The sequence below is a fragment of the Bradyrhizobium sp. 41S5 genome (genome assembly GCF_011516665.3).
Lineage (GTDB): Bacteria > Pseudomonadota > Alphaproteobacteria > Rhizobiales > Xanthobacteraceae > Bradyrhizobium > Bradyrhizobium quebecense.
Genome location: NZ_CP083721.1, coordinates 1712193 through 2159426 on the forward strand (window position 1 = coordinate 1712193; position 447234 = coordinate 2159426).

The window sequence follows — 447234 nt, forward strand, 5'->3', positions numbered from 1 at the left end:
TTGGGCGTTTCCTCCCTAGACTTGGGCCGCTTGTTCATTCAAGCGGCCCTTTTTTCTTTGGGGCCGTCATTTCCGCGAGTGAACTGAGAATCCTATTCGGCGCCTATCGCGTCGCCAATTTGAATTCCCGGTTCATGACTTGCGGCACCACGGGTGCCCGACGAAGAATCTACTCCGCGGCCGCCTGGAACGGGCCGAGATCCCCGAACGGAATTTTTGCAAGCGCATCCGCGAGCGACGCAAAGTCGGCCGCCACCTGGGCGAAGCGCGGTCCGCGCTCGCGTTGGCGCTCATCCATATAGACCGCTCGGTTGAGCTCGATCTGCACGGTGTGCAGGCCGCTCGCCGGGTTGCCGTAATGCTCGGTGATGAAGCCGCCGGCATAGGGCTTGTTGCGACCGATCGAATAGCCGAGCGAGCTCATCATCTCCTCGACCAGATCGGGCAGCAGCGGCGCGCAGCTCGTGCCGTAGCGGTCGCCGATCACGACGTCGGGCCGGCGCGGCTCGTCGCGCGAGACCCCGACCGACGGCATCGAATGGCAATCGACCAAAATCACGGCACCGAACGCCTGGTGCGCCTTGTTGATCAGCCGGCGCAGTGCGCGGTGATAAGGCTTGTAGAGCACCTCGATCCGCCGCAGCGCCTCGTCGACGTCGAGCCGCTCGCGGTAGATCTCCTGGCCGTCGCCGACCACGCGCGGGATGGTGCCGAGGCCGCCGGCCACCCGCATCGAGCGCGTGTTGGCAAAGCTCGGCAGCCGCCCGGTGAACATGCGCGGGTCGAGCTCATAGGGCTCGCGGTTCACGTCGACATAGGAACGCGGGAAGTTGACCCGGATGATCGGAAAGCCGCGATCGCTCAATCCAGCGATCAATTCGTCCATGAAGGAGTCTTCGGAGCGGCGCAGCGCCGCCACGTCGATTCGCGACGCCTCGAGGAACTCGGCCGGGTAGGCCGAGCCCGAATGCGGGGAATTGAAGATGATCGGCGCACGCCAGGCCTGCGGCTCAACGATCTCGAACGGGGGCGACAACTCGCCAGCAAATTCGGTCATTCCCTTGGCGCCGTCCCTTGCGTCCGCCTCGCCCAGCAAGAACTGATTCTGCCGGAAAGGCGGAGATTTATGGGCGGGCATTGTCGGTAATCGCGATCATTCTGCCAAGTGAAAAGAGTGTGGCGCGGGCTGAAACGCGTCTTAAAGGCGGAAAATGCCGCACAAGGTTGATTCGATGCGTGGTTCGGTCCACAAATGGCTGGCGCGCATTTGCCGCTGGCTTGACGCAAATTTCACCCGAAATTTACCGTCTGTCGGGCTTACTGTTCGGACTGCTCCTCAAGCCGGATTCGACGATCCCTGCCATGCCGAAAATTCTTCTCGCCGAAGACGACACCGATATGCGCCGCTTTCTGGTCAAGGCACTGGAAAATGCAGGTTTCAAGGTCTCGCCGCACGACAACGGCATGTCGGCCTATCAGCGGCTGCGTGAGGAGCCGTTCGAAATGCTGCTCACCGACATCGTGATGCCCGAGATGGACGGCATCGAGCTGGCGCGCCGTGCCTCGGAACTCGATCCCGACATCAAGATCATGTTCATCACCGGCTTTGCCGCGGTGGCCCTCAATTCCGATTCGGAGGCGCCGAAAAACGCCAAGGTGCTGTCCAAACCCGTGCACCTCCGGGAATTGGTTAGCGAAGTGAATAAGTTGCTGGCGGCCTGATTCGCCAAAAAACCTTCACTTTGTATCCTTGCCTGCCCCGCCGGTGTCCGTTATAGGGACCCGATCCAAACATGGCTTTGGGTGCGTAGCTCAGCGGGAGAGCACTACCTTGACATGGTAGGGGTCACAGGTTCGATCCCTGTCGCACCCACCACGCTTCGCCCTGACGGGCTTCGCGTGGCGCAGCCACGCGGAGACCTTCAGGTCGAAGCGTGTCCGGCGTAGCTTGAGTTTGCGAAAGCGAAGACGGACCGTCGCCGCAAGCAAGCTGGTCCTATCGTTGCGCAGCGAGAGAAGGATGCCGCGCCGAAGCCCAAAGGGCGAAGGCGGGCCTTTGGCCGCGAGCTATGGCTCGGCAAGCCACGCTTCGCCATGACGACGGGGCTTCTGATTCAAACCGTCAAACAGCTTGTCCGGTGTCATCTCCCGCGCATGCGAGTGATCTAAAATTCCAGAGACGCCAGTGCTTGAATCGAGAGGCCGCGGCTTCTCCCGCCGTCGTCCCTGCGAAAGCAGGGACCCATACTCCGCAGCGGATATTGTGAAGGTGACTCGTCGTTCCGGCATCGCCCAGCAACAGCCATTCGTGGTTGGGTCCCTGCCTTCGCAGGGACGACATCGAGATTGTGGGCGCGATCGGTGAGTCATACATCCGCGTTCTCGCGACATGATTTGTCCGAGTCTTGCCTTTCGTCTCGCTCGCTCTCTCTCTTGAAGATAGCGCGGGGAACGCCGGGTGCCGATCGCACCCACAAGGCGGGTCAGTACTGCAGGTTCCTGCCGCTCCAGGGTGAGGGCCGCGCCGGCGCGGCCGCGGCACCGACCAGCGGACGCCGATTCCAGTCCAGCACGGAGTCGCTGTGCAGCTGCTCGACGACCCAGAGGAAATAAACCGAGGCGGGAATGCCGATCAGGTCGAAGACGAGCATCGATCCGCTGCCGTGAGTCGTCGCGTCAATGAGATGGATCAGCGCGCAGGAGAAGAAGACGCCCGCCAGTGCGGCCCCCGACAGCGACCAGACACCGGTCGCCAGATAGCGGCGCACCTGATGGTCAGCCAGATACCAGCCGACCAGGCCATAGGTCACGGTGACGAACACATTGGCGTAGAACGTCGCCGAGGCAACGTCGATCCAGGTGCTCGGAGACGCCACACGCGCGGCAAGATCGGCCGACGTGCAAAGGAACGGGATGTTTGCGCCGGGCTGGGCCATCGCCCAGGCCGCCAGCCAGCCTGCCGTGATGGCGAAGCCGCCGACCAGCAACATCGCGCGATGCGGCGAGAGGGCGATCAATCGCTCGCCCTGGCCACCCAATATCGTCTCGAACCGCAGGAACACAAATGTCAAACCTGCCGGCAGCCCGAGCAGGGTGACGGCGAGCATCGACCAGGACACGCTTTCGCCCTGCAGCACCTGGAAGCCGTGCACCAGATGATGCGGGCCGCAGCTTGCAGCCATCATCGAAAATCCGATGCCGAAGCGGGACCAGCCGCGGTATCGATGCAGGCTGACCGTCTCCCAGGCCGACAACAACCCAAGGCCGGCGTAAGCCAGCCCGATCGCCAGATTGCTGAGACCGATGGCGAGATACATCATCGCGAGACCGTCGCCTTGGTGCCCATGGGAGCCCCGATGTGATCGAGGAATTCGTCGATGAAATAGTGATGGCCGCGCCGCACCGGTCCTTCCACCGGCTGCGCGGCGTGCAGCGCGCGTCCCGAACTCGGATGCCAGAGTGCCCTGGTCAGCATCGGCGCAATCTGTTCGGCGGCAACCGGCCGCGAAAAGAAATAGCCCTGGGCAACGTCGCAACCCATGCGGAGCAGCATTGCGGCCTGCTCACTTCGTTCGACGCCCTCGGCGATGGTGTGCTTGCCCATCGCGTAGGCGAGGCTCAGGATCGACGATACGATCGCCGTATCGCCGGGCTCGCTGCTGAGACCGTCGATGAAGCTGCGGTCGATCTTCAGGACTTCGGCCGGCATGTCGCGAAGGCGCGACAGCGATGAGTGCTCAGTGCCGAAGTCGTCGATCGCGACGAACACGCCGAGCTGCCGGATCTGATCGAGCACCTGGACGACCTCCTCCGGGGCGCTCATCATGACGCTTTCGGTGATTTCGAGACACAGGGCGGTCGGATCGACATTGGTGGTGGCGAGAGTCCGGCGGAGATCCTGGATGAAGGTCGGCTCCGCGAGCTCGCGCGGCGACACGTTCACGGTCATGGCCAGCGGGCAGCCCGGCATCAGCCTCGTCCACTCGGCGAGCTGGCGACAGGATTCCTGCAGCACCTGCCGTCCGATCTTGACGATGAGCCCGCATTCCTCGGCGACGGGGATGAAGTCGGCGGGCGAGATGATGCCGCGCTCGGGATGTCGCCAGCGCACCAGCGCCTCGACGCCGACGACGCGTCCATCTTTCAGGCGGACCTGCGGCTGATACTCCACGAACAGCTGCGATTCCCGTAGCGCCGCCCGCAAATCGGATTCGATTTGAACGCGCTTCTCGGCGCGAGCATGCAGCTCGTCGTTGAACTCGGCCAATCGGGCACGGCCACGAACCTTTGCCGCGTAGAGTGCGGTGTCCGCCTCGCGCAGCAATTGTTCGGCGCACTTCGTGCCGGGCTTGCAGTGCGCGAGCCCCACGCTTGCCGATACCACGACTTCCTTGCCGGAGAGCAGGATCGGCTCCGCCAGCGCCGCAAGGATCCGCCTGCCGAGTTCCGCTCCGGAGGAGTCCGAGGCGCGCGGATGGAGAACGACCATCTCGTCGCCGCCGAACCGGCTCGCCGTATCGTCCGGTCCGAGACAGCCAAGGATGCGGCGGGCCATTTCGGACAGCACCTCGTCGCCGCTGCTATGGCCGAGTGAATCGTTGACGAGCTTGAAGTTGTCGAGATCGACGAACAGAACCGCGATCCGCGCGCCGTCATCGGCCTCGCGCGCCAGCTCACGATCCAGCCGCTCGAGCAGCAGGCTGCGCGTCGGAAGTCCGGTCAGCTGATCATGAGCGGCCGTGTGCATCAGGCGTGCAATGACGCCGCGCAGGCGCTCGACCTCCGGGTTTGTTCCGACCGACGGAACGGCGGGATCGCGCTCAACGCCCGAATGCTGTTCCCTGATTGCAGTTCCGAGCCGTATTGGGATATTCGGCCGCAGCCCAGCCATTCCCGTCCCCACTATAATATCCGGTGACGGTAGGCAGCTTGGAGTTTGCAAAAGGTTGCGTGAAGGCTGCCCGCGACTTTTGCCCGATAACGATTTGCAAGATGGTTACAAATCTACGACAGGCGCGCGGCCCATTTGCTGCGACTTTCGTCGAGGGCCAAATAGCCGCCGTGCCGACGCATGATTATTCCGAACGGGCGCCGGGCGCGGCACGCCTCCCCGGTGAGAACCCCAGTGCTGCCGGGAGCCATGGAAGGCGGCTTGGACGGTGGACTCGTGCGGTCGGGCAAATCGGTGATCCGCATCTCGACGATCACGGCGCCCCGGGGCAATAAAGGGTGCGGAGCACAGGTTGCACAGGGCTCCTGGCGCGATCATGGAAGGCCAAAGGAGACGTCGCAGTGCTCGATCATATCCTGAAGTTCATGACGCTCGGGACCATCATCGTCGGCGTCACTGCGATCTACACGGCGCTGCACACCAACAACCGGCGTCTGGGAGCCGACATCTTCCTGAGATATTCCGAGCGCATATCCGATCTTCGGCGTCGCCTGCCAACGGCGGCGTTCCATGATGAGGGCGCCGGCGACGCCATTGAGATGACGCCGGATGAGCGCCGAATTGTACATGAAGTCATCTTCTCGATCTTCGAGCTCTATGAGCTGAAGGTGCATGGCTTCGTTCCGCCGGGAATCTGGAAGATCAGGGAGCCCGACATCGAACGGGTGCTCTCGCTGCCGGTCTTCCAGCAGGAGTTGGCGGTCGTGCAAGGCAGGTTCGCGAAGCATCCGCGCTTTGCGGCATGGCTCGACCGGATCGGGCAAGTCAAGGCATAGCCGGGCGGCGCCCGATCGAGGAACGCAGGCTGCGCCGCTGGTGTTGCAGGTGCCGGCGATCAGGCTCGCCCCGCCGGCATAGCAGGCGTGCTCACCGACGAATATGGTGAGCCGTTGTTACTTTCGTCATCTCGACGTTCTAATGAAAATGCCGCAGCGTGCCACAACATGTGCGCCTCGTGCGGCGCGCGTGTTCCGTTCCCATCGATCGCATTCAGTTTGAACGTGGTGGAATGCCGCATGATTAGGCAAGCGTCTTCAGGCGCGGTCGACGCGAATCCTGTGCGCGGGATTCGCGATGTGTCATGTACCGTGCTTAAGTTGCTGCGCTCTCGCGACGTTCATTTCGTCCCAGCGCGAAGATCGAGAAAATTTTCTGAAGACTCGGCGACGATGCGTTGCCCGATCGCATCGCATGAACGCAATGTCGGATTTCTTCACGGCGTACGTTGCTGCCGCTCTGGTTCTCGCTCAGATTGTTCTCTAGATCAGTCAGACCGACTCGGCGACGGAGCTTCCGGGCCGAGTCCGGCGACGACGCGACAATGATGAATGCCATGTGTGAGCACGACTGCCGCAGGACCCGTCGGCCCTATCAGGAGCGGCCGGCGTAAGCGGGTGATGTCCGCATCCGAAAATGCTGCTTCTCTGTCCGCCAGAAGTTCGCCTGCCCGTCAGTGGCCGGCGACGCAACCTTGGGAATGCGCCCCCGTTGAGACGACGTTCGTCGTTCGCGACAACGGGGCACGGAATGACATGCCAGAAGACGACAATGCGCCGGCGAGCGCCGCCAAGCTCCTCGAACAAGTTCCCCTGCCACGCGAGCCCCGTAACATCAGGGACATAGTCCCGGCGGTACCGCGGCTTTTCACGACACGGCCTTATCCGCCATCGGAGCAGTTCGAGGTCTGGAAAACGCGCATGGCCTCGCTGATCGACGTCGCGCTGCCGGACGACCACGACCCTGCACAGGGGTTCGAGGTGGAGTATCTGACCTGCAACATGGCCGATGTCGTCTTCACATCCGGACGCATTGCCGCTCAAACATTCGCGCGCGCAGCCGAGCCGTCGCAAGGCGCGCCGGTCGATATCTGGTGGCTGTTCCGGGTGCGCTCCGGCGAAGCCCGCTTCCAAACCGCAGGCCGGCGGATTCAGGCCGGGCCCGGCGCGATGTTCCTGATCTCGCTCGACGACGATTTCCGTGGCAGCATCACGGACTATGATGGCCTGGTGCTGGCTCTGCCGCGCAGGTCATTCTTGGAGGTCGCCGATCAACTCAACGACGCCTGCAATATCCTGCTCTCAGGCAATCTGATCGAACTGTTGACCGATTATCTCGACAGACTCGAAACGCGCGTCGTCCTGATGTCCCCTGAGGAACTGCGGCAGGCAGGGCGAGCGACCGCGCAGATGATCGCCGCATGCGTTCAGCTGTCCTCGGACCGCCTGCAGCAGGCGCGCGGTGCAATCGAATCGGTGCTGTTCGAGCGTGCACGTCTCTATATTGAGACGCATCTCGGCGACTTCGATCTGACCCCGGATCGCATTGCGCAGCAATTGCGGATTTCGCGCTCTGCCCTCTACCGTGCATTCGAGAGCGTCGGCGGCGTCGCCGGTTACATCCTGCGCAAGCGGTTGCGTGCGGCGCAGGCAGAACTCGTCGCGTCCAACGACAGGCAGGTGCAGGAGATCGCCTATCGTCATGGCTTCAAGCTGGCGTCGGATTTCACCCGCGCGTTTCGCCGCGAATTCGGCGTCAGTCCGCGCGAGATGCGTGAACGCGTGCGCCGCAGATCAACTGCCGGTTGAAGATGTGTGGAATACCCCACGGTGCATCGAGCAAATCGTTCAACTTGTGAGACGATCTGCGCGCTATTTGGACGGCCTGCTGAGTGACGTTGTCAAATATGTGTCTATCATTTTTGATATGACGACTCGGGGCACATTGATGGGGCAGTCGGGCGAGCGCTGGGTGGCAAGATGCGCTCGTTGAGTTCGACACATCGTTGGCCAGGACCGGAAGGCCGGCGCAGGTTGCGCGGTCCTCATATCTCCACGTGTGGTCCCAAGGGACACGCATGTCGGCACAGTCCGCGGCATGGCACCCCCGACGTCTGGACCAGATGTCAAAAAGGGGGCGCACCATGGTTGTCGCACGCAACTCAACCGAATCGCTGAAGCGTCAAGGCAGCACCGGCTTCGTCCGGAGCTGGGTCGCATCGGGCGATGCGGGCAGCCGTTCGCTGCGGCGCCGGCTGATCGCGGTGCTGCGACAGGCGCATCGCAGGCTCGGCGTGAAGCGCGACCGGCTGGGGCTTGGGTCGCTGGGTGGTGGCGGGCGGGCGTCGGCCGTTGCGGTGACGCTTGGTGCGTTCACTGTCGTGGTGCTCAGCGCCTCGGCCGCGAGCGCTGGAAGCGTGCAGCTTGGTGGTGGAAGTGCGACCGGCACCGATTCCGTAGCGATCGACACCAATTCGTCGGCCAGCGGCCTGCGCGCCATCGCGATCGGAAGTGGAGCAAACGCGGCCGGCTTGGATGCCGTTGCCCAGGGCACCGGCACCAGCGCAGGCGCCCAGAACGCCATCGCGATCGGTTTTCAGTCGATCGCTTCACAGCTAAACTCTCTCTATCTTGGCTCGCGCACGGCAGCGGGAACCGGCGCGCTTGCTACGAGTGCCATCGGCATCGGCACGGACGTAACGGCATCCCAGGCCGACGCCATTGCGGTTGGGCGTGCATCCGTTGCGTCAGCGCAGTACTCGGTGGCCCTTGGCCTGAACGCGAAGGCAACCGGCACGGGCGGCGCGATGGCGCTTGGCCAGGGCACGGTCTCGAGCGGCGTCAATTCAGTCGCGCTCGGCGTTCAAGCCAACGCCACCGGCGCCGGCGCCAGCGCCTTGGGCACATTCGCCAGTGCCACCGGGGGGAATGCGACCGCTGTCGGTGTCAGTTCCACGGCCAGCGGCAACTATTCATGGGCTGGGGGCTGGTCGTCCGTTGCCTCGGCGGACAGCGCCGTCGCTCTTGGCAAGCAATCCGCCGCGTCGGGGATCAACTCATTCGCCGGAGGTAGCTCCAGCAACGCAGCCGGGGATTTCGCCGTGGCTCTGGGCAATCAGGCACGGGCGCTGAGCATCGGGGGCTCGGTCGCAATCGGATCGGGCGCGATCGTCAACAGTGCCGCGACGGGCGGCATCGCGCTCGGCAACAATGCGGCATCCGCCGGCATCAGTTCGATCGCGACCGGCGTCGGGGCCAGCGCCGCCGGCACAAGTTCGCTGGCGATCGGCACGACCTCAAATGCGAGTGCCGCCGCCAGCACTGCGGTTGGCAACACAGCCGTTGCCAGCGGCCAAAACTCCTCCTCATTCGGGTCTGGAGCGAACGCGACAGGAGACAATTCTCTCGCTGCCGGCGTCAGCGCCAAGGCCAGCGGAACCGCCAGTACCGCACTCGGCATCGGCGCCAAGGCGTCGGCTGCAAGCGCCATCGCCGTCGGCAACAATGCCGCGGCCAGTTCCGCCAACGCGGTAGCCTTGGGCACCAACGCGGTGGCGGCCGGCGGCCAGGCGGTCTCGATCGGCGCGAACAACACCGCCTTTGGCAACGGCGCCGTGGCGATCGGCGATCCCAGCTATGCGAGCGGCACCGGCGCCTTCACCGGCGGCGCGAACAACATCGCCAACAGCGACGGGACGGCAAGCGCCACCGCTGCCAACCAGGCCAACGGCGCCGTCGCGATCGGCAACAACAACAAGGCGATCGGGCAGGGCTCCGTGGCGCTCGGCAATGGCTCCACCGCCGGCGCGGCCGGTCTCGCCGGGAACGTCGCGCTGGGTGACGGCGCAACGGCGGCGGCAAAATCCGGCGATGTCGCACTCGGCTCCGGCAGCGTCACGGCTGCCGCGGTCGGCACGCCAAGTGCGGTGATCAACGGCACCACCTACACCTTCCAGGGCACGACTCCGAACTCGACGGTGAGCGTCGGCGCACCCGGTGCCGAGCGCACCATTACGAATGTCGCCGCCGGGCGGATCAGCGGATCCTCGACCGACGCGATCAACGGTTCGCAGCTCTTCGCCACCAACCAGGCTGTCGACACCATTGGCACCACCGTCAACAACATCAACAATGGCGGCGGCATCAAGTATTTCCACGCCAATTCGACGCTGGCCGATTCGTCTGCCGCGGGTACGAATTCGGTTGCGATCGGCCCGGTGTCGACCGCGACCGGCAGCGGCTCGGTGTCGATCGGCAATGGCGCGAACGCCGCGAATGCCAATGACGTCGCGCTCGGCGCGGGGAGCCAGACCACCACGGCGGTCAACACGCCGAACACGGTGATCAACGGCACCACCTACAGCTTCGCCGGCACGACGGCGACCTCGACCGTCAGCGTCGGCGCACCCGGCGCCGAGCGCACCATCACCAATGTTGCCGCCGGGCGGCTCAACAACGGGTCGACGGATGCGGTCAACGGGTCGCAGCTGTTTGCGACCAACCAGGCGGTCGACGGCCTCGCGACCACCGTCAACAACATCAACACCGGCGGCGGCATCAAGTATTTCCATGCCAATTCGACATTGGCCGATTCGTCGCCGGTTGGGATAAATTCGGTAGCGATCGGCCCGGTGTCGACCGCGACCGGCAGCGGCTCGGTGTCGATCGGCAACGGCGCGAACGCCGCGAATGCCAATGACGTCGCGCTCGGCTCGGGCAGCCAGACCACCACGGCGGTCAACACGCCGAACACGGTGATCAACGGCACCACCTACAGCTTCGCCGGCACGACGGCGACCTCGACCGTCAGTGTCGGTGCGCTCGGCGTCGAGCGCACCATCACCAATGTCGCGGCGGGCCGGATCAGCAACGCTTCGACCGATGCGATCAACGGCTCGCAGCTCTGGGCCACCAACCAGGCGGTCGACGGCCTCGCCACCACCGTCAACAACATCAACACCGGCGGCGGCATCAAGTATTTCCACGCCAATTCGACGCTGGCGGATTCCTCCGCCGTCGGGACCAACTCGGTCGCGATCGGACCGGTGTCGACCGCGACCGGCAGCGGCTCGGTGTCGATCGGCAACGGCGCGACCGCTGCCAACGCCAACGACATCGCGCTCGGCTCGGGCAGCCAGACCACCACGGCGGTCGGCACATCAGGCATCACCATCGGCACCACCAACTATGCATTCGCCGGCACGAACCCGCTCTCGACGGTCAGCGTCGGCTCGGTCGGCAGCGAGCGCACCATCACCAATGTCGCGGCGGGACGGATCAGCAATGGTTCGACCGATGCGATCAACGGCTCGCAGCTGTGGGCCGCGACCTCGGCGATCGACAGCCTGTCGACCGTCGTCAGCAACGGCCTGACGCACTATTATAGCGTCAACGACGGCGGCACCCAGCTGGCGAACTACACCAACAACGGTGCGACCGGTGTCAACTCGATGGCGGCCGGCGTCGCCGCCTCGGCGACCGCCGCCGGTGCGACGGCACTGGGCTACAACACCCAGGCGACGATCGCCGACGGCGTCGCGATCGGCTCGGGCTCGGTATCCGACCGCCCGATCGCGCCGGGTTCCGGCAAGATTGGCGGCACGATCATTCCCTACAACACCACCGATCTTGCGCTGCTCGGCGCGGTGTCGGTCGGCAATGCGACGAGCTATCGCCAGATCACCAATGTGGCCGACGGCACCCAGTCGAGCGACGCCGTCACCGTGCGGCAGCTGACCGGCGCGCTGACCTCGTTCGCGACCACCACGTCGAAGTACTTCCACGCCAACTCGACGCTCGCCGACTCGCTCGCGGTCGGCAACAATTCGGTCGCAGTGGGACCTGCGACCGTGGTCAACGGCGACAACGGCATCGGCATGGGCTTTGGCGCGACCGTGCAGCAGACCGCGCCCGGCGGCATCGCGATCGGCCAGAATTCGCTGTCCAACTTCGCCGATTCGATCGCGTTCGGAACCAGTGCGCAGGCCAACGGCATCCAGTCGGTGTCGATCGGCGCGGGAGCCCAGACCACGAACCCGACCAGCGTCGCGCTCGGTCCGAACGCCAAGGCGACGGCGCAGGCCGGCGACGTCGCGATCGGCGCCAATTCGACCACGCAGGCGGTGGTCAAGACCGCCAGCACCACGATCGGCGGCACCACCTACGCCTTCGCCGGCACCAATCCGACCTCGACCGTCAGCGTCGGCAGCGCCGGCAACGAGCGCACCATCACCAATGTCGCGGCGGGCCAGATCACCTCGGCCTCGACGGACGCGATCAACGGCTCGCAGCTGTGGGCCACCAACACCTCGCTCGCCGCCCTCTATACCACCGTCAGCAACATCAGCACCGGCGGTGGCGGCGTGAAATATTTCCACGCCAATTCCTCCGCGGCGGATTCCTCCGCCGTCGGCGCGGAAAGCGTCGCGATCGGACCGCAGTCGGTCGCAAGCGGAGCGAACGCGATCTCGATGGGCAACGGCTCGGCCGCGTCGGGCGATAATTCGGTCGCGATCGGCGCCGGCGCCAAGGCGACTTCGGCCAACTCGCTGGCGCTCGGTGCCAACTCCACGACGACAGCGAATCTGAGCGATGCGGCCTATACGCCCGTGGTCGGCAAGAGCGTCGCAGGGGTTGCGACCGGCGAAGTGTCGGTCGGCTCGTCCGGCGCCGAACGCCGCGTCACCAACGTTGCCGCCGGCTCGGCGGCCACCGATGCGGTCAACGTCAGCCAGCTGCAGGCGGTCGCGTCGAGCTCGATCCGCTACGACACCGATGCCTCAGGGAACACCACCAACAAGGTGACGCTGAACAGCGGCAGCAGCGGGCCGGTCACCATCAGCAACGTGGCGGCGGGCGTCGCCGGCACCGACGCGGTCAACGTCAACCAGCTCAACAGCGCGTTCCAGCAACTCAACGGCCAGATCGGCGAGGTGCGGCAGGACGCCTGGCGCGCGGCGGCGATCGGCATGGCGGCCGCATCGCTGCGCTATGACGATAGGCCCGGCAAGATCAGCGCATCGGCCGGCGGCGGCGTCTGGCGCAGCCAGGGCGCGCTCGCCTTCGGCATCGGCTACACCAGCGAAAACGGCCGGTTGCGCACCAACGCGGCGGCGACCACCGCCGGAAGCGAATGGGGCGTCAGCGCCGGCGTGAGCCTGACGCTCAATTGACCCTGACGTCGACGAGGCGGCTGGCGTGTCTGGCTTTGGCGATCTGGCTGGCGGAGGCGGCAAGCGCTACCGCGCAGCCTGCGCCGCCACCCGCCTATGCCGTGAAGCCATCGGACGTCGTGGTGCCGGAAGGCGAGACGCTCGGCGAGTTCAGGCGGATGATCCAGCCGTTCAAGAACTGGACGTTGATCTGCGACGAGAGCCTGAAATCGAAGCGCCGCGTCTGCAACATCACGCAATCGATCGTCAACGCGCAGGGCGCGGTCGCCTTCAACTGGTCGCTGATTGCGACCGCCGACGGCAAGCCGCTGATGGCGATGCGGATTCCCGCGGCCGCCGGCGTCGGCCTGCAGATCGAGCTCGCAATGGGCGATAGTCCCGATCGCATCATCGCGCAGACCGATCGCTGCGACGCCAGTTTCTGCTTCGCGACGATCGCGATCGGCAATGTGCTGAGGCGGCACATCCGCGCGGCGACGCCGTGCCTGGTGTCGTATCCCCTTCCGCAAGGCGGGCCGGTCGTGCTGGAGGCGCCGCTCGACGGACTGTCCGGCGTGCTGGCGAAACTGAAATAAGCCGGGGTCGGACATGCGGATGTGGCGTTCCGGTATTCGGCTCGAGACTGACAGCGAAGTGAAAAGGACGGATGGTCGATGCGGCACACCTTGGGATTGATCTTTGTTGCGGTCGTCGTGGCCGCGCTCGGTGCCGCCGGCGTCGTGGTCTATGCGCAGCAGACCCAGCCGGTACCATTGCAGCCGGCCGCGCCGGCGCCGGCCAGGAAGCCCGCCGCTGCAAAGCCGCAGCCGCACAAACAGCGTCCGCAGGAGGCGCAGACGCCACCGGCGGCCGCCGCATCCGTTCCGCCCCAGCAGGCGGGGCAGCAGCCGACAGTGTTCGACGAGCATGCACGGCAGGGCAATGTCGTGACCTGCGCCAATCTGTTCGGAACGCTCGGCCGCGGTCTCGCGACCAACTCCAACTACACCGCGCAATCGCAGTGGGATGCCAAGGCCGGCAATTCGCATTCGGTGCAGTCGCTGGTCGCGCTCGCGCCAATCCAGGCGCCCCAGGGCAGCGCTGCCCAGCGCGCCGCCGGCATCGTGTTCGCCGCGCCGGTCGGATCGTCCTGCGAAGGCAATCTGGTGCGGGTGACGCCAAGCGCGGAAAGCTGCCCGACAGTTGCTGCGGAACTCGCCAAGCTCAACGGGCAGAACGGCACGCTCGGTGATCTCGCGACGATCGCACTGCCAAACGGCGCGCAGGTGGTGCTGATTCCGTTCGGCAATGCCTGCGTCGCGGTGACCGCGCTGCGGGTCGCCGGATAACGCGGCCGCTCGGCGCCAGCTGCGCCGGGCGCGTGTCTCCTCGCATCCATCTCTCCTCCGCAAGGCACCTGGCAATCGCGGCGCTGATCCCCCGCGAGCCACCGAAGATGAGGGCGGCACGCGATCTGTCGCGTGCGCTGACCTCCAAACCTGCCCGCTAACATCTTGGCGATCAGCCATCAAAGGGCTGGATTTCCGGCTCCGGATCGTCAATTCTGATTTGGAACTTACCATCCGTGCCAAACGCGGAGGAGATGTCCTATGGAGGAAGCGTGTCCGGAGCGGTTTGTCCGCAAGGTCGGCGGTGAGCTGGTGTCGTCCGTCATCGCGCGGTCAGAGCCGATCAGGGTCGAGTTGCTCAGCCGGACCTCGCGGCCGCGCATGAACTGGCACTTCCGCCAGCCCGAGCTGACGTTGTTCTGGTTCCGCAACGGCTGCTCGCGATTGCAGGCCACGATCAACGGCCGTCCGGTCGAATATGACTTCTCGAGGGCGGCGAATCTCGCGCTGTTTCCCGCCGGTACCGAGATCGAGGGGGAGTGGTCGGTCGGGCCGGCGTTCGACTATGTCGTCGTCTTCCTCGACCCAAAATTCGTGCAGAGCCGCCTCAATGGCTTGATCGAAACGCCCGCGATTGCGTTCGGCCATGATCAGCTCTGTCGCGGTCTTTCCGAACTTTGCCAGGAAGCGACCACGCCGGACAATCTGTTCGATCTGTTCGCCGAAGGCTGGGCCAGCCAGGCGCTGGCCCATATGGCGCGGCTGTCGCGCGGCGCGGAACCGGCGAAGGCGCCGAGCCGCGGCGGACTGCCGGCGCTCAAGCTGCGGCGGATCGAGGCGTTCGTCCGGGCCAATCTTGGCGAGACGATCTCGTTGTCGGCACTGTCCGATGTCGCCGGCCTGAGCAAGCGACATTTCCTGCGCGCGTTCCAGGAGAGCACGGGCACCAGCCCGCATCGCTATGTGCTCGGCCTGCGCATCGAGGTGGCCAAGCGTCGCCTCAGCGACACCGATGAGAGCCTGACCAGCATCGCGCTGGCGTCGGGATTCAGCCACGCCCAGCATTTCTCGTCGACCTTCAGGCAAGTCACGGGTGTCAGCCCGTCGGTGTTCCGGCAGCAGACGCGGGTGTGAGTTTCGGCGCTTTTTTGCAAGTCGAGGCGCTTTCCAGCAAGCGCCGGCGCACGGTCCATCGTATGCCGAGGTTGCGCTCAGGGTTCGGTCGCGTCCGCGCATTGGAGAAGGAAGCAAAGCATGCCAGGGCCATTGGCGGGAGTTCGCGTACTTGATCTGACCGGTGTCGTTTCGGGCCCGTTCGCGACGATGTTTCTGGCCGATCAGGGCGCGGATGTCCTGAAGGTCGAACCGATCGGCGGCGACATCACCCGCCGCAGCCGGGCCAATGTCGACAAGACCGGCGAGTTCTCGGCGCTGTTCATCTCGTCGAACCGCGGCAAGCGTTCGCTCGCGATCGACATGAAGACCGATGCCGGCCGGGACGTGCTGGGCAAGCTGGTCCTGCAGTCCGACGTGCTGGTGCAGAATTTCCGGCCCGGCACGATGGAACGTCTCGGGCTCGGTCCGGACGAGGTGCGCAAGAAGAACCCGCGGCTGATCTATGTCTCGATTAGCGGCGTCGGCGAAGACGGGCCTTACGCCAAGAAGCGCGTCTATGATCCGATCGTGCAGGCCCTGTCGGGCTTCTGCGATATACAGGCGCAGCCGGTGACCAACCGTCCGCAGATGATCCGGACCATCGTGGCCGACAAGACGACGGCGGTCTATGCCGCGCAGGCGATCACGGCGGCGCTCTACGCGCGGGAAAAATCCGGCAGCGGCCAGCATATCCAGGTGGCGATGCTCGACGCGATGATCGCCTATCTCTGGCCGGAAGGCATGATGCAATACACCGTGGTCGGCCGCGAGCAGGCGACGGCCGATCCGAACGATCGTCCCGATCTGGTGTTTCAGACCTCGGATGGCTATCTCACCTGCGGGACGATCTCCGACTCCGAATGGCAGGGCTTCTGCAAGGCGACCGGTGATCCGGAGCTCGCCAACGATGCGCGTTTCGCCACGCCGGCCTCGCGCTCGGTCAATGCAACGGCGCGCATCAACAGGATGCAGGACTATATCGGCAGGCACACCACCGCCGAATGGCTCGCGCGGCTCGATGCGGCCGACGTGCCGTGCGCGCCGATCCTGCGGCGCGGCGAGATCATCGCCAACGAGCAGGTTGTCGCGCGCGGGCTGATCGCCGAGCTCGAGCAGCCCGGGGTCGGCACCGTGCGGCAGCCCAAGCCCGCGGCGCGCTTCGATGTCGATGCCGCCGCGATCGGCGGCCCGGCGCCGCGCATCGGCCAGCACACCAGGCAGGTGCTGTCCGACCTCGGCTACGGCGATGCCGCCATCGACGCGATGATCGAACAGAAGGCCGTGCGCGCGGTCTGAGTGACCGCGCCGCGCAACGTACCCATTCCTGAACTGAACAACCGCCGTCGGTGGGAGATGTCCTATGGCCGAGACGAACAAGACTGCCTTATTGGTTGGCGCGGGCGATGCGATCGGCGCCGCGGTGGCGCGGCGCTTCGCCGCCGGCGGCTACACCGTCTGCATCGCGCGGCGCGATGCGGCGAAATCGGGCGCCCTGGTGGAGGAGCTGACCGGCGCCGGAAGCCGGGTGCATGCGCTCAGTGTCGACGCGCGGCGCGAGTCCGAGGTGCAGGAGCTTTGCGAGCGGGTCGAACGCGAGATCGGGCCGATCGAGGTCTGCCTGTTCAATGCCGGCTCGAACGTCAAGAAGGAGCTGCACGAGACCAGCGAAAAGCTGTTCTTCAAGGCCTGGGAGCTCGCCTGCTTCGCCGGCTTCCTGGTCGGGCGCGAGGCGACCCGGCACATGCTGCGGCATGGCCGCGGCACCATGCTGTTCACCGGCGCAACCGCGAGCGTGCGCGGCAGCAGCGGCTTTGCGGCATTCGCATCCGCCAAGTTCGGCCTGCGCGCGGTCGCCCAGGCGATGGCGCGCGAGCTCGGACCGAAGAACATCCATGTCGCGCATCTCCTGATCGATGCCGGCGTCGACAGCCCGGCCATTCACCAGCGGATGAAGGCCGCAACGGGCGTCGATGCGTCGGCGATCCCGCCGGATTCCCTGACGCGGACATCGTCCATCGCCGAGGCTTACTGGTTCGTGCACCAGCAGAGCCGCGACGGATGGAGCCATGAACTGGATCTGCGTCCCTCCGTCGAGAAATGGTGACGTCATGCCGGAGACGCTGACGCTATGGGGGGTGGGGACATCGCGGACGATCCGGGCCCATTGGGCGTTGCACGAATTGGGGCTGGACTATCACTGCAAGCCGATCCTGCCGCGCTCCGGCGAGACCAAGACGCCGGAATACACCCTGCTCAATCCGCGGCAGAAGATTCCGCTGCTGCAGGATGGCGATTTCACGATCGGGGAGAGTGCCGCCATCGTCGCCTATCTGGCGCGCCACTACTCCAACTCGAATGTTTCGCTCGTTCCCGTCGGGGAGCGCGATTTCGCACGATGGCTGGAATGGTGCTTCTTCATCGTGGCCGAGCTCGACTCGACCAGCCTCTACGTGATGCGTCGCCATGACGTCCAAGGCCTCGCCCATATCTACGGCCATGCTCCGGATGTCGTCGTGAAAGCGGCCGAGTATTTCCGCCAGCAGCTGCGGCATGTCGAGGTCGCCTTGTCGGACGGCCGCCAATATCTGATGGGCGATCGGTTCACCAGCGCGGATATCCTGCTCGCGACATGCTTGGTATGGGCGATCGATTACGGTGTCGGGGTTTGCGACGTCGCAACGCCCTATCTCGACCGCGTCACGGCGCGACCGGCCTACAAGGCGAGCGTGGCAGTCAACACCGTGAAGGTCTGATCGGTCGCGCCATTCAGGGGTGGCGCCGCCGGGGACCGCCGATCTCGCATCCTGGCATCAGGCCGAACCGGCCGTGCAGCCCGCGCCAGAGGCTGCCGCAAAGTACGCTCAGAAGCTTGCGCATCGACTTCCCCTCGACATCCGCCGACTGCGATCCTGCTGACGTCGGTGAGGGAATGACAGAGCCAATTCTGAGCAGGCCTGCGTAGTTTTTAAGCAGAGCGCGCTCGCGGCCGCGCGGCGCGCGCCGAAAAATCTCATCAGATTCAAAAGGCGGCGGTGTGGCACGCCTCGTGCATCAATGGCGCTGAGTTGGCCGCTAGGGTTCCGATCTTGCGAAGCAAGGTGCTGGTCCGAGAGCAGCCGCTTGCGGGGGAGACATCCCCGCAGGTGCACGGCGGGATAAAAGCCCGGGAGACCTCGTTAGCCAAGGGATTGGCGGAGCGATGGTCTTTTCGCCAGTCCCTTTTTGTGAAGTTTCGCAAGAGGGATCGGCAATGAACAAGTTCGTTTTCTTCCTCCGCTCTGTTGTCACCGGCTGCGCGATCGTGCTCGCGGCCGCATCCGTCGCTGACGCCGCACCGAAGAAAAGCTTCAAGGTCGCCTGGTCGATCTATGTCGGGTGGATGCCGTGGGGCTATGCGGCCGACACCGGCATCGTCAAGAAGTGGGCCGACAAATACGGCATCACGATCGAGGTCAAGCAGCTCAACGACTACGTCGAATCGATCAACCAGTACACCGCCGGCGGCTATGATGCCGTCACCATCACCAACATGGACGCGCTGTCGATTCCGGCGGCAGGCGGTGTCGACACCACTGCGGTCGTGATGGGCGATTTCTCCAACGGCAACGACGCCGTGATCCTCAAGAACAAGTCGGATCTTGCCGCGATCAAGGGGCAGACGGTCAACCTGGTCGAGTTCTCGGTGTCGCACTATCTGCTGGCCCGCGCGCTCGAGACCAGCAAGCTGAACGAGAAGGACGTCAAGGTCGTCAACACCTCCGATGCCGATATCGCCGCCGCCTACAAGACGCCCGACGTCAACGCGGTCGTGACCTGGAATCCGATCGTGACGGAAATCCTCGGCTCGCCCGATGCAAAGAAGGTGTTCGACTCCTCGCAGATCCCCGGCGAGATCATGGACCTGATGGTGGTCAACACCGCGGTCGCCAAGGACAATCCGGATTTCGCCAAGGCGCTGGTCGGCATCTGGTACGAGACGCTGTCCAAGATGACGGCGAACGATCCCGCCGCGAAGGCCGCCAAGGAGGCGATGGCCAAAGCCTCCGGCACCGACCTCGCGGGCTTCGACAGTCAGCTCTCGACCACAAAACTGTTCGACAAGGCAACGGACGCCGAAGCCTTCACACGCAGCCAGACCATCGGCGTGACCATGGATCGCGTCCGCAAGTTCCTGTTCGAGAAGGATCTGCTGGGCAAGGGCGCGAAATCCGCCGACGCCGTCGGGATCGAGCTAGCCGACAAGTCGGTGCTGGGCGACAAGTCGAACGTCAAGCTGCGCTTCGACCCGACCTACATGGACGACGCCGCCAAGGGCAAGCTCTGACGCCAAGCCCTGACGCGCATCGCGTTGCCTCAAGCAGGAGCCGGACATGCGACTTGTGAACATACGGCCGGGACGGCAGACGCGATTCTATCTGCTCGCGCTGCCGTTCGTATTGGTCGCAATCGCCTACTTCGCCGGCTCCAGCGCGCGGCTTACGCAAAACCCGAACGACAAGCTGCTGCCGGCGCTGCCCAGCATGGTGCAGGCCGTCAAGCAGATGGCGTTCGAGGTCGATCCGCGCACCGGAGGCTATCTGATGGCCTCCGACACCGTCGCCAGCCTGGGGCGACTGGGGTCGGCGCTGGCGATCTCGACGGTGGCGGCGCTCGTCCTCGGCATCGTGATCGGGCTGTTGCCGGGCGCCAATGCCCTGCTCGGGCCGTTCGTGTCGGTGACTTCGATGGTGCCGCCGCTGGCGTTGTTGCCGATCCTGTTCATCGTGATGGGCCTCGGCGAGAACGCGAAGATTGCGCTGATCGTGATCGGGACGCTGCCCTGCATGATCCGTGACCTCGCCATGAAGGTGCAGGAGCTGCCGCGCGAGCAGATCGTCAAGGCGCAGACGCTCGGCGCCTCGACCTGGCAGATCGCGCTGCGCGTCGCGATGCCGCAAACCCTGCCGCGGCTGATCGACGTGCTGCGGCTGCAACTCGGCCCGGCCTGGCTGTTCCTGATCGCGGCCGAGGCGATCGCCTCGGATTCCGGGCTCGGCTACCGGATCTTCCTGGTGCGCCGCTATCTCGCGATGGACGTCATCATCCCCTACGTCGCCTGGATCACGCTGCTGGCGTTCCTGATCGATGTCGGACTGCGCGTCATGCAGCGCAGGCTGTTTCCCTGGTTCGCCTCGGTGAGGGCGGAATGAGCGCGATCCGGTTCGACGACGTCTGGAAGGAATATGGCGATCACATCGTGCTGGAGCGCATCACGATGGAGGTCGAGCCGCGCGCGTTCATTGCGCTGGTCGGCCCGTCCGGCTGCGGCAAGACCACGCTGCTGCGGATGCTGCTCGGCGAGGAGCAGCCGAGCCGCGGCCATATTCTGGTCGATGGCAAGCTGCTGCCCGGCGAGCCGGATGCCGACCGCGGCGTGGTGTTCCAGCGCTACTCGGTGTTTCCGCATCTGACGGTCTTGCAAAACGTCATGCTCGGTCGCGAGTTGCGCGACGCCAAATTCACGGCCCGGCTGTTCGGCGCCGCGCGGCGCGCCGCCACCGACGACGCCATGAAGCTGCTCGCCGAGGTCGGGCTCGCCGGTCAAGAGAGCAAATATCCGTCGGCGCTGTCGGGCGGCATGCAGCAGCGCCTCGCACTGGCGCAGGCGATCATGCGCGGACCGAAAATCCTGCTGCTCGACGAGCCGTTCGGCGCGCTCGATCCGGGGATCCGCGCCGACATCCACCTGTTGATGAAGCGGCTCTGGAACGAAACCCATCTGACGGTCGTGATGGTGACGCATGACCTCAGCGAAGCCTTCGGGCTCGCGACGCGCGTGATCGCGCTGGAGCGGCAGCGCAACCGGCCGGAGGAGCGCGAACGCTACGGCGCCACGGTGTCACGCGACCTCGAGATATTCCCACGCCGCAGCGCCGAGCCGCGGTCATCAGTTCAACCAGCTCCGGTCGGGACGACCCGGTCAGACCAGGAGCATCAGCCGGGACGGCCCGGCGCTCTCGTCTTGAAGGAGCAACCATGATCCTCACAGAGGAACAGAAGGCCGAGATCGCGGCGCATACCCGACGCTACAACGAGCTGAAGGCGGCAGGGCAGGAGCACGCGCCGCGGGCGCTGCCACAGCCGACCTCGCGCGATGCCGTGCCGATCGCCGCTGATGCGATCATCCATCGGGAGGTGATTCCGGCCGGCTGGTACTGGACCACGCGGCTGAACCGCGGCGATACGCTGCGTATCGTCAACAGTTCGGGGACATCGACCGTCAGCCTGCTCGCCTGGAACAGCGCCGATCCCATCGAGCGGCTCAACCATGCAGACACCATCAAGGTACAGTGGGCGGCGCGGCTGCAGAAGGGACGCGTCCTGCTCTCGGACATGGGGCGCGCGTTGCTCGGCATCACCGAGGACAGCAGTGCCGCGCATGATGCGGTGGTCGGCGGCTCGACCGCGGCGACCAACCTGGCGAAGTACGGCGAAGGGAGTTTCCGCAATACGCGCGACAATTTCATCCTCGCCGCGGCCAAGCTCGGGCTCGATCGCCGCGACGTCCATCCCTGCGTCAGCTTCTTTGCGCCGGTCGCGATCGACGCGGACGGCAAGTTTGTCTGGTCCGACGCGCGCCGGCAAAAGGGTGATTTCGTCGATCTGCGCGCGGAGATGGACCTGCTGATTGCGCTGTCGAACTGTCCGCATCCGCTCGATCCCGCGGAAAGCTATCCGCTGGCGAGCGTGGAGATCGTGCGCTATCGCGCCAATGCGATTGCGGCTGACGATCTGTGCCGTACCGCGACCGCCGAGGCGATCCGCGCCTATCAGAACAATGCGCTGTATCTCGGCGAGACGAACGAAGGAGCCGTGCGATGACCACGCAATCCGCTGAGGCCCGCGGCCGCGTCGTTCTCGACGTGGAAATTCCCGCGCGCAAGCCGTGGTCAGCCGTCATCCGCAAGGGGCAGAGGCTGCGGATCACGGACACCCATGGCCAGCAGGCGGTCGATACGCTGTTCTATCGTGCCGATGATTTTGGCGAGCGCTACAGCGGCCAGGACACGCTGCGCGCGCAGGGCTCGGCCTATGTCGGGCTCGGCACACGGATCATGTCCAGCGAAGGACGCGTGATGCTGCGCGTTACCGACGATAGTTGCGGCCTGCACGACACCTCGGCGGGAGCCTGCTCCTGCGAGAGCAACACCGTGCGGTTCGGTCACCAGACCCGCTACCAGCACGCGTGCCGCGAGAATTTCGTGATCGAGGCCGCGAAATACGGCATGTCGAAACGCGACATCGTGCCGAACCTGAACTTCTTCATGAACGTGCCGATCGATCCGGCCGGCAATTTCACCGTGGTCGATGGTGTTTCGAAGCCCGGTGACGCGATCGAGCTCGTCGCCGAGATGGACGTGCTGTGCCTGATCTCGAACTGTCCGCAGATCAACAATCCCTGCAACGGCTTTTTCCCGACGCCGGTTCAGGTCACGATCTTCGAGCCGGAGGCGTGAGGCATGTTCAGCAAGGTCCTGATTGCCAACCGCGGCGAGATCGCCGGGCGGATCGGCAGAACATTGCGCGATATGGGCATCGGCTCGGTCGCGGTCTATTCCGATGCCGACCGCTTCACGCGGCCGGTGCTCGAGGCCGACGAGGCGGTGCGCATCGGCCCGGCGCCGGCGGCCGAGAGCTATCTCAACGTCGATGCGATCATGGCGGCCTGTCTTGCGACCGGCGTGCAGGCGGTGCATCCCGGTTACGGCTTCCTGTCGGAGAACCGCCGCTTTGCCGAACGGCTCGCCGAACACGGCATCGCGTTCATCGGGCCGCGGCCGGAGCATCTTGACGCCTTCGGCCTCAAGCACCGTGCGCGCGAGATCGCCGAGCGCAGCGGCGTGCCGCTGCTGCCGGGCTCCGGCCTGCTGGAGACCATCGACGAGGCGGTGCGCGAGGCTGACAGAATCGGCTTTCCGGTGATGCTGAAAAGCACGGCGGGCGGTGGAGGCATCGGCATGCAGCTCTGCCACGACATGGCGACGCTGCGCGAACGCTTTGAATCCGTGCAGCGCACGGCGCGGGCGAGCTTCGGCGACGCGCGGGTCTATCTCGAGCGGTTCGTCGCCAAAGCGCGCCACATCGAGGTGCAGATTTTCGGCAACGGCAGGGGTGACGTGGCCGCGCTCGGCGAACGCGATTGCTCGTTGCAGCGGCGCAACCAGAAGGTTTTTGAGGAGACCCCCGCGCCGGGGCTGTCCGCCGAGATCAGGCAACGGCTGCACGCGGCCGCGGTGGCGCTCGGCAAGGCGGTGGCTTACGAATCCGCCGGCACGGTGGAGTTCATCTACGACGTCGCGCGCGAGGACTTCTATTTCCTCGAAGTCAACACCCGTCTCCAGGTCGAGCATCCCGTCACCGAGCAGGTCTATGGCGTCGATCTCGTCGAATGGATGATCCGGCAGGCAGCGGGCGAGGATGTGCTGGGCAATGCCGGCGCGCTCGCGCCAATGGGCGCGGCGATCGAGGTGCGGCTCTATGCCGAGAACCCGGGCGCAGGCTTCCGCCCAAGTGCGGGCCGGCTGACGCAGGTCAGCTTTTCGCCGGACGCACGGATCGACGGCTGGATCGAGACCGGCACGGAAGTTTCGCCATTCTACGATCCGATGCTGGCCAAGATCATCGTGTCGGCCGAGACGCGCGAGGCCGCGATCGCAAAGCTGGCGCAAGCGCTCGATGACACGGTGGTGGCCGGGATCGAAACCAATCTGGATTATCTCCGCGCGATCGCAGCGTCCGACGTGTTCCGCAGCGGCAAGGTGGCGACCAGCGTGCTCGGCGCGTTCGCCTACCGCCCCCGCACCATCGATGTCGTCGCACCCGGTGCGCAGAGCGGGGTGCAAGAATTGCCCGGTCGCCTGCATCTCTGGCATGTCGGCGTGCCGCCGAGCGGGCCGATGGACGAGCGCTCGTTTCGTCTCGCCAACCGCGTGGTCGGAAATCCGGAGACCACGACCGCGCTGGAGCTGACCGTCAACGGGCCGACCTTGCGCTTCAACACCGATGCGATCGTCGCGCTCTCGGGCGCACGCATGAAGGCATCGCTCGATGGTGCCGAGGTCGTCCATGACGAGCCGGTCGCGGTGCGCGCGGGCCAGATGCTCGTGATCGGCAGCATCAAGGGCCCGGGCCAGCGCGCCTATCTCGCCGTGCGTGGCGGCATCGACGTGCCCGAGATCCTGGGATCGCGAGCGGTGTTCGCGCTCGGCGCGTTCGGCGGCCATGCGACGGGCTCGCTGAAGGCCGGCGACGTGCTGCATATCGGTGCCGAGCGATCCGGCCTCGCAACGCCGCGGCGCGCAACGGAGGACGAGCGGCCAGAGCTGACTTCTGCGTGGCAGATCGGCGTGATCTACGGCCCGCATGGCGCGCCGGATTTCTTCCTCGACGAGGACATCGAGACGCTGTTCGCGGCGAGCTACGAGGTGCACTTCAACAGTGCCCGCACCGGTGTGCGGCTGATCGGTCCGAAGCCGCGCTGGGCGCGCGCCGATGGCGGCGAGGCCGGGCTGCATCCGTCGAACATCCACGACAATGCCTATGCGGTCGGCTCGATCGACTTCACCGGCGACATGCCGATCATCCTGGGTCCAGATGGACCGAGTCTCGGCGGCTTCGTCTGTCCGGCGGTCGTCGCGCGCGACGAACTGTGGAAGATCGGTCAGCTCCGGCCCGGCGACACCGTCCGCTTCGTGCCGGTGAAACGCGACGATCCGGTCGCCGGCCCTACGGTGCTGCGCGCGCCCGAGCTCGGCGCGGCCATCGTCGGACGCAATGATGATGGCCCGATCCCGGTGGTCTATAGGCGCGCCGGCGACGACAATCTCCTGGTCGAATATGGCCCGATGGAGCTCGACATTGCGCTGCGGCTGCGCGTCCATGTGCTGGCGCAGGCGCTGGAGGAAGCGAAGCTTGGCGGCCTGATCGACCTGACGCCCGGCATTCGCTCGTTGCAGATCCATTATGACGGCACGGCGCTGTCGCGAACGAAGCTGCTAGACGTGCTCAGGCGGATCGAGCGCGACTTGCCGCCGGTCGATGCCATGCGGGTGCCGAGCCGGACCGTGCATCTGCCGCTGTCGTGGCGGGATCCAGAGGCAGAGCTTGCGATGCGCAAATATCAGGAGCTGGTCCGCGCGGATGCGCCATGGTGTCCGTCGAATGTCGAGTTCATCCGGCGCATCAACGGGCTCGGCAGCGAGGACGACGTCCGCCGCATCGTGTTCGACGCGGATTATTTCGTGCTCGGCCTTGGCGACGTCTATCTCGGCGCGCCGGTGGCAACGCCGCTCGACCCGCGGCACCGGCTGGTGACAACGAAGTACAATCCGGCGCGGACCTGGACGCCGGAGAACGCGGTCGGCATCGGCGGCGCCTATATGTGCATCTACGGCATGGAGGGGCCGGGCGGCTACCAGCTGTTTGGCCGCACCATCCAGGTCTGGAACACCTGGCGCACCACGCGGGTGTTCGAACCTGATCAGCCCTGGCTGCTGCGGTTCTTCGACAAGATCCGCTTCTTCCCGGTCGATGCCCACGAACTGCTCGACGCCCGCGCCGCATTTCCGCACGGCCAATACGACATCAGGATCGAGCAGGGCGAGTTCTCCTACGCCGACTATGCGAAATCGTTGGCCGAAGCGCGGCCGTCGATCACCGCGTTCAAGGCGACGCAGCAAGCGGCGTTCGATGCGGAGCGTCAGCGCTGGCGCGAGATGAAGCTCGACGAGACGCCGGCGGAATCGATCGATGCGAGCGTCGCAACGACCGGCATTCCCGACGGCCAGATCGGCGCGTTCTCGGAGGTGCCCGGCAACATCTGGAAGATCCTGGTCGAGGAAGGCGCCGTGGTCGCAGCCGGCGACTTGCTCGCCATCATCGAGTCCATGAAGATGGAGATATCAGTGCATTCGCCGAGCGCTGGCCGCATTGCGTCGGTGCCGGTCAAGCCCGGCCAGACCCTGCGCGCGGGCGATGTGGTGGCGTTGATCCGGCCGGAGTAGATGCGGCCGCGTCGATCTGCTGCGGTCGTGTCCCGGTCATGGCGTTATGGGGGACGATCGGACGGAAGCCGACAACGCCACGCCTCGTTGGCAAGGAGCCGGCGCTGCCGGTCGGCGATGGCAGGCCATCCGGAGCGTACCACGCTGAGGAGCGCAGCGTCGGCGGATGGACCTTCATCGCAAGCAAAATAGGCGCGAAGCCGTCCCTCGCAGTGGAAGCCGAGGCCGGTGTAGAGCTCGAGCGTACGCCGCAGGCGCCAATCCAGATGCACCTCGGCCCGCTCGACGGCGAGCACCTCGAAAGCATACCGCGTCATGAGATGCGCGACGTGGCTGATGAGCAGGACCTCGTCCAACCGTCCGCTGCTCCAGATCGGCGCAAGCGTCGCCCGCTTCTCGTCCGGCTCGAGCGCCGCGAATGCGGTGAGGCCGATGATGTCGCCTGACCCGGCGTCCTCGATCGCGAACGCGGCCGTGACGCTCGCGCAGCTCAGCGTGGCTGTCAGGCGCGTGGTCGCCGCCTGGCCGGAGCCGCCGCGATCGAGCTGCCGAAGCATGCCGGCGTCCCCGAGCGGCTTCACCCGCGCGATCTCGGAACCGTGGATCCTGGTCAGCAGGATGCGGTCGGTGGCCAAGGCGGCATGGCTGGCTGCGAATTGCATGCCCTATTGACGCATCGAACCAACATGCCGTCAAATGACCGGAATGGCAGTTCATATGCGGATTGGTCATGTCACTGAATCCGAGACACGTTGACCTGTTTCGCGAGGTCGTGCGTCACAACGGAATCACCAAGGCCGCCCTGAGCCTGCGGATCGGGCAGCCCTTCGTCAGTCGCGCCATCGCGCGGCTGGAGCGCGAGATCGGCTTCGCGCTGTTCGAACGCGGGCGCGGCGGCGTCACGCTGACGCCGGAAGGCGAGATATTCCTGCATGAGGTGGAGCGCAACCAGGCCGGGCTGGAGTATCTGGCGCGTGCGGCGCGCGGCATTCGCGCGCGGGGCAGCGGGACGCTGAGGATCGCCTGCCTTCCGGCATTCACCTATTCGTTGATGCCGCGGATCGTCAGCAACTTCTCCTGGAAGAACCCTGGCATCATGCTGTCGGTCGCCGTGCATAGCCCTGAACGGGTCTGGAGTCTGGTTGCTGCGGGCCAGTGCGATGTCGGGCTGGCGCGACCCCAGTCGGGTTTTGCAGCGGTCGACGACGAACTGCTGATGACGACCGACGCCATCTGCGTGCTGCCGCGTCAGCACCGGCTGCGGTCCAAGCGATTGATCATGCCAAAGGACCTGCACGGCGAGGCGATGATTGCGCCAGCCCCAGGCGCGCCGCATCGAACGCGCCTTCGAAGACGCCGGGGTCGTGGTCAGAACGGTGGCGGAGATTCAGTACAGCATGCAGCGCTGCGCTCTGGTTGCGCAGGGGCTGGGCTTCTCGATCGTCGATCCCGTCGTGGCGCGGGATTTTGCCAGCGCCCGGATCGTGCTCAAGCCGTTCACGCCGCGGCTGGAGATCACCACCGTGCTGCTGTTTCCATCGCAACGGCCGCGCAGCCGTCTTGCGCTCGAATTCTGCGACCTGCTTCGCGCCGAGACCGCGGAATACAGGAAGCCCCCCCGCGCTCCAGCCTGACCCGATCCGTGCCGCTTTGCCCTGATGCGGCGCTTCAGGCGAGCTTGGGTGGCCGTCAAGTCCATGAAGATGGAGATCAGCGTGCACGCGCCAAACGCGGTCAGGATTACGTCGGTGCCGGTGAAGCCCGGCCGGACACTGCATGCGGGCGACGTCGTGGCGTTGATCCGGCCGGGTTAGCGGGGCTGCGCAGCGGCGCTATTCTTTGGGATCGGTCGGTGGGACGAGCAGAGGGAGCGTCTCGACCTCCATCTCCAGCCGCTGCCAGCTGTGATAATCATACGCGCCATCCCAGCGATGGACCGGCCGGCAACAGGCCGTGCAGCGGAAGACTCCCTTCGCCGCAGTGCTGACCTGCACGGTCTGGTAGATGACGCTGCAGCCGGCGCAGGTAAACGCGACGGTGCTCGAACCTTCGGACTGCGGCGACGTCAACTCTGGACGGTCGCGGAAGGTGTTTGAAGCGGTGCTCCTTGCTGCGGGCGGGGGCGCGATTGGATTGGGAGGCACATCCGGCTCGAACGCGGTGTCGGTATGGGCCTCTATTGACGCGTTTTGCCTTAACACCCGATCGATCTTCATCCTTACGCGGCGAGCCGCCAGCAATCCCAAGACCGCCTGGACCGTTCCCGAGAAGTTGCGATCGCCGATGAAAAACGAGTAACGCCAAGTGCCCGCAGCCTCGGCTTCAATGATGAGGAAATGAATTGAACGATGAACGCCGCTCAGTTGGGCGCGTGTTTGGCGAACCACGACTTAACTCAAACGGCCAGTCGTTTCGGCGGCGAACGTCCCTTCCGCCGAATTTGCATGCTTGACCAAGCGCATTATAGGTTCGCCCTTGCGGGTCCAATTGGACGCCAACTGCCGTCGTTTCAAGGCAGAAATGGAACGGCGCGAAGCAATTGGCTAGATGATTTGCTTCCATGGCGTCTTGTGAACCTGGGTCATTTAATTGCGAGGTTTTGTCAGGCTGGATGCCTCGAACGGATGGCCTTGTTTGACATAGGTCAAAATACGGTGCTCGAAGCCGTCGACGTTTAGCGACGACATAGTCCGGTGCCAGATGAAGATCGCCAAACGCCTCGTAAGCGCCTCGCCATCGATACCGAGCTCTGCCGGGGGGGTAGCGCGTCTCGCATGCGCCCGAATGCGCGATGCACAAATTGAACTTGCTCCGATCGTGTCAGCCGCAGGCCTGACGATCAATGATGTTGAGGACCGCAAGTGCCGCATCGACGCGCGGGCGCAGATGAGACTGCTTGAGCTCGCGGCCAAGGAACTGCAGGACGACTGCTTCGGATTCCATCTGGCGCAGGGTTTTGAGATGGGGGAGATCGGGCTTCTGTATTACGTCATGGCCTCATCGGAGGATCTCGCCGACGCTCTGCAAAATGCGGGACGCTACTGCGCGATCAACAACGAAGGCGTGCGGCTGCGGATATCTCTGGCCCGCGGCTTCGCAATCGGATTCGAGTATGTCAACATCGACCGGTCGTCCGATCGCCACCACGCAGAATTTTGGCTGATTGCGCTTGTCCGTATTTGCCGAGCATTGACTGACGGCAGGTTGGTCCCAAGGCGAATTCAGTTGAAGCACTACAGGCGCGAAACGCCTCTGGAAGTGCGATCTCTTCTGGGTTGCGAGATCAAGTTTGCAGCGGATAGGGATGACCTCCTGTTTTCTTCGCAGATTGGTGCATTACCTGTCGTGGGGGCTGATCTGCACCTTAACAAGATGTTGCTTCAATATGCCGACGAGGCGCTAAGCCACCGGGCATCGGGACGGACCAGCGTGCGGTCTCGCGTTGAAGATCAGATCGCCCAGTTGCTTCCGCACGGCAAAGCCAATTCCGAGGCTATTGCGCGCCGTCTTGGTATGAGTCGGAGAACGCTCGCTCGGGCACTGTCGTCCGAGGGGGCGGGCTTTCTGAATGTTCTCGAGACGTTTCGAATCGGACTTGCGCGCCGCTACCTTGAAGAAGCGGAGCTGCCGATTTCTCAAATCGCATGGTTGCTGGGCTACAGCGAGGTCAGCTCGTTCACACATGCTTTCGTCCGCTGGACAGGCCTCACGCCCACGGCCTATCGTGATTCGAACGGCATTCGGTGATGGGCTGACACAAGCCCTCAAATCCCTGGCACAGAACAGCAAGACTTGGCGGGCCGTATTCCGCTAGGCGAGTGCCATGCGTTCAAGCTTCTTGTCTCGACTCGCGCTTCGCTGGCGCCGCACCAGGGTCGCGGTGTTCGGCTTTATGAGCAAAGACGACTGGCTGTTCCTGGCTTCGATAGTTTTGTTTCACAGTCTCTTGATTGCGCTGATCTGGGTCGTTTTCCTGAATTGACCCGGTGTCGCGACGCCGACATTTGTGGATTCCTTGAGACCACGGCGGCCCGGACGTCACCTCGCCTCAAACCTCCAGCCATTCCTCGCGGACGGCGGCGTTCGCCTTCAACTGCTCGGGGGTGCCTTCGAACACCACGCGGCCGTGGCCCATGATGTAGACGCGGTTCGAGATCTTCATCGCGATCGAGAGCTTCTGCTCGACCAGCAGGATGGCGACGCCGGCCTTGGCGATCCGCGCGATCAGCTCGCCGACCTGCTGCACGATCAGTGGCGCGAGGCCCTCGGTCGGTTCGTCGATCATCATCAATTCGGGATCGCCGAGCAGCGTGCGGCAGGTGGTCAGCATCTGCTTCTCGCCGCCCGAGAGCACGCCGGCCGGCGTGTCGGCGCGGCGGGCGAGGTTGGGGAACATGTCGAGCATCTCCTGCAGCCGCCACTTGCCGGGACGGCGCGGGTCCTTGATGCCGAGGATCAGGTTCTGGCGCACCGTCAGGCTCGGGAAGATGTCGCGATGCTCGGGCACGTAGCCGAGCCCGAGGCGGGCGATCTTGTGGCTCGGCAGGCCCGCGATGTCCTTGCCCTTGAAGCGGATGGTGCCTTGCGGCGGTACCTCGCCCATGATCGCCTTGACGGTGGTCGAGCGGCCGACGCCGTTGCGCCCGAGCAGGCTGACGACCTCGCCGGCGGCGATGTCGAGATCGACACCCTGAAGGATGTGGCTCTTGCCGTAATAGGCGTGGAGATTCCTGACCTCGAGCATCAGTCGACCTCCTCGCCGAGATAGGCTTCCTTGACCTTCGGATTGCCGCGGATTTCTTCCGGGGTGCCGGAGGCGATGATGTGGCCGTAGACCAAGACCGAGATGCGGTCGGCGAGGCCGAACACCACGCTCATGTCGTGCTCGACGATCACGAGCGTGCGTCCCTCGGTGAGGCGGCGGATCAGCGCGACGGCGCGCTCGGTCTCGGCGTGGCTCATGCCCGCGGTCGGTTCGTCCAGCATGATGACGCTGGCGCCGCCCGCGATCGTGATGCCGATCTCGAGCTCGCGCTGCTCGGCATAGGTGAGCAGGCCCGCCGGCACGTCGCGGCGATGGCTGAGATGGATGTCGTCGAGTATCTGCGCGGTGCGCTGCTTCACCTCGGCCAGGTTGTCGACGTTCTTCCAAAACGCGTAGCGGTGGCCGGTCGCCCACAGCACGGCGCAGCGGACGTTCTCCCACACCGTCATGCGGGCGAACACGTTGGTGACCTGGAACGAGCGCGACAGGCCGCGCCGGTTGATCTCGAACGGCCGCAGCCCCGAGGTGACCTCGCCGTTCAGCCGGATCTCGCCGGAGGTCGGCTTGATGTGGCCGCTGATCAGGTTGAACGTCGTCGACTTGCCGGCGCCGTTCGGGCCGATGATGGCGTGACGCTCGCCCTTGGCGACGCTCAAATTGAGGTCGCGGATGATGGCGACATTGCCGAAGCTCTTCTCGACGGCGTTGACTTGGATGGCAGCGGTCATGCCAGATACCCCCGATCACGAGCCACCGTCGCGGCACGATCCCAGGCTTCCGCAACGCGCCGCCAGGTGATGCGCGCGACCAGGAAGCCGCCGACGACGAGAATCGCCGCAGTTGCCCAGGTTGTCGGCGCGGTGGCGGCGAAGGGAATGCCGAGCAGATTGATGGCGTCGCCGCCGGAGAAGCGCGCGACGGTCTCGATGCTGAGGATGATGCCGAGCGCCAGCGCCAGCGTCGGGATCGCCGCGACCAGATAGGACGGGATCACGGTGCCGAGCGTGCCGGCGCGGATCAGCGGACGGTGCTTCATCAAGATGCCGGCGATGCCACCCGGCGCGAACATCACGATGGCGATGAAGATGATGCCGAAATAGAGCTGCCAGACCGAGGTAACGTTGGTCAGCCCGAGCTGCAGATACGTCACCAGGATGGCGCCGAGGATCGGACCGAAGAAATAGGCGGTGCCACCAATGAAGGCTGCGAACAGCACCAGGCCCGACTGCGTCGCGCCGAGATAGGCCGAGTTGGCGATCTCGAAATTGATCGCGGCGAGGCCGCCGGCGATGCCGGCGAAGAAGCCGGCGAACATGTAGGCGAGATAGCGCACCACATGCGGATCGTAGCCGATGAACTCGACGCGCTCCGGATTGTCGCGCACCGCGTTGCAGATGCGCCCGAGCGGCGTGCGGGTCAGCGCGTACATCGCGATCGCCGAGACCATCACCCAGAACGCGATCAGGTAGTAGACCTGAATCTGCGGCCCGAAGGTCCAGCCGAAAAGCGGCATCAGCGAGGTGCGGTCGGTGGTGATGCCGGATTCGCCGCCGAACACGCTGCGCAGGATCAGCGACGACGAGGCGACCAGCTCGCCGATGCCGAGCGAGATCATCGCAAACACGGTGCCGGCGCGCTTGGTCATGACCCAGCCGACCACCAGAGCAAAGGCCATGCCGCCGATGCCGCCGACCAGCGGGATCACCGGCAGCGGGACCGGCCAGTTGTGACTCGCGACGGCGTTCATGGCGTGGACGGCGAGGAAGCCGCCGAGGCCGTACTGCACGGCATGTCCGAACGACAATAGCCCGGTCTGGCCGAGCAGGATGTTGTAGGACAGCGCGAAGATGATCGCGATGCCGATCAGGCTGAACGAGGTCAGCGAGCCACCGGACGAGAACACCAGCGGCAGCACGACGAGCGCGGCCGCTGCGATCAGCCAGACGCCATAGAAGCTCAGGGCGCCGCCGGACTCTTGCTTGGCCGCGGCGCGAGCGGGGGTCACAGCGTTCGTCATGACTCGCGCGTCCCCAGCAGGCCCATGGGGCGGAAGATCAGGACCAGCACCAGCAGCAGATAGGGCAGGATCGGCGCGATCTGCGCGATCGTGACGTTCCAGATATCGGTGAGGGGCGAGGCGCCGAGGCTCGGATCGAGCGGCCCGAACACGCTGGCGAGCGAACCATTGAGCGCGACCGCAAAGGTCTGGATCAGCCCGATCAGGAGCGATGCGATGAAGGCGCCGGGCAGCGAGCCGAGGCCGCCGAACACGATGACGACGAACAGGATCGGGCCGAGCAGCGCGGCCATGTCGGACTGCGTCACCAGCGAGGGACCGGCGATCACGCCGGCGAGACCCGCGAGCGCGCTGCCGACGCCGAACACCAGCATGAAGACGCGGCCGACATTGTGGCCGAGATGGCCGACCATGCTCGGATGGGTCAGCGCGGCCTGCACGATGAGGCCGACCCGCGTCCGCTTCAGCGTGACCAGGAGCGCGATGAAGATCACGACCGAGACCACCAGCATGAAGATCTTGTAGGCGGGGTAGTTGGTGGAGAACACGGTGAAGGCCGGAAAGTCGAGTGCCGCCGGGACCCGATAGTCGACCGGGCTCTTGCCCCAGATCATCGAGACGATTTCCTCGATGGCGAAGGCGAGACCGAAGGTCAGCAGCAGTTCGGCGACATGGCCGTGCTTGTGGGTGTTGCGCAGGCCGTAACGCTCGACGCCCATGCCGACCACGCCGACCAGCAATGGTGCGATCACCAGCGCCGGCCAGAAGCCGATCCAGCGGGTGAGCTGAAAGCCGAAGAACGCGCCCAGCATGTAGAAGCTCGCATGCGCGAAGTTGAGCACGCCCATCATGCTGAAGATGACGGTGAGCCCGCTGGACAGCAGAAACAACAGCATGCCGAACAGGACGCCGTTGAGCGTCGAGATGACGATGAGCTCAGCCACGGCGCACCCGCTTGAGACTGGAACGGTTCACGTGATCAATAACCTGTCGGTGAAATGAACTACGGCACCACCACGCTGCCGGAAGGCGAACGCCTCCGCAACCCTGTGGTCGCGGAGGCGCTTTCCAGCGGCCGATCAGGGCCGCTTCATGTTGCAGGTGGTCGGAAGCATCGTCTGATCGGTGTCGATCTTGGAGACGGGGTGCCAACCCCAGCCGGTGTTCTCTTCGTCGAACGGCTCCTTGGCCTTGTCGCCCAACGTTCCGAACGAGGAGATGATGATCGGCTGGAAGAACTGGTGGTCGTCCTTGCGCATGAAGCCGTCGCCGCCGTCGAACACTTCGAACTTCATGCCCTCGAGTGCAGCCGCGACTTTCACCGGATCGATCGAATTGGCCTTTTCGGCGGCGGCCTTGAACATCCGCATCTCATTGACGGCGCGCGGATACCACACGGAAATGCCGGTCTTGGCGCGGAAGTCCTTCTCGAAATCCATCGCCGCCTTGTTGCCGGAGTTGGGGATGCCCTCGCTGATCTGGAACACCTGGTGGTCGAGACCGGTCTGCTTGATCGCGGTCGGTCCACCGGCGCCACCGGCATAATAGGTGTACCAGTTGACCTTGAGGCCGGCATCGGCCGCGGCCTTCAGCAGCAGCGCGAAGTCCTGGCCCCAATTGCCGGTCACGACCGTGTCGGCGCCGGACGCCTTGATCTTGGCGATGTAGGGCGAGAAGTCGGTGACCTTGAGCATCGGATGCAATTCGTCGCCGACGATCTGGATATCCGGCCGCTTTTCGCCCAGCATCTTGCGCGCTTCTGATCGCACCGACTGGCCGAACGAGTAGTCCATGTTGATCAGATAGACCTTCTTGATCGACGGCTGGCCCTTCATGTAGTTGGTCAGCGCGGCCATCTTGATGTCCGAGTTCGCATCCCAGCGGAAATGCCAGTAGCTGCACTTCTCGTTGGTCATGCTCGGATCGACCGCGGCGTAGTTGAAGTAGAGCACTTCCTTGCCGGGATTGCGCGAATTGTTCTTGGTGACGAAATCTTCCAGCGCCGCACCGACCGACGAGCCGTTGCCCTGGGTGATGTAGTGGATGCCGGCGTCGACCGCCTTCTGCGCCTGCACCAGGCTTTCCTGCGGATTGGTCTTGTTGTCGAGCGGGACGATTTCGACCTTGTGGCCGAGGATGCCGCCCTTGGCGTTCAATTCGTCGGCGAGGTACTGAAACGTCTTCAGGCCGCCTTCGCCAACGCTGGCGCCGCCGCCGGAGAGCGGATCGATATAGCCGATCTTGATGGTTTCCTGCGCGGACGCCGCGCCTCCCAACACCGTCAGCGCTGCCGCGGCGGCAACGATCAGCTTATGCATCCTGCGTTCCTCCCTTGCTCATGTTTCTGATTGATCTTGAATGATCGAGGCCGTCTCATAACCCCAATTGCCGCGCCTTCGCAACTTTCGCTTTGAATATGGTGTCAAGTTTTAGCGGAAGGTAGTATGATGTTATAGGCTATATGCCTTCGGAATCGGTCGCTGTTTTGAATTGCAGGTAAACTTTTGGATGAGGCCTGCGCCCGTTCGGTGGTTCATTTGGAACTGACGTTGTCCGCGGCCCGACTCCAACCTCCCCTTGAAAAGGGGAGGTTGCTTCGCTCGCGAGAGCGAAGCGGGTGGGGATCGGCTCTCTCCGCGTACAGCGTAGCCTGCGGCTGGACCCCCATCCCGACCTTCCCCCTTTCAGGGGGAAGGCGAAAATTGGGGATTGCTTCCGTGGGGATGGATCTACGCCGGATGCCGGCGCGGCTTGAGCCCCGAGAGAAACAACCGCGCGAAATGATCGGCGATCTCTGCTGGAGACCAGTCGCGCCTGGTCTTGAACCAGATCGGATACCAATGGCCCATTCCGGTCAGAATACGCTCCGCGAAGTAGGTATCGATGCGGCGGAAGCGACCCTCGTCGATCCAGCGCTGATAGCTGTCCTGGTCCTGCCGGATCGTCGCCAGCACCTGACTGACATAGGCCTTCCGGTCGACGTCGTTGAGATAGTTGATGTTGTGGTAGGTCGCCTTCGGGCCGCAGGGCGTGTCGTGCAGCATCAACAGCAAGCGGATCCTCTGCACGATGTGATCGAACGCGCCGAGGCGCTGGTCCTGCAGGTGCTCGCGAATGCTGATCTCGCCGGCGAGCCCGCGTCGCAGGCAAGCCAGCAACAGGCTCTCCTTTTCGCTGAAGTGATAGTAGATGCCGGCGCGGGTCATGCCTGCATCGACAGCGATGCTCTCGAGCGATGTGCCCGATGCGCCCCTGCGGTTGAAGCTGTCGGAAGCAATCGAAAGCATCCTGTCGAACTTCGCGGCCCGCTTGTTCAACGCCGCGCGAGACGCCAGGAATGGGGCAAGGCTGAGCGGTTCGGGCATTTCGGGAACCGCGATCTCGCGCCGGTAAACCCCGTGCGTGATGATGTCATCGATGGCATCGATCGCCTGCTGGCGCGTGTAGTAGTCGCGTTCGGACAGCCAGAACGGCACCCAGTCCAGGATGGAGATGAGCGCCACCGCCGTGAGCAGCGGTTCGTCGCAGGCGATCGAGCCGTCCGCTACGCCCCGATCCAGAATTTCCGCAAGCCGCGCGGCATTCTGCCAGCGCTTGGCGTGGACTTCGCTGCTGTAGGGCGCAGCAAGCGCATCGATATCGGTGAACAGGATCATGCGCTGGGCTTCGGACCGCAGCCTGCCGCGCACAAAGCGCCTGACGATCTCGAGCCCATCGATACCGGGTTCGGCCGCCGTTTCAATCTCATACCGATAGATCGCTAGTCCCCGCAGATAGCAGTGGAAGATCAGATCTTCCTTGTCGCGGAAATAGTGGTACAGCGCGCCCGGCACGGCCTGCACGGACGCCGCGACCTGCTCCATCGTCACGTTCGCGTAGGAGTGGCGGGCAAACAGCCGGGAAGCTGAAAGGAGGATTTCTTCAGCCCGATCCGTCGGGTCGGCGGCGACTTGCAAGCTCGAATGCCCTTCCTGATCGCGGAACGAAAATCCGTACGCGAGATAATCCCCTTGGCAGCAGGTTGTCGATCTGCGATAGACATTGGTATACCATACACCAGCGGCTTTTGGAGAGAGCATGGCGCGCAACATTCTGATCCTTGGGGCTTCCTACGGCTCCCTGCTGGGGACCAAGCTTCTGATGGCGGGGCACAACGTGTCCCTGGTGTGCCGGAAGAACACTGCGGACCTGATCAACCGCGACGGCACCGAGGTGCGCATCAAGCTGCGTGACGAGAAGGAGCATCGCTCGATCTTCTCGCGCGACCTGCCGGGCAAGCTCGACGCCGTCACGCCCGCCGATGTCGACGTATCGCGTTACGACATGGTTGGGCTGGCGATGCAGGAGCCGCAATACACCAACCACACCGTTCGCGTGCTGATGATCAAGATCGCGGCGGCGAAGCTGCCCTGCCTGTCGATCATGAACATGCCGCCGCTGCCGTATCTGAAGCGGATCCCCGCGCTCGCCGGCATGGACCTCGAGGAGGCCTACACCAACGCCCAGGTCTGGGAGCGCTTCGAGCCGGGACTGGTGACGCTGTGCTCGCCGGATCCGCAGGCGTTCCGTCCGCCGGAGGAGAAGGCGAATGTGCTGCATGTCGGCCTGCCGACCAATTTCAAGGCCTCCGTTTTCGCCGACGAGAAGCACAACAAGGTGCTGCGCGAGCTCGAAGCCGACATCGACGCGGTGACGCTCGACGGCCAGGACGTTCCGGTGAAGCTGAAAGTCTTCGATTCGCTGTTCGTGCCGCTGGCGAAATGGTCGATGCTGCTGACCGGCAACTATCGCTGCATCACGCCATCGGAGCCGCAATCGATCCGCGACGCCGTGCACGGCGACCTCAAGCGCTCGCAGGCGATCTATGATCATGTTGACGCGATCGCGCGGAAGCTCGGCGCCGATCCGGCCGATCAGGTGCCGTTCGCGAAATACGCCAAGGCGGCGGAAAGCCTGCTCAAGCCGTCATCGGCGGCCCGCGCGGTCGCCGCCGGCGCACCGTTCATCGAGCGCGTCGATCTGCTGGTGAAGCTGATCTCGCATCAGCTCGGCACGCCGAGCGCCGAGATCGACCGCACCGTCGAGACCGTCGACCAGAAGCTGAACGAGAAGATCGTGCAGGGCGGCTCGGGCGCTGAGTAGCAGAGCGCGCGTTGGCGGGGGCGGGGCGGGAGCGCCCTCGCCATGCATCGGCGATCAGCAAAGCCTGCGATCGCGGCTGCCGAACGCATGGCTCGACCTGCCCAGGTGAGGTAGGCTCGCGCAGTTGCGGTTGGGAGCCACGGACATGCCGATCAAATCGCTGCCTCTCCTTGCAATCTACGGCCACCTGGACCGCGCGCGCGATATCATGCGCGCCTGGCAACCGCTCGACCAGCTTTCCCCCGACGACGCCGAGATCGTCGTGAAGGCGATCGCCGAGGGCATCGCGCGCGGGCGCCGGCACGGGCTGGAAATGGAACAGTGCGGTCTGGCCGCGTAAGTTACACGCTGAGCATTCTGATAGCGCCAGCACGTGGGGTGAGCACGTCGAAGAGGGTGGGGAGCCCGGGCGAGATGATCGAATGCGCGTCGCTATCGCAACACCTATGTCGTGTCTGGTTCAAGACTCTGCCGAAAGAGACCGCCGTATGGTACCCCTCTCCCCAACCCTCTCCCGCAAGGGCAGGGCAATCGCATATGGCTCGGAGATGCAGCCCGAAACTGAATCGGATCGCGAACGAAGTGGAATCGAATGCAGAACGATTCTGCCCGTTTCTTTCGGAACAACCGAATTTTTTGCCATAGGCGATCGCCCTGCCCGCAAGGGGGGAGGGAGCCCTTCCGCCGGTGGTTCTCTTACGGGGAATCAGTCGCCCTCAAAGCGACTGCTAGCTCTGCTGCTTCACGGCCAGAATCGTCACCGCGCGTGTCTGGTGGCTCGGCGTCTGGAAATCGATCGTCTGACCGACTGAAAGCCCGATCAACGCGGCGCCGACCGGCGTCAGCACCGAAATGCGCCGCAGCGCGATGTCGGCCTCATGCGGGTACACCAGCACGACCTCCCTGACGTCGCCGGTCTCGTCGTCGCGGTAGCGCACGCGCGCGCCCATGCGGACCACGTCGGGCAATTCGGAATCGTCGGCGACGACCCGGGCCCGATCGGTCTCGCGGGCAAGGAACTGGGCCACGCGCGGAAACACCGCCATGCTGGAATCGGCCAGCGCGCTGAGGCGATGCGCCTCGCTCGCGGTGATGACGATCGGCGGCAATGCAGGAGCGGTAAAGTCGTTCTGAATGGTTCGGGTCATGTCGGTTGATCTTTGCAGTTGATCGCACGCGCGGCGACGCCTGCGCGCGGATGTCTCGCGCGATGCGACGGGCCGAATGATTTTGATGACGTTATGATTTTGACGGTGTCGAGAATCCGGACGGCGCGCGATCGCCGGCCGGCTAATTGCCTGCGTGCAGACGTCCAGCGCGCAAACCGAGGCGCGCAATTCGGGTGTCGATGCTCAACATGTCGATCATGGCACCGTCAACATAGCCGCTCGCGACGCTGCATCCATTGCGGCGAAAGCGCGCACGCGCCGCGCCGTCCCCGAACAGGCTCTGCTCAGGGCTGGCCGATGCCGGTTAGGCCGAGCACCGCACCGGCGGCGAGCGCGAGCAGCGGATGGATGCGGGTGGTGGTGGTGGCGATCGCGACCATTGCCGCGATCAGGATGGTGCCCGAGCTCGAGGCGGAGGCTTGGGTGATGACGATGGCGCTGGCGGTGACGAGGCCGGCGGTGACCGGTACGAGCCCGGCCTGCACTGTGCGGCGCCACGGCCGGTCCTTGAAGCGTTCCCAGAGCCGAAGCGCGAAGCCGGTGACGAGCGACGACGGCCCGAACTTGGCGAGCGAGGTCACCAGTACGCCCGGGAAGCCGGCGACATGCCAGCCGACCAGCGGGACGACCATCATGTTCGGTCCCGGTGCGGCCTGCGCCAGCGCGAACAGCGCGCCGAATTCCTGCGCCGTCATCCAGTGATGAATGTCGACCACCTGGCGCTGCATCTCCGGCAGGATGGTGTTGCCGCCGCCGAAGGCGAGCAGCGAGAGCTCGGCGAAAATCAGTGCGAGCGTGACCAGGGTTGCGGTCATGACGCCTGCCTCGATCGCAGGACGATGCTGAGCGGCGCGAGCGTCAATAGCGTCGGCAGCAGCGGCAATCTGAACACCGCGATCGCCAGCACGCAGAGCGCGCCGATGACGAGGCCGAGCCCGTCGCGGCGCAACGGCCAGGCGATCTTGATCGCGGTGGAGATCAGGAGCCCGGCTGCCGCCGCGGCGAGGCCGCCGAACAGATGGCGCACCACCGGATCGTCGGCGAAGCGGCCATAGATCACGCCGAGGCCGATCACGACCGCGGTCGGCACCGCGATCAGGCCCAGGATCGAAGCGATGGCGCCGGGGATGCCGCGAAACTTCAGCCCGACCGCCACCGACATGTTGATGATGTTGCCGCCGGGCAGGAACTGGCAGAGCCCGAGCAAATCGGTGAACTCGGCGCCGGTCAGCCAGCGGCGCTTCTCCACCATCATGTGGCGCGCCAGCGGCAGCACGCCGCCGAAACCGGTCAGTCCGAGAATGAAGAAGCCCGTGAACAACTCGCCGACATCAGGTGCGTCATGCTTGGCGGTTTGTGCGGCGGGTATGGCGTCCATCGGCGGGGCGGCTCCGGTTCGTTCTTGAACTGACTTTAGTTGGCGGCGAGCCAAATATCCAATATATGGATACGGGAATTTGCATATCTATTGGATATGGATCGCCTGATGATCGAGCTGCGCCATCTCCGCTATGCCGTCGCGGTCGCCGAGGAAGGCCACATCACCCGCGCCGCCGCGCGGCTCGGCATCCAGCAGCCGCCACTGAGCCAGCAGATCCGCGCGCTGGAAGCCGCGATCGGGGCGCCGCTGTTTCGCCGGCAGCCGCGCGGGGTCGAGCTGACCGCCGCCGGCCGTGCCTTCGTCGGCAAGGCGCGCGCGATCCTGCGCGACACGGAGCTTGCCGTGGAAGCCGCGCGCCGCGCGAGCCGCGGCCAAGAGGGCCAGCTCGCGATCGGCTTCACCTCGTCGGCCGCCTTCCATCCCTTCGTCACCGGCGTGATGCGCGAAATGCGCGAGCGCGCGCCGGCGATCACGCTCTCGCTGGAAGAGGCCTCGACCGGCGAGCTGATCGAAGCCGTCGAGGCCGACCGGCTCGATGCCGCATTCGTGCGTTCGCCGAGCGAGCGGCTGGAGAATCTCACGATCACGCATCTGCTCGACGAGGAGATGCTGGTCGCGTTGCCTGACCATCATCCGCGCGCCCGCAAGGACACGCGCCGGCGGATTTCGCTGGCCTCGCTCGCCGACGAGCCGCTGATCCTCTACCGCCGTCCGACCGGGCCGGGTCTCTACGACAGCATCATCGCCGCCTGCCGCGCGGCGGGCTTCAGCCCGAAAGTGGCGCAGGAGGCGACGCGGATGGTGTCGACTCTGAGCCTCGTCGCGGCGGGGCTCGGCATTTCGATCGTGCCGGAATCGATGGCGCGGCTGGAGACCGCGGGCGTGTCCTATCTCCACCTCGACCGCGCCACCGGCCTGGTCGCGCCGCTCGCGCTGGCCCGCAAGAAGGGCCCCGCCGCCGGCACGCTCGGCCGCCTGCTCGGGATCGTGACGCGGCGGGTGAAGGACCGGGCGGCCGTTTGAGGCAGTGTCGCGCGACGTAGCCGGGCGTCAGCGCAGGCCCCGCGGATGGCGTGGAATGTGGGAAGTTTGGCGAACGCGCGCGTCCGGGCGCGGCTAGATAGCTCCCATCGAACCCTGATGCCGGTGCGTCGATCGCAACAGCTCAGTTGCGTCCTGCGGCCTCGGGTTCAATCACCACAGTGAAAGGCAGTTCAATGGTACGTTTTCCCGTCCATACGCTCGACTCCGCACCGGAAGCCTCAAGGCCCGCCCTGCGTGACGTCGAGGCGCGGTTTGGCATGATCCCGAACCTTGCGGCGACGATGGCGACCTCGCCGGTGCTGATCCAGAGCTTCATCGGCATCTTCGACAAGGTTCACGGCGGCAGCTTCACCGAGCAGCAGATCCAGACCGTGTTGCTCACCGATGCAGTGACCAATGGCTGCACCTGGGCGGTCGCACTCCATTCCGCGCTCGGCCTGCAGGCCGGTCTTGCTCAGGCTGACGTCGACGCGATGCGTGCTGGCCGCTCGCCTGCCGACAAGACCCTCGGCGCACTCTCGACGCTGGCGAGATCGCTGATCGAAAAGCGCGGGCGGCTCGACGACGAGGAGATCGAACGATTCCTGGCAGCCGGATTCTACAAGGACCTCGTGCTTGAAGTGATTACCATCGTGGCGGCATCGACCATCACCAACTACACCGGCAGCGTGACCAACCCACCGCTGGAGCCCGCGTTGCAGGCGCATGCCTGGAATGGTTGAGCCGATCTCAACTCCGCGTCAATCGCTGCGCGCTGGCTGCAAGGCCGGCGTGCGTCTCTCCTCGGCGATGCAGGACCAGGCTAACGCGCAAATCTGGCGCGGTAATCCTGTGGCGTGGTCGACAGCACGCGCAGGAAGCTGCGGCGCATCGTCTCCTCGGAGCCGAAGCCGCAGCGCTGCGAGATTCGCTTGACCGGCAGGCGCGTCTCCGAGAGCAGGTGCCGGGCGCCCTCGACCCGCAATCGCTCGATCGCACGGGCCGGCGTCAACCCGGTTGCATCAGCGTAGTGCCGGCTGAAGCTGCGTTCGCTCATGCCGGCCTGTTTCGCCAAAGTCGAAAGCGAGAGGTCGTCGGCCAGATGGCCGCTGATCCAGTCATGCAGCGCGCCGAACCTGTCGTCGGTCGTTTGCAGCGACAGGATTTCGCTGAATTGCGCCTGTCCGCCCGGCCGCTTGAAGAACACCACGAGATAGCGGGCGACGGCAAGCGCCGCCGCGCGGCCGAGGTCTTCCTCCAGCAGTGCGAGCGCGAGATCGATGCCGGACGTGACGCCGGCCGACGTCCAGAACGATCCGTCGCGAACGAAGATCGGATCGGACTCGACACGAACAGCGGGAAAGCGCTCTGCGAGTTCCGAACAGAATTGCCAGTGCGTCGCGGCTCGACGGCCATCGAGAACGCCCGATGCGGCGAGCAGGAACGCACCGGTGCAGACCGATGCGGTGCGGCGGGCTTGCCCGGCGCGTCCGCGCACCCAGTCCACCAGGACGCGATCGGCCGCCGCTGCGTTGACGCCGTCGCCGCCCGGAATCACCAGCGTGTCGACCGCAGTGCTGACGGCGGGCAGCGGGTGCACAGCGAGCCCGACGCCGGCCGATGCTTCGATCGTGGGCCCATCCTTGCGACGACGCGGACCTGATAAGGCTCGGCATTGCCTGCCCTGGCCGCCAGCGCGTTGGCGGATGCGAACACCTGCAATGGCCCGGTGACGTCGAGTAGTTGCACCGCCGGATAAGCCAGCACTTCGATCAGGCGGCGATCTTTTGGCGAGAAACGTGGGCTGGTTGGCGTCATCGCCGAAACGTGCCGCGCTAGATTCGCTTTGTCCATAGTGCAGGGAAAGTTCAAGCGAAGTTTGAGGTAAGTTCGATGATTGCTCATGATGTCCACTTGCGGATCGGATCACTGCTGTTCGAAGGCGTCGATCAAATCGATTTGACCGGGCCGTTCGAGGTGCTGTCGCGGATTCCGAATTCGACCTACCGGATCTACGGCAAGACCGCCGAGCCCGTCCGCGACATCAAGGGATTGCGGCTGACACCGGATGCCACGCTGGCCGATGCGCCGCCGCTCGACGTGCTGCATGTGCCGGGCGGCTTCGGTCAGCAAGCCTTGATGGAGGACGCCGAAGTGCTCGGCTGGATCAGCCGGCAGGCGGCGGGGGCATGCCGCATCTTCTCGGTTTGCACGGGCGCGCTGATCTGCGGAGCGGCCGGCCTTCTGAAGGGGCGCAGGGCGACGACACATTGGGCGTCGTTTCATCTGCTGCCGTTCTTCGGCGCTACGCCGGTGAACGAACGCGTGGTGGTGGACGGAAGCTTTGTCTTTACCGCCGGAGTCACGGCAGGCATCGATGGAGCGTTGCGGCTCGCGGCCGAATTGCGCGGCGACGATGCCGCGCGCGCGATCCAGCTCTATATGGTGTATGCGCCGGAGCCGCCGTTCGACTGCGGCACGCCGGAGACCGCGCCACCCGAGATCCTGCAGCAGTCGCGTGAGGCCGTGCGCGCGATCACGGCGCAGCGGGAGGAAACCGCACGCCGCGTGGCAGCCAGGCTGGGTGTCGTGGTGCAGGGAGATTGAGCCCGGACTAGTTACCCGGCTCGAAGCTGCAGTCGGCGCCGCCGCCAGCCTTGTCCTTGATCACCTTTGGATCGAGCGTGCAGGACAGTTTCGACAGCGCCTCGTAGATCGTGCCGGCGGCGCCGTCGGAAGGTACGCCGGCCAGCGCCGCGGTCGCGTAGATCGCGTTGGCTTCGCTGCCCTTCACCGTGTGGGTCCTGCTGCCGAAGCTCAGCGCGCAGGAGCGCGAGGTGATGTCGACATTGCTGGCGCGGCAGACGACCTTGTCGGCCGTGACGGTGATCTTCCCGGTGGCGCGAACATTGCTGTTGCCGCCAAAGAACGCGGCGACCGCCTTCTTCTCCTTGGCCGGCAGCGGCGAATAGGGCGCCACCACGCCGGCGAGCGCCAGCGCGACCGAGCCGGACGTGGTCGCAGGCGCGGCCCACGCGGCGGTTGAGGCCAGCGACAATGAACATGCGAGGATCGCCAATCGGCCAAGCCTCATTCCAAGTCTCATTCCCGTCTCCTGTATCTGCGCTTTCCGCGGCGCGGAATCGCTAGCACGCCTTGCGGCCTGAACGGGTGATGCCGTTCACACGCGGTTCCGCAACTTCGCGTGAGGGCGGTGCGCGCATGGGGCAGGGCGGCCCCGCGCGGATCGGCTTGCGCGATCGTGCCGTTGGCGTCACAGTCCGCTCCGCGGCAGCGATGCCGCCAACAACCAAGACAAGAAGTTCAGTCCGAGGAACGGAACATCTAGGGAGCATCATGGCGGCCACGCGCATCGACTGCGACATCCATCCCGCGGTGGGAGGAACGCGCACCACGCTGCTGCCTTATCTCAGCGATCATTGGAAGGAACAGGTGGTCAGCCGCGCCATCGACGGGCTTGACCTCAATTCCTATCCGCCGTCGATGCCGTTGTCCGGCCGCGCCGACTGGCGGCCGGCCGACGGCCGCAAGCCCGGCAGCGATCTCGCCATGGTGCAGCGCGGCGCGTTCGACCAACTCGGCGCCAGCCACGCCATCTGCAACGTCGTCTACGGCGCGCAGGCGGTGTTCGATCCCTACATGGCGGCGGCCTTCTGCAAGGCGATCAACGACTGGATCGCGGCGGAGTGGCTTGCCAGGGACACGCGGCTGCGCGCCTCGATCGTTGTGCCGATCCAGGCACCGGATCTCGCAGTCGAGGAGATCGAGCGCCGCGCCGGCGATCATCGCTTCGTTTCGGTGCTGGTGCCCTCGCAAGGCGAGATGCTGCTCGGGCGGCGGCACTACTGGCCGATCTATCAGGCCGCGGAGAAGCACAGACTGCCGATCGCGATCCACGCCGGCAGCGCCTACCGCGGCGCGCCGAGCTCGATCGGCTGGCCGTCCTATCGCTACGAATATTATCTCGCCGAAGCGCAGGCGTTCCAGGCGCAGACATTGAGCCTGATCTATGAGGGCGTGTTCGGGAAGTATCCGGGATTGACTGTCGTGCTGATGGAGTCGGGCGTCAGCTGGTTGCCGGCCTTCATGTGGCGCGCCAACAAGACCTGGCGCGGCGTGCGTGTCGAGGTGCCGTGGGTGGAGCGCGAGCCGGCCGCGATCATCCGCGACCATTTCCGCGTCACCATGCAGCCGTTCGACGCGCCGATGAATGCAACAAGCGTTGCCGATATCATCGACCAGATCGGCTCCGACAGGATGTTCCTGTTCGCATCCGACTATCCGCACTGGCAGTTCGACGGCGACGACCCGATCCCGCCGCATCTGCCTGATAGCCTCGTCAAGCGGATGTGCGAAGACAATCCGATCGAAACGTTCCCGCGTCTGAAGCTCGACGCTTGACTTGGAGGAGGATCGCATGAGTGACGTCATCGACCGCCCGATGCTCGACCAGGAGACCACCGCTGCGACGCGGCTCAAGATCATCGATTGCGACATCCATCCGAGCATTCATGCGCATAGCGACCTCAACGAATTCCTGCCGAAGCGCTGGCAGCAGCATCTCAAGGAATATGGCAGCCATCTGCGTACGCCCTATATCGGCACTACGCCGTATCCGCGCTCCTCTCCCTTGATCGCGCGGCGCGATGCCTGGCCGCCGACCGGCGGCGTGCCGGGCTCCGATCTCGATTTCATGCGCAAGCAGCATCTCGACCCCTTCGATGTCGAGTTCGGCATCCTGCAGGTGCTCGACCTCTTCATCTTCTCGCAGCAGAATCTGGAATTCGGCGCTGCGATCCAGCGCGCCATCAACGACTGGCAACTCGCCTTCTGGGCGCACCGCGATCCCAGGCTTAAGGCCTCGATCCTGGTCGGGCAGGACGGCTCCGACCTTGGCCTCGCCGAGATCGAGCGCTGCGCGAAGACCGGCGAATACATCCAGATCAACGTCTCGCCGCGGGCCAACGAACCGCTCGGCCGCCGCCGCTACTGGCCGATCTATCAACGCGCGCAAGAGCTCGATCTGCCGCTCGGCATCCATGTCGGCGGATATGGCGGGCATGCGCCGACCGGCGGCGGCTGGCCGTCCTATTATTGCGAGGAGCATCAGTCGAACGCGCACACGGTGGCCTCGAACCTCACGAGCCTTGTGCTCGAGGGCGTTCCGGAACGTTTCCCGAAACTGAAGATCGTGTTCATCGAGGGCGGCTTCGGCTGGATTCCCGCGACGATGTGGCGGATGGATCAGCATTTCGAGCGCTTCCGCAGCGAAGTGCCACATCTGAAGCGCAAGCCGAGCGAATATGTGAAGGAGCATTTCTGGTTCACGACCCAGCCGATCGACGAGCCGGATGAGGCGAAGCACCTGCGCCAGCTGATCGAATGGGTCGGGATCGACCGGCTGCTGTTCTCGTCGGACTATCCGCATTGGGACTATGACGACGCGCGCTACGCTTTCAAGACGCCGCTGACGGACGCCGAGCGACGCAAGATCTTCAACAGCAATGCCCGCGCGGTCTACAAGTTCTGACTCTTGTTCTGACGCGTTTTCTTCACGCGAACCGGAAGTCCACTTCGCTTGAAAACGCCATGAGGCTTCATGACCCGTCACATCGTCGCGCGCACCAGTGAGATTCCTGCCGGCGGCAACAAGGTGTTCGGCCTCGAGGGCCGCGACATCGTCGTGTTCCACGTCAATGGCGAGTTCTTCGCGCTGCTCAATCGCTGTCCGCACGAGGGCGCGCCGCTGGAGAAGGCGGCCTGCGTGGCGCGCCTGACCTCGCCGGAGCCCGGCATCTATCAGCGCGACCGTGTCGGCGAGATGCTGCGTTGTCCGTGGCACGGCTGGGAATTCGACATGCGCAACGGCCAGTCCTGGTTCGATCCCAAGCGGTTCAGGATCCGCTCCTATCCGGTCGCGGTCGAAAGCGGCGCCGAGCTGCAGAAGGGGCCGTATGTCGCCGAGACGTTTCCGGTGCACATCGAGGACAATTACGTGATCGTCGAGGTCTGACGAGCTCCGTCGCAGAACCCGGCCATAAGGGCGCTATTGCGATATCTGCAATAATGAAGTGCTGTGACCGGTAATTATAATAGTCCCTGCAATGGGCCACCTTGAGGTCGCGGTCGGGATCACCCCGCCCACGGCATCAGGAACGGCACCATGAAGCTTTATCACTTTGCTCTCTCCGGCCACGCGCACCGCGCACGTCTGTTCATGTCCCTGCTGGGCATTCCGCACGAGCTGGTCGACGTCGACCTCCGGTCCGGGGCGCAGAAGACGCCGGAGTTTCTCGCGCTCAATCCGTTCGGCCAGGTGCCGGTGCTGGACGATGACGGCACCATCGTTTGTGACTCCAATGCGATCCTCGTCTATCTCGCGACGAAGCTCGGCCGCACCGACTGGCTGCCACAGGATGCGAAGGGCGCGGCCATGGTGCAGCGCTGGCTGTCGGTCGCGGCCGGCGATCTCGCGTTCGGGCCCGCCGCGGCGCGGCTGATCACGGTGTTCGGCGCGAAGTTCAATCCGGACGACGTGATCGCTCGCGCCCATGTGCTGCTGAAGCGGCTCGAAGCCCATCTCGCCGATCGCGACTGGCTGGTCGGCGCGCAGCCGACGATCGCCGATGTGGCGCTGTACAGCTATCTGTCGAGCGCGCCCGAAGGCAACGTCGATCTCTCTGCCTACCCGCGCGTCAACGCGTTCCTGCGCCGGATCGAGGCGCTGCCGGGCTTCGTGCCTTTTGCGAAGACTGCCGCCGGTCTGGCCGCGGCTGCGTGACATGTCGATCGGGGCGTGCCCGCGGGCGCGCCCGTCCAACCCCGACAGGGAGGGCGACGCAATGAGCGACAGGCGAACCAAGAGCAAGCTCGCGACCTGGCACGCCGGCGAGATGGCGATCCAGCGGAAGGTTGGTGTCGCCGAGAAGATGGCGGCGGTCGGCCAGCGCGCGGTGCGGGATTTCATGCCCGACCAACATCGCGATTTCTTCGCGCAGATTCCCTTCGTCGTGGTCGGCAGCGTGGACCGGAGCGGTGACGTGTGGGCCTCGTTGCTGGCCGGCCGGCTCGGCTTCATCGTCTCGCCGACGCCGCGCAGCCTCGAGATCGATGCGCAGCCTGACGCCAGCGATCCCGCCGGCGAGGGCATGCGCGAGGGCGATGCGATCGGACTATTGGGAATCGAATTGCACACGCGGCGTCGCAACCGTGCGAACGGGCTGCTCCGTGCGTCGTCGGGCAACGCGCTCAGCTTCGAACTCGACCAGAGTTTCGGCAATTGTCCGCAATATATTCAGCTGCGCGATTTCACCTTCGTGCGCGAGCCGGACGCAGCTTTCACCGGAGAGGTCGAGCAGGACACGACGCTCGATCAGGCCGCGCGCGACACGATCGCGGCGGCGGATACGTTCTTCGTGGCGTCCTATACCGAGCGCGAGGACCGTCGTCAGGTCGACGTCTCGCATCGTGGCGGCAGAGCGGGTTTCGTCCGCGTCGCCGCCGACGGCACGTTGACGATCCCCGATTTCGCCGGCAACCTGTTCTTCAACACGCTCGGCAACATCCTCGTCAACGGCAAGGCGGGGTTGATGTTCGTCGATTTCGAAACCGGCGACATGCTGCAACTGACGGGCGATGCCGAGGTGATCCTGGACTCGCCGGAGATCGCGGCGTTTCAGGGCGCCGAGCGGCTGTGGAGTTTTCGTGCCCGTCGCATGGTGCGCAGGCGCGGCGCGCTGCCGCTGCGCTGGGCGCTCCGGGCCGATGGCTGGTCGCCGAATGCACTGATGACCGGCGACTGGGCGCAGGCCGCCGACCGGCTCCGCGCCGCCGAGCGCGCCTCGCGGTGGCGCCCGTTCAAGGTCACTGGGATCGTCGACGAGAGCCGTTCGATCCGCTCGTTTCATCTGCAGCCGGACGATGGCGCAGGGCTGCTGCCGCATCAGGCCGGACAGCATCTGCCGATCCGCCTCGCATTGCCTGGATCCGACAAGCCGGTCATTCGCACCTACACGCTCTCGGTCGCGCCGTCGGATGGCATGTACCGCATCAGCGTGAGGCGCGACGGCGTGGTGTCGCGGCATCTGCATGACAATATCCGTGTGGGCGACATCATCGAGGCGCGCGCGCCGGGTGGCGGCTTCACGATCGACGCGCGCGAGAAGCGGCCGGCGGTGCTGCTCGCCGGCGGCGTCGGCATCACGCCGATGCTCGCGATGCTGCGCCACGTGGTCTATGAAGGGCTGCGCACCCGCGGCATCCGGCCGGCCTTCCTGTTCCAGGCCGCGCATGCCAAGGCGGACCGCGCGTTCGGCGACGAATTGCAGCAACTGGTTGATGCCGCAGGCGGCGCAGTCCGGATCATCCGCGTCCTCAGTGACGTCGATGGCGCCGGGCAGGGCACGGACTACGACGCCGTCGGGCGGATCGACATGGCGCTGCTGTCGCGCGTCCTGCCGTTCAACGATTACGATTTCTATTTGTGCGGACCGCCGCAGTTCACGCAATCACTCTATGACGCCCTGCGCGGCTACAACACTGCCGATGGCAGGATTCACGCCGAGGCGTTTGGTCCATCGTCACTGGTGCGGAAGCCGGACGTGGCCACGACGGCGCCGCCGCGCCGGCCGCCTGCGACCACGCCGGTTCCGGTCGCTTTCACCGCATCGATGAAGGAAGCGCGCTGGACGCCGGAGTCGGGAACGCTACTCGAACTGGCGGAGGAGCGCGGCCTCAGCCCCGCGTTCAGTTGCCGGGAAGGCAATTGCGGAAGCTGTCGAACCCGATTGCTGGCAGGCGCCGTAACCTATCTGAATGAGCCCACCGCGGAGGTGGCTGACGACGAGGTGCTGATCTGCTGCGCGGTGCCGGCGAAACCGGATGGCGAAGGCGAGGACCCGATACAGCTCGCGCTCTGACCGGCGCAACTATGCGAGCAGGCTCATCACCTGGTCGATCACGGCCTTGACCCGCTTCGAATCCGGCCTTTGGTGCGCGAGCGCCAGCAGTCCGGCATGCACCACCATGATGGTGTGCGCGGTCGTGTCGGGATCAAAACCCTTCCTGAACTGGGCGCGGTCGGCGCGCAGCCGCGCGCGCAACAGCTCTTCGAGCCGCCGGTTGTAGCGTTCGATGCTCTTGCGGAGTTCGGCCTGATCGAGCGAGCCGTCGATCGCGGAATTGATCGACAGGCAGCCGCGCTGTCCTTTCTCGCCCGAGCAGTAGGGGATGAAGCCGGTCAGCCACTGCTTGATGGCTTCGCGGGCCGGCCCCGGCTGTGCAAGCACGCGCTCGGCCCAGCCGAGGATACCGTCGTGATAGCGGTCCAGCACCTTGAGGAACAACGCGTTCTTGTCGCCGAACGCCGCATAGAGACTGGGCTTCGCGACGCCGCTCGCCGCCGTGATCTCGTCGAGCGAGGTCGCCTGAAAACCCTTCTGCCAGAACACCTGACGGGCGATTTCCAGGACGTCATCCGGATCGAAGCTGCGCGGCCTTGCCATATCGCTCTTTTATGTACTCCCGCGTCGGATGTGAAGCCTTCACCTTGCCGTGAAGGCGATTCGGACCATTGACGTCATCCAAATTCTGTACTTATTAGTACATAATGAAGATCGGGAGATCGTGCGATGAAGGCTGTTCAGGTCGTTGCGTTCGGACGTGCTCAGGATGTGGTCAAGCTCAACGAGGTGCCCGACGTCGGCAGCCCCGGTCCCAATGAGGTCGTGGTGGCGGTGGAGGCTGCGCCGATCAACAACTCGGATTTCATGATCATCGCCGGGCGCTACGGCTATCTGCCGACGCCACCGGCGACGCTTGGGATCGAGGGCGTCGGGCGGGTGGTCGCCGCGGGATCGCAGGTCAAGAACCTGAGGGAGGGCGATCGCACGCTGATTCCGTTCACGGTCCCGACCTGGACCGAACGCGCCAAGTTCACGGCGTCGTGGCAGCGGCCGTTGCCAGAGAAGGCGGATATCCAGCAACTCTCGATGATCGGGGTCAACCCGGCGACCGCCTATCTGCTGCTGACCGATTTCGCGAAGATCCCGCACGGCGGCTGGGTGATCCAGAACGGCGCCAATTCAGCGACGGCGCGGGCGGTGATCGCGGTTGCCAAGTCGCTCGGACTCAAGACGGTCAACGTCGTCCGGCGCGAGGAGGTCGTCGATGAGGTCAAGTCGGTCGGCGGTGATGTCGTGCTGGTCGACGGGCCGGATCTCGCCAAGCGCGTCGCCAAGGAGACCGGCGGGGCGCCGATCCTGCTGGCGCTCGACGTTGTCGGCGGCGCGTCCACGTTGAACCTGATGAACTGCCTGGCACCGAAGGCGGCGCTCGTCATCTACAGCGCGATGAGCGGACTGCCGTTCTCCGGTTCGGCCTTGAGCGTGATCTTCAATGAAGTGTCCGTGCGCGGCTTCTGGCTCGGCCATTGGGGCAAGACTGCAACCGACGAAGCCCTGGCCAAGATGTACGACCATCTGGTGCCGATGGTCGCATCCGGCGCGATCAGCGCACCGGTGGTCGGGAGCTATGGCCTCGAGGGGTTCCCCGAGGCCATCGCGAAGGCGGCAGCATTCAAGGGCAAGGTCATCTTCACGCCCAACAGGGCCTGATCGATAGTTTGAGCAGGTCTTGCTGAGGTGCGCCGGTCCTCTGTCCGAAGTTCGCGGAACGTGCCGCGGTGCGGAGAACCGTGTGAGCGTTCACGCGTGTCCCCCCGCCCGCTGCGGCAGGATGAAGACAAGGGCGGCGATCGCGACGGCGAGAGCTATCGATGCCGTGTAGCGGCTGAGCGCAAGGCCGCCATGATCGAGCGGCTTGTCGAGAAAATCGCCGACGGTCGCGCCGAGCGGCCTGGTCAGGACGAACGCGACCCAGAACAGCACCGTGCGCGACACCCTGGTCCAGAGATAGGCGGCGGCAACGATGGCGATGCCGGCGGCGAACACGATGGCGCCGCCGCTATAGCCGAGGCCGGTGGAGTCGGCCATCCAGTCGCCGAGCGCGGTGCCCAGCGTCTGCGAGAACAGGATCGTGATCCAGTAGAAGGTTTCGGCCGCCTTGTTGTCGATCGACGCGATCGAGACCGTTCCCATGGTGCGATGCCACGCGGCGAGGGATGCGACGAGCAGTCCGGCGAGCAGCGATGAGCCGCCGAGATATCCGATCCCCAGCGATCGGTCGACGAAGTCGGCAAAGGTCGTGCCGACGGTCGTCGTCGCGACGATCACCGTCCAGTAGAGAGCCGGGTGAAAGCGCTTCGCCGCCATCTGCGCCGCGACGGCAACAGCGAAGATGACCGCGAAGATCGCAGTGCCGACGAGATAGCCGAGATTCATCGACATCGTGACGGCGTCGCCGCCGGTTTCGCCGAGCGTCGTGGCGAGAATCTTGATGATCCAGAAGCCGAGCGTGACGGCGGGGACCTTGCCCGGGCGCTCGTCCGCGGCGGTGTCGCGCAATAATAATTCCATGGGGTTCCTCGCTCCGGGAGGCAGGGCCGCCGGCGGACGATGCCGCCGGCGGGCGGTCGAAATGCTGGTTGGAGAGATCAGGCCTTCATCGAGTCCATAATTGAAAGCAGTTCGGCGAGCGCCTTCCTGCATTTGGCGGCGTCCGGATTGGTCTCACGCACCGCCTCGAGGGCACGATCGATCGCCTTGTCGACCGTGTGCCAGTCCGCGGCCGCGCGCGGCTTCAATCCGGCTTCCGCTTCGTCACATTTGGTCTCGAGATCCTTGATCCGCGTCTTGGCGCCGGCGAGGTCGCCCTTGTCGAGCAGTGCCGCGACATCGGCGGCGATGCTGCGAAATGGCGCCAGGTCGCCGAGCCTGGAGGCGGCCGTCTGCGTGTGCGGCAGCAGCCTGAGGCCTGCGTTGGCATCGGAGAGCGGCAGGATGACTGCGAGCGCAACAATCGCCGTCGCAAGGCCGAGTGTCGTCTTGTTCATGGGTGGTTCTCCTGTGTGAGGGGCTTGGATTGGTGTCCGTGGGGGCGCATGTCGAATTCACGCGCCAAGCAACGCCTCGGGCTTTCCGCCGGCGTCGCCTTCGAACGACAGCCAGGCGACCAGCGCGACGATCACCGTCAGGAAGGCGAGGCTGGTGTAGATCGTGCCGAAGCCGAGCCCGCCATACTCTCGGGCCTGGGACAGCAGGTCGCCGAACGATGCTCCGAGCGGACGCGTCAGGATGTAGGCGAGCCAGAAGGTCAGCACCGCATTGGCGCCGAGCGCGTAGGCCGCCGCGATCGCCGCGATCAGTGCCGCGAACGCGACCACCCCGACGTTGAAGCCAAGGCCCAGTGCTTCGGTCGCAAGATCGCCCGCAGCCGTGCCGAGCGCGAATGTGAAGAGGATCGCGGCCCAGTAGAACAGTTCGCGCCGTTTGGTCACGATGCTGTGGATCGACATAGCTTCGCGCTCAGCGCTCCGATCCGGCAAAGCCGCCCGGTCACCGGCGTCGACGCGGAAGCCGAGGTCGCCGTCGTCGAGCTCGGAGAGGCGCCGCGGGGCTCTGCCGACGATCGCCGGCTTTGGGGACTGACGGATGGGCTGCACAATGATGTCTATCACGGGCAGCCGGTCCGCGTGCTGCTTCGGACCCGGCCGGACGGCAGCCGCTTTGCGGTGACGCAGCAGACCGAGATCCGCACCGAGATCGCGGGCGATATGGCCGTACGCACACTGTTGCCGATTGCCGCGCTCGTGCCGTGCCTTTTGCTGATGACGGCATTCGTGATCGCCCGATCGTTCCGGCCGATGTTGCGCCTGGCCGGCGATCTCGATGCGCGCAGGGTGGATGACGTCGTGCGTTGCCGGCGACGGGCGCGCCGAGCGAGCTGCAGCCGTTCCTTGGCTCGATCAACGGGTTGCTGGGGCGGGTGCGCGTCATGATGGACCAGCAACGGCGTTTCATCGCCGACGCAGCCCATGAACTTCGAACGCCGGTCACCGCGCTCAGCCTGCAGGCGGAAAATCTCGCCTCGCTCGACATGCCGGCGGAGACGCGCGACCGGCTCGATGCGCTGAACAGCGGCATGCGGCGCACCAAGCATCTGCTCGAGCAACTCCTGGCGCTGGCGCGTCAGGACGCCGCGCCGTCCATCGTGCGTGTAGCGGCGGAGCTGGACAAGATCGCAAAAGGCGTCGTCGCCGATCTGCTGCCTGAGGCGGCAGCGCGCAACATCGATCTCGGTTTCACGACGGTCGAGGTGGTCGCGGTGAACGGTGATGAGCTGTCGCTGATCTCGGCGGTCCGGAACCTGGTGGAGAACGCAATCAAGTTCACGCCAAATGGCGGGGCTGTCGATCTTGCCGTCGGTCGAGAGGACGGAATGGCCGTCATCCAGATCGAGGACACCGGGCCGGGGATTCCGCCGCAGGATCTGGCGCGGATCGGCGAGCCGTTCTTTCGCGGTGGCCAGTCGAGCGGAGAGGGCGCCGGGCTCGGGCTCTCGATCGTGAAGCGCATCGTCGATCATGCCGCCGGTTCGGTCCTGTTCGAAAATGTGACCGGTGCCGGACGTTCAGGCTTGCGCGTGACCGTCAAGCTGCCGGCAACCGACGGGTGAGGCCTGACGGCCGGCAAAATGGGCGCCAGCCGCGCGGCAATCTAACTGGATCGGCAATTACTTGATCGTGGCGTGCACGGTGATGACCGAAGTGCCGGACGCCTTCGGTCCCTGACCGGTTGCCTTGATGGCAAACGAATCGTTGCCCTTGTATTTGGCCTTCGCCCTGTATTCGAAGGTCGATGCGTTGATCTTTTTCAATTTGCCATAGGTCGGCTTTTGCGAGATCGACGAGTCCGTCACCGTACCGCGGATTCCGATCGGGATCTGGCAGCTTTCGCCCGCTGCGACGTCGATATCGCCGGTCGAATTTTCGCCCCAATCCGCCAATGTCACCGACATCGAGCATTCCGGCACGGCCGGCGCCGACGACGCCGGCGTGACACTTGATGCCGCGAGGATGAGCGCCAGGGCGGCGGCTTCCGACAATCGCGTCGTAACGATGCTCGTTCTCATGCAAGGCCCACTGCTGAAGGTTATCGGCAAGGGAATCCTGCAACGCCGGAGCAGGGGTGGCAAGGACTTCGGCTCACATGAGTTGCACGGATTGAAATAGCCCGGGCACCTTGTTGCGTCGTTGCAGCGCCCCCATAGTCATCGCTCTGCGATGTGATCCGAACACAATCGTTCGCGAGACGAAAAAGGCTTCCAATGGCCGAAAGCAACGAGGGGCAGTCGAACGCCCGGCAGGCCGGATTTGCCGGCGTCACGCGCAAGACTCTTGAGCGACTGCAACTGCCCGGCGATCGGCGCGAGCTTGTCGTTGCCGAAGTGACTTATCCGCCCGGCGGGGTTGCTCCGCTGCACCGGCATCCGGTCGGCGGCGTGATCTTCATCGTCGAAGGCGTTGCCGAGTCCGCCTATGGCGACGAGGCGCCACGGCAATATCGGGCAGGCGAGACCTTGCAGGATCGGGCCGATGTTCCGCACACGCTGTTTCGCAATTGCGACCCGCATCGGCCGCTGGCTTTCTGACGATCTATGCGCTCGAACCCGGCCGCGCCTACACGATGGAGTCGTGAAGTCTGGGCGTTTCCGTGGGCTGTTCAGATCATCACGAGCTTGATCCGGCCGCCTTCAATGGTTCCCGCCGCAAGGGCATCGCGAGCCATCTTTTCGAAGGTCGGCCAATTCACGAGCAGATACTTGTGCGCCTGCATCTTCGTCGGGAATGTGGTTTGCAGGATGCAATCCTGCCGCGCGTTTCCGTTCGCAATCTGAAAAGACACCGCTTGGGGGCCCTCATTGATCTCTTGTTCGGTAGGCTTGGGAAGCTTGCGCATGCTGCTCCTTCACAAGATTGTCGCGCTCGTCGCGAATAGAATTAGGTCGCATTCCGGGGCCGGCGATCCGGTCGGGTGCGCGCGGGGCTAGAGCATTTCGGTTCTGATTGAATCAGAACCGAAGCTCTAGATTCTTGTTTTGACGCGTTTTCTTCACGCGAACCGGTGTCCACTTCGCTCGAAAACGCTCTAATCGATGTCGGCGGCTCCAGCCGCGGCCTTTTTGACTTTTGCCGGGCGCTGGTTCGACGCCTGGTCCGGGCTCGGCGTGTTACGCACGGCCTCGGTCAGCATCTCGCGCAATTCGGCCTTGGTCTTGGGTGGTTCGCGCTTGCTCGGTTTTTGCCAGTTGGTCATTGACCTTATATGGGGATGCCCGAGGCAAAATGCTACCGCTCCCTCAAGCTTTCGGGTTTACACCGGCCACCGGCGGCGTAACGGCCAGAAGGAAGCAAACCGATTCCACCAGGAGTTCGTGCGCACGGTCGACGATATCGTCCAACGATCGCGTCTTCGCGAACATGGCCTGGGCTTCAGCCAACAACTGCTCGCGCGTCGGCATGCTGGGCAGATGCAAATCCGCACGATGCTGCAACAGGAAAAGCGCCTCCCGCACCGACAATCCGGTTTCATGGACTGAGGATTTGATCGCCTGTGCGATGTATTCGGGATTGAAACGGCCGGCGAGCTGCTCGGCCGTCCGCTTGATCACGCGCGATCCCAGGCGTTGCTCGTTCTGGAGAACCTGGGTGGGCGGCGCCTTGAGATCCCAGACGATACCGAGCCAGGACAAGGCCACCAGGACATAATAGGTCGCATCAATCTCCCACCAGCGGAAGCCTTGCCGCGCACTGCTTTGGTAGGCGTGGTGATTGTTGTGCCAGCCCTCACCCATCGTAACCAGCGCCAGCAGCCAATTGTTGCGGGAGTCATCGCCCGTCACATATCGCTTGTGTCCGTGAACATGTGCGAGGGAGTTGATGCAAAATGTTGCGTGATAGAGCAGCACGGTGCTCCAGAAGAAACCGACCAGGAGTCCCGGCCATCCGGCAACGAGAAAGCACAGAAACGCGACCACGACCGCCGGCAAAACCTCGAATTTGTGCAGCCACATCAACTCCGGATACGAGGCAAAATCCGAAACCTTCGTCAGATCAGTTGCATCGTGCTGTCGATAGAAGATCCAGCCGAGATGACTGTACACGAGGCCCTTGTGCAGCGGTGAATGCACATCCTGCTCGGTATCCGAATGAAGGTGGTGATGTCGATGTTTCGCGGCCCACCAAAGGATGCTTTTCTGGGCGCTGCTTTGGGCAAGGAATGCGAGGATGAATTGAAACGCCCGGCTCGTCGAATAAGCTCGATGCGAGAAGTAGCGATGATACCCAGCCGTGATCGCAAACATGCGCAGCCAATACAGCGCGACGCAAATTGCAATCGCTGGCCACGAGATGCCCGACCAGATCGCTGCAAGACACCCCACGTGGACCAGCAAGAACGGCAGGACCTGCGGGTACATGATGTCGTCGTGCTGCGGAGCTGGATCGATACTGGTGGACACGCTCGCGACCTCAGCTGCTTCGATGCGCAGGCCGGTTCGCCGGCAGACGGTTCAAGTCCTGGTCCTGGCGGGCATTGCGCGCGGTGTTGATAAAGAGAACCCCGCGGCCGGGTAACCAGTCGCGGGGTCGCGTAACCAGAGGCTTTGCCAGTTCATCCGTGGTCAAAGCAGCATGGCTAATTGTCGCAGCTTACACCGCGCGGAGATTGTCCGCAGCAGATTTGCCGGTCCGGCGGTCTGCAACGATTTCAAAAGAAACCTTCTGTCCCTCGTTGAGGGTGCTCATGCCGGCGCGTTCGACGGCGCTGATATGAACGAAGACGTCCTGGCTTCCCTGGTCCGGCTGAATGAAGCCGAAACCCTTCTGGCTGTTGAACCACTTCACAGTTCCCGTATTCATGGGAGATCGTCCTTTAGTATGGATGCGTGTTTGGAGCCGCACCCGAGGGCGCAACAGGCTAATTCGAAGTTCAGGGGGTGAGGGTCGTCAGTCAGGCACGCTATAAGCGGCGAGGCCAAGTCGTTCGGCCGAAACTCGATCCGAGGTAGATGGCTACGGTCCGGTCATTCCGCAAGGGGCGTTGCCGCCCTTTCTGACCTCGACCTGCAACTCATGGCGCTTTGCGGCCAGTCGGCCTGACCGCTAGACGGGGACATCGTGCGGTTTGGGGCGACGCGGCCTAATCCTTCTTCGCCGTCAGGCCGTCGACCATCGCCCGCGTCAAGGTCGAGATCTCGCTGCGCAGCGCGCCGATCGGCACCGCAATCAGCTTGTGCTCCAGCCCGAGCGCGACCATGCCGTGCACGGCGGAGAACAGGCTGCGCGCGGTGACGCCGAGCTGCGCCGGCGAGCGCTGCGGAAACAGCGCGGCGAGCGGCTTGTAGATGTGGCGGAACAGTTCCATCTGCTCGGTGATCGCCCATTCCGGCACCGGCTTGCCGGGCTGCATGCGGTGCTCGAACAACGCGCGCCACAGTTCGAGATTGTCGGCGGCGAAGTCGCAATAGGCGACCGCGATCCGCACCAGCATCTCGCGCGGCGCGGCCGCGCCGCGGATCTCGGCCAGCGACAGCGAAGCATCGAGCCGGGCCAGCGTACGCGAGCCGACGCGCAGGATCAGCTCGTCGACATCCTCGACCAGATTGTAGACGCCGCCATTGGCGATGCCGATTTCCTGGGCCAGTTCGCGGGTTTTCAGGCCACCGAGACCCTTTGCAGCAATTGCCCGTTCCGCCGCCTCGATCAGCGCTTCGCGCAGTTTTGCACGTCGTTCCAATGCTTTGGACATGTTTCACCCATCGTTAATCGCAAGTGTGAGCGTCGCTCAAATATAACTTGAGCATCGCTCATTATGTGGTACAAGGGATTCATGAGCGATGCTCATATCAGGGAGTGGCCAAATGTTCAAAACTGTTTTGACGATTTTCCGCGGCAGCGTGGCGGCAGCCGAGGAGGAACTGCAAGATCGGACCGCGCTGGTCGTCCTCGACCAGCAGATGCGTGATGCCGCCGCCGCGGTCGACCGCTCGAAACGGACCCTGGCGCTCGCCATTGCCGGCGACCAGCAGGAAGGCCGGCGGCTCGAGGCGACCAATGCCCGGATCGCCGATCTCGAGGTGCGGGCGTCGGCGGCGCTCGAGGGCGGCCGCGAGGACCTCGCCCGCGAAGCCGCGCAGGCGATCGCCAACCTCGAAGCCGAACGCGACGCCGCGATGACCGCGCGCACGCTGTTCGCCACCGAGATCTCCCGGCTGAAGCGCCATGTCGCCAACGCCGAGGCGCGCATTGCCGAGCTCGATCGCGGCCGGCGGCTTGCCCGTGCCTCGGAAGCGGTGCGTTCGCTGCGCCGGAGCGGCATCGAGGCGGCGCGCCCCCATGAGTCGACGCTGCCGGAAGCGGAAGCCACGCTGAAGCGGCTGCGCGAGCGGCAGATGGAGATCCAGGCGGCGGATGACGCGCTGTTCGAGATCGATACCGCCTCGGGTCCGCTCGCCACCGCCGAGAAGCTCGCCGAGCAGGGCTTTGGCCCGCGGATGAAATCGACTGCCGACGACGTGCTGGCGCGGCTGAAAGCCAGGCGCCCGCCCGCCGCATGAAGTCTCAAGCCTGAAAGCTCGAGCCTGAAACGAAGCCAACTTCAAATCACCTATCATCAAGGAGACGACCATGAACCAGACCATCCAACCCCACAGCGGCGCCTGGGTCACCTTCACCTACGCGTCCTTCGCGGCCTCCGCTTTCCTCGTCGCCGTCGGCGTGTTCTTCCTGCCGATCAGCCCCTGGATGCAGGGCTACCTGACGATGGGCATCGTGATGCTGATCCAGACCTGCATCACGCTGACCAAGACGGTGCGCGACAATCATGAGAGCGGCAAGCTCGTGAACCGGATCGAGGATGCCAAGGCCGAGCGCCTGTTGATGGAAGTCTCCAAGGCGGGGTGAGCCGGAGACGAAGCGGCGGGGTGTCTTTCACCCACCGCTTTCGAATAACGGCCCCTTCCCAAAGCCCTCCACGTCATTGCGAGGAGCTCGCGACAAAATTGCAAAGCAATTTTGCGCTGAAGCGACGATGCAATCCATTGCGCCGCGTGTGCGGGATGGATTGCTTCGCTCCGCTCAATGACGGGGTGGATAGGCTGCGAACCTTGCAGCCAACTTGTTCCGTTTCCGGAAGGCCTTGTTTACCCTGCCGCAAACCGCGTCGGGTTGCACTCATGGCTTTTTAACAGGCCAGAGTGCAGAGAACGCGCCCGAGGGACAGAGAAATGGCGTCCACGGACAATCGCACGCCCGCTTCGCGCGGCAGCAAGAGCCTTGCCAAAGCGCGCGCGGCGTTTGACGGCTTGCGCAGCCATGGCGGCTTCTGGCTGAAGGCACTGTCGCAGCCGACCATCGATCTCACCCTGCGCACCCAGGCCGGCCAGCGCACCCGCATCGTCGAATCGCCCGGTCTTTCGTTGCCGAAGGACGAGCTCGACGCGCTGGTCGGGCAGCTGCGTATCGTGGCCGCCAAGACGCTGCCCAAGGAGAGCCTGAGCTACGGCATCTTCTCCGGCGAGCCCGAGCGGCTGTCGCGCGCCATCATCACGCTGATCTCAGAGGAAGACACCGGACGGCCGATCGCGTTCAACGCGCTGTCGGTGATGGACGTGCCGCTCGACGGCGAGCCCACCGAAGTCACCCATCTCGGCCTCGTCATGGTCGATCCCGATGTGCGCGGGCAGGGACTGTCCTGGGTGCTCTACGGCCTGACCGCGCTGGTGCTGTTCGCCCGCGACGGGCTGCGGCCGAAATGGATCTCCAATGTCACCCAGGTGCCGGCGGTGGTCGGCATGGTCAGCGACACCTTCTCGGATGTATTCCCGTCGCCGCTGCCGGGCGCGCGGCAGAGCTTTGCGCATTTGCAACTGGCGCGCGGCATCATGGCAAGGCATCGCGCGGTGTTCGGCGTTGGCGAGGAAGCCGGCTTCGACGAGGCGCGCTCGGTCATCACCAATGCCTATACCGGCGGCTCGGATGCGCTGAAGAAGACCTTCGAGATCGCGCCGAAGCATCGCGATGCCGTCTACAACGAATTCTGCGAGCGCGAGCTGGATTACGGCCGCGGCGACGATGTGCTGCAGATCGGCCGCGTCGATCTTGCCGGCGCGCGCCGCTATCTCATGAGCGAGGTGCCTTCGGGCTCAATGCCGGCGCTGCTCGCGGCCTCCGCAATGCTGGCGTTGCAGCGGCTGGTGCTGCCGGTGGTCTACTGGATGGACGACACCCGCGCCTTCGGCACGCTGCGGCCACGCAGGCAGGAGAGCGGGACCGCGCGATGAATTTCGACTATTACTCCTTCACCGGCCGCAACATCGGCTTCATCGACGAGCACGAGCAGCAGCTCTTGCGCCAGGCGCGGGTGTTCGTCTGCGGCGTCGGCGGCATGGGCGGCGCGGCCTTCATGGCGCTGGCGCGCGCCGGCGTCGGCAAGTTCGTGATCGCCGACATCGACCGCTTCGAGGTCTCCAACCTCAATCGTCAGGTGTTCGCCTTCGCCGACGAGGTCGGCCGCGAGAAGGCGGCGGTCGCGGCCGAGGCCGCCAGACGCATCAATCCGACCATCGAGGTCGAGGTGCTCGGCGAGAACTGGACCAGTGCGCTAGCCGGGATTGCCGAACGCTGCCCGGTCATCGTCAACGGCATGGACGATATTGCCGCCGGCGTGCATCTGTACCGGACCGCCAAGCGCGCCGACGCAACCGTGATCGACGCCTACATGTCGCCGCTGCCGTCGGTGATCGTGGTGCGCCCGCACGATCCGCGGCCCGAGGAGCGCCTCGGCTTTCCCACGCTGGCCAAGGACTGGACCGAGATCACCGAGGATGACCGCCGCGCCGCGATGCGCGCCGAGATCGAGCACGTGATGCTGCATTCCTCTTCGCGCAACTATGTCGACCTCGCGATCGCCGGCGAAGTCGCGGCCGGCCGCCGCAGCCGGATGTCGTTCGCGCCGATGGTGATCTCGACCGGCATGCTGATGGCCTATGAGGCGGTCGCGCTGATCCTCGGCCGCACCTCCGGCACCGATTGCCGCGGCTGGTTCCTCAACCCGCATCGGCCGGCGATCGAGAAGCCGCGCCATCCGCTGATCGCCGCCCTGATGCGCCCGCTGGTGCGGCGGGCGATCGATCAATTGACGGGCGCCGCATGACCTCGGGGGTGATTGCCGATTCCATCGTCAATCTCTGCGGCGCCATCGGCGTCGCGGTGGCGATGATGACGTTCTACCGGCGCGATCCCAGGAGCCCGCTGACCCGCCGCCTGCTGCTCGCGCTCGGCGTGATCGCGACCCTGTTCCTCGACCGTGGCCTGGCGTGGTGGAGCGGAAGCTGGCTGCTCGACCGTCTCTCGGTGATCCCGGCCTCGCTGATCCCGCTCGGCGCGCTGATCGTCACCGAAGGCATCCTGCGCCGGCACGCGCCGCGCGCAGTCAAGATCGCGGCGCTTGCGGGCGGCCTCCTGCTCGGCCTCGGTGGGATGTTCGGGCTGCAGCGTCTTGTGATGCCCTATGCGATCACGCTTGCGCTGTTCCAGCTGATTGGCTTTGCCACCTGCGCGCTGCTGCTGGCGACGCGCGACCGCGCCTCGCTGATGGCTTCGGAAAACCGCAGCATCGGCCGCATGGCGGTCGGCGCGCTGGTGGTGATCCCGTTCATCCTCACCGATTTCCGCACCCTGTTTCCCGACATCCCGGTCCGGCTCGGCGCGCTGGGTGCGCTGCTCACCGTGACCGTGATGTTGATCGCCGGCGGCGGCGCCGAGACGCGCCGGCATGGCCTCGCGATGATGGCGCTGCGGCTGATCTCGTCGGGGCTGCTCGGGCTTGCCGCCGCCTTCATGGCGCCTGACGTCGACGCCGCGCAGATGATCCGGTTCGTCGCAGTGGCGATCGCCGGCGTGCTGACCATCGGGCTGATGACGGACGCGTTGCGCGCGCTGTTCGAATCGCAGGAGCCCGGCGTGCTCAACTCGGTCGCGGCGTCGCCAGCGCAGACAAGGGAGCAGTTGATCGCCGAGCTCGCACGGCATCCGATCTTTGAAAGCGCGCGGCGCTTCCGCGAAGACGAGCTGGTACCCTACGATCCGCCGCTGCTCCGCGACTTCCTGTCGACCAGGCGCGTGCTGCGCCGGTCGGAGGCGCCGTGGGGACTGGCGCCGATCGACCCCGCCGCCGAGCGAATGGCCTCGCTGATGACAGCGAACAGCGCCTCCCATGTCATCGTGCTCGCGCATGATCCGCTCGACCTGATCGTGCTCGCCGTGCCCGTGACCGCGGCCGATCCCGCCACCGAAACTGCACTGGCGCTGGTGCGGCGGCTCTTGGCGCTGACCCCGGAGGCCAAATGACGCTGGAGATCCGCGAGGGCGACCGCAGGGCGGCCTTCGACGCCGCGCTCAATGCCTATGGGCCCGACAGCCTCTATGTGCCGCCGCTGTGGAGCGATTTCGACCGGATGTTCGATTCCGCGAAAAACCCGTTCGTCACCGAAGGCCATGGCCGCTATGCGCTGTTCTCGGCGCATCGCGACGGCCGCCCGGTCGGCCGCATCGCCGCCTCGATCCACGACGCCTCCAACCGCAACCACGGCACGCGCCACGGCGCGTTCGGCTTCTTCGACTGTGTCGACGACGTCGAAGTGGCCGATGCGCTGCTGCGGACCGCCGAGCAGTGGCTGTCCACGCGCGGCATGAGCCGCATCGCCGGCAATTTCAATCTCACGGCGATGCAGCAGATCGGTGTGATGACCGACGGGTTCGACCATGCGCCGTTCACCGACATGATGTGGTCGCCGCCGCATATCGCACGCCACCTCGAACGCGCCGGCTATGCGGCGACCTTCCCGATGACGACGTTCGAGATCGCGCTCGACGGCGGCAAGCCGGAGCAATTGCTCGGCGACAAGCAGCGCGCGGTGCTCACCGATCCGGAGTTCGTCTGGCAGCCGATCAAGCGCTCCGCCTTCAAGGTGCGGCTGGAGGATGCGCGGTTGATCCTCAATGACGGCTTTGCCGACAACCCGATGTTCGTGCCCCCGACGGCAGCCGAATATCTGTTCCAGGCCGGCGACATGATGTGGATCATCGACAAGCGGATTTCGACCCTGGTCTATCACCGCGGCCGGGCCGCCGGCGCGATCATCGCAATCCCCGATCTCAACCCGCTGATCAAGGCGATCGGCGGTCGGATCGGGCTGTCAGCGCCGTTCAAATTCGTGCAGCACCGCATGATGAACACGCGCGCGGTGCTGATCTATCAGTCGGTCTGCCGCGACCTGCACAATCGCGGTCTCAACGGCGCCATGCTCTACCGCACCGCGCTGGCGTTGCAGGAGGCCGGCTACCGCACGCTCGGCGGCACCTGGATCGCTGACGTCAACGCGCCGTCGCTGCGCCAGGTCGAGAAGGCCGGCGCCACGCCGCTGCACCGGCTGCATCTGTTCACCAAGCGGCTGGCGGCGGCATGAGCGAGCTGACGCCGGACTTGCTGCGCGAGCTGGTCGCGGAGGCGCGGCTGGCGCCGAGTGTCCACAACATCCAGCCGACCCGCTGGCGTTTGCTCGGCGACGGGCGGCTGGCGCTGGTCGACGCGACCTGGGTCCGCGCGCCGGTCGCGGATCCCGCCGGACACGACGTGCTTGTGTCGCACGGCGCGGCATTGGAGGGCATGAGCCTCGCGCTCAACCACCGCGGCCTCGCCATCACGGCCATGACCACGATCGAGCAGCCGCTGTCGCCGCAATTCGCCGCGCTCTGCAGCTTTGCGATCAGGCAAGGCGTCGCGCCCGATCCGTTGGCCGGCCATGTGGCGCACCGGATGTCGTGGCGCGGCAAGTTCGTGGCGTCGCCGGATCAGGCCGCGCCGCTGGTGCAGCTTGCCGTCGCGCGCGACGATCTGATCTGTATTGGTGACCGCCTGGCAATTGCCGATATCGCCGGCTGGGCCGACCAGGCCGAGTTCTCCTTTGTCCGCGGCGACGACTATCGGGCCGAACTGCTCGAATGGATGCGGCTGTCGCCCGACCATCCGCGCTATCTGCTTGATGGTCTCAATCGCGATGCGCTTGCCATGAATGCGGTCGAGGCCACCGCCGCCCGATTCGTGCTCGGCGGCCTGTTCAAGCCGCTCGATCGTCTCGGCCTCGCCGCATCGCTGCTGTCAGACAGCGCCAAGACCGCCTCGGCCGCGGCGATCGTCCTGTTCTGTCGTCCGGTCGGTGAGGATCCACTCACGACGGGGCGGCATTTCTACCGCAGCTGGCTGGAGATCGATCGCGCCGGGCTCGCGGCGTGCCCGATCTCGGCGCTGGCCGATCACCCTGACTTCAACGACCGGCTGCGCAAGCTCGGCAGGATCCGCACCGATCTGCGTCTCGTCAACGTGTTCCGCATCGGCTGGCCTCCCAAACCGCTGAAACCGCGGCATTTCCGGCTGCCGGTCGACCGGCTCATCGTCTAGGCGCCGACAGATTGGGTGCGATATCCGCTGTCAAAGCTTCATGCGGTCGTGCTATGACGCCGCCCGCTAACCAAAGACCGGTGAAGATGATGTCGAAGCAATCGCTGCGCGAGGAGGCCGAGCGCCTGATCCGCGAGACCATGGAAAAGCGGAACCTGGTCATCAAGCAGGGCACGACCCGGATCGAGGCCGTTTGCGGCAAATGCGGCGCGCCGAACCGGGTGCAGGCGGAAAAGGGCCAGTCCCGCGTCAAGTTCACCTGCAAGAACTGCGACCACAAGCAGGAAACGCTGTAAGGCAAGCCCCTAACGCATCCGGTTCTATTGTCCCGTCATCCTGAGGAGCCGCGGAGCGGCGTCTCGAAGGATCGACGGCCACCGGCCGGGCCGTGCATCCTTCGAGACGCGCGCAAGAGCGCGCTCCTCAGGATGACGGTGATAGCCCGCAGGTAGGATGGCCGAGCGTACCCACCCCACAAAGCCCCTCTACTTGAACGCCTCAGACCGTGGTGTGATCCGGCGCGATCCGGGCCGTGGTCCGCAGCGAGACGCTGCGCCACCAGGCGTCCAGCGCGCGGCGGTCGCAGGCGAGCTTCACGCTCATGCCCCCGGCGAACTTGATCCAGTCGGCAAAGCTTCGGCGTGACATCGCGATCACGACGGGAATGTCGGCGTCGAGCGCGCGCTCGATCACAAAGCCAAGGTCCTCGCCGTCGAAGAAATGATCCGGAGCGCCGGTATGCAGATCAAAACCCGGGAGCTTACCACCTGCGAAGTCGCGCCCGACGGCTGCGCGATCCTGCGCGCGCAGCAGAGCGAGCTCGGCGAGGCGCTGGCGGCGCAGCCGGCGACGCCGGCGCGGGTGCGGGCGAATTAGCCGCGGTCGATGATACTTCCACGTCATTGCGAGCCACCGGTCGGCGCGAAGCGCCGCCGGACGACAGGCTCGGCGAAGCAATCCACTTCTCCGCATCCTTGGACGCATGGATTGCTTCGTCGCTTCGCTCCTCGCAACGACGAGGGGCTACTTCCCCTTCACGAACGCCGCGAATGCGTCGCCGAAATCCGGATGCCAGCGCGACAGCGGCGGGCGGTTCTCGACGATATCGCCGGCAGCCCACAGGATCCGGCGTTCGTCGAGCGCGCGCGGCACGTCGTTATCGGGGCAGAGAATATAGAAATCGCCGGCGGCGAGGTGCTCGATCATGAAGTCGACGGTCTGCTCCGCTGTCCAGGCGCCGGCCGGCTTTTCGGTGCGGCCGCGCGCGGTCAGCCCGGTAAAGACAAAACCCGGAATCAAAAGATGCGCCGTGATCTTGCAGCCGTCGGTGTTGCGCAGCTCGTGCTGCAGCGCCTCGGTGAACGCCTTCACGCCGGCCTTGGAGACGTTGTAGGCGGGATCGCCCGGCGGCGTGGTGATGCCCTGCTTCGAGCCGGTGTTGATGATCAGCCCCGGCCGGCCGCGCTTGATCATGTCAGGCGCAAACGCCTGCGTGCCGTTGATGACGCCCCACAGATTGACGCCCAGGATGCGTTGCCAATTGTCCGCGGGCCCGAACATCGCGCTGCCGGGCTGGATGCCGGCATTGTTCATCAGGATATCGGTGCCGCCGAACCTTTTCGCGACCGCGGCCTCGAGGCTTGCGACCTCATCGGCGCGGCTGACGTCGACCGCAGCCGTCATGATGTCGGCGGCGCCGCCAGGTGCGGCAGATGAAAGTTTTGCCGCCGCCGCCTTCAGCCTGTCATCGCCGAGATCGGCGATGCAGACCTTCATGCCGGCTTCGGCAAACCGCGTAGCGGCGGCAAGCCCGATGCCGGATGCGCCTCCGGTGATCACGGCAACATGATTGGCTGATATCACGGGGTGGGGCATCGTCGGTCTCCGGACACATCCGTGGCTGAGGTTCAGATCCTGAAGCGGGATGAGTTATGGTGGAATCGGCCCGGCGCGGTTTCGGTTCACCTCTCCCAAGAGAGAGGTGAACTTTCGACGCCGTTCCGGCTCAACCTGATCTCATCATGCTTTAGCATATCGCACCCACCATGCACGCAGGCGCATGGGAGGTTTTCATGCCCGCCACCCTCGACAACGCTTGCCTCGCTTTACGGTTTCGCGGCCGCGCTGTAGAATTCTCGATATAACGCTTCCAAAACACCTCAGCCGACATTTTACAGGGAGTGCAAACATGGCTGTTTCGCAGGCTGTTCCGATCACGCGCCATCCTTATGCCGATGGCTCCTACAAGAAGATGCTGATCGACGGCAAATGGGTCGACGCCGCCTCCGGCAAGACATTCGAAACCCACAACCCCGCCACCGGTGAATTGCTCGCATCCGTCGCCGAGGGCGATGCCGAGGACATCAACCGTGCGGTTGCAGCGGCGCGCCGCACCTTCGAAGGGCCCTGGAGCAAGGTGAAGCCGTTCGAGCGGCAGAACATGCTGCTCAAGCTCGCCGAGCTCGTCGAAGCCAATTTCGAGGAACTGTCCCAGCTCGACACGCTCGACATGGGCGCCCCGATCAGCCGCACCCGCGGCAACCGGCTGCGCGCGCTCGGCATGCTGCGCTACTATGCCGGTCAGGCCACCGCGATCCACGGCGAGACCATCGAGAACTCGCTGCCCGGTGAGATCTTCTCCTACACGCTGAAGGAGCCGATCGGCGTGGTCGGCGCCATCATCCCCTGGAACGGCCCGCTGACCGCCTCGATCTGGAAGATCGGCCCCGCGATCGCGACCGGCTGCACCGTGGTGCTGAAGCCGGCCGAGGAATCGCCGCTGACATCGCTGCGCATCGGCGAGCTCTGCATGGAAGCCGGCATTCCGCCCGGCGTCGTCAACGTCGTGCCGGGCTATGGCGAGACCGCGGGCGCCGCGCTCGCCTCGCACCCCGATGTCGACAAGGTCGCCTTCACCGGCTCGCACGTCACGGGACAATCGATCATCCGTGCGTCGGCCGGCAACCTCAAGCGCGTCTCGCTCGAGCTCGGCGGCAAGTCGCCCGACATCGTGTTCGCCGACGCCGATCTCGACGCCGCGGTGCCGGGCGCTGCGATGGCGGTGTTCGCCAATTCCGGCCAGATCTGCAGCGCCGGCACGCGGCTGTTCGTCGAGCAAAAGGTCTATGACGAATTCGTCGGCCGCGTCGCCGAGTTCGGCAAGAAGTTGCAGGTCGGCAACGGCCTCGATCCCAACACCCAGATCGGACCGCTGGTGTCGCAGCAGCAGATGGATCGCGTCTCCGGCTATCTCGACATCGGCCAGAAGGAAGGCGCGAAGGCGCTGGCCGGCGGCGGTCGCCTCACCGAGGGTGCGCTGTCGAAGGGCTATTTCGTGCAGCCGACCGTGTTTGCCAATGTGCAGGACAACATGCGCATTGCGCAGGAGGAGATCTTCGGCCCGGTGATCTCGGCGATCTCGTTCAAGGATCCGGACGAACTGATCAAGCGCGCCAATGCCACCACCTTCGGACTTGGCTCGGGCGTGTGGACCACCAATGTCAGCAAGGCGCACCAGGTCGCCAAGGCGCTGCGCGCCGGTTCGGTCTGGGTCAATTGCTACCAGGCGATGGATCCGGCGGTGCCGTTCGGTGGCTACAAGATGAGCGGCTACGGCCGCGAGTCCGGCAAGCAGCACGTCGAGGAATATCTCAACGTCAAGGCGGTCTGGATCAAGACGGGCTGAAGCGTGATGAGACTAGGTTGAGCTGGAGCGGTGTCGGGACCGACCTCTCCCTTGGGAGAGGTCGATTTGCGCAGCAAATCGGGTGAGGGGTACAGGTCTCAACGTTCTGCTCGCTCGCGGAGGGAAGCCCGCCACCTCAATACCTGCTGATTTCGGAATATTAGAAGAATACCCCTGATTTGCCCGACGCGTCAAGTTGCCTTGTCGAACGCAGGCCGCCGCGGGCTACTTTGCATGGGGTTGTTTTCGATATTTTCGCAACGCGTCGCTTGCTGCGGCCGCCGGTTCCAGCGTTTACCGCCCCGCGGCCTTCCTCGGCTTGCCGATGTCGCTGCGTAGCGCCTCGAGATCCTTGCGCACGGCGGTTGCCGCATCGCGCTCGATCTTGCGGTAGCGCGCCACCAGGGAGAGGCCGAACGGGGTCAGCACCGCGCCGCCGCCATTCTTGCCGCCGGTCTGCCGTTCCACCGCCGCCTGCCGGCAGATGCGGTTGATCTCGTCGACCAGGTCCCAGGCGCGCTTGTAGCTCATGTCCATGGCGCGGCCGGCGGCTGAGATCGAGCCGCATTCCTTGATCCGCTCGAGCAGCAGGATCTTGCCCGGTCCGATGCGGTCTTCGGCATCGAGATCGATGCGGACACTCAACGAGGGGAGCGATGTGGCGCTCGTTTTCGACATGGCAAGCCTGCTTGTCTGTTCGCTAGATTGCCACTACCTGCTTTTGCGAACAAGATGAACCCGTGACATAACGGGCATGGTCCGGAAAAGTGGTAACCGGCTTTCCGGGGCGGATCATGCTCACTCTCTAACGGAAACCACACAAGAATATTTGGGGTAGGCATGAGTTCTCCATCGCTGTTTTCGCCGCTCAAGGTCGGTCCCTATGAGCTGAAGCATCGCGTCGTGATGGCGCCGCTGACGCGGATGCGGGCGGCGCGGCCGAGCCTCGCGCCGCGGCCGATGAGCGCGGAATATTACGCGCAGCGCGCCACGCCCGGCGGCCTGCTGATCGCGGAAGCCTCGCCGGTGGTCGCCACCGGCTTCGGCAATCCCGGCGTCCCCGGCATCTACAGCGAGGCCCAGATCACGGGCTGGCGCGAGGTGGTCAATGCCGTGCACGCCAAGGGCGGCCTGATCTTCCTGCAACTCTGGCACGTCGGCCGCGTTTCGCATTCCTCGTTCCAGCCGGATGGCGCGCTGCCGGTGGCGCCGTCGGCGGTCGCGATCCCGCCCGAGTTCAAGTGCATGACGGCGGACGGCAAGGTGGTCGACTACGAGACGCCGCGTGCGCTCGAGACCGGCGAGGTCGCCCTGATGGTCGAGGCCTATCGGCAGGGCGCGAAGAATGCGCTCGCCGCCGGCTTCGACGGCGTCGAGATCCACGGCGCCAATGGCTACCTGATCGAGCAGTTCCTGCAATCGCGCAGCAATCTGCGCACCGACCAGTATGGCGGATCGATCGAGAACCGCGTCCGCTTCCTGCTGGAGGTGACGCAGGCGGTGACCGAGGTGTGGGGCGCCAATCGCGTCGGCGTGCGGCTCTCGCCCTACGGCATCGCCAATGGCAGCGGCGAGGCCGACCCGATGCCGCTCTACAGCCACGCCATCGAGGCGCTGGACAAGTTCGGGCTCGCCTATTTGCATTTCATCGAACCGCGCGCCTCGGGTACCGGTCGCGCCGAGGTCGACTGGCAGAACGTGCCGTCCGCGATGGAGCTGTATCGCCCGATGTGGAGCGGTGTCCTGATTACCGCCGGCAACTTCGTCGGCGACAGCGCGCAGCGCGCGGTCGCGGAAGGTCATGCCGATGCGATCGCGTTCGGCCGCTACTTTATCTCCAACCCGGATTTGCCGCGCCGCCTGCAGCGCGGCTATCCCTTGACCAAGTACAACCGCGCCACCTTCTATGCCGGCGAGGAGAAGGGCTACACGGATTATCCCGTGCACGATGAGATGGCGCAGGCCTGACTTCGTAGCCCGGATTACGCTTCGCTGCATCCGGGCTATAATGGTTCCATCTTCGTCATTGCGAGGAGCGGCAGCGACGAAGCAATCCATCGCTCCTCATCCGCCGATAGATGGATTGCTTCGCTGCGCTCGCAATGACGGCGCGCAAATGGAGCGACCCGATGTTTCCGGACGACGAGTTCGAGCCGACGAAAAAGCCCAAGCCGGTGGCGCTGGCGAAGCCCGCGGCCGGCCAATGCCTGTGCGGCAAGGTGCGATTCGAGATCGACGTGCCGGCGCGCTGGGCCTGGCACGATCACACCGCCGCGAGCCGCCGCGCCCATGGCGCTGTTTATGCGACCTATGTCGGTAGCTGGAAGAAGCGCTTCCGCATCACGCAAGGCGCGGGCGAGCTCTCGCGCTATGAGGATGCCGCGACCAAGACCGCGCGCAGCTTCTGCGCCAATTGTGGTACGCCCGTCATCTACGAGCGCGCGCGGTCGCCGCACATGGTGAACATCCCGCGGGCGCTGTTTTCCGGGCGCACCGGCCGGCAGCCGCTCTATCACATCGCGATCGAGGAATTGCAGGAATGGGCCTACACCGGCGAGCCGCTGGTGCCGCTGAAGGGCTATCCCGGCGTGGTCTGGCAGCGTTCGAAAAAGAAGAAGCGCAGCGAGCGCGAGGGGATGTTCTAGCGCACCAGGTCGCGCGTGTCGGCATTCGGGGCGGGCGGTCACACCAAAGTGGCGTCAGTGCTTCACGTAGATGACCTCGTCCGTTCCTACGTATTCCTCGGTCCAACCTCTCTTGTCCACGAGAAACCTCTTCAGAGGTTCGTGCGCCTTCACCCAGAGCACCGTGTCGATCTTGTACTTGGCGAGCACGGTGTCCCAGGCGGTCTCATCGATCTCCCATTTGATCAGGCTGAAATAGTCGCGCAGCAGCTCATCGGGATAGGCGGTGGCCGACCGGCCATCGATGAACACGGGCACCGCACCACGTGTGTAGAAGATCAGGAGGCCGCCGACGTTCCAGTGGTTCAGCAGCCGTGCATGCGGAAAATGGCTTTGGAGATAGCGCGCATCCTGCTCCGAGAGCAGCTGCGGAAGTGCGAGAGCCGGTTTGACGACCATCAGCGTCGGCGGCAGCGCGCACATTGCAACGATGCCGGCAACCAGCAACGAGCGTTGGACCTTGAGGTCGTTCAGTCGTTTCGGCAGCAGCCGATCGATGTGAAGCGCCAGCGGCACCGTCGCGAACATGAAGAAGAACGACATGTACCGGTATTGATAGAATCCCAGCAGCAGGAACAGCCAAGACAGCAGCCGTGCCTCCAGAGGAGCGGTCGAAGCGGCCGGGTGGCGGAACTCGAACGCCGCAAATACGGCGATATAGACGATGCCGGGAATGCTCCCGGGCACGGTGAAGTTCGCGGAGTAAGACCACCACTCGGTGATGTGCGCCTGCGCAAAGTGGCCCAGCGTGGTCGTGACGCCGTCGTAGATGTGCCAGCCGAGCGGATTGATCAGGATTGCGACAAGGCAACCGGCGGCTGCGAAACCATAGATTCCAAGACCTGCCCAGTCCCGCCTGAGCACGGACGCGGCGCCGAAAATGCCGATGATGAAGAGCCCGAGCACAAAGCCGCCATGCAGATTGGCCCAAAGCACCATCATCGCCGGCAGCGAGAACCATCTGGTTCGCTTCAAGCACTCTGCGTAGAAGACGACGCAGAACAACATGGTGGGGGTGTTTGGCGAAGCGGCGAGATAGGAATTCGGCGCGGTCACGAACGCGGGGTAAAGCAGGCACGCGGCGAGAACGGAAATGCCAACCGCAAGCGTCGAGGCGCCGCTGCGCAGGCAGATCGATGTGAGATATCCGGTGATGACGGCGCCACATGCGACGACCGCCAATGTGAGGCCGGTATATCCCGTGTATTGAAACACCACGCTGGCGATCACGTCCCAGAGCCAGGACAGATTGTACCATTGCCTGTCGCCGAGGGTGAATGACCATGGATCCTGAAAGGGGACATTGCCGCGCTCCCTGATCAGGTCTCCGGCGGCGAGGTGCCATCCGAGATCAAGGTGGCCGAGCAGGAGCGCCCCGTTCGACAGGTAGTACACAGACGTGACTGCGATCAGGAAGACATAGAGTCCCGGCTTCTCGCGCCCGATCGTTCCCGGTCCTCTATCGAGCCTGGTTCCGTTCCAGGCCGCCAGCGCGTCCATGACTGAACCCCCGCGATCGAAGCGAGCCGTCTGCGGGCCCCGCATGCTTTTCTGTGTGCTTGATGAAGGCAAACCATCGTCGCTTTAGGGCACTCTCGCTAAAGTAGCGTTAAAGTCGGCCGCGCAATTCGATGGCTCCCGTTGAGGTTCACGTCTGCCCCAACGCCGGCTTTCGAAGGGCGGGCCGACGGAGTGAATGACGAGCGCGTGTCCTGGAGAGCCACGCGCGCGCCAGCGGAATGCGGCCATGACCGGCCGCTCGATTGCTTCCCAAGCGCAAGTTTGGTCATCTCCGCCGGTGTCGTCGGCCAACGCGCCGGCAGGCCTGGAGGGAACATGAAGAATCGCATTACCGGCCGCTCGGCATTCCTGGCGCTGCTGAAGGACGAGGGCGTTACGCATCTGTTCGGCAATCCCGGCACCACCGAATTGCCGATCATGCATGCGCTGAAGGATCATCCCGACCTCACCTATGTGATGGCGATGCAGGAAAGCCTGGTCGTCGCGATGGCCGATGGTTTCAGCCGCGCCTCCGGCAAGCTCGTCGCCTGCAACGTCCATGTCGCGCCCGGTCTCGGCAATGCGATGGGCTCGCTCTACAATGCGAGCTTCACCGGCACGCCGCTGATCCTCACCGCCGGCCAGCAGGAACAGGGCCACGGCCTGACCGAACCGGTGCTCTATGGCCCGCTGGTGCAGATGGCCACTCCCCTGGTGAAATGGGCCGTCGAGGTGACGCGGCTGGAGGACCTGCCGCGCATCGTGCGCCGCGCCGCGAAGATCGCGACCACGCCGCCCACGGGACCGGTGTTCATCTCGCTGCCCGGCGACATTCTCAACGCCGAGGCCGGCATCGAGCTCGGCCGCTCCACCCGGGTCGATACCCGCGTCCGGCCGTCTGAGGATTCGTTGCAGGAGCTGGCCGCGCGCATCCTGAAAGCCGAGCGTCCGGTGATCGTCGTCGGCGACGAGATCGTCAAAAGCGACGCGTTGCGCGAGGCGGCCGATCTGGCCGAGACGCTGGGCTGCCCGGCCTGGCAATCGCCGACACCCTATGGTTCGCATTTCCTCTCCGAAAGCCCGAGCTTCATGGGCGCGATCGCGCGGCTGCAGAAGGTCGCCCGCGATGTGCTGGCGCCGTATGATCTCCTGATTGCGCTCGGCGGCGATCCGCTGCGGATGTCGGTCTATAGCGAGGTCGATCCGCTGCCGGACAGGCTCTCGATCGTGCAGGTCGGCCTCGTCGACAGCGATCTCGCCAGGAACTATGGCGCCGAGATCGCGGTCAAGGCCGACGTCAAGGAGACGCTGCGCGCGCTGGTCCCGGTATTGAAGGAGCTCGGCGGCGGCGCGCTGGAGACGCGTGCGAGGCAGGGGCTCGCGGCGCTCTCGACGAAAAACTGGGCGGCAAAGCGCAAGGCGCTGGTCGAGCAGATCTCGAAGGCGAGCCTGAAATCGCCGATCGATCCGGACTGGCTGGCGCTGCAGGTCGTGGAGGCGATGCCCGACAACGCGATCCTGGTCGACGAGGGCCTGACCTCGTCGCGGCAAATCCTCGGCTTACGCCCGCATCGCGACCGCTACGGCTATCACGCGCTCGCCTCCGGCGGCATCGGCTGGGGCCTGCCGGCCGCGGTCGGCGTCAGCCTCGCCAATCCGCAGCGCCCGGTGGTGTGCTATTCCGGCGACGGCTCGTCGATGTATTCGATCCAGTCGCTGTGGACCGCGGCCAATCACAAGCTGCCGCTCAACTTCGTCATCGTCAACAATGGCGGCTATCGCATCATCAAGCAGCGCCTGCTCGCCTTCCATGGCGACGACAATTATGTCGGCATGGATTTCATCGATCCGCCGGTCGATTTCACCGGCGTCGCGCGCTCGCTCGGGCTCGAGGCGATCAAGGTCACCGACCCGCAGGAGCTGAAGGGCGTGATGACGTCGGCGTTCAGCCGCCCCGGTGCGAAGCTGATCGAGGTGATGGTGAGCAATTCGGTGAATTAGCGAGGGCGTCATTCCGGGATGGTCCGAAGGACCAGACCGCAGGCGTGCAATTGCACCCCGGGGAATCTCGAGATTCCGGGTTCGATGCTTACGCATCGCCCCGGAATGACATTGTATCACTCCGCCGCAGCGTTCCGTTTCACCCGATATCGCCCCGCCGGATGCGTCGCATCGAGCCTGGCGCGCCCCGCGCCGAATAGCTTCTCCCGCAAGGTGCCCTTGGCATACTCCCGCTTGTAGCGGCCGCGCTTGACGAGCTCCGGCACCAGCATGTCGGCGATATCCTCGAAGTCGCCGGGCGAGATCGCAAACGCGACATTGAGACCGTCGACGTCGGTGTCCTCGAACCATTGCTCGATCTTGTCGGCGACCTGCTCGGGCGAGCCGACCACCACGGGGCCGGCGCCGCCGATGCCGACATGCTCGGCGACCTCGCGCACGGTCCAGACCCGATCGGGGTCGGCGCGGGTGACGTTGTCCATCGCGGAGCGGCCGGCGTCGTTCTGCACGTGCCGGACCTCTTGATCGAGTGAATAGGTCGAGAAGTCGACGCCGGTCCAGCCCGACATCAGTGCCAGCGCGCCCTCATGGCTGATATGGCTGCGGTACTCCGCATACTTCGCCTTGGCTTCGGCTTCGGTCGGTGCCACGACGACGCACATCATCGAGAACATCAGGATCTCGGCCGCGTTGCGGCCTTTCTCGGCGGCGAGTTCGCGGATCGCCGATACCCGCGGGCCAATCACCTTGGCTGACGGCCCCGACATGAACACGCATTCGGCGTGCTCCGCGGCGAACTGCCGGCCGCGCGGCGAGGTGCCGGCCTGGTAGAGCACCGGCGTGCGCTGCGGCGACGGCTCCGACAGATGGATCGCGTTGAGGCGGTAGTTGTTGCCTTCGTGCTGCACGCGATGCACCTTCTTTGGATCCGTGAAGATGCCGCGCGCAACGTCGCGGATCGCGGCGTCGTCCTCCCAGCTGCCTTCCCAGAGCTTGTAGACCAGCTCCATATACTCGTCGGCGAGCTCGTAGCGGTCGTCATGCGCGGTCTGCTTGTCCTTGCCGGCGCCGCGCGCCGCGGAATCGAGATAGCCGGTCACCACGTTCCAACCGACCCGGCCGCCGGTGAGGTGATCGAGCGTCGACATCCGCCGCGCGAACGGGTAGGGCGGCTCGAACGAGAGGTTGCTGGTGACGCCGAAGCCGAGATTTTCGGTCACCGCGGCCATCGCCGGGATCAGCATCAACGGCTCGTTGGCCGGGGTCTGCGCCGCGTTGCGCAGCGCCGCATCCGGATTGCCCGCATAGACGTCGTAGACGCCGAGCACGTCGGCGAGGAACAGGCCGTCGAACCGGCCGCGCTCCAGCGTCTTCGCCAGATCGGTCCAGTAGGACAGCTTGTTGTAGTCTTTGGTGCGGTCGCGCGGATGGGTCCACAGCCCCGGCGACTGATGCGCCACGCAGTTCATGGCAAAGGCGTTGAGCCGGATTTGCTTTGACATTGTCGAAACCTTGGTCGAAACCTTGAGCGCTGCTTCGAATGCTGCCCGGTCGGATGCCGGGCGTCCCGCATCAACTTTGTTGCGACTTCCCACGTTTTGGCAAGGCCCCCTTCGCGATTCACACCCTTCCGGTGGCGGGCCGATCCCGATAGGTTGCCGGCCTTGAGATGCATGATCGGGGCGCAAAGCGTCGCGTTCCGGTGGGGTCATGCCAAGACGCGACCGGACGAAGGAACAATCATGGCGACACGGGCCGACGCAATCGCTAACGTGCGAGAGCATTTTCAATCGGGACAGTTCCTGAAGGAGCTCGACCGCAGGGTCAGCTACCAGACCGAGAGCCTGAATGCCGACAAGGCCGATGCGCTGCGCGCCTATCTGGTCGAGAATTTGCAGCCCGCCTTCGCCGAGCTCGATTTCAAGACCCGGCTGATCGAATCGCCGACCGGCCGCGGGCCCTATCTGATCGCCGACTATCAGGAGGATGCGGCGCGGCCGACCGTGCTGACCTACGGCCATGGCGACGTCGTCGACGGCATGGTCGGCGAATGGCGCGACGGGCTCAATCCCTGGCAGACCACGGTCAAGGGCGACCGCGTCTACGGCCGCGGCACCGCCGACAACAAGGGCCAGCATTCGATCAACATGGCCGCGCTGCGCGCGGTGAAGCAGGCGCGCGGCGGCAAGCTCGGCTTCAACGCGAAGTTCATCATCGAGACCGGCGAGGAGATCGGCTCGCCCGATCTGCGCGAGGTCTGCGAGGCGCATCGCGAGGAGCTGAAGGCCGACCTGTTCATTGCTTCCGACGGGCCGCGGCTGTCGGCGGAACGGCCGACCATCTTCCTCGGCTGCCGCGGCGGTAACCGCATCCATCTCGACGTCAATCTGCGCGAGGGTGGCAACCATTCCGGCAATTGGGGCGGCGTGCTGGCCAATCCGGCGACGATTTTGGTCAACGCGATCGCGAGCCTGGTCGACGGCAAGGGCCGCATGAAGCTCGATATCCTGAAACCGCCGCCGATCTCGAACCGCGTCCGCGCCGCGCTCGCCGACGTCGAGATCAAGCCGACGGCGGACGAGCCGGCGCTGGCGGAAGACTGGGGCGAGGAGGGCCTGACCGCGGCCGAGCGGCTCTACGCCTGGAACACGCTGGAAGTGCTGGCGATGTCGTCAGGCAATATCGACAAGCCCGCCAATGCAATTCCGGGCAAGGCGAATGCGGTGCTGCAGCTCCGCTTCGTCGTGGGCACGAAGTATCTCGAAGTGATCGATGGGGTGCGCGACTATCTGCACAAGAACGGCTTTCCGATGGTCGAGGTCTCCGGCGCGCAACGCTTCGGCGCCTCGCGCACCGACATGGACAGCCCGTGGATCGAGTGGGCGGCGAATTCGATCCGCACCACCACCGGCAAGGCGCCGGCGGTGCTGCCGAACTTCGGCGGCTCGCTGCCGAACGACGTGTTCTCCGAGGGCCTCGGACTGCCGACGATCTGGGTGCCGCATTCCTACCCGGGCTGCTCGCAGCATGCGCCCGACGAGCACATCCTGCTGCCGGTGACCGAGGAGGCGCTGACCATCATGGCCGGCCTGTTCTGGGATCTCGGCGAGGCGCAGCTTAAGGGTTGAAGGACGGGCTCGCTTTTTCCCCGTCATCCTGAGGTGCGAGCGGAGCGAGCCTCGAAGGATGAATCGGCTACCAGCGGGGGGCCGTGCATCCTTCGAGGCTCGCAAGAGCTCGCACCTCCAGCGACAAAGGCAAAGCCTTTGCGCGGGGATGACGGGGATATATGGATGCCCGGCAAGGCCGGGCATGACGAGCGGAGAACTGGCGCCGGACGCCAGCAAGGAAAACGGAATGACTTTATCAACGCCGGCTGACGCGCAGCACACGGCCGCCACCACCAAGAAAAACATCACCCGCCTGATCGTCGCGACCTCGGTCGGCAATGCGCTCGAATGGTACGACATCTCGGTCTACGCCTATTTCGCAGTCTACCTCTCCAAGGCGTTCTTCCCGGCCAATGATCCGACCACATCGCTGCTGCTGACCTTCGGCAGCTTCGGCCTGTCGTTCCTGATCCGCCCGATCGGCGGCATCGTGCTCGGCGCCTATGCCGACCGTCACGGCCGCAAGGCCTCGCTGATGCTGTCGATCGTGCTGATGACGTTGGGCACGCTGGTGCTGGCCTTGATGCCGACCTATCAGACGATTGGCATCCTGGCGCCGATCGCGGTGATGCTGGCGCGGCTGGTGCAGGGCTTCTCGGCCGGCGGCGAGTTCGGCTCCTCGACCGCGTTCCTGGTCGAGCACATGCCGGAGCGGCGCGGTTTCGTGGCGAGCTGGCAGTTCGCAAGCCAGGGCGTCAGTGGCCTGCTCGGGGCCGGCTTCGGCGCGCTGCTGACGTCGCTGATGAGTCCCGAGGATTTGCAATCCTGGGGCTGGCGGCTGCCGTTCCTGTTCGGCGTGCTGATCGGCCCGGTCGGCATCTACATCCGCAACCATGTCGACGATGCGACGCCGCCGCCGGCGGCCGGGAAGCAGGACTCGCCGGTGCGGGAAGTGTTCGCGCGGCAGAAGCTCGCCACTGTGCTGGCGGTCGGTGCGCTCGCGGTGTCGACCGCGGTCAACTATCTGATCGTCTACATGCCGACCTATGTGGTGAAGACGCTGAACCTCGCGCCGTCGGTCGGCTTCATCGCTGCATTCGCCGCGCAGACGGCGGTCGCGCTGCTGGCGCCGATCGCAGGCCTCGCCTCCGACAAGATCGGGCGCACCACGCACATGATCCTGTTTGCGCTGCTGCTCCTGGTCTCGATCTTCCCGGCCTTCCTGCTGCTCACCGGCAAGCCGACGCCGACCATCATCCTGATTGGCGTGCTGTGGCTCGGTGTCCTCAAGTCGCTGTATTACGGGCCGCTCGCCGCGCTGATGTCGGAACTGTTTCCGGCGGCGACACGTGCGACCGGGCTCGGCCTCAGCTACAATATCGGCGTCACATTGTTCGGCGGCATGGGACCGGCGATCATGACGTGGATGGGCGGGTTCGCGCCGATCGGCGAGCTCGCACCGGGCTACTACCTCACCGGCGTCTGCTTGCTCAGCCTGTGGGCGCTGTTCACCATCCGCCGGCTGCGGTTAGCTTGATTTCGTGAAGCGAAATTCAAATATCCTTGTTGCTGCAGAGCAGCGTAGATAGTCACAATCAAAGTTTCATCTGACGAAAGTATACGATGTCCGGCGCGCGCCATCCGTTTTAGGATGATGTCCGCCGGGCACGGCCATTCGTCGTGCCTGGTTCGGGATTTGGATTTGAAGGCAAGGAAGACCAAGGCATGAACGCCTCTACGACTGCGACCGCACGGACCAGCCGCAAGAGGCCACCGCCGGAGCCGGGCCAACCCGACAAGTTCAACGCGATCCAGAAGGTCTGCGCGATCCTGCGCGTGCTGGCGCAGCGCTCGCCGCTGCGGCTTACCGACATCGCCGAAACCACCTCGCTGAACAAGGCGACCGCGCTCCGCATCCTCAACTCGCTGATCGAGGAAGGTTTCGTCAGCCGGGTCGCCGGCGCCAAGACCTATGAGCTTGGCCAGGAGGCACGGGTGATGGCGGTCGGCGCGCGCCGCTCGGTCGACATCGCCGAACTTGCGCAGCCGAGCCTGTTGCGGCTGTCGGAGCGCTCCGCGGATACGGCGCTGTTGTCGGTTCGCTCCGGGGTCGAGGCGCTGTATCTCGCGCGCTCGGTCGGCAGCCATCCGCTGCAGCCGAATTATCTGCAGATCGGCAGCCGCCGTCCGCTCGGCGTCGGCGCAGGCGCGCTGGCGCTCTTGGTCTGGCTGCCGGACGCCGAGATCGAGGCTGTGATCGAGGTGATCGTGCCGCGGCTGGCGAAATCGCCGCGCATCACGCCAAAATTCCTGCGCGAACGGATCGCCGTGGCGCGCAAGGCCGGCCACACCGTGCTGCTCGACGCCGCATTCCCCGGCATGGGCGGCGTCGGCGTTCCCGTTCGCGACGACGCCGGCGAGGTGGTCGCCGCGCTCTCGATCGGCGCGGCATCCGACCGCATTCGCCGCCGCGAAAGCGAACTCGCCGACATGCTGAAGAAGGAAGCCCAGGTGCTGGCTCGCGCGATGGCCCAGGCGCCGAAGAACGGGCGTAGCGTCAAGGCGGGGTGAAATGGTGCCGCGCTCTTCTTCACCTCTCCCCGCGTGCGGGTGAGGGGGAGGCTCCGCAAATGCCACTGTCAGCACGTATGTGGCAGCAGCCCCTCACCCCAACCCTCTCCCCGTAACAACGGGGCAAGGGGGCGCAGTGCCGATGCGGTCGCCCGTCAACCCAATCCAGCCCGGGCCTCAAGCCCCCTCGTCCAGCGCCACCAGCTCGCGCTTCCTGCGCAGCGACGGCAGCAGCGGGCCGACCAGCAGCACCAGCGCGAAGGCGAGGCAGATCGCCGAGATCGGCCGTTCCACGAAGGTCATGAGATCGCCCTGCGAGAGGATCAGCGACTTGCGCAGATTGTTCTCCAGCATGGGCCCGAGCACGAAGGCCAGCACCAGCGGCGCCGGCTCGTAGCCGAGCTTGCGCATGAAATAGCCGATCACGCCGAACGCGATCATGACATGGACGTCGAACACGTTGTTGCCGGAGCAGTAGACGCCGATGATCGTGAACAGGATGATCAGCGGGAACAGCACATTGTAGGGCAGCCGCAGCAGCTGCACCCACATCCCGATCATCGGCAGATTGAGCACGAGCAGCATCAGATTGCCGATATACATGCTGGCGACGATGCCCCAGAACAGCGTCGGGTTCTGCGAGATCATCAAGGGTCCCGGCTGCAGGCCGTGGATCACGAAGGCGCCGAGCAGCAGCGCCATCACGACGTTCGGTGGGATGCCGAGCGTCATCAGCGGAATGAAGGCGCCGCCGGCCGCGGAATTATTGGCCGATTCCGGCCCCGCCACACCCTCGATCGCGCCATGGCCGAACCGCTCCGGATGCTTCGAGAGCCGCTTTTCCAGTGCATAGGACGCAAACGACGCCACCACGGCGCCGCCGCCGGGCAGGATGCCGAGGAAGAAGCCGAGCACGGTGCCGCGCGCCACCGGCCCGCTGCTGGCTTTCCAGTCCTCCTTGCTCGGCAGCAGTTGGGTGATCCTGGTCTTGATGATGTCGCGCTTGATCGCCTGCTCGGTGTTGAGCAGCACCTCGGCGACGCCGAACAGGCCCATCACGACGGGCACGAGGCCGATGCCGTCGATCAGCTCGATGCGGCCGAAAGTCAGCCGCGGCTGCGCGGTGATGCTGTCGAGCCCGACCAGGCCGAGCACGACGCCAATGCAGGCCATCAGCAGCGCCTTGGCCATCGAGCCCTGGGTGAGGAAGGTCAGCACGACGAGGCCGAGCACCATCAGGCTGAAATATTCGGCCGGGCCGAACGCGATCGCGACGCTGGCGAGCGAGGGCGCCACCAGCATCAGGGCGACCAGCGAGAAGGTGCCGGCGATGAACGAGCCGAACGCGGAGATGCCGAGCGCGGGGCCGGCGCGTCCTTGCTTGGCCATCTGGTGGCCGTCGATGCAGGTGACGACGGAGGCGGCTTCGCCGGGGATGTTGACCAGGATGGACGTGGTCGAGCCGCCATACATCGAGCCGTAGTAGATGCCGGCCATCATGATGATGCCGGACTCCGGCGTGCCTGAAAGCGTCACCGGCAGCAGCAGCGACATTGCCGAGATCGGGCCGATGCCGGGCAGCACGCCGACCAGCGTGCCGATGAAGACGCCGATGAAGCAATAGATCAAATTGACCGGCTGCAGCGCGACGCCGAGGCCGTGGGCGACGTTGATGAGAGTATCCATGGGCGATCAACCGATCTCGAAGATGCCGCTCGGCAACTGGATCGCGAGCAGGTGCTTCAGCACCCACCACATCCCGAGCGGGGCAAGGATTGACAGCGGGATCGCCAGCGACCAGCGCACCGGATCGATCACGCGGAGCAGCAACAGCATCAGCGGGATCGCCGACAGCAGGAAGCCAAGCGGCTCCAGCGCAAAGGCGAACGCGGCGAGGCAGACGATGACCAGGACCGGCTTGCCCCAGCGCGCATTCTCCCAGCGCGAGGCGAAGGTCGGGCCACCCTCGGTGACCGCCGCGACAATGATCGAGATCGCGAACACGCACATCAGGATGCCGGTGTAGAACAGCACGTAGCCGGAGCCGGGATCGTTGATGGTGCCGAGCTTGAGCTTCAGCCCCGACCAGATCACGAAGCCGCCGAGCGCGAGCCCGATCAGCCCGCCCCACAGCTCGGAGTTGTTGTGACGGAGTTTGACGTTGGTGTTGTTGTTCATCGGAGCGCTTTCGGAAATCCCTCGTGCCGTCACGCTGTCAAGCGGAGCGCCGACCCATCCCCGTCATTGCGAGCGAAGCGAAGCAATCCATTTCACCGCGCGTACGGAGAGATGGATTGCTTCGTCGCTTCGCTCCTCGCAATGACGGAAAACGATGGTGAGAATTGTTGGCAGCGCTACTTCTTCGCCAGCCCGAGCGTGTCGATCACCTTGCGCTCGGACTCGGTGACCTCGACCACGAATTTCTTGTAGTCCTCGGTGTTCTTGTAGTTCGGCACCATGTCGTATTTGGCCAGGGTCGCGATCACGGCCGGGTCCTCGATCGCCTTCTTGAAGGCGTCGTGCAGCTTGGCGACGATCTTGGGATCCATGCCCTTGGGGCCGGCAATGCCGAACGGCGAGTCATAGATCATGGGATAGCCGAGCTCCTTGAGCGTCGGCACATCGGGATAGTTCGGCGAGCGCGTGCCGGTCCACACCATCAGCAGGCGGAGCTTGCCGGCGTCGACCAGCGGCCGCCAGCCGGTGGAATCGGCCTGCAGCATGGTGTGCTGGCCGAGCACCGCGGCGTTGGTCTCGGCGCCGCCCTTGAACGGCACCTGGGTCAGCTTGATCCCGCCGGCCATGAGGGCGATCTGCTCCATGCCGATATGCAGCGAGGTGCCGGTGCCCGGCGTCGCATAGGTCACCTTGCCGGGATTCTTCTTGGCGAAGTCGACCACGTCCTGCCAGGTCTTGAACTGCGACTCCGCATTGGTGGTGACGCCGAAGGTGTAGCCGGTGAGGTGGACGATGTAGGAGAAATCCTTCGCCGGATCCCACGACACCTCCTGCATCAAGGGCAGGCGGAACACGGTGATCGGAATCTGCGCGATGGTGTAGCCGTCGGGCTTGGCGCCGGCCGCCATGGTCGCGGGGCCCACGGTGCCGCCGCCGCCCGCCTTGTTGTCGACCGCGATTGGCTGGCCGAGCACCTTGGAGGCGCTCTCGGCGATCGCGCGCATCGAGATATCGGTCGAGCCGCCCGCCGGCCAAGGCACGATCAGCGTAATCGGCTTGGTCGGATAATCCTGCGCCTGCGCCGCTGTTGACAGCAGCATGCCGGCGGCGGCGAGCAGGACCATCAAGGAATTGCGGTGCGACATCTCGATCTCTCCCGTGTAGCCGCGTTCGATCGCGGCCGCGTCTTGTTCGGTGTTGGCAATGATCGTCCCTGTCGTCGCAGGGACGTAAGAGCGCATTGGACAGAACAGGGCGGGCAACGGAAGAGCGAAGGCGCCGACTGCGACAATTGGCCTGCCGCGACACGGCGCGACCTGCCGAGCCGCGGAATTCAATCGGTCTTTGGTCTGACGGAGTGGCAGTTCCTGGCAGCATGCGGGGAGGGCACGCCGCCCCGCGCCCTGACCCGCAAGCGGCGTTTGGTCAAGCGAATAATCCAGGGAACCCAAGTGCATCCGAGGGCATCGTCGTCTTGCGGGATCGTGCCCTTCCGGTCATCATGGGGCATCCGCCGCAGGAAAACTTCCCCGACAGATGACGTTATCGCCCGACGCCACCGACGACGCTGTGACGACGGCGTTTGCCGGCATTCCCGCATTGCTCGACCAGGCGCCGCTCTTGGTCTCGCGCGGGCGGCTGCTCGATTGCGACTGCCTGCTCGGCCCGATGGCGCGGCCGTTTCACGCCGCGATCCGGGCCGGCCGCATCGTCGAGCTCGTGCCCTCGCCGGTCCTGATGCGCTCGTGGCGCTTTGCCTATCGCGCGACGCCGCAGGCCTGGGCCGCCTATTGGCAGGCCGAGCCGAAACCCGGCTGGCACGATCTGCTGGCGCTGACCAAGCGCGGCGAGGCGGTGCTGGAAGGCGATCTGCATCCCTTCATGGCGCACCTGCAATACTTCAAGGACCTGCTGGCGCTGCCGCGGCAGCATTTTGCGGCGGCCCTATCATGAGCGGCACGATCATGAACGGCCATATCGAGCCGATGGTCGGCCGCTACGTTCACGTCGAGATCGGCGGCGAGCTGCACCGGATCTATTTCGAGGAGAATGGCAAGGGCATTCCGCTGGTCTGCCTGCACACCGCGGGATCAGACGCGCGGCAGTGGCGGCATCTGCTCGCAGATAGCGCGTTTGCCGAAAATTTCCGCGTCATTGCCTTCGATATGCCCTGGCATGGCAAGTCGAATCCGCCGAAAAGCTGGACCGGCGATGAATACCAACTCACCACCGACAGCTACACCGAGACCATCCGCGCCTTCTGCCGTGCATTGGGGCTGGAGAAGCCTGTCGTGATGGGCTGCTCGATCGGCGGCCGAATCGTGCTCAACCTTGCGATCGAACATGCCGCCGAGTTTCGCGCGCTGATCGGGCTGGAGGCCGCCGATTTCCAGGCGCCGTGGTATGACACCGACTGGCTCAATCGGGCGGACGTTCACGGCGGCGAGGTCTGTGCCGCGCTGGTGTCGGGGCTGATTGCGCCGCAAAGCCCGGCGCCTGCGCGAATGGAAACGCTGTGGGCCTACAAGCAGGGTGGTCCCGGAGTGTTCAAGGGCGACCTTCATTTCTACCGTGTCGACGGCGACCTCCGCGGCCGGGTCGCGTCAATCGATACTAAAGTATGCAAGCTCTATCTCCTCACGGGCGAGTATGATTTCTCCTGCACGCCCGAGGACACGAGGCGGACGGCAGCGGCCATAGCGGGCGCCAGCGTCACGATCATGGAAAAGCTCGGTCATTTTCCGATGAGCGAGAATCCGGAGCAGTTTCGCCGCTATATCGCACCCGTCCTCGCCGACATTCTCACGCAGTAAATCGCCGTTTCCACCAAGGAGTAGACGTATGACACGCAAATATCTCATCGGCCTCGCGCTCGCCGCCGCGCTCGGCGCGAGCCAGGCGCAGGCCGAGGAGCTGACCGGAACGCTGAAGAACATCAAGGACACCGGCGCGATCACGCTCGGCTTTCGCGATTCATCGATCCCGTTCTCCTATCTCGACGACAACCAGAAGCCCGTCGGCTATGCGATGGACATCTGCTACAAGATCGTCGATGCCATCAAGAAGGAGCTGAAGCTCGACAAGCTCGAGGTCAAGCTCAACCCGGTGACCTCGGCGACGCGTATTCCGCTGATGGCCAACGGCACCGTCGACCTCGAATGCGGCTCGACCACCAATAATGCCGAGCGCCAGAAGCAGGTCTGGTTCACCAACACCCACTTCCTGACTGCCAGCCGCTACGTCTTCAAGAAGTCGAGCGGGCTGAAGTCGATCGACGACCTCAAGGGCAAGACGGTGGTCTCGACCGCCGGCACTACCAACATCAAGCAGCTCACCGAAGCCAATGTCGCGCGCGGCCTCGGCGCCAACATCATCCCGGCCAAGGATCACGCCGAAGCCTTCCTGATGGTCGAGACAGACCGCGCGGTCGCCTTCGTGATGGACGACATCCTGCTCGCGAGCCTCGTCGCCGGCTCGAAGTCGCCGGGCGACTACGTGATCTCCAAGGATGCGTTCTCCAAGCCGGAGCCCTACGGCATCATGCTGCGCAAGGATGATGCGCCGTTCAAGAAGGTCGTCGACGCCGCCACGGCCGCGCTCTACACCAGCGGCGAGGGCGAAAAGATCTACGACAAGTGGTTCATGCAGAAGATTCCGCCGAAGGGCCTGAACCTCAACGTGCCGCTCGGACCGGAGTTGAAGCACGAGTTCGCCAAGCCGTCGGACTCGCCGGATCCGGATAGCTACAAGTAAGCTGCCCGGGCCTCATGGTTCGAGACGGCGCAATGCGCCTCCCCACCATGAGGGACCGGAGAACTAAGCGTGTCCGGCCATTTTTGGAGGAAAATGGCCGGACATTTGCATATAGTCGGTGCATCGCGTTTGGATGCGCATACGTTGCCGTCAAGCCTGATCGGCGCGATAGCGCGGGGGACCCGTGAACTACAATTGGAACTGGCACATCTTTCTCGAGCCGAACCCGATGGGGACCGGCACCTATCTCGACCTGTTGCTGGCGGGACTGGTGGTCACCATCAAGGTGTCGGTGCTCGCCTGGATCATCGCGCTGGTCTCCGGCACGCTGATCGGCGTGCTGCGCACGCTGCCGTCGCGGACGGCGTCGTGGATCGGCTTCTGCTGGGTCGAGTTCTTCCGTAACATGCCGCTGCTGGTGCAGCTTTTCCTGTGGTTCTTCGTGCTGCCCGAGCTGCTGCCGAGATCGGCCGGGCTGTGGCTGAAGCAATTGCCGAACGCGCCGTTCTGGACGGCTGCGATCGGCGTCGGCCTCTTCATGTCGGCGCGCGTCGCCGTGCAATTGCAGGCCGGCATCGGCTCGTTGCCGCGCGGGCAGAAGCAGGCGTCGACCGCGCTCGGCCTCACCACGGTGCAGACCTATCGCTACGTGCTGCTGCCGATGGCGTTCCGCATCATCCTGCCGCCGTTGACCTCCGAATTCCTCAACACCATCAAGAACAGCGCGGTCGCCATCACCATCGGCCTGATCGAATTGACCGGCGAGGCGCGCTCGATGCAGGAGTTCTCGTTCCAGGTGTTCGAGGCGTTCACCGCGGCAACCGTGCTCTATCTTCTCCTCAATTTCGTCGTGGTCACCGCGATGCGCCTGCTCGAGCGCTATGTCGCGATCCCCGGCTACATCACGGGCAAATGACGATGCTCGGCAATCTCGATTTCGACGTCATCCGCCGCTCGCTGCCCTATCTGTTCTTCGAGGGTATGCGCTTCACGCTGACCTTGACGGCGCTCGCGGCGTTCGGCGGCCTCGTGTTCGGCACCCTGATCGCCCTGATGCGGCTGTCGAGCTACAAGGTGCTCGGGCGCATCGCGGGCTTCTATGTCGACTTCATCCGCTCGCTGCCGCTGGTGCTGGTGATCTTCTGGTTCTACTTCCTGGTGCCTTACATCGGGCAGTGGCTGACGGGCGCGTCGCGGCCGATCTCGGTCGGCGCGTTCGCTTCCTCTCTGATCACCTTCGTCGCATTCGAGGCGGCCTATTTCTCCGAGATCATGCGCGCCGGCATCCAGTCGATCTCGCGCGGCCAGCCGGCCGCGGCCAGCGCGCTCGGCCTGACCTACGCACAGTCGATGCGCTACGTCGTGCTGCCGCAGGCGTTCCGCAACATGCTGCCGGTGCTGCTGACGCAGACCATCGTGCTGTTCCAGGACACCTCGCTGGTCTACGTGCTGTCGATCCCGGATTTCCTCGGCGCCGCCAGCAAGGTCGCACAGCGCGACGGCCGCCTGGTCGAAATGTACCTGTTCGCCGCGCTGGTCTACTTCGTCATTTCCTGTGTCGCGTCCTTTGGCGTGCGCCGCCTGCAGGCGCGGATCGCCATTGTTCGCTGAACAACAAGCTGAGCCATCATGATCGAGATCAATCACGTCAACAAATGGTACGGGCCGAGCTTCCAGGCGCTGAAGGACTGCACTACCAGCGTCGCCAAGGGCGAAGTGGTCGTGGTCTGCGGCCCGTCGGGCTCGGGCAAGTCGACCCTGATCAAATGCGTCAACGCGCTGGAGCCGATCCAGGGCGGCGACATCATCCTCGACGGCATCAAGGTCAACGATCCCAAGACCGACTTGCCGAAGCTCCGCTCCCGCGTCGGCATGGTGTTCCAGCACTTCGAATTGTTTCCGCATCTGCGGATCATCGACAATCTTTGCCTCGCGCAGGAGAAGGTGCTCGGACGCAAGCATGACGACGCCGTGGCCACGGCCACGAAGCTGCTCGATCGCGTCGGGCTGAAGGATCACGCCAAGAAATACCCGGCCGAATTGTCGGGCGGCCAGCAGCAGCGCGTCGCGATCGCCCGCGCGCTGGCGATGAACCCGATCGCGATGCTGTTCGACGAGCCGACCTCGGCGCTCGACCCCGAGATGATCAGCGAGGTGCTCGATGTCATGGTTGACCTCGCCCGCGAGGGCATGACCATGATGGTGGTGACCCACGAGATGGGCTTTGCCAACAAGGTCGCCGACCGCGTCATCTTCATGGACCGCGGCGAGATCGTCGAGGATGCCAAGAAGGCCGATTTCTTCGGCACGCCGCGCAGCGACCGCGCGCAGAAGTTCTTGTCGAAGATCTTGCAGCATTGAGGGTTTGGGCGCTGACCTCTCCCTGTCGTCATTCCGGGCTCGCGCCAAGTGGCGCGCCCCGGAATGACGAGGGTTGAGGGTTTTCCCCCGTTAACAATTTGCGTATAGGAAGGGGCAAATCGCGCCCCGTCCGCAGGAGAACTCGCGTGGAAAAGATCGCTTACGTCAACGGCTCGTTCGTGCCGCATTCGGAGGCCAAGGTCTCGGTGTTCGACCGCGGATTCCTGTTCGCCGACGGCATCTACGAGGTGGCGGCGGTGCTCGAGGGCAAGCTGATCGACAACGCCTCGCATCTGGCGCGGCTCAAGCGTTCGGTCGGCGAGATCCAGCTGGCGCTCCCGGAGACGCTGGAGCGGATCGAGGAGATCCAGAAGGAACTGGTCAAGCGCAACGACCTCGTCAACGGCATGGTCTATCTCGAGGTCACCCGCGGTGCCGACAAGGGGCGCGACTTCGCCTTTCCGAAGGCCGACGTCAAGCCGACCCTTGTGATGTTCACCTCGGAAAAGGACATCATCAACGCGCCGTCCGCCAAGACCGGCATCAACGTGATCACGGTGCCCGACATCCGCTGGGAGCGGCGCGACATCAAGAGCGTGGCGCTGCTCGCGCAGGTGCTGGCAAAGCAGGCCGCGGCCGCGGCCGGCGCCGGCGAGGCCTGGATGATCGAAGACGGCAAGGTCACCGAGGGCGGCTCGTCCTCGTCCTTCATCGTCACCCAGGACGACGTCATCGTGACCCGGCGGAACGGCAACGAGATCCTGCCCGGCTGCACCCGCAAGGCCGTGGTCAAGCTCGCCGAGGAACGTCAGCTGCGCATTGAGGAGCGCGCCTTCACGGTCGAGGAAGCGCTCGCCGCCAAGGAAGCCTTCATCACCAGCGCCTCTGTGTTCGTGCAGGGCGTCGTCGCGATCGACGGCAAGACCGTCGGCAGCGGCAAGGTCGGCCCGATCACCGACCGCCTGCGCGAGATCTATGTCGAATTCGCCCGCGCGACGGCGGTTTGATCCATCCCCATTCGTGCTGTCATCGCAAGGCTTGCCGCCTCTGCAAAAGATTCGGCGCGCCCATGGGCTGAGGCCTCGTCGAAGCCTTGGCGTAGACAGGAGTATTCCAGAGACCGCGTGCTTGAGCCGAGGGGCTGCGGCGTACTGGATGCCCCGCATGAAGCGGGGCATGGCAGTGGAATATATGGCGGACAGTATCGCTCTCACGCCGCGACCTTCGCCTTCACCGGGTGCACCGCGCGGAAGGCGATCGCGATCCGGTTCCAGGCGTTGATCGCGCCGATCAGCGTGGTCAGGTTGACGAGCTCTCCGTCCGTGAACTGCGCGCGCACCGCCTCGTAGTCGGCGTCGGGCGCATGCGTCTCTGCAACCAGCGTCAGCGCTTCGGTCCAGGCCAGCGCCGCGCGCTCGCGCTCGCTGTAGAGCGGCGACTCGCGCCAGGCGTTGAGCAGATAGAGCCGCTGCTCGGTCTCGCCATGCTTGCGGGCGTCCTCGGTGTGCATGTTGATGCAGTAGGCGCAGCCGTTGATCTGCGAGGCACGGGTCTTCACCAGTTCGATCAGCGATTGCTCGAGGCCGCTCGCGGTGATCTGGCTTTCGACCGCAACCAGCGCTTTGATCGTCTCAGGGGCGGCCTGGTAGAAATTCATGCGGGGTTTCATGGTCGTTCTCCTTGGTTATGGGGTCGGTGAAAAGGGCTAATGTGCGCCGCCGCCGCCAGCGAGCTGGCCCGGCTTCTTCAGGAAAAGCGCCGCCACCAGCGCCACGATCAGCGCCACACCGAGCAGATAGAAGGTGTCGCTGAAGGCGAGGATGTAGGCCTGCTTCTGCACGACCTTGCCGACCGCCGCGATCGCGCGGTGGGTGGCGTCGGCGTGATCGGCAACGCCGTGGTTCAGGAAATACTGGGTCAATTCCTCAATCCGCGTTCGGGTCGCCTGTTCCAGCATGGAGACCGACTGCATCAGCACGTTGGAGTGATATTGCTCGCGCTTGGTCAGCAGCGTCTGCAGCGCGGCAATGCCGATTGCGCCGCCGAGGTTGCGCATCATGTTGAACAACGCTGATGCCGATCCGGCATTCTCCGCCTCAATTCCGGCCGTCGCAACCGCCGACAGCGGAGCGAATGCCAACGCCTGACCGACGGCGCGGACGACGTTCGGCCAGAGCAGCTGATCGGCTGCATAGTCGTTGGTCATGTAGATGTTCATGAAGTTGGAGCCGGCGAACAGCGCAAATCCGACGCCGATGACGATGCGGGGGTCGAAGCGCTGCATCAGCCGCGGCACCAGCGGGATCAGCACGAGCTGCGGCAGGCCGGTCCAGGCCAGCACCATGCCGATCTGCTCGGCGTTGTAGCCCTGGATGCGCGACAGATATTGCGGCAGGATGAACACCGAGCCGTACAGCGCGATGCCGAGCAGGAAGTTGGCCAGCATGCCGAAGCCGAAATTGCGGCGTGCGAGCAGGCGCAGATTGAGCAGCGGCTTCGCGACGGTGAATTCGACGATGAGGAAAGCGACCAGCGCCACGGCTGCGATCACCGACAGGCGGACGATGAAGGGCGAGCCGAACCAGTCGTCCTTGTTGCCCTCTTCCAGCACGGTCTGCAGCGCGGCGAGGCCGATCGCCATGGTGATGATGCCGAGCCAGTCGCCCTGGCGGATCAGCGACAGCTTCATCGGGCTCGGATCGAGCGAGATGTACAGCATCGCGATCATCACGGCGCCCGGCACCAGATTGACGTAGAAGATGTACTGCCAGCCCCAGTTCTCGGTGAGATAGCCGCCGATGGTCGGGCCGATCGCCGGCGCGAATGTCGCCGACAACGCGAACAGCGCAAGCCCGATCGGCTGCTTCGCCTTCGGCAGCAGCGTGATGATCAACGTGAACGCCATCGGGATCAGCACGCCGCCGGTGAAGCCCTGCACGGCGCGCAGCGCGATCATCTGCGGCAGGTCCTGCGCCAGCGCGCAGGCGCCGGAGAACACCAGGAACAGGAACGCGTTGGTGAGCAGATAGATGCGCACCGAGAACACCTGGGCGAGCCAGCCGGACAGCGGGATCACCACGATCTCGGCGATCAAATAGGAGGTCGAGATCCAGCCGCCGTCATCGATGCCCGCGCCGATGCCGCCTTGAATGTCGGCAAGCGAGGCATTGACGATCTGGATGTTGAGCACCGCCATGAAGGCGCCGAGCGTGGCGCCGATCACGGCGATCCAGGTTCGGGTCGGGATCGCAGGCGCGGCAGGCGCTGCGGAGGCGGTGAGATCAGTGGCATTGGCGGTCGGCTGGAGCGCGGTCATCGGGATCGTCCTTGCTTGCCGGCACAACATGTATTAGGCGGCCCGTTTCGATAATCCGGGAAAAACTGGAAGGATTGTCCTGTCTTGTTTGATAATCGACAGGGCTGCCACTGCGGCCCTTCGTGGTGTCGACGAGTGAGGTGAGCACTTCTGTCCGGCCCGCTCTCCCTTGCGGAGAGGGGGGCCCAGGCGCTGACGTCAATTTGCCGAACTGCTTCAATCCTGCCGACGCGTCACTTGCAGAAGGTGCGCAATCGCGATCCGTCTGATCTCGGCACAAGCGGCACCCCTCTCCCCAACCCTCTCCCGCAAGGGGAGGGAGCCCTTCCTCCCGCGTGCGCGCAACGAAGAAGGTCACAACAAAACGCGATCGATCGTCACGATCGATCGCGTCAAATCAGTGGAAGAGCATTTGAACGCTAGCCGCCGCTCGGCCGAGCCACCGACGCCAGCCGCCGCTTCTCCTCGCGCTCGGCCAGCACGGTGGCCTTGGTGTTGACGGTCGGGGTCGCCGACATGCCCGGTCGCAAGAGACCCGTGAGGCTGTGATCGTCGAGCACGATCTTCACCGGCACGCGCTGCACGATCTTGGTGAAATTGCCGGTGGCGTTGTCGGGCGGCAGCAGCGCGAATTCGAGGCCGCTGGCCGGCGACAGGCTGTCGACATGGCCTTTCAGCGTGGTGCCGTGAAAGCTGTCGACGGTGAGCTCGACCGGCTGGCCGTTGCGCACATGGGTCAGCTGGGTCTCCTTGAAATTGGCAACCACATAGACCGCATCGAGCGGCACCACCGCCATCAGCTGGGTGCCGGCCTGCACGTATTGGCCGACGCGGAGCGTGCGGGCGCCGACCGTGCCGTCGACCGGCGCGGTGATCCGCGTGTAGGACAGGTTCAGCTCGGCCTGCTGCTCGACCGCGCGGGCCCGGTCGGCCTGCGCGACAGCCTGGGCGCGCTGCGTGGTCAGCACATCGACCTTGCGCTGCGCTGCCGACAGCGCCGACTTCGCGTGCTGCAGCTGCGCGGTATTGCTGCGCAGCGCGGCGTCGGTCTGCTGCGCGCGTTGGATAGTGCCGGAGCCGGACTTCATCAGCCCGTCGTAGCGGCTCTGCTCTTCCTGGGCGAATTTCAGATTGGCCTCGGCGGCTTCGACATCGGCGGTGCTCTGATCGATGATCGGCTGCTGCAGCTCGAGCTGGGCATCGAGGTTGCGCACCGAGGCGTCGGCGGCGTCGACATCGGCCTTGGCCTGGCCGAGCGCCGTGCGGTAGTCGCGGTCGTCGATCTCAGCCAGCAGCTGGCCGGCCTTCACCGGCTGGTTGTCGGTCACCAGCACGCGGGCGATGTAGCCCGACACTTTCGGGGCGATGATCGTGGAGTCCGCCTTCACATAGGCGTCGTCGGTGGATTCGAGATAGCGGCCGGTGGTGAGGTAGTCGTAGCCAAAGTCGCCGGCCACGGCGATGCCGAGCAGGGCGGCGAGCCCAAGTGCCACCCGCTTGACCGTCCGCCGTGACGGGCGGAGGCCGATTTTGGCAGATTCTTCAGGGATATAGGTCATGGTCGACATGATTGTCTCCTGGCCGAACATTCGCGTCCTTCCAGAAAGGGCGCCGGATACGCCCCTTAGATGCAATGTCCTCCCCGCTGTGATAATCCCGATAAAACTGGAAGCATTATCAAGCCAGCGCTGATAATCCGGACCTTGCTAGATGGATCGCCTGACCAGTTTGACCGCCTTCGTCCGGGTCGTGGATTCCGGCGGCTTTTCCGCCGCCGGCCGCAAGCTCAACATGTCCACGACAATGGTGAGCAACCACGTCCAGTCGCTGGAAGACCGGCTCGGTGCCCGGCTGCTCAACCGCACCACGCGCAAGGTCAGTCTCACCGAGGTCGGCCAGGCCTATTACGACCGCTGCATCCAGATTCTCGCCGACATCGAGCAGGCCGATGAGGTCGCGGGCGCGCAGCAATCGGTGCCGCGCGGCACGCTGCGGATATTCACCAACACCCATCTGGTCCAGTTCCTGTCGCCCGCGGTGGCCGAGTTCCTGGCGACGTACCCCGAGGTCAAGGTCGATCTCACGATCGGCGAGCGCAACGCCGACCTGATCGACGAGAACTACGATCTCGCGGTGCGTATGACCCCGCCGCCGGATTCCAGCCTGATCGTGCGCACCATCGCGACCTGGCGCCACGTGCTGTGTTGCTCGCATGGCTATGTCGAGCAGCATGGCAAGCCAACGCTGCTCGGCGATCTCGCCGCGCGCAACTGCATGCGCCATGCCAACTACCCCTATGGCGACGAGTGGCGCTTTACCGACCGCAAGGGCACTCCGGCCGCGGTGCGCGTCTCCGGCAATCTCGTCTCCAACAGCGGCGAGACCCTGAAGCTAGCAGCGCTTGCCGGCGTCGGCGTCTTCCTCGCCGCGGGTTTCCTGGTCCGCGACGAGCTGGAGTCGGGACAACTGGTCCGGCTGTTGCCCGAATACCGGCCGGTCGAGCTGACCATGAACGCGATCTATCCGCACCGCCATCATCTCTCGGCGAAGGTGCGCACCTTCATCGACCTCCTGGTGCATCACGCCACCGAGCAGCAGAAGCTGATCAATCCATATTCGTGAGGCAGTGCGCGGTGAGCAACAGATCGCATTTCTCTCCGTTCGTCGTCCCGGCGAAGGCCGGGACCCATACGCCGCGGCGGGTGTTGTGAACGGGACTCGTCGTTCTACCATCGCGCAACAATGATCAGCTGTGGTTATGGGTGCCGGCCTGCGCCGGGACGACGTGGGTTTGTTGCACGGCTGGTGCGTCATACATCCGCATTTTCGCCGCCCGCCGCGCCATCTTAGGATGACGGGACCGGCAGCGTTGCGCTTCCTTCCGAGTCATGACCACCCGGCATCCCTTGCATGGCGCCGGCGTGTATGAAGAACGCCTCATCTACCGCCGGGGCTTGCCATGCCGCTTCGTTTCCTCGCATCGCTTCTGTTCGCGCTTGCAGCAAGTGTTCTGCTGCACACCCCCGCACGCGCCGCCTATCCCAATCACATCGTCAAGATCGTGGTGCCGTTCGCGCCGGGCGGCGGCACCGATGTCGTCGCGCGCACGCTGGCGCAGGAGATGCAGAAGGATCTCGGCGTCACCGTCATCATCGAGAACAAGCCGGGCGCGGGCACCATCATCGGCACGCAGAGCGTCGCCGCCAGCCCGGCCGACGGCTACACGCTGCTGATGGCGACCTTCGCCAACGCGGTCAATCCGAGCCTCTACGCCAAGCTGCCCTACGACGCGCATAAGGATTTCGCGCCGGTGGCGCTGGTGGCGCGTTCGTTCAATGTCGTCGTGGTCAATCCTGCTTCGCCGATCAAGTCGATCGCCGATCTGATCGCGGCTGCGAAGGCCGATCCGGAAAAACTGTCCTACGGGACCTATGGCACCGGCACCTCGGCGCATCTGGCCGGCGAGTTGTTCAAGCACATGGCGGGCGTCAATCTGACCACCGTGCCCTACAAGGGCGCGGCGCCCGCGATCACCGATCTCTTGGGTGGCCAGATCCAGGTGATGTTCACGACGGTGGCAAGCTGCGCATCGCTGGTCGAGGCCGGGCAGCTGCGTGCGATCGGGGTGACCTCGGCCGAACGCTCGCCGTCGTTCCCGCAATTGCCGACGGTGTCCGAAGCCGGTGTGCCGGGCTACGCTGCGGAATCCTGGTACGGCCTTTACGCACCTGCGAGCACACCGCCCGCCATCATCGACCGGCTCAACAAGTCCGCGGCCAAGGCCACGCAGGCGGAGGCCTTCAGGAAGCTCAGCGTCAATGAGGGCCTCGTGATGGTGGCCTCGCCCCCGGCCGAGCTCGACCGCTACTTTGCCGGCGAGGAGACCCGTTGGCGCAAGGTGATCCAAGACGCCGGCATCAAGGCGGAGTAGGCTGCCCGCCCGGCGCAGCGATCACATCTTTTTGCATCGCCATGCCGCAACCGTGATTCTAGACGCAACGAATGGTTCCTGGGGGCGTCGATGACGGGACGCCGGCAACACCGCCGGTTTTGATCGGACCCCGGGCTGGGGAATGAGCCATGTGGATTCTGTTGCTGCTGCCGTTCATCGGCTTGCTGTGGGTGCCGTTCTATAATTTCACCGAGCCTTCGCTGTTCGGCTTTCCCTTCTTCTACTGGTACCAGCTCGCCTGGGTGCCGATCTCCTCGCTGCTGATCTGGCTGGTCTATCGCAGCCGGCGGCCCGATGCCGACGAGCAGCGGTGAGGGGAGCAGCCCATGACCGATCATATCGCCTGGGTGGCGCTCTCCGTCTTCATCTTCTTCTTTGCCCTCGTCACCGGGATGGGTTTCCTCGCCGCGCGCTGGAAATCCGGCCCGGTCAGCGAGCATCTCGACGAATGGGGCCTCGGCGGCCGCCAGTTCGGCACCTGGATCACCTGGTTCCTGGTCGGCGGCGATTTCTACACCGCCTACACCGTGATCGCGGTGCCGGCGCTGGTGTATGCGGTCGGCGCCTACGGCTTCTTCGCGCTGCCCTACACCATCATCGTCTATCCCTTTGTGTTCGCCGTGATGCCGGTGCTGTGGAAGAAGGCGCATGCCAACGGCTACGTCACCGCTGCGGATGTCGTCCATGGCGCTTATGGCTCGCGCAGCCTCGAGCTCGCGGTGGCGCTGACCGGCCTGGTCGCGACCATGCCATACATCGCCTTGCAGCTGATCGGCATGGAGGTCGTGATCAAGGCGATGGGCCTGACCGGCGAACTGCCGATCATCGCGGCCTTCGTGATCCTCGCGCTCTATACCTATAGCTCCGGCCTGCGCGCGCCGGCGCTGATCGCCTTCGTCAAGGACATCATGATCTACATCGTGGTGCTGACGGCCGTGGTCGTGGTGCCGTCCAAGCTCGGCGGTTATGGCGCGGTGTTCTCCGCTGCCAATGACGCCTTCACGGCCAAGGGCGGCGCCACCGGACTGACGCTGAAGCCCGCTCAGTATCTGCCCTATGCGACGCTGGCGCTCGGCTCGGCGCTCGCCGCCTTCATGTATCCGCACACGCTGACGGGCATCTTCGCCTCGAAGTCGGCGGATACCATCCGCAAGAACGCGATCCTGCTGCCGGCCTATACGCTCTTGCTCGGCCTGATTGCGCTGCTCGGCTACATGGCCTATGCCGCCGGCATCAAGGTGACGTCGCCGAACGACGTGGTGCCGATGCTGTTCAAAACCTTGTTCCCGGAATGGTTCGCGGGCTTCGCATTCTCGGCGATCGCGATCGGCGCGCTGGTGCCGGCGGCGGTGATGAGCATCGGCGCCGCCAATCTGTTCACCCGCAATGTCTGGAAGTCCTACGTCAATCCGGACATCTCGCATGCCGGTGAGGCGTCGGTGGCGAAAATCACCTCGCTGGTGGTGAAGGTCGGCGCGCTTGCCTTCATCCTGTTCCTGCCGACGCAATATGCGCTCGACCTGCAACTGCTCGGCGGCCTCTGGATCGTGCAGACGCTGCCGGCGCTGGTGTTCGGCCTGTTCACCGTCTGGTTCCGCGCCGAAGCGCTATTGCTCGGCTGGGCGGTCGGCATCGGCTGGGGCACCTACACGGCATGGAGCAACGGGCTGAAGCCGCTGGCCAGCATCTCGCTCGGCGATGCCACCTACACCTTCTATGTCGGTCTCGGCGCGCTCTTGCTCAACATCGTGGTGGCGGTGATTGCGACCGTCGTGGTCGGCTTGATCTCACCCGCCAAGCGCGGCGCGGCGGCCTGAGCCGTCGTCGGTATCTGACGGGGCGGAGGTGAGGAGCGCGGTCAGCCGCGCCACCTCCGCGTTGGTCTTCTCGATCGCAGTGTCCTTCACCGGCCCATAGCCGCGGATCTCCATCGGCGCCTTTGCGATTGCGACGAGATCGGGCAGCCGCGCGCCATCGAGCTTGCCGAGCATGGCCTCGATCAGCTCTTCGTACCAGGTGATCAGCTCGCGCTCGGCGCGACGCTCCGCGGCATAACCGAACACGTCGAACGGCGTGCCGCGCAGTCCCTTGAGCCGCGCCAGCAAGCGGAGTGGCGTCTGGATCCACTGGCCGAATGCGCGCTTGCGTGGCCGGCCGCGTGCATCCAGCCGTGCCGGCAACAGCGGCGGCGCGAGATGGTACTGCACCGTGAAGTCGCCGTCGAATTCGCGCTTGAGGGTCTCGAGGAAGCCGGTCTGCATATGCAGCCGCGCCACCTCGTACTCGTCCTTGTAGGCCATCAGCTTGAACAGCGAGCGGGCGACGGCGTCAGTCAGCGTCTCGCCGCCGAGCGCGGCCTCGGCGCGACGGACGCGGTCGACCGTGGCGCGGTAGCGCGCGGCATAGGCCTCGTCCTGATAGTCACGAAGGAAGTCGCCGCGGCGCGCGACGACCTGATCGAGGGTCTCCGGCGCGTTGGCGTCGGCGTTCTCCGCTTTCGGCAAAAATTCCGGATCGGCAGAGGCGAGCCGGCCCCAGGCCACCGCCTGCTTGTTGCGTTCGACGGCGACGCCGTTCAATTCGATCGCGCGCGTCAGTGCGTCCAGCGACACCGGCACCAGGCCCTGCTGCCAGGCGAAGCCGAGCATCATGATGTTGGCATAAACGCTGTCGCCGAGCAGCCGCTCGGCCAGCGCGTTGGCATCGATCGCAGTGAGGTTGCCTGGTCCGATCACCCGCTCGATGGCGCGCAAGCGAGCCGGCGAGGCGAGATCGGCGTCGCGGAAGCGGACCACGTCGCCGGTCGGCATTTCCGCAATGTTCACTGCGGCGCGCATCCCCTTGCGATAGGTACCGGAGGCCTTGGCCGATGAGCTCACCACGAGGTCGCAGCCGATCAGCGCGTCCGCCGCGCCCTGGTCGATCCGGACCTGATGCAGCGCCTCGGGGGCTGCCGCCAGCCGCAGATAGCTCAGTACGGGGCCGAATTTCTGGGCGAAGCCGGTGAAGTCGAGCACCGAGACGCCGCGGCCCTCGAGATGCGCAGCCATTGCGATCAGCGCCCCGACCGTGATGACGCCGGTGCCGCCGACCCCGGTGACGAGCAAATCGTAGGGCTTCTCCAGTGCCATGAGCTTCGGCACTGGCAATGCCGCGGCGCGTGCCAGCGGATCGATCGCGCTTGCGCCCTTCGCCCGCCGCTTGCCGCCCTCGATGGTGACGAAGCTCGGGCAGAAGCCGTTGAGACAGGAAAAATCCTTGTTGCAGGTCGAGAGGTTGATCTTGCGCTTGCGGCCGAACGGCGTCTCCTTCGGCTCCACGCTGAGGCAGTTCGATTCCACCGAGCAATCGCCGCAGCCCTCGCAGATGAGGTCGTTGATGTAAGCAAAACGGGCGGGATCCTTGATCGTGCCGCGCTTGCGCCGCCGCCGTTTCTCGGTGGCGCAGGTCTGCTGATAGATCAGCACGGTGACGCCGGGAATTTCGCGCAGCTCGCGCTGCACGGCGTCCATCTCCTCGCGCGGATGGATGGTGACGCCGGCGGGCAAATCCGCCGGCGAGAACTGCGCGGGTTCATCCGACACCAGCGCGATCCGCGACACACCCTCGGCGCGGACAGAGTGCGCGATCGCCTGCACGCTGACCGGGCCGTCGACCGGCTGGCCGCCGGTCATCGCCACCGCGTCATTGAACAGGATCTTGTAGGTGATGTTGGCCCTGGCGGCGATCGCCTGGCGGATCGCCATCGAGCCCGAGTGATAGTAGGTGCCTTCGCCGAGATTCTGGAACACGTGGCTGTTGCCGGTGAATTTCGACGAGGCTGCCCAGTTGACGCCTTCGCCGCCCATCTGGATCAGCGACGAGGTCTCGCGGTCCATCCAGCTCGCCATGAAGTGGCAGCCGATGCCGGCCAGCGCCTTGGAGCCCTCGGGCACCTTGGTCGACGTGTTGTGCGGGCAGCCCGAGCAGAAATAGGGCGTGCGCGTCGCGCCGGGGACGGCGATCATGCGGTCCTGCTCGGGCCTGAGCGCGGCGACGCGGCGGGCGAGCTGCAATTCGGGAAACATCGGATCGAGCCGCCGCGCCAGCACGTCGGCCAGCATCAGCGGCGATAACTCACCGGTCCACGAGATCAGCCGCGCGCCGGTTTCGTCATGCTTGCCGACCATCCGTTCCGGCTTGGAGCCGGGATAGTCGTAGAAATACTCCTTGAACTGGCTCTCGATGATGCCGCGCTTCTCCTCGACCACCAGGATCTCGCGCTTGCCCTTCACGAACTCCATCGCATCATGCAGCGCGAGCGGCCACACCATGCCGACCTTGTAGATGTCGATGCCGAAGCGGCGGCAACTGGCCTCATCCAGTCCCACCAGCCGCAGCGCCTCCATCAGGTCGAGATGCGCCTTGCCTGTGGTGACGATGCCGTAGGTCGCGTCCTTGATGTCGTAGATGCGGCGGTCGATCGGATTGGCTTTTGCAAAGGCGTAGACCGCGTGCTTCTTCGCCTCCAGCCGCTCCTCGATCTGCGGGCCCGGCAGATCAGGCCAGCGATAATGCAGGCCGCCGGACGGCGGTACGAAATCCGGCCGCACGAACGCGCGCGGCGCGCGCAACTCGATCGAGGCGCCGGATTCCACGATCTCCGAGATCGCCTTGAAGCCGACCCACATGCCGGAAAATCGACTGAGCGCATAGCCATATTCGCCGAATGCGAGATACTCGCCGACATCGGCCGGATGCAGCGTCGGCATGAACCAGCTCATGAACGCGACGTCGGATTGATGCGGCATCGATGACGACACGCAGCCATGATCATCGCCGGCCACGACCAGCACGCCGCCATGCGGCGAGGAGCCATATGCATTGCCGTGCTTCAGCGCATCGCCGGAGCGATCGACGCCGGGGCCCTTGCCGTACCACAGCCCGAACACGCCATCGACCTTTCGATCCCTCTGCGTCTCGACCTGCTGCGAGCCGAGCACGGCGGTGGCCGCGAGGTCCTCGTTGACAGCGGGCAGGAATTCGATGCGGCTCTGCTTCAGCCGCTCGCCGATCTTCCACAATTCGAGGTCGACGCCGCCGAGCGGCGAGCCGCGATAGCCGGAGATGAAGCCCGCGGTGTTGAGCCCGGCGGCACGGTCGCGCCTGATCTGATCGAGCGCGATGCGCACGATCGCCTGCGTGCCGGTGAGGAAGACGCGGCCGCGATCGCGGCTGTAGCGCTCGGACAGCTGGTAGGCATCGAGCAGCGGCATCTGGCCCATGACTGACCCTCCGGGAATCGCGATGTCTGATGGGGCAAGGCTATGCCTGTGTGTCTGGTAGGTCCTACCTATCTGTTCTCCAGCGACCTCAGTTTCGGTATCTTTTTGCGCACAATGTCACATTATGGTATAATCTACCAAATTGGAGTCCTGTAGTGATCGAAGAGCAAGACGAGAAAATTCTCGCCGAACTGCAGAAGGACGGCCGCGCCACCAACCAGCAGCTCGCGGAAACCGTCGGCATGTCGACCTCGGCATGCTGGCGGCGGGTCCGCGCGCTGGAGGAGGCCGGCGTCATCTCCGGCTATTCGGCGCTGGTCGCGCGCGAGCGCGCGGGCTTTGCGACCTCGGCGATCCTGCACGTCTCGCTGGAGCGGCACGACACGAAATTCGTCGACGAGTTCGTCGCGCGGGTGATGCAGCGTCGCGAGGTGCTGGAATGTTTCGCGACAACAGGCGATGCCGATTATCATCTGCGCGTCGTCGTGCGCGACATGGACGCCTACAACAAATTCCTCGACGAGTTCATGTTCCGCATCCCCGGCATCCGCCATGTCCGCACCAACGTGATCCTGAAGGAGATCAAGACCGGCGTGGCGTTGCCGTTTTGAGGTGTACCGCTACAGCCGTGCCACATGCGCGCTGTCGTCCCGGCGAAGGCCGGGACCCATAACCACGAATGCGCATGATTGCGCGGCGCTGGAACGAGGAATCCTGTCCACGACACCCGCCGCGGAGTATGGGTCCCGGCCTGCGCCGGGACGACGATGTTGATGTAGCAGCAGACCGTAAGATGGGTTTAGCTTCTCTCTACCCATCCTGCGCATCTACGCTTCCGCCAATTTTGTCCGCATCAAGATCATGAACACCATGACATGGCTGACCAGCAGCAGCGGCACGTAGAGCGCCGGAATATAGATGCCGGCGCAGAACAGGCCGGGATCCGCGTTCTTCGTCGCGCCCATGAAGTAGGCGTTGAGAAGATCCAGCGTGCCCCAGATGTTGAAGAACCAGACGATCGGAATGGCTACCGGCCAGCGCCACGACAGTGCCGCCATCGAGAGCAGAGCGAGAGCTGCGGCGGTCAGATCGCCCCAGCCGACCGCGCTGGCAAACACCGGGTTCACCTCCGGCGACACGAAGCCTGTGACCATGAAGTTCATCCCAAGAAACCGGAAGGCATGAAAAGCCGCAAGCAGCCGGAGCGCCTCATGGCGCGGCCAGGTGCGGAGCGCCGGCCAGACATAGGTCGCGGCCACCACTGCACTCGTCAGAAATGCTCCGGCGACGCTGAGCAAGAATGGAATGTTGAGACTTACCGGCACGGTCGGCTCCCGTCTGACTGTCGATCCGCGGAGGCCGGACCCGGCGATCGGGTCCGGCTTCGGCGAGGCGCTCAGAGCGCGGCGCTCACGGCTTGGCGAGCAGCAGCCGCAGCGGCAGCAGCGGGCCGACCGCGATGTAGTCGTGGTCCATGATGTCGAGCTTGGACAGCGGCAGCCCTTCCATGATCGCGTGCGCCTCGGATGTGTCCTTGGCATCGAGCAGGAAGACGACCCCGCGCCCGTCGGACCGCGAATACCATTCGCGCACCTTGCCGCTGAGATAGAGCTGCACGGTCTGCCGGATTTCATCCGGCATCACGGCCATCACCTGTTCGCGGGTGACGCCGGCCTTGACGGTCAGGATCACCATCACGCCGGTGGTGATGGTGGAGGAGGCCTGTGCCTGTGTTTGGGCCTGGGCAAGAGAGGGAGCGGTCATGGAGGTTAAGCCTGTCGAGGTGAGGGTGAGGGCAAGGAGGGTGTGACGGATTGTCTTCATCGGTCGCAGGTCTCCGTTCACGACTGCCGTCGTGATGTCGCGTGGAGCAGCGCGCGTCGCGATGCTGCTGCCTGTGGCTCTGATGTAGGGCGGCTTCCCGCGAGCGACTATTCGCGATAATGTTGACAGGCCATGAAGCAGAACTTCACAGTCAGGCAGGGCGCGCTCGACGGCGTGGAGGCGTTCCTCAGCGTCGCCCAGCACCGCAGCTTTCGTCGCGCGGCGACCGAGCTCGCGGTGACGCCGTCGGCGATCAGCCAGGCGGTCCGCGCGCTCGAGGCGCGCCTCGGCGCCGTGCTGTTCATCCGCACCACCCGCAGCGTCGGCCTCACCGAGGCCGGCGAACGATTCCTGGCGCGTGCCAGGCCCGCGTTCGAGGAGCTGGTCGCCGCAAGTGGCGCCGCGCGCGAACTCGGGCAGAAGCCGGCGGGGCTGTTGCGTCTCACCGTGCCGCGCTCGGTGGTGCCGATCCTGCTGGAGCCGTTGATTGCCTCATTCTGCAAGGCCTATCCCGAGATCGAGGTCGAGCTCGCCGCCAGCGAGGAGCTGGTCGACCTCGCAGCCGGAGGATTCGATGCCGGCATCCGGATGGGCCAGTTCATCAACCCGGACATGATCGCGGTGCGTCTGACCAAGCCGTTCCCGTTCGCTGTCGTCGGCAGTCCGGATTATCTCGCGCGCCGTGGCCGCCCTAAACGCCCAGACGATCTGCGCGAACACGCGTGCCTGCGATTGCGGCGATCGAACGGCGGGCTCGCGCCGTGGTCGCTCAGCGACAACGGCCGTTCGATCGAGCTTGCCGTCTCGGGATCGTTCATCGGCCATGATTTCCCCACGCTGGTCGGCGCCGCCATCGAAGGCGTGGGACTGGCGCAGGTGCCCGCGCCGCTGGTCGCCGGCGCCGTGAGGGAGAAAAAGCTGGTGCGCGTGCTGGAGCCATTCGCGACCATAACGCCCGGCGTATTTTTCTACTATCCCGGCCATCGCCAGATCATGCCGAAGCTGCGCGCCTTCATCGACCATGTGAAGAGCAGGTCGGGAGTTGGGCGGTGAGCCATCCGATCTGACCTCCGATGCCTCAACTGGTTCAGTGTCGTCCCTGCGAACGCAGGGACCCATAGCCACCAACGGTTATTGTTGAGCGATGTCGGAACGACGAGTCCCTTCACTCACACAAGCCCCGGAGTATGGGTCCCTGCGTTCGCAGGGACGACACCTGGGTATGGAGCACACGCGTCAGCAATAGCGAGGGGGCACGCCCTCACATCTTCTCCTTCACGAAGCTGTTCCGCAATGTCCCGATGCCCGTGATGTCGATCTCGACCACGTCACCGTCCTTCAGGTCCGGCGAGGCGCCGTCGGTGCCCATCCAGATCACGTCGCCGGGCGACAGCGTGAAGTATTTCGAAAGCTCGACCAGGAACGGCACGATGCCGAAGATCATCTCGTTGGTGCGGAAGCGGCCCGTCTCCTTGCCGTTGACCCGGATCGCGGTCTCCATGCGGTCGAGATCGACATCGGTCTCGATCCACGGCCCCATCGGCTTGAACGTGTCGGCGTTCTTGGCACGCCACAGCCCGCGATCGGCCTTCTGCCAGCTGCGCTCGGAGACGTCGTTGCCGATCGTGTATCCGAACACGCAGTCCAGCGCATTGGCTTCGGTGAGGTGCTTGGCGGTCTTGCCGATCACCACGACCAGTTCGCCCTCGTAATGGATCTTCTCGGTCGCACTCGCCGGGATCACGACGTTCTCGTCATAAGCGATCAGCGCGTTCTGCGCACGATAGCCGATCTCGGGTCGATCAGGCACGTTCGGCACGGTGCCGGCCTTGTCGGCGGCCTCCTTGAGGTGCTTCAAATAGTTCAGCCCGACGCAGTAGAAGGTGCGCGGGATCAGCGGCAGCTCGATCTTGACGTCCTTCAAGGCGTGGGTCTTCGCCGTCTTGCTCCATTCACCGAATGGATCGCCGTTCACGGTCGTGACGGTGTCGCCCTCGACGAGGCCCCAAGACGTAGTACCCGCGGCGGTGAATTTCAGCCAGCGCATGATGATGTCCCTCTATTCCGCGGCCTGCGCGCGGGTCTTCCAGGCGCCCGCGGCGGGGCGCTTGAGCCCGAGATTCTCGCGCAGGGTCGCGCCGGCGTAATCCTTGTGGAACAGGCCGCGCTTCTGCAGCTCGGGCACCACGTGATCGACGAAGTCGGCGTAGGAGCCCGGCACATAGCTCGCCGCGATGACGAAGCCGTCGCAGCCGCGGCCTTCGAACATTTCCTCCAGCCGGTCGGCGATCTCCTTCGGGCCGCCGACCATCGCGTCCTGCACCTGGCCGCGGCCGGAGAAGGTGATGAAGTCGCGGGTCGAGGGATTGGTCTTGCCGGAGGTGCGCAGCACGCCATCGCGGATGCCGAGCATGCCTTGCATGCCCTGCAGCTCCTCGGTGGTCAGCGGCTGGTCGATCGGTTTGGCGCCGAAATCGAAGTTGAGGCCTTCGGCGAGCAGCGACAGCGCGTCGATCTCGAGTGGCAGCTTCTGAATCACCGCCATCCGGTCCTCGGCCTCGGCCTTGGTCGCGCCGGTGACCGGCGTGATCAGGTTGCAGAGGAACATCTGGTCGGGATCGCGCCCGGCCTTGGCGGCTTCGCCCCGGATCGCGTCATAGCCTTGCTTGGCGTTGGCCAGGTTGCGCGCCGCGGTGAAGATCACCTCGCCCCAGCGCCCGGCAAAGCGCTGGCCGCGGCCGGAGGCGCCGGCCTGGATCACGACGGGATGGCCCTGCGCCGAACGCGGCACCGTGAACGGGCCGCGCGAGGTGAAGAACGCGCCCTTGTGATCGAGCCGTTTCACCTTGGCCGGATCGGCGAAGCGGCCGCTCTTCTTGTCGATCACCAGCGAGCCGTCTTCCCAGGCATCCCAGTGGCCGAGCACCACCTCCATGAACTCGTCGGCGCGGTCGTAGCGGAGATCGTGCTCGAGATGCTGCGCGCGGCCCATGTTGAGCGCCTCGCCGTCATTGACCGACGTCACCACGTTCCAGGCGGCGCGGCCATTGGTCATCAAATCGAGCGTGGCGAAGCGGCGGGCGACGTCGAACGGCTCGAAATAGGTGGTGGACGCGGTCGAGGCGAGGCCGAGCCTGGTGGTGACCACGCCCATCGTGGTCAGCACCACGATCGGGTCCATCTTCACGCAGCGGATGCCGTATTCGACGGTGTGGGCGTGATCGTTGCCGTAGCGGTCGGGCATAGCGAGCCGATCGTCGAAGAACGCCATGTGGAACTTGCCGCGCTCCAGGATGCGCGCGATCTCCTGGTAGTAGTCCGCCGACATCGAATCGTCGCGCGACTCCGGGTGACGCCAGGAGCTCGGCAGATTGGTGCAGTTCTGCGCCTGCAAAAAGCCAACCAGCGCCATTTGCCGTGTCATGCCGTTCTCCTGTACCTGAATGCGTCAGCGAAGATCGAGGTCGTCGGTGAGCTTGTAGTCGGTGGCGAGCGCCTTGAGCTTGTCCCAGGTCGTATCCTCGATCTCGATGCCGTTCTTGCGCCGTTCGACTTCGCGCAGATATTCGATCTCGCCGGGATAGAACACGCCGCGGCTCCCTTCCGAGGGCGGCGTCGATTTCAGGTAGCGGGCGAAGTCAGCGACCTCGCGCTTGAAGTCCTTTAGCGGACGGAACGCCGCGACGTTGAACACCGCCATGAAGCAGCCGTCATTGTGACGGCCGGTTGGCTCGACCCCGAAGCCGAGGCCGGTCAGGAGGCCGCATAGCACCTCGACCATCGCGGCAAGGCCGCTTCCCTTGTAGCCTTCGCTGCCGCCGAGCGGCAGCAGCGCGCCGCCCTTGCGGTAGTCCGCAGGGTCAGTGGTGTCGCGCCCTTCGGTGTCGATGATCCAGCCCTTTGGGATGCTTTCGCCACGCGCCACCGCGAGCTGGATCTTGCCGGCCGCGACCGCCGAGGTCGCCATATCAAGATAGAACGGCGCCTCGAGATCGGAGGGCACCGCGATCGAGAGCGGGTTAGTGCCGAGTCTGGCCTCGCGGCCGCCGAACGGCGCGACATGTTTCGGCGAGCGGCCGGAATCGGCGGCCGCGATTCCGATCATGCCTTCGCGCATCGCCATCATCGGGTAATGCGCCAGCCGGCCGACATGGCTCTGCCGGAACACAGTGCAGGCCGCGACATTGGCGGTCTTCGCCTTTTTGATGGTCATCTCCATCGCCTTGGCGTTGACGTGGAAGCCGAACCCCCAATGACCGTCGATCACGGTCGTGGTCGGCGTCTCCTGCACCACGGTCCATTTGGCGCCGGGGACGATATGGCCGGCCTTGATGCGGTCGATATAGGTCGGGATCGCGATCACGCCGTGGGAGTCATGGCCGGCGAGGTTGGCGTTGACGCAGCCGGAGGCGACCGCGTTGGCCTCCTCCTCCGAGGCGCCGGCACCCCGGAGCAGCGCCGCGCCGATGCGCGTGAGACGGTCGGCCTGGACGATCGGCATCGGATTTTCCTCGCGGTCCGCCCACGTGATGCGCGGGTCTTGCTTGCTGTTGTCGGCGCCATGCTCTCAAAGCGCAGCTCGCCGAGCAAGGGCAGAATATCCGGTCCGCCATACCGCCAGCAGGGTGCTCCCGGCCAGGATTTCACTGAATGGAACGGTCGCGGTCGCGCTGCGGAATTTGGCTGCGCCAGTAGTGCAAGCCAGGCGGCTACCGGGTGCTCCGCCCCTCCGCCTCAGCCTGGCACATTTGCGTCCGTAATATCCCGGAAAACGGCCTCCGGCATTCGTCAGCCGTTTACTTTGTCTCACAACTTGCCGGATAGACTAACCATCACTTAGGCCTCTCGCGGGCAATGTTCCCCGGCAGATTGAAGGGGGTGGCCCTGGGGCCTTCAGGGATCGTGCAGTCGAGCATCGGGCGTACATTCGCGGCGTTGAATGCCACCAACGAAGCGATCCTGTACGCGAAATCACCAGAAGAGTTGTACGGCAAGGTCTGCGAAGCCGCGTTCTCGAGCGGGAGCTTCCTGGCCACGACCGTCTTTTTGCTGGAGCCGGATACCGGTCGGCTGACATTCGCCGCCGGTTGCGGTGACGATGTCGCGCGTCTGCGCAGCATCAGGATCTCCACCCTCGCCAACATTCCGGAAGGGGAGGGCGTCGCCGGGCGGGCGTTCCGCGATCAGAGCGCCAGCGTCAGCAACGACTATATCAATGATGCCCGTTCGGCGGCCTGGCGCAGCGGCCTCGCAGCGGCCGGCGTCGGTGCGGCGGCGGCGATGCCGCTGGTCTGCAACGGGCGCAGCGTCGGCGTCTTCATGGTGACCCGGCGCGAGGTCGACTCGCTCGGCGAGGAGATCGTGTCGCTGCTGCAGCGCATAGCCGCGAACGTGTCCTTTGCGCTCGACAATTTCGACCATGAGGCGTCGCGCAAGAGCGGCGAGCGGGCGATGCGCCGGCTCAACCGCATGTTCGGCGCCATCAGCGCAACCAATGAGGCGATCCTCCGCGCCAAGACCGAGCACGATCTCTATCAGAGGGTGTGCGACGCCGCGGTGTTCAGCGGAAAATCCTTCGCCACGGTGGTGCTGCTGGCCGAGCCCGACACGCACTGGCTGGAACCCGTCGCCGGCACCGGCGAGGCGCTCGACCTGATCACGCAGACGCGCTTTTCGACCGACCCGGACAATCTCTACGGCAAGGGAATCTGCTGCGAGGCGTTCCGGACCAAACGGCCGTGCATCGAGCACGACATTCCGATATCGACGGGCGCCTCGCAGGCGCAAGCCGGCGAGAGCGGTCTGATGGCCTGCGTCGCGCTGCCGCTCACCCGGTTCGGCAGGAGCATCGGCGTCCTGATCTTCTTCATAGGCAATTCGTGGGCGCGCGACGAAGAGATCATCGCGCTGCTGGCGGGCATCGCCGAGAACGTCTCGGTTGCGCTCGACACGTTCGGCCGCGCCACCGAGAAGGCCAAGGCCGATGCCGAACGCGAGCGGCTGTCGCGGATGTTCGCGGCGCTGAGCGCGACCAACGAGGCGATCATGCGCGCGCGGTCACGGCTCGAGATGTTCGAGCTGGTCTGCGCCGCGGCGGCGCATGGCGGCGGCTTCAACTCCACCAGTATCCTGATCGCAAAGCCCGGCGACGACTTCCTGGAGATGATGGCGGTGGCGGGGCCGACCGCCGAGAATGCGCGCCGCCTCAACGTCTCGCGCAGCGAGGCGCGTCCCGAAGGGCGCGGCGTTTGCGGCAGGGCGTTCCGCTGCCGACGCGCCTGCATCGACAACGATTTTCTCGGCGACGTCGCCAACAACCCGTTCCGCGATATCATCGACCGCGAGGATGCGCGATCGGGCGCGGCGTTTCCGTTGATCGTCGACGACGAGCCGGTCGGCGTGATGCTGTTCATCTCCGCCAAGCGCAACACCTTCTCGGCCGAGTTCGCCGAGCTGCTGCAGCGGCTCGCCGACAACGTCGCCTATGCGCTCGGCAGTTTCGATCGCGCCGACGAGAAGGCGCGCACCGAGGAGCAGAAGGAGCGGCTGAGGCGGATGTTCGCGGCGCTGAGCGCGACCAACGAGGCCATCATGCGGGCGAAGTCCCGCGGCGAGCTGTTCGATCTGGTTTGCGATGCCGCGGCGGTCGGCGGTCAATTCATCTCGGCCACCATCAGGCTGGTGCGGCCGGGCGAGGCCTTCCTGGAGAACGTGGCTGCTTCCGGCCCCGACCGGGTACGGGCCCGCGAAGTCCAGTTGTCGGCCGACGCGACGCGTCCGGAAGGACAGACGCTGACCGGCGTTGCGATCCGCACCCGCAGACCCTGCATCAGCAACGATTATCTCAGCGACTTCGGTCCTGACTCGCATGTCTATCCGGTCGTCCGCGACAGCGGCAGCAAGTCCGGCGCGGCCCTGCCGCTGCTCAAGAACGGCGAGGCGATCGGCGCGCTGGTGTTCCTCTCCGGCGAGTTCAACACCTTCAGCCCGGAGATGATGGCGCTGCTGCAGCGGCTCACCGAGAACGTGTCGTTCGCGCTGGCCAATTTCGACCGCGCCGACGAGAAGGCCCGGGCCGACGCGCAGAAGGAGCGGCTGTCGCGAATGTTCGCGGCGCTGAGCGCGACGAACGAGGCGATCATGCGGGCGAAGTCCCGCGCCGAGCTCTACCAACTGGTCTGCGAGGCGGCAGCGACCGGCGGCAAGTTCACCTCGACTACCATCGCGTTGGCGCAGCCCGGCAGCGACTATCTCCGCATCGTCGCGATCGCTGGCCCGGCCGCCGACGGCGCGAGCCAGGTGACGCTTTCGACCAGCGAGGCGCACCCCGAGGGACGCGGCGCCTGCGGCAGGGCGTTCCGGTCGGGCAAGGCCTGCATCATCAACGACTATTTCGCCGATACCGAGACCGCGGCGTTCCATGAGCGTGCTCGCCGCGATGGAACGCAGTCCGGTGCCTCGTTTCCGCTGATCGTCAGCGGGGAGGTCGTCGGCGTCATGATCTTCGTCGCGATCGAGAGGGATACGTTCACGCCGGAATTCGCCGAGCTGCTGCAGCGGCTCGCCGACAATCTGGCGTTCGCGCTCGAAAGCTTCGATCGCGCTGACGAGAAGCACAAGGCCGACGAGCGCATCGAATACCTCGCCTCGCATGACAGCCTGACCAATCTGCCGAACCGCGAGACGTTCAACGAGATGCTGCGCCACGCGATCTCGGCGGCGGACCGCCATTGCCGGCAGCTCGCCGTGCTGTTCATCGATCTCGACCGCTTCAAGGTGATCAACGATTCGCTCGGCCATGACGCCGGCGACATGCTGCTGGTGGCGATCGCCGAGCGGCTGCGCGGATCGTTGCGCGCGAGCGACGTGGTGGCTCGGCTCGGCGGCGACGAGTTTGTGGTCATCCTGGAGGACACCACCGAACGTCATGACGTCGAGCGCATCGCCGGCGAACTCCTGGTCGCACTCAGCCAGCCGATGCAGCTCAGCGGGCACGAGTGCCACACCACGGCCTCGATCGGGATTGCGACGTATCCGACCGACGGCTCCGACGTGCAGACGCTCACCAAGAATGCCGACATGGCGATGTATCTCGCCAAGGAGGACGGCAAGAACGGCTTCCGCTTCTTCTCCAACGAGGTCAGGGCGCAGTCGATCGAGCGCCTGACGATGGAAAGCGCACTGCGCCGCGCGCTGGAGCGCGACCAGTTCTCGCTCGAGTACCAGCCCAAGGTCGACATGGCGAGCGGTCAGATCAGCGGCGTCGAGGCGCTGCTGCGCTGGACCCATCCCGAGCTCGGCAAGGTATCGCCGGGGCAGTTCATTCCGCTCGCCGAGGAAATCGGGCTGATCGTGCCGATCGGCCGCTGGGTGCTGAAGGAAGCCTGCGCGCAGAACATGGCGTGGCAGCACCGCGGCCTCAAGGCGGTGACGATGGCGGTGAACCTCTCGCCGCGGCAGTTCGGCGATCCGAACCTGCTCGACGACATCGATGAGGCGCTGGCGGCGAGCGGCATGTCGCCGGCGCTGCTACAGCTCGAGGTCACCGAGAGCATGGTGATGCGCAACGTAACGCGCGCGGTCCGCGTGCTCGACGCGATCCAGAACCGGGGCATTCGCCTCGCGATCGACGATTTCGGCACCGGCTATTCGTCGATGTCGCTGATGAAGCAGTTCCCGATCGACACCATCAAGATCGATCGTTCCTTCGTGCGCGATCTGCCCAATGATTCCGAGGACGTCGCGATTGCGCAGGCGATCATCAGCATGGGCAAGGCGCTCGGCATGACCATCGTGGCCGAGGGCGTCGAGACCTCCGAGCAGCAGGAGTTCCTGCGCGCGCATGCCTGCGACGAGATGCAGGGCTTCCTGTTCAGCCGGCCGCTGCCGCCGCGCGATCTCGCCGAACTGTTGAAGACGTCGCCGGTGCTGACGTCGCCGCCGTTGCAGCCGTCGCTGGACGACGAGGCGATCGGTGAGGCCGGGTCGGATCTAGGGCGGAAACGCGCTGTCGTCTGACGGCTGCACGGGCAGGTCGCGGACGTCGGAATCGGTGGATGCGATCAAGCGCGAGAAATCATACGGCCAGGATGGTATGACCTGGCCGGCCAGGGTCTCGCGCAGCGCTGCAGACGCCTCCGCAAAGCTCGCCCCGTCGGGCAGGCAGAACCGGCGGGACAAGGTGGAGGGCAGCGGTTCGGCGGCATCGCGCATCTCGAATGCCGGTCCCCACCACCACGCCGGCGCCGGCGGCCGTTCCGTTTCGGCAATGGCGCGCCAGCGCGCGAACTCGTCGGCGATGCGGGCAAATTGCAGCTTGGCGGCGGGATGCATCGGAGGCCCTTCGTTGGGCTCAGATGATAGCATCGCACGGACGTCGTGCAACGCGGCTATTGGCGGCCGTGCTGCCAATGCGCGGTCACGTCGGAACCTGACTTGTTGAGGTGGACGTGCTGGTCGACATGATCGACCCAGGACAGCGGAATGAAATGGTGGTGCTGACCATCAGGCGAGCTCTGCTTGGTCAGCTTGATCTTGTCGGTGCCTTCCATGTGGTCGACCCTGCCGACCGTCTTCTTGTCCGACGAGATCACGTCCATATGTTCCCGAATGTCGGCTGCCGTTGCCATGCGCCTTCTCCTCGTCTTGATGATGAGGGGATGAAACGCTGGGTGGATGCAAAGGTTGCTAGCCGCGTCCGGCTACTTCTGTTCCACCTCGGTCGCGGTGGCCGGCCCTTCGCCCATGATCAGCAGCACGGCGTCCTCGTCCCTGGCGCCGTCCCAATGGACCTGCTTGCCGAAATGGGTGACGAAGCTTCCCGCCGGCATTGCCACGGTGCCGTGATCGGGATCGAATTTCGGGCCCGAGCCGACCCACCAGGTGCCCTTCAGCACGACGATGTACCGGTCGTTGGGATGGAAATGCGGACGGCTGAAGTGATTGCCTTTGGTCCATTTGGTGTAGACCATGTAGAAGCCGGGCTTCGAGGGATCGCCGACCACCACGGCATTCTGCGCGCCGCGCGCGTCGACCGGGCTCCAGGGAATCTGGTCCGGCAACTTGTAGGTGACGGCGGCCGGATTGAGCTCGGCCGCGGAGCTGACGCTCAGCGTGCCGGCAAGGGCCAGCGGCATCATCAGGTATCGCCAGGACCGGTTCGACGCCGTCATCGTGTTCTCCCAGGTCAGTTCGTTCGGGCGACTGCCGCGCCCGTATCTCGCATGATGCTAATCGCTCTCGCTCGCCTCGGACAAGACGCGCTCTCGCATGTCTGCTCTCAGGATTGCGGCATCGGGCCGTGACACAGCGCAGTTGCAATATGAAAAACGCGTTTACGACGCTGCAGACGATGATAGGTTGCGCGCCAACCAAAAGACGGGAGGATAACCTTGAAGAAGCATCTGTCGATCTTGGCGGCGGGACTTGTGATCGGTGCGGCCGCGCTGCAATTTTCAACCGCCGCATCGGGTGATGACGGCTGGGTCACGCTGCTCGACAGCTCCAGGAAGGGCGACTGGGACGAGGTCGGCAAGGCCAATTGGGCGATGAAGGACGGCGCGCTGGCCGCCGACAAGCTCGACGGCAAGGATCTCTCCTATCTCGTCAGCAAGACCCAGTACAAGGATTTCCAGATTCGGGCGGAGTTCTGGACCGACGAGGACGCCAACAGCGGCGTCTTCATCCGCTGCGAGGGCAACAAGGTGATCGACTCCAAGGTCTGCTACGAGGTCAACATCTTCGACAAGCGGCCCGATCCGACCTACGGCACCGGCGCGATCGTCGACGTCGGCAAGGTCGATCCGATGCCGAAGGCGGCCGGCAAGTGGAACGTCTACGAGATCACGGCGCAGGGACCGCATTTCGTCGTGACGCTGAACGGCCAGAAGACCGTCGACGCGCAGGATTCCAAGCACGCCAACGGCTACGTCGCGCTCCAGTATGGCTCCGGCGTGGTCAAGTTCCGCAAGGTGCAGATCAAGCCGCTCTGACGGCGCACGTCGAGGAGAGCCCGGTCGCGCCGCGGCCGGGCTTGATCGCGTCTCATGTGCTATCCGCCGGAAGCCTTCAGGTCGTCGCCTTGCGTGCGCAAATGATGACCGATCACGAGCCCGGTCAGGCACAGCAACAGCCCGAGCGCCGGCGGCGCAAACAGCGCCTCCTCCTGGAAGATGCCGTTCACCAGCACGACCATCGTGCCGAACGCAGCGAGCCCCTGGATGAGAATTCCGGACGAGGCATAGAGGCGCCAGGCCTTCAGCGCCACCGCAAAGAAGAAGCCGAGCGGCACCACTGCGCCCATCCCCATCTGGTAGAGCAAGACGCCGACGGCGCTCTCCACCGCGCCGTCCATCGTGCCGGCCGCTTGCGCGGCGTTCCAGTCGATCGAGAAGTAGCCTTCAGAGAGATTGCCGCCGACGCCGAGGCCACGGCCGATCGGGTTGTGCAGAAATCCATCCCAGCCGCCCATGAAGCCGATCACGTGAAAGTCGCCGATCTGGAGCCCGATGTGGATCGCCACGATGGCATACAGCACGAGTCCGACCAGCGCGACGGCGAGGGTGATGGTGGCGCCGAGCAGCCAGGTTGCCGTCCAGGCCAGCGCCACGAAGATGACCAGGATGAGCGCGCCCTTCACGCTGCAGAAGATTAGCAGCGGGATTGCGACCAGCGCCAGCCAGCGATATCCGACCGCGAACAGGAACAGGATGGAGAAGGCGATCCCGTAGCCGAAGCTGATCGGGCTCATATTGGGTCCGAAGATGCGCAAAATCGACGACAGTCCGAGATCCTCGAACAGCGGGCTATTGAGAAAGCTGAAGCGGAAGCGGTCGATCAGATCGACCGGGACATTGCCGGTTTGGCGCATCTCGGCTTCCCAGGCTCCGGAGCGGGTCGCCTTCAATTCGTCGAAGTGCCAGAACGTGTAGCCATTGGTGATATCGAGCCAGAAATCGCGAAACAGCAATTCGACATAGCCGCAGACGATCAGCAGCGTGGCGACGGTCACCAGGAACGGCGTGATGCGGATCTCGAAGCTTGCGGCGGTCAGCAGCGACAGCTGAAACAGGAACAGCGGAAACGCGATGTTGCGCAGATAGACGAGGGCCGCATGCGCGTCCTGCGTGGCGCCGAGCAGGAAATAGGCTCCCACAACCGCGAGGGTCATCAGCCCCCAATTCATGATCCGGTCGATCTCGGGCGAATGCTTGCGCTCGCGCAGCATGTACAGCGCCAACGTGACCAGCCACATGACCGCGCAGATCAGGAAATTGTAGCCCTTGACGAAATCCATCTCCTGCTCGGTCGTCATGTTGGACGACAGGATCGAGACGAACAGATTCTGGAAGAAGATGATGAAGACGGCGACCGACGGCGCATAGGCAGGCGCCGCGAGCACGATGGCGCAGCCGATCAGGCCTTCGACCACGATTGCGAGCCCTGCATTGGCCGCCTGCATGATCGGCGCGAATGCGATCGATGCCACGGCGATGACGAGCGCAGGAACGAGGTCGCCGGCCAACAGCGGCCGCGGGGCTATGTCTGCTCGCACAGGCTCTGACCTAAATGACCGGATGGGTGGCGTGCCACACCCGCATCGTCGATCTAGCCGCCCATTGTGTAAGATCCGGTTAACCAGATCGGTCAGCGCGTCCCGAGCAGCGCCCTCAGCACGTCGCGATCGGCCTTGCCGGTGACGGCGTCGGCCAGGCCAAAGCCCTGCGACAGCTCCCAATGGGTCCAGCCCCAGCACTGCTGCCGGGCGTAGGCCGTGACGCCGGCGAGCCAGCGCAACCGGCTCTCGCGCGGTGCGCCGGCCTTGAGCACGCCGAACTCATTGATGATGATCGGACGGGAATATTGCCGCTGCCAGGCAGCCGCGGGCTCGAGCCATTTATCGATGCCGCGGTCGGGGATGGCGCGGTCGACCATCGCAAGCGCCTTGGGCCTGTCAAGCGCGGTCAGCTGTTCCCGCAACTGCTGAACCTTCGGATCGTCGGCGCGGATCGGATAGGGCAGTCCAACGACGTCGTGAAGCGGCTCGCTCCGATCCCAATGGGCCTGATGGGTGAACACCATCGGATCGTAGAAGTGGATGGCATAGACGACATTCGGATCGTCGAGCGGCGCGAAGCCCGGCAGCGAGTCCGCACGCTGCCAATTGACCGGACCCGTGATCAGCGTGGTCTGCGGCAGCAATTGGCGAATGAAACCGGCCAGCTCCCGAACCTCACCTTGCCACTGCGCGGCGTCGACCTCCGGCTCGTTCAGCAGTTCCGCAAAGACCCGATCGGAGGGATAGCGCTGCATGACCCGCGCGAGCACGGTCCAGGCGCTCTTCATTTCAGCCATCGCGCCGGGCGGATCGTCCTTGTGCAGCGCGTTGAAGTGCTGACCCGAATGCAGGTCGATCGACACGGCATAGCCGAGTGCGAGCAGGGTCTTCAGTGCGGCATCGACGGCTTGCAGCCGGCTGTCGATCTCCGCTTTCGTGGCGAAGCGCGGCATGACGAAGTCGGCAGGTACCGGCAGCCGGATGTGGGCCAGGCCGGCCTTGCGCAGTTCGAGCAGCAGGCCGCGCGACGGCGCCGACCGCGGATCGACGATCCAGCCGTCGGCGTTGACACCGCGCGACAAGGCCTTGATCCGGTCCGCCGGGACGCCTTCGACCAGGGCAGGGCAGGCCCGCGCGGCGACCGACATCAGAATGGACGCGGCAGCGATGATGGCGGGGATCGATAGCCGGGCCATCGGATGATCAGCTCGCGATCGCCGCCGCAGCAGCGAGCCAGAACGCGGCGCAGCTGGCGCGTCGCTCACGCATATTGCCTGTCGTGCTGCTGGCTTGCGACGGTGGACTGGAGTTCGTTGAGAACGACACCGGCGAGCTTGCGCTCGGCGCCACCGAGCGCGGTGATGATGTCTTCCATCGACGCGTTGATGTCGCGATCCACCGGCAGCGCCGCGATCAGCCCGTCGGCCATGTCGAACAGCCGCCGTTCGTCCGCACCCCACGGCATCGGTGGGCCGTCGAGGATCACGAGGTCGTGGCCGCCGGCGGAGCGCGCCTGCGCGATCGCCTTCTGGATCGCCTCGCTGGCCCTGGCGGGATTGCCCTTGATCGCCGGCAGGATGGCAATGCCGTTTGCGGTGTTGATGGCGCGGGACGCCTTGCTGCCGATCGTGAGCCAGTCGAGCCGGCTCGGCCTGCTCTGGACGGGATGCGCAACCCTGTCGGTCAGGGCGTGGACGGTTGCATCGGCGTCGATCAGCAGGACGCGGGCGCCGTCGCGCGCGGCGACGAGCGCGATGTTGAGCGCGACAACGCTGCGGTCGGGATCGTCGGCGGTGCCGATCACGGCCAGCACGGGGACGGCCTCCGGGGCGGCGCACGTCGCCAGCGCCGCATGGATCTGCCGCATTGTGTTGGAGAACGGCCCCAGCGCCGAACTGGTACGTAGCGTCGGCCAGCCGAACCGCGTGACGTCGGCGGGATTGTCGCCGGTCAGGATGCCGCCAAGCGTGCGCATGACGTCGGATTCCTGCAACTCGGCGATCAGTGGCTTCTCGATCACGGGCTTGTCGATGAGAGCGGCAGCCGGCTGGACCGCGGGCGGTGCCTGCACGGGCCGCTTGGCCTTGGCGATGACGGGCTGCCGCTCCGGTGCGACATCCTGTTTCGGCTGGAGCCTGGGACGGATCGGATCGGCGCCGGGCGCCAGCCGGCCGGCTGCAACGATCCAGGCCGCGGCGGCGAGGGCGCCGAACATGAAGCCGATCATCGCGAGCAGGGTCATCGGCGGCGGGAAAGTGCGCTGCTGCGGGATCGTCGCATCGCCGATCACGCGCGCGCTCGAGGTGTTGAGGCTCTCCTGCTCCTCGGTCTCGCGCGAGCGCTTGAGGAAGGACTGATAGACGTCGCGGCTGGCATCGACCTCGCGCTCGAGCTCGCGCAGCCGCACCGACGCCTGGCTCATCTGCACGCTCTGGTGCTTCTGAACGTCGAGCGCCTTATTGAGCGACGCTTCATAGTCGCGCGCCCGGGTCAGATCGTTCTTCGCGGATACCGCAAAGCGGTCGATCTCTTCCTTGATGGTCCGGCGCAGGTCCTCGACCTGCTGCTCGACCTGGCGCAGCGCCGGATGGCGCGGCCCGAGCTCGCCCTGCAGCTCGGCCTGCCGCTTCTTGGCATCGGCATATTGCGAGCGCAGATTGGCGATGGTCGGCGACTGCAGCGCTTCGGCGGTCGCGCCCGCGTCCATCGACCCGCGGCGGCTGGCTTCGATCTGGTCGTACTTGGCCTGCGCATCGAGCGTGAGCGCCCGCGCCGCGGCCAGCCGCTGGTTGCCGACCGAGAGCTGCTGGTCGGTAAGCAGATTGTCCTGCGAGCCGACGAAGTTGTTCTGCGCCTTGTAGGTCGCAAGCGCCTCTTCGGCGTTGCGCAGGCGCTGCTGCAGCTCCTTCAGCCGGCCGGACAGGTCGCGGGTGGCGCGCCGCGCGGCCTCGGCCTGCGACTGCTTGGACTCGGTGAGATAGGCCTTGGCGATCGCGTTGGCGAGCATCGCCGCCTTGACCGGATCGTGCGACCACACGTCGATGTCGACGATGAAGGTGCGATCGGTCTTCTTGACATTGATATGGCGGTTCAGCGTGTCGAGCGTCGTCATCTCGATCTGCTGTTGCTGCTCCGCCGTCGTTCGCGGCTCGATGCCGAACAGGCCGAGCAGCGAGGCGAGCAGGCCCGCGCTCGCGGCGCCACCGCCGAACTCGGGATCTTTCACCAGGTTGGTGTCGCGGATCACCTGCAGCAGCACATTGTTTGATGTGATCAGGCGCGACTGGCTCTCGACCACCATCGCGAGGCCGGAGACGTCCTGGGCGCGCGGGGTCAGCTCGCGCTCGACCAACTGCAGCTCGCGCGGGTCGACATAGAGCTGGGCGCCCGCGGTATATTTCGGTGTCAGGCTCTTGCCGATCGCGACCGCGACGCAGGCGCAGAGCAGCGCGACTGAGACGATCGCGACCTTGCGCGCCCACAACAGCCGCATCAGCTCGAGCACGTTGAAGCCGGCCGGGATTGCGGCCCGGCGCGGCTCCGGTTTGGCCTGGTTGATCGGCTGGTCATAACTAAGCATCGACCCCAGCTTCCGTCTGAATGGCCGCACGTATCGGATGAGGAGCACTCTTTCGGGCCATGCAACGCGCACGAGACGACGCGGAAAACACGCAACACGAAAAATTAACCATACTCATTCGCCGACTATTCACCAGAAAGGCAAACAAAGGGTTTAAGCGCGGGCGCATCGAAACGCCTCCGCCATCGTCAGCACCGGGACATTGCGCCGCGCCGCCGCCTCCAGCGCGTAGGTCATCAGCTCTGGCGTACAGCCATAGAGGCTCGGCACGTCGGCGACGTCGTGGCTGTAGAAAATTAACCAGCCGTTGATGCCTGCCGCCTCGGCGAAGGCCATGTCGATCCGGTCGCGGGACATCTGGCGGTCGATCAGCGGCATGGCGCGGAGGAATTGCAGGTCGACCTCGCCGCTGTTCACGCCGGGCACGATGCTGCGGCAGGTGCGAAATTCGGACCTCAACTGGTGCTTCCGCGCGTAGGAGCCGTAGCCGAACGGGTAGGCGAAGGTCTCGACCCGCATGGTCGGATCGAGCGAATGAAAATAGGTCCGGTTGCGCGCGATCTCCGCGGCCAGCGAGGTCTCGTCGAGATCGCAGGCGCGGCGGTGCGAGAACGTGTGGCAGCCGACCTCATGGCCACGGCGATGCAGCGAGACGACGTCGTCCGCGCTGCCGGTGGTCCAGCCCGGCGCGTCCAGTCCAACCAGTCCGCCCGACACGTAGAACGTACCGCGGGCGCCGTAGGATTCCAGGATGTCGGCGCCTAATGTTGCCGCGCTCTTCGGCAGATCGTCAAAGGTGAAGGTGACCATCGGCGTGGTATTGTTCAGGCGAAAGCGTTCGACCTGCACATGCATCGCCAGCCGGTGGCTGACCTTGACCCTGGCTTCCGACCACAATGCGTTCATCACCCAAGCTTCCGCAAGATCACGTGATAGTCGCCGTGCCGGACGTCGATCTTGCCCGGCAGCAACGCGTTGATCGTCTTCGCTCCGGCGTCGATCATCGCGGCCAGCAGCGGCTTGCGCCGGCGCATCTCGGGATAGCGCGGGCTCTCGTACTTCTTCCGGTAGATGACCTGCAGTCCGCGGCTGGCCGCGAACGCTTCGAGGTTGCCAAGGGTTACCAGCGGATGGAAATGGGTTGGGAACGGTGCCTCGCCCGGCAGTCCGGCGTTCTTCTCGCCGCGCACATGGCGGTAGAACCAGACGTGAAACCAGTGCGGGGAGTATTTCGTGACGATACCCGACAGCGACTTCGGGTTCGGTGCGCCGATGAGCAACAGCCCGTTCGGCTTCAGCGCTTCGCAGAACCCGCTCAGCACGGTCTCCACATCGGGGATGTGCTCGATGACGTTGTAGCAGATGATCAGGTCGAAACGCTGCGGCGGGAAGCGATGGGTCTGGATGTCGCCGAGGATGGCTTCCTGCGCATAGCTGTTGTTGCGAATCTGATCGGCGTCGATGTCGACGACGGTCACATGCGAACGGCGCAGCACGCCTAGCGGCAGATAGCTGGTCGAGCCGCCGCCGGCCTCGTAAATCGAGAGCGGACCGGCCGGCAGCCGGGCTTCGAGGATGCTGTGAACCGTGAGCAGGCTCTGCTTGGCTTCGCCGGGCGGCAAGGCCAGCAGTGACTCCGGATGGATTTCAGCGGGGACGGGCATCGAGAGTTCGGTGAGCGGGGCGGGACGCGTAGCAAGCGCGAGAGATCTGTTCATCGGCTCATCCAACGTTGCTGTTTGCGGATCTGGTGTGGAATATGACGAGGCCCCGCTTCAGCCGACCGCGCAGACGCGCGATGTCGAACAACCAGCAGAGCGCGGCGTAGACGGCGAGCCCCGCTCCAATCAGCGCGATGCTGGCGGGGAGATCGGCGAGGTCGAGGGCGCGATCGAGCGCGCCGACGGTGAGGGCCATCGCGAGCGCGGCGATCGCGATCAGAGCAAGCCGGCCGAGCGGGATCGGAATCCGGAAAGCGAAGCGGCTCAGGATCAGGGCGCAGACAAAGCCCGTGATGTCGGCGCCGAGCCGCGCCCATGCCGCGCCGATCGCGCCGTCGAGGCTGACCAGCACGTAGGACAGGATCACATTCGCGGCGATGATCGAGGCGGTGTTGATCAGGTAGAAGGAGTTGCGTCCCGACAGCAGGAAGCTCGCATGCAGATATTGCTGCGTCAGCACCTGGAACAGCACGGCGATCGCGATGACCGGCATGATCTCGCTTGCGACCGCGCGGAAGTCGGCGCCGAGGATGATGTTGGCGACATGCGGGGCGATCAGCGCAAAGCCGAGACAGGCCGGCAGCGTGACGCCGGCAAGCAACTCGAGGCAATCGGCGAGATGGGGCCTGACCGCGGCATCGCCCTGCCGGGCTTGGATTTGCACGGCCATCGGAAAGAATGCCGCGGCCATGCTCATCGCCGGCATCATCAGGGTCTGGCGCACCAGGTCGAGCGCCGCGACATATTTGCCGGCGTCGGCTGCGCCGATCAGGTTTGCGATCATGAAGCGGTCGGTCACGCTCGAGATCGCGAGCAGCGTCAGCGACAAGGTCAGCGGCAGGCCGGTGCGGGCAAGCGAGCGCAGGTCGGCACGGTCGAAATTGACGATCGTGCCGCGCCATGCGCTGCGCGATTGCACGAGCACGGCGACGAGATAGGCCGAGGCGGCCGCGAGCAGCAGCAGGACGCCGGTCGGGCTGAGCAGCGCAACCACGACACCGAGGCCGAGTAGGGCGGCCGCGCGGACCAGCGTTGCCTTCATGACCGAGAGCGCCTTCAGCCGTGCACGCAGCAGATCCTGCGTCAGCTCGAACAGGCCGATTGCAATGGCGAGAACCACGGCCGCGAGCGCGGCAGCGGTATCGAGGCCGACGAGGCGGGCCAGCAGATAGGCGATCGGGGCGGTGAGGCAGCAGATCAGGTAACCCGACGCCACCAGGCCGCGAACGTCGGTGCCGTCGTTGCGGGCGTGGCCGCTCAGGATCAGGTTGCGAAACCAGCCGACCAGGAAGACCGATATGACCGAGGCGAAACCGACGCCGAGCAGAAAGATGCCATAGTCATGCGGTGCGAACAGCCGCGTGAAAATGAACACGCTGAGCAGTCCAAGCAGCGCCGAGAGCACGTTGGCGGTCAGGTTGATGCTGGCCTGTCCGATCAGCATGATGCGGCGAGCTCCGAGAGCCTTGTTGCCGCCGACGACGCCAGGATGGCGTCGCTCTCGGCCACGACCTCACGAATTGTCGTGACCGGCGTCCCCGAGAACGATGCGATCGAGAACGCGACGTCATCCCTGTTGGCGCGCAGCAGCAGCCGGGTGAGTTCGTCCTTGCTCAGGGTCGGATCGTCCCAGTAGCTGACGCATGGCGTCTTCGGCACGTCGGAGTGACGCAATGCGGCGGACTCGTCGTTCTCAACGAAGAAGCCGTACAGCAGGTATTCGGAGAACTCGCGGGTCCGGCACAGCGCTTCGATCCAGCTCATCCCGGTGACGGCCTCGATGCGTTTGGCGAGCGCGCGGGTGGTCTGCTTGTCCCAGAAGATGATGTGTCCGATGAAGTCCGGTGCCGGGAAGGGCGGCGTCGGCAGCCCGATCAGCTGGTGGCTGGTCTCGAGCCAGCGCGAATGGCGCGGCTGGTCGGCGGTGACCGCGTCCGCCATCTTCAGCAGCGGGATCGTGTTCGGATACTGGAAGCGCGAAAGGTCGAAATCGCGGAAGAACACGATGTCGGAATCCAGGATGCAGAACCGCTCATAGGGCAACGAGATCGTCGCCGCGATCTTCAGGATCTGCTGCACGTGCCAGCCGTTCACTGGCTTGGCGCGCAGCGACCACCAGAACTGGCGGCGCTTGCGCTGGATCATGCGAGGCAGCGGCCGCAGCCAGTCGGGCAGGAAGGCGGAGGCCGGAATGATGATGCGGCGCTCGCTTGCGAGTGGCGCGAACAGCGGCAGGTCGCAATCCGGGACCAGCAGATAATGCCTGGAGAAGGACGTGACGTGACGATCCACGCTCTCGCACAGCAGCGTGCAGATTTCCAGATCGCGCCCGTAGGTCGGGGTCAGCAACGCGACAGGGTTCATCTCGTAACTCTCTCCGGCGACACCGTGTCAGGGCGGAACATCATGGCCGCCAGACTTGTCCTGAACCTCAGTTCAGCAAGATCGGTGCCGGAGCCTTGTGACCGCCCTGCCGGCGGCGGCGATGGTTAAGCAATGGTAAATGGCGGCCGGCCGCGACTGTTGACGGATCGGAAAGCATCGCTCGGCTGCGCGATTTTGACGCTGGATCGGGATGTTGCCCGGATATTGCAGTGCTGGCGTCTCGAATGCCGATTTGGTCGGCGCAGGTGAGTGCACATGCAGATTCGATGGCATTTCCGGCGACTGAGCGGCACGGCTGAACCGCGGGCTGCACCATCAGTCCATTTCGAGACATCCGCACTGTCGGCGCTGTGTGCTTTTGGCACGCTTGCCGCGAGCGAGCCAACTGGAGCGCGGGATGCCAACTGATCGCGGAATCACGCGGCGCGGTGCCCTCGCAGTCGCGGCGCTTGCCCTGGGCGGACTGTCGACCGCGCGGGCCGCGCCGTCTGCCCGATCGCCGCTCGGTGCGAATTCGGCGCGGTTCGCCGGCGCCTTCGTCAATTGGGGCGAGACCGGCCGCGAGCATGTGCTGCAGGCCTGGGAGAAATGGCTCAGCCGGCCCCGGTCGTCGGTGCTCGGCGTCGACTTCTACGGTCAGAGCAGCTGGGACGACTTTCACAAGCTCGATTGGGCGCCGGGGCTCTGGAAGAAGCTCAATCCGTCGCGCAATGTGGTGTGGTCGGTGCCGCTCACCATCACCGGCACGCCGCTCGCCGATGTCGCGGGTGGCCTGCACGATGCCGACTTCGAGACGGCCGCGCGCGCGATTGCGGGATCGCATCCGAAGGCGATCATCCGCCTCGGCTGGGAGATGAACATCTCCAATATGGGCTGGTTCGCCAAGGGCCATGAAGACGATTACATCAAGGCGTTCCGCCGCGTGGCTGGAATTTTCCGTCGACATTCCGGCAGTTTCAAATTCGACTGGTGTCCGGGCTGGGGAGCTCAGGACATGCCTGCCGACGCCGCCTATCCCGGCAACGACGTCGTCGATTTCATCGGCCTCGACGTCTACGACTTCAAATCGGACGGCAGCCCGGCGGAGCGCTGGACCAATTCCTGTCTGAAGGCGCCCTTCGGTCTCGAATGGCAGCGTACGTTCGCAGCGAAGCACGGCAAGCTGATGAGCTATCCGGAATGGGGCGTCGGCCAGTCCGGCGACAACGCGTTTTTCGTGCAGCAGATGCACGACTGGTTCGCCGCCAATCAGGCTGCGATCGCCTACGCGGCCTATTTCGATGTCGACGGCCTGTGGCCGACGCAGATCGACAACGGCCAGTTTCCGGAATCCGCCAGCCTGTTCCGCAAACTGTTCGCGGGCTGAGCTCAACACGATCAAGCCAAAGCCCGATCTGTCCGTGGACCGACCGGGCTTTGCTGTTCCTCTCGTGCTGCGTCAGGCGGCCTTGGTGTTGGTCAACAGCGTCAGGCCCATCTTCAGCTTGTCCTGCAGCGTGCGCTGGGCGAGGCAGGTGAACAGGCAGAGCTTGTCGCAGGCGATGGTCTCCTTGCGGCGGGCCTGGGCTTCCTCGCTGTACCAGATCTCGCGCGCCGTCTGGGTGCGCACGTTGCCGATCGGCTTGAAGAACCAGCACACTTCGAGACGGCCGTCGGAGCGGATGAAATAATTCCGCATGCCGACGCGGCAGGGCATCACTTCCTTCGGCGCCTTCTCGCGGCGGAAATGGTTCGGCCAGGCCCGCAGCACGGCCTCGCCATTGAGGATCGGTGCGCCCTCGCGCTTCATCCGCAGCAGCTCGTCGCGGACCTTGATGAGATCGTCCATCTCGTTCTCGCCGATCCACAGCTCGTCCTCGACCTCCTGTGTACCCTGCTCGACCGGCTGGAAGCTCAGCGCGGTGGCGCCGATCTGCTGGATCCAGTCGACCATTTCAGGCAGGCGGCGGAAGTTCAGCCGGTGCACGACCGGCTTGATGATGATCGGGAAATCCAGACCTTCGGCACGGCGCTGCGCGGCGACGTTGCGGATGCCCTGCACGATGTCGCTCAGCGAGTTCTCAACGCCGCGCGAGTAGTCGTGAATCTTGGGATCGATGGAGTCGATCGAGATGTTGATGTTGAACGGGCGCGCCTCGACGGTTTGCGCCACGATTTTCTTGTTGAGGTAGGCGCCGCCATTGGTGGTGACGCCCCAGTGGATGTCGTTGTCGCGGCAGAACCGCAGCAGGTCGAGAAAGCCCTTCTTGATGTAGGGCTCGCCGCCGGCGAACTCGACGTGATAGGCGCCGATGAATTCCTTCAGGCTCGCGAGCGCGAGCTGCCATTCGGGGATCGACATCTCGTCGCGATAGTTCGGACGGCGCCAGTAGTCGCAGTAACGGCACTTGTAATTGCAGCGTTCGACCACCTCGGCGAAGATCGCGGCCGGACGGGTGACGTCCCGTCCGGTACGCAGATAGAGCTCTTCCGAGAGGGCGTTGCGGACGTGCTTGGTGCCGAGCGAGACGAGGTCGAGCGCTTTCAAGGTGAACCTCAGGCAGTGTTTTGCGTTGTTGCGACCGGATCGATCGAGGATGTATGGGTGGATCAGCAAATTGAATGCCAACTGGAACGCAAGACACACCGCAAGGCACACTGCACGTGCGTGACGGCTCTTAACCCTAAGGATCAGCTAACGGCGTGGCGTCGATCGTGAGGCCGCGCGGCCCAGGTCGGCTATTCCTTTGAATCGCTTCGTTCGACTTCAAATTAACCTTGTGACGAAGTTGCGGTAACGCGGGTCTCGTCTGGAGCGGATTTTGCCATGAGGTCGCCGTAACGTTCGATCCGCGTTCGTATTGGCGCCCGTGTCGGTCACTTTGGGACGGCCATGTCCCATTCCGATCCGTGCCGGGATGATGCGTCGTGCGGATCGCGATTGCCAGGAGGGCATGGAAATGTCGACCGAGCTTGCTGTAGCGGACCGCGCCTGGGTCACCACCTCGCCCGCGCTGGATTGCTCCGTCGAGACCGTCATCTGCATTCCGAGCTTCCGCCGCCCGAAGCACCTGCGGCTGACGCTGGAGTCCGTGGCGGCACAGCGCACCGAACGCAGCTTTGCGATCGTCGTGGTCGAGAACGATGCGGCGCGCTGCGAGAGCGCGCCGGTCGCGGCCGAGTTTCTCAATTCCGGCAAGCTTCGCGGCGTCTGCATCGTCGAGCCGCGGCAGGGCAATTGCCAGGCGATCAACGCGGCGTTCGAGACCGCGCTCGAGACCTTTCCGAACGCGCAACACTTCCTGATGATCGACGACGACGAGGTCGCCTCGCCGGATTGGCTGGAGCGGATGGTGCAGGCGGCCGAGAGCTCCGGCGCCGAGATCGTCGGCGGGCCGGTGTGGCCGGATTTCGATGACAAGCACAAGGGCGGCCTCAAGCGCCATCCGGCGTTCGCGCCGGCCTATCATGCCAGCGGACCGGTTCCGGTGATCTATGGCTGCGGCAATTGCCTGATCCGGCGCGCGGTGTTCGACAAGCTCGGACGGCCCGCCTTCGACCTGCGTTTCAACTTCCTCGGCGGCGGCGACCACGATTTCTTCGCGCGGGCGCGCCGCGCCGGCTTTCGCTTCTTCTGGGTCACGGACGCCGTCATCAGCGAGACCGTTCCCTCGACCCGGACCAGTCTCGGCTGGATCGTGCGGCGCGGATTGCGGATCGGCGCGATCAACTATCACATCGAGCGCAAGGCGGCGCAGACAATGTGGTCGCGCGCGGCCGTCAAGGCCAAGATGTTCGGCCTGGTGCCGTTCTCGCTGTATCGCTTCATGCGCATCGTGCTGCGCGAGCAGCAGGCCGTCATTGCGATGCACCCGATGGTGGTCGCGGTCGGCAGCGCGCTCGCCGTGCTTGGCATCGAGCCGCAGCCCTACGCAGCTTCCAAGATCGCGTCGTGAGTGAGTTGTCCGTCACCGCCGAGAGCCGGGCGCTGATCGCCGACATTGCGCGCCGGCCGGTGATGGATATCGTCCGCGGCGCATTCTTTGTCGGTATTCTCCTGCTGGTCTGGATATCGCTACGTCCGTTCGCGGATCTGAGCGGCTTCCATGTCGGCGACGTCGTTACCGGCAAGGATGCGGTGCTTTACGCCCTGTTCGGCGTGCTGACGGTCGCGATGCTGGCGCTGACCTTGCGCGACAATCTGCCGGCGCTGAAATCATTGCTGACGCCGGCCTTGCTGCTGTTCGTGGGCTGGATCTGCGTCACCGTCGTGCTGTCGTCCGACCCGGCCACCTCGCTGCGCCGCCTGGCGTTGTCGATGTTCGTCATCGTGGTGACCGCGACGCTGCTGCTGCTGCCGAAATCGCAGGGCGAATTGATGCGCTGGTTCGGCATCGCCGCGCTGGTCCTGCTCGTGACCTGCTATCTCGGCGTCTTCCTGGCGCCGCATCTGTCGATCCACCAGGCCACCGATCCGCAGGAACCGGCGCTTGCCGGCAATTGGCGCGGTGCGTTCGGCCACAAGAACGTCGCGGCCGCGATGATGGCGATGCTGATCTTCCTCGGCATCTATCTGATGCGGGCCGGCGGCTGGCTGTCGGGCATCGCCGTGACCGGGCTCGCCGCGGTGTTCCTGTTCTTTACCGCCGGCAAGAGCGCGATCGTGCTCTGTGTCGCCGTGCTGATGCTGACCGCGTTGACACCGGTGATCAGCTCGCTGTGGGGCCGCGCGCTGCTGCTGCTGACGCCGCTGGTGCTGCTCAATCTGTTCAGCGTCGGCACCGTGATGAGCGATACGCTTGCGGCGATCGCCGGCCGGATGCCGATCGACACCTCCTTCACCGGCCGCGCCGACATCTGGGCCTTCGCCCTCGAATCGCTGCATCAGCGGCTATGGACCGGCTACGGCTTCGAGTCGTTCTGGGGCACCAGCGCGATCCAGAACCTGCAGGAAGGCAAGGAGTGGGCGGGCTACGCCTCGCACAGCCACAATGGCTATCTCGATACCGCGCTCGGGACCGGTCTGCCGGGTCTCGTGCTGTTGATCGCGGCTGTTGTCGTCAAGCCGTTGCGCGACTTCCAGGCCGCGGATCGCGGCGGCAATGATGCCCCCCTGACGATGCTGTTCCTGCGCATCTGGCTGTTCGGCCTCTATCTGTCGTCGATGGAGAGCTTCTTCCTCGATCGCGCCGACACGATCTGGGTGACATTCCTGATCGCGGTATTCGGGCTGCATTATCTCGCCCGTTTCCGGATGCGGGCGTAGAGCATGATCCGGAAAAGTGTGAGGCGGTTTTCCCTCGCGACAAACGCGTAGCGTTTGCGCGGAGATCATGCTCAAAAATAGCTAGAGCTGCGCGCGGACCGCGTTGGCAACGTCCGTCCACCAGCCGTCGAAATCGAACGGCATGGGGACGGTCGGCCGCTTCAGCGCCGTGACGATCCGGTCGGCATAGGCCGTACTGTCGGCTCCGCGCGGCACCAGCAGGATGGCGCCGCGATCGATCAATTCCTTGAAGCGCGGATGGTGGTCGAATTCGTCCGGCAGCGCCGGCTCGGTGACGATCAGCGGCCGGCCGGACTGCACGCAGGCCAGGATGCTGGATCGCCGCGCGGTCAGGCCCTCGGCCAGCGAATAGCAAAACACATCGATTTCGCCGAGCAGGCCGAACACCTCGTGATCGGAGGCGACATAGCCGGAGACGATCACATCGCCTTTGAGCCCGAGCTCGGCGACGCGGGCGTAGAATCTTTGCTCGATATTGTCGGTGCCGCGGATGAATGAGCCGACATAGACGATCAAGGGCTCCAGGCCCCGCTGCTTCAGGATCGCGCCGATCTCGAGCAGCCCGTTCGGCTGCTTGCCGGGATAGATCGAGCCGAAATGCCCGACGATGAGCTTGCCGTTGCTGCGTGCCGCGACGAGCCGCTGCAGCAGCATCGAATTCGAAAAGCCGGCCGGCGCGGCGATGTTCGGCGGCAGCGGCGCCAGCACGCATTTCCGCACCACGCCGCGCATGATCGGATCGTCGGCGAGCTCGCGGCGCACCAGCGGCGAGAACATCACGATGGTGTTGGCGAGCCATAGCGCGGGGATGTAGGTCAGGCGGCGGATGCCGTTGAGGCCGGCCCATTCGTGCTGAATCAGCACAACCTTGCGGCCTCGCAGCCGGGCAAACAGCAGCGCGAGCAGCGGGCGCGCGATCACGCGCTTCCAGGCCACGATCGGGAAGTTGCAGACCACGCTGTCCGCGCTGCCGACCGCGTGCCAGATCTCGCCGATCCGGCCGTCGGTCTGGGTCAGGGTTAACGCCGTGCTGGCGCCGGGCTCGAGCTTGTCGATCGTCTGCTGCAGCAGGCGGGTGAACTGCCCGACGCCGCAGTGCATCCGCGGCCCGGCGCCGAGAAACAGCGCGCGATATCGGGGTGGTTCAGTCATTCAGTCCTGTCGGCCACGGCGGCCGGCTCCGGAAACGTCGCGGTTAGCCATATCGGCGAGACATTAGCTTTGCGTAACCCCGCGCGCATACGCGACGGCACCGTTCTTGCCAATCCCTGCCCAAGAGCTGCCAGCTCGTCCCGGAACGGGACATCGGATGAAGCGAAACGGCGCAGCCAGGAGCGCGACCATGACGACGGGCAAGATCTTTGCGAATTGGGATGACAACCATTCCAGGCTCTGGAGCCATCAGCCGATCCGGCTCGAGCACACCATGCACAGGCAGCCGGCGTTCTCGATGGACGATCTCGCCAAGCTGATCGAGCACTATCCGCGCGAGCATTACAGCCTAGTCAAGACCGGCACGAAGGGATCGAGCCGGGTCTGGCGCGAGGGCGAGATCGGCAGGCTGCGCGGCCATCAGGTGATCGATGCGATTTCGCGCGGCGGTCTGTGGCTGAACCTGCGCAACGTCACCGCGATCGATCGCCGCTACCGCGACATGATCGAGCGGATGTTCGGCGAGATCGCGGCCAAGGTTCCCGGTTTCGATGCGCCGACCCATCAGGCTGGCATCCTGATTTCGTCGCCCGACGCACAGGTCTACTACCACGCCGATCTGCCGGGTCAGGGCCTCGTCCAGATCGCGGGCCGCAAGCGGGTCTACATCTATCCCAGCACGCAGCCGTTCATCCGGCCCGAGCATCTGGAGGACATCGCGCTGTTCGACGTCGAGGTCGATATCCCCTACGAGCCCTGGTACGACTGGCATGCGCAGGTGATCGATCTCGAACCCGGCCAGATGCTGAACTGGCCGCTCAATGCGCCGCACCGCGTCGAGAACCTCGACACCGTCAATATCTCGATGACGGTCTCCTATGTGAACGACGACATCCGCCGCGCCCAGATCCTGCATCTCGCCAACGGAATGCTGCGTCATCGCTTCGGCTACACGCCGCGCAGCCGCAGCATCCGCGGCCCGACCTTCTTCGCCAAGCAGGTGATGCAGAAGCTTCTGCGCGACGGCAAATGGGTGAAGCGCGAACGCGCCGTTCGGCGCGCGATCGACTTCCGCCTCGACGAGAGCGATCTCGGCAAGATCGTCGACCTGCCCAAGGCGGCGTTGGAAGCGGCGTAGGCGAGCTTGCCGGTAGTAGGTGCTGAAATGTCGGTCTTGACGACAGCGGTTGAGAAATTCGGAGCGCGGGTCGCGGCCTATGCGGTCGGCTATCGCGTCGAATTGGTTTCCGATTGGGCGCAGGCGGCCGCCCGCTGGGGGACCATCGAGCCGCTCACGGCGTTCCAGCATCCGCAATGGTATGCGTCATGGTACCGGGCCTTCGCGTCGGCCGACGGTGTCGAGCCGCTGATCGCTGTCGTCAGCGATGCCGCGACCGCCGAGCGGGCTGCACTGTTGCCGCTGATCTGTCACCGGCAAGGCAGCCTCCGCATCGTCGAATTCGCCGACCTCAACCTCACCGATTTCAACGCGCCGATCCTCGGCCCCGCCGCACCGCGCGACGACGTCGCTGCATGGCAGTTTTGGCGCGACCTGCAGGCCGCGCTGCGCAAAGCGCCCGGCGGAGCCGATCTGATCCGTTTTCGCAAGATGCCGGTCAAGCTCGCGACGCGATCCAATCCGCTGGCGCTGCTCGATGGCGTTGGACCGTCGGTCGTCAACGGCAATTTGGTGACCATGGGTGACGATCACAACGCCTGGCGCTACGAGCTGAGCCGGAAGGTCCGCAAGGAATTGGGACGGAGCTGGCGCGTGTTCACGCGTGAGCCGTCCGCGTCGTTCAGGGTCGCCACAGATACCGACGAGGCGCTGGACCTTCTGTCCATCACGGAAGTGCAGCAGGGCGCGCGGCTGAACGGTCTTGGGCTCAATTACGTGCTCGACAATGCGGACTGCACCGCCTTCTATCGCGACTTGGTGCGCGAAGGCACCGCGCGCGGCTATGCTGTCATGACCGCGCTTGCGACCCACGACGAAGTGGTGGCGACGCTGCTCGGTATCCGCACCGGCTCGCGCTACGTCATGATCCGCATCAGCAATGCGGGCGAGAAATGGTCGGCCTGTTCGCCGGGGCGGCTGATCATCGATCGCACGATCGCAGCGCTGCATAAGGACGGTGTGCGAGAGTTCGATTTCTCGATCGGCAATTACACCTACAAGCGGCGGTTCGGACCGCAGCGCACGCCGCTGGTCGATCTCAGTGCACCCTTGAGCTGGCGTGGACAACCCTACGCGCTGCGTGATCGTGCCGTGCTGGCGCTGCGTCACTATCCGGAGCTGTCCGCGCGGCTGAAGCAGGCGCTCGGCAAGGCGACACCCTCGCGCGAAGACGACTGAGCGAAGGGCGGCATTCCCGAATGAGAATGCCGCCCTGATCGCATTTGCCTCTTAGCAGTCGCGAAGTTTAGCCGTGCAGCTTTCTGGCAGCCTCCGCGATCGCGCGGCCCTGATAGCGTGCGCCGGCCAGTTCGTTCTCGCTGGGCTGGCGGCTGCCGTCGCCACCGGTGATCGTGGTGGCGCCATAGGGTGCGCCGCCGGTGACTTCGTCGAGCTTCATCTGTCCGGCAAAGCCGTAGTTCAGGCCGATCACCGTCATGCCGAAATGCAAGAGGTTGGTGATGATCGAGAACAGCGTGGTCTCCTGGCCGCCATGCTGGGTCGCGCTCGAGGTGAAGGCGCCGCCGACCTTGCCGTTCAGCGCGCCCCGGGCCCAGAGCCCGCCGGCCTGGTCGAGGAAGTTGGCCATCTGCGAGGCCATGCGGCCGAACCGGGTACCGGTGCCGACGATGATGGCGTCGTAATTGGCGAGGTCGTCTATCTTGGCGATCGGCGCGGGCTGGTCGAGCTTGTAGTACGATGCTTTCGCGACTTCGGCCGGCACGAGCTCGGGCACGCGCTTGATATCGACGGTGGCGCCGGCTTCGCGCGCGCCTTCCGCGACGGCATTCGCCATCGCTTCGATGTGACCGTAGGCGGAGTAATAGAGGACGAGAACCTTGGCCATGATGGCCTCCTTTGGGGGTTGAGGCAGGGAGTTGGTTTTGGGGCCGTCATTGCCGGGCTTGACCCGGCAATCCATCGACCTCGAAAGAACCCTTGCGAAGCTCGATGGATGCCCGGGCTTCTGTTTGAAGACGCGCTTCGCGCTTTTGCCCGGGCATGACGAGTGGAGGTTTTGACTACGCCGCGTCGACGAGCACGAGCTCGGCGTCCTCGAGCGCGGTGATCTTCAGCTTGGCTTCATCGCGGATTGCGGCACCGTCGCGCGCATTGACGCGCACGCCGTTGACCTCGATGCTGCCGGCCGCCGGCACCAGATAGAGGTGGCGCGCCTTGTCGGCGGCGTATTCCGCGCTCTCGCCGGCCTTCAGCGTGGTGGCGAGCACCCGCGCATCGGCGCGGATCGGCAGCGCGTCGTTGTCGCCGTCGATGCCGGAGGCGATGGTGACGAGCTTGCCGGAGCGGTCCGCCTTCGGGAACGGCTTCGAGCCCCAGGTCGGGTGACCGCCCTTCGTCGTCGGCTCGATCCAGATCTGGAAGATCTTGGTCTTGGACGGTTCCAGATTGTACTCGGAGTGACGAATGCCGCTGCCGGCGCTCATCACCTGCACGTCGCCGGCTTCGGTGCGTCCCTTGTTGCCGAGCGAGTCCTGGTGCGTGATCGCGCCTTCGCGAACATAGGTGATGATCTCCATGTTGGCATGCGGATGCGCCGGGAAGCCGGAGTTGGGTGCGATCTCGTCGTCGTTCCACACCCGCAGCGCGCCGTGGCTGACATTGGCGGGATCGTAGTAGCTCGCGAATGAGAAGTGGTGCCTGGCCTTCAGCCAGCCATGGTCCGCACCGCCAAGCTCTGCGAATGGTCTGAGTTCGATCATGGTCATTCCCCTTTCAATGCTGCCGAGGGGCCGGGCGCACCGCGCCCGGCGTCTCCAGATGATTTGAGGTCAGGCGCCGAAGCCGCCGTCGACGTTGAGCACTGTGCCGGTCACGAAGGAGGCTTCCGGGCTTGCCAGGAACACGACGCCCGCCGCGACTTCCTCCGGGCGGCCGAAGCGCTGCAGCGCGTGCTGCAGGCGTTGCGTCTCGGCAAACTCGCCGCCGTCCTTCGGGTTCATGTCGGTGTCGATCGAGCCGGGCTGCACCACGTTGACGGTGATGCCGCGCGGTCCGAGGTCGCGCGCCGCGCCCTTGGTGTAGCCGACGACGGCCGCCTTGCTGGCGACGTAGTCGGCAAGCCCCGGGAACGAGGCGCGATCGGCGAGCATCGAACCGACGGTGACGATGCGGCCGCCTTCACCCATCAGCTTCGAGGCGGCGCGGATCGCAGTGATGACGCCGTCAACGTTGATGGCCTCCTGGCGGGCGAGCGTCGCGGTGTCGGCCTTCGGATCGTCGACGGCACCGCCGGATGCGACGCCGGCGTTGTTGACGAGGATGTCGAGCCGGCCAAAATCCTTGACGACGGTCTTCACCAGCTGATCGACATCGGATGACGAGGCCTGGTCGGCCTTGTAGGCGCGGGCATTGACGCCCTTGCCCTTCAACTCGGCGACGACGGCTTCCGCCTTTTCGGGAGAGGCGACGTAGCTGATCGCGACGCTAGCACCTTCCGCGGCGAGTGCGCGGGCGCTGGCCGCGCCGATGCCGCGTGAACCGCCGGTGACGAGGGCAACCTTGCCTGAGAGCTTCTTGGTCATTTGGATTTCTCCACCGATTGAATTTGATGGCACTTGGATATGCCTCCGGCTGTGGTATAGAAAATAGAAACTATTGAAACTCATTGTTTCCAAATTGAGCGATCAGGACAGCGGCCCATGTCGAAACTGCCGGACTTCGAGGCGCTCGCGATCTTCGCAAAAGTCATGGAACTACGGTCGTTTGCGGCGGCCGCGACCGAGCTCTCGCTGTCCAAGGCGACGGTCTCGAAGGCGGTCAGCCGGCTCGAGGAGCGGCTCGGCGCACGGCTGTTCAACCGCACCTCGCGGCGGCTGGCGCTGACCGATGCCGGCCAGAAATTGTCGGAGCGCGCCGCGCGGCTGCTGGCCGACGGCGAGGCCGCCGAGAGCGAGGCGCTGGCGCAATCGACCACGCCGCGTGGCCTGGTGCGGTTCGCGGTGCCGATGAGCTTCGGCATCAAGACGGTGGCGCCGCTGCTGCCGGAATTCATGGAGGCCTATCCGGAGGTCGCGATCGATCTGCATCTGAGCGACGCGACGGTCGATCTGATCGGCGAAGGCTTTGATGCCGGCCTGCGGATCGCGCGGCTGCCGGATTCCTCGCTGATCGCGCGGCGGCTGTGCGGCATGCCGCGCTATACAGTGGCGGCGCCGTCCTACCTGAAGCGCTACGGCCGGCCGACCCATCCGATGCATCTCGCTGAGCACAAATGCTTCGGCTACGCCTATCTCTCGACCCAGGGTGTCTGGCACTACACCAACGCTTCAGGCGAACAGGCGAGCGTGCGTCCCGCCGGCCAGTTGCGGGTCAACAATGGCGAGGCCGTGATGCCCGCGCTGCTCGCCGGCCTCGGCATCGCCGACCTGCCCGACTTCATCGTCGGCGACGCGATCGCACGCGGCGAGGTCGAGGTGATCCTGAAAGGCTGGAGGCAGCCCGAGGGCGCCGTGCATCTGGTCACGCCTCCCGGTGGCCCGCGCCCCGCCCGCGTCGAGGTGCTGGCGGATTTCCTCGCCAGCCATTTCGCCAAAGGCCGCGCCCAGCGAAAATAGAGGGGCGCTCACACCGGAAATGGTAGACGCCCACACGCAGGCTCAGGCCGCGCGACCCGTCACATTCATGTCATCCCTTTTAAATTGTATAAGTTGTGTGAACTAACCCATGATCGTGGGCCGGCGCGATCGTCTATTTCTGCGTCCTGAACCTGTTGCCGCAGGAACCAGATGATTGACCTGACCAAGCATGATTTCACGTCATTGTCGGTGAAGGACCTGCTCGATGCCCGCGAGGCCTATCATGTGCATCTGGCTCATCTGCAATCGGTCTACGCCACGGCGATCGGCCGCTATCTGATCCGGGACAGCGACCGCAACGCGACCGAGCGGCGGCACCATTCCAAGCCGCAGGCGCTCGGACCGCGCACGCTGTTCAATTCGTCGGTCAAGGACTGGTCGTGGCCCTGCATCCTCGTCTTTGTGCGGGACTGGATGAAGCGCTCCGAGCTGAAGAATCATCCGGAGAAGCAGGACCAGCTGGTGCCTCCGTTCCTGTATCTGCCTGACGGGCGCGTCGTCCCCACCTGCGTCGTCAAGGTCGATCCCAACGAGGGCAGCCCCGGCGTCGTCGATCCGCCGGTGTTCAAGAGCGATCTGGTCGGCGGCGGCTTTCCGGTCCAGACCATGATCCAGGGCAAGATCCATCGCGGCTCGATCGGCTGTCTCGTCACCAATGGCGAGACCGTGTTTGCACTCTCCAACCGCCACGTAGTCGGCGCGGCCGGGCGCGAGATCTTCGCCGGCTTCAAGAACACGGAGCGGCGTCTCGGCGTCAGCGATGCGCTGCAACTCGGCAAGCGCGCCTTCAGCGACGTCTATCCCGGCTGGCCCGGCGCGCGCGTGGTGGCCAATCTCGATGCCGGACTGATCCGCGTCGATGACGTCAAGGGCTGGACCGCGCAGGTCTACGGTGTGGGCCAGGTCGGCGACGTCGTCGATCTCAATGTCGGTACCTTCCGCCTCGACATCATCAACCAGCCGTTGATCGCCTTCGGTGCGACGAGCGGATTGATGAAGGGCAAGATCATTGGCCTGTTCTATCGCTACAAGACCGTCGGCGGCATGGAATATGTCAGCGATTTCGTGATCGGTCCGCGCGACGGCGACACGCCGCTCAACAACTATCCCGGCGATTCCGGCACGGTCTGGTTTCTCGACGATCCGGACGCGAAGAGGAACGCCGGCGGTGCGCGTATCCTCAGTCCCCTGGCGCTGGAATGGGGCGGCCAGGAATTGTTCGGATCGGGCGGCAAGGTTCCGCTGCAGGTCGCGCTCGGCATCTGCATGGCGACGCTGTGCCGCGAGCTGGATGTCGAGCTGATCGGCGACTGGAACGCCGGCCACACCGAGTATTGGGGCGAATGGGGACACGTCAAGATCGGCGCCTACGCGACCGGCCTGATCGATGCGAAGCTTCCCAAGCTCTCGGCCATGATGGATGCCAATTCCGACAATATCGGGCTCGACGACAAGCTGCTTGCCGACCTCAAGCCATATCAGCGCGGCGCATTCGCGCCGCTGGCCGACGTCGCCGACCTGGTGTGGCGCTTCACCCGGCACACCGACGAGAGCAACCATTTCGCCGACATGGACAAGCCGGGCAAGGACGGCAAGACGCTGCTGGATCTTTGCGCCGAGTCCACGCGCAACGTCGATCCGAAAGTCTGGAACGACTATTACGAAGGGATCGGCGAGGACCGCCGCGGCGCGTTGCCGTTCCGGGTCTGGCAGATCTTCGACGAGATGGTCGAATATGCCGCCGCCAACAAGAAGCTGGAATTCGTCTGCGCCGCCGGGATCGTCGCGCATTACATCGGCGATGCCTGCCAGCCGCTGCACATCTCGCAATTCCATCATGGCCTCGATCCGAACGACAAGGCGCGCGCCAAGGTGCACAGCATCTACGAGACCACGATGATCGGTCGGCACGGCAAGGATCTCATCAAGATGATCCCCGACGCCCGGACCAGCGACGTCGCGGAGATCGCGCCAGGCGGCACGCCGACCGGCCGCGACGCGGCGGTCGCCGTGGTCGCGCTGATGCAGCGAACCGTGAAGCGGCTGCCGCCGATGACCATCGTGAATCTGTTCAACTCGCATTTGGGCAGCGGCCAGGTCGACGTGATGTGGTCGAAGCTGAAGGACGCCACCGCCGCCTGCATGCAGGACGGCGCCAAGACGCTTGCCCGGGTCTGGGAAGCGGCCTGGCGCGCCGGTGCGGGCGAGGACCGTGGGCAGGGCGGCAAGTTCGATCAGAACAGTTTGAGCAAGCTCTACAACGATCCGAGCTTCCTGCCGGCATATCCGCTCCAGCAGCTCACACTCGATGCGGACGACCACATCGTTCCCGCTGGGGGAGGTGGAGCGCGTCGTCGGAGCGCGTCGACGGGACGGCGCGCGCGCCCGCAAGCAGCGAAGAAGGCGGCGAAGAAGGCAGCCAAGAGTTCGGCGAGGAAAGCGGTCAAGAAGGCCGTGGCACGCAAGCGTCCGGCAGCCGCCGCGCCGGTCCGCCGCGCAGCCGCCAGCAAGAAGACCGCAACCAAGCGCGGCGCGGCCAGGAAGCGGTCGGTTGCAAGGACGCGCAAGGCAAGTCGCAAGCGTTAGATGAGTTTACGTCGAAACGGGTAACGGATTCCGTTTCATCTCTCACCGCACGCGGGGAGAGGTCGGAATGCATCGTAAGATGCGTTCCGGGTGAGGGGAGTCTCCGGTCCGGTCGCCTATCTGGACGCGCCGGATCTTTCAAAACTTCTTGCAGGCGAGGGCGCGCGCTTGATTGCGGCGTGATGAACATCGGCCAGGTCGAATAGGGAACCTGGATTCATCCGCTTTCACATTTAGTTGTCTGCGCGAACCATCCTTGGCCGCATTCATTTGCCATTTTTGAAGCAAGTCGCCGCGCGGAACCCGCGCGCGGATCAAATCGAAAGCAACGAACAAGGGCACTGGGCATGCAGACGGAGCGGATTGTCCTGAGCTTAGCGATCGCGATCGGCGGCCTTGGCGCCGCGGCGCCTGCGTTCGCGCAGGAGTATCGCGGCACCTGGGAACAGCAGATGGCGTGCACGCCGGACGTGATGCGGCTCTGCAGCGATCAGATTCCCGACACCAACCGGATCGTCGCCTGCCTGCGGCAGAACACCGCGCTGCTTGGCAGTTCCTGCCGCGCGGTGTTCGAGTCGAATGCTCAACAACAGGCACAAACGCAGGGGCGCGCATCGCAGCCGCAGACGATGCAGCGGCCGCACGCGCCGCAGCAGATGCAGCCGGCCCCGGTTGCGCCGCCGCGGCCCGACGACGATCAGGATTAGTGACCAGAGCGTTTTCGAGCGAAGCAGACGCCGGTTCGCGTGACGAAAACGCGTCAAAGCAAGAATCTAGAGCTGCGGTTCTGATTCAATCAGAACCGCAGCTCTACGCACTGACTTCTGTCTGAGACCTGACTTCGCAGACGTCGACCCATTCGGCCGCGGTCAGCTCGGCCATCCGCCCGGGCGTGATGCGTACCGCGCTGTGGGTCGAGCCTGCGGCCGGCACCACCACGTCGAATGCCTTCAGCGACACATCGCAATACACCGGCAGCTGCGTCTTCAGGCCGAACGGGCAGACGCCACCGACTTCGTGGCCGGTGATGTCGGCAACTTCGTCGAGGCCGAGCATCTTCGGCTTGCCGCCGAAGGCTGCCTTCACCTTCTTGTTGTCCATCCGCGACGTGCCGGCGGCGACGATCAGCACCACGCGGTCGCCGACCCGCAGGCTCAGCGTCTTGGCGATCCGCGCCGGCTCGACGCCATAGGCCTCCGCCGCCAGCGTGACGGTCGCAGAGCTCACAGCGGATTCGATCACGGAGATATCTGGCGCCTTCTCGGCGAAGAAGGCGCGGACTGACTCGAGGCTCATACTGTTCAGGACCTTGCAGACACCAGGGCAGGAAGTTCGGAGAGACCGTGGATCCGGTGATCGGGCACCACGCCGAGCTCGTCCATCTGGGTACGCAGAGCCTTGAACATGGTCAATGGGGCGACCGTCTCGCTTTCGACGCAGGCGAGCGCCATCGCTTCCGGCGTCACCCGCTCGATCCAGGCGACATTGAGCCCAAACGCCTTGGCGCCGCAAGCGTCCCACGGATTGGAGGAGATGAACAAGACCTCCGCGGGCGGCACGTTCAGCACCTCCTCGATCAGCGAGTAGGCCTCGGGCGCCGGCTTGAACACCTTGTGGGCATCGACGCTGATGGTCGCATCGAGCAGGCGGTCGAGCCCGGAATTGCGCACCAGCGCGTTCAGCATGTCAGGGCTGCCGTTGGAGAGGATCGCGAGCTTTTTGTCTTTCATCGCCTCGAGCGCGGCGACGGCATCCGGATACAGCGCAAGATGCTGATACTTGTCGATGATGCGCCCAAAGGTCGCTTCGTCATATTGCAGGCCGAGGCAGCGCAGCGTGTAGGCGAGGGAATCGCGGGTCGCTGTAGCGAAATTCTGGTAGCGCCGCATCAGCGTGCGCAGCCAGGAGTATTCGAGCTGCTTGATGCGCCAGACTTGGGTGATGATGTCGCCATAGCCGGGGAATGCATCCTCGGTGATTTCGGCCACCGACTGGACATCGTAGAGCGTGCCATAGGCGTCGAAGACGATTGCTTTGATTGTCATCATGGTCTCTCTTGCCCGCCGATTGTCGCATACAGGAATTTCCTGAGTGCGTCGATGGACTGATCCCGGGCCGCCGCGTTGAATTCGAGGTGATGACCGAGCAGTTGGGCCGGCGTGCTGTAATGCGGCACGTCGAAATCATGGTAGGCGCCGGGATAGACGATCAGCTCGATCGGATAACCAAGGCCCTGCTGCCGCGAGATGCCGTCATCGTCGCGGCCTTCCGCCAGGTTCCGGCACTCTTGCGCCGGCGCCCAGTCGTCGAGTTCTCCGACCATGATCAGGGTCGGCACGGTCATGTTGCCCTTGATGCCGAGGCAGCGCGGATAGAAGGCGACGGCGGCGCGGAATTTTTCCGACGCGTTGACCTCGATCGCGCCATGCTCGACAGAGAACAATGCGAGCCATCCGCCTTGCGAAAAGCCGATCACGGCAATGCGTGTTGGATCGACCATGGATTGTCGTCTCAGGAAGCTCAGCGCGCGGTAGGCGTCGTGAACCGTTGCGGCAGGGACATCGCCGGTGCAGGTGTTGCTGATGCCACGCGGGCCGAACCGGTCTACGGTGAGCGTGACATAGCCCCAGGCCGCGAGCCGTTTGCCCCAGCGCTCGTCGAGTTCTCGCCACTGCCCGCTGCAGCCATGCAGCAACACCACGGCAGGCAGGAGACCCGGTCGCTCCGGCCGCCGCAACAGGCCCTGCAGTGGCTGCGCGTTGTTGAGCGGGCTTTCGAACTCGACCAGCGCAGAGGGCGCTTCGGCTGCCGCCGCAGGCTTGCCGCCCGCGCTCCCGACCAGGAGCACGGCGAGGAGGGTGGCAAGTCCGGCCCGGTTCGTCATCGGCCGCCCCGCAAGCGTGCGGCCGACGATACTCCCTTAAATCATGATGCGCTTCCCCGGAATCGCATCATGATCTCATCTCCTTATTTGAGCATGATCTTTTCGGAAAACCGCTTCGCACTTTTCCGGATCATGCTCTAGATCCCCAAAATCTTGCGCGCGTTGGCCTTCAGGACCTTGGGCCGGATCTCCTCGCGGATGTCGAGTTTGGCGAAGTCGGCGAGCCAGCGGTCCGGCGTGATCACCGGCCAGTCGGAGCCGAACAGCATCTTGTCCTGCAGGATCGAGTTGATGTAGCGCACCAGGATCGGCGGGAAATATTTCGGCGACCAGCCGGACAGGTCGATATAGACGTTCGGCTTGTGGGTCGCGACCGACAGCGCCTCTTCCTGCCAGGGGAAGGAGGGATGCGCGAGGATGATCTTGAGGTCGGGAAAGTCGGCCGCAACGTCGTCCATGTACATCGGGTTGGAATATTTCAGCCGCATCCCCATGCCGCCGGGCATGCCCGAGCCGACGCCGGTCTGGCCGGTGTGGAACAGCGCGATCGCGCCGCCCTCATTGATCGCCTCATAGAGCGGATAGGCCATGCGGTCGTTGGCGTAGAAGCCCTGCATGGTCGGATGGAATTTGAAGCCGCGGACGCCGTAGTCCTCGATCAGCTTGCGCGCCTCGCGGACGCCGAGCTTGCCCTTGTGCGGGTCGATCGAGACGAACGGGATCAGCACGTCGAGATGGTCGGAGGCGATCTCCAGCATCTCCTCATTCTTATAGCGGCGGAAACCGGTCTCACGTTCGGCGTCGACCGGGAAGATCACCGCGGCGATGTTCTTGGCGCGGTAATAGGCCGCGGTCTCCGGCACGGTCGGCGGATGCTTGTGCGGCGACTTGAAATAGTCGGCCATCTGCGCCTGGAAATCGTCATAGCCGTCGTCGCCATGCATGCCGCACGGCTCCTCGGCATGGGTGTGGATGTCGATCGCTGTGACCTTTTCGATGTCGGGCAGTTTGAGCTTGGGCATTCGGCTTCCCCGGCGGCGTGTTTGTTGGTGATGAAAAATAATTATATGATATAACAATTTTCGCAAGCGGTCAGAGTTGATGGGACGCGATGGCGAAGCGGGCTCGGTTCGGCCGCGAAGTGGTGCTTGGGTGGGCGTGAGCGCGGCCTGCGAGCACGATTCGCCGGCCATGAATCAAACGTCAGGGCGCCGCGACGGGATCGGGGCTTGGCGGCGGATATCGCGACGGTCGCCGTTTCTGATGTGATCTCAATGATGTGGCAGGTTGACCGACACCGGTTCCGGGCCGCGATATGGCTGAAAATCGGCCCATCTCGGTTGACATTTAACGGTCCGATGGCTTAGAACCCGGCCGTCCCGCGCGGTCGGCCGCTTGTCGGGATAATCCCATTTTGCCATCTATTGGCATTAATCAGGTACGGCCTCCAACACGGGCCTTTCGAAGTAACAGGATTGTCCCATGAAGGTCCGTAACTCGCTGAAGTCGCTGCGCGGCCGCCATCGCAACAACCGTCTGGTCCGCCGCAAGGGCCGCGTCTATGTGATCAACAAGGTCCAGCGCCGTTTCAAGGCGCGCCAGGGTTGATCCGGCGCGGGTCGGCCGATTGCGCCGATCCCAACACATCTCTTTCACAGGTCTTTGACGCCGTGCTGCTTTGCAGCGCGGCGTTGTGCGTCTAGACTTCGGGCCATGGGATTCAACTTCCTTGGACCTGGCAACCGCCGGCTGGCGATCCTGATCGCCGCGCTGCTTGCCGTGCCGGTCCTGGCCATGCCTGTCGCGGCCGCCGCGCAGGACGATCCTCGGGTGGTCCCGCCGCCGAAGGCCCAGAAGAAACTGCCCGAAGCCCCGACCAAGCTGCCGAAGGTTCCGGCCGACCGTACCCGCGGACTGGATTTCCTGTTCGGCGCCCTGAAGGCTGCGCCCGATGAGGACAGCGCCCGCCACGTCGAGGCGCGGATCTGGGCGCTGTGGCTGCAAACCCCGAGCGATACCGCGGCGCTGTTGATGGTGCGCGCCAAGGCTGCGCTCGACGCGCAGAATATCGATGTGGCGCTGAAGCTTCTGGACGCAGTAATCAAGCTCCGGCCCGACTATGTCGAGGCCTGGAACCGGCGCGCGACGATCTACTATCTCAAGAACGACTATGTCCGTTCGCTGGGAGACCTGCAGCAGGTGTTGACCCGTGAGCCCCGCCATTTCGGCGCGCTGGCGGGTGTCGGCATGATCATGCAGGACATGGGCGACGACAAGCGCGCGCTGGACGCCTTCCGCAAGGCGCTGGCTGTCGATCCCTACCTCGAGAAGGTGCCGCAGATCGTCAAGCAGCTGACCGAGAAGGTCGAAGGCCGCGACATCTGATTGCGTGCGATTGACGCGAGGGGAGACGTTGCTCGCGAGCTTGATGCTTGCTCGCGATACGGTCCGGCGCAGGAGACTAGTGCAGGAACTTGCCGCGGGATGCGCTGTCCTGGGCGACAGCAGCATAGAATTGCTGAAGCTCCGCCTCCAGGTGCTCATTCACGAGCAGCAGGGCCTTCAGGGCTCCGCGCAGGTCGCCGTTGCAGCTCGCCACGATCTGATCGATGGCCACATCGCTAGGGTCGGAAATCATGGTACTCCTCCGATTACTTCCCGTGAACTCGTCGTGCGGACGCGGGTTCCTGTGGATTCAGTGCACAAGTCAAAAGGCATCCCGGGTGCGTCCCGGTTTCGATGAAGCCTCGCCTCTGATGGCGAAATTGCCACGGGCCATCTATGGAATTACTAATGACGGTGGGATGAACCCGCTATCCACAGGCTGGGCGCATTGTGGACAACTGCGCCCTGGGCGCGAACTGGACAACCGAAAATTGGCTTTCCGAACAAGGGCATCCCAGGGCTGCGGGCCAATCCACGCGAAACCTGGGGTCGGCTTCGTCGTAATTTTCGGGTGCCCAAGACACTTCAACTACCCAAGATCTTTCGGACCCCCTCGATGTTAATCGCGATCATCGCACTGGCGGCGGCAGGGCTGGCGCTGGCCCTGGCGACGCAAATCGGCGTCATCCTTACTCAGGGGGCCTTTCCGCCTCGGGGCCGCATGGTCGACGTGGCCGGTGCACGGCTGCACGTGGTCGAACTCGGGCCGCGCGATGCCGCGGGGCCGCCGGTCGTGATGCTGCATGGCGCAAGCTCCAATCTCCGGGCAATGCAGCCGCTCGGCGACCGCATTGCCAAAACACGCCGGGTGATCCTGATCGACCGGCCGGGCCATGGCTGGAGCACGCGGGAGCGCGCGGCGGATTCGACACCCCCGATCCAGGGCCGGATGATCGCGGAGGCGCTGACGAGGCTTGGCATCGACCGGGCGATCGTAGTGGCGCATTCCTGGGCCGGTGCGCTCGCGCTGCGCATCGCGCTGGATGATCCGGACCGCGTCGCGGGCCTCGTGCTGCTCGCCCCCGTCGCCTATCCCTGGCGCGGCGGCGCCGGCCGCTACAATGATTTTATCTCGACGCCGCTGATCGGGCCGCTGCTGGCGCACACGGTCACGCTGCCGCTCGGTTGCCTCGTCGCCAATTCGGGCGCACGCGGCGTGTTCGCGCCGCAGCCGATGCCGGCCGATTTCGTCCGCGACAGCGAGGCATTGCTCCTGCTGCGCCCGCGCGAATTCATCGCCAATGCGCGCGACCTGGTCACGCTGAAGGCCGCCGTGGTCGAGCAGGCGCCGCGCTATGCGGAGATCAAGGCGCCGCTGTCGATCATTTCGGGCGACGTCGACAAGACGGTCTCGACCGGCATCCATTCGCGGCCGCTTGCAGCGTCAGCGCCGGACGCCAGGCTCATCGTGCTGCCGGGTGTCGGCCACATGGTGCAGTATGCGGCGCCCGATCTCGTGGCGTCCGAGATCGAGGCGATTGCCGACCGGTTGGTCCAAATGGCAGCAACAGCGGACAAGATTGCGCCCGCGAATCTGTGATCCGGTGAGGCTTGCGCGGTTGCAGCCTGCCGAACATCATGCGGCTGCGCGGCTCGACAGATACCACCCCAAAGGACAGGCCCCATGCGGATCGACAACATCGCCGACCTCATCGCTGAAACCCTCGCCCAGGCCGGCGTGAAGCGCATCTACGGGGTCGTCGGCGACAGCCTCAACGGCTTGACCGAGGCGCTGCGCAAGCGCGGCACGATCGACTGGCTGCATGTGCGCCATGAGGAGGTGGCGGCCTTCGCCGCCGCAGCCGAATCCCAGATCACGGGCGACCTTGCGGTATGCGCGGGCTCCTGCGGCCCGGGCAATCTGCATCTCATCAACGGCCTGTTCGACGCGCATCGCAGCCGCACGCCGGTGCTGGCGATCGCGGCACAGATCCCGTCGGCCGAGATCGGCGGCGGCTATTTCCAGGAAACCCATCCGCAGGACCTGTTCCGCGAATGCAGCCATTATTGCGAACTGGTATCGGATCCGGCGCAACTGCCCTACATGCTGGAGAATGCGATCCGCGCCGCGGTCGGCAAGCGCGGCGTCGCGGTCTTGGTGCTACCGGGCGACGTTGCGATGCGGCCGGCGCCGAAGCGCGACATCGCGCCGAATGCCGGCCTTCTGCCGCCCCTGCCGGTGGTGCGTCCGGCCGAGGCCGAATTGAACGCGCTGGCCGCGCTGCTCAATGGCGCAAAGCGCATCACGTTGTTCTGCGGCCGCGGCTGCGCCGGGGCGCATGACGGCCTGATCAAGCTCGCCGAGACGCTGAAGAGCCCGATCGTGCATGCGCTCGGCGGAAAGGAATATGTCGAGTACGACAACCCTTACGATGTCGGCATGACCGGCTTCATCGGCTTTTCCTCCGGCTATGCCGCGATGCACGGCTGCGACGTGCTGCTGATGCTGGGCACCGACTTTCCCTACAAGCAGTTCTTCCCGACCGACATCAGCATCGCCCAGGTCGATCTCCGTCCGGAAAATCTCGGCCGCCGCTGCAAGCTCGATCTCGGCATCGTCGGCGACGTCGGCGAGACCATCGCCGCGCTGCTGCCGAAGCTGACCGTCAAGACCGAGCGCAAGTTTCTCGACGCCAGCCTCGCGCACTACAAGGACGCCCGCGCCGGACTCGACGATCTTGCCCGCGGCAAGCCGGGGCAAAAGCCGATCCATCCGCAATACCTCGCGCGCCTGCTCAGCGAGCAGGCGACCGAGGGTGCGCTGTTCACCGCCGACGTCGGCACGCCGACGATCTGGGCTGCGCGCTATCTGAAAATGAATGGCCGCCGCCGTCTGGTCGGCTCCTGGGTGCACGGCTCGATGGCCAACGCGCTGGCACATGCGATCGGCGCACAGGCGGCGCAGCCGGGGCGTCAGGTGGTGTCGTTGTCCGGCGACGGCGGCTTTGCGATGCTGATGGGCGATTTGATCACGCTGACGCAGGCCAAGCTGCCGGTGAAGGTCGTGATCTTCAACAACAGCGTACTCGGCTTCGTCGCGCTGGAGATGAAGGCCGCCGGCTTCATCGAGACCGGCGTCGACCTGAAGAATCCCGATTTCGCGGCGATGGCCCGCGCCATGGGTATTCACGGCGTCAGGGTCGAGGATCCCGGCGAGCTCGAGGGCGCGATCCGCGACGTGCTCGCGCATGACGGCCCGGCCGTGCTCGACGTCGTGACCGCGACGCAGGAATTGTCGATGCCGCCGACCATTACGTTGGAACAGGTGAAGGGCTTCAGCCTGTGGGTGCTGCGCGCCGTGATGAGCGGCCGCGGCGACGAGGTGGTCGATCTCGCCAAGACCAATCTGTTGCCGCGCTGATCGCGGTAGCAGAGCATGATCCGGAAAAGCGCGTAGCGGTTTTCCGAAAAGATCATGCTCAAATCAGAAAGCCAGAAGGGGATGGCGATTCGAAGAAAAGCCATCCCCGTCCGCCCTGGCATTTGCGCAGGGCGGACGACGTCCGATACCGCCGATTACTGCTTCTGCTTGCCGTCCTTGTCGAACGACGACACGTAGGCCCACAGATTGTTGGCTTCGGTCTCGTTCTTGATGCCGGCGAATGCCATCTTGGTGCCGGGGATCTTGGCCTTCGGATCCTTGATGTATTCGAGGAAGGTTTCCTTGTTCCAGGTGATGCCGGAGTTCTTGTTGGCATCGGAATAATTGTAGTCCGGCGCGGTGCCCGAGTGGCGGCCGTCGAGGCCGTTGAGCTCGGGGCCGACCTTGTTCTTGGCGCCTTCGCCGATCGCGTGGCAGGCGAGGCATTTGTTGAACGAGGTCTTGCCGGCGGCGGCATCCTGCGCCAGCGCGGAGGATGCGGTGGCCAGCGATGTGACGACCGCCAGCGCGCTCAAGGTCTTTAGGTTCATGGGGTTCTCTTCGTTTCGTCCCGGGGGGTAGTGTTTGGTTTGTGGCATGTCCGGCTTGGACAGGACAAGCCACGAAACTTTGACAGGTTTCATGGCCGTCCGCTTGTCCGAGAGAGAACTCGCCATTGCGGGGCGGGGCAATCCGACCTTCGGCCGGTTGACCGAAACAGGGTGACTGAAACAGGTGCAGACCTGATTGATTTGTCGTAACAAATCGGCAAAGCGCAGAGCGCTCCGAGGGAACACCAATGTCCATCATGATGCCGGCGGCCGATCAGGCCGTCCTTGCCCGCCGCGCCGAAATCGTCGCCGCCTTGCGCGCGATCGTCCCGGGCGAGGGCGTGATCGACAGTGCCGCCGAAATGCTGGCCTATGAATCCGACGGCCTGACCGCCTATCGGCAGCCGCCGATGGTCGTCGTGCTGCCCGATACCACCGAACAGGTCTCGAAGGTCCTCAGATATTGCCAGGAGCAGGGCATCAAGGTGGTGCCGCGGGGCTCCGGCACCTCGCTGTCCGGCGGCGCGCTGCCGCTTGCCGACGGCGTCTTGCTCGGGCTCGGCAAGTTCAAGCGGATTCGCGAGATCGACTTCGACAACCGCGTTGTCGTCACCGAGCCGGGCGTCACCAACCTTGCGATCAGCCAGGCGGTCGCCCATGCCGGCTTCTATTACGCGCCCGATCCGTCGTCGCAGATCGCCTGCTCGATCGGCGGCAATGTGGCGGAGAATTCCGGCGGCGTGCACTGCCTGAAATACGGCATGACCACCAACAACGTGCTGGGCTGCGAGATCGTGCTGATGAGTGGCGAGATCCTGCGCATCGGCGGCAAGTCGGCCGAGAATGCCGGCTACGATCTGATGGGGATCATCACCGGCTCGGAGGGGCTGCTCGGCGTCATCACCGAGATCACGGTGCGCATTTTGCAGAAGCCGGAGACGGCGCGCGCGCTGATGGTCGGTTTCGCCGAGGTCGAGGCGGCCGGCGAATGCGTGGCTGCCATCATTGGCGCCGGCATCATCCCCGGCGGCATGGAGATGATGGACAAGCCGGCGATCCACGCCGCGGAAGCTTTCGTCCATGCCGGCTATCCGCTCGACGTCGAGGCGCTCCTGATTATCGAGCTCGACGGGCCCCAGGTCGAGGTCGACGAGCTGATCAAGCGGGTCGAGGCGATCGCGCAAGGTTGCGGCTCGACCTCCTGCCAGATTTCGACCTCGGAGGCCGAGCGCAATCTGTTCTGGGCCGGCCGCAAGGCGGCATTCCCCGCGGTCGGGCGGATCTCGCCGGACTATCTCTGCATGGACGGCACGATCCCGCGCGGCGCCTTGCCGAAGGCGCTGGCGAGGATCCGCGAGCTCTCGGAGAAATACGGCCTCGGCGTCGCCAACGTATTCCACGCCGGCGACGGCAATCTGCACCCCTTGATCCTCTACGATGCCAACAAGCCGGGCGAGATCGAGAAGGCGGAAGCGTTCGGCGCCGATATCCTGCGTTGCTGCGTCGAGCTCGGCGGCGTGCTCACCGGCGAGCATGGCGTCGGCATCGAGAAGCGCGACCTGATGCCGGAGATGTTCACCGAGATCGATCTCAACCAGCAGCAGCGGCTGAAATGCGCCTTCGATGCAGAGGGCCTGCTCAACCCCGGCAAGGTGTTTCCCACCCTGCACCGCTGCGCCGAGCTCGGCCGCGTCCATGTCCACGCCGGCAAGCTGGCCTTCCCGGATATCCCGCGGTTCTAGTATCGTCTCAGCAGGCCGAGCTCGGCGCTGGTATTACCATAGTCGGCACAGGCCCGTTCCGGGTCTTGGAGCAACTCCGCCCGGACCCGCTTGAACGTTTTGCTGGCCGCTTCGGTCACCTCGGGGCGGAATTTGCGCGGATCGTAGTCGTTGCCATCGTTCGCCTTGATGGCTGCGTCAAAGGCGCTGATCATTGCCATGGCGGCGTCGGGGCCGCCGAGAAGCCTGGCGCCGAGTCGAACGCCGCCGGCACCATCGGCTTCATAGCCGATGCATCGCTGTTCGAGCACCGCGGCCGCGGTGACGAGTTGGTCGAGGAACGACGCCTCGGCGTCGGTGAGCATTGCGGCGCGCGCCTGCTGTGCCACGATCATCGCGAGCAGAGCGATGGCTGTCGGTTTGATGGTCATAGTAGCGGTTCTCCTGCGGCGGTTGAGCCGCGATCGAAATAGCCGGTTGTCGAATGACGATAGCGCTGGCCTGTCCTTTAGCGCATCAGCTGCCACGTCGGTTGTAGGCCCCAAGGCTAACATGCATCGATGTCGACCCCGTGCCGCCTCCCGGACGCAGGCGGACGTCGGGAACTTGCGAGTACACTGCGACTCTCCGATGGATACATTTCGACGGACCACTTTAGTCATCCAATAACCTTAACGGAGGCTTGCCATGACGGCCGTGGCAAGCCGGCAGGACTGCCGTTGCGCGTCGCTGTTATTGCGGCGGCCACCGTTTACACGGCCTTCAACTGTTCCTCGGTATTTTCCCAAGATGCACGTCTTTGGGAACACATCGATGCCCAGCCTGGCTGATCAGCTGGCTCTTTCGCGCAATCGGCCCGCAGGTTTCGACTACATGCGGATTGCGCTGGCGGTATCGATCATCTGCCTGCACAGCCTGAACGTGACGCTCGGGCTCGGCCGGGCGCTGCAAATCCTGGGCTCGTTCCGCATCGGCATCGCGATGATCCTCGCGCTGTTCTTCGCGCTGAGCGGCTTCCTGGTGACGGCGAGCCTGCAGCGGTGCAAGAGCCTGATCTCTTTCCTAGGCCTGCGCGCGCTTCGGATCGGACCCGCACTCGCAGTCGAGACGACGCTGTCGGCCGTCATCATCGGCTCGGTCTTCACCGAACTGCCATTGGCGCAGTACGTCGCCGACCCGAAATTCCATGCCTATTTTCTCAATATGGTCGGCGACATCCATTACGAGCTGCCGGGCGTCTTCCTCCACAATCCGCTGCCGGATCTGGTGAATGCCCAGCTCTGGACGGTGCCATATGAATTGTGGTGCTACGTCATCCTGGCGCTGCTCGCGGTGGCCACGATCTGCTTCAACAGGGTGGCCTACCTTGTGTTCCTGGTGATCGTTCAGGTCGCGCTGGTGAGCTACGACATCTACGGCTGGGAAGAGGTGGCGATCCAGCTTCGCCCGCACCTTCTGGTGTTCTGCTTCCTTGCCGGTGTCGGCTTCTACCTGTGGCGCGACAAGGTGCCGTTCAACCGCACGGCGTTCCTGGTCGCGCTGGTGCTGTGTGCCGCCGGCATGGGCACGGGACGCGGCGATGCGCTGGCTCCGGTGCCGGCCGCCTATGTCGCGTGCTATCTCGGCCTGATGAATCCACGGCGAAGCTGGATCGTGTCGTCAGGGGATTACTCCTACGGGCTCTATCTCTATGGGTTCGTCATCCAGCAGTGCGTTGCCGCGTTCGGCCCGCCGGTCCAGCACTGGTATCTGAACATCCTGATCAGCCTGCCGCTCGCCTTCGGCGTCGCCGTCGCGTCCTGGCATCTGGTCGAGAAACATGCGCTTCGGCTCCGCGGCCATGTCGAGACGTTCGAGGCCGCGGCGCTGTCGCGGATTTCGATCATCGGCTTCTGGCGCAGGTCGCCCGAGCGGGTCGAGCTGCGCGCAAGGCTCGGCAGCAGCAGCGCATCGATTTGATCCGCGCCGCGGGAAAGATTGGTATCCTCCCCGCGGCGCCCTCGATCACAGCAGCACGTATTGCGTCCGTTCGCGCTTGGCGAGCAGCGGCAGCGCCTGCTCCGCGATATAGGTCTTGAAGTAGGCGCTCTCCGCATGCGCCTTGAATGCCGCTTCGTCCTGGAACAATTCGTAGAACAGGAATTGCGCCGGATTGTCCTTGCCGCGGCCGATCAGGAACAGCTTGGTGCCGGGGTCCTTCTGCGCCTCGGGCAGGAAGCCGTCGAGAATTGCCGCGACCTTGTCGGCCTGGCCTTCCTTTGCTTCCCATTGCGCCACGACCAGCAGGCCTGATGTGTTGATCGCATCGCTGATGGTTCTCGTGCTCATCGCATAGTGCTTCATTTGCATTCCTCCGTTGTTTTGCTCCGATCGAGCTTGCGATCCGGTCCAGGGCGAGACGCCGGCGATCGTCATGATCGCGGCGAATAAGCCGATGGCCGATCGTCGGGTGAGCATCATCGTCGTGGTCGTGACGTCCGAACGTTTCATGATCGCCTCCAGATGAAGTGCGCCAACCGTCTTGCCGGCCGAACCGCAACGCGACAGATAGGGGATCGTGCTGCGCACTCGGTTAGGCGACGGTCGAAATGTCGATGTCGTGAAAATGGTTCGACTTCGGTCGAAGTGTTACGTCTCCGCCTGCGCAGGACGCGCGATGGGGCCAAAACCTCGAGCAGGGTGGCCCGACCGCCGTTTCCGCCTTTGTTGGGTGGCAAGCCCCGCTCCCGGGCCATTCCGTCGGCATTGCGAGGGTGGGGTTCGTCGCATTTGATCTCGGAGCCAAACTTCGTTACCGACTAGCGTGTGGAAACGCTGAAAGTCAGAGACGTCCAGGACGTCGAAGAGATGGTGCGCGCCGCTGTCGCCGGCGAGCAGCCGCTCGAGGTCATTGGTCATGGATCGAAACGCGCCATCGGCCATCCGATGGCGACCAATGCGGTGCTCGACGTCTCGGTGCTGAACGCGGTCAGCTCCTATGAGCCGAACGAGCTGATCATCACGGTGCAGGCCGGCGCGCCGCTCGCCGACGTGCAATCCCTGATCGACGCCAAGAACCAGCAATTCGCCTTCGAGCCGATGGACATGTCCGTGCTGCTCGGCAGCGCGGGAGCCGGCACGGTCGGCGGCATGATCGGCGCCGGCCTCGCCGGTCCGCGCCGTATCAAGGCCGGCGGCGCCCGGGATCACCTGCTCGGGGCGCACGCGGTGTCCGGATTCGGCGACAGTTTCAAGACCGGCGGGCGGGTGGTGAAGAACGTCACCGGCTACGATCTCTGCAAGCTGCTCACCGGTTCCTGGGGCACGCTGGCGGTCATGACCGAGGTGACGCTCAAGGTGATGCCGAAGCCGGAAGCGGAACGCACGCTGGTGTTGCGCGGGCTCGACGACGTCGCCGCCAACAAGGCGATGACGGCAGCGCTGGGCTCGCCCTTCGACGTATCGGGCGCGGCGCATCTGCCCGGCTCTTCGCTGCGGTCGGGGACCGGCGCGCTCGCCGGCCTCGCGGCCTCCGGCCAGTCGGTCACGCTGGTGCGGCTTGAGGGCATTTCGGCGTCGGCGGCGCACCGGGCGGCCTCGCTCAGCCAGGCACTCTCATCCTATGGAACGGTCGAGAGCCTCGCTGACGACGCCTCAGCTGCGATCTGGAGCGCGCTGCGGGATGTGGTGCCGTTCGCGGCGAACGGCGCGCTCGGGGCCTGGCCGGTGTGGCGCATTGTTTGCCCGCCGGCTTCAGGCGGCGCACTCGGTCAGGCGCTGTCGCGCGCCACCGGCGGTGATGTGATCTACGATTGGGGCGGCGGGCTGATTTGGGCCGCGGTGCCGCCGGGCGCCGACGCGCGAGCCACGCTGGTCCGCGGCCAGGTCGAGGCGGTCGGCGGGCACGCCACCCTGATCCGCGCCACCGAGGATGTGCGCCGTGCGGTCGATGTGTTCCAGCCGCAGCCGGCCGGGCTTGCGGCACTCGGCGAACGGGTCCGGGCGAGTTTCGATCCGAGGTCGGTCCTCAACCGCGGCCGGATGATGCGAGGCGGGGGGGCATGAAGACCGAGTTTACCCTGGCGCAGCTCGCCGATCCCGACATCAGGGAAGCCGACAAGATCCTGCGTGCCTGCGTGCATTGCGGCTTCTGTACCGCGACCTGTCCGACCTATGTGCTGCTCGGCGACGAGCTCGATAGTCCGCGCGGCCGCATCTACCTGATCAAGGAGATGCTGGAGAAGGACAAGCCGCCGACGGCGGACGTGGTCAAGCATATCGACCGCTGCCTGTCGTGCCTTGCCTGCATGACCACCTGTCCGTCGGGCGTGAACTACATGCACCTCGTCGACCAGGCCCGGGTCCGGATCGAGCGGGATTACGAGCGGCCGCTGACCGAGCGGCTGCTGCGGTCGGTGCTCGCCTACGTGTTGCCGCGGCCGGGCCTGTTCCGGATCAGCATGATCCTGGCCGGCCTCGCCCGTCCGTTCACAGCGCTGCTGCCAACGCCGTCGGTCGGTGCGACGAGCCCGGGCCTGCTGCGGCGGATCAAGGCGATGCTGGCGCTGGCGCCGCGCAGCCTGCCGCCGCCGGGTCCGGCTGCGGGAACCGTGTTTGCGGCGGCCGGCCGGCGGCGTGGGCGGGTCGCGCTGTTACAGGGCTGCGCCCAGCAGGTGCTGGCGCCACGCATCAATCAGGCCGCGATCAACGTGCTGACCCGGCACGGCGTCGAGGTGGTGCTGGTCAAGGACGAGCAATGCTGCGGCGCGTTGACCCATCACATGGGACAGGACACCGATGCGCTGGCGCGCGCACGAGCCAACGTCACGGTATGGCAAAGGGAAGCGGACCAGAACGGGCTCGACGCCATTCTGGTGACGACCTCGGGCTGTGGGACAGTCGTCAAGGACTACGGCTACCTGCTGCGCGAGGACAAAACATTCGCCGAGCCGGCCGAGCGAATCTCGGCGCTGGCAAAGGATATCACCGAGTATCTCGCTGGCCTCGAGCTTGCGCCTTCAACGCAGAAAGGCGACATCACCGTCGCCTATCACTCGGCTTGTTCGTTGCAGCATGGACAGAAAATCACTCAACTTCCGAAAGAATTGCTTTCCAAGAATGGATTCGTGGTGAAAGATGTGCCCGAGAGCCATTTGTGTTGCGGTTCGGCGGGGACCTACAACATTCTCCAGCCCGACATTGCGAGCAGATTGCGCGATCGCAAGGTCGCCAATATTGCGCTTGTCAAACCGGACATGATCGCTGCGGGCAATATTGGTTGCATGGTTCAGATTGCCGGCGGTACGTCAGTTCCTGTGGTGCACACGATTGAGCTTCTCGATTGGGCGACAGGAGGTCCCCGGCCAGGATTGAATTGATCGACTGCCATTCGAGCATGATCCGGACCCCAGCCTTGCCCTGACGCAAACTGAAGGACCGGCGCTTCCCTGCCACAGACGCGAAGCGATCGCGCGGCCATCATGCCCGACAAGCGAAGTGGAAGGTGCCTCTCCTCGAGGTGCAGCTGCTGACCGGCAAGCGATCACTTCAATACGCGGTGGACTCAAATCAGCGGCAACAGGAGGACCACGATGGCGAAGTCGAAGAAGGCGAAGAAAAGCAAGAAGGCCAAAAAGGCCAAGAAGGCGGTAGCGGCGAAGAAGAAGTCCGCGAAGAAGTCGGCCAAGAAGACTGCGAAGAAGGCCGCAAAGAAATCGGCGAAGAAGTCAGCCAAGAAGACCGCCAAGAAGACCGCCAAGAAGACAACTAAGAAGGCTGCGAAGAAGGCTGCTCCGAAGAAGGCCGCGCCCGCGAAGCCGGCTGCGAAGAAGGCCGCCAAGAAGAGCGCTCCGAAGAAGGCCGCCGCGCCGAAGCCGGCCGCCCCGGTCGCAGCACCCCCGGCGCCCGAGCCGCAGCCGGCCCCGAGCTGGGCCACGCCGAGCCACGAGCCGGCGCCGAGCTGGGGCACGTCCGACAGCGAGCACCACTAGCCCGGACCAGCACCGGTTCACGTGATCGAAGCCGCAGCGGACGCCGCTGCGGCTTTTTCCGTATCGGCGGTCCGTAGTTTTGCGGAGACGCGATTCGCGACGATACCGACTGCAGCATGTCGAACTGTTGCTCGAATCCGATTTTGCGTGCCGCTCAACCGGGGCGGGAGCCATGAGTCTTGTGGTGCAAATGCAACACCCGTCAACCAACGTGTGGCGAGAGTGCTGGAACGCCTAAAAAGTCGGCACATGCATGTCTTTTTGGCTTCACGGTCCCGTGCATGGGCTTCAGATTGAACCCACGCGATTTAGTCGCAGTCCGTTATCGCGCGCCCTGGGGGCCACCGGAGCTGGGCTGTCTGGAAAAGTAGATGGGGATCGTCATGAAGAAACTGGCTTTGTTAGCAACGGCGCTAGCAATGATTTCGAGCTCGGCAATGGCCGCTGATATGGCGGTGAAGGCCGTCAAGGCGCCGCCGCCGGCTCCCTTCGATCCCTGGGACATCGCCTTCGGCGCCGGCATCGTCAGCGACTACGTCTTCCGTGGCGTCACCCAGTCCAACCACAATCCGTCGGTCACCGCCTATTTCGAGCCGCGCTACAACGTCAACAAGGACTTGCAGCTCTATATCGGCACCTCGACCGAAAGCATCTCCTTCGCCAACCGCGCCGCGGCTGAAGTCGACGTCTACGGCGGTATCCGCCCGACCTTCGGCGCCTTCGCCTTCGACATCGGTGTCTGGGGTTACCTGTATCCGGGTGGAACCTGCTACTACGGCGCGCCGTTCGACACCGCCGGCAAGGCGCTGGGTGCCGATTGCGCCCTCAACTTCCTGCCGAACGGCAACGTCATGAAGAAGGACGTCTCGTTCTTCGAAGTCTACGGCAAGGTGACCTACACCATCAACGACAACTGGGCGTTCACCCTGAACGAGTACTACTCGCCGAACTTCCTCAACACCGGCGCCTGGGGCAACTACTCCTCGATCATCGGCAAGTACACTGCGCCCAGCACCGTGTTCGGCACCAGCGGCGTCGGCATGTATGTGTCGGGTGAGTTCGGCCGGCAGTGGCTCGGCACTTCCGACAGCTTCTACGGCGTCCCGGCGTTCCCGAACGGCATCAAGTATGCCGACTATAACACCTGGAACATCGGCATCGGCTTCACCTACAAGGTGTTCACGCTCGATCTGCGCTACTCCGACACCGACCTGTCGAAGGGCAATTGCAGTGCCTTCACCAGCGACTATACCGCGGGCGGCACCAACAACGTGACCCCGATCAACCCGCTCGGCACGGGCTCCAACTGGTGCGGCGCGGCCGGTATCGCCAAGCTCTCGGTCGACCTGACCGCGATGTCCAACCTGAAGTAATTTCCTCTTCCGAGGATCCCGGGGGCGGCAGAGAAATCTGCCGCCCCTTTGCTTTTGCGGGTACCGGTGGTGGTGCTTGGCTGGCCGCCTTCGCCGATGGCCGGCGTTGCGAGGGGCAGCTGCTGGCCGTGGCCGCGAACCGACCCGGTCATGCAGCTACGACGCGGCGGCCTCGACCTTGTCACGCAAGGTGAAGCGGTCGCCGCCTCGGACCAGCGACACGTTGCGCTGGTGGAAGGCGTCGAGCGTCGAGCGATGGCCGATCGAGACCACCGTGGTGTCGGGCAGCTTCTCGGCGATCAGTTGGTACAGCGCGGCTTCCGAGGGCTCGTCGAGCGAGGCCGTCGCCTCGTCGAGGAACAGGAATTGCGGCGCATGCAACAGCGCCCGGGCGATGCCGAGCCTCTGCTGCTCGCCGAGCGACAGCATCCGGTTCCAGTGCGCTTCTTCCTCGAGCCGCGCCGCGAGCTGCGGCAGTCCGACGGCGGTGAGAACCTCGCGGACCCGTCCCGCATCGTAGCTCGCAGCCTGGCCCGGATAGACCACCGCGTCATGCAGCGAGCCGATCGGCAGATAGGGACGTTGCGGCAGCATCATCAGGCTGGCGTTGGCGGGGACCTGGACCGCGCCGCGGCCGAACGGCCAGATGCCGGCCACCGCGCGGAACAGCGTGGACTTGCCGGCGCCGGAGGGGCCGGTGACAAGGGTGCGTTCATTGTCGCGCAGGCTGAGGCCGTCAGCCGCGAGCAGCGGCTTGCCGTCCGGCAGGGTGACCAGGAGATCGTCGAGTTCGATGGCGTCGCCGCCTGTGGGTCTGACGTGGATGATGTCCTGCCGCTGCGCGAGCGCATCGCCGCCGCGGATCGAGTTCTCGAAGCCATCAAGACGCGCGACCACCGATTGCCATTCAGCCAGCGTCCGGTAGGCCGTGATGAAGAACGACAGTGAATCCTGCACGCTGCTGAAGGCGGAAGCGGTCTGCATCATGCCGCCGAGCTGGATCCTGTTGGCGAAATAGGCCGGTGCGATCAACACGTAGGGGAAGATCACGGCGGCTTGCGAATAGGTCGAGGTGAACGCCGTCAGCTTCTTGGTTCGTTGCATGATGTCGAGCCAGTTCCCGACCACGAAGCCGAAGCGATCGAGCAATCGCGTGCGCTCGGCCGGTTCACCGCGGAGCAGTGCAATCTGCTCGGCGTTCTCACGGGTCCGCACCAGGTTGAAACGGAAATCGGCCTCGAACCGCTGCTGCCGGAAATTGAGGTCGACCAGCGGCCGCCCGATCACATGGGTCAAGACCGTTCCGAGGATCGCGTAGACCAGTGCGCCCAGCACCAGGTAGCCGGGAATTGCGATGTCCTTGCCGAACAGATGCAGCGGCGCCTGATTGGAAAGGCCCCACAGGATGAACACGAAGGAAGCAAGCGTCACCGCGGCACTCAGCAACCCGATCCCGAGCGACAGGGTCTGTTCGACGAAGCGCTGGGTGTCGTCGGCGATACGCTGGTCGGGGTTATCAGCGGCGTCGCCGAGCAGCTGCATGCGATAGTGGTTGGCATCGTGCAGCCAGCCACCGAGATAGCGCGTGGTCATCCAGCGCCGCCAGCGGATCTGCAGCCACTGATTGAGATAGAGCTGGTAGACTTTCAGGCCGATCCAGAACGCCGCGAGCACGCAGAAATAACCGATCTGATAGGTGAAGACCGCCTGATCGCGCTCCTGCAGCGCGTTGTAGAAAACATTGTTCCAGCGGTTGAACAGCACGGTCAGAAACACGCTGGCGAGCTCGATGATCACCACCGCGGCCAACAGTCCGCGGCCTGCCCATTTGTCGTCGGAGTTGAAATAGGGCGAGGCGATGCGCCACACCGTCGCGAGCGTCGAGCGAATGTTGTTCACAGATTATCGTCTCCGGGGAAGTGGCCGCAACGGCCTGAAGTATCGGGACAATCGGCGTGATCTTCGACTAAAGTCGTAGGTCTGGCATGCAAGCGTTGGCTTGTCCCGGCGATCGAGTCAACCCTAGCATGACGACAACGGCGAGGGGCGGGGGACCTTCGATTTTTCGCGAGGATGTGAGCGATCCTTACCGATCGTTCATTCGCGAACCGGGGCTGCAATTCTTCCGACGGGACTCCCGCAATCGCACCAGCGCGCCTGCCTGTACCGAGGCCGGGGCGCTGCATAAGAATGTGGGAAGGAGCCCGAGATGAGCACCTGGAATCAAATCTACAATCCGTTGGGCAGTGCCGGGCTGTCGACGATCGCGGCCGCCATTCCCGTGGTCACGCTGCTGGTGCTGATCGCCAGCGGCAAGGTAAAGGCGCATATCGCGGCCATCATCGCCGTGATCGTGACCAACCTGATCACGATCTTCGTGTTCACGATGCCGGCCGGCATGTCGATCCGCGCATCGATCCTCGGCATCGTCACCGGATTCTTTCCGATCGGCTGGATCGTGCTCAACGTCATCTTCCTCTACCAGGTCACGGTGAGATGCGGGAAGTTCGAGCTGCTCAAACGCGCGGTCGGCGGCGTCACCGAGGATCGCCGCCTGCAGTTGCTCCTGATCGCGTTCTCGTTCGGCGCCTTCTTCGAGGGCGCCTCGGGCTTCGGCACGCCGGTCGCCATCACCGGTGCGGTGCTGATCGGGCTCGGCTTCTCGCCGCTCGCAGCCTCCGGCCTGTCGCTGATCGCCAACACCGCGCCGGTCGCCTTCGGTGCGCTCGGTACGCCGATCCAGGGCCTTGCCTCGGTCACCGGGCTCGATCCCTACATCCTGGGCGCCATGGTCGGCCGGCAGCTGCCGCTGTTCTCGCTGATCGTGCCGTTCTGGGTGGTATGGGCGTTCGCGGGCTGGCGCGGCATGAAGGAGGTGTGGCCGGCGATCCTGGTCACCGGCGTGTCGTTTGCGATTCCGCAATTCGTGATCTCGAACTACATCAATCCCTGGATCGTCGATATCGGCGCCTCGCTGATCTCGATGGGCGCGCTGATCCTGTTCCTCAAGGTCTGGCAGCCGCGTCAGCTCTGGCTGTCGCCCGCGCTGCGCGGCCGCGATGAATCGGCGGCGACGATGACGGCGGCCAAGCCGCTCGACAAGACGCCGTTGACCCAGGGCGAATTGTGGAGCGCGCTGCTGCCGTGGATCATCGTCTGCATCCTGATGCTGATCTGGGGCAACGGCGCCTTCAAGGCCTGGGCGAATGCCAACTTCGTCTGGAACTATCCGGTCCCCGACCTCGACAAGCTGATCTTCAAGGTGCCGCCGGTGGTGGCCAAGCCGACGCCGGAAGGTGCGGTGTTCGGTTTCACCTACCTGTCGTTCACCGGCACCGGATTGCTGATCGCCGCGATCATCTCGGGTCTCCTGATGGGCTTCTCGCCGCTCAAGCTGATCGCCGAATATGGCCGCACCATCCGCCTGTGCGCGATCTCGCTGATCACGATCTCGGCGATGCTGGCGATCGGCACGCTGACCCGGCTCTCCGGCGTCGACGCCACGCTCGGTCTCGCCTTCGCCGCGACCGGCGTGCTCTACCCGTTCTTCGGCACGCTGCTTGGCTGGCTCGGCGTGGCGCTGACCGGATCGGACACCTCGTCCAACATCCTGTTCGGCAATTTGCAGAAGATCACCTCCGAGCAGCTCGGCCTGCCGCCGATCCTGATGGCGGCGGCGAACTCCTCGGGCGGCGTGATGGGCAAGATGATCGACGCGCAATCGATCGTGGTCGCCTCCACCGCGACCAACTGGTACGGCCACGAAGGATCGATCCTGCGCTACGTGTTCCTGCACTCGATCGTGCTGGCGTGCCTGGTCGGTCTGTTCGTGACCCTGCAGGCCTATGTCTACCCGTTCACGGCGATGGTTCTGAAATAAAGAGGCGAGGCGTCGCCCAAACGAAGATCCCCGCGGGTGCGAGCCCGCGGGGATTTGCTTTTCGAGCGCTTTTTCTCGCGCCGCCATTCTGGCCAATCGCAGCCTTGTCCCCTACAAGGGCGGCGTCGCAATTGCTGGGAATGGCATGATCTCGATGAAGCGGATTCTGAACGGCGGCATGGCCGCGTTGGCGCTGGTTGCAGCGGCTCTTGGCGCGAGGCCGGTGCAGGCCCAGGAGGAATTCCCGTTCGGCTTCGTGATGACGCTCGATGCCGCGCGCATGCCGGGCTCCAAGCGGATTCCCTCGATCGAGGTCGGCGACAATGGCGAGGTGATCCTCGAGCTGTGGTGCGACGGCGGCAAGGGCCAGTTCTCGGTTGCCGGCAACACCATCGTGTTCGTTCCCGGCGCGATGGTGAACCGCAGCTGCACGCCGGACCGGGCGCAGGCCGACAAGGATCTGCTGGCAGCGCTCGGCGACACGACGAGCTGGCGACGGCAGGGTGATCAGGTCACGTTCGTGGGAAGCAAGTCGCTGCGTTTCGTGATCAACAGCAACTGACGCGGATCGCGCGGGCTCTCAGGGCGTCGCGACCAATCCGCTTGCGGTGGCAACGATCCAGCGATTGCCCCAGCGTACGATGGAATCGACGCGGCCGAGGCCTGGGACGACGTCGCCGCGTGCGGCCATCTTGACGCCCTCCGGCCCCTCGAGCACGGCGGTGCCGTCGCGGACTTCGACCACCGACCATCCGGGAATCGTACTCGGCCGGGTCTCCGCCGCCGCTGCCACGGGCTGCTTCGTCCCGAGCGTCGCGGCCTGCGCGTTCAGGGTGGTGGGCGCGGCGCCCAGCGCGAGCGGGCGCGGGCTGGCGGGCGTGGTCTTCGGAATGCTACCGGTGACGACGGGGTCGGCGTTGGATGCGGTCCGGCGCGGGCCCTCGCTCTTTCGGCTCGGTGGCGCCTCCGCGACGTGCGGGACAGGCGCTTCCTTCTGGGCCACCGGGACCGCGGCGGGAATTGCAAAGTCGTGCCAGTTGGCGCCGCCGGTCCATCCCAGCACGAAGCTTGCGGCCAGCGCGGTCGCTGCCAGCAGCGCCGTGCCGATCCGGTCGGCGAATGGCTCCCGCAGCAGCAGGGCGGCGTCGTGGTTTTCGCCTGAGACGTCCCAGAGGTCCGCCGTCTGCGCCGGCGAATGACCCTCCGTCACATCCGTTGGCCAGATGCTCCCAGGACTGATCGTCTCGCGGTCTTGCATGGCGTGACCTGTGTTCGGTGACGCAAAGGATGATCCCCGAAACTAAATCGAGCCTTAATTTTCGGTGACCGAACTGCGGCAGCACGAAGTTTTTTGGTCGCAGTCCCCGCAAATTGACGGGGCGGTGCGGGCGGCCGACAATCGCGACGACGACCCTGTATTGGGCCAGAGATGCACAAGCCTGAAATCAGCATCGCCCCCGAAGACCCGCGGCAGCCCGACGTGCGGCAGCTGATCGATCTGTCGGACGCCCACATGCAGGCGCTCTATCCGCCTGATAGCAATTACCTCGCCGCCGCCGAGACGCTTGCCGTCCCGGATACGGTCTTCCTCGTCGCGCGGCGCGATGGCGAGGTGCTCGGGTCGATCGCCTTCCGCCTCATCGCGCCCGGTCATGCCGAGATGAAGCGAATGTTCGTGCGTGCCGACGCGCGCGGGCACGGGCTCGGTCGCCGCCTGCTCGACGCGCTGGAGGACGCCGCGCGCGACCGGCGGATCGCGCGCATCAGCCTGGAGACCGGAATCCGGCAGCCGGAGGCGATCGGGCTCTATCGCGCCGCCGGCTACCAGGAGTGCCCGCCGTTCGGGGACTACGAGCCCGATCCACTCAGCCTGTTCATGACCAAGCGCCTCTAACTCCAGGCGGTCGTTTCCGGACGTCGTCTCCGCAAAGCGGGTCGTCGCGGCGCTTAGGCGCCGCTATAGCGATGGCATGCTCAATTTCGCCGCCCAGTATGCAGCCTTTCAGCGCCGCGACCCGGCCTGGGACGGCATCGTGTTCGTCGCGGTCAGGACGACGGGCGTGTATTGCCGTCCGGTGTGCCGGGCGCGCACGCCGCTCGCCCGCAATGTGCGGTTCTACGGCAGCGCCGCGTCGGCCGAGCGCGCCGGCTTCCGGCCCTGTCTGCGCTGCCGTCCCGAGGCGGCGCCGTTCTGCCCGGCATGGAAGGGCACCAGGACGACGGTCGAGCGCGCGCTGGCGCTGATCGAAGCGGGCGCCCTCGACCGCGGCAATGTCGCCGCGCTGGCCGATCGGCTCGGCATCGGCGCGCGGCATCTGTCGCGTTTGTTCGCCGAGCATCTCGATGCCTCGCCGCTGCAGGTCGCGCTCTCGCTGCGCGTGCAGCGCGCCAAGCGACTGATCGACGGCAGCGATCTCCCGATCTGTCTGGTGGCGCAGCGCGCCGGCTTCTCCAGCGCAAGGCGCATGAACGCCGCATTCGCAAAGCTCTACGGCCGTTCGCCTGTCTCGCTGCGACGGAAGCGGCTGCCAAACATCACGATGCAATAATGGAGATCAGCAATGGCCAAGAGCTACGGCACCGTCAGTGCCGAACAGAAACTCAAGATGAGCGGCCTCGCATTCGTCCAGGGGCTCGCCAGCGGCGCGTTGCCGCTCAACACCATCGCGCGGACGCTCGGCTATGACGTCACTGAAGCCGAGCACGGCCGCGTCGTCGTCACGCTGCTGCCGACGGATGCGCATCTCAATCCGGCAGGCACCGTGCATGGCGGGCTCACCGCGACACTGCTGGATAGCTGCATGGGCCTTGCAGTGCAGTCGACGCTCGATGCCGGAACGAGTCAGACCACGCTCGAATTCAAGATCTCGCTGGTGCGGCCGATCACGCCGGACACCGGCCCGATCCGGGCCGAGGGCCAGGTGCTCAATTGCGGCCGCCGCATCGGCACCGCGGAAGGCAGGGTCACCGACGAGAAGGGGCGGCTGCTCGCGCATGGCACGACGACGTGCCTGATCTTTCCGGCTTGATGAAGAGCCGCTGCGGAGAGCCTGCGCCGGCACCGCATCAGGGGATGCGATGCCGGCGCGGCAACATTGGAATACGTCCAGCGAGCCTGCGGATTAGAGCGCTTCGATTTCACCGAGCCGATCGTTTGCGCTACCCGAGCGCAGGGAAGTGCGTTCGGGTAGCCGCGATGCGATCGTCGATGAAACGCCGGTTCACCCGGCGTAGCCACTCTGTTCAGGCAAGCGAATGAGGCCGAGCTGCAGCATGGCGGTCAGCGCATCTTCCTGTCCGAGCTCCTCGGCGATCCGTCCGTCCCGCACGCGCAGCACGGTCGTGCCGGCGAACGTCATCTTGCGGCCGGAGGCCGCAGGCAGCGAGCCGAGCCGGAAGTCGCTGAAGGCGGGCCCGGTGTGCGTGCCGCCACCTTCCCAGCGGCCGACGACGAGATCACCTTCCGCGACGAGATCGCCGACCCCCCAGAAATTGAGATCGGGAAACGCTTCACGAAACTCGGTGATGAATTGCGTGACCGCAGCGCGGCCCTTCTTCGGTTCGTGCATCGGGTAGTGCACGACAATGTCTGGTGTCGCGAGCTCATCGATGATGCGCGGATTCCATGGGTTTCCCCAAAAGCCCTCGAACCACCGGCCTACGACGCTCTTGTTTTCCTCTGACATCGGATCGTCTCCATTTGCGTGTTGCCGGTATCGCGACCGGCGCTGTGTCGATGCACTCACTAGGCATCTTGAGACGGGTGTCGTGCCACCCGATTCCAGATCGGGCGTGGCGTCGGCGTTCAGACGAGATTCCGCTTTGTCGATATGGCGCTTAGCGTCGTTTCTCGGATGTCGCCGCGCAATCGGGAAGCGGGTGGCTCGCGCAACACGAACGCGAAAGAGCATTTGCGATCACACAGGGGAGCATCATGCGCAACTTCGATGCCATCGCCGCGCTGCGCGGCGACGGACTTCGTCCCGAGCTCGGGCGCTGCTCGATCGCGCCGCGATCGAGCCTGGTACCGAATTGTTCGTCAGAGACGACGGGATGCTTCAGTCCGGTCCGGACGCCGCTCCGAAGGCGATGCGCAACAACGTCGTGCCGCTGAAGACGAGGGCGGCGTGAATCAGGCGAGCCCCGCCTTACCGCCACACCGACTTGTCGGCGTCCCAGCGCTGACCTTTGAATTCCTTGAGCAGCGCGTCGATCGCGCCGTTGTCGTCCTTGGCCTCGCTGCCTTCCTCGTCGCTGCCGGAATCGTCGGACAGATTGAGCTTGGCGCCGGCGCTGTCATCCGACGTCGAGACGGTCGGGCTCGAGACCCAAAGCATCAGTTTGTCCGAGCTGCCGGGCTTGTCGGGCGAGACGAGGGCGGTGACCTCGTAATTCTGGGTGAGGCCGAGCGCAGGGTAGATCGCGCTTGGCCGCTTCAGCGCCAGCTTGAGCTTGCCGGTATTGGCGTTCCAGGTCGCCGAGGCGGGCTTTGCCGCGAGCGTCTTCGCCAGCACGCCCGCGATCGCAGTGGCGAGCTTGTCCTTGTTGATCTTGTCTCCGTCACGCCAGTCGGCGGCGGCAAAGCGGATGGTGCGGTCCATCTCGACCACGCCGCTGGTCCAGCCGGCCGCCGTCACGCCGGGCGCTGATTTCGCCTTGGCGAGCAGCGCGCTGGCGTGCTCGGGATCGACGGTGAGGTTGATGGTCTGCTCGCCGGAGCGCATCGCATCGCAAGTCACCGCGAGGCTGGAGGTGCCGATCTCGACCGCCTCGCCCTTCAGGCTCTTGAGGAAATCGGCCGCCGCATCGAGCTTGACCCGCACCCCGATCGATTCCGGCGAGACGTCGGTAAAGTCCTTCGGCTGCGGCGTGATGCCGTCCTCGGTGGCCTGGTTGTCCTGGAATTCCTTCTCGCTGAGATCGGAATTGTCCGTCGAGGCGACCTCCGTCACGGTCTGGCCGATCGTGATCTGGCCGCGGAATTCAAAACTGTCGCCGGTCTGCTTGCGGTTCAGCTTGACCGTGATCGGCTGCTTGTCGGCGACGCTCTGGGTCGTGCCGGAGAGCGTCTGGCCGTTGACGGTCAGGTTGGCGACGAAGCGGTCCTTGCGGTCCGAGCTCCTGTCGGCGGGATAGCAGACGTCGAGCACGGCCGCGGTCACGGTCTTGCCCTGGCGGGTTTCCTTCAGCACGACGTCGGCATTGCCGTCTATCAGGCCGTCGATCGAAGTGAAATAGCGCGTCTCGGGGCCGTTCGACGGTGCCGGCTTCGTTTGCAGCTTCATCTGGGCGAGGGCAGGTGCCGAGACGACGGCAAGACCGAGCAGCAGGAGCGGGAGCGCGCGCATACGATAAGTCCTCGAAGGGCAGAATCGGTTCCGTCGTAACTAGCAAACCTCCGTCTCATTGGCCAAAAAAGAAGGCCGCCTAACGGCGGCGCTTCCATAATCGCTGTCATGCGCGGTCGTCGGGTTCCTGGCCGCTCTCCAACCTGCCGCGCAGCGTACTCACGACGCGGCTGGTGGATTCGAGGTCCTTGATCGACAATCCGTCGGCGAGGTCGTTCACCCAGGGCAGCTGCAGGCGCATGGCCGCCTCGAAGGCGTGCCGTCCCTTCTCGGTCAGCACGACGAGATGGGCGCGGCGATGATGCGGATTGGTCTCGAATGTGACGAGCCCGTCCCGTTGCAGGTCGTTGACGATCCGCTGCACGTTTTGTCTGGCAGCGCCGAGGTCGCGCGCCAGCCACGCCACCGGTTGCGGGCGTTCGGCGGTGACGATGGCGCCGAGGATCTGCCAGCGCGCGCTGGTCAGCCCAAGTCCGGCCACCATCCGGTCGCCGGCGGTGAACAGCAGGCTGTTGAGCCTGAACAGGTCGAGAATCAGGTTGCTCAGGGCTTCGCCGGCCGGCGTTCGCTTGGTCTGCGGCATTTGTCACCATAAGTTGATCTTGACATCATGATGTCAAAAACAATATGTATCCATCGTAACGGAATGACATCATAGCACCAAGTCAATGGAGCCAGCCATGCCGCAGATGCGCCCCCTCGACCCCGCATTCCCGATCGAGCGGCAGCTCGCGGTCGATGCCAGCAACATCGTGCTCGTCAACGTCTTCACGCTCGACAAGGCCGACGAGGAGATCTTTCTTAAAGCCTGGCAGGCCGACGCCGCCATCATGAAGCGGCAGCCCGGCTTCATCTCGACCCAGCTGCACCGCGCGCTCGGCGACAGCCCGGCCTATCTGAACTACGCGGTGTGGGAGTCGACCGCGGCTTTCCGGTCCGCCTTCGCCAATCCCGAGTTCAGGGCCAAGCTCTCGGCCTACCCGGCCTCGGCCGTGGCGTCGCCGCATCTGTTCCAGAAGGTGGCGGTGGCTGACATCTGCGTCGCGTAAGTGGCCGGTAGGGCGGATTAGCCGAAGGCGTAATCCGCCGATCACGCGCGAGATATCGGCGGATTACGCTTCGCTAATCCGCCCTACGATTTGCTGGACGCTGGACGTCGCGTCAAACGCTCAACTGTGCACGAGCATGCCAACGCCGAGCGTGGCAACGGCAGCCAAGAAGGAAATGTCCAGAAATCGCAGCGGCGCTTTTGGACGATGGCCGGTCGAACCGGAAATCACGTAATAGAGGCAGTAGCCTGCGCCGAGGACGACAAACGTCAAGGTTTGCTTGAACCAGAACGTCAGGACGACCGCAAAGTCATCGATGCTGTCCAGGGCATAGGCGCCCAACGCGAGCACTGCGCCGATCGCATAGAACAGCGCCAGCGTTGACATCAGTGATTTGGCGTCGCGGGACATGCGATGATCCCTAAATCTCCATTGTAATCAAATCGCAAAAAAGAAGGCCGCCCGGAGGCGGCCTTCGATCTCGATGCGGATGTGGCGCGGGCCTAGAAGCCGCCCATGCCGCCCATTCCACCCATGCCGCCGCCGCCCGGCATCGCCGGTGCCGCATCCTTCGGCAGTTCGGCGACCATGGCTTCGGTGGTCACCAAGAGGCCAGCCACGGAGGAGGCGTCCTGCAGCGCGGTGCGCACCACCTTGGCGGGGTCGATGATGCCCTTGTCGACCATGTCGACATAGTCCTCGGTCTGGGCGTCGAAGCCGAAGGTCTCCGACTTGTTCTCGAGGATCTTGCCGACCACGATCGAGCCCTCGACACCGGCGTTCTCCGAGATCTGGCGAACCGGAGCTTCGAGCGCCTTGAGCACGATGTTGATGCCGGCCTGGACGTCGGCATTCGCGTTGGTGAGACGGCCGACCGCCTTCTTGGCGCGCAGCAGCGCGACGCCGCCGCCCGGCACGATGCCTTCCTGCACCGCGGCGCGGGTCGCGTTCAGCGCGTCCTCGACACGGTCCTTCTTCTCCTTGACCTCGACTTCGGTCGCACCGCCGACCTTGATGACGGCAACGCCGCCGGCGAGCTTGGCGAGGCGCTCCTGCAGCTTCTCACGGTCGTAGTCCGAGGTGGTCTCCTCGATCTGCGCCTTGATCTGGCCGACGCGGGCGTCGATGTCCTTCTTCTTGCCGGCGCCCTTGACGATCGTGGTGTTCTCCTTGTCGATCACGATCTTGCCGGCGCGGCCGAGCATGTTGACCGTGACGTTCTCGAGCTTCATGCCGAGGTCGTCGGAGATCAGCTGACCGCCGGTCAGGATCGCGATGTCCTCCAGCATCGCCTTGCGGCGATCGCCGAAGCCCGGCGCCTTGACGGCGGCGACCTTGAGCCCGCCGCGCAGGCGGTTGACCACCAGCGTCGCCAGCGCCTCACCCTCGACGTCCTCGGCGAGGATCAGGAGCGGACGGCCCGACTGCACCACCGCTTCCAGCACCGGCAGCATCGACTGCAGGCCGGTCAGCTTCTTCTCGTGCAGCAGGATGTAGGCATCCTCGAGCTCGGCGGTCATCTTCTCCGCGTTGGTGATGAAGTAGGGGCTGAGATAGCCGCGGTCGAACTTCATGCCCTCGACGATGTCAACCTCGGTATCGAGCGACTTGTTTTCCTCGACGGTGATGACGCCCTCGTTGCCGACCTTCTGCATCGCCTGCGCGATCATCTTGCCGATCGCGGCATCGCCATTGGCCGAGATGGTGCCGACCTGGGCGACTTCCGAAGAGGAGGCGACCGGCTTGGCACGCTTCTCGATGTCCTTGATCACGGCGGCGACCGCGGTGTCGATGCCGCGCTTGAGGTCCATCGGGTTCATGCCGGCGGCGACCGCCTTGGCGCCCTCGCGGACGATGGCCTGCGCCAGCACGGTCGCGGTGGTGGTGCCGTCACCGGCGGTGTCGTTGGTCTTGGAAGCGACCTCGCGCAGCATCTGCGCGCCCATGTTCTCGAACTTGTCCTCGAGCTCGATCTCCTTGGCGACGGTGACGCCGTCCTTGGTGATGCGGGGAGCGCCGAAGCTCTTCTCGATGACGACGTTGCGGCCCTTCGGGCCGAGCGTCACCTTCACGGCATTGGCGAGCACGTCGACACCGCGCAGCATGCGGTCGCGGGCGTCTCCGGCGAATTTTACGTCCTTGGCAGCCATTGATTTGAACTCCTGTCAGTATTTTGAACGAGCGGCTGCAGCTCCTGAACTCGTCATCACCGGGCAAAAGCACGAAGTGCGTCTTCGTGCTAGATGACCCGGCGATCCATCTTTGGAAGCGTGATGGATGCCCGGATCAAGTCTGGGCATGACAGCGGAGCGAGCGGCGCGCTTCTCGAACTTGTCGGGCTTACGCCAGCACGCCCATGATGTCGGACTCCTTCATGATCAGGAGCTCCTGGTTGTCGAGCTTGACCTCGGTGCCCGACCACTTGCCGAACAGCACGCGGTCGCCGACCTTGAGGTCGATCGGAATCAGCTTGCCGGCCTCGTCGCGGCCACCCGGGCCGACGGCGACGATCTCGCCCTGGGACGGCTTCTCCTTGGCCGAGTCCGGAATGATGATGCCACCCTTGGATTTCTCCTCGGCATCGATACGCTTGACCACGACGCGGTCATGCAGTGGGCGGAAGTTGGATTTAGCCATGACGTTCCCTCTTGGAGGCTCGGTTTCAGGTCCGGTTCATCGAGACCGGCGTTGAATGCCGGTCCGGTCGGCCAGGCAGGACGCCCGGCGCATTTAGCAATCGTGGTGCGAGAGTGCTAATTGTGTGCCGGGAAATATGGCTTGGCGCAGTTTCTGTCAAGCAAACGGGTTAAGGCCTTGGTGAGGCCAATATAGGATGGTGGACCGGAAACCAAATCGTAGCGATGACGTAATTTTATCAGACGTCATTGCTCCGCCTTAAGTTTTACGCTTGTCTGCATGACGGGTGCGGCCGGGAGATAGTTCGGGGATGCATATGATCAGGTCACTCAACGCGCGATTGGTCGCACGGTTCGCGGCTGTTTCGGCGCTGACGACACTTTTGGGGGCGTGCGGCAGCATGAGCCTGCCGTCGTTGTCGTCGAACCCCGAACCGGGGCCCGTCGAACCGGGAGTGGCCCCGGAGATGCCGGCGAGCATCCGCCCCGACGAGATCGTCGGCCGCTGGGGCCTCGCCTCGTTCCAGAATCCCGCCGACCGCGCCCGCACCGAGGCCGCCGCACGCGGCCAGTGCAAGCAGCCTTACGTGATCGGAGCCGGCCAGAACGGCGGCGTCATCATGCATCTGGCCGACCAGGCCACCCCGCAGGAACTGCGGCTGAAGGGTTCCCCGAGCGGCAAGAACTATATCGGCCCGCCCGGACCTGTGCCTGGCGAGCAGGACCGCGAGATTATCTCGTTCGACGGCCGGGTCCTGATCACCCGCTTCGTCGACAAGGACGCCGCCACCCGCTACGGCAACATGGTCTACGTCCGCTGCGCGCCACGCGCGTAACGGCGAGGCATCTGCATATCCCCCGCTAGCGCCACATCGGCGCCTCTCCCCTTGTGGGCGAGGCCGGATTGCATCGCCAGATGCAATCCGGGTGACAGGTCTCTGTCCGCGGGTGATCCTCTTGCGATTTGAGTAAGCGGCGACAACCGCTCATCCGGCGTGCTACCGCCGCACTCCGACGCGATTGACGCCGCCATTCATATTGCCGCCCGCGTTATGACGAACCGCAGCACGCGCCACCGGACGAGGCCTGAGCACGACGCCTGCCCTCGCCACGCACCCCCCCGGATACCCGACGTACTGGCAATAAACGACGGCCTTAGCCGGTGCCGGACTGAGAGTGACACCTGCAAACCCCAGCACGAGGCTGGCCGCAATTCCCGCAACTGTCACTGACTTGTTCGAAAGAATTTTCATCTGTCGCATGGTGATCCTCCTCATCGCACGTGAACCGAATGGTGATCGAGCCGCTGCAGATGCGACCCAACGCATCGTCGGTGGCAAAGGATGTGTGATGTTGATGTGGATCAATGCCGGGGCGTGCCCTGCCGCCATGCCCGATCGATTGACTTCGTCGAGAGGGCGGCTCGAGGAGCCGCCCTCTCGCGGTGCCGTTGCGCGGACTTCACTGACAGACGTACATGTGGCCGTCAGACATTTTCGTCATCGTACCGGGTTCGCAGCCGATACCATTGGCTGCCTTATAGTCTGCCCATCCGGTATAACCGTAATACGGACTGACCCCGTAGTAGGCTCGTGCCGGATAGTAAGGCTGGCCAAAGTGGGGATCCGTCTGGGCAGCATATGCATCGGTCCAGTTATTTGTGCCCCAGCCGGAATAAGCCGCCGTGGTAGCCGCCGCCGTAGCGACCGCGGCCGTAGCGGCGATCCCCGCGCCGACTCCGTACCCGTACGCAGCGCGCCGGGTGTGGCGACGCGCAACGCCCGCGACGCTCACGGGCGTCAGCGGTCGGCCCACGCGCGCCTGGGCGCTTTCGACCGAAGCCGAAATGCCGCCCTGCTCAGACCAGGTGACGGACAACAGTGTCGCACAAGCGAAAGTCGAGAGCGCAATTGCAGTATTCCTGACAATTCTTCGCGTCATGTTCGATCTCCAGTGTTGAGTACTCCAGTGGCTCCCCCCCCCCACTCAGTGATTCCTCAAAAAGCCGCAGGTATCAGCGCCCAAGAAACCCGCCGTGCATCGTCACGGTTTCAATGACGGCCGCGCCCGGGCGAAGCCTGTTCGCCCTCGGATGCGCGCAACGAGTGGCCGGCAAAGCTGTACTGTGTGTTGCGTGAAAGTGCGAAGCCCCGCTCGGGGCGACCGGATTCACTCCGGAAGTCCGATGCAACCGGCACCCAATATCGGCTCCCGGCACACGCATGACAATTTCCTCACACACACACAGTATGCGCCTGCGACAGCGGACCTGCCAGCAAATTTGCAGGTGTCACAATTGGCACAAACTGCATGCGGTCGAGACAGGGGTTCTGACTGATGTGTCACCTGACGTGGATGCAAGGAAAGCTGCCGCGCAAGATCACTCACAAAGCGGCGACCGCGATGATCCGACGACTCCGTCCGGTGATCCCTCGCGGGGCAGGACCATCGCCCAAACAAAAACGCCGGCCCGAGGGCCGGCGCTTTTCGTTCTGATTCGACAAATCTCAGTTGAACATCGCGTCGATGTCGTCCTGCGAGGCGTGGCCGGCGTCGCCGTCGAGCTTCGGGCCGTTGAGCAGGCGGGCATCGCCCTCGCGGGTGTCGACGATCGGCGGGACGTGGGTCTTGATGGCGTCGACGCCGCCCCAGATGTTCATCATCTCGTTGATGTGCTGTTCGATGAACTTCATCGTCTGCATCACCTTGCTGATGCGCTGGCCGGTGAGGTCCTGGAAGTTGCAGGCCTCGAAGATCGAGATCACGCGCTCCTGAATATCTTCGCTGAGCCGCTTCTGCTGGTCGGGCGTGACGTTGTTGGCCAGCGCGGTCGCGGCCTGGTCGATCGCTTCCACCGCTTCGAGGATCTGCTGGGTGGCCTGTTCGGTGCCGCCGACCACGGCGCCGAGCTCGCCATTGACCTTGGCCATCTCCTCGCCGTTGAAGCTCTTGCCGTGCAGCACGGCGATCTCGCGCTTGGTGCGGCTGATCGCGTCGTGGATCAGGTCGAGCTCGACCTTGAGCTTCTCGCATTGTTCGACCTGCGCGCGGTAGGTCTCGAGCAGCGCGTGCGTCTCGGCGACTTCGCGGGCGACGGCGGCATCGACGCTTTCGCCGGTGCGCTGCGCCGGCGCCGCGGCCATCTGGGCGCGGATCGAGCGAAGCTCAGCCATTATCTCCCGATGCATCGGACCGAGCTCGGCGCCGCCGGCAACTTCCGGCTCCGGCATCACGACTTCGCCCATGGCCTGCTCGACACGAAAACGCTTACGCTTCACTGACATGATTTCATTCCCGCCCCTTCACTGCCGTCCGTTCTAGCGAGAGGTGATTTAACGTCAGGTTCACGCGGGAACAGTTTGCGCCGAGTGCGCACAGCCGCCGCGATACCGGCGATTAACCATCTCGCCGCGGCGTTCACGCAAAATAAACGCTGTCCGGCAAAACCGCGCGGCATCGTCGAGATGGTGAATCGAAACGGCCGATCCGTTTACCAAACCGATGCGGTTTTCATTGCTTATTGACCACGTGCAACGGCGCATGTGCGCTCCGTCCACGTCACACGTCACGACGAAACCAGTACAGAGTACGTCGATGTTCAGGAAAACCACGCTTGCGCTGCTCGCCGGCGCTTCTTCGCTTATTGCCGTCCCCCATCATGCCATGGCGATCGACGCGTCGGCTCAGCCCGAGCCCAACGTGATCTACGCCAACCAGGGCGCGCCGCAGCCGCCGATGCGCACCGCCTATGCGCAGCCGCAACGCTCCAATATGGGCGGCGGCTTCATCGAATTCCTGTTCGGCGATGCGCCATCGTCGCAGGGTTATTCGCGAGAGCCGATGTATCAGCAGCAGCCGGCCTATTACGGCAACCGCCAGGGGCTGCCGCCGATGGATCCGCAGCAGCAGATGATCCGTCAGCAGGAAGAAGCTGCGGGCGATCCGACGCAGCGTCCGTTCGATCCGAGATATGAAAAGCAGCTGGTCGATTACAGCGGCAAGGAAGGCGCCGGCACCATCGTCGTCGATACGCCGAACAAGTTCCTCTATCTGGTGAAGGGCGACGGCCGCGCGCTGCGCTACGGCATCGGCGTCGGACGGCCCGGCTTCACCTGGGCCGGCGTCAAGACGATCTCGGCGAAGAAGGAATGGCCGGCCTGGACGCCGCCGCCGGAAATGCTGGCGCGCCGTCCCGATCTGCCGCGGCACATGGAAGGCGGCCCGGAGAATCCGCTCGGGGCGCGGGCGATGTATCTCGGCTCCTCGCTCTACCGCATCCATGGCTCCAACGAGCCCTGGACGATCGGCACCAACGTGTCGTCCGGCTGCATCCGGATGCGCAACGAGGACGTGATCGACCTCTACGGCCGCGTCAATGTCGGCGCCAAGGTCGTCGTGATGTAAGCGTGGTTTTGAAGCAGCTGCCCCAAGGATGGTTTCGTCCCGGCGAAAGCCGGGACGATGGAATCAAAACGGCCGCTCGAGTGGAGCGGCCGTTGTCGTTTCAGCGATCGCGTTTACGCGTAATCGCTGTTGTCGTCGCCGCCGTTGTCGTCGAAGTCGTCGGCGTCTTGATCATCGTCACTGTCCTGGTCGGCCTGCGCCTGGTCGAATGCGCCGGCGCGCGAGCCGAGATCACTGTCGCGACCGGACGTACTGACATCGTTGATTCCGGCGTCACGGGCGAGGTCGCTCGAGGACTGGTCGCCGCCCCAGGGCCGCGAACCACCACCGAGCCCGCCGGCGTCGGCCAGCGATTGATGGCTGCCGCCACCCATCATGCCGCGGATGCTGGAGAGCAGCAGCCCGCCGCCGACCACGCCGGCCGCGGCCGCAGCCGCGGTGCCGAGGAACGAGCCGCCACCGCCGCCGGGCGCGCCGCCGCCGAAGGCTGGGGGCTGCGAGCCGCCATAGGGCTGGCCGTATTGGGGCTGGCCGTATTGCTGCGGCGATTGGCCATAGCCGCCGGCCTGCTGCATCGCCTGGCCCGAGTTCCAGACCGGGCGGCTGCCGCCGACATCGGGCGCGCGCACCGGCGGCACCGAGCCGTGCGGCTGCTGCTGGCCCTGTCCGAAGATCGCATCGCGCATGGAATCGAGGAAGCCGCCGCCCTGCTGCTGTGCACCCTGCTGCTGGCCGACCGCTGCCTCGAGCTGCTGGATACGGTCATGGGCGCGCTTCAGCGCCTCGTCCTGCACCAGCGCGGTCTGCACCAGCGCGTAGACCGCATTCGGCGCGCTGCGCAGGCCCTGCATGATCGCGGACATGGCCTCGTTGTCGCGCGGGGCGTTCTCCAGCTTGGCAAGGCGGTCGAAGAGATCGTCGATCAATTGGCGTTCTTGCGGTGTCATGGCGTTCTCCATCGCGTCGATCGAATCGGCGCGCGGCTGATGTAGGACGGGCTTTGTGGCGCAAGGAGTGGGGGCCAGGATTAAATTTATGTATGCGACAATACGACCGGCGGTTTTTCGTGAACCTTATCAGGCCAGTGTAACTTTATTCAGGGCCAGCAAAGCGGAGAAATCCTCGCTTGCGAGATAGGCATGCTCGGTCTCGCGCTGCGTCGTCAGCGGGTCGAGGTTTTTCAGGGTTTCATCGACGAAACCGGGATGGCACATCACGAGCCCGTCCTCGGGCAGGCCGTCGAGGAAGCCCTGCATCAGCGCTGCGAATTCGCTGCCGCGCGTAAAATCGTAGGCGCCGGCGAAGGCCGGGTTGAAATGCAGGGCCGATCGCTGGGCCTTGATCCGGAATTGCGTGCTGAGCACGTTCAGCACCAAAGCCTTCGGCGCCGTCAGCTGGCGCGCCAGCGGACCTTCGCGTCCGCACTGCCGCACCCAGGCGTTGGGCGCGCGCTCCTTCACGGCGCGCAGGAAGCCGTCGCGGACCTGCGGGAACAGCTGCGCGTGCTGATGGCCGTCGACGAAATCGGGGGCGCGGCCGAACAGATCGTGGAAGGCGTCGAGTTGCGCCAGCACCTCGGCATGGACCAGATCGGCGTCGAGCCGGTGCATCAGCCCGGCGCGCAACAGCCGCGGAAACGGCAGGAACATGTCGCCGTCGAGCGGGCGGAAATGCATCGTCAGCGGCCGGAACGGCGCGGTCAGCGTCACGTGCAGCCCGATCGCGCAGCGCGGGCTTTTCGCCACCGAAGCCTGCAGCGCGGCCGCAGCCTCGCGGCCGACTGCCGGCGTCACCATCATCACCGACGTCGCATTAAGACGGCCGCGCTCGATCAGATCGCGGATCGCGCGGTTGACGCCGCAGCTTAAGCCATAGTCGTCAGCACACAGCCAGATCCGGCGCGGCGAATTTTCGCTCATTCGGCGGCGGTCCGCTCGGTGGCGCTTTGCGCCGCGCCGCCGTCGGCGTGCTTCTCGGTGTGCTCGGCGACGAAGTAGATCGGCCGTGCCTTCAATTCGGAGAGGATCTTGCCGATATATTCGCCGACGATGCCGATCATGATCAGCTGCACGCCGCCGATCGTCATCACGCCGATCATCAGCGACGGATAGCCGGGGACCTGCTTGCCGGTGGTCAGCACTTCCCACAGGATCGAGAGCCCGAACAGGAACGCCGCGCCTGCGAGCAGCGCGCCGAGCAGGCTGGCGAAGCGCAACGGCGCCACCGAGAACGAGGTCAGGCCCTCGATCGACAGGCCGATCAGCCGGCCGGCATTGAAGGTGGTGACGCCATGCGCGCGCGGCGCCGGCTCGTAGTCGACGCGGATCTGCCTGAACCCGATCCAGCTCGCGAGGCCCTTGAAGAAACGGTTGCGCTCCGGCAATTGCCGCAGCGCCAGCGCCGCGCGCGGCGACAGCAGGCGGAAGTCGCCGGCATCCTCGGGGATCTTCTGCCGCGCGCCCCAGTTGATCAGCGCGTAGAAGCCGCGCACGGAAAGCCGGCGCAGCGCCGATTCATTGTCGCGGTGCGCCTTCGCCGTGTAGACAACGTCGTAGCCGTCATCGATCCAGTGTGCGACCAGTTGCTCGACCAAGGTCGGCGGATGCTGGCCGTCGCCATCCATGAACAGCACCGCGCCGCGGCGGGCATGGTCGAGGCCGGCCATCAGCGCCGCCTCCTTGCCGAAATTGCGCGACAGCGACACCACCTGCAGGTCGAGCCCGTCGGCGGGCAGGCCGCGCGCGATGGCCAGCGTGTTGTCGGCGCTGCCGTCGTCGACATAGACCACTTCGCAATTGAGCCCGTAGCGGGCGCGCAGTGAGCTGGCGAGGTCGATCAACCGTTGGTGCAGCGCCACAAGCCCGGCGGCCTCGTTGTAGACGGGCACGACGATGGACAGACCCTGCGCTGCGGCGGTCTTGGCGGTTGTGGTCAGGCTGGAAACGTCAGAGCCCAGCATCATCGGTCAGGTTCCAGAACTAGAGCGTTTTCCAGCGAAATGAGGTTCCGGTTCGCGTGGAAGAAACGCGTCACAACGAGAGATCATGAACACAATATGGTACCGACGGCCGGCTGTCGCCAACATGAACGGCCCCGCCTGCTCATTGTCGCAGGAACGCCTCGAGCTTGGCGAACAGCGGGTTCTCGCGGTCGAACACGTAGTCCAGCGACACCACCGACACGGTTTCGGCGCCGTGCTCGCGCAGGAAGCTGCCGAGCGCGTAAAGCTTGCCCGGTGGGCAGTGCAGCGTCAGCATGCCCGACGAGGTCGGGCTGCCGAACGGGGCGACCACGCCGAAGCGGGTATGCGCCTCGGACAGCAGCGCATCGTTGCAACCGGCGAAGCGGGTACGCACCTCGCGATACTTGGTTGCGCGGGCGCGCGCGGCGATGTGGTCGAGGATGACGCGCGCGGTCTCGCGGGCGCTTTTCGACCAGTCGGCATCGCGGGAGGCGACGAGGTTGGCCTGGCTGCGCAGCATCACGCCGTCGTCGAGGACCTTGAGCCCGTTGGCGGCGAGCGTCGCGCCCGTGGTCGTGATGTCGACGATCAGTTCGGCGGTGCCGGCCGCGGGCGCGCCCTCGGTGGCGCCGGCGCTCTCCACGATGCGGTAGTCGCCGACGCCGTGCCTGGCGAAGAAGCCGCGCGTCAGATTGATGTATTTGGTCGCGACCCGCATGCGGTGATTGTGCTGCTCGCGGAAGCCGCTCGCGACGTCGTCGAGATCGGCCATGGTGCGGACGTCGATCCAGGCCTGCGGCACCGCGACCACGACATTGGCGTAGCCGAAGCCGAGGCCTTCGATCATCAGCACGCGCTTGTCGGCATCCGGAATGCTCTCGCGCACCAGATCCTCGCCGGTGACGCCGAGATGCACCGAGCCGCGCGCCAGATTGGCCGCGATCTCGCTGGCCGACAGATAGGCGATCTCGACATTGTCGACGCCGGCGATGGTGCCGCGATAGTCGCGCGCGCCGCCGGCCTTCGACAAGGTCAGCCCGGCGCGGGCGAAGAAGCTCTCCGCGTTTTCCTGCAAACGCCCCTTGGAGGGAACGGCGACGACGAACGGCGTGCTCATTGGGCGGCTCCGGAGGCACCGGCCTTGCCATGCCGGGTCATCGCCTCGATCCAGACCGAGAAGCCGACCGCCGGGATCGGATTGGCCGAGCCGAGCTGCGACATCAGCCCGTCATAGCGGCCGCCCGCGACCAGCGGCTCGGCGCCGTTGCCCCTGGCGTGCAGCTCGAACTCGAAGCCGGTGTAATAGTCGAGGCCGCGGCCGAACGCGGTCGAGAACCACGTCTTCCGGATGTCGATGCCGCGCGCGGCCATGAAGCCGACCCGGCTCTCGAACTGGTCGATCGCCGCGGCAAGGTCGAGCCTGGCGTCGGAGGCCAGTGCGCGCAGTTGCGCGATTGCATCGTCGGGATCGCCCGATATGGCGAGGAAGCGCTTGATGGTGGCGAGCGCATCGCGCGGCAGCGCGCCGCCCTTCAGCGTCGATTGCTCGAGGAAGCGGTCGGCGATCTCGGCGACCGTGCGGCCGCCGACATTGGTGGTGCCGGCGATCGACATCAGATCGGTGACCAGCGCCAGCGCCGCCTTGCGGTCGGATCCGGCGAGGGCTGCGAGCACGCCCTCATATTCGTTGCGGCCCGGCGCAGTCGCCAATGTCAGCTGCTCGATGTCGTCGGTCAGCGAAACCTTGCGGTTGAAATCCTTGATCAGCCGGCGCCGCCACACCGGATAAAGCTCGAGTGCATCGATCAGCGCGTTGAACAGCGCGACGTCGCCGGTGCGGATATCGACATCCTTCAAGCCAAAGGCCGTGGTCGCCTCCAGCGCCAGCGCCAGCATCTCGGCGTCCGCTGCGGCGCGATCCTGCCGCCCAAAGGATTCGATGCCGGCCTGCAGGAACTGGCTCGGCTGGCCGTCGCGATAGCGGAACACCGGGCCGAGATAGCTGAAGCCGGCCGGCTGACCGGCACGGGACGAGGCGAGGTAGTCGCGCGCCACCGGGATCGTGAGATCCGGGCGCAGGCAGAGCTCCTCGCCGCTCGGGTCGGTCGTCAGATACAGGCTCTTGCGGATGTCCTCGCCGGACAGGTCGAGGAACGGCTCGGCCGGCTGCAGGATTGCGGGTTCGGACCTGAGATAACCGGCCTGCGCGAACGAGGCCAGCAGCGCATCCGCCCAGGAAGCCGCTCCTGGAGCGGATCCGGCGGCGGGTCGTGGTGCGGCAGCTTCGCTCATCTCGACGTCCAATTCGCTCCGAACTCGCGGTTCGGAGTGGGGTTCCATGGGTGGTGTCGGCGGAGCCCTTAGCATGGCCGTATCAGGGTTTCGACAGGGATCAGCCAAGTGGCTTAATGATTGGGTTCGTTAACGATTTTGCGACGGCTTGGCTAGGGGCAGGGCAAGCCGAATTGCGAGTGATGTGAGCACGCCTCTCAGGCTTCCTGCCCCGCAAGAGGGGAGGGAACCCTTCCGCCGGTCCGTCCATCACCACCTCCCCAATCCCCCAGCGCCGCCTGCACCAGCGCCAGGGCGGCGACGGCGGCGGTGTCGGCGCGCAGGATGCGTGGCCCGAGCGCGAGACGGAGGATGTTGGGCTGGCGCAGCAGCAGCGCGCGCTCCTCTTCGGCAAAGCCGCCCTCGGGGCCGATCAGCACGTCGATCCCGCCGTTTGCGGCGGTCGCGGCCTGCAACGCCTGGACCGGGTTCGCCACTTCGGCCGCCTCGTCGCAGAACACCAGCAGCCGCGCCGGATCGCGCCCCGCCAGGAAACGTTCGAGCGGAAGGGGATCGGCGACCTCGGCAAGCGAGATGATCCCGCATTGCTCGGCGGCTTCGACCACATTGGCGCGCATCCGCTCGCTGTTGACCCGCGACACCTGGGTGAAGCGCGTCAGCACCGGCACGAGCCGTGCCGCGCCCATCTCGACCGCCTTCTGCACCATGTAGTCGAGCCGCGCATGTTTTAGCGGGGCGAACACATAGGTCACGTCGGGCAGGCGGTCCTGCGGGCGGGTCTGCGCCGTGATCGTCAGCGTGTCGGCGCGTTTGCGGCCGGAAATCTCCGCGCGCCATTCGCCGTCGCGGCCGTTGAACACCAGCACGCTGTCGCCGGCGGCAAGCCGCAGCACGTTGCCGAGATAGTTGCTCTGGTCGCGTTCGAGCGAAACAGTCGCGCCGGCACCGAGCGGGGCATCGACAAACAGGCGGGGGCTGCGAAAATCGAGTTCAGGCATGTCTGGGTTCCTGAGCCGCCTTCTAGCCTAAAGGCGCCGCCAAGTATCGCTCAGGTCTGCCCCGCTGCTGATTGCGACCGGAGAGGATCGTCGGATTCCATGACCGACATCGTTGGTCAGAGCTAGGGCCGCTTCCAAGTCGCGAGGCAAGTTAACCAAACCGGGCGACACCGTAGTCCCTCGGACTCGTCAGGAAAGCTCCGGCCAACTACTACGGTGGTGTCGATATATTGCTTCTGTCACCAAGTCATTTTTCGAGTCCGAGGGGTCGCTTGCACGCGGCCCCTTTTGTCTTTCGGTCGGTGTGGGGCCGCAAATTCGAGCCGAGGCATCACCGAAAATCGCGCTCAGGCACAATTGATGGCCCGGTTTTACCGCCGTTCGCGGCCTAAATGCTTCGAATCGGGGAACAATTTAATGTGGCCGGTGTGGCCCTACGCCGCGCTGTCGCCCAAATCCACGGGTTGTTAAGGGCGCACAGGAATCGTAAAACGCCCCCAAATTTCGTTGCTTCGTTTTGTTGCGCTGGGGTTGCCTGGACCTTTTGCCGGAGAAACACCCTCGATGATCCGCCGACTGATCGTGCTGACCGTTGCCGCGACCGCCCTGTCTGCGGGGCACGCCGCGGCCCAGAGCGCCTTTCCGGCGCCGCTGCCCAATCAAGGCCAGGCCGGCACCGCCTCGGATCCCGCGTTCCCGCCGGTGAACGGCGCGCGTGCAAGCCGTGCAGGCACCGCTTCGGATCCTGCGTTCCCGCCGGTCAACGGCGCACCGGCGGCCAGGGTCGGCGCCACGCCGTCGGCATTTCCGACCAATGGTGCGGCTCCCATCGCCGGCGGCGGTCTGTCGTCTCCGCCGCCCCCGCCCGGCGCCGGTGGTGGCGCCGCCGGTGACGCCTGCATGAAGGATTTCGTCCCGCTGCGCGAGGAGACCGAGAAGCGCGGCAAGGCGATCAAGGCGGCGAGCGACCGGCACGCCAGCCCCCAGGAGGCCTGCAAGCTGATCGGCAACTACAGCCAGGCCGAAGTCAAGATGATCAAGTATGTCGACAGCAACGCGTCGAAGTGCGGGATCCCGCCGCAGATCTCCGATCAGCTCAAGAACGGCCACAAGAATACCGAGGCGTTGCTGAAGAAGGTCTGCAACGTCGCTGAGCAGGCGGCGGCGCAGCCGCGCGGGCCGGCGGGACCGTCGCTGAGCGACGTGCTCGGCTCGTCCGCCTCGCTGCCGGAAGCGACGCCGACCAAGAAAGGCGGCAGCACCTTCGACACGCTGAACGGCAACGTTCTGACCCGATGATTGGGCGGCCGATGATTGACCAGCAATGAGCGAGGTCTCCGCCCGTGTTGCCGACTCCACAGGCAACTGGGTGGATACCCATGCGCCGGTCTGGTCACGGCCCTATCTGCGGCTTGCGCGCTACGACCGGCCGATCGGCTCGTGGCTGTTGTTGATGCCGTGCTGGTGGTCGGCGGCGCTCGCCGCCGGCGTCGCGCACGATGTGCGCTCGCTCCCGCTCGTCGTCCTGCTGTTCTTCATCGGCGCCTTCGTGATGCGCGGCGCAGGCTGCACCTGGAACGACATCACCGATCGCGATCTCGACGCCAGGGTCGAGCGCACGCGGTCGCGGCCGATCCCCGCCGGGCAGGTCACGGTGACGCAGGCGTTGGTCTTCATGGTCCTGCAGGCGCTGATCGGGCTTCTCGTGCTGCTGCAGTTCAACCGCTTTGCGGTCATGACCGGCATCGCCTCGCTCGTGATCGTCGCGATCTACCCGTTCATGAAGCGGATCACCTGGTGGCCGCAGGTCGTGCTCGGCCTTGCCTTTTCCTACGGCGCGCTGATGGGCTTTGCGGTGACGCTGGAGCGCATCGATGCGGCCGCGATCGCGCTCTACGCCGGATCGATCGCCTGGGTGATCGCCTACGACACCATCTACGCCCATCAGGACGCCGAGGATGATGCGCTGATCGGCGTCAAATCCACCGCGCGCCTGTTCGGCGCACGCACCCATCGGGCGCTGGTGATTTTCTATGGTCTCGCCGTGCTGCTGATCGGCGTGGCATTCGCGCTCGCGGGCGCGCGCTGGCCGGCCTGGATCGGCCTTGCGGCGTTCGCGCTGCATCTCGCCCGGCAGGTCCGCCGGCTCGACACCAGCGACCCCGCACTCTGTCTGCGCATCTTCAAATCCAACCGCGACGCCGGCTTCATCCTGTTCGCAAGCCTGGTCGTCGATGCGGTGCTGCGGGCGGCGTAACGGCGCGCTCTCGCCATTCCCCGGTGCGCAATTGCGCACCTGAGGGCTCTCGAAGCGAGAAGAGCAAGACTCGGACGATTCATGTCGCGAGAACGCGAGAGTATGCCCCGCCAGCCGATCAACAAAATCGGTGTCGTCCCTGCGAAAGCAGGGACCCATAACCACGAATGGTCATTGTCAAGCGAATCTGGGAACGACGAGTCCCGTTCACAACGTGAGCCGCGGAGTATGGGTCCCTGCTTTCGCAGGGACGACGGCGACTGTGAGGCGACTTGAGTGCAAACTCAATCCCGCGCGATGATCTCGCGCTCGTCGCGATGCACGCTGGTGCCGTTGAGGCTGACGCCGGCGCGGCGGCGGACAAGGAATTTCGGGCGGCGCGCGCGGATTGCGTTGCGGCGGCGGCGGCGCGGGGCAGGCTGGCGCGGGGCAGGCTCGGTCAGTTGCGGGAGATGGAAGATGTCGCTCCACATTTGCCAGGCGGAGGTGATTTCTTCGGCATCCGAACTGCTGCCGAGCGGAATGGAGAGCGCGGGATCGCGGTGAACCAGCACCAGCATCTGCGCGTCGTCGATGCCGCGCAGCGCGACGCCGAGGAAATCGCTGACGCGAACATTGACCGCCATCCGCATGCCGAGAACGGCACGGCGCAGCACGACATGTTCGCGGTGAAGCTCGACCTGCCGCATGCCGCCATCCGCGCGCGCATCCTGCGCGTGGAAGCTGAGCGGAAGGGAAAGAGGGTCGAGCCGCAGTGCGCGGCTCGACCCGGCGGAATTGATTCCGCTTGTTGGTGTTTGACGCCTCAAAGCCTTAGTCTCCCCGCCGGGATTATGTTCCCGGTCGATGTGTGAGAGCCTAGCCGAGCGATGGCCGTTTCGGCTTAAAAAGCCTGGTTAACCGCTCCTCACCTGGCGCCATGATTGACAAGAGGTTGGCCCGCATGATTGACGAAGCCTTGCGCCGATCACTCAAATCTTTGTTGCCCGCCGGTGCAAAGTGCTTGAATTCCCTGTGAATCCGGCACATCTGGTTAGGTCTGTCGACGCCATTCCGGGCCCCCCTCAATCCGCAGGAATTCGTTCGTGAACCCTTCACCATCTGCATCGCGACACGGCGATACCTCCGATCTGTTCGACCAGTCCGGCCTGAGCGACCTTGCGCAGCGTCTGGTCGAAGCCGCAAAGCGCGCCGGAGCCGATGCGGCCGATGCCATCGCGGTGCGCGGCGTCTCGCAAGGCGTCGAAGTCCGCGACGGCCGCGTCGAGGAAACCGAGCGCTCCGAAGGCGACGATGTCGGACTTCGGGTGTTCGTCGGCCAGCGCCAGGCGGTGGTGTCGACCAATGACGTCAGTGGCGACGGGATTGCAAAGCTCGCCGAGCGCGCGGTCGCGATGGCGCGCGTGGCGCCCGACGATAAATATGTCGGTCTGGCCGATCCCGCGCTCCATGCGCATGATTTCCCCGATCTCGATCTGCTCGACCGTACCGTCCCGACCACGGCCGAGCTCGAGCGGCGCGCGATCGAAGCGGAAGCCGCGGCACTCGCGGTCAAGGGCGTCACGAAATCCGGCGGCGCATCGGCCTCGACCGGGATCGGCGGCATGGTGCTGGTGACGTCGACCGGTTTCCACGGCTCTTACCTGCGCTCCAGCCACGGCATCTCGACGACGGCGATTTCCGGTGAGGGCACCGGCATGGAGCGCGACTATGATTTCACCAGCGCGCCGCACGCGTCCGATCTCGATGCACCCACGGCTGTTGGCCGCAAGGCCGGCGAGCGCGCGGTGGCGCGGTCGAATCCGCGCAAGGTCGAGACCTGCAAGGTGCCTGTCGTGTTCGATCCGCGGGTTGCGGGCTCGATCGTCGGCCATCTGGTCGGCGCCATCAACGGCGCCTCGATCGCGCGCAAGACCAGCTTCCTGAAGGACAAGCTTGGCGAGCAGCTGTTCTCGAGGGATATCCGCATCATCGACGATCCCTTGCGCGTGCGCGGCCTGCGTTCGCAGACCTTCGACGCCGAGGGCGTCAAGGTGAAGAAGATCGCGTTGATCGACGAAGGCGTGCTGACCACCTGGGTGCTGGACTCCGCGACTGCGCGCGAGCTCGGCCTGGTCACGACCGGGCATGCGCATCGCGGCGTGTCGTCCTCGCCGTCGCCCGGAACATATAATCTGCATCTCGAGCCGGGTGCGGTGACGCCGAAGGAGCTGATCTCCGACATCAAGCAGGGCTTCTATGTCACCGACCTGATCGGCTCCGGCGTCAACGGCGTGACCGGCGACTACAGCCGCGGCGCGTCCGGCTTCTGGATCGAGAATGGCGAGATCACCTATCCGGTCAGCGAAGTGACGATCGCCGGCCACCTGCTGCCGATGTTCAAATCGCTGGTCGCTGCCAACGATCTGGAATTCCGCTACGGCGTCAATTCGCCGACGCTGCGCATCGAGGGCCTGACGCTTGGCGGACGCTGATACGGACGACTGGACCAAGGCGCGCGACGCCGCCTTGCTGACCAGATCGGTGCAGGAGGCGGGCCGGCTCGCATCGTCGCTGTTCCGCACCGAATTGAAGAACTGGATCAAGGGCGCGTCCTCGCCGGTCTCGGAGGCCGACATCGCCGTCAACGACCTCCTGGAGCAGCAGCTGCGTTCGGCGACGCCGGGTTACGGCTGGCTGTCGGAGGAAAGCGCCGACAACGCGACCCGGCTCGACAGGCGCTTCACCTGGATCGTCGATCCGATCGACGGCACCCGCGCCTATCTCGCCGGCCGCGAGGACTGGTGCGTCAGTGTGGCGCTGGTTGAGAATGCATCGCCGGTGCTCGCGGCGGTGTATGCGCCGGTGACCGAGGAATTCTTCTTTGCCGCCCGCGGCCAGGGCACGACCCTGAACGACAGCGGCGTGCACGCGACCGCGGGCACCGATTTCGATTTTCCCCGCATGGCCGGACCGAAACCGCTGGTGCAGCGGCTCAGCCCGACCTCCGACGAGATCACGCTCTATCCGCGGATCGGATCGCTGGCCCTGCGGTTGTGCCGCGTAGCACAAGGTCGACTTGACGCCGCCTTTGCGGGCGGGCAAAGCCGCGACTGGGATCTTGCCGCCGCGAATTTGATCGTGCAGGAAGCGGGTGGTAAGATGACCGCGCTCTCGGGGGATGCGATTGAGTACAATCGCCGGGAGGTTACGCATGGGGTGCTGGTGGCAGCAGGACGCGAACGTCATGCCCGCATTGTCGAGCATTTTCGCAACCGTCCATTGCCGTGAGGCCCCGCCGATCCGCGCCGCGTTTCCGATTGTGACGAACGGACTTGTTACGACAGGCCTGTGACGACCAGACTTGTAGCGACCAGACTCGTGACGACCAGACCTGTGACGACAACGACTTCATTTGCTTGCCGGGCATCTCGTTAGGAAAACCATCTCATGTCAGACAATGCCCAGCCACAGCTGCTTCACCTCGTGATCGGCGGCGAGTTGACCGATCTCGAGCACAACACCTTCAAGAACCTGGACGAAGTCGAGATCGTCGGCGTCTACCCGAACTATGCGACCGCCTATGCGGCCTGGAAGGCGAAGGCGCAAGCGACGGTGGACAACGCCCAGGTGCGCTATTTCGTCGTTCACCTCCACCGGTTGCTCGATCCTGAGCAGGACACAAAGCACTCCCATTGAAACGACTTCTTCGCGATCTGCTGCGCAGCGGCTTCGTGCAGCGCGTGCTGGGTGTGCTTGCGGCCGAGTATCTGCGGCTGGTGTGGTACACCAACCGCTTCATCTATCAGCCGCATGACGTATACGGGATCGTCGAGCCCCTGATGCCGGCGATCTTCGTGTTCTGGCACGGCCAGCACTTCATGACGCCGTTCATCAAGACCAAGGACAGACACCGCGCCAAGGTCTTGATCTCCCGCCACCGCGACGGCGAGTTCAACGCCCTCGCGGTCGAGCGGCTCGGCATCGGCACGATCAGGGGGTCCGGCGACCATTCCGGCGCGTTCCATCGCAAGGGCGGCGTCGGCGCCTTCCTGGAGATGGTTCGGACGCTGGAAGACGGCTGCAACATGGCCACCACGGCCGACGTGCCGAAGCGGGCGCGGGTGGCGGGCCTCGGAGCCATCATGCTGGCGCGGGAAACCGGCCGGCCGATCATCCCCTTTGCGATGGTCACCAGCCGATTCATCCGGTTGAAAAACTGGGACTCCACGACCATCAATTTGCCATTCGGGCGCGGCGCAGTGGTAGGTATTGAGCCGGTCTATGTGCCGCCCGATGCCGATGCCGCGACGATGGAAAGGCTTCGGCAGCACGTGGAGAATCTTCTCAACGAAGCGACCCGGCGCGCCTATGCAGCCGTCGGGCGGCCGGAGGCAACGCTTGGCTAGCTCGCTACCGATGACGTTGCGTGTCTATCGCAAGCTGTCGTCCGCGATGGTGCCGCTCGCGCCTGCGCTGATCAAGCGGCGGCTCAAGCTCGGCAAGGAAGACCCCGAACGCGTCGGCGAGCGGCGCGGCATGAGCGCCGATGTCCGGCCGCAGGGCCCGCTGGTGTGGATTCACGGCGCGAGCGTCGGCGAGGTGCTGGCGGCGGTGGGGCTGATCGAGCGGCTGCGCGCGCTCAATCTGCGCATCCTGCTCACCTCGGGCACGGTGACCTCGGCCGCGATCGCCGCCAAGCGCTTTCCGCCCGACGTGATCCATCAATACGTGCCGTATGACTCGCCGCGCTATGTCGCGCGCTTCCTCGATCACTGGCGTCCGTCGCTGGCGCTGTTCATCGAGTCCGACCTGTGGCCGAACCTGATTCTGTCGAGCGCCGCGCGGCGGCTGCCGATGGTGCTGATCAACGGGCGGATGTCGCAGCGCTCGTTCCCGCGCTGGCGCCGGGTCTCCAACACCATCGGGGCGCTGCTCGGACGGTTCGACATCTGCCTCGCGCAGTCGAAGACCGATGCCGAACGCTTTGCCGCGCTCGGCAGCCCCAACGTCATGGTCACCGGCAACCTCAAGCTCGACGTCGCGGCGCCGCCGGCCGATCCCGCCAAGCTGGAGCGGCTGATGTCGGTGACGCGCGGCCGCGCGATCGTGGTTGCCGCGTCCACCCATCCCGGCGAGGAAGAGCTCCTGATCGAGGCGCACATATCGCTCGCCGGATTCTTCCCCGGGTTGCTCACGGTGATCGTGCCGCGGCATGCCGCGCGCGGCGAGGCCGTGGCGCGGCTCGTGACGGAAGCGGGCCTGCGTCCCGGGCTGCGCTCGCATGAGGACCTGCCGGTTGCGACCACCGATATCTATGTCGCCGACACGATGGGCGAGCTCGGCCTGTTCTACCGGCTGGCGCCGATCGTGTTCATGGGCGGTTCGCTGGTCGCGCATGGCGGCCAGAACCCGATCGAGGCGATCAAGCTCGGCGCTGCGATCGTGCACGGCCCGCACGTCTTCAACTTCACCGAGGTCTATGACGCGCTCGATCGTGCCGGCGGTGCGCGGCGCGCCGACGATCTGGAAGCGCTGGTCAAGCAGCTTGGCCAGTTCCTCGCCGATCCCGCGGCTCGCGATGCCTCGCTTGCGGCCTCCGAGCGCGTCGTCGAACAGCTCGGTGGTGCGCTGGAGCGCACGGTGACCGCTCTCGAGCCGTATATTTTGCAGCTGCAGCTCGAGATGGGAGCCGCCAATGCGTGAGCCGGCCTTCTGGCACCGGCCATCGTCTTGGACATCGCAACTGTTGAGACCGCTTGCCGCGCTCTATGGCGCGGTGGCCGCGCGGCGGATGCAGCACTCCGGCATCGATGCCGGCATTCCCGTGATCTGCGTCGGCAATTACCATGTCGGCGGCGCCGGCAAGACGCCGACCGTGCTGGCGCTGGCAAAACTGCTGCGCGATCTCGATGAACGGCCGGTGGTGCTCAGCCGCGGCTATGGCGGCAGGCTTGCCGGGCCGGTCAAGGTCGATCGTGACCGCCACACGGCGGCCGATGTCGGCGACGAGCCTCTGATGATGGCGGCGACCTTGCCGGTCGTGGTCTCGCGTGACCGCGCCGCGGGCCTGGCGCTGGCGCGCGCACAGGACGCGAGCTTGATCCTGATGGATGACGGGTTCCAGAATCCGGGCGTGATTAAGGACACCTGTCTGATCGTGATCGACGGCACGCGCGGCGTCGGCAATGGCCGCGTCATTCCGGCAGGACCGTTGCGCGCGCCGCTGTCGCCGCAGCTGGAGCGGACCGACGCGCTGATCGTGGTCGGCGAGGGGAGCGCGGCGCAGAAGATTGCGGCCGATCTCGCGTCCCGCGGCAAGCCGGTATTGTCGGCCCATCTGAGGCCGGATGAGGCCTCATTGAGTGCGTTGCGCGGTCGGCGCGTACTCGCCTTCGCCGGCATCGGCGATCCCACGCGCTTCTTCAACTCGCTGCGCGCAAGCGGGGTCGACGTCGTGCGTAACACGGCGTTCCCCGATCATCACGCCTTCACCAAGGACGAGATCGCGCAGCTCGTTGCCGATGCGAGAGGTGACGCCTTGACGCTGGTGACGACGGAAAAGGATCTGGCGCGGTTGCACGGTCCGGCCCGGATGCCGGCCTGGGCGCAGGCGATCGTGCCGTTCGCGGTGACGCTGCAATTCGAGGATGCTGCCGCGCTGCGGCGCCTGGTGACCGATCAGCTGTTCAAGGCGCGGAGCAGGAGGCTGCGCACATGAGCGCAGTCTCGAGCTTAAGCCTGCGGCTTGAGCACGCCGGGATGGTGGCGCTGCAGCACGGCGGTCGGGGTGGCGTAGGCCTCCTGCAGGTCGACGCTCCAGTACTTCAGCTCGTCGAGTGGAATCCGGACGTCGGTGATGGCACACCGCACAAAGGTGCCAGGCGAGATCACGCGGAAATCGCCGTCGAGATATTGCACTTGCGCTTCGCCATGGCCCGAGGGACCGAACTTGTTCAGCACGTTTGAGCTCTCCGCCTTGCCTCCGATGAGGCAGCCTTAAATGTTCATCAAGCCGTCTATCACAGATAGGGGGTCATGTCCGCCCGTTAAACCACCGACTTGTGATGATTTGGCGGCGGAGGCGCATGGTAGCGTTGCGGCTGTGGTCCGCTGTGTTTGCAGCGCCATAACGAGCCGGCCGGATCGGATGCGCCTCAAGTCAGTTTTCATGTGCCTCGCCATGCTTGCCGTGCCGGCCGCGGCCGCGGCGCCGCTTCCGGCCCCGCATCAGGTCGAAATTCCCGAAGGCAATGTCACGCTGCACGCGCAGCTCTACCGGCCCGATGGCGATGGCCCGTTCCCGACGGTCATCGCGCTGCATGGCTGCGGCGGTCTTGCCGGCCGTTCCGAGCAGGTAGCACCGCGCTATCGCGACTGGGCCGAGCAACTGCTCACATCAGGCCATGCAGTGCTGCTGCCCGACAGCTACGGCTCGCGCGAGCTCGGACCCCAGTGCCGCATCAAGGAGCATCAGGTCCAGACCCGCCGTGCGCGGGTTGCCGACATCAACGCGGCGCGGCAGTGGCTGGTGCAGCAGAAATGGGTGGCGAAGAGCCGCATCAGCCTGATCGGCTGGGGCAACGGCGCGGCCGCCTTGCTGTGGGCGGTGCGGCCGCAGATGTGGTCGCGCAATGTCGAGCCGGACTTCCGCTCGGCCGTCGCGTTCTATCCGGATTGCCGCACCTCGTCGGGCCTTGGCTGGAGCGCGCGGGTGCCGACGCTGGTCCTGATCGGCGCGCGCGACGATGTAACGTCATCATCGGCCTGCCACCAGATGGTCGACGGCGCGCGCGGCCGCAGCGCGCTGGCGCGGATCGTGGTCTATCCCGAGGCCTATCACGATTTCGACCGCGCCAACCTGCCGCTGCATGCGGTCGCGGCCTCGTCCGATGTCGGCATCACGGAGCCCGGTCACATCGGCACCGATGCGAGCGCGCGCAAGGACGCGCAGAAGCAAGTCGCCGAGTGGCTGGCGCGCTAGACTAGAACAGGCTGCCCTGATCGACCGGCTTGGTGACGCGCTTCGGCGCCGCTGGTTTCACCTCGCGCGGCTGCGGCTTCGGCTGGCTCTCGGGCGTCGCCGTCGCCGCGGGCTGATCAGGATTCGTGGTGGCAGCGACGCGGCCGTCGGCGAACTCGATCGACAGGCCGGCGTTCGGGCCGACCGCCGCGGCCGAATGGATCGCGTGTCCCTGCGTATCACGCACCAGCGCAAAGCCGCGCGCCAGCACGCCGCGATAGGACAGCGCCGACAGCAGCTGGCTGCGATGGGCGACGCGCGCCTCGAGCCGCTGCAGCGTCGTCACCAGCGCGCGGCGGGCGCGCTCGGCGAAGCGGTGGGTGCGCTCGAGATCGCGCGCGATCGCGTTGCGCTGGGCCTTCGCGTTGGCGAGCTTGGAGGCCTTGAGCCGGATCTCGAGCCCGCTGAAGCGTTCGCGCCGGCGATGCAGCAGCGAGCGCGCCGACAGCGTGATGCGTTCGCCCGAGACGGTCAGCCTCTGCCTTGCATGCGCGACCTGGCCGCGCAGAACGCCGATGGTGAGGCGCGAGCTCGACGCGGCGAAACGGCGGAAATGTGCGTGCGTATTGGCCTTCAGCCCGCGCGGCAGCCCGGCTGCGAGATGATCGAGCCGCTGCCGCGGGATCGCCAGCAGTTCGTTCGCCGCCGGCAGCGCACGCGCCGCGGCACGCAGCTCGTTGCGGCGCGCCTCCTGGCCGCGCTGCCAGCACACCATGGTGCGGCGGGCGAGCGCTGTGACCTCGACAAACAGCTCGCTGCGTACGGGCACCGCCATTTCGGCTGCGGCGGTCGGCGTCGGCGCGCGCTTGTCGGCGACGAAGTCGATCAGCGTGATGTCCGTCTCGTGCCCCACTGCCGAGATCAGCGGGATATGGCTCTCGGCCGCGGCGCGGACCACGATCTCCTCGTTGAACGACCACAGGTCCTCCAGCGAGCCGCCGCCGCGCGCGACGATCAACAGATCAGGCCGCGGGATACGGCCGCCCTCCGGCAGCGCGTTGAAGCCGCGGATCGCGGCCGCGACCTGCTCGGCCGAGCCGTCGCCCTGCACCTTGACCGGCCAGACCAGCACGCGGCGGGGGAAGCGATCCTCGAGGCGATGCAGGATGTCGCGGATCACCGCGCCGGTCGGCGAGGTGACGACGCCGATCACCTCGGGCAGCCATGGCAAGAGCTGCTTGCGGGCCTCGTCGAACAGGCCCTCGGCCGCCAGCTTCTTCTTGCGCTCCTCCATCAGCGCCATCAGCGCACCGACGCCGGCCGGCTCCAGCGAATCGATGACGATCTGGTACTTCGAGGAGTTCGGATAGGTGGTCAGCTTGCCGGTGGCGATGACCTCGAGCCCTTCCTGCGGCTTGAAGCGCATCCTTGCGTGGGCAAACTTCCAGATCACCGCCTCGATCTTGGCGCTCTCGTCCTTCAGGGCGAAATAGCAGTGGCCGGAGGAGTGCGGCCCACGAAAGCCGGAGATCTCGCCGCGGACGCGGACATGGCCGAACCGGTCCTCCACCGTCCGCTTCAGCGCGGATGAGAGTTCCGAGACGGTGAATTCGGGCGCGTTGACGAGATTAGGCGCGGCAGCAGTCATTTGCAGGTGATTCGGCTGTTTGTGAGCTTCAGCGCAACGTAGGGACTTTTGCCCGCCATCGCCAATGCGTGGGCTTGTTTGTCCATATACTCTGTAATACAGAGTTCTCTGATTGAGGTTGATGGCGACCTGGTTGGAGGCTGACCGATGATCCCGCAGTTGACGTTGGCAAGTTTCGTCCATTCCGCGGCAGGCGCGGTCCATGCCGTCGTGGCGATGCTGTGCATCGGTGTCGGGCTGATCCAGTTCCTGCGTCCAAAACGCGGCGCAGGTCACCGGGCGCGCGGCTACTTCTACGTCTATGCCATGCTGGTCGCCGACGGGACCGCGATGCTGGTCTACAGGTTCACCGGCGCCTTCAACCTGTTCCATGTCGCTGCGATCGTGAACTTCGCCTGCATCGTGGCGGCGATTATTCCGCTGCTGCGCAGCCCGCGCCCGGCGAACTGGCGACTGACCCACTACTATTTCATCTCATGGTCCTATGTGTCACTGATGTCGGCGGCGGCAACGGAAATCGTGGTGCGTCTGCTGCCGCTGACGACGCGCGGGCAGGTCGGGCTGGTGGCATTGGTGCTGTCGATCATGACCATGACGATCGCCTATGTTCTGATCGGCAAATATCGTCCGCCGGCGGAAGCACCGCCGGTGTCCGGCAAGCTGGCCGAGCAAAGCGGGGCGTCGATATGATCGACACCGCACAGGCCAGCGCGGCGATGGACGACATAAACGACGTCGTCCGGCGCGTCCGCCAATCGCAGATCTATCAGACGGCGAGCCTCATCATCACGATATGGGGCGTGTTGGTGTTCGCGGCCTACATCGCCAACCATTTCTGGCCCCGTCAGGGTTACACGATCTGGACCGCGACCGACCTCGGCGGCCTCGTCATCAGCACCGCGGTGGGCTTCGTCATCAATCTCCGCTCTGGAAATGGAGCCTTTCCGATCCGTTCGTTGATCTCTTTCCTGCTGATCGGTGCATTCGGCGTCTTCTCCTCAATCGTGCTCGGTCATTTTGGCCCGCGCCAGATGATCGTGTTCTGGACGCTCTACGGCATGCTGTTCTACGCGATGGCCGGCGTGTGGTTCGGTTATGCGTTCATCGTGATCGCGGCCTGCACGAGCGCCTTGACGCTGATCGGCTACTACTGCATCGGACCGGCGTTCCTGCTGTGGATGGCGGTTGTGCACGGCGGCGGCCTTGTGCTCGGCGGCCTCTGGATGCGCCGGATCTGAGGCGATGGCGGAACTCGACGAGATCATCCATCAGCCGCTGCGGCTGCGGATCATGGCGGCGCTCAATGCGCTGCCGGTTGCGACCGGGCTCGAATTCGCCCGGCTGAAGAAGCTGACGGACGCCACCGACGGCAATCTCGGCGCCCATATCGAGACGCTGGCCAGGGCCGGCTATGTATCGGTCGACAAGGCCTTCGTCGGCAAGAAGCCCCGGACCACCGTGACCGCGACCGCGGCAGGCCGCGGCGCCTTCGCCCGCCATGTCGCGACCTTGCAGGAGATCATCGCTGGCAAGCAGCCGTGAGGCCGGAATGACGGGGGAATCGGCCTCGTCGCCCCTTGCAAGCCGGCCGGGATTCGTGCGACCGACACAGTTGTTGCACCCTTTTGAGCCTGTGTCTCATGAACATCCTCCTGCTCGGTTCCGGCGGCCGCGAACATGCGCTGGCGTGGAAGATCGCCGCATCTCCGCTGGTGACCAAACTCTGGTGCGCGCCGGGCAACGCCGGGATCGCGCGCGAGGCCGAATGCGTCGCGCTCGATGTCGCCGACCATGCCGCGGTGATCGAGTTCTGCCGGCGCAACGCGGTCGATCTGGTGGTGGTCGGTCCGGAGACGCCGCTCGCCGCCGGCATCGTCGACGACCTCGCCGCCGTCGGCATCAAGGCGTTCGGGCCGAGCAGGCAGGCCGCGCAGCTCGAGGGCTCCAAGGGGTTTACGAAGGACCTCTGCAGCGAGTTCAACATTCCGACCGGCGCCTATCGCCGCTTCGACAATGCCAAGGACGCGGTGGCCTATGTCCGCGCCCAGGGCGCGCCGATCGTGGTCAAGGCCGACGGGCTCGCCGCCGGCAAGGGCGTCGTGGTGGCGCAGACCTTGCTCGAGGCGGAAGCCGCTGTCGCGATGATGTTCGAGGGCGCGTTCGGCTCGGCCGGCGCCGAGGTCGTGATCGAGGAATTCCTCTCGGGCCGCGAGATCAGCTTCTTCGCGCTGTGCGACGGTGAGACCGCGATCCCGCTGGCATCCGCGCAGGACCACAAGCGCGTGTTCGATCACGACAAGGGGCCGAACACCGGCGGCATGGGCGCCTATTCGCCGACGCCGTTCGTGACGCCTGAGGTGCACGACCAGATCATGGCGCGGATCGTCCTGCCGACGGTTGCGGGGATGAAGCGCCGCGGCACGCCGTTCAAGGGCGTGCTTTATGCCGGCGTGATGCTGACCGCGCAGGGCTCAAAGCTGTTCGAATACAATGTCCGCTTCGGCGATCCCGAGTGTCAGGTGCTGATGCTGCGGATGATGTCGGACATCGTGCCGGCACTGCTCGCCTCAATCGACGGGCAATTGAGGAACTTCGATCTGCGCTGGTATCCGGACCCGGCGCTGACGGTGGTAATGGCGGCCAAGGGCTATCCCGGCGACTACATCAAGGGCACGCGGATCGATGGCCTCGATGACGGCGCCAATGTCGACGGCGTCGAGATATTCCACGCCGGCACCGTGGCGAAGGACGGCGCAATCCTTGCCAACGGCGGTCGGGTGCTGAACGTCTGCGCGATAGGCAAGACCGTCACCGAGGCGCGCGACCGCGCCTATCAGGCCGTCGATCGCATCAAATGGCCGGAGGGATTCTGCCGCCGAGACATCGCCTGGCAGGCGGTGGAGCAGGAAAAGGGCTAGCGCGCTACGTCATTGCGAGGAGCTCGCGACAAGGTTGCACAGCAATTTTGCGCTGAAGCGACGAAGCAATCCACTTCTCCGGTTGCCGCGAGATGAATTGCTTCGCTTCGCTCGCAATGACGCTTACAGCAAATCCCCACCCGCCGCGCTCGCGGTGGTGCCGTGCTCGCGGAACGCCTTGATGACGTTCTTGCCGATCTTCCACTTGTGCACCTCGTCGGGACCGTCGACCAGCCGCTGCGAGCGCACCTGCGTGTACCATTTGGCCAGCGGCGTATCCTGGCTGAAGCCGAGCGCGCCGTGGAGCTGGATCGCGGTGTCGATCACCTTGTGCACCATGTGGGCGTGGAAGATCTTGGCGATCGAGTTCTCCTGGCGGATGTCGAGGCCCTTCTCCGCCTTGTAGGCGATGTGCAGCAGCATCAGCCGGCCGATATAGAGCTCGCTCGCGCAATCGGCGAGCATGAACTGCACCGCCTGGCGGTCGGCCAGCAACTGGCCGAAGGTCGAGCGCTTGGTGACGTGGGCGGCCGCCATGTCGAGCGCGCGCTGCGCCTTGGCGACGTTGTGCATGCCGTGGCGCAGCCGGCCATAGGCGAGGCGGTGCTGGCCCATGTTGAAGCCGTTGCCTTCGCCGCCGAGCAGATTGTCGGCGGGCACCTTGAGATCCTTGATCTCGATCTCGGAGTGGCCGCCGTGGATCACGTCGTCATGCGGGCCCTCGATCGCCATGTTGGCGACGTTGCGCTTGATGCGGTAGCCGGGGTTTGGCAGCTCGACGATGAAGGTCGAATACTGCTTGTGGCGCGGTGCGTTCGGATCGGTCTTCGCCATGACAAGCGCGAGGTCGGCGACGCTCGCCGACGAGGAGAACCATTTCTCGCCGTTGAGGATGTAGTTCTCGTTGCCGTCCTTGACGGCGGTGGTCTGCATGCCGGTAGCGTCGGCGCCGGCGGCCTTCTCGGTCATCGAGAAGCAGATCCGCTTCTCGCCGTTCAGCAGGGGCTTGAGGAATTTCTCCTTCTGGTACTCGGTGCCGTGCGCCAGGATCGTCATCATCGAGGCATCGTCCGGCCCCTGCGTGTTCATCGAGAGCGCGCCGAGCATGCTCTCGCCGAGCTCCATCTGCACCAGCGCATTGGCGAGCGGGCCGAGGCCCATACCTCCATACTCCTTCGGCACGAAGGGGCACCACAGGCCCTGCGCGCGGGCCTTCTTCCGCAACGGTCCCAGCACCTCGGCAAGCGGCTTGGTGTCGAGTTCCTTTTCCGCCGGGATGCACTCGTCGTGCACGAATTTGCGGACCTTCTCGCGGATCGCCTTGGCTTCGGCCGGAATCTCGAAATCGATCGACATGGCACTTCCTCGTTTCGTGTTGTTGTTGGTTGGGCTGGAGGATGGCATAAACCTCGCCTGAGCCAGCGGCAACGCCGAACAAAGTTTGAAGCACGGCGCACGCGACCCGGGGGAGCCACCGATGCCTGATCTCGCTGATCTTTTTCCCGGCTATGAGTCGAAATGGATCAACACCTCGCAGGGGCGCATCTTCGCCCGCGTCGGCGGCAAGGGGCCGCCGCTGCTGTTGCTGCACGGCTTCTCCTCGACCCATGTGATGTGGCACACCGTCGCGCCGAAGCTTGACGACAAGTTCACGCTGATCATCGCCGACCTGCCGGGCTACGGCTGGTCCGACATGCCCGACAGCGACAAGGACCATATGCCGTACACCAAGCGGGCCTGGGCGAAGACCATGGTCGAGGCGATGGAGCAGCTCGGCCATGTCCATTTCGCGCTCGCCGGTCACGACCGCGGCGGCCGGGTCTCGTACCGGCTCGCGCTCGACCATCCCGGCCGGCTGTCGAAGCTCGCGGTGCTCGATATCGCGCCGACCTATGATTACTGGCAGAAGCTCAATCGCCTTTCGGCGCTGAAGATCTACCACTGGGCGTTCCTGGCGCAGCCCTATCCGCTGCCGGAGACGCTGATCTCCAACAATGGCGAATTCTTCCTCAAGGAGAAGATGGCGAGCCAGACCAGGACCAAGACGCTGGACGCCATCGATCCGCGCGCGCTCGCGCATTACCTTGCGCCGTTCCGCGATCCCGCCCGCATCCACGCGATGTGCGAGGACTACCGCGCCGGCGCCTATGCCGATTACGAGATCGACAAGGCCGACGTCTACGCCGGCAACAAGATCACGATCCCGATGTTGGCGTTGTGGGGCGATGCCGGCGTTGCCAGCGCGGCAACCACGCCGCTCGACACCTGGAAGAACTGGGCGACCAATGTCAGCGGCGCGCCGGTCGCGTCGGGGCATTTTCTGCCCGAGGAGGCTCCGGACGCGACGGCGAAGCTGCTGCGCGAGTTTTTCCTGGCAGGGTAGTCAACACGCTGCACCTCAGGGTGACGGGTCTATCTTTCGTGTTTCTACCGCCGCTCCCTGAAGAACTCGCGCAGGAGGCGCGCGGACTCGGTCTCGCCGACTGCGCCGTAGACCTCCGGGACGTGGTGGCAGGTCGGCTGCGCGAAGAACCGCACGCCTGACTCGACCGCGCCGCCCTTGGGGTCGGCGGCGCCGTAGTACAGCCGGCGGATGCGGGCCAAGGAGATCGCGCCGGCGCACATGGTGCAGGGTTCCAGCGTCACGTAGAGGTCGCAATCGACCAGCCGCTCGGTGCCGATGGCCTCGGCGGCCTGCCGGATCGCCAGGACTTCGGCATGGGCGGTCGGATCGCGATCGGTGAGGGTGCGATTGCTGGCGGTGGCGATGATCTCGTAACCACGGACAATCACGCATCCGATCGGAACTTCGCCGGCTTTTCCGGCGTTTTCGGCCGTTTTCAGCGCCAAATCCATGAAAGAAGGGGCTGACATGCCTCGTATCATCGGAAGAAACCTGCTAGTAGCTTCGCCTTCAGCAAAAGTGGATGCCGGTTTTGCGTCAAATGCGCTGCCAACAGGGCGCGTACGCCCGGCTGCCCTTGCACCCCAATTGAACGTCCAGCGAGATTATTCATGCCCCGCGACAGCGACAAAAACAACGATTCCCGCGGCCGGCGTGATCGGCCCGGCGGTGGCAAGGGCCGCTCCGGCGCCGCCCGCGGGCCGGACAAGAAATTTGCCAAGCGCGGCTTTGGCGACAAGAAGTTTGCCGGCAAGGGCGATGGCGAGAAGCGGCCCTATCGCGGCGATCGCGAGGACCGTCCGCCGCGCCGCGAGTTCGGCGACAAGCCGAGGTTCAACCGCGATGACGCCCGTGGCGATCGGCCATTCCGCGATCGTCCAGCCCGAGACGGCGATGGCGAGAAGCGCACGTTCAAGCCGCGCGGCGACCGGCCGAGATTTGATCGCGGCGGGGATGGCGAAAAACGTTCGTTCAAGCCGCGCGAAGACCGCGGCGGCGAAAAGCGTCCCTACGCGCCCCGCGGCGACCGTCCGAACTATAATCGCGACGACCGCGCGCCGCGGCGTGATCGCGATGACGCCCGCCCGGCAGGGCGGTTTTCTGATCGGAAATTCGGCGACCGGAAGCCTTACGCGCCGCGCGAGCGTGACGGCGAGAAGCGGCCCTATACGCCGCGTGGCGAGCGATCGTTCGGCGACCGTCCTTCGCGCGATGGCGGCCGGCCGGCACGGAAATTCGGCGGCGACAGCAAGTTCAAGCGCGGTGCGGCGGATCGCGGCCCGCGCAAGGACTTTGGCGACCGGCCGCCGCGCGGCGAATCCAAGCCGTGGCAGAAGCGCGAAGGCGGTTCCGATCGTCCGGAGCGTGGTTCGCGTCCGTTCCGCGACGGCCCGCGCAACTTCGACAAGCCGCGTTACGACAGGCCGCGCGACGATCGCGGCGGCGGAGAGCGGCCACGGTTCTCGCGTTCCCGTGACGATCGCGAGCAGGGCGATCGCAACGAGCGGCCGAAGTTCAGCCGGCCGCGCTGGCAAGGAGACGAGGCTGGTGGCGACAATCGCCGGCGCGAGCGCCCCGAAGGCCGCACCGACTGGCAGGAGCATCCGCGCAGCGAAGGCCGTTTCGGTGATCGGCCGCGCCGCGAGAACGAGGACGACAGCAAGGTCTTTGCCAAGCGCCCGGCCTTCGGCGGCCGCGGTGCCTATCGCGAACGCTCCTACGATGACCGCCGCGAGCGTCCCGAGCCGAAGCCGAAGAAGGCGGGCGAGCGCATCGCCAAGGTGCTGGCGCGCGCCGGCCTCGCGTCGCGCCGCGATGCCGAGGAGATCGTCACCCAGGGCCGCGTCACGGTCAACGGACGCGTGATCAACTCGCCGGCGCTCGATATCACCGAGAACGATCTCGTGGCGGTCGACGGCAAGCCGTTGCCGCCGCGCGAGCGGACGCGGCTGTTCATGTATCACAAGCCGCGCGGGTTGATGACGACGCATGCCGACCCCGAGGGACGGCCAACCGTGTTCGACAATCTGCCCGAGGGTCTGCCGCGGCTGATCTCGATCGGTCGGCTCGATTTCAACACCGAGGGCCTGCTGCTGCTGACCAATGACGGCGGGCTGGCGCGGACGCTGGAGCATCCCGACACCGGTTGGCTGCGCCGCTACCGCGTGCGTGCGCATGGCGAGGTGACGCAGGGCCAGCTCGACCAGCTCAAGGACGGCGTCGAGGTCGACGGCGTCAAATACGGACCGATCGACGCGACGCTGGAGCGCGACCAGAGCGCCAACGTCTGGGTGGTGTTCGCGATCCGCGAGGGCAAGAACCGCGAGGTGCGCAACGTGATGGCGCATCTCGGGCTCGAGGTGAACCGGCTGATCCGGATCTCCTACGGCCCGTTCCAGCTCGGCGAGCTCGAGGAGGGTAAGGTCGAGGAAGTCAAGACGCGGGTGCTGCGCGAGCAGCTCGGCGAGAAGATCGCCAAGGTCGCAGGTGCGGACTTCACGCGGCCGGAGCAGCGCGAAGCTGACGGCGGCGACGATGCGCCCGCCAGGAAGCCGAAGCCCAGCAAGCGCGAGACGATCAACGACCGCAAGGGCCGCCGCGTGCTGGTGCAGCGCACCGGCAGCGAGGAAGCCCGCGCCCGCAACGAGGACGAGGCCAACGGCTACGGCCCGCCGCGCCGTCCCAAGCGCGGCTATCACGGCAAGCGCGATCTCACGCCGAAGGACGAGTAACGGTCAATGCGCGTCGTCGGGGGCAGGCTGAAGGGCCGCAATCTCGCTTCGCCGTCGGGCCGCGACATCCGTCCGACCGCGGACCGCCTGCGCGAATCCGTGTTCAACATCCTGATCCACGCCTACGACAATCCGATTGAGGACGCGCGCGTGCTGGATCTGTTTGCCGGCACCGGTGCGCTCGGCATCGAGGCGGTGTCGCGCGGCGCGAAGTTCTCGCTGTTCGTCGACAACGGCGCCGAGGCGCGAGCGCTGCTGCGCAACAATGTCGAGTCGCTCGGCCTTGGCGGGACGACCAAGGTCTATCGTCGCGATGCGACCGACCTCGGACCGGCGCATCCGGTCGAGCCGTTCTCGCTGGTGTTCCTCGATCCGCCCTACGGCAAGGGTCTCGCCGACAAGGCGCTCGCCTCGCTGCGCGACGGCGGCTGGCTGACGCCGGGCGCGCTGCTCGTCGTCGAGGAGGCCAAGGCCGCGGCGTTCGCGGCGCCCGAAGGGTTCGAGGAACTCGAGCGGCGCGCCTATGACGACACCGAGTTCGTGTTCCTTCGCGAAAAAGTGTAGGGGCGCATCGGCGCCGGCGTCATCCGCTGACTTTATGATGGTTACGCCTTCTCCACCCCCAGACTGATTCATCACCGTTTGCGGAGCGCGAACCATGGCCGACACTCTTGCCGGGCTGGCCGGTCAGCTGGAGACGCGTGTCAAGGCGTTGCGCGGTACCGGTGATGACGCAGCGCTGCTTGCGGCCGTGCGCGATGCCGCCGACCTTATCGAGCGCGGTTGTGGCGCGCAGGATCGTGACGAGCGCGAAGCGCTCAAGATGGTTCAGCGCTGGACGTTCAACGCGGCGGCCGATTGCTGGCCGGGCTGGGGCGTTTCCGACAAGCCGATCAGCCCCGACAATCTGCTGGCCGCGCGCGAACTTGCAGAACGATCGCTCGGGATGGTGCGTACCCTGGAGCTCGGACCGTTGCGCGAAGCAACGGGCGTCTGGATGGTGGGGGCGTTCGACCTGGCGCTTGGCCGGTACGACGAAGCCTCGCAGCTCTTCCGCGAGGCGCGGGAGCAATATGTTGCCGCGAATGCGCCGGGCCTCGTGCTGCTAGTCGACGGCTATGCCGCGATCGTCCGGCAGGTCGGCAAGCAGGTAGCCGATGGCGATGATCTCGATCAGGTGTGCAAGCGGATCGCGGCACGCGGGTTCGAGGACGGCGACAAATGGATTGCGCAGTTGCGCACCGCGTTGCAGGTCTTCGCGCGCAAGGATTCGTAGGATGCCCTGATCTGTCGTCCCTACGAACGCAGGGACCCATAACCACGAAAGTGTGTTGTGAAAGCACGCTGGGGCCCCAGCCTTTGTCAACGGAGGCATTCGTGGTTATGGGTCCCGGGTCGCGCGGAGCCTGTCATCGGGCGGCGCTTTGCGCCGACCCGTTGGCTTGCCCGGGACGAGGGCGATAGAGACTACCGCCGCCCGAACAGCTTCTCGATATCGCTCAGCTTCAATTCGACATAGGTCGGGCGGCCGTGGTTGCACTGGCCGGAGTTCGGCGTGTCTTCCATCTCGCGGAGCAGCGCGTTCATCTCTTCCGGCTTGAGGCGTCTCCCGGCGCGGACCGAGCCGTGGCAGGCCATGGTGGCGGCGACATGCATCAGCCGGCGCTCCAGCGGCAGCGCCTCGTCCCACTCGGCCATATGTTCGGCGAGGTCGCGCAGCAGCCCGGCCGCATTGGCCTTGCCGAGCAGCGAGGGGGTCTCGCGCACCGCGACCGCGCCGGGACCGAAGGACTCGATCGCGAGCCCGAACGATGCCAGCTCCTCGGCGCGATCGAGCAGCTTTTCGACAGTCGCCTCATCGAGCTCGACGATCTCCGGGATCAAGAGGATCTGCCGCTGCACGCCGTTCTTCGCCAGCGAGGCCTTCAGTCTCTCGTAGACGATGCGCTCGTGCGCCGCGTGCTGGTCCACCACGATCAGGCCGTCGCGGGTCTGCGAGACGATGTAGGTCTCGTGGATCTGGGTGCGCGCAGCGCCGAGTGGCCGGTCGAGCAGATCGGGCGCGGGCGCGGCCTCGAAGCGGACATCGGCGGTCGGGGTGCCGACATCGAAGGCGGCCTGTCCGGGCTCGGCGAAGGCGGGCGCCGCCGCGCCCTCGAACGCGCGCAGCGGATTGACCGGATATGACGGCGAGCTGCGCCAGTCCCAATTGCTCGGGCGCGGCGGCGTGAAGGCGGGGCGGAATGCCTGTAACGTCGCGCCGTCGGCGGTGTTGGCCGCGGTGCGTCTGCCCTCGCGCGCAAGCCCATCCTTCAAGGCGTGTACGATCAGCGCGCGCACCAGGCCGGCGTTGCGGAAGCGCACTTCGGTCTTGGCCGGATGCACGTTGGCGTCGACCTCCTGCGGGTCGCAGGTCACGAACAGCGCCACCACGGGATGGCGGTCGCGCGGCAGATAGTCGGAATAGGCCGCGCGCACGGCGCCGAGGATCAGCTTGTCGCGCACCGGGCGGCCGTTGACGAACAGATATTGCCCCAGTGCATTGGCGCGGGTCAGCGACGGCGCAGCGGCAAAGCCTTCGACCACCACGCCCTCGCGCTCGGCGCGCACCTCGATCGCGCTGGCGCGGAAGTCCGCGCCCAGAATATCGCCGAGCCGCGTCAGCCGGCCGGCCGCGCCGGGCAGCGCGGCGGCCCAGGTGACCGGCGCGCGCTCTTCGCCGGCCAGCGTGAAGGCGATATCGGGGCGCGCCATGCCGAGGCGCCGCACCACCTCGCGGATCGCCTCCGCCTCGGTGCGGTCGGTCTTGAGGAATTTCAGCCTTGCCGGCGTTGCGTAGAAGAGTTCGTTGACCTCGACGCGGGTGCCCTGGCCGAGCGCAGCCGGCATGACCTCCGACTTCTCGCCGCCCTCGACCGACAGCGACCAGGCATGCGGCTCGCTGGGATGGCGCGTGGTGATGCCGAGCTTCGCCACCGCGCCGATCGACGGCAGCGCTTCGCCGCGGAACCCGAGCGTGCGGATGCGCAAGAGGTCCTCGTTGTCGAGCTTGGAGGTGGCGTGGCGATCGACCGCAAGCGTGAGGTCGGTGCGCGTCATGCCGCCGCCGTCGTCGGTGATGCCGATCCGGCGCCGCCCGCCGCCATCGGTGAATACGTCGATCCGGCTCGCGCCGGCGTCGATCGCGTTCTCGACCAGTTCCTTGACGACGCTCGCAGGACGTTCGACCACTTCGCCGGCGGCGATGCGGTTGACGAGCTGTTCTGGAAGCTGGCGGACGGGCATGGATTGCGCGATCGGATAGGGATTCGAGGTTCGGCGGCATTGTAGTCGGCTCGCCTGTCAAATGCATGGGCTGGCCCGCGAATGGCTGCCTTTAGCTGGGGATGGAGCCGGCCTATCGCCTTGAAGACACTCACCTTCGCGTGTGGACCGGCTACGCCCTTCGTGGCGATTGTGACGCCGCACGCGCGGGTATATCGTTTAGAAAAAATATAATCTGATCGGGAGGATAGCCATGTGCCATTTGTTCTCGCACCAGCCGCAGCGCAACTATGAATCGCAGACCCGGTCGCTGCGGATCGGCGGTCATTGCACCTCGATCCGGCTGGAGATGTCGTTCTGGGACACGCTGGAGGAGATTGCCGCCAAGGAGGGGATGAGCGTTGCCAAGTTCCTCACCACCTTACATAACGAAGTGCTCGACCATCACGGCGAGGTGAACAATTTCGCGTCGCTATTGCGCTGCTCCTGCCTGATCTACCGCGCCAAGGCGAATGCGCCGGCGGTGGTTCCGGACTATCGCCCCGGGGCGGCAATTATGGACGCCGCGGAATAGGCCTCACTTGAATATTCTCCCATCGCCCTCGGCGGCAGTGCCAGAACTCATCACCATTTTGGGCCGCCTGGTGGTCTTGCTGCGTGAAGATGAGTGGGGCTCGCATTGGGCGGATTGGATGGAAATATCTCGCCGCGAAATTGCTGGCGGCGATTTTCACGGCATTGAGCGGCTCTTGAGTGCTTATGGCGGGATGGGGTCTTTCAATGATCTGGTTTTATCATCATCAAACGATGAGCTAGATCGGCTTCGAACGCGAGCGGGGGCGCTGGCGATCTTGATCAGGAACAACGCCGATATCGCCGGCTCCTAGCTTGGTCTTGTCAAAGACAATAACCGCAAAGAAAAGCGGCCCTGTATGAGACAAGGCCGCTTCAGTTTGAGGGACCTTAAATCTCCTTGCGCTGCATCGCGCCGGCGATCGTGTCGGCCTGCCGGATCGCCAGCGACACGATCGTCAGCGTCGGATTGCACGCCGCTCCGCTCGTGAACTGGCTGCCGTCGGAGACGAACAGGTTCTTGATGTCGTGGGTCTGGCCGAACTTGTTGACCACGCCATCGCGCGGCTTCTCGCTCATCCGGTTGGTGCCCATGTTGTGGGTCGAGGGATAGGGCGGCGTCGGATAGGTCACGGTGGCGCCGACCGCCTCATAGACCGCGGCGCCCTGCTTGTAGGCGTGATCGCGCATCGCGACGTCGTTCGGATGATCGTCGAAATGCACGCTCGCGACCGGCATGCCGAACTTGTCCTTGATGCTCGGATCCAGCGTGACACGGTTGGTCTCCTGCGGCAGGTCCTCGCCGACCAGCCACATGCCGGCCATCCGCGGATAGCCTTCCATGGCGCTGGTGAAGCTGCGGCCCCAGGCCCCGGGATTGAGAAACGCCGCCATGAAGGGCAGGCCGAGCGACAGTGTCTCCATCTCGTAGCCGCCGACGAAGCCGCGCTTCGGATCGTTCTTCGCCTCGTCGCGGATGATGCCGGCCATCGTGGTGCCGCGATACATATGCACCGACTTCTCGAAGGTCGCATACACGCTGCCGGTCATGTGCCGCAAATAATTGCGGCCGACCTGGCCCGACGAATTGGCAAGACCATCCGGGAACATGCTGGAGGCGCTGTTGAGCAAGAGCCGCGGGCTCTCGATCGAGTTGCCGGCGACCGCAACGACGCGGGCCTTCTGGCGCTGCATCGCGCCGGTCGCATCGGCATAGACCACGCCGGTGACCTTGCCGGACTGGTCGTGCTCGATCTTGATCACCATGCTGCCGGGACGCACTTCGAGATTGCCGGTGGCTTCGCCCTTCGGGATCTCGGTGTAGAGCGTCGACCATTTGGCGCCCGACTTGCAGCCCTGGAAGCAGAAGCCGATCTGCTGGCAGGAGCCGCGGCCGTCGCGCGGCTCGCTGTTGATCGCCATCCGCCCGGTGTGCACCTCCTTGTAGCCGAGCTTCTTGGCGCCGGCCTCCATCACCTTGAAGTTGTTGTTGCCGGGCAGTCCGGGGATGCCGTTGGTGCGGGTGACGCCCATCTTGTCCTCGGCCTTGGCGTACCACGGCTCCATCTCGGCGAGCGTGATCGGCCAGTCCAGCAGGTTGGCGCCGGGAATGCCGCCATAAGCCGACTTGATCTTGAACTCGTGCTCGTCGAAGCGCAGCGAGGCGCCGGCCCAATGCGTGGTCGAGCCGCCGACCGCCTTCACGATCCAGGCCGGAAGGCCCGGAAAATCCTGGTGGACGCGCCAGCTTCCCGAGGTCGAGCGCGCGTCGGACCAGGCGAGCTGCGTGAAGCTGTCCCATTCATCGTTGATGAAGTCCTGGTTCTCGATGCGCGGTCCGGCTTCGAGGATCACGACCTTGACGCCCTTCTGCGCCAGCTCATTACCGAGCGTTCCGCCGCCGGCACCGGAGCCGACGATCACGACAACGCCGCTGTCATTCAGATCGAATTTTGCCATTGTTTCCTCCTGGGCGTTGTCCGTTCAAGCCTTCGGCAGCCAATCGATGTCGGCGAAGCCGCGCTTGATGTAACCACCATGCTCGGCGGAGGAGCCCTCGTAGCCGAACCGCGGCCAGACCTCCTTGTTGTTGTAGAGCGAGACGATGAGGTCGCCGCGGATCTTCTGGAAGAACGCGCTCTGCTCGATCTGCTGCAGCAACGCGACGCGATCGTTCTCCCAGGCGACCTGGACATAAGGCATCTTGTGGCGGTCGTTGGCCGCCTGATCGAGCCGGGCGATGCCCTCATTGATCAGCGATTTCACCGCTGGATCCTTGGCGGCCTTGTCATCCCACGGCTTCACTGCGGTGATGTAGTAGCTGTCGCCGAGGAAATCGTGCGGATAGATGTCGCGCGCCACCTTCAGCAGCGTCTTCATCGTGGCCGGCGTCAGCGTGCCGGCCTCATCGGCCCACGCGTCGGTGATGCCAAGCCCGGTCGATGTCGCGATCGCGACTGCGGGTGCCGTGACGGCCGCGCCTTTGAGAAACACACGCCGGTCATATTTGCTGCGTCGATCGATTTCTCTCATGGGTTTCCTCCGTAGTTTATTTTCTAGTTGGATTAGCCGAAGCGCCCGCCGCGCTGGATCACCTCGATCTTGTAGCCGTCGGGATCCGAGACGAAGAAGAAGCGCGCCAGCGTCTTGCCGTCGTGCTTGAAGTCGCGCAGCGGCCCGGGCGACAATTTCTCCTTCTCGAAGCGCGCGTGCTCGGCATCGACGTCATCGACGACGACGGCGAGATGGCCGTAGCCGTCGCCGAGCGCATAGGGTTCCTTGCGGTCGAAATTGACCGTGAGCTCGACCTCGAAGGGCGAGGAGGGATGGCGCAGATAGATCAGCGCGAAATCGCCAAATCTCAGATTGTCCGCGATCTCGAGGCCGAACGCGCGCTTGTAGAAGTCGAGCGCCTTGGCCTCGTCGAACACGCGGATCATCGAATGCACGGGTTTCGCCATTCAGTTCAGCTCCTTCAGATAGGCGATGATCATGGCGCGGGTTTCCGGCTTGGCCTGGCGATAGGCCATCACGGCGCCGGGGATCACCTGTTGTGGATCGGTCAGCCAGGCATCGAGCCTGGCGTCGTCCCAGACGAAATCCGCCTTGGCGAAGCCTGCGGAATATTTGAAGCCGTCAGCCTTGCCGGCATGGCGGCCGACGATCTTGTAGAGCGACGGTCCTTGCCGGACGGGATCCGACATATTGGTGGTGTGGCAGGTCGCGCATTGCTGCTTGAACAGCGTGGCCCCGTCGGGCGGCTTGGCGGCAGGCAGCGGCATTTGCGCAGCCGTCATTTGCACTGCAAACATCGCGCCGCAAAATCCCAGCGCCAACGTCCACCTCGCGCGCAGCTTTGTCATATACATCACCGCCCCTGTGCGGTGACTGTAAGAGGCTGAAATCGGCCGTTGGTAGTAGCGGGCTGTTTCACGGCAGAACAAAGCTGGGCGCTGATCTGGCGCGGAACCGTTCGTTGCCGCATATGCGGACGACAAATCCGCAAAATGACCGCGAAATCCCTGCACGATCACCACACCACGCCGCTTGCATTGCGCGTGCGCCGTTTGCGGAAAATTCAGTCTCGCACGATGGGGTTCAGGGTCGGCGCTGCAAACGGCGCACACCTGCGCCGCTCCGTCCATCGTCAATCAAAGTCCTGGAGAAATGGATGACGTTTGCAAGAACCAGCGTGCTCGCCCTGGCCATCACAGCTGCGATGGCCGGTCCCGTCCTGGCGCAGGGCGCGGCTACGCCGAATACCCAGCTTCGCGGCGGTGCAGCGGGCAGCGGAACCATGCAGCAGGGCGGCGGCATGTCCGGCAGCGGCGATGAGGAAATGGCGGCGCAACCGACTTCGCCGACGCAAAAGAGCGGCACCAGCGCCAAGTCGGGCAGCAAGGGAACGGTCGGCAGCGGCCACGCGACACCGAAGTCGGGCGGCGGTTCCGAGATGGCGCCTGCAACCAAGAAGTACTGATCCGCGATGGATCCCGGATGCAGCGTCGCGTGTGCGCTGTGTCCGGTATTTCCTAATCGTCGAAACGTTGACTGCCGCGGCCCGCCTTGATGTCGCTGCGGCGCTTCTTGCCTTCGAGCCGGCGCTTCTTTGAGCCGAGCGTCGGCCTGGTCGGCCGCCGCGGTGTCGGCCGCACCATCGCTTCCTTCAGCATCTCGAACAGCCGCTCGGTCGCGTCCGCGCGATTGCGCTCCTGGGTGCGGAAACGAAACGCCTGGATCACGATCACGCCGTCCTTGGTCATGCGGCTGCCGGCGAGCCGCGCCAGCCGCTGCGCGGCGTCCGGCGGCAGCGCGATCTTGTGGGTGTCGAAGCGAAGCTGGGCTGCGGTCGAGACCTTGTTGACATTCTGTCCGCCCGGACCGGAGGCACGGACAAAGACGATCTCAATGTCGTTCTCGTCGATCGTAAGGTCGCGGGACAGCCGCAGCATGACATCACCCGTGGAGGGAAGAATCGGCGGCCGCAGGATAGCGGGTTTGCGCTGGGCGTGCTTGGGCGGTGTTCGTTACGTCCGCGGCCGGAGCGCGTGGCTCACCCCTCTCCCCCAACCCTCCCCTGGAGGGCCCCGCAAGGGGGAGGGAGCCTGAGAGACGTGCTCACATCACATCGCATCACAGCCGACACTTTCGCAGTCGGGCAAGTAAGGGGCGCACAAGCGGATGGCTCCCTCCCGCCTTGCGGGGGAGGGTGGCCACAACGGTGGTGTGTATGAAGAAGCTGCGCGCGTAACCGCCTCAGTTCGCCTTCGGCGGCGCCGATGCCGGCTGCGCTGCGGCTTGCGGGGCGCGGCCGACGATCACGGTGAGCAGGCCGTTGCCCCACAGCCTCTTGGAGACCCGCTTGACGTCGTCGAGCGTCACCGCATCGACGATGGCGCTGCGCTTCTCGATGTAATCGATCGGCAGCTTGTCGAGCTGGTATTGCAGCATCGCCTGCGCGAGCTTGGAGGAGGTGTCGAGCGCCAGCATCTGCGAGCCCTTCAGATAGGACTTCGCCTCGTCGAGCTCCTGCTGCGTCGGGCCTTCCTCGGCGATGCGGCGGATCTCCGCCTCGATCGCATCGACGGTCTCGCCGGCGCGGTCGGCGCGGGTGCCGGTGTTGCCGATGAACAGCGCGGAGTGATCCATCCAGAGCAGCGCTTCATAGATCGAATAGGCCAGCCCGCGCTTCTCGCGCACTTCCTTGTAGAGCCGCGACGACAGCCCGCCGCCGCCGAGAATGTGGTTCACCACATAGGCGGCCATGAAATCGGGGTCGTGCCTGTTGATGCCGGGACCGCCGAAGGTGACGACGGTCTGCGGCACGTCGAGCGGGACGAAGGCGCGCTGCGGCGGCTTGGTCGCCACGGCGTCGGGAATCGCCGTCAATTCGGCCTTGGCCGGCAGGCCGCCAAAGGTCTTGTCCAGGAGCTTGCCGAGCGTATCGGGGTCGACGTCGCCGACCACGGCGATCCGCAGCGTGTCCTTGGCGATGATGCGGCGGACATAGTCCTTCAGATCGGCAATCTCGATGGTCGGCACGCTCTCCAGCGTGCCGGTCGCCGTCCTGCCATAGGGATGGTCGCCGAAGGCGAGCTCGAGGAACTTGCGGCCGGACAGCGAGGACGGATTGGTCGATTCGCGGCGCAGGTTCGAGATCGCCTGGGCGCGGATGCGTTCGACGTCCTTCGGTTCGAACCGTGGCGAGGTCAGCGCCATCCGCAACAGGTCGTAGGCTTCGTCCTTGTTGTCCTTGAGCATGCGCAGCGAGCCGCGGAACTGATCGCGGTTGGACTGGAAGCTGAGCTCGATGGCGCGGCGCTCGAGCCGCTCATGATAGGTCTTGGAATCGAGATCGCCGGAGCCCTCGTCGAGCAGGTCGGCGACCAGATTGCCGACGCCGGGCTTGCCGGGCGGATCCTGGCCGGCGCCGCCGCCGAAGGCATATTCCATCGCGATCAGCGGCACGGTGGCGTCCTGCACGAACCACGCCTCGATGCCGCCGGGCGACACCAGCCGCTGGATCTTGGCCGCGGCCTGCGAGGGCGCCGATGTCAGCGTCAGCATCGCGGCGCAGGCGCCGCCGATCAGCGCCGCGCGGCGGGTGATGGAATAGGTCACGAGCGCTTCTCCTCGCGTTTCGGCGCGGTATCTTTGATCAGATAGCCGGTCACCGACCGCTTCTTGTCGAGCCAGGTGGCGGCAGCAGTGCGCACCTGCTCGGCGGTGACGGCGCGAATGCGATCCGGCCAGCTCCTGATGTCGTCGATGCTGAGCCCGGTGGTCAGCGCGCCGCCATACCAGCGCGCCAGCGTCGCCTGGTTGTCCTGGGCGTAGATCGCCTCCGCGATGAGCTGGGTCTTGACACGTTCGAGATCCTCGGCGCGCGCGGGGTTCTGCGCGAGATCGGCGATCACCTTGTCGATCGCGTCCTCGATCTGCGCGTACTCGACGCCGGCCTTGGGCGTCACCGAGATCGAGAATTGCGACGGATCGAGCGCGGTGCCCTGATAGCCGGCGCCGGCCGAGATCGCGAGGCCCTTGTCGATCACCAGCGAGCGATAGAGGTAGGAGTTGGCGCCGCCGCCCATCAATTGCGCGAGCACATCGAGCGCCTGGCTCTCGCCCGCCGCCGCCGTGGTCGCGGACGGCACCAGATAGTAGCGGCGCAGGTTCGGCTGTTCGACGCGGGGATCCGACAGCGTCACGGTGCGCGGCGCAGCCGGTGTCGGCTCCTGCGGCCGGACACGCTTCTCGGGGATCGCACGTTGCGCCGGGATCGGGCCGAAATTCTTCTCGACCAGCGGGCGGATATCCTTGACGTCGACATCGCCGGCAATGACCAGGATCGCGTTGTTCGGCGCATAGAAGCGGCGGTAGAAGGCGAGCGCATCCTCGCGGTCGAGCTTCTCGATCTCCTGGTGCCAGCCGATCACAGGCCGGCCGTAGGGATGGTTGAGATAGAGCGCGGCCATGATCTGCTCGGTGAGCCGGGCATCCGGGTTGTTGGCAACCCGCATGTTGAACTCCTCGAGCACGACGTCGCGCTCGGGCAGCACATTCTCGTCCTTCAGAATCAGGCCGGTCATGCGGTCGGCCTCGAACTCCATCATGGTGGGCAGCTGCTCGCGCGGCACGCGCTGGAAGTAGCCGGTGTAGTCGTTGGAGGTGAAGGCGTTCTCGTTGCCGCCGACGCGCAGCACGGTCTGCGAGAACTCGCCGGCGGGATGCTTGGCGGTGCCCTTGAACATCAGGTGCTCGAGGAAATGCGCGAGGCCCGATTTGCCCGGCGTCTCGTCGGCGGAGCCGACCTTGTACCAGATCATCTGCGTGACGACCGGCGTGCGATGATCGGGGATCACCACGACCTGCAGGCCGTTGTCGAGCGTGAAGCTCGCGGGCCGTTCGGAGGTGACGGTGGTCTGGGCGCGGAGGCTGATGCCCGACAGCGGGATGGTTGAAACAAAGGCGGCAGCGAACAGGGCAATCGATCGGCGTGAGGGCATCATGGTCCTTATGGAAGCCTGAACGGATGGCCGGGCATGAAAGACGCCATCGTACACGGTGCAGTCCGTGCCAGTCGTCACGAAGCGGAGAGACCGACGTCCCTCCGCATTAAGCTTTGCTCATGTCAGCCTTCGCCCAAGCAGGCCAAGCGTCACTGGACCGGTTTTCCGGTCATGACGTCGTACTGGCCCTCGTTCACCTTCGGCTTCATCGGGCCTGTGCCATAGGCAAAGCCTGAAGACGGGGTCTGGTAGCCCGGAGGGGGCTCGGTCAGGGAGTCGCGCGTCGGCTCGCCGGTGAACGGCTTGGACTCGCTGCTGTTCCCCTTGAAGATGCCGAGCAGACCGCCGTTGTAACCGAGCTGGCTCGGCATCAGCGACGGATTGGTGTTCGTACCCGGCTCAAGCGGCTCCTTGCGGCCCTCGGTGGCAGTCTGCTGCTTGCGGCCCGCCTCGATCTCGGCCGGCGTCAACGCCACCGCTGATTGCCACGGCTCCTTCTTGACTTCCTTCTTGCGCGCCGCGATCGCCGCCTTGCGCGCCGCGACGTCAGGGTCCTTCGGCCAGTTCGGCGCGTTGACCTGGGCGGCTGTGGCAGGCGGCGGCAGGTCGAGCTTCGGAGGCACCACCAGCGGCGAGCGCTCGCGATAATCGATGCCCTTGCTGGCGGCGCTCTTGGCGCCGAGCCCGGTCATGAGATTGTCGATGATCCGCTCTTCGAAGGTCAGGCCGTCATCGCCGTCATCGTCATCGCCGGCACGCACCGGGCCTGCCGTCATCACCAGGCCGATCCCGGCCGCAACGAACGCCAGACGCAGACCGCGCATCAGAGGCAGCCGGGACGTCTCGATCAGGTAACCGCGGACTTTGGTGTTGCGCATCGCGCTATTCCCATCTCAAAATTCGCCAAAGCGATCACTGGCTTAGCGCTCAGTTCCGCTGGGTGCAGGTCGGCCGCCGACCGGCTCGTATCGGCCGGGATCAGGGCGCTTTTACGGCGGGGGTCCCCATGACAGAATCATACAATAGGGCCGCCACGCCAGCAACGATCGCCACATCGGCAAGGTTGAAGATGTACCAATTATAGGTTTTTCCGGCGATCTCGACGTGAAACAGGGCGAAATCGACCACCGCACCATAGGCGAAGCGGTCGATCCCGTTCCCGATGGCGCCGCCGATGATCAGGCCGAGCGATATTGTCGCAAGCCAGGTTCGCGACCGCGCCATCCAGATCGCCAGCGCGATCACGGCAGCGGCCTTGATCACCATCAGCAGGATCTGGGCCGCCGGGGTCTCGCTCTGGAACCAGCCGAAGCTGATGCCGGGATTCAGGGCCAGCACCAGGTCGAAAAACGGCGTCACCGTCACCGGGGCGTGGCGCGCGATGTCGAGGACATGGAGCAGCCAGAGCTTGGAGGCCTGGTCGGCGATCAGGGTGATGACCGCCGCCAGCACACCGGCGCGAACGGGAGGGGTCATCGGCACCCCACCAAAGGTGTCGTCCCGGCGAAGGCCGGGACCCATACGCCGTGCCGGGTATTGTTTGAATGACTCGGGGTCATCAACCTTCGTCCATTCTAGACAGCGGTGGTTATGGGTCCCTGCTTTCGCAGGGACGACGGACAGTTAGGAGATGCTGCCCCCCAGCGCCTTCCATTCGCGCAGCGCTTGGGCGTCGCGCGGCGAGACGTCGGGATACTCAGGATCCTCGCCGATCGTCGGCAGGATCTTCCACGAGCGCGCGCATTTGGTGCCGACTGCCTTCTCGACCACCACGGCGACACCGGGCACGGCATCGAGGCGGAAGGCATTGGCAGGCGCCTCGCCCTCGCGCACCTCGTAATTCGAGGTGATGCAGACCTCGGCGAGATCGATGTCGAACAACGTGGCCAGCATCTCGCGGTCAGCGATGTAGATCACCGGCGAGGCCTCGAGCGATGAGCCGATCCGCTTGGCGGCGCGCTCGAGCTCGAGCGCACCGGTGACGACGCGGCGGACGTTGCGGATCGTCTCCCACTTAGCGGCGAGCGCGTCGTCGCGGAACTGCTCGAGACCTTCGGGGAACAGCGTGAGGTGCACCGAGGGCTCGGCGTTCGGCCGGTACATCCGCCAGGCTTCGTCGGTAGTGAAGCTCAGGATCGGCGCCAGCCATTTCAGGATCGCGTCGCAGAGCAGGTCGATCGTGGTCAGCGCCGCCTTGCGCGCCACCGAGGACGGCGGGTCGCAATACAGCGTGTCCTTGCGGATGTCGAAGTAGAACGCCGACAGCTCGGAGTTCATGAAGGCCGCGAGAGTTGCGACCACGGTCTTGTAGTCGAACGCGGCATAGGCCTTGCGGATGGTCTCGGTGTGACCGGCCAGTTCGTGCAGCATCAGCCGCTCGAGCTCGGGCATGCCGGCAAAGGCGACCTTCTCGCTCGGCTTGAAATGATGCAGCGTGCCGAGCATCCAGCGGATCGAGTTGCGCAGCTTCCGATAGGTCTCGATGGTGTTCTTCAGGATCTCCGGACCGATGCGCTGGTCGTCGGCATAGTCGGTGGCGCAGACCCACAGGCGCAGGATATCCGCGCCGGAATCCTTGATCACCTTCTGCGGCTCGACCGTGTTGCCGAGCGACTTCGACATCTTGCGGCCGTTCTCGTCGAGCGTGAAGCCGTGGGTCAGCACGATGTCGTACGGCGCGCGGCCGCGCGTGCCGGCGCTCTCGAGTAGCGACGAGTGGAACCAGCCGCGATGCTGGTCGCTTCCTTCGAGATACATCACGGTGTCGTCGCCGCCATCGATCTTGCGGACGATGTTGCCGAGCTGCGGGAAGTTCTGGCGGTCTTCCAGCACGAAGGCGTGCGTGGAGCCGGAATCGAACCAGACGTCGCAGATGTCGTCGACCTTCTTCCAGTTCTCGGACGCGCGGCTGCCGAGGAAGCGCTCGCGGGCGCCGTCCATGTACCAGGCGTCGGCGCCTTCCTCCATGAATGCCTCGGTGATGCGCTGGTTGACGACCTCATCCTGCAGGATCTCGGCCGAGCCGTCGCTGTTCTCGCGCACGAACACGGCGATCGGCACGCCCCAGGCGCGCTGGCGCGAGATCACCCAGTCCGGGCGATTGGCGATCATGCCGTTGATGCGGTTCTCGCCGGCCGGCGGCACCCATTGCGTGACCGAGATCGCCTGCAGCGCGCGGGCGCGCAGCGTGTCGCCCTTCTTCGCATGGCCATCCTCCGCGATGGGCTTGTCCATCGCGATGAACCATTGCGGCGTGTTGCGGAAGATCACCGGCTTCTTGGAGCGCCAGGAATGCGGATATTGATGCTTGAGGCGGCCGCGCGCGAGCAGCTTGCCGGCCTCGATCAGCGCCTTGATCACCGCCTCGTTGGCATCGCCCTTCTCGCCCTTGTCGTTGAGCACGCGCTTGCCGGTGAAGCCCGGCGCCTGCGCGGTGTAGGCGCCGTTCTCGTCGACCGTGTAGGGGATCGCGGTCGGGATGCCGCGGGCATCGAGCTCGCGGGTGTTGGCCGTCCAGACGTCGAAGTCCTCGCGGCCGTGGCTCGGTGCGGTGTGCACGAAGCCGGTGCCGGTGTCGTCGGTGACGTGCTCGCCTGATAGCAGCGGAACGATGAATTCGTAGCCGCCGCCAAATCCCTTCAACGGATGGGCGCATTCCACGGCGTCCAGCGTGTCGCCGGGAATGTCGCGAACCTTCTCAAAGGACGTGACGCGCGCCTGCTTGAACACTTCCGCGGCGAGCGCATCGGCCAGGATCAGGAGATCGCCAGTCTTCGCCCAATTGTCCGCGGGCGCATCCGTCACCTTGTAAAGGCCGTAGGCGATCTTCGGCGAGAACGAGATCGCCCGGTTGCCGGGCAGCGTCCACGGCGTGGTGGTCCAGATCACCACCGAGGCATTGGCCAGCGCGCCATGCGCCGGCGAGGTGACCGGGAATTTCACCCACACCATGTCGGAGGTGTAGTCCTCGTATTCGACCTCGGCTTCGGCGAGCGCGGTCTTCTCGACCACGCTCCACATCACGGGCTTCGAGCCGCGATAAAGCGTGCCGTTGGCGGCGAACTTCATCAACTCGCGGGCGATTTGCGCCTCGGCCGGATAGCTCATCGTCTGGTAGGGATGATCCCAGTCGCCGATGATGCCGAGCCGCTTGAACTCCTCGCGCTGCACGTTGATCCAGTGCGTCGCATAGGCGCGGCATTCCCGGCGGAACGCGACCATGGCGGCGGAGTCGCGGAAATCGGGCTTCTGCTTGCCCTTGGAGCGGTAGTTCTCCTCCTCGATCTTCCATTCGATCGGCAGGCCGTGGCAATCCCAGCCCGGCACGTAGTTGGAATCGAAGCCGAGCATCTGCTGGCTCTTGGTCACGACGTCTTTGAGGATCTTGTTCAGCGCGTGGCCGATATGGATGTTGCCGTTGGCGTAGGGCGGGCCGTCATGCAGCACGAATTTGGCGCGGCCCTCGGCTTCCCGGCGGAGCTTGTCGTAGAGGCCGATGTCGTTCCAGTATTTCAGGATTTCCGGCTCGCGCTGGGGCAGGCCGGCGCGCATCGGGAATTCCGTCTGCGGCAGGTAAAGGGTCTTGGAATAGTCCCTGGCGTCAGTCTTCTGGGCGTCGGTCTTTTGCGGCTTGTCGGACATAAAAGCTCTGATTTGGCAGGTGCGGGCGCGGAAACGCGATCAATCGCGGGTGAAACGACGAAGTCCCGGTCTTGCGCCGAGCCCTCAGGCTCAGGCGGAAGCCGGGCCGCTAATCCGTATGATGCGCCGCGAAAACATGGGTTTTCCATAGCAGCCAGCCAAGGAAATCGCAAAGCCCCGGTTGCTGGCAAATCCAGCGCGCCGGGCTGCCCTAAGCCTGGCGCGGCCGGGCCGGATTTCCAGCCACGGTCGCGCCGGGGGCGATGTCCCGCGTCACCACGCTGCCGGCCCCGACCAGGGCGCCGTCGCCGATGGTCACGCCGGGCAGGATGATGGCACCGCCGCCGATCCAGACGTCGCTGCCGATCCGGATCGGGCGGCCGAATTCAAGCCCGGCGCGCCGGGTCGCGGCGTCGCGCGGGTGGTCGGCGGTGTAGATCTGCACCGCGGGCCCGATCTGGGTGCGATCGCCGATCACGACCTCGGCGACATCGAGGATGACGCAGTTGAAGTTGAGGAACACGCCGTCGCCGAGGCTGATATTGCTGCCGTAATCGCAGAAGAACAGCGGGCGGATCACGGCGTCCTTGCCGACCTTGCGGAAGCGCGCGGAGAGCAGGGCGTGCAGCTCGGCTGCGGACGATGCGCCTGATGCGTTGTAACGCGCCATCCAATGTTCCGCCGCGGTATGGTCGGCGGCGAGTTCTGCATCCGGGCGATAGAGCTCGCCCGCCAGCATTTTCTCTTTCTCTGTCTTCAACCAATCACTCCGAGCTGCGGGAACGCGTCCGGCGCTGCGGCCAATGCCGCGCGCGCCTTGGCGCTGTCGTCATCCATCTGGCGTATCAACGCCTCGATGGTGTCGAATTTCAGCTCTTCGCGAATGAAACCGATGAAGGCAACATCGAGCACCGTGTCGTAGAGATCGCCCTTGAAGTCGAACAGGAACACTTCGAGCAGCGGCGCGCCGTTGTCGAAGGTCGGCCGGCGTCCGAAGCTTGCGACGCCGTCGAACCGTACTTTGTCGTTTCCCTGGGCCTTGCCGACCCGTACCGCATAGATGCCGTGCTTCAGGCCGCAATGCTTGTCGAGGCGGATGTTGGCCGTGGGGTAACCGAGGTCGCGGCCGCGTTTCTCGCCATGGATCACCTTGCCGGTCGCAAACCACGGCCCGCCCAGCATCGTGGTGGCATCGTCGACCTGGCCTTCGGTGAGCGCCATGCGGATGGCGCTGGAGGAGACCGGGCGCTCCTCGATGTCGACATGGGCCTGCACATCGACCTCGATGCCGAGCCGCGGCGCTTCGCTGACGAGCAGGCTCGGCGAGCCGACCCGGCCCTTGCCGAAATGGAAGTCGTAGCCGACCGCGATCCCGCTGATGCCGAGCCGGCCGATCAGGTCACGGTGAATGAAGTCCTGCGCCGTGGTCCCGGCGCGCGCCCTGTCGAAGGTCATGATGACCGCGCCCGCGAGCCCGGTGGCCGCGAGCAGCCGCAGCTTGTTGGTCTCGTCCGTGAGGCGGAATTGCGGGGTGTTCGGGCTGAAGAAACTGCGCGGATGCGGTTCGAAGGTCACGGCGAGCGCGGGAACGCCGCGCGTTCTGCCCATCGCGAGCGCCGCGCCGATCACCGCGCGGTGACCGAGATGGACGCCGTCGAAATTTCCCATCGCGACCACGGCGCCCTTCGGAATTGCACTTTCGGGGGTGTTGTCGCGGATAACGGTAAAGCCGGTGCTCATGAGGGATTCTTCAAGGATTCTTAAGCATGATTGTTGCGGGCCGGACCGTGACGCGGCGGCGGCGTGGAAGTCAAGCATAGCGAAAATCGCGTCAAATCCGTAACAATCCGGATTCAGCCGGTTAACGCGCTGTTTAACGCCTGCTGTTAGTCGTTGGCGGAAAGCTGCGTTCGTGCAGAAGCCAAGTTGCGTTAGTGGTTTTGGGGGGAAAGATGGCGGTTGATTTGTCCATGCCGGTTCTGGTGGTTGATGACTACAGCACCATGATCCGCATCATCCGGAATCTTCTCAAGCAGCTTGGGTTCGAGAACATCGACGACGCCTCCGACGGCTCTGCGGCGCTCAACAAGATGCGCGGCAAGAAGTATGGCCTGGTGATTTCCGACTGGAATATGGAGCCGATGACCGGCTACGACCTGCTCAAGGAAGTCCGCGCCGATCCCAATCTCGCGACCACGCCCTTCATCATGATCACGGCGGAATCCAAGACCGAGAACGTGATCGCGGCCAAGAAGGCCGGCGTGAACAACTACATCGTCAAGCCGTTCAACGCGGCGACGCTGAAGACCAAGATCGAGGCGGTCTTCCCGGACATGGCGACGGCGTAATCGCCCGACATCGCATCAACTGAAATTTACGCTATGCCCGGGGTGTCCCGGGCATTTGCGTCTTTGGGGTTGAAAGCGAGGCGAGCAGTCGCGTGCGCGATTTCGGAATATTGGAAGAATGCCCCTGAGTTGCCCGACGTGTCAAGGCGCCTTGTCGAACACCGCGCGCCGTGGGCTCCTTTGCATGGGGTTGTTTTCGATATTTTGGCGGCGCGCCCCTGCGGGGTTGCCCGCTACCACTTCAGCTCGCGCATCAGCGCGCGGGGCGGATGGCCGAACAATTCCTTCACCGAGGCGGGGTCGAGCTGCTCGATGCCCTCGAACTGCTCGGAATGGATGCCTCGGGTGACGAACAGCAGATCGATGCCGAAGCCGTGGGCGCCGGTGAGGTCGGTGCGCACGGAATCGCCGATCGCGAGCACGCGGCTGAGTTCCGTCGGACGCCCGCGGCGCTCGGCGGCCAGCGCCATGGCGCGCTCGTAGATCGGCCGGTGCGGCTTGCCGTAGAACACTGCCTCGCCGCCGAGCTCGCGATACAGTTCGGCAATCGCGCCGGCGCAATAGATCAGCCGGTCGCCGCGCTCGACCACGATGTCCGGATTGGCGCAGACCAGCGTCAGCTTGCGCTCGAGCGCCTTCAGCAGCGTATCGCGATAATCCTCGGCGGATTCGGTCTCGTCGTCGAACAGTCCGGTGCAGATGATGTAGTCGGCCTGCTCCAGCGGCACCAAGGTGGCGTCGAGGCCGCGATGGATCGAGCTGTCGCGCTCCGGGCCGATCCAGAATATTTTCTGACCGGGATGATCGGCCACGAAGTGGCGCGTCAGGTCGCCCGAGGAGACGATCGCGTCATAGGTCTCGTCGGCGACGCCGAGCTTGCGCAGCTGGCGCTGCACGGAATCGGCCGGACGCGGCGCGTTGGTGATCAGGATGACGGTGCCGCCCTGCTGGCGGAAGGTGTGCAGCGCCTCGCAGGCCTCGGGAAAGGATTCGAGCCCGTTGTGCACGACGCCCCAGATGTCCGACAGCACGACGTCGACGCCGTCCGTAAGGTCGCGCAGCCGCTCCACGAAACGCAGCGATGTCATGATGCGAACCGCCGGTCAGTTGGGCCCGAGCGCGCGACGCGCCAGCGCGGCGCTGCCGGTAGTGCGCGGTGGCGCTGCGGGGCTGGAGACGGGTGCGGAAGTGCCGGCGCCATTGAGGTCCTGGGGCTTGGTCTGCGGAGCCTCGGCGGTAGCAGATGCCCCTTCCGGCCGCAACGGCCGCGGCGGGGCGAACAGGAAGCCCTGGCCGAACCGGACATCGTAGTCGAGCAGGTCGACCACCGAACGCTCGCCCTCGATCCGTTCGGCGATCAGGTCGATGCCGTAGCGGCCGAGCAGGTCGGACAGATCGGAGGGATCGATATCGGTGGTCGCGCTTTGCCTGGCGTCGAGCAGCAGCGCGGCCGGCACCTTGATGAAGCGGACGCCGCGATCGGCGAGCTCGCGCGGCTCGAGGCGGAGGTCGCTGACGTGATCGATCGAGAACCGGTAGCCGCGCTGCGACAGCGCCGCGAGATTCTCGCTTTCGACCGAGCCGAGATTGCGGAAGGTCGCCTGCTTGAACTCGAGCACGAAGGACGGTGCCAGCGCGCGGTTGGCCTCGAGGAAGTCGAGACACTGGGTGAAGTGCTGCGGGCTCGACAGCGTCGCGGCCGAGACGTTGCAGAACACGCCGACATCCTTGCTGCGGATCATCAGGCGGCGCAGCACCTGGACGCAGCGAAGCATCACCATGTGGTCGATGCGGCCGATCAGGCCGCCGACCTCGGCCGCCTCGATGAAATCGTCGGCGGCAAGAACCTGGTCGCGCTCGTCGCGCAGCCGCGTCACCGCCTCATAGTAGCGTACCTTGCGCTGCGGCAGCGTCACCATCGGCTGCAGGTAGATGTCGAGGCGGTTTTCGTCGATGGCGTGCCTGATCGCGGCAATGAGCTGGGTCTGGCTGCGTGAGATCGCTGCCGGGGGCGCCGCTGGCGGCGGCGGCGCAAACACGACGGTCGGAGCCGGGGGGACCGATTGCAGCAGATCGTCGCGCGGCGGGGCGACCGGCTGTGCCGCTGGAGCGGCCGCCAGCAGATCCTCATGATGGGCGACGGACGTCGCGAGCTGGCGCACCAGGCCGCCAAGTTCGTTGATCTCGCCGGCCATGCCCTGGATCCGGTCGGCGCCGGTGGAGTTCGCCGAGGCGACGCGGCCTTCGACCGCGGCCAGCCGGCGGCCGAATTCGGCGACCTGACGGGCGAGGTCGGCGGTGCCGCGCGACAGATCCGCGATCTGGCCGCCGACATCGCTGCGGTCGCGCAACCGCATCGAGACGGCGTTGTAGAGGATCAGGCAGGTGAGGGCGGTGAGCGCCACGATCGCCGATTCCGATCCGCTGATGCCCGCCACCGAATAAAGGACGAAGCCCAGCGAGGCTGCGACCAGCACCATGCAGATGGCGATGAAGATCGTCGAAATGCGAATCATGTCGCGCGCCCGCGCCCTCTCTCCGAACGTCCCCGGAGCGCAAGCTTAGCACCATTGTTGATTCGACGGGCCTGCGATCTTCCGAACCGGCTGGAACTGCACACGATTTTCGCTTCGTCTTGGTCTGCCTCGAAGTCGGGCTCCGTAATAGACCGGAGCCGGCCGCGGCGCGTCCGTCAGAGGTCGGCGGCAGCGATCCAGAACACCTCGCCCTCGGAGTCCTCGGTGTCGAGCCAGAGCAGCGGCAGGTTGGGATAGGCGGCCTCGAGATTGTCGCGGCCGCGGCCGATCTCGCAGAGTAGCCCGCCTTGCGGGGTCAGATGCTGCTTGGCCTCATCGAGCAGGCGGCGGACGATATCGAGCCCGTCGGTGCCGCCGTCGAATGCGATCTTCGGCTCGGCGCGGCACTCGCGCGGCAGCGCGGCCATGCCTTCGGCATCGACATAAGGCGGGTTCGAAATGATGAGATCGTAGCGCTTGTTGCCGAGCGGCTTGAACAGGTCGCCGCGATGGAGGGTCACGCGGTCGTCGAGGCCATGGTCGGCGACGTTGCGCGCGGCGACTTCGAGCGCATCCTTTGAGATATCCACCGCGTCGACGGCGGCGTTGGCGAAATGCCGCGCGGCCAGGATCGCAAGGCAGCCGGAGCCGGTGCAGAGGTCGAGCACGCTTTCGACCTCGGCGGGGTCGCCGATCAGCGAGGTGCCGTCCTCGTCGCCGCCGAAATGCGAGTCCAGCAATTCGCCGATGAAGGAGCGCGGCACGATGGTGCGCTCGTCGACATAGAACGGCAGGCCGCGCATATAGACCTTGTTGACGAGATAGGCGGCCGGCTTTCGCGTCGCGATCCGCCGCTCGATCAGGTCGAGGATCTGCTTGCCTTCGGCAATCGTGACGCGCGCGGTCGCGAAGGTCTCGAACTGGTCAGGATGCAAATGCAGCGTCTCGCAGATCAGGAATGCGGCTTCCGCCACCGGATCGGTGGTCCCGTGCGCGAACACGAGCTTCGCCGCATTGAAGCGGCTGACCGCATAGCGCAGGAAATCGAACAGGGTATGAAGCTCGCCGGCGCCGACCTTCGGCGCCTTCTTGGGCGCTTTCGGCGCGGCGGGGCTGCGCCTGGGCGGCGCTTTGCTGCGCTTCGCCATCAGGATTTGGTCCAGCGCGCGGCGGCCGCGTCGTCATGGCTCTGCGCCTCGATCCAACTCGTGCCGCGCGCGCTTTCCTCACGCTTCCAGAACGGAGCGTTGGTCTTGAGATAGTCCATCAGGAACTCGGCTGCCTCGAACGCCGCCTGCCGGTGCGCCGAGGCGGTCACGACCAGCACGATGTTCTCGCCCGGCGCGATGCGGCCGAAGCGATGGATGATGGTGAGGCCCTGCAACGGCCAGCGTGCCAGCGCCTCGTCGGCATGGCGTGCAATCTCGGCCTCCGCCATGCCCGGGTAGTGCTCGAGCGTCAGCGCGGCGATCGGCTCGCCCTGTTCGCTGCCGCGGCAGAGGCCGCTGAAGCTGACGACCGCGCCGACATCGGTGCGGCCCTTGCTCAGGCCGGCGATCTCCTGTGCGACGTCGAAGTCGGCTTCCTGAATCCGGATGGTCGTTGCGATAGCCATAGGAAGATCTAACCGCCGGTCATCGGCGGAAAGAACGCGATCTCGCGGGCGCCGGAGATCACAGCGTCCGGTTTGACATGGGCGTGGTCGATCGCGGCGCGGATCACCGTGGGCTTCTCGAAGGCATGAGCGTAGCCGTCGTCGCGCGCGGCAAGCCAGCCGATCAGTTCGCCGACGGTGCGCACCTCGGCCGGCGGCTCGACGATCTCTTCGGCCTTGCCGATGCGTTCACGCACCCAGGCGAAATATTTCAGCTTCATCCCTCATCCTCCTTGATGAGGTGATGGATGCCGGCACGGAAGTAATCCCAGCCGGTGTAGATCGTGAAGATCGCCGACATCCAGAGCAGCACGATGCCGATCAGGGTGGTTGCCGGGAAGACCTGCTCGCCCGCTTCGCCGGCGATCAAAAAGCCGATCGCCACCAGCTGGATCGTGGTCTTCCATTTCGCAAGCTTGGTGACGGGAACGCTGACCCGCAGCCCCGCGAGGTATTCGCGCAGGCCCGAGACCAGGATCTCGCGGCACAGGATCACGATCGCGGCCCACAGCGTCCAGCCATGGATCGAATTGTCGGCGGCCAGCATCAGCAGGCTGGAGGCCACCAGGAGCTTGTCGGCGATCGGATCGAGCATCCGGCCGAAAGCGGACTGCTGATCCCACATCCGGGCGTAATAGCCGTCGAGATAGTCGGTGATCCCGGCCGCAATGAACACGGCCAGCGCCACCCAGCGCAGCCACAACGGGCCGTCCAGGATCGACTGCCAGTAGACGCAGCCGATCACCACCGGGATCGCGGCGATCCGGGCGTAGGTCAGGATATTCGGGAGGGACATGGTCTTGGTCTGTCCCCTTGTCGTCGCGATGTTCATCCGTTCTACCAATACCGCTGAAACGAGAAGGTCAACCGTGCGGGCGCCAAAGCACGGCGAGATTACGCTGAATCGTCATGGCGCCTTAGCCCCTTGTTTATGCAAGATCTTTTCAGAACGTTGCTTCCCACTTTTCCGCATCATGCCCTAGATGCCCCGTCGCAGGCGACGCCCTGATGACTCGCCTTTGGTTTAACCCGGCTGGGCGTGGAAAAACTCGAAAATCTTGCGGGCACTCTCGGCGCTGACGCCGGGAACCTTGCCGAGGTCGGCGATAGAGGCCCGCTCGATCTCCTTGAGCGTTCCGAAGTGGTGCAGCAAGGCACGTTTGCGCGACGGGCCGATGCCCGGGATCTCCTGCAACCCGGCCTCGCGGATGTCCTTCTTGCGCAGCTTGCGGTGCGAGCCGATCACGAAGCGGTGGGCCTCGTCGCGCAGCCGCTGGATGAAATAGAGCACCGGGTCGCGCGGCTCCAGCTTGATGGCCTCGCGGTCAGGCATGAACAGGGTTTCCCGCCCCGCATCGCGCTCCGGCCCCTTCGCCACCGCCATCAGCGAGACCTGGGTCAGCCCGAGGGTCTGAAAAATCTCCCTGACCGCGTTGAGCTGGCCGCGGCCGCCGTCGATGATGACGAGATCGGGCCATTGCGGGAACGAGTCGTCATCCGCCTTGTCCCTTGCCTTTGCAGTGTCCTTGGCGGCCTCGCCTTCCGGCGGCTTCAGCAGCCGCTTGAAGCGGCGCTCCAGCACCTCGCGCATCATCCCGTAATCGTCGCCGGGCGTCAGCCCTTCGGACTTGATGTTGAACTTGCGGTATTGGTTCTTCATGAACCCGTCGGGTCCCGCCACGATCATCGCGCCGACTGCGTTGGTGCCCTGGATGTGGCTGTTGTCGTAGACCTCGATGCGCTTCGGCGTGTGCGGCAGGCCGAGCGTCGTGACCATACCCTCCAGCAGCCGGCTTTGCGTCGCGGTATCGGCGAGCTTGCGGCCGAGCGCCTCGCGCGCGTTGGTGAGCGCGTGGCCGATCAATTCCTTCTTCTCGCCGCGCTTGGGCACGGAGACCTCGACCTTCGATCCGGCCTTCACCGACAGCGCGTCGGCGAGCAACGCGCTTTCCTCGATCTCGTGCGACAGCAGGATCAGCTTCGGCGGCGGCTTGTCGTCGTAGAATTGCGCGAGGAATGAGGACAGCACCTCCTCGGGCGTGAAGCTCTTTTCCGCGCGTGGGAAATAGGCGCGATTGCCCCAGTTCTGGCCGGTGCGGAAGAAGAACACCTCGACGCAGGAATAGCCGCCTTCCTGGTGGATCGCGAACACATCGGCCTCTTCGACGGTGCGCGGGTTGATGCCCTGCTGCGACTGGATCGCCGACAGCGCCGCGAGACGGTCGCGGTACAGCGCCGCGGTCTCGAACTCGAGCTCGCCGGAGGCCTTCTCCATCTCGGCCGCGAGCAATTGCTTCACGGCGTGGCTGCGGCCGGAGAGGAATTCGGTCGCTTCGCGCACCAGCTCGCCATAGCCCGGGAAATCGATCTCGCGCGTGCAGGGGCCGGCGCAGCGCTTGATCTGATAGAGCAGGCAGGGCCGGCTGCGGCTTTCGAAGAAGCCGTCGGTGCAGGAGCGGATCAGGAACGCGCGCTGCAGCGCCGTGATGGTGCGGTTGACCGCGCCTGCGTTGGCGAACGGACCGAAATAGCGTCCGGGCCGCGACTGCGCGCCGCGATGCTTGAGAATCTGCGGCGCCCAATGGTCGCCGGTGATCAGAATATAGGGAAACGACTTGTCGTCGCGCAGCTGCACATTGAAGCGCGGCCGGAGCTGCTTGATCAGATTGGCTTCGAGCAGCAGCGCCTCGGTCTCGGTCGTGGTCGAGACGATCTCGACATGCGTGGTCGCCGCGATCATGCGCAGGATGCGCGCCGGGAGCGGCGCATTGGCCCGCGCATAGGACGACAGCCGCTTTTTGACGTTCTTCGCCTTGCCGACATAGAGCACGTCGTTGGCGGCGTTGAGCATGCGGTAGACGCCGGCCGAGGTCGGGGCGAGGCGGACCGCGTTCTCGATCGCCTCATGCCCGATCGAGAGCGTCCCCTCGGCGATTGTCTCGGCGGCGTCCTCCGATGCCTCGGGAAGACGCGCGTCATCCTCCTCCTCGGGGGCGGAGGTTTCCGGATCGACGTCGCTCGTGTCGAGCGTCAGGTCGTCCTGAGGCACATCGGGCTTTGGGCTGCGCCGCGCCTTGGGATCAGCCTTAAGATCAGCCTTGGGGTCAGTCTTAGGGGCCGGCGTCGGACGCTCGGGAGAATCGTGAACCATGGGCCGTAAATTAAGCGCTTGGGCGACCGGTCGCCAGCGCTGGCGGCGCAGGAAAACAACCCCGATTGCAGGGCGTTACTGGCCCAGCGCGGCCGGCCGGGGCGGGTTGGTAACACATTGTTAAGACTGATGAGCGGGCCGCTAACCGGGCTTAACAACCCTTTAACTTAAAACTCTCGATAAACCTTAGCGAAAAAAGTGGAATTCCGTAACCACGCCGGCCCTGGCCTGCGGGTTTCGGCAGTTGCGTGTGGAGAGTACCCATGACCCGGTTTGTAGCGCGTGCGCTGGCACTGATCGTCGCAGGCTGGACGACCTCGGCGGCGGCGGCCGATCTCAACTACGGCTCGCCCTATACCGTCTATCAGCCGCTCAATGCCTACAGCTGGGCCGGTCCCTATCTCGGCGGCAACATCGGCTACGGCTGGGGTTCGGTCGAGAACAACCCGACCAAGCCGTCCGGTTTCGTCGGCGGCGTGCAGGCCGGATACAATTTCCAGAACGGCTCGCCTTGGGTGTTCGGCATCGAGGCCGATATCCAGGGCACCAGTGCCGACGATCGGTTCGCGCCCTGGAAGTTCTCCAACCCGTGGTTCGGCACCGTGCGCGGCCGCGCCGGCTATGCGGTCAACAATGTGCTGTTCTACGCGACCGGCGGTCTCGCCTTCGGCGAACTGCGCGGCGAGACTTTCGGCATCTCGGAGTCGCATACCAATGCGGGCTTCACCGTCGGCGCCGGCGCCGAAATGGGCTTTGCCCCGAACTGGAGCGCCAAGATCGAGTATCTCTACGTCGATCTCGCCAACAGCAACTTCACGATCACCGGCGGCGCGTCGAACGGCTACAGCTTCAGCCTGGTTCGCGCCGGCATCAACTATCACTTCTGAGAACAAGAAAACGTCCGACATCAACTCCCGGCCGCGCCTCGCGCGGCCGGGTTTTTCTTTGTGCCGAGCACGCCGACATCACGCGCGGCTGCATGAACGCCGCGGCGTCCGAGAATCCAGTCGGTCAGCCGTACGCATCGGACATGCGGGCACCGCCAATCGCGTCCGCATCATGCAGATGGTCATGCAGCGGGCGCGAGCCACGCGCCCGGCAGTCAACTCACACGCAACGCTTCATTCGCCGTTCATCACGAGCTACGCACCGCGCGCGCTCGTCATGAAACCACCAGGTTGACCGCCTTCGGGCCCTTGCCCTTCTTGTCGGGTTCAACCTCGAACGTAATGCGCTGTCCTTCAGTCAGGTCCTTCAATCCTGCACGCTCGACAGCTGTGATGTGAACGAACACATCGCGGCCGCCATCGTCAGGCTTGATGAAGCCATAGCCACGCTCTCCGTTGAAGAACTTGACTGTCCCAGTCATGGCCATCGGGAAACTCCTCCCCCGTATTGCTCCACCGCTACGCGCACGCCGCGTAGCGGTTGACCGACATTCGCTTGTCGGAAGCTTGGCCACCTGAACAGGCCGGCGTCACGCCGCCGGTCTGCCTGGATTTATTTCGGCCTTGTCACTCCGCCGCAACCATTCGCGGAAGCGGAACGTAAAGCCAGTCGTAACAGGATGAGCATAATACGGTTCCGCGCGCGTTGCCTATGCTCAAATAGAACTTTTCAGTGGGTGCTACCGTTTAGGCGTTTCGAGTCTGAAGCGTCCGGCGCCGCCTTGACCAAGCGGTCTCTCGAGTTCGGGCAGGATGATCTTCAGCTCGCCCGCCAGCGTCCACGGCGGATTCACTATCAAAAGGCCGGTGGAAACGAGGCCTGCGCCGGTTTCTTGTGGCGCCACACTGAATTCCAAACGCAAGCATTTGCCCGCGGGCCGACTGCTTGCTGTCGCTGCAGCCACGCTGCGCGCGAGTTCGTCGGTAGCTCTCCGGGTTTTTACGGGGTACCACAAAAGATACGTGCCGGTCGGCCACTTCGCGAACGCTTCGGTGAAGGCACTCGCCAGCCGCTCGAACTCGTCCTTCGCTTCGAATGGTGGATCGATCAGCACGAGGCCGCGCCGCTCGTTCGGCGGCACGAATGCGGGCAGTGCCATCCAGCCGCCGAGATCGACGACGCGCGCCTGAACATCGCGTCGCAATGCATCGATCAATTGCTTGCGCGCCACGGGCTCGATCTCGCAGGCCGTGAGACGGTCTTGCGGACGCAGCAGCGCCCGCGCGATCAACGGCGAGCCGGGATAGGCTTTCAGTTCGCCTCTCGGGTTGAATGCTCTGACGATGTCGAGATAGGGCGCGATCAGCGGCAACGCCTTGTCGGACAGCCGCGCCTGCATCAGCCGCGCGATGCCGGTCAGCCATTCGCCACCGCGCTGCGCTTCGCTCGACGTCAAATCGTAGAGGCCGGCGCCGGCATGGGTGTCGATGACGCGGAACGGCGCCTGCTTCTCCTGCAGATAGGTGAGCATGCGCACCAGCACGATGTGCTTGATGACGTCGGCAAAGCTGCCGGCATGAAAGGCGTGACGATAGTTCATGCGATGACGCTGCGCTCCAGAGGGATCGCATGTTGTACTGCGTCATGCCCGGCCTGTCCCGCGCATCTATGCCTTATCTCGTTAGTTTCGTGATGGCGTCCATGGCCGGGACACTCGGCGCGACAACGCGCGTTTGCCCGGTCGTGACGCGGACGAGACTTCAGCCGCCGCGAACCGGCGGCATCAGCACCTGATCGCGGCGGCAGGCGCGGCGATCGATTTCCTCGCAGGAACGGAATTGCAGATCCTTGCTGAGGCAGATCCGCACCTCGCTGAGCCGCCTGCTGTCGCAGGTCACCGAGATCGCGGAGTTGCTGAGCCCCGGATTGGCCTTGATGAACGCCGTCTCCAGCTCGTCGGGCGCGATCGTCTTCGGCTCCGTCAATTGCAGGAATTCCTCGGGGATCTTTACTGCGGCGCGGGCCTTGCGGATGGCTTCGAAATAGGCCCGTTCGCCGAGGCCCGAGCAGGTGCCGTGCTTGTCCCACTCGTTGTAGATCAGGCCGGGCGCCGGCATCAGGTCGAGCATCGAGGTCATGATGTTGCGAGCGAGGCGGGGCGAGGGCCGCTGGCAGTATTCCGGAAAGCCCCGCTCATATTGCGGCCACAGCCCGTGCACCACGAACGAGTATGGCCGTCCGCCGCATTGCGCCTGGGTGCCGCGGCCGTTATTGCCGCGCTCGCTCGCCGCCTCGCAGAACGAGGGCGACCACGACAGCGACAGCACATAGAAATCGAACTCGCCGGGGGCATTCTGCCGGCGATCCTGGGCCGAGGCTCCCATCGCACCACACAGAACAAAGGCAATGGAAAGCAGAAATCGGAAAATAGTGACCAACCGAGGCATCAAACGCTCCCTCACGCGACCATTCAGAGCCTAGCAGGCCGATAGAACATTTCAAGAACAAAAAGCCGCCGACTGAACGGCGGCGGCTTCCGTTTTGACCGAGCTGCTAGGAGATCAGGGCCGGGCGGCCTTGCAGTGCGGGTTATAGGCCCAGTTGCGGTCGAGCCCAGCGACGCACCATTCGACGCCCTGGCCGATGCCGGCAAAGCCGCCGTCCTCGATGATCGAATAGTGCACCTTGCGCACCTTGCCGTCGCTCAGCATCGCATCGCCCGAACAATAGCGGCGCGGAATGTTATCGGATTGCCAGGGGCGGAACGCGGTTTCGTGAATCCGGCCAAACCCGGTGATCACGAGCGGCGAATTCCAGAAAGTGGCTTCCTTTTCGTGGAATTGGTCGCTGATGGTCGTCAGGGCCGTTTCGCAGGGGGCCACATTGCCGTCATAGCGCGGGCCGGACAGCCAAAAATTGAGCTCGAACGGATTGGCGGCCTGAGCGGTGCCCCCGAACGCCAGAAGGCCGACCACGAGCGCGGCGCCGAGGCCAAGCGTGTGGCTGAGTTTATTGGGGGAGTTGAACAGGTTGCGCATGGGAATCCACCCGATGATCAGATGCGTCGGACGGTGCCGTGAAGCCCCGGCAAGGTCAAGTGCAGCGCGGCAACACCTGCGGAGAAGTCCACCTCCAACAGCGGGCTCGTTCTTTCCATGGTCGCCGGCGCACTCTATGTTGGTCGCAAGCGAAATGGAGTCTGCGATGCGAAGGAAATTGGCCGCGTGCCTGGTTGCCGTTTGCGGGATGCTGGCCGTTGGTCCGGCGCGAGCCGACTGGATGCAGCCGGTGCCGCCGTTCAAGGGCAATGATACCGGCGGTATCATCGCCTATACGCTGGCGGCCCAGACCGACGCGCGGCAGATCGCCGTCGATCACTGCGCTTCCTACGGCAAGGTGGTCAAGTTCCTTGCGGTGCAGCGCTACCCGGGTGGCTACATCTCGTTCGCCTGCCGCTGGGTGCCCTACGGTTCGGCCCAGAGGCCGGTGCGCACGCTCTACTGAGCGCACTCCAGATCCTACGATCGTTCAGCCGGGAGCTCGCCGCATGACCCGACAGCTTGCCTTGCTTGGTTCTGCTGTTTGCATTGTCCTGTCCACCGGTGCCGCCAGCGCCGTCGACCTGCCGATCCGCAAGGCCGGCTTGTGGGAGATGAAAATGGTGCGTACCGGCGGGCCGATGCCGGAAATCACCATGCAGCACTGCACCGACGAGACCACCGACAAGGAGATGAGCGCGGCGGCCTCGCCGATGGCCAAGGAAGTCTGCTCCAAGCAGGACATCCAGAAGACCGCGACCGGCTATGTCAGCGACAGCGTATGCAGCGTCGCCGGCATGTCGATGAAGAGCCATGCCGAGATCGTCGGCGATTTCAATTCCGCCTACACGGTCAAGAGCACCTCGCACGCGGAAGGCGGCGCCGCCGGCTCCCGCGACACCACGATGACCCTCGAGGCGAAATGGCTCGGCGCCTGCAAGAGCGACCAGAAGCCCGGTGACATCATCATGCCCGGCGGCATGAAGATGAACGTCAAGGATATGGAAAAGCTGAAGGGCCTCCTGCCCAAGCAGAAGTAGGGCGCAGCGCCTTAGATTGCCACCGCGCGCCTGAGCACGTCCTCTCTCATGTTGAGAGGACGTGACGTTGTGCACCACCATCATTGCGGGCAACCCGCGACAAGATTGCCAAGCGGTTTTGCGCTGCCCGTCATTGAGCGTTCGTTCGCGCGAGCTGTCAGTTCGCAATGATGTCGTTGGACCGCGTGCGCCAACTCCGTCACGCCAGCGCATTCGCTTCACCATTGTCGCCGACCGTTGACGCCAAGCGCGCGTCTCGACGCACGGCCGTCACCGGCCTCTCACCTTCAATAGATTGGATGTCAAACATGATGTCCGGTGTTGGTCGCGGCCGCGCGCAATGCACGACGGCATTGCAGGGCGACATCAACATCAATGAATGATCGCTGCGTGTCTCGCACTCGAGACTCTCTGAGAGAACGAGGATCGGCCGCGAATTCCTCGTGCTGAAGAGCTTGCTGCGACAACATGTCTTTTTGAATCGCTCCAGTGTTGCGCATCTTGAATCGTTCCAGTGTCGTGCATCGCGCGCTTCAATGGATTCTATTTTGCGCGTGTGGAATTTCGCCCAAGCCGCCGATAGAAGTCCGCCCCAATCGTCCGCTCAATGACGAGCACGCGACTCGATCAAGATCGGCCTGGGGAAGTGTGGGGATTGCTTGGTGGGAATGGCTTCGTCGCGGAGCAAACGCAGCTTGCTTGCATCAACGGCTGCGATCAAGGCAGCGTTTCTCGGTTCGGTCATGCTTGTGCCGATGGGTGCAACCGGCGCCAGCGCTCAAGCGCAAACCGGCTCTCCGGCGAACAACGTCAGCGTGCTTCCTGCCGTGACGGTGGATGAACCTGGCGCTGCAAGGAAGCGCAGTGCCGTCGCTTCAAGTCGGAACACCAGGTCTTCGCGCACCACCGTGGCGAGCCGACGCCGAAATGCTTTGGCGCCCACTCAGAACCAGGCTCCGCGGTCGCAAGCTGCGGCCGGCACGATCGGGACGACGACCGGTTACGTTGCGACCCGCAGCACGGCCGGCACCAAGACCAACACCGCGCTGATTGAGACGCCGCAGTCGCTTTCGGTCGTCACGCAAAAGGAGCTCAGGGATCGTAACGTCCAGACGCTCAAGGACGCCGTCAATTACACGCCCGGCGTCACAACCACGGCGTTCGGCTATGATCCCCGGTTCGACAGTTTCTACATCCGCGGCTTCGATGCGACCTATACGGGGATCTATCGCGACGGCCTGCGCCAGGGCGGCGGCAACTTCGCCATTCCCAAGATCGAGCCATACGGTCTCGACAGCGTGTCGATCCTCCGTGGCCCGGCCTCAGGCCTCTATGGCCTCGGCTCGCCGGGCGGCATCGTGGACGTCGCCACCAAGCGGCCGCCGTTGACCACATTCGGCGAGGTACAGCTACAGGGTGGCACCTACGACCGTTACCAGGGCAGCTTCGATATCGGTGGTCCGGTGCCCGGCAGCGATCAGCTGTACTACCGGCTGACGGGTTTGCTCCGTGACGCGAAGACCTGGTATCCCGGCAATGACGACGATCGGACCTATATCGCGCCTGCGCTGACCTGGCGGCCGGACGTCGATACGTCCTTTACGATCCTCGGCGAATATCAAAGCAGCCGAACCGCCGCGAGCATCGGCAACTTCCGCACGCCCGACGGACAATTGACCAACATCTACTCGAATGATCCGGCCTTCAGCGCCATGGATCAGAAGCAATACCGCATCGGTTACGCGTTCGAGCACAATGTCGACGACGTCTGGACGGTGCGGCAGAACTTCCGCTTCTATCAGGTCGACACCGACGCCAAATACACCCAGATCGATTCCATCGACAGCAGCACCAATCTCGCGTCGCGCTCCGCCTGGCGGATCCTGGATAGCTTCAATACGGTGACGCTCGACAATCAGGCCGAGGCCAAGTTCACCCTCGGCGCGATCAAGAACACGGCGTTGTTCGGCGTCGACTACGGGCACTCCTACTACAACGACAAGATCGGATACGGGCCGGCTCCCGATCTCAATCTGCTGACGATGAATTACGGTGCCCAGGCGATCGCGTCGCCGGCATTCTCGATCTTCAACAAGCAGTCGACCGACGAGGTCGGCGTCTATGCGCAGGAGCAGGCCAGGCTCGGCGGCTTCATTCTGACGCTCAATGGGCGCCAGAGCTGGGTCTCGCAGACGACGACCGCAGGCCTGGACGGCGTGCCGTCAACGCAGAAGGCGACCGCCTTCACGGGCCGCGCGGGCCTCGCTTACGTCTTCGACAATGGCGTTGCGCCTTATGTCAGCTACGCGACGGCATTCGCCCCGCAGGTCGGCGTCGACGCATCGGGATCGCCGTTCAAGCCGACCACCGGCGAGCAGAAGGAGATCGGCATCAAGTACCAGATGCCGCAGCTGCCGGTGCTGTTGACCGCCGCGGTGTTCGACATCACGCAGGACAACGTGCTGCGCACCGATCCCAGCAACATGGCCTTTCAGGCGGCAACCGGACAGGTCGAATCGAAGGGCGTGGAGCTCGAGGCGAAGCTGGCGCTCAAGCAGGGATTTGATCTCACCGCGGCCTACACCCATCTCAACGTCGTGATCACGCAGGGCAATCCCGATACGACCGGCAATGAGCTCTCCGGCATTCCGAGGAATTCCTTCGCCGCCTTCGGCAAATACACGTTCCAGTCCGGCGCCCCCGTCGAAGGGCTCAGGCTCGGTCTCGGTGTCCGTCATATCGGGACCAACTTCGGCAACGACCAGAATACGTTCCAGAATGCGGCGAGAACGTTGTTCGATGCCGTGATCGACTACGATCTCGGCAAGCTGGATCGGCGATTGCTCGGCGCCACCATGCGCTTGAACGCGACCAATCTGTTCGACACGCAATACCAGACCTGCCAGTCCGGCTACTGCTATGCCGGCGAGCGGCGTCAGGTGATCGGCACCTTGTCTTACCGCTGGTAGCTACACCGGCACCCGCACCGCCGCGCGCAGGCCGCCCATCGGGCTTTCGCCGAGCATGATGTCGCCGCCATGCGAGCGGGCGATGTCGCGCGCGATCGCAAGTCCGAGGCCGCTGCCGCCTTCGTCCTGGTTGCGGGCGTCGTCGAGCCGCAGGAAGGGCTTGAACACTTCCTCGCGCATGTCGGCGGGGATGCCGGGGCCGTCGTCGTCGATCGTGATGTTGAGATAGCGATGGTCGCGCTGGCCGGTGATCGAGATCGTGTTGGCGTGGCGCGCCGCGTTGGAGACGAGGTTGGCGAGGCAGCGCTTGAACGAAGCCGGTTTCACCGTGACGACGGGCAGGCCGTGGAACGCGACGGTCGCGGTGTGGCCGTGACGTTCGGCGTCGCTGCGCAATTCCTCCAGCGCCATCGCCATGTCGGTCGGCTGCGCGACCTCGCCGGAATCGCCGCGCGCGAAGGCGAGGTAGTCCTCCAGCATCATCGACATCTCGTCGACGTCCTTGCGCATCGCATCGATCTCGGGGCCTTCGCCGATCAAGGCGAGTTCGAGCTTGAAGCGGGTCAGGATGGTACGCAAATCATGCGACACGCCGGCGAGCATCGCGGTGCGCTGCTCGATCGAGCGTTCGACGCGCGCCTTCATCTCGATGAAGGCCTGCGCCGCGCGCCGCACCTCGCGCGCGCCGCGCGGCCGGAAGTTCGGTGCCTCGCGGCCCTTGCCGAAGCTTTCGGCGGCATCGGCCAGTCTGAGGATCGGCTTGATCTGGTTGCGCAGGAACAGCACGGCGACGATCAGCAGGATCGACGAGGTGCCGACCATCCAGAAGATGAAGATCTCCGAGTTGGAGGCGTAGGCCGCGCTGCGCTGGGCGAAGATGCGCATCACGGAATCGTCGAGCTGGACGCGGATCTCGACCAGGTTGGACTTGCCAACGGTGTCGATCCAGAACGGACGGCTGATCTGGCGGCCGAGCTGCACCGACAGGGTCTGGTCGAGCAACGAGAAGAACGGCTTCGGTCCCGGCGGCGGCATGTCGCCGGCGGGGAGGAAGTCGACCACGAGCTGCAGCTTCTGGGCGATGCGGCGCAGCTGCGCACGGTCCTTGTCCTGCGGATAGCTCTTGTAGACGTCGATCAGCGCGGCGATGTCGGATACCACCGCGGCCGACAGACGCCGCGTCACCGTATTCCAGTGCCGCTCCATGAACACGAATGCGACCACGGTCTGCAGGATCACCATCGGCACGATCATGATCAGCAGCGCGCGCGCATAGAGGCCTGTCGGCATCCAGCTCTTGAACGCATTGCCCATCCAGCCGTTCGCCTTCGAGACGCGCTGCGAGGCGTTCTTGATCAGGGTCAGGCCGGTGTCGAGCGTGCTCATGGCTGCATCTTACGGCGAGGCGACCAGGCGATAGCCGATGCCGCGTACTGCCTGCAGGAACAGCGGATTGGCGGGATCGTGCTCGATCTTGCGGCGCAGGCGGTTGATCTGGACGTCGACCGCGCGCTCGTTGACGGTGCCGCCGCTGGTCAGTTCGCCGCGCGGCACGGTCTCGCCGGGCGCGCTCGCGAGGATACGCAACATCTCACGCTCGCGGTCGGTGAGATGGATGATCTCCTCGCCCTGGCGCAGCTCGCTGCGTTCGATGTGGAAGATGTAGGGGCCGAACGCGATCTGCTCGACGACAGTGACTTGCGGCGGTGCGGTGCGCTTGAGGATATTGCCGATGCGCAGCACCAGCTCGCGCGGCTCGAACGGCTTGGCGACATAGTCGTCGGCGCCGATCTGCAGACCCTCGATGCGGGCTTCCGCCTCATGGCGGGCGGTCAGCATGATGATCGGTACCGTCGAGGAGGTGCGGATGAAGCGGGCGAGGTCGAAGCCGTTCTCGCCGGGCATCATCACGTCGAGGATGAGCAGGTCGAAATGCAGCCCGAGCAGCTTGGCGCGCGCGTCGGTGGCGCTCATGGCCGTCGTGACGCGATAGCCTTCGCCGGAGAGAAAGCGCGACAACAGGTCGCGAATGCGCCGGTCGTCGTCGACCAGCAGGAGATGCGGCGCATCGTCGGCCGGCTCGACCGGCGTGCGCATCAGGGTTGCAGCCTGCACCAGGTTCACTCCCTTGTTTTTCTGCCGCCGCCGAAGATCGCTTCGAGCACCTTGTCGGGATCGTCGCGGTCGATCATCGCGCGGAGGAATTGGCGAACCGTCTCGACGCCGGCCGGATCGATGCCGGCGATCGCGCGGTTGATGCGGTCGGTCTGCAGCCCTGCGAGCTTGGCGACCAGCGCCTCGCCCTTCGGCGTTGCGTAGAGCAGGCGCTGCCGGCGGTCGTTGTTGCCGGTCTTCTGCACGATGTAGCCTTCGTCCAGCAGCTGCTTGAGCACGCGTCCGAGCGACTGTTTGGTGATGCGCAGGACGTCGAGCAGGTCGGCGACCTTCAGGCCGGGATAGCGGGTAACGAAGTGGATGACGCGGTGGTGGGCGCGGCCGAAGCCGAACGCCTCCAGTTCCTGGTCGGCGTCGCCGACAAAGTCGCGGTAGGCAAAGAACAAGAGCTCGATGATGTCCCAGCGCAAGTCGCGGCCGCCCGCCGCAGGAGCGTGATCATCTCCCTGCGAATCGGGCTTGGCAGCCATGCCTGAGAAATTTATGTCAGCCATATTGACGTATCTTGGGTTCAATGTTACAAAACTGCCTGTCACGACGAAACATTAGATCGTTCCGTCTCAGACAGCGTTTGAGGCGGCCTGAAAAAGCCTGTGAGGCGGTTTGGGCCGCAAATTGGACTACCGTGCGATTGTCGAGCGGCATTTCGGCAAACATACTGGACTTCAGCACTCCGCAAAAGCATGTCTAAACGGCATGTTGGCGATGGAAACCGGCCGGGTTGCCGACGGTGGTGAAGTTCGCACCAGCCGAGCCTGATGGCTCCGGGGGAAACAGGCCGGCGCGGGTATGGCGCCGGTTCCGACAGCGGAAAGCAAGAAAAATGACTTTGAAATTCGACATCCAGCCTTCGCCAAATCCCACGTCCGACAAGGATCGCGCGGCGAAGCTCGTGGACCCGGGCTTCGGCCGCGTCTTTACCGACCACATGGCGATCGTCCGCTACAGCCAGGGCAAGGGGTGGCACAGCGCCCGCGTCGAGGCACGCGCGAATTTCCCGCTCGATCCGGCCGGCGCGGTGCTGCACTACGCCCAGGAGATTTTCGAAGGTCTCAAGGCCTACAGGCGCGACGATGGCGGTGTGAACCTGTTCCGCCCCGACGCCAATGCCCGGCGCTTCCACGATTCGGCCGAGCGCATGGCGATGGCGCCGCTGCCCGAGGAGGTGTTCATCGAGGCGGTCGAGCAGCTGGTGCGGATCGATCGCGCCTGGATCCCGGGCGGCGAGGGCAGCCTCTATCTGCGGCCGTTCATGATCGCGAGCGAGGTCTTCCTCGGCGTGAAGCCATCGGCGGAATACATCTTCTCCGTCATCGCATCGCCGGTCGGCTCCTACTTCAAGGGCGGTCCCGCGCCGGTGTCGATCTGGGTGTCGGAAAACTATACGCGCGCCGCGATCGGCGGCACCGGCGCCGTGAAGTGCGGCGGCAACTATGCCGCAAGCCTGCGCGCGCAGGCCGAGGCGATCGAGCGCGGCTGCGACCAGGTCGTGTTCCTCGACGCGGTCGAGCGCCGCTACATCGAGGAGCTCGGCGGCATGAACATCTTCTTCGCGTTCGACGACGGCTCGCTGCTGACGCCGCCGCTCGGCACTATCCTGCCCGGCATCACCCGCGACTCGATCATCGCGCTTGCCAAGGATGCCGGAACGCGCGTGCGCGAGGAGCTCTACACCATCCAGCAGTGGCGTGCCGACGCCGCCAGCGGCAAGCTGAAGGAAGCCTTCGCCTGCGGCACCGCGGCCGTCATCTCGCCGATCGGCAAGGTGTGCTCGGCGAGCGGCGACTTCCAGATCAGCGGCGGCGCCGCCGGTCCGGTCGCGATGGGCCTGCGCAAGAAACTGGTCGACATTCAGTACGGTCGCACCAACGACCCGCATAACTGGATCAGGAACGTCGCGTAAGGTAGGCACGCTCCCTCGCCCCGCACTTTGCGGGGAGAGGGGGGGGAGGGCCTTATCCGCACCGGGATGTTTGGAGAGTCCCCCTCACCCGGAATTCAAGCTTTGCTCGAATTCCGACCTCTCCCCGCAAGCGGGGCGAGGTAAGAAGGCGCCAGGCGCTTGCGGCACAGAGCCCTGCCTGATAACCCGGCCTTAAAGTCAATACTGACTTACAGCCGACGTATGACATGGCCGAGAAACCCAAAAAACCCCAGAAACTGAAGGCGCGCCTGCCGCGCGGGCTGGAAGATCGCGGCCCGGCCGCGATCAATGCCACACGGGCGATGGTCGAGAAGATTCGCGCCGTCTACGAGCTCTACGGCTTCGAGCCGGTGGAGACGCCGGCAATGGAATATACCGACGCGCTCGGCAAATTCCTGCCGGACCAGGACCGGCCCAACGAGGGCGTGTTCTCGTTCCAGGACGATGACGAACAGTGGATCTCGCTGCGCTACGACCTGACCGCGCCGCTGGCGCGCTATGTCGCGGAGAACTTCGACGCGCTGCCGAAGCCGTACCGGTCCTATCGGTTCGGCTATGTCTTCCGCAACGAGAAGCCCGGTCCCGGCCGCTTCCGTCAGTTCATGCAGTTCGATGCCGACACGGTCGGCTCGGCGACGCCGGCGGCCGACGCCGAGATTTGCATGATGGCGGCCGACACGATGGAAGCGCTCGGCATTCCGCGCGGCTCCTATGTCGTGAAGGTGAACAACCGCAAGGTGCTCGACGGCCTGATGGAAAGTATCGGCCTCGGCGGTGAGGAGAACGCAGGACGCCGGCTTACGGTGCTGCGGGCGATAGACAAGCTGGACAAATTTCCACTCGATGAAGTGGCGAAGCTACTAGGCCCTGGCCGATGGGATGGCGGCGAAGAGGGCAAGGGCGATTTTACCAAGGGAGCCGGCCTCTCCGACGATGGAATATCCAGCGTCGTCAACTTTACTGGTTGGGGCGAGCGTGGATCTGGTTCCAAGAGCGAGTACTCATCGAATGACGTGACCATCGCGAATTTTGAATCAGTTGTCGGCGGCAATCGATTGGGCCTCGAGGGGATCGCGGAGCTATCGCAAATCAAGGAACTAGTTGCCGCCGCAGGCTATGATCAGAGTCGAATTGTTATCGACCCCTCAGTCGTCCGCGGCCTCGAATACTATACCGGCCCGGTCTACGAGGTTGAGCTGCTGCTCGACACCAAAGACGAGAAAGGCCGCCCGGTGCGGTTCGGCTCGGTCGGTGGCGGCGGGCGCTATGACGGCCTCGTCTCGCGCTTCCGCGGCGAGCCGGTGCCTGCCACCGGTTTCTCGATCGGCGTCTCGCGCTTGCAGGCCGCGCTCACGATGCTCGGCCAGCTCGATACGAAGGCTGAATTCGGCCCCGTCGTCGTCACCGTGTTCGACCGCGACCGCGTCGCGGACTACCAGAAGATGGTCGCGCAGCTGCGCCAGGCCGGCGTCCGCGCCGAGCTCTATCTCGGCAACCCGAAGAACATGGGCAACCAGCTCAAATATGCCGACCGCCGCAACTCTCCCTGCGTCATCATCCAGGGCTCGGACGAGAAAGCGCGCGGCGAGGTGCAGATCAAGGATTTGATCGAAGGCGCCAAGGCGGCGGCCGCGATCGCGTCCAATCAGGAATGGCGCGAAACACGCCCCGCCCAGTTCTCCTGCGCTGAGGTCGATCTGGTCGCCAAGGTCCGCGAGGTGCTCGCGCGCCACGGCGTGAACTGGGGATAGCTGGTTTGTCGTGCGCGGGCTTGACCCGCGCATCCATCTTCAAAAAGATGGTGCGCCAGCCAGACCGGAGACGACCGGTTTGCGCGTCAACAACGACCAGGGAGTATTCCGATGCCCGAGATCACTGTCAGCATGGCCGCCGGCCGCACCGACGAGCAGAAGGCCGGCATGATGCGCGACATCACCCAGGCGCTGGTGAAAAATCTTGGTGTCGATGCCGATGCCGTGGTGATCCAGATCAACGAAGCGCCGCTGCATCACAAGATGAAGGGTGGCAAGACCTTCGTCGAGCGCGCCGCCGCCGCGAAGAAATAACTACATTCACTTCGTCGTCCCTGCTCCAGTGCGCAATTGCGCACAAGGCAGGGACGACGGTCTTTTGAGGCGCCAATGGACGCACGCGACTTCATCAAGATCGGCATGAGCGCCGAGCGCATGCTCGTGGTGCCGCCGGAGCGCACGGTCGGGCATTTCGTGCCCGGCATGCCGATGGTCTATGCGACGCCGATGATGATCCTCGACATGGAGATGGCGTCGGGTGATTCCATCCGCGATGCGCTGCAGCCCGGCTGGGTCACGGTCGGTACCGAGGTCGATATCCGCCATCTCGCCGCCGCGCTTGTCGGCGCCACCGTACGGACCACCGCAAAGGTGATCGCGGTCGAGCGCCGCGTGATCCGCTTCGAGGTCCAGGCCTTTGAAGGCACGCGCGAGCTCGGCGAAGGCCGCCACGCCCGCGGCCTGATCAATGTCGAGAGTTTCAACAAACGGCTTGCCGGGACGTCGGGCCAAGCGCAGTGAGCGTGGCTACTTCGCCAATTCTTTCGAGCGTCGGGTCGCCGCAGCGATCGCGCGGGTCATCAGCGGCTGCATGCCGTCGCTCGCCATCAGCACCTCGAGCGCGGCCGCCGTGGTGCCGCCCGGCGAGGTGACATTCTGCCGCAGCGTCGCCGACGGCAGATCCGAGCGATGCAGCAACTCACCGGAGCCGGCGACGGTCGCGCGCGCCAGCGTGGTTGCGAGCTGCTCGGGCAGGCCGGCCGCAACGCCGGCGCGGGCGAGCTCCTCGGCGAGCAGGAAGACATAGGCCGGACCGGAGCCGGAGACCGCGGTCACCGCGTCCATCAGGTTCTCATCGTCGACCCATTCGACCAGCCCGGTCGCCTTCAGCAGCGCATCCGTCATGGCGCGCTGCGCGGCGGTGACGCGCTTCGAGGGCACCGCGACCGTGATGCCGCGGCCGATCGCCGCCGGCGTATTCGGCATCGCGCGCACCACTGCGCCGCCGACCACGTCTTCCAGCGCCGAGATCGTCGTGCCGGCCATGATCGAGACCACGAGTGTCGACGGACCGACCAGCGCCTTCAGCGCAGCGCCGGCGTCGCGGAACGATTGCGGCTTCACCGCGACGACCAGCGTGTCGACCGTGCCGAGGTCCTTCGCCTGCGGATTGAGCCGCACGCCCTTCGCGGCAAGCGCGGAGATCTCCGGCGAGATATGTGGATCGATCACCGCGACATGCTTGGGCGAGAGGCCCTGCGCGAGCCAGCCGGTCAGCATTGCGCCGCCCATCTTGCCCGCGCCTGCAAGCACGATGGTGCCGGTCGAATCTTTCAGTCCGCTGCTGGATGTGTTCACGGGCGGCTCCACAAATTCTGTGTCGTCCCGGCCTTGAGCCGGGACCCATAACCACAGGCGGTTCTAGTGAAGCGTGGAGCGAGCCACAAGCAGTTTGCGCGACCACTGACGCCGCGGAGTATGGGTCCCGGCTTTCGCCGGGACGACACTGAGCGTGTGGACGCTAGAGCGAAACCCTTACGCCTCGCCCTCGGTATCGAACATCGCCGCGGCCATCGCCTCGGCGGTCGACTTGCCGGCCCACACCACGAACTGGAACGCCGGGTAGTAACGCTCGCAGGCGTGGATCGCGTTGACCACCATGGCCTCGCATTGCGCGGTGGACGCGGTGAGGCCGCCGGGCAGCACCAGCGCCTGACGATGCATCACCATGCCGGTGTGGGTCCAGAGGTCGAAATGGCCGACCCACAATTGCTCGTTGATCGCAGCGACCAGCCGCTGCACCTCGGCGCGCCGCGCCTGCGGCATCTTCATGTCGAAGGCGCAGGCAAGATGCAGCGCCTCGATCTCTCCCATCCAGGTGAAGGAGAGCTGATAATCGATCCAGTCTCCCTTGGAGACGATCGTCACCTCATCTTCGCCGGAACGCTCGAACGCCCAGTTGTTGTCAGTGGCGATATCCTCGACCACCGCAAGCGGGTTGTTCCGGGAATCGATAATGCTTTCGAGGAGGGACATGCCGTCTCGGACCTTGTTCTTATGATCGCTTGATACGCACACGGAAGCCGGCACTTGCGACATACTGCGTCGTGGCCGAGTGCAGTTCCTTGACCGGGCTTCCGGATGCCCCTGGACCTGACGCCGATGAAGTGATGTGATTTGCGGAATCCGCGCAACCGCACGCCGAGTCCGTCCACAGCCAAAGCGCGCATCGTCCACAGCTGATCTCCGCCACACTTGTGATTTTGCGAACAAATCGGAATCTAGGCGTTCGCGTAACGATTAATTAACCATTTGCGGGCGCCTCGCCGCACGCGTGAATCAGCCTTTCGGGCGCTCACTTCTCTCTGCAAGGGCCGCAGCGCGCTCATGGGGACATGCCGTTTGCCCATGCCAAAGGTGCTTGCCCAGCTGTCGCGGTTTGGTCATATTTCGCCTCAGGCACGTCCATCCCGGGCGTGCCGATGTTCTCAGGGCGGGGTGAAAATCCCCACCGGCGGTAAAGGGCGATGAGCCCAAGCCCGCGAGCGCCTTCTTCCGCGAAGCCGGAGGAAGGGTCAGCAGATTCGGTGCAATTCCGAAGCCGACGGTTACAGTCCGGATGAAAGAGAACGGTTGCGGCAGCCAACGCGATTTTCGCGTGGGCTTGTGTCGTTGTCCGTGTGCCCTGATTCTGGTCCTGAAAGAGGAAAGCCATGAATCAGATGTTGCAAGACCAAGACCTTCAAGCTTCTCAAGTCCAGACCTCCCAAGCAGAAAGCCTTCCCGATACGCCGGCTCGTCCGCCGGCGCCGGAGCATCCGCACTTCGCCAAGCCGCAGCGCGTTGCCTTTGTGCAGTCGTCCTGGCATCGCGATGTGGTGGAAGAGTGCCGCATCTCCTTCCTTAAGGAGATCGAGGCGCGCCACATCACCAATGTCGATGTGTTCGAGGTGCCGGGCTCGTTCGAGATCCCGCTGCACGCGCAACTGCTGGCGAAGACCCGCCGCTATACCGCGATCGTCGCGGCCGGGCTCGTTGTCGATGGTGGTATCTACCGCCACGAATTCGTCGCCGACACCGTGATCAAGGCGCTGATGGATGTGCAGTTGCGCACCGAGGTGCCGGTGTTCTCGGCGGTGCTGACGCCGCAGCAATTCCACGAGACCGAGGTGCATTATGACTTCTTCCGCAAGCACTTCGTGATCAAGGGGATCGAGGTCGCGGAGGCCTGCGCCAACACGCTGCTCAGCCTGGAACGCCTGCGCGGCCAGGTCGCGGCGGGAATACCCGGCTAGCTCAAGGCCCAACGCAAAAGCCATTCCGGCATGCGTGCCGGGATCGCTGTCGCCGCCAGCGCGTTCGGTTATGCTTGCCGGCATAATCAGAACGCGCGGGAGGCGCCCATGACCGAACAACACTCTTCCGACTGGCTCGGCCTGTCGGGCCGCGTTGCCGTCGTCACCGGCGGAGGCGGCGGCATCGGCCGCGCCACCGCGGTCAGTTTCGCGAGCGCCGGCGCCAGGGTCGCCGCGCTCGATCGCGACGAGCGCGGGCTTGCGGAGACCAAGGCAAAGCTTCGCGAGTTCGGCGATGGTCATCTCGTCGCGAGCTGCGACACGACCAGCGAGGACAACGTCGCGGCTGCGGCCGATGCCGTCGCGCGAACGCTTGGCCCCAGCGACATCCTCGTCAACACCGCGGCGGTGTTGCGCCCCGGCGGGCTCGATACGCTGCCGCTCGCCGAATGGAACGCGGTGCTGGCGGTCAATCTCACCGGCTATTTCATTTGCGCGCAGGCGTTCGGCCGCCAGATGCGCGAGGCCGGACGCGGCAGCCTCATCCACGTCGCTTCGATCGCCGCCAGCAATGCGCAGGGGCAGAGCGGTGCCTACAGCATCAGTAAGGCCGCTGTCGTGATGCTCTCGCAGCAACTCGCCGCCGAATGGGGGCCGCACGGCATCCGCAGCAATGTGGTCTCACCCGGCCTTGTCGTCACGCCGATGAGCCAGGCGTTCTATGATACGCCCGGCGTCACCGAGCGGCGCACCGCCGTGGTGCCGATGCGCCGGATCGGCGCGCCGCAGGACATGGCGGATGCTACCCTGTTCCTGGCGAGCGACCGCGCGTCATACGTCAATGGTGAGGAGATCATCGTCGATGGCGGCTATGCGCGGACGCTGATGAGCCACGTGCCGCGGCCTGGGTTTTGAGGAAGCGGCATCTGCATACTCAGTGTCGTCCCGGCCTTGAGCCGGGACCCATAACCGCGAATGCGAATTGATTTGCAACGCTGGAGCCACGGCCTTCGCAGCAACGACGGACCGTGGTTATGGGTCCCTGCTTTCGCAGGGACGACAGCAATCGAGTTCAATCGAACAGGCTGGAGACGGACTCTTCCGCTGCGGTGCGGCCGATCGCTTCGGCAATCAGGCCGGCGATCGAGATCTGGCGAATGTTCGGCGCCTTGTTGACGGCTTCGGTCGGCAGGATCGAGTCGGTGATGACCAGCTCCTTCAGCCGCGACGAGGCAATCCGCGCGGCCGCGCCGCCGGACAGCACGCCGTGGGTGATGTAGGCCGAGACTTCCTTGGCGCCGTGTGCGATCAGCGCCTCGGCCGCGTTCACCAGCGTGCCGCCGGAGTCGACGATGTCGTCGACCAGGATGCAGTTGTAGCCGGCGACGTCGCCGATCACGTTCATCACCTCGGACTCACCGGGGCGCTCGCGGCGCTTGTCGACGATCGCAAGCGGGGTGTTGATGCGCTTGGCGAGGCCGCGGGCACGCGCCACGCCGCCGACGTCGGGCGACACCACCATCACCTTGGCGAGGTCGAACTTCTCTCTGATATCGCGCACCATCAGCGGCGCCGCGAACAGGTTGTCTGTCGGGATGTCGAAGAAGCCCTGGATCTGGCCGGCGTGCAGGTCGAGCGTCATGACGCGATCGACGCCGGAGTGCGAGATCAGATTGGCGACGAGCTTGGCCGAGATCGGCGTACGCGAGCCGGACCTGCGATCCTGCCTGGCGTAGCCGAAATAGGGCACCACCGCGGTGATGCGGCGCGCCGAGGAACGGCGCAGCGCGTCGGTGATGATCAGAAGCTCCATCAGATTGTCGTTGGCCGGATAGGACGTCGACTGAATGATGAACATGTCCGAGCCGCGGACGTTCTCCTGGATCTCGACGAAGATCTCCATGTCGGCAAAGCGCCGGACCACGGCCTTGGTCAATTCGATGCCAAGTCCCTTGGCGATGTCCTGCGCCAGCGCAGGATTGGAGTTGCCGGCGACGAGCTTGATTGATCCGTTCTTTGCCGACATCGATGCTTCCCCCCGCGCCTTGCTGGATACGACGTTCAGCATCTCAAGTCCTTACAGAACCGGCGGGTTTTCGGTGCGCGAGGGAATATCAGGGAGGCGCTGCCGCTGGCAACCCATTAGGCGCTTCGGCCCACGTTTTCCTGGGCAAAAAACGCCTTTCCCCGGGAGATTCCGGCGGTTAGTTGGCGGAATAGCTGAGTGCCACGGTCTCTGGCGCCGCGGGGGCCGGGGCGCTGACCATCGCTGGCCCACGGAGCTCCGGCACCGCGGCGGGCGCCGGGCTATCCGCCGGACCGCCATTGATCATGCTGGACAGGCCGCTGAGGCCGGCCTGGGCGATCTTGCGCAGCACCAGATCGTCGGCGGCGGCCCAGGCGTCGCGGCCGGCCTTGCCGGCGGGCTCTGTGCCGGACAGCCGGAGCGCCCGTTGCTGGCTGCTGTCGTAGACGTCCCACACCCACGCGATCATGGTGCGGCCGCGCACCACCTGCGCCGAGAGATAGCCGCGCACGCGATAGGCCGCGGTGCCCTGGCGCGACACGATCGACAGGCTGCGCAGCTTGGATTCGCTGTCGAGCACACCGACCATGCGGTCGAAGACCTGGGGCGGCGGACCGTCGATCGATTCGAATGCGACGGTGGCGCCGCCGCTCGCAGGCGTGGCCATTGCGTAGGAGTCGGCCACGTTGCCACCGGCCGCGCATCCGCCAAGCGCGCACGCAATCGCCAGCCATGTTGCTGCGATCGCGGCGCGCACGACTGTCCCAGTTTGAAACTGGTGGTTTGACGCTTCCCTCATTGCGTCCTGCGATATCGTTAAAACGGCTTAACGTCTAGGGCAGGACGGCCACAGCGCTTAACAGTCGACCGGTCAAGCGCCGCGGGGGGACAGGATCGAATTCCTCGTCAGTCAGTGAGATGATGCCGCATGGCATCGACGATCCAGGCCCATTCCCGGTTCGGGCTGCTGTCGGGCCGCTGCCCCCGCATGATAGCGACCAACTCCCAATAGCGTGCGGCGCGGTCGTCATGCTGGGCGTATTTGGCGCGAAGCCAGTTGCGGAAATCCAGGTCGGGCTGCCGGCCCATCAATCGGGCCGAGGCTTCCAGCCATTGTCGCGCGATCGCGCTGCCGGTGTCAGACGTTGGTTCGAGCCCGTCGTCGATCGCCTGCTTTGCCTCGCGCACAATGGCGTCGCTTGCGGCCTGGCAGGCCTCCATATCGAAGGCGTCGCGATCCCAGGCGTCGCTGGCGTTCGCGCGCATTTTGGCGATGAAGGAGGGATCGTTGAGGATCGACGACAGCTCGATCCAGGCATCGCATTGCTCGGGTGTCGGATCATCGGGCAGTTCGGGCACCGTCGTCTCGATCATCTGCCGGACCCATTTCCGGTCGATGTTGATGCCGTCGGACACTTTCTCGAAAAAACGTTCGACGACGTTGCGGCGCTCGGCGCGGGATAGCTGCGTCATGGTCAGGAATCTCCTCAGGTCTGCTTCGGTGAGTTGCGGTGAACGCAACGCAGCCCGCAGCGCGGAGGCGACGCGGCGCTGTGCCGCGATCTCCGCTTCCAGCGTTTCGAGGCGGAGCTTCAGCGCCTCGACGAGCGAGAGTTGCTGGGTCAGGACCTCACGAATGGCGTCGAGACCGAGCCCCGCATCGCGCAGGCAGCGGATCAGGTCGAGGCGAACCAGTTCATCGTCGGTGAAGACGCGATAGCCGCTCGCGGTGCGGCCGGCCGGCGGCAGCAACCCCTGGTCCGAATAGAAGCGGAGCTTGCGGACGGAAATTCCGCTGAGCCGCGCCGCCTCGCCGATGCTGTAGGTGCGTTGTGTCATGCGCCGCTTGTCCGGTCTCCAGCAGGTGGAGAGTCAAGACGCTTGTCGCACAAAAACGCTAGAGGCGCCCGTCGTCAGCCTTCCAGCGCGATCGCGTGAACGTGCCGGCCGTAATCGGCTTCCTTGCGGTGCACGGAGCGGCGGTAGCTGAAGCAGCGCTCGTCGGAATAGGTGTCGATGCCGAGGTCGTCGATCATCAGCACGCCGGCATTTTCCAGCCGCATCCGGATGAAGCCGGCGAGATCGAACATCGCGTGGCCATCGCGTTCGGCGGGCATGAAGAACATGCCGTTCTCGGCATCGGCTTCGATGAAGCGTTCGATGAATTCGTTTCCGACCTCGTAGGACTCCTTGCGGATCAGCGGGCCGATGGCGGCGACGATGCCGCCGCGCTCGGCGCCGAGCTTTTCCATCGCATCGATGGTCGATTCCAGCACGCCGGTCAGCGCGCCCTTCCAGCCGGCATGCGTCGCGCCGATCACCCGCGCATGGGGATCAATGAACAGGATCGGGCCGCAGTCGGCCGTCGTGACCGAGATCGCCAGGCCTTCGGTGCGCGTGACCAGCGCGTCCGCCTTCGGGCGCACCGCGCTATTCCATGGTCCGGTGACGGCCACGACGTCGGGCGAGTGCACCTGATGCACGCTGATCAGGTGGTTGGACGGAACGCCGAGCTGCTCGGCCATCCGTCGCCGGTTCTCGGCGACCTTGGCCGGATCGTCGCGCGAGCCGAGCCCGCCATTGAGGCCGGCATAGATACCCTCTGAGACGCCGCCCTCGCGCGAGAAGAAGGCATGGCGCAGGCCCGGAATGGCCGACAGCAGCGGTGATCCCAATGTCATTGTTCGGTCTCGTCAGGCTGATCGCTGAGGCCAGCGATCGAGGTGAGTCGCGGGTCGGAGATGGCCATGACCTTGAACATCGAGCCCATCCCGCCGCGTCCGGAATCGGTCAGGCGCTTCAGCGCGCCGGCAATGTCGGCGGAGACCTCGGGTGAGGCTTTCGCCATCAATCCGGCGGCACGGGCCTCGACGCCGAGGCGCTTGAGGAAGTCGCCCTGCGTCGCCGGCCCGTGGACGCGCGCGCCGACATCCTCGGCGGCCCGCGCCAGGGCCTGGAAATCGACATGCGCCGTCACGTCGGCCTGTCCCGGGTTCTTCAGCGGGTCGGCGAAGCTGTGGCGCGCGATCGCCTGGAAGGTGTCGCCGGCGTCGCTGCGCAGATGGCCGTAGTCGATGATCAGCGCGGCGCCGTCCTGGTCGCGCAGGCGCGTCGCGAGCTTCATGATCTCGCTGTCAGGCCGCCATTCGAACACCGCGCCGAGCGGGGCGGCGCGCACCAGCGGCGGCAACAGCACCTCGAAGTGCGGTGTCGGCTCGGCGGCGGGCGCGAAATACAGGTTGCCGTTGGCATCCATCCCGACCGTGCGCTCGTGCCAGCCGGTTTCGCGACGGACCATCTGGTGGATCGGCAGCACGTCGAAATATTCGTTGGCGAGAATCACCGCCGGTCCCTCCGGCACGTCGTCGATGCTGTCGTGCCAGGTGACGTTGCGCACGCCGGTCAGCGTGGCGTGCTGCTTTTCGCGCAGCACCGGATTGACCTCGACGAGGTGGATGCTGAGCGACTGGTAGAGCGGCGGCAGCACGCGCAGCGCACGCAGCGCGTCCGACATCATGGTGCCGCGGCCGGGCCCGAGCTCGATCAGGCGGAGCGTGTCCGGCGAGCCGATCGCGCGCCAGATCGAGGCGCTCCACAGCCCGAGCAGTTCGCCGAACATCTGGCTGACCTCGGGCGCCGTGGTGAAATCGCCGTCGCGGCCGAGCGGATCGCGCGACAGATAGTAGCCGTAGCGCGGATGCATCAGGCACAATTCCATGTAGCGCCAGACCGGCATCGGCCCGGACAGCTTGATCAGCTTCCTGATCTCATCCAGCAGTGGGGAGGGTTCGCTCACGGCCTTCCTTGGATTGCACTTGCTCTACGTTGAACTCGGCGTCGGCCCGTTTGCCCTGCGGCGAACGGCGGCCCTGATGATGATTGCGCCCACGATGATCATTGGCACCGACAGCAGCATGCCCATGGTTAATCCGCCCCACAGGAATCCGAGCTGCGGATCGGGCTCCCTGAAATGCTCGCCGATGATGCGGGCAATGCCGTAGATCGTGATGAAGCTGCCGAGGATGAGGCCGGGCCGCTTGAGCGCCCCCATCCGGATCATGATCGCCAGCGCAGTGAAAAGCACGATGCCCTCAAGCCCGGCCTCATAGAGCTGGCTCGGATGGCGCGGCAGCGGTCCGCCATTGGGGAAGATCATGGCCCAGGGCAGGCTTGGATCGGCGTGACGGCCCCATAGTTCACTGTTGATGAAATTGGCGAGCCGCCCGAGGAACAGCCCGATCGGAGCGACCGCGGTGGTGATGTCGCCAAGCGACAGGATCGGGATGTTGTTGCGGCGGGCAAACAGCATCACCGCGGCGACGCAGCCGAGGAAGCCGCCGTGGAACGACATGCCGCCCTTCCACAATTCCAGGATCTCGGACGGGTGCGCGATGAAGAAGGGCAGGTTGTAGAACAGCACGTAGCCGGTGCGGCCGCCGACGATGATGCCGATGGTGACCCAGAGGATGAAATCGTCGAGCTGCGGCAGCGTGATCGGCGCCGGGCCGTCCCACAGTCGCTCCTTCTTGATCAGCGAGCGCGCATAGATCCAGCCCAGCACGATGCCGACGATATAGGCCAGTGCATACCAGCGGATCACGATCGGCCCGAGCGCGAGCGCGACGGGGTTGAATACCGGAAAGTCGATCAGCAGAAACGGCATCGTGTGTCTTGAGACTCAGCTCACGAGGTTGCGGCGGTAGAGCGCCAGCAGCCGCTCCCAATGGCGTTCGGCGGCGTCGCGGTCATAGACCGGACGCTTGGGGAACGCAAAGCCGTGATGGGTGCCGGGATAGATCTCGACCTCGTTGTTCGATCCCTTCATGCCGGCCTTAACCTGCTCGATGATTTCCTGTGGCGCGTAGATGTCGGTCTCGGCGCAGGCGAAATAGAGTTCGGCCTTGGTCTTTTGCGCGGCAAGATGCGGGCTGTCGGGCTGATCGGTCGCCAGATGCGTGCCGTAGACCGACGCGGCGGCCTTGACGCGATCGCCGAAATGCGTGGCCGCGTTCACCGCATAGCGGCCGCTCATGCAATAGCCGACGGTACCGATGATCCCGGTGTTGGCGGCCTTCTGCGTCCCGGCGTAGGCGAGCAGGCCCTTGGTGTCTTCCATGACCAGCGGAATGTTGAGCGAGTGCATCAGCTCGAACATGCGCTTGCGCTCGGGCGATTCCGGATCGGGATTGATCGGGCCGACCTCCATCACGCCGGCGCGGTAATACATGTTGGGCAGCATCACATAGTATCCTGACGTGCCGAGCCGGCGCGCCATGTCGCGCAGCTCCTCGCGGATACCAGGCGCGTCCATATAGAAGATGACGACAGGGAAGGGGCCGCCGCGCTCGGGATGGGTGATGAAGGTGGTGGTCTTGCCGTCCTTGGTCGGGATCTCGACGGTCTGCTCGATCATGGCGTTTCTGCTCGCGTTATGTGTGCGATTTCTGTTGTGAGTTCATACGATTGCAAGGAAACCGGAGCATGACAAGGCAAGTGCCCGTAAGGTCTGCCATTCGCGGCGGACTTGAACCGGATGGCGGGGATCGCCATTGTCTTCTGGCGATTCAGTGAACGCGGAGAGTTTTGCCAGATGACCCAGACCAGCAACCGGTTTTTCGATGAGATCGGCCGTCTGATGAACGACGCCGCGGGCGCAGCCCAGGGCGTCAAGCGTGAGGTCGACACGGTCATGCGCAACCAGGCCGAACGGATCCTGCGCGACCTCGATGTGGTCAAGCGCGAGGAATTCGACGCGGTCAAGGACATGGCCCGCCTGGCGCGCGAGGAGAACGAGGCGCTGAAGGCGAGGATCGCCGCGTTGGAAGCCAAGCTCGGCGTAGGCGGCGCGACCTGATTCTTTACCCTCCCCTGGAGGGGGAGGGTCGGCTCACAATTGAGCGCAGCGAAATTTGAGCCGGGGTGGGGTGAAGGTCCCTCCACCGGAGTTCTGCTCGTATTGAGAGATCACCCCACCCGGCCCGCATTCCGCTTCGCTGCATGCGGTCCGACCCGCCCCCTCCAGGGGAGGGTGGGAAAGGGAGGGTGAGAAAAATCCCTTCATTTCCTTGTCATTTCGGCCCTTTGGGGCTAAAAGCCCGCCACGTCCGCGGCCCCCGCACCCCTGGAGGCTTGCTGTGGACCTGAGCATGGGCCGCGCTGCGGCCTTTAACTTTTTAAATACAAGGACTTAACGCTATGGCGACCGTCAAGGAATTGAAGGCGACCGCGCGTCCGAAGAGCGGCAAGGGGGCCGCCCGGGCAGAGCGTCGCGCCGGGAGAGTTCCCGGAGTGATCTACGGAGACAACCAGCCCCCCGTCACCATCTCGGTCGACGATCGTGAACTGCGCCAGCGTATTCTGGCGGGCCGGTTCCTGACCACAATCTATGACATCGACCTCGAGGGCAAGAAGCACCGCGTGATTCCGCGCGACTTCCACCTCGACCCGGTGAAGGACTTCCCGCTCCATGTCGACTTCATGCGGCTCGGCGAAGGCGCGACCATCCGCGTCAGCGTGCCGCTGCACGTCGTGAACGCGGAAACCGCCCCGGGCATCAAGCGCGGCGGCACCGTGAACATCGTCACCCACGCGCTCGACCTCGAGTGCGCGGTCGACAACATTCCGCAATACATCGAAGTCGACGTCGGCAGCCTCGAGATCAGCTACTCGCTGCATCTTTCCGAGGTCACGCTGCCCAAGGGCGTGAAGTCGCTGACCCGCGAGGACGCGACGCTGGTCACCATCGTGCCGCCGTCCGGCTACGCCGAAGAGCAGAAGGCCGCAGCTGCGGCGGCTGCTGGTGGCGCTGCTCCGGCCGCGGGTGCTGCAGCTCCGGCCGCGGCTCCGGCTGCGGGTGCTGCGGCTCCGGCCGCGGGTGCCAAGGCTCCGGCCGGCGGTGGCGACAAGAAGAAGTAATCGATCAGGTCGGCGCGCGATCGTCTGATGGCGCGCCGACGTGGGATGCCGCGCCATGCGCCTTTTTGTCGGTCTCGGTAATCCTGGCGCGAAATACGCCAGCAACCGGCACAATATCGGTTTTCTGGCGGTCGACGAGATTGCACGGCGTCATGGTTTCGCACCATGGCGCCGTCGCTTTCAGGGCGAGACCTCCGAAGGCGCGGTCGATCGTGAGAAGGTCGTGCTGTTGAAGCCGACCACTTACATGAACGAGTCCGGGCGCGCGGTGCAGGAAGCGGCGAACTTCTTCAAGCTCGCCCCCGCCGACATCACCGTGTTCCAGGACGAGCTCGAACTGCCGCCCGCCAAGGTGCGGGTCAAGATCGGCGGCGGGATCGCCGGTCATAACGGCCTGCGCTCGATCTCCGCGCATATCGGCAACGAATATCGGCGGGTGCGGCTCGGGATCGGTCATCCCGGCGTCAAGGAGCTCGTGCACAGCCACGTGCTGTCGGACTTCGCCAAGAGCGACCGGGCGTGGGTGGAGGCCTTGTGCCAGGCCGTCGCCGACAATGCCGGCCTGCTGGCTGCGGGGCACGACGCCTCGTTCGCCAACAAGGTGCATCTGACGATGCAGGCCAAGGGATTTCTCGACACGAAAGACGAGGGCACGAAGTAGATCCTCGTCGTCGCCGGGCTCGACCCGGCGATCCATTTTTCCAGGTGGGATGGATACGCGGGTCGGGCCCGCGTATGACGACCTAAGTCAATTCAACCGTGCAGCGTGAGCGCGCGAGAGATCGGGACAAACATGGGATTCAAATGCGGGATCGTCGGGCTGCCTAACGTCGGCAAGTCGACGCTGTTCAATGCACTGACCGAGACGGCGGCCGCCCAGGCGGCGAACTATCCGTTCTGCACCATCGAGCCGAATGTCGGTGAGGTGGCGGTGCCCGATCCGCGGCTGGAGAAGCTCGCAGCGGTCGCGAAATCCGCCCAGATCATCCCGACCCGGCTGACCTTCGTCGATATCGCAGGCCTGGTGCGCGGCGCGTCGCAGGGCGAAGGCCTCGGCAACCAGTTTCTCGCCAACATCCGCGAGGTCGACGCGATCGCCCATGTGGTGCGCTGCTTCGAGGACTCCGACATCACCCACGTCGAAGGCAAGATCGCGCCGCTCGCCGACATCGAGACCATCGAGACCGAGCTGATGCTGTCCGACCTCGACAGCCTCGAGAAGCGCGTCGACAATTTGTCGAAAAAGGCCAAGGGCAACGACAAGGAGGCCAAGGAGCAGCTCGAGCTCGTCAACCGCGCGCTGGTACTGCTGCGCGACGGCAAGCCGGCGCGTGCGCTCGAGCGCAAGCCTGAGGAGGAGCGCGCATTCCGCATGCTCGGGCTCCTGACCTCGAAGCCCGTGCTCTACGTCTGCAACGTCGAGGAAGGCTCGGCCAAGGACGGCAACAATTTCTCCAAGGCGGTGTTCGAGCAAGCCGAGAAGGAAGGCGCGGTCGCGGTGGTGATCTCGGCCAAGATCGAATCCGAGATCGCGACGCTGTCGCGCGCCGAGCGCGCCGAGTTCCTGGAAACGCTGGGCCTTGAAGAGGCCGGGCTCGATCGGCTGATCCGCGCCGGCTACCGGCTGCTCGACCTCATCACCTATTTCACGGTCGGCCCGAAGGAAGCGCGCGCCTGGACGATCGACCGCGGCACCAAGGCGCCTGCCGCCGCCGGCGTGATCCATACCGATTTCGAGAAGGGCTTCATCCGCGCCGAGACGATCGCGTATGAGGACTACATCGCCGGCAACGGCGAAGCCGGCGCACGCGACGCCGGCAAGCTGCGGCTCGAAGGCAAGGACTACGTCGTCGCCGACGGCGACGTCATGCACTTCAGGTTCAACACCTGATTGACCTTGCTAGCCGAGTGTAACAGCGACGGCCTACTGAGTCCGCTTTCTCCCCACGTCGTCCCGGGCAAGCGAAGCGCGACCCGGGACCCATAACCACCGGCCGTGGTTATGAAGCACGCTGGGGCTCCAGCTCGCACGAGCAACTACTCCCTGTGGTCGGGTCCCGGCTTTCGCCGGGGCGACACCGAATGTGGGGCTCCGCTCCCGACTCCGTTGGAAGCGGCGAGGTCAAGCGCCCGTAGCGCAAGTCGCGTCTCACCGGTCCGCGCGGCCGATCACATCCATCAGCTCGGCGATCTTGCGACGCTGGTCGGCCTTGTCGCCGGACGAGATCGCATGCTCGACGCAATGGGCGACATGATCGCGCAGGACCTCTTCCTCGACGCGGCGCAGCGCCGCACGCGCGGCCGCGATCTGCGTCACCACGTCGATGCAATAGCGGTCTTCCTCGACCATGGCGGCCAACCCGCGGATCTGACCCTCGATCCGTTTGAGCCGTTTTAAACAGGATGTCTTGACCTCGTCTCTCATAAGTCTCATATACCCCCCTAGGGTATATAAATCAAGAGGCCGGGATAGCGGCCGGGAAGAGTCTCGTGGCACACGCTGAGCACGACCATTTGCACGCGGATCATCACCATCATGGCGCAGCCGCGCATTCCTGCTGCGGCGGCAAGCATGATCACGACGCCGTGCCGGCGGAAGCAGCGTTCGCGATCGATCCGGTCTGCGGCATGAAGGTCAACCCGGCGACCGCCAAGCACCGCTTCAGCTACCAGGGCGAGGAATATCTGTTCTGCAGCGGCCGCTGCCGCGAGCGCTTCGAGGCCGAGCCGGACAAGTACCTCAAGCCGCACGCGCCCGAGCCGCCGATGCCGGCCGGCACGATCTACACCTGCCCGATGCATCCCGAGGTGCGCCAGGTCGGTCCCGGCAGTTGCCCGATCTGCGGCATGGCGCTCGAGCCGGAGCAGATCTCGCTCGACGACGGACCCGATCCCGAATTGATCGACATGGTCAGGCGGTTCTGGATCGCGCTGGCGCTGACGCTGCCTGTGTTCGTGCTCGAGATGGGCAGCCACCTCGGGCTGATGCATCTGGTGCCCCAGCACTGGTCGAACTGGATCTCGTTCGTGCTGGCGACGCCGGTCGTGCTGTGGGCCGGCGCGCCGTTCTTCGTGCGCGGCTGGCAGTCGGTGGTCACGCGCAATCTCAACATGTTCACGCTGATCGCCATGGGCGTCGGCGTCGCCTATCTCTACAGCGTGGTCGCGACGCTGGCGCCGCAGCTGTTCCCGCCGGCCTTCCGCGACATGCATGGTGCGGTCGCGGTGTATTTCGAGGCGGCGGCCGTGATCACGGTGCTGGTGCTGCTCGGCCAGGTGCTGGAATTGCGCGCCCGCGCGCAGACCTCGGGCGCGATCCGCGCGTTGCTCGGTCTCGCACCCAAGACCGCGCGGCGTATCACCGATCACGGCGACGAGGACATCGACATCGACGCGATCAAGGTCGGCGACCGCCTGCGTGTGCGCCCTGGCGAGAAGGTGCCGGTCGACGGCGTCGTCATCGAGGGCAGCGCCGTCATCGATGAATCCATGGTCACGGGCGAGTCGATGCCGGTCGCGAAGGCGGAGGGCGAGAGGGTGATCGGCGGCACCGTCAACCGGAGCGGTGGCCTCGTGATGCGTGCCGACAAGGTCGGTCGGGACACCGTGCTGGCGCGGATCGTCGACATGGTGGCGAAGGCGCAGCGCTCGCGCGCGCCGATCCAGCGGCTCGCCGACCGCGTCGCCGGCTGGTTCGTGCCGGCAGTGATCGCGGCTGCCGCGCTCGCCTTCATCGCCTGGACGGTGTTCGGTCCGGAGCCGCGCCTGACCTTTGCGCTGGTCGCCGCGGTGACGGTGCTGATCATTGCCTGTCCCTGCGCACTGGGGCTGGCAACGCCGATGTCGATCATGGTCGGCGTCGGCCGCGGCGCGCATTCCGGCATCCTGATCCGCGACGCGCAGGCGCTGGAGCGGATGGAAGCGATCGACACGCTGGTCATCGACAAGACCGGCACGCTCACCGAGGGCAAGCCGAAGCTCGTGCGCATCATCGCGGCCGAAGGGTTCGACGAAAGCGATCTGCTGCGCCTTGCCGCCAGTGTCGAGCAGGGCAGCGAGCATCCGCTGGCGCAGGCGATCATCGCGTCCGCGAGGGAGCGCAAGCTGGCATCGGCGGCCGTTAGCAATTTTGCCTCGCCTTCCGGCAAGGGCGCGACCGGAGCGGTCGAGGGCAGGCAGGTTGCGCTCGGTAACGCGATGCTGATGGCCGAACAGAAGATCGCGACGTCAACGCTGGATCAGGCCGCCGAGGCCGCGCGCCGCGATGGCGCGACGGCGATCTTTGTCGCGGTCGATGGCCGCGCCGCGGGCGTGATCGCGATCGCCGATCCGGTCAAGCCGTCGGCGGCCAGTGCGCTGCAGGCGCTGCGCGCCGAGGGCTTGCGTATCGTGATGCTGACCGGCGACAATGAGACCACCGCGCGCGCGGTGGCGAAGACGCTTGGCATCGACGAGGTCGAGGCCGGCGTGCTGCCGGAGCGCAAGAGCGAGGTCGTGCAGCGGCTGCGCGGCGAGGGCCGCACCGTCGTGATGGCGGGTGACGGCGTCAACGACGCGCCGGCGCTCGCCGCAGCCGATGTCGGGATCGCGATGGGCGGCGGCACCGATGTCGCGATCGAGAGCGCCGGCATCACGCTGCTTACCGGCGACCTGATGGGCCTCGTCCGGGCGCGGCGCCTGTCGGTCGCAACCATGCGCAACATCCGCCAGAACCTGGCGTTCGCCTTCGTCTACAACGCCGCCGGCGTGCCGATCGCGGCCGGCGTGCTGTACCCGCTGTTCGGCATCCTGCTGTCGCCGATGGTCGGCGCTGCCGCGATGGCGCTGTCCTCGGTCAGCGTGATCGGCAACGCGCTGCGGCTGTCGAGGGTGAAGCTGGATTTGAGCTGACCTTACCTCGCCCCGCGTTTGCGGGGAGAGGTCGGCGCGTAGCGCCGGGTGAGGGATCTTCACGAGTCCACCTCTCACCGTTTGTGCGGAAGCAGCCCCTCGCCCCAGCCCTCTAAAGCGCGATGAGATCAGGTTGAATCGTCATCGCGCTTTAGCTCTTTGTTTGAGCATGATCTTTTCGGAAAACCGCTTCGCACTTTTCCGGATCATGCTTTAAGAGCAAGCTTCGCTTGTCTCGACCCCGCAAGAGCGGGGCGAGGGAGCAGAGCGTGGCCGCGGCCTTCACGCCGGCAGCAGAAGTTGTGCGCGCCGCTCCATCTCGGCATCGAGCCAGGTTGCGAGATCCTCGCTCACCTCGACCATCGGCAGCCGCACCTCGGGGCTGTCGATCAGCCCTTGCCGCCACAGCCAGTGCTTGGCCGGCGCGGGGCTCGGTTCCGTGAACAGCAGCCGGGTCAGGCCGACGACGCTCTGCCAGGCGGCCAGTGCCGCGTCGCGCTTGCCTTGCTTCAGCAGCGTGCGGATCGAAGCGAAGGTGTTGGTTTCCAGATGCGCGGAGAGCAGGATCGCGCCGTCGGCGCCGTCCGCAAGCGCATCGAATGTCTGCGCGTCCTCGCCGGTCAGCACGCGGAAGCCGGCGGGCCGGCGGTTGAGGAAGTCGATCGACTGCGCACGGTCGGCGCAGCAATCCTTCATGCCGGCGATGTTGGGATGTTCCGCGAGCGCCAACAGCGTCTCATTGGTCAGGTTCACCGCCGTGCGATAGGGAATGTTGTAGAGCACGACCGGCCACGACGCGTGATCGGCCAGCGCGTTGAAGTGCTGCACCAGCCCGCGTTGCGAGGGTCTGATATAATACGGGCTCGCAATCAGGTAGCCGTTGATCGGCCAGTCGGCCGTATCATCCAGCGCATCCTTCATTCTGGCCGTGGAGGCGCCGGAGAGTCCGAGGCAGACCGGCAAATGGCGGGAGTTGGCACTGAGCTCGTCGAGCACGACGCTGACCAGTCCCTCCTGCTCATCGGTGCTGAGCGCCATGCCTTCACCGGAGGTTGCACCGAGGATGAAACCGTCGACGGGGCCGCCGGCATAATGCTGCACGAGGCGGCGCAGCGAGGTGACGTCGAGTTCGCCGTCGCGGAACGGCGTGATCAGGGGCAGCCAGAGGCCCTGCAATTGCTGGTGTAGCTCAGTCATGTTCCATCTCCTAAGGGGGCAAAGCCGGAGACGGGACCAACAAAAAACCCCGTCCAGGCGGCGGGGTTTCGGGATCGGTTGAATGCGAAGGTGATCTTATCGCGCGCGATCTCGTGTCCCCGGGAGGGGAGCTTTTTTCGACGACAGAACGGCGCACGAAGTCGTGATCATTAGATGATGATGCTGCACTGCGAGGTTGTTGTCAATCCACATGCTGACCGGGGCGTGCGGCACGTTCGAGCATGACATCAAGGCGAAAGACATGGAGGTGAAAGACATGGAGGTGAAAGACATGGAGATGAAAGACATGGAGATGAAAGACATGGAGATGAAAGACATGGAGATGAAAAAAAGCCGGGCTCGAGTGAGCCCGGCTTAAGGTATTGGCCACGTGAGGCCGACACAATCACCTTCCAAGAGGGATTACTGAACTTCCGCGCCACTGGAGGAGGGGGACATATGCGCGACGCGACCGCTCAGCGTATACGCACTATGATCCCCATCGACGCCCTGCAGCAACTATCCAGGTCGCATGTCAGTCATGCGGAGATTCAGGGGGCCGCTTGGGGCAGCGCGGAAAGCCTATAAACCAGCCCTATAAGAGCAGCTTAATCAGGACGGCCAGCGCTGCGCCTTGCTCACCACGAAGTCGCGGAACACCTGCACCCGGGCCACCGTTTTCAGCTCTTCCGGATAGACGAAGTAGGTGTCGAGTGCGATCGAGTCGGACTCGCCGAACAGCTGCACGAGGTTGTTCTGTTCGACCAGATAGTCCGGCAACGCGGCGATGCCGAGGCCCTGCTGGCAGGCGCGCACCAGGCCAAGGATGTTGTTGACCTTGAAGTAGGGTTCGCGCGGACCGGAGCCGTTGCGGCCGGCATCGATCAGCCAGCTGCGGTTCTGCAGATGCGGCGGCACTTGCGAGTCGCCGAGCATGATGATGCGGTGCGAGTCGAGATCATCAAGCGTCCGCGGCGTGCCGAAGCGCTTGATGTATTCTGGCGAGCAATAGGCATGGAAGCCGATCGAGAACAGCTTGCGCTGGATCAGGTCCGGCTGGGTCGGCTTGCGGGTGCGGATCGCGACGTCGGCCTCGCGCATCGACAGGTCGAGGTCCTCGTCGGTGACGATCAGCGAGATCCGGATGTCCGGATAGAGCGCGACGAACTCGTCGAGCCGCGGGATCAGCCAGTTGATGCCGAGCGCCGGCGGCGTCGTGATCTTGAGATCGCCGCTCGGCCGCTCGCGGCTGTCGGTGAGCTTTGCGCGCGCCGCCTGCAGCTGCATGAACACGTCATGCGCGGTGCGGAACAGCAGGTCGCCCTGCTCGGTGAGGATCAGGCCGCGGGCATGGCGGTGAAACAGCGACACCGAGAGCTCCTGCTCCAGTGCGCTGACCTGGCGGGAGACCGCCGATTGCGACAGGCCGAGCTGCTCGCCGGCATGCGTGAAGCTGCCCGCTTCCGCCGCAGCGTGAAAGACCTTCAGCTTGTCCCAATCCATATCCGTAAATCCGTCGCGAGATCTTGCCATGATTATTCCGCCGCTGCGCGATCGCTCGCGCGAAGAGCAATGAAGCGTTCGGCCTCGAGCGCTGCCATGCAGCCGAGGCCGGCGGCGGTGACCGCCTGCCGAAAGGTTTCATCCGCCACGTCGCCGGCGGCGAACAGGCCGGGCACCGAGGTCGCCGTGGAGTTCGGCGCCACCTCGACATAGCCCGACGTTTTCAGCTTGATCTGGCCTTTGACGAGCTCCGTCGCCGGCGCATGGCCGATCGCGACGAAGACGCCGTCGGTCTTGAGGTCGGTCAGCGCGCCGGTCTTGACGTTCTTCAGCCGCACATGGGTGACCTTGTTCGGGTTCTCCGATCCGCAGATCTCGTCGACCGCTGAGTCCCACACGACCTTGATCTTGGGATGCTTGAATAGCCGCTCCTGCAGGATGCGCTCGGCGCGGAAGTGATCGCGGCGATGCACGATGGTGACCTGCGAGGCATGATTCGTCAGGTACAGCGCTTCCTCGACCGCAGTGTTGCCGCCGCCGACCACCACGACTTCCTTGCCGCGGTAGAAGAAGCCGTCGCAGGTCGCGCAGGCCGACACGCCCCCGCCCTGGAATTTCTCTTCCGAGGGCAGCCCGAGCCAGCGCGCCTGGGCACCGGTGGCGAGGATGACCGTCTCGGCGAGATAGACGTCGCCGGAATCGCAGGTCAGACGGAACGGGCGTTGGCCGAGCTCCAGCTTGTTGACGAGATCGGTGACGATCTTGGTGCCGACATGGGCCGCCTGCTTCTCCATCTGCTCCATCAGCCAGGGGCCCTGGATCACATCGGCGAAGCCTGGATAGTTCTCGACGTCGGTGGTGATGGTGAGCTGCCCGCCCGGCTGAATGCCCTGGATCAGGATCGGTTCGAGCATCGCGCGCGCCGCGTAGATCGCTGCGGTGTAACCGGCGGGGCCGGACCCGATGATGACGACCTTGGCATGGGTAGGCGCGGGCATTGTGAGATCCCTCTGTTTTTGGGGATTTTGATCAAGGACTTGTGCGGGAAGCGCCCCGGAAACGCGTCACGGCGGCGCCAAAAGTGTCAAATCCAAGTCTAGGATATCTGGGAAGCTATGCAAGATTTGCAATCCATGGCAGCGATTTTTCCCCGGAACTGAAGTCACATTCGCGAAATCGTGCGCTGCACGCGCAATAAAATTGCGCAATGCAGTCCGCCTGCGCTATGAGAGTTGCAGGCAGACCTGCCAAGCCTTCCAAACTCTGAGGGAACCCAAGTCGCGTGTCGAAGAACCTTGACGAGATCGACCTCAAAATCCTCGCCGAGATCCAGGCCGATGGCCGAATCACCAATGTGGAACTCGCCAAACGCGTCGGGATCTCGCCACCGCCCTGCCTGCGCAGGGTCCGGGCGCTGGAAGAGGAGGGCTACATCCAGGGCTACCGCGGCCTGCTCGATCCGCGCCGCCTCGGATACGACGTCACGGTGTTCGCCTCGGTGCATCTGTCGAGCCAGGCCGACGCCGATCTCCGCGCCTTCGAGAATTTCGTGCGCGCCGAGCCGTTGGTGCGGGAATGCTGGATGCTGTCGGGCGAAGTCGATTTCATCCTCAAATGCGTCGCGCCCGACATGGCGACCTTCCAGGATTTCGTCACCCACCTGACGGCCGCGCCGCATGTGCGCAACGTCAGGACGTCGCTGGTGCTGCACAATTCGAAATATGAGGCCGCGGTGCCGCTGGATCTCAAGGCTGCCGGATAGCGCGCGGCGGTGCGTCATTTCGGGCGATGCGCCGGCATCGAACCGGGGTGCGCAACTATGCGTCTGACGTCTGGTGCCAACGCGCCATGTTTGAGCATGGCGAAGGATCTTCTCAGCAACCTCGGGCTGTCATCACCGAACCGTTTGCCTCGAATAGTCCAACAGCCCCGGACGGTGAAGTCGCGACGTTGAACGCGAGCGGGCCGCAAGTAATCATGCAATAGTCGTAAACCGAGCGCTGATCGTTTCCCATTAGAAACTGATAGTGAATTTGCATGAAGTTGAATCGATGACGTCTGAAGCGGACCGGATCGATCATTGAATGTATTTGGACGCGCCGAATCTTCGGGTGCTCTCCTGAATAGTCTCGACTGGTGCGTTTCAGCGTGACGGGATCGAAGCGATAGAAGCTGATTGCGTCATCTCGTGCCTGGTACTCGACCCAGTCGATGGCAGACGTTCCGGCCACAAGTTGTGCCGCTTCCCGTATCTGGCCGCCCATCGGATGCAATGAGAATTTGGGAATCGTGGCGCCCACTGTGAGAATGCATAGCTTCGGTCCGTGCGTTGCAAGCAGAGGATCCAGCTTCAGCGCGCGCGCGACAGCCGCTATCGAGAGCGCGGCGCCAAGGGAGTGGCCAACAATCAGAATTTCATCAACATCTGCGGCCCGAGCTGTTCTCAGTATCAAGGCCGCAAAATCGCCGAGGCGCTTATCAAGCTCGCCTTTTTGCCCGTAAAGAAACTGGTAGGAGAAAATGGCATCATCAAGGATGTGGTTTATCCGACGCTTGGGTCCAATCCAGAGCATCGAGCTGATGAAGATGGCAAGCGATAGAAAAATACCAAGCAGCAATTGTTCAACCCAGAATGTAGCGGGTATGAGCCTGACAAGCAGATATGACAGCCCGACGCCGCAGCATGCAATCAACAGCAAACAGCAATATGGAAAGACAAAGAAGAGAGCATATTTCCAGCTTGCGACCGCATATCTGAATAGTGTTCCGGTAAGGATGAAGTTGAATAGCGCTTTCAGGGATTGAACGAGGCGAGGCACCAGCCTAACTTCCGAATCGCGCCGGATGAGATCGTCCCAGCGCAGCATCTCGAAGGTGGTGTCGGTTTTCCAGTTTGGTCCCCATGCTTCCAGGTCGCATGAAGCATTGATTGCAGATGTGTTCGAGATTTCCGCCAGCCGTGAAGAGGCGCCCCAAACCTTTTCGAAGCTCGACAGCGAGCGGCGCAAGCGTTCGACCTGCTGTTCTGGGGTGATTGGATCGTAACCGCCAATGTGGAAGACGTGCCGTCGTCGAATCATCTAGCAACTCGAATCGTTATGGACATTGGTTGCCACTGGTTCCCGAAAACTGGACCGCATAGATAAGTTACCCCGGAACTCTTGCGACGTTGATTCCGAAGCCTTGGTGAAGCCGACATGGATGGTGCGGCTTTCGGCCTTATTAAATTACCACTCCCTCCGCGAGGCGACACTCTTTGAGTTGGCCTCGATCAAAAAGTACAGAGGACTTTCCCATAGTGGAAGCCAATTGACCGCCGGAAGGTCATGAACGGTCGTGGCTCGATCGCTTTTCCATGTGGCAAATCCGCGACAGTAAACCAATTGCGCGCCTCAACACGCATTTCGAGCTCGCTCTTGATTGTCACGATTCGTAGGTCTGGTTTAATGCGACTGGACTTGAGGTGGGCGAGGGATATTGAAATGAAAAGGTTATGTTACAGCGCGGCGCGGGTATGCGCCGTCTTCACGGTTCTTTTTGCAAGCAGCTTGCATTTGAACAACGCTGCGCAGGCTCGCTCCGCAATAACCGTTGCACTGAGATCGACCGGTTCGCCCGCTCGGCTGCATTCATCCGCGGCGCACGCCTACTTGTTTCGCGGATTGTTGAATGTCTTCTCTTTGGGCATGGACGACCTTGCCGTCCAGCTGCGCGCGGCTGGCATCGCCGCGGATGTCGCCAATCACGCCCAGTGGAGAGGCGTTGCCGACGAAATTATCGCGAACTATCGAGCGGGCCAGCGTGGACCCATTATACTGATAGGGCACTCTCTTGGTGCGGATGCCGTGATGTCGATGGCAGAGTATCTTGGCCAGATGGGCGTGCCGGTCGCTTTGGTTGTCCCATTCGACGGAACGTCGCCTCATGCGGCGACGGCTAATGTCGCAAGGGTTTTGAATCTGTACAAGCATGAAAGCGCTCGAATAAGTCGCGGGCACGCCTTCCGCGGCGAGCTTACAAACTTCTATGTCCGCGATGTAAACGTCGACCACTTCAACATCGATAAAAGCGCGGCGTTGCATAGCCTGGTGATACGAAAGATCAGGGCAATCGGGCTCCCTGTCGCGCGCCAACGACAACGCCAGAATCCTTCGAACGCGGATTTGCCTGCGGCCGGAGCTTCAACCAATTCCTCCCATGGCGCCCAGAAGGCAGCTCGAGTTGGGGCTTGACACTGCATGTAAGGCTTTAGGTCACGTCTCTGTCGGGGCCCGGTGTTCGTATTGTTCTCTTTAGCACTTCAGGCCGGAGGCAGTCGGTGACGCCGTTCAGAAAATTCTCGGTCGCTATGGCCTTGTGTATCCTGGCGACCGTTTGCGCCGCCTTCACAAAACCGCTTCATATCGTGGCGGTCGGCGCAAGCAATACGCAAGGCTGGTACGTTGGAAAGCAAGGTGCCTACCCGGCCAAGTTAGAGGTTCTGCTGAAAGGGAAGGGCGTCAATGCGAACGTCGTCAATGCCGGTGTTCCCTTCGATACCACGGCTGGCATGCTCAAGCGCATTGATAGCGATGTGCCAAGGGGAACCGACATCGTAATCTTGCAGCCTGGAGGCAACGACAGGCGTTTCCTGGTTACGAAGGAGCAGCGGGCGGCCAACGTCGCCGCGATGGAGCGGCGGTTGCGTGATCGCGCCATCAAAGTGATCGTGTACGACGAAGAGATTCCTCCGCAGTATTACGCTTTTGACTTCATTCACCTCACGGCTGACGGCCATGCTTTTATAGCGTCGCAGTTACTCCCACGAGTATTGGCGATGATAGACCGGAGAGCCATCGCGGCCTCGCCGCAGGCGAGATAGAGCCCAGCGACGCCTCGGCCTTGGATTCGAGCGGTCGCACGGCCAATTTATCAGTGGAAACGACGTGCAAGCCCTGTATGATTGTTTCATGTTGGTCGGTGGAATTGTTTCGGTCAAATCTCGGACGCCCGCTAAGAACGCCGGCCTTACGATGGTCGGAAGAGATGACGCGCCAGCGAAACGAGCCCTTGGCCCACGATGACGCCTGACATTGCCAAGTTCGTGTTTATCATGATGGCGGTCGGTTGGTATCTCGTCCGCTACAGATACGCACGTCGTGCTCGCCGTGAAAAGGTCTTGCGGAGCGCCCGAGGCCCTCGCGAAAACACCCTGCTGCTGATATCGCTCACCGGTCTCGGCATTGTGCCGTTCGTCTACATCGCAACGGCCGCACCTCATTTCGCATCGTACGTCTTCCGGCCGGCTCAAGCCTGGCTGGGCGTTTTCGTGGCGGTTGCGGCGCTGGTCATGTTCCGGCTGACCCATCGAGCTCTTGGTCGAAATTGGTCAATAAGTCTCGACGTGAGGGAAAATCACCACCTGATCACAGATGGGATCTATCGAAAAATTCGGCACCCCATGTATTCGGCATTCTGGCTCTGGGCGCTCGCCCAGGCATTACTCTTGCCGAATTTGGTGGCCGGTTTCGCTGGACTTGTCGGGTTTGGGACGTTGTTTTTCGGCCGGGTTGCCAGAGAAGAGCAGATGATGCTGGGAACATTCGGCGACGAGTATCGCGAGTATATGGCACGGACCGGACGCATTATGCCGAGGCTGTTCTGAGCCGGGTGGACGAGGTCGGTCTTACTGGCCCCCGCATCCCGATCAGCACAATCTTCCCGTGTCGTTCTTCCCGTGTCGTTTTTGTCACATCCGGCAAAGAAATGACTGCACAAGCACGAGCCTCGACACAGCGTTAATTGCGCCGTAGCCGATAGAGGGTAAGGTGCTCCTACTCACGCTATCCATCTCGGAGATCACCATGTTGAAGATTCTGGTTGTTGGAGTTGCGACTTTCGGTTTTGTGGCTGCTGCCAGTGCCGCCGACCTGCCTCATCCACAGCCGGTCGCTGAAACGGCTCCGGTTGGCAAGATGCCAATCGGCAAGTACCCGGTCGGCAAGTACCCGGTCGGCAAGTACCCGGTCGGAAAAGCTCCTGCTCCGATCGTAACGAAGGGTTAGCTCAAGGATCGCCCAGGCAGCGTCCCTTCAGTTTTCGCTGAAGGCGCTGGTCGGGGTTGATGTCTTGCCCTAGTGAGGGTTTGAAGGTGCCAGAAGCGAATCGGAAGCGGAGCGGCCTGAGGCTGCTTGCCGGAATTGGTGTTGTCGTGGCTTCCATGACTTTGGGAGCCGGCATCGGTCGTGCGCAGCAATTGGCTGCGCAGGCCGATCAAGCCCCGCTGCAACAGGATAAGCCGCGTAAACCGTCGTCAAGGTCGGTTGTCGCAGCGGCCGTTGCTGGACCGAGCGCTTCCGCTTCTGGAGCAGACGTGAAACCGGTTCGAAGGTCCACGGCAAAGGGGCCGTATTACGTGGACTTTCGTGCCCGCACGGCAGCTTCTTATGGGCACGCGTTTGTCTGGTACGGCAAGTCCAGCCAGAAGCAGGTCGAAGTTGCGGGGCTGCATCCGGCAGGCGATGTCCTGCCGTACGTGTTGGGTCATCTTACGTGGGTACCCTCCGAGACGGGAGCCAGCTACGGCGACCTTGACGAGCAGTATTTGACGGCCAGCTATCGCGTGTATTTGAGCGAGGCCGACGCGAAGAAAGTCTTTGCGTATATCAAGGAGCTTCAAGCGAGTTCGCCTGTCTGGAACGCGGAAACGACCAATTGCACGGCTTTTATTGGTCGTATTGCCAACTTCATGGGTTTGAAGGCTCCATTCCATTTGCTGAAGCCTGAGGAATACGTAAACCAGTTGAGAGACTTGAACGGCGGGCGCCAAACGGCGCAACTCGCTTCGGATCGTTGATTTTCTCGCCAAGGACCCTGCGGCTGCAATTGGGCAAAGCTGCTATCGGGAACGCTGCTGAGCTTGCTCAGATGAATGAGGCAGATGGTTGCATTGGCACCCAATGCGAACCGGTGCGGAATGCAAATTCGAGCCCGCCAAAACTTTGTTTAAACTGCCGCTCATGTTGGACTTTTCTCGCAAAGCGGCCAGAAACTGCGAGCAGCAACTGACCCGCAGGATGTAACGGCCTTCAGGCGCCTTTTTTGGCTGATCGGAAGATTTTGGCTGAGCGGAAGATCGTCCACCGGACCGCGCTTCCTCGATCTTTGCAACACGCTTCGGGTTGGTCCCATCGCGCTCGGAGAGCGCCCTCGGGCTCTCCTGACTATTCTTGCATTGTTCGACGGATTGCCGCTGCCGTTGTGGCGCAGCAGCCGTTAAAGAGCCCGTCCCGGTTGAACGGGACGGGCTCAGCGTTGTTACTTCCTGCCCATCGCAGCGTCGACGCTGATCGGGCCGGGCCCCGAGGTCGCGAGATACAGGCAGGCAAAGCAGAGCGCGATCGCCAGACTGCCGTTGTTGAGCAGCGGATAAAAGCCCTTGGGGAAATGGCCGATGAAGTAGGCGAAAGCCATTTCGCCCGCCAAGACGAAGGCCACGATCCGCGAGAACAGGCCGATCATCAGCAGCCCGCCCAGGACCAATTCGAGTGTGCCGGCAGCTCCGATCAGTGAGAACAGTTCGACTTTCTCGAACATTGTCCCGGGTGGAAATTTGAAAAGCTTGGCGACGCCGAACTGAAACAGCAGCAGTCCGGTGATGAACCGAAACAGGCTGAGCGCCACCGGCTGAAACTTGGAAAACATCTGGTCCATTGCCAGTTACCCCCTCTTTGACACGCTGGAATGTTGCACGAAGCAGAAACACACGGTGTTCGCCACCAGGGTGTGGTGTCAACACCTTGCACCTGGAACCATTCCTCGCTCGATGGCAGTTGCGAGAGAATGAGGCAGTGGCACGGTTGACGCGCCGCGATGCGTGTTGCGACGCAATCACCAGCTCGAACTCCGTCCCCGATATGATTATACTGCATAACCATGTCACGGCCTCACTAGTACGCCGCGCACGCGCTCTCCACTCACATTGCTGTCAGACGCGGGGTATAAAAAAAGCCGCGTGCAGGACGCGGCTTCTTTGCACCAGTCACATGAAGGTAACTACCGCCACTCGACCTTGGTGATCTCGTAGGCCTTGGCGCCGCCCGGCGCCATCACTTCGACGGTGGTGCCCTTCTTCTTGCCGATCAGCGCGCGTGCAAGCGGCGAGGTGATGGAGATGCGGCCCTTCTTGGCGTCGGCCTCGACCTCGCCGACGATCTGCCACACCGCCTTCTTCTCGGTGTCCTCATCGATCAGCGTTACGGTTGCGCCGAACTTGATGGTGTCGCCGGACAGTTTCGAAATGTCGATGATGTCGGCGCGCGCGAGCTTGTCCTCGAGCTCGGCGATGCGGCCCTCGTTGTGCGACTGCTCCTCCTTGGCGGCGTGATACTCGGCGTTCTCCGAGAGGTCGCCGTGCGAACGCGCTTCCGCAATGTGCTCGATGATGCGCGGACGATCCTCCGACTGTCGCTTCTTGAGCTCGTCCGTCAGCGCGGCGTATCCGCCCGCGGTCATCGGAACCTTATCCATCATCTTCGTCCTTCATCGTGCGCGCCCGGCGGTCGTGCACGAATATCCAGTTCAGCTAACGCAGGAATCAGGACGCGAATGCGCCCGGAAGCCCAGTGATTTTCGGCCCCGCTAAGGGCCGTGACAACATCCAATCGCGCGGTGAGTTCCAGCCATTCGGCTAATTGACCGCGCCGGGCCTTCAGCCCGGGCAGCGGTCAGCTCTTGGAAAAGTAACTCTGAAGCGTGCGGACCTCAAGGTCTCCGTCCCGATAGGCCCGGATCCCCCGCGCGGCCGCCACCGCGCCTGAAAGAGTGGTGTAATATGGCACTTTATGCAAGAGGGCAGCCCGCCGCAGCGAACGGCTGTCAGCCAGGGCCTGCGGACCTTCGGTGGTATTGAAGACCAGCTGGACGTCGCCATTGGTGATGGCGTCGACGATGTGCGGACGGCCTTCGAGCACCTTGTTCACCTTTTCCGTCGGCACGCCGTTGTCGCTGAGATAGCGTTGCGTGCCCGAGGTGGCCATCACCTTGAAGCCGAGCGAATGCAAGAGCCGCACGGCATCCGCAATGCGCATCTTGTCGTCGCCACGCACCGAGACGAACACCGTGCCCTGCCGCGGCACACGCGTGCCGCCGCCGAGCTGGCTCTTCGCGAACGCCACCTCGAACGAGCGGTCGATGCCCATCACTTCGCCGGTCGAACGCATCTCCGGTCCCAGCACGGTGTCGACGCCGGGGAAGCGCGCGAACGGGAACACCGATTCCTTCACGCCGACATGGTCGAGCTTCTTCTTCTTCAGCTTGAAGTCGGCGAGCTTTTCGCCGGCCATGATCCGCGCCGCGATCTTGGCGACCGGCATGCCGATCACCTTGGCGACGAACGGCACGGTGCGGGACGCGCGCGGGTTGACCTCGAGCACGTAAATCTCGCCGTCCTTGATGGCGTATTGCACGTTCATCAGGCCGACCACGTCGAGGCCGAGCGCGAGCTCGCGGGTCTGCCGCTCCAGTTCCTCGATGGTCTTCGCGTCGAGCGAATGCGGCGGCAGTGAGCAGGCGGAATCGCCGGAATGGATGCCGGCTTCCTCGATGTGCTCCATGATGCCGACGATGAAGGTGTCCTTGCCGTCGCAGAGGCAGTCGACGTCGACTTCGGTCGCATCGGACAGATAGCGGTCGAACAGCAGCGGGTTCTTGCCGAGCACGGTGTTGATCTGCCCGGTCTTGTCGTTCGGGTAGCGTGCCTTGACGTCGGCGGGCACCAGCTCGGGCAGGGTGCCGAGCAGGTAATCGTTGAGCTGGGTCTCCTCGCGGATGATCTGCATCGCGCGGCCGCCCAGCACGTAGGACGGGCGCACCACCAGCGGCAAATCGAGATCGGCGGCCACCAGCCGTGCCTGCTCGACTGAATAGGCGATGCCGTTCTTCGGCTGCTTGAGGCGGAGCTTGTCGAGCACGCGCTTGAAGCGGTCGCGGTCCTCGGCGAGGTCGATCGCATCCGGCGAGGTGCCGAGGATCGGCACTTCGGCGGCTTCGAGCGCGCGGGCAAGCTTCAGCGGGGTCTGGCCGCCGAACTGCACGATCACGCCGTGCAGCGTGCCGTTCTTGCGCTCGGTCGCGACGATCTCCAGCACGTCTTCGGCGGTGAGCGGCTCGAAATACAGCCGGTTCGCGGTGTCGTAGTCGGTCGACACCGTTTCCGGATTGCAGTTGACCATGATGGTCTCGTAACCGGCGTCCTCGAGCGCGAAGCAGGCGTGGCAGCAGCAATAGTCGAATTCGATGCCCTGGCCGATGCGGTTCGGCCCGCCGCCGAGAATGATCACCTTCTTGCGGTCCGAGGGCGCGCTCTCGTCGGCAAGCTCGCCCGCGAACGGCCGCTCATAGGTCGAATACATGTAGGCGGTGGGCGAAGCGAACTCGGCCGCGCAGGTGTCGATGCGCTTGAACGCCGGGCGCACCCCGAGCGCGTGGCGCTTGGCGGTGACGTCGGCCTCGGTGGTGTCCGTGAGCACGGCGAGCCGCGCATCGGAGAAGCCCATCGCCTTCAGCGTCCGCATTGCGAACGCGTTCGGCGGCAGGCCGTTGCGGCGGACCTTGTCCTCCATCTCGACGATGGCGCGCATCTCCGCCAGGAACCAGGGGTCGATCTTGCAGGAGTTGAAGATCTCCTCGTCGGTCCAGCCGAGCCGCATCGCTTGCGCGACCTGCAGGATGCGGTTCGGCGTCGGGGTGCCGAGCGCTGCGCGGATCGCGTTCTTGTCGTCGCCGCGCCCGAGCCCCTCGATCTCGATTTCGTCGAGGCCGGTCAGGCCGGTCTCGAGCCCGCGCAGGGCCTTCTGCAGGCTCTCCTGGAAGGTGCGGCCGATCGCCATCACCTCGCCGACCGACTTCATCGACGTGGTCAGCGTGGAGGAGGCGCCGGGGAATTTCTCGAACGCAAAGCGCGGAATTTTCGTGACGACGTAATCGATGGTCGGCTCGAACGAAGCGGGGGTGGCGCCGCCCGTGATGTCGTTGGCGATCTCGTCGAGCGTGTAGCCGACCGCGAGCTTGGCCGCGACCTTCGCGATCGGGAAGCCGGTGGCTTTCGAAGCCAGCGCCGACGAGCGCGACACGCGCGGATTCATCTCGATCACGACCATCCGGCCGTCGACGGGGTTGATGCCGAACTGGACGTTGGAACCGCCGGTCTCGACCCCGATCTCGCGCAGCACCGCCAGCGAGGCATCGCGCATGACCTGGTATTCCTTGTCGGTCAACGTCAGGGCCGGCGCGATGGTGATGGAATCGCCGGTGTGCACGCCCATCGGATCGAGATTCTCGATCGAGCAGATGATGATGCAATTGTCCTTTTTATCGCGCACCACCTCCATCTCGTACTCTTTCCAGCCGAGTACGCTTTCCTCGATCAGCACTTCGTTGGTCGGCGAGGCGTCGAGCCCGCGCTCGATGATGTCAAGGAACTCTTCCTTATTGTAGGCGATGCCGCCGCCGGTGCCGCCCATGGTGAAGGAGGGCCGGATGATCGCGGGCAAGCCGATTTCCGACAGCGCCATCAGCGCCTCGCCGAATGCGTGCTCCTGATAGCGCTTGCGGCGTTCGTTCTCGCCAAGCGTCCACTGCCGCTCGAGTTCTTCCAGCGCCTCGCCGGACAGCTTCTCCCGCTCGGCGAGATATTTGTCGCGGTAGGACTTCTTCAGCGCGGAGGCGTTGGCGAGCCGGGATTTTGGCGTCTCCAGCCCGATCTTGGTCATGGCCTCGCGGAACAGCTGGCGGTCCTCGGCCTTGTCGATGGCATCAGCGGTGGCGCCGATCATCTCGACGTCGAACTTGTCGAGCGTGCCCTGCCGGCGCAACGAGAGCGCGCAGTTCAGCGCGGTCTGGCCGCCCATGGTCGGCAACAGCGCGAAACCGCCCGGTATGACGTTGCGCTCTTTCTCGATGATCTTGCCGACGATCTCGGGGGTGATCGGTTCGATGTAGGTCGCGTCCGCCAGTTCCGGATCGGTCATGATGGTGGCCGGATTGGAATTGACGAGGACGACGCGGTAACCCTCTTCCTTCAGAGCCTTCACCGCTTGCGTGCCGGAATAGTCGAATTCGCAGGCCTGGCCGATCACGATGGGACCGGCGCCGATGATCAGGATGGTGGAGATGTCGGTTCTTTTGGGCATCAGCTCTCGCGGACTGGAATTTGGGCACAAAAAAAGGGCGCGCGTCCGCGCGTCCCTCGAGCCATGCGCTACATCTTGTAGCGCCGGAAGCGCGATCCCTCGCGCGCGGGTGGTCTTTAGACCAGTTTCCGCACCTGCGAAACCCCCAAAAACGCCCAATCAACTGCGATTCTGGGGGAAATTCCTCATTCGAGGGGGGCCGATTGGGGCGCGGGGGTGGATCGTACCATGCCCGGCTTCGCCCTGCGGGCTATGCCGCGGCAGCCTTCGCTACAATGAAGGCTTGCCGAGCCGAAGCTGCGTAAGCAGCGAAGGCTGGAGGCCCGGCCTGGAGTTGAACCAGGATAAACAGTGTTGCACCACTGCCGCGTCGAAGCTTCCGCCACCGGGCCGAGTGGATCATTGCTGATTATTTCAGCGGCCGCTACGTTTACTTTTGATTAACCCTAATATTCTGTGCAACCTCTGATCAGTGGTGCGCCACGAACGTCATCCGCCACGGATTGTGCCCGATGTTGCGGGGCGCGCGCGTGGCGTCAAAGCCCGCGGCGGCGAGCTTCGCGATCATCTCGTCCTCGCGGTAGCGCTGAAGCCCGATCCTGGTGCGCAACTGCCGGTAATCGGACAGTGCGGTCGAGGCGAGCCCGATCAGGGCATCGCGCAGGAAGCCATGGGTCGCCGCAAAGCGGAGCAGCGCGGTGACGTCCCTGGCCATGCCGACTTCCGGCCGCAGGATATCGCCGAGCACGAAACGGCCCGAGGGTTTCAGCAGGCGGTGGATCACGTCGAATGCGGAATCGAGCTCCTGCGGCGTCATGTATTGCGCCACGGAGTTCATTACCACGAGGTCGATCGAATCCGCCTCCATGTTCTTCAGCTCATCGAGCGAGCGGACGCGGATCCGGGTGTCGGGCGCGAAGCGCGCCACCAGGCGGCCGCGCACGCCGGGCGCAGGCTCCGCCAGATAGAGCTGGGCGCAGGCATTGGCGACCTTCGCCGCCGACAGCGCCTCGCCGCAGGCATAGTCCAGCACCACGGCGCGGGGCGAAGGGATGTAGCCGATGATGTCGTTTGCGATGACCTGGAAATGCAGGTCGCGGTGCAGTCGGCTGGCATAGATCGTATGCGTGGAATCGTAATAGTCGATCCATTCATCCATCGCGTTTGGTATCCGGCAGAACGGGTTCCCGACTTCCAGGAACAGGTGGGCTGATGATGCGTTAGCGGTCCGGCGGCCAATGTTCAATGCGCCGAAATACGGGGTTCCTAACAGGAAGGTCTAACGTGAGCAAAGCCAAGAGTGACGCTAAGACTGACAAAATCTCGCCTGATCTCGACACGCCGAATGATCTCCCGCAGGCTGCGGTGGATACGATCTCGGCCTCGCTCAACACGCTTCTGGCCGACGCCTTCGCGCTCTACCTGAAGACCAAGAATTTTCACTGGCACGTCAGCGGCCGGCATTTCCGTGATTACCATTTGTTGCTGGACGAGCAGTCGGACGCAATCTTCGCGACCACCGACCAGCTTGCCGAGCGAGTACGCAAACTCGGCGGCGCGACGCTGAGGTCGATCGGCGACATCGCCAAGCACCAGACCATCGAGGACAATGACGAGGCCTATGTCCCGCCGCGCGAAATGCTGCGCGAGTTGATGGAAGACAACAAGCACATGGCGGCTGCGATGCGCAAGGCGCACAAGCTCGCCGACGACCACGAGGATTCCGGCACCGCCGGCCTGCTCGAAACCTTCATCGACGAAACCGAGCGCCGCACCTGGTTCCTGTTCGAGGCAAGCCGCGAGGAAGGCAGCAACGCAGCCTGAGTCTCACCCTTTCCCTTTGCGGGGAGGGTGTTTCTATTACCTCCAAAGCCGCACCAGCGGCCCATTCTTCCCCATCACCGGATCGGTGGTCGGGATGGCCACCAGCGGGATCGTCTTCAGCGCCTTGACGTAGTTCTCCGGCGTCGGCCGTTGCAGGTCCATCGGCGGGCCAGGCGGATAGGCGCCGACCACGCTGAAGTCGCGGCTCGCCGACAGACATTGATGCCCGGTGCCGGCCGGCAGGATCGCGACGTCGCCGGCCGCAATCTCCAGCGCACGCCCGCGCTCGCCGCCGAACTGCACGCGCGCGCTGCCGCGGGCGACGCCCAGCACCTCGTGCACGGTGGCGTGGTAATGCGCGAAGTCGTAGACGCCGTTGCGCCACATCGCGCCCCAGCCATTGTCGCCGAACAGCTGCTCGATCGTGGCCTCCGGATTTTTGCCGACGTCGATCGCGCCCTTGTAGACCAGGAACGGCATCGGATTGTTTGGCACCAGGCCGTCGTCCTGAAAGACGATGGTCAGGGGTTCGGCATCCTTACTCACCACCGGCATGGCGGCTCTCCAGCGTTGCGAGGGATATCAAACCGTCGGTCCGCAAACCGTTCCCGCTAGATTTTGAACTTCAGCACCTCGTCCTTGAATTGGAGCCCATGCCCCGGCCGCTCCGGCGCGGTGATCATGCCATTGGCAATCTCCGGCGGATCGACCCAGAGGTCGTCGATCAGGGCCATGTTCTCGCACCAGATGCCGTTCGGGATGGACGCCAACAAGTGCACGTTGAGTTCGGGGAACAGATGCGGCGCGATGCTGATGCCGAACGTGTCCGCAAGCGCCGCGATCTTGCGCAGGTCGGTCATGCCGCCGCGCATCGGGTCGGGTTGCAGGATCGGCAGGCAGGGATTGAGGAAGAACGGCCGCAGATCGTAGCGCGTGAAATGCGTCTCGCCGCCGACCACGCGCATGTCGAGCGCCGCCGCGATGCGCTGATAGCCGGCGAAATCATCGGCCGGCACGGGCTCCTCGAGCCAGTAGATATCGTACTTCTCGAACTTGCGTCCCATCTCGATGGCGACATCGGCGCTCCAGCCCATGTTGACGTCGATCATGATGTCGATGTCGGGCCCGAGCGCCTCGCGCATGCGGCGCACGTTGTCGAGGTCCTGCGCGGGCGTGTGAACATGCGCGACCTGCATCTTGATCGCCTTGTAGCCCTGCTTGACGAAATGCAGCGCCTTCTCGATCATCCCGTCGCCGCCGGCGCCACGGAAGCAGCCGGAACCATAGATCGGGATATCCGAGCGATAGTGCCCCCACAGCCGGTGCAGCGGCAGGCCGGCGCGTTTTCCAACCGCATCCCACAGCGCGATGTCGAGCGCCGACATCGCCATCGCGGCGATGCCGCCGCGGCCATAGGTCATCGTCGCGGTCCACAGATCGCGCCAGATCGCCTCGATCGCGGTGGCATCCTTGCCGATCACGCGCGGGATGATGCACTCGTCGAGACAGGCCGCGATCGACTGCATCGCCGGGCGGAACACGAACAGATAGCCCATGCCGGTGATGCCGCCGGACGTCTCGACGTCGCAGATCAGGATATCGCGCGTCGCGCCCAGCGCGGCGCCCTTCAGCCAGCGGTCGTCGGCCCAGGGGAGCCGCAGCATCGTGACGCGGATGTCCCGGATGGTCATGTCTGGATTGGCTGAGGTCATCGGGCGTTTCCTTCCTTCCGGGCCGGACCATGTTGCCTGATCCCGGACAGGGAAACTCAATCACAGAGCGCTGCCGCCAATCCAGCGCGCTTCGTCATGCCTCCAATGCGCCAAGACGCGATTGCCTTCAGGTGTTTTTGGGAAGCTCGAACACCATGCAGGTCGTGGTCGCATGCGCGATCAGCTTGCCGTTCACATCGGTGATGCGGCCTTCGGCGGTCGCGGCGCGCCGGCCGGCGTTGAGCACCCGGCCTTCGGCGCGGATCTTGCCCGTGTCCTTGCTCATGCCGCGGACAAAGGAGATCTTGAACTCCAGCGTAGTGTAGCCCGAACCCTTCGGCAGTGTGGTCTGCACCGCGAGCGCCATCGCGGAATCGAGCAGGATCGCGACATAGCCGCCGTGCACCGATCCGATCGGGTTGTAGTGGCGCAGACCGGGGATGCTGTGAATCACCACATGACCCGGTTCGGCGGTGCAGTCGAACGGCTCGACGTTCTCCATGATCGGCGGCTCCGGCAAGGTGCGGGCGAAGATGCCGCGCACGAAGTCGAGCCCGGGCATCGACGCCATCACCTCGATCGAGGAGACGCCGTATGCGGGCTTCGGGGTGGCGCTGTCGGTCATGTCGGGCAATCCTGCTGCGTGATGATCGTCATCATATGACGAGTAGCTTGGCAGTGTCCGCTCATGCAAGGCGTGACAAAAGATCATGCCCGGACCAGGTGGTCCGGGCATGCGGTAATCCATGAAGGGCTGCGCTGACGGCTGCGATCTACGCGGCCTGCTTCTTCTTCCGCATCAGATCGGCAAACCGCTGGAACAAATAGTGCGAGTCGCGCGGGCCGGGCGAGGCCTCGGGATGGTACTGCACCGAGAACACCGGCTTGCCCTCGAGCGCAATGCCGCAATTGGAGCCGTCGAATAGCGAGATATGGGTCTGGGTCGCACCGGCGGGCAGCGTCGCCTGGTCCACCGCGAAGCCGTGGTTCATCGAGGTGATCTCGACCTTGCCGGTGGTCTCGTCCTTGACCGGATGGTTGGCGCCGTGATGGCCCTGATGCATCTTCATGGTCTTGGCGCCGACGGCGAGGCCCAGCATCTGATGGCCGAGGCAGATGCCGAAGGTCGGCGTCCCCGATGCGATCACCTTCTGGATGACAGGCACGGCATATTTGCCGGTCGCGGCGGGATCGCCGGGGCCGTTCGACAGGAACACGCCGTCCGGCTTCATCGCCAGAATGTCCTCGGCCGCCGTCGTCGCCGGCACCACGGTCACCTTGGCGCCGACACCGGCGAGCAGGCGCAGGATGTTGCGCTTGATGCCGTAGTCGATCGCGACGACGTTGAATTCCGGCGCAGTCTGCTGGCCGAAGCCCTTGCCCCACTCCCAGGGGGTCTCATCCCAGGTGAAGCGCTGGCCGGAGGTGACCATCGGCACCAGGTCCATGCCCTCGAGGCCCGGCCATTCGCGGGCCTCTTCCTTCAGGCCGTGCAGGTCGAACTCGCCGTTCCTGGCGTGCGCGATCACGGCGTTGGGCATGCCCTTGGAGCGGATCAGCGCGGTCAGCGCCCTTGTGTCGATGCCGGACAGACCGATGATACCGCGCGCCTTCAACCACTGGTCGAGATGCTTGGTGGCGCGGTAGTTCGAGGGATCGGTGATCGCCGAGCGCAGGATCACGCCGCGCGCGCCGGGCGTCGCGGCCATGTTCACCGTCTCGATATCTTCCTCGTTGGTACCGACATTGCCGATATGCGGGAAGGTGAAGGTGATGATCTGGCCGGCATAGGACGGATCGGTGAGGATCTCCTCATAGCCGGTCATCGCGGTGTTGAAGCAGACCTCGCCGACGGCGTGGCCTTCCGCGCCGAGACCGAAGCCTTCCAGCACGGTACCATCGGCGAGCACGAGGAGCGCGGTCGGTTTGTGGTCCGGCCAGGCGGGAGCGTTTTCGGGGGTTGTCATGAGCCCTTTAAATAGTCGCCGCACCCTGCGGCGTCAAAGCGAAAGGGTACGGATTCACACGGCAATACCCGCCGATTTGACAGGCCGGAACGGCCTTTTAATCTAAAGTTCCCTGAAGCGGCCGTTTGCTTGCCGAAAATGACCCGGTCCGGAGCTCCCGCATGGACAATACGATGCCGATCCTGCTCGTCCCGGGCCTCATCTGCTCACCGCGGATCTTTGCCCCGGTCATCCCGGCGCTATGGCGGTGCGGGCCGATCACGGTCGCCAACCATGTCAGGGACGACAATATGGGCGCGATCGCCCGCCGGATCCTGGCCGAGGCGCCACCGCGCTTTGCGCTCGCCGGGCATTCGATGGGCGGCTACATCGCCTTCGAGATCATGCGGCAGGCCCCCGAGCGGGTTGCGAAACTGGCCCTGATGAGCACCCAGGCGAGGGCTGACACGCCGGAAGCAACCGCACGCCGCCGCGGCATGATCGAGCGCGCGAAAAACGGTCAGTACCGGAGCGTGGTCGACGAGCTGTTTCCGGGCTTCGTGCATCCCTCGCGGCAGGGCGATGCGAGCCTGCGCCAGGTTGTTTATGACATGAGCGAGGACGTCGGCGCCGAGGCCTTCATCCGCCAGCAAAACGCCGTGCTCAGCCGGCCGGATTCGCGGCCGAGCATGGCCTGGATCAAGTGCCCGACCCTGGTGCTGACGTCGGATACCGACAACACCGTTCCGAACTTGTTGTCGGAGGAGATGGCCAACGGCATTCCCGGGGCCAAGCTCGTGGTGCTCGCGAATTGCGGTCACCTGCTGCAGCTGGAGCAGCCGCAGGCCTGCGCCGACGCGCTGGTCGAATGGCTCAGGAGCTGATTGCCATCAGCCGCAATGAGCGGCTTTTGTCCACAATGGCAGGAGCACAAAGCCGACGATGGCAAGATCGAGCGGATAGAGAAACCGCTTGGTCGTTTGCGAGATCGGCTGTTGTCCCGGTCGTTGTATCTCGGGATAGACCGCGATCGGGTCGAAATCCTTGTCCCAACCGAGCCGGTAGGACAGCCAGGATACGAAATCGTAGGCCGGCACATACAGGAACGCGATCAAGAGGAAGCCGTTTGCCATCAGGCTGGGCCAGGAGGAGCTGATTTCCTGGGCAAAGCCCGGAAGCGTTGCGCAGGCGTAGGGGCCAAAACGGCTCGCCCACAGCAGCGCGAGACAGAACGCAAGTGTCGCGAGATGCTTTCCAGTTCCCATGCAAGTGCCTATATAGACTTGGAATCTACGGTGCGCCACGAGTTTGCGGCGCGGTCTTGAGTGAGGCGACAATGCTGCGCGACGACATCAATACGGCGGTCAAGGAAGCGATGAAGGCAAAGGACGAGCGCAAGCTCTCCACGCTGCGCATGGTCAATTCGACCATCAAGAACGCCGACATCGACGCGCGCGGGCAGGGCAAGCCGCCACTGTCCGATGCCGACCTTCTGAGCGTCCTGCAGAAGATGATCAAGCAGCGCCAGGAATCAGTCGAGCTCTACGACAAGGGCGGCCGTGCCGAGCTCGCCGCCCAGGAACGCGAGGAGATCGCCGTGATCTCCGCCTATCTGCCGAAGCAGATGTCCGACGACGACGTGAAGGCCGCGATCGCGGCTGTTATCGCCGAGACCAATGCGGCCGGCATCAAGGATATGGGCAAGGTGATCGGCGCCTTGAAGGCGAAATACGCCGGCCAGATGGATTTCGGCAAGGCCAGCGGCTTCGTCAAGGCGGCGCTCGCGGGATAGCGGCGGAGGCTTCCGGTGTTTCGTGTCGCGGCGGACAGTCTGGAAGCCTACCTCGCCTTCGATCCTGGCCGGACCGCGGATCTCGAACAACTGCATGCGGTGATGCGAAAGGCCGCGCCTTCGCTCAAGCGGCATTTCCATGCGGGCACGCCGGCCGGTGAGGCCGGTATGCGCATGAACATGATCGGCTACGGTCAGTTTCGCTATGCGATCAAGTCCGGCAAGACGGCGATCTGGCCCGTGATCGGGGTGGCGCTGCAGAAGAACTACATCAGCGTCTATGTCGCGGTGACCCGTAATGGGAAGCCGCTGGTGTCCTGCTATGCCGGCACGCTCGGCGAATTGCGGGCGGGCGGCAACAATTTCAGCTTCGAGGCGTTTGTTGATCTGAAGGCGCCTGCCGTTGCGGCGCTGTTCGCCGAGGCTGCCGATATCTTCAAGGCCGATCAGGAGAACCCGGTCCGCTACATGCAGGGACACTGAGATCAGCTTGCCGAAGAGGGCGAGGGCCAAGGCCCCGCGCAAGGCCCGCGAAGGCGGGGGTGAAGTTCTGGATAAACTGGAGACAGGCCATGGCCGATCAGCAAGCTCCTTCCGGTCCGGATCTGACACAAGGCGTGGCACTCTCCGACTTCCCGGGCACGATGTTGCTCGGCCATGTCGGCGATGAGGACGTGCTGCTGGTGCGTTCGGGAGCGGATATCTTTGCCATCGACGCGCATTGCAGCCATTACCACGGCCCGCTCACCGAAGGCCTGGTGGGGGGCGAGACCGTGCATTGCCCCTGGCATCACGCGTGTTTCGACGTTCGCACCGGTGAAGCGGTCGCGGCGCCCGCCTTCAACGCGCTTGCCGTCTGGAAGGTCGAGCGAGAGGGCGATCGCATCATCGTGCGCGAGAAGCGCGAGCAGCCGAAGCCCCGCGTCAAGGGCCCGGTCGGTGCACCCGGCAGGATCGTGATCGTCGGAGGAGGCGCGGCGGGCTTTGCCGCCGCCGAGATGCTGCGACGGCAGGACTATCGCGGCAGCATCGTCATGCTGAGCGGCGAGGCCGCGCCGCCGGTGGACCGGCCGAACCTGTCGAAGGATTTCCTCGCCGGCAGCGCGCCGGAAGACTGGCTGCCGCTGAAGCCGGACGATTTCTATGCCGACGCGGCGATCGATCTACGACCGGGGACCGAGGTCAAGTCGATCGACACCGCCCGCCGCAATGTGGTGCTCGCGGGCGGCGAAGCGCTCAGCTATGATCGGCTGCTGCTGGCGACCGGCGCGGAGCCGGTACGGCTGCCGATCCCGGGCGCCGATCAGCCCCACGTTCACGTGTTGCGCACCCTTGACGATTGCCGGGCGATCATCGCCTCGGCCAGCGGAGCGCGACGCGCGGTTGTGATCGGCGCGAGCTTCATCGGGCTCGAGGTTGCGGCCTCGTTGCGCGCGAGGGAGGTCGATGTTCACGTGGTCGGGCTGGAACAGCGGCCGCTTGAGCGCGTGCTCGGGCCTGAGATGGGCAATTTCGTCCGCGCGCTGCACGAGGAGCATGGCGTCGTCTTCCATCTTGGCGACACGGTGACCGCGATCGAAGGCAAGCGCGCGCAGCTGAAGAGCGGGCCGGTGCTCGATGCCGATCTCGTCGTGGCCGGTGTCGGCGTAAAGCCGCGGCTGGCGCTGGCGCAAGGAGCTGGGCTCGCAATCGATCGCGGCGTGAAAGTGGACGCCCATCTCGAGACCAGCGTTCCCGGCATCTACGCGGCCGGCGATATTGCGCGCTGGCCCGATCCGCACAGCGGCGAGAATATCCGTGTCGAGCACTGGGTGGTGGCTGAGCGCCAGGGCCAGACCGTCGCGCGGAATATGCTCGGGCAGCGCGCGGTGTTCGATGCGGTGCCGTTCTTCTGGAGCCAGCATTACGACGTGCCGATCAACTATGTCGGGCACGCCGAGCAGTGGGACGAGATCGCGGTGGACGGCAGCATCGCCGCCAGGGATTGCGTGCTCCGCTACAAGCACCGCGGGCGCGTGCTCGCGGTCGCATCGATCTATCGCGACCGCGAAAGCCTTGAGGCCGAGATCGCAATGCAGCGGGCGGCAGCCTGACCGCTTTCCCGCAAGGAGGGTTTATGGCTTCACAGCAATGGTCTAGTCTGCGGCCATGCTTCAGGAAGCCAAGACCTACGACGAACTCTACCGCAACTTCCGCTGGGAGGTTCCCGAGCGCTTCAACATGGCGACCGCGTGCTGCGACCGCTATGCCGATGGCACCGGGCGGCTCGCGCTGGTCTATGTCGACGAGGATGGCGGCACCACGCGCACCTCGTTCGATGAGGTCGCGGACGCCTCGCGCCGCTTCGCCAATGTGCTGACCGCCGACGGCCTGGTGCGCGGCGACCGTGTCGCGGTGTTCCTGTCGCAGTCGCTCGAATTGCCGGTCGCGCATCTTGCGGCATTCCGCGCGGCGCTGATCTCGATCCCGCTGTTTGCGCTGTTCGGCGAGGATGCGCTCGAATTCCGCCTGTCGAACTCCGCGGCGAAAGCCGTCATCACCGATGCGGCCGGCTGGGAGAAGATCGCCAAGATCCGCGATCGCCTGCCCGAGCTGAAGAGCGTCTATATCGTCGGCGAAAAGACGTCGGCCGGTACGAAATCATTCTGGAGTGCGATCCGGTCGGCGTCTCCGGAATTTGCGACCGTCGACACCTCGGCCGACGATCCCGCATTGATCATCTACACCTCAGGCACCACGGGCAATCCGAAGGGCGCACTGCATGCGCATCGCGTCGTGCTCGGCCACCTGCCCAATGTCGAGATGTGCCACAACTTCCTCCCCAGGCCGGGCGACCTGATGTGGACGCCGGCCGACTGGGCCTGGATCGGCGGCCTGATCAACGGCCTGTTCGCGTTCTGGTACCACGGCATCCCGATGGTCGGTCACCGCGCGCGCAAATTCGAGCCGCAGGCGGCGATGCAGATGATGGCCGAGCTCGGCATCCGCAACGTGTTCCTGCCGCCGACCGCGCTGAAGCTGATGCGGCAGGCCAATGTGAAAAATTCCGGCGTCAAGCTGCGCAGCATCTTCACCGGCGGCGAGTCGCTCGGCGGTGAGCTCTTGGGCTGGGTGCGCGAGACCTTCGGCATCGATGCCCATGAGGTGTTCGGGCAGACCGAATGCAATCTGGTGATCGGCAGCAATTCCAATCTGTTTCCGATCCGTCCGGGCTCAATGGGCCGCGCCACGCCGGGCTTCGACGTTCGCATCGTCAGCGACAGAGGCGAGGAACTGCCGCGGGGACAGCGCGGCATCATCGGCGTGCGCCAGCCGTGCCCCTGCACCATGATCGAATACTGGCGCAATCCGGAAGCGACGCAGAAGAAATATGCCGGCGAATTCCTGCTGACCGGCGATCTCGGCGTGCAGGATGAGGACGGCTACTTCTGGTATGTCAGCCGCGAGGACGACGTCATCACGACTGCCGGCTACCGCGTCGGCCCGTCCGAGATCGAGCACACGCTGATGAAGCATCCGGCGGTCGCGATGTCGGCGGTGGTCGGCATCCCGGATCCGATCCGCACCGAATCGATCAAGGCCTGGATCGTGCTGCGTCCGGGCTACGCGCCGAGCGACGCACTGGCGCGCGAGATCCAGGAGTTCGTCAAGGTCCAGCTCGCCGCCCACGAATATCCGCGCTTCGTGCAGTTCGCCGACAGCCTGCCGATGACGGCGACCGGCAAGGTGCTGCGGCGGGAGTTAAGGGCGCTGGGGTAGGTCGCGACACAATATTGATCAACGTCAATGCGGCTCTCCCCATCGCCTGCATTGATACGAGATCAATCATTCGCGGCGGGACTGATGTCGGTTTCTGGCAAGCTCGATCCGGTGGTGCGCAAGGTCCGCGTGGCTGATATCGCGGAGGCGCTGGGGGAGGGGCTGCGCGATTTCCAGGCCGTGCCGCTCTACGGACTGATGTTCGGTGCGATCTACACGCTCGGCGGCAATGCGATCCTGCTGTGCCTGACCGCGCTCGGCATGGTCTATCTGGCCTATCCGCTCGCGGCCGGGTTTGCGCTGATCGGCCCGTTCGTTGCGATCGGTCTTTACGAGATCAGCAGGCGCCGCGAAGCGGGCGAGCCGATTTCGCTCGGCGTGATCTGGTCGAAGCTGCGTTCGCGTGGCGAAATTGGCTGGATGGCGTTCGTCACGCTGTTTGTGTTCGTGATCTGGATGTATCAGGTGAGGCTGCTGCTCGCGCTGCTGCTCGGGCTCAACGTTTCCTTTTCCAGCTTTCGCGAATTCCTGACGGTGGTGCTGACCACCAATGAGGGCCTGCTGTTCCTCGCCATCGGCAATGCCGACGGGGCGGCGCTGTCGCTGATCCTGTTCTCGCTGACCGTAATATCGTTCCCGCTGCTCTTGGATCGCGAGGTCGACTTTGTCACCGCGATGATCACGAGCGTGCGTGCGGTCGTGACGAGCCCGCTACCCATGATCGGGTGGGCGGCGGTGATCGTCGTGCTGTTGATTGTCTCGGCGATTCCGTACTTCCTGGGCCTGCTCGTGACGATTCCGGTGCTAGGGCACACCACATGGCATCTCTACCGCCGAGTCGTCGTTCCCATAGGTTCCTTTGCCGACCCGATCCTGCGGCGGGAGTGAGTTACGTCGGCATCGGAATTCCCAGTTCCTTCAGCGCGGCCAGCATGCGCTGTGGGGGCTGCATCGGGATTACCATGGCCTTGCCGGTCTCCATCAGGCTCTTCAGGCTGGAGAGGATCGCCGGCCAGCCGGTGCGGCCGCCTGACAGGATGTCGTCGCTGATCGGGCGGTCATGCGATTGCAGCAAGGTCAGCTTCACGCCGTCGCCGGCCGGCTCGATCTCGTAGGTGACGAGCGTCGGCCCGAGCTTTTCGACGAGCTGCGGCCAGTTGACGTTGAATGTCACGGTCAGCCGTTTCAGCGGATCGCACGCGATCACCTCGCCGGAGATGTGCAGCGCGCCGTCGGGCGTGCGCACGATGTAGGCGCCGCCGACCCGAAGATCGACCTCGACCGCGTTGCCGGAGAAATACTGCCGGCTCAATTCGGCATTCGTCAGCGCCTGCCATACCTTCTCCGGCGTGGCGGCGATGTAGATCGCATAGACGATCGCCGGTTTGAATTTCTCGATGTTCATGTCCGCACGTGTCCTTCGATAGATTTTCATGGCAGGTCAGGCGCAGTCCAGCCCCAGGCTCTCGGGCGGAATCTTGAACACCTTGCCGGTCTCGAGCAGGCTCTTCAGCCCGGACAGGATCACAGGCCAACCGTTGGAGATGCCCTCGAACAGCTTGCTGCCCACGCCGAAGCCGTCATGCGTGACGGTCAGCTTCACGACATTGCCGAACGGTTCGAGCGTGAAGACGACCCTGGTTGCCGGCTCCTTGCGCAGCTCGGGATCGGCCTCGTGCTTGAAGGTGTACGCGAGGCGGCGCGGCCGGTCGATCTCGAGGATCTCGCCGGTGTCGGTGACCTTGCCGTTCATCACCAGCGCCACCGGCGCGCCGATCGTCCAGTTGGACCTGACCTCGGTGTCGAACCAGTATTGTGGGGTGAACTCGCTCGACGTCAGCGCGTCCCACAGCTTCTCCGGCGTGGTCTCGATGTAGGTGACATAGACGAATTCGGGCTTAGGCACTGCAGCTCTCCTTCGCGCCGCTCGTCAGCAGCTCGGCCGGCAGTTCGCGTCCGGTCTCCAGGAAACTCTTCAGGCTTGCAATGACCATCGGCCAGCCGCCGGAGATGTCGCGCAGCGTCTTCGGACCGAGATTGTCGTGTGTCACGGTCAGCTTGACGACCCCGCCGTGCGGTTCGATGTCGAAGGTCACGCGCGAGACCTGTTCGCGCGCGGCGCCTTCCTTCACCACGTCCCAGCTGTAGGCGAGCTTGTTCGGCGGCTCGGCGATCAGCACCTCGCCCTGCACGCTGCGTCTGCCGTCCTTGGTGAAATGGTAGGGCGAGCCGACCTTCCAGTCGGAGGTGACGCGATAGCCGAACCAGAAGCGTTCGGTGAAGTCGCTCGATGTCAGCGCGTCCCACAGTTTCTCCGGCGTGGTCTCGATATAGGTGACATAGACGTAGTCCGGCTTACTCATCACGCTTCTCCAATTGTCTTTTCAATTCGCTGAGCGCGGCGAGCTTCCCGCGCTCGAACTTCCTGATCCACCGCTCGCCGATCTGATGGATCGGAACAGGGTTGAGGTAGTGCAGCTTCTCGCGGCCATGCCTGATCGTGGTGACGAGGTTGGCCTCCTCGAGAATCACAAGGTGCTTGGTGACGGCCTGACGCGTCATGTCGAGGCCGTCGCAGAGCTCGCCGAGCGTCTGCCCGTTCTGACCGTGAAGCCGGTCAAGCAGCGTCCGCCGTGAGGCATCTGCGAGGGCTTTGAAGACTTCATCCATGGATCGGATAATAGGCAACTAAATGGTTGCATGTCAAGAGCGTGTGTTTGGGCGCCGGTATCGGCATGCTAGCGTCCCGCGCAGCCAACGCAGATTGGTAGGGAACTCGGGGTGATGCGCATGGGTGGTCGCGCTACGGCGGTTTGCTGCACGTTCTTTGTTGTCCTGCTTGCGAACGGCGCGAGCGCCCAGCAGCAGAAGATCGGCGACCCGCCCGAAGCCTCCAACATGCGGCTGGTTGGAACCAGCGACCTGCAGGCGCGCAGCGCCTATCAGCCGACCATCCATCACCAGGGCGACAAATGGATCGCCTATATCGGCCACCATGGGGGCACCGACGACATTCCGGATCCGGTCAATCCGATGACCGGAAAGGCCGAGCCGAACGGCACCTCGATCGTCGACGTCACCGATCCCGCGCATCCGAAATATCTGCGGCACATTCCCGGACAGGAAGGCAAATATGAATCCGGCGGCGCGCAGATGGTGCGGATCTGCGACGGCAAGGATCTGCCGAAGGGCGATCGCAACGCGGTCTACATGCTGCGCACCTTCGGCAGCGAGGCGCATGAGATCTGGAACGTGGCCGATCCCGCCAATCCCGTGCTGGTCACCCGGATCGGCGGGCTCAAGGACACGCACAAGAATTTCTGGGAATGCGACTCCGGCATCGCCTACCTGGTGTCGGGCGCGCCGGACTGGCGCACCCGGCGCATGACGCAAATCTATGATCTCTCCGATCCCGCGCAGCCGAAGAAGATCAGGGACTTCGGCCTGCCCGGGCAGGAGCCGGGCGCAACCGGCGCGGTGCCGACCGAACTGCACGGACCGATCTCGACGGGGCCGAAGGGCAACCGCGTCTATTTCGGCTACGGCACCGACAAGGGCGGCTTCCTGCAGATCGTCGATCGCGAGAAGCTTCTGAACGGGCCGAAGGAGCCGACGCCGGACAATCTGAAATTCCCCGAGATCGCGCGGATGCCGCTGTCGGCGATGAATGGCGCGCACACGGTGTTTCCGATGCCGGACATGCCGATCGCGGAATTCGCCCATGACAGGGACGGCAAGAGCCGCGACATCGTGATGATCGTCGACGAGGCGATCCAGAACGAATGCGGCGAGGCGCGGCAAATGGTGTGGTTCGCCGACGTCACCACCGAGGCGCGGCCGATGATGATCTCGAACTATACGGTGCCGAGGCCTCCGGCGCGTTCTGCGAGCGCGGCGGCCGGTTCGGCTCGCATTCGTCGAACGAGAGCATGGCGCCGGTCTATTACAAGAAGCTCGCCTTCATCGCCTTCTTCAACGCCGGCGTCCGTGCGCTCGACATCCGCGATCCCTATCATCCCAGGGAAGTCGGGCACTTCATTCCCGCCATCACAGCGGCGACCGACAAACGCTGCGTCACCGTCGACGGCAAGGACCGCTGCAAGGTCGCGATCCAGACCAACAATGTCGAGACCGATGAGCGCGGCTACATCTACGCGGTCGACCGCGCCAACACCGGCCTGCACATTCTCGAACTGACCGGCGCGGCGCGTGCCGTCGCCGGTCTGCCGTGAGCCGGCGATGATGCGCTCGTGGCCGGTCATTGCGGCGATGTTCCTGGCGCTCGGCGGCCTGTCGGCCGTAGCCGGCTACGAGATGGCGCCGCCGCGGACCGCGCAATGGCGCGAGATCGCCTGGCCGTTTCCGCGCGACGGCTGGCCCGCCGGCCGCGCTTCCCGGTGTGGTCCGGCCGAGTGCGGCACTGAGGTCGAGGTCTATCTCCGGCCGAAGCTCGGCTTCTGCAACTGCGACAGCGGCGTCGCCGATGACGACGAGGTCGATCGTGTTTCCGATGTCGACATGATCAGCCCGCGCTTTGTGCCGCTGAAGGCGGGCGACGTCGTCGATGTCGACGAGATGCCCGGACGGATCAGGGCATATGATATCGAGCTGCCCGAGGGGAAGCGCACCGCGATCGGCATCGCTGCCTCGCATCGCTGCGATCTCATGGCCGTGGCGGCGCAGGGCGGGGGAGATGCGGCGCAAGTCCAGCGGGCGACGTTGCAGTTTTTGGAGTCGCGAGAGATGAAAACGTGGATGACGGCCGCGATGGAAGGTCGCTGAATTGGGTTCCCTTACCTCGCCCTGCTTGCGGGGAGAGGTCGGATCGCATCGCCAGATGCGATCCGGGTGAGGGGTACAGGTCCAATGACTCGCCCCGCCTCACGGATGGAGTCCTTCATCCCAACGCTCTCCGCGTGAAGGACAGGGAGAAGGAGCAGACCGCTTCCATGTCCGCTGCTCACGTGCATAATGGCGATAACAAAGCAAACGAGCCCATCATGTCCTTGCAAGCCTATTTCGCCTTCGTCGCCGCCTGCATCGCGCTGGCGCTGTTGCCCGGTCCGATCGTCACGATGGTGATCGCCAACGGGCTGCGCTACGGCACGCGCGCCGCGCTCACCAATGTGCTGGGCGCGCAGGTCGGGCTCGCGATCGTGATCGGCATCGTCGCGGTCGGGCTGACCTCGCTGATGGCGACGATGGGCTACTGGTTCGACTGGGTGCGCTTTGCCGGTGCGGCCTATCTGGTCTGGCTCGGCATCAAGCTGATCCGCTCGCCGGTCGAGGGCGTCGGCACCGACGATCGGCCGCCACCGCCGCGCGGCGGCTTCTTCCTGCAGGGCTTTCTGGTGCTGCTCTCGAACCCGAAGGTGCTGGTGTTCTTCGGCGCCTTCATTCCGCAGTTCATGGACATGGACAAGCCGCACATTCCGCAGGTGGCGCTGCTCGGCGTCACCTTCATGGCGACCGCCGTGCTGACCGACGCCGCCTACGCGCTGGCGGCTGGCCGCGCCCGCAAATTCTTCTCCAAGGAGCGGACGCGGCTGATGTCGCGGATCTCCGGCGGCTTCATGATCGGCGGCGGCATCTGGCTGGCGCTGACCCGGGCGCGCTGAGCCCGCGAGCTAAGCAGCAATCCGCTCGACCACGTCGCGGACGAGGCCCGTCAGCAGGTCGAGCTTGTATCCGGTCATCGTCAGCGGCCTAGCCCCCGATGTTGCCAGCTCGGCGGCTTGCGCGATGGTCGACGTGTTCGCCGGCTTTCCCTGCAGCGCCGCAGCGCATGCCGTGAGCCGCAACGGGACCGGGGCGATGCCGCCGGCCGTGATGTGGACCTCGCGGAACACGCCGCCTGATATCACGGCCCGCACGCAGATCTCGACCAGCGGCCATTCCGCATACGAGCGGCTGATGGCGCGCTTGTAGAGTGCGCGCTCGCCGGCCAGCGGGGCAGGGAGCTCGATCCGCTCGATCCGTTCGCCTGCCGCAAGCAAATTGTCGACCGTGCCGTTGCTGCCGTCGCCGAGCAGGTCTGAAATCGACAATCCGCTGCGCCGGTCCGTGGTGACCTTTGCATGATAGGCCAGCAGCGCCATCGCCATGGTCGACGGATGCGGCGCCACGCAAGGGCCAAGATCGAACGCGACGTGATAGAGATGGTTGCCCGCTCGCGCCGGACAGTCGGAGCCGCCCTTCTTGAGACAGGCGATCTGCGGATTGCGGAAGTACCAGCAGCGTGAGCGCTGGGCGAGGTTGCCGCCGAGCGTTGCCATGTGCCGGATCTGCGGCGTGGCAAGGCCCTGCGCGGCCGCGGCAATGCCGGGATAGGCCTGCGCGAGCCGCGCGTCGGAGGCGATCGCCGCGATCGCGGTCAGCGCGCCGATGCGCGCCGCGCCGTCCGCACCCCACGCGATCCCGATCGTATCGGGACTGGCGGTGAGATCGATGATCGATCCGCAGGACAGGCCGCTGCGGCGGCGCTCCGACAGATCGGTGCCGCCGGCGCGAAATTCGGGCGCGGATAGTACCCCTGCAATTGCGACGCTCATGCGGCATCCCTCCCTTTCAGCGCGGCGACGATGCGGTCGGGCCGGATCGGAATCTCGGTGAGGCGGACGCCGATCGCGTCGTGGATTGCGTTGGCGACCGCGGCCGAGGTCGGCACCGTCGACGCCTCGCCGATGCCGACGCTGTTGCCGAGCACATGGTCGAAGCCGGCTTCGTCGAAATGGACATCGATCTCGGGCGTGTCGGCGATACCAGGGATGCGATAATCCTCCATCCCCGCGGTCAGGACGTCGCCGGTCGTCGGATCGAGCTCGCGCGCTTCGTAGAGCGCGTAGCCGAGGCCCTGGATCACGGCGCCGCAGGCCTGGCTGCGTGCCAGCGCCGGCGCTGCGATCTTGCCGACCGCGATGCCGGTGTGCACGTTGAGCACGCGGACATGGCCGAGCCAGGTGTCGACCTCCACCTCGATCATCTGCACCGAGCTCGGCACGCCGGCGCCGACCGCGATGTTCGAGAAGCGGCGCATCATCCAGCCGAACACCATGCCCATCAGGCCGACCTCGCGCAGCGGCGAGCGGATGCCGGGCGCGGTGTTCTTGCCGTCCTCGCCGCGCGTCTCCGTCACGGCGATGTCGGGCGAGCGCGCGATCAGCTCGCGCCAGGGCGCGTTCGAGCCGGGCACGGGCTTTCTTGTGGCCTGCTCGAGGATCGCGGCCTTCAGTTTCCGCACCGCCTGCAGCGTCGGCGGCATCACCGAGGCGGTGACGCGGCTGCCGCCGGAGCCCGGGCCTTCGGGCAGCGACGAATCGCCGATCCGCACCTCGATGTCGGCAGGCTCGAGATCGAACTCGCGCGCGATCGTGTCGGCGAGCACGCTGCGGGTGCCGGTGCCGATGTCCTGCGTCGCGGTGCTGGCGACGATGCGGCCGGCCTTGACCGCGACCTCGACCTTCACGTTGGGTTGCCAGAGATAGAGCCAATAGCCGGTCGCCATGCCGATGCCGCGGCGATAGCGTCCATGCTGCGCAGGCTTCCGGTTGCGCCAGATCTCGAGCCCGGATGCCCAGTCGTAGAGCCGCTGGCGGTTGGGATCGGGATCCCAGCGCTTGCGCAAGGCGATCGGGTCGACATTGAGCCGCAGTGCGGCCTCGTCGATCGCCTGCTCCACCGCGAACGCCATCGGCGGACCGCCGGGGCCGCGGAAGGCCGCGCCGGGCGGCAAATTGCTGATGACATCGAAATCCGAAAGGTCCTTCGCCTCGGCCGGATAGATCAGCCGCGCGAGGCCCGCGATGGTCGAATTGGTCGCCGCGCCCGTATCGGCATGCGCGGTGACCGAGAGTGCCTTCAGGCCGCCCTGGTCGGAGGGCAGCAGCGCGACCTTCAGCTCCGCGGCCGGACGATAACCGGCGACGGACAGCTCTTCCTGCCGATCGTAGGCGACTCTAACAGGCGCTTTCGCCTCGCGCGCGAGCTCGATGGCGGCGATCGTCTCCACGCCCAGGCTCGCCTTCGAGCCGAAGCCGCCGCCGACGTGATCGGCGATCACGCGGACCTTGTCGTGATCGAGCTTGTAGCGCTTTGCGATCTGCTCCTTCAGGTGAAACACCTGCTGGGTCGAGGCGTGCAAGGTCAGCCGGTCGCCGTCGAAGCGCGCCACCGCGGCATGGGGCTCGAGGCACGCGTGCTGTTGTGTGGCGGTGCGGAAGGTCGCTTCGACGAGCAGACGGTTGTTGGCCTGGCGCGCCTCGTCGACCCAGTTGCGGGCCTTCTTGGCGCGCGTCGAGAACACCGCGGTCGGCCCGCGGATGTTCTGTTTCCACGGCGCCGGCCCGCCGGCCGCTTCCGAAACGTTGCCGGCCCGCTTGCGGCTCGCTTTGTCGAACACCACAGGCGCGCCGTCCTTGCGCCCGGCGTCGAGCCCGACCACCGCGGGCAGCCGTTCGCTGGTCAGCTTGATCGCAGCCAGCGCGGCCAGCGCCGTCTTGCGGTCCTTTGCGGCGACCGCCGCAATCGGCTCGCCAACATAGCGCACGATACGGTCGTCGCCGAGCAGCGAAACCGCGGCGACGCCGGCGATTGCGCGCGCCGGAGCCAGATCGAGCGCGGTGATGCGGGCATGCGCCTCGCGCGAGCGCAGGATCAGGCCTTCGAGCTGGCCGTCATGGTTGATGTCGACGGTGTACTTCGCCGCGCCCGTCACCTTGTCGCGCGCCTCGACGCGGGGCGCCGTGACATTGTCGCCGTCGAAGCGGCCGGCGCAGGCATCCGCCACCGCACGGAAGATCCCGTCATAGGCGCCGCAGCGGCAGAGATGACCCGACAGCGCCGCGCCGATCTCCTCGCGTGACGGCACTGCCGTCCCCCTAGTTGCGCGCCAACGGTCGCAGAACGCGGTCGCTTCCACGACGAAGCCCGGCGTGCAGAAGCCGCATTGCAGGGCGTCATGCGCCATGAATGCCTTCTGCACCGGATGCAGCCCGGCGGCGCCGATGGCCTCCACCGTCGTCACCGCTTTGCCGGCCGCGGCGTGCGCCGGCATCAGGCAGCTTGCCACCGGCGCGCCATCGACCAGCACCGTGCAGGCGCCACAGACGCCGGCGCCGCAGACGAGCTTGGTGCCGGTGAGCTTGAGCTGGTCGCGCACGATGTCGATCAAGAGTGCGTCGGGATCATCGGGCAGCGATTCAACGCGGCCATTCACGGTCGTCGTGTTCATGGATGTCCTCCTGTCTTGCGGCGTGCCGGCTTGTCCTTGATTGCCGCCTTCTTGACGGGCAGCTTCCCGGATTTCGGCGAGGATTTTGGCAAGGATTTCGGCGATGCGCCCGCGCAGAGCGTTCGTACCATCATGGCCATGTCCTTCAGGAACGCATCCGCCGGCTGCATCGCCGGATACTGCGACTTCGATGCGTACACTGACATTTCGACCAGCCGTGCGAATTCGGCCGGCGAGAGCTCCTGCGGCAGCGCAAGCTGCTGCTCACGCACGATCTTCGAGATCGTCGCGACCATGCGCTCCGCGTAGCGTGCGGCGTAGGTCTGGTAGAGATCGCGCGCATGCACGAGATGTTCGGAATACAATTCCTCGAGATGCGGCGAGCCGTCCAGCGATGCGATCATGGTCGACATCCGCGCGGTCATGCCCGCGGCAAGGATGTCGCCGAGATTGCCGCCCGCCGTCTCTGCCTCGGCCACGGCAATCTCCTCGGCTGCGATCGCGGACTCATGCACGCGCTCGATCACGGCGCGGAACAGCGCTTCCTTGGATTCGAAGTGATGATAGAGCGCCTGCCGCGTCAGGCCGGCGGCCTCGGCGACCTGCTCGATCGAGGAGCGGCGAAAGCCGTGCCGGCGGAAAACCAGCATGGTGGCGTCGAGAATGCGGGTTTTCGGTCCCATTTGACGATTTTGACAAATATAGAAAAACTGTCAAATCGCGATTTGGTGAGGGCGGCGGCGCGGCTTGGCGGCCGTCCCGCGCCCGTGTGAGCCGCATCACGGATCGGCGCCGGCTGGCTGCTCAAGCTTCGTCATGCAAGGGCGAGCCCGATCGCCCGGAGCTTGCGAGGATACGGACATGGCCCATGACGCAACTCAGGTCTATTTCCACTGCTCGAATACGCGCGGCGTGTTGATGGATCGCCGCAGCACCTCGGTGACCAGCCTCGCCGAGGCCTGCGAGGCGGCGACCTGCATGATGCGATCGCTGGTCGCAACCGCCAGCCTGGAAGATTGGCGTGACTGGGCGGTGCATGTCAGCGACGAGGCCGGCGAGGAGATCGTCATCCTGTCCTTCGCATCCGTTCTCGGCAAACCGCACTGAGAGGAAGCCATGCTGTCGCTGCAGTCATTGCTACCTCTGGGCCGCAGCCTGAACGCGATCACGACCGGCTGGCAGAATTTGATCGCGCGAATGCGCGATCCCTACCGGCCCGAGCTGCACTACATGCGCGGGCCGGGCGCCAAATGGCGTGCGAAGCATCCCGTCCACGCCGCGTCGGCCGGCTGAACGCGGAGATCCAATTTAGAACGATCCCAGGAAATCGCGCTGAAGGCAGAGACGCATCGTCGCAGTTCGCGGACGATCTCGTTGCGTGATCGCAACACGACCGACGATAAGTCCAACACTGGACGGGTTCTAATCGCCGCGCGACCGCGTGCATCTCTCATCGTGTTAGTGACGGCAAGAATGGAGACTGGAATTAGGTAGCGAAGTTGACTGCGACGACCAAATCCCTGCGGCGATGGGGCGCCGTCCACAAATGGACCAGCCTGATCTGCACCTTGTTCATGCTGCTGCTCTGCATCACCGGCCTGCCGCTGATCTTCCATGACGAGATCGACGATCTCCTGCACAGCCAGGTCAAGCCGGCCGAGGCCCCCGCGGGCACGCCGCCGGCCGATCTGGATCATCTGCTCGCCAACGCGCTCGCACGCGCGCCGGGCAAGGTGCCTCACTTCCTGATCTGGGATCGCGACGAGCCCCGCGCGATGTGGGTCAGCGTTGGTCCGACGATCGACGCCGATCCGACCAACAACCTCCTGATCCGGATGGACACGCATACCGGCGCCTATCTCGATTCCCCCGACGTGACCGGCCGCTTCACCTACATCATGCTGAAGCTGCACACCGACATGTTCGCGGGCCTGCCCGGCAAGTTGTTCCTTGGATTGATGGGGATCCTGTTCTGCGTCGCGATCATTTCCGGCGTCGTCGTCTACGCGCCATCGATGCGGAAGCTGCGCTTCGGCGCCTACCGTGCGCAGCGGACCCGCGTCGTGCGCTGGCTCGACGTCCACAATCTCGCCGGCATCCTGCTGGTGGCCTGGACGCTGGTCGTTGGTTTCACCGGGGTCATCAACACCTGGGCGGACCTCGTCCTCAAGATGTGGCAATTCGGCCAACTCGCCGAGATGACCGCGCAGTACAAGGACCGGCCGGTGCCGTCGCAGCTGACCTCGCTGAACGGGGCCGTTGAGGTCGCAAGGCACACGGTGCCGGGAATGACGCCGAGCTTCGTCGCATTCCCGGGAACCCTGTTCAGCAGCAAGAGCCACTACGCGGTGTTCCTGCACGGCGATACGCCGCTGACCTCGCGGCTGCTGACGCCCGCGCTGATCGATGTGGAAACCGGGACACTGACCGACAGCCGCGATATGCCCTGGTATGTGTCGACGCTTTACGTTTCACAGCCGCTGCATTTCGGCGATTACGGCGGCATGCCGCTCAAGATCGTCTGGGCGCTGCTCGACATCCTCACCATCTTCATCCTCGTCACCGGCGTGTATCTGTGGCTGCGCCGGCGCAAGGCGGGCGTGAGCCAGGAACGCGCTATCGCCAACGCCGCCTCGATGGATAACACCGCGCTCACGTCGTGATATCAGCATGGTCGCACATCGTTCATTGAGCCAGATCTTCGCCGCCCCGCTCGTCATCGCGATCGTGAGCACGGTGGGATTGATCAGCGCGCTGGTCGGCGACGGCTGGTGGGATGCCGTCTCCTGGGTGGCGCTCGGCCTGCCCGTATTGCTCTATCTGCTGTTCATCTGGCGGCGCCTGCCGAATTGAACAGGCTGGCTTGATCGCGGTTCGACGATGGGCGGCCAGGTCCGGCTCAAGACGACTGTCGCGCGCTCGATGAAGAAGCGGCGGCTTCGTCCGCGACGTCTCAAGATGCCTGTCCGGACGGACGACCAGCTGCCGCGTTCGACGCGCTAGACCCGCGCTTCCGCGCGCAGCGTCGTCTCGATCTCGGCGAGGATGCGCGCCAGCCGCTCGGCCCATGCCGTCTCGCCGGCCTGGTCTGAGATCAGGTCCTGGCGGATCTCGATGCCGGAATTCATCAGTCCGCGCCTTTCGCCATGGACGGGGATCGTGTAGTCGGTCTCGTCGCTGACTGCATAGGGCTCGTTGTCGCCGACCACGAGATCGCCCTCGCTGCGCAGATGCTTCAGCAGCAGCGGCGGCAGCGCAGTGTCGCGGTGATAGAGCGTGCCGATGTGCCAGGGACGCGCGATGCCGGCGTAGACCGGCGTGAAGCTGTGCAGCGACACCAGCACCGTCGGAATGCCCTGACGCGCACGTTCGTCGATGATCTCGTCGATGCGCTGGTGATAGGGATCGAAGATCTGCGCGCGGCGCATCTCGGCGGCTTCGCGCGACAGGCCTTCATTGCCCGGAACGGTGGTGGCTTCGCTGATCAGCGGGACTGCGCTTGCGACATGCGGCGGACGATTGCAGTCGATCACGAGCCGCGAGTAGCGCTGCGCGATCAGGTGCGCGCCGAGCAGGTCGGAGAGCCGGGTTGCGACGCCGGCGATGCCGATATCCCAGGCGATGTGCCGGACGAGCTCGCTTTCGGGCAGGCCGAGGTCGCCGAGCGGGGAGGGAATCAGCCTGCCATAATGATCGCAAGTCAGAAGGAACGGCGAGCGGCCGCCAGGATTATGTTCAAGAACCGGTGAAACATCGGTGTTTGTCAGTAGAAAGAACGGGCCACCGGCGTGATTCACGGGCTTTTTCCTCAACTTTGCCTATTCAAGGGGCATGCTGGTTTGGAATCAAGCAGCATTCTCTATAGATTTAGCGGCCCAAATCACGATGATTGTTTGAAGATGCCGCTCCTGACTATCCATCACGAGACCGTCTACCGCTATGCGCGCCCGGTGGCGTTCGGCGAACACCGCATCATGCTGCGCCCCCGCGACGGCCATGATCTGCGGGTGCTCGACAGCGCACTTGTGATCGACCCGCAGCCGATGTCGCTGCGCTGGATCCACGACGTGTTCGGCAACGGTGTGGCGATCGCCACCTTCGACGAGCGCGCCGACACGCTGTCGTTTGTCTCGACCGCGACGGTGGATCACAATCCGGCCGACAGGTTCGCGCTGACGCCGGACGACGCCGCCTACTTCTATCCGTTCCTCTACGATGATGAGGAATTCCCCGATCTGCAGCAGTTCATCACGCCGCAATATGGCGACCCGAACGGCGAACTGTCGGCCTGGGCGCGGCGCTTCCTGGATGTCGAGGCGCCGACGCTGACGTTCAAGATCCTGAGCGACATGACGCATGGCATCCGTGAGGCGTTCAGCTATCGCAAGCGCTTTGAGCATGGCACCCAGCACCCGCTCGATACGCTGCGGACGCAGTCCGGGACCTGCCGCGACTATGCGCTGTTCATGATCGAGGCGCTGCGCCGGCTTGGCATCGCCGCGCGCTTCGTCTCCGGCTATCTCGCGATGCCCACCGACAGCGCGCATGGCTATGTCGGCGGCGGTTCGACCCACGCCTGGGTGCAGGTCTATCTGCCGAGTGCGGGCTGGATCGAGTTTGATCCGACCAACGGCATCGTCGGCACGCGCGATCTGATCCGCGTCGCGGTGGCGCGCGATCCACGCCAGGCGATCCCGCTGCACGGTGTCTATCTCGGCCCGACCGATGCCTTTCTGGACATGGATATCGACATCAAGGTCGTGTCGGTCGGCGAGAATGCGGCGGAGCGGGAGACAGCCTGACGATGCAGATCAAGGTCGGCTTCGAAATTACCTATACGGCTCCGCAGCCGACCCCGATGGTGATCATGCTGTCGATCCATCCGTCACGCTACGCCGATATCGTCGGCACCGAGAGCATCTCGGCCGAGCCGGATGTCCCGATCGGCCTCTATCGCGACGGCTTCGGCAATGTCTGCGGGCGTCTCGTCGCCCCTGGCGGTGGCGTCACCTTCCGCGGCAGCGCGCTGGTGCGGGATTCCGGGCTGCCCGATGTCGTCAATCCGGCGGCACAGCAGGTTCCGATCGAGCAGCTGCCGGATGACATGCTGCTCTATCTGATGCCGAGCCGCTATTGCGAGACCGACAAGCTGACCGATGTCGCCTGGTCGCTGTTCGGCAACACGCCGCAGGGGTGGGCGCGGGTGCAGGCGATCACCGATTTCGTGCACCACCATGTGACGTTCGGCTACCAGCACGCCCATCACATGAAGTCGGCGCACGATGTCTACGAAAGCCGCGCCGGCGTCTGCCGCGACTTCGCGCATCTGGCGCTCACCTTCTGCCGCTGCATGGGCATTCCGGCGCGCTACTGCACCGGCTATCTCGGCGACATTGGTGTCCCGCCGGATCCCGCGCCGATGGATTTTTCCGGCTGGTTCGAGGTCTATCTGTCGGGCCAGTGGTACACCTTCGATGCCCGCCACAACACGCCGCGGATCGGCCGCATCCTGATGGCGACCGGCCGCGACGCTGCCGACGTCGCGCTCACCACGAGCTTCGGCCGCATGACGCTGACGAAGTTCGTCGTGGTGACCGATGAGGTGGCGACGGCTTGATTCTTCCCAACCATTCCGTCATTCAGGGCTCGCAGCTTTGCAGCGCTTCCCGTCGTCGTCCCTGCGAAAGCAGGGACCCATACGCCGCGGCTCCTGTTGTTGACAGGACCCGTCGTTCCGGCGTCGCGCAACGATTTGGATTTGTGGTTATGGGTCCCTGCTCCCGTGCGCAATTGCGCACCAGGCAGGGACGACAGCGAGTGTGAGGCGCAGCTTGTGAGTTATACTGCCCCATTCTGCCGGAATGACTAGTGAGCTCATGATCTCCGACCTTCTCTTCGTCTATGGCACGCTGATGCGCGGTTTCGACCATCCGATGGCCAAGCTGCTCGCAGGCAATGCCGAATTCCTCGGGCCGGCGCAGTGTCGCGGCCGGCTCTATCTGGTGAAGCATTATCCGGGCCTGGTGACGTCCGACGATCCCGCCGACATCGTGCACGGCGAATTGTTCCGCCTGCGCGAGCGCGAGGCCATGCTGCGCGAATTCGACATGTACGAAGCCTGCGGTGAAGGCTTTCCACCGCCGACCGAATATGTCCGCGAAATGCTCAAAGTCACGCTCGCCGACGGCAGCGTGAGCGAGGCGTGGACCTATCTCTACAACTGGCCGGTTACCGAGCTGTCGCGGATCGCGTCAGGGAAGTTTCTCGAGCATTGACTGCTTCAGACTTCTCGCTCGACGCGGATGTCGACCTCGCGCTCGACATAGCTCCACTCCTCGGTCGCGCGCAGCATGCCGACCAGCTCGTCGAACAGGGCGACGTGCTCAGGGGCGAATTCGAACCAGGTCAGGAAGTCGAAGGGCATGCCGAGGTCGCGGGCGTGAAACAGCTGGCGGGCGATCGCAGGGAGGAATTTCAAGGTGCCGGCGATGTGGTGCGACTTGTCCTCGAAGATCTCGCGGCGCTCCTGCTGCGTCAGTTCCCACCACGCCGCGGATTTCCTGATCGGGATCAGCGCCGCATACGTTGCCTCGCTGCGGCCGAGCCCGGCCTGCACGGCGGCGAGCTTCTCGCGCTCTTCCTTCCCGGTGTAGCGCAGATAGCTGGCAACGCCGGCGAGCCGCCAGGAGGTCTGCGCCGGCAACAGCGGCAGCGCGATCGACTCGCTCGCAACGATCGACAACGCCGCGACCTTCGGCAGCGTCTCGCCCTTCACCCGCGTGATGGACGTGACCTGCCAGCCGCCGCTCTGTCCGCCCCTGAATGTCGTGAACATGGCGCTATCCAATCCCGGAAGCGGGAAGGGGGCAAGCTTGCCGTGCGGGCTCTCCACCGTGGATTCGGGGGTAGCCCGCTCGACGGAGCCGCGACGGACAGGCCTGTGAATAGCCCGGAAAAGCCCCACATTGTTCGGCATGCCCGGCCGTGCCGCTATATGGCTAACCGGTTGTCCGCGATTCGCCGCCGGAGCCCAGAATCACCCTGATGCGTTTTACGCCCGAATTCCTCGATGAGCTGCGCGCCCGGCTTCCGGTTTCGGAAGTCGTGGGCAGGCGCGTCAAGCTCAAGAAGGCCGGGCGGGAGTGGAAGGGGCTGTCGCCGTTCCAGCAGGAGAAGACGCCCTCATTCTTCGTCAACGACCAGAAGCAGGCCTGGTTCGACTTCTCGTCCGGGCTGAACGGCAACATCTTCGACTTCCTGATGAAGACCGAGGGCGTGACTTTCCCCGAGGCGGTGGAGCGTCTCGCCGCGATGGCGGGTGTCCCGCTGCCGGCCGCAACGCCCGATGCGGCGCGCCACGAGCAGCATCGCCGCACCCTGCACGACGTGATGGAACTGGCGACAAAGTTCTTCGCCGACACGCTGGCCTCGCGCAACGGCGCCAAGGCGCGCGGCTATCTCGCCGACCGCAGCATCTCGCCGGCGACCCAGCTCCAGTTCCGGATGGGCTATGCGCCGCCTGACCGCTTTGCGCTGAAGGAGCATCTCGGCGCGCAGGGCATCTCGACCGAGGACATGGTGGAGGCAGGGCTTCTGGTGTCCGGCGAGGACAAGCCGGTGCCGTTCGATCGCTTCCGCGACCGCGTCATGTTCCCGATCACGGATGCCCGGGGCCGCGTCATCGCGTTCGGCGGCCGCGCGCTGGAGAAGGACGTTCCGGCCAAGTATCTGAACTCGCCGGAAACCCCGCTGTTTCACAAGGGCGATAATCTCTACAATTTGTTCACCGCGCGCCAGGCCGCGCATGACGGCGCGCAGCTGATCGTCGTCGAGGGTTATGTCGACGTCATCGCCATGGTCACCTCGGGCTTTCCCGGCGCCGTCGCGCCGCTCGGCACCGCGCTGACCGAGAACCAGCTGGCGATACTCTGGAAGATGGTGGACGAGCCGATCCTCTGCTTCGACGGCGACCGCGCCGGCCAGAAGGCCGCCTATCGCGCCGCCGACATTGCCTTGCCCCAGCTCAAGCCGGGAAAGAGCCTGCGTATTGCGCTGCTGCCGGAAGGACAGGACCCCGACGATCTCGCGCGCTCCGGCGGCCGCGGCGCGATCGAGGATGTGATCGGCGCCGCTAGGCCGCTCGCCGAAATGATCTGGTCGCGCGAGATCGAGGGCGGCAATTTCGACACCCCCGAGCGCCGCGCAGCCCTGGAAGCGCGGATCGGCGAGCTCACCAACGGCATCCGCGACGAGGTGGTGCGCCGCTATTACCGGCAGGACCTGCAGGAGCGGCTGCAACGCAACTTTGCGCCGGAGGGGGGACGCGGTGGTTATGGCCGCGGCGGCTACGGCAACAGGGGCAATTTCGGCGGCGGACGCGGCGGCGAATCACCCCGCCAGTTTGCCCCCCGCGGCGGCCCGGGCCAAGGCGGCCGGTTCGGCGCCAAGGGCGGCGCCACCCCCGGGTTTTCACGGGGTCCCTATCAGGCCGCGAGCCAGCAACTGGCCAACAGCCCGATCATGCGCGGCCAGCGCAGCGCGATCTCGAGCCGCGAGGCGCTGATCCTGCAATCCCTGATCAATCACCCCTGGCTGCTGCACGACCATCTCGAGGAGGTGGCGGCCCTCGAGCTCGCCCATCCCGAGGCCCACAAGCTGCGGGCTGCCATCATTGCGGCCTTTGCTCACGACCATCACCATTCCCCTGACGTCGAGGAGCAGGCCGAAAAGATGCGCTCCGACCTCGATGCGGGCGGATTATCGCAGATTCTTCAAAGGGTTGAGCGGGCGATCACAACCCAGGCGGTGTGGGGTGCACAGATCGGCGCCGCGCGCGAGGATGTTTTATCGACCTGGCGTCAACTGGTTGCCTTGCATCAGAAAACCCACGCCTTACTTAGGGAAAGAAAAGATGCGGAAGCGGCTTTGGCTGAAGACTCGAGCGAGGCCAATCTGGCATGGTTGCAGGATATCCAGGCCCGGATGGCAGAAGCCGACGGGACCGAAGCCCTGATTGAAGGGTTCGGCGAATTATCGGGCCGGTTCCAGCGTAACGTCTGATAACAAAAATGCTGCGGACGGCGCTGGCCGCACCCGCAAAAAGACTCGCCAAATCCATGGTTTGGCTGCAAAAACAGGGTTAAGCGAAACTTAATAGCCTCGTGGCTATTGCAGATGGAAACCATCGAGACGGATGACAGGGGTGGCGATAGTGTGCGCCGCCCTTTGCGCGTCGAGAGAGTAAATCTAGATTTCGTGCGGATGCGCGTGCGTGGCGCCATCTGGCATGACCGCGTTTCGGGAGCTTAGTGAATGGCCACCAAGGCAAAGACGCTGCAGGTTAAGGACAAGGAAAAGGACGACAAGGCAGCGGATGCTCCTGAGAAGGATGCCGCTGACGCGCCGTCGCCGTTGCTCGACCTGTCGGATGCCGCGGTGAAGAAGATGATCAAGCAGGCCAAGAAGCGCGGCTTCGTGACCTTTGATCAGCTCAACGAAGTGCTGCCCTCCGACACGACCTCGCCCGAACAGATCGAAGACATCATGTCGATGCTGTCCGACATGGGCATCAACGTCACCGAGGCGGATGACAGCGAAGGCGAGGACGAGAAGGACGACGGCGACGACGAGACCGACAACGAGCTCGTCGAGGTCACGCAGAAGGCCGTCACCGAGGTCAAGAAGTCGGAGCCGGGCGAGCGCACCGACGATCCGGTGCGCATGTATCTGCGCGAGATGGGCACGGTGGAATTGCTCTCCCGCGAGGGCGAAATCGCCATTGCAAAACGCATCGAGGCCGGCCGCGAGGCGATGATCGCGGGCCTCTGCGAAAGCCCGCTGACCTTCCAGGCCATCATCATCTGGCGCGACGAGCTCAACGAAGGAAAGATCTTCCTCCGTGACATCATCGATCTCGAAGCCACCTATGCCGGCCCCGAGTCGAAGGGCGGCATCAATCCGAACCTGATCGGCAACAACGGCGCCGAGGGCGCAGCCGCTGAAGGCAATGGCGGCGACTTGCAGGCCGGCGCGCCGGCCCATGTCGCGCCGCCCGCAGCGCCGCCGGCGCCGACCCCGTTCCGCGCCGCGCCCGCCGGTGGCGAGGCCGGCGTTGAGGAGAAGGATCCGGCCGAAGCCGCCGCCGAGTCCGACATGGACGACGACGAGTTCGAGAACCAGATGTCGCTCGCCGCCATCGAGGCCGAGCTGAAGCCGAAGGTGGTCGAGACCTTCGACAAGATCGCGTCCGAATACAAGAAGCTGCGCCGCCTGCAGGAGCAGGACATCGCCAACCAGCTGCAGAGCGAGTCGCTGTCGCCCTCGCAGGAGCGCAAGTACAAGAAGCTGAAGGACGAGATCATCGTCGAGGTGAAGTCGCTGCGCCTCAACCAGGCCCGCATCGATTCACTGGTCGAGCAGCTCTACGACATCAACAAGAAGCTGGTCTCGTTCGAGGGCCGCCTGCTGCGCCTCGGCGACAGCCACGGCGTCGCGCGCGAGGATTTCCTGCGCAACTACCAGGGCTCGGAGCTTGATCCGCGCTGGCTCAACCGTGTCTCCAAGCTGTCGGCCAAGGGCTGGAAGAACTTCGTCCATCACGAGAAGGACCGCATCAAGGACCTGCGTCACGAGATCCAGTCGCTGGCGGCGCTCACCGGGCTTGAGATCGGCGAATTCCGCAAGATCGTGCACGGCGTGCAGAAGGGCGAGCGCGAGGCCCGTCAGGCCAAGAAGGAGATGGTGGAAGCCAACCTCCGTCTCGTGATCTCGATCGCCAAGAAGTACACCAACCGCGGCCTGCAGTTCCTCGACCTGATCCAGGAAGGCAATATCGGCCTGATGAAGGCGGTCGATAAGTTCGAATACCGCCGCGGCTACAAGTTCTCGACCTACGCCACTTGGTGGATCCGGCAGGCGATCACCCGTTCGATCGCCGACCAGGCCCGCACCATCCGTATCCCGGTGCACATGATCGAGACGATCAACAAGATCGTCCGCACCTCGCGCCAGATGCTGAACGAGATCGGCCGCGAGCCGACGCCGGAAGAGCTCGCCGAGAAGCTCGGCATGCCCTTGGAGAAGGTCCGCAAGGTCCTGAAGATCGCCAAGGAGCCGCTGTCGCTCGAAACCCCTGTCGGTGACGAGGAGGATTCGCATCTCGGCGATTTCATCGAGGACAAGAACGCGATCCTGCCGATCGACGCCGCGATCCAGTCCAATTTGCGCGAAACCACCACGCGCGTGCTGGCCTCGCTCACCCCGCGCGAGGAGCGCGTGCTGCGCATGCGTTTCGGCATCGGCATGAACACCGACCACACGCTGGAAGAAGTCGGCCAGCAGTTCTCGGTGACGAGAGAGCGCATCCGCCAGATCGAAGCCAAGGCGCTGCGCAAGCTGAAGCACCCGTCGCGGTCGCGGAAGCTGCGGAGCTTCCTCGATAACTAATTCGGGTCGTTATGCCCGGGCTTGACCCGGGCATCGATCGAGACAAAAGCGGCGGGCAAAAGGCCCGCCGTTTTCATTTGTAGAGATCCCGCAAGATTCTCAACGCCAGCGCCCGGGGCCACCCCTCTCCCCAACCCTCCCCCGCAAGGGGGGAGGGAGCCTGACGAGCGTGCCTAATGACATCACAGCGCACGATGCGTTTCGCATCTTGTGCGAAGCCTGAAGATTGATGGCGAATGAGTAAGGCACCGGTGGAAGGGTTCCCTCCCCCCTTGCGGGGGAGGGTTAGGGAGAGGGGTGCCGCTTGCTCCGCTGCTGAAGGGGCGCGAAAACTTCGCGCGCGCCGCTACTTCTTCTTGGCGCCGACGCGCTCGATGGTCTTGATCTCGAGCGGCGGGCGGCCGGCCTTTTCGGCGATCTCCCGGTCCTGCTCGCGCAGGAAGGCGCGCGCCGGCTCGTCGCCGTCCAGCCCACCCAGCAGTTCCGAGGGCACGCGGCGGTTGGAGCGCTGCGAGCCGTCTTCATAGAAGACGTTGAAGAAGGCAAATTCGCCTTTGGGATTGGTCCCGGGTTTTTTCGGCATGGGCGGCTTGTCCCCGATCAGGCCGCCGCTGTCAAAGCAAATTACCTGCCGCCCGTGCCGATCTGCCCTGCGCGATTCGGCGGCGGAGGGCCCTTGCGCCGTAAATATGAGGCCCGCGCCTCAGCCCTCGAACAGCACGAACGCCGCCCACACGCTCGCGTCCCTGGCGCCCGCGACCTTGCCGTCGCGCGCATCGCGCCGGGTCTGGCGTAGCGCATCCGAATAGGTCAGGCCCTCCGCCAGGTGCTCATAAAAGCGCACGGTGAAGTTCGCGGTGCCCTCGTCGGCGACCGGCCACAGCGCCAGGAGCGCGCGGCGGGCGCCGGCGATGCCGAGCGCGGTCGGCAGGCCGCGCAGGCCGCTGACAAAACTCTCGTCGCCGCGGCCGGTCTCGCAGGCCGAGAGCACCAGCAGATCGAGGCCGGACAGGTCCCAGTCCATCACCTCGAAGGCATAGAGATAGCCGTCCTTCTCGTCGCGCAGCGGCCACCGGCTGTCGCCGGCGCCGGACAGCACGATGCCGCTCTGCCAGAGCGTGTCGAGGCCGGACGCCGTGCTGTCGTGATAGAAGCCGTGGGTCGCCAGATGCGCGATGCGGGCCTTGCCGATCGCCTCGCGCAGCGCGCTTTCGCTGACGCCGCGCCCGGTCAGCATCTCGACCGGCGCGCTGCGCGCGCGGGCGAGCTTGGCGATCTCCTCGATCTCGGTCTTCGTGCCGGGCAGCGGCATCGGCCCGGGCTGGCCGTATTCGATGCCGCCGGCGAGCAGCATCGCCCCCGTCCGGTCGAGCCTCTCGCGCGCATGGATCGCGATCAGCGCGTCGGGGCTGGTCAGCATCCGGATCGTGATGCGGTCCTCCAGCAGGCCGCCGTCGGCGCCGGGCAGCAGGGAGAACGGCACGGCAAACAGGAAGCCGTCCGGCACCACATAGAGTGTGGTCTTGTCCTTCAGGACAGGCTCCAGCGGCGCGAACAGCCGCACGCGGAGGTTCTGGAAGCGGCCTTTGCTGTCGAGCGCCTTGTCGTCGGCCGCCTTGTTGTCTGCTGCCTTGGCGTCGCGATCCGGCGCGGCGGCCTGCGTCGCGCGCAACCGCGCGATCTCGGTCCGCACGCCGGTGTCGACCATCCGGCCGGGATCGCCGAGATCGATCACCCGCGGCTCGCTCGTTGCGGTCTCGACGATGGCGTAGAGCACGGTCGCGGCCAGCGGCTGCTTCGACTGGCGGTCCGCCTTCCATTGCCGCGTGATGAAGTAGTTGATGACGGCTTCGTCAGGCGCGAGCAACTGCGAGGGACGGATCGGGTCCTGCGGCAGCTTCACGCCGATCGCATCGAGTCGCTTGTCCAGCGCCCTCTCGGCCGCGTCCTGCCGCTGCCACACGGACCTCGCCCAGTCGTCGATATTGCCCGACGAGAACAGCTCCTGCTTCTCGCCGTTGAGCCGCAGCGCCGCGCGCAGCAGCGCCGCGGTCTCCTCGTCCTTGCCCGCCATTTGCGTCTCAAGCCGGCGCAGCGCCGTGGCATCGCCGCCGCCGAGCGTCTTCCAGCGCAGCACGGCAGCGGCAAACGCCGGCTGGGCCACTGATGACCCGGCGGAGGTGACGAAGCGGCCGAACGCGAACAGCAGATGGTCGGCATGGGCGCGGATCGCTTCCGCGACGGCGCGATCCCCGGATGTGCCGACCTCGCGCTTCATCCAGTCGAACATCTCGCGGTCGAGCGCGGTGAAGTTCTGCACGGCGCGGTTCGGATCGGTTGCGATCAGGGCAACCGCGATGCCGAGCTTGATCTCGAAGCTGAGCGGATGCTGCGCGGTGAAGGCGCGGGTCGAAATCGCCAGCGCGGTCTCGCGCAGCCGCATGCCCGCATCTCGTTCGCCGCGCTGCTCGCGCTTGCCGGCCGCCAGCACCGCCGCCTTGATGCGCAGGAAGTCCGCGAAGTTCTCCTCATTGGCGACGATCGCCTCCAGCCGCGCCAGGTCGGCTTGCGGCATCGCGGCGTCGCCGGCGGCGAGCATGTCGGTGTAGAACAGCCAGGCGTCGGCCTGGCCGGCGAAACTCGGATCCTTCGGCGCGAGCACGGTCGCGATCGCGCGATGCCGGAGGAAGTAGCGGCGAGCGTCATCGAAGCGGCCGAGATTGAGGAAGTCCTGTCCGGCGTTGTTGACCGTCACCAGCGTGTTGAGATGGTTCTCGCCGTAATGCTTGGCGCGCTTCTCGATCGCGAACAGGTCGAGCTCGAGCGCCTTCGCCGGCGCGCCGATCTCGCGCAGCATGTCGGCATAATTGTTGGCGAGCTTCCAGGTGGTGCGGTGGTCGGGCCCCAGCGCCTTTTCCGCGCGCTCGAAATTGCGCCGGCTGATATTGGTCGCCGACGCCGCCGAGCCGTTGGCCGACAGCGCGACCGCGAGCTTGTCGTTCGCGATCAGCGATTCCTCGGAGCCTTCGCCCCAATAGGCGTTGAAGGCCGCGATCGCCTTCATGTAGAGCGGGACCGCCTCCGCGATCCTGGCGTGGTCGGACAGGAGGATCGCGTACATCAGGAGCACATCGGCCTTGCCGGGCGGCGATTGCGCGGCCGCCTTGCCCTGGAACACCCGCACGAACAGCTTCTCGGCGAGGTCGTCGCGTTTCACCGCGCGCAGCGCGGCCGTCGCGTCGAAATATTGCTCCATGACGAACTGCGCGTCGTCGAGCTTGTCCGCCGCATCCAGTGCCGTAAGCAGTTGTGCGTAGCCCGCGTCGAACTTGCCGCCGCGCGTCAGCGCGATAGCGTTCTTCATCTGCACGGCGATGGCCTGCGTGCTCCCGGTGCCTTGCGCCGGCGCTCGCTTGGCGCGGGCGTCCTGCGCGGCGGCAGTGCCTGTCGTTCCGGTCAGTGTCGCGCCGAGCGTAAGGATGATGATGCTGAGCGATGCGGCAGCCCTGCGCGCACGTACGAACCCCCCGGTGATCGTCATCGATGGCACATCCTCATCGTGTCGTCCGTCATCGAATCGTGTTCCCCGCTAATGACGGCTTGGTCGCATCAGGCCCACGACGCTTTAGCGGCGCGCCTTTGCATGAACAAGACACGGCGGCCGGTCGCGAGTGGCGCGGAACCGGCGAGCCGAATTCGTGCTTCTTGGTCGCCGCCAGCGCCCCGGCGTTCACGCATCAGACCCCGAATTGCTCCCGTGCCATGCGCCGCCGGATGCCGTGCGCCGCCGCTTGCATGCCACCGGCATGCTCAAGCCATCGGATGATGTTACCGCCGCCATGCCGGCTGGTTATGCCGTACGCATCGGGCTGGCTCCGGGGCGGCAGCCCGCACGCAAGTCGCCGCACGTTCCCGGTGACCGCCTTTCGCTTCGGAATAGGAACGCGCGCCGGTCGAAAGCTGAGGTTTTGCTGACCATCGTCACTTGCACCGCCCGGTCCGATTCGCGTATGAGGCGCATCCTTCCCTTTCTGCAACTTTTATTTTGACTGAAGGCCCCGCCGATGTCCAACGCCACCCTCGACGCCAACAAGGCGCTGGTGCTCGCGCATTGCGACGCCGTGACCAATCGTCTCGATCCCGATGCGATCCGCGCGCAGCTGGCGTCCGATTTCTTCGACCATGCCGTCGGCAAGCGGATGAGCGCGGAGGAAGTGACCGCGCATGCGGCCGCCATGCACGAGACCTTTGCCGATCTGTCGGCGGTGGCGGAATGCCTGGTGGCCGAGCGCGACATCGTCGCCGGCCGCTTCGTCTGGCGCGGCCGGCACCGCAGCCCATGGCGCGGCATTGCCCCGACCGGCCGCCACGTCGAATTTCGCGGCATGACGTTCTGGCGGATTCACGATGGCAGGATCTCCGAGCGCTGGGCCGAGATCGACTTCGTCGACCTGGAGCGGCAGCTCAGGGATTGAGGGAAATCTGCACAACTCCGCCGCGCTGCGACCGTGATCCACGGCCATCCTCCGCGGCGTGCATCACCCGCTGACACGCGACACCAAACCGACCGCTAGCGCCGCGGCCAACTGGCCGCCGCTGCGCCGCTTCATCGCCGGCGAGCATCGCCTCGGCCTGTTGATGGCGCAGCGCCGCTGGACCGCGGGTCTCTACGAATTCCTGCGCTTCGGCGTGAAGCAGGCCTGGGCCTGCCTGTTCGGCGGCATCGCGGTGGCGCTGATGATCGGCACGTGGCGCTTCTATCCGCCGGACGCGGCGCTCGCGCGCTACGACTTCCTGTTTCTCTGCATGCTCGCCGTGCAGGTCGTGCTGCTGGCAGCAAAGCTCGAGACGTTGGAGGAGGCCAGGGTCATCCTGATCTATCACGTCGTCGGCACGGCGATGGAGATCTTCAAGACACATGTCGGCTCCTGGATCTATCCGGAGCCCAGCATCTTCCACATCGGCGGCGTGCCGCTGTTCTCGGGCTTCATGTATTCCTGCATCGGCAGCTACATCTGCCGCTGCTGGCGGCTGTTCGATTTCCGCTTCACGCGCCATCCGCGCCGGCTCAACCTGATCGCCCTCAGCGTTGCGATCTATGTCAACTTCTTCAGCCACCATTACCTCCTCGATCTGCGCTGGCTCCTGTTCGCCTGGGCGATCTGGCTGTTCGGCCGTACCCGGATCCACTTCAAGGTCTGGACCAGCTATCGTTCGATGCCGCTGCTGCTCGGCCTCGTGCTGGTGTCGCTATTCATCTGGCTCACGGAGAACATCGGCACCTTCACCAAGACCTGGCTCTACCCCTCGCAGCGGCTCGGCTGGTCGATGGTCTCGATCGACAAGCTCGGCTCCTGGTTCCTGCTCCTGATCATCAGCTACACGCTGGTCAGCCTGGTGAACGCGCCGCTGAAGTGGCGGGGCGAGATTGCGGCGGCCGGTGTGCGACGGCGGGACGCCGAGACCGCCGGTCAAGTGTCGGTGCCGATGCTTTGACTGCCTCGTTTGCTCCGTGGCATGATGGGCCATTCGAAGCACGAGGGATTGTTGCATGCTCAGGTGTCGTTTGGCGGTTGTGTTCGGCGCCTTGCTGCTTGCCACCCCCTCCTATGCCGCCCGCTGCGGCGGCAGTTTCCCCACCTTTGTCCAGTCATTCTCGCAGGAGGCGGCCGCGGCCGGCATCCAGCAGGACGTGATCTCGCAGGCGCTCGGCGGCGTGCAGCAGGACGGCGGGGTGCTCGCCTTCGACCGGCGCCAGCGCTACACCTTCAACAAGACCTTCGAGCAGTATGTCGCAACCCGCGTCGGCTCTGGCCGCATCAATGGCGGCCGCGCCATGTTGCAGCGGCACGCCGCGCTGCTCTCGAAGATCGAGCAGCAATACGGCGTGCCGCGCCAGATCCTGGTCGCGATCTGGGGACTGGAGACCGATTTCGGCAAGGGAGACATGGGCAAGCTGCCGGTGTTCCGCGTGCTCGCCACGCTGGCGCATGATTGCCGCCGCACCGAGCTGTTCCAGGGCGAACTGCTTGCCGCGCTTAAGATCCTGCAGCGCGGCGACCTCAGGCTCAACGACATGATCGGCGCCTATGCCGGCGAGATCGGGCAGACGCAATTCCTGCCGTCGTCCTACATCAAGTATGGCGTCGATTTCGACGGCGACGGCCATGTCGATCTGCGCCACTCGGTGCCGGACGTGCTGGCCTCGACCGCGAACCTGCTGCATACCAACGGCTTCAAGATGGGCGCGCCCTATGGCGAAGGCAGCGCCAATTTCGAGGCGATGCGCGAGTGGAACAGGGCGGTGATCTATCGCAAGACCATCGGGTATTTTGCCGATCAGCTCATCGGGCGGTGAGGGGCGCGGCTTTTGTGTCTGCCGTCATTGCGAGCGAAGCGAAGCAATCCATCTTTCAACATATGGGGGACAATGGATTGCTTCGTCGCTTCGCTCCTCGCAATGACGGCTGACATGGCCGGGTGATGGCATGGAAACCATCGGCAGCCAAAAAATCTGGTCGTTCTTCGACCGTCGCGGATGCCAGATCGCGAAGAACGCGGCGGTGCGGGAGGGGCCGGGCCATCGCGTCGGCTCCTATCTCGAGCTCGCCACAAAAATCGCCGAGCTACAATTCCTCAACCGCGACCATGTGCTGCTGTTCCGCGGCCAAGGCGCCGATTTCAGGAACGTCAAGCGCAACTCGTCGCTGAAGCCGACGCTGTTCCGGGCCGGCCGCGGCAATCCGGACCGCGCGACGCTGGCGGCGCGGTTCGCGGCGCTGGCCCGCGCCGAGCAGATACTGATTGCGGAATACGGGAAAGCAAAGCTGCTCGGGCTGGAGCGGCTGAAGCGGCATCGCATCCTGCGCTGGTCGATCCTGCAGCACTACGAGGTCTGCACCACGCCGCTGCTCGACGTCACCCATTCGATCCGGATCGCGGCGTCGTTTGCGTCGCTGGCGGAGACCGGCACCGCCTTCCTCTATGTGCTCGGCGTGCCGAACCTCAGCGGCGCGATCACCGCGAGCGCCGAGGCCGGCCTGCAGATCGTGCGCCTCTCCAGTGTCTGCCCGCCCGCGGCGGTGCGGCCGCATATCCAGGAGGGTTATCTGCTCGGCGAATATCCTGAAGTATCCGGCACCAACGAGAGGCAAAACTATTTCCCCTACGAGATGGATTTCGGCCGGCGGCTGGTCGCAAAATTCTCGTTCGCGCCGGCGTCGTTCTGGAAGAACGACAATTTCCCGCAGGTGACGAAGAGCGCGCTCTATCCGTCGGAGCGAAGCGATCCGCTGTTTCGGCTGGCGCTTGGGGTGAAGAAGCAGTTGGGGTGATCAGGCTTCGCAGCGCGCCCGGGCTGATCGTGTCGCGAGGATGCGGATGTGTGACTCGCAGGCAGGTGTATGGACCCGCGGGCCGCGCAACATCCTCAGTGTCGTCCCGGGCTTGACCCGGGACCCATAACCACAAATGTTGGTTGTTGCGCGATGTCGGGACGACGAGTCCCGCTCGCTACGCCTGCTGCGGAGTATGGCTCCCTGCTTTCGCAGGGACGACACCGGTTATATGCACGGGCTACCCCCGCGACGCCGCACATTCAACCGGCCCTCGGCGCCTCGCGCGCCAGCCGCCGCGCCGCCGTCTTTTCCATCATCCGCTGCATCACCTTCCAGTAGGTCGCAGGACGGAAGCGTTGCAGCAGGTCCATGAAGCGGGCGTCCTTGCCGATCAAGATGCGCGGCTGGTTTTTCTCGATGCCGGCGATGATGCGCTTCGCGGCTGCGGTCGGCGTGGTCCTGGCCAGCGAGTCGAAACGCTCGATCGATTCAGCGCGGCGGGCATTGTCGGTGATGCCGGCGCCGGTGCGCGAGTTGCGCGCGATGTTGGTGGCGACGCCGCCGGGATGCACGACGGAGAGTCTGACCGGGCTATTCGCCACCGCAAGCTCGTGGCGCAGGCTTTCCGAGAAGCCGCGCACCGCGAACTTGGCTGCGCAATAAGCGCTCTGGCCGGGCGGCGCGAGAATGCCGAAGATCGAGGAGACGTTGACGATATGCGCCTCGCGCTGCCGTGAAAGCAGCGGCAGGAAGGCGCGGCTGCCGTGCACCACGCCCCAGAAATTGATGTTGAACAGCCACTCCATCTGCGCCTGCTCGATCTCGTCGAACTGGCCGAGCAGCGCGACGCCGGCATTGTTGACGACGATGTTGAGCCCGGGATGGGCGGCGCCGGCGGCCTCGGCAAATGCCGTGATCTGCCCGGGCTCGCTGACATCGAGACGATGCACCGTGACCTTGCGCGGGCTCGCCTTGGCGATCTCGGCGGCGGCGGCCTGCAGGCCGGCCTCGTCGCGGTCGGCGATCGCCAGATCGCAACCGTGCAGCGCCAGTTCATGCGCGAGCGCGCGGCCGATGCCGCTGGCGGCCCCAGTCACGGCGGCGGCAGATCCAGAGATCGCGGTCATGTCAGGTCAGCTCCATCTGAACGAGGGGTGGCGGGAGCCGTGAGGAACACGGCGGGTTTTCCCAATTTTCTCAGATTGGAACCGAACTATCCAGCGCCCAGGTGTTTGACCCTCGTCACACTCTCAAACCGAGGCATTCAACCCAAGGGAGGCCCAGCCATGGGACAATCGAGACCCTGTCGTGCGAAGGCCCTGGTTGTCGAAGACGACCCGATGCAGCGCCAGATGATCGAATTGCTGCTCGAGGAGAGCGAGTTCGAGGTCATTTCCTGCGAAAGCGCGGAGGCCGCAGAATTGGTGCTGCGGAGCAACGGCGACAGCGTCGTGCTGATGTTGACCGATGTCGAGCTGGCCGGAAACATGACCGGCGTCGAGCTCGCCTATGTCGCCAAGATTTACAGCCCCGATCTCGATGTGATCGTGACCTCGGGCAAGCCGCTGCGGCAGCGCCTGCCCGACGGCGCGACCTTCTGGGCAAAACCCTGGGCGCCGCTGGACGTGATCCGCGTCGCCGAGACGAAGGCGTCGGCGCTGTCGGGCGGCGGGGTCCGCAGGTTCTGACAAGACCAGGTCCTGACAAGCCCAGGGCCCTCATAACAGAGTTGTCAGCGCGGGGGACGAGCCGCCGGCCGGTGGCTGCTTCCGCCCCGGGGGCGGGACGTGATATTGGCGGCTGATGTCCCTGGGGATTTTGAAATGACCTGGTCCTTCCTGCTGACCACCTTGATCGTGGTCGCCTCGCCCGGCACCGGCGTGCTCTACACCCTGGCGGTGGCGCTGACCCGGGGCTCGCGCGCGAGCGTGGCGGCGGCGTTCGGCTGCACGCTCGGGATCTTGCCGCAGATGATCGCGGCGATGCTCGGCCTTGCCGCCATCCTGCACACCAGCGCGATGGCGTTCGCGGCGCTGAAATGGGGCGGCGTGGTCTATCTGCTCTATATGGCCTGGCAGGCGCTGCGCGAGCGGGGCGCGCTCGCCGTCGACACCGAGATCAAGCCGCGCTCGAGCGGGCGGGTGATCGTGACCGCCATCCTGATCAACATCCTCAATCCAAAGCTGTCGATCTTCTTCCTGGCCTTCCTGCCGCAGTTCATCGCCGTCGACGAACCCCACCCGCTGGCGCGGATGGTCGAGCTCAGCGGTGTGTTCATGGCGATGACCTTTGCGGTGTTCGCGGTCTACGGGCTGTTCGCGGCGTCGGTGCGCGACCGCGTCATCACCCGGCCGAAGGTGATGGCCTGGCTGCGGCGCAGCTTTGCCGCGGGCTTTGCCCTGCTCGGCGCCAAGCTCGCCTTCGCGGAGCGCTGACCTCGTATTCGCTCGCGGCTTGCGGCAGGCAATAAAAAAGCAGGCCTTGCGCCTGCTGCCTTGCGTCCCTGCCTGGATGGTCCGGATCGGGTGCCCGGGCAGGGCATGAGCCGCTACCCGGGCGAGAAATTGGTTACTTCTTGGCGGCCTTCTTCTTGGTGGCCTTTTTCGCCTTCGCCTTCTTCGCCTTCTTCGCTTTCTTAGCCATAGTATCCTCTCAAGGTTTCATGGATTGAACGCGACTCCGAGGCATGCTTGGCGGAGGGCCAGCCTCGCAACATCCTCAGTATCAAACTCAGCAGATTCGGAGGCTGCTGCCGCGTGCTGTCACTGCGCTGTCATCGTGTTATCCACAGCTGTTACGTGTTTTCGCCAGTTTTTCGCCAGTGTGCGCGTGTCACGCGTCGTGGCAGCGTCGTATCCGTCATGCTTAACGACGCGCAAACGGCCGGTGCGCCGATCTTCATCAATTCAAAACCACAGCGCGGATTGGCGCGTGGCGGGTGAGAGTCCGTTAAGCGGCGCGGCCGCATCCTGTCCCGCAAGGCAACGGGGATTGCCATTGGGAGAAAACGCCCTAAGGGGCGGACGGTCATTTCAGAAGAGGCGAGGCCGATACGGGCCTCGAACAGGGGCGATGTTGAGCGTTCCGACGCTTTGGACGGTATTCGTTATCAATTTTCTCGCGCTCGGCCTGATCTGGGCCTATGTCGCGCGCAGCTATCCGGCTTTCGGCGCGGCGCGGTTCTGGACCGCCTCCGCCTTCGTCGCGTCCGCCGGTGCGGCCTGCGCGATGCTCCGCGTGATGATGACGGACTCGCTGCTGCCGCTGCTCGCGGCGGGGACGCTGATGGTGTTCGCCGCCGGCCTTGCCGCGATGGGCATCGAGCGCTTCTACGGCAAGCCGGTCGGCTGGCGCAGCACCGCGCTGTCCACCGCACTCGCCTTCGCCGGCCTCGGCGTCTTCATCTTTGCCTATGACAGCATGCCGATGCGCATCCTGGTCTACACCATCGCCCAGGTCATGCCGTTTGCGTTGACGCTGAAGCTGTTGCTGTCGCCCGAGAACGGCCGCGTCAACCCCGGCGCGCGCCTCGCCGGCATCGTCGCCTCCCTGCTGATCTGCATTTATGCGCTGCGCCTCGTCGGCGCCGTGTTCGAGCCCGGCGAGTTCAGTTTCGTTCGCTTCAATGCGGGCCAGTCGCTGGTGATCCTGCTGATGGTGTTCCTGTCGATGGCGCTCAATTTCGGCTTCCTGCTGATGGCGATCGACCGGCTGCGCAACGAGGTCGCCGACCTTGCGCTGCTCGATGATCTCACCGGCGTCGGCAACCGCCGCCATCTGTTGCAGCGGCTGACCGAGGAATGCGCGCGCTCCGAGCGCAACGGCGAAGCCTTCGCGCTGCTGGTGATCGACCTCGACGGCTTCAAGGGCATCAACGACACCCATGGCCATGCTGCCGGCGACGCCTGCCTGCAGCACTTCACGCTGATGGCGCAGACGAGGCTCCGCCCGGGCGACATGCTGGCCCGCACCGGCGGCGACGAGTTCTGCATCGTGCTGCCGTCCTCGACGCTGCGCGAGGGCGCCATGATTGCCCGCCGCGTGCTGGAGGTCTGCCGCGCCGACGCCGAGCAGTGCACCGGCAATGACATTCCGATCGCGGTCTCGATCGGCGTTGCGCAATGGACCCGCGAGATCGGCCTGCATCCCGACCGCCTGGTCGCCGCCGCCGACCATGCGCTCTACGACGCCAAGAAGGGCGGCAAGAACGGCTACGCGACCTATGAGCCGAAGCTGCCGTCCGAGATGGTCGCTCTCGTGGAGGAGACCCTGCGCAAGCGCGCCTGAGCGTGCTAACGAGGGACGTGCTAACGAGGGACGACACTGGATCCTTCCGTGATGATGCCTCGCCTGTTCACCGCACTCCTTGCGCTCGTGCTGTCCTCCGCCGTATCAGCCGAAACCGATCTTGCAGCGATCGCGCGATCGCAGGGCACGCCCGAGATTCCCGGGTTGAAGATGGTGTGGCTGTCGCCTTGGGGCGACGTCGCCAAATCGCACCCGTGGCGCAACATCATCGTGCACCAGACCGAAGGCCCGGCCGGCTCGGCGCGAAATGGCGCCGCCGAGCAGCACAAGAACCCGACCCGCCGCGGCGTGATGGTTTGGGTCGAAACCGACGGCACGGTCTATTGGGCGGTCGCCGACAATCTGGTCCCAACCCATACCGACGGCGCCGACCGCAACGACAACAAATACATCGACAACAGCAAAACCTATCGGCAGGTGAACAAGGACACCTCGATCGGCGTCGAGTTCGCCGGCAATTTTCCCGATGTCACGAAGGGCCCGACCGATGCGCAGATCGCCGCCTGGCGGGTGCTGGTGAAGCTGCTGCGCGCGCGTTACGGCATCCCGCTGGAGCGCGTCTACGCGCACAACTGGATCGACTTCAAGGACGCCCGCTACTGCGAGGGCTGTGCGCTTGCGACCATGGCGCGAGAGTGGGGCGAGTAGGGTACGTACTCATTAAAATCCAGGACGCCCGCTTTCGGGGACGAAGCGGAAACCCACCCATCCTACAGCCGAGCTGGCGTTAACGACGCTTGGCGATTTCCAGCCTGAACGAAATCGCTTCGAAGCTTGTTAAAATTTGCTGGGTACCTGTTCGAAGCACAGGGATCGAGGGAAAGACATGGCAAAGCGGGCCAAACGTGGGAAGACTGAGGCGCTCGCGCTGCCGGTGGCGGGAAGAGTTGCAATTGGCGCCGTGGCGGCTGTCGCATTGGGGTACGGTTTGCTGTGGCGGCCGGCGAGCGTTCAACCGATACGGAAGCTAGCCGCGCACCAGGTCCCGGCGCCATCGGCTCCTACGCCATCGACTCCTCTTCGCGTATCGGCGCCAGTTCAGGCACCAGCGTCGGTTCCGGTTCCAACCCCGGCCCCAGCGCCCCGGGTCGAAACACCAAAAGCCGTTGACGCTCCCGGAAGATTTGTTCGGCAGGTGGTTGACTACGTCAGTCACCAGACGCCGGGCACCGTCGTCATCGATACCGGAAACACATTCCTTTACCTCGTTCTGAACGACGGACAAGCGATGCGCTACGGCATCGGCGTCGGCCGCGAAGGTTTCACATGGTCCGGTGAACAGACCGTGGCCCGCAAAACAGAATGGCCGGATTGGCGTCCGCCGGCAGAGATGATTTCGCGCCAGCCTTATCTGCCGCGGTTTATGGCAGGGGGTCCCGGCAATCCGCTCGGCGCCCGGGCGATGTATCTTGGCGATACCGAATATAGAATTCACGGCACCAATAAGCCCGATACGATCGGGAAGCGGGTCTCGTCCGGCTGTATCCGGCTGACCAATGAGGACGTCGTGGACCTTTACGACCGGGTAAAGGTCGGCGCGAAAGTGATCGTGCTTCCGGCACAAGCTGCCGCCACCCTGGCCGAAAGATGATGGCCGGGACCATACTCACTTTTCGAGGTAAGGTCGTCGAAGCAATTCAGGCTAATCAACGGGACGGTGAATGACGATTTCAAGCGATGACGAGCTCGACAGGCTCAAGGAGATCGGCCGCATTGTCGCTAACACGCTGGCCGCAATGGGAGGGGCCATCGAGCCGGGAATGACGACCGGCGAACTGGATAAATTCGGTCGAGATCTTCTGGAAAGAGCAGGGGCCGCGCCTGCTCCCGAACTTTGCTACGGTTTCCCGGGTGCGACCTGCATCAGTGTCAACGAAGAGATCGCTCACGGCATTCCGGGCAACCGTCGGATTGCCGCGGGTGACCTGGTCAATATCGACGTGTCCGCAGAAAGAAACGGCGTCTTTGCCGATACGGGCGCATCCTTCGCCGTGCCGGTTTCCAGGGCGATCGAGCGGCTCTGCCGTGATGGGCGACGCGCCATGTGGACCGGCATCAGGCAGGTGGGCGCGAACAAGCCGCTCGGCGACATCGGAAACGCGATCGGCGAGTTCGCTCGCCGAAATCACTATACGCTCGTGCAAAATCTTGCCAGCCACGGCGTCGGGCATTCGCTGCATGAGGCGCCGACGGAGATCGCGACCTGGCCGGTTCGATCCGAGCGGCGGATCATCAATGAAGGCCTCGTCTTCACCGTGGAGCCGTTTCTTTCGCTGGGCGCGGAGTGGGCGGAAGACGGGGGCGAAGCTGGAGATGCATGGACGCTCTTCAGCAGCCCGAGAGCGCCGACCGTGCAGTTCGAGCACACCGTCGTCGCAACGCGTAACGGACCTCTCGTCGTGACCTTGCCCGGGTCACTCTTGAATGCGTAGACCGGCCTTGAGACCCCGCGCCGATCACCGTAGAGTTGAAGACCTGTAGACCCGCGACGAGTTGCGGGCCCAGCGCAGGGAAATTCGTCGCGTCTAAAACCGGGAATGGCTCTCCTATTGGTCGCTCGAAAAGGTGACGTCATCATGAGCGTGGGTTTGGACCGCAAGCCGCAGGTACGCCGGACGACGCCGCCGTCGGAAAGTGTCGTTGCGAGCTGGTACGGGAACGCCAGTCTGCTCGATAGCTACAGCATCGACTTGAGCGCGTCGGAACAGGCGAGCATGCGCGAGCTGGCGAGGCGGACGCTCGTCAATCCGCCCGCGTGGCAAAAGGCGTTGATCGCCCTGCGCGACGCCATGGTAACGCCCTTTGGCATCAAGACATCAGATACGGTCAGGACGTCGCCGGACGGCCATGAACGGGTGGACTTCTTCCCGGTGCACTGGGAGGGCAAGGACGAGATCGTGCTCGGCGCGGATGACCGGCACCTGGACTTCCGGCTATCCCTGCTCCGACGCCATGCTCCAACAGGCGCGTTACTGATCGCGACAACCGTCGTGCGCACCCACAATGCCCTGGGCTTCACCTATCTCAACGCGATCCGGCCTTTTCATCACCTCGTGGTCCGGGCCAACCTGGCACGCTGTGCGCAAGCACAACTGCAGTAGAGCTCCGGAAACCGGCCCGTAGGATGGGTGAAGCGAAGCGATACCAATCAACCTTGTACCGCGCGGAGGGATGATGGATATCGCTGCGCTCCACCCATCCTAAAGACTGTCCCAACTCCAACTCCCACCTTAAAGGTGACAAATTTCAGACCTTGAGAAGAGCGGATGAAAACTGTTGCATGATGTTGGAGTGCACCAATGAGCCCTTCCGGAGCATTGATCGCGATCCTGCCGTGTAATGACCTCGATGCATCGGAGCGGTTCTACAACCGGCTCGGCTTTGCGCGCCCGGACAGCGAAAGGCCCGCTCCGGGAGAGCCCGACACCTATCGCATGCTGTCGAACGGGAAGGGCGGACATCTACATCTGACGGACGCGGTCGAGGGATGGCTAACGCCGGGCAGAAACCCGTTTGGGCTCTATCTCTACCTCGAGAGTGTTGACGTTGCGGCGCGCGAATTTCAGCAATCACCGGCGGACAAGCCGTGGGGGATGTACGAATTTGCGATCTCTGACCCGGATGAAACCTTGGTCCGCGTCGGTTGGCCGACCCGTCTCCGCGCCGGAGCGCAATAATTCGACTGGGACTGAGCCAGGGCGGACGATTGTAGGCACCAGAACGGCCAGCTAAGGTTATTTGCTAAAGCTCACGTGAGTTGAATATGTCTGACTTCACCAAGTGGAAATGTCGCGCTGACCGCGAGGCGACGATCTTGGCGTATGGCCTAACTGAACGCGGCGGAGCCGATACGTGCGATTGCGCAGGCTGCAGGAATTTCAGAGCAGCCCGACCCGACTGCTTTCCTCCCGAGTTCATTACGTTGCTTGGCCAACTAGGGATTGATCCCAGTAAGGACGCAGAGGTGTATCACACCGCCCGTATCGCTCCGGGTCGCCACGATTATGGTGGGTGGTATCATTTCATCGGTACTCTCGACGAAATAGGTGACTTTCCACCTGTTGAGCTCGTGGATTTTAGTGCGTGGATGTGTCGGGCCTCAGCGCCGAGATTTCCGAGCCTGGAAGGTAAGCAGGTCGTGCAGCTCGAGTTTCATGCCGCGGCGGTGCCGTGGCGGTTAGACGAGCCCGAGATAGAGTGATGGCCTTGGCTCGGGCTTGGTTCGGATTTGGCCCTAACCCGGCATGGCCAAGAGCGCGTCCCTTGTCCGCCCCCGAGGTTGATGCGGACATTTGTCGGCAGGCGGACTTCGTTACGGCAGCTTCGTAGGATGGGTGGCGCGAAGCGATACCCATCAACCTCGTGCCGCGTGGCCCGATGGTGGGTATCGCTGCGCGCCACCCATCCTGCGGACAAACAAAAAAGCCGGCGTTGCCGCCGGCTTTCGCGTCTGTTGGCTTGTCGCCGCGCGATTAGTGCGCGGCTTCGAGTGCGGCTTCCTGCCGGGCGATCGTGCCCTTGACGGCCGACTGCACCTTCTCGAACGCGCGGACCTCGATCTGCCGCACGCGCTCGCGCGACACGCCGAACTCGGCGGCGAGGTCTTCCAGCGTCATCGGCTCATCGGCCAGACGCCGCGCCTCGAAGATGCGGCGTTCGCGCGGGTTGAGCACGCCGATCGCACCGTTCAGGGCCTGGCGGCGATGATCGAACTCCTCGCTCTCGGCCATCAAGGCTTCGGCGTTGGGCGAGTTGTCGACCAGCCAGTCCTGCCATTCGCCGGCTTCGCCGTCGTCGCGGATCGGGGCGTTGAGCGACGCGTCACCGCCGAGGCGGCGATTCATGTCGATCACGTCCTGATCGGTCACGCCGAGGCGCTTGGCAATCAGCTTCACCTGGTCGGGGTGGAGATCACCCTCTTCCAGTGCCGAGATCTTGCTCTTCGCCTTGCGCAGGTTGAAGAACAGCTTCTTCTGGTTCGCGGTGGTGCCCATCTTCACGAGCGACCAGGAACGCAGGATGTACTCTTGTATTGACGCCTTGATCCACCACATGGCGTATGTAGCGAGACGGAAGCCCTTCTCGGGCTCGAATCGCTTCACCGCCTGCATCAGGCCGACATTGCCTTCCGAGACGACCTCGGAGATCGGCAAGCCGTAGCCGCGATAGCCCATGGCAATCTTGGCCACGAGCCTGAGATGGCTGGTGACAAGCTTATGCGCCGCGTCGCGATCGTCGTGCTCGCGCCAACGCTTGGCGAGCATGTACTCCTGCTGGGGCTCCAGCATGGGGAACTTGCGGATCTCGGCGAGGTATCGAGAGAGGCCGGATTCTCCATTGAGGACCGGCAACGTAGCTGTACGGGCCATTACTTGCGCCCTCCAGTGGTTCAGGCCCCCGATAGCGGCGGGCCCGGCAGGTGGCCGCTGGGTTAAAGCCGGCCACGCTGCGATGTTCCGCGTTGGATATTCAACGCAGGTTCAACATACACCAAACTGTCCGTGATAGGGAAGGATTGCTGACGTCACGTCCCCGTGTGGCAGCCATAACCTGTTGTCATAGCGAGGCTTTTCAGCAGGTGGTGCGTCATACCGCCGCTGCCAGCGCGCGCTGCAGGAGAAGCAAATCCTCCGGCAAAGCCGACTCCCAGTGCAAAAGTTCCCCGGTCCGGGGGTGCTCCAATGCCAGCAGATAGGCGTGCAGGGCCTGGCGATCGAGCGCGGTAAGTGCGTCCTTACCTTCCACGCTGAGCTGCCCGGCCTTGGTCTTGAAGTGGGCGCCGTAAACGCCATCGCCCATCAGGGGATGGCCGAGATGGGCAAGGTGGACCCGGATCTGATGGGTCCGCCCGGTCTCGAGCCGGCAGGCCAAGAGCGAAGCGACCGGCTTGCCGTCGCGGCCGGCAAAACTCTCTCGCACCTCGAAATGGGTGATCGCCTCGCGGCCGCTCTGGCGCACCGCCATTTTCTCGCGGGCATGCGGATGGCGGTCGATCGGCGCGTCGATGGTGCCGTGGGGCCGGTTCGGCACGCCCCAGGCGAACGCCATGTAGCCGCGTTCCATCGGGCCGGTACGGCCGTGGTCGGCGAACTGCGCGGTCAGCGACTGATGGGCGTGGTCGTTCTTGGCAACCACCATCAGCCCCGTGGTGTCCTTGTCGAGGCGGTGCACTATGCCTGGCCGCTTGATCCCGCCGATGCCCGACAGGCTGCTGCCGCAATGCGCGATCAACGCGTTGACCAGCGTTCCCGTGGCGTGGCCGGCCGCGGGATGCACGACGAGGCCCCTCGGCTTGTTGATGACGATGATGTCGTCGTCCTCGAACACGATATCGAGCGCGATGTCCTCGCCCTGAGGCTCGGCGGGCACGGCCTCCGGCACGTCGATTATGATCGTATCGCCCTTGGCGACATGATAAGCGGGGTCGCGCACGACGGCGTCCTTGACGGCCACGGAACCGGCGAGGATCAGCGCCTTCAGCCGGGACCGCGACAACTCCGCAGTCCGCTGTGCGAGCACGCGGTCAAGCCGGGCGGAGCCCTCGTCGCCTGCGACGATGACCTCCAGCTTCCGACCGCCATTCGAAGAGACCTGATTCAAATCGACCTGTTGCAAAGATAGAGCCTTGTGATGACCGACACCGCTGTGACCGAACCGACCCCCGACCAGGCCGCGCTGATCGCGCGGGTGCGGCGCATGATGCTGATCGCGGGACTGACCTCGGCCTTGGCCGTGGCCGTCGTGTTGATTGCCATCGGCTACCGCCTTTATCGCAGCGAGGGAAGCCCCGTTTCCGTTGCCGATGTCACTGCTGCGCTGCCGAAGGGCGCCCGCATCGTCGCAACCGGCGTCGCCGGCGAACGGCTGGTCCTCACGCTTGATATAGGCGGTGCAACAGAGATCCGCACATTTGATGCAAAGACACTGAAACCTGTCGGCAGGCTGAGCTTCGTCAACGAGCCCTGATCAAGGCAATCGCGAAGCGGCGCGGTCGATCAACCAAAAGCTGCAGCGTATTTTTTGCGCATGCGTTCGCGCATCGAGAATGTGTGCCGCCATCTTTTCGGCTGAGTTGCACGCTCAGCTTGCGCCATGTCGCAATCCAACCCCAGCGCTTCCATCAAACAGTCCGGTGAATCCGATGCAGCAGGGGCGCGGATCGACCCGACGCGTCGCGCGGTGTTGACCGCGCTTGCGGGCTGCGCCTGTCTCGCGGCGATCGAACCCGCAGCCGCCGACGATGAAGAACAGCCCGGCGCCAGTGAGCGACCGCAAAAAGCCGATGTCCTGGTCCGCGCCGAAGGCGACAAGGCCGGCCAGGTCATCAAGTCGGATGATCTGACGCTGGGCGGACCGCCCATTCGCGCCTGGCCGCAGGACCCGAAAACCTCCGTCGTCCGCAAAGGTTCGCGGCTCAACGAGGTCGTGCTCGTCAAGCTCGATCCGAACGAACTCGACGATGCCACGCGTGCCCGCGCGCCGGACGGCATCGTCTGCTACTCGATCATCTGCTCGCATGCCGGATGTCCGATCACCGCCTGGGTGAAGGAAGATCAGGGCGACAAGAACGTTCTGAAATGCCTCTGTCACAACTCCGAATACGATCCGCGGCAGAATGCGCAGGTCGTGTTCGGGCCGGCGCCACGTCGCCTCGCGGCATTGCCGCTGACGGTTGCCGACGGCGCGATCACGGTCGCCGCGCCATTCGTCGGGAAGGTGGGTGCTCAGCAAGGAGGATGAGGCCACATCGGGATTTCTGCACGACCTAAAGCATGATCCGGAAAAGTGTGAAGCGGTTTTCCGCGTGACAAACGCGGAACGCGTTTGCGCGGAGATCATGCTCAAACAAAACTGAAAAAACAAAACAGAGCAGGGAGGTAGCATCTCATGACAAGCAAGCAGTGGTTACTGTCGAGTTGTGTCGCGTTCACGTGCCTCATTTCGACCTACGCCGTCGCAGGGCCGATCGAAAACTACAGTTCGGTGACCTCTGCGCGTCTCGAAAATCCCGAACCCGGCAACTGGATGCTCTATCGCCGGACCTATGACGGACAGGGTTTCAGTCCGCTCAACCAGATCAACACGTCCAACGTCAAGGACCTCAAGCCGGCCTGGACCTTCTCGACCGGTGTGATCGAAGGCCACGAGGCGCCGCCGATCGTCAATAACGGCGTGATGTTCGTCGCGACCCCAATGGGGCAGGTGATCGCGCTCAACGCCAAGACCGGCGAAGAGTACTGGCGCTACAAGCGGCAGCTTCCGGACGATCTGTTCCAGCTGCATCCGACCAGCCGCGGCGTCGGCCTGTGGGAGGACAAGCTCTATCTCGCCACCACCGACGACCACGTCGTCGCGCTCGATGCCAAGACCGGCAAGGTGGTCTGGGACACCAAGGTCCAGGACTACAAGAAGGGTCAGTACATGACGCTGATGCCGCTGGTGGTCGACGGCAAGGTGATCGTCGGCGGCTCCGGCGGTGAGTTCGGCGTGCGTGGCTATGTCGTCGCCTTCGACGCCAACAGCGGCAAGGAGCTCTGGCGCACCTTCACCATCCCCGGCGAAGGCGAGCCCGGTCACGAGACCTGGAGCGGCGACGACTGGAAGTCCGGCGGCGGATCGGCCTGGATGACCGGCACCTACGACAAGGACACCAAGACGGTCTATTGGGGCGTCGGCAACGCCGCGCCGTGGCCCGGCTCGATGCATCCCGGCGACAATCTCTACACCAGCTCGGTGCTCGCGCTCGATCCCGACAACGGCAAGATCAAGACCCACTTCCAGTATCACCAGAACGATTCCTGGGACTGGGACGAGGTCGATGCGCCGATGCTGATCGACATGCAGCGCGACGGACGGTCGTTCAAGAGCCTGGTCCATCCGGGGCGCGACGCGATCTTCTGGGTGCTGGAGCGCAAGCCGGACAAGATCAACTATGTCGCCGGCTGGCCGTTCGTGAAGACCAATGTCTGGAAGGGCATCGAGGCAGAAACCGGCCGGCCGATCCTCGATCCGGAGCACAAGCCCGTGCTCGGCAAGCGGGTCGAGTTCTGCCCGTCGCTGTGGGGCGGCAAGGATTGGCCGTCGGCGGCGTACAGCCAGAACACCAAGCTCGTCTACGTTCCCGCCAACGAGAATTTCTGCGGCGGCTTCACCGGCGAGAAGCAGCCATTGGTTCCCGGCCAGCTCTGGCTCGGCACCAAGCCGGAGGACATCGGTCTGACGCCGGCACCGAACGCCGATCATTTCGGCGAATTGCAGGCATGGGATCCGGTCACCGGCAAGAAGGTCTGGCAGCATGACTACAAGACCTCGCAATTGTTCGGCGCGGTGACGGCGACCGCGGGCGACCTGGTTCTGGCCGGCGGCACCAATGACCGGATGTTCCGCATCTTCAATGCCAAGACCGGCGAACTGTTGTGGGAGCAGAAGACCAACTCCGGCATCATGGCGATGCCGATGTCCTATGAGGTCGATGGAACGCAATACATCGCGGTCCAGTCGGGCTGGGGCGTCGACGCGCAGCGCATCCAGGACGCGCTCGCCGGCAAGGTTGCGGGCTTCGAGAACAACGTCCCGCAAGGCGGCGTGATCTGGGTGTTCGCGCTCGACAAGAAATAGGGCACGCGATCGGAGCTTCGGTTCTATTGAATCAGAACCGAAGCTCCAGAAAAGCGCTTCTCGCCGATAGGGGGCGATGCGATCGGGAAGCGGCGGTTGGGGAGACCGCCGCTTCCCGGTCCGCTTTGGTCTTCAGCATGATCCTTCCGGATCATGCGCTACTTGCCCTTGGTGTCGACCTTCTGCTTCTCGTCCTCGTTCATCTGCTTGATCGTCGGATCACGGCTGACCTCACCGGTGGCTTGCCCGGTGGTCGAGGGCGGCCCATTGCTCGGAACCGAGGTCTGGTCGGGCAGTACCTTGGCCGGACGCGTCGCGGTCGTGCTCGGCGGCGAGGCGGTCTGTGCAAACGCTGCCTGTGTCGCAAAGAGAAAGACGCCCGCGGACAAGATTGCCGCGAGCGTCTTGGATTTTCGAGGTGGGGTTCTCATCGATCTGCTCCAGTGGATCGATGAGAACGGCCCGCTTCAGCTAACGTTCCTGCCTCAGGTCTCCAGCTGCTTGCCGATCGGAAGGGCGCGGATGCGCTTTCCGGTGGCGGCAAAGATCGCGTTGCTCAGGGCCGGTGCGAACGGCGGCACGCCGGGTTCGCCGACGCCGCTCGGCGGGGTGTCTGCCCCGGGCGGCACGATGTAGACGTTGGTGATCACAGGCGACTCGTCGATCCGGATCACCGGGAAGTCGTCGAAATTGCTCTGCTGCACCTTGCCGTCCTTGAAGCTGATCTCGCCATATTTGGCGAGGCTCAGCCCCATGATCGCGGCGCCTTCGATCTGCGAGGCGATCCGCTCCGGGTTGACGTACGTGCCGCAATCGATCGCGGTGTCGACCCGCGGCACCGTGAGCTTGCCCTTGTCGTCAACAGCCACCTCGACGATGGTCGCGATGTAGCTGACGAAGGAGCGGTGCACGGCGATGCCGAGACCATGGCCCTTCGGGACGGTACGGCCCCACTCGCCCTTTTCGGCAACCAGTTCGACCACCTTGCGGAGCCGCGCGGTGTCGATCGGGTAGCTGTCATAGGGCTCGCCGTAGTTCCAGGGATCCTTCACCGAGGACAGGTTGACGATCCGCGGGCTGCCGATCAGCTCCAGCAGCATCTCCTTCTGGTCGCGGCCGGTCGCATGCGCGATTTCCCCGACCATGGATTGCACCGCGAAGGCGCGCGGGATGTTGGACACCGAGCGGAACCAGCCGATCCGCGTGAACGCGGCCGCCTCCGGATTCTCGCACTGCAGATTGGCGATCTCGAACGGGTTGTCGATGAGGCCCATGCCGAGCTCGAACGGCGCTTCATGGTTGGCGCCGGCGGCGAAGGTGGAGGCGATGGTCGGCGCCACGCTGCGGTGCCGCCACGCGATCACCTTGCCGCTCTTGTCGAGACCGGCCTCGATCCGTTCCACGGAGACCGTGTGCAGGAAGTCGTGATGCACGTCGTCCTCACGGGTCCACTGCACCTTGACCGGCGTGCCGAGTTCCTTCGACAGCAGTGCCGCCTCGAGCGCGAAGTCGCATTTCGACTTGCGGCCGAAGCCGCCGCCAAGCAGCGTCACGTTGACGGTGACATTGTCCTCGGGGATGCCGAGCGTCTTGGCGACGTCCTCGCGAGTGCCACCGGGACTCTGCACCGGCGCCCAGATCTGGGCCTTGTCGCCCTTGACGTCGGCAACCGCGACCGGCGGCTCCATGCTGACATGGGCGAGATGTGGCAGATAATATTCGCCCACGATCACCTTGTCGGCGCTCTTCAGCGCCGCATCGACGTCGCCTTCCTTCCGCACCACGAGCCCGGGCTTGCGCGCGGCCTCCTCGAGCGAGGCACGATAGGTGGCGGAGTCGTATTTCGCGTTCGCGCCGTCATCCCAGACGATCTTCAGCGCGTCGCGGCCCTTGATCGCGGCACCGGTGTTGCGCGCGATCACGGCCACGCCGCCGAGCGGCTGGAACTTGGATGGCCAGGGCCAGCCCTTGACCTCCATGACCTTCTCGACGCCGGGCACCTTCATCGCCGCGCTGTCGTCGAACGACTTGAGCTTGCCGCCGGTAACCGGAGGACGGGCGATGACCGCGTATTTCAGGCCGGGCAGGCGGATATCTGCGCCGTAATTGGCCTTGCCGGTGGTGATGTCGTGCAGGTCGACGATCGAGACCTCGCCCTTGCCGAGATAGCGGAAGTCCTTCGGATCCTTCAGCTTGAGGCCCTCGATGCTCGGCACCGACTCCTTGGCGGCATCGGCCGCGAGATCGCCGAAGCCGATCTTGCGGCCACTTGAGCTGTGCACAACCTCATGGTTCTGCGCCTTCACCTCGGCGACCGGCACGCCCCATTTTTTGGCGGCGGCGGCTTCCAGCATTGAGCGCGCGGAGGCGCCGATCTGGCGCATCGGGATCAGATAGTGCCGCGTGCTGCGCGACCCGTCGGTGTCCTGGTTGCCGAACTTGACCTCGTCGCCATGCGCCTGCTGGACATGGACGCGGGCCCAGTCGGCCTCCATCTCCTCGGCGACGATCAAGGGCAGGCTGGTGCGGACGCCGGTGCCCATCTCGGAGCGGTGCGCCAGGATGGTGACGACGCCGTCGGGGGCGATCGCGACGAACACGCGCGGGTCGACCACGACGCCGTGCGGCATCTTGCCGGCACCGGTCTCATAGGCGAACGCCTGCCGTGTCATCACGGGTGCGGCGAGCACGAAAGAGCCGGCGATGCCGAGACCCTTGAGGATGCTGCGGCGCGAGACGTTCTCGACCTTCACATGCTTCTCGAAGCCGCGAAGCTTGCCAGAATTGGTGGGTATGTTGGTGCGGATGTTCATGTCACACTCCCGTCGATGCGAGATGGACGGCATTCTCGATCCGCTGGTAGCAGCCGCAGCGGCAGATGTTGCCGGACATGGCTTCGCGGATCTGGTCGTGGTTGGGCTTCGGGTTCTGGTCCAGCAGCGCAGCCGCCTGCATGATCTGGCCGGCCTGGCAGTAGCCGCACTGCGGAACATTGACCTGGCGCCACGCCTTCTGCACCGGATGGTCGCCGGTCGGGTGCAGCCCCTCGATGGTGGTGACCTCGCGGCCGACGACGTCGGAGACCGAGGTGATGCAGGCGCGCACCGCCTCCTTGTCGACGATCACGGTGCAGGCGCCGCACAGCGCCTGGCCGCAGCCGAACTTGGTGCCCGTGAGCCCTGCTTCGTCACGGAGATACCAGAGCAGCGAAAGATTAGGGTCGCCGTCCCAATTCTGTTCCTGGCCGTTGATTTTTAGTTTGATCATGGTCTTTCCTCGCTCTGCTTAAGCTATTGACCGGTGCGGGCAGGGCGGAACGTCTTCCATGGCCTGCGGCCGCGTTGATGTTTGTTTTGCCAAGATATTCGTGAGCCAGTTGTCGTGCCGGCGCGCTTGCGCTTTGTTCCAAGCACTCCTCTCGCTTATCGAGCGCCTTGCCCGGCGCAGCATGGTGAAGAGCTGCGATGTTAGCAGAGGCAGGCCGCCGGGTGACTTCACAGCCAAGTGTTTTGCATTTCCGTTTGGCGAAAGCAGGGCCGTGCACGATACAGACATGACATCCGGAGGTGGCCACCATACGGGCGGCCCGGCCGCATCGCGTCCGTGCGGGTGCGGCGTGCTGAGGCCCCGCAGGGCGCAGGGAGCGTTCCGGGGCCGCTCCCCGCGCCGAAATCGCCGGCACGGCATGGTAAGCATGGATGACAAAATCCCCGCCGCAACGCACAAGCCATCTTGCGGCGGGGCGATTTCGAGGCTATTGCCTTCCCCCTCAACGCTCCCTTCGTCTAGCGGTTAGGACGCGGCCCTCTCAAGGCTGAAACAGGGGTTCGATTCCCCTAGGGAGCGCCAGTGATCTTCCATTCATTTTGATTTTCCTGCAGTTTTTGACAGTTTCCCCAACTGACCGAAGAGTTTTGGGGAATTCTGTTCGCCTTGTGATCTTCAAGCTTTGAGATTGCGCGACGGCCACCCCGGCGGCGGTCAGCCTCGCGCGTGTAGCGTTCAGCTTCGCGAGAGTCAGGTGGCCCAGTGCGGCCATGATGTCGTGAGCGGTCGCGCCAGCGTCTGCGAGGAGGCGGCCAAAGGTCTTGCGAAGGCCATGCGGTCGGCAATCGAGCGGCAGTCCGGCGTCCGTCATCGCATCGCGCATCCACCATCGACCGTAAACGGCTTGCCCCATTCGGTCGTCAAGATGCAGACGTGCTTGCGAGGGAGTGCGGCGAGGGCGGCGCAAAGGGACTGCGCTTTTTCCACTAGGACTGGAACACCGGTCTTGCGCCTCGTGTACTCGAAATCGTCAGCATCGGCCTGCACCCATGTCGTCAGGTGCGTGTCAATGCGTGCTAACGTTGAGCATCAGCTCGTAAGCCGCGCGTTGCTTTGTGCCAAACGCCCATCGGTCCTCGAAGGCCTTCATTTCGGCATCTGTCCGGGTTGTACAAGGTATCGACCTTGATGCGGTCCCGCCACCAGGGTGAGGAGGCGCAAGGCCTAACCAGCCGTACTCTCTTGTCGAGGCTTGTTCGGGTGCATTGACGCGACATCTCGCTGCCAGGGCCAGCGCCCCTCGATTTCGAGCGCCAGTGTCCAACTTAGGAAGGTGCGTACCAGGACCAGGCCGGCGAGGAGACCCAGGCTCGTAAAGGTAAGCTCTATGGCGATCGTTTTGACGATATCTGCTGCCACCAATACTTCGAGCCCGAGCAGAAGCGAACGTCCGATGCTGATCTTGTAGCCCTCGTAACGGGACGTGAGTCCGCGACGATAGACGTATCGGCTGGACCATATGATCCCCGCGACGATGATGAAGACTCCAAATATCTCGATGCCTATGCCGACCAAATGTATCCACTGGCTGGTGGTCATCTCGAAGGACGGCAAGGGAACGGAGCCGGAATTCATGCTTCAAGTGTCCCCTGCGTCGCAAAGCACAACGAGATCTGTCCGGTGAGCGACCAATTCGCGCACGGGACAGAAGGAACGGACCACGCCGGTCCATCGCGGACAGCTTTCCGTGCCGCAGCCGTACCCGATTGACCTATGTCAAGACTGGCGCCGAAAACTAGCAGTCAATGAATCGCCGCGAGGACGTGAAATGCAGCTCTGGCTCATACCCACGATCTATGCCGTTTTGAGCATCGCAGGCGGCTTCGTGGTGCCGCGCCTCGAGTCCAGATTTCTCGCTATCAGCCTTCACCTTTCGACGTCGTCTGCCCAGGCGTATCTGTCGGCGGTTGCTTCTGGAATGATGGCCTTGACCGGCATCGTTTTCTCGATCGCCTTTGTGCTCGTCCAATTCAACGCTATCGTCTATTCGCCTCGTCTCGTCGTCTGGTTCGCACGCGATCGGCTCCTGTTTCATTCATTGGGCATGTTCGTTGCGACGTTCATGTACAGCCTCGCGACGCTGGCCTGGGTCGATCGCGCGGACGCGCCAAGCGTTCCTTTGCTGTCCGCGGCCATCGTGGCCGCGATGCTGATGGCTAGCGTGCTAATGCTTTCGCGGCTGGTCGAGCGCTTGAACAATCTTCAGATTACGCGGGTGCTGCAGATTCTGGGAGATAAGGGCAGAGAAGTCATCATCAGCACCTATCAGGCCGCCCCATGGTTGACATCCGGCGAGACGATTCAAGCGCAGCAACCATCCAGAGGGACGGTGCTTACGGTCAAGCGTACCGGAAATCCGCGATCGGTTACGTCAATCGATATCGCTGGGTTGGTAGGCTATGCGCGTCGGATCGACGGAGTCGTCACGTTGGATTGCGCCGTCGGCGATACGTTGCTCCAGGATACAACCATCTTGCATGCTCACGGCAAGGTCGCCTTGGTCTCGGAAGAGCAGTGGAACGCATGCATTCATCTCGGCGACCAACGCACCTTCGAGCAGGATCCGAAGTACGCGTTACGCTTGCTGGTCGATATCGCCATTAAGGCCCTGTCTCCAGCAATCAATGATCCCACAACGGCGGTTCAGGCTATCGACCAGATCGAGGATCTGCTGCGGCGGCTGGCAAAATGCGATCTGGAGACCTGCAGCGCGCATGATCAGGAGGGTGTTCTGAGGGTGATCTACCGGATGCCAACCTGGGAAGATTACCTCGCACTCGCCTTCGATGAGATTCGGCAGTTCGGATCGACTTCTATTCAGGTCATGCGCCGCTTGCGCTCCGCTTTGTTGGAGCTTGCCGACTGTATCGGCAGTGAGCGCGCGGTTATAGTTCGCGCTTATCTCAGCCATCTCGATTCCAGCATCGAACGGTCGGGCTTCGATCTGCAGGATCGCGCCGCGGCCCGTATCGAAGACCGGCAGGGGCTAGGCTTGTCGCATCGGCACGAGGACGGCAAAGTCGATCAGTCCGCATTGATGGAATCGGCCGGACGGGCTGCATCGTGACCGCCGGGTCATCCGGATCGATGCGAGCAAGACTGCGGGCTCCGCGGGTCGCCGCCGTGGCCGGCATCCTGTTTTCGCTGCTGCTCCTTGCCGTATTCCTGTTGATGCGCGGCTCCGTGCCGGCCGATCCGCTCGAACCTGGAGCATGGCTCGAGGGTGGAACGGGGAATGTGGCACTGGCACTCAATCTGGTGCCCTTCGCCGGCGTCGCCTTTCTTTGGTTCGTCGGGTTTCTTCGCGATCGCCTCGGCGCGCAGGAAGATCAGTTCTTTGCGACGATCTTCTTCGGCAGTGCGGTCCTGCTGCTCGCTATGCTGTTCACCGCAGCGGCCGTCATCGGCGCGGTCATTCTTGCCTTTCACGCAGCACCCGAAACGCTGATCAATTCGGCGACCTTCCACTTTGGCCGCGGCTTGGCCTATGGAATGGTCAACGTCTATCTGGTCAAGACCGCTTCGGTTTTCATGATCACGACGTCGACGATTGCACTCTACACCGGCCTGACTCCTCGGTGGCTGGCGCATGGGGGTTATACAGTGGCGGCGATATTGCTGATCGGCAGTTATTTCATCGATTGGAGCCTTGTCGTATTCCCATTCTGGGTGCTCTTGGTGAGCGCGAATATCTGGTTGAACGGGACCACGGAGCTCAGCAAGCCCCCTGACGCGGGTCCGCCAGGTGCGGCTGGCACTTCAAGTTCACCGCCCGTCAGCGCTACGTGAGCTTCAGAACAAGATGGACCGTTTGTGGATCCCGGGTCGAGACGGGTTTAAAGCCGGACTTCCGGAAGACGTTCAGCATCGCCGCGTTTTCCGGCAGGACTTCCGCGGTCAGTTCCTTAAGCCCGGCATGACCCGCGAGCTTGATGAGATGGCGCATCAGCATCGAGCCGATCCCGCGCGCCTGCCAGGAATCGATCACCATAAAGGCCATCTCGGCCCGCCCGGTCGCGAAGACGATATATCGGCCGCCGCCGATGATGACCTTCCGGCCGGCTTGCTCGGCGAGCACTGCCAGCGCCACATGGTTGCTGAAGTCGATGTCCAGGAAGAACGCACGCTCCTTGTCGGAGAAATGGCGCTTCATCACGAAGAACCGGCGTTGCAGCGACTGAGCGCTGGTCTGCTCCAGCGCCGCCAGCATGTCGGCTTCATCATCCGGCCGGAGCGCTCGAATTTCGACCGGCCTACCGTCGCGCGAATGTTCGTGGGCGATGTAGTTGGCGAAATCCGACATTGAGAGGCTTTCTTGTCCGGTCCACGAATTAATCCGTCGGGCAGCCCGCGATCGCTTGATCTGGATCAAGACAGGTGCACGAAGGCGCCCGCTACGCTTGATCGTAGCACGCACAACTCGAGGATGGAGGCGCGGACGTGAAAGCACTTCGCCTGCTTCTCACCGGAGAGGACGTGGTCCAGCTTTTGATCCGGCTCGGACTGCTCGGCTTGTTGATCTTCTGGACATTCGTCCTGATGCGACCGTTTGTGCCAATCCTGGCATGGGCTTTCGTGCTCGCAGCTGCGCTCAATCCCGCTTTCGTGCTGCTTGCCAAAATCCTCGGCGGACGGCCGAAGCTTGCGGCGGCCGCGCTCACACTAATCAACCTTGCCATCGTCATCGGGCCGGCGGCTTGGCTCGGCCTGGGCGCGCTGGATGGACTCAAGGACCTCTCCGGCCAGTTGACCACGGGCGATTTGGTGCTCCCTTCGCCTCCCCAGGCCATCAAGAGTTGGCCGCTGATCGGATCGCAGCTCTATGAGCTATGGGACCAAGCTACAACCAATCTCCGCTCTGTTCTGCATCAAGTTGCGCCGCATCTGAAAACCGTCGCGGCCACTTTACTTGCCTTTGCGGGCGGTGCCGGCCTCGGCGCGATCAAGTTCCTGCTTTCCGTGGTTGTCGCGGGCGCCATCCTTCCGTTTGGATCGCAGCTTGTGGCGGCAGGGAGGGGTTTTCTGTCGCGGATCGTGCCGGACCAAAGCGAGCATTTTCTTGACTTGGCCGGTGCAACGATCCGTGCCGTGTCTCAAGGCGTGATCGGCGTCGCGATCATCCAGTCGCTGCTCGCCGGTGTCGGCTTCAAGCTGGCCGGCATCCCGAGCGCCGGCCTGTTGGCGCTGCTGGTTTTGCTGCTGTCTATCGTTCAGATCGGTGCAACGATCATCATCCTGCCCGTGATCATCTGGATCTGGATCGACAAGGACGTCACCACGGCGCTCCTGCTGACGTTGTTCCTTGGGGTCGTCGCCATTCTCGACAACATCCTGAAGCCGCTGCTGATGGGGCGCGGGCTGACGACGCCGACGCTGGTCATCCTGATCGGCGTGATTGGCGGCACGCTTGCGCACGGAATTGTCGGCCTCTTTATCGGGCCGATCATCCTGTCGGTGGCTTGGGAACTCGCCGTGGCTTGGATCCGATCGGATCGGGCCAGCTTGCAAGTAACCGGCGGGCGTTGACCTAAATCAACGTCCTGCAACGCAACTCACCTTGTATGAACCGAGATGCAAGTGAGGTCTGAAGATGTCGATGGAAACCCAAAATCTGCCGGGCGGCGCTATGTCGGGGCTTGTCGCCTCAGCCGTGGAATACATGGTCGATGCGGGGCAACGCAGCGTGCTGTTCATGGACATCATGCGCAGACGTGGCGATCAGTACCGTGAACACGTCGCCCAGACGGCGCCGCATGTCCTGCAATATGCCGCTGAATTGATCATCGACGGCCGTAAGCTGGACGAGCCGGTCAACTACGCGCTCGTCCGCATCATTCCACCCAAGGGAATCGATATTGATCCGGAGCGGCGGCCTTTCATCGTGGTCGATCCGCGCGCCGGGCACGGTCCCGGAATTGGCGGGTTCAAGGCCGATAGCGAGATCGGCGTTGCGATGAAGGCGGGGCATACCTGCTACTTCGTCGGGTTCCTGCCGGAACCGATGCCCGGGCAGACCATCGAGCGCATCGCGCGCGCCGAAGCGCGGTTCATCGAGAAGGTCATCAGCCTGCATCCCAAAGCTGACGGCAAACCCTGCGTGATAGGCAATTGCCAGGCAGGCTGGGCCGTCATGATCCTGGCGTCGCTACGGCCGGAATTGTTCGGGCCGTTGATCATCGCCGGCGCGCCGCTTTCCTATTGGGCGGGGGTGCACGGCAAATATCCAATGCGCTACTCGGGCGGCCTGTTGGGCGGAAGCTGGTTGACCGCGCTGACCAGCGATCTCGGAGCCGGCAAGTTCGACGGTGCCTGGCTGGTACAAAATTTCGAGAATCAGAATCCCTCGAACACGCTGTGGACCAAGCAGTACAACGTCTATTCAAAGGCCGACACCGAAGCCGATCGCTACCTCGAATTTGAGCGCTGGTGGGGCGGACACGTCAACCTGAATGCCGAGGAGATCCAGTTCATCGTCGATGAGCTCTTCATCGGCAACAACCTCGCCGCCGGCAAGATCGAGATGTCCGATGGCCAGAAGGTCGACTTGCGCAACATCAGGTCTCCGATCGTGGTGTTCTGCTCCAAGGGCGACAACGTCACCCCGCCGCAGCAGGCGCTGGATTGGATCCTCGATTGCTACGCCGACGTCGACGAAATCAGGGCCTACGGGCAGACGATCGTCTACACCGTTCACGAAAGCATCGGCCACCTTGGCATCTTTGTCTCCGGCGGTGTCGCGAAAAAGGAGCATGCGGAATTTTCCAGTAACATCGATCTGATCGATGTGCTGCCGCCGGGACTTTATGAGGCGACGTTCGAAGCCAAGGGCGAAGAAACCACAAGCTCCGATCTCGTCGTGGGCCAATGGGTGATGCGCTGCGAAGCACGGACACTCGACGACATTCGTGCCATGGGCGGCAACTCGCCCGAGGACGAAAGGCGCTTCGCCACCGCCAAGCGTGTCTCGGAGCTCAATCTCGCGGCCTACAAGAAATTCGTCCAGCCCTGGATCAAGAGCATGGTTACCCCGCAGATGGCGGAAACGATGCGCAATCTGCATCCGCTGCGGCTCCAGTATGAGGCGCTCAGTAGCCATAATCCGTGGATGACGGCAGTGAAGTCGGCCGCTGACGACATAGAAGAGAGCCGCAAGCCGGTTTCGAAGGACAATCCCTTCCTGGTATTTCAGGAGCAGATGTCCAAGCAGATCGTGCATATGCTGGATAGCTGGCGTGACTCGCAGGAGGCGCTGAGCGAGGCGATCTTCCTCAACGTCTATGGCTCGCCGGCGCTGCAGGCGGCTGTCGGCATCGATCCGAAGTCGGCGCCATCGCGCAATCGCGAAATGCCTGCCGAACACCGCGCAATGCTCGAGAAGCGGATCGCGGAACTGAAATCGAGGATCAGCGTGGGAGGCCTTCGCGAGGCTGGCATTCGCGGCCTGCTTTATGCCGGATCGGTGCGAGGGATGGTCGACGAGCGCAGCCTCGAGGCACTGCGCAACTTGCGCCGCCAGGATGCCGGTGCGCGGATGACGCTGGCCGAGTTCAAGATGCTGGTCCGGGAGCAGTTCTTCATGCTGCTGCTGGACCAGGAGGCTGCGTTGGCGGCAATTCCGAAATTGTTGCCCGAGAATGCCAATGAACGTCGCGCGGCCTTTGCGGCGATCCGGGAGGTGCTGTCAGCCAGCAGCGAAGTTTCGGGTGAAGTCGCCAATCGTCTCAATCGTGTTGGCGAGTTGTTCGGCGTCGATGCAGGGGTGGCGTCGAAAGTTGCCCCTTTCGATCCCAAGGCGAAAGCGTCGTAACACCGGTTGGAAGGGACGGCATCATGTCAGCCGACACGCAGTTACCCAGCAAGTACGACCGCCTGATCGCGGCGGCCAAGGCCGTGCCTGCGGTCCCGACCATTGTCGTGCACCCTTGCGATGAGACTTCGCTGCGTGGCGCCGTAGAGAGCGCGAGGGCCGGCATCATCCGACCGATTCTGGTCGGTCCCGAGAGGAAGATCAGGGACACCGCAAGCAAGCACGGTCTCGACATCTCCGGCTTCGAGATCGTCGATGCCGCACATAGCGAGGAAGCAGCCTCCAAGAGCGTCGAACTGATCCACGCTGCCAAGGGCGAAATGCTCATGAAGGGCAGCCTGCACACCGACGAACTTATGCGTGCTGTCACTGCGAAAGCGGGCGGCCTGCGCACCGATCGTCGCATCAGCCATGTGTTCGTGATGGACGTGCCGGCTTATGCCGAAACGCTGTTCGTGACGGACGCGGCGATCAACATCTTTCCGGACCTCGACGCCAAGCGCGACATCATCCAGAACGCCATTGATCTCTATAACGAGGCCGGATTCGGCAAAACGCCGCGCGTCGCGATCCTGTCTGCGGTCGAAACCGTGACCACCAAGATTCCGTCGACGATCGAGGCGGCGGCGCTCTGCAAGATGGCCGACCGCGGCCAGATCACCGGCGGTGTGCTCGACGGGCCATTGGCGTTCGACAATGCGATCGACCCGGAGGCCGCACGAATAAAGGGCATCAGGTCCGAGGTCGCTGGCCGGGCGCAGATCCTGCTCGTTCCCGATCTCGAGGCCGGCAATATGCTGGCCAAGAACCTCGCTTATTTCGCCAAGGCGGATAGTGCCGGTATCGTGCTCGGCGCCCGGGTTCCGGTCGTTTTGACGTCGCGCGCGGACTCGGCGCGCGCGCGAATGGCGTCTTGTGCGGTGGCGGCGCTCTACGCCAATGCGCGGCGCCGCCATGCTCCGACAGTAGCGGCGTGATCGGCATGGATACCATCCTCGTCGTCAACGCAGGCTCCTCAAGCGTAAAATTCCAGGTCTATTCAGTGGAGGGCGAGGGCAGACTGCGGCGGCAGATCAAGGGCCAGGTCGACGGAATTGGCAGCCGGCCGCGCTTGCGGGCGAGCGGTCCGAGCGGCGATCGTCTGGCCGACCGCGCCTATCCGATTGAAGCCATTCCGGATGTCCCGGCCGCAATGGGCATCGCCGGCGAATGGTTGCGGGACGAGCTTCGCATCCACCCCATCGCTGTCGGGCATCGCGTGGTGCATGGCGGTCCGGACTTCGACCGCCCGGTCTTGATTGACCACGGGGTGGTCGCCCGCCTGGAACGGTTCGTCAGCCTTGCGCCGCTGCATCAGCCGTACAATCTGGCGCCGATCCGTTCGATCCTCGCCGGCTTTCCGACATTGCCGCAGGTCGCCTGTTTCGACACCGCGTTTCACCGCACGCATAGCGCGGTCGCCGATCATTACGCGATCCCGCATCAGCTCCACGCCGAAGGCGTGCGGCGATACGGCTTTCACGGCCTGTCCTACGAATACATAGCAAGGACCTTGCCGCAGATCGCGCCGGATATCGCGAAGCGCGGAGTGATCGTCGCCCATCTCGGCAGCGGAGCCTCGATGTGTGCGCTGAAGGAAGGGCGGAGCGTCGAGAGCACCATGGGCTTCACCGCGCTGGATGGTCTGCCGATGGGGACGCGTCCCGGTCAGATCGATCCCGGCGTTGTGCTCTATCTTCTATCCGAGAAGGGAATGTCGACATCGGACGTGCAGAATTTCCTCTATAGGGATTGCGGATTGAAGGGGCTCTCCGGCATCAGCAACGATATGCGGGAGCTTGAGGCCAACGAAGATGCCAACGCCAGATTGGCGATCGACTATTTCGTCTATCGGATCGGACTCAATGCCGGCATGCTTGCAGCCGCGTTGCAGGGGCCGGACGCCTTCGTCTTCACGGCCGGTATTGGCGAGAACTCCGCAACCATCCGCGCACGCGTGGGAGAACAGCTGGGATGGCTCGGTGTCACGCTGGATCCTGCCGAGAATTCCCGCCACGCGTCCCTCATATCGGGCCCTGACAGCCTCATTCCGGTCTATGTCGTGCCGACCGACGAGGAATTGATGATCGCACAGCACACGCTGTCGCTCCTGATCAACAGGCCATCGCCGAACCCCAAACAAGCGAGGGTGTCATGATCCCAGTATTTCCGGATACCAAGGTTGCCCTGAAAGGCAAGAAAGGTCTCATCGTCGGCATCGCCAACGATCAATCCATCGCCTGGGGCTGTGCCAGGGCATTTCGAGCGCTCGGGGCGGAGCTCGCGGTCACCTATCTGAACGAACGTGCCAGGAAGCACGTCGAACCGCTGGCGCAGGCGCTGGAGGCGCCGATCTTCATGCCGCTTGACGTGATGGTGGAGGGGCAGACCGAGGCGGTGTTCGAGCGGATCGGAAAGGAATGGGGACAGCTCGATTTCATGCTGCACTCGATCGCCTTCTCGCCAAAGGAAGCGCTGCACGGACGCGTGGTCGATGTCGGCCGCGACGGATTCCTGAAGACGATGGATGTCTCGTGCTGGTCGTTCATGCGAATGGCGCATCTGGCCGAACCGCTGATGAAGAACGGCGGCACGATGTTCACCATGACCTATTACGGCAGCCAGATGGTGGTCGAGAACTATAATGTGATGGGCGTGGCGAAGGCGGCGCTTGAGGCTGCCGTCCGTTACATTGCTGCCGAACTGGGGCCGAAGGGCATCCGCGTGCACGCAATCTCGCCGGGGCCGCTCGCCACGCGGGCTGCGTCGGGCATCCCGGAATTCGACGAGCTGATGGACAAGGCGCAATCGAAGGCGCCGAGCCGCAGCCTCGTCAGCATCGACGATGTCGGCAACGCCACGGCATTTCTTGCGCTCGACGGCGCCAAGCTGATTACCGGCGGAGTGCTTTATATCGATGGCGGCTACCACATCATAGACTGACCGTGAGCGTGAGCGGCGCGCACCGCTCAGCGATAGTGCAGGGCGATCAGCTCGGCGACGCAAGCGGGCTTCTTGCCGCCTTCGATCTCGATGACGAGATGATAGTTGACCCGCAGGCCGTCGGGCGGCACGTCCTCCGCCTCCGCGACGGTGACGCGGCCGCGCAGCCTGGAGCCCGCCGGCACGGGGGCCAGATACCTGATCCTGTCCGCGCCGTAATTGAGGGTGTTGCGCAGTCCCTTCAGGCCCAGTACCGACCGGATGAACATCGGCGCGAGCGCGAGCGACAGCAGGCCGTGCGCGATCGTGGTGCCGCCGGGCAACTCTTTCTTCGCGCGTTCCTGGTCGACATGGATCCATTGCTCGTCGCAGGTCGCCTCCGCAAAGCGGTTGATGCGATCCTGGGTCACCTCGACCCAGTCGCTGGCCCCGATCTCGGTACCGACCGCCGATTTGATCTCGTTGAAGTTGCTGAATATCCGCATGTTCATTCCTGCTCAGATCTTCATTTCGGGAACAATGTCGGGAATCACGAGCTCGGCGTCCGTCACCGCCACGACTTCGCCGACGGTGATACCGGGAGCGGTTTCCAGCAGGGTGGCCTTGCCGTCGGGGAAGCCGATCACCGCGAGATCGGTCACCACCAGGCTGACCGCCCGCGCCGAGGTCAAGGGCAGGTTGCATTGCGTGACGATCTTCGATTTGCCCTTGGCTGCGTGCTGCATGGCGACGATGACACGCTTGGCTCCGGTCACGAGATCCATCGCGCCGCCCATCCCCGGCACCATCTTGCCGGGGATCATCCAATTGGCGAGATGTCCGTGCGCGTCGACTTGCAGACCGCCAAGCACGGTGACGTCGACATGGCCGCCGCGGATCAAGGAGAACGACATTGCGCTGTCGAAGGTCGAGGCGCCGGGCAGGGCGCTGATCGGCCGGCCGCCGGCGTCCGTCAGCAACGGATGCGCCAATCCCTGCTCGGGGATCGGCCCGGTGCCGATCAATCCGTTCTCCGACTGAAAGAACACGTTCAAGCCCGGTGGAACGTAGTTTGCGACCAGCGTTGGAATCCCGATCCCCAGATTGACAAGGTCACCGGAATGGAGCTCGTGCGCCACGCGCCGGGCGATGATCTCCTGTGCGTCCATGTTTCACCCGTTCGGGTTCGTGATGAGATAGTCGACCAGCGGGGCCGGCGTTACGACATGGTCAGGGGCGATCACCCCGACGGGCACAATGTGCTCCGCCGTCACGATTACGGTATCGGCCGCCATTGCCATCACCGGATTGAAATTGCGCGCAGTCAGCGCGTAGGAGAGGTTGCCGAGATAGTCGGCGAGGAAGGCGTGCACCAGGGCGAATTGCGCCCGCAGTGCGGTCTCGAGCAGGTACGGCTTGCCGTCGACCTCGATCTGGCGCTTGCCCTCCGCGACCAACGTGCCGACGCCGGTCGGCGTCAGGACGCCGCCGAGACCGCATCCACCGGCGCGAATGCGCTCGACGAACGTTCCTTGCGGAATGAGATCGACGGCGACCTGGTTGGCGAGCATTTGCTGCTGTGCCTTCGGATTGAGCCCGATATGGGTCGCGATGAGACGCGACACGAGCGCAGCATCGAATAGTTTGCCGACGCCTTTTCCGGGGACCGTCGCGTCGTTGCTGACGATGGTGAGTCCGCTCTTTTGCTGCCGCACCACCTCATCAAGCAGGCGCTCCGGCGTTCCAACACCCATGAAGCCGCCGACCATGACGGTGGCGCCGGCCGGGATCATCGCGACGGCTTCTTCGACGGAAACGGCCCTCATGACTGTAACTCCGGTCTGCAGGCGATCAAAGAAGGACGACAGGGCATGGATGTTGGCGCGCGATCGCTAGGCTCCGTTGATCTGCGTCAAGGCTTCTCATCATTCGCGGACAATGACGCCGACGCCTTCAAGTGCTTCGCGCCAGAGCTTGCGCACTTCGGCGTGACGTCTTTCAAGAGCCGCGTTGACGGCCGCGCGAAATGGCAGGAGTGCCGAACCCTTGAGGAACAGGATTTGCGCCTGCAGGAGCCGGCCGCTTTCGAATTCGATGCGGCGCAGCGCCATCATGAAGGGGTCGCTGGCATTGGCTTCCAGCGGGAGCAAGGCGGCCGGCCGTATGCCGGCATGAACGGCATGTGCAAGCGTTGCGAGATCGAGCGCCAGCGCCAGCGGACGATCCGGAATCTCTTCGGGCGGCCGGGGGAACCATGCCGTCTCCCACGACATCGCCATATAGCCCAGCGCGACATCCGGCACCCAAGAGGTCGCGCGCAGCAGCAGAGAAACGATCTCCGCCTCGTGGTAGAACTGCGCGTTCAATTCGGTCTGCCAGGCGGATTCCAGCTTCGGGGGCAACGCAAATGCGAACTGGCGTGCCAGTGCGCCATGGGCGGAGGTCAGGAACGCGGCAGCGCGCGTCTGCTGACGCGGCGGCACGCGGCCTTCGGAGTCGAGCGGCCCGAAAAATGCGCTCATTGGGTCGTTCCCTGCACCGGGATCGCGCGTAGATGATCATAGCCGGCCGGAAATGGAACGAGTTCGCCGCCGGCGTCATCCGGAGCGATCCAGACGGCCTTGTTGCCGTGCCAACGACCGGCCAGCACATCCTCCGCGAAACGTGCGAGCAGGTCCGCGGTCAGCGCCGGCTTTTCCAGCGTGAAGGCGTGATAGGCTCTCGGGATGATCACCAGCGAACTGTCGGGGATATGGACGCGCAGCGTCTCGTGCAGTGCGCGCGGCGTCAGGAAGTCGAATTCGCCGTTCAGGATCATGGTCGGTACGCTGATCGACGGCAGCTGCGCTGTCAGCGGCTGGAAATCGAGGAAGGACTCCATCAGGTTTTGCAGGGCGTAGACGTCGTTGACCAGCCAGCCCTGCCGCTTCACGCTGTCCAGCTTGTCCAGCACCGGCTTCAACCATTGATCGGACACGTTCATCGGCAGCAGCAAGTCCTGTAGATAGCCCGTGCCGCCGAGGATCAACCCGGTGCGCAGCGCATTGCCGAGCAGGAGGAGCTGCGGCGGAAGTTCCGCGAAGCAGCTCATCGGCACCAGTCCCGCGAGCCGCTCGCCATGCGCGACGGCATAGCGCAGCGCGATCAGGCCCCCGAAGCTGATACCGCTGAGGAAAACAGGGACCTCGCCGAGCTCGCCGACCAGAAGATGAAGCGCTGCGACCTGGTCGTCCTGATTGATGAAGAGGGCGGGCTTGTCGGACTCACCCTGGCCCAACAGGTCGAATGTCGCGACGCGAAAGTGACGCGTGACGAGGGCGTCGCGATAGGCCGCCCACAGCTCGGCATATTGCGTCAGTCCGTTGACCAGCACAAAGGCGGGGGCATCCGTCGGCCCCTCGAGCTCATAGCGTATGCGATATGAGCCGTGACTGAGAAAGGGCATTGCGGCGGTCCGCACCAGAGGAATGACAATAAATACTCGTCCATGAAAGCGGTAATCCCTTGAGCTATATCAACGGTCGACCGAGACGCCGTACCTAGCCTCCCTCCAAAGCTGCCAGGAGGAATCGGCCATGACCGCAAGAAATTTTGCAAGGCATTGCTTCGTCGGCGTGCTCCTGTTGCTGATCGGCACCGCCCTTGCAGTTGCGCAGCCCTTTACCCGCCGCTCATCGCAGATGCAGCATGATGAGCTCAAGAAGACGATCGAGATTGCCAACTTCCGCCTCGGCGGCAAATACGATCTGAGCGATCCCTCGAAATGGGAGAATGGCGGCGAGGGCGGCGTCACGCTGGAATCACTCGGCGCCGGAAAACTGCACAGCGCCTACATCGCGATCGGTACGCCACGCCGCAACGCTGCCGGCGAGATCACCAATGCCGTGATCATCAATTCCTATTATTCCGGCGATTCCACCGACATGTACGAGCAGTGGGTCAAGGGCGCTGCCCTGTCGGGCGGTGTGCCGATCATCGGCCCGGGTCGGCCGATCGATACCGATCGCTACTACGTCGTCATGGTCGATCCGCTCGGCACCTGGGGCGCGAGCAAGCCGTCCGACGGCCTCGGCATCAAGTTTCCGCAGTACAGCTACTACGACATGGTGCAGGCGAATTACCGCATGCTGCGCGATGGCTTGAAGATCGCGCACGCCGCGCTCATCACCGGTGTCTCGATGGGCGGTACGCAGACCTATGTCTGGGGCGTCATGCATCCGGACTTCATGGGTGGGCTGATGCCGATCGGCGGCACCACGCAATCGGACGCCGAAGATCCGGTCGGCAACTGGACGTTCCAATTGATGACCGCTGCCATCGAGGCCGATCCGGTATGGCAGGCCACCAAGGGCGACTACTACAAGCTGCCCAAAGAGAAGCATCCGATGCTCGGCGTGGCATTCGGCTGGTCGGTGCTCGGCCTGACCGGCTATGATTTCGGCTTCCGAACGACGCAGAGCTTTTCGGCAGTACAGCCGGAAGTGTTTTATTGGGACCCACCGAACGAGAAGGCGGGCAGCAGCGTGATCACGCGCGCCAAGCTGTATGACGCCGTTGATCTCGTTTGGCGCAACCGCGTTGGTGAGGCGCACAACGTCAATCCATATCTCGGCCGTATCCAGGCCCGTACCCTGGTGATGCACATCACCAACGATCAGTGGCTGAACTACAAGCTGGCCGAACGCGCCGTCGATCGGGTTCCCGGTGCACAGATCATCGGCGAGGAAAGCCCAGTTGCCCATTACGGCGTATTCCCGATCATCAACCACCGGAAGAACGACCCGAAATTCGTCGCCTTCATGGATGACGTGGCGAGCCTGGACCGGGCGCAGAAATACGTCGACAAGAACTATCGCGTGCCCGGCGTTGCCGAGAACATCGACCCGACCAAGTCGTTCTGGAAGAATTATGTGACCTATCCCTATCCGGTCAAATACGCGACCGCGAAGGACAAACGTGGCACGTCCTGGCAAATCGGCTACATGGACGAGTACGCCGGCACCGACAAGGACCCGAAAGTGCTTGTCATCATCCACGGCAAGGGCGCGTTCGCCGGGCATTACGGCAACGTCATGCAGTATGCTTTGCGCAGCGGGTTGCGCGTCATCGCGCCCGATCTGCCGCATTACGGCATGTCCGGGCCCGGCAATCTCGACAAGAGCCCGGCACGTACCATGCAAGACATGCGCGAGGTTATCTATGACCTCGTGGTCAACCAGCTCGGCGTCAAGAAGGCGTATTATCTTGGCCACTCGCTCGGCGGTCAGTTCGTGATGGGCTACGCGTTGACGTGGCCGGACGCGGTGCAGGCTCTCGCGCTCGAGGCGCCGTCCGGTCTGGAGGAATATCCGCGCGACATCACCATCGCAAAGGACAAGAAAGCGCGGCTGTTCGATGAGGCCTTCGGCCGCGACTTCGACAAGTGGAAGCAGACCTGGGACCAGACCGGCATTTTAGCCGCAGAAATGGGACGCTCCGAACAGAACATCCGCGACTTCTTCTATTTCAAGAAGCGCGATCCGGACGCCAACGCCGTGTCGGCTGCAAAGAGCGGCTATTTCTTCAGTGACAGCGAATATGCCCGCTTCCACACCGAGCAGCGCGTCGGGCTGACCAAGGGCAATCCGAAGGAGCTGGAGCAGTGGTGCAACGTCTTCATCTTCGACGTCTATACGATCGGGGCGGAGCTGCAGCAGGATAATCCCAAGAACCTGTACCAACGGCTTACCCAGATCAAGGCGCCGATCTTCCTGTCGTTCGGCGACAAGGAGCCGTTCATCCCGACGCCTGCGTTCAACGGGCTGACGGACCTCGGACGCGACGTCATTACGCCGTTCATGTCGCGCATGACCAACGCCGGCAACCGGCCGATCCTGAAGATCTACCCGGACACGGGGCATTTCATCCACACGGACAATCCGGTGGAATTCCCGGCCGACGTCGTGGACTTCGTGGCGAAGGGAACGGTCGATACCAGTTCGCCGCTCGGCACCGAGCGCATGATCAAGGGTGCGGCGGTATCGGCGTTGCCTGTGGCGCCGACGCCGGCCGGTGCGGCGCCGACGGCCGGCCTGAACAAGTAGGCCGGGTCATGTCAACGGTGCAGGCGGGTGATGTTCGGTTGGGTTGGCGGGAGTGGGGCAAAGGCGACACTACCGTCGTCTTCATCCACGGCAATCTCGCCAGCAAGGATTGGATCGAGCTCGCCGCGCCGCTATTTCCCATCGGCCTGCGGGTGATCGGGATCGATTGGCGCGGCTGCGGCGACAGCGATCGGCCGCAGCCCGCGGCCGACTATTCCAACTATTCCATGCAACAGCACGCAGAGGACATGCTGGCGGCGCTGGATGGGTTGGGTATCAAGTTCTGCCATCTCGCAACCCATTCGACCGGCGGCATCATTGCAGCGCGGATGCTGTTGATGCAGCCGCATCGGTTCGGTCGGGTGTTCGCGCTTGATCCGGTGACCCCGCTCGGCATGGCCTTCAATGCGGACCAGATCGGCCTTTTCCGGGCGATGATGGCAAGCAAGGAGTTGACGCGGACGGTGATGGCCACCGCGGCGTCCTCGCTGTTCGTGCCGGACAGCATGGCGCCGAATGCGATCCCGCGATTCCGCGACGGGCTCGGGGATATCCAGGCGCTGTTCGACCGGATCATCGAACAGACCTTCGGCGTCTCCGAAGGAATCTGGATCGGAACGCCGGTCAATCTCACCCGTGAGCGGGAGAGTGGCGAACTGGAACGCCGCATGCGGGACATCCGCCATCCACACCTGGTGCTGTGGGGTGAGCGGGACGGCTGGATTCCGCCGTCGGATCTTCGTGCAATGGCCGAGGCGATGCCGGATTGTCGGCTCGTCATCGTACCCGGTATCGGGCACTCAATGAATCTCGAGCTGCCGGCCCTCTACGCCGGCTATTTCGGCGCCTGGTTCGGGGGACTTGCCGCGTAACTGCAAACGAGCAAAGGAGCATTGTCATGCCAGAGATCAATCCATCCGCCGACAAGATGCGCGCGATGCTGACCGAAACACTCGACCGCCTGCGAAAGGCCAATGAGGAGTATTTTGCGCTGCTGGAGAAGGGCTTGAGTTCCTCGCCGCTGCCCATCGCCGACCAGGCCAAGCAGTTCTGCCACTTCATGCAGCGCAACGTTACCGCGACGTTCGACCTCGGCGACAAGCTCGTTCAGGCCAAGGACATGCAGGACGCGCTCAAGACGCAGTCGGAGTTCTTCCAGGACCAGATGCGAGCACTGACCGACCAGGCCAAGAACATGGGCGAGACGGCCATGAAGGCCGCAAGCGGAATGTTCGGCCACAAGGGCTGAAGCTTTAGAGACGGGTGGAGTTGGAATCGTCCCGGTGGCCTGGCGCCGCGTCGGTGCTCGGTCAGATCGTGAGAACGGTGACGTAGGAGAATTTCATGGCAGAAACGACGAAACTCTCGGTCGAGAAGGCGCTCGAAAAGCTGCGCGGTGGCGATCGGCTGAAATCGAGGGATCAGCAGCTCGATGTAAAGACCGAGGCCCTGAATGAAGAGGTCAGGCGGATGCGAGCGCAGAGATTGCGCCTTGACCAAGGCAAGCCTAAACGCGGCTGAGGCTTGACTGGTCCATATGACGCTTCAATTCCTTGTCGGCGCCGTCGTCAGCGGGATCAACATCATGATCCATGCGATGGTAACTGTCGGCGCCATCGGCATCGCCCGGTGGGCCGGGCTACGCCATACGGCGTGGCCGAGATTGCATCTGATGGCCGTTATGGTCGCGACTGCGACTGCCTTGATGATAGCGCACACGCTGGAGATCTTGGTCTGGTCGCTGGCATATCGCATTTTCAAGGTGGCACCCGCCGGCAGCGATCTGATCTATTTTGCCTTCGTCAATTACACCACGCTTGGCTATGGCGACATCACGCCGGTCGAGGCGTGGCGCCTGACCGGGCCGATGACGGCCATGAACGGTATCCTGATGTTCGGCTGGTCAACCGCCGTCCTGTTCGAAGTGTTGCGCAAGACGCTCGAGCATTTGGCGGCGATCGCCGCGCCGGACTTCAGCTCTGAAGATCGAGCCTAGTAGAGCGATGGGATCAGGTTGAATCGTCATCGCGCTTTAGCTCTTTGTTTGAGCATGATCTTCTCGGAAAACCGCTTCACACTTCTCCGGATCATGCTCTGGCCGCAGCCAGTTGGCGGTAGTCGAAAATGGCATCGATGGCCGATATGGGTTCTTCTACCTCAGTTCGCCCGGCATATCGTTGGTGCAACAAAAGCCCCGGCAGAATTCTGTCGGGGCTTTCTGAATTGGTTCTCGACAATCAATATCGGGCGACGACGGGACCGCCGAACCGATAATTGAGATGGATGGTCAACAAGTCGACGTCCTGGCTGATTCGATTCTGGGCGCCGGCCACAATCGGATTTGCGACCGAGAAGGAATTGTTTGCGTCACCCATAAACAGCCGATCGTACTCAATGCCGACTGACCAGTTCGGCGTGAAGCCATAGTCAAAGCCAACGCCGAGTGCGCCGCCCCAGCGAGTGGCAGTCGCAGATGCGACCCCGACTCCGCCAAGCGTGGTCCACACGTCGTACCGGTTGCTGGTCACGGCAGCGCCGCCCTTCAAATAGAGCAGAGCCGCATTCCAGGCATAGCCAATCTGACCGGTGAAGAGCCCGTAGGCGTCCATCTTTGTCGTTGTTGAAAGGGCCGGGTTGATCAGGCTCAGGCGAGAGCTTTTCAGATCGGCCCAATCGCCTTGTCCTTCAAGACCGAAAACGGCCTGACCCATCTGCCAACGGTAGCCGACTTGACCGCCGAAAACTCCTCCCGATCGTGTGCTGCATCCGTCGGGAATGACGCCCCCGGCCACGGGAACGAAGCCCCAGCAATTGCGGCTCTCGCCCCACCCGCCATTCGCACCGATATAGAAGCCGGTCCAGTCGTACACGGGGCTCAACATGGGCGGTGGCGCCTTGACCGGGCGCGCTGAAAGATCGGCAGCCGAAGCATGGCCGATCAGGCCCAGGGACACGGCGAGGGCTACTATTGTTGGAATTCCCTTCATCTCATTGCTCCATCAATCGCAATTACGTTGATCTATTCCGAGAGCCTAGTTCGCGAGCAACAAGAGCCATGTGTCAGAATGGCAACACTCAATCAAAAGCTGCGCATTGCAAATATGAATGTGGCACCATCCGGTCATGAAGGGTTTTGCTTCCCGAGGCATTGCTGCTCAGTCCGTACGCTTGCCGGACGTTTGCGGTGCCTCGCTCTCTCCGTTGCAACTCCAGCTGAAGATGCTCTCGGGGGAGATAAGTTGTTTGGGGGAGTGAGGATTGATCGTGCCGGCGAATACAAGGCGGCCTTCGGCGATTATGCTGCGGGCGAAGCTCCGGGCATCGGCTTCGTTCCGAAAGGTTCTCGTCTCTCGAGGGCTTCGCTTTTTGGGTAAAGTACCGACCTTGCGGACTTCGAAGGTTACGTACCATCGTGGCGGCGATCTCACATCAGGTGATCCCGAACGAGGCGATGCGGAAGCGAAGATCTCGCATCGATCGGGCCATCAGCCTTCAGCTTTGAAGATCGAGGTGAGCAAGCTGCACCCGGTCCAGCAGAACGATCTCGCGCTGGGTGCTGCCGATGAATCCGAGAATGCCGAGCTCATGCAGCCGAGATAGCGCGCGAGACACGGTCTCCAGTGTAAGGCCGAGATAGTCGGCGATATCGCGTCGCGACATCGGTAGCGCCATGATGCCGGCCGCTGTCAGCCGCTTGTCCATCTCGATCAGGAAGGCGGCAACCCGCTCCAGGGATGTCTTGCGTCCCAGCAGCAGCATATGGTCTTCCGCGTGCTGCAAACTGGTCGTAGTCATGCTGAGCAAATTCCTCGCGACCATTAAGTCGTGATCGGCAACCATTTCAAGGCTTTGTCGCCTGATCAGACGAACCGTGGTCTCGATGATTGCTTCCGCCGTGAACCGATGCGTAGCGCTGTTCTCCAGCCCGAAGATATCGCCGGCGAGATGAAACGCACCGATCTGTCGTCGTCCGTCCGTGAGCAGCTTGTAGCTTCGAACTGCACCAGTCTTGACCTGATAGACGTACTCGGCGGACTCCTTCTCGCCGTAGATTTCAGTGCCTCTCTTGTAGGTAAACTCGCTCAAGCTGACGATCGGATTTGAATCGCTGGTCATTCCAAATTCGCCAAGGGAATTGGCGCGCCCTGTCGGGCCTGTCGCGATGCGCACTAACATGACCGAACTCCTGAACTTCGCAGAATTCCTTCCAGATGCACCGTGAACGCGCCGCGCTTTTCTCTCCAGCGCTAGTTGATCTGCGGCGTCCGACAGCGCCGGTCTCGATCGTCAATCGATCAATTCGATTTCATTTGACTTCAGCCACACCGCCTGGCGGCTGAAATACGCTAGTTTGCGATCCGAGTTTATTCTACTGATCCAAGTGGTGGGGCATCGGCTGCGTTGGCTTATAGCTCTAGTTAATAAACTGTCGAGTGGACGCGTATTGATGAAAATCAAATGAGAACTACGTCTGGCAGCGCGTTCACAACCCCGCCATAATTGTTCGCCTCGGCATAAGATGTGTCAAGCAGATTGGTTGAGGCAGTCGCCTATGCAGTTCGTGCCAGACCGGTTCTCTCCGTACTCGTACGTGCCGGTTTGGAAAGGAGTGCCAATGACTCTAACTCAATATAGGTGAATAGTGCTGTCGGTAACTGAGAGGCTCGAGCTCCAGTTTTCAATCGACTCCTGAACGCAACAGGTATCCACTAGCTTCATCACCGCTCCGATCTCGGCATTCACCGGTGACAGAGAGCGTTGCGCTCCCGCCTGACAAAACGAGGGCACAATACGTGTCCGAAATTCAACCAGACCGGAATGAGTCCGACAACGTGCGGTGCCGGTTCTCCATGACGGCAGCAGGCGCGCGTTCGAGCTATGAGTTCTGCGTGTTCGAGTTTCCGGCGTGCAAGGGATGCCCAAGGGCGATTCATGTCGTCGGTGCAGTCGGAAGCTCGGATGACCCCATGAAGTCGACGGCCTGGAGCAACTGGATTGCGAGCGTCGCTCGTCCGAAAGGCAGCTGTGCGTAATCAGGGAGATTCGCTGATGGAGAAGTTCATTCACGAACAGAATCCTGCGCTGTTCGGGAAGCGCTTCGCAGAGGTGAAGACAGACGATGAGCGAGAGTTGCTTATGAGGTTGTTGGCGGTTGAGAATGCGAAAGCGCCGCCGCAACAAGATTGAGCCCTCAGGCCAAGAGGACCCGCAGCAAGCGTTCCGTCGTTGAGATGTGAGATCCGGACATTCCGGCTTGGGTGCACCGCGGGAGGATTCACCCGAGCCATGCCAAAAGCCGCAACCAAGCGGGGAAACTAAAGGCAGAACGCCGCGTTGTTCTCCGGCTAGGGCCGCAGCGTCTCAACGCCACCGACGGCAGACGTTTCCAACGCCCCACACCGCACACCTGCGGACCTGGCGTTTGGTGGTCCTGGCTACGCAGACATCGCCAACTCGCGTTCGACCGGCTCCGCATCCGAAGGCGACCATTGTGGTCATGCCGTCGGGCTGATGAAGCGGCGCGGGTGACATGGCCTACGCCGACGTTGCGACGGTCAAGGCAAAGGCAGCAACTGCGATCATCCTGATCATTGGAATCTCCCGTATCTTCACGTCGAGATTTGACGATGCTTTGTCTTGGTTGGCATACGTTGACCCATATCAAGCTACGGTCGCCCTCCGAGAATCAATTGAGTTCAACCAGAGGAGACATGAAGCCAGTTATTCATCGATGTCCTGCTCAAGCGTCGGCGCCGGCGCACTCCGGTGAACATCGGCGAACTGTGCAAGCGGCAGTACGGTCTTGAGCGACAGAAGACTAGAGTCGACAACGACCAGTTCGAGGGTGTGTCCTGCCTCCAATTCCTTGATGAGCCTCGGATCGGCGACGTCGGCCGCGATGCAGGCATTGGCGAGACACCAACTGTATGGGATCGAATGAGGCGGACCCTGGTCGACCTTGAGCTTGGCCGGGATCTGGAGATACATCCCGACTGGAACGAACAGTTGAAGTCGCGCGGTGCGGTCGCCTTCGCGCTCGACCAGATCGACGCGGACTGCCGTCTGTCCGGTTTCGAATGTTCCAGTGATCGTCGTTCTGCAAAGCGTCTTTGCGCCACCTGCCTTGAAGCAGAGCTTTCGCCAATCTCCGTACTTTATGTCCTTTGTCGTGCGCTCCCCGCGGGGCGAAACTTCGGCAGCGATCGGTTTCGACGTCACGGACGATTTGTCCCGCGCCTCGGATGGATCAGTGCCGGAGGCACCAAGAACGACAGCCAGCAGGAGTGATGCGAGAGCAGGCTTTGCGATACTGCGTTGTAGCCGGTCTTGCTTACGTGGATCGTGTGGCACGATTGCACCTCCAAGGGTCGGCGTTTGCCGTTATCGCTGCTCATCGAGAAATTTGGTCACCAGTGGCGACCAGATCGGAATCGCATCGGGTGAACCGATGAAGAAGTGTCCGTCGTGGCCGAACGGAGGCAGCAGATGGTATTCGGCCTTGCCGCCCGCGGCGGTGAAGGCCTCGTGCATGCGCTGGGTCAGGGCTGGGCCGAAGAACGTGTCGTTCTCGACATAGATCCACAGCATCGGCACCCGCGAGGTGCGGCCGAACTCGCCGGCTGCCTGGACCAGCTTGTCGGGCGCGCAATTGTTGTTCGGCTTGCCGCCGACACGGCCGCCGCGGCCGGCGGCAAAGGTGATGATCGCCTTGACTTGTGGCGGGTTCAGGCTCGACAGCCCGATCGAAGCCCAGCCGCCGGCGGATTGTCCGACCACAATGACATCCCTGGGCACGATACGCTTCTCGGCCGCCATGTAATCGATGATCCAGAGGTCAGCCTGGGCGACCGCCATGGCGGGATCGCGAAAATTCGGGTTGGTGCACTTGCCGACCTTGGAAAAGAATGGGCCGTAGACCCCGCGTTCAGGCAGATCGATGGCAGCAGCTCCATATCCCGAGCCGACGGGCGCGACCACGAGATAGCCGCGTCTGGCGAACCATTTGGCCGCATCGCGGAATTCAACCAGCGGAAAGAAGCTGCGCTCGGTCGGATTGAGCGAGACACCATGGTTCATGATAGCGAGCGGAAACGGCCCGTCGCCGACCGGGCGGACCACATAGGCGAACATCGGCAATTGCAGCGGCAGAGCCCAGATTTCCTCCTGAATGCGGGGCGAGGCCGCCTTGTCCTCGGCGTGCGTCGGTGCGATCAAACAAGCGAGGCAGAGGAGGGCGGTCACAAGCGAGCCGAACAGTGCGGCAGGTTGCCGAGGCATCGAAACCTCCTTCAGCCGGTGTATGTCAGAGCCACGATGATCGGGCCCAGCACGGTCAGCACGACATTGCCGACGGCGTATGGCACGGCGACGCCGAGCACCGGCGTCTGGCTTTCGGCAACGTCGCAACATCCGGTCACGGCGGCATCGACCGTCATCGCGCCAGCCAGCGCGCCGCAGGTAATGACCGGATTCATGCGAAGGACGTGATAGGCAAACAAGGTCGCGACGATCAGTGGCACCAGCGTGACGACAAGGCCCATGCCGACCAGCAGAACGCCATGCGCCTGGATAGCCACCCAGGCGGCGTGGCCGTTGCCTAGCCCTATAGCTGCGATGAAGCCGCCGAGGCCCAAGTCGCTCAGGGTCTGCTGCGCAGCGGGCGGCAGCGCGCCCATTGTCGGCCGGCGTGAGCGCAGCCAGCCGCAGACGAGACCCGCAATCAATGCGCCGCCGCCGCCACCGAGCGACAGCGCGATGCCGCCAACCCTGAAGCCGACGAGACCCGCGAGCAGGCCCGCGGCGATGCCGGTCGCAAGGAAGGCGATGTCGGTTCGGTCGCCGGAACGCAGGATTTGGCCGACTTGCGCGGCGGCGCGCTCGATGTTGCGGGTGCTGCCGACCAACGTCATGACGTCGCCGACGTAGAGCCTGGTATCCGGGCTCAAGGGGACCTCATGGCCCATCCGCGTCAGCGTGCGCAAGAAGACGCCGCGTGCATTGTCGCCGACGCGATCGGCGACCTCCTGGAGGGACCGGCCATGGAGCTTGCGGCTGTCCACCAGAACGTCGATCACGTTCCCGGGTATCGCCTTCAGAATCTCGTCGGCATCGATTTCGGTGCCGATGACGGGTCTGGCGGCAACAATGGCGGCCGTTCGTCCGGCAATCACGATATCGTCGCCGGCCTCGAGAACAGTGTCCGGATGCGGTTCGATATCCGCGTTTTCGCGCACGATCCGCTCGATCACAGTGCGGCTGCCGATCTCGTCTTCGATAGCCCTGACGGTTCGGCCGGCTGCCGCCGCAACGCGATAGGCGCGGGCCTGGAACTTGCGATAATGCAGGTTCTCGGCCTTCGGAGGCTTGCCGCCCGAAAGCTCGATCTCGAGCTTCTTCGCTTCTTCCTTGAGGTTGATCCCCATCAGCTTCGGCGCGAATAGCGGGACGTAGATGAGTGTAAGGATGTAGCCGAGCACATAGGTGACAGCGTAACCCGCTGCGATATTCGCTTCCTGCTGTTCCAGCGCAGCTTTTGGGAGCCCGAGCTGGCTCAGCGCGCCGGATGCGGTCCCGATCACGGAGGATTGCGTCAAGGCACCGGCTGCGAGACCCGATGCCGTGCCGGGATCGAGCCCGAAGGCAAAAGCAAAAATGAGCACGATGGCGAGACCGGTGCCGCCGAGCACGAGGGCCAATGCAACCTGTGCGAGCGTCTGTACGCTCAAGGAGGCAAAGAACTCCGGCCCTGAGCGGTAGCCGATGGTGAATACGAACAGGCTGAAGAGAACAACCCTCAGCACGGAAGGAAACGTAAAGCTGCCGAGCTGTCCGATGAGGACTGCCACGATCAGCGTGCACGCCGTCGTGCCGAAAGAAAATCCAAGTAGCTTAACGCGGCCGAGAATGGTGCCGAGCGCGATCGCTAACAGTAGAAAGATTTCGGGAGCGGTGGCGATGATCCACCTGACCGTATCCATAGCCGTACGTCCCCAGTGTCATTGATTGAGCTCAATTGAGCTCTCCAACCCGGGTGAAGGCTTGATCCAAATCAATCCTCTCACGCGCCGAGGCGTCGTTGATGAAACGATGACCGGCGACACACGACGTCCCAAACATGAGTTCACAGGATATCGCTGCCATTCCATTGCCGCCCCGCGACGAAGCCGTGTCGATTGCACTGCTGCTGGCGTTTGTCGGCGGCTACCTCGACGCCTACACCTGGATCATCCATGGCGTAATGGCCAATGCCCAAACCGCCAATCTCGTTCTGCTCTGGGTCTATGGCACGGCGGGCAATTGGGGCGAGGCGATCCGCTTCGTGCCTCCGATCCTGGCATTTGCGATCGGCATCGTCGCCGCCGCGTGGCTGCGCCGGGCCAGCGGCGAGCGGGCCAGCGCGATCAACACGTTGATCGAGATCCTGCTGCTGGTCGCGATCGGCATTTTGCACAATCGGCTGCCGGATCTCGCGGGAACGCTGGGGATATCCTTCGTCGCCGCCATGCAGACTGCCATCTTCACCAAGGTCGAAGGCGTGGCCTACAGCTCGGTGATGATCACCGGCAACATGCGCCAGGCGATCGAAGGCGTTTTCCTTGCGCTGTGCAGTGGTGGCCCGCTCGGGACGATCCGCCGCTCCGGCATCTTTACGGGGCTATGCATCGCCTTCGGCCTCGGGGCGGCCGTCGGTGCCTTTGCGACCGAGAACATCCCGGATCTGGCGCTTGGGATTCCAGTGATCGCCCTGGTGATCGTTATGCTGCGCTGCGAAATTCAATCTAAAGATGCGATAACATGAGTTCACAATCTGAGCAGCGCGCAGGTTGGACACGGCTTTTCCCGCCTTCCGACTGGCTTGTCGGCTATCGCGCTGAATGGTTGTCCTTCGACGCAATTGCCGGAATAACGCTGGCAGCTTATGCGATCCCGGTATCGCTGGCCTATGCCGCGCTAGCCGGCTTGCCGCCCCAGGTTGGGATCTATGGCTACATGCTCGGCGGCATCGGCTACGCGGTGCTCGGCTCGTCCCGCCAGCTTGCGATTGGTCCGACATCCGCGATCTCGCTCATGATTGCCAGCACCGTCGGGGCGCTCGCGGGCGGAGATGCGGTGCGATACGCGCAAATTGCCAGTCTTGCGGCATTCGCAGTCGCAGTCTTGTGCTTTATCTCCTGGCTGTTCAAGCTCAGCGTCCTCGTCCGCCTGGTCAGCGACAGCATCCTGGTCGGCTTCAAAGCCGGCGCCGGGCTCACCATCATCGTGAGCCAGCTTCCGAGCCTGTTTGGCGTCGCCGGCGGCGGTCATAATTTCTTCGAGCGCGTGTTCCAGCTCGCGGGTCAGCTCGGCGGCGTCAATCTCCTCATCGTGGCGATCGGCACGGCGGCGCTCGTGCTGCTGCTGCTCGGCGAACGGCTTCTGCCAGGCAAGCCGGTCGGAATCACGATCGTGGCGCTCTCGATCGTGGTTGCAACACTGCTCGGTCTTCCGGCCGCGGGCGTGCCGGTCACCGGGAAAATCCCGGAGGGATTGCCTGCACTTGGGCTTCCGACGTTTGGTCTTTTGGAGTTCGACGATCTCTTTCCGCTCGCGGCGGGATGCGTGCTGCTGGCTTACATAGAGGGGGTCTCGGCGGCCCGCAGCTTTGCGGCCAAGCACGGCTACAATCTGGATGCACGGCAGGAATTTTTGGGGCTCGGCGCCGCGAATCTCGCGGCGGCGTTCGGTCACGGGTATCCCGTCGCGGGCGGCCTGTCGCAGTCCGCGGTGAATGACAGTGCAGGTGCGCGCACGCCGTTGGCTCTCGTGATCTGCTCAGCGACCCTGGCGCTCTGCCTGCTGTTTTTCACCGGACTATTGACTAATCTGCCAAAAGCCGTACTGGCCGCCATCGTCTTCGTCGCCGTGTACAGGCTGGTCGACATCCCGGCGCTGATGCGGATGTGGCAGGTCAGCCGGCTTGATTTCTATGCCGCGGCGATTGCGCTGGTGTCCGTACTCCTCCTCGGAATTTTGCAGGGCGTGCTGCTGGCGGCGATTGCGTCCATATTCCTGCTGCTGGCACGCACATCGAGCCCGAACATCGCGTTCCTCGGGCGCCTTCCGGGAACCGGGCGTTATTCCGACAGCGCCCGACACGAGGGCGTGGAGCCGCTCGTTGGCGTGATCGCTTTCCGCCCCGAAGCCTCGCTGCTTTACATCAACGCCGAGACGATTTTGGGCTCTGTTTTAGGTGTGCTCAGAAAATCGTCCGACATCAAGCTCGTTGCCTGCGATCTTTCGGCATCGCCCTACATCGATTTGGCGGGTGCGGGCATGTTGCGCGATCTCCATGATGAGCTCGCCACCCGGCACGTCGCGTTCTGCATCGTCGGCGCGCATGCGCAATTGCGCGACCTGCTGCGGGCGGAAGGATTGGCGGAAAAGACCGACAGCGGTCTTTGGCTCAGGTCGCTCGACAGCGTGCTGGGCAACGACAAGGCGAACTGACGCTCTGATCTCGGAGCCGGTCGATCCTCTCGCGCCTCTCGGGCGCATTATTGCAGTGCGATGACATATGCGCCCCGCAACCATCATCGGAAATATCTTGAGTTGAGTATCGCCGGCAACCGTTGACTTGGATCAAGGGAGCACGAGGGAAGGGAGCCACGGTGTGTCATCAGCTTTGCCTACTAGCCGGGAGACAGGGACATGCCCAATGACGCCAAGCCCACCCAGAAGCGCATCGATCAATTCTTTTCCGGCCCCGGTGGGCGAGCGGACGAGTGGCGCGATCTGGTAGATGCTGCGAAAGCGTGGGCTCGCGGCGGCGACCGCGCGAAATACGATGCAGCGCTGGCAGCTCTCTCGGTCACGGAGGAGTTTCACGGCTATCCCGGCCTGCAATTGATGGCGGCGCTGCAGGAAGCCGCGGCCGCCGACGATGCGGCAACATCGCTTGCCCTTGCGACCCGGATCACCCAGGCGCTGGCGACGCGATCCTTCCGCCAGCATTCCGGCGACTGGAGCGCGAAGGACGAGGGCAATGGCGATGTGCCCGAGCTGGTCCCGCCGACCTTTGGCGCGCATACGACACGCAGGCCTTATTTCGAGACCTTGATCGTCACCGGGGTGGCCCCCGGCCAATGGCCGGCGCTCGCCGCCGAATGGCGTAAGTTGCGACGCCCGGTCGATGCTTTCATTTATGAGCCCGTCATCGTCGGCAGTCTCGAAGACGCTTTCTGTGCGACGATGCTCAATCCGAACATCGCGGCCGTCATCATCAACGAGGGTTTTGGCCTGCGTTCGCGGCACAATGCGCCGGTACTGCGCTCGATCACCGCTGCCGCCGGCCTCAACGACGAGTCCGATGCCTCGGCGCTGCGGCTCGCCCAGATCATAAAGCGCGTCAGACCCGAACTCGATCTCTATATGATCTCAAATCGCGACGTCGAGGAGTTAGCCGGAAATCCCGAAGCCAGCGTCGTCCGCCGCATCTTTTATTCGGTGGAGGAACTGTTCGAGCTGCATCTGTCCATCCTCGAAGGCATCCAGGATCGTTACGACACGCCCTTCTTCGACAATCTCAAGAAATACGCGCAGCGCCCGATGGGGACGTTCCACGCGTTGCCGATCGCCCGCGGCAAGTCGATCTTCAAATCCGACTGGATCCGTGACATGGGCGAGTTCTACGGCCCGAACCTGTTCCTGGCCGAGAGCAGCGCCACTACCGGCGGCCTCGACAGCATGCTTGAACCGACCGGCAACATCAAGAAGGCGCAAGAGAAGGCCGCCCGCGCGCTCGGCGCTGACCGCGTCTTCTTCGTCACCAACGGCACCTCGACCTCGAACAAGATGGCGGTGCAGGCGCTGCTCGCGCCGGGCGACATCGCGATCGTCGACCGCAACTGCCACAAGTCGCACCATTACGGCATGGTGCTCGCAGGCGCGCAGCCGCTCTATGTCGAAGCCTTCCCGATGACGGAATATTCGATGTACGGCGCGGTGCCGTTGAAGACCATCAAGCAGGCGCTGCTCGGCGCCAAGGCCGATGGCCGGCTCGACCGGGTCAAGATGCTGGACCTCACCAACTGCACCTTCGACGGCCACATCTACAACACCCGCCGCGTCATGGAGGAATGCCTCGCCATCAAGCCTGACCTGATCTTCCTCTGGGATGAAGCCTGGTTCGGCTTCGCGCGCTTCTCGCCATTCCTGCGCCGGCGCACAGCCATGGGAGCCGCCAACGAGATCGAGGCCTGGATGCACGATCCGAAATCGGTCGCGGCCTATGAGAAACAGCAGGCCGATCTCGGCAAGAATCCGTCGGACGAAGTGCTGCTCAAGACGCGGTTGATTCCCGATCCGCGCCAGATCCGGTTGCGCGTCTATCAGACCAACTCGACCCACAAGTCGATGTCGGCGATCCGACAGGGCTCCATGCTCTCGGTCAAGGACGTCGAATTCCACACGGTCGAGCAGCAGTTCAAGGAGGCCGTCTTTACCCATGCCTCCACTAGTCCGAACCAGCAGCTCATCGCCAGCCTCGACATCTCGCGGCGTCAGATGGAACTGGAGGGGTACGGTCTTGTCGCCAACGCGATGGAAATCGCGCTCGCCATCCGCCATGCCGTCAACAACAACCCGCTGCTCTCGAAGTATTTCCGCATTCTCGGCGCCGACGTCATGGTGCCGGCGCAATACCGCCAGAGCGGCTTCACCGACTATCTCGCACCTGGTGTCAATTGGGCGAATACGCTCAAAAGCCTGGACGAGGACGAGTTCTGCCTCGATCCGACCCGGATGACGCTGGTGTGCGGCACGGCCGGCTACGACGGTACCCAATTCAAGGGCGTTCTGGCCAGCGAGTACAACATCCAGGTCAACAAGACCTCACGCAACTCGGTGCTCGTCCAGTCCAACATCAACAACACCCGCAGCGATGTTGCGCATCTCATTCGCGTCCTCGCCGAGATCGCGGGCGAGGTCGATCGCGGGCTCGCGCAGGGCGGTCCCAATGCGAAGAAGACCTTCGAAGCGCGGGTCAAGAGCTTGATGACTGACGTGCCTGACTTGCCGAATTTCTCGCATTTCCATCCGAGCTTCCGTGGCGATGCCGGCACCAAGACCAACGAAGGCGACATCCGCACCGGCTTCTATGCCGCCTATGACGCGGTGGGTTGCGAACACATACGCCTCGGCGATCCCGAGATTGATCGCCGCCTGAAGGCCGGTCCCGAACTCGTCTCGGCCAATTTCGTGATCCCGTATCCGCCGGGCTTCCCGATCATGGTACCGGGCCAGGTCATCACGCAGGAAACCATCGACTTCATGCGGAAGCTCGATGTCAAGGAAATCCATGGCTACGACGCCAAGGAGGGACTGAAGCTCGTGCGCACGGAAGCGCTGGCCAAGATCGGAAGGCCAAGGCCGGCCGCCGCGCCGAAGCTCAAGGCCGCGTCATAATCCGTAAAGGGGACGAACATGCAGGGGTTTTTCACATTTCTTCAGCAAAATCCGTTCTTGCTGCTGTTTTTCGTCGTCGGGCTCGCGGTGTGGATTGGACGGGCCAGCATCAAGGGCTATGGCCTCGGCATGGTCGCCGGCGCCATCGTGGTCGGCGCGGGTCTATCCGTCTGGGGTTCGACCTACGGGGTCAAGCTCGAGCTGAACAATTTTGCCAAGAGCCTATTTTACTACCTCTTCATGTACGGCGTTGGGCTGCGTGTAGGGCCTTCCTTCATCAACAGTCTAAAGGGTGACGGTCTCAAATTCTGCGTATTGGCTCTGGTATCGAGCGTGCTCGGGTTGGCGCTTGTCGTCATCGGTGCAAAGCTCTTCTCGCTGCCCATCGGCGCAGCAGGTGGCATGCTGGCGGGTTCGCAGACCATGTCGGCCGCGATCGGCTCGGCGGAGCAGGCAATCACTTCCGGCGTGGTGAAGCTGCCCGAAGGTATGAAGCCCGAGGACGCGACCGGCATGATCGCACTGTCTTACGGCATCACCTACATCTGGGGTACCGTTGGCATCATCCTGATCTGCAAATACCTGCCGCGCTGGTGGGGAGTTGACGCCAGGGCTGCAGCCAAGCAGTACGAACAGGAATTCGGGGTCAAGGATCTCGAAGGCGGCGGCCTCACCGGCTACCGGCAATTTGGCTTGCGCGCATACCGGTTGGAAAACGCTGCCCAAGTCGGCATGAGCATCGCCGGCTTCCGAAAGAGCAATCCCGAGTATCGTATCATCAACGTGTTGCGTGCGGGCGAATCGTTGGGGGCCGATCCCGATCTCGTCCTGCAAAGGGGTGACGTCATCGCATTGGGTGGCGCGACCGAGCATCTCACCGACAAAATGGGGCTGATCGGTCCCGAGGTCGCGGACGCCAAGGCGCTCAGCGTGCCCATGGATCAGGCGGATATTCTCGTCACGAACAAGGAAGTTGTCGGGCGGACCTTCGAATCCTTCCGCAACAAGGCGCTTGCCGGTCAATTGCAGGTCACGAAGGTCGAGCGCGGAGGCGTGCAGATTCCGGCAGGCCTCAAGACCGAGCTGCAACGGATGGATATCATTTCGGTGGTCGGTCTGAAGTCCGCCGTCGGCGAGCTTGGCGAGATGTGGGGACGCATCGCCCGAACCAACACGTCGACGGATTTACTGACGCTTGCCGTGGGAATGATCATCGGTTTCCTGATTGGCATGATCGAATTTCCGGCCTTCGGCGCCAAGATTGGTCTCGGCAATGCCGGCGGCCTTTTGCTGTCGGGCGTGATCGTATCGTCGATCGTGTCGCGGCTGCGTTTCTTCGGCAATACGCCGAACGCGGCGCGTAACGTGCTGGAGGATCTCGGCCTTATCGTATTCGTCGCAATCGTCGGCGTGAATGCGGGAGCGGGTCTGCTCGCACAGCTCTCGGGCGCCGTCGCGCTGAAGATATTCATCGTCGGCTTCGTCGCCTGCACGATTCCCCCGTTCATCGTCTGGGCGATCGGCTTTCATATCTTCAAGATCAATCCAGCCGTGCTGATGGGCGGTGTCGCCGGCGCGCGATCGCATTCAGGTCCGTGCCGCGAGGCCGCGGTGGAAATCCAGAGCTCCGTACCCTGGATCGGATTCCCGGTCGGCTATGCCGTTTCGGGCATCCTGCTTACCGTATTCGGTTACTTCGCCATGCTCCTGGCTCAGTAGCCGGGCGCCAAAACCCTAGAGGACAGAAAACCATGAGAAGATTTGCTATCCCCACCGTTTTCGTCGCCCTTCTTGCAGGCGTAGCTGGCTTCAGCACGCCATCGCGTGCCGAGACCGGTCAGGTCGGCGTGATCTTCACCAAAGGCGGATTCATCGTTGGGGTCGGCGGTGGTGAGGGCGTGCTCGTTCTTCGCGGCAAGCGATACCCATTTACCGTATCCGGCATGAGCGTCGGTTTCACGATCGGCGCATCGACCACCAAGCTTGTCGGCCGGGCCATCAATCTCAGGGGGCCGGCCTCGATCGAAGGCTCTTACGCCGTGGCCGGAGCGGGCGGTGCGGTTGCGGCCGGCGCAGGAGGCGTGCAATTGCAGAACGGCAACGGGGTGATCCTGCAGCTAAGCGGCCCGAAAGTGGGCGCGGAGGTGTCGGCCGCGGTAGGCGGTGTGACGATTCGCTTGAAATAGTGGCGCGAGCGATTGGGCCGCGCGATGCGCGGCCTGGTCCGCTCAATACCGCTCTGCGACGAATCTCATCCCGCGCAGGCCCGCTTGGTCGTTGTAACGCCCTTTGTCGGAACGCTTCGGCAGCTTGACCTTGGCCTTCCTGACGCGCTTGTGCGGGATCGCCTTCAGGAGATGCGCGATGCAATTGAGCCTCGCGCGCCGTTTGTCGTCGGATCGGATGACATACCAAGGTGCGTGCTTCGTGCTCGTCTTTCTCAACATCAGGTCGCGGGCGCGCGAATAGTCGTACCAGCGCCGATAGGATTCCAGATCCATCGGGCTTAGCTTCCATTGTCGTACCGGATCGTCGATACGCGCCTTGAAGCGGCGCTCCTGCTCGTCCATCCCGACCTCGAGCCAGATCTTGATCAGGATGATGCCGCCGTCGATGATGTACTTCTCCATCTGGGGGCAGAGCGAAAGAAAGCGGTCGTGCTCGGCGGGCGTACAGAAGCCCATGACATATTCGACGCCGGCGCGGTTGTACCAGCTCCGGTCGAAGATCACGATCTCGCCGCCGGCGGGAAACTGTTCCATGTAGCGCTGGAAGAAGAGTTGTGTCTTTTCTCGATCCGACGGCGCCGGAAGCGCGACGACGCGAAACACGCGGGGACTGACCTTCTCCGTGATCGCCTTGATCGTGCCGCCCTTGCCGGCCGCGTCCCGGCCTTCGAACAGCACGATGACCCGCAGCTTATTCGCCCTCACGAAGTCCTGAAGATGGCAAAGCTCGACCTGAAGCTTTTCGAGCTCCTTCTCGTATTCCTTGCGCTTCATCCGCTCCGCGGGCTCATCCTTTGCCATGCGCATCTTTCGCTACTTCAGGTTCAAAGCGACCGGACGGCCTTCAATCTCCCCAAGAGATGGTGATGCCGATGTCGCCAGGCACGCCGCCCGGAAAATCTATGATCTGGTAGGCGATGCGATAGCCACGTGGCTTCAGATAATCCGTCCAGAGCTGGAAAATCTCCTTCGGGATTCCCGTCAGGGTGTTCTCCCAGCCAGCTTCCATCTGATTGATGGCGCGGCCCTTGTCTGTGCACAGCGTATTGGGGAAGCGATAGACTTGGACCTCCGTCATCCCGTTTCGTACCGCACGCTGGATGATGGTGGAGGCGAGCTTGATCTTTTCCTCCTCGGTCTTGCCTGATGGTTTGCTCAATCGATCGATCAAGGCGTGTTTCTCGGCCTCGGCTGCGGCGGCAAGGCGGGCATATTCGTCCACCTTTTCGGCCTCCTTGAGCGCTGCTTCCTTCCGGATTTGCATCGCGTTCGGAATGAGATCGTCGATGGCGTTGGACATGGCTGACGCCTCCCGGCCGGTTTGCTGCTGCAGCGCTCTTGCAAAGGGTAAGGCCCGAAGGGCTCGATCCCTTGATCCAGATCAAACGGGCTCATCCCCGGTTTGGTCAGTCTGGGCGCTATCTACGGGAGCCGGCCGGTTGCCATCAAGGGAGGGAACGTTGAGCGAGCAGCTTCACCCGATGGCGCCGCACCATCTGCCCTTCTATCTGGCCCCGGCGAACGGGACCGATACGCTGATGGTGCTGATGGGGATCTTCCTGGTTGGCGCCGTATTCTGGGTCGGAACGATCTACTGGCGCCTGCACAGCCTCCCCGAGCGGATGGCGCACAAGTCACAGAAGCTGCAATTCGAAATCGTGGCCATTCTCGGCCTGCTGTCCCTGTTCACGCATAACCATCTCTTCTGGGTGATAGGACTGTTTCTCGCGCTGATCGATATTCCCGATTTCGGCACCCCGCTGCGCAGCATTGCCGATTCAGTGGAGAAGATCGCCGAGACGGCGCCGGGAGACGGAAACGAAGCCGCGCCGTCACCTCTGCCGGCCGACGGCCAAGCCAATGCTCCGCCGACTGAGAAGCCCGGCCCCGCGAAGGCGAGGGAGCAAAGCAATGTTTGAGCTTATGTTCTGCTCCCTGTTGACGATACTGCCTGACTATCTGTTCCGCCGCTACGCCCAAGGCAAGCGCTTCGGCAAGGAGATCACATTCTATTCGGTCTGGTATGAGCTGCGATGGGGCATCACCGGCTGCCTGATGCTCACGATATCGCTGATCACGATGATCTTCTATTTTCATCCGGCGACCAACTCAGCCGCGCTGTATTTTCGCACGATCCCAATTCTCCCTGAAGGTTCGGGTCGGGTGGCCGAGGTCGATCTCGGCTATAGCGCAGCGGTGAAGAAGGGCGACGTGCTGTTCAAACTTGACAGCTCAAAGCAGGAGGCGGCCTTCGAAACCGCCAGGCGCAAGGTCGCCGAGGTCGATGCGTCCATGGAAACCGCGCAGTCAGACGTGGTCAAGGCCGAAGCCCAGATCCAGGAGGCCAGGGCGAACCATCAACAAGCCAAGGACGAACTGGAGGTCAAGACCGAACTGCAGCGCCGCAATCCCGGCATTGTGCCGCAGCGCGATATCGAAAAGCTCCAGGTACTGGTCGATCAGCGGCAGGCTGGAATCGATGCCGCCACTGCGGCAAAGCAATCGACGACGTTGCGGGTTTCGGTGCTCTTGCCGGCGGAGAAGGCAAGCGCCGAAGCGGCGCTGGCGCAGGCCCAGGTTGATCTCGACAAGACCGTCGTCCGCGCCGGCGTCAACGGGCGGGTCGAGCAGTTCCTTCTTCGCGTCGGAGATGTTGTCAACCCGCTGATGCGTCCCGCGGGGATACTCATACCCGAAGGCGCCGGTCAGCGCGCGGTGCTCGCCGGATTTGGTCAGATCGAGGCCCAGGTGATGAAGGAAGGAATGCCGGCCGAAGCGGCCTGCATATCCAAGCCATGGGTGATTATTCCGATGGTGGTCACGACTGTTCAGGACTACGTCGCCACAGGTCAGTTTCGCGGTGGGGAGCAGTTGATCGAGGCCCAGAACATTGCAAAGCCCGGTACGATTCTGGTGTACCTCGAGCCGCTTTACAAAGGCGGTCTCGAAGGGGTCACGGCGGGCAGCAGTTGCATCGTCAACGCCTACACCAGCAACCACGAGGAGATTTCCGCCAAGGACACCAGCGTCGGTCGGAAGATCGCGTTGCACGTCGTCGACGGCGTCGGCCTCGTACATGCAATGCTTCTGCGAATCCAGGCGTTGGTGCTGCCGATCCAGACGCTTGTGCTGGGCGGTCACTGAAAAAGGGTCGGGGAGAACGAATGCATGGTTTGCTCACCGAAACTCTGCACCTTGGCTGGATTGCTGATCGTTTCAGCGGTCGCAACCGGCGCGCGCGCGGAGGCCTTCGATCTCAATGGCGCCTGGGTCGGCGACGCCGATCAATGCGACAAGGTGTTCAACCGCAAGGGTGGCAAGCGCGGCTTCACTGAGATGTCCGACGTCTATGGCGGCGGCTTCATCATCGATGGCGACGAGATCATCGGAAAATTCGCGCGATGCAAGATCAAAGCCAAGAAGGAGGACGGCTCGAGCATCAACCTGATCGCGGGTTGTGCGACGGATATCATGTTGTCGAGCGTTCAGTTCAGCGTGAAGAAACTGGATGCGAACAGCATTATCCGGCTGTTTCCAGGCATGGACGGCATGGAGATCACCTATCACCGCTGCCCGAACCCATGAAATCGAAGCCAACCAGCAGAGCAAGTGGGAATGGGGGCGTCGCGATCGCGAGGTCACGCAAGTTGTTTGTCGCGACGACGCTTGTCATTGTCTGCCAAGCGATAACGCAGCGGCTTGACGCATTCGAACTCGCTGGCGCGTGGACGGCCAAGGCGGATCAATGCAGCAAGGTGTTTGCGCGGAGAGGGCGCGCAAATCAGGTCGACTTCACCAACTTCTCCGGCGCCTATGGCGGCGGCTTTCTCGTCGAGGCCGATCGCCTGCGCAGCAAGTTTGAAACCTGCACGATCAAGGCCAGAAAGGACGACCGTGATTCGATCAACCTCGTTGTCGCTTGTGCGAACGGTGTCATGCTCTCCAACATCCAGTTCTTCCTGAAGGTCATCGATGACGATACGGTCACGCGGCTATTCCCGGGCGTGGACGGGATGGATACGAACTATCACCGTTGCAAGATCTAGCCCGCCGGCTCGTCTGCGCGCCGATCAACCTGCAAAATTCAGGGTCAAAGCCAGGGCGCTCCGATATTCCTCAAATACCTCGAGCCAATGGAGTCCTGGTTGGAGCCTGTCACGACATTTGAACCGATGATGCGACCCGCGCTGAGCGTCGCTGTTCTTTTGCGCGCGGCTGGCGCTCCAGCTACATGCGTCGCGCCGACAAGCACACCGGTCATCGATGCTCACGGGCGAGCGGCATCGCTGCTGACCGCCCAACCCGATGAGCGCGGCTGGATTGCCAAAATGGTTTCGCGTCGTCCTGTTAGGCGGGCTGGTGATCCTGGCCGGCGGGGCGGGGATGTTTGCTTATCGCTGGTAACGCGAAGTCACGGCTGCGAATGTTGCGGCTCATCGCCTCGAAAATCTGATCCACGACCGCCGCATCTCTCTTGCTCTGCAACAGGCGCCGCGTCCCTGAATGACCAGTTTCCTTGATCTTGATCAAACTTGCCCCATCGGCAACGCCGATGTTTCCCGCTGGAAGGCGAGGGAGGTGTCGATGTCTCGTTGTGGCCAAATCCTGCTCGTGCTCGCGTTGCTGCTGGGCATTCCGATCGCCGCAATGGCGCAGACCGCCGAGAAGCCGCCTGCTCAGAGCAGTCAGGCGCAGCCGGCGAGCCCGGCTGAACCGGCCGATCAGCTGTTGAAGCCTGAGCAACTCGAGGCGCTTGTCGCGCCGATCGCGCTCTATCCGGACGAATTGCTCGCCAATGTGCTGGCGGCGTCGACTTACCCGCTGGAGGTTGTGCAGGCCGACCGCTGGCTCAAGGAACGCAAGAACCTGAAGGGCGATGCGCTCAAGAAGGAGGTCGACAAGCAGGCCTGGGACGACAGCATAAAGGCACTCACCAGCACCGCCGACGTTCTGACGATGATGAGCGACAAACTCGAATGGATCAAAAGCCTGGGTGATGCCGTGCTCGCGCAGCAACCGGACCTGATGGACGCGATCCAGCGGCTGCGCACCAAGGCATACGACAACAAGAAACTGGTCACCACCAAGCAACAGAAGGTCAGCGTTCAGACTCAGGACAACAAGCAGGTGGTCGTGATCGAACAGGCTGAGCCGGATACGATCTACGTGCCGTATTACGATCCGGCCACCGTGTACGGAACTTGGCCCTACACGGAATATCCGCCCTACTATTTCGGGTATCCGTCTTATATCGGTGCAGGCGTGATCGCAGCTGGCGTTGCCTTTGGGGCAGGATGGGCAATCGGGCGTTGGGGCAATTACTGGGGCGGCGGCTGCAACTGGGGCAACCGCAACCTTTACGTCAATCATTATAACAAGATCAACAACGTCGGAAACAACTGGCAGCACAATCCGGCGCATCGCCAGGGGGTACGATACAATAACACGAACGTTCAGCAGCGTTTCGGTAACAACAATCTGAAGGCCGGTGCTGCTGATCGAATGGATTTCCGCGGCCGTGATGGACAGCAAGTGCTCAAGGATCGTGCCGGTGTCGCTGATCGCGCCGGGGATCGCGCCGGGGATCGCGCCAACCGCTCGGGCGCGGCAGATCGCGCCAAGGGAGGCGGCAAGGGTGCTCCCAAGGGGGGCGGTAAAGCTGCTACCAAAGGCGGCGCAGATCGCGCGAGGGCTGCCAGCAATGCTGGCAATGCGGCACGCCGCGGCGGCGAAAATCGCGGCGGTGCCATGAACGTGTCGTCGGGCAGGGCGGTTGCCGCCGCCTCAGCCCGCGGTCAAGCCAGCATAGGCGCCCGTGGCGGCGGCGGCGGGGCGAGCTTCGCCGGGCGTGGCGGTGGCGGCGGTGGCGCCATGCGTGGTGGCGGTGGCTTCAGTGGTGGGGGCGGTCGTGGCGGAGGCGGTGGAGGACGGCGGTCCGACATTGCGCTGAAGCATGACATCGTCCTGCTCGGGCGTCTCGCCAACGGTCTCGGCTTCTATCGCTTCAGCTATCTTGGCAGCCAGAAGGCCTATGTCGGCGTCATAGCGCAGGAAGTGGAAGGCGTGATGCCGCAGGCCGTGACCCGCGGCCGCGACGGCTACTTGCGTGTCTATTATGAAAGGCTCGGATTGAAGCTGCGTAGCTACAGAGACTGGCTCGCAGACGGTGCAAGGATTCCCGCGGAGATGACACCATGATCATTTTGAGGTCGCTCCATCGCGCAGCCTTGCCAGGCATCATGGCGCTTGCACTGCTGACGTCTGCGTCCCAGGCGCAGCAGGCCTATCCGTCGCCCGAGGATGCCGCGGCCGCGCTGGCTGCGGCAGTCAAGAGCGGCACGAACCGGGCAGTCTTGAAAGTGCTCGGCAACGCTGCCGAGGACCTCGTTGCCTCCGGTGACGAGGTTGCAGATGCCGAGACGCGCCGAAGCTTTGCCTCTGCCTATGATGCCAGACATTCCGTCAAGACGGAGGGCAATAAAAAGGCCACGCTCGTTCTCGGCTCCGATGACTTTCCGTTCCCGATTCCGCTGGTCAACACCAAGAGCGGTTGGGAGTTCGACACGGAGGCAGGTCGTATCGAGATTCTCTATCGCCGCATCGGTCGTAATGAGTTGGACGCGATCAAGACCTCCCTTGCCTTCGTCGATGCCGAGAATGAATATGCCGACAAGGATCGCGGCGACGGCGCGGGCGTCTATGCGCAACGCATCGTCAGCAGTTCCGGCAAGAAGGACGGCTTGTTCTGGCGCGACGACCGCGACCCGAGCCCGCTCGGCGAATTGGCGGCGCGGGCATCAAACGAAGGCTACAAGGTCGACGGGCAAGGGGCGCCCTATCACGGATACTATTTCCGGATATTGAAGGGGCAGGGCTCCGATGCGCCTGGCGGCGCGCTCTACTACGTCGTCAGAGGCAAGATGCTCGGCGGCTTCGCGCTGATCGCCTATCCTGCCGAATACGGCAACTCCGGCGTGATGACCTTCATGGTCAATCATGCCGGTACGGTCTACCAAAAGGATCTGGGTAAGCGCACTGAGATCATCGCCAAGCGGATCATGCTGTTCGATCCGGACCAGACTTGGAGGAAAGTCGATGCCGCGAAACCGTGAGAGCAGGCAGACTGTCCTGCGGACATGCTTCGTCCGCTTGGCGGCTATCGTATTTTTCGCGTTCGCGGTCCCCGTGACGCCGTCCTTCGCCCAGGCCCCCGCTTTTGTCCAGCTCAAGATCGTCAAAGCGGGCTTGCTCGTGGGTGCGGGCGCGGGCAGCGGCGTGTTGAGCTATCGCGGCCGCAACTATCGCTTTCGCTGGTCCGGCATCAGCCTCGGTGTCACGGCCGGCGCGACTGTCGGCCGGCTCGAGGGGTCGGCGTCAGGAATTCGAGAGATCTCCGATTTTGCCGGTACGTACAGTTCTGTCGGCGGTGGGGCATCACTCGTCGGCGGCGTTGGTGCCGTTCACCTGCGGAACGACAAGGGCGTCACGATGGAGCTGCGCGGTCCAAGAGGCGGCTGGGAGTTCGCCGCCAACTTGAGCACGATCACGATTTCAATGAACTGAACCGATTTTCACATCAGGGGAACGCGATCTGTGGTCGTACGTTTGGTACGTCATAGCCTCTCTCATTGTCAGCGCTGGCATTGGCCTTGACGTCCGACGGCCCTCTTAACTTGACGGCAACAACCCATCGCCTGCCGTACCGCTTTGCCGAGGCGCGCTCGTACCGCCCCAGCCGCTGGCGGCCGACATAGACGGAATGCTCGCGAGGCTCGAATTCGGGTTTGGGGTCGGCCTCGGAAACCCTTTGAGTTTCAATGTTGGATGAATTTCCCAAATCATCGGCTAAGTGTTTGATAACGCGAGGTTGATGCTCTCCCCTAGGGAGCGCCAAATCTTCGCTTTTTCCTCGACGTTGTGCGACGCGCCTCCGTTCGCGAGCGCCTTCCTGCTCGATGACTGATTGATCACTCCGGACGCTTGAGCAGTTGCCGCCTTGTGCTCATTCGTGTCCGGTGACGGAGCTTCGAGCCCTCATCGCGCCTTGGCGGGGCCATCCCTCCCACGAATCAAGCGGCGAGCGTCCCTCGTTTCCGCTATGATCAAGCCATGACGATCGGGATTACCGGACCCGGCCCGAAGGCACCACGGCAAAGTGGCGTGGTCAGGCTGATCGTTGCGGCCGTCGTCATCACGATTTGCCTGGTCCTGCTCTCGCTCGCGAGCGACTTCCTCGTCGATTGGCTGTGGTTTTCCTCGATCGGTTATCTCGAGGTTTTCCTGACGGCGATCGGCTCTAAGGCGACCGTCTTTTTCGCGGTCTTGGCGGCGACCGCCGTCGTCCTCTGGCTGAACGGAGTGCTCGCGGCGCGGTTTGCCATGCAGCAGCCGCGACAGATTCCGGCCGCCCCGTGGAAGGTGGTCGGTGTTGCGCCGCCGCCGGATCTGTCCGCAATGCTGCGCGATCGACTAACACGGCCGTGGTTTATCGCGCTCGGTGCGGGTTTGCTCGGCGTGCTGGTTGCCGCAGACGAAGCCGGCAATTGGGGCATCTTCCTGCAGTTTCTCTACCACGTGCCTTATGGCGCGGAGGATCCGCTCTACAACAAAGACATAGGCTTCTATCTCTTTGCGCTACCCGCCTATCTCGCGATCAAGAACTGGATGCTGCTCGCAATCGTCCTGAGCGCGCTGTTTGCCGGAGCGATCTACTGGGCGCGCGGCGACATCGCGTACGACGTCCACAACCGATCAATCTCGCCGACGGTGATCGCGCATGGCTCGGCGCTGGTTGGCCTTCTGTTCGCGGTGAAGGCCTGGTCCTATGGTCTCGACCGCTATCTGCTGCTCTACGCCGACAATGGTGTCGTGGTCGGGGCAAGCTACACCGATGTCCATCTGGGGCTGCCGGCTCTGTGGCTGATGATCGGGCTTTCGATCATCGCGGCGTTCATGGCATGGGCCAATTTGCGCGCCCGCACCTACCGGCTTCTTGCCGCCGGGTTCATCCTCGTCGGCGCCGGCTCTGTCGTGCTGTCGAGCCTCGTCCCTTCGCTGTTCCGGCACTTCGTCGTCAAACCGACGGAGTTGCAGCTGGAGAAGCCGTACATTGAACGCAACATCGCGCTCACCAGGCAGGCCTACAATCTCGACCGGATCGCAGCCAAGCCGTTTGCCGCCGAACAGCGGCTGACCTTCAAGACGCTGGAAGCGAACAAGGCCACCATCGACAATATACGGCTATGGGATTGGCTGCCGCTGTCGGACACCTACGCGCAGCTGCAGGAGATCCGTACCTACTACAAATTCCACGATCTTGACGTTGATCGCTATTGGCTCGACGGCTCCTACCAGAGCGTGATGCTCTCGGCCCGCGAACTGCGGGCCTCGCTGTTGCCGGCAAACGCCCAGACGTGGGTCAACCGCCACGTTCTGTTTACGCATGGCAACGGCGCGGTGATGAGCCCGGTCACCCGCAAGAGCACGGAAGGACTGCCGTTCTTTTATTTGCGCGATATTCCGCCCGTTGCGGAAGGCGGTCCCAAGATCGAGGAACCGCGCATCTACTACGGCGAAGAGAGCGACGACTACGTCATCGTCAAGGCCAGCATCCCGGAGTTCGATTATCCGAAGGGGAAAGACAACGTCTATGCGGCCTATGACGGCAGTGGCGGTGTTCCGATCGGACCATTGGGATGGAGAACGCTGTTCGCCTACTACTTCAATGACGCGAACCTGGTCCTCTCAAGCTACATTACGGCCGACAGCCGGATCATGATCCGGCGCAATATCCGGGAGCGGGTGCGCACGATCGCTCCATTTCTCAGGCTCGATCATGATCCGTATCTGATCATCAGCAACGGGCGGATGTTCTGGATGCTGGATGCCTACACCACGAGCTCCTATTTCCCCTCCGCGCAGCCTGTGCCGGAGCTCGATCTCAACTACATCAGGAATTCGGTGAAAATTGTCGTCGATGCCTATAACGGGACTGTCGATTTCTATCTGATCGACCCACGCGACCCGATTGCAGCGACCTACCAGCGCATCTTTCCGAGCCTGTTCAAGCCGTTCACGGCCATGCCGGCGGATTTGCAGAAGCACATACGCTATCCGGAGGATCTGTTCCTGATTCAGGCGCGGCTGTATCAAACCTACCACATGGAGCAGGCCGAAACTTTCTACAACCGCGAGGACTTCTGGCAGTTTCCGCGACAGCCGGGCGGTGACGGCACCTCGGTGATGACCCCCTATTACATCATCATGCGGCTGCCCGGCGAGCCGCAGGCCGAGTTCTTCCTGATGCTTCCCATGGTACCGAGCCGTCGCGACAACATGATCGCGTGGCTCGCTGCGCGTTGCGACGCGCCCGACTACGGCAAACTGATCGTCTACGAGTTCCCCAAGGACAAACTTGTCTACGGGCCGTTTCAGATCGAGGCGCGGATCAATCAGAATACCGAGATCTCGCAACAACTCACGCTGTGGAATCAGATGGGCTCGCGGGTGATACGCGGTGCGAACCTGCTGGTGATCCCGATCGAGAACTCGATCCTTTATGTCTCGCCGCTCTATTTGCGCGCCGAGCTTGGACACCTGCCGGAGCTGAAGCGGGTGATCGCAGCCTACGGTGAGCATGTCGTGATGAAGGAGACGCTCGCCGATGCCCTGGCCGCGTTGTTCGCAGAGCCTGGTGCGGTGCCGGCCGTTTCAAACGCAACGGAAGCGGTGTCCCCTGCGGGCGGGGCGGCGAGCCCGGCGCAGCAGGCGCTCGATCGCTACAATCAGGCGGTGGAGCGATTGAAGGCCGGAGACCTGAAAGGTTTCGGCGCGCAGTTCGATGCCCTGCGCGGGCCCCTGGAGGAAATGAACCGACGCTCCGTCGGCCACTAATGGCCTAGGGGAATTGAGAGCGCAGAGCGTCGCGCGTTCCTGCTCGGGATCGCGCGAGCCAGTCGCCAGCAAGCATCGTCAAATCCAGCGGCGCCTGCCACCAAAACCGCCCCCGATCAATCGCAGAATCAGCAGAAGCACAACGGCTCCGATGAAGGCGTTGATGATCAGGGCAACGATGCCGACACCAAGGTGAATACCGAGTTGCGGCATGAGCCAGTCACCGATGAACGCACCGACCAGACCGACGAGCAGGTCGCCGATCAGGCCAAAGCCGCCGCCCGCCATGACCCTGCCTGCCAACCAACCGGCCACGACGCCGACCACCAGGATGACGAGCAGACCTTGATTGGAGAGATGCATGACGTTGCCTTCCCGTAAGATGATGATGAGTAATGCTGACTGCGACCAATGGTTCCGTCATGGTCGACGGTTTCACTTGCGCTCGGTCCTTCCAGCGCGTCCTCACGCCGCGACCAGCACCTGTCGCGCCGGCCGCCGGGTGATCATCAGTGACAGCACGGCGGCGACGATGCCGGTCAAGCCTGCGATCATGAAGGCCTGCAGATAATCGCCCTGGGCCGAGCGCATGAAGCCTGCAAAGAACGCGGCGCAGGCGGCTCCGAGCTGATGGCCTGCGACCACCCAGCCGAACACCAGCGGTGCGTTCTTGTCGCCGAACGCCTCGTTGGCGATGCGCACGGTCGGCGGCACGGTCGCGATCCAGTCGAGACCATAGAACACCGCGAATACCGACAGGCTGACCAGCGAGAAATCCGAGTAGGGCAGGTAGATCAGCGACAGGCCGCGCAGCCCGTAATAGAAGAACAGCAACTTGCGCGGATCGAAACGGTCGGTGAGCCAGCCCGACAAGGTGGTGCCGAACAGGTCGAAGAAGCCCATCAGCGCGAGCAGGCTCGCCGCCTGCACCTCGACGATGCCGTGATCGCCGCAGAACGCGATCAGATGGGTGCCGACCAGCCCGTTGGTGGTGAAGCCGCAGATGAAGAAGGTGGCGAACAGGAACCAGAACGCCCGCGTCTTCGCGGCGCGCGCGAGATTGCTGAATGCGGCGGTGAACGGGTTGCCCGCAGCCGGCGGCGCGGCATGATCCTCGTGCGGGCTGCCGAACGAGCGCAGGCCGACCGACGCCGGCCGCTCCGGCACCAGGAAATACACCAGCGGAACGAGCGCCGCGCAGCACGCGGCCACCGTCAGCACCACCGGCTTCCAGCCGCCCCATTCCACCAGCGCCGCGAGGCCCGGCATGAAGATCAGCGTGCCGGTCGCGGTCGACGCCGTCAAAAGCCCCATGACGAGGCCCCGATTGGTGGTGAACCAGCGATTGACGATGGTGGCGCCGAGCACGTTGGCGACCGCGCCCGAGCCGATGCCGGAGAGCAGTCCCCAGCTCATGAACAATTGCCACGGCGCGGTCATGAAATAGCTGGCGCCGGTCGAGGCCGACATCAGCACGAGCGCGCCCAGCACCGTGCGGCGGATGCCGACGCGCTGCATCACGGCCGCCGCGAACGGGCCCGCGAGGCCATAGAGGAAGATGCCGACCGCGGCCGACGACGAGATCAAGCCGACATCCCAGCCGAAGGCCTTTTGCAGGGGCAGCATCAGCACGCCCGGCGTTGAACGCAGGCCGGCTGACGCGAGCAGCGCGAGGAAGATCACGGCGACGACGACGAAGGCGTAGTTCTGGCCGAACGGCCGTCTCGACACGGGGGCGGGTTGAATGGAGGCATCGGGCATGTTACTTACCGGTACGTATTGCGATGCGGCGTGTATACGTACCGGTAAGTAACATTGTCAAGCGTGCGGCGTGCAAAACCCGGAGGGAGCCGTCATGAAGAAAACCGTCGAGCCGTCTGCGGAACGCCCCGTGCGCGCCGCCGACCGGATCCGCGCCTCCGCGCGCGAGCTGTTCTATCGCGAGGGCATCCGCGCCGTCGGCGTCGACGAGGTGGTCGACCGGGCCGGCGTCACCAAGCCGAGCCTCTATCGCAGCTTCGCGTCCAAGGACGATCTCGCCGCCGCCTATATGCGCGATTACGACCTGGCCTTCTGGGAGGATTTCGAGAAGCCCGGCGGCAAATCCTATTCGGATGCGCGCGAGCACGTGCTCGCCTACATTCGTGACCTGTCGACGCGCGCGGTGCGCAAGGGCTATCGCGGCTGCGGCCTCAGCAATGCGACCGTGGAATATCCGGCGCGGGACAATCCCGCGCGGCAGGTCGCCGAAGCCCACAAGAAGGTGTTCCGCAAGCGCCTGCGCGAGCTCGCAGCCGGCATGGGCGCGCGTCACCCCGCCGTGCTCGGCGACGCCCTGCTGCTGCTGATCGAAGGCATCTACGTCACCGGCCAGCAGTCGGAAGAGGGACCGGCGCAGTCGGCGCTCGCGGCGGCGAAGCTCCTGATCGATGCGGGCGTCGCGAAGGGTTGACGTTGAGCGGCGCCGCAAATCGACCTCTCCGCGCCGGGGAGAGGTGAACAGCCGGCCGGTTCAGGACCATCGTCGAAACACGAGGCTGGCGTTGACGCCGCCAGATCCGAAGCCGTTCGAGATCGCGCGAAAATCAGGACGCGGATGACGCTCCTGACTTCATGCGGGAAACGCTGCTTGCACACTCCTGGATCGCCATGTCGCCGATAATATCGAGAAAATGGTGATCCACACCCCCTCAACGAGTCGTTACACGTCAACCGGGACGTCTGGGAAGGGCAGTTATCGTGTCACGCATCGCGATGCACCTGTCTTGGCCGCACGGCGGCTGTTCGAGCCAGCCGTGCAAACGCGATGAGCGGATAATGGATCGATGATAAGGTATGGAAGACTGGTCTTGTTCGTGGCGACAGTGCTCGGGGCCGGATTTGCGATCGGGTACCTGAACAGACCTGATGCTTGGTATGCAGCCCTGAACAAGCCCGCATTCAACCCTCCCAACTGGTTGTTCGCTCCCGTCTGGACGATCATCTATCTGTTGATCGCCATTGTGGGCTGGCGTGTTTGGGAGCAGGGCTCTCGCGTCAGCTGGCGACTTTGGCTGGCGCAGATGGCCCTGAACTTCGCATGGTCTCCGATATTCTTCGGCTTGCATCGGCCCGGCGTTGCGCTTGCCGTCATCGTTGCCCTCTTGTCTGCAATCGTCACCTTCCAGATCACAACGTGGAAGGTTGACAAGATCAGTGCCCTTATCTTCACGCCTTACGCTTTGTGGGTGGCGTTTGCGTCGCTGCTCAACCTCGCGCTCGTCCGGTTGAACTAGAGCGGGATGGGATCAAGTTGAATTGGAGCCGCGTCGAAGGTCACCTCTCCCCGCTGGGGAGAGGTGAGCCGAACCCGTGGCCAAACCGATTCAACCTCACTTCATCCCGCCATGGAGCGTTTTCGAGCGAAGTCCAGCGCGTCGATTGCGTCGATCGTGGCCTTCATGCACCGACCGATGGGGCCGGCACGGCTGTCACGGATTTCGCCAAGCCGACCCGCAACACCTGTACCGATCAGGACCGAAACGCATCGATGGCGTGGGCAACGAGAATGCCGACGCTTACTATGATCAAAAGGGAAATTATCACGTTAAACATGGGCTCTACGAAAGCGTCCGGCCCATAATCAGTCAAAAGATTTCGCGCCATCGCGCTTGTTTCGTGCGCCACTGATGCGCTCACGACACGGAATAAAAGCCGCCCCTGGCATCCCTCAGGGAGCGCCACCATGCTCCCACAATTTCAGAGGGATTTTTCCCGTGCTGTTGAAATCGATTGCTGATTGCCTGCGACCTGTTGCTCTTCTCCGCGAACGTTCCGCGGGAATACGTCGTCCGTCACGCGAGCAACCTCTTTGTCTCGCCAGGCCACTCAGCCGGCTCAGGACCAGCGTCGAAACACGAGACTGGCGTTGACGCCGCCAAATCCGAAGCCGTTCGAGATCGCGTATTCGATTGCCATCGGCCGCGCGACGTTCGCGACCAGGTCGATGCCCTGCGCGGCCGGATCGGCGTTCTCCAGGTTGAGGGTGGGCGGCGCCACCTGATCGCGCAGCGCCAGGATCGTGAAGATCGCTTCGATGCCGCCGGCAGCCCCAAGCAGATGTCCCGTCGCCGACTTGGTCGCGCTGACGGCAACGCGCCCCTGACGCCCGAACACGCGCTTGATGGCCGCGAGTTCAGAGAGATCGCCGACCGGCGTCGATGTCGAATGCGCGTTGAGATGCTGGATCTGGTCGGGTCGCAAGCCGGCCTGCCGGAGCGCCGCCTCCATCGCGCGCCGGGCGCCGTCGCCGTCTTCGGGACCCGCGGTGATATGATAGGCGTCCGCCGTCGTGCCGTAGCCGACGAGTTCGGCGATCGGCCTGGCGCCGCGCCGCAGCGCGTGGTCGAGCTCCTCGATGACGATCACGCCCGCGCCTTCGCCCATCACGAAGCCGTCCCGGTCGCGGTCGAACGGCCGCGAGGCCCGGGCCGGCGTGTCGTTGAACGACGTCGAAAGCGCCCGCGCCGCCGCAAAGCCGCCGAGGCTCACCGGATCGATGCAGGCCTCCGTGCCGCCGCAGATCGCAATGTCGGCCTCATTGGACCTGATCAGGCGCGCGGCATCGCCGATCGCCTGCACGCTCGCCGCGCAGGCGGTCACCGGCGCGCCGATCGGACCCTTGAAGCCGTATCGGATGCTGATGTGCCCGGCCGCGAGATTGGCCAGGAAGGAGGGAACGGTGAACGGCGACAGCCGGCGCAGCCCGCTCGTCTCCGCCATGCGCACCGCGTCCGCGATCGCGGGAAACCCGCCGATGCCGGACGCGATTATGGTCGCGGTGCGCGCCTCGGCAAGCGCCTCGGCCGGCATCCAGCCGGCCTGCGTTACGGCCTCCGCCGCGGCCAGCAGCGCGAACAGGATGAACCGGTCCATCTTCTTCTGGTCCTTGCGCGGGGCCGCGGAATCGGGATCGAAACCGCCCTCGGCATCCGCAGCCTTGTCAGGGACCTGTCCTGCGACGCGCCCCGGCAGCGCCGCTGCCCAGGCCGGCAATGCCGTAAGCCCGGAATGCCCCGCAAGCAGCCTCGACCAGACCAGTTCGGTGCCACAGCCCAGCGGGGACACCGTCCCCAGGCCTGTTACGACAATTCGACGCATGGTTCTCCTGTCGCGCCCGTCGGGTGAGCCGGCTTGGCCGGGAGTCGCAGCCGCCCGGGCGTCGGGTCGTTATATGATGTATATCATCTATTGGCTCGACCAGCCGGACGTCAAGGTGTTGCCTTCGCTCTCATTGAGCGGTTAGGGCGCGGCCCTCTCAATGCTGCAACAGGGATTCGATCCCCCTAGGGAGCGCCAATATTTCTCCCTCAGACCTTTTGATTTGGCCGGTCCCGGCTTGCTCTCCCTGACAAATCAATGATTCTCCCCTTTCGGAACTTTCCCGCGTTCCCATATCTGCGATGGGTGCTGGAATTGTGAGAGAAGAACATGGCCCGTACATATGGCAGTTACATGCTTCAGCCGACCAAAGATCAGTACCGCGAATGGCTTTCGGAGGCCCGCGGCGCGTTGAAAGATGAGCGCACACGCCGGCGTGCTGCGGAGTAGAGACTTGGCGTTGCCACCCGTAAGTTGGGCGCGCTGGTGCTTGAGGGCAAGATCGCTATCCCGGTCGAAAGGCTTGGCGAAATGGTCCTTGAGCTTGCGGCTAGCGATGAGAGGGAACTTGCGGAAACGAAGCTTCTTTCTCAAGCCTAGTTTTTTACCAGTGAGGCCGTCCCAACTTGGGCGGCCTCTTCCTCTCAACCAACCATCTCATCCGCGCAGCTTTGCCACAGCCGCGTTAGCTTTTTTCTACGGCCGCCGCCTTGGTGCGCCCTTCCAGTGTTTGTTAAGCCGTAATCGCGAACTCGATCGATTTAGAATAGGAACTGGGCCTGCGCCATGCCTGAGATCGATCTAACGACCAAGACTGACAATGAAATCGATACGTGGATAGGAAACTACGAACGCAAGGGCGCCACGGCCGACGCCCTCTACAAGAAACTCTTGGAGGAGCGGGCAAAGCGGCAATCGCGCGGGCTGAAAATAGAGGTGTCCCTGCGTCATCTGCATGAGGCGGCCTTTGCGGAGCGCTTCACAACCTACGGCGACCTAGCGGAGGCAAATGGTGTGCCGTGGAATTTGGCTCGACACGCAATGAATGGCTCGCACGGCCATCTCGACATTTTGCTAGACGTTTGCCACGCACGTGGCATTCCATTGCTAACAGCAGTCTGCGTAAATCAGGGCGGTCTAGCGAGCGGTGAGCTTAGTGAGGAGGCTTTAAGAGGGTTCGTAAGCGGCGCGAAACGAGTTGGCTATTACGTTACTGACGAGAAGGCATTTTTGAGCGCTTGCCAGCGAGAGTGCTTTGAGTGGGCAAGGTCCCATCCTCCCGGTTCAGCTTGAGACGGCGTCGGTTGCGGGCTCATGTGCCAACCTAACCGCGGTGACAGTGCATTCAGCTAATGCATGATGCCGTCGCGCCCGACTAGTGGCGCCGCGTGACGTAGCGCCGCGAAATCCTCAAGTTACAAGTTACGGTGACAGTGCACTCAATTGATGCCTGACACCATTATTTCCATCATCCTCATCCTGCCTCGTCCGTATCGCGATCCTCGACTAGCCGCACCGCGTCACCGCCGCGCGCGGACCATTTCGAGACTGGAATTAAGTGCACTGTCACCGTAACATCGCACCATTTTAAGAATGGAAATTGAGTACACTGTTGCCGTGACTATGTTGCACGAGAAGCAAAATATGCCACGTTCTGCCCAGGATGAGACCAGAGCGAGTGTCGGGATCAAACGCGCGGCGTGAAATTCCTGGGAAAGAGCCCGAACCGGTCATTCGAGGGATCGCCCGTAAACGTTTCAACATGCGCAAGCGCTCCGATCTGCGAAGGCAGATCAACATTTTCGACTACAATGATCTGACTGCCTTTCGAAACCTTCGAAAGGTGCTCAAAAAAGAACTCCTTCAGCGAAGTGTTACTCAGCTCTTGCTCGTCTGCTGCTAAAGGCCCCTTGATTGGATCGCGATAGGTAAGCAGCGGGGTATCTAAGAGCAAAAATCCCGGGTGAGGTAGCCCGCGCTCTTGGCAAAATAGTAAAAGTGCCACTTTAAAAGCGGAGTGCGTGACAGCACGAACACCCTTCCCGTTATCCTTCCGGTGCTTACCGTCAATCCGCATGTCATAGGCGCCGTCGTCAAACGAAACGTGCCGCCTACCGGGAAATTGCCATTCTGCTAAAACCTCTGAGACCTTCTGTGCAAAGTCGTGCATCACGCTGCTTGGCACGCCAAGCTGCGGGCGGTCGGCTTTCGACGCGGGCTTCGCGCTTACGAGTTGCTCCCTCCGCTCAACCAGCGATTTCTGTTGCATTAAGAGATCCAACCCCTTTCGCACCCGGTCTCGGACGGATAGCACGTCATCGAGCTTTCGCTTGCTATCGTCTGCGCCTGGAGCCAAACGACCGAGGTCGCGTTCAGTCTCTTCCAGCTCCAATCCCAATACCGCCAGCTCCTCCTCAATCTGTAGGCCTTCAGAGTTGAGAGCCTCGATAGTCAAACGCAAATCACCCTGCTGTTTGCGAATTTTCTCAATCTCGAAATTGGCGGCCGCGCGGGCGCGCTTGATATCGTTCATGCCATGTGAGTGGGTCTGATCCTCTGGTGAGGCTCCGCAAAGCGGGCAGGGCTGATCTCCAGAAAGTGTTAAAACGAAACCGGCCTCTTCAATCGCCTCAAGGCGCTTTATGTCGGAGGCGTAGACGAGTTCGAGCTGCTCAAACCGACCAAAGTTGATCTGGATCTCGGCGCGACGCTGTTCGCGCTGAAAAGTAACTTTCGCGAGTCGGCTCTTCTCGCTCAGCAGGCCGCGAATCGATTCTTGTGCAGCTTGAACCTCCTGCTGCACGGCGGCCAATGTTTCCTCAAGGCGTGTGCTCTGTTCTTGCAGCTCGTCTGCCTTTGGAAAGTCTGATGCCAGTTCGTCGGCAATTCCCTTCAAAAGCTCGTCTAGCATTTCCAGTTTTGCATTAGTCTTCGTCGTAAAGGTCTTTCGATCCACCACAGTCTCGATCGCGCTATCGTCTTGCCCCGTGAGAAGTAGTTTCAAAACGCTGTGCTCTTCGGTCGGCGAAACGAATTGACCGGATTCGGCGGGAGATGTCTCGCTCTGGATTGATGCTTCATCAACGAGGCAATATCGAACGAGGTCGCGGAAACTTAACGGTCGCTTGTGGCCATACACATCGTCCGCGATGAGCTGTCCGGCTAAGCTTAGCTCTCCCAATAAGAACTGCGAAACGTTGTCGGGGCGCGCAGCGTTGTGCTTGCCCGCCAATTTCCGTCGCTCCTTATTTCTTGGATCAAAGTCCAGAACGTGCCCGGATAGTAATTCAAATGCCCCGCCGGCGAGGGCGCGAACGAGCGTGGATGGCCCGGACTTAGGGAGCGTCAACGCGAGCCAGGCGCGCTCGTAGCCATCGCGCTCGGTGATATCCGGAAGGGCGCGGGAGCCCCCCAGCATAAAATCTATCGTCTTTGCGGTGAAGGACTTGCCCGTGTTAGACGCGCCCCATAGCACGTTTAGATTAGGTTGCAAGGAAACGCCAACAGGCGTTTTGTCCTTACCAGTAAACGTCAAGCCCGAGAGAGCGATGCGCGGCACATGTCCTTTCATGGAGAACTAGGCCTACCGGCCTCTCCCTGAAATTCGACCGCCCAACGGCCGATACGCTCGGCAATCATTGCTGCAAGGGCTGCGTCGGATTTGTCCTCCAAATACGACGCGAGCCATCTCGCGCGTGACCGCAAGCCACGCGAATACTCCGTGCGGAGCGTTTCCACAAAGGCAGACGCGTCCTCGCTCGCCTTAAACTGAATACCGGCGTCGCCAACGTCGGCGTCGATCATGTGGAGGCGCCGCATAAGCTGAACTCCATCCTCTACCAAGCGCCGTCGTACCAGAAGTTCGCCCGTTCGCTGCGGAATATCAGGATGGAGGCTCACAGGCCCTCCGATATCTGACGTGTGAACAACGAGATGGTCGCACCATCCGAGGTGAGTGATATCAAACGCCCGCGGGTAAACGGCGTCGAGAATAACGACGGCACGCACGCCCGTTTCAAGCGCGCTATTGAACAGCGGCACGGTTTCGTCGGAACCAGTATCAGTCATTTCTTCCGCCACGTGAGCCGACCTTCATTCACGAAATGATGGCAAATACCCTGCTTCACTGGAACTCGAGCATGACGCGATAACACGCCAGACGGCTGGACGTTCGCTGCTTGTGCCAAGACGGCATCAGCGCGTGCGAGGGAGTCGGCGTGAGGGATTCGGTGCACGTCGAACACGCCATGCAGCATGTCCGTTCTAAGAACTTCGATCTCTTCGGACATAGTGTTGTCGCGGTAAAAGCGCGAGAAAGCGTCCGCATCAAAAAATCGCTCTCTTTGGACGTCGAGGTGCGGTCCGTGGTCTGCGTGGGTTTTCACGGCCGCGTGACCGGCGTAGGGGAGGCCGTCGCGTTCCCCGTATGCCTCGACCAAGGCCTGGATGTAAGGCATTTCACGCTGTTCAATTTCCGAAGGGGCCGCGCCGCGAGGCGCCGGTCCGGGATCTTTGCCAAACCATTCTGCCATCACGGCCTTGCTGGCAACGTCATCAAGAATGGCATCAATGGAGAGCACTGTAACCCGGGAGAAATCCCAAGCTTCGATGAATTGCTTGAGCTCAGGCGTAAGCGCAATCTTCGTTTTCTTTGTGATCGCGGTGGAACAGTACTTGCCCCAGCCAACGATGAGCGCTTGCTTCAGCTCGCTTGGCTTCGAGATCAGGTCCCGTAGCGTCCGTTGGACGCCCTTTGGGGCAACAAAGTAGTATTTGACGGGTGCGGTAAACTTTCCGATGCTCGCGAAGTACAAGATTTTTCCAAGCTCGAGCAGACCAGTACCGAGCGGTACGGGCTTGCCATATTGCTTGCACTGGTAGTTGTCCCAATCCCCCTCATGGCGTGCTTTGGTAAGATACCCAACAACGTCGCGTCCCATGTCGCCCGCACCTGAAGAGCGCTCGACCTCAAAGTATCCCTTTTTTTGGAGCGCCCACTTGCGGGTAAATTTTTCAAGCTCATCATCGGGAAGGGACAGGATAAGGCGCTCAGGCGGATTTCTATTCATCAATTCTGTCAAGCAGTCCGAAAAAGGGTTATCTAACCTATATAGAGCCGCATGCCCAATGCAATGCAGCGTTGTGTATGGTCGGCCCTTGTCCACGGTGCAGCTATCACCGCCGGAGGACTTGTTGCGATGCAGTGCGGCTGGTCACCTGAAATTCCTAGCTTCAACCCTCAGCTCATAGATATGAAGATTGAGCTCGTACCTATCCCGCGGCGACGATCGGGGGCCTTGGTTCACGGCTATCCGGTCCGCTACCGCCACCCTTGGCTTCATCTCCTCGCACCGCCGCAACATCACTTCATCTCCTCCAGCACCTTCCGGACGTCCCCCAACAACGCCCGTATCTCCCTCCGCTCTTCGATCGCATCCCTGGTGAACAGGCCGTGCTTGCGCGCGTTCCGGTTTGCCCTTGGCGCGCCGGATCCCTTTGCGCCGCCGTGCATGCGGCAGCGCGTCTTGCCGTGCACCGCCGGTGCGCGGCACGAACCGCCGCAGCGGGTTTTGGCGCCACAGCGCGGGCTCGCCCGCATCGGGCCGGCCGTGCCGCTGTGACCGCTCATGTTTGCGCGTCCTGCCCGGCATCGGCGCAATCATGCCGTCGCTGGAGCCCGCGGGCCTCAGTGCCCGCGCCGCGGGTGCCGGCGGCTTGTCCGATACGATCACGTTCGCATGCTGGGTGACGTTGCCGACGATGGCGTTGCCGCCGTCCTCCACCTTCACGTTCTGCACGGTGATGGCGGGCTCGCGCTGGCTGCGGTAGCGGGTCAGCGCGTCGATCTGGGCGGGAAACGTGCGGGTGAGCCGGCCGAGCGCCCGCGCGGCGCTGTCGTGCTGGGCGAGGTCGTCGGCATGCGCGAGGTGATGGGCGCAGCGCATCGCCATCACATGAACCGAAACCATCTGCGCCACCAGCATGGCCTCGACGGAATCCCGTGGGCCGATGCTCTTCACCATCGAGATCATGAAGGCGAGATTGACCTTGCAGGCCTTGCCGCCGTTCACGCTGGCCTTGACCAATTGCCGCAGGATGCCCTCCATCGCGTCGCGATCGGCGACGCCCAGTGCGTTCGCCATCAGCTGTTCGCCGAGTTTCGGATCGGGATGGTCGATGGCGTAGCCGCGCGGCGAGAGTTTGATCCGCGGGGTTGCGGCAGCGGGGGTCCGATCGGTTGCGGCCGCCGTCGTCGGCACGGCGATGTCGGGTGCAGTGGTCATGTCGCGTGTCCCAGGAACGCGCGCGGCGCGCGCGCAGGCGATCGCTCGCTGCGGGCGCCGGTGCGATGTCGGTTGTGAGGAGGGTTTGGTCGCAAGCGCACCCGGCGCGGCCGCTGGTGCGGGCGAAGGGGGTGTTTTCACGATTTCGGAATATTGGAAAGATACCCCTGAGTTGCCCGACGTGTCAAGTTGCCTCGTCGACCGCTGGCCGCCGTCCGCTCCTTTGCATGGGGTTGTTTTCGATATTTTGGCGGCGCGCCCCGCGGCGGGGCGTTCCGGCACCATCACCCGCAGTCATGCCGGCAAGGCACGGGGCGATAACCGGCCGGCGGGTACCGCGTGCCGATCGGATCATTATACTGGCCGGAGCGTTGCGACCGAGGCGCGGCCGGACCGCCGGCCTGCGGATGAAGGAGATGAGATGAGTGAAACCTTGGGCCACCCCGATCCCGGCCTCGATCTGTCCGATGGTTTCAAGCCGCATACCTCGCATTGGGGCGTGTTCTCGGCGCGGCTCGGCAAAGCCGGCCTCGAAGTCCGGCCCTATGGCGGCGATCCCGATCCGAGCGGCATCATCAACAACTTCCCCGGCGCGCTGCGTCACCAGGCGCGCATCGCCCAGCCGGCGATCCGCCGCGGCTGGCTCGAGCGCGGTCCGGGTCCCGACGATCGGCGCGGCCGCGATGAATTCGTCCCGGTCAGCTGGGAGCAGGCGCTCGACCTGCTCGGCGGCGAGCTTTCGCGGATTCGCGACACGCTCGGTCCCGGCGCGGTGTTCGGCGGTTCCTATGGCTGGTCGAGCGCGGGCCGCTTCCATCACGCGCAGAGCCAGGTGCATCGCTTTCTCAACGTCGCACTCGGCGGCTATGTGCGTTCGGTGAACAGCTATTCGTCGGGTGCGTCCTCGGTGCTGCTGCCGCAGATCCTTGGCGGTTACGAGGACATCACCAAGCGCAACGTCACCTGGGAGCAGATCGCAGCCGAGACCGACATCGTGCTGGCGTTCGGCGGCATGGCGCTGAAGAACTCCATGGTGGCCGGCGGCTCGATCAGCAAGCATGTCGAGCGCGGCGCGATGGAAGCGGCGCAGCGGCGCGGCTGCCGGTTCATCCTGGTCAGCCCGCTGCGTGACGATCTGCCGGTCGAGGCCGGCGCCGAATGGCTGACGGCGGTGCCCGGCACCGACACCGCGCTGATGCTCGGCATCGTCCACACCCTGGTCGGCGAAGGCCTGCACGATCAGGCCTTCCTCGATCGCTACACCGAGGGCTGGCCGGTGTTCCTGCGCTATCTCATGGGCGAGGCCGACGGGGTGCCGAAGAGCGCCGAATGGGCCGCCGCGATCTGCGGCATCGACGCCGGCACCATCAAGGCGCTGGCGCGGCGGCTCGCCGGGCGGCGCGCGCTGATCACCGTGTCGCATTCGCTGCAGCGCGCCGAGCATGGCGAGCAGCCGGTGTGGATGGGCATGGTGCTGGCGGCAGCGCTCGGCCAGATCGGCCTGCCCGGCGGCGGCTATGCCTACTCGCTCGGCGCGATCGGCTATTACGGGCGTCGCGTCAATGCCGTGCCGGGACCGACGCTGGGGCAGGGCCGCAACGGCGTCGCCGACTTCATTCCGGTGGCGCGCATCGCCGACATGCTGCTCAATCCCGGCACGACCTATCGCTACAACGGCGAGACGCGGACCTATCCGGATATCCGCCTGGTCTATTGGGCCGGCGGCAATCCGTTCCACCATCACCAGGACCTCAATCGCCTGCGCAAGGCCTTTGCCCGGCTCGATACGCTGGTGGTGCACGAGCTGGCCTGGACCGCCACCGCGCGCCACGCCGACATCGTGCTGCCCTCGACCATGACGCTGGAGCGCGAGGACATCGGCTATTCCAGCAACGATCCCTTGATGGTCGCGATGCACCGGATCGCCGAGCCGTTCGGCCTCGCGCGCGACGACTACGAGATATTCGCCGATCTCGCCGACCGGTTAGGGGCCCGCGAGCCCTTCACCGAGGGACGCACGTCGCGGCAATGGCTGGAACATCTCTACGAGCCGACCCGCAAGGCGCTCGCCGCGCGCGGGCTCGAGGCCCCTCATTTCGAGGAATTCTGGCAGCGCGGCAGCCTGGTCGTGCCGCAACATCTCGACGACGGCGGCTCGCTGCGCCGCTTCCGCGAAGACCCGGTCGCGCGGCCGTTGCCGACGCCGAGCGGGCGGATCGAGATCTTCTCGCAGAAGATCGCTAGCCACGGCGATGCGGACTGCCCGGGCCATCCGGTCTGGCTCACGAAGACCGACACGCCGACATCAGATGCGCCGTGCTTTCTCGTCGCCAACCAGCCGGTGACGCGCCTGCACAGCCAGCTCGATTTCGGCGGGCACTCGCAAGGGGCCAAGCATCGCGGCCGCGAGGTCGCGCGCATGAACCCGCGTGACGCCACGGCGCGCGGCATTGCCGACGGCGACATCATCCGCATCTTCAACGCGCGCGGCGCCTGCCTTGCCGCGGTGCATGTCACCGACGGCATCGCGCCCGGCGTGGTGCAGCTGCCGACCGGCGCCTGGTATGACCCGATGGACCCCGAGGAGGAGGCGCCGCTCTGCGTGCACGGCAATCCGAACGTGCTGACCCGTGACACCGGCACGTCATCCTTCGCGCAGGGCTGCACCGGCCAGCTGACGACCGTCGAGGTCGAGCGTTTCAACGGCAATTTGCCGCCGATCCGGGCGTTCGATCCGGCGTAGAGCATGATCCGGAAAAGTGCGAAGCGGTTTTCCGAAGAGATCATGCTCAAAACAAAGAGCCTCCGGGGAGGCTTACGGCCGATCACGAACAAATCATCGGCGGGCGCTGGATGGCGCCCGACCGTTCGGCTACGGCATCACGAGATCGTCCCTGATTTCCGGATTTGCCGAGATGCACCTGAAAACCCTGTTTCATCTTGCCGTCGCCGCGACCGTTGCGCTCGGTTCGTCCAGCGCATCGGCGCAATCCGCCGCCGAGCCCGCCTACGGACCGGAATTGCAGGGTTTCGACTATCCCTATCCGGTCGAGCATTATCGCTTCAGCTCGCAGGGGCAGGAGCTCGACATGGCCTATCTCGACGTCAAGCCGGCGACGCCGAACGGCCAGACCGCGGTGCTGCTGCACGGCAAGAATTTCTGCGCCGCGACCTGGGACGGCACCATCAAGGCGCTGAGCGGCGCCGGCTATCGCGTGATCGCGATGGATCAGATCGGCTTCTGCAAATCCAGCAAGCCGGAACGCTATCAGTTCACCTTCCAGCAGCTTGCCGGCAACAGCCGCGCGCTGCTGGCTTCGCTTGGGATTGAACACTCGATCATGGTCGGCCACTCGACCGGCGGGATGCTGGCGATGCGCTACGCCCTGATGTATCCGGAGGCCACCGACCGCCTGGTGCTGGTCGATCCGATCGGGCTCGAGGACTGGAAGGCCAAGGGCGTGCCCTGGCTCAGCCTCGACGGCTGGATGCAGCGCGAGACCCGCGTCACCGCGGACAGCATCCGCGCCTATGAGCGCGCCACCTACTACGCCGACACCTGGGATCCGTCCTACGAAACATGGGTGCAGATGCTGGCCGGCATGTATCGCGGGGAGGGCCGCGCCGCCGTGGCGTCGAGCTCGGCCCGGCTCTACGACATGATCGCGACCCAGCCGGTGTTCTACGAGTTCGAGCAGATCAAGCCGCCGACGCTGCTGCTTGTCGGCGACAAGGACACCACCGCGATCGGCAAGGACACCGCGCCGCCCGAGATCCGCAAGACGCTCGGCAATTATCCGCTGCTGGGCAAGGCGGCCGCGAAGCGGATTCCGCATGCGCAGCTGATCGAATTTCCCGACCTCGGCCATTCGCCGCAGATCCAGGCGCCGGCGCGCTTCCACGAGGCGCTGCTCGGCTGGCTGCAGCATCCCGAGACCGGCGCTGCGCTGGTCAAGTAGCAACGGCGAGACAAGCGGACGGCATCATGACGACGGCGGTCCCGTCACCGGCTTCATCAGGCGCTGAACGCACTTGATCCCGCGGCCGCGGCGCTGGCATTCGGCCTGCTCGACAACGGCCTGGTCGCCGAACGACGAAGAGATTCGCATCCTGCAGGGCCGGGCGATGGGGCGTCTGCCGGAGATTCGCGTTCGCATCGGTTTCGCCGGCGGCCGTCCGGTCGGCTGCCTGCTCGGCGGCAATGTCGTGTTGATGGCCGCGCCGTCACACTGAAATGAGCTGATCTCTAGCTCGATTCAGCGGCGCGCTTGGCTCGTTCCTGCGCCCGTGCGTGCACCGGCGACGACTTCCGCGCGCCGGGGCCCGGATGCACGTGGACGGACTTGGCCGTCAGCGGCTCGCCGCATTCCGAGCAGACCATGACGGGGTCGAACATCTTCTTGCAGGCCTTGTGTTCGTGCAGCATCGGCCGGCCGCGCGCATCGACCATGTGGATGTTGCCCCAGTGCACGATCGACATGATGATCGGATAGAGGTCGAGACCCTTCTGCGTCAGGATGTATTCGTAGCGCTTCGGCGCTTCCTGATAGGGAATCTTGCGCAGCACGCCGAAGCGCACCAGCTTCTTCAGCCGGTCGGCGAGCAGATGCCGTGTGATCCCGAGCGATGCCTGGAAGTCATCGAACCGTCGGATGCGCAGGAAACATTCGCGCAGGATCAACAGGCTCCAGCGGTCGCCGATCACAGCGACGGTGCGGGCCAGCGAGCACGGCTCCTCCTCGAGGGTATCCCATTTCATCGGCGTCTCCTGCGATCTGCAACGGCATCGCACATAAAATTCTAAAATAGAACTAACGACATTTCAATAGGATACCTCTCTATTGGCCACATCTCAGCCATTGGATGACAAATATCATATTGACAGTTCTAAAATAGAACTTATGGTCCGCCCACGATCAACCGGCGGCAACAGGCGATTGCCGCCAAACGAAGGGAAGGGCGTTCCATGGCTGCTCCGCTCAAGGTCGAATTCCATTTCGATTTCGGAAGCCCCAACGCCTATCTCGCCGAGCTCGCGCTGCCGGGGATCGAGAAGCGCACCGGCGTCAAGTTCGAGTACATCCCGGTGCTGCTCGGCGGCGTCTACAAGGCGACGGGCAACATGTCGCCCGGCGAGTCGCTGCGCGGGATCAAGAACAAGCCCGAATACAACGCGCTCGAGACGGAGCGCTTCCTCCGCCGCCACAACGTCACGAAGTTCACCATGAACCCGTTCTTTCCGGTGAACACGCTGGCGCTGATGCGCGGCGCGGTGGCCGCGCAGTTCGAAGGCGTGTTCGAGCCCTATTTCCGGGCGGCCTACAACCACATGTGGGTCGAGCCCAAGAAGATGGACGACCCGCAGGTCTTCCGCGAGGCATTCCTGTCCTCGGGTATCGACATCGATCGTCTCATCGCCCGCGCCCAGCAGGATGACGTCAAGAAGAAACTGATCGACAACACCAGCGACGCGGTCGCGCGCGGCTCGTTCGGATCGCCGACTTTCTATGTCGGCAACGAGATCTTCTTCGGCAAGGACAAGGTGCGCGAAGTCGAGGAAGAGATCGTCGCGCAGCTGGCTGCGGGGCAGCGCAAGACCGCCTGAGCGGAAAAGTCCTCAACACAACAAGCCCGAGGGGCTGCGACAGGGAGGTTTCAGTGCAGGCGCCGATCCGGATTATCGAAGGAAGTGTGGAAGGCTTGCCGAACCGCATCCACGAGGTGATCGATCATCACGTCGCGGCGACGCCGGATCATCCGGCGCTGATCGACGACGAGGGGCGGCTGACCTATCGCGAGCTCGATCGAACGGTCGGCCGCGTCGCCGAAGCATTGCGGGCGCTCGGCATCCGCGCCGGCGACCGCATGATGATCGTGAGCGAGAATTCGATTCCGCTGGCCTGCCTGCTGCTCGCGGCGAGCCGGCTCGATGTCTGGTCAATCGTGGTCAATCCGCGGCTGTCGCCGCGTGAGCTGGATCAGATCAGAGATCACAGCGGCGCCCGTCGCGTGTTGCTCACTGCTGACGTCTCGCAAGAGGCAGCCGCGCATGCCGCGCGCTATGAGGCTGTCCTGCAGGATGTCGGCCCGCTTCGTGGCGTTGCCGTCACCGGCCTGAATCTCGCGACCACGGCCGAGCCGGTCGAGGCGGACGGCGCAAACCAGGTCGCGGTCCTGATCTACACGTCCGGCACCACGGGCACGCCGAAAGGCGTGATGCTGACCCACCGTAATCTCCTGTTCAGCGCCCGGGGCACTGCGGGCTTCCGCAAGATGACGGCCGATGACGTGCAATATTGCGTGTTGCCGATCTCGCATATCGTCGGCATCTCGCTGCTGGCGATGACCTTGATGGTCGGCGCCACCGTACGCCTGGTCGCCAAGTACGATCCAGCCGCGCTGGTCAAGGCGATGGCCGAGGAGGGCATCACGATCCTGAACGGCGTGCCCGCCACCTATCAGCGTCTGCTCGAATACCGACGCAACGCCGGCCTGCCGAAGCTCGATCGCGGCCGGCTGCGGGTGATCTCGGTGGCCGGCGCGCCGCTGGACCTCGAGCTTAAATCCCGGGTCGAGCAGGAGCTCGGGCTGCCGCTGCTGAATGGCTATGGCATCACCGAATGTTCGCCCGGCATCTCCGGCGTGCGGCCCGATAACCCGCGTGCCGACCACGCGGTCGGCACCGTGATGCCGGGCCTCGAAGCAAAACTGGTCGGCCGCGATCTCAAGCCGGTTGCACCGGGTGAGGTCGGCGAGCTGCATGTTCGCGGTCCTAACGTGATGCGCGGCTACTACCGCGCGCCTGATCTGACCGCCAAGGCGATCGACCCCGACGGCTGGTTCAACACCGGCGATCTGGCCCGCTTCGAGAACGACGTCCTCTACATCGTCGGGCGCACCAAGGAGATGATCATCCGCTCCGGGTTCAACGTCTACCCGGCCGAGATCGAGGCGGTGCTGAGCACGCACGACGCCGTTGTGCAGTGCGCCGTAGTCGGCCGGCCGGTCGAGGGTAATGAGGAGGTCATTGCGTTTGTGCAGCTGATCAAGGGTTCGACGGCCACCGTGCAGGACCTGATGGCCCATATTGCCCCGCAACTCACCTCGTACAAGCGCCCGTCCGAGATTATCCTGATGGACGCGCTGCCTGCGACATCGACGGGCAAGCTCCTGAAGCACAAGCTCGCGGAGTCGCTGCGCAGCTGAGGCTGAGCCGCCGCCGCAAGCCAGTTCACTCAAACAAGGCCGGAGTACACCATGCAGAAGAGAAACAAGACGGTCGCCGTCATTGGTGCCGGTGATTTCATCGGCGGCGAGATCGCCAAGAAGTTCGCCTCCGAAGGCTTCACGGTCTTCGCCGGCCGCCGCAACGGCGACAAGCTCGCGCCGCTGGTCAAGGAGATCGAGGCCGCCGGCGGCGAGATCCATGCGCGCTCACTCGATGCGCGCAAGGAGGAGGAGATCATCTCCTTCCTCAACGACGCCGACAAGCATGCGCCGCTGGAGGTCTGCATCTTCAACATCGGTGCCAACGTCAATTTCCCGATTCTGGAGACCACCGAGCGCGTATTCCGCAAGGTCTGGGAGATGGCCTGCTACTCCGGTTTCCTCGCGGGGCGCGAGGCGGCGCGGCTGATGACGGCGCGTGGAGAGGGCAACATCTTCTTCACCGGCGCGACCGCGTCGCTGCGCGGCGGCAGCGGTTATGCTGCCTTTGCCAGCGCCAAGTTCGGCCTGCGCGCCGTGGCGCAGGCGATGGCGCGCGAGCTCGGACCGAAGAACATCCACGTCGCGCATCTGATCATCGATTCCGGCGTCGACACCGAATGGGTGCGGCAGCGCCGCATCGAGGCGCTCGGCCCGAACGCGCTCGACAATCCCGATCTGTTGATGCCACCGGCTTCGGTCGCCGCGTCCTACTGGCAGCTCTACCAGCAGCCGAAGAGTGCCTGGACCTTCGAGCTGGAAATCCGGCCCTTCGGCGAGAAGTGGTAGGGGGCACGGCAGATGGAGCTCGCGCTATCCCCTGAAGACGCGGCGTTTCGCGACGAAGTCCGCGCCTTCATCAAGGACAACTACCCGGCGGAGATGCGCGTCCCCAATCCGGAGACCGATCTCTCCAAGGAGCAGATGCTGCTCTGGCATCGCATCCTGCACAACAAGGGCTGGATCGCGCCGCTCTGGCCCAAGGAATATGGCGGGCCCGGCTGGTCGATCACCCGCCGCTTCATCTTCGAGCAGGAAACGACGCGCGCCGGCACGATGCCGCCACTGGCGTTCAGCGTCACCATGGTCGGCCCGGTCATCTATACGTTCGGCAACGCGGCGCAGAAGGCGAAGTTCTTGCCGCGCATCCTGTCCGGCGAGGATTGGTGGTGCCAGGGCTATTCGGAGCCGGGCTCCGGCTCCGACCTCGCCACCGTCCGCACCAAGGCAGTGCGCGACGGCGACCACTACATTGTCAACGGGCACAAGACCTGGACCACGCTGGCGCAGCACGCCGACTGGATCTTCTGCCTGGTTCGTACCGATCCGGCCGCCAAGCCGCAATCCGGCATCTCGTTTCTCCTGATCGACATGAAGTCGCCGGGTGTGACGGTGCGCCCGATCATCACCATCGATGGCTCGCACGAAGTCAACGACGTCTTCCTGGAGGATGTCCGCGTTCCGGTCGAGAATCTGATCGGTGAGGAGAACAAGGGCTGGACCTACGCGAAATTCCTGCTCGGCAACGAGCGCACGAGCATGGCCGGCATCGGCCGCTCGACGCGCTACATCGCGCGGCTGAAGAAAATCGTGAAAGCCGAGATCCCGGAAGATGATCCGGCGCACCTCGAATTCATCAGGGACATCGCCCGCGTCGAGCTCGACGTGCTGGCGCTGGAGGCGACCGAGCTTCGCGTCGTCGCGCAGATGGCGCGCGGCATCGATCCGGGGCCGGCAGCCTCGCTGTTCAAGATCCGCGGCACCGAGATCTTCCAGGATATCACCGAGCTGACCCATCGCGCGATCGGCAATGACGGCCTTGCGATCCGCGAGCATCCTGTCAGCGCCAATCACTTCATGCCGGGGCCGGACTACGGCCACACGGCGTCGGAGAAATATCTCAATTCGCGCAAGCTCTCGATCTACGGCGGATCGAACGAGATCCAGCGCAACATCATCGCCAAGGCGGTGCTTGGTCTCTAGGGCGTGATGCTCAAACAAGGCGTTAGAGTGCATCGCGCGTTAGCAGCAGCGGCACGAGAGGATCGGATGGATATCCAGTTCACGGAAGAGCAGGAATTGTTGCGGTCCAGCGTGCAGCGGCTGCTGCGTGACCGGTATGACTTCGATGCGCGCCGCAAGATCGTCGCGAGCGAGGACGGCTTCAGCCGCAAGCATTGGGCCGAGTTCGCCGAGCTTGGTCTGCTCGCCGCGCCATTCTCGGAAGCCGCCGGCGGGCTCGGCGGCGGGCCGCTGTCGACCATGATCATCATGCAGGAGTTCGGCCGCCATCTCGTGGTCGAGCCGTTCGTCGAGACGGTCGTGGTGGCCGGCGGCCTGATCGAGCAGGCAGGTTCCGACGCACAGAAGCAGGCCTACATCGCCGATATCATCGCGGGGACGAAGCTGTGGGCATTGGCGTGGACCGAGAGGGGCTCGCGCTTCGATCTTGCCACGGTCACCACGACAGCGCGCCGGGACGGCACCGATTATGTGCTCACCGGCGAGAAGACGGCGGTGCTGGCCGCACCCTGGGCCGACTACCTCATCGTCTCCGCCCGCACCTCGGGCCATCGTCACGATCGCGGCGGCGTCAGCCTGTTCGTGGTCGATCGCCGCGCCGCCAATCTCGATCTGCAGAGCTTCAGGACGATTGATGGCCGCCGGGCGGCCGAGATCAGCCTGCGCGGCGTACGCGGAGAATTGCTGGGCAGGGAAGGCGAGGGCGTCGCGGCGCTGGAAGCCTGCCGCAACCGGGCCATCGGCGCACTCTGTGCCGAGGCGGTCGGCGCGATCGGCGAGCTGAACGATGCAACGCTGAACTACTCCAAGACGCGCAAGCAGTTCGGCGTCACGATCGGCAGCTTCCAGGTGCTGCAGCACCGGATGGTCGACATGTTCATCGCGCATCAGGAAGCGTTATCCCTGATGCAGCATCTCAGCCTCAGTCTCAGCGACGACGATGCCGGCGTCTCCCGGCTCGCTTCGGGTGCCAAGTCCAAGATCGGCTATGCCGGCAAGTTCGTGGCGGATCAAGCGGTGCAGCTGCACGGCGGCATGGGCATGACCGACGAGCTCAATGTCGGCCACTACTTCAAGCGGATTTCCTCCATCAACATTCAGTTCGGCGATCCCGCCTACCACGTGCTGCGCTATGCGCAGCTCGACGCGGTCGCATAAGCCAGAGAGGCAAGCATGTCACAGGATGCAGTCATCGTTTCCACCGCGCGCACCGGCGTCGGCAAGGCCTATCGCGGCGCGCTCAACAACACCGACGGCCCGACCCTTGCCGGCCATGTGATGGCCGAAGCCGTGAAGCGCGCCGGCATTGCGCCCGGCGAGGTCGAGGACGTGGTGATGGGCTGCGCGATGCAGCAGGGCACCATGGTGATGAATGTCGCACGCAAGGGCGCGATCCGTGCCGGACTTCCGGTCACGGTGGCCGGCACCACCATCGACCGCCAATGCGCCTCCGGCCTGCAGGCGATCGCGGTTGCGGCGCGTTCGGTCATGCTCGACGGCGTCGAGATCGCGATCGGCGGCGGCATCGAGTCGATCAGCCTGGTGCAGAACGAACACATGAACAGGTTCCATGCCGTCGACGATGAATTGATGGCGATGAAGCCCGAGATGTACATGTCGATGCTGGAGACGGCCGAGGTCGTCGCCGAGCGCTACGGGATCGGCCGCGACAAGCAGGACGAATACAGCCTGGAGTGCCAGCGCCGCGTCGGCGCCGCGTTGCAGGGCGGCCGCTTCAACGACGAGATCGTTCCGATCACGACCAAAATGGCCGTGGTCAACAATGACACCAAGGAGGTCAGCTTCCAGCAGGTGACCTTGGCCAAGGACGAGGGTCCGCGGCCGGATACCACGGCGGACGGGCTCGCCAAGATCAAGCCGGTGTTCGAGGGCAAGACCATCAGCGCCGGCAATGCCAGCCAGCTCTCCGACGGTGCTTCGGCCTGCGTGATCATGAGCGACAAGATCGCTGCGCAGAAGGGGCTGAAGCCGCTCGGCATCTTCCGCGGCTTCGTCGCCGCCGGCGTCGAGCCGGACGAGATGGGTGTCGGCCCGGTTGCGGCGATCCCGCGGCTGTTGAAGCGGCATAATCTGAAGATCGACGACATCGATCTCTGGGAGCTCAACGAGGCCTACGCGGTGCAGGTGATCTATTGCCGCGACAAGCTCGGCATCGACCCGGAAAAGCTGAACGTCAATGGCGGCTCGATCGCGATCGGCCATCCTTATGGCATGACCGGGGCGCGGCTCACCGGCCACCTTCTGATCGAGGGCCGGCGGCGCAAGGCGAAATATGGCGTGGTGACCATGTGCATCGGCGGCGGCATGGGCGCGGCGGGCCTGTTTGAAATCGTCCACTGACCGGTAACGCGGGAGAGACTTGTGAAGACAGCAATCACTGAACTGTTCGGGATCCAGCATCCGATCATCCAGGGCGGCATGCACTATGTCGGCTTCGCCGAGATGGCGGCCGCGGTGTCCAACGCCGGCGGCCTCGGCATCATCACCGGCCTGACCCAGCGGACGCCGGAGCTGCTGGCGAAGGAGATTGCGCGCTGCCGCGACATGACGGACAAGCCGATCGGCGTGAACCTCACCTTCCTGCCGAGCTTCACCGCGCCGCCCTATCCGGAATATATCGCTGTTATCCGCGAGGGCGGCGTCAAGGCGGTGGAGACCGCGGGCCGCAGCCCGGAACAGTACATGCCGGCGCTGAAGGCAGCCGGCATCAAGGTGATCCACAAATGCACCTCGGTGCGGCACTCGCTGAAGGCCGAGAAGATCGGCTGCGACGCAGTCAGCGTCGACGGCTTCGAGTGCGGCGGCCATCCGGGCGAGGACGACATCCCCAACATGATCCTGCTGCCGCGCGCGGCGGACGAATTGAAGATTCCGTTCGTGGCCTCCGGCGGCATGGCCGATGCGCGCAGCCTCGTCGCCGCGCTGTCGATGGGCGCGTCCGGCATGAACATGGGAACGCGCTTCATCGCGACCAAGGAAGCGCCGGTGCATGCCAATGTGAAACAGGCGCTGCTCGATGCCGACGAGCTCGACACCCGCCTCGTGATGCGTGCGCTGCGCAACACCGAGCGGGTGCTGAAGAACAAGGGCGTCGATGAGCTGCTCGAGATCGAGCGCGAGAAGGGCGCCAGGCTGAAGATCGAGGACATCCACGAGCAGGTCGTCGGCGTCTACCCGAAGGTGATGATCGACGGCGAGATGGATGCCGGCGCCTGGAGCTGCGGCATGGTGGTCGGCTTGATCCACGACATCCCGACCGTCAAGGAGTTGATCGACCGCATCATGACCGAGGCCGAGCAGATTATCCGGCAGCGGCTGACCGGCTTCCTCGACGGCAAGTTTGAAACCACGGCGGCCCGCGCGGTCGCCTGACGGGAGAGTGCCATGACCGAGCATGTCAAAGTGGAGGTCGCTGCCGGCGTCATGACGCTGACCCTGCAACGGCCCGAGAAGAAGAACGCGCTGACCGGCGCCATGTATGACGCGATGTCGAACGCGCTGAAGCAGGCCGAGGCGGATTCATCCGTCCGCGTGATCCTGTTCCAGGGCGACGGCGACAGCTTTACCGCGGGTAACGATCTGGCCGATTTCGCGAGCCAGGCGCGCGGCGAGAGCGCGGTCGGTAGCCCCGCGCATCGCTTCATCGAAACCATCAGTAAGGTCGGCAAGCCGCTGCTCGCGGCGGTGCAGGGCAATGCGGTCGGCGTCGGCACCACCATGCTGCTGCATTGCGATCTCGTCTATCTCGCCGAGAACGCGCGGCTGATCACGCCCTTCGTCAATCTCGCTTTGGTTCCGGAGGCGGCATCGAGCTGGCTGCTTCCCTTAAGGATCGGGCATGCGCGCGCCTATGCGATGTTTGCGCTCGGCGAGCCGATGGATGCGCAGGGCGCGCTGGCGTCCGGCCTCGCCAATGCCGTGGTGCCGCAGGCCGATCTGCGCAAGAAGGCGCATGACGCCGCAGTCGCGCTGACCAGGCGGCCGGCCGGTTCGCTCAGCCTGACCAAGAAGCTGATGCGCGAGCAGCAGCGGATCGCGGCGCAGATCGGCGAGGAAGGCGTGTTGTTCAAGCAGCGGCTGACGACACCGGAAGCGCGCGAGGCCTTTGCCGCGTTCGCCGAACGGCGCCAGCCCGATTTCACCAAGCTGTCGGCCTGACCGACAGCTAACTCACGGACACATCGAGGGAGCCAAAGCATGCACGTCGTCGGCAGCCATCAATATCCCACCATGGAATCCGTGATCTACGGCAAGAGCGCAGCCGAAGCACTGCGCGAGGAGGCCGAACGGCTGGGCGCGAAGCGCGTCTATCTGATCGCCAGCCGGACGCTGAACACCACCACCGACGAGATCGAGAAAGTCCGTAAGTCGCTCGGCGATCGCCATGCCGCGACTTTCGACGGCGTGCCGCAGCACACGACGCGGGATGTCGTGACCCAGATCGCGCGACAGGCGAGCGAAGCCAAGGCGGACCTCGTCGTCGCGATCGGCGGCGGCTCGGTGGTCGACGCGGCGAAGATCGTGCTGATGTGCATGGAGCACGAGATCTTCGAGCCGGCGGGGCTCGACGGCTTCGAGACTACGCCGGACCGCCGGTTCGGACCGTTCCGCACGCCAAAGGTCCGGATGATCGCGATCCCCAGCACGCTTTCGGGCGGCGAATACAATTCCGGCGCGCTGGTCACCGACACCGGCCGCAAGCTGAAGCAGATCTTCAATCACCCGATGATGATGCCGCGCAGCGTCATCCTCGATCCCGCGATCACCAAGTATACGCCGGAGAAGCTCTGGCTCGGCTCCGGCACCCGCGCGATGGATCACGGCATCGAGGCGATCTGCTCGAGCCGGCCCAACGTGCTGGTCGATGCGGTGTGCCAGCAGGGACTGCGCTACCTGCATGACGGCTTGCTGCGCACGAGGGCCAATCCCGACGACGAGGCGGCGCGGCTGAGCTGCCAATTGGGTTCGTGGCTGTCGGCCTTCGGGTTGCAGTCACGGGTGCCGATGGGCGCAAGCCACGCCATCGGCCATGTGCTCGGCGGCACCTGCGAGGTTCCGCATTACTTCTGCACGGCAGTGATGATGCCGAGCGTGCTGCGCTACAACCGTCCCGCGACGGAAGCGGCCCAGCAATCGATCGCCGCCGCGCTCGGTGCGCCCGGCCGCGACGCAAGCGAAGCGTTCGCCGGCTTCATCGCGGAGCTCGGCCTGCCGCGGCGGCTGGCCGATGTCGGTGTCGGCGAAGACCGCTTCGAACTGATCGGCAGGAACGCGATGCTGTCGATCTTCACGCGGACCAACCCGCAGCCGATCCGCGAGCCCGGCGACGTCGTCAAGATCCTGAAGCTGGCCGCCTGAGGCAACAGCACACGGAGCAGCCCATCATGGCCGCCTTGCGCATCTTCTCTTATCTGCCGAACCCGCGGGTCTGGAAAGCAACCATCGCCGCGCGGTTCTGCGGCGTCGACGTCGAGGTCAGAGGCGCCTCCGGCAAGGAATTGCGCGACTGGTTGTGGGATTACGATGCCCATCCGCTGGCAGAGCAGGAGCGCACTGAGTTCGCCTCGCTCGCGCGAACCGGCCGGGTCGGACTGACCGGCGCGCAGCTCTTCAAGACCGATGCGTTCATGGCGGCGCAGCCGTTCGGCAACGTGCCGGCGGCGTTTGGCGCCGACGGCAAGGTCGGAATCTTCGAATCGAACAGCATCATGCGGGCGGTGGCGCGGCTCGGCGAGGCGGCGTTCCCGCTCTATGGACGCGACGCCTATGAGGCGTCCAGGATCGACAGCTTTCTCGACGTCAGCCTGGTGTTTGCGCGGGACACGCAGATCTATCTGCTCGCGCTGTCGGGCGGCACGGTCGACGCGGCCATTCATGCCCGTGCCAAGGACGCGTTCGCGATCTACGCCTCCGGGATCGAGCAGGCACTGTCGCCACGGCGAGACGCGCTGGTCGGGAGCGGCATCTCGATTGCCGACATTTGCCTTGCCGCCGAACTTGCGCTGTTCATGAACGAGCATGCACGGACCGAGCAATTGCGCACGCAGGGGCTGGAGAGAGTTCTGCATCCGGGGGTAACGGATGAATACCCGCTGATGTTCGCTCACTTTGCCCGGCTGGTCGAGCACGAGCATGTCAGGCCGGACCTCAAGCCCTACGTCGAGAAGCTGCTGTCGAAGGCGGCCGCCTGATCTTGAAATCTGTTGGCTGCAACGCGGAGGATTGACTGCATGACCGCACCCGTCTGTCTGATATCCGGCGTTGGGCCCGGCACCGGTTCGGCGCTTGCCCGGAGGTTCGCTGAAGGCGGCTATCGGGCCGCGCTTCTCGCCAGGAACGAGGAGCGTCTCGCCGCGCTCGAGAAGCAGCTGCCGGGCGCCAAGGCCTATCGATGCGATGTGTCCGACCCGGTGCAGGTCGAAACGATCGCATCGGCGGTGGAGCGCGATCTGGGCAGCCCCGGCGTCGTGATCCACAACGCCGTCGGCGGCGCGTTCGGCTCCTTCCGCGAGATCGATCCGCAGATTCTCAATCGCAACTTCCAGGTCAACACGATGGGCCTGTTGTACCTGGCGCGGCGGTTTGCCCCGGCGATGATCGGCGCCGGCAAGGGCGCCATCGTTGCGACCGGCAACACCTCGGCATTGCGCGGCAAGGCCGGTTTCGCGGGGTTCGCGCCGACCAAGGCGGCGCAGCGCATTCTGGCCGAGGCCATGGCGCGCGACCTCGGGCCGCAAGGCGTCCACGTCGCCTATCTCGTGATCGACGCCGTGATCGATCTGGAATGGACGCGGAAGCGCTGGCCGGAGCGGCCGGACGACTTCTTCATCAAGCCGCGGGCGATCGCGGACGAGGTCTGGCACGTCGCCCATCAGGACCGCAGCGCGTGGTCGTTCAACGTCGAGATCAGGCCGTTCGGCGAAGCCTGGTAGGCGCCGCGCGGCGGTCGCAACAGCCGGTCAATTCATAAGAGTTCAGGGGGAGTTCATGTTGGTGAAGACGACGTTTGCTGTGTCCATTGCGATGCTTGCGGCCGTTGCCGCTACCGCGGTCCGCGCGGAAACGCCCGGCGTCTCGGAATCTGAAATCAGGATCGGGGCAACTTTCCCGTTCAGCGGCCCGGCATCGCCGCTCAGCAATGTTGGCAAGGGCCTCATCGCCTACGTCCATTCCATCAATGATCGCGGCGGCATCAACGGCCGCAAGATCAATCTCATCACCTATGACGATGCCTATTCGCCGCCCAAGGCGGTGGAGCAGACCCGCAAGCTGATCGAGAGCGACGAGGTGGCGTTCCTGTTCAGCCCGCTGGGGACACCAGGCATCGGCGCAACCATCAAATACGTGACTGCGAAGAAGGTGCCGCACCTCTTCGTCGTCAGCGGTGCGACCAAGTTTGCGAACTTCGCCGAGTTTCCGCTGACGACCACCGGGCTACCGAGCTACACCACCGAAGGAAAGATCTACGCCAGGTACATTGCCCGGACGGCGCCCGACGCGAAGATTGCGATCCTCTACCAGAACGACGATCTCGGCCGTGACTTCGTGGCCGCATTCAAGGAAACCCTGAAGGGCGAGTTCGACAGGAAAGTAGTGACATCTCCCTATGAGGTCACCGAGCCTACGATCGAATCCCGCGTGGTGACGCTGAAGGCGTCGGGCGCCCAGGCATTCCTGATCGCCGGCACGCCGAAATTCGCGGCGCAAGCGATCAAGAAGGCGAGCGAGATCGGCTGGACGCCGCTCACCATCGTGAATTACGTGTCGAGCTCGGTCTCCTCGACCATCGTGCCGGCCGGGGCGGACAAGGCGATCGGCGTCGTCGTGGCGACCATCGCGAAGGATCCGAACGACAGGAAGTGGGCCGACGATCCCGGCATCAAATGGTATCGCGCCCACTTCGAGAAGTATCTTCCGGGTGCCGATATCGGCGACAGCAACTATCTGTTCGGGACCCAGCAGGGCCAGATCCTGGAGCAGGTGCTGAAGCAGTGCGGCGACGACCTGTCGCGCGAGAACATCGTGAAGCAGGCGCGCAACATCAAGGGGCTTGTGCTGCCGACGCTGATGCCGGGCATCACGGTCAACACCGGGCCCGACAACAGCATGGCCTATACGCAGCTTCAGCTGCAGCGCTGGACGGGGAGCTCCTGGGAGCAGTTCGGCGGCGTGCTGAGCGCCGAGCCGAACTGAGCCGTCGCAAGGATGACTAACGCGTCGTGCTAGTGGAGCCGTCGTGCGATCGGCTTCGCCAGCGTACCATGCCAACCCCATTGCGATGATTGGTCGCCCGATCGCAGGCTCGCCAGGAACGCCCTGGTCTTCGGCTGCACCCGCGAGCCGTCGATCACCTCGAGCTGACCGCACCGGTTGAGCGTGTGGAGCTTGCGCCCGGTCCACTGCGGCCCGGGCTTGAGCAAATGTCGAACGGCCTGCTTGTACGTCGTCGGCGACAATTCGAGCACCTCCGCAAGTCCGAGCGCCGCGCCGTATCCGTCGGTGCAGTCCTGGACCGGCCGCCACAGCCTTCCATTGACGGTCACGAAGTTGCCGGCCGGCCGCGTTGTCGCGCGATCCATCAGGATCGGATTGGCCGCATGCGGTTGCCAGGGGCCGAGCAATTGCCCGGCGTAGTAGATCGCCAGCGTGTCGGAGTAGCCGCCGGTGCCATCGCGCCAGGCTCCGAACATGTAGTGCAGGCCGTTGTGCTGCGTGACGGTCACGTCGGCAAGTTCGAGGCCGGACAGCAGCGTTGAGTGCCGCTCCCACTTGTCCGGAAAGCGGATGCATTTGTAGATCGGAACGTCACGATGCGCGGTGCTTTCCGGGATCATCCAGAGCTCGCCGCTATCCTCGATCAGGAACGGGTACGACAGATGCCAGGGCTCTTCGAGCACCGGCATGGCCGTGCCGATTGGCCCTTTGCCGTCGAATTCGATCGCGGAAATGATGCCCTTGCCGGTCCGGTGGTCGAGGTCTTCGAAGAACACGAAGGTCCTGCCCTGCCATTTCACCGGGAACGGATCGGCATAGAAGCGGTTGCCGGGATCGCCGAGCACGTTCCAGGCAGGTCCCGACAGGTCGCCGGTGCGCCAGGTATCCGTATTCCCGGCGAAGCGCCAACCGACATGCCAATGCGGCGCGTAGCAGCACAGGCGATAGATTTCCTTCGCAATCGAAGTCGCCACGCCGCGCACGACAAAGGGCGCGGGATTTCGCAGCTCACCGCCGCTCGCCGGAGCAGCCAATTGCGGCACCAGCCGCGGAGCTCCTGACAGTATCGGCGGCAGCATCGACAGCGTGCGTGCCATCACAGTTTCGAGCCCGCCGCTCAGGCCGGCCGCGATTTCCGCGGAGGGATGGCCGCGGTCCATCACCGACCCGTCGAGCTCATTGACGATTTCGATCACCGGCAGATCGCCGGCGAGAATGGCCGAAAGTACGGCACTTTCTCCCGTGTGCCCGTTGAAACGTGGACGGAGATAGAGCCTGGCGGAGCAGTTCGGATCCCGCGCGGCGCTGGTGAAGTCGACCACCACGTCGGGGTTGCCTGCGCGCGGACGCTGCGGGATCGCCTTCAGCCGGTCAGCGCCGCTGGTCGTGCCCTTGCGCAGCACGACGCGCTCGAGCTCGAACAGCATGTCGAGGCCGGCGGGTCGGGGCTCCGGCGTCGTGGTCCAGGCGATTTGAACGGGAATATCCTGATCGTTGACGCGCAACGACTCGCGGCTCATCCAGAGCCGCGGCTGCTCGCGATCGCAGCGAAACTCGATAATCATGGCCAGCCGAACTTCCTAGTGCGCGTCCGCTCCCACGGCGTCGCCGAGAATGCGGACGTATTCCTCTATCATGGCATCCAACGAATATCGCGACTTGAGGCCCACGGCGCTTTGCCGCAGCTGGTCGCTCAACACACGATCTGTCAGGACCATCGACACGGCGGCCGAGAATTCGGCCTCGTTCGAAGCGTCAACGAATACCGCGGCAGGCTGTCCCTGGTAGGACAGCACCTCGCGCAGCACGGGGAGATCGTTGACGACGCAGGGAATGCCGGCGCTCGCGGCTTCGACCGCGGCAAGGCCGAAGGTTTCGGCCTGCGTGGGGAATACGAAGACGTCCAGGCAGGCCAGGAAATCGGCCATCTGGCGCGGTGCAATCTCGCCGATGAAGTGCAGCCGGTCCGAGACATCAAGCTCGTCCGCCAGGGCCCTCAACCGCCCTTCGTCCGCGCCCTGACCGGCGAGCGCAAGGTGCCAGGATGGATCGGCAGCCAGCAAGCGAATGGCCGCATCAAGCCGCTTGTGCGGGTGCAGCCGTGCCGCGCAGCCGAGCAGGGTACGGTCCGGTGGCAGCTTGAACTGTTGCCGCGCAACGTCCTTCGGCAGGCTGCGCGACTTGTCGTCGAAGCCGTGCGGGACGTGCTTCATGCGCGATCGATACGGAGCCGGATAGCGCGCATATTCGCGCTCCATGTCCCGCGAGTTCAGCGTGATGCACTGGAAGAAACCGGTAGAGCCCATGATGATGTCGGCAGCGCGCACCGGCATGCTCATCGACAGCGCCGAGGATACCTGGTTGGCGATCACGGGGGCGCGGCTGACGAGGCGCGACACGCCTCCGCCGATCACATTGCCGAAGTGCTGGAAAGTCAGGACGACGTCGGGCTTGATGGTCCTGAGATGACGGGCGAGCGCCCACAGCATCCGCAGCAGCGCCACCGGATTTCCCGGACGGGTCTGCGCGCAATAGAACGTATTGGGCGGCTCGTCGAAGGAATCCGATTTGCGGAAGAAGAACAGGTTGGCGACATCATAGCCGCGCGCGGCGAGTCCGGCGCCGAGCAGCCGCGAGATCTCCTGCGCGCCGGCGTTCTCGGCCTGGGTCTGCACCAGGACAACACGCAGCTTTCGCTTGCTCTCGTTCGGTCGATCGCGTGATGCGGCCGATGCCTCGCGCAATTCTGTGCCTGGCGTTTGTTGGAGCACGGATTCCTCACCCGTTGAAGGGGTGGATTCGCCCCCTTCATTTTTGCGCGCGTAACTATCACGCGAAGCGCGCTCGTGCATCGAGTAGCGCGTGTTGAGGTTACTGCTCATTTAGCAATCAGACATGTGTCGGCAATCGAAAACTATTATCTCACAGACAGGGTACAGCCGGCTCGTTAACTAATTGGTTACGCCAACCCATAGAGGGGGTAACCGGCGATTAACCATGGATATTTACGTTGGAGCAGTACTGTCAGTTGAATTCGAGTCAGAACCCATGAAGTTCGGTAGCCGGATAGGCCCGAGACGTTCCGAAGTCACGGAACCCGCAGCGTCGTGGGAATCTGCCGGCGTGCCGGCTGGCCAATCCTCCGCGGAAACCACCAAGGGCGTGCTTAGCATTCCGGGTGTGTTGGCTTTTTTTCGCGAGAAGGGTCAACGCATCCTGATGCTCGCCGCGGTCATCTTCGCGGTCGGTATCATTTTGCTGATGTTGATCCCGGCGCGTTACGCCGCGACGGCGCTCGTCGTCCTCGATCCGCGCGAGCAGCGCGTGACCGCCGACCAGGACGTCCTGCCCGGGATCGGTCAAGATGCCGCAGCGCTGCAGAGCTACGTCGAGATCGCCAAATCCGATGGATTTCTCGGGCCGCTGATCGATCAGCTCAAGGTCGCCGAGGACAGCGACATCTCCGGCGGAAAGACCGACGCCACGCGCCTGCTCGACCGATTTCGCAACCGGCTCGATATCTCAAGGCGCGGACTAACCTATGTTATCGCCATCAAGTTCACGTCCAACAATCCGCAGCGCGCTGCGTACTACGCCAATGCGGTGGCCGAGGCGTTCGTGGCGAGCCAGCGCGGGACGCGCAGCGTGGCAACCGACGAGGCCGCCGACTGGCTTAAGAGCCGGCTCAAGACCTTGAACGACCGGCTGCGGTCATCGGAAGATGCCGTTGCCAAGTTCAAGCTCGAGCACCGGATCGTCAACGCGGGCAAGGAATCCACCACGCAGCAATTGCGCGTCACCGACCTGACGCAGCAGGTTGCCGCGGCGCGGGCCCGCACCGAGGAGGCCAAGTCGCGCTATGAGCAGCTGCAACGCGACCTGAAGGCCAATGTCGACGGGCCGGTCAAGCAGGACCTGCTGAGCGCGCTGCGGGCCCAGCGCTCCGCGCTCAACGACCAGATTGCGCAGAAGCGTGGGGTGCTCGGCGATCGTCATCCCGACCTCGTGATGGCGCTCAGCCAGTTGAGCGATCTCAACCGGCAGATCGAGATCGAGCGGAAGAAGAACATCGACACCGCCAAGTCGGAATACGAGGCGCAGCGCGATCAGCAGAAGGCGCTCGAAGACCAGCTGAAGGCGGCCGAGCAGCAGATCCTTGTCGATGGTCAAGCGCTCGTCAAGCTGCAGGAATTGCAGCGCGATGCCGATGCCAACAAGAATATCTACGAACAGTTCCTGTCGCGCTACAGGACGACCGACGAGCAGCGCGGTCTTCAGAATTCGCAGACCAAGGTGGCATCGCCCGCGACGCCGCCGGTGCGTTCGACGCTTCCGCCGCTTCCTCTATTGCTCGTCGCGCTCGCGATCGTCTCGCTGTTGACGTCGACGGCGATCGTCGCCGTGCCCGGTCTGGATCTCAAGCAGCTCCCGATCAAGAGCATTCCGCCGCTTCGCCGCGCCGAGGCGCCGGCGCCGGCACCGCCCTCGGCCGCGCCGCAATCTCCGCTGCCGCCGGGCTTGCCGGTGCTGGCCCGCATTCCCAACATGGTGTCGTCAGATGCCGTCAGGAGCGTCTGGCAGACCCCGATTTCGACGACGGCCGAGCCCGATCTCAGTCCGCATCTTCAATTGCTGATCGAGAACATCGAGCAGCTTCCGGGTGAGCACGGCAAGGTGGCGTTGCTGCTGTCGGTCGAGACCGGTGCGGGCGGCAGCACCGTCGCACGGTCGCTCAACCGGTCCGCCGTCAAGAACGGGATGCTCAGCGTCCTGATCGAGATGGAAACCAGGCGCACCGAAGCCGCGCCGCCGCAAGGCTCGGGGATCATCAAGGCGGATCTGCCGTCGGTCGTCGAACTGCTGGGCGCCAGCAGCAAGGCGCCGCCCTATCCGCAGGACGACATTCGCGCCGATTTCGGCCTGATCATCGTCGACGCATCGTCGCTTGCCATGCAGCCGGCCGCTGTCGCGCTGGCTGCACAAGCCGACCTCGTGATCCTGGTAGTTCGCGAGGGCGCCGCCAACCCGGCCGCGATCGGCAAGGCGCGGACCGATCTGTCCAGGTTCGGTTCGGTCCCGATTGCGCTCGTCGTCAATCGCGTGGCGGCCAATGCCGCGGTCAGCAACTCTCGGCGCGAAGCCCTGGGATTGGCAAGCTGAAGCTCTGGATTCTTGTTTGACGGGTTTTCTTCACGCGAAGCGGCGTCCACTTCGCTTGAAAGCGCTCTAGTCCTTGCTATCCGCAACGCGGACTGCGTAAGCGCCTGCCTTCGACGACGCGAGATGCGACAGCACCAGAATTGACGGGTCGACGCCGGTCCGCCGGCGGCACAGCACATTGAGCGCGACGGTGGCGAGCACCAGGGAAACCGTCGCCGAGATCGCCGCCCCGAGCACGCCGAGCCAAGGGATCAGCACGACAAATCCGACCAGTCGCAACGCCACGTTGGCGGCGACAACCGGAACATAATCGCGCTCATGCCCCGTCAGCTGCAGGACCGCCGCCGCCGGGCCGCCCGCCGCCTGGAAGGCCGTTCCGATCGCGAGCACGATCAACACCCACTGCTGCGCGGCGAAATGCGGTCCGAACAGGCCGAGCAGGTAGGGAGCGCCGACCCAGACTATGACGAGCCCGCTGAGCACGCAGAGCGCGGTCACCTCGGACATCAGCTTCAGCGTATGCTCGAGCTCGCGGTGGTTCTTGCTGAAATACAGCGACGGCAGCCGGCGAGCGCCGAACGTGTAGAGCGCGGCGGAAAGCATCGCGAAGATGTTGGCCAGACGCGAGGCGGCGAAATAGACGCCCGCAGTGGCCGGATCCAGCATCCAGTAGACCAGGATGACGTCGAAATACTGGTTCGCCGCTTCGAGAATCGAGGCGAGCCAGAAGCGGAACGCGCTGCGGTTCCAGCGCGACGTCTCGAAGCGCGCCGTGACCGCGCGCAGGTTCGGCAGCACGCGCACGATCGACACGATCTGCACGACCAGCCCCAACGCCATCGCGACCGTCATCGCGGCGAACAGTTCGGCCGGGGTGAGCTGGCGGTGGCCGAACAGCGTCGCGATCAGGACCAGGACAACGGCAACCCGCCAGAACAATTCGCGATTGCCTTCGCCCATCAGGATGCTGACCAGCGATCGTGCGATCTGGCTGCCGAGCATCAGCCCGGCATTGACGGCGGTGAACGCCGAGACCGAAAGGATCAAGAGCCACCATTCGCCGCGAATGCTTGCCACCGCGGCGATCGCGGCGATCGAGATCAGCATCCCGATCGCCGAGTACTTCAGGCTCGACAGCAGCACGCCCTTGGTGAATTCGGCTTGGCCGCGCACCTCGTACTCATTGAGGAAGCGAACCAGCAGCAGCTCCTGACCGACCAGGCCCACGACCGCGGCGATCTGGGCGACGGAGAGCAAGGTTGCGAAGTCTCCGAACGCGTCAGGCGTCATCGTCCGCGCCGCCAGCGAGAACAGGGCGAACGCGAGCCCGCCGCTGCCAACCTTGAGGAGGATGGTCCCGGCAACGCCGCGCGTGACATCGCGCCGTAGCATTCGAAGAACAGAGGCAATCACAAGCGACGTCTCAATATCCTGTCAGGCTGCTGACCCTAGCAATCGGTGAGGTCAGGAGTGTTAATGTTCTGTTGCTAAAATTCCGTTCCCAACCGGCCTCAAGGCGCCACGCAGTCGTGACCTGGCCAAGATGTCGCGCTGCTCCATTCTGGAACGCTGCCGTCCTCGCTGTGTCCAAACGGCGCAGATCGGATTTTCCTCCGGCGCCCGGTTCGACAGCGTGGGCCGTGCTGGTTGAAGCCGCGTTAGCGCGTCAACGGCATCCGTCGAAGCTCCATGGCGTGGCTGTTGCCCCGCCGGCCTGCTGCGGAGCGTCCAAAACATCGATTTCATGACCGCTGTGGCTGCAAGCCACGTGCCGGGAAGGGGCTGATCGCAATGGGGGCGTTGTCGTTAACCTCAATAATGGAACTCGTCGTGTTCGTTCTGCGAGGCAGCAGGACGGGTAAGGAAATTGCAGTTCGGTGGTCAATTAGCCGCGGAGCGGACAAAGATGATTGCCGAGCAAAGCACCACCCAGCCGATCGCAACCTGTGAGGCTGAAACGATCGAAGCGGACGTCGCCATTGTCGGCGCCGGTCTGGCGGGCTCGCTCGCGCGGGCCGTCCTCGCGCGTGCCGGGTATCGGGTCGTCCTGATCGACAAGCGTTCGATCCCGCCGGACGAATTTCGCGTCGAAAAGATCGCCGGACGGCAGATCGATATCTTCCGCCGCCTGGGCTTCATCGACGACGTCGAGGCCGTCGCCTCGTCCTATGACCGGGTGCTCAACATCAGGGACGGCAAGCTGGTCGATATCGGCGTTGGCCGATCCTATGGGGTTTCCTATGCCAACCTCGTCGACATGGCCCGCGGCCTGACGCCTGATACGTCGAGCTTCCTGCCCGACCAGGTGATCAATATCAGCTGCAGCGAGGATCGCCAGCTATTGACGCTGGCCTCCGGAAAGCGCGTCGTCTCGCGCCTGGTCGTTCTGGCGACCGGCATGGCGGGCGCGCTTGGCTACAATCTCGGAATGCGCCGGAAGATGATCGCCGCGCGCCATTCGGTGACGTTCGGCTTCACGATCGCGCGGCCGGGTAACGCGCCGTTCGGCTTCGACGCGCTGACCTGCTACGGCAAGCAGGCAGCTGACGGCGTCGACTATCTCAGCCTGTTTCCGATGTCGGGCGGCATGCGCGCGAACCTGTTCATGTTCCGCGACCCGACCGATCCGATCATGCGCGAGCTGCGCCGCGACACCAGGCGGACGCTGCTCCGTCTGATGCCGGGACTGCAGCTCTACCTCGGTGATTTCGAGATCGTCGGCCAGGTGCACAACTGGGTCATGGACCTGTCGGTGACGGAGGGCCATCTGCAGCCGGGCGTCGTGCTGATCGGCGATGCCTACCAGACCAACTGTCCTGCGGCCGGAACCGGCGTGAGCCGCCTGCTGGTGGATGTCGAGCGTCTTTGCACTGAATATGTGCCGCGCTGGCTCGAGACCGATGGCATGGGCACGGCGAAGATTGCGCAGTTCTATTCCGATCGCGACAAGCTCGCCGCCGACCGGCATTCACTGCAACTGGCGCACTTCCGCCAGGCTTTGACCTCGAACACCGATGTACGCTGGACCATGCAGCGGAAGCTGCACTTCCTGCGTCGCATGATCACGCATCAGGTGGACCGGATTCATCCGGGGTGGGTGATGCGCGTTCGCAGCGCGCTCCGATAGAGCATGATCCGGAAAAGTGCGAAGCGGTTTTCCGAAAGGATCATGCTCAAACAAAGAGCTAATGTGCGATGACGACTCAACCTAATCTCATCGCGCCTTAGGCGGCGGTAAGGCTTTTCCCAGGCGGCCTTACCGCGTGCCGGTCGAGGTGCGGACCGGCCTGAGGTCGGTCAACCGCTTGGCGGCTTGCTTGATCCAGGGCGCCTGCTTCAGCGCAAACAGTGCAAGCGATCCGGCCGCGCTGCCGGCCTGCGTCACGCTCGACATCGGCGTGGGCTGGCCTCCGAACTGCATCTTGTAGGGTTCGTCACCGATGGTGAAATCCAGCACCCGGTCTCCGCGCTCGATGCAGTCCTTGGCGACGCGTTCGAACGTCAGCGCGCCGATCGACTGGCTCTTGTATCCCTCGATGTCGAAAGCCGTCATGACGACGAGCAGGCTGCCGCGGTGAGCCAGCCCAAGGGCGGTGGCGATGACCTCGCCGTCCATCTTCATGGCATAGAGCCGGGTAAAGGAGCCCATGCCGCGCAGCGCCACGCTCGAGTAGAAATCGAAATATTCCGGACGCTGCAGCAGGTCACCGTCGCCATGTGCCTGGAAACGCGGGCCGCGAAACTTCCTCATCACGTCCATGGCTTCGCCGATGGAAGCGCTGTCGTCGCAGCATGAGAAGGTGAGCGTGCCCTTCTTGTGGATCTGGCGCCATTTCTTTGCCAGTTCCTTTTGATAGGATTTTCCCAGCGCGTTGAGCTGCCATTGCTCGAACGGCGCGACCAGGACCGTCGCATAGGCATTGGTGTCCATCAGGCTGCGGTGAGGCGCCCCGAGCAAATTCTCGATCGGCATTCTGGCATCGAGCAGCTTGGGGATGCGCAGCAGGTCGAACGGCCGGACCAGTTTGCGTAGCTTCTCGCAGGCCTGGCGGTCCTGCAGCAGGTCGGCGAATGTCTTCGCGGTGCAGACCGGCGACAAATAGTCGGACACGCGAAGGTCCGCGAATTCAATCGTGCGCATCGGGCCGCGCCGCACCCGCAGCAGCGGCAGCACGGCCGCGAGCGCGCTGTCCGCGCGATGACGGATGATGACGACCAGCGGCTTAGCTGCCGCGGCGGGAGCGAGCTTGCGATACAGGCTGTCCAGCCATAACGGGTGTTGGAAGGCGGTCGCGTCCGAGCCTTCAAACAATGTCGCGTATTCTTCAGACAGGAAGTCGAATGCGTCGTCGATGCAGACATCGAACGCGTCATCATTCTTGTTCATGTGAAACCAAATAAACGGCGTTTTAAAAGCGCCGGTCAAGCCAGCGCTCCGCCGTTATAGCAAAGGCTGATGACCTCAGGCACCGGTAGAATACGATTTGTATTAATGTAATGCCTCGACCTTTGCGCAGTGCTGCTGCTCGAACGTCGCCGCGCCGAACGACCAGCATCGTTAACGATCCCTTTACGGCCATCCCTGATCACACGGCTGCGCGATATCGCATGTGGTCTGGACCGGATATTGCAATTAAGGGCACGTGAGTACTGGAGCCCTGCCGAAATGTTGAGTCACAGCCAAAAAGCCCGCGCTTCCTACGATATTTCGTCCCCGCGGGACGGTCGCGAGCCGCCTCGGCGTCTCAATTCGGGCATGGCTGCTCCGCCTGTCCGGATTTGCAACACTTTGGGCGGCGAGCAACCGGTTTCCTCGACGGATGTGCCAGCCGAATCAACGATGCCGAACGGCATGCTGGAGCGGCGCACCAATCCTGTCGGCAGGGCTGCGACCGCCAGCGTTGCCCGGGCAACCATCGGCGGGCTGCGGCTCGCCGTGCTCGATCGCGAGCAGACCGCGGATTTCATGGTCGAGGCGGTGTATCCGAACCGGCGTATCAATCGGCCGCTGTATCTGACATCAGCCAATGGCGAGGTGTTGTCGCGTTGCTCCACCGAGCCGATGACCGATCGGCTGTTCCGTGCAGCCGACCTGATCAATGCCGACGGGCAGCCGCTGGTCATGGTGTCGAAGCTGCGGTCGCCGAACCCGCTTCCCGAGCGCGTTGCGACCACGGATTTGTTCCACGACGTCGCGCGTAAGGCGGAAGAACTCGGGCTGACCTTCTACCTGTTTGGTGCGAACGAGGCCGAAAACAAGGCGGCAATCGCCAATGTCCGCCGGGCCTATCCGGCGCTCAAGATCGTCGGCCATTCGCACGGCTATCTGCGCGGCGACGCGCTTCGGGCCAAGGTGGATGAGATCAACGCTCTGGCGCCGGACTTTCTCTGGGTCGCGCTTGGCGTGCCCTACGAGCAGGCCTTCGTCGACGAGTTCATGTCGCGGCTTGGCAATGTCGGCGTCATCAAGACGTCGGGCGGATTGTTCAACTTCCTGTCCGGATCACGGCCGCGCGCGCCGAGATGGATGCAGATCGTCGGGCTCGAATGGGCCTGGCGTCTTTGGCTCGAGCCGCGCCGGCTGTTCTGGCGTTATCTGACGACCAATCCGCACGCTCTCTATCTGCTGTTCAACCGGACCCGGTCCTCGGCGACCAGGGACTGAATCCGTACCGAGTGCAATGTGCCGCTCCGATCCACCGGAGCGGCGAGCTCTTCAATGAGCGGAGTACAACCGATGGACGGTCGAGCAGTCGATAGCTCGGTCTGGCAGGCGCCGGGCGTCGATGCAGAAAATTTCGCGCGAACCGTCGTCAACTGGTCGATCACCGTCAACGTGATCATGTCGATGGGGACGTTCCACCCCGCGCTGCTTCCGACCGAGGTAACGCTGGTTCAGCAGGCCGTCGCCCTGCTGATGTGGGGCGTGCTGATCTATGCGAGCCTGTTCATCCGTCCCTGCCTGCGGCTGGCCTTCAATCTCGACACGCTCGTGATCGTCGCATTCTATGCGTTCGCCACGACTTCGGTGCTCTGGACCAATTTGGACGCGGCGGCCCTGATGAAGGCTGGGGCGCTCGCGGTTACGTCGCTGGGCGCATTCTTTATGGTCAGCCGCGTCGACATCGACGACATCGTGAAGGCAACCGCCCGCGGCCTCTTCGTCCTGATCGCGGGCTCGGCGTTTTGTGCGGTCGCGCTCCCGGACATCGGGGTGGACCAGACCTGGATGCACAATGGGCAATGGCAGGGCGTCTTCGAGTCGAAGCAGACCCTGGGCTTCGCCGGCGCCTATCTCATGTTCTTTGCCTGTTATCGAAAGATAACCGGACAGGGATGGCTGCCGTTCCTCGTGACGTTCGCACTCGCTTCGACCTGCGTCGTCCTTTCGGAGTCGCGCGGCGCCGGCGCCTTGTCGCTGGTCGCCTGTGCGCTGTTGCTGACCTCCTTGTGGTCGGTCAGGTGCATGCGAGTCTACGCGGTGCTGCCATGTGCCATGTGCGTTGCGGCCGCGTTGCTGATTCTGTACTTCTACACGACCGGGTACGACTCGATTCACGTGTTCGACACGACGATCAATTTTACCGAGAGAACCTTCATCTGGCAGTACGCCATCAGCCATTTCGATGATGCGCCGCTGTTCGGATTTGGCATCAACGGGTTCTGGACCAGACCGGAGATCTACGACTATTTCAACCAGAACCACGGCTGGGTGCTCGACAATTACCACAACGGCTACATCGCCATTCTCGTCGAAACCGGATTCCTGGGCTATTTCCTGTTCACGGCGAGCGTCTTTCTGTTTTCCTACAAGATGCTCTGCCTGATCGCGGAGCGGGCTATCGACCGTCTGCATTGTGCGCTGATCATCGGGTTCGTCTTCCTCAACTGCCAGACCAATTTTACCGAAACGGTCTTCCTGCGTTCGACGATGTTCACGTCGGTGCTGTTGATCGCCCTTTTCCTCGCCGCTTGCCGCTCGTTGCCGTCGTCGCGCCTGCAGTTGCGCGAGCTGGAGCTCTCATGACCACGTTTCGATTTGTTCCGCAAAGAGCCTTAAGCGCGCTGCTGGCGGTGGCGCTTTCTGCCGTGCTGATCTCGCCCGCGCATGCGGCCGGGCAGGGGGCATCCGCGGACGTCGCGACGTTGGGGCGTGGCATCAATATTCTTGGCTATGACGGTATCTGGGAAGGTTACCCGAACGCGCCCTTTCGCCTGGAAAACCTCACCGCCATCCGCAAGGCGGGCTTTTCACACGTCCGGATCAACTTCTTCGGCTTCAAGCACATGGATACCGGCAACATCCTGGATGAAGCCGTCCTGCGGCGCCTCGATGCCGTAATCGAGCAGGTGCTGGCGAACAAACTGATCCCGATCCTCGATGAGCACGACACCGGTCTCTGCCAGCGCGACGTGCTGGAATGCACGGCGAAGCTCAAGGCGTTCTGGCGCCAGATCGCATCGCGCTACGCTGGCAAATATCCGGCGCTGGTGTTCGAGATCCTGAACGAGCCCGGCGGGAATATGACGTCGGCCGAGTGGAACGCGCTGCTCGGCGAATGCCTGGCCATCGTCAGGGGAACGAATCCGAAGCGCGATGTCGTTGTCGCCGTCCTGAACACCGAGGAGCTGCCGGTCGAGCAGCTGACGCTGCCGGCCGGCGACAGGAACCTCATCGTCACGTTCCACTATTACCTGCCGCTGCAATTCACCCATCAAGGCGCGCCGTGGTCGGCGACCTTTTCGAAGATCGGCCCGTTGAATTGGGGCTCCGCGGAGGACGAAGCCAAGGCTGCCGCCGATTTCGACAAGGTCAGGTCCTGGTCGGAGAGGCAGCAGCGCCCGATCTATCTCGGCGAGTTCGGCGTCTACGAGCGTGCGCCGGCGGAGAGCCGGGCGAAGTACCTGTCGTTCGTGGCGAGGCGCGCTGAAAGCTTCGGCTGGGCGTGGGCCTATTGGCAATTCGATCACGATTTCGCGGCATTCGACGGCGCCCGGCAACGCTGGAACAGGGACATCCTCCGCGCGATCATTCCTCCGGCTCGATGAATCCATGCGGCCCACGCGCGGTCTCTGATTCAGGATCGCGCGGGACGCCATGCCTTGCCTTGCATGGCCCGAGGAATGATACTCGCTCCGGACAGACCAGGGAATCGAGAGCGTTGCCGGACATTGCGAGCAGGGAACAGTTCGATGTCAAGCGCGCAGCCTTTGCCGCAACCATCGGCAACATGCTGGAGTTCTACGACTTCATCACCTACAGCTTCTTTGCGACCGAGATCGGGCGCACCTTCTTCCCCGCGCATAGCGAATACGGCAGCCTCATGCTGTCGCTTGCGACCTTCGGCGCCGGCTTCCTGACGCGGCCGATCGGCGGCATCGTGCTCGGCATCTTCTCCGACCGGGTCGGCCGGCGGCCGGCGATGCTGCTGAGCTTCGCGCTGATGGGTGGCGCGATCCTGACCATCGCGCTGACGCCATCCTATGCCGCGATCGGCGTCGTGGCTCCGATCATCGTGATCCTGGCGCGGATGGTGCAGGGGTTCGCGCTTGGCGGCGAGGTCGGACCGACCACGGCCTATCTCATCGAGATCGCGGCACCCCGGAATCGCGGCCTGGTGGTGGCATGGCAGCCCGCAAGCCAGGAGGTCGCGGCGACCGTCGGCGCCCTGGTCGGCGTCATCCTGAGCAGTACGATGGCGCCTGACATGCTCCAGGCCTACGGATGGCGCGTCGCGTTTCTGCTCGGGGCGGTGTGCCTGCCGTTCGGCATCTGGATGCGCCGCACGCTGCCGGAAACGGTCCCTCACGGCGAGCGCGCTGCCGCAAGCGTCGAGAGCTCGAGCCATGTCATGCTGGCGCGCCGGCATCTTCGGGTGATCATGCTGGCCGTGATGATCCTGGCCAGCGGCACGATCTCGACCTACGTGACGCAATACATGACGACCTACGCCAAGAACACGCTGCATGTGTCGCCTTCGCTGGCGTTCACCGTCTCGCTGGTGAGCAACGCACTCCAGATCATCGGCGCGGTGCTGGGCGGCTGGCTTGCCGACCGGCTCGGACGCAAGCCGATCATGATCTGGCCGCAACTGGTCGTGCTGGTGCTGACCTATCCGGCTTTCCTGTGGATCGTGCGGGATCCCGGCGCGTGGTCGCTGCTGTTCGGCTTCGGCATCCTGTCATTCATCGGATCGCTGCCGTTCACCGCATTCTACGCCGCCTTCACCGAAGCGCTGCCGCAGAATATTCGCGGCGGCGTGTTCGCCACGATCTACGCGGTCGCGATCGCGACCTTCGGCGGCACCGCGCAGCTCGTGGTCACATGGCTGCTGCACGTGACCGGAGATCCGCTGGCGCCGTCCTGGTATCTGCTGTTCGCAGCGGCTGTCGGTATCGTGGCCATGAGCCTGATGCCTGAGACCGCCCCGGTAAAGGTCGGCGAGAAGTAACCGCTGAGCTCAGTCCATGTCGCGAAAGGCGTGGCCGTTGGCCTCGATCGCCTTCACGAGTTGCGGCGGCAGGTTGGCCTGCGCCGAGGTGCCGTCGAACACCCAGTCCTTGGCGTCCGCGAGATCGGGGAGACCCGCACCCTTGCGGACATAAAGGCCGACCGATGCCTTCTTCGGGTTGATGTAGAGATCGTAGTCCATTGCGCGCTCCTCTCCGTTGAAGTTCAACGGAAGCTCCGGCACAGATTGGCCGGAGGCTTCCTGGAAGAGTCAACGCCGGCGGGTCTAGGCGGGTTTCTTCGCCTCCGGCGCAAGCACCACCGACGCTTCGCTGGTCAGCATCAGGAAGGTGATGGTCTCCTGGAAGTAGAGCTGGACCGAGGTCGCCGAGTGGCTGAGATAGCCGATCGAAAGGTCCTGGCCGATCGAGAGCTGGAAATCGCCGCCGCGCGTGGTGAGCAGGACGCCGCCCTCGATCGCAGGCGCCCAGATGATCTTGCCGTCGACGAGGCGCTGGATGTGCTGAAGCACCGGGTAGCCGTCGTCGGTCGCGCCGCCGATCGCGGTATAGGGCTCGGTGCCGAGCAGGAGCGTATAGGGACCGTTGACGCCGGCGAGCCGCAACTGGCTCACCGCCTGCGCGACCACGGTGGGGTAATTCTTGATGCTCGACGGCAGCTTCAGCACCGGGTTGCTGGTGCCCTGACGGATGCCCTGGATGCCGGCGGCCGCGTAGCCATCGAACACCGCGCGATCCTCGGCGAAGGCGATCTTTCGCGCGGCCTCCTTGAGCGGATCCCAGTCGGAATCATTGGAGCCGCGTTCGACGTCGTCGATCGCCTGCCGCGAGAGCTCGAACGGCACGCGCAGCTCGACCAGCGCGCGGACATCGCGCTGCGTCGCCTCGACCCCGTCGCCGGGCGTGGCAATTTTCTTGAGATGGCCGGTGCCGACCGCGGAGAAGTCCGTGCCCTTCGGACCATCGACGTCGACGACACGGCGCGCCGCCAGGTGGCGCTTCAACGTCCGCGAGGCTTCCTCTTCGATCTGGGCCCATGCCGCGTCCGAGATAGGGGCTAGTCCCCGATGAAGATTATTCATGTCCAGCCTCTCCTTTGAGTGAGCCGATCCCGAGCGATCCGTCGGACGGCGGTATTCTTGGTGCAGGTGGCTCGTCAGCCCCGGCGTCATCCAGCGACGGCTCAGCCGGCGCGGCTGCCGGCGCCTCGCTGGTGACGTCCTCCAGGAAGGTCGCCGACGGGATGAAGAACAGCGTGCCGGTTACGGCGCGGCTGAAGTCGAGCAGGCGGTCGTAATTGCCCGGCGGCTTGCCGACGAACATGTTCTCCAGCATCTGCTCGATCCGGTGCGGGGACTTGGCATAGCCGATGAAATAGGTGCCGAACTCGCCCTTGCTGATGTTGCCGAACGGCATGTTGTCGCGGACGATATCGAGCTCCTCGCCGTTCTCGACGATCGTCGTCAGGGCGTTGTGCGCGTAGCTCGGCTTCACCGCATCGTCGAGCTCGATGTCGGACAATTTGGTGCGGCCGATGATCTTCTCCTGCATCTCAACCGGCAGCTCGTTCCACTTCTTCAGATCGTGCAGGTATTTTTGTACGATCACATAGCTGCCGCCGGCGAAGGCCGCGTCCTCGTCGCCGATGATCGTGGCCTCAGTCGCCGCCTGGTCCTCCGGATTCTCCGTGCCGTCGACGAAGCCGAGCAGGTCGCGCTCGTCGAAATATTTGAAGCCGTGCACCTCGTCCGAGGTGGCAACCGCCTCGCCGAGCCGTGACATGATCTGTGTCGCGAGCTCGAAGCACAGGTCCATCGGCACGGCGCGGATGTGAAACAGCAGGTCGCCTGGTGTGGCGACGGCGTGGTGGACGCCGTTGATCTCGCGGAACGGATGCAGACCTTTCGGCTTCGGCGCACCGAACAGCCGGTCCCATGCATCCGAGCCGATGCCCATGACGCAGGACAGCCGGCCTTCGAGATCGCGGAAGCCGACCGCGCGCACCAGCGCAGCCAGATCGGCACACAGCGACCGCACCACGGTATCGTATTCCGGATTGGGCTTGATCGTGACCGCAAGGAAGATGGCCGCGCGCGTCAGCTTCGCAGCGACCGGTTGCGGAACGGCTGATGGCACGCATCTCTCCTTAACTAACGGCACTTTCACGCAAAAAGGGTCTGGACCGGACGCCGGATTGACGTCCAGACAGGGGCACAGGAGCATGCCATCGGAGCCTTTACAAGAGCCCGGATTGCTAGGCTTCCGCGGACGGACCAACCGGCTTGCCGGACTTCTCCTCCTCGAGCGTCACCGCAATGGCGGCGTTGGCGGAGAGCCGCACCTTGGTGCCTTCGACACCGGCAACGAAGCCGAGCTCGATATAGTGGTGATGGCCCTTGTGGAAGCCGTCGCTTTCGCTCTTCTTGAGCTTGATGCGGTTGCCTTCCACGTGATCGACGGTGCCGACATGCACGCCGTCGGCGCCGATGACCTCCATGTTGTCCTTGATGTTCTGCTGCGTCATGGCGCTCTCCCTGGTTGAAGGTCGGCTTGTATATTCAGCTTGCATATGATGCGCCCGGACGACGCGGCGATGACAGCGCGTCGTTGGCAATCCGGGCTTCTCTCACACCGGTTCGAGTTCGTCCGCGGCAGCGTTCTCGGGCTTCTTGCCGTTGAAGGTGAGGCCGGCCTTGGTGGCGGAGAGCTTCACCTGCGAGCCGTCCCGCACGTCGCCGGCGAGGATCATCTCGGCGAGCGGATCCTGCACGCTGCGCTGGATCACCCGTTTCAGCGGGCGGGCGCCATAGGCCGGATCCCAGCCCTTCTCCGCGAGCCAGTCGCGTGCCTTCGGATCGAGTTCGAGCTCGATCTTGCGATCCTCGAGCAGCTTGCGCAGGCGCGAGAATTGAATCTCGACGATGCGGCCCATGTCGCTCTTCTGCAGCCGGTGGAACAGGATGATTTCGTCGATGCGGTTGAGGAATTCGGGGCGGAAGTGCGCCCGCACCATGTTCATCACCTGCTCGCGCACCGCGCTCGTGCCCTGGCCCTCCGGCTGGTTGACGAGATATTCCGCGCCGATGTTCGAGGTCATGATGATCAGCGTGTTGCGGAAATCGACGGTGCGGCCCTGGCCGTCGGTGAGACGGCCGTCGTCGAGCACCTGCAGCAGCACGTTGAAGACATCGGGATGCGCCTTCTCGATCTCGTCGAACAGCACGACCTGGTAGGGTCGGCGCCGCACCGCTTCGGTCAGTGCGCCGCCCTCGTCGTAACCGACATAGCCGGGCGGCGCGCCGATCAGCCGCGAGACCGAGTGCTTCTCCATGTATTCGGACATGTCGAGCCGGACCATCGCGGTCTCGTCGTCGAACAGATATTCGGCGAGCGCTTTTGCGAGTTCGGTCTTGCCGACGCCGGTCGGGCCCAAGAACATGAACGAGCCGATCGGCCGGTTCGGATCCTGCAGGCCGGCGCGGGCGCGGCGCACCGCGGTCGACACCGCACGCACGGCCTCGGCCTGGCCGACGACGCGCTTGCCGATCATCTCCTCCATGCGCAGCAGCTTGTCCTTCTCGCCTTCGAGCATCTTGTCGACGGGAACGCCGGTCCAGCGCGAGACGACCTGCGCGATGTTGTCGGCAGTCACGGTCTCGCTGGCGGAGGAGGTCTCGCTGGCCTCGACGGCAGCGAGTTTTTTCTCGAGCTCCGGAATGCGGCCATAGGCCAGCTCGCCTGCCTTCTGGAATTCGCCCTTGCGCTGCGCGTTAGCGAGCTCCGTGCGCAACTGCTCGAGCTCGCCCTTCATCTTCTGCGCGTCGGAGAGCTTGCTCTTCTCCGACCGCCATTTCGACGTCATGTCCGCCGACTTCTTCTCCAGATCCACGAGATCCTTCTCGAGGGTTTGCAGGCGGCTCCTGGAGCCGAGATCGGTCTCCTTCTTCAGTGCCTCCTGCTCGATCTTGAGACGGATGATCTCGCGGTCGAGCGAGTCGAGTTCTTCGGGCTTGGAATCGACCTGCATCTTCAGCCGCGCCGCCGCCTCGTCCATCAAATCGATGGCCTTGTCGGGCAGGAAACGGTCGGTGATGTAGCGGTTCGACAGCGTGGCGGCAGCGACCAGCGCCGAATCCGCGATGCGCACGCCGTGATGCTGCTCGTACTTGTCCTTGAGGCCGCGCAGGATCGAGATGGTGTCCTCGACCGTTGGTTCCGAGACGAACACCGGCTGAAACCGCCGGGCCAGCGCCGCATCCTTCTCGACATGCTTGCGATATTCGTCGAGCGTGGTGGCGCCGATGCAATGCAGTTCGCCACGGGCGAGCGCGGGCTTCAACAGGTTCGATGCGTCCATCGCGCCGTCACCCTTGCCGGCGCCGATCAGCGTGTGCATCTCGTCGATGAACAGGATGATGCCGCCCTCGGCAGACGTCACCTCCTGCAGCACCGCCTTGAGCCGCTCCTCGAACTCGCCGCGATACTTTGCGCCGGCAATCAGCGCGCCGAGATCGAGCGCGAGCAGCGCCTTGTCCTGCAGGCTTTCCGGCACGTCGCCATTGACGATGCGGAGCGCCAGGCCTTCGACGATCGCGGTCTTGCCCACGCCGGGCTCGCCGATCAGAACGGGATTGTTCTTGGTTCGCCGCGACAGCACCTGGATGGTGCGGCGGATCTCCTCGTCGCGGCCGATCACGGGGTCGAGCTTGCCGTCGCGTGCGGCCTGGGTGAGATCGCGGGCGTACTTCTTCAGCGCGTCATAGGCATTCTCGGCCGACGCGCTGTCGGCGGTGCGGCCCTTGCGCAGGGCGTTGATCGCCGCGTTCAGGTTCTGCGGATTGACGCCGCCCTTGGCGAGCAGCTTGCCGGCTTCGCTGTCCTTGTCGGCGGCCAGCGCCTGCAGCAGGCGTTCGACCGAGACAAAGCTGTCGCCGGCCTTGTCGGCGGCCTGCTCCGCCGCGGCGAAGGCGCGCGCGGTCTCCGGCGCGAGGTAAATCTGTCCGGAGCCGGCGCCGCTGACCTTCGGCACCTTCGCAAGCGCGTCCTCGGTCGCCTTGAGGATCGCGCGCGAGTTGCCGCCGGCGCGGTCGATCAGGCCGGCCGCGAGGCCTTCACTGTCGTCGAGCAGCACCTTCAGGATGTGGAGCGTCGAGAACTGCTGATGTCCCTCGCGCGTCGCGAGCGATTGCGCCGACTGAATGAAGCCGCGGACGCGATCGGTATATTTTTCAATGTTCATTGTGGCACCTCAAGGCAGCACAGGCTCGTCGAGATCCATTATGCCATGCATTGCCGCCGGCGACAGATGGCGGAACGATGACATCCATCATGCGACAGGCCAGTGCAATCGTGCAGGGCGGAGAACTGCGGGCCTGACGCTGCCGCAGTTCGTATCGTGTGATCGTTTCAGGGGAGTGTCAATCGCGGAGCGTGGTCGCGGGCCTACCGCTTTTGAGGTGTTGCGACTGCCGGTGTTCGCTTCTGGCACTCATCCGGAGGCACCGCCACGGACGCGCCGACAAAATCGGGGTCCGGCATCACGCCGATGGCGGCTCGGCTGATCGCGGTGCTTGCGAAATGAGCGGCGCGACGAGCCCGGATGGTTGTAATCGTGCGAAAGCCGAAGTCATGTTCGCGATTTCAGTAACTGTCATCTCGCACCTCGCGGAATGCACGCGATGATGCAGACGTGCGTCGCGCGCTGTTCCACTGAATCGCGCGATCATGAGTCACTGCACACTCTGAACCGTCGATGAATGGCTGCGCGATGCGCTTGGCGCTGTTTCAGGTTGATGTAAGGTCAAGGCGTTAGCGATGAAGTGTGTCGGTGCGTTGCCGATGCACGGAACTTTTGTTCCGGTTCTCACGTTGAACGTGCTCATCGAAGAGGCTCCCCCAATGATCACTCGTCTTCTTTCGACCGCGTCGTGCGCTGCGATTGCCACGGCGCTGTTCACTGCGACCGCCGTGCCGGCAATCGCGCAGGATGCGGCATGCGCGCCGGTCTCTGCCGTCGATACCGCGCCGCCGCCGTTGCCGACCTACGATCAGCCGCCGGTGCCGGGGCCCGGTTACATGTGGTCGCCGGGCAATTGGTCGTGGGACGAGGATCGCGGCGATTACTACTGGGTGCCGGGCACCTGGGTGCAGCCGCCGCGGGTCGGGCTGTTGTGGACCCCCGGTTACTGGGGCGCTTTCGGCGGCGGCTTCATTTTCCATCCGGGCTACTGGGGTGATCGCGTCGGCTTCTACGGCGGCATCAATTACGGCTTCGGCTACGGCGGTTCAGGCTATGAAGGCGGCCGCTGGGATCACGGCAACTTCTTCTACAATCGTACCGTGAACAATCTGCAGGGTACGCGGATCACCAACGTCTACGAGAAGAACGTCACGATCAACCAGACCACCGTCAACAACGTCAGCTACAATGGCGGCCGCGGCGGCATCGAGGTGCGGCCAACTCCCGCCGAACGTGCGGTCGCCAAGGAGCAGCATTTCGCGGCGACGCCGTTGCAACGCAAGCAGGTCGAGGCCGCAAGCCAGGATCCAAGCCTGTTCAAGCGGACCAACAACGGCGTGCCCGCCATTGCGGCAACAGCGCGTCCCGGCGAGTTGAAGGGACCAGGCGTGGTTCGCGCACGGCCGGCCGGCGAGGCGGTGCCTGCCAACGCTGCACGGCCGGCGGCCGCGGAGCCGGCGCGGCCGGGCGCTGCAGCTGCGCCCGCACCGGCCGACTCCCATGCGCTCCCGGTGCCGGGCAAGGAGCTCCCGGCGGCGCATCCGTCCGCCGAGGTGAACAGGCCCGCGGTCGAGGAGAAGCGCGCAGCGCCCGCCTCCGAGCCGAAGGTTGAGCCGAGGCCTGCAACGGAAGCGGCGCGGCCTGCCGCACCTGAGAAGCGGCCCGAGGAGGTGCGCAAGGAGGAGCCGCGGCCAGAGCCTGCCGCGAAGCCCGTCGCGCGGCCGGAGCAGGCAGCAAGGCCCGAAGCACGACCGGAGCCTGCGCCAAGGCCGGAAGCGCGGCCGGAGACCATGGCACGCCCTGAGGCGCATCCGCAGCCGGCAGCACGGCCGGAGCCGCACGTTCAGGCGCCGCCGCATGCTGCGCCCGTGGCAGGTCACCCCGCAGAGGAGAAGCGGCAGGAGCAACGCTGAGGTACAATCGCGCTCCGCCGGCTCGTTCCCGGCGGAGCGCACACTCTCTTCTTCCCGCGCGCAAGCGATCATCACTGGAGGTCGGTCATGGCACAGAGTCACGGTGGCAGCGGACAGCTTGACGACGGCAAGCCGCGCCTGAGCGAGGACGATATGCAGCGAGCCCTGCTTGGCCCGCGGGGCGTGCCGGGCAAGCCGGATCCCGCCAGGATGACGCCGCAGCAGAAAAAGAACATGCCGAACTATCTCGATCCCGGACATACCTCGTAGCGCCCGCGGTCTGAGCGCGTGCTGCGCGGCCCATTGCCGGGCGGCGCGCCGGCGCACTTGCAAATCGCCTGCTTTTGCGCCCTCATGATTGCAGGTGCACTCACGGTGTTGCGGAGCAGGTTGTGAGAAATCCGTACGAGGTTCTAGGCGTTGCCCCGACGGCGTCCTCGGCCGATATCCAGAAGGCCTATCGAAAGCTGGCGAAGAAGCTGCATCCGGATCTCAATCCGGGCGACAAGGCGGCCGAAGAAAAGTTCAAGGAAGTCGCCGCGGCGAACGATTTGCTCTCGGATGCCGACAAGCGCAAGCGCTTCGACGCCGGTGAGATCGACGCTGATGGCACCGAGCGGCCACAGCATCGCTACTATCGGGATTTCGCCACCGCGGATGGGGGGCATCCCTATGCCGACAGTTCGGGTTATGCCGACTATATGGACCAGGACGACGCGTTCGCCGAGCTGCTGCGGCGCACCGAGCAGGCGCGGGCGAACCGGCGCGGCCGCAACCTGCACTACAGCCTCGTGATCGATTTCGCCGAATCGATCGCCGGCGCGAGCAAGCGCCTGACGCTTCCCGACGGCGGCACGCTCGACGTGACGATCCCGCCGGGACTGATCGACGGCCAGGTCATTCGTCTGCGCGGCAAGGGCATGCGCGGCACCGGCAAGGGCGCCTCTGGCGACGCGCTGATCGAAGTGGAGATCAGGCCCGATCCGCGCTTCACCCGCGAGGGCGACGACATTTCGCTGGAATTGCCGATCTCGCTGTCAGAGGCTGTCCTCGGCGGCAAGGTCAACGTTCCGACGCCGACCGGCGCGGTCGCCATGACGGTTCCGAAGGGCTCGAACACCGGCACGACGCTGCGGTTGCGCGGCAAGGGCGCGCCGCGGGTCGGCGGCGGTCATGGCGATGAGTTCGTCAAGCTCAAGGTGGTCCTGCCCAAGGGCCCCGATCCCGCGCTCGAGGCGTTCGTGTCGAACTGGGATCGCAAGGGATTCAATCCACGCGATGATGGTGCATCATGAACAAGCAGCAGTTCCTGATCGATGCGGGTCTGGAGGTGCAGACCCTGGAGTTCTGGATCGAGCAGCAATGGCTCGTTCCGGACGAGACCGCGCACGAGATCAGCTTTTCCGATACCGACGTGGCGCGCGCGCGTCTGATCCGGGATCTGAAGGGCGACTTCGGCGTCAACGACGAGGGGATCGACGTCATCCTCCATCTGGTCGACCAGCTGCATGGCTTGCGCCGTGCGTTCGAGGAGTTGCACAGGGATATCGCGTCATCGCCGCGCTAGAGCGCGATGAGATTAGGTTGAATCGTCATCGCGCATTAGCTCTTTGTTTGAGCATGATCTCCGCGCAAACACTTCGCGTTTGTCGCGAGGGAAAACCGCTTCGCACTTTTTTGGATCATGCCTTAGCCGCCTCGCTTGCGGCGAACCTCAGCCTCTGGATCAGCCTTGGGAGACGATCATGACGGACAAGCCGACACCGCTGGCCCATGGCGAGATCGATGTTCTGATTTTGCAGGCGCTGGTGCGCAAGCTGATCGCAAAGGGCGTGCTGACGCCGGACGATGTCCGCTCGATGCTGTTCGAGGCCGCGAAAAATCTCGACCTTGTCGGCAGCGAGCTGACGACGGAAGCCGCCAACATCATCGTGCAGGAGGATCTGGCGCCGGCATTTCTCGGCGGTTGATCTTGTCAGGTCTGGCCGCTGCGGTTGGAGATCAACCGGATTTGCGTGATCTGGTCGGCATTGCCGGCAAGATAGGACTGCGCGTCCCGTACCAGACGCTCGATCGCCGCGGCGTCATAGCTCGGATGACGGGTGTTCAGATGCAGATCGGTCTCGATCTGCATCACATTGGTTGTGACATCGGCGCCGATCTCGACCGAGAACGACACCAGCGAAACGTGCGGGCTCTTGAACGCCATGTCTTGATCTCCTTTCATCACGCGCAAAGCGCTGATATCACCGTGTTGGACGGTGGACGCCGTTACCTCAGGCTGCGGAATCTTCCCTCGCGGTTGCCGCATTTTGCGCGGCAACACCAGAATGCCCGCGATCGAGCTCCTCGATCATGCCGCGGGCGATCTCGCGCTCGCCCATGATCACGATGTCGGCTCCGAGGCCCTTCAGATGATCGACCTCGGCGTCGGAATGGGCGCGCGCGATGATCTGGATGTCGGCATTTGCGGCGCGCGCCTGCTCGACGATCTGCCCGGCCTCGAACGCTTCGGGAATGGCGATGACCAGCGATCGCGCGCCGGCCGGATTGGTCGCGCGCAGCACGCTGGCGCGCGCGGCGTTGCCCATCAGGGCTTCGATCCCGCGCTGCCTGAGCCTTGCGACCATGTCGTCGGACGCCTCGACCGCGAGGAACGGCGCGTTGCGCTGATGCAGGGCATCGCCGACGATGCTGCCGACCCGGCCGTAGCCGACCAGGATGGTGTGATCCCGCAAGTCGGTCACCGGGATCGCCTTGGAGGTCGCAACGGTCGGCGAGGCGGCCTGCGGTTTCTCGAGCCGCGCGGTCAGCCAGTCGACGACCGCGAACACCAGCGGGTTGAGCATGATCGAGAAGATCGCGCCGGCCAGGATCAGGTCGCGGCCGGCCTTCGGCAGCAGATTGAGGGCAACGCCGAGCTCCGCCAGGATGAAGGAGAATTCGCCGATCTGGGCAAGGCTCGCCGAGATCATCAGGGCGGTCGCCATCGGATGACGGAACAGCACGACGATCAGCAGTGCGGCAAGCGACTTGCCGACCACGATGACGAACAGCGTCGCGAGAAACGGCCACGGCTCGCGCACCACGCTGAACGGATCGAACAGCATGCCGACCGAGACGAAGAACAGCACCGCGAATGCGTCGCGCAGCGGCAGGGTTTCCTGGGCAGCGCGCTGGCTCAGCGGCGATTCCCGCAGCATCATCCCGGCGAAAAAGGCGCCGAGCGCAAGCGACACCCCGAACAGCTTGGTCGCGCCGAACGCGATGCAGAGCGCGATCGCGAGCACGGCCAGCCGGAACAGCTCGCGCGAGCCGGTGTGCGCGATGTAGTGCAGGGCCCACGGGATCAGCCGCCGTCCGACCACCAGCATCAGCGCGATGAACACGGCGATCTTGATCAGGGTCAGCGCCAGCACGCCGGTCAGCCCGAGGCCGAAGCGGGTGGCGAGCGGGTCGGCGACGAGCGCGATGCTGTCGCCGCCCTGGAAGCTCGCCACCGCCGGGAACAGCACCAGCGCAAACACCATGGCGAGGTCCTCGACGATCAGCCAGCCGACCGCGATCTTGCCGCGTTCGGTGTCCATCAGGCGGCGCTCCTGCAGCGCGCGCAACAGCACGACGGTACTTGCGACCGACAATGCGAGCCCGAACACCATGCCCGCGCCGACGGTCCAGCCCATCAACAGCGCGAGGCCGAGGCCCAACAGTGTGGCGACCGCAATCTGCGCAATCGCACCGGGCACCGCGATCGCGCGCACCGACAGCAGGTCGTTCAGCGAGAAATGCAGGCCGACGCCGAACATCAGGAGGATGATACCGAGCTCCGCGAGCTCGGTTGCCAGCGCCTGATCGGCGACGAAGCCGGGCGTGAACGGACCCACGGCGACGCCCGCGAGCAAGTAACCGACCAGTGGCGGAACCCGAAAGCGCTGGGCGATGGTCCCGAAGACGAAGGCGAGTCCAAGGCCCGCGACGACGGTCGCGATCAGAGGTGTGTCATGCGGCATTTCGCCTTGTCGCACAGCATGGTTGGCGGTGCACCGCGACCATTTGAGGCGCGGCATTCCGCGCGCGGAACTGTGATCTATTGCTCATGGCGTGAGCATATGATCTCATGCCGGAATGGATCCGCGGCTGCCCAAGACCGATCTGGTCATCTTCGACTGCGACGGCGTGCTCGTCGACAGCGAGGAATTAAGCTGCCGCTGCCTCGCCGAGGCGATGGCGAAGGCCGGCATCGAGATGAGCACCGAGCGGGCGTTCGAACTCTTCCTCGGGCGCAGCACCGCGGCCCTGATTGACTATTGCCGGGGCGTGGGCAAGCCGTTGCCTGCGACCTTCCTGCCCGAATTGGCGCACCAGGTGCGCGAGACCTTCCGCTCGCAGCTCAAGCCGATCGTCGGCATCGCCGCCGTGCTCGCGGAATTGCGCCTGCCGTATTGTGTCGCTTCATCCAGCGATCTTGACCGCGTGAGGTTCTCGCTCGAGCTGACCGGTCTTGCGTCGAGCTTCGGACAGCGGCTCTACACCGCGCAGATGGTCGAGCATGGCAAGCCGGCGCCGGATCTATTCCTGTTTGCCGCCGGCAAAATGGCAGCCGAGCCGCGCCGCACGCTGGTCATCGAGGACAGCGTCAGCGGGGTGACGGCGGCGAAGGCCGCGGGTATGAAAGTGTGGGGATTTGTTGGTGGCGCCCACTATCGGTTGGCGGATGGCAGTGCTCTGCTGGAGCAGGCCGGGGCGGATCGAATCTTCGCTGCGATGACGGATTTCTGGAACGAAGGCTGACGCACGATCATGGCTGCGCCCGACAACGAAAAGTCTCGGCTCGACGATGCGGCGCGCGCCGGCTGGCTGTATTTCATCGCGGGCCACACCCAGGACGAAATAGCAAAAATGCTGCAGGTGTCGCGTGCCTCGGCGCAGCGCCTGGTGTCGCTGTGTCTGGCGGAGCGGCTGATCACGTTTCGTCTCGAGCACCCCATTGCAGCCTGCATGGAGCTGGCGTCTCGTCTGAAGGAGCGGTTCGATCTGGTGCATTGCGACGTCGTGCCGACGGATCCGGCGGCGCCGCTGTCAAATGCCGGGATCGCCGAACGCAGCGCTAATCTGCTGGAGATGACGCTGCGCTCGGAGACGCCTGTGATCGTGGCGCTCGGCACCGGCCGCGCGGTGCGTGCCGCGGTGGAGCGGGTCTCGCCGATCGAGCGGCCCGATCATCAGATCGTCTCGCTGGTCGGCAACATCTCCGCCGACGGCTCGGCAAGCTTCTACGACACGGTCGGGCGGCTCGCCGACCGCACCGGCGCGCGGCATTACCCGATGCCGCTGCCGTTCCTGATGTCGAGCGAGGACGAGCGCAACCGCATGATCCGCATTGATCCGATCGCGCGGGTGAGGGCGGTCGCCGCCAAGGCCGATCTGCGCCTGATCGGTATCGGCCAGATGGACCAGAAGGCGCAAGTCCATGTCGACGGCTTCGTCACCCGCGAAGAATTGCTGGAGATGATGCGGCTCGGCGCTGTCGGCGAGGTGACGGGCTGGGCCTATGACGCCAAGGGCCGCCTGATCAAGGGCGGCACCAACAAGCGCCTGACCAGCATTCCGCCGCAGATCCCCGCGGTATCGACCACGATTGCGGCGGCCGTCGGCGCCGCCAAGGTGCCGTCGATCAGGGCCGCGCTGGCGGGCCGGGTGATCAACGGCCTTATCACCGATGAGGCCACCGCGCGCGCGGTGCTGGACCGCTAAGCGGCTCTCTCTTCAGGAACCACCCTTCCAGCGTGCAATGGAACCCGCGATCGCGCGGGACGGCGCAGTCGCGTGCTTGACAAATTTTAACGATGGGATGAACATACGCCCAACACGTGGGCATATGCTCAACGTGACATAAGGGAGGTCACCTTGAAAAACGTCCTTTGCGCCGTTGCGGGCGCGGCTGCTCTTTTGATCTCTGCCCCCTCGATCGCCCAGACCACGCTGACGGTGGCGACCGTCAACAACAGCGACATGATCCGCATGCAGGGGCTCACCAGCGAATTCACCGCGAAGAACCCCGACATCACAGTCAAATGGGTGACGCTCGAGGAGAACGTGCTGCGCCAGCGCGTGACCACTGACATCGCCACCAAGGGCGGCCAGTTCGACGTGCTCACCATCGGCACTTATGAGGTGCCGATCTGGGCCAAGAAGAGCTGGCTGGTGCCGCTCGACAAGCTCGGCGCCGATTACGACGTCAACGACCTGCTGCCGAAGATCCGCGACGCAGTCTCGGTCGACGGCAAGCTCTATGCCGCGCCGTTCTACGGCGAGAGCTCGATGGTGATGTATCGCACCGACCTGTTCGACAAGGCCGGCTTGAAGATGCCGGAAAGCCCGACCTGGGACTTCGTGGTCGATGCCGCCAAGAAGCTGAACGACAAGGCCGGCGGCGTCTACGGCATCTGCCTGCGCGGCAAGGCCGGCTGGGGCGAGAACATGGCGTTCCTGACCGCGATGTCCAACTCGTTCGGCGCGCGCTGGTTCGACGAGAAGTGGGAGCCGCAGTTCAATTCGCCGGAATGGAAGAAGACGCTCACGACCTATGTCGACCTGATGAAGCAGGCCGGACCTCCCGGCGCCTCGTCCAACGGCTTCAACGAGAACCTCGCGCTGTTCAGCGCCGGCAAATGTGCGATGTGGATCGACGCCACGGTGGCGGCGTCCATGGTGACTAACCCGAAGGATTCCAAGGTTGCCGACAAGGTCGGCTTCGCGCTGGCGCCGAACACCGGGCTCGGCAAGAACGCCAACTGGCTGTGGGCATGGAGCCTCGCGATCCCCGCCGGCTCGAAGAAAGTCGATGCCGCCGAGAAGTTCATCGCCTGGGCGACCAGCAAGGATTACACCAAGCTCGTCGCCGCGAAGGACGGCTGGTCCAACGTGCCGCCCGGCACGCGCACCTCGCTGTACAAGAACCCCGACTATCTGAAGGTCGCGCCCTTCGCCAAGCTGACGCTGGCCTCGATCGACGCCGCCGATCCGAACAAGCCGACGGTGAAGCCGGTGCCTTACGTGGGCGTGCAGTATGCGGCGATCCCTGAATTCCAGGGCATCGGCACCCAGGTCGGCCAGCAGTTCTCGGCCGCGTTGTCCGGCTCGACGTCAGTCGACGCGGCGCTCACCGCTGCGCAGTCCGTGACCGAGCGCGAGATGAAGCGCGCGGGCTACATCAAATAAGCAGGCATGGACAAAGCCAGGGCGCAGCACGCGCCTTGGCCGCCCGACCAGCTTAGACCTCCCGAGCTGGGCTACTTGCGACCATCCTGTCCCGCAGCGGGATGGTCGCTCCTTTCCTTAAGAAGGAGGCGGGGATGGCGACCCAGCAGACCCAACTGCTTGCACGCACGCTGCTCACGCCCGCCGTGGCGCTGCTGTTCATCTGGATGATCGTGCCGCTCGCGCTCACGATCTACTTCGCGACCCTGCACTACAATCTGCTCGATCCAGGCTCCGAATCCTTCGTCGGGCTGGAGAATTTCCGCTACTTCCTGACCGATCCGGCCTTCTTCGCCTCGCTGCAGAACACGCTGGTGCTGGTCGGCTCGGTGCTCGCGATCACGATCATCCTCGGCGTGCCGCTGGCGCTGTTGCTCGACCAGCAGGTGGTCGGGCTCTCGATCGTCCGCTTGATGGTGATCGCACCGTTCTTCGTGATGCCGACGGTGAGCGCGCTGGTCTGGAAGAACTTGTTGATGCATCCGGTGTCGGGCCTGTTCGCCTGGATCGCGCATCTGTTCGGGCTGCCGGCGATCGACTGGTTCAACGATGCGCCGCTGTTCTCGGTGATCCTGATCATCTCCTGGCAGTGGCTGCCGTTCGCGACGTTAATCCTGCTCACCGCGCTGCAGTCGCTCGACGAGGAGCAGAAGGAGGCGGCCGAGATGGACGGCGCGAGCGCAATCTCGACCTTCATCTACATCACGCTGCCGCACCTGGCGCGCCCGATCACGGTGGTGATCCTGATCGAGACCATCTTCCTGCTCACGGTGTTCGCGGAGATCTTCGTCACCACCGGCGGCGGCCCCGGCCTGCAGACCACCAACATCGCCTTCCTGATCTATTCGCAGGCGCTGATCCAGTACGACGTCGGCAGTGCCTCGGCGGGCGGCCTGGTCGCGGTGGTGCTCGCCAACATCGTCGCGTTCTTCCTCGTTCGTATCGTCGGCCGGAATCTGGAGGCGTAACCTCATGGCGCGGAAGGTCACGACACGGAACAAGGTGATCTCGACGGCGGCGGCCTGGCTGGTCGGCTTCCTGATCTTCTTCCCGATCCTCTGGATGGTCCTGGCGAGCTTCAAGACCGAGCTCGAGGCTTTCGCGATCCCGCCGTCGTTCCTGTTCTTCCACTGGACGACGGAGAACTACGTCACGGTGCAGGAGCGCAGCGACTACCTCCACCACGCGCTCAACTCGATCATCATCGCCGGCGGCTCGACGTTGATCGCGATGCTGATCGCAATTCCGGCGGCATGGTCGATGGCATTCTCGCCGACCAAGCGGACCAAGGATGTGCTGCTCTGGATGCTCTCGACCAAGATGATGCCGCCGGTCGGCGTGCTGGTGCCGATCTACCTGATCTACCGGACATTCGGCCTGCTCGATACCCGCAGCGGCCTGGTCTTCATCCTGTGCCTCGGCAATCTGCCGATCGTGATCTGGATGCTGTTCACCTATTTCAAGGAAATCCCGAAGGACATTCTCGAGGCGGCGCGGATGGACGGCGCCACGATCGGGCGCGAGCTGATCTATGTGCTGACGCCGATGGCGGTGCCGGGGCTCGCCTCGACCTTGCTGCTCAATCTGATCCTGGCGTGGAACGAGGCGTTCTGGACGCTCAATCTGTCGACGCTCGAGGCCGCGCCGCTCACCGTGTTCATCGCATCCTATTCGAGCCCGGAAGGATTGTTCTGGGCGAAATTGTCGGCGGCGTCGACGCTCGCGATCGCGCCCATTCTCGTGCTCGGCTGGTTCAGTCAGCGGCAGCTTGTCCGCGGCCTGACCTTCGGCGCGGTCAAGTAGCAGAAGGGCTTTCGCCATGGGTCAGATTACGCTGCAGGGTGTGCAAAAATCATTCGGGCCGGTCCACATCATCAAGGGCGCCGACCTCGAGATCGCCGACGGCTCCTTCGTCGTCTTCGTCGGTCCGTCAGGCTGCGGCAAGACCACGCTGCTGCGGCTGATCGCGGGGCTGGAAGACGTCACCGGCGGCGCCATCCTGATCGACGGACGCAACGTGGTCGATGTGCCGCCGGCCAAGCGCGGGCTGTCGATGGTGTTCCAGTCCTACGCGCTCTATCCGCATATGAGCGTGCGCGGCAACATCGCGTTCGGCCTGAAAATGGCAGGGGTCGCCAAGGACGAGATCAACCGCAAGGTGGAGGCCGCTGCGGCCACCCTCAACCTGACGCCCTATCTCGAGCGCAAGCCGCGCGAGCTCTCCGGCGGCCAGCGCCAGCGGGTTGCGATCGGCCGTGCCATCGTGCGCGAGCCGAAGGCGTTCCTGTTCGACGAGCCGCTGTCGAACCTCGACGCCGCGCTGCGGGTGCAGATGCGGCTCGAGGTGACGCGGTTGCAGAAGCAACTCGGCACCACGGCGATCTACGTCACCCACGACCAGGTCGAGGCCATGACCATGGCCGACAAGATCGTGGTGCTGAACGGCGGCAAGATCGAGCAATACGGTTCGCCGCTCGAGCTCTACGAGAAGCCGGCGAACCTGTTCGTTGCTGGTTTCATCGGCTCGCCGAAGATGAATTTCGTCACCGGCGAGCTCGCCAGGCAGCAGGGCGCGACCACCATCGGGGTGCGGCCCGAGCATTTGAAGGTCGAGCGCGACGGGCAGGGCGGCTGGCACGGCACGGTCGCGGTCGCCGAGCATCTCGGCAGCGACACCTTTCTCTATGTCGACGCTGCGGCATTGGGAACGCTGACCGCGCGCTATGTCGGCGAGCTCGACCTGCATCCCGGCGATCGGGTGTCGCTGATCCCGGATCCGGCACGCATCCATCGTTTCGACGACAGCGGAAAGTCGATCCACGCGTAAGGAAGAAGAAAATGTATCTCGATAAATTCAGGCTCGGCGGCAAGACCGCCATCATCACCGGCGCCGGTCAGGGCATCGGGCTAGCCTGCGCCGAGGCGCTCGCGGAAGCCGGCGCCAAGGTCATCATCGGCGACCGCGACGCCAAGGTCGCCAGTGACGCGCAGGCGGCGCTGAAAGCCAAGGGCTTCGACGCCGATATCGCGCTGATGGACGTGACGGATTCCGGGCGCGTCTCGGCGGTCGCCGACGAACTGGTCCGCAAGTACGGCAAGGTCGACATCCTCGTCAACAATGCCGGCATCGCGCGCAGCGAGACGCCGGCCGAGACCGTGACCGACGAGCACTGGCTCAACGTCATCGACGTCAATCTGAACGGCACCTTCTGGTGCTGCCGCGCGTTCGGCAATCACATGCTGAAGGCGAAGTCCGGCACCATCGTCAATGTCGGCTCGATGTCCGGCTTCATCGTCAACAAGCCGCAGGAGCAGTGCTTCTACAATGCGTCCAAGGCCGCGGTGCATCATTTGACCAAATCGCTCGCCGCCGAATGGGGCGCGCGCGGGGTCCGCGTCAACGCCGTGGCGCCGACCTATATCGAGACCCCGCTGAACGCCTTCGTGAAGAACAGCCCCCGCATGTATGACGCCTGGATCGGTGGAACCCCGATGGCGCGGATGGGGCAGGTCGACGAGATCGCCTCCGTGGTGCTGTTCCTGGCCTCCGAGGCGGCAAGCCTGATGACCGGAAGCATCGTTCTGGTCGATGGCGGCTACACTTGCTGGTAAGCTCGCGCCGGAGATGACGGAGCGGCCATGCGGCAAGCCTATATCGGGGTGGACGTCGGGAGCACCAGCGCTCGGGCGGGGGTATTCGACGAGGCCGGGAAGCTATTGGGTTCGGCCCGGCATCCGATCCGGGTCTGGCATGAGCCCGGCGACATCGTCGAGCAATCGTCCGATGACATCTGGGCGGCCTGCGTGACCTCCGTCCGCAACGCGATGCGGGAGGCCGCGGTCGCGGCCGAGCGGGTCAAGGGCATCGGTTTCGATGCAACGTGCTCGCTGGTCGTGCTCGATAGAGCCGGCCGGCCGCTCACCGTCAGCCCGTCCGGCGATCCCGCGCGCAATGTCGTGGTCTGGATGGACCACCGCGCGATGGCTGAGACCGAATTCGTCAATGCGACCGGTGATCGCGTGCTGCGCTATGTCGGCGGCGCCATCTCGCCGGAGATGGAGATTCCGAAGATCCTCTGGCTCAAGCGGCATCTGCCCGCGACCTTCGAGGCCGCCGGGCATTTCTTCGATCTCGCCGACTATCTTTCTTTCCGCGCCTCCGGATCGCTGGCGCGCTCGACCTGCACGGTCACCTGCAAATGGACCTATGTCGCGGGCGAGGGCGGCTGGAGCGAACCGTTCCTGAAGGGGGTCGGGCTCGAGGCGCTCGCCGCCGATCGCTTTGCCCGCGTCGGCACCGAGATCGTGCCGCCCGGCTCGCCGCTCGGCCGCGGGCTGTCGGAAGATGCCGCGCGCGACCTCGGCCTCGTGCCGGGAACCGCGGTCGGCGCCTCGCTGATCGATGCCCATGCCGGCGGCGTCGGCGCGATCGGTGGCCGTGACGGCTCAGGCGCCGACGTCGATGTCGGCCAGCGTTTGGCCTACATCATGGGGACGTCGGCCTGCATCATGGCGACGACCGTCGATCCTTGCTTCGTGCCCGGCGTCTGGGGTCCGTACTTCGAAGGCATGGTGCCGGGCTTCTGGCTGAACGAGGGCGGTCAATCCGCGGCAGGTGCCGCGATCGATCACCTGCTCAAGTCGCACCCGGCGCATGGCGAGGTCTTGCTCGCTGCGAGGAACGACGGCGTCGATGTCATCGAGTATCTCGAAAGGCGCATCCTGGCGCGCAGCGGCAATGCCGGCGCGGCAGCACTGCTCGCGCGCAACATCCATGTCCTGCCGGAATTCCTCGGCAACCGGTCGCCCTATGCCGATCCCGGCTCGCGCGCGGTGATCGCGGGGCTCGATCTCGACACCGATGTCTCGGCGCTGGAGCGGTTGTTCATCGCCGGCCTGTGCGGGCTGGCCTATGGCCTCGCCGACGTCATCGAGGCGCTGCAGGCCCACGGCGTCAGCGGCAAGACGATCGTGATCGGCGGCGGCGCGAGCCGCAGTTCCCTGGTGCGCCAGATCATGGCCGACACCACCGGCTACACGGTGGCGCTGCCGCAGACGCAAGAACCCGTCTTGCTCGGCGCTGCCATGCTGGGCGCGGTCGCCAGTGGTGCGTACAACTCGATCAATGCGGCGATGGCCGGCATGTCGGCAGTTGGACGGTTGAGCGAGCCGACCAGGCCCGAGCTTGCCGATTTCCATCGCAGGAAGCGCGGCGTGCACAAGATGCTGCGGCAGCTGGATCGCGACAGCCGCGAGGCGATGAAGCGGGCGCCCGGTGCGGCGCCGACTTAGGGATTGTTTGCATGCTGCTGAGTTGCGGAGATGCGCTGATCGATTTCCTGCCGTCGCGGACGGCGGATGGACGCGAGGCCCTGACGCCCGCGGTCGGCGGCTCCTGTCTCAACATCGCGATCGGCAGCGCCCGGCTCGACCTTCCCGCCGGCTTCGTCGGCGGCATCTCGACCGACACCTTCGGCCGGATGATCGCCGATCACGCCGCGGCGTCCGGCGTCGATCTCAGCCGCGCCACGCGCAGCGACCGCCAGGCGACGCTGGCCTTTGCGCGCGTCACCGGCACCGAGACGCAATACGCCTTCTATGACGCCGACACGGCATCGCGGAACTGGACCTACCGGCGCGAGGCGATCGCGCTTGATGGCGTCACATGCCTGCACGCCGGTTCGACCACGCTGGTCCATGACAAGGGCGCGACCGAGACGCTGGCCTTCATCGAAGATGCGCGGCCGAAGGTGACGATCTCGCTCGATCCGAATTGCCGGCCGAATCTGGTCAAGGACAAGGACGCGTATCGCGCCCGCATGCAGGCGTTCTGCGGCAAGGCGGACATCGTAAAGATGTCCGATGTCGACTTCTCCTATCTGTTCGGCGATGAGGCCTACGCTGCGCGTGCCGAAGCGCTGCTGTCGGGCGGCGCGTCGCTCGTCGTCATCACACGCGGCAATGATGGCGCGAGCGCCTGGCATCGCCGGGCTGAACCGATCGCGGTCGCGTCGCCGGCCGTAAAGGTCGTGGATACGATCGGCGCCGGGGACAGTTTTCAGGCGGCGCTGCTCGCCGCGCTGCATCGGCTGGATCGGATCGCACGGCAGCGGCTGCATGACATTCCCGCGGCCGAGCTCACGCGCGCGCTGTCGTTTGCCTGCAACTGCGCCGCCTTCACCTGCACGCGCGCCGGCGCCGATCCGCCGCGGAGCCGGGAGCTGCGCGCGGGCACTTGGTAGGCCATGCGCGATCGGCAGCCGCGCCGTGTGCCGCCATGCGCATGAGGCGATAGACTTGCGACATGCCGCACGGCACGATGCCCGGCGATCGATCATGTCTGATGCGAGCGCCTTGTCCCAATGAGCGATGATCTCTGTCTGCTGCCTGCCGTTGAGCTTCGTGCGCGGATCGCCCGCAAGGAGGTCTCTCCTGTCGAGGTCACGGCCGCTGTACTCGCCCGCGCCGAGCGGCTGCAGCCTGAGCTGAACTGCTTCATCACGCTGTGCGGCGACGAGGCAATGGCGCAGGCGAAGGCCGCGGAACTCCAGGTCATGGCCGGCGAGCCGCTCGGCCTGCTCCACGGCATCCCGTTCACCGTGAAAGACATCGTCAGCACAAAGGGTGTGCGAACGACCTTCGGCGCGGTGCCGTACCGGAACAATGTGCCCGACCACGATGCCGTGGCGGTGGCCCGGCTCCGTGCGCAGGGCGGAATATTGATCGGCAAGACCACGACGCCGGAGTTCGGCACCAAGTGCCTGACCGACTCGCCGCTGTTCGGCCGCACCCGCAATGCGTGGAGCGCCGAGCGTTCCAGCGGCGGCTCCAGCGGCGGCGCGGCGGTCGCGGTCGCGAGCGGCATCGCGCCGCTGGCGGTTGCCACCGACGGCGGCGGCTCGACCCGGATTCCCGCCGCCTGCAATGGCGTGGTCGGGATCAAGCAAAGCAACGGCGTGATCCCGCACAGCCAGGTGCAGGACGTCTTCGGCAACCAGACCTATGTCACGCCGACCACGCGCACGGTCGCCGACACCGCGCTGATGATGCAGGCGATGGCCGGCGAGGATCCGTCCGATCCGTGGTCGATCGGCGTGCCGGTGCCTGACTATCTCGATCGCGCGGCGCCGCGCGGCGATCTCCGGGGCAGGCGCGTGCTGTTCTGCCTGTCGCCGCCGGGCCGCCCGGTGACATCAGACGTCGCCGCCGAATTCAAGGCGAGCCTCGACCGGCTGGCCAGCCTCGGTGCGGAACTCGAAGAGTTTCCCGGCGACGGCTTCGACGTCGAGCCGATCTGGCGCGCCATCAATCACACCGTCTGGCGCACCCGCTTCGAGAAGCTCGCGGCCGATCATCCCGATCACCTCAGCCCGACCTTCCTGAAGCAACTCGCGCTGGCCGCGAAGGTCAGCGGCGTCGACTACCAGCAGGCGATGTTCGACCGCACCGCGCTGTTCCGCCGGGTGCAGTCGCTGTTCGCGCGCGGCGATCTGTTGGCGATGCCGACGCTGACCCGCACGGCGCTGCCGATCGATCAGGATCTGTTCGGCACCATCGACATCGACGGCCGGAGCTTCGACAGCGTGCGGCCGCACTGGTTTCCCTGGACCATGCTGTTCAATATGACCGGGCATCCCGCGGTCAGCATTCCCTCCGGCTTCGGCCGCGATGGTCTGCCGATCGGCCTGCATCTGGTCGGACGCTTCCGGGCCGATGCCGAGCTGCTGCGCGTCGCGGCGCTGTTCGAGCAGGCGAGCGATCTGCTCGGCCGCTGGCCGGCGCTGAATCATGAATGACGCGGCAAAGGGCTTGCATTGGTTCGCGAACATGTTGAAACCTGCGGCCTGTTCCTTACCCTTCGGGCGGGCATGAGCGTATTCTTCCTGCGGCGGATCCTGACCCTGGTGGCGACGCTGTTCGCGGCCTCGCTGATCATTTTCCTGGTGCTCGACGCGCTGCCCGGCAATGCCGCGCAGATGCTGATGGGCGCCGACGCCTCGCCCGATGCGGTGCGCGCGCTCACCGTCAAGCTCGGGCTCGACCAGCCGCTCACGGTTCGCTATCTGCTCTGGATCAAGGGCATGGCGGTCGGCGACCTCGGCAACAGCTATGTCTATGGCACGCCGGTGGCCGGCCTGATCGCGGAGCGGCTGGTGCTGACGGTCCCGCTCGCGATCATGTCGATGCTGATCACGGTGGTGCTGGCGCTCGCTGCCGGCATCTACACCGCAGCCAACCACAACAAGCTCGGCGATGTCGGCGTGATGTCGTTGACTCAGATTGGCATCGCGCTGCCGAATTTCTGGTTCGCGATCCTCCTGATCCTGCTGTTCTCGGTGAAGCTGCAATGGCTGTCCGCCGGTGGATTTGCCGGCTGGGATGACGGCATCTGGCTCGGGATCCGCTCGTTGCTGCTGCCCGCGATCTCGCTTGCCGTGGTGCAGGCCGCGATCCTCGCCCGCGTCACCCGCTCGGCGGTGCTGGAGGTGCTGCGCGAGGATTTCGTTCGCACCGCGCGCGCCAAGGGGCTCGGCAAGCGCGAGGTGCTGTGGCGTCATGTGCTGCGCAACGCCATGATCCCGGTCATGACCGTGATGGGCCTGCAATTCGCCAATCTCTTGGCCGGCACCATCGTGATCGAGAACGTGTTCTATCTGCCGGGCCTCGGCCGGCTGATCTTCCAGTCGATCGCCAACCGCGACCTGATCGTGGTGCGCAACTGCGTGATGCTGCTCGCCGCGATGGTCGTGACAGTCAATTTCGTGGTCGATGTGCTCTATGCCTTCATCGATCCGCGCATCAAGGTCGCCAACCTGTGAGCGCGCCGCTGACCGCATCCGCCACAGCGGCGATCGCACCGGGCGCGCGGCCGGCGACCGGCTTCTGGCGCCGCGCGCTGCGCCATCGCAGCTTCGTGCTTGGTGCGGTGCTCAGCCTGCTTGTGCTCGGCGCGGCGCTGCTGTCGCTGGTCTGGACGCCGTGGTCTGCTTACGACATCGACGTCGCCGCGAAGCTGCACGCGCCGTCGGCGGTGCACTGGCTCGGCACCGATGTGCTCGGCCGCGACATCGTCTCGCTGCTGCTGGTCGGCGCGCGCTCCACCATCATGGTCGGCGTCATCGCCGTCGGCATCGGCCTGACCTTCGGCGTTGGCCTCGGCCTGACCGCCGCGGCCCGCAAGGGCTGGACCGAGGAGCTCATCATGCGGATGAGCGACTTCACCTTCGCTTTCCCGGCCGTGCTCTCGGCCATTATGCTCGCCGCGGTCGCAGGCCCCGGCATGGTGACGTCGATCACCGCGATCGGCATCTTCCAGATCCCGACCTTCGTCCGCGTCACCCGCGGCTCGGCCAATGCGATCTGGGCCCGCGAATTCGTGCTGGCGGCGCGCGCCGCAGGCAAGGGGTCATTCCGCATCACGATCGAGCATGTGCTGCCGAACATCCTGTCGATCCTGATCGTGCAGGCGACGATCCAGTTTGCGCTCGCGATCCTCGCCGAGGCCGCGCTGTCCTATCTCGGGCTCGGCACCCAGCCGCCGCAGCCGTCCTGGGGCCGCATGCTCAACGATGCGCAGACCCTGCTGTTCCAGTCGCCGATGCTCGCGGTCTATCCAGGAGTTGCGATCGCGATCGCGGTGCTCGGCCTCAATTTGCTCGGCGACGGCTTGCGCGATCTGCTCGATCCCCGTCTGGCGCGGGAGCGTTGAGCATGCGTGAGGTAGGCGCGCCGTTGATCGAGGTGAAGGACCTGGGCGTCCGGCTCAACACCAGCCGCGGCCCGGCGCAGGCCGTCCGCGGCGTCAGCTTCGCGCTTCGCCGCGGCGAGACGCTCGGGCTGGTCGGCGAGTCCGGTTGCGGCAAGTCGGTCACGGCGCTGGCCCTGATGGGGCTCTTGCCCGACAGCGCCGTGATCAGCGGCAGCATCCGGCTCGAAGGCGCGGAGCTCGTCGGCCTGCCCGACGCGGCCTATTGCAAGCTGCGCGGCAACCGCATCAGCATGATCTTCCAGGAGCCGATGACCGCGCTCAATCCGATGCACACGATCGGCCACCAGGTCGCCGAGCCGCTGCGGCGTCACACCGGCATCTCGTCAACCGAGGCGCGGCTGGAAGCCATTGCCTTGCTCGATCGCGTCGGGCTGCCTGATGCGGCGAAGCGGGTCGATGCCTATCCGCACCAGTTTTCCGGCGGCCAGCGCCAGCGTATCACGATCGCGATGGCGCTCGCCTGCCAGCCCGATTTGCTGATCGCCGACGAGCCGACCACGGCCCTTGACGTCACGATCCAGGGCCAGATCCTCGATCTGGTCGCCGATCTCGTCGCGGAGCGCGGCATGTCGATGATCCTGATCTCGCACGATCTCGGCGTGATCGCCGAGAACGTCGAGCGCATGATGGTGATGTATGGCGGCACCATCGTCGAAAGCGGTGCCACCGACGCCGTGTTCACGCGGATGGGGCATCCCTACACGCAGGGCCTGTTCCGCGCCCGGCCGCGGCTTGGCGCGCGCAAGGGGACGCGACTCAGGACCATCGCCGGCACCGTGCCGGAGCTGGCTGACCTGCCCGCGGGATGTACCTTTGCCGATCGCTGCGCGATCGTGGAAGAACGTTGCCGCGCGGCGTTGCCGGCTGTCGTCGATGTCGGCGGCAGCCATGGCGTGCGTTGCATCAGGACCGACGTCTCGATGGCGGCCGGAGGCGTTGGAGCATGATTGTGCTCGATCAGCCCCAGCCCGCGCCCGCGACGCCGCTGCTCGAGGTGACGGATCTCGCGCAACGCTACACCCTGCCGCGTGAAAGCCTGTTCAAGCCGGCGGCGCAGGTGCACGCGCTCAATGGCGTCACGGTGCGGGTCATGCCGGGCAAGAGTCTCGGCGTCGTCGGCGAGTCCGGGTCGGGCAAATCGACCTTTGCGCGGCTGGTGATGGCGCTGGAGCGGCCGACATCGGGCACGGTGTCACTGCTGGGGCGCGACCTCAACCGGATGCCACCGGACGAGCTGCGCCGCGCCCGCCGCGATTTCCAGATGGTGTTTCAGGATCCCTACGGCTCGCTCGATCCGCGGCAGACCGTCGCGCGCATCGTTGCCGAGCCGCTGACTGCGCTCGGGCGGATCGATCGCGGCAGCCTGCGCGAGCGTGTCGCCACGGTGCTGCGGCAGGTCGGGTTGCGCGACGCCGACATGGACAAGTTCCCGCACGAATTCTCCGGCGGCCAGCGCCAGCGCATCGCGATCGCACGCGCGCTGATCACCCAGCCGAAGTTGATCGTCGCCGACGAGCCGGTTTCGGCGCTCGACGTGTCGGTGCAGGCGCAGGTGCTCAATTTGATGCAGGATCTGCAGGATGAGTTCGGACTGAGCTACATGCTGATCAGCCATGACCTCGCCGTGGTCGATCTGCTCTGCGACGAGATCGCGGTGATGTATCTCGGGCGGATCGTCGAGCAGGGTCGGCCCGCCGATCTGTTCGCCCACAGCGCCCATCCCTATACGCGCGCGCTGCTGGATGCGGTGCCGCGGGCCCGGGCAGGCCGCGTCCGGCGGCGCCGCGGCGCGCAGGCGATCGGCTCGCAGGCCTCGGCCGCGGCCGGCTGTCCTTACGCGCCGCGCTGCCCTCTCGCCGACCAGCATTGTCGCGAGGCCGCGCCTGCGCTACGCAGCGTGGGAGACGCCCATCTGGCGGCCTGCCATTACGCCGAAGCCGTGATGGCGCTGCCGCCGGTGGTCGCGGAGGCCGGTTAGTCTATCGTGCGGGACCAGCCCAGGCTGATGAAAGAGCACGTCCGGGGAGCAGACCAATGTTGAGGAAATTGTGCGTCATCGCGGCCGCTGCCGCGCTCGCCGCAGCGCCGCTGCCGGGCCTCGCGCAGGGCAAGAAGGACAGCGTCGTGATGGGCATGACGCTGGAGCCGCCGGGACTCGATCCCACCAACGCGGCGGCCGCGGCGATCGCCGAAGTCACGCTCTACAACGTCTACGAGACGCTGACCAAAATCAACGAGGACGGCTCGGTGTCGCCGTTGCTCGCCGAGAGCTGGCAGGCCTCGTCCGATCTCAGGACCTACACGTTCAAGCTCCGCAAGGGCGTCAAATTCCACAATGGCGAGCCGTTCGATTCCGCGGCGGTGAAGTTCTCGTTCGACCGCGCGGCCGCGCCGACCTCGACCAACAAGGACAGGAGCCTGTACCAGGCTTTCGCGTCGGTGACGGCGCCCGATGCGGAGACCATCGTTGTCGCGCTGAAGTATTCCGAGCCGAACCTGCCGTTCCTGCTCGGCCAGGCGTCGGGCTCGATCGTCGAGCCGAAGAGCGCGCCGACCGATGCGACCCAGCCGGTCGGCACCGGACCCTACACGCTCGGCAACTGGGCCAAGGGCTCGGCGATCACGCTGGTCAAATGGCCGGAGTATCGCAACGCCGCCGCGATCAAGCTCGCCAAGGTGACGATCCGCTTCATCGGGGATCCCGCCGCGCAGGTCGCGGCGCTGCTGTCGGGCGATGTCGACGCGTTCCCGCGGGTTGCGGCGGCACGCAGCCTGGCGCAGTTCAAGGCCGATCCGCGCTTCAATGTGCTGATCGGCGGCTCGCGAACCAAAACCATCGTCGGCATCAACGAGCGCAAGAAGCCGCTCGATGATGTCCGCGTTCGCCGCGCCATCCTGGCGGCGATCGACCGCAAGGCGATGATCGACGGCGCGGTCGATGGCTTCGGCATGCCGATCGGCAGCTTCTACACGCCGGGATCGCTCGGCTATGTCGATACCACCGGCATCAATCCCTATGATCCCGAACTGGCCAAGAAGCTGCTGGCCGAGGCCGGTGTCAAGACGCCGCTGGAGCTCAGCCTCAAGCTGCCGCCGCCGTCCTACGCGCGGCAGGGCGGCGAGGTGCTTGCGGCCCAGCTTGCCAAGGTCGGCATTGTTGCCAAGATCGAGAACGTCGAATGGGCGCAATGGCTGTCGCAGGTCTTCACCGGCCCGCACAATTACGACCTCACCATCGTCGCGCATGTCGAGCCGTTCGACCTCGTGAAGCTGACCGAGCCGGACTACTATCTCGGCTACAAATCCGAGGCGTTCAACGCGCTCTATCAGCAGATCATGGCGACGCCTGACGAGGCCGGCCGCGCCAAGCTGCTCGGCGACGCGCAGCGGATGCTGGCAACCGATGCGGTCGCCGGCTTCCTGTTCCAGCCGCAATTGATCACGATCGCCAGCAAGAAGCTGAAGGGCGTGTGGAAGGACGTGCCGCAGTTCGAGAATGATTTCTCGACCTGGGCTTGGGAGTAACTTGGGAGTAATCTGGGAGGAGGCGATCGCGCCGGCGGAGACCAATGGCCTCAGCCGACGCCGCACCTCGCGCGACGCCGTCGCTTGACGCTTAGTCTCATTTTGCGTGCTGCGCCTGCGAAGGCGATTTTGTCCGGCGATTCGCGAAGGCGCCGGAAGCCACCGATATTGCTCAGGTTGATGCAAGCCCGCGCTTGTAGCACTTCGGTCGCGCGAACGCATGCTGTTGTGGCTTCGCGTCGAGCGCATCGGTTGTGTTTGTGAAGGACAGCGCTAACATGGAACCCGTCCATCGATACCTGTCGTTGTCTTTATTGATCACCCTATTGCAGCGCAACCAAGGCCACCAACGGTGCGCGCTTGCTACGGCGGCCAGGCCTCGAAGGGGAAGTAGCAAACATCATCCCTGATACTGCAACCAAGAAATGACGGGGGAGACTATGTACGTGAAAGGGCTTGCGGCATTCGCCGCAGCGGTCGGCGTTGGCCTGTTGTCCGGTGCTGCCATCGCACAAGAAGTCAAGCAGGAGAAGCAGTCGGTTTTGGGTAACGCCAATGTGCCTCCGGTGACCCAGGAGCAGCTCAACGCCGCCGACAAGAACGCCAAGGACTTCCTGCTCACCAACGGAAATTATGCCCAGACGCGCTTCTATCCGGGCAAGCAGATCGGCCGGGACAATGTGAAGAACCTGCACGTCGCCTGGATTTTCCAGACCGACGTCAAGGAGTCGCTCGAGACATCGCCGATCGTCGTCGACGGCGTGATGTATGTCACGACGTCGTTCAGCCATGTCTATGCGCTCGACGCCAAGACCGGCCAGCAGCTCTGGCACTATGCCCACAAGATGGGCCCGATCACGGTCTATTGCTGCGGTCCCAACAATCGCGGCGTTCAGGTGCTCGGCGACCGGGTCTATCTGGCGACGCTGGATTCCAAACTGATGGCGCTGAACGCCAAGACCGGCGAAGTGGTCTGGACCACCAACATCGCCGATCCCGAGCTCGGCTACAGCGAGACGATGGCGCCGACCGTGGTCAAGGACAAGGTGCTGATCGGCACCAATGGCGGCGAATACGGCATCCGCGGCTTCGTGCGCGCCTATGATGCCAAGACCGGCAAGCAGCTGTGGAATTTCAACACCATTCCGGAGAACTCCGTCGGCGTCTGGGCGACCAAGGACGCCACCGGCCGCGACATGCATCGCAACATCCAGGCCGAGAAGGACATGCTCGCCAAGATCGGAGATCCCTACGCCAAGCTCGGCGGCGGCGTCTGGCAGAACCCGTCGGTCGATCTCGCAACCAACCGGATCTACTTCGTCGTCGGCAATCCGTCGCCCGACCTCGACGGCTCGAACCGCCCCGGCGACAACCTCTACACCAACTCGCTGGTCTCGCTCGATCTCGATACCGGCAAGTATGTCTGCCATTTCCAGTACATCGCCCATGACGTCTGGGATCTCGACGCGGTCAGCCCGACGGTGCTGGTCAACGTCAAGGACAAGGACGGCAAAACGATTCCCGGCGTCATCCATGCCGGCAAGACCGGGCACATCTATGTGCACGATCGCAAGGACTGCAGCCTGATCCGCTTCTCCGAGGCGATGGTGCCGCAGGAGAACATGTGGGTGCTACCGACCAAGGAAGGCGCGCGCATGCTGCCCGGCGCCAATGGCGGCGTCGAATGGTCGCCGATCGCCACCGACCCGGGACAGGAGCTGGCCTACGCCATCAACCTGCACCAGCCGATGACCTACCACGTCGAAAGTTCGGCCTATCCGAACGGCAAGCTGTGGCTGGGCGGCGCCTTCAAGGTGATCCCCAGCGAGAAGCAGTCGGGCAACATCACCGCGGTGAACTACAACACCGGCAAGATCAAATGGCAGGTCAAGACGCCCGAGCCGATGATCGGCGGCATTCTCGCCACCGCCGGCGGCCTGGTGTTCACCGGCGAAGGCAACGGCAAGTTCGCGGCCTATAATTCGTCGAGCGGCAAGGAACTGTGGAGCTTCCGCGCCGGTGCCGGCGTCAACGCGCCGCCGTCGAGCTACATGATCGGCGGCAAGCAATATGTCGTGGTCGGCGCGGGTGGTAACACCCAGCTCGATTACAAGCGTGGCAACAACATCATCGCCTTCACGCTCGACTGAGCCGCGGCGGGATGCATAATCGCGCGTGAAAATATTGACGGCGGGGCGGGACCGGTTCGGTCCCGCCTCTGTTTTCTTCGGATGA

General features: G+C 64.3%; 424 protein-coding genes, 2 tRNA genes, 4 pseudogenes and 2 riboswitches. Of the genes and pseudogenes, 241 read left to right on the forward strand and 189 right to left on the reverse strand.

The genetic code is table 11. The features are described 5' to 3' along the window. Positions 1–169: 169 nt before the first annotated feature. Positions 170–1057, reverse strand: coding sequence for an N-formylglutamate amidohydrolase (locus tag HAP47_RS08040; protein WP_173638707.1), 888 nt, complete (start codon positions 1055–1057; stop codon positions 170–172). Positions 1058–1362: 305 nt separating this feature from the next. Between HAP47_RS08040 and cpdR the strand changes: the two genes are divergently transcribed. Both cpdR and HAP47_RS08050 read left to right on the forward strand, forming a co-directional pair. Further along, a complete protein-coding gene (gene cpdR, locus HAP47_RS08045; RefSeq protein WP_092123795.1) occupies positions 1363–1722 on the forward strand; it encodes a cell cycle two-component system response regulator CpdR in 360 nt (119 codons plus the stop codon). Positions 1723–1801: 79 nt separating this feature from the next. Next, positions 1802–1876: transfer RNA gene (locus HAP47_RS08050), tRNA-Val, on the forward strand. Between the two features lie 607 nt (positions 1877–2483). On the opposite strand, the gene HAP47_RS08055 is transcribed toward HAP47_RS08050, so the two are convergent. Continuing rightward, positions 2484–3320: a hypothetical protein gene (locus tag HAP47_RS08055; RefSeq protein WP_173638706.1), complete on the reverse strand. Its 837-nt coding sequence runs from the start codon at positions 3318–3320 to the stop codon at positions 2484–2486. After that, the gene (locus tag HAP47_RS08060) at positions 3317–4891 is read right to left on the reverse strand and encodes a putative bifunctional diguanylate cyclase/phosphodiesterase (protein WP_173638705.1); all 1575 of its coding nucleotides are present in this window, start codon (positions 4889–4891) and stop codon (positions 3317–3319) included. Before HAP47_RS08060 ends, HAP47_RS08055 begins: the two co-directional genes overlap by 4 nt. Before the next feature lie 401 nt (positions 4892–5292). Here HAP47_RS08060 and HAP47_RS08065 point away from each other — a divergent pair, with 401 nt between their 5' ends. From HAP47_RS08065 to uca, 15 genes are all read left to right on the forward strand, one after another. Next, positions 5293–5727, forward strand: coding sequence for a hypothetical protein (locus HAP47_RS08065; protein ID WP_173638704.1), 435 nt, complete (start codon positions 5293–5295; stop codon positions 5725–5727). Positions 5728–6288: 561 nt separating this feature from the next. Next, positions 6289–7536 carry a helix-turn-helix domain-containing protein gene (locus HAP47_RS08070; protein WP_231168802.1) on the forward strand — a complete coding sequence of 416 codons (1248 nt, stop codon included), beginning with the start codon at positions 6289–6291 and terminating at the stop codon, positions 7534–7536. A gap of 335 nt (positions 7537–7871) precedes the next feature. Continuing rightward, entirely contained in the window at positions 7872–12899 is a 5028-nt protein-coding gene (locus HAP47_RS08075; RefSeq protein ID WP_173638703.1) for a beta strand repeat-containing protein, read from the forward strand. Beyond that, the gene (locus HAP47_RS08080; RefSeq protein WP_173638702.1) at positions 12896–13474 is read left to right on the forward strand and encodes an invasion associated locus B family protein; all 579 of its coding nucleotides are present in this window, start codon (positions 12896–12898) and stop codon (positions 13472–13474) included. Before HAP47_RS08075 ends, HAP47_RS08080 begins: the two co-directional genes overlap by 4 nt. A gap of 78 nt (positions 13475–13552) precedes the next feature. After that, positions 13553–14227 carry a hypothetical protein gene (locus tag HAP47_RS08085; protein WP_173638701.1) on the forward strand — a complete coding sequence of 225 codons (675 nt, stop codon included), beginning with the start codon at positions 13553–13555 and terminating at the stop codon, positions 14225–14227. A gap of 261 nt (positions 14228–14488) precedes the next feature. Next, on the forward strand, positions 14489–15361 hold the full coding sequence (locus tag HAP47_RS08090; protein ID WP_173638700.1) for a helix-turn-helix domain-containing protein: 873 nt from the start codon (positions 14489–14491) through the stop codon (positions 15359–15361). Between the two features lie 120 nt (positions 15362–15481). After that, positions 15482–16678, forward strand: a complete 1197-nt coding sequence (locus tag HAP47_RS08095; RefSeq protein WP_173638699.1) for a CaiB/BaiF CoA transferase family protein — start codon at positions 15482–15484, stop codon at positions 16676–16678. A gap of 64 nt (positions 16679–16742) precedes the next feature. After that, complete coding sequence (locus HAP47_RS08100) at positions 16743–17486, forward strand: SDR family NAD(P)-dependent oxidoreductase (protein ID WP_173638698.1); 744 nt, start codon at positions 16743–16745, stop codon at positions 17484–17486. Between the two features lie 4 nt (positions 17487–17490). Next, positions 17491–18135: a glutathione S-transferase family protein gene (locus HAP47_RS08105; RefSeq protein ID WP_176396227.1), complete on the forward strand. Its 645-nt coding sequence runs from the start codon at positions 17491–17493 to the stop codon at positions 18133–18135. A 308-nt stretch (positions 18136–18443) separates the two neighbouring features. Further along, positions 18444–18554, forward strand: a riboswitch (guanidine-I (ykkC/yxkD leader). Positions 18555–18632: 78 nt separating this feature from the next. After that, the gene (locus tag HAP47_RS08110) at positions 18633–19706 is read left to right on the forward strand and encodes a putative urea ABC transporter substrate-binding protein (RefSeq protein ID WP_173638696.1); all 1074 of its coding nucleotides are present in this window, start codon (positions 18633–18635) and stop codon (positions 19704–19706) included. Positions 19707–19752: 46 nt separating this feature from the next. After that, positions 19753–20571, forward strand: a complete 819-nt coding sequence (locus HAP47_RS08115) for an ABC transporter permease (RefSeq protein ID WP_173638695.1) — start codon at positions 19753–19755, stop codon at positions 20569–20571. Continuing rightward, positions 20568–21401, forward strand: coding sequence for an ATP-binding cassette domain-containing protein (locus HAP47_RS08120; RefSeq protein ID WP_173638694.1), 834 nt, complete (start codon positions 20568–20570; stop codon positions 21399–21401). Before HAP47_RS08115 ends, HAP47_RS08120 begins: the two co-directional genes overlap by 4 nt. Then, a complete protein-coding gene (locus HAP47_RS08125) occupies positions 21398–22243 on the forward strand; it encodes an urea amidolyase associated protein UAAP1 (protein WP_173638693.1) in 846 nt (281 codons plus the stop codon). Before HAP47_RS08120 ends, HAP47_RS08125 begins: the two co-directional genes overlap by 4 nt. Continuing rightward, the gene (locus tag HAP47_RS08130) at positions 22240–22878 is read left to right on the forward strand and encodes an urea amidolyase associated protein UAAP2 (RefSeq protein ID WP_173638692.1); all 639 of its coding nucleotides are present in this window, start codon (positions 22240–22242) and stop codon (positions 22876–22878) included. The genes HAP47_RS08125 and HAP47_RS08130 overlap by 4 nt, the downstream gene beginning before the upstream one ends. A 3-nt stretch (positions 22879–22881) precedes the next feature. Further along, positions 22882–26424, forward strand: coding sequence for an urea carboxylase (gene uca, locus HAP47_RS08135; protein ID WP_173638691.1), 3543 nt, complete (start codon positions 22882–22884; stop codon positions 26422–26424). Between the two features lie 44 nt (positions 26425–26468). Here uca and HAP47_RS08140 read toward each other — a convergent pair whose 3' ends face one another. Beyond that, positions 26469–27086, reverse strand: coding sequence for a GNAT family N-acetyltransferase (locus HAP47_RS08140; RefSeq protein WP_173638690.1), 618 nt, complete (start codon positions 27084–27086; stop codon positions 26469–26471). Between the two features lie 68 nt (positions 27087–27154). Between HAP47_RS08140 and HAP47_RS08145 the strand changes: the two are divergent. Next, a pseudogene (locus tag HAP47_RS08145) lies at positions 27155–28058 on the forward strand (LysR family transcriptional regulator). Positions 28059–28106: 48 nt separating this feature from the next. Beyond that, positions 28107–28238, forward strand: coding sequence for a biotin/lipoyl-containing protein (locus tag HAP47_RS08150; RefSeq protein WP_173638689.1), 132 nt, complete (start codon positions 28107–28109; stop codon positions 28236–28238). 18 nt (positions 28239–28256) lie between these two features. Here HAP47_RS08150 and HAP47_RS08155 read toward each other — a convergent pair whose 3' ends face one another. Beyond that, complete coding sequence (locus HAP47_RS08155; protein ID WP_173638688.1) at positions 28257–28811, reverse strand: hypothetical protein; 555 nt, start codon at positions 28809–28811, stop codon at positions 28257–28259. Positions 28812–29208: 397 nt separating this feature from the next. On the opposite strand from HAP47_RS08155, the gene HAP47_RS08160 reads away from it, so the two are divergent. Both HAP47_RS08160 and HAP47_RS08165 read left to right on the forward strand, forming a co-directional pair. After that, on the forward strand, positions 29209–30171 hold the full coding sequence (locus tag HAP47_RS08160) for an AraC family transcriptional regulator (protein WP_210285249.1): 963 nt from the start codon (positions 29209–29211) through the stop codon (positions 30169–30171). A 76-nt stretch (positions 30172–30247) separates the two neighbouring features. After that, entirely contained in the window at positions 30248–30406 is a 159-nt protein-coding gene (locus tag HAP47_RS08165; RefSeq protein WP_173638687.1) for a hypothetical protein, read from the forward strand. A 66-nt stretch (positions 30407–30472) separates the two neighbouring features. On the opposite strand, the gene HAP47_RS08170 is transcribed toward HAP47_RS08165, so the two are convergent. From HAP47_RS08170 to HAP47_RS08195, 6 genes are all read right to left on the reverse strand, one after another. Further along, on the reverse strand, positions 30473–31168 hold the full coding sequence (locus HAP47_RS08170; protein WP_173638686.1) for an ABC transporter ATP-binding protein: 696 nt from the start codon (positions 31166–31168) through the stop codon (positions 30473–30475). Further along, positions 31168–31917, reverse strand: a complete 750-nt coding sequence (locus HAP47_RS08175) for an ABC transporter ATP-binding protein (RefSeq protein ID WP_173638685.1) — start codon at positions 31915–31917, stop codon at positions 31168–31170. The genes HAP47_RS08170 and HAP47_RS08175 overlap by 1 nt, the downstream gene beginning before the upstream one ends. Further along, on the reverse strand, positions 31914–33206 hold the full coding sequence (locus HAP47_RS08180) for a branched-chain amino acid ABC transporter permease (RefSeq protein ID WP_173638684.1): 1293 nt from the start codon (positions 33204–33206) through the stop codon (positions 31914–31916). The genes HAP47_RS08175 and HAP47_RS08180 overlap by 4 nt, the downstream gene beginning before the upstream one ends. Continuing rightward, a complete protein-coding gene (locus tag HAP47_RS08185; RefSeq protein WP_173638683.1) occupies positions 33203–34150 on the reverse strand; it encodes a branched-chain amino acid ABC transporter permease in 948 nt (315 codons plus the stop codon). Before HAP47_RS08185 ends, HAP47_RS08180 begins: the two co-directional genes overlap by 4 nt. 135 nt (positions 34151–34285) lie before the next feature. Beyond that, positions 34286–35524, reverse strand: coding sequence for a branched-chain amino acid ABC transporter substrate-binding protein (locus HAP47_RS08190; protein WP_173638682.1), 1239 nt, complete (start codon positions 35522–35524; stop codon positions 34286–34288). Positions 35525–35935: 411 nt separating this feature from the next. Further along, positions 35936–37069: a TetR family transcriptional regulator gene (locus HAP47_RS08195; RefSeq protein WP_173638681.1), complete on the reverse strand. Its 1134-nt coding sequence runs from the start codon at positions 37067–37069 to the stop codon at positions 35936–35938. A 214-nt stretch (positions 37070–37283) separates the two neighbouring features. On the opposite strand from HAP47_RS08195, the gene HAP47_RS08200 reads away from it, so the two are divergent. Further along, positions 37284–38348: a ketopantoate reductase family protein gene (locus tag HAP47_RS08200; RefSeq protein WP_173638680.1), complete on the forward strand. Its 1065-nt coding sequence runs from the start codon at positions 37284–37286 to the stop codon at positions 38346–38348. Positions 38349–38493: 145 nt separating this feature from the next. Next, positions 38494–38688, forward strand: coding sequence for a hypothetical protein (locus HAP47_RS08205; protein ID WP_173638679.1), 195 nt, complete (start codon positions 38494–38496; stop codon positions 38686–38688). A 388-nt stretch (positions 38689–39076) separates the two neighbouring features. On the opposite strand, the gene rnk is transcribed toward HAP47_RS08205, so the two are convergent. The 3 genes from rnk to HAP47_RS08220 all read right to left on the reverse strand — a co-directional run bounded on the left by rnk (position 39077) and on the right by HAP47_RS08220 (position 40895). Next, positions 39077–39496 carry a nucleoside diphosphate kinase regulator gene (rnk, locus tag HAP47_RS08210; protein WP_231168803.1) on the reverse strand — a complete coding sequence of 140 codons (420 nt, stop codon included), beginning with the start codon at positions 39494–39496 and terminating at the stop codon, positions 39077–39079. 305 nt (positions 39497–39801) lie between these two features. Beyond that, positions 39802–40332, reverse strand: coding sequence for a chromate transporter (locus HAP47_RS08215; RefSeq protein ID WP_173638678.1), 531 nt, complete (start codon positions 40330–40332; stop codon positions 39802–39804). Further along, a complete protein-coding gene (locus HAP47_RS08220) occupies positions 40329–40895 on the reverse strand; it encodes a chromate transporter (protein WP_173638677.1) in 567 nt (188 codons plus the stop codon). The genes HAP47_RS08215 and HAP47_RS08220 overlap by 4 nt, the downstream gene beginning before the upstream one ends. A gap of 111 nt (positions 40896–41006) precedes the next feature. Between HAP47_RS08220 and HAP47_RS08225 the strand changes: the two genes are divergently transcribed. After that, a complete protein-coding gene (locus tag HAP47_RS08225) occupies positions 41007–41921 on the forward strand; it encodes a LysR family transcriptional regulator (RefSeq protein WP_371821802.1) in 915 nt (304 codons plus the stop codon). A 194-nt stretch (positions 41922–42115) separates the two neighbouring features. Continuing rightward, a complete protein-coding gene (locus HAP47_RS08230) occupies positions 42116–42664 on the forward strand; it encodes a carboxymuconolactone decarboxylase family protein (RefSeq protein WP_173638675.1) in 549 nt (182 codons plus the stop codon). Between the two features lie 80 nt (positions 42665–42744). On the opposite strand, the pseudogene HAP47_RS08235 reads toward HAP47_RS08230, so the two are convergent. Beyond that, positions 42745–43739 (reverse strand): annotated as a pseudogene (locus HAP47_RS08235) (GlxA family transcriptional regulator). 75 nt (positions 43740–43814) lie between these two features. Here HAP47_RS08235 and HAP47_RS08240 point away from each other — a divergent pair. Next, positions 43815–44528, forward strand: a complete 714-nt coding sequence (locus tag HAP47_RS08240) for a DJ-1/PfpI family protein (RefSeq protein ID WP_173638674.1) — start codon at positions 43815–43817, stop codon at positions 44526–44528. Positions 44529–44535: 7 nt separating this feature from the next. Here the strand turns inward: HAP47_RS08240 and HAP47_RS08245 are convergent, their stop codons facing one another. Then, complete coding sequence (locus HAP47_RS08245; protein WP_231168804.1) at positions 44536–45027, reverse strand: hypothetical protein; 492 nt, start codon at positions 45025–45027, stop codon at positions 44536–44538. Positions 45028–45278: 251 nt separating this feature from the next. On the opposite strand from HAP47_RS08245, the gene HAP47_RS08250 reads away from it, so the two are divergent. The 5 genes from HAP47_RS08250 to HAP47_RS08270 all read left to right on the forward strand — a co-directional run bounded on the left by HAP47_RS08250 (position 45279) and on the right by HAP47_RS08270 (position 50860). Beyond that, a complete protein-coding gene (locus HAP47_RS08250; RefSeq protein ID WP_173638673.1) occupies positions 45279–46343 on the forward strand; it encodes an amidohydrolase family protein in 1065 nt (354 codons plus the stop codon). A 16-nt stretch (positions 46344–46359) separates the two neighbouring features. Next, positions 46360–47472, forward strand: coding sequence for an amidohydrolase family protein (locus HAP47_RS08255; protein ID WP_173638672.1), 1113 nt, complete (start codon positions 46360–46362; stop codon positions 47470–47472). Between the two features lie 69 nt (positions 47473–47541). Then, the gene (locus tag HAP47_RS08260) at positions 47542–47955 is read left to right on the forward strand and encodes a Rieske (2Fe-2S) protein (protein WP_173638671.1); all 414 of its coding nucleotides are present in this window, start codon (positions 47542–47544) and stop codon (positions 47953–47955) included. A gap of 150 nt (positions 47956–48105) precedes the next feature. After that, on the forward strand, positions 48106–48723 hold the full coding sequence (locus HAP47_RS08265; RefSeq protein ID WP_173638670.1) for a glutathione S-transferase family protein: 618 nt from the start codon (positions 48106–48108) through the stop codon (positions 48721–48723). A 61-nt stretch (positions 48724–48784) separates the two neighbouring features. Next, positions 48785–50860, forward strand: a complete 2076-nt coding sequence (locus HAP47_RS08270) for a 2Fe-2S iron-sulfur cluster-binding protein (protein WP_173638669.1) — start codon at positions 48785–48787, stop codon at positions 50858–50860. Positions 50861–50869: 9 nt separating this feature from the next. On the opposite strand, the gene HAP47_RS08275 is transcribed toward HAP47_RS08270, so the two are convergent. Further along, positions 50870–51445, reverse strand: coding sequence for a TetR/AcrR family transcriptional regulator (locus tag HAP47_RS08275; RefSeq protein ID WP_173638668.1), 576 nt, complete (start codon positions 51443–51445; stop codon positions 50870–50872). Positions 51446–51571: 126 nt separating this feature from the next. On the opposite strand from HAP47_RS08275, the gene HAP47_RS08280 reads away from it, so the two are divergent. After that, a complete protein-coding gene (locus HAP47_RS08280; RefSeq protein WP_173638667.1) occupies positions 51572–52555 on the forward strand; it encodes an MDR family NADPH-dependent oxidoreductase in 984 nt (327 codons plus the stop codon). 90 nt (positions 52556–52645) lie between these two features. Here the strand turns inward: HAP47_RS08280 and HAP47_RS08285 are convergent, their stop codons facing one another. From HAP47_RS08285 to HAP47_RS08295, 3 genes and pseudogenes are all read right to left on the reverse strand, one after another. Next, entirely contained in the window at positions 52646–53416 is a 771-nt protein-coding gene (locus HAP47_RS08285) for a COG4705 family protein (protein WP_173638666.1), read from the reverse strand. A gap of 77 nt (positions 53417–53493) precedes the next feature. Continuing rightward, the gene (locus tag HAP47_RS08290; RefSeq protein WP_173638665.1) at positions 53494–53892 is read right to left on the reverse strand and encodes a hypothetical protein; all 399 of its coding nucleotides are present in this window, start codon (positions 53890–53892) and stop codon (positions 53494–53496) included. A 57-nt stretch (positions 53893–53949) separates the two neighbouring features. Then, positions 53950–54369 (reverse strand): annotated as a pseudogene (locus HAP47_RS08295) (hypothetical protein); the annotation flags it as partial. Between the two features lie 162 nt (positions 54370–54531). On the opposite strand from HAP47_RS08295, the gene HAP47_RS08300 reads away from it, so the two are divergent. Both HAP47_RS08300 and HAP47_RS08305 read left to right on the forward strand, forming a co-directional pair. Beyond that, a complete protein-coding gene (locus tag HAP47_RS08300; protein WP_173638664.1) occupies positions 54532–54837 on the forward strand; it encodes a hypothetical protein in 306 nt (101 codons plus the stop codon). Beyond that, positions 54834–55514: a sensor histidine kinase gene (locus tag HAP47_RS08305; protein ID WP_173638663.1), complete on the forward strand. Its 681-nt coding sequence runs from the start codon at positions 54834–54836 to the stop codon at positions 55512–55514. The genes HAP47_RS08300 and HAP47_RS08305 overlap by 4 nt, the downstream gene beginning before the upstream one ends. A 57-nt stretch (positions 55515–55571) precedes the next feature. Here the strand turns inward: HAP47_RS08305 and HAP47_RS08310 are convergent, their stop codons facing one another. After that, positions 55572–55970 (reverse strand): hypothetical protein, encoded by a 399-nt coding sequence (locus HAP47_RS08310; RefSeq protein WP_231168805.1) that lies wholly within the window; start codon positions 55968–55970, stop codon positions 55572–55574. A 195-nt stretch (positions 55971–56165) separates the two neighbouring features. On the opposite strand from HAP47_RS08310, the gene HAP47_RS08315 reads away from it, so the two are divergent. Further along, a complete protein-coding gene (locus HAP47_RS08315) occupies positions 56166–56489 on the forward strand; it encodes a cupin domain-containing protein (protein ID WP_231168806.1) in 324 nt (107 codons plus the stop codon). A gap of 71 nt (positions 56490–56560) precedes the next feature. Here the strand turns inward: HAP47_RS08315 and HAP47_RS08320 are convergent, their stop codons facing one another. The 5 genes from HAP47_RS08320 to HAP47_RS08340 form a co-directional block, all read right to left on the reverse strand. After that, a complete protein-coding gene (locus HAP47_RS08320; RefSeq protein WP_173638662.1) occupies positions 56561–56797 on the reverse strand; it encodes a hypothetical protein in 237 nt (78 codons plus the stop codon). A 189-nt stretch (positions 56798–56986) separates the two neighbouring features. Next, positions 56987–57154 carry a hypothetical protein gene (locus HAP47_RS08325; protein WP_173638661.1) on the reverse strand — a complete coding sequence of 56 codons (168 nt, stop codon included), beginning with the start codon at positions 57152–57154 and terminating at the stop codon, positions 56987–56989. 43 nt (positions 57155–57197) lie between these two features. Next, positions 57198–58358 (reverse strand): acyl-CoA desaturase, encoded by a 1161-nt coding sequence (locus tag HAP47_RS08330; RefSeq protein WP_371821748.1) that lies wholly within the window; start codon positions 58356–58358, stop codon positions 57198–57200. Between the two features lie 190 nt (positions 58359–58548). Beyond that, entirely contained in the window at positions 58549–58758 is a 210-nt protein-coding gene (locus HAP47_RS08335) for a cold-shock protein (protein ID WP_173638660.1), read from the reverse strand. Positions 58759–59038: 280 nt separating this feature from the next. Beyond that, positions 59039–59647: a TetR/AcrR family transcriptional regulator gene (locus tag HAP47_RS08340; RefSeq protein ID WP_173638659.1), complete on the reverse strand. Its 609-nt coding sequence runs from the start codon at positions 59645–59647 to the stop codon at positions 59039–59041. 112 nt (positions 59648–59759) lie between these two features. Between HAP47_RS08340 and HAP47_RS08345 the strand changes: the two genes are divergently transcribed. The 8 genes from HAP47_RS08345 to HAP47_RS08380 all read left to right on the forward strand — a co-directional run bounded on the left by HAP47_RS08345 (position 59760) and on the right by HAP47_RS08380 (position 66654). Continuing rightward, positions 59760–60455 (forward strand): PspA/IM30 family protein, encoded by a 696-nt coding sequence (locus HAP47_RS08345; protein WP_173638658.1) that lies wholly within the window; start codon positions 59760–59762, stop codon positions 60453–60455. Positions 60456–60525: 70 nt separating this feature from the next. Further along, positions 60526–60801: a YiaA/YiaB family inner membrane protein gene (locus HAP47_RS08350; RefSeq protein ID WP_173638657.1), complete on the forward strand. Its 276-nt coding sequence runs from the start codon at positions 60526–60528 to the stop codon at positions 60799–60801. A gap of 323 nt (positions 60802–61124) precedes the next feature. Continuing rightward, positions 61125–62180: a hypothetical protein gene (locus HAP47_RS08355; RefSeq protein ID WP_210285247.1), complete on the forward strand. Its 1056-nt coding sequence runs from the start codon at positions 61125–61127 to the stop codon at positions 62178–62180. Further along, entirely contained in the window at positions 62177–63052 is an 876-nt protein-coding gene (locus HAP47_RS08360; protein WP_173638656.1) for a HesA/MoeB/ThiF family protein, read from the forward strand. Before HAP47_RS08355 ends, HAP47_RS08360 begins: the two co-directional genes overlap by 4 nt. Next, positions 63049–64248, forward strand: a complete 1200-nt coding sequence (locus HAP47_RS08365; RefSeq protein WP_173638655.1) for a hypothetical protein — start codon at positions 63049–63051, stop codon at positions 64246–64248. Before HAP47_RS08360 ends, HAP47_RS08365 begins: the two co-directional genes overlap by 4 nt. Next, positions 64245–65366, forward strand: a complete 1122-nt coding sequence (locus HAP47_RS08370) for a GNAT family N-acetyltransferase (protein WP_176396226.1) — start codon at positions 64245–64247, stop codon at positions 65364–65366. The genes HAP47_RS08365 and HAP47_RS08370 overlap by 4 nt, the downstream gene beginning before the upstream one ends. Further along, a complete protein-coding gene (locus HAP47_RS08375) occupies positions 65363–66358 on the forward strand; it encodes a hypothetical protein (protein WP_173638654.1) in 996 nt (331 codons plus the stop codon). Before HAP47_RS08370 ends, HAP47_RS08375 begins: the two co-directional genes overlap by 4 nt. 89 nt (positions 66359–66447) lie before the next feature. Continuing rightward, positions 66448–66654 (forward strand): hypothetical protein, encoded by a 207-nt coding sequence (locus tag HAP47_RS08380; protein ID WP_024581255.1) that lies wholly within the window; start codon positions 66448–66450, stop codon positions 66652–66654. A gap of 202 nt (positions 66655–66856) precedes the next feature. Here the strand turns inward: HAP47_RS08380 and HAP47_RS08385 are convergent, their stop codons facing one another. Further along, positions 66857–67051: a DUF2478 domain-containing protein gene (locus HAP47_RS08385; protein WP_231168807.1), complete on the reverse strand. Its 195-nt coding sequence runs from the start codon at positions 67049–67051 to the stop codon at positions 66857–66859. Between the two features lie 45 nt (positions 67052–67096). Between HAP47_RS08385 and HAP47_RS08390 the strand changes: the two genes are divergently transcribed. Next, complete coding sequence (locus tag HAP47_RS08390; RefSeq protein WP_173640595.1) at positions 67097–67234, forward strand: hypothetical protein; 138 nt, start codon at positions 67097–67099, stop codon at positions 67232–67234. A gap of 147 nt (positions 67235–67381) precedes the next feature. On the opposite strand, the gene HAP47_RS08395 is transcribed toward HAP47_RS08390, so the two are convergent. Further along, a complete protein-coding gene (locus HAP47_RS08395; RefSeq protein ID WP_173638653.1) occupies positions 67382–68233 on the reverse strand; it encodes an SDR family NAD(P)-dependent oxidoreductase in 852 nt (283 codons plus the stop codon). Between the two features lie 313 nt (positions 68234–68546). Here HAP47_RS08395 and HAP47_RS08400 point away from each other — a divergent pair, with 313 nt between their 5' ends. Continuing rightward, positions 68547–70043, forward strand: a complete 1497-nt coding sequence (locus tag HAP47_RS08400) for an aldehyde dehydrogenase family protein (RefSeq protein WP_173638652.1) — start codon at positions 68547–68549, stop codon at positions 70041–70043. Positions 70044–70337: 294 nt separating this feature from the next. Here the strand turns inward: HAP47_RS08400 and HAP47_RS08405 are convergent, their stop codons facing one another. Then, a complete protein-coding gene (locus HAP47_RS08405; protein ID WP_173638651.1) occupies positions 70338–70721 on the reverse strand; it encodes a winged helix-turn-helix domain-containing protein in 384 nt (127 codons plus the stop codon). A 162-nt stretch (positions 70722–70883) separates the two neighbouring features. On the opposite strand from HAP47_RS08405, the gene HAP47_RS08410 reads away from it, so the two are divergent. Further along, on the forward strand, positions 70884–72011 hold the full coding sequence (locus HAP47_RS08410; RefSeq protein WP_173638650.1) for an alkene reductase: 1128 nt from the start codon (positions 70884–70886) through the stop codon (positions 72009–72011). A 161-nt stretch (positions 72012–72172) separates the two neighbouring features. Further along, entirely contained in the window at positions 72173–72688 is a 516-nt protein-coding gene (locus HAP47_RS08415; protein ID WP_231168808.1) for a GFA family protein, read from the forward strand. A gap of 54 nt (positions 72689–72742) precedes the next feature. Here the strand turns inward: HAP47_RS08415 and HAP47_RS08420 are convergent, their stop codons facing one another. After that, complete coding sequence (locus HAP47_RS08420) at positions 72743–74227, reverse strand: hypothetical protein (RefSeq protein WP_173638649.1); 1485 nt, start codon at positions 74225–74227, stop codon at positions 72743–72745. 336 nt (positions 74228–74563) lie between these two features. Between HAP47_RS08420 and HAP47_RS08425 the strand changes: the two genes are divergently transcribed. Continuing rightward, positions 74564–76228, forward strand: coding sequence for a thiamine pyrophosphate-binding protein (locus HAP47_RS08425; RefSeq protein ID WP_173638648.1), 1665 nt, complete (start codon positions 74564–74566; stop codon positions 76226–76228). A 116-nt stretch (positions 76229–76344) separates the two neighbouring features. Here HAP47_RS08425 and HAP47_RS08430 read toward each other — a convergent pair whose 3' ends face one another. Continuing rightward, a complete protein-coding gene (locus tag HAP47_RS08430; protein ID WP_173638647.1) occupies positions 76345–77730 on the reverse strand; it encodes an LLM class flavin-dependent oxidoreductase in 1386 nt (461 codons plus the stop codon). Positions 77731–77970: 240 nt separating this feature from the next. On the opposite strand from HAP47_RS08430, the gene HAP47_RS08435 reads away from it, so the two are divergent. From HAP47_RS08435 to HAP47_RS08445, 3 genes are all read left to right on the forward strand, one after another. After that, positions 77971–79356 carry a M20 family metallopeptidase gene (locus HAP47_RS08435; protein WP_173638646.1) on the forward strand — a complete coding sequence of 462 codons (1386 nt, stop codon included), beginning with the start codon at positions 77971–77973 and terminating at the stop codon, positions 79354–79356. Positions 79357–79585: 229 nt separating this feature from the next. Next, a complete protein-coding gene (locus HAP47_RS08440) occupies positions 79586–80875 on the forward strand; it encodes an MFS transporter (RefSeq protein WP_173638645.1) in 1290 nt (429 codons plus the stop codon). A gap of 188 nt (positions 80876–81063) precedes the next feature. Then, positions 81064–81909 carry an IclR family transcriptional regulator gene (locus tag HAP47_RS08445; protein WP_173638644.1) on the forward strand — a complete coding sequence of 282 codons (846 nt, stop codon included), beginning with the start codon at positions 81064–81066 and terminating at the stop codon, positions 81907–81909. 177 nt (positions 81910–82086) lie between these two features. On the opposite strand, the gene HAP47_RS08450 is transcribed toward HAP47_RS08445, so the two are convergent. From HAP47_RS08450 to HAP47_RS08460, 3 genes are all read right to left on the reverse strand, one after another. Continuing rightward, entirely contained in the window at positions 82087–83595 is a 1509-nt protein-coding gene (locus HAP47_RS08450; RefSeq protein ID WP_173638643.1) for a tripartite tricarboxylate transporter permease, read from the reverse strand. Positions 83596–83601: 6 nt separating this feature from the next. Next, the gene (locus tag HAP47_RS08455; protein WP_173638642.1) at positions 83602–84087 is read right to left on the reverse strand and encodes a tripartite tricarboxylate transporter TctB family protein; all 486 of its coding nucleotides are present in this window, start codon (positions 84085–84087) and stop codon (positions 83602–83604) included. Positions 84088–84263: 176 nt separating this feature from the next. Next, complete coding sequence (locus tag HAP47_RS08460; protein ID WP_173640593.1) at positions 84264–85232, reverse strand: Bug family tripartite tricarboxylate transporter substrate binding protein; 969 nt, start codon at positions 85230–85232, stop codon at positions 84264–84266. A gap of 391 nt (positions 85233–85623) precedes the next feature. On the opposite strand from HAP47_RS08460, the gene HAP47_RS08465 reads away from it, so the two are divergent. The 7 genes from HAP47_RS08465 to HAP47_RS08495 all read left to right on the forward strand — a co-directional run bounded on the left by HAP47_RS08465 (position 85624) and on the right by HAP47_RS08495 (position 91208). Then, positions 85624–86040, forward strand: coding sequence for a hypothetical protein (locus HAP47_RS08465; protein ID WP_173638641.1), 417 nt, complete (start codon positions 85624–85626; stop codon positions 86038–86040). After that, positions 86037–86900 (forward strand): alpha/beta fold hydrolase, encoded by an 864-nt coding sequence (locus tag HAP47_RS08470; RefSeq protein ID WP_210285246.1) that lies wholly within the window; start codon positions 86037–86039, stop codon positions 86898–86900. The genes HAP47_RS08465 and HAP47_RS08470 overlap by 4 nt, the downstream gene beginning before the upstream one ends. Positions 86901–86928: 28 nt before the next feature. Continuing rightward, positions 86929–87840 (forward strand): amino acid ABC transporter substrate-binding protein, encoded by a 912-nt coding sequence (locus tag HAP47_RS08475; RefSeq protein WP_173638640.1) that lies wholly within the window; start codon positions 86929–86931, stop codon positions 87838–87840. 184 nt (positions 87841–88024) lie between these two features. After that, positions 88025–88756: an amino acid ABC transporter permease gene (locus tag HAP47_RS08480; RefSeq protein ID WP_173638639.1), complete on the forward strand. Its 732-nt coding sequence runs from the start codon at positions 88025–88027 to the stop codon at positions 88754–88756. 2 nt (positions 88757–88758) lie between these two features. Then, the gene (locus HAP47_RS08485) at positions 88759–89451 is read left to right on the forward strand and encodes an amino acid ABC transporter permease (RefSeq protein ID WP_092126720.1); all 693 of its coding nucleotides are present in this window, start codon (positions 88759–88761) and stop codon (positions 89449–89451) included. An 18-nt stretch (positions 89452–89469) separates the two neighbouring features. Continuing rightward, entirely contained in the window at positions 89470–90201 is a 732-nt protein-coding gene (locus tag HAP47_RS08490; protein ID WP_173638638.1) for an amino acid ABC transporter ATP-binding protein, read from the forward strand. Between the two features lie 146 nt (positions 90202–90347). Next, entirely contained in the window at positions 90348–91208 is an 861-nt protein-coding gene (locus HAP47_RS08495; RefSeq protein WP_173638637.1) for a D-amino-acid transaminase, read from the forward strand. A 203-nt stretch (positions 91209–91411) separates the two neighbouring features. On the opposite strand, the gene HAP47_RS08500 is transcribed toward HAP47_RS08495, so the two are convergent. From HAP47_RS08500 to HAP47_RS08510, 3 genes are all read right to left on the reverse strand, one after another. Then, entirely contained in the window at positions 91412–91870 is a 459-nt protein-coding gene (locus HAP47_RS08500; protein ID WP_173638636.1) for a carboxymuconolactone decarboxylase family protein, read from the reverse strand. Positions 91871–91906: 36 nt separating this feature from the next. After that, the gene (locus HAP47_RS08505) at positions 91907–93517 is read right to left on the reverse strand and encodes an MDR family MFS transporter (RefSeq protein ID WP_173638635.1); all 1611 of its coding nucleotides are present in this window, start codon (positions 93515–93517) and stop codon (positions 91907–91909) included. Between the two features lie 419 nt (positions 93518–93936). Further along, positions 93937–95085, reverse strand: coding sequence for an HlyD family secretion protein (locus HAP47_RS08510; protein ID WP_173638634.1), 1149 nt, complete (start codon positions 95083–95085; stop codon positions 93937–93939). A gap of 142 nt (positions 95086–95227) precedes the next feature. Between HAP47_RS08510 and HAP47_RS08515 the strand changes: the two genes are divergently transcribed. From HAP47_RS08515 to mctP, 4 genes are all read left to right on the forward strand, one after another. Beyond that, positions 95228–96139: a LysR family transcriptional regulator gene (locus HAP47_RS08515; RefSeq protein WP_173638633.1), complete on the forward strand. Its 912-nt coding sequence runs from the start codon at positions 95228–95230 to the stop codon at positions 96137–96139. A 337-nt stretch (positions 96140–96476) separates the two neighbouring features. After that, complete coding sequence (locus tag HAP47_RS08520) at positions 96477–97448, forward strand: tripartite tricarboxylate transporter substrate binding protein (protein WP_173638632.1); 972 nt, start codon at positions 96477–96479, stop codon at positions 97446–97448. A gap of 149 nt (positions 97449–97597) precedes the next feature. Then, positions 97598–97783 carry a DUF3311 domain-containing protein gene (locus HAP47_RS08525; protein WP_173638631.1) on the forward strand — a complete coding sequence of 62 codons (186 nt, stop codon included), beginning with the start codon at positions 97598–97600 and terminating at the stop codon, positions 97781–97783. A 12-nt stretch (positions 97784–97795) separates the two neighbouring features. Beyond that, a complete protein-coding gene (gene mctP, locus HAP47_RS08530) occupies positions 97796–99286 on the forward strand; it encodes a monocarboxylate uptake permease MctP (RefSeq protein ID WP_173638630.1) in 1491 nt (496 codons plus the stop codon). Here mctP and HAP47_RS08535 read toward each other — a convergent pair. Continuing rightward, positions 99257–102733, reverse strand: coding sequence for an indolepyruvate ferredoxin oxidoreductase family protein (locus HAP47_RS08535; RefSeq protein ID WP_173638629.1), 3477 nt, complete (start codon positions 102731–102733; stop codon positions 99257–99259). The genes mctP and HAP47_RS08535 overlap by 30 nt on opposite strands. A 155-nt stretch (positions 102734–102888) precedes the next feature. Here HAP47_RS08535 and HAP47_RS08540 point away from each other — a divergent pair, with 155 nt between their 5' ends. Continuing rightward, on the forward strand, positions 102889–103344 hold the full coding sequence (locus HAP47_RS08540) for an Lrp/AsnC family transcriptional regulator (protein ID WP_173638628.1): 456 nt from the start codon (positions 102889–102891) through the stop codon (positions 103342–103344). Between the two features lie 216 nt (positions 103345–103560). Here HAP47_RS08540 and HAP47_RS08545 read toward each other — a convergent pair whose 3' ends face one another. Further along, complete coding sequence (locus HAP47_RS08545) at positions 103561–104058, reverse strand: hypothetical protein (RefSeq protein ID WP_173638627.1); 498 nt, start codon at positions 104056–104058, stop codon at positions 103561–103563. An 85-nt stretch (positions 104059–104143) separates the two neighbouring features. Continuing rightward, positions 104144–104497, reverse strand: a complete 354-nt coding sequence (locus HAP47_RS08550) for a hypothetical protein (protein WP_231168809.1) — start codon at positions 104495–104497, stop codon at positions 104144–104146. Positions 104498–104689: 192 nt separating this feature from the next. On the opposite strand from HAP47_RS08550, the gene HAP47_RS08555 reads away from it, so the two are divergent. Further along, the gene (locus tag HAP47_RS08555; protein WP_173638626.1) at positions 104690–105610 is read left to right on the forward strand and encodes a LysR family transcriptional regulator; all 921 of its coding nucleotides are present in this window, start codon (positions 104690–104692) and stop codon (positions 105608–105610) included. 208 nt (positions 105611–105818) lie between these two features. On the opposite strand, the gene HAP47_RS08560 is transcribed toward HAP47_RS08555, so the two are convergent. From HAP47_RS08560 to HAP47_RS08570, 3 genes are read right to left on the reverse strand one after another with little or no spacing between them, the layout of a single operon-like run. Continuing rightward, positions 105819–106604, reverse strand: a complete 786-nt coding sequence (locus tag HAP47_RS08560; RefSeq protein WP_173638625.1) for a fumarylacetoacetate hydrolase family protein — start codon at positions 106602–106604, stop codon at positions 105819–105821. 12 nt (positions 106605–106616) lie between these two features. Further along, positions 106617–107981 (reverse strand): LLM class flavin-dependent oxidoreductase, encoded by a 1365-nt coding sequence (locus tag HAP47_RS08565; protein WP_173638624.1) that lies wholly within the window; start codon positions 107979–107981, stop codon positions 106617–106619. 24 nt (positions 107982–108005) lie between these two features. Continuing rightward, the gene (locus tag HAP47_RS08570) at positions 108006–109058 is read right to left on the reverse strand and encodes an Ldh family oxidoreductase (protein WP_173638623.1); all 1053 of its coding nucleotides are present in this window, start codon (positions 109056–109058) and stop codon (positions 108006–108008) included. A 401-nt stretch (positions 109059–109459) separates the two neighbouring features. Here HAP47_RS08570 and HAP47_RS08575 point away from each other — a divergent pair, with 401 nt between their 5' ends. Next, a complete protein-coding gene (locus HAP47_RS08575; RefSeq protein WP_173638622.1) occupies positions 109460–113575 on the forward strand; it encodes a bifunctional diguanylate cyclase/phosphodiesterase in 4116 nt (1371 codons plus the stop codon). Here the strand turns inward: HAP47_RS08575 and HAP47_RS08580 are convergent. The 3 genes from HAP47_RS08580 to HAP47_RS08590 all read right to left on the reverse strand — a co-directional run bounded on the left by HAP47_RS08580 (position 113549) and on the right by HAP47_RS08590 (position 114729). Next, the gene (locus HAP47_RS08580) at positions 113549–113890 is read right to left on the reverse strand and encodes a hypothetical protein (RefSeq protein WP_176396225.1); all 342 of its coding nucleotides are present in this window, start codon (positions 113888–113890) and stop codon (positions 113549–113551) included. The genes HAP47_RS08575 and HAP47_RS08580 overlap by 27 nt on opposite strands. A 56-nt stretch (positions 113891–113946) precedes the next feature. Then, positions 113947–114186, reverse strand: coding sequence for a DUF2171 domain-containing protein (locus tag HAP47_RS08585; protein WP_106323714.1), 240 nt, complete (start codon positions 114184–114186; stop codon positions 113947–113949). Between the two features lie 72 nt (positions 114187–114258). Next, positions 114259–114729, reverse strand: a complete 471-nt coding sequence (locus HAP47_RS08590; protein WP_231168810.1) for a cupin domain-containing protein — start codon at positions 114727–114729, stop codon at positions 114259–114261. Between the two features lie 219 nt (positions 114730–114948). Between HAP47_RS08590 and HAP47_RS08595 the strand changes: the two genes are divergently transcribed. After that, entirely contained in the window at positions 114949–115548 is a 600-nt protein-coding gene (locus tag HAP47_RS08595; protein ID WP_173638621.1) for a 3-keto-disaccharide hydrolase, read from the forward strand. Positions 115549–115607: 59 nt separating this feature from the next. On the opposite strand, the gene HAP47_RS08600 is transcribed toward HAP47_RS08595, so the two are convergent. The 7 genes from HAP47_RS08600 to HAP47_RS08630 all read right to left on the reverse strand — a co-directional run bounded on the left by HAP47_RS08600 (position 115608) and on the right by HAP47_RS08630 (position 124778). Continuing rightward, positions 115608–117110: a hypothetical protein gene (locus HAP47_RS08600; RefSeq protein WP_231168811.1), complete on the reverse strand. Its 1503-nt coding sequence runs from the start codon at positions 117108–117110 to the stop codon at positions 115608–115610. A gap of 92 nt (positions 117111–117202) precedes the next feature. Beyond that, positions 117203–118309 (reverse strand): glycoside hydrolase family 5 protein, encoded by a 1107-nt coding sequence (locus tag HAP47_RS08605; protein ID WP_173638620.1) that lies wholly within the window; start codon positions 118307–118309, stop codon positions 117203–117205. 65 nt (positions 118310–118374) lie between these two features. Continuing rightward, positions 118375–120693 (reverse strand): Wzz/FepE/Etk N-terminal domain-containing protein, encoded by a 2319-nt coding sequence (locus HAP47_RS08610; RefSeq protein ID WP_173638619.1) that lies wholly within the window; start codon positions 120691–120693, stop codon positions 118375–118377. Between the two features lie 153 nt (positions 120694–120846). Then, positions 120847–121599: a polysaccharide deacetylase family protein gene (locus tag HAP47_RS08615; protein WP_173638618.1), complete on the reverse strand. Its 753-nt coding sequence runs from the start codon at positions 121597–121599 to the stop codon at positions 120847–120849. Continuing rightward, positions 121599–122411, reverse strand: coding sequence for a class I SAM-dependent methyltransferase (locus HAP47_RS08620; RefSeq protein WP_173638617.1), 813 nt, complete (start codon positions 122409–122411; stop codon positions 121599–121601). Before HAP47_RS08620 ends, HAP47_RS08615 begins: the two co-directional genes overlap by 1 nt. Positions 122412–122415: 4 nt before the next feature. Next, a complete protein-coding gene (locus tag HAP47_RS08625) occupies positions 122416–123858 on the reverse strand; it encodes a lipopolysaccharide biosynthesis protein (RefSeq protein ID WP_173638616.1) in 1443 nt (480 codons plus the stop codon). Continuing rightward, on the reverse strand, positions 123852–124778 hold the full coding sequence (locus tag HAP47_RS08630; RefSeq protein WP_173638615.1) for a DUF6492 family protein: 927 nt from the start codon (positions 124776–124778) through the stop codon (positions 123852–123854). Before HAP47_RS08630 ends, HAP47_RS08625 begins: the two co-directional genes overlap by 7 nt. A 418-nt stretch (positions 124779–125196) precedes the next feature. Between HAP47_RS08630 and HAP47_RS08635 the strand changes: the two genes are divergently transcribed. Continuing rightward, on the forward strand, positions 125197–126165 hold the full coding sequence (locus tag HAP47_RS08635; RefSeq protein ID WP_176396224.1) for a glycoside hydrolase family 26 protein: 969 nt from the start codon (positions 125197–125199) through the stop codon (positions 126163–126165). Positions 126166–126237: 72 nt separating this feature from the next. Here the strand turns inward: HAP47_RS08635 and HAP47_RS08640 are convergent, their stop codons facing one another. Beyond that, entirely contained in the window at positions 126238–127326 is a 1089-nt protein-coding gene (locus HAP47_RS08640) for a radical SAM protein (protein ID WP_173638614.1), read from the reverse strand. A gap of 412 nt (positions 127327–127738) precedes the next feature. Here HAP47_RS08640 and HAP47_RS08645 point away from each other — a divergent pair, with 412 nt between their 5' ends. Next, positions 127739–128734, forward strand: coding sequence for a glycosyltransferase family 2 protein (locus HAP47_RS08645; RefSeq protein ID WP_231168812.1), 996 nt, complete (start codon positions 127739–127741; stop codon positions 128732–128734). Further along, positions 128731–130044 (forward strand): O-antigen ligase family protein, encoded by a 1314-nt coding sequence (locus HAP47_RS08650; protein ID WP_173638612.1) that lies wholly within the window; start codon positions 128731–128733, stop codon positions 130042–130044. The genes HAP47_RS08645 and HAP47_RS08650 overlap by 4 nt, the downstream gene beginning before the upstream one ends. 81 nt (positions 130045–130125) lie before the next feature. Here HAP47_RS08650 and HAP47_RS08655 read toward each other — a convergent pair whose 3' ends face one another. Further along, positions 130126–131217, reverse strand: a complete 1092-nt coding sequence (locus HAP47_RS08655; protein ID WP_173638611.1) for a glycosyltransferase family 4 protein — start codon at positions 131215–131217, stop codon at positions 130126–130128. Between the two features lie 190 nt (positions 131218–131407). Here HAP47_RS08655 and HAP47_RS08660 point away from each other — a divergent pair, with 190 nt between their 5' ends. Both HAP47_RS08660 and HAP47_RS08665 read left to right on the forward strand, forming a co-directional pair. After that, the gene (locus HAP47_RS08660; RefSeq protein ID WP_173638610.1) at positions 131408–132355 is read left to right on the forward strand and encodes a cupin-like domain-containing protein; all 948 of its coding nucleotides are present in this window, start codon (positions 131408–131410) and stop codon (positions 132353–132355) included. Positions 132356–132391: 36 nt separating this feature from the next. After that, positions 132392–133573 carry a GNAT family N-acetyltransferase gene (locus tag HAP47_RS08665; protein ID WP_173638609.1) on the forward strand — a complete coding sequence of 394 codons (1182 nt, stop codon included), beginning with the start codon at positions 132392–132394 and terminating at the stop codon, positions 133571–133573. Between the two features lie 67 nt (positions 133574–133640). Here HAP47_RS08665 and wrbA read toward each other — a convergent pair whose 3' ends face one another. From wrbA to HAP47_RS08680, 3 genes are all read right to left on the reverse strand, one after another. Continuing rightward, positions 133641–134240 (reverse strand): NAD(P)H:quinone oxidoreductase, encoded by a 600-nt coding sequence (gene wrbA, locus HAP47_RS08670; RefSeq protein ID WP_173638608.1) that lies wholly within the window; start codon positions 134238–134240, stop codon positions 133641–133643. 175 nt (positions 134241–134415) lie between these two features. Then, positions 134416–135114 carry a pirin family protein gene (locus HAP47_RS08675; RefSeq protein WP_173640589.1) on the reverse strand — a complete coding sequence of 233 codons (699 nt, stop codon included), beginning with the start codon at positions 135112–135114 and terminating at the stop codon, positions 134416–134418. A 69-nt stretch (positions 135115–135183) separates the two neighbouring features. Next, positions 135184–135936 (reverse strand): SDR family NAD(P)-dependent oxidoreductase, encoded by a 753-nt coding sequence (locus HAP47_RS08680; protein WP_173638607.1) that lies wholly within the window; start codon positions 135934–135936, stop codon positions 135184–135186. A 117-nt stretch (positions 135937–136053) separates the two neighbouring features. Here HAP47_RS08680 and HAP47_RS08685 point away from each other — a divergent pair, with 117 nt between their 5' ends. The 3 genes from HAP47_RS08685 to HAP47_RS08695 all read left to right on the forward strand — a co-directional run bounded on the left by HAP47_RS08685 (position 136054) and on the right by HAP47_RS08695 (position 140282). Next, entirely contained in the window at positions 136054–136968 is a 915-nt protein-coding gene (locus tag HAP47_RS08685; protein ID WP_173638606.1) for a LysR family transcriptional regulator, read from the forward strand. Positions 136969–137139: 171 nt separating this feature from the next. Beyond that, positions 137140–139575 (forward strand): hypothetical protein, encoded by a 2436-nt coding sequence (locus HAP47_RS08690; RefSeq protein WP_173638605.1) that lies wholly within the window; start codon positions 137140–137142, stop codon positions 139573–139575. Positions 139576–139922: 347 nt separating this feature from the next. Next, positions 139923–140282, forward strand: a complete 360-nt coding sequence (locus HAP47_RS08695) for a hypothetical protein (protein ID WP_173638604.1) — start codon at positions 139923–139925, stop codon at positions 140280–140282. A gap of 103 nt (positions 140283–140385) precedes the next feature. Here the strand turns inward: HAP47_RS08695 and HAP47_RS08700 are convergent, their stop codons facing one another. The 4 genes from HAP47_RS08700 to HAP47_RS08715 form a co-directional block, all read right to left on the reverse strand. Continuing rightward, positions 140386–140871, reverse strand: coding sequence for a YbaK/EbsC family protein (locus tag HAP47_RS08700; RefSeq protein ID WP_173638603.1), 486 nt, complete (start codon positions 140869–140871; stop codon positions 140386–140388). A gap of 5 nt (positions 140872–140876) precedes the next feature. Continuing rightward, on the reverse strand, positions 140877–141620 hold the full coding sequence (locus HAP47_RS08705; RefSeq protein WP_173638602.1) for a haloacid dehalogenase type II: 744 nt from the start codon (positions 141618–141620) through the stop codon (positions 140877–140879). After that, positions 141620–142459 carry a dienelactone hydrolase family protein gene (locus HAP47_RS08710; protein WP_173638601.1) on the reverse strand — a complete coding sequence of 280 codons (840 nt, stop codon included), beginning with the start codon at positions 142457–142459 and terminating at the stop codon, positions 141620–141622. The genes HAP47_RS08705 and HAP47_RS08710 overlap by 1 nt, the downstream gene beginning before the upstream one ends. Positions 142460–142596: 137 nt before the next feature. Continuing rightward, entirely contained in the window at positions 142597–143481 is an 885-nt protein-coding gene (locus tag HAP47_RS08715) for an amidohydrolase family protein (RefSeq protein WP_097671664.1), read from the reverse strand. A gap of 460 nt (positions 143482–143941) precedes the next feature. Here HAP47_RS08715 and ykgO point away from each other — a divergent pair, with 460 nt between their 5' ends. Further along, positions 143942–144067 (forward strand): type B 50S ribosomal protein L36, encoded by a 126-nt coding sequence (gene ykgO, locus HAP47_RS08720; RefSeq protein ID WP_002718645.1) that lies wholly within the window; start codon positions 143942–143944, stop codon positions 144065–144067. Positions 144068–144172: 105 nt separating this feature from the next. Beyond that, positions 144173–144844 carry a tetratricopeptide repeat protein gene (locus tag HAP47_RS08725; protein WP_371821749.1) on the forward strand — a complete coding sequence of 224 codons (672 nt, stop codon included), beginning with the start codon at positions 144173–144175 and terminating at the stop codon, positions 144842–144844. Positions 144845–144920: 76 nt separating this feature from the next. Here HAP47_RS08725 and HAP47_RS08730 read toward each other — a convergent pair whose 3' ends face one another. Then, complete coding sequence (locus HAP47_RS08730; protein WP_171948016.1) at positions 144921–145097, reverse strand: hypothetical protein; 177 nt, start codon at positions 145095–145097, stop codon at positions 144921–144923. A gap of 369 nt (positions 145098–145466) precedes the next feature. Between HAP47_RS08730 and HAP47_RS08735 the strand changes: the two genes are divergently transcribed. Continuing rightward, a complete protein-coding gene (locus HAP47_RS08735; protein ID WP_173640587.1) occupies positions 145467–146444 on the forward strand; it encodes an alpha/beta fold hydrolase in 978 nt (325 codons plus the stop codon). Positions 146445–146528: 84 nt separating this feature from the next. Then, positions 146529–148265: a ubiquinone-dependent pyruvate dehydrogenase gene (gene poxB / locus HAP47_RS08740; RefSeq protein WP_173638600.1), complete on the forward strand. Its 1737-nt coding sequence runs from the start codon at positions 146529–146531 to the stop codon at positions 148263–148265. Between the two features lie 155 nt (positions 148266–148420). Here poxB and cycA read toward each other — a convergent pair whose 3' ends face one another. Then, positions 148421–148816: a cytochrome c-550 CycA gene (cycA, locus tag HAP47_RS08745; RefSeq protein WP_173638599.1), complete on the reverse strand. Its 396-nt coding sequence runs from the start codon at positions 148814–148816 to the stop codon at positions 148421–148423. Between the two features lie 248 nt (positions 148817–149064). Here cycA and HAP47_RS08750 point away from each other — a divergent pair, with 248 nt between their 5' ends. Next, positions 149065–150558 (forward strand): FAD-linked oxidase C-terminal domain-containing protein, encoded by a 1494-nt coding sequence (locus HAP47_RS08750; protein ID WP_173638598.1) that lies wholly within the window; start codon positions 149065–149067, stop codon positions 150556–150558. On the opposite strand, the gene HAP47_RS08755 is transcribed toward HAP47_RS08750, so the two are convergent. Beyond that, positions 150555–150968 (reverse strand): hypothetical protein, encoded by a 414-nt coding sequence (locus tag HAP47_RS08755; RefSeq protein WP_173638597.1) that lies wholly within the window; start codon positions 150966–150968, stop codon positions 150555–150557. The two genes, HAP47_RS08750 and HAP47_RS08755, sit on opposite strands and share 4 nt — an antisense overlap. Positions 150969–151350: 382 nt before the next feature. Between HAP47_RS08755 and HAP47_RS08760 the strand changes: the two genes are divergently transcribed. Further along, entirely contained in the window at positions 151351–152496 is a 1146-nt protein-coding gene (locus HAP47_RS08760; protein WP_231168813.1) for an acyltransferase family protein, read from the forward strand. A gap of 45 nt (positions 152497–152541) precedes the next feature. Here the strand turns inward: HAP47_RS08760 and HAP47_RS08765 are convergent, their stop codons facing one another. After that, positions 152542–153027, reverse strand: a complete 486-nt coding sequence (locus HAP47_RS08765; RefSeq protein WP_231168814.1) for a putative quinol monooxygenase — start codon at positions 153025–153027, stop codon at positions 152542–152544. Positions 153028–153342: 315 nt separating this feature from the next. Here HAP47_RS08765 and HAP47_RS08770 point away from each other — a divergent pair, with 315 nt between their 5' ends. The 4 genes from HAP47_RS08770 (at position 153343) to HAP47_RS08785 (ending at position 157879) form a co-directional block, all read left to right on the forward strand. Continuing rightward, a complete protein-coding gene (locus tag HAP47_RS08770; protein WP_173638595.1) occupies positions 153343–154581 on the forward strand; it encodes an FAD-binding protein in 1239 nt (412 codons plus the stop codon). After that, on the forward strand, positions 154578–155894 hold the full coding sequence (gene glcF, locus HAP47_RS08775) for a glycolate oxidase subunit GlcF (protein ID WP_173638594.1): 1317 nt from the start codon (positions 154578–154580) through the stop codon (positions 155892–155894). The genes HAP47_RS08770 and glcF overlap by 4 nt, the downstream gene beginning before the upstream one ends. A 213-nt stretch (positions 155895–156107) precedes the next feature. Further along, positions 156108–156506: a histone gene (locus tag HAP47_RS08780; RefSeq protein WP_173638593.1), complete on the forward strand. Its 399-nt coding sequence runs from the start codon at positions 156108–156110 to the stop codon at positions 156504–156506. Between the two features lie 383 nt (positions 156507–156889). Next, on the forward strand, positions 156890–157879 hold the full coding sequence (locus HAP47_RS08785; protein ID WP_173638592.1) for a TorF family putative porin: 990 nt from the start codon (positions 156890–156892) through the stop codon (positions 157877–157879). A 156-nt stretch (positions 157880–158035) separates the two neighbouring features. Here the strand turns inward: HAP47_RS08785 and HAP47_RS08790 are convergent, their stop codons facing one another. After that, the gene (locus HAP47_RS08790; RefSeq protein ID WP_173638591.1) at positions 158036–159778 is read right to left on the reverse strand and encodes an ABC transporter ATP-binding protein/permease; all 1743 of its coding nucleotides are present in this window, start codon (positions 159776–159778) and stop codon (positions 158036–158038) included. 310 nt (positions 159779–160088) lie between these two features. Between HAP47_RS08790 and HAP47_RS08795 the strand changes: the two genes are divergently transcribed. Both HAP47_RS08795 and HAP47_RS08800 read left to right on the forward strand, forming a co-directional pair. Beyond that, a complete protein-coding gene (locus tag HAP47_RS08795; protein WP_173638590.1) occupies positions 160089–161759 on the forward strand; it encodes an L-lactate permease in 1671 nt (556 codons plus the stop codon). A 145-nt stretch (positions 161760–161904) separates the two neighbouring features. Further along, complete coding sequence (locus HAP47_RS08800) at positions 161905–162321, forward strand: META domain-containing protein (RefSeq protein ID WP_173638589.1); 417 nt, start codon at positions 161905–161907, stop codon at positions 162319–162321. 18 nt (positions 162322–162339) lie between these two features. Here HAP47_RS08800 and HAP47_RS08805 read toward each other — a convergent pair whose 3' ends face one another. Beyond that, a complete protein-coding gene (locus tag HAP47_RS08805; protein ID WP_173638588.1) occupies positions 162340–162969 on the reverse strand; it encodes a hypothetical protein in 630 nt (209 codons plus the stop codon). Positions 162970–163188: 219 nt separating this feature from the next. Between HAP47_RS08805 and HAP47_RS08810 the strand changes: the two genes are divergently transcribed. The 3 genes from HAP47_RS08810 (at position 163189) to HAP47_RS08820 (ending at position 164788) form a co-directional block, all read left to right on the forward strand. Next, on the forward strand, positions 163189–163653 hold the full coding sequence (locus tag HAP47_RS08810; RefSeq protein WP_173638587.1) for a GNAT family N-acetyltransferase: 465 nt from the start codon (positions 163189–163191) through the stop codon (positions 163651–163653). Positions 163654–163729: 76 nt separating this feature from the next. Further along, the gene (locus HAP47_RS08815) at positions 163730–164308 is read left to right on the forward strand and encodes a bifunctional transcriptional activator/DNA repair enzyme AdaA (RefSeq protein ID WP_173638586.1); all 579 of its coding nucleotides are present in this window, start codon (positions 163730–163732) and stop codon (positions 164306–164308) included. Between the two features lie 12 nt (positions 164309–164320). Further along, entirely contained in the window at positions 164321–164788 is a 468-nt protein-coding gene (locus HAP47_RS08820; protein ID WP_092124048.1) for a PaaI family thioesterase, read from the forward strand. Between the two features lie 192 nt (positions 164789–164980). On the opposite strand, the gene HAP47_RS08825 is transcribed toward HAP47_RS08820, so the two are convergent. The 3 genes from HAP47_RS08825 to HAP47_RS08835 form a co-directional block, all read right to left on the reverse strand. Continuing rightward, positions 164981–165670 carry an ester cyclase gene (locus HAP47_RS08825; RefSeq protein WP_371821750.1) on the reverse strand — a complete coding sequence of 230 codons (690 nt, stop codon included), beginning with the start codon at positions 165668–165670 and terminating at the stop codon, positions 164981–164983. A gap of 237 nt (positions 165671–165907) precedes the next feature. Further along, a complete protein-coding gene (locus HAP47_RS08830; RefSeq protein WP_173638585.1) occupies positions 165908–167107 on the reverse strand; it encodes a hypothetical protein in 1200 nt (399 codons plus the stop codon). Between the two features lie 106 nt (positions 167108–167213). After that, positions 167214–167690, reverse strand: a complete 477-nt coding sequence (locus HAP47_RS08835) for a MarR family winged helix-turn-helix transcriptional regulator (RefSeq protein ID WP_173638584.1) — start codon at positions 167688–167690, stop codon at positions 167214–167216. Positions 167691–167787: 97 nt separating this feature from the next. On the opposite strand from HAP47_RS08835, the gene HAP47_RS08840 reads away from it, so the two are divergent. Further along, positions 167788–168156 (forward strand): antibiotic biosynthesis monooxygenase family protein, encoded by a 369-nt coding sequence (locus HAP47_RS08840; protein WP_173638583.1) that lies wholly within the window; start codon positions 167788–167790, stop codon positions 168154–168156. A 120-nt stretch (positions 168157–168276) separates the two neighbouring features. Here the strand turns inward: HAP47_RS08840 and HAP47_RS08845 are convergent, their stop codons facing one another. The 3 genes from HAP47_RS08845 to HAP47_RS08855 form a co-directional block, all read right to left on the reverse strand. Next, complete coding sequence (locus HAP47_RS08845; protein ID WP_173638582.1) at positions 168277–168567, reverse strand: hypothetical protein; 291 nt, start codon at positions 168565–168567, stop codon at positions 168277–168279. A 92-nt stretch (positions 168568–168659) separates the two neighbouring features. Next, complete coding sequence (groL, locus tag HAP47_RS08850) at positions 168660–170306, reverse strand: chaperonin GroEL (RefSeq protein WP_173638581.1); 1647 nt, start codon at positions 170304–170306, stop codon at positions 168660–168662. Between the two features lie 190 nt (positions 170307–170496). Further along, a complete protein-coding gene (locus HAP47_RS08855; protein ID WP_173638580.1) occupies positions 170497–170793 on the reverse strand; it encodes a co-chaperone GroES in 297 nt (98 codons plus the stop codon). Between the two features lie 316 nt (positions 170794–171109). Between HAP47_RS08855 and HAP47_RS08860 the strand changes: the two genes are divergently transcribed. Beyond that, positions 171110–171628, forward strand: coding sequence for a hypothetical protein (locus tag HAP47_RS08860; RefSeq protein WP_173638579.1), 519 nt, complete (start codon positions 171110–171112; stop codon positions 171626–171628). A gap of 162 nt (positions 171629–171790) precedes the next feature. Here HAP47_RS08860 and HAP47_RS08865 read toward each other — a convergent pair whose 3' ends face one another. The 3 genes from HAP47_RS08865 to HAP47_RS08875 form a co-directional block, all read right to left on the reverse strand. After that, positions 171791–172054: a hypothetical protein gene (locus HAP47_RS08865; RefSeq protein WP_231168815.1), complete on the reverse strand. Its 264-nt coding sequence runs from the start codon at positions 172052–172054 to the stop codon at positions 171791–171793. Positions 172055–172253: 199 nt separating this feature from the next. Then, on the reverse strand, positions 172254–172733 hold the full coding sequence (locus HAP47_RS08870; protein WP_231168816.1) for a hypothetical protein: 480 nt from the start codon (positions 172731–172733) through the stop codon (positions 172254–172256). Positions 172734–173299: 566 nt separating this feature from the next. Further along, entirely contained in the window at positions 173300–174076 is a 777-nt protein-coding gene (locus HAP47_RS08875; protein WP_173638578.1) for a protein phosphatase CheZ, read from the reverse strand. Positions 174077–174386: 310 nt separating this feature from the next. Here HAP47_RS08875 and HAP47_RS08880 point away from each other — a divergent pair, with 310 nt between their 5' ends. Beyond that, positions 174387–175196 carry a L,D-transpeptidase gene (locus HAP47_RS08880; RefSeq protein ID WP_173638577.1) on the forward strand — a complete coding sequence of 270 codons (810 nt, stop codon included), beginning with the start codon at positions 174387–174389 and terminating at the stop codon, positions 175194–175196. A 113-nt stretch (positions 175197–175309) separates the two neighbouring features. Here the strand turns inward: HAP47_RS08880 and HAP47_RS08885 are convergent, their stop codons facing one another. From HAP47_RS08885 to HAP47_RS08910, 6 genes are all read right to left on the reverse strand, one after another. Continuing rightward, positions 175310–176143 carry a DUF2076 domain-containing protein gene (locus tag HAP47_RS08885; protein ID WP_173638576.1) on the reverse strand — a complete coding sequence of 278 codons (834 nt, stop codon included), beginning with the start codon at positions 176141–176143 and terminating at the stop codon, positions 175310–175312. A 129-nt stretch (positions 176144–176272) separates the two neighbouring features. Next, positions 176273–177115: a ChbG/HpnK family deacetylase gene (locus HAP47_RS08890; RefSeq protein ID WP_173638575.1), complete on the reverse strand. Its 843-nt coding sequence runs from the start codon at positions 177113–177115 to the stop codon at positions 176273–176275. Then, positions 177112–178158 (reverse strand): glycosyltransferase family 2 protein, encoded by a 1047-nt coding sequence (locus tag HAP47_RS08895; protein ID WP_173638574.1) that lies wholly within the window; start codon positions 178156–178158, stop codon positions 177112–177114. The genes HAP47_RS08890 and HAP47_RS08895 overlap by 4 nt, the downstream gene beginning before the upstream one ends. Positions 178159–178297: 139 nt before the next feature. Next, positions 178298–179275 (reverse strand): ATP phosphoribosyltransferase, encoded by a 978-nt coding sequence (gene hisG, locus HAP47_RS08900; protein ID WP_173638573.1) that lies wholly within the window; start codon positions 179273–179275, stop codon positions 178298–178300. Continuing rightward, entirely contained in the window at positions 179272–180450 is a 1179-nt protein-coding gene (locus tag HAP47_RS08905) for an ATP phosphoribosyltransferase regulatory subunit (RefSeq protein WP_173638572.1), read from the reverse strand. Before HAP47_RS08905 ends, hisG begins: the two co-directional genes overlap by 4 nt. Positions 180451–180647: 197 nt before the next feature. Then, positions 180648–181448, reverse strand: coding sequence for a 16S rRNA (uracil(1498)-N(3))-methyltransferase (locus HAP47_RS08910; protein ID WP_173638571.1), 801 nt, complete (start codon positions 181446–181448; stop codon positions 180648–180650). A gap of 564 nt (positions 181449–182012) precedes the next feature. Here HAP47_RS08910 and HAP47_RS08915 point away from each other — a divergent pair. Together HAP47_RS08915 and ubiA are read left to right on the forward strand one after the other, a co-directional pair. Continuing rightward, complete coding sequence (locus HAP47_RS08915; RefSeq protein WP_173638570.1) at positions 182013–182747, forward strand: hypothetical protein; 735 nt, start codon at positions 182013–182015, stop codon at positions 182745–182747. A gap of 25 nt (positions 182748–182772) precedes the next feature. Then, positions 182773–183705, forward strand: coding sequence for a 4-hydroxybenzoate octaprenyltransferase (gene ubiA, locus HAP47_RS08920; RefSeq protein WP_173638569.1), 933 nt, complete (start codon positions 182773–182775; stop codon positions 183703–183705). A 284-nt stretch (positions 183706–183989) separates the two neighbouring features. On the opposite strand, the gene HAP47_RS08925 is transcribed toward ubiA, so the two are convergent. Continuing rightward, complete coding sequence (locus HAP47_RS08925) at positions 183990–184514, reverse strand: DUF6101 family protein (protein WP_173638568.1); 525 nt, start codon at positions 184512–184514, stop codon at positions 183990–183992. Between the two features lie 276 nt (positions 184515–184790). Between HAP47_RS08925 and HAP47_RS08930 the strand changes: the two genes are divergently transcribed. From HAP47_RS08930 to lpxK, 6 genes are all read left to right on the forward strand, one after another. Further along, on the forward strand, positions 184791–186179 hold the full coding sequence (locus HAP47_RS08930; protein WP_173638567.1) for a TldD/PmbA family protein: 1389 nt from the start codon (positions 184791–184793) through the stop codon (positions 186177–186179). After that, on the forward strand, positions 186166–186975 hold the full coding sequence (locus HAP47_RS08935; protein WP_173638566.1) for an inositol monophosphatase family protein: 810 nt from the start codon (positions 186166–186168) through the stop codon (positions 186973–186975). The genes HAP47_RS08930 and HAP47_RS08935 overlap by 14 nt, the downstream gene beginning before the upstream one ends. Before the next feature lie 159 nt (positions 186976–187134). Then, on the forward strand, positions 187135–187383 hold the full coding sequence (locus tag HAP47_RS08940) for a DUF4170 domain-containing protein (protein WP_173638565.1): 249 nt from the start codon (positions 187135–187137) through the stop codon (positions 187381–187383). Beyond that, a complete protein-coding gene (locus tag HAP47_RS08945; protein WP_173638564.1) occupies positions 187380–188093 on the forward strand; it encodes a lysophospholipid acyltransferase family protein in 714 nt (237 codons plus the stop codon). The genes HAP47_RS08940 and HAP47_RS08945 overlap by 4 nt, the downstream gene beginning before the upstream one ends. Beyond that, complete coding sequence (locus HAP47_RS08950) at positions 188056–189390, forward strand: 3-deoxy-D-manno-octulosonic acid transferase (RefSeq protein WP_173638563.1); 1335 nt, start codon at positions 188056–188058, stop codon at positions 189388–189390. Before HAP47_RS08945 ends, HAP47_RS08950 begins: the two co-directional genes overlap by 38 nt. Beyond that, the gene (lpxK, locus tag HAP47_RS08955) at positions 189383–190405 is read left to right on the forward strand and encodes a tetraacyldisaccharide 4'-kinase (protein WP_173638562.1); all 1023 of its coding nucleotides are present in this window, start codon (positions 189383–189385) and stop codon (positions 190403–190405) included. Before HAP47_RS08950 ends, lpxK begins: the two co-directional genes overlap by 8 nt. A gap of 14 nt (positions 190406–190419) precedes the next feature. Here lpxK and HAP47_RS08960 read toward each other — a convergent pair whose 3' ends face one another. Next, a complete protein-coding gene (locus HAP47_RS08960) occupies positions 190420–190647 on the reverse strand; it encodes a DUF2093 domain-containing protein (RefSeq protein WP_016848019.1) in 228 nt (75 codons plus the stop codon). Between the two features lie 187 nt (positions 190648–190834). Here HAP47_RS08960 and HAP47_RS08965 point away from each other — a divergent pair, with 187 nt between their 5' ends. Continuing rightward, the gene (locus HAP47_RS08965; protein ID WP_173638561.1) at positions 190835–191668 is read left to right on the forward strand and encodes a dienelactone hydrolase family protein; all 834 of its coding nucleotides are present in this window, start codon (positions 190835–190837) and stop codon (positions 191666–191668) included. A gap of 1 nt (position 191669) precedes the next feature. Here the strand turns inward: HAP47_RS08965 and xseA are convergent, their stop codons facing one another. After that, positions 191670–193295 (reverse strand): exodeoxyribonuclease VII large subunit, encoded by a 1626-nt coding sequence (gene xseA, locus HAP47_RS08970; protein ID WP_173638560.1) that lies wholly within the window; start codon positions 193293–193295, stop codon positions 191670–191672. A gap of 147 nt (positions 193296–193442) precedes the next feature. Between xseA and HAP47_RS08975 the strand changes: the two genes are divergently transcribed. From HAP47_RS08975 to purD, 4 genes are all read left to right on the forward strand, one after another. After that, entirely contained in the window at positions 193443–193985 is a 543-nt protein-coding gene (locus HAP47_RS08975; protein WP_173638559.1) for a DUF2306 domain-containing protein, read from the forward strand. Continuing rightward, complete coding sequence (locus HAP47_RS08980; RefSeq protein WP_173638558.1) at positions 193982–194533, forward strand: hypothetical protein; 552 nt, start codon at positions 193982–193984, stop codon at positions 194531–194533. The genes HAP47_RS08975 and HAP47_RS08980 overlap by 4 nt, the downstream gene beginning before the upstream one ends. A gap of 4 nt (positions 194534–194537) precedes the next feature. Next, entirely contained in the window at positions 194538–194837 is a 300-nt protein-coding gene (locus HAP47_RS08985; protein WP_173638557.1) for a winged helix-turn-helix domain-containing protein, read from the forward strand. 98 nt (positions 194838–194935) lie between these two features. Further along, positions 194936–196213 (forward strand): phosphoribosylamine--glycine ligase, encoded by a 1278-nt coding sequence (gene purD, locus HAP47_RS08990; RefSeq protein ID WP_173638556.1) that lies wholly within the window; start codon positions 194936–194938, stop codon positions 196211–196213. A gap of 123 nt (positions 196214–196336) precedes the next feature. On the opposite strand, the gene HAP47_RS08995 is transcribed toward purD, so the two are convergent. Continuing rightward, on the reverse strand, positions 196337–197569 hold the full coding sequence (locus HAP47_RS08995) for an acyl-CoA dehydrogenase family protein (RefSeq protein ID WP_038388024.1): 1233 nt from the start codon (positions 197567–197569) through the stop codon (positions 196337–196339). A gap of 121 nt (positions 197570–197690) precedes the next feature. Between HAP47_RS08995 and HAP47_RS09000 the strand changes: the two genes are divergently transcribed. Next, the gene (locus HAP47_RS09000) at positions 197691–198596 is read left to right on the forward strand and encodes an alpha/beta fold hydrolase (RefSeq protein ID WP_173638555.1); all 906 of its coding nucleotides are present in this window, start codon (positions 197691–197693) and stop codon (positions 198594–198596) included. Positions 198597–198640: 44 nt separating this feature from the next. On the opposite strand, the gene HAP47_RS09005 is transcribed toward HAP47_RS09000, so the two are convergent. Continuing rightward, positions 198641–199099, reverse strand: a complete 459-nt coding sequence (locus HAP47_RS09005) for a nucleoside deaminase (protein WP_173638554.1) — start codon at positions 199097–199099, stop codon at positions 198641–198643. 129 nt (positions 199100–199228) lie between these two features. Between HAP47_RS09005 and HAP47_RS09010 the strand changes: the two genes are divergently transcribed. The 3 genes from HAP47_RS09010 (at position 199229) to HAP47_RS09020 (ending at position 202625) form a co-directional block, all read left to right on the forward strand. Next, entirely contained in the window at positions 199229–201349 is a 2121-nt protein-coding gene (locus HAP47_RS09010) for a pseudouridine synthase (RefSeq protein WP_173638553.1), read from the forward strand. A gap of 6 nt (positions 201350–201355) precedes the next feature. After that, positions 201356–201913, forward strand: a complete 558-nt coding sequence (gene rsmD, locus HAP47_RS09015) for a 16S rRNA (guanine(966)-N(2))-methyltransferase RsmD (RefSeq protein ID WP_173638552.1) — start codon at positions 201356–201358, stop codon at positions 201911–201913. A gap of 94 nt (positions 201914–202007) precedes the next feature. Then, a complete protein-coding gene (locus HAP47_RS09020; RefSeq protein ID WP_173638551.1) occupies positions 202008–202625 on the forward strand; it encodes a hypothetical protein in 618 nt (205 codons plus the stop codon). 191 nt (positions 202626–202816) lie between these two features. Here the strand turns inward: HAP47_RS09020 and mutL are convergent, their stop codons facing one another. After that, a complete protein-coding gene (gene mutL, locus HAP47_RS09025) occupies positions 202817–204634 on the reverse strand; it encodes a DNA mismatch repair endonuclease MutL (protein WP_173638550.1) in 1818 nt (605 codons plus the stop codon). Between the two features lie 232 nt (positions 204635–204866). On the opposite strand from mutL, the gene HAP47_RS09030 reads away from it, so the two are divergent. Then, positions 204867–205187, forward strand: coding sequence for a ribbon-helix-helix domain-containing protein (locus tag HAP47_RS09030; RefSeq protein ID WP_173638549.1), 321 nt, complete (start codon positions 204867–204869; stop codon positions 205185–205187). A gap of 7 nt (positions 205188–205194) precedes the next feature. Then, entirely contained in the window at positions 205195–205500 is a 306-nt protein-coding gene (locus HAP47_RS09035) for a DUF6966 domain-containing protein (RefSeq protein WP_173638548.1), read from the forward strand. A 76-nt stretch (positions 205501–205576) separates the two neighbouring features. Here HAP47_RS09035 and HAP47_RS09040 read toward each other — a convergent pair whose 3' ends face one another. Genes HAP47_RS09040 through HAP47_RS09055 form a run of 4 tightly spaced genes read right to left on the reverse strand, consistent with a single transcriptional unit; the run spans position 205577 to position 208467 of the window. Next, complete coding sequence (locus HAP47_RS09040) at positions 205577–207145, reverse strand: GMC family oxidoreductase (RefSeq protein ID WP_173638547.1); 1569 nt, start codon at positions 207143–207145, stop codon at positions 205577–205579. 24 nt (positions 207146–207169) lie between these two features. Beyond that, on the reverse strand, positions 207170–207718 hold the full coding sequence (locus HAP47_RS09045; protein ID WP_173638546.1) for a gluconate 2-dehydrogenase subunit 3 family protein: 549 nt from the start codon (positions 207716–207718) through the stop codon (positions 207170–207172). Positions 207719–207750: 32 nt separating this feature from the next. Beyond that, positions 207751–208146, reverse strand: coding sequence for a VOC family protein (locus HAP47_RS09050; RefSeq protein ID WP_173638545.1), 396 nt, complete (start codon positions 208144–208146; stop codon positions 207751–207753). Continuing rightward, positions 208147–208467: a c-type cytochrome gene (locus HAP47_RS09055; protein ID WP_371821803.1), complete on the reverse strand. Its 321-nt coding sequence runs from the start codon at positions 208465–208467 to the stop codon at positions 208147–208149. A gap of 389 nt (positions 208468–208856) precedes the next feature. Between HAP47_RS09055 and HAP47_RS09060 the strand changes: the two genes are divergently transcribed. Further along, positions 208857–209165 (forward strand): hypothetical protein, encoded by a 309-nt coding sequence (locus HAP47_RS09060; protein ID WP_173638544.1) that lies wholly within the window; start codon positions 208857–208859, stop codon positions 209163–209165. Positions 209166–209217: 52 nt separating this feature from the next. On the opposite strand, the gene arfB is transcribed toward HAP47_RS09060, so the two are convergent. From arfB to HAP47_RS09100, 8 genes are all read right to left on the reverse strand, one after another. Then, positions 209218–209637: an alternative ribosome rescue aminoacyl-tRNA hydrolase ArfB gene (arfB, locus tag HAP47_RS09065; RefSeq protein WP_173638543.1), complete on the reverse strand. Its 420-nt coding sequence runs from the start codon at positions 209635–209637 to the stop codon at positions 209218–209220. Between the two features lie 304 nt (positions 209638–209941). Continuing rightward, entirely contained in the window at positions 209942–211306 is a 1365-nt protein-coding gene (locus HAP47_RS09070; RefSeq protein WP_371821751.1) for a M16 family metallopeptidase, read from the reverse strand. Beyond that, a complete protein-coding gene (locus tag HAP47_RS09075) occupies positions 211303–212694 on the reverse strand; it encodes a M16 family metallopeptidase (protein WP_173638542.1) in 1392 nt (463 codons plus the stop codon). The genes HAP47_RS09070 and HAP47_RS09075 overlap by 4 nt, the downstream gene beginning before the upstream one ends. 149 nt (positions 212695–212843) lie before the next feature. Beyond that, positions 212844–213572, reverse strand: coding sequence for a hypothetical protein (locus HAP47_RS09080; RefSeq protein ID WP_173638541.1), 729 nt, complete (start codon positions 213570–213572; stop codon positions 212844–212846). A 100-nt stretch (positions 213573–213672) separates the two neighbouring features. Continuing rightward, entirely contained in the window at positions 213673–214170 is a 498-nt protein-coding gene (lspA, locus tag HAP47_RS09085; protein ID WP_173638540.1) for a signal peptidase II, read from the reverse strand. 147 nt (positions 214171–214317) lie between these two features. After that, entirely contained in the window at positions 214318–217335 is a 3018-nt protein-coding gene (gene ileS / locus HAP47_RS09090; RefSeq protein WP_173638539.1) for an isoleucine--tRNA ligase, read from the reverse strand. Positions 217336–217546: 211 nt separating this feature from the next. Beyond that, on the reverse strand, positions 217547–218074 hold the full coding sequence (locus HAP47_RS09095; protein ID WP_210285475.1) for a sugar O-acetyltransferase: 528 nt from the start codon (positions 218072–218074) through the stop codon (positions 217547–217549). Positions 218075–218091: 17 nt separating this feature from the next. Further along, complete coding sequence (locus tag HAP47_RS09100) at positions 218092–219075, reverse strand: bifunctional riboflavin kinase/FAD synthetase (protein ID WP_173638537.1); 984 nt, start codon at positions 219073–219075, stop codon at positions 218092–218094. 212 nt (positions 219076–219287) lie between these two features. Between HAP47_RS09100 and HAP47_RS09105 the strand changes: the two genes are divergently transcribed. Next, on the forward strand, positions 219288–219683 hold the full coding sequence (locus HAP47_RS09105) for a response regulator (RefSeq protein ID WP_016844467.1): 396 nt from the start codon (positions 219288–219290) through the stop codon (positions 219681–219683). A gap of 233 nt (positions 219684–219916) precedes the next feature. On the opposite strand, the gene HAP47_RS09110 is transcribed toward HAP47_RS09105, so the two are convergent. From HAP47_RS09110 to uvrC, 7 genes are all read right to left on the reverse strand, one after another. Continuing rightward, the gene (locus HAP47_RS09110; protein ID WP_173638536.1) at positions 219917–220771 is read right to left on the reverse strand and encodes a TIGR01459 family HAD-type hydrolase; all 855 of its coding nucleotides are present in this window, start codon (positions 220769–220771) and stop codon (positions 219917–219919) included. A 15-nt stretch (positions 220772–220786) separates the two neighbouring features. Next, positions 220787–222199 carry an EAL domain-containing protein gene (locus HAP47_RS09115; RefSeq protein ID WP_173638535.1) on the reverse strand — a complete coding sequence of 471 codons (1413 nt, stop codon included), beginning with the start codon at positions 222197–222199 and terminating at the stop codon, positions 220787–220789. Between the two features lie 176 nt (positions 222200–222375). Further along, complete coding sequence (prmB, locus tag HAP47_RS09120) at positions 222376–223347, reverse strand: 50S ribosomal protein L3 N(5)-glutamine methyltransferase (protein WP_173638534.1); 972 nt, start codon at positions 223345–223347, stop codon at positions 222376–222378. Next, positions 223347–223814 carry a molybdenum cofactor biosynthesis protein MoaE gene (locus tag HAP47_RS09125; RefSeq protein ID WP_173638533.1) on the reverse strand — a complete coding sequence of 156 codons (468 nt, stop codon included), beginning with the start codon at positions 223812–223814 and terminating at the stop codon, positions 223347–223349. Before HAP47_RS09125 ends, prmB begins: the two co-directional genes overlap by 1 nt. A gap of 8 nt (positions 223815–223822) precedes the next feature. Beyond that, positions 223823–224074 carry a molybdopterin converting factor subunit 1 gene (moaD, locus tag HAP47_RS09130; RefSeq protein ID WP_173638532.1) on the reverse strand — a complete coding sequence of 84 codons (252 nt, stop codon included), beginning with the start codon at positions 224072–224074 and terminating at the stop codon, positions 223823–223825. Further along, on the reverse strand, positions 224071–224685 hold the full coding sequence (pgsA, locus tag HAP47_RS09135) for a CDP-diacylglycerol--glycerol-3-phosphate 3-phosphatidyltransferase (protein ID WP_016844474.1): 615 nt from the start codon (positions 224683–224685) through the stop codon (positions 224071–224073). Before pgsA ends, moaD begins: the two co-directional genes overlap by 4 nt. Positions 224686–224877: 192 nt before the next feature. Then, positions 224878–227004, reverse strand: coding sequence for an excinuclease ABC subunit UvrC (gene uvrC, locus HAP47_RS09140; protein ID WP_173638531.1), 2127 nt, complete (start codon positions 227002–227004; stop codon positions 224878–224880). Positions 227005–227267: 263 nt separating this feature from the next. Between uvrC and HAP47_RS09145 the strand changes: the two genes are divergently transcribed. Beyond that, complete coding sequence (locus HAP47_RS09145; RefSeq protein ID WP_173638530.1) at positions 227268–227891, forward strand: outer membrane protein; 624 nt, start codon at positions 227268–227270, stop codon at positions 227889–227891. 275 nt (positions 227892–228166) lie between these two features. On the opposite strand, the gene HAP47_RS09150 is transcribed toward HAP47_RS09145, so the two are convergent. The 4 genes from HAP47_RS09150 to HAP47_RS09165 form a co-directional block, all read right to left on the reverse strand. Beyond that, positions 228167–228379, reverse strand: a complete 213-nt coding sequence (locus tag HAP47_RS09150) for a cold-shock protein (protein WP_016844477.1) — start codon at positions 228377–228379, stop codon at positions 228167–228169. Positions 228380–228631: 252 nt separating this feature from the next. Then, positions 228632–229492, reverse strand: a complete 861-nt coding sequence (locus HAP47_RS09155; protein ID WP_173638529.1) for a 23S rRNA (adenine(2030)-N(6))-methyltransferase RlmJ — start codon at positions 229490–229492, stop codon at positions 228632–228634. Between the two features lie 160 nt (positions 229493–229652). After that, complete coding sequence (locus HAP47_RS09160; RefSeq protein ID WP_231168817.1) at positions 229653–230276, reverse strand: ribonuclease T2; 624 nt, start codon at positions 230274–230276, stop codon at positions 229653–229655. Positions 230277–230453: 177 nt separating this feature from the next. Further along, on the reverse strand, positions 230454–230930 hold the full coding sequence (locus tag HAP47_RS09165) for a hypothetical protein (protein ID WP_173638528.1): 477 nt from the start codon (positions 230928–230930) through the stop codon (positions 230454–230456). A gap of 166 nt (positions 230931–231096) precedes the next feature. On the opposite strand from HAP47_RS09165, the gene HAP47_RS09170 reads away from it, so the two are divergent. Continuing rightward, on the forward strand, positions 231097–231396 hold the full coding sequence (locus tag HAP47_RS09170; RefSeq protein WP_173638527.1) for a hypothetical protein: 300 nt from the start codon (positions 231097–231099) through the stop codon (positions 231394–231396). 43 nt (positions 231397–231439) lie between these two features. Further along, positions 231440–231970, forward strand: a complete 531-nt coding sequence (locus HAP47_RS09175; protein ID WP_173638526.1) for a DUF3617 domain-containing protein — start codon at positions 231440–231442, stop codon at positions 231968–231970. Positions 231971–232272: 302 nt separating this feature from the next. Here HAP47_RS09175 and HAP47_RS09180 read toward each other — a convergent pair whose 3' ends face one another. Then, positions 232273–232470: a hypothetical protein gene (locus tag HAP47_RS09180; RefSeq protein ID WP_173638525.1), complete on the reverse strand. Its 198-nt coding sequence runs from the start codon at positions 232468–232470 to the stop codon at positions 232273–232275. A gap of 432 nt (positions 232471–232902) precedes the next feature. Between HAP47_RS09180 and HAP47_RS09185 the strand changes: the two genes are divergently transcribed. Continuing rightward, the gene (locus HAP47_RS09185; RefSeq protein ID WP_231168818.1) at positions 232903–234939 is read left to right on the forward strand and encodes a TonB-dependent siderophore receptor; all 2037 of its coding nucleotides are present in this window, start codon (positions 232903–232905) and stop codon (positions 234937–234939) included. On the opposite strand, the gene HAP47_RS09190 is transcribed toward HAP47_RS09185, so the two are convergent. From HAP47_RS09190 to HAP47_RS09200, 3 genes are read right to left on the reverse strand one after another with little or no spacing between them, the layout of a single operon-like run. Continuing rightward, complete coding sequence (locus HAP47_RS09190) at positions 234940–236325, reverse strand: ATP-binding protein (protein ID WP_173638523.1); 1386 nt, start codon at positions 236323–236325, stop codon at positions 234940–234942. 9 nt (positions 236326–236334) lie between these two features. Next, positions 236335–237036, reverse strand: a complete 702-nt coding sequence (locus HAP47_RS09195; protein WP_371821805.1) for a response regulator transcription factor — start codon at positions 237034–237036, stop codon at positions 236335–236337. Between the two features lie 23 nt (positions 237037–237059). After that, positions 237060–237608, reverse strand: a complete 549-nt coding sequence (locus tag HAP47_RS09200; protein ID WP_097671586.1) for a MarR family winged helix-turn-helix transcriptional regulator — start codon at positions 237606–237608, stop codon at positions 237060–237062. A 329-nt stretch (positions 237609–237937) separates the two neighbouring features. Between HAP47_RS09200 and HAP47_RS09205 the strand changes: the two genes are divergently transcribed. From HAP47_RS09205 to HAP47_RS09220, 4 genes and pseudogenes are all read left to right on the forward strand, one after another. Beyond that, positions 237938–239017 (forward strand): branched-chain amino acid aminotransferase, encoded by a 1080-nt coding sequence (locus tag HAP47_RS09205; RefSeq protein WP_173638522.1) that lies wholly within the window; start codon positions 237938–237940, stop codon positions 239015–239017. A gap of 227 nt (positions 239018–239244) precedes the next feature. After that, positions 239245–240667 (forward strand): annotated as a pseudogene (gene hisS / locus HAP47_RS09210) (histidine--tRNA ligase); the annotation flags it as partial. Between the two features lie 233 nt (positions 240668–240900). Next, positions 240901–241104, forward strand: a complete 204-nt coding sequence (locus HAP47_RS09215; RefSeq protein WP_044538952.1) for a tautomerase family protein — start codon at positions 240901–240903, stop codon at positions 241102–241104. Positions 241105–241179: 75 nt separating this feature from the next. Further along, positions 241180–241590 carry a thioesterase family protein gene (locus HAP47_RS09220; protein WP_173638520.1) on the forward strand — a complete coding sequence of 137 codons (411 nt, stop codon included), beginning with the start codon at positions 241180–241182 and terminating at the stop codon, positions 241588–241590. A 6-nt stretch (positions 241591–241596) separates the two neighbouring features. Here HAP47_RS09220 and proC read toward each other — a convergent pair whose 3' ends face one another. Both proC and HAP47_RS09230 read right to left on the reverse strand, forming a co-directional pair. Further along, positions 241597–242427, reverse strand: coding sequence for a pyrroline-5-carboxylate reductase (proC, locus tag HAP47_RS09225; RefSeq protein WP_173638519.1), 831 nt, complete (start codon positions 242425–242427; stop codon positions 241597–241599). A 177-nt stretch (positions 242428–242604) separates the two neighbouring features. Then, entirely contained in the window at positions 242605–243105 is a 501-nt protein-coding gene (locus HAP47_RS09230; protein WP_016844492.1) for a YbjN domain-containing protein, read from the reverse strand. Positions 243106–243549: 444 nt separating this feature from the next. Next, a riboswitch (FMN riboswitch) is annotated at positions 243550–243704 on the forward strand. Between the two features lie 78 nt (positions 243705–243782). Here HAP47_RS09230 and HAP47_RS09235 point away from each other — a divergent pair. Both HAP47_RS09235 and HAP47_RS09240 read left to right on the forward strand, forming a co-directional pair. After that, on the forward strand, positions 243783–244364 hold the full coding sequence (locus tag HAP47_RS09235) for a 6,7-dimethyl-8-ribityllumazine synthase (protein WP_173638518.1): 582 nt from the start codon (positions 243783–243785) through the stop codon (positions 244362–244364). Positions 244365–244472: 108 nt separating this feature from the next. Then, a complete protein-coding gene (locus HAP47_RS09240) occupies positions 244473–245279 on the forward strand; it encodes an SDR family NAD(P)-dependent oxidoreductase (protein WP_173638517.1) in 807 nt (268 codons plus the stop codon). Between the two features lie 157 nt (positions 245280–245436). Here HAP47_RS09240 and HAP47_RS09245 read toward each other — a convergent pair whose 3' ends face one another. The 7 genes from HAP47_RS09245 to HAP47_RS09275 form a co-directional block, all read right to left on the reverse strand. Then, positions 245437–246390 carry a ribose-phosphate pyrophosphokinase gene (locus HAP47_RS09245; RefSeq protein ID WP_171948021.1) on the reverse strand — a complete coding sequence of 318 codons (954 nt, stop codon included), beginning with the start codon at positions 246388–246390 and terminating at the stop codon, positions 245437–245439. A gap of 178 nt (positions 246391–246568) precedes the next feature. Further along, positions 246569–247189, reverse strand: a complete 621-nt coding sequence (locus tag HAP47_RS09250) for a hypothetical protein (protein WP_173638516.1) — start codon at positions 247187–247189, stop codon at positions 246569–246571. 107 nt (positions 247190–247296) lie between these two features. Beyond that, positions 247297–248229, reverse strand: a complete 933-nt coding sequence (locus HAP47_RS09255; RefSeq protein ID WP_173638515.1) for a MerR family transcriptional regulator — start codon at positions 248227–248229, stop codon at positions 247297–247299. Between the two features lie 74 nt (positions 248230–248303). Next, on the reverse strand, positions 248304–249071 hold the full coding sequence (pgeF, locus tag HAP47_RS09260; RefSeq protein ID WP_173638514.1) for a peptidoglycan editing factor PgeF: 768 nt from the start codon (positions 249069–249071) through the stop codon (positions 248304–248306). Beyond that, on the reverse strand, positions 249068–250126 hold the full coding sequence (locus HAP47_RS09265) for a class I SAM-dependent methyltransferase (RefSeq protein ID WP_173640581.1): 1059 nt from the start codon (positions 250124–250126) through the stop codon (positions 249068–249070). Before HAP47_RS09265 ends, pgeF begins: the two co-directional genes overlap by 4 nt. 84 nt (positions 250127–250210) lie before the next feature. Beyond that, positions 250211–251053, reverse strand: coding sequence for a prolipoprotein diacylglyceryl transferase (gene lgt, locus HAP47_RS09270; protein ID WP_173638513.1), 843 nt, complete (start codon positions 251051–251053; stop codon positions 250211–250213). A gap of 15 nt (positions 251054–251068) precedes the next feature. Beyond that, positions 251069–251803 (reverse strand): dienelactone hydrolase family protein, encoded by a 735-nt coding sequence (locus tag HAP47_RS09275; protein WP_173638512.1) that lies wholly within the window; start codon positions 251801–251803, stop codon positions 251069–251071. Between the two features lie 177 nt (positions 251804–251980). Between HAP47_RS09275 and HAP47_RS09280 the strand changes: the two genes are divergently transcribed. The 4 genes from HAP47_RS09280 to ychF all read left to right on the forward strand — a co-directional run bounded on the left by HAP47_RS09280 (position 251981) and on the right by ychF (position 255196). Beyond that, positions 251981–252244, forward strand: a complete 264-nt coding sequence (locus HAP47_RS09280; RefSeq protein ID WP_173640580.1) for an accessory factor UbiK family protein — start codon at positions 251981–251983, stop codon at positions 252242–252244. 341 nt (positions 252245–252585) lie between these two features. Continuing rightward, positions 252586–253305 carry a 50S ribosomal protein L25/general stress protein Ctc gene (locus HAP47_RS09285; RefSeq protein ID WP_173638511.1) on the forward strand — a complete coding sequence of 240 codons (720 nt, stop codon included), beginning with the start codon at positions 252586–252588 and terminating at the stop codon, positions 253303–253305. A gap of 55 nt (positions 253306–253360) precedes the next feature. Beyond that, positions 253361–253966, forward strand: coding sequence for an aminoacyl-tRNA hydrolase (gene pth, locus HAP47_RS09290; RefSeq protein ID WP_173638510.1), 606 nt, complete (start codon positions 253361–253363; stop codon positions 253964–253966). Positions 253967–254098: 132 nt separating this feature from the next. Further along, positions 254099–255196, forward strand: a complete 1098-nt coding sequence (ychF, locus tag HAP47_RS09295) for a redox-regulated ATPase YchF (protein ID WP_173638509.1) — start codon at positions 254099–254101, stop codon at positions 255194–255196. A gap of 258 nt (positions 255197–255454) precedes the next feature. Here ychF and HAP47_RS09300 read toward each other — a convergent pair whose 3' ends face one another. Beyond that, on the reverse strand, positions 255455–255730 hold the full coding sequence (locus HAP47_RS09300) for a metal-sensitive transcriptional regulator (protein WP_092124125.1): 276 nt from the start codon (positions 255728–255730) through the stop codon (positions 255455–255457). 65 nt (positions 255731–255795) lie between these two features. Here HAP47_RS09300 and HAP47_RS09305 point away from each other — a divergent pair, with 65 nt between their 5' ends. Next, entirely contained in the window at positions 255796–258195 is a 2400-nt protein-coding gene (locus HAP47_RS09305; protein WP_173638508.1) for a heavy metal translocating P-type ATPase, read from the forward strand. Between the two features lie 282 nt (positions 258196–258477). Here HAP47_RS09305 and dapA read toward each other — a convergent pair whose 3' ends face one another. Then, positions 258478–259392 carry a 4-hydroxy-tetrahydrodipicolinate synthase gene (dapA, locus tag HAP47_RS09310; RefSeq protein ID WP_173638507.1) on the reverse strand — a complete coding sequence of 305 codons (915 nt, stop codon included), beginning with the start codon at positions 259390–259392 and terminating at the stop codon, positions 258478–258480. A 211-nt stretch (positions 259393–259603) separates the two neighbouring features. On the opposite strand from dapA, the gene HAP47_RS09315 reads away from it, so the two are divergent. Next, the gene (locus HAP47_RS09315; RefSeq protein ID WP_173638506.1) at positions 259604–259771 is read left to right on the forward strand and encodes a hypothetical protein; all 168 of its coding nucleotides are present in this window, start codon (positions 259604–259606) and stop codon (positions 259769–259771) included. Positions 259772–260004: 233 nt separating this feature from the next. Here the strand turns inward: HAP47_RS09315 and HAP47_RS09320 are convergent, their stop codons facing one another. Beyond that, a complete protein-coding gene (locus tag HAP47_RS09320; protein WP_029081982.1) occupies positions 260005–260925 on the reverse strand; it encodes a LysR family transcriptional regulator in 921 nt (306 codons plus the stop codon). A 2-nt stretch (positions 260926–260927) separates the two neighbouring features. Continuing rightward, positions 260928–261893: a thioredoxin-disulfide reductase gene (trxB, locus tag HAP47_RS09325; protein WP_173638505.1), complete on the reverse strand. Its 966-nt coding sequence runs from the start codon at positions 261891–261893 to the stop codon at positions 260928–260930. Between the two features lie 284 nt (positions 261894–262177). On the opposite strand from trxB, the gene HAP47_RS09330 reads away from it, so the two are divergent. Then, positions 262178–262657 carry an Lrp/AsnC family transcriptional regulator gene (locus tag HAP47_RS09330; protein WP_092124130.1) on the forward strand — a complete coding sequence of 160 codons (480 nt, stop codon included), beginning with the start codon at positions 262178–262180 and terminating at the stop codon, positions 262655–262657. Positions 262658–262769: 112 nt separating this feature from the next. On the opposite strand, the gene HAP47_RS09335 is transcribed toward HAP47_RS09330, so the two are convergent. After that, positions 262770–263975, reverse strand: coding sequence for an alpha/beta hydrolase (locus tag HAP47_RS09335; protein ID WP_173638504.1), 1206 nt, complete (start codon positions 263973–263975; stop codon positions 262770–262772). A 606-nt stretch (positions 263976–264581) separates the two neighbouring features. On the opposite strand from HAP47_RS09335, the gene HAP47_RS41535 reads away from it, so the two are divergent. The 5 genes from HAP47_RS41535 to HAP47_RS09360 all read left to right on the forward strand — a co-directional run bounded on the left by HAP47_RS41535 (position 264582) and on the right by HAP47_RS09360 (position 267730). Next, positions 264582–265127, forward strand: a complete 546-nt coding sequence (locus HAP47_RS41535) for a thioesterase domain-containing protein (RefSeq protein ID WP_371821806.1) — start codon at positions 264582–264584, stop codon at positions 265125–265127. 86 nt (positions 265128–265213) lie between these two features. Continuing rightward, positions 265214–265756 carry an SGNH/GDSL hydrolase family protein gene (locus HAP47_RS09345; RefSeq protein WP_231168820.1) on the forward strand — a complete coding sequence of 181 codons (543 nt, stop codon included), beginning with the start codon at positions 265214–265216 and terminating at the stop codon, positions 265754–265756. Between the two features lie 198 nt (positions 265757–265954). Further along, complete coding sequence (locus HAP47_RS09350) at positions 265955–266539, forward strand: protein-S-isoprenylcysteine O-methyltransferase (RefSeq protein WP_173638502.1); 585 nt, start codon at positions 265955–265957, stop codon at positions 266537–266539. A gap of 199 nt (positions 266540–266738) precedes the next feature. Then, on the forward strand, positions 266739–266939 hold the full coding sequence (locus HAP47_RS09355) for a hypothetical protein (protein WP_173638501.1): 201 nt from the start codon (positions 266739–266741) through the stop codon (positions 266937–266939). 86 nt (positions 266940–267025) lie between these two features. Continuing rightward, complete coding sequence (locus HAP47_RS09360; protein ID WP_371821752.1) at positions 267026–267730, forward strand: hypothetical protein; 705 nt, start codon at positions 267026–267028, stop codon at positions 267728–267730. Positions 267731–268191: 461 nt separating this feature from the next. Here HAP47_RS09360 and HAP47_RS09365 read toward each other — a convergent pair whose 3' ends face one another. From HAP47_RS09365 to HAP47_RS09380, 4 genes are all read right to left on the reverse strand, one after another. After that, on the reverse strand, positions 268192–268587 hold the full coding sequence (locus tag HAP47_RS09365; protein WP_173638499.1) for a DoxX family protein: 396 nt from the start codon (positions 268585–268587) through the stop codon (positions 268192–268194). A 342-nt stretch (positions 268588–268929) separates the two neighbouring features. Further along, complete coding sequence (greA, locus tag HAP47_RS09370; RefSeq protein WP_157113323.1) at positions 268930–269403, reverse strand: transcription elongation factor GreA; 474 nt, start codon at positions 269401–269403, stop codon at positions 268930–268932. 197 nt (positions 269404–269600) lie between these two features. Continuing rightward, entirely contained in the window at positions 269601–273065 is a 3465-nt protein-coding gene (carB, locus tag HAP47_RS09375) for a carbamoyl-phosphate synthase large subunit (RefSeq protein ID WP_173638498.1), read from the reverse strand. A 469-nt stretch (positions 273066–273534) separates the two neighbouring features. Beyond that, on the reverse strand, positions 273535–274224 hold the full coding sequence (locus HAP47_RS09380) for a class I SAM-dependent methyltransferase (RefSeq protein WP_173638497.1): 690 nt from the start codon (positions 274222–274224) through the stop codon (positions 273535–273537). Between the two features lie 86 nt (positions 274225–274310). Between HAP47_RS09380 and HAP47_RS09385 the strand changes: the two genes are divergently transcribed. Then, the gene (locus HAP47_RS09385) at positions 274311–274889 is read left to right on the forward strand and encodes a Dps family protein (RefSeq protein ID WP_210285241.1); all 579 of its coding nucleotides are present in this window, start codon (positions 274311–274313) and stop codon (positions 274887–274889) included. A 36-nt stretch (positions 274890–274925) separates the two neighbouring features. On the opposite strand, the gene HAP47_RS09390 is transcribed toward HAP47_RS09385, so the two are convergent. The 4 genes from HAP47_RS09390 to carA form a co-directional block, all read right to left on the reverse strand. Continuing rightward, a complete protein-coding gene (locus HAP47_RS09390) occupies positions 274926–275444 on the reverse strand; it encodes a hypothetical protein (protein WP_173638495.1) in 519 nt (172 codons plus the stop codon). A gap of 56 nt (positions 275445–275500) precedes the next feature. After that, positions 275501–276601, reverse strand: a complete 1101-nt coding sequence (locus HAP47_RS09395; protein ID WP_173638494.1) for a mandelate racemase/muconate lactonizing enzyme family protein — start codon at positions 276599–276601, stop codon at positions 275501–275503. Positions 276602–276728: 127 nt separating this feature from the next. Continuing rightward, positions 276729–277226, reverse strand: coding sequence for a PaaI family thioesterase (locus HAP47_RS09400; protein ID WP_173638493.1), 498 nt, complete (start codon positions 277224–277226; stop codon positions 276729–276731). Between the two features lie 148 nt (positions 277227–277374). Then, the gene (gene carA, locus HAP47_RS09405) at positions 277375–278568 is read right to left on the reverse strand and encodes a glutamine-hydrolyzing carbamoyl-phosphate synthase small subunit (protein ID WP_173638492.1); all 1194 of its coding nucleotides are present in this window, start codon (positions 278566–278568) and stop codon (positions 277375–277377) included. Between the two features lie 161 nt (positions 278569–278729). Between carA and HAP47_RS09410 the strand changes: the two genes are divergently transcribed. Further along, positions 278730–279431, forward strand: coding sequence for an alpha/beta fold hydrolase (locus HAP47_RS09410; RefSeq protein WP_173638491.1), 702 nt, complete (start codon positions 278730–278732; stop codon positions 279429–279431). A 6-nt stretch (positions 279432–279437) separates the two neighbouring features. Here the strand turns inward: HAP47_RS09410 and HAP47_RS09415 are convergent, their stop codons facing one another. Then, positions 279438–279812: a hypothetical protein gene (locus tag HAP47_RS09415; RefSeq protein WP_173638490.1), complete on the reverse strand. Its 375-nt coding sequence runs from the start codon at positions 279810–279812 to the stop codon at positions 279438–279440. Positions 279813–279883: 71 nt separating this feature from the next. On the opposite strand from HAP47_RS09415, the gene HAP47_RS09420 reads away from it, so the two are divergent. The 5 genes from HAP47_RS09420 (at position 279884) to HAP47_RS09440 (ending at position 284986) form a co-directional block, all read left to right on the forward strand. Further along, positions 279884–280339 (forward strand): GatB/YqeY domain-containing protein, encoded by a 456-nt coding sequence (locus tag HAP47_RS09420; RefSeq protein ID WP_173640578.1) that lies wholly within the window; start codon positions 279884–279886, stop codon positions 280337–280339. A 15-nt stretch (positions 280340–280354) separates the two neighbouring features. Continuing rightward, complete coding sequence (locus HAP47_RS09425) at positions 280355–280822, forward strand: hypothetical protein (protein ID WP_173638489.1); 468 nt, start codon at positions 280355–280357, stop codon at positions 280820–280822. Positions 280823–280911: 89 nt separating this feature from the next. Further along, positions 280912–282432: an FAD-dependent oxidoreductase gene (locus HAP47_RS09430; RefSeq protein WP_173638488.1), complete on the forward strand. Its 1521-nt coding sequence runs from the start codon at positions 280912–280914 to the stop codon at positions 282430–282432. Positions 282433–282487: 55 nt separating this feature from the next. Then, positions 282488–284098, forward strand: coding sequence for an acyl-CoA synthetase (locus tag HAP47_RS09435; RefSeq protein WP_173638487.1), 1611 nt, complete (start codon positions 282488–282490; stop codon positions 284096–284098). Positions 284099–284182: 84 nt separating this feature from the next. Beyond that, the gene (locus tag HAP47_RS09440) at positions 284183–284986 is read left to right on the forward strand and encodes a DUF2189 domain-containing protein (protein WP_173638486.1); all 804 of its coding nucleotides are present in this window, start codon (positions 284183–284185) and stop codon (positions 284984–284986) included. Position 284987: 1 nt separating this feature from the next. Here HAP47_RS09440 and HAP47_RS09445 read toward each other — a convergent pair whose 3' ends face one another. From HAP47_RS09445 to HAP47_RS09460, 4 genes are read right to left on the reverse strand one after another with little or no spacing between them, the layout of a single operon-like run. Continuing rightward, a complete protein-coding gene (locus HAP47_RS09445) occupies positions 284988–285503 on the reverse strand; it encodes an SRPBCC family protein (RefSeq protein ID WP_173638485.1) in 516 nt (171 codons plus the stop codon). A 36-nt stretch (positions 285504–285539) separates the two neighbouring features. Then, positions 285540–286004, reverse strand: coding sequence for an SRPBCC family protein (locus HAP47_RS09450; RefSeq protein ID WP_173638484.1), 465 nt, complete (start codon positions 286002–286004; stop codon positions 285540–285542). Continuing rightward, positions 285997–286461 carry an SRPBCC family protein gene (locus HAP47_RS09455; RefSeq protein ID WP_173638483.1) on the reverse strand — a complete coding sequence of 155 codons (465 nt, stop codon included), beginning with the start codon at positions 286459–286461 and terminating at the stop codon, positions 285997–285999. Before HAP47_RS09455 ends, HAP47_RS09450 begins: the two co-directional genes overlap by 8 nt. Continuing rightward, positions 286454–286768 carry an ArsR/SmtB family transcription factor gene (locus tag HAP47_RS09460; protein ID WP_173638482.1) on the reverse strand — a complete coding sequence of 105 codons (315 nt, stop codon included), beginning with the start codon at positions 286766–286768 and terminating at the stop codon, positions 286454–286456. The genes HAP47_RS09455 and HAP47_RS09460 overlap by 8 nt, the downstream gene beginning before the upstream one ends. A gap of 120 nt (positions 286769–286888) precedes the next feature. Between HAP47_RS09460 and HAP47_RS09465 the strand changes: the two genes are divergently transcribed. The 3 genes from HAP47_RS09465 to HAP47_RS09475 all read left to right on the forward strand — a co-directional run bounded on the left by HAP47_RS09465 (position 286889) and on the right by HAP47_RS09475 (position 289716). Next, complete coding sequence (locus tag HAP47_RS09465) at positions 286889–288295, forward strand: LVIVD repeat-containing protein (RefSeq protein ID WP_231168821.1); 1407 nt, start codon at positions 286889–286891, stop codon at positions 288293–288295. 42 nt (positions 288296–288337) lie between these two features. Next, positions 288338–288880 (forward strand): hypothetical protein, encoded by a 543-nt coding sequence (locus tag HAP47_RS09470; RefSeq protein WP_173640577.1) that lies wholly within the window; start codon positions 288338–288340, stop codon positions 288878–288880. A 218-nt stretch (positions 288881–289098) separates the two neighbouring features. Continuing rightward, positions 289099–289716: a LysE family translocator gene (locus tag HAP47_RS09475; RefSeq protein ID WP_092126760.1), complete on the forward strand. Its 618-nt coding sequence runs from the start codon at positions 289099–289101 to the stop codon at positions 289714–289716. A 9-nt stretch (positions 289717–289725) separates the two neighbouring features. Here HAP47_RS09475 and HAP47_RS09480 read toward each other — a convergent pair whose 3' ends face one another. From HAP47_RS09480 to HAP47_RS09490, 3 genes are read right to left on the reverse strand one after another with little or no spacing between them, the layout of a single operon-like run. Next, complete coding sequence (locus tag HAP47_RS09480) at positions 289726–290649, reverse strand: FAD binding domain-containing protein (protein WP_173638481.1); 924 nt, start codon at positions 290647–290649, stop codon at positions 289726–289728. Next, positions 290646–293327, reverse strand: coding sequence for a molybdopterin-dependent oxidoreductase (locus HAP47_RS09485; protein WP_173638480.1), 2682 nt, complete (start codon positions 293325–293327; stop codon positions 290646–290648). The genes HAP47_RS09480 and HAP47_RS09485 overlap by 4 nt, the downstream gene beginning before the upstream one ends. Next, entirely contained in the window at positions 293324–294010 is a 687-nt protein-coding gene (locus tag HAP47_RS09490) for a TetR/AcrR family transcriptional regulator (protein WP_173638479.1), read from the reverse strand. The genes HAP47_RS09485 and HAP47_RS09490 overlap by 4 nt, the downstream gene beginning before the upstream one ends. A gap of 178 nt (positions 294011–294188) precedes the next feature. Between HAP47_RS09490 and HAP47_RS09495 the strand changes: the two genes are divergently transcribed. The 4 genes from HAP47_RS09495 (at position 294189) to HAP47_RS09510 (ending at position 296180) form a co-directional block, all read left to right on the forward strand. Then, entirely contained in the window at positions 294189–294434 is a 246-nt protein-coding gene (locus tag HAP47_RS09495; RefSeq protein ID WP_441299938.1) for a DUF6894 family protein, read from the forward strand. A 9-nt stretch (positions 294435–294443) separates the two neighbouring features. Next, the gene (locus HAP47_RS09500) at positions 294444–294620 is read left to right on the forward strand and encodes a hypothetical protein (RefSeq protein ID WP_173638478.1); all 177 of its coding nucleotides are present in this window, start codon (positions 294444–294446) and stop codon (positions 294618–294620) included. Between the two features lie 281 nt (positions 294621–294901). Next, positions 294902–295990, forward strand: coding sequence for a PepSY-associated TM helix domain-containing protein (locus HAP47_RS09505; RefSeq protein WP_231168961.1), 1089 nt, complete (start codon positions 294902–294904; stop codon positions 295988–295990). 7 nt (positions 295991–295997) lie between these two features. Next, the gene (locus HAP47_RS09510) at positions 295998–296180 is read left to right on the forward strand and encodes a hypothetical protein (protein WP_173638476.1); all 183 of its coding nucleotides are present in this window, start codon (positions 295998–296000) and stop codon (positions 296178–296180) included. A gap of 146 nt (positions 296181–296326) precedes the next feature. Here HAP47_RS09510 and HAP47_RS09515 read toward each other — a convergent pair whose 3' ends face one another. After that, positions 296327–297124 (reverse strand): N-formylglutamate amidohydrolase, encoded by a 798-nt coding sequence (locus HAP47_RS09515; protein WP_173638475.1) that lies wholly within the window; start codon positions 297122–297124, stop codon positions 296327–296329. Between the two features lie 102 nt (positions 297125–297226). On the opposite strand from HAP47_RS09515, the gene HAP47_RS09520 reads away from it, so the two are divergent. The 3 genes from HAP47_RS09520 to HAP47_RS09530 all read left to right on the forward strand — a co-directional run bounded on the left by HAP47_RS09520 (position 297227) and on the right by HAP47_RS09530 (position 299602). Continuing rightward, positions 297227–298129 carry a transglutaminase family protein gene (locus HAP47_RS09520; protein ID WP_173638474.1) on the forward strand — a complete coding sequence of 301 codons (903 nt, stop codon included), beginning with the start codon at positions 297227–297229 and terminating at the stop codon, positions 298127–298129. A gap of 2 nt (positions 298130–298131) precedes the next feature. After that, positions 298132–298944 (forward strand): transglutaminase-like domain-containing protein, encoded by an 813-nt coding sequence (locus tag HAP47_RS09525; RefSeq protein ID WP_173638473.1) that lies wholly within the window; start codon positions 298132–298134, stop codon positions 298942–298944. Positions 298945–299203: 259 nt separating this feature from the next. Then, positions 299204–299602, forward strand: coding sequence for a gamma-glutamylcyclotransferase family protein (locus HAP47_RS09530; RefSeq protein ID WP_173638472.1), 399 nt, complete (start codon positions 299204–299206; stop codon positions 299600–299602). Positions 299603–299607: 5 nt separating this feature from the next. Here the strand turns inward: HAP47_RS09530 and HAP47_RS09535 are convergent, their stop codons facing one another. Next, positions 299608–300162, reverse strand: a complete 555-nt coding sequence (locus HAP47_RS09535; RefSeq protein ID WP_173638471.1) for a chlorite dismutase family protein — start codon at positions 300160–300162, stop codon at positions 299608–299610. A 209-nt stretch (positions 300163–300371) separates the two neighbouring features. Here HAP47_RS09535 and dnaG point away from each other — a divergent pair, with 209 nt between their 5' ends. Then, on the forward strand, positions 300372–302387 hold the full coding sequence (gene dnaG, locus HAP47_RS09540; RefSeq protein ID WP_173638470.1) for a DNA primase: 2016 nt from the start codon (positions 300372–300374) through the stop codon (positions 302385–302387). 252 nt (positions 302388–302639) lie between these two features. Next, on the forward strand, positions 302640–304772 hold the full coding sequence (gene rpoD / locus HAP47_RS09545) for an RNA polymerase sigma factor RpoD (protein ID WP_176396223.1): 2133 nt from the start codon (positions 302640–302642) through the stop codon (positions 304770–304772). Positions 304773–305118: 346 nt separating this feature from the next. Here rpoD and HAP47_RS09550 read toward each other — a convergent pair whose 3' ends face one another. Together HAP47_RS09550 and HAP47_RS09555 are read right to left on the reverse strand one after the other, a co-directional pair. Continuing rightward, entirely contained in the window at positions 305119–305355 is a 237-nt protein-coding gene (locus HAP47_RS09550) for a hypothetical protein (RefSeq protein ID WP_173638469.1), read from the reverse strand. A 120-nt stretch (positions 305356–305475) separates the two neighbouring features. Then, entirely contained in the window at positions 305476–308313 is a 2838-nt protein-coding gene (locus HAP47_RS09555; RefSeq protein WP_173638468.1) for a CHAT domain-containing protein, read from the reverse strand. A gap of 523 nt (positions 308314–308836) precedes the next feature. Between HAP47_RS09555 and HAP47_RS09560 the strand changes: the two genes are divergently transcribed. From HAP47_RS09560 to HAP47_RS09575, 4 genes are all read left to right on the forward strand, one after another. Then, positions 308837–309247 carry an ester cyclase gene (locus HAP47_RS09560; RefSeq protein WP_173638467.1) on the forward strand — a complete coding sequence of 137 codons (411 nt, stop codon included), beginning with the start codon at positions 308837–308839 and terminating at the stop codon, positions 309245–309247. A gap of 58 nt (positions 309248–309305) precedes the next feature. Continuing rightward, positions 309306–310268, forward strand: coding sequence for a DUF817 domain-containing protein (locus tag HAP47_RS09565; protein ID WP_231168822.1), 963 nt, complete (start codon positions 309306–309308; stop codon positions 310266–310268). Positions 310269–310323: 55 nt separating this feature from the next. Next, the gene (locus tag HAP47_RS09570; protein WP_173638466.1) at positions 310324–311130 is read left to right on the forward strand and encodes a lytic murein transglycosylase; all 807 of its coding nucleotides are present in this window, start codon (positions 310324–310326) and stop codon (positions 311128–311130) included. A gap of 130 nt (positions 311131–311260) precedes the next feature. Then, entirely contained in the window at positions 311261–312106 is an 846-nt protein-coding gene (locus HAP47_RS09575) for an FRG domain-containing protein (protein ID WP_173638465.1), read from the forward strand. Positions 312107–312369: 263 nt separating this feature from the next. On the opposite strand, the gene HAP47_RS09580 is transcribed toward HAP47_RS09575, so the two are convergent. After that, a complete protein-coding gene (locus tag HAP47_RS09580; protein ID WP_173638464.1) occupies positions 312370–313236 on the reverse strand; it encodes an SDR family NAD(P)-dependent oxidoreductase in 867 nt (288 codons plus the stop codon). A 159-nt stretch (positions 313237–313395) separates the two neighbouring features. Here HAP47_RS09580 and HAP47_RS09585 point away from each other — a divergent pair, with 159 nt between their 5' ends. From HAP47_RS09585 to HAP47_RS09620, 8 genes are all read left to right on the forward strand, one after another. Then, a complete protein-coding gene (locus HAP47_RS09585; protein ID WP_173638463.1) occupies positions 313396–313797 on the forward strand; it encodes a response regulator in 402 nt (133 codons plus the stop codon). Between the two features lie 135 nt (positions 313798–313932). After that, complete coding sequence (locus HAP47_RS09590) at positions 313933–314544, forward strand: LysE family translocator (protein ID WP_173638462.1); 612 nt, start codon at positions 313933–313935, stop codon at positions 314542–314544. A gap of 637 nt (positions 314545–315181) precedes the next feature. Further along, entirely contained in the window at positions 315182–316396 is a 1215-nt protein-coding gene (locus HAP47_RS09595; protein ID WP_173638461.1) for a GGDEF domain-containing protein, read from the forward strand. 51 nt (positions 316397–316447) lie between these two features. Continuing rightward, a complete protein-coding gene (locus tag HAP47_RS09600) occupies positions 316448–317065 on the forward strand; it encodes a peptidoglycan recognition protein family protein (RefSeq protein ID WP_173640574.1) in 618 nt (205 codons plus the stop codon). Between the two features lie 178 nt (positions 317066–317243). Continuing rightward, positions 317244–318008 (forward strand): L,D-transpeptidase, encoded by a 765-nt coding sequence (locus tag HAP47_RS09605; protein ID WP_173638460.1) that lies wholly within the window; start codon positions 317244–317246, stop codon positions 318006–318008. 70 nt (positions 318009–318078) lie between these two features. Then, positions 318079–318849 (forward strand): type I methionyl aminopeptidase, encoded by a 771-nt coding sequence (gene map / locus HAP47_RS09610; RefSeq protein ID WP_173638459.1) that lies wholly within the window; start codon positions 318079–318081, stop codon positions 318847–318849. A gap of 144 nt (positions 318850–318993) precedes the next feature. Beyond that, the gene (locus HAP47_RS09615; protein ID WP_173638458.1) at positions 318994–319518 is read left to right on the forward strand and encodes a DUF2867 domain-containing protein; all 525 of its coding nucleotides are present in this window, start codon (positions 318994–318996) and stop codon (positions 319516–319518) included. 198 nt (positions 319519–319716) lie between these two features. After that, positions 319717–320094: a VOC family protein gene (locus HAP47_RS09620; protein ID WP_173638457.1), complete on the forward strand. Its 378-nt coding sequence runs from the start codon at positions 319717–319719 to the stop codon at positions 320092–320094. Positions 320095–320889: 795 nt separating this feature from the next. Here the strand turns inward: HAP47_RS09620 and rpoH are convergent. Then, positions 320890–321786, reverse strand: a complete 897-nt coding sequence (rpoH, locus tag HAP47_RS09625; protein ID WP_024581019.1) for an RNA polymerase sigma factor RpoH — start codon at positions 321784–321786, stop codon at positions 320890–320892. Between the two features lie 217 nt (positions 321787–322003). Further along, complete coding sequence (locus tag HAP47_RS09630) at positions 322004–322984, reverse strand: RluA family pseudouridine synthase (RefSeq protein ID WP_173640573.1); 981 nt, start codon at positions 322982–322984, stop codon at positions 322004–322006. Between the two features lie 63 nt (positions 322985–323047). On the opposite strand from HAP47_RS09630, the gene HAP47_RS09635 reads away from it, so the two are divergent. The 3 genes from HAP47_RS09635 (at position 323048) to HAP47_RS09645 (ending at position 326035) form a co-directional block, all read left to right on the forward strand. Then, positions 323048–323383, forward strand: a complete 336-nt coding sequence (locus HAP47_RS09635; protein ID WP_173638456.1) for a hypothetical protein — start codon at positions 323048–323050, stop codon at positions 323381–323383. 126 nt (positions 323384–323509) lie between these two features. After that, positions 323510–324157 (forward strand): ubiquinol-cytochrome c reductase iron-sulfur subunit, encoded by a 648-nt coding sequence (locus HAP47_RS09640; RefSeq protein WP_173638455.1) that lies wholly within the window; start codon positions 323510–323512, stop codon positions 324155–324157. 147 nt (positions 324158–324304) lie between these two features. After that, positions 324305–326035, forward strand: coding sequence for a methanol/ethanol family PQQ-dependent dehydrogenase (locus HAP47_RS09645; RefSeq protein WP_173638454.1), 1731 nt, complete (start codon positions 324305–324307; stop codon positions 326033–326035). 158 nt (positions 326036–326193) lie between these two features. Here the strand turns inward: HAP47_RS09645 and HAP47_RS09650 are convergent, their stop codons facing one another. The 3 genes from HAP47_RS09650 to HAP47_RS09660 are packed head-to-tail and all read right to left on the reverse strand — an operon-like array spanning position 326194 to position 329302. Then, positions 326194–326466 (reverse strand): hypothetical protein, encoded by a 273-nt coding sequence (locus HAP47_RS09650; protein ID WP_173638453.1) that lies wholly within the window; start codon positions 326464–326466, stop codon positions 326194–326196. Positions 326467–326520: 54 nt separating this feature from the next. Continuing rightward, positions 326521–328848, reverse strand: coding sequence for a xanthine dehydrogenase family protein molybdopterin-binding subunit (locus tag HAP47_RS09655; RefSeq protein WP_173638452.1), 2328 nt, complete (start codon positions 328846–328848; stop codon positions 326521–326523). Position 328849: 1 nt separating this feature from the next. After that, complete coding sequence (locus HAP47_RS09660; RefSeq protein WP_173638451.1) at positions 328850–329302, reverse strand: (2Fe-2S)-binding protein; 453 nt, start codon at positions 329300–329302, stop codon at positions 328850–328852. 507 nt (positions 329303–329809) lie between these two features. Here HAP47_RS09660 and HAP47_RS09665 point away from each other — a divergent pair. Next, positions 329810–329884: transfer RNA gene (locus HAP47_RS09665), tRNA-Glu, on the forward strand. A gap of 642 nt (positions 329885–330526) precedes the next feature. Here the strand turns inward: HAP47_RS09665 and HAP47_RS09670 are convergent. After that, a complete protein-coding gene (locus tag HAP47_RS09670; protein WP_210285240.1) occupies positions 330527–330937 on the reverse strand; it encodes a DUF1622 domain-containing protein in 411 nt (136 codons plus the stop codon). Between the two features lie 193 nt (positions 330938–331130). Here HAP47_RS09670 and HAP47_RS09675 point away from each other — a divergent pair, with 193 nt between their 5' ends. Both HAP47_RS09675 and HAP47_RS09680 read left to right on the forward strand, forming a co-directional pair. Further along, a complete protein-coding gene (locus HAP47_RS09675) occupies positions 331131–332429 on the forward strand; it encodes a DUF2254 domain-containing protein (RefSeq protein ID WP_173638450.1) in 1299 nt (432 codons plus the stop codon). 56 nt (positions 332430–332485) lie between these two features. Beyond that, positions 332486–333151: a hypothetical protein gene (locus tag HAP47_RS09680; RefSeq protein ID WP_210285239.1), complete on the forward strand. Its 666-nt coding sequence runs from the start codon at positions 332486–332488 to the stop codon at positions 333149–333151. On the opposite strand, the gene HAP47_RS09685 is transcribed toward HAP47_RS09680, so the two are convergent. Next, on the reverse strand, positions 333144–333665 hold the full coding sequence (locus tag HAP47_RS09685; protein WP_173638449.1) for a GNAT family N-acetyltransferase: 522 nt from the start codon (positions 333663–333665) through the stop codon (positions 333144–333146). The two genes, HAP47_RS09680 and HAP47_RS09685, sit on opposite strands and share 8 nt — an antisense overlap. A gap of 137 nt (positions 333666–333802) precedes the next feature. Here HAP47_RS09685 and HAP47_RS09690 point away from each other — a divergent pair, with 137 nt between their 5' ends. The 5 genes from HAP47_RS09690 (at position 333803) to fabI (ending at position 340151) form a co-directional block, all read left to right on the forward strand. After that, complete coding sequence (locus HAP47_RS09690) at positions 333803–334888, forward strand: AI-2E family transporter (RefSeq protein ID WP_173638448.1); 1086 nt, start codon at positions 333803–333805, stop codon at positions 334886–334888. A 64-nt stretch (positions 334889–334952) separates the two neighbouring features. After that, positions 334953–337169, forward strand: coding sequence for a DUF3141 domain-containing protein (locus HAP47_RS09695; RefSeq protein WP_173638447.1), 2217 nt, complete (start codon positions 334953–334955; stop codon positions 337167–337169). A 23-nt stretch (positions 337170–337192) separates the two neighbouring features. Next, on the forward strand, positions 337193–338146 hold the full coding sequence (locus tag HAP47_RS09700) for a phosphate acetyltransferase (protein WP_173638446.1): 954 nt from the start codon (positions 337193–337195) through the stop codon (positions 338144–338146). 5 nt (positions 338147–338151) lie between these two features. Next, positions 338152–339366, forward strand: coding sequence for an acetate/propionate family kinase (locus HAP47_RS09705; protein ID WP_173638445.1), 1215 nt, complete (start codon positions 338152–338154; stop codon positions 339364–339366). Continuing rightward, positions 339363–340151 (forward strand): enoyl-ACP reductase FabI, encoded by a 789-nt coding sequence (fabI, locus tag HAP47_RS09710; protein ID WP_173638444.1) that lies wholly within the window; start codon positions 339363–339365, stop codon positions 340149–340151. Before HAP47_RS09705 ends, fabI begins: the two co-directional genes overlap by 4 nt. A gap of 26 nt (positions 340152–340177) precedes the next feature. On the opposite strand, the gene HAP47_RS09715 is transcribed toward fabI, so the two are convergent. The 5 genes from HAP47_RS09715 to HAP47_RS09735 all read right to left on the reverse strand — a co-directional run bounded on the left by HAP47_RS09715 (position 340178) and on the right by HAP47_RS09735 (position 343575). Further along, a complete protein-coding gene (locus HAP47_RS09715; protein WP_173638443.1) occupies positions 340178–340636 on the reverse strand; it encodes a MaoC family dehydratase in 459 nt (152 codons plus the stop codon). A 12-nt stretch (positions 340637–340648) separates the two neighbouring features. Next, entirely contained in the window at positions 340649–341299 is a 651-nt protein-coding gene (locus HAP47_RS09720) for a 3-oxoacid CoA-transferase subunit B (RefSeq protein WP_173638442.1), read from the reverse strand. Positions 341300–341302: 3 nt separating this feature from the next. Further along, positions 341303–341956 carry a CoA transferase subunit A gene (locus HAP47_RS09725; RefSeq protein ID WP_173638441.1) on the reverse strand — a complete coding sequence of 218 codons (654 nt, stop codon included), beginning with the start codon at positions 341954–341956 and terminating at the stop codon, positions 341303–341305. A gap of 99 nt (positions 341957–342055) precedes the next feature. Further along, positions 342056–342652: a hypothetical protein gene (locus HAP47_RS09730; protein WP_173638440.1), complete on the reverse strand. Its 597-nt coding sequence runs from the start codon at positions 342650–342652 to the stop codon at positions 342056–342058. After that, on the reverse strand, positions 342649–343575 hold the full coding sequence (locus HAP47_RS09735) for an alpha/beta fold hydrolase (RefSeq protein ID WP_173638439.1): 927 nt from the start codon (positions 343573–343575) through the stop codon (positions 342649–342651). The genes HAP47_RS09730 and HAP47_RS09735 overlap by 4 nt, the downstream gene beginning before the upstream one ends. Positions 343576–343705: 130 nt before the next feature. Between HAP47_RS09735 and HAP47_RS09740 the strand changes: the two genes are divergently transcribed. From HAP47_RS09740 to HAP47_RS09760, 5 genes are all read left to right on the forward strand, one after another. Continuing rightward, positions 343706–346213, forward strand: coding sequence for an alpha/beta hydrolase (locus tag HAP47_RS09740; RefSeq protein ID WP_173638438.1), 2508 nt, complete (start codon positions 343706–343708; stop codon positions 346211–346213). Between the two features lie 8 nt (positions 346214–346221). Beyond that, positions 346222–347085, forward strand: coding sequence for an alpha/beta fold hydrolase (locus tag HAP47_RS09745; protein ID WP_173638437.1), 864 nt, complete (start codon positions 346222–346224; stop codon positions 347083–347085). Positions 347086–347111: 26 nt separating this feature from the next. Then, complete coding sequence (locus tag HAP47_RS09750) at positions 347112–347462, forward strand: phasin (RefSeq protein WP_173638436.1); 351 nt, start codon at positions 347112–347114, stop codon at positions 347460–347462. A 95-nt stretch (positions 347463–347557) separates the two neighbouring features. Continuing rightward, the gene (locus HAP47_RS09755; RefSeq protein ID WP_173638435.1) at positions 347558–347734 is read left to right on the forward strand and encodes a hypothetical protein; all 177 of its coding nucleotides are present in this window, start codon (positions 347558–347560) and stop codon (positions 347732–347734) included. A 16-nt stretch (positions 347735–347750) separates the two neighbouring features. Then, entirely contained in the window at positions 347751–348209 is a 459-nt protein-coding gene (locus tag HAP47_RS09760; RefSeq protein ID WP_173638434.1) for a potassium channel family protein, read from the forward strand. Positions 348210–348450: 241 nt separating this feature from the next. Here the strand turns inward: HAP47_RS09760 and HAP47_RS09765 are convergent, their stop codons facing one another. Continuing rightward, positions 348451–349200, reverse strand: coding sequence for an outer membrane protein (locus tag HAP47_RS09765; protein WP_173638433.1), 750 nt, complete (start codon positions 349198–349200; stop codon positions 348451–348453). Between the two features lie 505 nt (positions 349201–349705). Continuing rightward, entirely contained in the window at positions 349706–350389 is a 684-nt protein-coding gene (locus HAP47_RS09770) for a helix-turn-helix domain-containing protein (protein ID WP_173638432.1), read from the reverse strand. An 873-nt stretch (positions 350390–351262) separates the two neighbouring features. Here HAP47_RS09770 and HAP47_RS09775 point away from each other — a divergent pair. After that, positions 351263–351400 (forward strand): hypothetical protein, encoded by a 138-nt coding sequence (locus tag HAP47_RS09775; RefSeq protein ID WP_173638431.1) that lies wholly within the window; start codon positions 351263–351265, stop codon positions 351398–351400. A gap of 534 nt (positions 351401–351934) precedes the next feature. On the opposite strand, the gene HAP47_RS09780 is transcribed toward HAP47_RS09775, so the two are convergent. The 3 genes from HAP47_RS09780 to HAP47_RS09790 are packed head-to-tail and all read right to left on the reverse strand — an operon-like array spanning position 351935 to position 355191. Beyond that, positions 351935–352564 (reverse strand): invasion associated locus B family protein, encoded by a 630-nt coding sequence (locus tag HAP47_RS09780; protein WP_231168823.1) that lies wholly within the window; start codon positions 352562–352564, stop codon positions 351935–351937. A gap of 30 nt (positions 352565–352594) precedes the next feature. Beyond that, complete coding sequence (locus HAP47_RS09785) at positions 352595–353491, reverse strand: alpha/beta hydrolase family protein (protein ID WP_173638430.1); 897 nt, start codon at positions 353489–353491, stop codon at positions 352595–352597. A gap of 11 nt (positions 353492–353502) precedes the next feature. Beyond that, positions 353503–355191 carry an aspartate:alanine exchanger family transporter gene (locus HAP47_RS09790; protein ID WP_173638429.1) on the reverse strand — a complete coding sequence of 563 codons (1689 nt, stop codon included), beginning with the start codon at positions 355189–355191 and terminating at the stop codon, positions 353503–353505. Between the two features lie 137 nt (positions 355192–355328). Here HAP47_RS09790 and HAP47_RS09795 point away from each other — a divergent pair, with 137 nt between their 5' ends. The 5 genes from HAP47_RS09795 (at position 355329) to HAP47_RS09815 (ending at position 362841) form a co-directional block, all read left to right on the forward strand. Next, positions 355329–356012 (forward strand): YoaK family protein, encoded by a 684-nt coding sequence (locus HAP47_RS09795; protein ID WP_173638428.1) that lies wholly within the window; start codon positions 355329–355331, stop codon positions 356010–356012. After that, positions 356009–357700: a SulP family inorganic anion transporter gene (locus HAP47_RS09800; RefSeq protein WP_173638427.1), complete on the forward strand. Its 1692-nt coding sequence runs from the start codon at positions 356009–356011 to the stop codon at positions 357698–357700. The genes HAP47_RS09795 and HAP47_RS09800 overlap by 4 nt, the downstream gene beginning before the upstream one ends. A gap of 201 nt (positions 357701–357901) precedes the next feature. Then, a complete protein-coding gene (locus tag HAP47_RS09805; RefSeq protein ID WP_173638426.1) occupies positions 357902–360655 on the forward strand; it encodes a decarboxylase in 2754 nt (917 codons plus the stop codon). 18 nt (positions 360656–360673) lie between these two features. After that, entirely contained in the window at positions 360674–362374 is a 1701-nt protein-coding gene (locus HAP47_RS09810; RefSeq protein ID WP_173638425.1) for an aspartate:alanine exchanger family transporter, read from the forward strand. A gap of 32 nt (positions 362375–362406) precedes the next feature. Continuing rightward, on the forward strand, positions 362407–362841 hold the full coding sequence (locus tag HAP47_RS09815) for a hypothetical protein (RefSeq protein ID WP_173638424.1): 435 nt from the start codon (positions 362407–362409) through the stop codon (positions 362839–362841). Between the two features lie 42 nt (positions 362842–362883). On the opposite strand, the gene ppk2 is transcribed toward HAP47_RS09815, so the two are convergent. Continuing rightward, entirely contained in the window at positions 362884–363684 is an 801-nt protein-coding gene (gene ppk2 / locus HAP47_RS09820) for a polyphosphate kinase 2 (protein WP_173638423.1), read from the reverse strand. Between the two features lie 43 nt (positions 363685–363727). Then, positions 363728–364183: a hypothetical protein gene (locus tag HAP47_RS09825; RefSeq protein WP_173638422.1), complete on the reverse strand. Its 456-nt coding sequence runs from the start codon at positions 364181–364183 to the stop codon at positions 363728–363730. Between the two features lie 181 nt (positions 364184–364364). On the opposite strand from HAP47_RS09825, the gene HAP47_RS09830 reads away from it, so the two are divergent. From HAP47_RS09830 to HAP47_RS09865, 8 genes are all read left to right on the forward strand, one after another. Next, the gene (locus HAP47_RS09830; protein ID WP_173640570.1) at positions 364365–364802 is read left to right on the forward strand and encodes a hypothetical protein; all 438 of its coding nucleotides are present in this window, start codon (positions 364365–364367) and stop codon (positions 364800–364802) included. Beyond that, positions 364795–366027, forward strand: a complete 1233-nt coding sequence (locus HAP47_RS09835; protein ID WP_173640569.1) for an HlyD family secretion protein — start codon at positions 364795–364797, stop codon at positions 366025–366027. Before HAP47_RS09830 ends, HAP47_RS09835 begins: the two co-directional genes overlap by 8 nt. Before the next feature lie 24 nt (positions 366028–366051). Next, the gene (locus tag HAP47_RS09840) at positions 366052–366468 is read left to right on the forward strand and encodes a hypothetical protein (RefSeq protein ID WP_173638421.1); all 417 of its coding nucleotides are present in this window, start codon (positions 366052–366054) and stop codon (positions 366466–366468) included. Between the two features lie 62 nt (positions 366469–366530). After that, positions 366531–366929 (forward strand): hypothetical protein, encoded by a 399-nt coding sequence (locus tag HAP47_RS09845; protein ID WP_210285238.1) that lies wholly within the window; start codon positions 366531–366533, stop codon positions 366927–366929. A 538-nt stretch (positions 366930–367467) separates the two neighbouring features. Then, the gene (locus tag HAP47_RS09850) at positions 367468–369081 is read left to right on the forward strand and encodes a DUF3300 domain-containing protein (protein ID WP_173640567.1); all 1614 of its coding nucleotides are present in this window, start codon (positions 367468–367470) and stop codon (positions 369079–369081) included. Further along, the gene (locus HAP47_RS09855) at positions 369078–369995 is read left to right on the forward strand and encodes a DUF2950 domain-containing protein (protein ID WP_173638420.1); all 918 of its coding nucleotides are present in this window, start codon (positions 369078–369080) and stop codon (positions 369993–369995) included. The genes HAP47_RS09850 and HAP47_RS09855 overlap by 4 nt, the downstream gene beginning before the upstream one ends. Next, positions 369979–370446 (forward strand): hypothetical protein, encoded by a 468-nt coding sequence (locus tag HAP47_RS09860; protein WP_173638419.1) that lies wholly within the window; start codon positions 369979–369981, stop codon positions 370444–370446. Before HAP47_RS09855 ends, HAP47_RS09860 begins: the two co-directional genes overlap by 17 nt. Before the next feature lie 546 nt (positions 370447–370992). Then, the gene (locus HAP47_RS09865) at positions 370993–373776 is read left to right on the forward strand and encodes a UPF0182 family membrane protein (RefSeq protein WP_173638418.1); all 2784 of its coding nucleotides are present in this window, start codon (positions 370993–370995) and stop codon (positions 373774–373776) included. Between the two features lie 78 nt (positions 373777–373854). Here HAP47_RS09865 and HAP47_RS09870 read toward each other — a convergent pair whose 3' ends face one another. After that, positions 373855–374139: a GlsB/YeaQ/YmgE family stress response membrane protein gene (locus HAP47_RS09870; protein WP_173638417.1), complete on the reverse strand. Its 285-nt coding sequence runs from the start codon at positions 374137–374139 to the stop codon at positions 373855–373857. Between the two features lie 102 nt (positions 374140–374241). Next, complete coding sequence (locus HAP47_RS09875) at positions 374242–375537, reverse strand: MFS transporter (RefSeq protein ID WP_173638416.1); 1296 nt, start codon at positions 375535–375537, stop codon at positions 374242–374244. A gap of 94 nt (positions 375538–375631) precedes the next feature. On the opposite strand from HAP47_RS09875, the gene HAP47_RS09880 reads away from it, so the two are divergent. Next, positions 375632–376228: a TetR/AcrR family transcriptional regulator gene (locus tag HAP47_RS09880; protein WP_173638415.1), complete on the forward strand. Its 597-nt coding sequence runs from the start codon at positions 375632–375634 to the stop codon at positions 376226–376228. A gap of 403 nt (positions 376229–376631) precedes the next feature. Then, positions 376632–377051: a TspO/MBR family protein gene (locus HAP47_RS09885; protein WP_371821807.1), complete on the forward strand. Its 420-nt coding sequence runs from the start codon at positions 376632–376634 to the stop codon at positions 377049–377051. Positions 377052–377652: 601 nt separating this feature from the next. On the opposite strand, the gene fabF is transcribed toward HAP47_RS09885, so the two are convergent. Then, on the reverse strand, positions 377653–378915 hold the full coding sequence (gene fabF / locus HAP47_RS09890) for a beta-ketoacyl-ACP synthase II (protein WP_173638414.1): 1263 nt from the start codon (positions 378913–378915) through the stop codon (positions 377653–377655). 786 nt (positions 378916–379701) lie between these two features. Between fabF and HAP47_RS09895 the strand changes: the two genes are divergently transcribed. Further along, positions 379702–380208, forward strand: coding sequence for a hypothetical protein (locus HAP47_RS09895; protein ID WP_173638413.1), 507 nt, complete (start codon positions 379702–379704; stop codon positions 380206–380208). A 394-nt stretch (positions 380209–380602) separates the two neighbouring features. Here the strand turns inward: HAP47_RS09895 and HAP47_RS09900 are convergent, their stop codons facing one another. From HAP47_RS09900 to HAP47_RS41940, 4 genes are all read right to left on the reverse strand, one after another. Further along, positions 380603–382486, reverse strand: coding sequence for a hypothetical protein (locus HAP47_RS09900; protein WP_173638412.1), 1884 nt, complete (start codon positions 382484–382486; stop codon positions 380603–380605). Further along, entirely contained in the window at positions 382483–382983 is a 501-nt protein-coding gene (locus HAP47_RS09905) for an ABC-three component system middle component 2 (protein ID WP_173638411.1), read from the reverse strand. Before HAP47_RS09905 ends, HAP47_RS09900 begins: the two co-directional genes overlap by 4 nt. Further along, positions 382980–383984, reverse strand: a complete 1005-nt coding sequence (locus tag HAP47_RS09910) for an ABC-three component system protein (RefSeq protein WP_173638410.1) — start codon at positions 383982–383984, stop codon at positions 382980–382982. The genes HAP47_RS09905 and HAP47_RS09910 overlap by 4 nt, the downstream gene beginning before the upstream one ends. Positions 383985–384128: 144 nt before the next feature. Continuing rightward, positions 384129–385175, reverse strand: coding sequence for a hypothetical protein (locus HAP47_RS41940; RefSeq protein ID WP_441299939.1), 1047 nt, complete (start codon positions 385173–385175; stop codon positions 384129–384131). Positions 385176–385620: 445 nt separating this feature from the next. Between HAP47_RS41940 and HAP47_RS09920 the strand changes: the two genes are divergently transcribed. From HAP47_RS09920 to HAP47_RS09930, 3 genes are all read left to right on the forward strand, one after another. Continuing rightward, the gene (locus tag HAP47_RS09920; RefSeq protein ID WP_173638409.1) at positions 385621–387942 is read left to right on the forward strand and encodes a molybdopterin guanine dinucleotide-containing S/N-oxide reductase; all 2322 of its coding nucleotides are present in this window, start codon (positions 385621–385623) and stop codon (positions 387940–387942) included. A gap of 172 nt (positions 387943–388114) precedes the next feature. Next, on the forward strand, positions 388115–389158 hold the full coding sequence (locus tag HAP47_RS09925) for an alpha/beta fold hydrolase (protein WP_173638408.1): 1044 nt from the start codon (positions 388115–388117) through the stop codon (positions 389156–389158). A 73-nt stretch (positions 389159–389231) separates the two neighbouring features. Beyond that, positions 389232–389432, forward strand: a complete 201-nt coding sequence (locus tag HAP47_RS09930) for a hypothetical protein (protein ID WP_231168824.1) — start codon at positions 389232–389234, stop codon at positions 389430–389432. Positions 389433–389445: 13 nt separating this feature from the next. Here the strand turns inward: HAP47_RS09930 and HAP47_RS09935 are convergent, their stop codons facing one another. Further along, entirely contained in the window at positions 389446–389958 is a 513-nt protein-coding gene (locus HAP47_RS09935; RefSeq protein ID WP_173638407.1) for a winged helix-turn-helix transcriptional regulator, read from the reverse strand. Between the two features lie 207 nt (positions 389959–390165). On the opposite strand from HAP47_RS09935, the gene HAP47_RS09940 reads away from it, so the two are divergent. The 12 genes from HAP47_RS09940 to HAP47_RS09995 all read left to right on the forward strand — a co-directional run bounded on the left by HAP47_RS09940 (position 390166) and on the right by HAP47_RS09995 (position 402641). Next, complete coding sequence (locus tag HAP47_RS09940) at positions 390166–390804, forward strand: 2-hydroxychromene-2-carboxylate isomerase (protein WP_173638406.1); 639 nt, start codon at positions 390166–390168, stop codon at positions 390802–390804. Between the two features lie 53 nt (positions 390805–390857). Beyond that, positions 390858–392405 carry a class I adenylate-forming enzyme family protein gene (locus tag HAP47_RS09945; protein ID WP_231168825.1) on the forward strand — a complete coding sequence of 516 codons (1548 nt, stop codon included), beginning with the start codon at positions 390858–390860 and terminating at the stop codon, positions 392403–392405. 51 nt (positions 392406–392456) lie between these two features. Next, entirely contained in the window at positions 392457–393194 is a 738-nt protein-coding gene (locus tag HAP47_RS09950; RefSeq protein WP_173638405.1) for an SDR family oxidoreductase, read from the forward strand. 12 nt (positions 393195–393206) lie between these two features. Then, complete coding sequence (locus HAP47_RS09955; protein ID WP_173638404.1) at positions 393207–394388, forward strand: acyl-CoA dehydrogenase family protein; 1182 nt, start codon at positions 393207–393209, stop codon at positions 394386–394388. A gap of 66 nt (positions 394389–394454) precedes the next feature. After that, complete coding sequence (locus HAP47_RS09960) at positions 394455–395585, forward strand: acyl-CoA dehydrogenase family protein (protein ID WP_173638403.1); 1131 nt, start codon at positions 394455–394457, stop codon at positions 395583–395585. A 15-nt stretch (positions 395586–395600) separates the two neighbouring features. Further along, positions 395601–396788 (forward strand): acetyl-CoA C-acyltransferase, encoded by a 1188-nt coding sequence (locus HAP47_RS09965; protein WP_173638402.1) that lies wholly within the window; start codon positions 395601–395603, stop codon positions 396786–396788. 21 nt (positions 396789–396809) lie between these two features. Next, a complete protein-coding gene (locus HAP47_RS09970) occupies positions 396810–397820 on the forward strand; it encodes an NAD(P)H-dependent flavin oxidoreductase (RefSeq protein ID WP_173638401.1) in 1011 nt (336 codons plus the stop codon). Positions 397821–397832: 12 nt separating this feature from the next. Further along, on the forward strand, positions 397833–398606 hold the full coding sequence (locus HAP47_RS09975; protein WP_173638400.1) for an enoyl-CoA hydratase-related protein: 774 nt from the start codon (positions 397833–397835) through the stop codon (positions 398604–398606). A gap of 39 nt (positions 398607–398645) precedes the next feature. After that, on the forward strand, positions 398646–399806 hold the full coding sequence (locus HAP47_RS09980; RefSeq protein ID WP_173638399.1) for an iron-containing alcohol dehydrogenase: 1161 nt from the start codon (positions 398646–398648) through the stop codon (positions 399804–399806). 26 nt (positions 399807–399832) lie between these two features. Further along, complete coding sequence (locus tag HAP47_RS09985) at positions 399833–400639, forward strand: glutathione S-transferase (RefSeq protein WP_173638398.1); 807 nt, start codon at positions 399833–399835, stop codon at positions 400637–400639. A gap of 39 nt (positions 400640–400678) precedes the next feature. After that, positions 400679–401380, forward strand: a complete 702-nt coding sequence (locus HAP47_RS09990) for an SDR family NAD(P)-dependent oxidoreductase (protein WP_173638397.1) — start codon at positions 400679–400681, stop codon at positions 401378–401380. A gap of 55 nt (positions 401381–401435) precedes the next feature. After that, positions 401436–402641 carry an ABC transporter substrate-binding protein gene (locus HAP47_RS09995; RefSeq protein ID WP_173638396.1) on the forward strand — a complete coding sequence of 402 codons (1206 nt, stop codon included), beginning with the start codon at positions 401436–401438 and terminating at the stop codon, positions 402639–402641. Between the two features lie 29 nt (positions 402642–402670). On the opposite strand, the gene HAP47_RS10000 is transcribed toward HAP47_RS09995, so the two are convergent. Further along, the gene (locus HAP47_RS10000; RefSeq protein ID WP_173638395.1) at positions 402671–404227 is read right to left on the reverse strand and encodes a glucosamine inositolphosphorylceramide transferase family protein; all 1557 of its coding nucleotides are present in this window, start codon (positions 404225–404227) and stop codon (positions 402671–402673) included. A 15-nt stretch (positions 404228–404242) separates the two neighbouring features. Then, positions 404243–405544, reverse strand: coding sequence for a glycosyltransferase family 4 protein (locus tag HAP47_RS10005; RefSeq protein WP_231168826.1), 1302 nt, complete (start codon positions 405542–405544; stop codon positions 404243–404245). Positions 405545–405710: 166 nt separating this feature from the next. On the opposite strand from HAP47_RS10005, the gene HAP47_RS10010 reads away from it, so the two are divergent. Then, positions 405711–407822 carry a GumC family protein gene (locus tag HAP47_RS10010; RefSeq protein ID WP_173638394.1) on the forward strand — a complete coding sequence of 704 codons (2112 nt, stop codon included), beginning with the start codon at positions 405711–405713 and terminating at the stop codon, positions 407820–407822. A 66-nt stretch (positions 407823–407888) separates the two neighbouring features. Here HAP47_RS10010 and HAP47_RS10015 read toward each other — a convergent pair whose 3' ends face one another. Continuing rightward, positions 407889–409214, reverse strand: a complete 1326-nt coding sequence (locus tag HAP47_RS10015; RefSeq protein ID WP_210285237.1) for a lipopolysaccharide biosynthesis protein — start codon at positions 409212–409214, stop codon at positions 407889–407891. A gap of 514 nt (positions 409215–409728) precedes the next feature. Between HAP47_RS10015 and HAP47_RS10020 the strand changes: the two genes are divergently transcribed. Further along, positions 409729–410949 carry an FAD-dependent monooxygenase gene (locus HAP47_RS10020; RefSeq protein WP_173638392.1) on the forward strand — a complete coding sequence of 407 codons (1221 nt, stop codon included), beginning with the start codon at positions 409729–409731 and terminating at the stop codon, positions 410947–410949. Positions 410950–411078: 129 nt separating this feature from the next. On the opposite strand, the gene HAP47_RS10025 is transcribed toward HAP47_RS10020, so the two are convergent. Then, entirely contained in the window at positions 411079–412209 is a 1131-nt protein-coding gene (locus HAP47_RS10025) for a GNAT family N-acetyltransferase (protein WP_173638391.1), read from the reverse strand. 465 nt (positions 412210–412674) lie between these two features. Between HAP47_RS10025 and HAP47_RS10030 the strand changes: the two genes are divergently transcribed. The 4 genes from HAP47_RS10030 to HAP47_RS10045 all read left to right on the forward strand — a co-directional run bounded on the left by HAP47_RS10030 (position 412675) and on the right by HAP47_RS10045 (position 417274). After that, positions 412675–413487 (forward strand): WecB/TagA/CpsF family glycosyltransferase, encoded by an 813-nt coding sequence (locus HAP47_RS10030; protein WP_173640564.1) that lies wholly within the window; start codon positions 412675–412677, stop codon positions 413485–413487. A gap of 72 nt (positions 413488–413559) precedes the next feature. Next, positions 413560–414849: an O-antigen ligase family protein gene (locus HAP47_RS10035; protein ID WP_173638390.1), complete on the forward strand. Its 1290-nt coding sequence runs from the start codon at positions 413560–413562 to the stop codon at positions 414847–414849. After that, a complete protein-coding gene (locus tag HAP47_RS10040; protein ID WP_173638389.1) occupies positions 414846–415871 on the forward strand; it encodes a glycoside hydrolase family 5 protein in 1026 nt (341 codons plus the stop codon). The genes HAP47_RS10035 and HAP47_RS10040 overlap by 4 nt, the downstream gene beginning before the upstream one ends. A gap of 113 nt (positions 415872–415984) precedes the next feature. Then, positions 415985–417274: an MFS transporter gene (locus HAP47_RS10045; protein WP_173638388.1), complete on the forward strand. Its 1290-nt coding sequence runs from the start codon at positions 415985–415987 to the stop codon at positions 417272–417274. A gap of 9 nt (positions 417275–417283) precedes the next feature. Here HAP47_RS10045 and HAP47_RS10050 read toward each other — a convergent pair whose 3' ends face one another. From HAP47_RS10050 to clpB, 5 genes are all read right to left on the reverse strand, one after another. Continuing rightward, positions 417284–417475, reverse strand: coding sequence for a hypothetical protein (locus HAP47_RS10050; RefSeq protein WP_173640563.1), 192 nt, complete (start codon positions 417473–417475; stop codon positions 417284–417286). An 84-nt stretch (positions 417476–417559) separates the two neighbouring features. Next, positions 417560–418375 (reverse strand): family 1 encapsulin nanocompartment shell protein, encoded by an 816-nt coding sequence (locus HAP47_RS10055; protein ID WP_173638387.1) that lies wholly within the window; start codon positions 418373–418375, stop codon positions 417560–417562. Further along, a complete protein-coding gene (locus HAP47_RS10060) occupies positions 418368–419429 on the reverse strand; it encodes a Dyp-type peroxidase (RefSeq protein ID WP_173638386.1) in 1062 nt (353 codons plus the stop codon). Before HAP47_RS10060 ends, HAP47_RS10055 begins: the two co-directional genes overlap by 8 nt. A gap of 118 nt (positions 419430–419547) precedes the next feature. Next, complete coding sequence (locus tag HAP47_RS10065; RefSeq protein ID WP_173638385.1) at positions 419548–419817, reverse strand: DUF2171 domain-containing protein; 270 nt, start codon at positions 419815–419817, stop codon at positions 419548–419550. A gap of 102 nt (positions 419818–419919) precedes the next feature. Then, positions 419920–422532 (reverse strand): ATP-dependent chaperone ClpB, encoded by a 2613-nt coding sequence (clpB, locus tag HAP47_RS10070; protein WP_173638384.1) that lies wholly within the window; start codon positions 422530–422532, stop codon positions 419920–419922. 659 nt (positions 422533–423191) lie between these two features. Here clpB and HAP47_RS10075 point away from each other — a divergent pair. From HAP47_RS10075 to HAP47_RS10095, 5 genes are all read left to right on the forward strand, one after another. Next, a complete protein-coding gene (locus HAP47_RS10075; protein ID WP_173638383.1) occupies positions 423192–424445 on the forward strand; it encodes a YXWGXW repeat-containing protein in 1254 nt (417 codons plus the stop codon). Positions 424446–424532: 87 nt separating this feature from the next. Continuing rightward, a complete protein-coding gene (locus HAP47_RS10080; protein ID WP_092116659.1) occupies positions 424533–424715 on the forward strand; it encodes a hypothetical protein in 183 nt (60 codons plus the stop codon). Positions 424716–424837: 122 nt separating this feature from the next. Next, complete coding sequence (locus tag HAP47_RS10085; RefSeq protein ID WP_173638382.1) at positions 424838–425740, forward strand: DnaJ C-terminal domain-containing protein; 903 nt, start codon at positions 424838–424840, stop codon at positions 425738–425740. Beyond that, on the forward strand, positions 425737–426012 hold the full coding sequence (locus tag HAP47_RS10090; RefSeq protein ID WP_173638381.1) for a chaperone modulator CbpM: 276 nt from the start codon (positions 425737–425739) through the stop codon (positions 426010–426012). The genes HAP47_RS10085 and HAP47_RS10090 overlap by 4 nt, the downstream gene beginning before the upstream one ends. Before the next feature lie 178 nt (positions 426013–426190). Then, positions 426191–426415 (forward strand): hypothetical protein, encoded by a 225-nt coding sequence (locus tag HAP47_RS10095; protein WP_016843345.1) that lies wholly within the window; start codon positions 426191–426193, stop codon positions 426413–426415. Between the two features lie 5 nt (positions 426416–426420). Here HAP47_RS10095 and HAP47_RS10100 read toward each other — a convergent pair whose 3' ends face one another. Then, positions 426421–426654, reverse strand: a complete 234-nt coding sequence (locus HAP47_RS10100; protein WP_173638380.1) for a hypothetical protein — start codon at positions 426652–426654, stop codon at positions 426421–426423. A gap of 67 nt (positions 426655–426721) precedes the next feature. Next, positions 426722–428455, reverse strand: coding sequence for a YbaL family putative K(+) efflux transporter (gene ybaL, locus HAP47_RS10105; RefSeq protein WP_173638379.1), 1734 nt, complete (start codon positions 428453–428455; stop codon positions 426722–426724). Positions 428456–428570: 115 nt separating this feature from the next. On the opposite strand from ybaL, the gene HAP47_RS10110 reads away from it, so the two are divergent. The 16 genes from HAP47_RS10110 to HAP47_RS10185 all read left to right on the forward strand — a co-directional run bounded on the left by HAP47_RS10110 (position 428571) and on the right by HAP47_RS10185 (position 447149). Continuing rightward, positions 428571–429236, forward strand: coding sequence for an HAD family hydrolase (locus tag HAP47_RS10110; RefSeq protein ID WP_173638378.1), 666 nt, complete (start codon positions 428571–428573; stop codon positions 429234–429236). A gap of 9 nt (positions 429237–429245) precedes the next feature. Beyond that, entirely contained in the window at positions 429246–430199 is a 954-nt protein-coding gene (locus HAP47_RS10115; RefSeq protein WP_173638377.1) for a sugar-binding transcriptional regulator, read from the forward strand. A 153-nt stretch (positions 430200–430352) separates the two neighbouring features. Further along, positions 430353–431666: an ABC transporter substrate-binding protein gene (locus HAP47_RS10120; RefSeq protein WP_173638376.1), complete on the forward strand. Its 1314-nt coding sequence runs from the start codon at positions 430353–430355 to the stop codon at positions 431664–431666. Positions 431667–431800: 134 nt separating this feature from the next. Further along, positions 431801–432673 (forward strand): carbohydrate ABC transporter permease, encoded by an 873-nt coding sequence (locus HAP47_RS10125; RefSeq protein ID WP_173638375.1) that lies wholly within the window; start codon positions 431801–431803, stop codon positions 432671–432673. 4 nt (positions 432674–432677) lie between these two features. Continuing rightward, entirely contained in the window at positions 432678–433508 is an 831-nt protein-coding gene (locus HAP47_RS10130; protein ID WP_173638374.1) for a carbohydrate ABC transporter permease, read from the forward strand. 16 nt (positions 433509–433524) lie between these two features. Beyond that, complete coding sequence (locus tag HAP47_RS10135; protein ID WP_173638373.1) at positions 433525–434532, forward strand: ABC transporter ATP-binding protein; 1008 nt, start codon at positions 433525–433527, stop codon at positions 434530–434532. An 11-nt stretch (positions 434533–434543) separates the two neighbouring features. Beyond that, positions 434544–435317, forward strand: coding sequence for an SDR family NAD(P)-dependent oxidoreductase (locus HAP47_RS10140; RefSeq protein ID WP_173638372.1), 774 nt, complete (start codon positions 434544–434546; stop codon positions 435315–435317). A gap of 27 nt (positions 435318–435344) precedes the next feature. Beyond that, positions 435345–436997, forward strand: a complete 1653-nt coding sequence (locus HAP47_RS10145) for an FGGY-family carbohydrate kinase (RefSeq protein ID WP_173638371.1) — start codon at positions 435345–435347, stop codon at positions 436995–436997. A gap of 11 nt (positions 436998–437008) precedes the next feature. Continuing rightward, positions 437009–437947: a carbohydrate kinase family protein gene (locus HAP47_RS10150; RefSeq protein WP_173638370.1), complete on the forward strand. Its 939-nt coding sequence runs from the start codon at positions 437009–437011 to the stop codon at positions 437945–437947. A gap of 120 nt (positions 437948–438067) precedes the next feature. Next, a complete protein-coding gene (locus HAP47_RS10155) occupies positions 438068–439501 on the forward strand; it encodes an amidase (protein ID WP_173638369.1) in 1434 nt (477 codons plus the stop codon). 72 nt (positions 439502–439573) lie between these two features. Beyond that, positions 439574–440524 (forward strand): ABC transporter permease, encoded by a 951-nt coding sequence (locus tag HAP47_RS10160; protein WP_173638368.1) that lies wholly within the window; start codon positions 439574–439576, stop codon positions 440522–440524. Beyond that, positions 440521–441414: an ABC transporter permease gene (locus tag HAP47_RS10165; RefSeq protein ID WP_173638367.1), complete on the forward strand. Its 894-nt coding sequence runs from the start codon at positions 440521–440523 to the stop codon at positions 441412–441414. Before HAP47_RS10160 ends, HAP47_RS10165 begins: the two co-directional genes overlap by 4 nt. Positions 441415–441416: 2 nt before the next feature. Then, positions 441417–442421 (forward strand): ABC transporter ATP-binding protein, encoded by a 1005-nt coding sequence (locus HAP47_RS10170; protein WP_173638366.1) that lies wholly within the window; start codon positions 441417–441419, stop codon positions 442419–442421. Continuing rightward, positions 442418–443452 carry an ABC transporter ATP-binding protein gene (locus HAP47_RS10175; RefSeq protein WP_173638365.1) on the forward strand — a complete coding sequence of 345 codons (1035 nt, stop codon included), beginning with the start codon at positions 442418–442420 and terminating at the stop codon, positions 443450–443452. The genes HAP47_RS10170 and HAP47_RS10175 overlap by 4 nt, the downstream gene beginning before the upstream one ends. A gap of 56 nt (positions 443453–443508) precedes the next feature. Continuing rightward, the gene (locus tag HAP47_RS10180) at positions 443509–444999 is read left to right on the forward strand and encodes an ABC transporter substrate-binding protein (protein WP_173638364.1); all 1491 of its coding nucleotides are present in this window, start codon (positions 443509–443511) and stop codon (positions 444997–444999) included. Positions 445000–445424: 425 nt separating this feature from the next. Further along, on the forward strand, positions 445425–447149 hold the full coding sequence (locus HAP47_RS10185) for a pyrroloquinoline quinone-dependent dehydrogenase (protein WP_231168827.1): 1725 nt from the start codon (positions 445425–445427) through the stop codon (positions 447147–447149). Positions 447150–447234: the final 85 nt, after the last annotated feature.

What these genes read in the sequence shown, in the direction of transcription:
- HAP47_RS08040 (WP_173638707.1), bottom strand. Translation starts at nt 1,057, where the DNA reads ATGACCGAATTTGCTGGCGAGTTGTCGCCCCCGTTCGAGATCGTTGAG.
- cpdR (WP_092123795.1), top strand. Translation starts at nt 1,363, where the DNA reads ATGCCGAAAATTCTTCTCGCCGAAGACGACACCGATATGCGCCGCTTT.
- HAP47_RS08055 (WP_173638706.1), bottom strand. Translation starts at nt 3,320, where the DNA reads ATGATGTATCTCGCCATCGGTCTCAGCAATCTGGCGATCGGGCTGGCT.
- HAP47_RS08060 (WP_173638705.1), bottom strand. Translation starts at nt 4,891, where the DNA reads ATGGCTGGGCTGCGGCCGAATATCCCAATACGGCTCGGAACTGCAATC.
- HAP47_RS08075 (WP_173638703.1), top strand. Translation starts at nt 7,872, where the DNA reads ATGGTTGTCGCACGCAACTCAACCGAATCGCTGAAGCGTCAAGGCAGC.
- HAP47_RS08085 (WP_173638701.1), top strand. Translation starts at nt 13,553, where the DNA reads ATGCGGCACACCTTGGGATTGATCTTTGTTGCGGTCGTCGTGGCCGCG.
- HAP47_RS08090 (WP_173638700.1), top strand. Translation starts at nt 14,489, where the DNA reads ATGGAGGAAGCGTGTCCGGAGCGGTTTGTCCGCAAGGTCGGCGGTGAG.
- HAP47_RS08095 (WP_173638699.1), top strand. Translation starts at nt 15,482, where the DNA reads ATGCCAGGGCCATTGGCGGGAGTTCGCGTACTTGATCTGACCGGTGTC.
- HAP47_RS08100 (WP_173638698.1), top strand. Translation starts at nt 16,743, where the DNA reads ATGGCCGAGACGAACAAGACTGCCTTATTGGTTGGCGCGGGCGATGCG.
- HAP47_RS08105 (WP_176396227.1), top strand. Translation starts at nt 17,491, where the DNA reads ATGCCGGAGACGCTGACGCTATGGGGGGTGGGGACATCGCGGACGATC.
- HAP47_RS08110 (WP_173638696.1), top strand. Translation starts at nt 18,633, where the DNA reads ATGAACAAGTTCGTTTTCTTCCTCCGCTCTGTTGTCACCGGCTGCGCG.
- HAP47_RS08115 (WP_173638695.1), top strand. Translation starts at nt 19,753, where the DNA reads ATGCGACTTGTGAACATACGGCCGGGACGGCAGACGCGATTCTATCTG.
- HAP47_RS08120 (WP_173638694.1), top strand. Translation starts at nt 20,568, where the DNA reads ATGAGCGCGATCCGGTTCGACGACGTCTGGAAGGAATATGGCGATCAC.
- HAP47_RS08125 (WP_173638693.1), top strand. Translation starts at nt 21,398, where the DNA reads ATGATCCTCACAGAGGAACAGAAGGCCGAGATCGCGGCGCATACCCGA.
- HAP47_RS08130 (WP_173638692.1), top strand. Translation starts at nt 22,240, where the DNA reads ATGACCACGCAATCCGCTGAGGCCCGCGGCCGCGTCGTTCTCGACGTG.
- uca (WP_173638691.1), top strand. Translation starts at nt 22,882, where the DNA reads ATGTTCAGCAAGGTCCTGATTGCCAACCGCGGCGAGATCGCCGGGCGG.
- HAP47_RS08140 (WP_173638690.1), bottom strand. Translation starts at nt 27,086, where the DNA reads ATGCAATTCGCAGCCAGCCATGCCGCCTTGGCCACCGACCGCATCCTG.
- HAP47_RS08160 (WP_210285249.1), top strand. Translation starts at nt 29,209, where the DNA reads ATGCGCGATGCACAAATTGAACTTGCTCCGATCGTGTCAGCCGCAGGC.
- HAP47_RS08165 (WP_173638687.1), top strand. Translation starts at nt 30,248, where the DNA reads ATGCGTTCAAGCTTCTTGTCTCGACTCGCGCTTCGCTGGCGCCGCACC.
- HAP47_RS08170 (WP_173638686.1), bottom strand. Translation starts at nt 31,168, where the DNA reads ATGCTCGAGGTCAGGAATCTCCACGCCTATTACGGCAAGAGCCACATC.
- HAP47_RS08175 (WP_173638685.1), bottom strand. Translation starts at nt 31,917, where the DNA reads ATGACCGCTGCCATCCAAGTCAACGCCGTCGAGAAGAGCTTCGGCAAT.
- HAP47_RS08180 (WP_173638684.1), bottom strand. Translation starts at nt 33,206, where the DNA reads ATGACGAACGCTGTGACCCCCGCTCGCGCCGCGGCCAAGCAAGAGTCC.
- HAP47_RS08190 (WP_173638682.1), bottom strand. Translation starts at nt 35,524, where the DNA reads ATGCATAAGCTGATCGTTGCCGCCGCGGCAGCGCTGACGGTGTTGGGA.
- HAP47_RS08195 (WP_173638681.1), bottom strand. Translation starts at nt 37,069, where the DNA reads ATGGAGCAGGTCGCGGCGTCCGTGCAGGCCGTGCCGGGCGCGCTGTAC.
- HAP47_RS08200 (WP_173638680.1), top strand. Translation starts at nt 37,284, where the DNA reads ATGGCGCGCAACATTCTGATCCTTGGGGCTTCCTACGGCTCCCTGCTG.
- HAP47_RS08205 (WP_173638679.1), top strand. Translation starts at nt 38,494, where the DNA reads ATGCCGATCAAATCGCTGCCTCTCCTTGCAATCTACGGCCACCTGGAC.
- rnk (WP_231168803.1), bottom strand. Translation starts at nt 39,496, where the DNA reads ATGACCCGAACCATTCAGAACGACTTTACCGCTCCTGCATTGCCGCCG.
- HAP47_RS08215 (WP_173638678.1), bottom strand. Translation starts at nt 40,332, where the DNA reads ATGACCGCAACCCTGGTCACGCTCGCACTGATTTTCGCCGAGCTCTCG.
- HAP47_RS08220 (WP_173638677.1), bottom strand. Translation starts at nt 40,895, where the DNA reads ATGGACGCCATACCCGCCGCACAAACCGCCAAGCATGACGCACCTGAT.
- HAP47_RS08230 (WP_173638675.1), top strand. Translation starts at nt 42,116, where the DNA reads ATGGTACGTTTTCCCGTCCATACGCTCGACTCCGCACCGGAAGCCTCA.
- HAP47_RS08240 (WP_173638674.1), top strand. Translation starts at nt 43,815, where the DNA reads ATGATTGCTCATGATGTCCACTTGCGGATCGGATCACTGCTGTTCGAA.
- HAP47_RS08245 (WP_231168804.1), bottom strand. Translation starts at nt 45,027, where the DNA reads ATGAGACTTGGAATGAGGCTTGGCCGATTGGCGATCCTCGCATGTTCA.
- HAP47_RS08250 (WP_173638673.1), top strand. Translation starts at nt 45,279, where the DNA reads ATGGCGGCCACGCGCATCGACTGCGACATCCATCCCGCGGTGGGAGGA.
- HAP47_RS08255 (WP_173638672.1), top strand. Translation starts at nt 46,360, where the DNA reads ATGAGTGACGTCATCGACCGCCCGATGCTCGACCAGGAGACCACCGCT.
- HAP47_RS08260 (WP_173638671.1), top strand. Translation starts at nt 47,542, where the DNA reads ATGACCCGTCACATCGTCGCGCGCACCAGTGAGATTCCTGCCGGCGGC.
- HAP47_RS08265 (WP_173638670.1), top strand. Translation starts at nt 48,106, where the DNA reads ATGAAGCTTTATCACTTTGCTCTCTCCGGCCACGCGCACCGCGCACGT.
- HAP47_RS08270 (WP_173638669.1), top strand. Translation starts at nt 48,785, where the DNA reads ATGAGCGACAGGCGAACCAAGAGCAAGCTCGCGACCTGGCACGCCGGC.
- HAP47_RS08275 (WP_173638668.1), bottom strand. Translation starts at nt 51,445, where the DNA reads ATGGCAAGGCCGCGCAGCTTCGATCCGGATGACGTCCTGGAAATCGCC.
- HAP47_RS08280 (WP_173638667.1), top strand. Translation starts at nt 51,572, where the DNA reads ATGAAGGCTGTTCAGGTCGTTGCGTTCGGACGTGCTCAGGATGTGGTC.
- HAP47_RS08285 (WP_173638666.1), bottom strand. Translation starts at nt 53,416, where the DNA reads ATGGAATTATTATTGCGCGACACCGCCGCGGACGAGCGCCCGGGCAAG.
- HAP47_RS08290 (WP_173638665.1), bottom strand. Translation starts at nt 53,892, where the DNA reads ATGAACAAGACGACACTCGGCCTTGCGACGGCGATTGTTGCGCTCGCA.
- HAP47_RS08305 (WP_173638663.1), top strand. Translation starts at nt 54,834, where the DNA reads ATGATGGACCAGCAACGGCGTTTCATCGCCGACGCAGCCCATGAACTT.
- HAP47_RS08310 (WP_231168805.1), bottom strand. Translation starts at nt 55,970, where the DNA reads ATGAGAACGAGCATCGTTACGACGCGATTGTCGGAAGCCGCCGCCCTG.
- HAP47_RS08315 (WP_231168806.1), top strand. Translation starts at nt 56,166, where the DNA reads ATGGCCGAAAGCAACGAGGGGCAGTCGAACGCCCGGCAGGCCGGATTT.
- HAP47_RS08320 (WP_173638662.1), bottom strand. Translation starts at nt 56,797, where the DNA reads ATGCGCAAGCTTCCCAAGCCTACCGAACAAGAGATCAATGAGGGCCCC.
- HAP47_RS08325 (WP_173638661.1), bottom strand. Translation starts at nt 57,154, where the DNA reads ATGACCAACTGGCAAAAACCGAGCAAGCGCGAACCACCCAAGACCAAG.
- HAP47_RS08335 (WP_173638660.1), bottom strand. Translation starts at nt 58,758, where the DNA reads ATGAATACGGGAACTGTGAAGTGGTTCAACAGCCAGAAGGGTTTCGGC.
- HAP47_RS08340 (WP_173638659.1), bottom strand. Translation starts at nt 59,647, where the DNA reads ATGTCCAAAGCATTGGAACGACGTGCAAAACTGCGCGAAGCGCTGATC.
- HAP47_RS08345 (WP_173638658.1), top strand. Translation starts at nt 59,760, where the DNA reads ATGTTCAAAACTGTTTTGACGATTTTCCGCGGCAGCGTGGCGGCAGCC.
- HAP47_RS08350 (WP_173638657.1), top strand. Translation starts at nt 60,526, where the DNA reads ATGAACCAGACCATCCAACCCCACAGCGGCGCCTGGGTCACCTTCACC.
- HAP47_RS08355 (WP_210285247.1), top strand. Translation starts at nt 61,125, where the DNA reads ATGGCGTCCACGGACAATCGCACGCCCGCTTCGCGCGGCAGCAAGAGC.
- HAP47_RS08360 (WP_173638656.1), top strand. Translation starts at nt 62,177, where the DNA reads ATGAATTTCGACTATTACTCCTTCACCGGCCGCAACATCGGCTTCATC.
- HAP47_RS08365 (WP_173638655.1), top strand. Translation starts at nt 63,049, where the DNA reads ATGACCTCGGGGGTGATTGCCGATTCCATCGTCAATCTCTGCGGCGCC.
- HAP47_RS08370 (WP_176396226.1), top strand. Translation starts at nt 64,245, where the DNA reads ATGACGCTGGAGATCCGCGAGGGCGACCGCAGGGCGGCCTTCGACGCC.
- HAP47_RS08375 (WP_173638654.1), top strand. Translation starts at nt 65,363, where the DNA reads ATGAGCGAGCTGACGCCGGACTTGCTGCGCGAGCTGGTCGCGGAGGCG.
- HAP47_RS08380 (WP_024581255.1), top strand. Translation starts at nt 66,448, where the DNA reads ATGTCGAAGCAATCGCTGCGCGAGGAGGCCGAGCGCCTGATCCGCGAG.
- HAP47_RS08390 (WP_173640595.1), top strand. Translation starts at nt 67,097, where the DNA reads ATGCAGATCAAAACCCGGGAGCTTACCACCTGCGAAGTCGCGCCCGAC.
- HAP47_RS08395 (WP_173638653.1), bottom strand. Translation starts at nt 68,233, where the DNA reads ATGCCCCACCCCGTGATATCAGCCAATCATGTTGCCGTGATCACCGGA.
- HAP47_RS08400 (WP_173638652.1), top strand. Translation starts at nt 68,547, where the DNA reads ATGGCTGTTTCGCAGGCTGTTCCGATCACGCGCCATCCTTATGCCGAT.
- HAP47_RS08405 (WP_173638651.1), bottom strand. Translation starts at nt 70,721, where the DNA reads ATGTCGAAAACGAGCGCCACATCGCTCCCCTCGTTGAGTGTCCGCATC.
- HAP47_RS08410 (WP_173638650.1), top strand. Translation starts at nt 70,884, where the DNA reads ATGAGTTCTCCATCGCTGTTTTCGCCGCTCAAGGTCGGTCCCTATGAG.
- HAP47_RS08415 (WP_231168808.1), top strand. Translation starts at nt 72,173, where the DNA reads ATGTTTCCGGACGACGAGTTCGAGCCGACGAAAAAGCCCAAGCCGGTG.
- HAP47_RS08420 (WP_173638649.1), bottom strand. Translation starts at nt 74,227, where the DNA reads ATGGACGCGCTGGCGGCCTGGAACGGAACCAGGCTCGATAGAGGACCG.
- HAP47_RS08425 (WP_173638648.1), top strand. Translation starts at nt 74,564, where the DNA reads ATGAAGAATCGCATTACCGGCCGCTCGGCATTCCTGGCGCTGCTGAAG.
- HAP47_RS08430 (WP_173638647.1), bottom strand. Translation starts at nt 77,730, where the DNA reads ATGTCAAAGCAAATCCGGCTCAACGCCTTTGCCATGAACTGCGTGGCG.
- HAP47_RS08435 (WP_173638646.1), top strand. Translation starts at nt 77,971, where the DNA reads ATGGCGACACGGGCCGACGCAATCGCTAACGTGCGAGAGCATTTTCAA.
- HAP47_RS08440 (WP_173638645.1), top strand. Translation starts at nt 79,586, where the DNA reads ATGACTTTATCAACGCCGGCTGACGCGCAGCACACGGCCGCCACCACC.
- HAP47_RS08445 (WP_173638644.1), top strand. Translation starts at nt 81,064, where the DNA reads ATGAACGCCTCTACGACTGCGACCGCACGGACCAGCCGCAAGAGGCCA.
- HAP47_RS08450 (WP_173638643.1), bottom strand. Translation starts at nt 83,595, where the DNA reads ATGGATACTCTCATCAACGTCGCCCACGGCCTCGGCGTCGCGCTGCAG.
- HAP47_RS08455 (WP_173638642.1), bottom strand. Translation starts at nt 84,087, where the DNA reads ATGAACAACAACACCAACGTCAAACTCCGTCACAACAACTCCGAGCTG.
- HAP47_RS08460 (WP_173640593.1), bottom strand. Translation starts at nt 85,232, where the DNA reads ATGTCGCACCGCAATTCCTTGATGGTCCTGCTCGCCGCCGCCGGCATG.
- HAP47_RS08465 (WP_173638641.1), top strand. Translation starts at nt 85,624, where the DNA reads ATGACGTTATCGCCCGACGCCACCGACGACGCTGTGACGACGGCGTTT.
- HAP47_RS08470 (WP_210285246.1), top strand. Translation starts at nt 86,037, where the DNA reads ATGAGCGGCACGATCATGAACGGCCATATCGAGCCGATGGTCGGCCGC.
- HAP47_RS08475 (WP_173638640.1), top strand. Translation starts at nt 86,929, where the DNA reads ATGACACGCAAATATCTCATCGGCCTCGCGCTCGCCGCCGCGCTCGGC.
- HAP47_RS08485 (WP_092126720.1), top strand. Translation starts at nt 88,759, where the DNA reads ATGCTCGGCAATCTCGATTTCGACGTCATCCGCCGCTCGCTGCCCTAT.
- HAP47_RS08490 (WP_173638638.1), top strand. Translation starts at nt 89,470, where the DNA reads ATGATCGAGATCAATCACGTCAACAAATGGTACGGGCCGAGCTTCCAG.
- HAP47_RS08500 (WP_173638636.1), bottom strand. Translation starts at nt 91,870, where the DNA reads ATGAAACCCCGCATGAATTTCTACCAGGCCGCCCCTGAGACGATCAAA.
- HAP47_RS08505 (WP_173638635.1), bottom strand. Translation starts at nt 93,517, where the DNA reads ATGACCGCGCTCCAGCCGACCGCCAATGCCACTGATCTCACCGCCTCC.
- HAP47_RS08510 (WP_173638634.1), bottom strand. Translation starts at nt 95,085, where the DNA reads ATGTCGACCATGACCTATATCCCTGAAGAATCTGCCAAAATCGGCCTC.
- HAP47_RS08515 (WP_173638633.1), top strand. Translation starts at nt 95,228, where the DNA reads ATGGATCGCCTGACCAGTTTGACCGCCTTCGTCCGGGTCGTGGATTCC.
- HAP47_RS08520 (WP_173638632.1), top strand. Translation starts at nt 96,477, where the DNA reads ATGCCGCTTCGTTTCCTCGCATCGCTTCTGTTCGCGCTTGCAGCAAGT.
- HAP47_RS08525 (WP_173638631.1), top strand. Translation starts at nt 97,598, where the DNA reads ATGTGGATTCTGTTGCTGCTGCCGTTCATCGGCTTGCTGTGGGTGCCG.
- mctP (WP_173638630.1), top strand. Translation starts at nt 97,796, where the DNA reads ATGACCGATCATATCGCCTGGGTGGCGCTCTCCGTCTTCATCTTCTTC.
- HAP47_RS08535 (WP_173638629.1), bottom strand. Translation starts at nt 102,733, where the DNA reads ATGGGCCAGATGCCGCTGCTCGATGCCTACCAGCTGTCCGAGCGCTAC.
- HAP47_RS08550 (WP_231168809.1), bottom strand. Translation starts at nt 104,497, where the DNA reads ATGACCGCTCCCTCTCTTGCCCAGGCCCAAACACAGGCACAGGCCTCC.
- HAP47_RS08555 (WP_173638626.1), top strand. Translation starts at nt 104,690, where the DNA reads ATGAAGCAGAACTTCACAGTCAGGCAGGGCGCGCTCGACGGCGTGGAG.
- HAP47_RS08560 (WP_173638625.1), bottom strand. Translation starts at nt 106,604, where the DNA reads ATGCGCTGGCTGAAATTCACCGCCGCGGGTACTACGTCTTGGGGCCTC.
- HAP47_RS08565 (WP_173638624.1), bottom strand. Translation starts at nt 107,981, where the DNA reads ATGACACGGCAAATGGCGCTGGTTGGCTTTTTGCAGGCGCAGAACTGC.
- HAP47_RS08570 (WP_173638623.1), bottom strand. Translation starts at nt 109,058, where the DNA reads ATGCCGATCGTCCAGGCCGACCGTCTCACGCGCATCGGCGCGGCGCTG.
- HAP47_RS08580 (WP_176396225.1), bottom strand. Translation starts at nt 113,890, where the DNA reads ATGCATCCCGCCGCCAAGCTGCAATTTGCCCGCATCGCCGACGAGTTC.
- HAP47_RS08585 (WP_106323714.1), bottom strand. Translation starts at nt 114,186, where the DNA reads ATGGCAACGGCAGCCGACATTCGGGAACATATGGACGTGATCTCGTCG.
- HAP47_RS08590 (WP_231168810.1), bottom strand. Translation starts at nt 114,729, where the DNA reads ATGACGGCGTCGAACCGGTCCTGGCGATACCTGATGATGCCGCTGGCC.
- HAP47_RS08605 (WP_173638620.1), bottom strand. Translation starts at nt 118,309, where the DNA reads ATGGCCCGGCTATCGATCCCCGCCATCATCGCTGCCGCGTCCATTCTG.
- HAP47_RS08610 (WP_173638619.1), bottom strand. Translation starts at nt 120,693, where the DNA reads ATGCTTAGTTATGACCAGCCGATCAACCAGGCCAAACCGGAGCCGCGC.
- HAP47_RS08615 (WP_173638618.1), bottom strand. Translation starts at nt 121,599, where the DNA reads ATGAACGCATTGTGGTCGGAAGCCAGGGTCAAGGTCAGCCACCGGCTG.
- HAP47_RS08620 (WP_173638617.1), bottom strand. Translation starts at nt 122,411, where the DNA reads ATGAACAGATCTCTCGCGCTTGCTACGCGTCCCGCCCCGCTCACCGAA.
- HAP47_RS08625 (WP_173638616.1), bottom strand. Translation starts at nt 123,858, where the DNA reads ATGCTGATCGGACAGGCCAGCATCAACCTGACCGCCAACGTGCTCTCG.
- HAP47_RS08630 (WP_173638615.1), bottom strand. Translation starts at nt 124,778, where the DNA reads ATGAACCCTGTCGCGTTGCTGACCCCGACCTACGGGCGCGATCTGGAA.
- HAP47_RS08635 (WP_176396224.1), top strand. Translation starts at nt 125,197, where the DNA reads ATGCCAACTGATCGCGGAATCACGCGGCGCGGTGCCCTCGCAGTCGCG.
- HAP47_RS08645 (WP_231168812.1), top strand. Translation starts at nt 127,739, where the DNA reads ATGTCGACCGAGCTTGCTGTAGCGGACCGCGCCTGGGTCACCACCTCG.
- HAP47_RS08655 (WP_173638611.1), bottom strand. Translation starts at nt 131,217, where the DNA reads ATGACTGAACCACCCCGATATCGCGCGCTGTTTCTCGGCGCCGGGCCG.
- HAP47_RS08660 (WP_173638610.1), top strand. Translation starts at nt 131,408, where the DNA reads ATGACGACGGGCAAGATCTTTGCGAATTGGGATGACAACCATTCCAGG.
- wrbA (WP_173638608.1), bottom strand. Translation starts at nt 134,240, where the DNA reads ATGGCCAAGGTTCTCGTCCTCTATTACTCCGCCTACGGTCACATCGAA.
- HAP47_RS08675 (WP_173640589.1), bottom strand. Translation starts at nt 135,114, where the DNA reads ATGATCGAACTCAGACCATTCGCAGAGCTTGGCGGTGCGGACCATGGC.
- HAP47_RS08680 (WP_173638607.1), bottom strand. Translation starts at nt 135,936, where the DNA reads ATGACCAAGAAGCTCTCAGGCAAGGTTGCCCTCGTCACCGGCGGTTCA.
- HAP47_RS08685 (WP_173638606.1), top strand. Translation starts at nt 136,054, where the DNA reads ATGTCGAAACTGCCGGACTTCGAGGCGCTCGCGATCTTCGCAAAAGTC.
- HAP47_RS08690 (WP_173638605.1), top strand. Translation starts at nt 137,140, where the DNA reads ATGATTGACCTGACCAAGCATGATTTCACGTCATTGTCGGTGAAGGAC.
- HAP47_RS08695 (WP_173638604.1), top strand. Translation starts at nt 139,923, where the DNA reads ATGCAGACGGAGCGGATTGTCCTGAGCTTAGCGATCGCGATCGGCGGC.
- HAP47_RS08700 (WP_173638603.1), bottom strand. Translation starts at nt 140,871, where the DNA reads ATGAGCCTCGAGTCAGTCCGCGCCTTCTTCGCCGAGAAGGCGCCAGAT.
- HAP47_RS08705 (WP_173638602.1), bottom strand. Translation starts at nt 141,620, where the DNA reads ATGACAATCAAAGCAATCGTCTTCGACGCCTATGGCACGCTCTACGAT.
- HAP47_RS08710 (WP_173638601.1), bottom strand. Translation starts at nt 142,459, where the DNA reads ATGACGAACCGGGCCGGACTTGCCACCCTCCTCGCCGTGCTCCTGGTC.
- HAP47_RS08715 (WP_097671664.1), bottom strand. Translation starts at nt 143,481, where the DNA reads ATGCCCAAGCTCAAACTGCCCGACATCGAAAAGGTCACAGCGATCGAC.
- ykgO (WP_002718645.1), top strand. Translation starts at nt 143,942, where the DNA reads ATGAAGGTCCGTAACTCGCTGAAGTCGCTGCGCGGCCGCCATCGCAAC.
- HAP47_RS08725 (WP_371821749.1), top strand. Translation starts at nt 144,173, where the DNA reads ATGGGATTCAACTTCCTTGGACCTGGCAACCGCCGGCTGGCGATCCTG.
- HAP47_RS08730 (WP_171948016.1), bottom strand. Translation starts at nt 145,097, where the DNA reads ATGATTTCCGACCCTAGCGATGTGGCCATCGATCAGATCGTGGCGAGC.
- poxB (WP_173638600.1), top strand. Translation starts at nt 146,529, where the DNA reads ATGCGGATCGACAACATCGCCGACCTCATCGCTGAAACCCTCGCCCAG.
- cycA (WP_173638599.1), bottom strand. Translation starts at nt 148,816, where the DNA reads ATGAACCTAAAGACCTTGAGCGCGCTGGCGGTCGTCACATCGCTGGCC.
- HAP47_RS08750 (WP_173638598.1), top strand. Translation starts at nt 149,065, where the DNA reads ATGTCCATCATGATGCCGGCGGCCGATCAGGCCGTCCTTGCCCGCCGC.
- HAP47_RS08755 (WP_173638597.1), bottom strand. Translation starts at nt 150,968, where the DNA reads ATGACCATCAAACCGACAGCCATCGCTCTGCTCGCGATGATCGTGGCA.
- HAP47_RS08760 (WP_231168813.1), top strand. Translation starts at nt 151,351, where the DNA reads ATGCCCAGCCTGGCTGATCAGCTGGCTCTTTCGCGCAATCGGCCCGCA.
- HAP47_RS08765 (WP_231168814.1), bottom strand. Translation starts at nt 153,027, where the DNA reads ATGAAACGTTCGGACGTCACGACCACGACGATGATGCTCACCCGACGA.
- glcF (WP_173638594.1), top strand. Translation starts at nt 154,578, where the DNA reads ATGAAGACCGAGTTTACCCTGGCGCAGCTCGCCGATCCCGACATCAGG.
- HAP47_RS08780 (WP_173638593.1), top strand. Translation starts at nt 156,108, where the DNA reads ATGGCGAAGTCGAAGAAGGCGAAGAAAAGCAAGAAGGCCAAAAAGGCC.
- HAP47_RS08785 (WP_173638592.1), top strand. Translation starts at nt 156,890, where the DNA reads ATGAAGAAACTGGCTTTGTTAGCAACGGCGCTAGCAATGATTTCGAGC.
- HAP47_RS08795 (WP_173638590.1), top strand. Translation starts at nt 160,089, where the DNA reads ATGAGCACCTGGAATCAAATCTACAATCCGTTGGGCAGTGCCGGGCTG.
- HAP47_RS08800 (WP_173638589.1), top strand. Translation starts at nt 161,905, where the DNA reads ATGATCTCGATGAAGCGGATTCTGAACGGCGGCATGGCCGCGTTGGCG.
- HAP47_RS08810 (WP_173638587.1), top strand. Translation starts at nt 163,189, where the DNA reads ATGCACAAGCCTGAAATCAGCATCGCCCCCGAAGACCCGCGGCAGCCC.
- HAP47_RS08815 (WP_173638586.1), top strand. Translation starts at nt 163,730, where the DNA reads ATGCTCAATTTCGCCGCCCAGTATGCAGCCTTTCAGCGCCGCGACCCG.
- HAP47_RS08820 (WP_092124048.1), top strand. Translation starts at nt 164,321, where the DNA reads ATGGCCAAGAGCTACGGCACCGTCAGTGCCGAACAGAAACTCAAGATG.
- HAP47_RS08825 (WP_371821750.1), bottom strand. Translation starts at nt 165,670, where the DNA reads ATGCTCTTTCGCGTTCGTGTTGCGCGAGCCACCCGCTTCCCGATTGCG.
- HAP47_RS08830 (WP_173638585.1), bottom strand. Translation starts at nt 167,107, where the DNA reads ATGCGCGCGCTCCCGCTCCTGCTGCTCGGTCTTGCCGTCGTCTCGGCA.
- HAP47_RS08835 (WP_173638584.1), bottom strand. Translation starts at nt 167,690, where the DNA reads ATGCCGCAGACCAAGCGAACGCCGGCCGGCGAAGCCCTGAGCAACCTG.
- HAP47_RS08840 (WP_173638583.1), top strand. Translation starts at nt 167,788, where the DNA reads ATGCCGCAGATGCGCCCCCTCGACCCCGCATTCCCGATCGAGCGGCAG.
- HAP47_RS08845 (WP_173638582.1), bottom strand. Translation starts at nt 168,567, where the DNA reads ATGTCCCGCGACGCCAAATCACTGATGTCAACGCTGGCGCTGTTCTAT.
- groL (WP_173638581.1), bottom strand. Translation starts at nt 170,306, where the DNA reads ATGGCTGCCAAGGACGTAAAATTCGCCGGAGACGCCCGCGACCGCATG.
- HAP47_RS08855 (WP_173638580.1), bottom strand. Translation starts at nt 170,793, where the DNA reads ATGGCTAAATCCAACTTCCGCCCACTGCATGACCGCGTCGTGGTCAAG.
- HAP47_RS08860 (WP_173638579.1), top strand. Translation starts at nt 171,110, where the DNA reads ATGATCAGGTCACTCAACGCGCGATTGGTCGCACGGTTCGCGGCTGTT.
- HAP47_RS08865 (WP_231168815.1), bottom strand. Translation starts at nt 172,054, where the DNA reads ATGCGACAGATGAAAATTCTTTCGAACAAGTCAGTGACAGTTGCGGGA.
- HAP47_RS08870 (WP_231168816.1), bottom strand. Translation starts at nt 172,733, where the DNA reads ATGACGCGAAGAATTGTCAGGAATACTGCAATTGCGCTCTCGACTTTC.
- HAP47_RS08875 (WP_173638578.1), bottom strand. Translation starts at nt 174,076, where the DNA reads ATGTCAGTGAAGCGTAAGCGTTTTCGTGTCGAGCAGGCCATGGGCGAA.
- HAP47_RS08880 (WP_173638577.1), top strand. Translation starts at nt 174,387, where the DNA reads ATGTTCAGGAAAACCACGCTTGCGCTGCTCGCCGGCGCTTCTTCGCTT.
- HAP47_RS08885 (WP_173638576.1), bottom strand. Translation starts at nt 176,143, where the DNA reads ATGACACCGCAAGAACGCCAATTGATCGACGATCTCTTCGACCGCCTT.
- HAP47_RS08890 (WP_173638575.1), bottom strand. Translation starts at nt 177,115, where the DNA reads ATGAGCGAAAATTCGCCGCGCCGGATCTGGCTGTGTGCTGACGACTAT.
- HAP47_RS08895 (WP_173638574.1), bottom strand. Translation starts at nt 178,158, where the DNA reads ATGATGCTGGGCTCTGACGTTTCCAGCCTGACCACAACCGCCAAGACC.
- hisG (WP_173638573.1), bottom strand. Translation starts at nt 179,275, where the DNA reads ATGAGCACGCCGTTCGTCGTCGCCGTTCCCTCCAAGGGGCGTTTGCAG.
- HAP47_RS08905 (WP_173638572.1), bottom strand. Translation starts at nt 180,450, where the DNA reads ATGAGCGAAGCTGCCGCACCACGACCCGCCGCCGGATCCGCTCCAGGA.
- HAP47_RS08910 (WP_173638571.1), bottom strand. Translation starts at nt 181,448, where the DNA reads ATGCCTGAACTCGATTTTCGCAGCCCCCGCCTGTTTGTCGATGCCCCG.
- HAP47_RS08915 (WP_173638570.1), top strand. Translation starts at nt 182,013, where the DNA reads ATGATCCGCCGACTGATCGTGCTGACCGTTGCCGCGACCGCCCTGTCT.
- ubiA (WP_173638569.1), top strand. Translation starts at nt 182,773, where the DNA reads ATGAGCGAGGTCTCCGCCCGTGTTGCCGACTCCACAGGCAACTGGGTG.
- HAP47_RS08940 (WP_173638565.1), top strand. Translation starts at nt 187,135, where the DNA reads ATGTCAGACAATGCCCAGCCACAGCTGCTTCACCTCGTGATCGGCGGC.
- HAP47_RS08950 (WP_173638563.1), top strand. Translation starts at nt 188,056, where the DNA reads ATGCAGCCGTCGGGCGGCCGGAGGCAACGCTTGGCTAGCTCGCTACCG.
- lpxK (WP_173638562.1), top strand. Translation starts at nt 189,383, where the DNA reads ATGCGTGAGCCGGCCTTCTGGCACCGGCCATCGTCTTGGACATCGCAA.
- HAP47_RS08965 (WP_173638561.1), top strand. Translation starts at nt 190,835, where the DNA reads ATGCGCCTCAAGTCAGTTTTCATGTGCCTCGCCATGCTTGCCGTGCCG.
- xseA (WP_173638560.1), bottom strand. Translation starts at nt 193,295, where the DNA reads ATGACTGCTGCCGCGCCTAATCTCGTCAACGCGCCCGAATTCACCGTC.
- HAP47_RS08975 (WP_173638559.1), top strand. Translation starts at nt 193,443, where the DNA reads ATGATCCCGCAGTTGACGTTGGCAAGTTTCGTCCATTCCGCGGCAGGC.
- HAP47_RS08980 (WP_173638558.1), top strand. Translation starts at nt 193,982, where the DNA reads ATGATCGACACCGCACAGGCCAGCGCGGCGATGGACGACATAAACGAC.
- HAP47_RS08985 (WP_173638557.1), top strand. Translation starts at nt 194,538, where the DNA reads ATGGCGGAACTCGACGAGATCATCCATCAGCCGCTGCGGCTGCGGATC.
- purD (WP_173638556.1), top strand. Translation starts at nt 194,936, where the DNA reads ATGAACATCCTCCTGCTCGGTTCCGGCGGCCGCGAACATGCGCTGGCG.
- HAP47_RS08995 (WP_038388024.1), bottom strand. Translation starts at nt 197,569, where the DNA reads ATGTCGATCGATTTCGAGATTCCGGCCGAAGCCAAGGCGATCCGCGAG.
- HAP47_RS09000 (WP_173638555.1), top strand. Translation starts at nt 197,691, where the DNA reads ATGCCTGATCTCGCTGATCTTTTTCCCGGCTATGAGTCGAAATGGATC.
- HAP47_RS09005 (WP_173638554.1), bottom strand. Translation starts at nt 199,099, where the DNA reads ATGATACGAGGCATGTCAGCCCCTTCTTTCATGGATTTGGCGCTGAAA.
- HAP47_RS09010 (WP_173638553.1), top strand. Translation starts at nt 199,229, where the DNA reads ATGCCCCGCGACAGCGACAAAAACAACGATTCCCGCGGCCGGCGTGAT.
- rsmD (WP_173638552.1), top strand. Translation starts at nt 201,356, where the DNA reads ATGCGCGTCGTCGGGGGCAGGCTGAAGGGCCGCAATCTCGCTTCGCCG.
- HAP47_RS09020 (WP_173638551.1), top strand. Translation starts at nt 202,008, where the DNA reads ATGGCCGACACTCTTGCCGGGCTGGCCGGTCAGCTGGAGACGCGTGTC.
- mutL (WP_173638550.1), bottom strand. Translation starts at nt 204,634, where the DNA reads ATGCCCGTCCGCCAGCTTCCAGAACAGCTCGTCAACCGCATCGCCGCC.
- HAP47_RS09030 (WP_173638549.1), top strand. Translation starts at nt 204,867, where the DNA reads ATGTGCCATTTGTTCTCGCACCAGCCGCAGCGCAACTATGAATCGCAG.
- HAP47_RS09040 (WP_173638547.1), bottom strand. Translation starts at nt 207,145, where the DNA reads ATGGCAAAATTCGATCTGAATGACAGCGGCGTTGTCGTGATCGTCGGC.
- HAP47_RS09045 (WP_173638546.1), bottom strand. Translation starts at nt 207,718, where the DNA reads ATGAGAGAAATCGATCGACGCAGCAAATATGACCGGCGTGTGTTTCTC.
- HAP47_RS09050 (WP_173638545.1), bottom strand. Translation starts at nt 208,146, where the DNA reads ATGGCGAAACCCGTGCATTCGATGATCCGCGTGTTCGACGAGGCCAAG.
- HAP47_RS09055 (WP_371821803.1), bottom strand. Translation starts at nt 208,467, where the DNA reads ATGCCGCTGCCTGCCGCCAAGCCGCCCGACGGGGCCACGCTGTTCAAG.
- HAP47_RS09060 (WP_173638544.1), top strand. Translation starts at nt 208,857, where the DNA reads ATGACGTTTGCAAGAACCAGCGTGCTCGCCCTGGCCATCACAGCTGCG.
- arfB (WP_173638543.1), bottom strand. Translation starts at nt 209,637, where the DNA reads ATGCTGCGGCTGTCCCGCGACCTTACGATCGACGAGAACGACATTGAG.
- HAP47_RS09075 (WP_173638542.1), bottom strand. Translation starts at nt 212,694, where the DNA reads ATGATGCCCTCACGCCGATCGATTGCCCTGTTCGCTGCCGCCTTTGTT.
- HAP47_RS09080 (WP_173638541.1), bottom strand. Translation starts at nt 213,572, where the DNA reads ATGCGCAACACCAAAGTCCGCGGTTACCTGATCGAGACGTCCCGGCTG.
- lspA (WP_173638540.1), bottom strand. Translation starts at nt 214,170, where the DNA reads ATGACCCCTCCCGTTCGCGCCGGTGTGCTGGCGGCGGTCATCACCCTG.
- ileS (WP_173638539.1), bottom strand. Translation starts at nt 217,335, where the DNA reads ATGTCCGACAAGCCGCAAAAGACCGACGCCCAGAAGACTGACGCCAGG.
- HAP47_RS09095 (WP_210285475.1), bottom strand. Translation starts at nt 218,074, where the DNA reads ATGCTGGCGGGCGAGCTCTATCGCCCGGATGCAGAACTCGCCGCCGAC.
- HAP47_RS09100 (WP_173638537.1), bottom strand. Translation starts at nt 219,075, where the DNA reads ATGAGCACCGGCTTTACCGTTATCCGCGACAACACCCCCGAAAGTGCA.
- HAP47_RS09105 (WP_016844467.1), top strand. Translation starts at nt 219,288, where the DNA reads ATGGCGGTTGATTTGTCCATGCCGGTTCTGGTGGTTGATGACTACAGC.
- HAP47_RS09110 (WP_173638536.1), bottom strand. Translation starts at nt 220,771, where the DNA reads ATGACATCGCTGCGTTTCGTGGAGCGGCTGCGCGACCTTACGGACGGC.
- HAP47_RS09115 (WP_173638535.1), bottom strand. Translation starts at nt 222,199, where the DNA reads ATGATTCGCATTTCGACGATCTTCATCGCCATCTGCATGGTGCTGGTC.
- prmB (WP_173638534.1), bottom strand. Translation starts at nt 223,347, where the DNA reads ATGGCGAAGCGCAGCAAAGCGCCGCCCAGGCGCAGCCCCGCCGCGCCG.
- HAP47_RS09125 (WP_173638533.1), bottom strand. Translation starts at nt 223,814, where the DNA reads ATGGCTATCGCAACGACCATCCGGATTCAGGAAGCCGACTTCGACGTC.
- moaD (WP_173638532.1), bottom strand. Translation starts at nt 224,074, where the DNA reads ATGAAGCTGAAATATTTCGCCTGGGTGCGTGAACGCATCGGCAAGGCC.
- pgsA (WP_016844474.1), bottom strand. Translation starts at nt 224,685, where the DNA reads ATGAACATCGCGACGACAAGGGGACAGACCAAGACCATGTCCCTCCCG.
- uvrC (WP_173638531.1), bottom strand. Translation starts at nt 227,004, where the DNA reads ATGGTTCACGATTCTCCCGAGCGTCCGACGCCGGCCCCTAAGACTGAC.
- HAP47_RS09145 (WP_173638530.1), top strand. Translation starts at nt 227,268, where the DNA reads ATGACCCGGTTTGTAGCGCGTGCGCTGGCACTGATCGTCGCAGGCTGG.
- HAP47_RS09150 (WP_016844477.1), bottom strand. Translation starts at nt 228,379, where the DNA reads ATGGCCATGACTGGGACAGTCAAGTTCTTCAACGGAGAGCGTGGCTAT.
- HAP47_RS09155 (WP_173638529.1), bottom strand. Translation starts at nt 229,492, where the DNA reads ATGAACTATCGTCACGCCTTTCATGCCGGCAGCTTTGCCGACGTCATC.
- HAP47_RS09160 (WP_231168817.1), bottom strand. Translation starts at nt 230,276, where the DNA reads ATGGGAGCCTCGGCCCAGGATCGCCGGCAGAATGCCCCCGGCGAGTTC.
- HAP47_RS09165 (WP_173638528.1), bottom strand. Translation starts at nt 230,930, where the DNA reads ATGCGCAACCTGTTCAACTCCCCCAATAAACTCAGCCACACGCTTGGC.
- HAP47_RS09170 (WP_173638527.1), top strand. Translation starts at nt 231,097, where the DNA reads ATGCGAAGGAAATTGGCCGCGTGCCTGGTTGCCGTTTGCGGGATGCTG.
- HAP47_RS09175 (WP_173638526.1), top strand. Translation starts at nt 231,440, where the DNA reads ATGACCCGACAGCTTGCCTTGCTTGGTTCTGCTGTTTGCATTGTCCTG.
- HAP47_RS09180 (WP_173638525.1), bottom strand. Translation starts at nt 232,470, where the DNA reads ATGCGCAACACTGGAGCGATTCAAAAAGACATGTTGTCGCAGCAAGCT.
- HAP47_RS09190 (WP_173638523.1), bottom strand. Translation starts at nt 236,325, where the DNA reads ATGAGCACGCTCGACACCGGCCTGACCCTGATCAAGAACGCCTCGCAG.
- HAP47_RS09195 (WP_371821805.1), bottom strand. Translation starts at nt 237,036, where the DNA reads ATGCGCACGCCGGTCGAGCCGGCCGACGATGCGCCGCATCTCCTGCTG.
- HAP47_RS09200 (WP_097671586.1), bottom strand. Translation starts at nt 237,608, where the DNA reads ATGGCTGACATAAATTTCTCAGGCATGGCTGCCAAGCCCGATTCGCAG.
- HAP47_RS09205 (WP_173638522.1), top strand. Translation starts at nt 237,938, where the DNA reads ATGACTTTGAAATTCGACATCCAGCCTTCGCCAAATCCCACGTCCGAC.
- HAP47_RS09215 (WP_044538952.1), top strand. Translation starts at nt 240,901, where the DNA reads ATGCCCGAGATCACTGTCAGCATGGCCGCCGGCCGCACCGACGAGCAG.
- HAP47_RS09220 (WP_173638520.1), top strand. Translation starts at nt 241,180, where the DNA reads ATGGACGCACGCGACTTCATCAAGATCGGCATGAGCGCCGAGCGCATG.
- HAP47_RS09230 (WP_016844492.1), bottom strand. Translation starts at nt 243,105, where the DNA reads ATGTCCCTCCTCGAAAGCATTATCGATTCCCGGAACAACCCGCTTGCG.
- HAP47_RS09235 (WP_173638518.1), top strand. Translation starts at nt 243,783, where the DNA reads ATGAATCAGATGTTGCAAGACCAAGACCTTCAAGCTTCTCAAGTCCAG.
- HAP47_RS09240 (WP_173638517.1), top strand. Translation starts at nt 244,473, where the DNA reads ATGACCGAACAACACTCTTCCGACTGGCTCGGCCTGTCGGGCCGCGTT.
- HAP47_RS09245 (WP_171948021.1), bottom strand. Translation starts at nt 246,390, where the DNA reads ATGTCGGCAAAGAACGGATCAATCAAGCTCGTCGCCGGCAACTCCAAT.
- HAP47_RS09250 (WP_173638516.1), bottom strand. Translation starts at nt 247,189, where the DNA reads ATGAGGGAAGCGTCAAACCACCAGTTTCAAACTGGGACAGTCGTGCGC.
- HAP47_RS09255 (WP_173638515.1), bottom strand. Translation starts at nt 248,229, where the DNA reads ATGACACAACGCACCTACAGCATCGGCGAGGCGGCGCGGCTCAGCGGA.
- pgeF (WP_173638514.1), bottom strand. Translation starts at nt 249,071, where the DNA reads ATGACATTGGGATCACCGCTGCTGTCGGCCATTCCGGGCCTGCGCCAT.
- HAP47_RS09265 (WP_173640581.1), bottom strand. Translation starts at nt 250,126, where the DNA reads ATGCCGGTCTGGCGCTACATGGAATTGTGCCTGATGCATCCGCGCTAC.
- lgt (WP_173638513.1), bottom strand. Translation starts at nt 251,053, where the DNA reads ATGCCGTTTCTGCTGATCGACTTTCCGGTATTCAACCCCGTCGCGCTC.
- HAP47_RS09275 (WP_173638512.1), bottom strand. Translation starts at nt 251,803, where the DNA reads ATGATCGAGCAGACCGTCGAGATCCCGACCAAGGACGGCAAGACCACC.
- HAP47_RS09280 (WP_173640580.1), top strand. Translation starts at nt 251,981, where the DNA reads ATGACCCAGACCAGCAACCGGTTTTTCGATGAGATCGGCCGTCTGATG.
- HAP47_RS09285 (WP_173638511.1), top strand. Translation starts at nt 252,586, where the DNA reads ATGGCGACCGTCAAGGAATTGAAGGCGACCGCGCGTCCGAAGAGCGGC.
- pth (WP_173638510.1), top strand. Translation starts at nt 253,361, where the DNA reads ATGCGCCTTTTTGTCGGTCTCGGTAATCCTGGCGCGAAATACGCCAGC.
- ychF (WP_173638509.1), top strand. Translation starts at nt 254,099, where the DNA reads ATGGGATTCAAATGCGGGATCGTCGGGCTGCCTAACGTCGGCAAGTCG.
- HAP47_RS09300 (WP_092124125.1), bottom strand. Translation starts at nt 255,730, where the DNA reads ATGAGAGACGAGGTCAAGACATCCTGTTTAAAACGGCTCAAACGGATC.
- dapA (WP_173638507.1), bottom strand. Translation starts at nt 259,392, where the DNA reads ATGACTGAGCTACACCAGCAATTGCAGGGCCTCTGGCTGCCCCTGATC.
- HAP47_RS09315 (WP_173638506.1), top strand. Translation starts at nt 259,604, where the DNA reads ATGCTGACCGGGGCGTGCGGCACGTTCGAGCATGACATCAAGGCGAAA.
- HAP47_RS09320 (WP_029081982.1), bottom strand. Translation starts at nt 260,925, where the DNA reads ATGGCAAGATCTCGCGACGGATTTACGGATATGGATTGGGACAAGCTG.
- trxB (WP_173638505.1), bottom strand. Translation starts at nt 261,893, where the DNA reads ATGCCCGCGCCTACCCATGCCAAGGTCGTCATCATCGGGTCCGGCCCC.
- HAP47_RS09335 (WP_173638504.1), bottom strand. Translation starts at nt 263,975, where the DNA reads ATGATTCGACGACGGCACGTCTTCCACATTGGCGGTTACGATCCAATC.
- HAP47_RS41535 (WP_371821806.1), top strand. Translation starts at nt 264,582, where the DNA reads ATGGACGACCTTGCCGTCCAGCTGCGCGCGGCTGGCATCGCCGCGGAT.
- HAP47_RS09350 (WP_173638502.1), top strand. Translation starts at nt 265,955, where the DNA reads ATGACGCCTGACATTGCCAAGTTCGTGTTTATCATGATGGCGGTCGGT.
- HAP47_RS09355 (WP_173638501.1), top strand. Translation starts at nt 266,739, where the DNA reads ATGTTGAAGATTCTGGTTGTTGGAGTTGCGACTTTCGGTTTTGTGGCT.
- HAP47_RS09365 (WP_173638499.1), bottom strand. Translation starts at nt 268,587, where the DNA reads ATGGACCAGATGTTTTCCAAGTTTCAGCCGGTGGCGCTCAGCCTGTTT.
- greA (WP_157113323.1), bottom strand. Translation starts at nt 269,403, where the DNA reads ATGGATAAGGTTCCGATGACCGCGGGCGGATACGCCGCGCTGACGGAC.
- carB (WP_173638498.1), bottom strand. Translation starts at nt 273,065, where the DNA reads ATGCCCAAAAGAACCGACATCTCCACCATCCTGATCATCGGCGCCGGT.
- HAP47_RS09380 (WP_173638497.1), bottom strand. Translation starts at nt 274,224, where the DNA reads ATGGATGAATGGATCGACTATTACGATTCCACGCATACGATCTATGCC.
- HAP47_RS09385 (WP_210285241.1), top strand. Translation starts at nt 274,311, where the DNA reads ATGCGCCGAAATACGGGGTTCCTAACAGGAAGGTCTAACGTGAGCAAA.
- HAP47_RS09390 (WP_173638495.1), bottom strand. Translation starts at nt 275,444, where the DNA reads ATGCCGGTGGTGAGTAAGGATGCCGAACCCCTGACCATCGTCTTTCAG.
- HAP47_RS09395 (WP_173638494.1), bottom strand. Translation starts at nt 276,601, where the DNA reads ATGACCTCAGCCAATCCAGACATGACCATCCGGGACATCCGCGTCACG.
- HAP47_RS09400 (WP_173638493.1), bottom strand. Translation starts at nt 277,226, where the DNA reads ATGACCGACAGCGCCACCCCGAAGCCCGCATACGGCGTCTCCTCGATC.
- carA (WP_173638492.1), bottom strand. Translation starts at nt 278,568, where the DNA reads ATGACAACCCCCGAAAACGCTCCCGCCTGGCCGGACCACAAACCGACC.
- HAP47_RS09410 (WP_173638491.1), top strand. Translation starts at nt 278,730, where the DNA reads ATGGACAATACGATGCCGATCCTGCTCGTCCCGGGCCTCATCTGCTCA.
- HAP47_RS09415 (WP_173638490.1), bottom strand. Translation starts at nt 279,812, where the DNA reads ATGGGAACTGGAAAGCATCTCGCGACACTTGCGTTCTGTCTCGCGCTG.
- HAP47_RS09420 (WP_173640578.1), top strand. Translation starts at nt 279,884, where the DNA reads ATGCTGCGCGACGACATCAATACGGCGGTCAAGGAAGCGATGAAGGCA.
- HAP47_RS09430 (WP_173638488.1), top strand. Translation starts at nt 280,912, where the DNA reads ATGGCCGATCAGCAAGCTCCTTCCGGTCCGGATCTGACACAAGGCGTG.
- HAP47_RS09435 (WP_173638487.1), top strand. Translation starts at nt 282,488, where the DNA reads ATGCTTCAGGAAGCCAAGACCTACGACGAACTCTACCGCAACTTCCGC.
- HAP47_RS09440 (WP_173638486.1), top strand. Translation starts at nt 284,183, where the DNA reads ATGTCGGTTTCTGGCAAGCTCGATCCGGTGGTGCGCAAGGTCCGCGTG.
- HAP47_RS09445 (WP_173638485.1), bottom strand. Translation starts at nt 285,503, where the DNA reads ATGAACATCGAGAAATTCAAACCGGCGATCGTCTATGCGATCTACATC.
- HAP47_RS09455 (WP_173638483.1), bottom strand. Translation starts at nt 286,461, where the DNA reads ATGAGTAAGCCGGACTACGTCTATGTCACCTATATCGAGACCACGCCG.
- HAP47_RS09460 (WP_173638482.1), bottom strand. Translation starts at nt 286,768, where the DNA reads ATGGATGAAGTCTTCAAAGCCCTCGCAGATGCCTCACGGCGGACGCTG.
- HAP47_RS09465 (WP_231168821.1), top strand. Translation starts at nt 286,889, where the DNA reads ATGGGTGGTCGCGCTACGGCGGTTTGCTGCACGTTCTTTGTTGTCCTG.
- HAP47_RS09470 (WP_173640577.1), top strand. Translation starts at nt 288,338, where the DNA reads ATGATGCGCTCGTGGCCGGTCATTGCGGCGATGTTCCTGGCGCTCGGC.
- HAP47_RS09475 (WP_092126760.1), top strand. Translation starts at nt 289,099, where the DNA reads ATGTCCTTGCAAGCCTATTTCGCCTTCGTCGCCGCCTGCATCGCGCTG.
- HAP47_RS09480 (WP_173638481.1), bottom strand. Translation starts at nt 290,649, where the DNA reads ATGAGCGTCGCAATTGCAGGGGTACTATCCGCGCCCGAATTTCGCGCC.
- HAP47_RS09485 (WP_173638480.1), bottom strand. Translation starts at nt 293,327, where the DNA reads ATGAACACGACGACCGTGAATGGCCGCGTTGAATCGCTGCCCGATGAT.
- HAP47_RS09490 (WP_173638479.1), bottom strand. Translation starts at nt 294,010, where the DNA reads ATGGGACCGAAAACCCGCATTCTCGACGCCACCATGCTGGTTTTCCGC.
- HAP47_RS09495 (WP_441299938.1), top strand. Translation starts at nt 294,189, where the DNA reads ATGGCCCATGACGCAACTCAGGTCTATTTCCACTGCTCGAATACGCGC.
- HAP47_RS09500 (WP_173638478.1), top strand. Translation starts at nt 294,444, where the DNA reads ATGCTGTCGCTGCAGTCATTGCTACCTCTGGGCCGCAGCCTGAACGCG.
- HAP47_RS09505 (WP_231168961.1), top strand. Translation starts at nt 294,902, where the DNA reads ATGCTGCTGCTCTGCATCACCGGCCTGCCGCTGATCTTCCATGACGAG.
- HAP47_RS09510 (WP_173638476.1), top strand. Translation starts at nt 295,998, where the DNA reads ATGGTCGCACATCGTTCATTGAGCCAGATCTTCGCCGCCCCGCTCGTC.
- HAP47_RS09520 (WP_173638474.1), top strand. Translation starts at nt 297,227, where the DNA reads ATGCCGCTCCTGACTATCCATCACGAGACCGTCTACCGCTATGCGCGC.
- HAP47_RS09525 (WP_173638473.1), top strand. Translation starts at nt 298,132, where the DNA reads ATGCAGATCAAGGTCGGCTTCGAAATTACCTATACGGCTCCGCAGCCG.
- HAP47_RS09530 (WP_173638472.1), top strand. Translation starts at nt 299,204, where the DNA reads ATGATCTCCGACCTTCTCTTCGTCTATGGCACGCTGATGCGCGGTTTC.
- HAP47_RS09535 (WP_173638471.1), bottom strand. Translation starts at nt 300,162, where the DNA reads ATGTTCACGACATTCAGGGGCGGACAGAGCGGCGGCTGGCAGGTCACG.
- dnaG (WP_173638470.1), top strand. Translation starts at nt 300,372, where the DNA reads ATGCGTTTTACGCCCGAATTCCTCGATGAGCTGCGCGCCCGGCTTCCG.
- rpoD (WP_176396223.1), top strand. Translation starts at nt 302,640, where the DNA reads ATGGCCACCAAGGCAAAGACGCTGCAGGTTAAGGACAAGGAAAAGGAC.
- HAP47_RS09550 (WP_173638469.1), bottom strand. Translation starts at nt 305,355, where the DNA reads ATGCCGAAAAAACCCGGGACCAATCCCAAAGGCGAATTTGCCTTCTTC.
- HAP47_RS09555 (WP_173638468.1), bottom strand. Translation starts at nt 308,313, where the DNA reads ATGACGATCACCGGGGGGTTCGTACGTGCGCGCAGGGCTGCCGCATCG.
- HAP47_RS09560 (WP_173638467.1), top strand. Translation starts at nt 308,837, where the DNA reads ATGTCCAACGCCACCCTCGACGCCAACAAGGCGCTGGTGCTCGCGCAT.
- HAP47_RS09570 (WP_173638466.1), top strand. Translation starts at nt 310,324, where the DNA reads ATGCTCAGGTGTCGTTTGGCGGTTGTGTTCGGCGCCTTGCTGCTTGCC.
- HAP47_RS09575 (WP_173638465.1), top strand. Translation starts at nt 311,261, where the DNA reads ATGGAAACCATCGGCAGCCAAAAAATCTGGTCGTTCTTCGACCGTCGC.
- HAP47_RS09580 (WP_173638464.1), bottom strand. Translation starts at nt 313,236, where the DNA reads ATGACCGCGATCTCTGGATCTGCCGCCGCCGTGACTGGGGCCGCCAGC.
- HAP47_RS09585 (WP_173638463.1), top strand. Translation starts at nt 313,396, where the DNA reads ATGGGACAATCGAGACCCTGTCGTGCGAAGGCCCTGGTTGTCGAAGAC.
- HAP47_RS09590 (WP_173638462.1), top strand. Translation starts at nt 313,933, where the DNA reads ATGACCTGGTCCTTCCTGCTGACCACCTTGATCGTGGTCGCCTCGCCC.
- HAP47_RS09595 (WP_173638461.1), top strand. Translation starts at nt 315,182, where the DNA reads ATGTTGAGCGTTCCGACGCTTTGGACGGTATTCGTTATCAATTTTCTC.
- HAP47_RS09600 (WP_173640574.1), top strand. Translation starts at nt 316,448, where the DNA reads ATGATGCCTCGCCTGTTCACCGCACTCCTTGCGCTCGTGCTGTCCTCC.
- HAP47_RS09605 (WP_173638460.1), top strand. Translation starts at nt 317,244, where the DNA reads ATGGCAAAGCGGGCCAAACGTGGGAAGACTGAGGCGCTCGCGCTGCCG.
- map (WP_173638459.1), top strand. Translation starts at nt 318,079, where the DNA reads ATGACGATTTCAAGCGATGACGAGCTCGACAGGCTCAAGGAGATCGGC.
- HAP47_RS09615 (WP_173638458.1), top strand. Translation starts at nt 318,994, where the DNA reads ATGAGCGTGGGTTTGGACCGCAAGCCGCAGGTACGCCGGACGACGCCG.
- HAP47_RS09620 (WP_173638457.1), top strand. Translation starts at nt 319,717, where the DNA reads ATGAGCCCTTCCGGAGCATTGATCGCGATCCTGCCGTGTAATGACCTC.
- rpoH (WP_024581019.1), bottom strand. Translation starts at nt 321,786, where the DNA reads ATGGCCCGTACAGCTACGTTGCCGGTCCTCAATGGAGAATCCGGCCTC.
- HAP47_RS09635 (WP_173638456.1), top strand. Translation starts at nt 323,048, where the DNA reads ATGACCGACACCGCTGTGACCGAACCGACCCCCGACCAGGCCGCGCTG.
- HAP47_RS09640 (WP_173638455.1), top strand. Translation starts at nt 323,510, where the DNA reads ATGTCGCAATCCAACCCCAGCGCTTCCATCAAACAGTCCGGTGAATCC.
- HAP47_RS09645 (WP_173638454.1), top strand. Translation starts at nt 324,305, where the DNA reads ATGACAAGCAAGCAGTGGTTACTGTCGAGTTGTGTCGCGTTCACGTGC.
- HAP47_RS09650 (WP_173638453.1), bottom strand. Translation starts at nt 326,466, where the DNA reads ATGAGAACCCCACCTCGAAAATCCAAGACGCTCGCGGCAATCTTGTCC.
- HAP47_RS09655 (WP_173638452.1), bottom strand. Translation starts at nt 328,848, where the DNA reads ATGAACATCCGCACCAACATACCCACCAATTCTGGCAAGCTTCGCGGC.
- HAP47_RS09660 (WP_173638451.1), bottom strand. Translation starts at nt 329,302, where the DNA reads ATGATCAAACTAAAAATCAACGGCCAGGAACAGAATTGGGACGGCGAC.
- HAP47_RS09670 (WP_210285240.1), bottom strand. Translation starts at nt 330,937, where the DNA reads ATGAATTCCGGCTCCGTTCCCTTGCCGTCCTTCGAGATGACCACCAGC.
- HAP47_RS09675 (WP_173638450.1), top strand. Translation starts at nt 331,131, where the DNA reads ATGCAGCTCTGGCTCATACCCACGATCTATGCCGTTTTGAGCATCGCA.
- HAP47_RS09685 (WP_173638449.1), bottom strand. Translation starts at nt 333,665, where the DNA reads ATGTCGGATTTCGCCAACTACATCGCCCACGAACATTCGCGCGACGGT.
- HAP47_RS09695 (WP_173638447.1), top strand. Translation starts at nt 334,953, where the DNA reads ATGTCGATGGAAACCCAAAATCTGCCGGGCGGCGCTATGTCGGGGCTT.
- HAP47_RS09700 (WP_173638446.1), top strand. Translation starts at nt 337,193, where the DNA reads ATGTCAGCCGACACGCAGTTACCCAGCAAGTACGACCGCCTGATCGCG.
- HAP47_RS09705 (WP_173638445.1), top strand. Translation starts at nt 338,152, where the DNA reads ATGGATACCATCCTCGTCGTCAACGCAGGCTCCTCAAGCGTAAAATTC.
- fabI (WP_173638444.1), top strand. Translation starts at nt 339,363, where the DNA reads ATGATCCCAGTATTTCCGGATACCAAGGTTGCCCTGAAAGGCAAGAAA.
- HAP47_RS09715 (WP_173638443.1), bottom strand. Translation starts at nt 340,636, where the DNA reads ATGCGGATATTCAGCAACTTCAACGAGATCAAATCGGCGGTCGGTACC.
- HAP47_RS09720 (WP_173638442.1), bottom strand. Translation starts at nt 341,299, where the DNA reads ATGGACGCACAGGAGATCATCGCCCGGCGCGTGGCGCACGAGCTCCAT.
- HAP47_RS09725 (WP_173638441.1), bottom strand. Translation starts at nt 341,956, where the DNA reads ATGAGGGCCGTTTCCGTCGAAGAAGCCGTCGCGATGATCCCGGCCGGC.
- HAP47_RS09730 (WP_173638440.1), bottom strand. Translation starts at nt 342,652, where the DNA reads ATGAGCGCATTTTTCGGGCCGCTCGACTCCGAAGGCCGCGTGCCGCCG.
- HAP47_RS09735 (WP_173638439.1), bottom strand. Translation starts at nt 343,575, where the DNA reads ATGCCCTTTCTCAGTCACGGCTCATATCGCATACGCTATGAGCTCGAG.
- HAP47_RS09740 (WP_173638438.1), top strand. Translation starts at nt 343,706, where the DNA reads ATGACCGCAAGAAATTTTGCAAGGCATTGCTTCGTCGGCGTGCTCCTG.
- HAP47_RS09745 (WP_173638437.1), top strand. Translation starts at nt 346,222, where the DNA reads ATGTCAACGGTGCAGGCGGGTGATGTTCGGTTGGGTTGGCGGGAGTGG.
- HAP47_RS09750 (WP_173638436.1), top strand. Translation starts at nt 347,112, where the DNA reads ATGCCAGAGATCAATCCATCCGCCGACAAGATGCGCGCGATGCTGACC.
- HAP47_RS09755 (WP_173638435.1), top strand. Translation starts at nt 347,558, where the DNA reads ATGGCAGAAACGACGAAACTCTCGGTCGAGAAGGCGCTCGAAAAGCTG.
- HAP47_RS09760 (WP_173638434.1), top strand. Translation starts at nt 347,751, where the DNA reads ATGACGCTTCAATTCCTTGTCGGCGCCGTCGTCAGCGGGATCAACATC.
- HAP47_RS09765 (WP_173638433.1), bottom strand. Translation starts at nt 349,200, where the DNA reads ATGAAGGGAATTCCAACAATAGTAGCCCTCGCCGTGTCCCTGGGCCTG.
- HAP47_RS09770 (WP_173638432.1), bottom strand. Translation starts at nt 350,389, where the DNA reads ATGTTAGTGCGCATCGCGACAGGCCCGACAGGGCGCGCCAATTCCCTT.
- HAP47_RS09775 (WP_173638431.1), top strand. Translation starts at nt 351,263, where the DNA reads ATGGAGAAGTTCATTCACGAACAGAATCCTGCGCTGTTCGGGAAGCGC.
- HAP47_RS09785 (WP_173638430.1), bottom strand. Translation starts at nt 353,491, where the DNA reads ATGCCTCGGCAACCTGCCGCACTGTTCGGCTCGCTTGTGACCGCCCTC.
- HAP47_RS09790 (WP_173638429.1), bottom strand. Translation starts at nt 355,191, where the DNA reads ATGGATACGGTCAGGTGGATCATCGCCACCGCTCCCGAAATCTTTCTA.
- HAP47_RS09795 (WP_173638428.1), top strand. Translation starts at nt 355,329, where the DNA reads ATGAGTTCACAGGATATCGCTGCCATTCCATTGCCGCCCCGCGACGAA.
- HAP47_RS09800 (WP_173638427.1), top strand. Translation starts at nt 356,009, where the DNA reads ATGAGTTCACAATCTGAGCAGCGCGCAGGTTGGACACGGCTTTTCCCG.
- HAP47_RS09805 (WP_173638426.1), top strand. Translation starts at nt 357,902, where the DNA reads ATGCCCAATGACGCCAAGCCCACCCAGAAGCGCATCGATCAATTCTTT.
- HAP47_RS09810 (WP_173638425.1), top strand. Translation starts at nt 360,674, where the DNA reads ATGCAGGGGTTTTTCACATTTCTTCAGCAAAATCCGTTCTTGCTGCTG.
- HAP47_RS09815 (WP_173638424.1), top strand. Translation starts at nt 362,407, where the DNA reads ATGAGAAGATTTGCTATCCCCACCGTTTTCGTCGCCCTTCTTGCAGGC.
- ppk2 (WP_173638423.1), bottom strand. Translation starts at nt 363,684, where the DNA reads ATGGCAAAGGATGAGCCCGCGGAGCGGATGAAGCGCAAGGAATACGAG.
- HAP47_RS09825 (WP_173638422.1), bottom strand. Translation starts at nt 364,183, where the DNA reads ATGTCCAACGCCATCGACGATCTCATTCCGAACGCGATGCAAATCCGG.
- HAP47_RS09830 (WP_173640570.1), top strand. Translation starts at nt 364,365, where the DNA reads ATGGCGCCGCACCATCTGCCCTTCTATCTGGCCCCGGCGAACGGGACC.
- HAP47_RS09835 (WP_173640569.1), top strand. Translation starts at nt 364,795, where the DNA reads ATGTTTGAGCTTATGTTCTGCTCCCTGTTGACGATACTGCCTGACTAT.
- HAP47_RS09840 (WP_173638421.1), top strand. Translation starts at nt 366,052, where the DNA reads ATGGTTTGCTCACCGAAACTCTGCACCTTGGCTGGATTGCTGATCGTT.
- HAP47_RS09850 (WP_173640567.1), top strand. Translation starts at nt 367,468, where the DNA reads ATGTCTCGTTGTGGCCAAATCCTGCTCGTGCTCGCGTTGCTGCTGGGC.
- HAP47_RS09855 (WP_173638420.1), top strand. Translation starts at nt 369,078, where the DNA reads ATGATCATTTTGAGGTCGCTCCATCGCGCAGCCTTGCCAGGCATCATG.
- HAP47_RS09860 (WP_173638419.1), top strand. Translation starts at nt 369,979, where the DNA reads ATGCCGCGAAACCGTGAGAGCAGGCAGACTGTCCTGCGGACATGCTTC.
- HAP47_RS09865 (WP_173638418.1), top strand. Translation starts at nt 370,993, where the DNA reads ATGACGATCGGGATTACCGGACCCGGCCCGAAGGCACCACGGCAAAGT.
- HAP47_RS09870 (WP_173638417.1), bottom strand. Translation starts at nt 374,139, where the DNA reads ATGCATCTCTCCAATCAAGGTCTGCTCGTCATCCTGGTGGTCGGCGTC.
- HAP47_RS09875 (WP_173638416.1), bottom strand. Translation starts at nt 375,537, where the DNA reads ATGCCCGATGCCTCCATTCAACCCGCCCCCGTGTCGAGACGGCCGTTC.
- HAP47_RS09880 (WP_173638415.1), top strand. Translation starts at nt 375,632, where the DNA reads ATGAAGAAAACCGTCGAGCCGTCTGCGGAACGCCCCGTGCGCGCCGCC.
- fabF (WP_173638414.1), bottom strand. Translation starts at nt 378,915, where the DNA reads ATGCGTCGAATTGTCGTAACAGGCCTGGGGACGGTGTCCCCGCTGGGC.
- HAP47_RS09895 (WP_173638413.1), top strand. Translation starts at nt 379,702, where the DNA reads ATGCCTGAGATCGATCTAACGACCAAGACTGACAATGAAATCGATACG.
- HAP47_RS09900 (WP_173638412.1), bottom strand. Translation starts at nt 382,486, where the DNA reads ATGAAAGGACATGTGCCGCGCATCGCTCTCTCGGGCTTGACGTTTACT.
- HAP47_RS09905 (WP_173638411.1), bottom strand. Translation starts at nt 382,983, where the DNA reads ATGACTGATACTGGTTCCGACGAAACCGTGCCGCTGTTCAATAGCGCG.
- HAP47_RS09910 (WP_173638410.1), bottom strand. Translation starts at nt 383,984, where the DNA reads ATGAATAGAAATCCGCCTGAGCGCCTTATCCTGTCCCTTCCCGATGAT.
- HAP47_RS09920 (WP_173638409.1), top strand. Translation starts at nt 385,621, where the DNA reads ATGAGTGAAACCTTGGGCCACCCCGATCCCGGCCTCGATCTGTCCGAT.
- HAP47_RS09925 (WP_173638408.1), top strand. Translation starts at nt 388,115, where the DNA reads ATGCACCTGAAAACCCTGTTTCATCTTGCCGTCGCCGCGACCGTTGCG.
- HAP47_RS09935 (WP_173638407.1), bottom strand. Translation starts at nt 389,958, where the DNA reads ATGAAATGGGATACCCTCGAGGAGGAGCCGTGCTCGCTGGCCCGCACC.
- HAP47_RS09940 (WP_173638406.1), top strand. Translation starts at nt 390,166, where the DNA reads ATGGCTGCTCCGCTCAAGGTCGAATTCCATTTCGATTTCGGAAGCCCC.
- HAP47_RS09950 (WP_173638405.1), top strand. Translation starts at nt 392,457, where the DNA reads ATGCAGAAGAGAAACAAGACGGTCGCCGTCATTGGTGCCGGTGATTTC.
- HAP47_RS09955 (WP_173638404.1), top strand. Translation starts at nt 393,207, where the DNA reads ATGGAGCTCGCGCTATCCCCTGAAGACGCGGCGTTTCGCGACGAAGTC.
- HAP47_RS09960 (WP_173638403.1), top strand. Translation starts at nt 394,455, where the DNA reads ATGGATATCCAGTTCACGGAAGAGCAGGAATTGTTGCGGTCCAGCGTG.
- HAP47_RS09965 (WP_173638402.1), top strand. Translation starts at nt 395,601, where the DNA reads ATGTCACAGGATGCAGTCATCGTTTCCACCGCGCGCACCGGCGTCGGC.
- HAP47_RS09975 (WP_173638400.1), top strand. Translation starts at nt 397,833, where the DNA reads ATGACCGAGCATGTCAAAGTGGAGGTCGCTGCCGGCGTCATGACGCTG.
- HAP47_RS09980 (WP_173638399.1), top strand. Translation starts at nt 398,646, where the DNA reads ATGCACGTCGTCGGCAGCCATCAATATCCCACCATGGAATCCGTGATC.
- HAP47_RS09985 (WP_173638398.1), top strand. Translation starts at nt 399,833, where the DNA reads ATGGCCGCCTTGCGCATCTTCTCTTATCTGCCGAACCCGCGGGTCTGG.
- HAP47_RS09990 (WP_173638397.1), top strand. Translation starts at nt 400,679, where the DNA reads ATGACCGCACCCGTCTGTCTGATATCCGGCGTTGGGCCCGGCACCGGT.
- HAP47_RS09995 (WP_173638396.1), top strand. Translation starts at nt 401,436, where the DNA reads ATGTTGGTGAAGACGACGTTTGCTGTGTCCATTGCGATGCTTGCGGCC.
- HAP47_RS10000 (WP_173638395.1), bottom strand. Translation starts at nt 404,227, where the DNA reads ATGATTATCGAGTTTCGCTGCGATCGCGAGCAGCCGCGGCTCTGGATG.
- HAP47_RS10005 (WP_231168826.1), bottom strand. Translation starts at nt 405,544, where the DNA reads ATGAGCAGTAACCTCAACACGCGCTACTCGATGCACGAGCGCGCTTCG.
- HAP47_RS10010 (WP_173638394.1), top strand. Translation starts at nt 405,711, where the DNA reads ATGAAGTTCGGTAGCCGGATAGGCCCGAGACGTTCCGAAGTCACGGAA.
- HAP47_RS10015 (WP_210285237.1), bottom strand. Translation starts at nt 409,214, where the DNA reads ATGCTACGGCGCGATGTCACGCGCGGCGTTGCCGGGACCATCCTCCTC.
- HAP47_RS10020 (WP_173638392.1), top strand. Translation starts at nt 409,729, where the DNA reads ATGATTGCCGAGCAAAGCACCACCCAGCCGATCGCAACCTGTGAGGCT.
- HAP47_RS10025 (WP_173638391.1), bottom strand. Translation starts at nt 412,209, where the DNA reads ATGAACAAGAATGATGACGCGTTCGATGTCTGCATCGACGACGCATTC.
- HAP47_RS10030 (WP_173640564.1), top strand. Translation starts at nt 412,675, where the DNA reads ATGCTGGAGCGGCGCACCAATCCTGTCGGCAGGGCTGCGACCGCCAGC.
- HAP47_RS10035 (WP_173638390.1), top strand. Translation starts at nt 413,560, where the DNA reads ATGGACGGTCGAGCAGTCGATAGCTCGGTCTGGCAGGCGCCGGGCGTC.
- HAP47_RS10040 (WP_173638389.1), top strand. Translation starts at nt 414,846, where the DNA reads ATGACCACGTTTCGATTTGTTCCGCAAAGAGCCTTAAGCGCGCTGCTG.
- HAP47_RS10050 (WP_173640563.1), bottom strand. Translation starts at nt 417,475, where the DNA reads ATGGACTACGATCTCTACATCAACCCGAAGAAGGCATCGGTCGGCCTT.
- HAP47_RS10055 (WP_173638387.1), bottom strand. Translation starts at nt 418,375, where the DNA reads ATGAATAATCTTCATCGGGGACTAGCCCCTATCTCGGACGCGGCATGG.
- HAP47_RS10065 (WP_173638385.1), bottom strand. Translation starts at nt 419,817, where the DNA reads ATGACGCAGCAGAACATCAAGGACAACATGGAGGTCATCGGCGCCGAC.
- clpB (WP_173638384.1), bottom strand. Translation starts at nt 422,532, where the DNA reads ATGAACATTGAAAAATATACCGATCGCGTCCGCGGCTTCATTCAGTCG.
- HAP47_RS10075 (WP_173638383.1), top strand. Translation starts at nt 423,192, where the DNA reads ATGATCACTCGTCTTCTTTCGACCGCGTCGTGCGCTGCGATTGCCACG.
- HAP47_RS10080 (WP_092116659.1), top strand. Translation starts at nt 424,533, where the DNA reads ATGGCACAGAGTCACGGTGGCAGCGGACAGCTTGACGACGGCAAGCCG.
- HAP47_RS10090 (WP_173638381.1), top strand. Translation starts at nt 425,737, where the DNA reads ATGAACAAGCAGCAGTTCCTGATCGATGCGGGTCTGGAGGTGCAGACC.
- HAP47_RS10095 (WP_016843345.1), top strand. Translation starts at nt 426,191, where the DNA reads ATGACGGACAAGCCGACACCGCTGGCCCATGGCGAGATCGATGTTCTG.
- HAP47_RS10100 (WP_173638380.1), bottom strand. Translation starts at nt 426,654, where the DNA reads ATGGCGTTCAAGAGCCCGCACGTTTCGCTGGTGTCGTTCTCGGTCGAG.
- ybaL (WP_173638379.1), bottom strand. Translation starts at nt 428,455, where the DNA reads ATGCCGCATGACACACCTCTGATCGCGACCGTCGTCGCGGGCCTTGGA.
- HAP47_RS10110 (WP_173638378.1), top strand. Translation starts at nt 428,571, where the DNA reads ATGGATCCGCGGCTGCCCAAGACCGATCTGGTCATCTTCGACTGCGAC.
- HAP47_RS10115 (WP_173638377.1), top strand. Translation starts at nt 429,246, where the DNA reads ATGGCTGCGCCCGACAACGAAAAGTCTCGGCTCGACGATGCGGCGCGC.
- HAP47_RS10125 (WP_173638375.1), top strand. Translation starts at nt 431,801, where the DNA reads ATGGCGACCCAGCAGACCCAACTGCTTGCACGCACGCTGCTCACGCCC.
- HAP47_RS10130 (WP_173638374.1), top strand. Translation starts at nt 432,678, where the DNA reads ATGGCGCGGAAGGTCACGACACGGAACAAGGTGATCTCGACGGCGGCG.
- HAP47_RS10135 (WP_173638373.1), top strand. Translation starts at nt 433,525, where the DNA reads ATGGGTCAGATTACGCTGCAGGGTGTGCAAAAATCATTCGGGCCGGTC.
- HAP47_RS10140 (WP_173638372.1), top strand. Translation starts at nt 434,544, where the DNA reads ATGTATCTCGATAAATTCAGGCTCGGCGGCAAGACCGCCATCATCACC.
- HAP47_RS10145 (WP_173638371.1), top strand. Translation starts at nt 435,345, where the DNA reads ATGCGGCAAGCCTATATCGGGGTGGACGTCGGGAGCACCAGCGCTCGG.
- HAP47_RS10150 (WP_173638370.1), top strand. Translation starts at nt 437,009, where the DNA reads ATGCTGCTGAGTTGCGGAGATGCGCTGATCGATTTCCTGCCGTCGCGG.
- HAP47_RS10155 (WP_173638369.1), top strand. Translation starts at nt 438,068, where the DNA reads ATGAGCGATGATCTCTGTCTGCTGCCTGCCGTTGAGCTTCGTGCGCGG.
- HAP47_RS10160 (WP_173638368.1), top strand. Translation starts at nt 439,574, where the DNA reads ATGAGCGTATTCTTCCTGCGGCGGATCCTGACCCTGGTGGCGACGCTG.
- HAP47_RS10170 (WP_173638366.1), top strand. Translation starts at nt 441,417, where the DNA reads ATGCGTGAGGTAGGCGCGCCGTTGATCGAGGTGAAGGACCTGGGCGTC.
- HAP47_RS10175 (WP_173638365.1), top strand. Translation starts at nt 442,418, where the DNA reads ATGATTGTGCTCGATCAGCCCCAGCCCGCGCCCGCGACGCCGCTGCTC.
- HAP47_RS10180 (WP_173638364.1), top strand. Translation starts at nt 443,509, where the DNA reads ATGTTGAGGAAATTGTGCGTCATCGCGGCCGCTGCCGCGCTCGCCGCA.
- HAP47_RS10185 (WP_231168827.1), top strand. Translation starts at nt 445,425, where the DNA reads ATGACGGGGGAGACTATGTACGTGAAAGGGCTTGCGGCATTCGCCGCA.